The following is a 404,613-nucleotide window of genomic DNA, read 5'->3' as shown; positions in this document are numbered from 1 at the left end:
AATCGCCTCGCCCGCTCCAGATACAAACCTCTCTGAACATGCTGGTTCTTTGTCTGGTGTTGCGGCATTCTCAAATGGCACGCAATCACGACAGAGGTCCGCTGATGCCCGAATATGTTATTCGCGCTTTGACTGAAGACGAAGTTCAAACGGCCGTCGATTGGGCCGGCCAGGAAGGCTGGAACCCGGGGCTACACGACGCGGTCTGCTTTCGCGGTTCCGACCCCGAAGGGTTTAAGGGCGGGTTCCTGGATGGGCAGATGATCGCGTCTGCGTCCGCCGTGAATTATGACGATAACTACTCGTTTTTAGGCTTTTATATCGTGCAACCCGAGTATCGCGGATCGGGATATGGGTTGCAGGTGGCCGAAGCGGTCAAAGCTCATTGTCAGCACCGGAACATGGGCATGGATGGCGTTGTCGAACAGCAGGACAACTACCGCAAGTTCGGGTTCAAGCTGGCCTATGACAATTACCGCTTCTCGGGCACAGTTGGTGAAATTCTAGACCAGTTGGGCCGGTCCCTTCACGATCAGATCACGCCCCTCAGCGCCCTGACGGATGAGCTGAAATCGTACGACCGGGGCTTGTTCCCTGCCCCGCGCGACACATTCCTTCACGCCTGGCTCGGTGCGCCCAGCCACGTCTCTCGCGTGTTCGAAGAAGATGGTCAGATCAAGGGCTATGCAACCCTGCGGCGATGTTTGAGCGGGTACAAGGTCGGCCCCCTATTTGCGAACAATCCTGAGAGCGCAGAGGCCCTTTTGGTGTCGCTGCTGGCGACACTTCCCGCCGATCAGATGGATGCGGAGGTCTTCATCGACATGCCCAATCCCAACGCGCAAGCCATGGCAATGGCGCAACAGTTGGGTTTGACCAAAGTTTTCGAAACTGGCCGCATGTATTCCAGCCACGCACCGGAGATTGATCTGGACCGGATTTACGGCATCACGACATTCGAACTGGGGTAATTTCATCCCACACTCGACATTCCAAAAGCGAAATTACAAAAAGGAAATCTACAGAATGCCCAGCGAAACCCAAAAGCGGTTGCTGCTTGAGATGTTTGAGAATCTGCCGGGCGTGGTTTTCATGCTTTTGTTCCGGGCCACGGATGATATGAGATTGGCCGGGTGGATCGGCACGGTTCTGGCCGCCTTGGTTTGCGTTACCTATGTCAGGAAAACGCTGCGTCCACAGCCCATTTTACTTGGTATCAATCTCTTCATGGTGGCGATCACGCCACTGATCGAATGCCTGATCTTGCTTGGCTATCGCGACACGGCGACGATTTTGACCGGGAATATCGCGACCCTCGTTCTTATGAGTGTATTCTTAACGGGTGTCGTTTTGACCTTGTTCAGAACGAACGGATTCCTGAACTATCAGACCAACGGGACAAAACAGAAAAACACGCACTCTGCCGTTTTGCTGATTGTCTGCGCTTTCGGTGTGGTTTGGTCGCAATTGGCCGGAGAAAACTATCTGGTCTCGCTTGGCATTCCGCTGATGGTATTGTTCGGTGTGCATCAGTTGCTCCGGGCAGGAACAACTGATCAGCAGGCGCGCAATGGCGCGATTTTGGTATGTGCTGCACCGCAAGGTTCGGTGTCCGACGCTTCGGCCTGACTCAGAACGCCTTGAAGGTCATAGTAGTCAGCGAACGCTCGATATTCGGGATCACAAGCAGGTTTTCATTGATGAAATGACCGACATCGTCGGTTTCAGGGATGTAGAGCTTGAGTAGCAGGTCATATTCGCCGCTGGTCGAGTAAAGCTCGGAGTGAATCTCGCGAAGCGCGATCTCTTCAGCGACCTTATAGGTGGTGCCGGGTGTGCAGCGGATCTGAATGAAAACGCAGGTGGACATGTTTTGGACCTGTTGATTGAGTTTCCGGCAGGCTGGCATGGCACGTCACCGGGCGCAATCCCCTGCAACAGATTGTAGTGAAAGCAACGCTTGGTCTGGATAAGCCGACCAATCCCCGTCTATAAGCGCGCCTGTAGCAAAAGGAATTCGCCCATGCGCAGCGCAAAGATCAGCCGTCAAACCGCCGAGACCGAGATTTCGGTCGAGGTCAATCTTGACGGAACCGGTACCTATGACAACCAAACCGGTGTTGGGTTCTTCGATCACATGCTGGACCAACTTGCGCGCCATTCGCTGATCGACATGACGATCCGCGCCAAGGGTGATTACCACATCGACGACCACCACACGGTTGAGGATACCGGCATCGCGCTGGGTCAGGCGCTGACGCAGGCCTTGGGCGACAAGAAAGGCATCCGTCGCTATGGCGAGTGCCACTTGCCCATGGATGACGCACAGGTGCGTTGCGCGCTAGACTTGTCCGCGCGTCCATTCCTGATCTGGAACGTGAACCTGCCGACCCCCAAGATCGGAAACTTCGACACCGAACTGGTGCGCGAGTTCTTTCAGGCGCTCAGCACCCATGGCGGCATCACGTTGCATATTGACCAATTGCACGGCTTCAACAGCCACCACATGGCCGAGGCCGCGTTTAAGGCCGTCGCGCGTGCGTTGCGTTTGGCGGTCGAAACCGATCCGCGCAAGGCGGACGCGATTCCGTCCACGAAGGGCGCGTTGTAGATGCTGACGGCCATTATCGACTACGAAAGTGGCAATCTGCACTCGGCCGAAAAGGCTTTTCAGCGCATGGCGCGCGAGATGGACGCGGGTGAAGTTGTCGTAACCTCGGACGCGGAGGTGGTTGCCCGCGCGGACCGGCTGGTTCTACCCGGTGACGGCGCTTTTCCCGCCTGCGCGAATGAGCTGCGCGGGCACAAAGGCATCTATGATGCGATGGCCGAAGCCGTCGAAAAGAAAGGCCGCCCCTTTCTGGGCATCTGCGTCGGCATGCAATTGATGGCTTCCAAGGGTCACGAATATCGCGAGACCGACGGTCTTGGCTGGGTTGCAGGTGATGTGGTGCGGATCGAGCCGTCAGATAGTGCGCTGAAAGTGCCGCATATGGGCTGGAACGATCTGGTTTTGGAAAGCGACCACCCGGTCTTTGCCGGGGCGCAATCAGGCGATCACGCCTATTTCGTGCACTCCTACCATTTCCGTGTCACCGATCCGGCGCAGCGTCTGGCCTTTGTGGATTATGGGCAGGAGGTCACGGCCGTGATCGGCCGCGACACAATGGTTGGGATGCAGTTTCACCCTGAGAAAAGTCAGGACGTGGGCCTGCGGATGATCGGGAACTTCCTGACCTGGACGCCCTGAGCGGTTACTGAACCCGGGTCCAATCCTGCCCGCGACACACCAGACCGCCCACAGCGCAGCCTTTGACAGTCAGCTTGTTCTGGCTGTCCAGTGTCATTTTCGAGCTGTAGGTCTTGTCCCGGTCTGGGGCCCAGATCTTACCGCCGCTATAGCTGCTGCCGCCATCGGGCACCATATCCCAGATGATCTGCTTGCCGAGGTTTTCATACTCCAGCTGTTCATTTCCGTCTTTGTCAAAGGCGGTGTCGATGGTGCCACAAATCGCGCTGCCGCATTCCGAAATCGAGACGTGAAGATAGCCGCCAGTATCACCTGGTTGGGTTTTCCAAAGTCCGTCAACCGGATCGGCTGCAAAAGCAGCGCTGGCCAATACCGCAAATCCGGCTGCAAATGTGAATGTCTTCATGATTTCCTCCCTTATTTCTGCTCAGTTTGGCCCGGTGAGGCAATTCCGGCAAGATTGACTTGGCGTCGCGTTGCATCCCCTGCCCCGCATGTGCGATATCCCGCGCGAACACTATTGATATAGGGCCGCCTGACATGATCCTCTACCCCGCCATCGACCTCAAAGACGGCCAGGCCGTGCGCCTGCTGCGCGGTGAAATGGATAAGGCTACTGTTTTCAACGACGACCCTGCAGCGCAAGCACGGGCCTTTGTCGATGCAGGGTGCGAATGGCTGCATTTGGTCGACCTGAACGGCGCGTTTGCTGGTGAACCCGTCAACGCAGCCCCGGTCGAGGCCATCCTAAAGGAATGCAACGTGCCCGCGCAGTTGGGTGGTGGCATTCGCGACATGGCCACGATCGAAACATGGATCGACAAAGGTCTGGCGCGCGTGATCCTGGGCACCGTGGCGGTCGAAAACCCCGATCTGGTGCGCGAGGCTGCCAAGGCGTTTCCGGGCAAAGTTGCTGTTGGCATCGATGCCCGCAACGGCATGGTGGCCACCAAGGGGTGGGCCGAAGAGACTAACGTGAAAGTCACCGATCTGGCCCGCAGTTTCGAGGACGCAGGCGTTGCGGCCATCATCTATACCGATATCAACCGCGACGGCGCGATGCAGGGCCCAAACATCCAGGCAACGGCAGATTTGGCCCGCGCGGTGTCAATCCCCGTCATCGCCTCGGGTGGGGTCAGTTCGGTGGATGATCTGATCGCCCTGCGTGATTGTGGCGTGGCATTGGATGGCGCAATTTCAGGCCGGGCGCTTTATGATGGCGCGATTGACCTTTCCGAGGCCATTCGCGCCTTAAGCTGATCACTCGGCCGCAACCGAAGTCAGCTTGGCAAGCGCGCCGCGCATCTTTTCGATGACAGGTGATTTTTCGACTTCGTCGAGCTCATCCATCGTCTCTTTGGGGTCCTCATAGGCCAGCCAGACCTGCCCGGTCTCATCTTCGTATGCCTGCACTTTGAGCGGCAGGAAAAGCCCGGCGCGCGGATCAATCTGCATCGCGGGTGTACCCAGTGCCGGGTTGCCAAAGATCAGAACCTGATTGGCGGGGATTGTCAGGCCAACCTTTTCCGCACCCGCTGCATGATCGACGCGGGCAAAGACGGTCGCGCCCGCATTGCCAACGGCAGCTTCCAGGGCGTCCATCGCCTCTTGCACAGATTTGTTTGTGTTTACCTTGATGATGTCGTCAGCCATGGCGGACATCGCCCCTCCAAAAGTCAAAATTGTTGCCAGTATCAGATTTCGCATATTGGGTTTCCTTCTGTAAATTTCATCCAAATTGTCTCAGCTTTTCGCGAACTTGCAATCACTTCTCCGGCATCGGCGAAGCCTTGCCGCGCACCCGTATCTCGCAGCTTTGCATCCCGCGCGGACCGTCCCGCATTTGAGAACAATAACCCATTTTGACAATTATTTTACCAAGCTTGGCCCAATCTTAGTCTTAATTCGCCTGTAGCAGATCAACAACGAACTCGAGCAGGGATTTCCACCGTGAGTATTACGAGCACAGAATATTCGAACAATTCTTGGTTCAGAATTGCGATCATATTCAGTTTTTGCACCACAGTTTTTGTCAGCGCTTCTCTTTTGTTTTTTGTTCAACCCCTGTTTGCCAAGCTGGTCCTGCCGCAAATCGGTGGCGCTCCTGCGGTTTGGACGACCGCTATGCTGTTCTTTCAGGTGGTTCTGATCGTCGGTTACATTTACGCCCATGTGCTGACGAAATGGATCCCCCTGCGCTGGCAGCTTGTGACTCACCTGGCACTTTGGGCGGCTGCACTGACATACCTGCCCCTCTCAATAAGCGACGGCTGGAGTTATGACGCATCCAGCTCGACCGCGCTGCAAACCCTTAAGTTGTTTGCCCTGGGCGTCGGCCTGCCATTTGCGGTTCTTTCTGCGAATGCGCCGTTGCTACAGGCATGGTATTCGCGATCCGGTGGGCCTTCGGCAGACGACCCCTATTTCCTATATAGCGCAAGTAACGTGGGCTCACTGCTGGCTCTTTTGGCCTTTCCTTTGCTGGCTGACCCCCTTCTGGGTGCCAGTGCGACCAGCAAAATTTGGTCCGTCGGTTTTGTCATTTTCGGTGGGTTGATGGCGACAAGTGGCCTTATTGCGCTGCGCGGATCGAACAGCGACCTTGCACCGATCGCGATTGAATTCGCGAGCAGCACCCCAAAGCTGAAGCAGATTGCAAAATGGATTGTGATCGCTTTTGTACCCTCATCCCTGATGCTTTCCTTTACCACGAAAGCCAGTACGGATCTGGGTTCAATCCCGCTTATCTGGGTTGTGCCTCTGGCAACTTACCTTCTTTCCTTCATTTTCGCCTTTGCGAAATTGAAAAGACTAAGTGCTAAATCTCTACACATTCCAATGATTTTGGCACTGGCGACAGGTGTAGTCTTGTTGTCCAACAAAATCGGCCACCATTCGGGCCCAATCGTCTTTTTGTTGTACGTCCCCGTACTGTTCGTAATCGCCCTGTATGCGCACAGGTTGCTCTACGAAATGAGGCCGCCAGCAGAACAGCTTACAGTGTTCTACATCGCGCTGTCGGTAGGCGGTGCATTCGGTGGATTGTTCAATTCCATCCTTGCTCCCTTGGCATTTGCCCAAGAAGTTGAGGCGCAACTGACATTGTTCTTGGCCAGCGGTTTGCTCTTGATCGGAAAAGGCGCAGTTACGCCCAGAAACCTGGCGATTGGCCTGATTGTCAGCTACCCGATCCTCCTTCTCTACGGCATGATCGATGGAGTTGATCTTATTGGAGACGGGCCGCTGCGCGCGGTTGTCGCAACCGCAATGCTGTTGGCTGCATTGATCCTGTTCCGCAATCAACCTGCACGTATCGTCACCATCATCGCGGCACTGATGCTGCCGGTCCTTTGGCCAGAAAAGGACTCGCTACTTCAGGATCGAAGCTTCTTTGGAACCCATAGGGTATACTCGGAAGCGGGCCTGAGAATTTATCAAAACGGGACCACTCTGCACGGTTTGCAATTGGAAACAAAATTTGGCGAAAAACCAACGCCGAAGTCATACTTCTATCCCAACGGTCCGATCGCTCAGGTCATAACATCCGACTTCGGACGTGACGCCGACAGCATCGGCATTATCGGCCTCGGAGTTGGAGCTTTGTCCTGCTACAAACTTCCATCACAGGAATGGGCCTTCTTTGAAATCGACGCCATGGTTGACCAAGTGGCGCGCGACCCATCCCTGTTCACCTACATCTCGGAATGTGCACCAAATTCGCCAACGCATCTTGGTGACGCTCGTATCGTCCTGGCGCAGACAGACTATACCTTTGATGTACTCGTTCTGGACGCCTACAGCTCTGACGCAATCCCCCTGCATCTGACAACTGAAGAAGCGGTGCGGATGTACATGGATCGACTGGTTGATGACGGGATTTTGGTTTTCCACATCACCAACCGCTACTACGACCTGGTCGACCCGCTGGCGCGCATTGCAGGCAAGCTTGGGCTTCATACCGCCAGTCAGTTTCATCAGATCGAACCGGACAGTAATGAACTTGGCGCGCACGAATCTCATGTGATGATTGCCAGCCAAGACCAGTCCAAGATCGACAGTTTTGTCGAGGGCGGAAAATGGCAGGCAGTGGTTTCTGATGGGGGTGAGCCGTGGACGGACGACAAGGCCAATCTTCTGTCCGCGCTCAAACTACTTAAGGACAAGCAACACACGAACTAACGGGGGCGTACGTTTGCCTGCAATCCGTAGCAGGCTGCCCTTAAACGCAATTGACCCCGCCATTTTCCGTGACGCGCCCTAACGGTACTGGAAAAGGCGGGGTTTTGCCGATACAGGTGCGCCAACAAAGGACGCCGGTATGCTGAAGACCCGTATCATTCCCTGTCTGGATGTCGCCGATGGCCGTGTTGTCAAAGGTGTCAATTTCGTTGGCCTGCGTGACGCGGGCGATCCTGTAGAGTCGGCCAAAGCCTATGACGCAGCAGGCGCAGATGAGATCTGTTTTCTGGACATTCACGCCACCCACGAAAACCGCGGCACCATGTTTGATGTGGTTCGACGCACAGCTGAACAGTGCTTTGTTCCGCTGACCGTCGGTGGAGGCGTCCGTACCAAAGACGACGTGCGCGCCCTGCTGTTAGCTGGCGCCGACAAGGTCAGCTTCAACTCGGCCGCTGTCGCCAATCCGGATGTCATCGCCGAAGCTGCAGACCAGTTCGGTAGCCAGTGTATTGTCTGTGCCATAGACGCCAAAACCGTCAGCCCGGGAAAATGGGAGATTTTCACCCATGGGGGTCGCAAATCGACCGGCATCGACGCGGTTGAGTTCGCCAAAACCGTTGTCGCCAAAGGGGCCGGAGAGATTCTGCTGACCTCAATGGACCGCGACGGCACCAAGGCAGGCTTCAATCTGCCGCTGACCCGCGCGATCTCGGACGCGGTGGACGTGCCGGTGATTGCCTCGGGCGGCGTAGGCAACCTGGACCATCTGGTCGAAGGTGTGACAGAGGGCAGGGCCAGTGCCGTACTGGCGGCTTCGATCTTTCACTTCGGCGAATACACCATCCGCGAGGCCAAGGAACACATGGCAGCGGCTGGCATCCCCATGAGGCTTACATGAACATCCTGCAAGATCTGGCCGCGACGATTGAGGCTCGCAAAGGGGCCGAGCCCGACTCCAGCTGGACCGCAAAACTGCTGTCCAAGGGACCTGAAAAATGTGCCGAGAAGTTTGGGGAAGAGGCCGTTGAGGCCATCATCGAAGCCGTCAAGGGCGATAGGGAAAAGCTGACCGCCGAGGCTGCGGATGTCCTCTATCACCTGCTGGTCATGCTGGCTGCGCGGGACGTGGCGCTGGATGACGTATTGGCCGAGTTGGCCCGACGTCAGGGCACAAGCGGCATCGCGGAAAAGGCATCGCGCCCAAAGACCTAAGCGCGGGTTCCGTCCTGCCGCCCTGCCCTGTATAGTCAGGGATCAGTGTGGGACCGACCGAGGAACGCGGGAATGACCAGGGCTCTGGCCAGTGTAATGGCTTTGCTTTCGCTTGTGATGATTACCGCGTGTTCGGCGCCGCCGCGCACGACCGGCGATGAAGTTCAAAGACTGGCAACGGAAATCCGCAGCCTTGGTCCCGACATCGACCCCGAAGAAGCCGACCGCGCGGCCCGCATCGCTTATTCCTATACCGCGCAGCTGGTTCAGGAATACGAAATCACCGACCCTCCGCTCATCCACAATGCCAAGGTCAACAAGGGTCTACGCCCGCGCGGGCTGTGTTGGCATTGGGCCGAGGATATCGAACGCCGGCTGAAGAAAGAGAACTTCCTGACGCTGGATTTGCACCGCGCGATAGCAAATGCGGACAATCAGTTCAGAATCGACCACAGCACGGCCATCATCAGCCGCAAGGGTGAGACGATGTATGACGGCGTGGTGCTGGACCCATGGCGGTACGGAGGCGTGCTGTTCTGGTCGCCCCTGGTGGAAGACACCAAGTATGAATGGGTGCCCCGCAGCGTTGTTCTGGAGAAGCGCCGGCAAGAACAATACGGGCAATTGCTGCCCTATGTCGGCGGCTAACCTTCACAGCCTGGAAGAAATCACTCCGGTAGCGAATCCACCCATGCGCAGCTCACCAAACAGGCGCTGATATTCGATTTTAGGGCAACGGTTCATCACCACATCCACGCCGCGCGCTTGTGCTTTGGCTGCGGCTTCGGGGTGTTCAACGCCGATCTGCATCCAGATCGTGGGTAGGTCGGGAAAAAAAGACAATGCCTCGTCGACTATTGGCGGAACGGCCTCGGACCGGCGAAAGATGTCAACCATATCTACCGGCTGAGTAATCTCAGACAATGACGCGCGGACGGTCTGGCCAAAAAGTAACTTCCCGGCATGACCTGGGTTCACCGGGATCACCGTGTATCCCTTAAGCGAAAGATACCGCGCGACATAATAGCTGGGCCGCACCGGGTTCATCGAAACGCCCACCACAGCAATCACCTTTGTGCGACGCAGGATGTCTTTCAGGAATGGGTCTGTGTAATTCGCCATGCGGCCACCCTAGACGCCACCCAAAAAAGAAAAAAGCGCTCAGGTCGAACCTGAGCGCCAGTTGTTGGAACGAGGGACAGTGAAATGACCCGCGGCAGTTCCGTTCCGCGGTCACTGTGACATTTAGGCATAAGTTCAGAGAAAAAAAGAGGGGCGTCGCATTTTTGTGATGACAGATCGAAGAAAGCGAGAATTTGCCTAGTCTTGATACAGAACCACAGGCCAGTTTTCCTCGGCCATGTGAATGTATTCTGCACGATCTCCGCGCCAGAGCTGTTCAATCTCAGGCGAGTGGGTCAGGTACAGCCGGCCTTCCACCATGTCCCAAAGCATCGGATCGGTGCTTTTTAAGATACCTTGCGCCATGGCATAGGCGCAGTAGCCCCCGAACTGAGGGGAAAAGGCGCGAGGATTGCTTTCAAACAGATCGCGATTCTCGGCTGAGGCGAAATGCCACTCAGCCCCTTTCCAGATCACAGAATATTCTGGCAAACCCCGTACCGGCGTTTCCTCAAGAAAATAGGAGACAGGGTCGTAGCCGGCCATGACGGCGCCGTCCGCCTCATAGAAAACGGGCATGTCCTGTGCATGAGCGGCAGGAAGAAGGGCAACGGCGGCGAACGCGCCAAGTATGAAACGTCTGATTGGCATCACGTACTCAGGATTACAAATTCAGGGTATCAAAATGCAATCTTTTGTCGCGCGAAACACCCCTATTAACGCGGTTGTGAACGCTCGTGTCGCTTTATCTTGCGTCAGTCAAAGATATCCTCGACCACATCCCATGCTTCATCAATGACGCGCGCAAAAATCCCCTTTTTCTTCTTTCTCTTTTTGGACTGGTATGCGGTGGCCGTCTTGTAGCTATCGCGCTTAGGCTTGTCATTGCTCAGCTTGCGCTTGGGAACCATCTTGAGGTCATGCAAAGGGGCACCGCAGTTAGAACAGCTGAGTTCGTGGCGATGCTTCCCCTTCAGAACCAACGCAGCGCGCGTTCCGCAATAACAGCAAGTGGCGATTTTGGTCGGGCTGGTAATGGCTCTCTCCTGTCTATCGATGCCTTGAAGCATATAAGGCAATTGCGGCAGCATTTGAGACGTTAAGAGAACCAAACCCACCGGATGCGTCGATCTTCACCAGTTGATTGACAGTTTCCTTGGTCTTTTGTCGCAGGCCGGGCCCTTCGGCCCCCAACACCAGCGCGACAGGTTGGTCCAGCGTGCCGCCCAACGCCGTCTCGATGGTTTGTTCGGCCTCACCGTCCAGACCCAACACCAGAAAGCCCATGTTCTGCAGCTCAACAATGGTATCCGCCAGATTGCGCACACGCAGATAAGGCTGACGCTCCAGCGCTCCGCTGGCGGTTTTGGCCAGCGCGCCCGTCTCCGGTGCCGAATGGTGTCGCGTACCGATCACGGCACTGGCCCCAAGCACTTCGGCCGAGCGGAGAATCGCCCCAACATTGTGCGGGTCAGTGACGCGGTCCAACAGAATGATCCTGGGATGCTCACGCCCGATACAGTTTTCAGCCAGCCCGCCCCAATCCAGCGGCTTGACCTCAAGCGCGGCCCCCTGATGAACCGAACCCGGATCAATAGGAGCGGTAAACTTCCGCGGATCGACCATTTCGGCCTCGATCCCTGCAAATTCAATCGCTTCTGCCAGTTTATCCTGGGCATTCCGCGTCACAACAAGACGGAGTTTCTGCCTGTTCGGGTTCATCAAAGCATCCCGAACGGCATGCAAACCGAACAGCCATACGGTTTCAGCCGCCGCAGCCTTGCGCGCCTGTTCCTTTTCAACGACCCACTTGGGTTTCTTCATTTCTTGGGCCTCCGGGCCGGGAATTCGGTTTCCTGCGTCAAAGCCAAATTTTCCTGTTGACGCTTCTTCAAGGCGCTAGTAATCACGCCTCCACGTCAGGTGCAACGCCTGACAGTGGGCGACAGGCCGCAAGGTGTGGCAGGGGACTGTAACTCCCTCGCGGAGACGCACGCCTGGTTCGATTCCAGGGTCGCCCACCACTTTCCAATCATATGCAGATCACTCAATCAAAGCACTTTTGCTCGCAACGGCCTTCGATTGCGTACCTCTGTTGCATTTTCTTGACATAAGCTGGGCGCTATGAACCTGAGGCACGCCGTTGAAACCCAATTTTCGGCAACGCAGCCTAATTGGGCAGGCACGGCCATTCGCTAACCACCTGCCCGCCTCGGACGGCAAGCATGGTGCCGAACTGATTCAGCACAGCCTCGCTTTGACAAGGGCGCAGCAGGGCGATGTCGCCCGGCGATACGTCTGCCATTCGCGGGCCTGTCCACACTTCCTGATTGCTAGAACGTCCGAAGACCGCTGAGTAACCAAACCCTGCTGGGAAAACCGGCTGGGCAAGGAAGTGGCCGCCAAAGATCGCAATATCTGTTTTTTGTCGCGGCAAGAACTCCAGACCCGGCAATGCGTTACCCGGCATAACTTTAAGAACCGGCGTCGCGATGAACGCGGCTGACTCAAACGCCCGCGTCGTGGCGTGGTCAAAATCGCCGGGCTTTACCAGGACCGAGCCGAATGCGACCTCATTCGCGGACCCCTCGGCAAGGTAGGATTGAAAGGTCAGGCTGCCGCCTGTGTTTAGACACAGCTCATCCTCGACATGCGGCAATGCGGCGACGGCTGTGTTGAACGCATCTGCGCTGGCCCGCGCCGCGCGGTTGCGCAGAATGCCGGACAGTTTCGCCAAATGCGCCTCGTACCCCATGACCCCGGCAAGCTGCCCGTATGGGTGCGCCATTATTTGTTGGGCAAGTTCTGCGACATTCTGAGAATTTAGCCCGCCACGGTGCAGGCCGATATCCAGCTCCAAAGACAAACGCAGTGACGTCTGGCGATCTGAAGCCAACGCCAGATATTCCCCAAGCCGAGCTGGGGTGTCGATCAACCATTGAACGCGCCTTGCCGCGTCGTGATTGGTGGTCAGTAGCCTTGCAGCCGTACTGACGGGCAAGGGCTTTCCGATCAGATGGTCCGTATCGGGTTCGGCCGTCAAAAGCGCCAGCAACATCGGTTCGGAAAACGTCATCAGGCCAGAGGTCGAGATGCGCTCGCGAATGAAATCCAACAAAGGAAGACAGGGCAGGGACTTGGCGACCAGCCTGCGGGCCAGCCCAGCGTCAGCAACCCTGTTCGCGACAACACAATTGGCGTCCAACAAGTCCAGGTCCACTACGACGACGGGCTTGTCGACCCCGTGTGATCGCAGAACATTTGACAGAGCTTTCTGGGCTGCTGCGTTCATGGTCGAAACAACCGAGCAAGCGAGGGCGTCAAAAATTTACCCTGTGGATCGAGTTGTTCGCGCAATGCGCAAAACCGGTCGAAATCCGGGTACATCCCGGACAGTTCTTTGTAAGTCATACTGTGCATCTTGCCCCAATGAGGACGGCCCCCTGCTTCGACAAAAAGCGGCTCAATGGCTTGGAAATACCGCTTATGATCCTCGGCTGCGTCGGTGTGGATAGCGACCGAGATGCGCGGCCCACCCTGGAACGGAGACAGACAGGCCGTGTCGCCTGCGGTCTGGCGCACCTCGATCGGAAAGTAGATGTCTTTGTGGTCGCGATGCAGGCGTTTCAGAACCTCTTGCAGAACATCCCCAGCCACATCTGGAGGCAGATGGTATTCCATTTCCTTGAAACGAATATGCCGGTCGCTACACAAAACCCGCCAGCTTTCGCCGACATAATCCTCGTCCGACTGCGCAAGCGTCAGTAGCTTGAGAATCGCACGGCGCAACCCTTCGCTGATCCGCCCTGCGCTGCGTGCAAGTTTCAGTACTTTTACAGCGATCATATCCAAATCGCGCGGTGCTTTGCTTTCGGAGGCATCAGTTATGGCGTGACGAAGCTCGACAGTTTTTCCGGTAAACGGGATGCAGAAGAATTCGAAATTCCGGTTCTCTGCCCATTTCTGGTGCATCGTGGCCAGACTCTCCTCGACCGAGGCAAGCTGAACCTGCCGACGTAAGTCATACTTTGGCACGACCCTGATCTGCGCTTCGGTCAGAACGCCCAGCATCCCCAAACTGACCTGTACCATCTCAAGCGGGATATCATCCGTGGTCAGAACATCACCGCTTGCCCCGACCATTCGGGCAGCGGTGACTTCTGCCGCAAGGCAGGGAAGTTCGCGCCCGGTCCCATGCGTCGCGGTCGACACCGCACCAGCCAGAGATTGCGCGTTGATATCCCCAAGGTTGCGGAACGCCAGCCCCTTGTCCGCCAGTGCCGGTGACAGATCCCGCAACCGCGCATTGGTGTTAACCCACACCCGATCCTGCCGGGCATCGCCAAGCGTTGGCAGGCCCAAATCCGACAAGTCCACGATCCGTTCACCACCGGCCACGATCGGCGTAAATGAATGCCCCGCACCCAAGATCCGCAGGCTTTGGGGCTGCGCAATTTCTTTTTGCAGTTCGGCAATCGACGTCGGGCGCGCTATTGGCGTATCCGTTCGCTGGTTTCCGGCCCAGTTGGTCCACATGCACTGTCTCCTCCGAGAAAGAGGATTGCAGCACAGGCGACACGAAACAAGTTAGGAAAACAGAAGCTTACCCGACGGGATCTTTGTCAGGCCGCGGCCTCACGTTGCGCAGTGACGCGGTCGAACCATGCAATGATGCTTTCAGGATCAGGTGCGATCTGTTCGGCAGCACCACCAGTGAACGCGTCGAATTTTTCTTTGTTCAGACCGTTCACACCAACAAGGACGGGAACATCCAGCGCCAGAGCTTCGGCAATCACGGGGCGGAATCCACGCCCGTCAGCCTCATGCTTGCCGAATTTGTTGATGATCAGCAATTGGGGCGCATCGGCCAGCGAAGACGTCACATATCCTACGGCCTGTTCCAACGCAGCAGGATCCAGACGGCAACCGCGCGACTGTTCACCGAGGGATTGAGAGATGCGAATGGTCTCTCCCTCGGGCAGAACGCGAACATCCATGTCACACTTGCTGCTATCCGCGCATTCGGTGTTGGTTTGCACCACCCCCGCAAGGCTCGCGCCCTTCGCGAGCAGGTGTTCGGCAACCGCGCTTAACAGGCGGTCGGTTGCGCCGCGGTCGGTGGTAGTAACATAGGCCAGATGCATCCAAGGACCCCTTAGTACAGATTTGTAACGTTCCAGATAGCACGCGAGGACCCGCGCGACCACTCTCTTGGGTCACGGTAATGGCGATAATCCGATCACAGGCGCGTGCAGATAAAGCAGCGCCATGAAGATCACAATTGCAAGCAACCAGACCCAAGGGCGCGGCCACGGCTTTGGACTGCGCAGCGAAAGGCGGGCTGTATTGCGGGATAACCGGGTCCATTCCATACCCATATCGCGTTGTTTGCGGCGGTCGATCAAAACCATTCCGAAAGCCGCAAAACCTGCAAAAAGCCCGAACAGGATCACGTGAGACAGGCTACCATTCGCCAGCAGATGCGCCCCCGCCCACAGCATCAAAGCCGCAAGAACAGGGTGGCGCGTGGTCCGCAGGATGCCGGGTTTTTCGGGGTCAAAAACGCGATGCCCCATCCCGCCAAAAGAGAATGGATTTTGGATCGATATGCCCGCAACAGCCAGCCAGCACACGATTGGCATCACCAATAGTGGCGCCCAGCGAAAGATGGCAAGCGGCGGGATGACCTCAACATATGGCGCTTGCGCTGCGGCGACGATCAGCCATGCCAGCACCAGTAAGGAAAGCGCTGAATAAGCAGCGAAATATCCCTTGCGCCCCAGTGTTTCGATCAGCCGACCGCGCACGGCCGGTCTTACCGGAATGGCGTGGCTGAGAAGAAAGGTGATCAATGCTGCGAGGAAGAAGGCCCAACCGGTCATCGTATTCTCCGAACGTGTTACGCGCGGACTACGCCCCGAACGCTGTCCGGTCTTTGTCTAAGATCAAGTGCGGGGCAAAAGGGGCGGACGCGCCGCCCCTGCCCCAATTTACAGTCCCAGCGCTTTGCGCCGTTCTTCGGCAAAGCCCTGCACGATGCGATCCGCAACAAGGGCCAAAATAGCCATCGCCGCACCGGCCGAGATACCCAGACCCACATCCGCCTGCCCCAGCGCGAGATAGATTGACTGCCCCAGACCGGTGGTCCCGATCAGCGCGGCAATCACCAGCATGGCAAAGGCATAGAGGATGGTCTGGTTCAGCCCTAGCAGGATCGTCGGCGCTGCGTATGGCGCGCGGATATCACGCATGATCTGCCACTCGGTCGCGCCGCTTGAAATTGCGGCCTCCATCATCTCTTCCGGAGTGTTGACCAGCCCGTGCCGCGTATAGCGGATCATCGGAACGATTGCGTAGGCACAGATCGCCAGAAAGGCCGAGAACTCGCCAATTTGAAAAACCATCAGCACCGGGATCAGGAAAACGAACAGAGGGATCGTCTGCAACATGTCGCAGATCGGACGCACGATCTTCCAAACCGGCGACCATACCGCGCTTGCCAGTCCGATCAGAGCGCCTGCAACGGCGCAGGAAAACACCGCAGCCCCACTTAGGTATAGCGACAGCAGGGCGCGTTCCCACAGGCCGGATACGAGGATGGTGCACAGCAGCCCCACCGAAAGCGCCGCCAGACGCCAGCCGCCCGCGACATAGCTGAGCGCGGCAGCGCCGGTAAGAACGAATGGCCAAGGCAGGTTTGCGATGCCGGTTTCCAACATTCCAATCAGGATCAGCACAACCAATCCTCCGGTCATGTGACCGCGCCATGCTATCAGTGCGGCGATGACCGCGCCGACGGCGAAAAGGCCGAAGCTCATGCCAGTCGTCCACTGGAACCCCCATGTGAACGGCAGAACGGCCTGATCCAGACCGATCCGCAGTGGCAACAGAACATAGAACAACGAGTTGTTCTTGAGCGCATCCAGCCAAGGACCGTTGGCCTGCGTGAACGCGGTCAGGCCGCTATCGACAGCCTCAGCCATAGGATCAAGCAGGGTCAGCTCGGACGGGTTCGGCAACCACGCCCAGAAAGCGACAGTGAACAGGACCGCAAAGCCCAACACCGCCCAGACAACGCGTTGATCATAGCGCTTACGCTCGGTCGCCAACGTACCGCTCATCCGGTCGATCACCACGGCAAAGACCACAATGACCAGACCAGCCATCAGCGACTCACCAAACTGCGCCTTGCGCATGGTCAGAAGGACTTCCCAGCCAATGTCGTTGAACCCGCCGATAACGGCGGCGATGATGACCATCGAAAGGGCGGCCATCAGGCATTGGTTTACGCCCACCATGATCTGCGTCGCCGCTGCGGGGATTTCGACCTGAAACAACTGTTGAAACCGCGTGCCGCCGGACATGATGGCGGCCTCTTTAATCTCAGGCTCGACCCGTTCCAAACCCAGCATCACGTTGCGCGCCATGGGCGGGGCCGCGTAGATGGCCGACGCGATTAAACCCACAACCGGACCAAAGCCGAACAGCAGCAATAGCGGGGTCAGATAGGCAAAGGTTGGAACCGTCTGCATGACGTCCAGCACCGCCTGAACAAAGGACCTGACGCGCGGCACTTCGTTGGCAAGGATACCGATGGCACCTCCGACGATCAGCGCGACGGGCACAGAAACGGCAACCAGCGCCAGCGTATTCATACTCTCGGCCCAATAGCCGGAGGCGAACACGAAACACAGGCCAAAAAACCCCAATGCCGCCATGGGCAGGCCGCCCAGATACCAGCCCAGTGCCGTTACCAGACCGATGAGGATGGGCCATGGTGTGTTACCTAATACGAAATTGGCCCCGTTCATGGGGTAAGCCATCAGATCGGAGAACAACCGCATTGCCGGTTTGATACTGTTCAGGAACCAATCCAGAAATGCCCCAACCCATTGTGTTGCCGGCAATTCCCAAGCGGTGGGCCACTTGACCAACCAAGGTGCAACGCCTTCCAACGCAAGGCAAATCGCGCCGACAACGACGGTGATCAATGCCGCCTTAGCGCCAACCGTCAATTGGATCGCGCTGTTACTGGGGATGTCTGAAACGGCAGTCATGTCTCATCCACCTGGAGCGCGGCGGCAAGATCAGAAGGATGAACCGTGCCAACAATATCGCCGTTTTCATCGCGCACAGGAACGGGTTCATAAAGCTCCATGCAATGCGCCAACGCAGCGTCCAGGGTCATCGAGGTTGTCAGGCCAGGATCATCCGGGCCACGTTCAGACTCGTCCCGCATGACCGAGGCAACCTTGGCGTGCTGACCCTTGGCCACGTCCTTCGAGAATTCGCGCACGTAGTCATCTACGGGGCGCAATACGATATCCGTCGGCGTTCCGATCTGGACGATCTTACCGTCGCGCATGATGGCGATGCGGTCGGCCAGTTTCAGTGCTTCTTGGATATCGTGAGTAATAAACACGATGGATTTCTTCAGCGTCGCCTGAATGCGCAGGAATTCGTCCTGCAGCTGTCGGCGGATCAGTGGATCAAGGGCCGAGAACGGCTCGTCCAGAAACCAGATGTCCGGGTTCACCGCCAAAGACCGTGCAATGCCCACGCGCTGACGCTGACCACCGGAAAGCTGGCGCGGGTAGCTGTCCTCGCGACCCTCCAGTCCGACCAGAGTGATGACCTCTTGCGCGCGGGCCATTCGTTCCTTTTTGCCGACGCCCGATACGCGCAGTGGATAGGCCACGTTGTCCGCAACCGTCATGTGTGGAAACAGGCCAAAATGCTGGAACACCATGCCCAGTTTTTTGCGTCGCAATTCCGTCAGCGCTTTTTTCGACGCGCCGATGACGTTTTCGCCGTCGACGCGAATTTCGCCGCCAGTGCCCGGCAGCAATTGCGAGATACAGCGGATCAGTGTGGACTTGCCCGATCCCGACAGGCCCATGATGACGAACAGCTCGCCCTCTTTGACTTCGAAATTTGCGTCCTGAACAGCCGGAATGAACCCGTGTTCGCGCAGATCGGCGGCGGCTTTGTCTGCGTCATTCCCTGACCGAGACAGCGCGTCGGTCAGGGCTTTGTCTGCGCCTTGACCAAAAACCTGCCAGAGATTCTGGCAGGTAATGGCTGGCGTATTCGCGTCAGTCACTTATGCGAACTCACTGCGTTGCCGCGTCAACAACCGGACGCCATTTGTCTTCGTTCGCAGCCATCCATTCAGCGACAACTTCTTCGACCTTACCGCCGTCAACGTCGATCGCGCCCATCATCGGCTGCTGGTCCTCGACCGCCAATTGATAGTTGGACAGGATTTCATAGGCCGCGGGCCATTTCTCTTCCATACCGTTCCAGCTGGCCTTGAAGATGCGCGAGGGCGAGAAATCGCAGTCGTTCACGGCGTTCGGGTTTGGGCCCCAGGCCGGGTCGTTAAAGCATGCCTCTTCACCGGCGGGCAGCTCGACGAATTGCACGTCATAAGCCGACATCGCCCAATGCGGCTGCCAGAAGGTGACCAGCAGCGGCGATTTACGCTCGGTCGAGGCGCGCAGTTCGGCGATCAAAGCACCTTCGGAACCGGCAGGCACAGCTTTGAACGGCAGCTCAAGACCGGTCATACGGTCGGCGCCGGGCGTACCCCAATCGGCAGGATAGTCAACCAGACGACCACCGGGCAGAGTTTCAGCGGTCGCGAAAACCTGCGCGCAGTCTTTCAGGGCTTCCCACGCAGGCAGGCCCGGGCACAGATCGGCCACATGTGCGGGATAGGCGATACCTTCCTTGGCATTCAGACCCAGATCACCGATTTCAACCACGGTGCCTTCGTCGATTTTCTTGGCGTATTCGTCCGAAACGTTGGACGACCAGATTTCCAGCGTTGCAGTGATGTCGCCATCCGCGACTGCCTGGAATTGGTTCATCATGCCGGCGGTCACATATTCGACGTTGTAACCCGCGGCTTTCAGCATCTCGCCCGCCACTTGGGTCGTTACGTGCTGACCGGTCCATTCGTTGATCGCCAGTTTGATCGGCTCGTCCACGGCACCCATATCGGCGGCGTTAGCGGAACCGGCTACCATCATAGCCAACAGGCTGACACTAAGTTTTTTCATCGACATTCTCCCTGTCTTTTTTTGTTTTTCGTCCACCTCAGCGCACAGGTGCGCGCCGGAAGGTTGGACAGACGACAATACCATGTCGCAACATGCACAATATTGGCCGCAAAAGGGAAGTGAACACTTTGAACAAAGGCGGAATTTTTCGCCTTGTACTAAGCTGCAAGTCCCCACCCGCTGCGTTGTACTGGTCGCGCGCGTTTTTGCTTAACACAAATATCTGGCGCAGGTCTTTGATTGACGAGTCAATCACAAACCCGAATCCCCTGTTTTGTCGAGTATTTCTTTTCCCGACGTTCGATTTTTCTGCATTTTTTGATCTCAGACGCGCCAAATGTCCAAAATCTCGCTCTCTTTGAGACCTTGCAACGACGCGTTCAACAGGCAACTTTATCGGTGGAGGACATGATTGATGCATCATTTCGATGAAATTTTTGTAATGGCTGCCAATCGCCATGGTGGCCCGGATGCGTTGAATGGAAAATTGAGCAAACCCAAAAGCCTAGCCGAGCTTACTGAGATGTCGGAAGATCGCTGGCTGTCGATTATCACCAAGACTATTTTTCAGGCGGGGTTCAACTGGAAGGTCATCGAAAATAAGTGGGACGGGTTTGAAATCGCATTTGACGGTTTCGATGTCGGACGCTGCGCCTTCATGGATGATGAGAAATTCGACGCCTTGCTGCAGGATACCCGCATTGTGCGCAACGGAACCAAGATCGCGACCGTTCGTGACAATGCCGCCTTTTTGCTGGAGCTTCGTGATGAAGGCGGTGCGGGTCAGGTTCTTGGGGGTTGGCCATCTGACGACTTTGCCGGGTTGCTGGCGATGCTGGGCAAGCGAGGGTCGCGTCTGGGCGGGGCTTCGGCCCAATATGCCATGCGATTTGCAGGGCGTGACAGTTTTATCCTCTCGCAAGATGTGACCGCGCGGCTGATTGCCGAAGGGGTGGTCGATAAGGCCCCAACATCGAAAAAGGCGATGGCTGCGGTGCAAGAGGCCTTTAATACATGGATGGATCAATCAGGCCGGTCGCTAACGGAAATCAGCAGGGTTTTGGCGATGAGCCTGTGAAAACGGGTTGCAGCGCGGGCGCATCGCATTAGGCTTTAATTATGGCCTTTCGTATTTTGATGACGCTATTAATTTTGCTTGCTGCCTGTGGTCGCCCTTTGACGGATCAGGAACGCGCATTTGCAAGTGCCGTTCAAGGCGACACGCTGGATCTGGATCGCGTGCGCCTTGTTGAAGGTGCGCCGGTAACGCCGATCACGTTTTACCGCAAGGACCGGCCGCGCCTGGCCTGTCGGGAACGTATCCTGCCACCAACCGAAGAAGGTGTCGTCACGGCGAAACCCGCCGCTGTTGCGTTGTTCAATAAGGTCTATTTCAACAAGGATTGGTATCTCGAGGATTATATGTCCGACTTCCCTGACCAAATGGACCTGATTGCCGGGATGTTGCTTGCACACGAGCTGACCCACGTCTGGCAATGGCAGAACCGCCGATCCACCGGTTATCACCCCCTACGTGCCGCCGCCGAACATGGCGGAAGCAAGGACCCCTACTTGTTCGACCTGCAGACATCGCCTGATTTCCTGTCCTATGGATTCGAACAACAGGGGGCGATCGTCGAGGAATACGTCTGCTGCCGGGCGTTGGACCCTACTGCGCCGCGGACCCAGCGCTTGCATGACATGTTGGGGGCGCATTTCGACTTGTCTCCGCTGCCCGGCCCGCAACGCGAGCGGGCCGTTGTCATCCCGTGGAGCGGAGCGAAGGTCGAAGGAATTTGCCGCGAAGGCTAAGCCTTATTGCAACGTCTCCAGATAAGCCACCAGATCCACAATCGGTTGACTGGTCAGGATCGGCTGCCCATCGGGTGTTTTCATCGTGGTATCCTGCCCGTCGAAATAGGGACCGTAAACCGGCATCGGGCTGCCATGGCTGACCAAGGGATCACGCCCGTCGATACGCGCCACAACACGGGCTGTAGGGAACACTCCATCCCGGTATGCCAGCTGTGTCAGATCAGTCGGCTGTATCACCAACACACCAGCCATTGGCCCCTGCCCGGTCGCATCGATCCCATGACAAGTTGCGCAATAATGCTGATAGAGTTCGGCACCCGTTTCAACGTTCTGCGCCATGGCCTGAGACGCCAACGCAGCTACACTCACACAAACGGCCCCGAACATTGGTCTGATCATCGCATCCTCCTGTCACGATTGACATTTGCAGGCTTGCCCGCCGGGCGGCTTGGCGCAATGATCCAGATCAACGAAGCGGGAGGATACGGGCAATGACACAATACGCAGCCATTATGCTGGCGGCCGGGATCGGCGTTCCGATTCTGGCGGCTTTGAATGCCGCACTGGGCAAGCTGATCGGGTCCCCGACAACCGCTGGCGTAGTCCTGTTTGCCATCGCGTTCGTGGCGTCAGCCCTTGTCATGCTGCTGTTCCCGGGAATGGAAGCGCTATCCAAGGTGGCTCAAGCCCCAAAACACCTGTTGCTGGCGGGTGTTTTGATTGCGTTTTATGTTTTGTCGATCACGCATGTTGCCCCCCATTTCGGGGTCGGCAACGCAGTGTTCTTTGTTCTGCTGGGGCAGTTGATCAGCACGGCGGCCATCGACCATTTTGGCCTGTTCGGTGCTCAAGTCACGCCGCTGACATGGATACGGGCCGGGGGCATCGCCGTGATGGCGGCCGGTGTCGCCATCACTCAACTGGCTTAAGAACACCCGCCTCCAGCCGCAGCTTTCGGTCCATCCGCGCGGCCAGATCCATGTTATGCGTCGCAATCAACGCTGAAAGCCCTTCATCCCGAACCAGCGACATCAGTGCACCAAATACCTGATCCGAGGTTTCGGGATCCAAGTTTCCAGTCGGCTCATCCGCCAGCAAAACGCGCGGCTTGTTTGCCAAGGCCCGACAAAACGCAACACGTTGCTGCTCGCCCCCCGATAAGGCGGCGGGGCGGTGATCGGCCCGTGCTGCAACGCCAACGCGGTCCAGGAGGGTCATCGACCTGTCCTGTGCAGCCTTCTCGGATACACCGTTAGCCAGTTGCGGCAGAGTGATGTTTTCCAGCGCGGTAAACTCGGGCAACAAATGATGGAACTGGTACACGAACCCAACATCCTGTCGTCTAAGCGCTGTACGGGTTCGATCCCCCCTGCCCGCTACATTCTGGCCCGCGATTTCGACGGTCCCCTCATCCGGTTTGTCCAGTAGTCCGGCAATGTGCAACAGTGTCGATTTGCCTGCCCCGGATGGCGCGACCAAAGCCACAGCCTCACCTGCGCGCAGTTCCAGATCGACACCGCGCAGCACCTGCACCTCACCCGGAGTGCCTTTGAGATAGGTTTTAGTCAGACCGTTCAGCCGCATCGTCAGATCATTCATAGCGCAGCGCCTCAACCGGGTTCAGCCGCGCCGCGCGGCGGGCCGGGAAATAGGTGACGATGAACGAAAGTCCCAACGACAGCCCAATTGCCTTGAGAACATCTGAAAGGTGCAACTCGGCGGGTAAGGAATAGATGCCGCGAATGGACGGATCCCAGACGCCGCCGCCCATGACGTAGTTCACGAATGAGAATATCGGGTCGATATAGATGGCAAACAGGCAGCCGAGGATCACCCCCATAACGGTGCCGAGGATGCCTGTGAACGCACCACAGATGAAAAAGATCCGCAGGATCGACCCTTCGCTCAGGCCAATGGTGCGCAGGATACCGATATCGCGCCCCTTGTTTTTCACCAGCATGATCAAGCCCGACACGATGTTCATTGCTGCGATCAGGACGAGGATCGACAGGATGATGAACATCACGTTGTCCTCAACCTCGAGCGCGCGCAGAAAACCACCCGAAGCGTCCTGCCATGTCCAGATTTGACTGCGCCCGCCTGCAGCCTCAAGAACCGGGATCAGAACCGGGTTCATCGCTTCGGGCCGTTCGACCATCACTTCGATCTCGTCGGCCACACCGTCGCGGTTGAAAAAGCTCTGAGCTTGCGTGAACGGCATATAGACGCGGGTGCGGTCAATGTCATACCGCCCGGCCGAGAACACATAGACCACCTGATAGGCATTCACCCGAGGCGATGTCCCAAAGGCGGTTTTTACCCCATTGGGTGAGGTCAGTTTGACGGTGTCCCCGACCGTCGCCCCAATGCTGCGCGCCACACCTGACCCGATGGCAATCACATCCTCTCCGTCCTGAAACTGGGTCAGATCACCGACGGCCTGTTCGCTTTGCGCTACGCCGGGCAGATCGCGCAAGTCGTCGGGGCGGATACCAAAAACCTCGACTCCGCTGCTGCGGTCGCGATTGGTAATCAGGACCTGACCTTTGACCAACGGGGCCGCGCGTTCCACGCCCGGAACCTGCGCGATCCGGCTGGTCATCTCTTCATATTCTGCGATCGTGCGGTCAACGCGCCCCTGCGCATCAAACTCTCCGGCGGAGTACACAGTCACATGGGCGTTTGCGCCCAGAATGGTGCCCACAAACTCGGACCGAAATCCAGAACGGACGGCCAGAGTGGCAATCAGGGCAAAGACAGCCAGCGTGATCCCGATCAGGGAAATCCACGTCATGACGCTCACGCCACCTTCGGCACGGCGCGCGCGCAGGTAACGCCACGCGATTTTCCACTCAAATGGGGCAAAGGGCGGGGGTGTTCTGGCCATGCCTGCTCCGGTTATTTTGTTGTCGCGACCCTTTCGGCATTTCACCGGATGGTCAAGCCGGTTGTCAGCCGGTCAGCGTTGCCGCGCGGTTTAGCACCTCTTCTGCGCGCGGTCGGGTACAAATACCCCTGTTTTCCAACTCGGAAAACACACGGTCCCGCAGATCGCCGGGCAACAGCGACAAGGCGCGGTTATGCAGACCCAGCGTCAATGCAGCGGGATCATCCAGCATCGCCAACTGCGACGCCATTTCCGCAGGCGAATAGGTCGGCCAGAGCCCGATATTGCATTGCGCGTGGTCCTCGAACCACGGTGCATAGCCATCCGGCGATTTGAGGCAGAACGCATTCAGCAGCATGAACTCGGACGGCCGCCTGCGAGATCCAAACAACGCCTGCACCGAGCCATACCGATCGTTGATCTCGTCCAGCAACGCCAAGGCCAAGGATCGGCGCATCGCGAAAGGGGTCGCAAATGTCGTGGTCTTCAACCCGGTGAGGTCGGTACCTGACGCCCCCAGTGCATCAAGGCTCTCGACCAGCCAATTGCGATGGTAATCGCTTTGGACGTCGATGAAAGCGATGCGTGCCGCCCCGCTGTCAGCAAAGAACTCAGTCGGGGCAAAGCTACGCAGAAAGACGTTCTTGGTGTCCAGGATCACCATGCTCTCTGATGCCGCAACGCGCGCGGCGCCCAGCTTCAGAACTTGCTGACTGCGATATCCGTTGGACCCGCGCCACCCCTGCCTGCGAATGCCGGGAATACGAAACCGGTTTTCGATCAGGATCCGATCCGACAAGGATCGCCGCGCGTACTGACCGGACTGCAACAACAGGTCATCGCCGCCCGGGACCTGAACCTTGGATCGCAGTGGGCCGTATGAAGCCAAAAGGGGTTCGATTTTTGCCCTGAGCGTATCTTCGTCGCAGTCATTCATGATCACGTGAATCGACGAAACCATGTCCGGATCGACAAAACGGGCAAAAGACAGCGCCTGAAGTTCAAGCAGCGGAAAGTCCTTGGAATACACGACGGTCGCGAAACTCAGCACAGCGGGCCCTTTCATCGTTTTGCTCGGTTTATCAGCAATTTCAGCGCGGTCAAATTCACTCTCAAAGCCTCGAAAATGCGAATCAGCAGGGCCACCGGTTAAACTGCCACTCGAATTTAAGGAGATCACTCGTCGCTAAAATATACCACCGGTTGTGACGCTCTTCACAGACAGCCCGGTATTGTTTCAGGTATGAAGTCAATGTGAGCATGGCGAGACAAACTGAACTCAAAATGCAACATTTGAAACGCAACTTTATTTCGCGTTTTGCTTATTTTTGGAAACTTTGTCACCCTATTGTGGGGGAATACATTTTTTAGAGCGGGGGTCGCTCATGAGTATTCGAATTGAAACTGAACAACCGGACGTAATTTCGGTCCGACAAACATCAACAGATTTGGATTGTGAGTCCGCAGTTCTTCTGCGCGCAACCATCCTTCCGGTCTTTGCCAGCGCGGCAAGCTGGGCTGGTCTGACCGACATCCTGAACGACAAAGGGTATCGTTTGGTCTTCCGGGATGGGCGAATGTGCCTTACTGATCAAATCACCGGAGACCGGATTTGCGGTCTACGCTTTCTGGGCCTTGAGTTCAGGGATCTGGTGCGACGGTTGGGCCGTCCAATCGTTGTGGCACGGGGCCATGCGGCAGACGGAGACGTTCTGACTGCCCGACCGACAGCCTGACGCGCCTAAAAGCTGCGCCAGAACTGAACGGATCGGCGCGTCGTCTTCCACAGACTGTGGCGCGCGGCGGCTTTGATGGCATCCGACGTTCCGGGCTTTAACAGTCGCTCAAGGATCAGTGCTGCGGGCATGTGACCGCGTTGGTAATATCGAACGAAATCGGACTGTGTCAGGTCATCGGCCGACCTGTACCCGCCGTAGTAATTCATCCAGACGCGGGCGTAGTCTTCCGCTGTTGCGGCATCGTCGCTCGTAGCGCCCCTGCCCCAGAACATGGATATCGGGTCGTCAATGCGCTCGCCCTGATACCCTTCGGTCAAAAGGCGTAACATCAGATCGTAATCGGCCGCGACGCTAAATTGAGTGTCATGTCCGCCCAGCGCCAAAAACACATCCCGCTTCAGCAACACAGAGTTATGGCAGAACGGCATCCGCTGCAGAATCGCTGTCAGCGACATCCGTTTCTCTCGGCTTTCTGATCCATTCTCGAACCGGCGCAGGGTCGAGCCGAACAGGAAATCCGGCTGTGTCGCTTCAAGCCGATCAGCGACAATGTTCAAAATGTCGTCGGACGCCAGCGAGTCATCAGAGTTCAGGAACAACAGATATTCCCCGCGCGCGGCCTTCGCGCCGTTGTTCATCGCGTCATACAAACCGATATCCGGTTCGCTTATCAGCCGGGTGCGAGCCGCGTCCGCAGTCAGGTTCTGTAGAAACTCGACCGTGCCGTCGGTCGATGCCCCATCCTGAATGATATGCTCAGCCCGGTCGCAATTCTGACGCGCCATGCACTCGATCACCTCGCGAAAACTGTCCTGCCGTCCTTGCGATAGCAGGTCATAGGTCGCGGTGATGACCGAGATCAGCGGCGCGTCAGAGGTATCAGGCGATGCGCTCATAGATCTCGGCGATCTTGGTAACGGCGGCTTCGGGGGACATCTCCTCGCTTTCGCCTGTGCGGCGGCAGGTCAGTTCAACCACTCCGTTTTTCAAACCGCGCGGGCCAACGGTGATGCGCCAGGGCAGACCGATCAGGTCCATGGTGGCAAACTTACCCCCTGCCCGTTCCTTGCGGTCATCATAAAGCGGATCGAGCCCCAGCGCAGTCAGCGCGCCGTAGATCTTGTTGCAGGCGGCGTCGGCCTCGTCATCACCCTGCTTCAAGTTGACGATACCGCAATGGAACGGGGTCACGCCTTCAGGCCAGATGATGCCCTTGTCGTCATGGCTGGCCTCGATGATCGCGCCGATCAGGCGGCTGACGCCGATACCGTGGCTGCCCATGTGAACCGGAACGGGTTTGCCATCGGGGCCTTGTACAGTTGCACCCATCGCCTCCGAATACTTGGTGCCGAAGTAGAAGATCTGACCAACCTCGATCCCACGCGCCACGCGACGACGCTCCTCGGGGACTTGGTTGAACAGCGCCTCGTCATGGGTTTCATCCGTGCGGGCGTATTTCGAGGTGAACTCCTCGAGGATGGCCTGACACTGCTCGCGGCTGTCGTAGTCGATCTGACGATCACCAAAGGTCAGATCGGTGACTGCACTGTCATAGAACACCTCAGATTCACCGGTATCGGCCAGAACGAGGAACTCGTGCGTGTTGTCGCCACCGATGGGGCCGGAATCGGCGCGCATCGGGATGGCTTGCAGGCCCATGCGCTCATAGGTGCGCAGATAGGTGACCAGATGGCGGTTATAGGCGTGCAGCGAGTCCTCTTTGGTCAGGTCGAAATTGTAACCGTCCTTCATATAGAACTCACGTCCACGCATCACGCCAAAGCGGGGCCGGATCTCATCGCGGAATTTCCACTGGATTTGGTACAGCGTCAGCGGCAGGTCTTTGTAGCTGCTCACGTGGCCGCGGAAGATGTCGGTGACCAGTTCTTCGGCGGTCGGCGTGAACAGCATATCCCGATCATGCCGGTCCTTCATGCGCAGCATTTCCTGACCATAATCATCATACCGCCCGGATTCACGCCACAGATCCGCCGATTGCATGATGGGCATCTGGATCGCGATGTGGCCAGCGCGTGCCTGCTCTTCATGGATGATGTTTTCCAGCTTACGCAGCACTTTGAAACCCAGCGGCAACCATGAATAAATTCCGGCAGCAGCTTGCTTGATCATCCCGGCGCGCAACATCAGCCGGTGGCTGACGATCTGGGCCTCGGAGGGGTTTTCCTTGAGAACGGGCAGAAAGTAACGGCTGAGGCGCATTGTATGACCTTCAAAGGTGAGAATTCGACTTCAAAGTTGCTTATGCCAAAGCCCCGCCGGGGGCAATCATGCATTGGTTATTTTGCGACCTCAGGCCAGTCGGTTTTTTGATTGACCCGCCAGTTAGGTTTTTCAATTGTGACTGAAATACAGAATCCAGGGGGCACCCATGCAAACCATTCAGGAACCCGCGCGTCAAATACCGGTTGTTCATCAGACAGACGTTCTTGTGGTCGGGTCAGGACCGGCAGGACTGGCCGCCGCGCTGGCCGCCGCCCGCGCCGGTGTCGAGGTGTCGCTGGTCGACCGCTTCGGCTGCATGGGTGGCAACATCACCGCCGTGGGCGTTGAGGGCTTCGCCTGGTATCGCCATGAACAGACGGTCGAAGCTGGTGGAATCGGCATGGAGTTCGAGACCCGCGCCAAGGACATGGGTGCGGCCGTGCCAGAGAGCCAATCGCTGAGCTATGAGTTGGACAGCGAGGGCTTCAAGTTGGTGGCCGACAAGCTGGTTGAAGAGGCAGGCGTTCATCCGATGCTGCACCGGCAATTCGTCGCTCCGATCATGGAGGGTGACCGGATCACCGGCATCATCACCGAATCCAAAGCGGGGCGCGAGGCGATCCTGGCCAAGGTTGTGATCGACGCCACCGGCGACGCCGATGTTGCCCACCGCGCAGGCGCGCCGACCCACAAAACTGCCCGCGAAGACATGATGGCCGCCTCGGTCATGTTCCATCTGGCCGGTGTCGACAAACGCTCCTTTTTGGAGGGCGTCAAGGCCGACCCCCAGACCTACAAGGATTGGGGCGGCGGCGGTGAGTGGAATATCGAGACGAGCGGCAAAGAAGACGACATGTTTTCGCCCTTCGTGCACAAACCTTTCCAGCAAGCCATCGATCAGGGGCTGATCCCCCAGCATCTGAATACCATAGCAGGCACCTGGGGTGCAATGCATGACACGGGTGAGCTGACCTATATGAACCTCATCCACATGGCCGAGATCGACGGCACGGATCCCGACAGTTTGACACGTGGCGAGATCGAAGGCCGTCGTCAGTCGATGCTTGCCATCGAAGCGCTGCGACGTTTCATGCCGGGCTGCGAGAATGCTCGGCTGCGAAATTTCGGTATGACCATCGGCATCCGCGACACGCGCAAGATCGACGCGGCCTATAACATGACCGAAGATGATGCCCGCCATCAGGGCCGGTTCGAGGATACGATTGGCATCTATCCCGAATTCATCGACGGTTATGGCATCCTGATCCTGCCGACTACGGGACGGTACATGCAGGTCCCTTACCGCTCGATGCTGCCCAAAGGTGTCAAAGGGCTGCTGGTCGCGGGTCGTTCGCACGGGGCGGACAAGGTTGCCCATGCAGCGACGCGCAATATGGCTTGCTGCGCGGTCATGGGTCAGGGGGCGGGAATTGCGGCAGCCCTGTCGCTGAAAAGCAATCAGGATCTGCACGAGATGAACCTCGCCCCTGTTCACACCGAGCTGGATCGGCAAGGCGTAAGGATCCACTGATGATGCAAACGATCCCCACGATTGACATCTCTCCACTGAAAGACACGACCCATCCGGACCATGACGCAATCGTTCAGCGGATCTTGGACGCCTGCACCGACATCGGGTTCTTGTCCATCACAGGCACTGGGGTTTCACCTGACACCGTTAATCAGGTCCGTGCCAAGACGCGCGCGATCTTTGACATCGTTGAACAGAGCAAGTGGGATCAGGCCATCACTCGCGACAACTATCGCGGATACATCCCCATGGGTTTCTTCACGCCCAATGATGGCTCGGGCAAAGCGGACAAATACGAAGGTTACAAGCTTCATTTCGAAGTTTCCGAGGACCACCCGGTTCGCGGTGACTGTGCGCTTTATGGCCCGAACCTCTGGCCAGAGGAGGTACCGGGCGCGCGGGAAGTCATATTGGAGTATTGGTCGCAACTGGACCACGTGGCCGAACTGCTGCTGGGCGCGCTTGAAATCGGTCTGGGTCTGAAGCCCAACGTCCTGAAAGCGGCCTTTGCAACCCCCATGACCAACATGACACTATTGCACTACCCGCCGCAGGCCCCGGATGAGGAAGGCTTTGGCATTCATCCCCACAAGGACACGGATGCCCTGACCATCATTGCCCCCGACCCCGTCGGCGGGCTTGAGGTGCGGACCCGGGATGGCGGATGGATCACCCCGGATTGCCCTTCCGGCGGCTTTATCGTGAATATTGGCGACATGCTTGAGCTTTGGTCCGGCGGCCAGCTTAAATCCACTCCGCATCGGGTGGTCAATAAATCTGGCAAAGAACGCTATTCCTTCCCTTATTTCGCAGTTCCGCGTCATGACGTGGTCGTTGAACCTCTACTGCCACCCCTGCCCGGCTTTGATCGACCGTCTGTTCATTGCGGACATTGGTCCGCCGAAATCTGGCGCACCAACTGGCCCGATGAGAATGCCACCGTCGATACGCCCGAGCTTGGGACGCTCAGCTCATAATCCTTGGAAATCTCCATGGCATGAACCGCTTGCATCACGTGGCCGCTTACGCCAAGAACACCGGTAAGAGCCAAGAACAAGGGGACGAGCATGGCCTTGCCGGTAAAGGATCAACTCAGATACTGGGGCATTGCCGCTGTTATTTTTGTGCTTTTACTATGGGCACTTGGCGACGTTCTACTACCTTTTGTAATTGGCGGCGCGATCGCCTATTTCCTAGATCCTGTCGCAGATCGACTGGAAAACCTGGGCCTGTCGCGCATGGCTGCGACCGGGATTATTACCGTCGTCGGCCTTCTCAGCTTTGCCCTGATGATCCTGATGGTCGCACCGGCGCTGATCACACAGTTGATCGAATTGGTCGAAGTTATGCCCAGCCTGTTCAAACAACTGCGCGGGTTTGTTGAACAACAGTTCCCGTCATTGCTGGACACGGAATCAAGCACTCATCAGTTCCTTGTCTCAATGGGCGAAACCCTAAAATCCAAGACCGGCGATGTGCTGCAGACCGTGGCTGCCTCATTGGGTTCGGCGATCAACGTTGTCGTTCTTCTGGTCATCGTCCCGGTCGTAACCGTTTACATGTTGCTGGACTGGGACCGTATGATTGCCCGCATCGGAGACCTGTTGCCGCGCGACCACGCCCCAACGATCAAACGTCTGGCCGCCGATATCGACAGCGTTCTGGCGTCTTTCGTGCGGGGTATGGGGACCGTCTGCCTGATCCTTGGAACCTATTACGCCGTGGCACTGATGGCCGTCGGCCTGCAGTTCGGGCTGATCGTGGGCTTTATTGCTGGTCTGGTCACGTTCATCCCCTATCTCGGCGCCCTGATCGGCGGCACGCTGGCCATCGGTCTGGCGCTGTTCCAATTCTGGGGGGACTGGGCGCAGATCGGTCTGGTTGCCGGGATATTTGCGCTGGGTCAGGTGGCCGAGGGCAACTTCCTGACGCCGAAACTGGTGGGTAACTCGGTCGGCCTGCATCCTGTATGGCTGCTGTTGGCATTGTCTGTGTTCGGTGCCCTGTTCGGCTTTGTCGGCATGCTGATTGCCGTACCCGTTGCTGCCGCACTGGGCGTGCTGGCGCGGTACGCGACATCGGTCTATCTGGGCAGCCGTCTGTATACCGGCCTCGAAAGCGTGGATCAGGAAGACCTGTAAGATGGCCCTTCAATTAAGCTTTGATCTTCCGGCCAAAACTGCGCTGGGGCGTGAGGATTTTTTTGTCTCTCCCGCGAATGCACTGGCAGTTGCAATGATTTCGGCCACGTCCTGGCCGGGCAACAAACTGGTCCTGAGCGGCCCTGCGGGTGCAGGTAAAACTCATCTGGCCCATGTCTGGGCAGCGGAAACCGGTGGTCGGATCATTCAGGCCGCGGATGTGCGTCACGAAGACGTGCCGGATCTGGCACGCGCGCCTGTCGCGGTCGAAGACGTGCCGATGGTCGCCGAAGACCTCGATCAACAGAAAACACTGTTTCACCTGCACAATCTTGTGTTGGCCGAAGGCAACGCCCTTCTTATGACTGGACGGCTTGCCCCTAATTTCTGGCAACTTCCACTGCCCGATCTCCAAAGCCGGATCGAGGGCGCGCATCACGTGGCACTGGATCCTCCGGATGATGCATTGCTGGGCGCGGTTCTGGCCAAGCTGTTCGTGGACCGGCAATTGAACCCCAGCCCTGAGGTCATCGCCTATCTGGTTAAACATATGGACCGGCGCTTTGAAACTGCCGCCAGTGTGGTGGCGCAACTGGACCAGCTTGCGCTATCGGAAAAGCGCGACATTACCCGTGCCTTGGCGGTGCGTGTTTTGAGCGCAGATTTGGATGATGTCCAATCTGGGAATTGACCCACGCCGGGTCATCTCGCATTCTGCACGCGGAATATCTGGAAGAGACATGGATCAGACTGTCGTTACCGAAATCCCTGACTGGGGTCCGTTCGGAAAGCCCCTCTTTGATGACCCCCAAGCCCGAGCTCTGTCACGCGTGGGCGTGGTTGACGTTGGATCAAACTCAGTCCGGATGGTGATCTTTGACGGTGCTGCGCGCTCACCGGCTTACTTCTACAATGAAAAAGTGATGTGCGAGCTTGGCGCGGGCCTTTCGGACACGGGGCGGCTTAATCCGACGGGTCGCAAACGCGCCCTGGCCGCTTTAGGCCGGTTTGCCCAGCTTTCCGATGACCTTGGCCTGCCCGGCCTGCATGTCGTCGCCACCGCAGCCGTGCGCGAGGCCGAGGATGGCCCCGATTTTTGTGCCGAGGTCAAAGCCGAAACCGGCCTGACCGTATCGGTCATTAACGGCGATGAAGAGGCTCGCCTGTCCGCGCAGGGTGTCCTGCTTGGATGGCCCGGCGCATATGGCCTGATCTGTGACATCGGCGGGTCCTCAATGGAATTAGCCGAGATCGGAGACGGCGGTGTCGGTCGGCGCCTGACTTCGGCCCTGGGGCCACTGAAACTACGGGACATCAAAGGTGGCCGACGCGCGCGCAAGGCACACATCAAAGCCACGATGGAGGATCTGCGCGACCAGATGGGGCCGCAACGCGATCGCCTGTTCCTTGTGGGCGGAAGCTGGCGGGCCTTTGCGCGCCTGGACATGCTGCGCCGGGGTTATCCCCTGAACGTTCTACATGAATATCGCATGACCACCAAGCAGGTGCGCGAGACCATTAAATTCATCGAAAAGGGTGACCCGGAAAAGCTGCGCAGCAAAGCCGGTGTGTCGGGATCACGAATGGCGCTGATCCCCTATGCGATGGATGTGTTGGCACGCTTGATCCGCACGTTCAAACCCAAGGATATCGCCATTTCCAGCTATGGTATCCGCGAAGGTCTGCTTTACGAACAGATGCCGCAAAACCTGCGGGACCGCGATCCGTTGATCGAGGCGAGCCGTTTTTCCGAAGCCAAGGACGCCCGCCTGCCCGGTTTCGGAAAACACCTGCTCGATTTCGTGATGCCGCTGTTCAAATCAGCCCCGCCCGCGCGTATCCGCCTGATAAAGGCGGCCAGTTTGTTGCACGACGTCAGCTGGCGCGCACATCCTGACTATCGCGCCGAGGTCTGTTTCGACTACGTCACACGTGCCAATCTGGGCGGCTTGAAACACTCGGAACGAGTCTATATCGGGCTGGCCCTGCAGCACCGGTATCGCAACAAACGCGAGGGCAACCGGTTCACCGCACTGTACGAACTCCTAGACGAGAAAGACCAGAAACAGGCCGAGATTTTGGGAAAAGCTATGCGGTTTGGTGCCATGCTGTGGATGCAGAATGATGCGCCGATGGCGACTTTGAAATTTTACCCCAAGAAGCAACAGCTGGACTTGTTCCTGCCAACTGCAGCACGCCCCCTGTTCAACGAAGTGGCCGAGGCGCGGCTAAAGTCACTCGGGAACGCTTTGAAATCTGAAACCCGTGTCATCATCCGGGACTAGATATCAAATCTCGGTTTCGCCGTCGGGCGGGCCTTCAGGGATCTCTGGCTGAGCATCTGGGTCTTGTGGCAGCTTCTTTCGGATAATGATATCGCCGTTAGGCAGGATCTCGGGCGTTTCATAGGCGCTCCAATCCTCAATCTCATCAGCCAGCTCGGCCAAGGCGGGGCCCATTTCCGCAATAAATGACTGCATTGCAGGGCCAAACTGTTCAGCGAGTCCCAGCAGTTCATCCAATGCAGGCTCCATCTCCTTGCGCAAGCCTTCAAAGAACAGCTCTGCCCCCTGCTCCATCAGGGATTTGTTCCCCTCTTCCTCGGCAGAGGCCGGAAGGGCAATAACGACGGTCAGCGCGCAGATTGGAATGAAACGTCTCATATCCAAAATATAGGGCAACTGAAACGCGGTTGGAAGATCACAGCTCGATATCCAGAGTGACAGGGAAATGGTCGGACGCGGTTAGCAACGCTTCATGTAAATCCTGCGCATCACGGCAAGCCGGATCGCGAAACGGATGCCATATGCGCCAGTCCGGGCGACGATCCTTTAACCCATCGCTGATCATAATATAGTCCAGCAATGCCTCAAGATACCCGCGATCTTGGGGCCGATAAAAGCGCGCGGTCGACGGGCGTTCGCCAGGCTCTGACCCGAAGGCCGTATCCGCGTGGGGGTCGAACACCCCCGATTGCAGCAGGATTTCAACCGATGAGCGACCAAACAGGTTTTCGAATTCGTCCAGCCCCGGACCATCGTTCAGATCGCCCATTAAGATCACCTCTTCATCAGCCGCCAGATGCGCCTTGATCCGCCGGCCCAGCCAGATCGCCTGAGCCAGCTGTTTTCGGCGATTGGCGATCGAGATGCGGATCGCCGCATCGCGGGTTTCCGCCCCATGAGGCGCCTTTGACTTCAGATGCGCGCCAATAAGACGGAACCGTTCGCCTGCCCTAGTTTCAACCGCCAATTCCATGGGCGGCTTGGAAAACTGCACCTGATCCTCGGTTGCGTCAATATCGAGGTCTATGTGAAACACCTGATCGAAACGCGGAGCCCGTTGCCCTCCGTCTCTTGGATCATGTCGCACCGTCAGAACGCGCGGGTCATACACTAAGGCCAGTTCTTGGTGCGTATCGTTGGCAAAACCCATCACGGCTTCGCTGGTGCGCAGATCGAAAGCCTCGGCAAAGTTTTGCAGAGCGCGGACTGTGTTTTGAGATTTCCCTGTGTTTGGTGCTTCGACAACCAGCGCTGCGTCCGCATCCACCGCCGTCAGAACTGTGGCGATAGCCTCAATCTGCTGCGCTTTGGTGACATCATGGCGACCTGACCAACTGTCATCAGCAATCAGTTCGTCATGGCGGTCAAACAGATTGGCGAACCATTCGATGTTATAGGTCGCCAGGCGCATACCTCAGGCCTGCGCGCCGTTGACTTCGTCCCAGGCGCGGTTGATGTCGATCATCTTCTTTTCGGCCAGACGTACGGCCTCTTCAGGGACCCCACGCGCCAACATCGCATCGGGATGTGTTTCGCGCACAAGCTGCCGCCAAACCTTGCGAATATCAGACAACGGCATGTCCCGTGGCACCCCAAGAACCGTGTAAGGATCATTGGGCGCATCAGGCACAAAACGGGCACGCAAGGCCATGAACTGCGCATCGGTCTGGCCGAAAATATGACTGACCTCTTCCAGAAATTCATTTTCGTTGGGGTGATAGAATCCGTCCGCCATGGCGATGTGGAACAACCCCTCCATCAGGTCGCACAGCGTGGTGCTATCCTCGGAAAACATGCGCGCGATTTTGTGGGCATAGTCCTGATAGCCCGCAACATCCGTGCGGGCCATATTGAACACGCGCGCCGCGCCTTCCTCATCATCGCGGGCGATCTGGAACACGTCGCGGAAGGCCGTGACCTCATCCCGCGTCACCTGCCCGTCAGCCTTGGCCATTTTCGCGCCCAGTGCGATCACGGCGATGGTGAAGGCCACCGACCGTTCGGGTGGCGAGCGCAGCTTTTCAAAGACTGCGGTAAGGCTTTCACCCTGGGCAAGCGCGCTTAGCGCATCGGATATACGGATCCAGATCGACATGAGCGCACCCTAGCGTCCCAAATCGGGACTGTCAGGTGCAACCAAACCGTCTGTGGCAAGAATTTTCTGCATCAGAACAAGGTCCAGACGTTTCCCCCACTTGAACCCAACCTCGGGCATGCGCCCGACTTCGACAAAGCCCACGGCCGCGTGAAAAGAAACTGCCCCCGGATTTGCCAAAGAAATCCCCGCCACCAGTGCATGAGTTCCCTCTGCCCGGGCGGCGGCCTCAAGCGCCCGCATCAAAGCGCGCCCCGTGCCCTGTCCGCGCGCATCAATGGCCAGTTGGATCGTCAGCTCTCGACACTGCGCGTATCCCGGACCGGATCGAAACGGACCATAGGTTGCAAACCCAAGAATCTGGTCGTCTTGTTCTGCCACAAGATAGGCCGGACCACGCGCTTCGATGTCACGTGCAATGCCCTCCACGCTGCGTTCGTCGGTTGTGAATGTTACCAGCGTGTCGCGAATGATTGCGTTGGTGATCGCAGCTATCTCTTTGGCGTCCGCAGCTTTGGCCTGCCTGATTTTCATTCCAACACGCGCTTCCCGTGCGGTGTTTCGAACTCTGCTCGCAATGCGACCGGGCCTGTGTCGAATACAACAGCGCCCATTTCGCCTAGCAGCTTGGCAAGCTCCAGCGCGTCCGGGTGAAAAACCACCAACCGACGCAAACGGCAGCCGCTATCCTGCAGCATATTTGCCGGATGCAAATCTCCGTGCCACTGAATAAGCGCCGGGAACAGATTGTCGAAGGGCAGACGCCCGTTTGGCGGAACCGCCATCTGCCAGCGCAACGCTCCGCGGGCCAGATCAATCGGATGCCCGACGCCATCGGGGAAAACGGAAAGGGAGGCAGAAATGTCCGGCACCCGGCATATCCAGTTGGTAAGCCGGGGCGCGCCCGTGAACCGGTCCAGATCGAACCATCTAGTTGTTTGCGGATTCGGTGCCTGTGGGTCGATCGCAATAGCCTCTAGGTACAGGCCATCCCGCAGCCCCAAAAGACGATTGTAGGTGCCGAATCTTTTATGCTTGCCGCCGTCTTGCAGCGGTACTCCCAATGCCTGTTCGACATGGGCAGACGCTTCTTCGAGCGTTTCGCCCGCAACCGCCAAATGATCCAGTAACACGCAGCGCCTCCTATGAAAAACGACCAGACCCTATCGGATCTGGTCGCATGTTTTCCTTAAAGGCGGTGGATCACAAGATTTTTCGACGAAATTCTTTGAACGCCTCAGCCTTTCGCTTCACCGATCAGGCGCAGAATGTCCTGAGCGGCTTCGGGGATGTTGGTGCCCGGGCCAAAGATCGCTTTGACGCCGTGATCATAGAGGAATTGATAATCCTGCTGCGGGATCACCCCGCCGCAGATAACAAGAATGTCCTCGGCACCGGCTTTTTTCAGCTCTTCTACCAGCTGCGGCGCCAATGTTTTGTGCCCCGCTGCCTGCGACGAAATACCGATGACGTGCACGTCGTTGTCCACGGCGTCCTGCGCGGCCTCTGCCGGGGTTTGGAACAGCGGGCCTACATCCACGTCAAACCCGATGTCCGCAAAGGCGGTTGCGATCACTTTGGCACCGCGGTCATGCCCGTCCTGCCCCATCTTCACCACCAGCAGGCGCGGGCGACGGCCTTCAGCCTCCGCGAATTCTTCGATGGACTTCTGGATCGCGGCAAAGCCTTCGTCGCCTTCGTAGGCTGCGCCATAGACACCGGCCAACGTTTTCACTTCGGCGCGGTGGCGGCCGAATTCTTTTTCCATTGCCATGCTGATCTCTCCTACGGATGCACGGGCGCGGGCGGCCTCGACGGCGGCGGCCAGCAGATTTCCACCTTCACTGGCGGTCTTGGTCAGCGCGTCCAGCGCCGCTTGACAGGCGGCCTCGTCGCGGGTGGCGCGGATACGATCCAACCGCGCGACCTGAGCTTCGCGCACGGCGACATTGTCGACATCCAGAATGTCGATCGGGTCTTCCTGTTCCTTGCGGTACTTGTTGACGCCGACGATGACCTCATCACCCCGATCGATCATGGCCTGACGGCGGGCTGCGCTTTCCTCTATCCGCAGCTTGGGCATACCGCTGGCAACGGCCTTGGTCATGCCGCCCATTTCCTCGACCTCTTCCATCAAGGCCCAGGCTTTTTCGATCAACTCGTTGGTCAGGCTTTCGATGTAATACGAACCAGCCAGCGGATCGACGACATCGGTGACACCTGTTTCCTCTTGCAGCACCAGCTGCGTGTTCCGCGCGATACGAGCCGAAAAATCGGTGGGCAGCGCAATCGCCTCGTCCAGCGCGTTGGTGTGCAGCGACTGGGTGCCGCCCAGAACCGCGCTCATCGCTTCATAGGCGGTACGGATCACGTTGTTATACGGGTCCTGTTCCTGCAGCGACACGCCCGAAGTCTGGCAATGGGTTCGCAGCATTTTGGAGCGTTCGGATTTCGCGCCAAAATCCGTCATCACCCGGTGCCACAACGTACGCGCGGCGCGCAATTTGGCGATTTCCATAAAGAAATTCATGCCGATAGCAAAGAAGAACGACAGACGCCCTGCAAACTTATCCACGTCCATCCCAGCCTGCGTCGCGGCGCGTACATACTCGCGCCCGTCAGCTAGCGTATAGGCCAGCTCTTGCACAAGGTTCGCCCCAGCCTCTTGCATGTGGTAGCCAGAGATCGAGATCGAATTGAATTTCGGCATCTCGTTCGATGTGAATTCAATGATGTCCGAGATGATCTTCATCGAAGGCTCGGGCGGGTAGATGTAGGTGTTGCGCACCATGAACTCTTTCAGAATGTCATTCTGAATGGTGCCGGACAGGACGGATTTGTCATGCCCCTGCTCTTCGCCTGCAACGATGAAACTGGCCAGAATTGGAACCACCGCCCCGTTCATGGTCATCGAGACCGAGACCTTGTCCAACGGAATGCCGTCGAACAGGATCTTCATGTCCTCGACGCTGTCGATGGCCACACCCGCCTTGCCCACGTCACCGACAACGCGCGGATGGTCGCTGTCATAGCCGCGGTGGGTCGCCAGATCGAAGGCCACCGACACACCTTGCTGACCAGCCGCCAGATTGCGGCGGTAGAACGCGTTCGATTCTTCGGCGGTCGAGAAACCTGCATATTGGCGGATCGTCCAAGGTCGCCCAGCATACATCGTCGCTTTCACCCCACGCGTGAACGGCCCAAACCCCGGCAACGACCCCATATGCGGCAGTTCAGAGGTGTCTTCCTGCGTGTAAAGAGGTTTGACGTCGATGCCTTCCAAAGTCTCTTTGGTCAGGTCGTCCAACGGGCGTCCGCGCAGCTCTTTCTCGGCCAGCGCCTGCCAGTCTTTCGTATCGGTCATTGCGTATTCCTTTTCTCAATTCGGGTCGCGAACAGGCATTGCCTGCGCGTTTTAACGTTCGGTGCCGCGCGTCGCGGCAGGTGTAAACGCGATATTTTGAAGCCTGCGTGCATTTCGCCGGTCGCATTCACCGGCGCAGAGGCTATATTCAAACGAACAGGAGGCCCTATGACACGAACGCTTGCCCTTGTTTTCTCGGCACTATTCCCGCTGGTCGCGTTGGCGGCAGACGGGTCTGCGCCCGTCGATGAAGACTTTGTCCGCCCCGCTGGTGATAGCGAGTTGAGCGAATACTTATGGGTCAGTCGGCCCATCGTCGTCTTTGCCGATACCCCAGCCGACCCGCGTTTCCGGCAGCAAATCGACATGCTTCTGGAAGGCGAAGAGGCCATGCGCGACCGGGATGTGGTCGTGCTGACCGATACCGATCCGTCCGCCCGTTCTCCGATCCGGTCACAATTACGCCCGCGCGGTTTCCAGATGGTGTTCGTCGACAAGGACGGCGTGGTCAAACTGCGCAAACCCTCGCCGTGGAGCACACGTGAAATCGGCCGTTCCATCGACAAAACGCCCCTGCGCGAGCGCGAAATCCGCGAACGACGCGAGGGCGGCTGAGCGCTTTCGCCACGCCCAAGGCTCCCGGCGCGAACTGCCGGGAAACCATGGAGATATGGGGAAAACGCGATCATGATCATTCGAACTCGATGATCACGTCGTCCACGGCGAGGTTGTCGCCGGGACCTGCGTTGACTTTGGACACGACACCCTTCTTTTCGGCGCGCAGAATGTTTTCCATCTTCATCGCCTCAACAGTGCACAGCGCCTGACCTTCCTGCACTTCCTGGCCCACTTCGACATCGATCTTCACGATCAGGCCGGGCATCGGGCAGAGCAGCATTTTCGAAGTATCCGGCGGCAGCTTTTCGGGCATCATACGCGCCAGCTCGGCCTGACGTGCCGTGCGGACATGAACCTTAAGGTCTGCACCCCGGTTGCGAATACGGAACCCGCCCGAGATTTTTCCGACCTTCAAAACCAGCGGACTGTCATCGACGTCCAAAACTGCCAGTTGATCGCCAGGCGTCCAGTCCGAGGCCACGCGCAAGGCCGTTCCATCTTCGAAGCGAACCGTCGCACCATCCTTGTCGGCACTCACCCGAACCGCGAATTCGTTGCCCTGAACGGAAACAACCCAACGGTCACCAACCTTACGTTCGTGGTTATCCATCCGGCCCGACACGCGGGCCCTGCGGATTTCCGCGACGCGGTGCATGGCGGCACAAGAGGCCGCGATGCGACGCAAGTCATCCTCGGGCAGAGTGACGCCTTCGAAACCATCCGGGTATTGTTCTTCGATGAACGCGGTGGTCATGTTGCCGCTGATGAAAATCGGATGATCCATGACCGCTGACAAGAATGGCAGGTTGTGGCCAATGCCTTCGACCTCAAAGCTGTCGAGCGCTACGCGCATCGCTTCAATCGCCGCCTCGCGGGTAGACGCCCAGGTGCACAGTTTGGCGATCATCGGGTCATAGTACATGCTGATCTCGCCGCCTTCATAGACGCCGGTATCGTTGCGCACAGCGGCTTCACCTTCGGGCGCTTCACCTTGCCATTTACCGTTCACCAACAGCGGACCTGAGGCAATTTCTTGCGGCGGGCGATAGCGGGTCAGACGGCCAATTGAAGGCAGAAAGCCGCGATACGGATCTTCGGCATACAGGCGGTTTTCGATGGCCCAGCCGGTCAGGGTCACGTCGTCCTGTGTGATCGACAGCTTTTCACCCGCCGCCACTCGGATCATCTGCTCAACCAGATCGACACCAGTGATCAATTCGGTGACAGGGTGTTCCACCTGCAGGCGTGTGTTCATTTCCAGGAAGTAGAAGTTCTTTTCCCCATCGACGATGAATTCAACCGTACCGGCGCTGGCATAGTCCACGGCCTTGGCCAGTGCCACGGCCTGTTCGCCCATCGCCTTACGGGTCGCTTCATCCAAGAACGGCGACGGTGCTTCTTCGACCACTTTCTGGTTCCGACGCTGGATCGAGCATTCACGTTCGCCCAGATAGATGCCGTTGCCGTGACTGTCGCACAGCACCTGAATCTCGATGTGCCGTGGCTGGGTCACGAATTTTTCGATAAAGATCCGGTCGTCTCCGAACGAATTCGCGGCTTCGTTCTTGGACGACTGGAAACCTTCGCGCGCCTCCTCATCGTTCCAGGCGATCCGCATGCCTTTGCCGCCGCCACCTGCACTGGCCTTGATCATAACCGGATAGCCGACTTCGTTGGAAATCTTGACGGCCTCATCTGCGTCTTCGATCAAACCCATGTAACCGGGAACGGTGGAAACACCGGCTTCTTGTGCGATCTTCTTCGAGGTGATCTTGTCACCCATGCTTTCAATTGCCCCAACCGGCGGACCGACAAAGGCCACGCCTTCGGCTTCAAGCGCCTTGGCGAACTTGGCGTTTTCGGACAGGAAACCATAGCCAGGGTGAACGGCCTGCGCCCCGCTTTGGCGGATGGCATCCATGACTTTGTCGATCACGATATAGGACTGGTTCGCAGGCGGCGGGCCGATATGCACCGATTCATCCGCCATCGACACGTGCAGGGCGTTCTTGTCTGCGTCCGAATAAATGGCAACGGTGCCGATACCCATCTTACGGGCGGTCTTGATGACCCGGCAAGCGATCTCGCCCCGGTTGGCGATCAGGATCTTGTTAAACATGGAACGTCCTTTGTCTTGATGTTCTGAGAACGCAAAACGCCGCCGCAGGGAACAATCCCCACGGCGGCGTGATGCGCGATGACGGTCGGGGCGACGCGCGCCCCGGAAAACCGGGTATTACCTACAGTTGTTTTGTGTCTTGCAGTACAGGACATTGCCTGCCGCGCCGACAACCGCGCCGAACAGCGGATCGGCGCTGACAACAGCCGCCCCGACGGCGCCCGCGCCGCCGCCAAGCAGCGCCTGTTCGCCCGTCGTGTCGCCACAGGCGGCAAGGCCTGCGCAGGTCGCCATTGCAAGAACGAGTTTCGAGATTCGCATGATATCTGCCCCTTTTGAATTCTTGATGCGTTCCGGGGCAGATGTCCGAATTCGACCCTGTTATTCAATATCAGGCAGTGCTGAATGGCATTTTGCGCAAATTTGTGCCGCTTTACGCTTGGTTCTTGCGCAAAGAAAAACGCGGGCAGGACTTTGTGAACTTCACAAGCCTGCCCGCGGAAGGAAGGGGTACGGAATAGTAGGTGCTTGCGCGACGCAGGCAAAGTAGAGCCGCACGGCTTAGACAGGTTGCTTGGCACAATCAATTGCGTAAACAAAGTATTGTTTCCGGCCAAGATTCCGGCTGGAAATCGCCCATTAAGCGAATACGCGCGCAGAATCGTGCCGAGTTTGGGGGCTGTTCCGGATGTCGTACGCAACGCTAAAGTAGTCACGTTGCCGTTACATTTCTTCACCAAAAGATTTGTTTCTGCGCCTGCATCATCACGGGCTGCTGAGAATGACGTCAGAAATTCTCTTCTCAAATGCAAATGGTTAACCGTTCTGTTCACCATAGGGTGAAAACGGCCCAGAATTCTTACACATTTCCTTGAAAAACCAGGCGCTTTTCTTCCCGTTCTCGTGATTTCCATCAAGTTCTCTTGCGTGGAACGGTGTCCGTGCACACTCGCACACAAGGAAATATCCACATGATTGCAAAGAGAAAAACGGCGTTTCTGCTTGCCGTGTCTGCGCTTGGCATGTCCGGCACGGCTGCTTTCGCCCAAGACGCCCAGACGCAAACGGAACTTGATGCCCTGCGTGCCCGCGTCGAAGCTCTGGAGGCCGGAAAACCTGGCGCTGGCACTGGTGATCTTCGGATCGGAAACACCACGCTTGATGTTTACGGTTACGTTAAGGCTGATTTCTTCTACGATACCGACTTTGAACTCGGTGACCTTGCCGATGCGACCCGAATTGGCGAGCCAGCAAATGCCACCAGCGGCACCTTTGGGGCCACCGTGCGCCAATCGCGCATCGGGCTTCGGACCAATACGCCGTCTGCCATCGGCGATATTGCGGGCCAGCTGGAACTGGACCTGTTTTCCGGCGGCTCGGATGGGCCGGCTGAACTGCGCCTGCGTCACGCCAATATCCGTATTGGTGACAATTGGTTGATCGGTCAATTCTGGACCAACTTCCAGCCGTTGGACACCTATCCCACGACAGTCGAATTCAACGGCCCCGTTGGCATTCCTTTCGCTCGCGTCCCTCAGGTGCGCTATACGAACACGCTGGGCTCCGACACAACCTTTGCGTTTGCGATCGAAGAAAACGTCGGTGGCTCGGACTCGGATGATCCCGTCCTGACTGGATCTATCGAATACAATAACGACACCTACCTCGCCCGCGCCTCGGCCCTTTACGGTAAGGCGCAGTCCGGGGAGGTCGAAGTGGACCAGACCGGCTTTACGCTCTCGGCTGGCATCCGGCCCTGGCAAGGCGGTCTGTTTCAAGTCAACTATGTCGACGGCGAGGCATTGGGCCCCTACCTGATCGCCGCGGGTGACGCCATCGTCAACGGGCAGGCCAATGATGTGGACGGGTTTACCGTGGAATTCCGCCAGGACCTCAGCCCCAAATGGAACGTCGGCATCGCCTATGGGCAAGAGAATTACGACCTGCCGACCTCGACCGGGACCCTGTCCTTTACCGAGGTTGAAACGATCCACGTGAACGCCTTTTACAAAGCGACCGACAATCTGACCCTTAGTGCCGAATTCTTCTACGGAGAGCGCAACGACGCACCGACCGGACGCACCTTTGACAGCAACCGGATTCAATTGGCGGCGCAGCTGAACTTCTGACCACACACACCAGCCCTGCCCCGACAGGGGCAGGGTTCCGGGCCAGGATGGCCTCACCGCGTTATGTGCGACAGCGGTTTGCACGATCAGCGCACCCCGTCGAAAATTTCGGGGAAGGAAATCCGCCCCGCATTTGGGTCAATCATCAAAAGCGCGTCGTAGCTGGCCGGATCAAACGGATCTTCGGCTGGAATGACTTCGCGATCGAAAAGCCAGCAAAGACGGCCAGCATCCAGGTTGCCCCGCTCAAATGGCTGGTCTCCGAAATGCGCCCACAGGGCTTCCATAAAGGCCGCATCCGCGCGCTTGTCCGCAGGTTTACGGTCCCGGAACCGCTCGCGGCGGGTCAGGGGCGTCACGCCCTTAGGATTGGCCCGACGAATGATGAACTGAAAGTCAGTGCCCGGCAGGCGCCCGGGAAATCCGCGATGTTTCAGCATGGTTCCACCTCAGTTGCACAAGGGGTCATGGGGATCAGATCTCCACATCCGTCACAGGATGATGTCATGGTGCGCACCTCCAAAGCCGCGTAGCTGTTCAGAAATGCCCTGACGGGATGAATAGCGCGATTCATGGTCAAAGCCCCTCCCAGATACACCGGGATTGTTCCAGCCGGTAGGCTTCAAAAAACTGCGTGGCGTCAGGGGATGTACGGCCGAATTCGATGGGTCGGTCAGACAGGGAAATGACCACACGGGCAGCGTCCAGTTCGTATTTGGCCACATAAGTAACCGCAAGCGTCTGACACAGATGTTCCATATCGACCGAGGCGACATCGTACCCGATCCGGCCAATGTCCGAACCGATCTTGGGCGCAATAAAGCGAAACCGCACCCAAAGCTCACCGGGGTTATTGTCCAGCAGAACGTCGCTCAGGTGCACTGGCTGTCCGGACGGGACCGGCAACAGGTTTTCGGTATCAGCCAGAACGGGAACCGCAAAAACCGACAGTACAACAGCTAAGGCGCGATCCCGGACCCGCCACAGGCGAGCTCCTCTCTCCGGGATCGCGCGCGCCTGGCTTTCGGCCCGCGCTGTTCTATGTCTGATTGGGCAACTCATTAGCAGTTGTGGCCTCAAAGTCAATTTTGCACCCAAGTAATCTGCCCTGACCGGTTGTCCGAGACGCTGTCCAAACCGTTTTGGCCGGGCAGATTTCCTGGCACATTCCCTTAAAGGGGGATGTTGTCGTGCTTTTTCCACGGGTTTTTCACGTGCTTGTTCCGCAAGCTGGCAAAGGCCCGCGAAACGCGACGGCGGGTCGATTGCGGCATGATCACCTCATCGATAAAGCCACGCTCGGCCGCGACAAACGGGTTCGCAAACCTGTCCTCGTAGTCCTGCGTGTGCTGTACAATTTTCTCGGCATCGCCCAGATCGGCACGGTGAATGATCTCGGTCGCGCCCTTTGCGCCCATCACCGCGATTTCGGCTGTAGGCCAGGCATAGTTGAAGTCACCGCGCAGGTGCTTGGACGCCATAACATCATAGGCACCACCATAAGCTTTACGGGTGATGACAGTAACTTTTGGCACCGTGGCTTCACCGTAGGCAAACAACAGCTTGGCACCGTGCTTGATCACTCCGCCATATTCCTGCGACGTCCCCGGCAGGAAGCCAGGCACATCCACCAGCGTCAGGATCGGAATTTCGAAGCAATCGCAGAACCGCACAAACCGCGCGGCTTTGCGCGAGCTGTCGATGTCCAGACAACCGGCCAGAACCATCGGCTGATTGGCTACAACGCCCACTGTCTGTCCTTCAAGCCGGATGAACCCGGTGATGATGTTTTTGGCAAAGTCCTCCTGAATTTCGTAGAAATCACCCTCATCCGCCACTTTGGTGATGAGTTCCTTCATGTCGTACGGCGTATTAGGGTTGTCGGGGATCAACGTGTCCAGCGAGGCTTCCAGGCGGTCAGGCTCGTCAAAAAATGGGCGTACTGGAGGTTTTTCGCGGTTGTTGAGCGGCAGGAAATCAACCAAACGGCGCACCTCGGCCAGTGCTTCAACGTCGTTCTCAAACGCTCCGTCAGCAACCGAGGACTTCTTGGTATGGGTCGACGCCCCACCCAGTTCCTCGGCGGTAACGACTTCGTTTGTGACCGTCTTGACCACGTCGGGGCCGGTCACAAACATGTACGAGGTGTCTTTGACCATGAAGATAAAATCGGTCATCGCTGGGCTATAAACCGCGCCGCCAGCACAGGGCCCCATGATCACGCTGATCTGCGGAACCACGCCTGACGCCATGATGTTGCGCTGGAACACCTCGGCATAACCAGCCAGCGACGCCACGCCTTCCTGAATTCGCGCCCCGCCCGAGTCGTTGATGCCTATCACCGGTGCACCGTTCTGAACGGCCATATCCATGATCTTGCAGATCTTCTGAGCATGGGTTTCCGAAAGTGAGCCGCCAAAGACTGTAAAGTCCTGGCTGAACACATAAACCATGCGACCATTGACCGTACCCCAGCCAGTAACGACACCGTCACCCGCTGGCCTTTGCTTTTCCATCCCAAAATCGGTACACCGATGGCTGACAAACATGTCGAATTCTTCAAAGCTGCCTTCATCCAGCAACAGTTCGACCCTTTCGCGCGCCGTCAGTTTGCCGCGCGAGTGTTGCGCGTCGATGCGCTTTTGTCCGCCACCCAGCCGTGCGTTACCGCGACGGTCTTCAAGTTCGGAAAGGATGTCTTTCATAACGATGATCCCCTGTAAAATCTGGCCGGACACTATACGCTGATGCTACGAGACCAAAGTATCTTTCGGCAAATTTGCAAATCTTTTCCAATCGCCTTAGTGAATATTGTAAACTTGCTAATTTTCACTCGCAAAACACATGATGGATGGCATTCCTATCCGTGGTGATTATACACGTGAACTATGCAGTTTAGTTCTTCGTCGGCGCATCGCTCGCCTCCAAAAATTACCACTCTGGTTTTGCTGTCCGGATTGTCCGCGCTCAGCCTCAACCTGTTTCTGCCAAGCCTGCCCAATATGGCCCTACACTTTCAAGCCGACTATAAGGTCATGCAACTGTCGATCGCCCTGTACCTGCTGGTCAATGCGGTGCTTCAGATCCTGATTGGACCAATTGCCGACAAGGCAGGGCGCCGCCCCGTTCTACTTTGGGGGTTGGCTCTTTTTCTAGTGGCTACACTTGGGTGCATCTATGCCCCCAACATTCAGGTCTTTCTTGTCTTCCGGATGTGTCAGGCCATCATAGTGGTCGGGATGGTTCTCAGCCGTGCGGCGGTTCGGGACCTATATGATCAGGACCAGGCCGCATCGATGATCGGTTACGTCACGATGGGCATGGCCATCGTTCCTATGATCGGACCCGCGATCGGAGGCTTGCTAGAGGAGAGCTTTGGCTGGAAAGCCAACTTCTGGCTGCCCTTTGCTCTTGGCGTCATGACACTGATGTTAACCTACTCAGATTTTGGCGAAACCTCAGCCAAGAGCGGCAAAACACTGGTTCAACAATTCCGGGAATACCCCGAACTGTTGGGTTCCCCGCGATTTTGGGGCTATTCGCTATCATCCGCGCTGTCGTCTGGCGCCTTCTTTGCCTATCTGGGCGGCGCTCCCTTTATCGGCACCGAACTATTCGGCCTCAGCGCCGCCGAAGTCGGCATATACTTTGGTGCCCCAGCCGTAGGGTACTTTTTTGGTAACTTCTTTAGCGGTCGCTATTCCGTTCACTTCGGCGTCAATCGAATGGTACTTTGGGGCTGCTGGCTGAACGCAGCAGGCGTTGCAATGTCCGCCATCTTGTTTCTGGCCGGCTTCGGAACAGCGCTCAGTTTTTTTGGATTCATGACCTTTGTCGGCATTGGAAACGGCATGACGATTCCCAACGCAACCTCAGGCGCGCTTTCGGTGCGACCGCATCTGGCCGCGACGGCATCCGGGCTAAGTGGCGCCATCATGTTGGGCGGCGGTGCAGGCCTCAGCGCGCTTGCAGGAGCCTTGCTAACCCATGAAACTGGAGCAATGCCCCTGCTCTGGCTAATGCTGGCAACCTCGGTCCTGGCGGTTTGCGCAATATTGTCCGTTATTCGACGCGAACGGCAACTGGGTCTTTGACATGGCTTGCCTAGGACGGTTTGCAAAGTTAGCTTACCGAATTAGGAAAGTTGCAAAGGCCCAACATGGCGACTCAGAAACTCTATGCAGGTGCAAAGCTGCGTGAAATGCGTACGCGCTTGTCACTGACCCAAAAGGAATTTGCCGCCAAACTGGGTGTTTCCCTGCCCTATCTGAACCAGATGGAGAACAACAACCGTCCGATTTCGACTACGGTCGTTCTGGCGCTGGCGCAAGAATTCGGAATGGATGTCACCGAGTTGAGCACCGGCGACAGTGAACGCCTGGTCTCGGACATGCGCGAGGCATTGGCAGATCCGGTCTTTGACGACGCTGTTCCGCCGCTCGCCGATCTCCGCCTCACGGCTTCAAACGCACCCGCTCTGGCACGGGCCTTCATTGCCCTGCACCGCACCTATCGTCAGACGCATGAACGCCTGGCCTCCCTTGACGAAGCATTAGGGCGCGAAGACGCGCAGATCCAGGCCAGCCCATGGGAGGAAGTGCGTGACTTCTTCCACTATTGCGACAACTATATCGACGCGGTGGACCGCGCGGCTGAACGATTTGCCGGGCGCGCCGAGGATGCCGGTGGCATACGCGCTGCAGCCCTGGACAGCCTCGCGGAGCGCGGCATCCGGGTACAATTCCCGGATATCGATGAAACCCGAAAGTACGACCCAGAAAACAAAACACTGCAGCTTTCGTCCAGAACCGCACCACAAACTCAGGTGTTTCAGTTGTTGTTGCAGGTTGCACTGATCAGCCAGGACAAACTTCTTGAAGCAACGCTAGATTTTGCCAAATTTCACAGCGATGAGGCCCGTGCCATTGCCAAGATCGGGCTGGCAAATTATTTCGCCGGCGCATCGTTGATGCCATATGCCAAATTTCTGGCCACAGCACAGGAATATCGTCACGATCTTGAACTGCTTAGCAATCGGTTTGGCGCATCAATCGAACAGGTGGCGCACAGGCTTTCGACCCTGCAACGCCCCGGTGCAAAGGGCATTCCGTTCTTTTTCGTTCGCGTTGATCAGGCCGGAACTATCACCAAAAGACACTCGGCCACACGCCTGCAATTTGCCCGGTTCGGCGGTGCCTGCCCCCTATGGAACGTCCACCGCGCTTTCGAAACGCCCGGCCACTTCCTGCGGCAACTGGCAGAAACACCCGATGGTGTTCAGTACATATCTCTGGCTCGGGACGTGTCGAAATCAGGCGGCTCATTCGGCGCACCTGTGCGCCGTTATGCGATTGCACTAGGTTGCGAGGTGCGCCACGCCGAGGCGCTGGTTTATGCCGACAATCTGGATTTCAATAACGCCAGCGCGTATGAACCCATTGGAATATCCTGCCGCATCTGCGAACGGCCGAATTGTCACCAGCGATCGGTCCCGCCATTGGAAAGACGCCTGACGATCGACGCCCATACCCGCGGTACCTTGCCCTATGAAGTCACCTGATCTTCACCTGGCCTAAAAATATCCCGGGGGAGGCGCGGCTTGCCGCGACGGGGGCAGAGCCCCCGCCATTTCTCAGGACTTGGACAAGATCGCCCAGATCTCGTCTTTCAGAACCGCACGTCTTTTACGCAAGTCCGTCTCAGCGATATCATCCATCGGTTCGACATTGGTTTCGGCACGATGAACCTCGCGGTTGATCTCATGATACTCGTCCGCCAGCCGTGAAAAATGAGCGTCCGTTTGCTTAAGCTGGCTCATCAACTCAACCTTGTCCGGAAATTCTTCGGCCAGTTCGTGCGGGGTGTGGGACATTCCTGTTCGCTCCTGAATATATGTCGATACGATCCAAGTTTATTCGTCCCGGCCCCGTCAAGCTTTGACGCGGATCAAATCATGCTGTCGCTCACCGTTGGGCAACAGCCCATTGCGGGTGAATCCAAGGGCGGTCATTAGCGGCAGGCAAGGCTTCCTTACCCAACAGATGGTCGGACATTTTCTCACCCACCATAATCGACGGCGCGTTCAGATTGCCGTTGGTGATCTGCGGAAAGATCGAGCTGTCGGCAACGCGCAGCCCGTCCACACCAATCACACGGCCTTCCGGGTCTACCACGGCATTTTTATCATCCGCCCGGCCCATACGGCAGGTTCCACAGGGATGATAAGCGCTTTCAGCATGTTCGGCGATAAAGGCATTAAGCGCGTCGTCAGACTGCACATCTGCACCCGGTTGGATTTCTTTACCGGAATAAGGTTTGAACGCATCTTGCCCGAAAATCTCACGCGTCAGGCGAATGCAGGTGCGAAAATCTGCCCAATCCTCTTCATGGCTCATGTAGTTGAACCGGATGACAGGTGCGTCTTCGACCTTGGCCGACCGCAGCGTCACCGCCCCGCGCGAAGGCGAGCGCATCGGCCCGACATGCGCCTGGAACCCATGGCCTTCGGCCGCGGCCTGGCCGTCATAGCGAACGGCCATCGGCAGGAAGTGGTACTGAATGTCAGGGTATTCCACGCCCGGCTTGGACCGAATGAACGCCGCACTTTCGAACTGGTTCGATGCGCCCAGCCCGGTCTTTGTGAACAGCCACTGCGCCCCAATCAGACCTTTGCTGATCAGGTTCCAATGCTTGTAGAGCGTGATGGGCTGTAGGGATGCCTGCTGGATGTAAAGCTCCAGATGGTCCTGAAGGTTTGCACCCACACCCGGGCGGTCCGCCACAACGTCGATCCCATGCTCGGCCAGATGCGCCGCCGGACCGATGCCTGACAGCATCAACAGCTTGGGAGAGTTGATGGAGGACGCGGCAAGAACCACCTCGCGCCGGGCGCGGATGACCTCAGCCTTGCCACCTCGGATCAATTCGACCCCGATTGCGCGGCCGTTTTCGATGACCACCTTTGAGGCCAGTCCGCGCACGATATCGCAGTTTTCGCGCTTGAGCGCAGGCTTCAGATATGCATTCGCCGCCGACCAACGCCGCCCTTTCCAGACGGTTTGCTCCATCGGGCCAAAGCCTTCCTGCTTTTCACCGTTATAGTCGCCGGTAACTTCGTATCCCGCTTGCTGCCCCGCATCGACAAAGGCCTGAAAAAGAGGGTTCTCACGCGGTCCGCGCGAGACGTGCAGCGGGCCATCGGTTCCGCGCCATGTCGGATCACCGCCATGGCCGCCGTCATGCCAGGTTTCCATGCGTTTGTAATAGGGCAACACATCCGCGTAGGACCAGCCATCGGCGCCCATCTCGGCCCAGGTGTCAAAATCACGCGCGTGGCCGCGCACGTAAACCATGCCGTTGATTGAGGATGAACCACCGATAACCTTGCCGCGTGGGCAGGCCAGTTCGCGGTTATTCAGGTGCGGTTCGGGTTCGGATCTGTAACCCCAATCATACTTCGGCATGTTCATCGGATAGCTCAGTGCCGCTGGCATCTGAATGAACGGGCCTGCATCGGTCCCGCCATGCTCGATCACCAGAACCGAGGCCCCGGCCTCGCTCAGGCGATATGCCATCGCGCAGCCTGCCGATCCTGCGCCGACGATGACGAAATCTGCTTCCATTTTCAGGTCTCCATATCCCGCCGAACCGCGTTTTGAACCGTTCGGCAGGAGTATTTTCAAAAAGGTGAAGAGGTTACTCGCCGCGTGGGAAACGGGCATTTTCCTCAACGTTGTTCAGATCCATATGGTTGCGCATGTAGCGCTCGGATGCCTTCTGCAGTGGCTGGTAGTCCCACGGGTAATACCCACCCTGCCGCAGCGCCTCGTAAACTACCCAGCGGCGCGCCTGGCTGGCGCGTACATCCGCGTCGAATTGATCCAGGTCCCAACGCGCCTCAGATTTCGCGCGCAGGGTTTCCAGCGTGCCTGCGTGTTCGGGCTTTTCCGCAAGATTTTCCAACTCGTGGGGATCGGATTCCAGATCGTACAGCTGATCTGGGTCCAATGCGCAGCGATTGTATTTCCACTTGCCATAGCGCAGCGAAACCAGCGGCGCATACGAGCCTTCGGCCGCATATTCCATCTTCACCGGGGCAGTTCGTTCGGTGCCATTGGCCAGCGGCACAAGGTCTTCGCCATCGGTCCACGGAGCGATCCCGGCCATATCTACACCCGCCAGTGCGCCAAGGGTCGGCGTGACGTCGATTGTCGAAACCGGTGTATCGATACGGCCTGCCGGCATGTCCGGGGCGGCAATCATCAACGGTACGCGCGCCGATCCTTCGTAGAAGTTCATTTTGAACCACAGGCCCCGCTCACCCAGCATGTCACCGTGGTCCGAGACAAACATGATGATCGCCTCTTGCCGGGTTGCTTCCAGCACCTCGAGGATTTCACCGATCTTGTCGTCCAGATATGAAATATTGGAAAAGTACGCGCGGCGCGACTTGCGGATGTCTTCTTCTGTGATGTCGAAGCTGCGCCAATCATTGGCATCAAAGATACGCTTTGAGTGCGGGTCCTGATTGTCATAACCAATGTCCGCAATCTCGGGCTGCAGGTGCTCGCAATCTTCGTACAGATCCCAATACTTGCGGCGCGCCACGTAAGGGTCATGCGGGTGGGTAAAGCTGACGGTCACGCACCACGGGCGGTCATCCTTGCCGCGCGCCAGATCATATATCTTGGCCTTTGCGTTGTAGGCGACCTCGTCGTCATACTCCATCTGGTTGGATATTTCGGCCACGCCTGCGCCCGTCACCGAGCCCATATTGTGGTACCACCAGTCAATACGCTCGCCCGGTTTGCGATAGTCCGGCGTCCAGCCGAAATCAGCCGGATAGATATCAGTGGTCAGGCGATCCTCGAACCCGTGCATCTGGTCGGGGCCGACAAAGTGCATCTTACCGGACAGGCAGGTGTAATAGCCCGCGCGCCGCAGATGGTGCGCATATGTTGGGATGTCGCTGCGGAATTCTGCGGCGTTGTCGTAGACACCCGTGCGCGAGGGCAACTGACCGGACATGAAACTGGCCCGCCCCGGCGCACAAAGCGGCGAAGCCGTATAAGCATTGGCAAACCGGGTCGACCGCTGGGCCAGCTTCTTCAGGTTCGGAGCGTGAAGCCAATCAGCGGGACCGTCTGGAAAGAGGGTCCCGTTCAACTGATCCACCATCAGGATCAGAATGTTCGGTTTTGTCATTTTTCAGCCTCGAGCAGAGTGTTGAGGACACGCATCGCGTGATTGACCGCCAGCTGCGGTTCTTCCGGCGCGCTGAGTGCGGCGCGGATATACAGCCCATCGATCAGGGCGATCATGTTTTCGGCCGCCTCGGCAGGATCGCTCAGCAACGGGCGCAGGGCGTGGGTCAGGTTCGACCGAATACGCGCCTGATAAATTTGCCACAGGCGCAAGGCGTCATCATTGGTTTGGGCCAGCACGTAAAATGTCATCCACGCGGCGATGACATCCGGTGTGAAACACGATGGTGCAAAACAGGCCCGGATAATGGCCTGCGCGCGCTGCTGCGGGACAGCATTCTTCAGCTCCTGCCTAGCCTCGTCGGCAAAGTCCGACAGGATGCGGCGCATGGCAGCCAGAAAGATCTGATCTTTGCCACCGAAATAATGATGCGCCAGCGCGCTGGACATTCCTGCCCGTTTGGCAATCTGGCTGACAGTTACATCAAGGGATTTCTTCGACCCGAGCTCGGCAATTGTTGCCTTGACGATCGCGTCACGGCGGATTGGCTCCATTCCGAGTTTCGGCATCGCTATCCCCTCATTGCGTTTATTGAGAAAACGCTAAGGGGTTTTTATTGACTCGTCAATCAATAACGTTTCACGCAACCGTCAACGGTCAGAGTTTGGGTGCGATACTCGGGGTCGTCAAGCTACTGCGGTTCAAAACCGCTTCGCGCCAGGCAATGAAACCGACCGCTAGCAGAATCACCGTACCACCCGCGACTACCCAGATGTCGACGCTTTCATTGAAAACCAGCGCGCCCAACAGGGTGGCCCAGATCAGCTGCAGGAACGTAACCGGCTGTGTGACCGCGACCGGGGCCGCCTTAAGTGCGATCGTCATGAAATAGTGGCCCGCCGTGGCAAAACTGGCCACCAGAAACAGCACGCCAAGGTCGCGCAAGCTGGGCGTGGTCCAAACCGCAATCGCAAAGGGGATCAGGGCTATGGTCACCCAGATCGACATATGCGCCACGACGACCGACGGCGGCAGATCCCGCACAAGCACTTTGGCTATCAGATAAGACCCGCCCAATGTCAGGGCTGTGCCCAACATGGTGAGGTGACCAGGCGAAATTTCTCGAAAGCCTGGCCTTAGGATGATCAGAACGCCAACCAGCGCCACGCCAATCGCGGCGATCCGACGGATGGCCAGCTTCTCGCCCAGAAACAACGCCGCCCCCAGCGTGACATAGACCGGCGTCATGTAGTTCATCGCCGTAACCTCGGCCAGCGGGATCTGGGTCATCGAGAAGAACCACAGCATCACTGCAAATGCGTGGACGACACCGCGTGTCCCCAGCAATACGATGTGGCTGCGTGTTAGGTGGGTTTTCAACACCAAGCGCAACGCCGGCAACAGAAAGATCAAGCCGAAGGCAAAGCGCAGGAACGCAGCCTGCGTAGGGTCCATCGTTGAGCCCAGCGACTTTACCAACGCGGTCATGACCACAAACGACAAGCCTGCCGAAAACATCCAGAGCATGCCAGCCATGGGGCGGTGTTGGGCGGTTAAAGTTGACATGTTAACGGTTGAACACCGAATGCTTGGCAGAGGCAACCCGTCACATCAATACGAGCTTTGCAGCAATTGCCAGCATGACCACGCCGATTATTAAATCCAGCACCTGCCACGCCCGTGGTCTTGCAAAAATCGGGGACAGCATCCCTGCCCCGTAGCCCAGCGAGAAGAAGAACACAAAGCTGGACGTCATTGCCCCAATCGCAAAGGCCAGCCGATCATCATACTGCGCCGAGATTGACCCGATCAGCACAACCGTATCCAGATAGACATGCGGGTTCAGCCATGTGAACGCAAGAACGGTCAGCAAAACAGATTTCAGGCTGACGCGCTTCCCCTCGCCGATCTCCATCACCGCTCCGCCGCGCCAGGCCGAACCCAGGCTGCGCAAACCGTACCATATCAGGAAGATCGCCCCGCCATATCGCATGACAGTCTCGAACCAGGGCAACGCGTGCGCCAATGTTCCAAAACCCGCAACGCCCGCGGCTATGAGAATGGCATCAGACACCGCGCAAGTCAGGCACAGTGGGAATACGTGCTCGCGCCGCAATCCCTGACGCAGAACAAAGGCGTTTTGCGCGCCTATGGCGAGGATCAGGCTGAAGCCAAGCACAAAACCTGCGATCAAGGATGTGGACATGAAACCTCCGATAGTCTGAGGCGTTGACTACTTGCCTACCAAGCATCTATCAAATTAAAGAAACTGACCTGAATTAAGTCTGTCTAATGTTACTGGATCCAAACCACCTGACTGCGCTGTCTGCCATCCTGCGTCATGGCAGCTTTGACGCGGCCGCCTCGGAACTTGCGGTGACGCCTTCCGCGGTTTCACAGCGGATCAAGGCGCTGGAAGACCTTGTCGGCGCAACCCTGATCAATCGGGGAACGCCCTGCACGGGCACTCCGATGGGTTTGCGCATCGCTCAACACGCCGAGGACATAGGGTTACTTGAGACGCATCTGGCCCGCGAACTGACGCTTGATCAAACCAACGGCCCTGCACGCGTGCGCGTCGCAGTGCCAGCCGACGTTCTGGCGACGTGGTTCATCAATGTCATGTCTCAGGTCGACGGCCTGCTATTCGATCTGGTCGTTGACGATCAGGATCATTCGGCGGAATGGCTGAGGCGCGGAGAGGTCAGCGCCGCCATAACGGTCGGAGGTGATACAGTGCCAGGCAGCGACGCCGTCGCCCTTGGCGCCCTGCGGTACATCCCCACGGCCAGCCCCGATTTCATGCGCAAATGGTTCACGGACGGTGTAAATATCGACACATTGTCCCGCGCCACCTGTTTGACATTCAACCGCAAGGATAGCCTGCAAAAAGCTTGGGTTACCCAGCAGACAGGTCAACGGCTATCACCCCCTTCGCATTTCCTGCCGTCCTCTCAGGGATTTGTAGAAGCGGCCATTGCGGGGATTGGTTGGGGAATGAACCCGGAAAGCCTTGCGCGCCCAGCGCTGGAAGACGGTCGGTTATGCCCTTTGGTACCGGACGCGCGGCTTGACGTAGGGCTGACCTGGCAGGTGGGTCGTGTGCTATCCACGGCGTTGGCCCCCTTGACCGACGCGGTCAAACGCGCCGCCAGTGGTGCCCTGCTTCCGGCTGAAACTGCAGACTAGGACTGAACTGCTTTTTTCTCGCTGGGTACAACCACACGGTAACAGGCAACCGCCGCGAAAACGCTTGTGGCGACGATGAAGACGATTGCCCAGGCGACCTCGTGCAAATGCGCAACGCCTGCCAACGCGGCCGAGAGCAATACGCCAGAGATCCGGCAAATGCTCTTGACCGCTGCGGCACCTTTGACCCTCTGATCTTTTGGGGCGACGTCCAGGAAGTACAGCTTGCGGGCGCTGCTGATCCCTGTCACCGCAACAGTGACAACGAACAAGGCAATGGCGTGCAAGTGAACGTCATGGTCCATGCCCAGAAAGTGCACGGACAAAAGCGCGCCGCCCGTCAGGGCCACCATCAGGTTCCCGGTGACCATCACGGCGCGATGCGATTTCATGTTCACCAATTGCCACAGAGGGGCAGATACAAGATACCCCGACGCCGACGACACGATCATCGCCGTCAGCCCCCTGGCCGAGCCGTGGTGCGCTTCGGCAGCGATCAACGCAAAGAACGGTACGGACAGGGATACGACGACAAGCGGCATGCGCATGATCATATAACGGCGGAACCAGCGCTGATCGAACATTGCGGCGATATCGGTGAAGTTATCGAGGAACTTTCGCTTCTCGGCTCGTTGCGCGCCCTTTTGCTCGGTGGGACCAGCGGTTTCGGACATCATAAGAATCGACAGGCCGGACAAGACAAAGAATGTTACCGAAACCGCGATGACTGCGGAATGGCGCGAAAACGGTGGGTTTTCTTTGGTGATCTCGTGAACCAGCAACGCCAAGCCGATTGCGCCCAATCCACCCACCCCCAGTTGCAGATAGTGCATGATCATCCGCGATTTGGAGCGCACCTGATCGCCCAGCAGATCGGTATACATCAGCGACTGAATTTCTTCGATCAAACCGATCATGAAGAACGCCGCGACAAAGGCCACCCCGATGACCGGTACCACACCGGTTGCAGCCACCAACAAAGCCAAAATCAAGCAGGCACCGATTGCGACCTCAGTCATCGCGATTGCGCGTTTCTTGCGGTCACGCGCCGCGATGGGATGCGCCAGGAAAACATCCGAAATCATGCTGCCAACCATCCGCACCGACACCAGCGCACCGGCTATGAACATCGGAAGCTCAAGCGACACGGCCAGAAATGGCAAGACCACGGATGGGCTGCCAAGGGTCCACGCCACCTGGGATAGAATGCTTTGACCGGCCAGAACCGGAACGTTTCTTTTGGACGTATGCTGTGAATTGTCCATCATTCCGGCGTCTGAGTTCCTTGGCTTGAAAAAGACGTACTGCTTAAGCTTATTCAGCCAATTGTACTGAGTTCCATGCGACCGGCCAAGAACACCCTGTGCTAAATGCAAAAAACCCGGCCAAAGACCGGGTTTTTCGTGCTTTTCTTGCAATGGGGATCAGAGCTGAGCCATGACCTCGTCCGTGGCTTCGAAATTCGTCGTCACGCGCTGAACGTCATCGTCGTCTTCCAGCGCATCGACCAGTTTCATCAGCTTTTGCATATCTTCCAGACCCAGCTCGGTTGTCGTCGTGGGTTTCCAGATCAGCTTGGTGGAATCCGTTTCCCCCAGAGCAGCTTCAAGGGCGCTCGACACTTCGTTCAGGTCGGTATCGGCACACCAGATGATATGCCCTTCTTCCGAGCTTTCGACATCTTCGGCACCGGCTTCGATTGCGGCTTCGAACACGGTGTCCGCGTCACCGACGGAACCCGGATAAACCACTTCGCCCTTGCGTTCGAACATGAAGCCAACCGAACCGGTTTCGCCCAGGTTGCCGCCGTTCTTGGAAAAGGTCGAGCGAACGGTCGAAGCGGTGCGGTTGCGGTTGTCGGTCATGGTCTCGACGATCACCGCCACACCGTTCGGACCATAGCCTTCATACCGGATCTCTTCGTATTCATCGCCTTCGCCCGCCGTCGATTTCTTGATCGCGCGGTCGATGACATCTTTTGGAACCGACTGTGACTTGGCTTCTTTCACGGCCAAACGCAACCGTGGGTTTTTTTCAGGATCCGGGTCGCCCATCTTGGCAGCGACGGTGATCTCTTTCGACAGTTTGGAAAACAGTTTGGACCGCGCGGCGTCCTGACGCCCCTTGCGGTGCTGGATGTTGGCCCATTTGGAATGGCCTGCCATGTTGCGTCCTCGTCATCGTGATTGCGTATTCGGCGCTCATATAGACGTTTGCGGGGCCAAGGATCAAGAGAGCGGCTTGCGACAGTCGCCGCGAAGGGTATGGTGGCCGCATGACGACAGACCAGATTATTCTATTTTCCCTTTTCGCCACTGTGTTTGGAATGCTGCTTTGGGGGAAGTTCCGATACGACCTTGTGGCCTTCACCGCGCTATTGATCGGAGTTACGCTGGGTGTTGTGCCAGTTGAAAATGCCTTTGCCGGGTTCGGACATCCCGCTACGATCATCGTCGCGTTGGTCCTGGTCGTCTCGGCTGGGTTGGTGCGTTCGGGCGCTGTTTTCCTAATCACCCGCACGCTGGTCGATGCCTCGCGCGGGCTTGGCGCGCACATCGCGCTGATGGGCGGGATTGGCGCTGTTCTGTCGGCCTTTATGAACAATGTGGCCGCGCTGGCGCTGCTGATGCCGGTCGATATCCAAACCGCGCGCAAGGCGGGGCGGCCGGTCGGTCTGACCCTGATGCCGCTGAGCTTTGCCACCATTTTGGGCGGCATGGCCACGTTGATTGGAACGCCCCCCAACATCATCATCGCATCAATCCGGGCTGAGACTTTGGGTGAGCCATTCCGAATGTTTGATTTCGCCCCCGTCGGTGGATTGGCAGCGATTGCCGGGCTGGCATTTGTCGCACTGGTCGGCTGGCGGTTGATTCCCAATCGCGGAACACAGGAAGAGGCCTCGGAAACCCTTGCCGAATACATAGCGGAACTGACGGTCCCGCCAGAGTCGCCGCAAATCGGAAAACGTGTCAGCGAACTTTATGAGGCCGCCGAGAAATCCGACGTGGCCATCATCGGCCTTATTCGAGATGGCAAACGGCGCTATGGCCGGTCGGCCCATGCGACCATCAAACCGGGCGACGCGTTGGTGCTAGAGGCCCGCCCCGAGGCGCTGGACGAATTTCGCACTGCGCTGAACCTCGACTTCTCGGATACCCGCCGTCAGGAATTGCTGACCGCCGAAGGGGACGGTCTTGAGGTGATTGAGGTTGTTGTGCCGTTGAATGCACGCGTCACCGGTCGCACCGCGCAGGGCTTGGGATTGGCCTGGCGTCAAAGCACCGTTTTGATGGGGATTTCACGTCAGGGCCGTCGCATTACCGAACAGGTCCGCAAAACTCAGATTGAGGCAGGCGATATTCTGTTGCTGCTGTGCCCGCGTGACCGCAGCGCCGATGTGACTGAATGGCTGGGTTGTTTGCCACTTGCTGAACGCGGTCTGAACGTCACCGCCAACGAAAAAGCGTGGCTTGCCATTGGCTTGTTTGGCGCAGCTGTTCTGGCGGCCAGTGTCGGGCTGATCTACCTGCCCATCGCTTTGGGGCTGGTCGTTGTCGCCTATGTTCTGACCAAGATCATGCCGATTGCCGATATTTACAATCATATCGAGTGGCCCGTTGTCGTTCTGCTAGGCTCGATGATCCCTCTAGGCAGCGCGTTGGAGACGTCCGGTGGTACAGAACTGATTGCGAACGCGTTGATTCAATTAACCGACGGGCTGCCGGCGTGGGCCATTCTGACCGTTTTGATGGTGGTCACCATGACCCTGTCAGACGTGCTGAACAATACGGCCACGGCCATCGTCGCAGCGCCGGTCGGTATCCAGATGGCCCGCACGCTTGAGGTTTCGCCCGACCCGTTCCTGATGACCGTCGCCGTCGCAGCCTCGGCCGCGTTCCTGACACCGATTGGGCACAAGAACAATACGTTGGTCCTGGGTCCCGGAGGGTATCAGTTTGGCGACTACTGGCGCATGGGGTTGCCGCTGGAAATCCTGATCATTGCGGTTTCCGTTCCCGCCATCCTTGTGTTCTGGCCACTGTGACGGATAAAGGCCTTTCATGAAACGCTTTCTGATCCTGCAACTGCGCCCGGAAACCGATGCCTCGGATGCCGAATATGCCTCGATTCTGGACAAAACGGGGCTGGCTCCCGACCAGACCCATCGTATCCGATTGGATTGTGAGGCTTTGCCCGACGATTTGAATGTCACTGACTATGCCGGGGTGATTGTTGGTGGTGGACCGGGATGCGTCAGTGACGATCCCGCAACCAAGTCCGAAGCCGACGCGCGCATTGAAGGCGCCATCATGGGATTGATGCCGCAGATCATCGCACAGGATCATCCCTTCATGGGCTGTTGTTATGGGCTGGGCATTCTGGCCGCCCATCTTGGCGGTGACGTCAGCAAAGAGAAATACGGTGAACCTGTCGGACCTTCGACCTGCCACCTGACTGCAGACGGAGCGCAAGACCCGCTAACGGCAGGGCTGACCGGAACATTCGACGCCTTCGTGGGCCACAAAGAGGCCGTGCAGGCGCTGCCGAACGGGTGCATCCACCTGCTGGCCTCGGACCCCTGCCCGTTTCAGATGATCCGCTGGGGGCAGAATGTTTATGCCACGCAATTCCACCCCGAGGCGGACGCACGCGATTTTGAGCAGCGCATCAACATCTACAAGAACCACGGTTATTTTCCGCCCGAAGACGCCCAGCGCCTGATCGACATTTGTCACGCAGCGGAGGTCACGCAACCGGCCGAAATCCTCCACAGATTTGCCGAACGCTATCGGTGACCCAACGGCGTTATTGCCTGATCCACGACCGCTCGCATAGGGTGACCCGAACGGCTTTGGGAGGAGTTGTTCTTGGATCTTCTAATTAATGTCGGCCTGCCGCTGTCGCTGGCCATTATCATGCTGTCTCTGGGCGTTGGGCTGGAAGTCGCCGATTTCCGCCGTGTCCTCAGCCGGCGCTATCCTTTTGCCATCGGTGCGTTGTGTCAGGTTGTGCTGCTGCCTGTCGCAGCCTTTGTCACCGTTACTCTGTTTGCTTTGCCGCCCGAGATCGCGGTCGGCTTCATGATCCTCAGTTTTTGCCCTGGCGGTGTGACCAGCAACATCCTGTCGAAACTGGCCAAAGGAGATGTCGCCCTTTCGGTCAGTTTGACGGCCGTCATCAGCCTGCTTTCGATGGTCACCGTGCCCTTTCTTGCCGCCTGGTCGGTTAACTACTTTATGGGCGATGCGGCACCCGAGGTGTCCATCTCAGGGCTTGCTATCGCCATGTTCCTGATCACCACGCTACCCGTGGCGATTGGCGTCACACTTCGCAGCTTTGCAACAGATTTTGCAAAGCGGATCGAGCCCGTGCTGTCCAAGCTTGCGACCGTTCTTTTCGTGCTGATCGTTGTGGCTGCTCTGGCTGGAAACTGGCAGTTGTTTGTCGACAACCTCGGTGTCATGGGCGCTGGGTTGATCACGTTGAACGTCGCGCTTCTGTTGATCGGGTTGGGGCTGGCGCGTTCCGCAAAGCTGTCGTGGAACGAAAGCAAGACTGTTTCCATCGAAACCGGCATACAAAACTCGACACTTGGGATTACACTGGCCGCACTGATCACCGGGACGGAAAGCGGGTTCAGCCCGCTGGCCCTGCCGTCGGCTGTATACGGGATCACCATGTATGCCGTAGCCCTGCCGTTCATCCTTTGGTTCCGCCGTCGCTGAAAGGACACGACATGACGAATAACTCTGCTGATGCCATCGTCGTGGGGGCTGGGCTTGCCGGGTTGGCCGCAGCTGCCGAACTGGGCGACCGTGGCAAGAAGGTGATCGTGGTCGATCAGGAGCCCGCGCATTTCCTGGGAGGTCAGGCGTTTTGGAGTCTCGGCGGCCTGTTCATGGTCGACACGCCGGAACAGCGGCGCATGGGCATAAAGGACAGCTATGACCTTGCCTTGCGCGACTGGATGGGCAGCGCGCAGTTCGATCGTGACGAGGACGCATGGCCCCGGAAATGGGCCGAGGCCTATGTCGAATTTGCCGCCGGCGAGATGCGACCTTGGCTGCATGACATGGGCCTGCGCTGGTTTCCGATTGTCGGCTGGGCCGAACGCGGCGGATCATATGCGGATGGTCACGGCAATTCTGTGCCCCGCTTTCATATCACTTGGGGCACTGGCCCAGGTGTTCTAGAACATTTCAAACGCCGAGTGCGTGACCATGTCAGCAACGGGTTGATCGAGTTAAAATTCCGCCATCAAGTCAGCCACATCATCATGCAAAACGGCGCGGCCAAAGGTATCTCGGGCGAAGTTCTGGCAGACGACACCGCACCCCAAGGCGCAAAAACCAACCGTGATGAGGTCGGCGAGTTCGAGTTTTACGCCCCAGCCGTCATCGTCACGTCAGGCGGCATCGGAGGCAACTTTGAAATGGTGCGCAAAAGCTGGCCACGCGACCGTCTGGGCGAGCCGCCAAAGGACATGGTTGCAGGCGTGCCGTTCCATGTCGATGGACGCATGATTGGCATCAGCGAAAAGGCTGGCGGTCATGTGATTAACGGCGATCGGATGTGGCATTACACCGAAGGCGTGCGTAACTGGAATCCGATCTGGCCATCGCACGGTATCCGCATTCTGCCCGGCCCAAGCTCAATGTGGTTCGACGCCGAGGGAAACCGGTTGAAACCGCCATGCCTGCCGGGTTTTGATACGTTGGGGACGTTAAAGGAAATCCTGAAAACCGGTCATGAATACAGCTGGTTCGTTCTGACCCAGAAAGTAATCAAAAAAGAGTTCGCCCTGTCCGGGTCTGAACAGAACCCCGACATGACGGACGGTGGTTGGAAAGAAGTTCTGTTCCAACGCATTCTGACCGGGTCCAAGGCCACTGCTCCGGTCGAAGCATTCAAGGAACACGGCGAAGACTTCATCGTCGCCAATACCTTGACCGAGCTTGTTAACGGCATGAACCATCTGGGCGGAGGGCTGATCGATGAGGCGCATTTGCGCGCCCAGATCGAGGCGCGCGATTCCCAGATCGACAACCCGTTCACCAAGGATGCGCAGTTGGCCGCCATTCTAGCCGCGCGCAATTACCGTGGTGACAAGCTGATCCGGACAGCCAAGCCGCACAAGTTCCTTGATCCGGCCAATGGCCCGCTGATCGCGGTGAAACTGCACGTGCTGACGCGCAAGACGCTGGGCGGGCTTCAGACCAATCTGGACAGTCAGATGGTGGGCGCAGACGGTCAGGTCGTTCCCGGCCTGTTCGCAGCCGGAGAGGTCGCGGGTTTTGGCGGCGGTGGCTATCACGGCTACAACGCGCTCGAAGGTTCATTCCTGGGCGGCTGTATTTTCTCGGGACGCAATGCAGGGCGCTCAAGGGCCGTCGCGTGACGGCCCGTTAAGCCTTATTGTTCCCGGGCAAACTGCACGACGGATTGCCCGGCACTGTCCAGCAACACCAGCGTATCGCCTTTGAAGGCATATGCTGTCACCCCTTGCAGGGCTTTAAAAAACTGCCGCTCAACTTCATCCAGTGGCGGCGGACAGGCCATCAATGTCGCCGCCATGTTGTCCGGAAAATCAATTTTGTTGCCCGCAATCTCGGCTTGGCCGGAAAACCGGTTACATCCACCGCTGCCCGAGAACGCGCCATCCTTGGCGAATGAAAGCGCGGGGCGCCTTTCCGTCTCAAGTGCTGCGCCATTCAGGCCGGTTGCGGCCCAATTGGTGTTCTCCAGCACGGCTGCCCCGGGCGGCTGTACTTTGACCAGCATCAGATCGGTCGTGTTCCTGGCCCCATTGGTCACAACAGGATAGGCAGTATCGGTTGTGAACAACAGCTTGTCGCCCTGAAAGATCGAACCACGCACCACGTAGCGCATCCCCTCTCGAATAAGGGCGTCGTCATAGCTCAGCTCGAATTGTGCTGGTACTCCGGTCAACGCATATCGCTTTGCCGACAGGGTCACCGACGGTGCGTCCGCGCGCGAGACGTCCTGCAATTGCACGTAAAGCGTCGCATCCGGTGGTACGGCGATACGCTCGCGATATGCTGCAGTGCCTTCGATCGTTCCGCCGATGGCCGCGCCGCTCAGCAGGACTGATGTGGCCGCAACCGTAAGCGCAGTATATCCGGTATTGAGCATTGGCGTGCTCCTTTTCGCAAAATCACTTATTCAAAACATTGTATGAGGTTTTGATTTTACAAGGACTTCGCCGGAAAACCAGCGGTTCCGTGCCAAACTCAAAGCGGCCAGATCAGAGGGATCAACAGCGAAGCCAGCAAACCCACGGTCAGATTCAGCGGCACGCCAACTTTCAGAAAATCTGTGAACCTGTACCCACCGGGGCCGTAAACCATCATGTTGGTCTGATATCCGATCGGGGTCGCGAATGAGGCCGAGGCCGCCACCATGACCGCCACCACCAGAGGACGCGGATCAACGCCCACCGCCTGCGCCAAACCGATGGCAATCGGTGTCACCACAACCGCCACTGCGTTATTCGACACCAGCTCTGTCAGCACAGAGGTCAGCAAATAGACCGCCCAGATGATCAGGAATGGTGGCAGGGCACCAAGACCCGGCGCCACGGCTTCGACAATTAAGGAAACTGCACCCGATTTATCCAAGGCTGCGCCTATGGCCAGCATTGAGAAGATGAGGGCCAGCAATCGTCCTTCGACAAAGGAAAACGCCTCATCCGCGTCGATGCAGCGCGTAATCAAAACTACCGCAACAGCCAGGATCGAAAGCAGCAGGATCGGTGCAACGCCCAGCGCGGCCAGCACAACGATCCCGGTCAGCGCCCCGATGGCAATTGGCGCGTGGCTGCGGCGGAATGCGCGGGCTGAAGGTTGGGTCACATCGACCATATCCATATCAGCAGCCAGTTTCCGGATATCTGCTGGTGAGCCTTCCAGCAGCAGCGTGTCACCGACCCGCACGACCAGATCATCCAATTGCCGCCCGATGTTCTGGTTTCTTCGATGCACCGCCAGCACATAGACGCCATAACGGCGGCGTAAACGCATCGCGCCCAGCGTCCGCCCGACCATGCGGCAACCCGGAGTGATCAGCACCTCGACCGTTTTCGTCTCGACCGCCGAGACCTGATCGACACGCTTGAGCTCTCTATTGGTTTGCAGGCTCAGCAGTTCCGTCATCTCGGTCCGAAGAACGACACGGTCGCCAACTTTCAAAGCGACGCCCTTGAGGTTGCGCCGCAACGACTCGTCGCCGCGCACGACGTCGATCAGGCGCACGCCCGGACGCTTGAACAGCTGCACGCCCGTCACTTCACGCCCGATCAGGTTGCTGTCGGGGGGAATGACAGCTTCGGTAAAAAACTTCATCTTCGACCGATCGCTAAGCATTGTCGCCATGCTGTCCCGTTCCGGCAGCAGGCGCGGCGCGACAAAACGTAAGTAGAACATGCCGTAAATGACCAGAGCGATGCCCAGCGGTGTGACCTCGAATATAGTAAACGGGGCCATTCCCTGGGCTCGCGCGACACCATCAACCAACAGGTTGGTCGAAGTCCCGATCAAGGTCAGCGTACCACCCAGAATGGCCGCATAGCTGAGCGGGATCAGCAGTTTCGAGGCCGAAACGTTCAGCGTCCGCGCGATCTGAACGAACACGGGGATCATGACGACCACCACGGGCGTGTTTGAAACCACCGCCGAGGCAAAGACAACAAAGGCCATCAGCGTCGCGATTGCGACTTTGGGACTTACCTGTGCCTGTTTTTGCGCCGTCGATGTGAATGCGTCCAGTGCTCCGGTACGCACCAATGCTCCCATGATGATGAACATCGCGGCAATCGTCCAAGGGGCCGGATTTGACAGAACGGCAAGTGCGCTTTGATAGGGCAGAATGCCCGTCACCAGCATCACGGCCACGCCACCGATTGCGACCACTTCAGTCGGATAGGATTCGCGCAGGAACATGATGAACATGCCTGCAACGACCAACAGCGCCAGTATCGCGCTTCCCATTTCTGTCAGTTGAAGGAATTGCATTCTTGGTTTTCTGTCCGAACCCTGGCCTGGCTTACGCGCCCGTCAGGCAGTTTCACGCATTGCGCGCGACAGAGCAAGCCTGACGTGCCCTTACTGTGGGCCAGCTTGCTGTAGCCGCCCGCCAACGCGCACCATTTGAACAGATTTCGCCTGACCGTCCCGGTCGTCGGTTTCAACGAACACGCCACTTAGCGTGGCCTCGCCATTAGCCGGAGTGAACCGGGCCTTGGGCATGCCAGTGATAAACCGGCGCATCGGTTCCAGTTTGTCCATGCCGATGACCGAGTCATAATCGCCGCACATGCCCGCATCCGTCAGATAGGCCGTGCCACCCGGCAGGATTTGCGCGTCCGCAGTCGGCACATGCGTATGCGTGCCCACAACAAGGCTGGCGCGTTTGTCGCAATAGTGGCCCATGGCCATCTTTTCGGATGTGGCCTCGCAATGCATATCAACGATCACGGCCTGCGCCTGTCCGCCACGCGGGTGCGATTTCAGGATCGGTTCAATCGCCGAAAACGGATCGTCGAAGGGGCGTTTCATGAAGACCTGCCCCAACACCTGAACCACCAGAACCTTGCGCCCACCGGGCGCAGTGTACAACCGGTGCCCCCGGCCCGGCGCTCCTTTGGCAAAGTTTACCGGGCGCACGATCCGGGGTTCGTTTTCAATGAATTGCAACATGTCCTTCTGGTCGAACGCGTGATCGCCCAGTGTCAGGCAATCGGCCCCGGCATCCAGCAGCAGCTTGGCGTGATCCCCGGTCAGTCCCATCCCGTTTGATGCGTTCTCGCCATTGACCACGACAAAATCCAACCGCCATTCGTCGCGCAGACGCGGCAGATGTTGCTGAATGGCCGCGCGTCCGGCGCGGCCCATCACGTCACCCAGAAAAAGTATCCTCATTCGAACTGTCCTAAGTGTGGTATCTCTCAAGCACAAGTGGTTAAGCTGGCAGAATAAACCGCCAAAGCACATTGTGCAGGAGAATTCCGATGCGCCTTGCCCTTTTGACTGCCGCCAGCCTGACCACGCTTTCGGCCTGCGACCAGCCTGCTTCAAACGGCTCATCCACCCAGTTGGCTAATCCTGCGGCGACCTTTTGCGTTGAAAGCGGCAATCGTTACGAGATTCGAGATGGCGAAGGCGGCCAGACCGGCATCTGCATTCTGCCCGGCGGCACCGAAGTGGACGCATGGGAATATTTTCGCGAAAACAGCCCGACCTGAGGCGGTCAGGCCAGGAACGTCAGTACCCGGCTTTCAGTGATGACCATATCCAACGGCTGATCCGTGGGTTCCAGTGGCAGGCCTTCGGCTTCTTGGGCATCAAAGGCAAAGCCGATGGCCAGTGTGGGGCGCTTGGCGCGCAATCCCTCCAGCGTCCGGTCATAAAAGCCGCCACCATATCCCAGTCGTCCGCCTTGCGCGTCAAAAGCAACCAGCGGCACCACAAGAATTTCGGGGTCAAGATAATCGTCAATCTCGGGAACCTTGGCGCCGAACGGGCCATCCTTTAACACGCCCTCGGGCGTCCAGCGCGAAAATCGCAACGCCTGACCGGCGGCCTGAATGACCGGCACACCGACCGTGCCATAAGCCGCGGCCTCGGCCATAGCAGGCACAGGATCAATTTCGGTGCGGATCGGCATGTACCCCGACATCGGGACGCCGCGATGCCCCGCCAGCACTTCGGACAAACGTCCGGCTGCACCCGGAAGACGCGCATCGAATGCAGCCTTCCGGCGCGCAAATGCCGCCTTACGGGCGACGGCCTTGATTTCAGTCAGATCGGTCACAGAAGTACCACGCTGGCAAGCCCAAGAAAGATGAAGAACCCCATGACGTCTGTTGTGGTCGTTACAAAGGTTCCCGATGCCAGCGCCGGGTCAACGCCCAGACGATCCAGCACAACCGGTACTACCGTACCTGCAAAGCCTGCGATCGCCATATTCACGACCAAGGCCGAGCCGATCACGACACCCAGCAAGGGTGAATCGAACCACATCATACCGACAGTCCCCAAAATGGTTGCAAAGCACAGACCATTGAGCACACCCACAAGCAATTCTCGCCGGATAACGCGCGCCACGTTCGATCCGGTCAGGTCGCGCGTTGCAAGCGCCCGCACCGCAACCGTCAGCGACTGCGTCCCGGCATTACCCCCCATCGAGGCAACGATTGGCATCAGGATTGCCAGTGCCACCAACTGATTGATCGCCGCTTCGAACTGCGAGATGACCAGTGACGCGCATATTGCGGTACACAGGTTGACAGCCAGCCACGGCAAGCGCCGCCTACTGGTTGCGGCGACACTGTCGGACAGCGAGCTTTCGTCGCTGACACCGGCAAGGCGTAACATGTCCTCTTCGTATTCTTCGTCCAGAACAACCATGGCGTCATCAATGGTAATCACGCCGACGAGACGCCCATCAGCATCTACCACCGGGGCGGAAATCAGGTGGTACTGGTTAAAGGCGTAGGCCACATCCTCTTCGTCCTGATCGACGGGAATGGTGTGAAATTCCTCTTCGGCGATGTCGTGCAACGGCACCTCGCGCCGGGTTGCCATCAGCTTGCCCAGCGTGACCTGTGCCACCGGTTTGAGCCGCGGATCAACCAAAACAACGTGGTAGAACTGTTCCGGCAAGTCATCATTGGCGCGCATGAAATCGATGGTCTGCCCCACGGTCCAATGCTCGGGCGACATGACCACCTCGCGTTGCATGAGGCGACCGGCCGAGTTTTCCGGATAAGATAGCGCCTGCTCCGCGGCGATCCGCTCGGAATCTTCCAATGCGCCCAGAATGGCTTCTTGCTGCGGCTCTTCAAGGTCTTCCAGCAAGTCGACGACGTCATCGCTTTCCATGTCCCGCACGGCGTCGGCCAGAACATCGGGGCGCAGGACACTGATGACCTCTTCGCGGACGGACTCATCCAGTTCGGATAAGATATCGCCGTCAAACTCTTTGTCGTAAAGGCGGATCAATCGCCCACGGTCATAGGGATTAATCTGTTCAAGAAGGTCAGCAATGTCCGCAGGGTGCAGCGGCTCCATCAGCTCGATCAGCTTGTCGCGATCTTCCACATCAACCGCATACAGGATCGCGGCAACCATCCGGCGATCCAGCGCATAGGCGTCATCGTCGCTTGCGGAATCGATTACGGGTTCATCATAGCCTGTCGTCATGTCTGCCCCCGGTTGGTTCGCGCATTGACCCCTAATTAGAAGAAGCAGCTACCGGAAAACAATGACAATGCGCCGATTTACCGACAAGTTTCGCCCCACTATGCTGTTTCGCAGTCCCATACAGGCGGAGATGAACGGAAATGGCGCAAAAAACGCTGCTGAAAGGGCGTGTCCTGAGCTTCAACGGATCACCATTCGAAGGTGAACCGACAGAGGCTGTGACAATCAGCGAAGCGGTCTTGATCGAAGACGGCCGCATATCTGCAGTCGGCAATGCTGACAATCTGGTCTCTGCGAACCCGGACGCCGAAATTGTGAACCACGGTCAGCACGTGATTATGGCTGGCTTTGTGGATGCGCATGTCCATTACCCACAGACTGCCATGATCGCCAGTTGGGGCAAGCGGCTGATCGACTGGCTGAACACCTATACCTTCCCCGAGGAAATGAAGTTCGGAAATCCCGAATACGCAGCTGAGATCGCCAATCGTTATCTCGACCTGACGGCCTCGCACGGTACCACGACGATGTGCAGTTTTTGCACCATCCACCCCGAAAGCGTCGACGCATTCTTCACAGCGGCCCAGCAACGCAGGCAGCGTGTGGTGGCAGGCAAAACCTGCATGGATCGCAACGCGCCCGAAGGGCTGCGGGATACCCCGCAGACAGCCTATGACCAATCGCAGGCGTTGCTTGAGAAGTGGCACGGTGTCGACCGGATCTCATACGCCATCACACCGCGGTTCTCGCCCACATCCACACCCGAGCAGCTTGAGGCGATGGGCGCGCTGTGGGCCGAACACCCGCATTGCCTGATGCAAACGCACCTGAGCGAGCAGACAGATGAAATCTCTTGGGTCCGCGAGCTGTTTCCCGACGCACGGGACTATCTGGATACCTACGAAAAGTTCGGACTGCTGGGCTCGCATGGCGTTTACGGTCATGTCATCCATCTGGAAGCGCGCGAACGCGATCGGCTGCGCGAGATTGATGCCTCGTTGATCCATTGCCCGACCTCGAACACCTTTATCGGATCCGGCTTGTTCGACATGGACGGGCTGATGCGCGAAGGGCACCGGGTTGGTCTGGCAACAGATACCGGCGGCGGGTCGAGCTTTTCAATGCTGCATACGATGGCCTCAGCCTATGAAATCGGGCAACTGCGCGGCTCGCCCCTGCACGCGGCACAACTGCTGTGGTTGGGCACGGTTGGCTCGGCCCGTACGCTGCGGATGAATGATTGCATCGGCAATGTCGCACCGGGAATGGAGGCTGATCTGGTCGTTCTTGACCTCGCCTCAACCCCCGCAATTGCCCAGCGTGAAGCTTGCGCCGATGATCTGTGGGAAGCCATCTTCCCAACCATCATGATGGGCGACGACCGGGCGATTGCCGAGGTTTGGATCGCCGGTCGCCGCGTGTCTTCCTAGGCCTGCAAAGCACGGGCCAATTGGGTCTGCCGTTCGATCACCCGCGGCAAGTCCAACGTCGTGACATGCCCGTCGCGCACGATCTGGCGGCCTTCGACAAACAGGTGTTTCACCTTCATCGGTCCGGCCAACAGCAAAGCGGCCGGATCCCAGCTGCCTGCACTTTCGATACCACGCGTGTCCCATATGGCGATATCAGCGCGCTTGCCGGGCTCTAGCCGACCACAATCAGGGCGGTTCAGCACGTCTGCCCCGCCGCGCGTCGCGATTTCCAGCGCTTCACGCGACGACATGGCATCCGCACCTCTGGCAACGCGCTGCAACAACATAGCCTGACGCGCTTCGAGGATTAGGTTCCCGGAATCATTGCTGGCCGAACCATCGACACCCAGCCCGACGGGAACACCCTGGTCACGCATGGTCCGCACCGGAGCAATTCCCGATCCCAAGCGGCAATTGGAACACGGGCAATGAGCCATCCCCGTTTGGGTTCGGGCGAACAGATCAATCTCAGCCCCGTCCAGCTTGACGCAATGCGCGTGCCAGACGTCTGATCCGGTCCAACCCAGATCTTCGGCATATTGACCGGGGCGACACCCGAACTGCGCCTGCGAATAGGCAATATCTTCATCATTTTCCGCCAGATGAGTGTGCAGCATCACACCTTTGTCGCGCGCAAGGATTGCTGTGTCGCGCATCAGGTCCCTGCTGACGGAAAACGGGGAGCAAGGCGCCAACCCTACCCGGCACATCGCCCCATCGGATGGATCATGAAACGCGTCAACCACGCGGATCATATCGTCGAGGATATCGGATTCGACCTCGACCAACGCATCTGGCGGCAACCCGCCGTCGCTTTCCCCGATACTCATCGCTCCACGGGTCGGATGGAACCGCAGCCCAATTTCGGCGGCGGCAGCGATCGTATCGTCCAGGCGCGCGCCGTTGGGATATAGGTAAAGGTGGTCAGAGCTGAGCGTACAGCCCGACAGAGCCAATTCCGCCAGACCGATCTGAGCCGACACAAACATCTCTTCGGGGCCGAAACGGGACCAGATCGGATAAAGTGTCTGCAACCACCCAAACAGCAATGCATCCTGCCCGCCCGGCACAGCCCGCGTCAGGGTTTGGTACAGATGGTGATGGGTATTCACCAGCCCGGGCGTTACAACACAACCGGTGGCATCGTGGATCTCACCGTCGGTTTGCAAGTTGTGGCCGATCTGCGCGATCTGCCCCCCCACGATCAGGATGTCCGCGCCCGACAACTCTTGCCGCGCGTCATCCATCGTCAGAATGGTATCTGCATTTTTGATAAGGATTTCGGTCAATTCGCCCTCCTGCAACAGCCCGTCTCATGCAAGAAGTGCAAAGGCTGGCGGAAAACGGGCATAAGAACCAGCCGCGTAGAACCTACCCGACCGGCCAAATCGCGGCAACCGGTTTCAATAGTTGCGCAGGATTTCCAGTGCGACCGCGTGCAATTCGAGGTTGGCGGCCGCCAGAGCCCGCCCGCCATTATGGGCCGGACCGCCCCGCCAGTCGGTCACAACCCCACCCGCAGCCTCGATCACTGCGATAGGGGCCTGAATGTCATAGGCGTTCAGGCTGGATTCGATCACCAGATCAACCTGCCCCGCCGCCACCAGCGCATAGGCATAGCAATCCATGCCATAACGGGTCAGCTTTGCCTGCCGGGCCACCGCTTCGAACCCTGCGCGGTCCTCGGGTGTCCCAACCTCTGGGAAGGTCGTAAAAACAACCGCCTGATCCAAAGCGGATGTCGAGCGTGTTTTCAACGGTGCCGTTCCAGTTGGGCCGGTGACCTGCGCGATATCTGCTGAACCCACAAACCGTTCGCCGATATAGGGCTGGTCGATCACCCCCATGATCGGGCCATCAGATGTGCTGAGCGCAATCAGAACCCCCCAGGTCGGAGTACCACTGATAAACCCGCGGGTACCGTCGATGGGGTCCAGAACCCAGGTCCGTCCGCTGGAGCCTTCTTCGCGACCAAACTCTTCGCCAAAAATGCCATCTTCGGGCCGATGGCGCGCCAGAACCGAGCGCATCGCCGTTTCGGCGTTGCGGTCAGCAATTGTTACGGGGTCAAACCCATCGTCCAGTTTGTTCGTGGTGTCCAGATTGGTTTGCCGAAAATACGGAAGTATGGCCGCACGCGCCGCGTCGGCCATTTCTTCGGCAACTTCCAGATCGCTTAGAGAGGCCTTTTGCATGCGTAACCCGTGAGGCGCGCACGGTTTGGAGTCAACCCGCTAAATTATGCGACGTCGCTGAGAACCCGAGCAAGCTCGAACAGGCGGCGGCGCTGGTTTTCGGGAATCGCGTAATAGGACCGCACTAGGTCCAGCGCTTCCTTGTCCCCCATCAGATCGGCAGGAACCGACTTTTTGCCAGAGGTCTCTTTTTCGGCCTCTTCCAGACCTTCAAAGAAAAAGCTGACGGGAACGTCCAATGCTTCGGCAATGTCCCACAGGCGAGACGCGCTGATCCGGTTGGCCCCAGTTTCATATTTTTGAATTTGTTGAAACTTAATACCAACTTGCTGCGCCAACTGCTGCTGGGTCATGCCAATCAGCCAGCGGCGATGCCGGACGCGCTTGCCCACATGGACATCGACGTGATGGGTCATTGGTATTCTCCTCTTTTACACACAACTACCTGGGGCGCGCGTTGCTTTTTATCGCAACACTAGCGAGTCGCACTTAACCACTCCCTAATTTGGAACATACCCCCAAAACAGCACCATAGCGCAATATTGCCGCATTTGGGTAATTTTTCAAGAAGGTTGAATCTGTTTCGGGTCACAAAGATTTAGGGTTGTGTGTTTTTAATGCTGGGATTGTCCCCACACCCACCACCATGCACCTGAAGCGAGCCGAATTGGCCGGGGAAAAGATTGACAAACGCTAGCTGAAAAGAATCTATGCCCCAAAATTACGGAGCGCGATCATGCAGGCATTCACGATTCAATCCCAGGGAAGCGCGGCCCAATTGGCTGATATTGACCTTCCCGAGCCCGGCACGGGGCAAGTGCGCATCGCGATCAAGGCCTGCGGATTAAATTTTGCCGACCTGCTGATGCAGAAGGGTACGTATCAGGACACGCCCGAGGCTCCGTTCACGCTGGGTATGGAAGTCGCCGGCGTTGTCGACAAGTTAGGTGGCGGCGTTACGCGCTTGAATATCGGGGACCGTGTGGCCGTATATTCCGGTCAGGGCGGACTGGCGGAATATGGCGTTTATGATGCGAGCCGTGCGATTCCCCTGCCCGACGCAATTAGCTTTGAAAATGCCGCGGCCATTCAGATCGCTTACGGCACCAGCCACATCGCCCTTGATCACCGGGCGCATCTACGGCCGGGCGAGACCCTTTTGGTGACCGGTGCCGCAGGTGGGGTTGGACTTACCGCCGTCGAAATCGGCAAGCTGATGGGCGCGACGGTAATTGCCCATGCGCGCGGGCAGGAAAAACTGGATGTGGCCCGCGCGGCTGGTGCGGATCACCTGATCGACGCCTCGGAAGACCTGCGCGCACGCGTCAAGGAACTGGGCGGCGCGGATGTCGTCTATGACGCTGTCGGAGGGGATGTCTTCAAGGCCGCGTTCCGGGCAACCAACCCCGAAGGCCGTCTGTTACCCATCGGGTTTGCGGGCGGCGACGTCCCCCAAATTCCGGCCAACCATCTGCTGGTAAAGAACCTGACCGTGATTGGGTTTTACATCGGCGGCTACCTGAGATTCCGACCTCAGGTCGTCCAGGACAGCTTTGACACGCTGTTCGGCTGGCTCGCCGAAGGGCGGATCAAGCCGCATATCAGCCACGTTCTTCCGCTGGCCGAGGCCGACAAAGGCATGCAGCTGCTGCGCGACCGCGTGGCCACCGGCAAAGTGGTTATTACTCCCTGACGGGCGCTTACCCCACGACAGCCTTGAGCGGTACACTGCCCAGCATACGAAAATTCTGACGTACCAGCACGGCCAGTGCTTCGACGACGGCGCCGCGCCCGGTCTCGCCCCCGTACAGGTTGATCATGTGGGCCGGCAATTCCGGCAATGCCCCTCCTGTATCAATCTGTTCAAGATGTGCGGGTTCGGTCCCGTCCAGCATGGCGTGGACAGCCAGATCCGCGCTGACGGTCGCCTCGATCGTGCGGTCGTTTTCTGTTTCGACCGACAGTTCCCACGGGATGCCTTTCGCGTCGAGGGCCGAGATCATCTGGGGCCGAAACGCGCACCGCCGCCCAACAGCCAGCGGAATCGGGTTCTTACGCCATGCTGACCCGCCCGGCGCCCCAATCCACCGCAAGGGCAGTTCGGCGACAGTCTCAGATCCGTCACCGGTTGATGCTTCGGTCGTCAGGATCAGATCGCATTCGCCGCGTTTGAACATTTCTTTCAGCTGAAGGGAATATGATGAAATCAGTTGCACCCGAACCCGCGGGAAGTCAGCGTTGAAACGCTGCAAGACCCGCGGAATGGCCGGATAGACGATGTCATGTGGAACGCCCAGAACGACCTCACCCTCATAGGCCTGATCCGTGAGCTTTGAGATCACTTCGTCATTCAGCACGATCATGCGCCGGGCATAGGCCAGCAATTGTTCACCAGATGCAGTCAACGCAATTGTGCGCCCACTACGGTCCAACAATTCAAGACCCAGCAGCTCTTCCAACCGCTTCAACTGCATTGACACGGCGGATTGCGTCAGATGCAGAAATCCGGCGGCCCGTGTGACGCCACCCTGGTCAGCAACGGCAACGAAGGAACGAAGCGTGGTGATATCTAGATTTCGCATGTTCACAAATCCTTATGTATCTCTTCATAAATATTCATTTTCAAAATGTGACATGTTACGCCATATAAATCAAGAAAGTTGATGGAAAGACGACAAACCATCAGGAAACAGAGAAAGGACAATAAATATGACTCAAATTGCAATCAAACAGCACTGCAAACCGCAGCGTCGCTCTTTGTTGTCCTCGCTTCTGGACTCGCCGTCTCTTCTGCGCCAGCGCCAAACGCTTGCCAGACTTGATGATCGGGGTCTGGAAGACATCGGCATAACCCGCGAACAGGCCGAAGCCGAGGCGTCACGATCCATTTGGGATGCGCCGGATTTCTGGCAAAAGTGATTCGACACTGCACCTTTTCTCGGTGAATGGCAGCGCGAACCGTCGGGCTGCCATTTTTGTTGCGTGTTTTAGCCAGTTTCGGGCGTTAAACCCTTGAAACACAGCCCGCACTTGCCGATATTTGCGGGGAACGGGGTCAACATCATGGCCCGACAAGAAATATGCAAAGGGAGACCCTTAATGGCACAATTTGACACGATCCGGACGGCGACCGGTGCGCGCGCTGCCCAGATTGACGAGGGCCTGCGCGCCCATATGAACAAAGTCTACGGCACAATGTCTGTGGGCATGCTGATTACATTCATGGCGGCCTGGGCCATTTCCGGCCTTGCAACCACAACCGACCCGTCGGCTGCGGTCGGGCAAATCAACTCGGGCACCTATCTGACGTCGCTGGGTGCCGCGATCTATACCTCGCCCCTGCGCTGGGTGATCATGTTTGCACCGTTGGCGTTCATCTTTGGCTTTAGTGCCGGGATCAACCGCCTGTCCGCGTCGGCAGCACAATTGGTGTTTTATGCTTTCGCAGCGGTGATGGGCCTGTCGATCAGCTGGATTTTCATTGCCTTTACCGGGATGTCGATCATTCAGGTGTTCCTGATCACTTCGATCGCTTTCGCTGGCCTGTCCCTTTATGGCTACGTGACCAAAAAAGACCTGTCCGGAATGGGTACCTTCCTGATGATGGGTCTGATCGGCCTGATCGTAGCTATGGTGGTAAACATCTTCCTGCAGTCGCCCGCGATCATGTACGCGATCTCGGTGATCGGCGTTCTGATCTTTGCTGGTCTGACCGCCTATGACACCCAGAAGATCAAAACCACATACCTGCAGATGGCCCATTCGGGCGATCAGGAATGGTTGGGTAAAGCCGCAATCATGGGCGCGCTCAGCCTGTACCTGGACTTTATCAACATGTTCATGTTCCTGCTGCAGTTGTTCGGCAACCGCGAATAAGACAGCCGGAATTCGATTTCAAAGGCGGGCCAGATAGGCCCGCCTTTTTTGTTTGCACCGCTGAATGGCGTCCTGCCCGCGCCAGCAAACAGGCGGCGCAGACTAGTGACGCTAAAACAAAAAAGGCCTCCACCGAGACGGTGGAGGCCTTTTATATCGTAACCGAATGGTTCGATCAGCTGCAGTTAAGAGCAACCGCAAATCCAGAGCTGCGCGTCGACGATCCCTTGCGGAACACGTCACCCGCAGGCAGGCATCCGGTAAACTGCTCGGCATTTTGGCCAAAGGCTGCGCCGATGTCGTTGTCTATACGGGTGCTGTTGTTTGCGGTTCGAAGCACTCCGAACAAAGTGCCGTTCACGCTGACGGTGCTCAGGAACAGGTTCATGTCCGAACCTGTCAGAACGACGGCATTTGTGTCGCTGCGCCCACCGTTGTCGATCGCGACGCGGGCTACTTTTTCCGTCTCGGTCTGATCCGTCACGACCGGTATGGCAGGCAACACAGCAAGTTCTGCAGGGATGTTCGTCGCGTCGGGAAGAAAGGCGACCGCGCTTGGAACATCTGAAACGGTCCGTGGCTCACCGTCTATGCCCGTGAACCCAACGCCCGAGCGGTTATAGGGGTCTTCACAAGCAGCAAGGGCGAATACGGCGATTGTGGATAACAAGATTTTTTTCATGGCGACCAACATTTTGGAACGATTTGCTGAAGCGTATTGCCAAGGGGTTCCAAAAAGCAACCCGCCGCCCAACCGAATAGCCGTTACGCTGATGCGTCACTGCAACGGCCAATTCCTGATCCCGGGCATTTCACCCAGCCGCATACACAAAGAAAAAGGGTTCCGCATCAGCGAAACCCTTTTCTAGTCTGTCCAAGCTGGACGGCAGATTACTTGATCTTGCCTTCCTTGTACTCGACATGTTTCCGAACAACCGGATCGTATTTACGAACGGTCATTTTCTCGGTCATGGTGCGAGCGTTCTTTTTGGTCACGTAGAAGTGGCCCGTGCCCGCGGTCGAGTTCAGACGGATCTTGATTGTCGTCGGCTTCGCCATGGTTATCTCCTGCGTCCGAAAAGGCAGGGGCCTTTCGGTTGAATTCCTATGAGCGTGCGCTTTTACGCCTTGCACGGCTCGTGTCAAGGGCAATTGGGCACATGATCGGCTGATCAGGGATCAGGCCTAGGTCGAAAGGGTCGGCGCGCCCATATACGTGTGAATCTGGTCGCGTTCGGCATCAGATAAACCCAACGCGGTGGCCAGTTGAACAAGGTAAGAGGCCTCGCGCTGTTTATCCAGACGAATCGCCGCCAAAGATGTGGCATAGACCTGTGCTTTCAATGGCGCACCGGAATCAGCAGCCAGGCCGATCACATCAATCGGGCCATTCAACTGATCCTGGACAAAGGCGCGTTCTTCGTCGCTGATGTCATCACCCAGTTCGCCCAGAATGGTTTCCTTCTCTTGCTCATCTAGCTCTCCGTCCGCCTTGGCTGCCTGGATCATCGCGCGCAGCATCAGCTTGGCTTGCTCCTCCATCGCCGCGCCCCCGGGGGTGCCTTTGAACACCGTATCCATCATGTCGACGGTCTGCTGATTGCCTGTCTTTGCGGCGCCCTGCATGGCATTCATCAACCCACCAAGACCAGCGGCCCCGGCCGGATTGGCCATGCCAAGCTTTCCAATCATCTCTTGCAGCCCACCGGCCCCCCCCGGCATCCCAAACTGTTCTGCCATCTTGCCCAGTTGGTCCATGCCAAAGCCACCCCCGGCGCCTTGCATCATGTCCTGCAGGCCGGCCATTCCGCCCATCTGCTTGTATTTTTCCATGCCTTTTGCGGCGGCAAATCCAACTGCGACCGAAGCCAGTGCCTTCATGAAACTCATAACAATCCTCCCAATATTCAAAATGCGTTTTTGCAATATAGCAGATTTCAGCGACTCAAAAATCCACAGATGAAGCAGATGCCCCAACGCTAGCGCAAAGCTGGCCAATGGTGGCTTCGCTCCACCAAGTGAACGTATAGCAGGCGTATTCCCGCACAACCGCATGTCTAATTTGTCAGAAATTCGAATATGTGATACTTACCGCGCCATCAACAATCCAAAGAAGCCAATTTTCGGCTCGATCTTCGAGGCTCCATGAACAGGCAAGCAACCGTGCAAGCAGGGTTTGCACGATTGATTTTGTTTAGGGGGGATCATGACTGAATGGACTATTAAGGGTGAAGAGCTGGCCAACTGTAACTGCAACTTCGGTTGTCCTTGCCAGTTCAGCGTACTTCCGACACATGGCAATTGCGAGGCCGTCGTCGTATTCGACATCGAAAGCGGTCACTATGGGGACACAGGTCTGGCGGGCGTGAGGGCGGCTGGGGTGTACTATTGGCCTGGCCCGATCCATGAGGGCAAAGGTCAGATGCAACTGATCATAGATGCCAGCGCCAGCGCCGATCAGCGCGCGGCCCTGCAAGCCATCATGACCGGTGAAGATACCGATGAAATGGCAACGTTCTGGTATGTTTACAGCGCGATGGCTCCGACCAAGCATGAAACGCTTTTCGTTCCGATCGAGCTGAACTGGGACCGCAACGAGCGCACTGGGTTTGCAAAGGTGAACGGCGTCTTCGATGTCGAAGTCAGCCCGATTCCGCATATCGTGTCGGGTGCGGCGCACCGGGCGTCAATTCAGCTGCCAAACGGGTTTGAATACCGACACGCCGAAGCTGCCTCGGGCTCGGCCAAGACACATGGCGGCGAAATTAGCCTGACCTTTGACGCGACGCACGCTCATCTGGCCCACCTGAACATTTCGGGCCACGGTGTCCTGGGCGCCTGATCCGGGGGTCATCATGACATCCCATCCCACACCGCCCCGCACCGGGGCGGTCGAGCGGCTTATGCGGCGTGAACGGGTCATCGTGCTGTCCGGTGTGTCGCTGATTGTTCTGGTTGCAGCTTGGTACACCATCGCCGGGATCGGCATGAACATGACGGCCACCGAAATGACCACGATGGCGGGCCCGATCGGAGAGCCTATGCAAATGGGCGATGCGCCCGGTTGGCGCCCGCAATACGTAATCCTGATCTTTCTGATGTGGTGGGTCATGATGATCGCGATGATGACCCCCAGCGCCGCACCTGCGGTCTTACTGTATTCGGCGATAAAGCGTGCGGGACCCGAACGTGACAAGGCCGCGCAGTTCAGCTTTTGCTTTCTCGCGGGCTACCTGATCGCCTGGGCTTTGTTCAGCCTTGCCGCGACGGGGTTGCAATGGGGTCTGGAAAGCATCGGGCTGTCCGATGGTCCAATGATGACAATCCGGTCCAAAACATTTGCTGGCTGCGTCCTGATTGCGGCAGGCGCGTATCAGCTGTCGGACCTCAAGTCCGCCTGTCTGCGGCATTGTCAAAGCCCTGCCCGGTTCATCGCCGATCATCACAGGCCCGGAGCGTATGGCGCGTTCCGAACCGGCGCGTTGCATGGCGCGTACTGCCTTGGCTGTTGTTGGGCCTTGATGGCGTTGCTGTTCGTGGGTGGGATCATGAATCTGTACTGGATTGCCGGAATTGCCGTCTACGTGGCTTTGGAAAAGCTGCTGCCGGGCGCACGCTGGTTGCCCACTTTGACTGGCTTGGCCTTGATTGCCGTGGGTTTCTGGGTCGTCCTGGACGCCGTTGTGAGCATTTTTTAGATCCCGTTTCCAGGCCGCGGAACCGGCCAATTTCAGCGTTCCAACCATTGAAACAAGGAGAAGACATATGCCGATTTTCATTACTTATGCGACCTACTCGCAGGATGGCGTCAAAGGAATGCTGAAGAAGCCGACGGACCGCTCAACGGCCGTGAAGAAGCTGCTGAAACAGGTGGGGGGCAAGCTGCTGGCGTTTTATATGACGACCGGCGAAAATGACGTTGTCGCCATCACCGAGGTGCCGGACGGCACCGATGCGGTTGCTATTGGCATGGCTGTCGCGGCCTCGGGTGCGGCCACAAAGGTTGAAACTGTGCGCGCCTGGACAGCAAAGGACTTTTCCGCCATTGCCAAAAAGGCCGCCAAGCTGACCGGGGCTTATACGCCGCCCGGAAAATGAACAGAATTATGCGCGGAGGGCCTGTAAGCCGGATCTTGTTCCGGGGTTGCCCCCTTCGATGACCATTCCTCTAGGCCGTGCATTGCTGCGCGGCTCAAGCTGCCAACCCGGTCCCTCTTAGCCAGGACGTGCCTAGCGGCGGTTTCGACTGACGCCGACCTGCCCGCGCGGGGACCCTATTTGGCATTGCTCCCGGTGGGGCTTGCCGTGCCGCCACTGTTGCCAGCGGCGCGGTGGGCTCTTACCCCACCGTTTCACCCTTACCCCTGACCGAAATCCGGGGCGGTCTGATTTCTGTGGCGCTTTCCGTCGGGTTTCCCCGCCCGGGCGTTACCCGGCACCGTTGTCTTGTGGAGTCCGGACTTTCCTCTCGGGCCTTGCGACCCCAGCGGCCATCCGGCCCTCCGCGCAAGCGGTGGGTATGCCTTGTGCCAGGCCGCGTCAAGAGTGGAGAGCGTGCGAAGGGGCCAGCCCTTCTTGGCCTGCGGCCAATTCAACCCCGGGATATTTTTGGCCAGATGAAGAGCGGATCAGGCTTGAGTGGTCAAGGGCGCGAAATCGGCCTGTTGCAACGGGCCTGCACCCCAAGGGCGATATCGCAGTCGGACGGCGCTCAGCAGGGTTTCGTCGTCTATGTCAGCGCTGAAACCGGCCGCTTGAGCAAGGGTTCGAAACCGGGCCTGTGAGACATATTGTTGGCAATCTCCGCATCCGCGTGGTGCGGCCAGCGCGTTGCGCTCCAGCCGCAACCAGTCAAATCGCGGGCCGGGATCAAATTTTCGCCCGGGTGCCATGTCGGAATGGCCGATAACGCCGTTTGGCTGGATGGTCCAACGGTGCATGATCTTGTCCAACAATTTCTCCAACCGTTGCATTTGCCGTTCTGAGAATGGATGTTTGCCGGTGTTGTCCAGTTCGATGCCGATCGAACGGGAGTTGATGTCGCTCTGACCGTGCCACTCTCCGGCGCCTGCGTGCCAGGCGCGGTCCTCTTCCAGCAGCAACTGCCAGAGCGTTCCATCATTTCCGATCAGGTAATGCGCAGACACTTCGTGGACGGGGTCGCATAACCTGTCCAGCGCCTCTTGCGCGCTGTTCATTGCCGTATAGTGCAATACGATCAGGGACGGCTTCAGCCCGTCCCTACGCGGCCCAAAGTTGGGCGATGGGTGCCAGATCGGCGCCAATGCGTCAGTTGTTGACGGCACTGCGGAAGGAACTGGGGTCCCAGCCACAAGCGTATCCGTCTCCATCGGGGTCAAGCCCGTTGCGATCACGCTGTGGGCCGCCATTGGCCAGAAACTCGATCTGGGCCTGGTCGGGCGACGGGTACTTGGCGCAGTTCCGCTGGGCTTTGGCCTCGAGGTTAAAGCCTGCGCGACTGTATAGCTGCGTACCGACGGGATTCGAGGTGCTCAGGGCATATTGTACGATATTGGGTTGGCCGTCCGTACCACGCTGCGGTATAGCGGTCGGGGTGACAACTTCGTAAGTTTGGCGGTTCTGTTGGATCAGGGCCGCGTCGTTTTCGATCGTGCGGCGGCCCGATACAGCCGCGAAATCCTGTTCGTCCGAGATCGCAGTGTTGCCGTTGGCGGACAAAGGCACTTGTGTCAAAGTGCTTTGCCCCGACGTGTTGGCCAAGGCAGCTGCCGTTGCCGACGCGATATCAGCGTTGTCCCCGGCCGGTATGCTGCCGGGCGCGCCGAGTTGTTGTTCTGACACATCAGCAGGGCCGACCAAAGGGTTTCCGGTGTAGCCCGGCCCGGCCAGCGCGGCCTCGCGCTGTGCCTGATATTGAGGCGTGTTAAATCCAGTACCCTGGACCGGGGCCACCGTGTTGCAGGCGGCCACAAGTCCGATTGCGGGGATCAGAAGCGTAAAGCGCATTCAGCTGCTCCGTTTTAGCTGGTCTTGCCTGATCCGAGGATTACCACCATTTGCCCGGCTTGGCCACAAATCCGGCGGCACTTTCCAACGCATAAGCTGTGTTCAGCAAATCGCCTTCTTCCCACGGACGGCCGATCAGCTGCAGACCCAGCGGCAAACCCTGTTGGTCCAAACCTGCGGGAACAGAAATACCCGGCAAGCCGGCAAGGTTCACTGTCACGGTAAAGACGTCGTTGAGGTACATCTGCACCGGATCCGCCTCGGTCATTTCGCCCAGACCGAAGGACGCCGACGGGGTAGCAGGCGTCAGAATCGCGTCGATCCCTGCGGCGAAGACATCTTCGAAGTCTTTCTTGATCAGGGTCCGCACCTTGCGAGCGCGGTTATAGTAGGCATCATAGAACCCTGCTGACAGCACATAAGTGCCGATCATGACACGGCGCTGCACTTCGTGGCCAAAGCCTTCAGCGCGGGTCTTTTCGTACATCTCGGTGATGCCATCGCCTTGCGCCAGTTGCGCGCGGCGACCATAGCGGACACCGTCGTAGCGGGCGAGGTTCGAGGACGCTTCGGCCGGTGCAATCACGTAGTATGCGGGCAGCGCATACTTAGTGTGCGGCAGCGAAATATCGACGATCTCGGCGCCTGCTGCTTTCAGCATCTCAGCGCCTTCGGCCCATAGCTTTTCGATCTCGGCAGGCATACCGTCCATGCGGTATTCTTTGGGGATACCGATCTTCTTGCCTTTGATATCGCCGGTCAGCATCGCCTCAAAATTCGGCACGGCCAGTTCGGTGCTGGTCGAATCCTTGGGGTCATGACCACACATGGTCTCGAGCATAATCGCAGCGTCACGCACGTTCTTGGTCATCGGCCCGGCCTGATCCAACGACGAAGCAAACGCCACAATACCCCAGCGCGAGCAACGACCATAGGTCGGCTTGATGCCAGTGATGCCAACAAATGCAGCAGGCTGGCGGATCGAACCACCGGTATCGGTACCGGTGGCAGCCAGACAAAGATCTGCCGCAACGGCCGAGGCCGACCCACCAGACGAGCCACCGGGTGTCAGTTGCGCATCGTCATTGCCGCGGCGCCACGGGCTGACCGCATTGCCGTAAACGGATGTTTCGTTGGACGAGCCCATGGCGAATTCGTCCATGTTCAGCTTGCCCAGCATCACCGCGCCAGAATCTGCCAGTTGCTGAGACACAGTAGATTCGTATTCGGGCTTGAACCCTTCGAGGATTTTAGATGCCGCCTGCGAGGGTACGCCTTTGGTGCAAAACAGATCCTTGATGCCGATCGGCAGGCCGCACATCGACGGTGCGTCGCCTGCTTTGATCCGCTCATCCGCCGCCTTGGCGCGCTCCAGCGCGATCTCTGGCGCTTTGTGGACAAAAGCGTTCAGCGCGTCGGCGTCATCGATCGCCTTCAGGCAGGATTCGGTCAGCTCGACAGAGGTTACGTCGCCCGCGCGCAGTGCGTCGCGCGCTTCGGCCAGGCCCAGTTTGTTCAGATCGCTCATGTCTTACTCCACAACTTTGGGAACAGCGAAGAACCCTTCGCGCGCATCAGGGGCATTGGCCAGAACCTTGCCTTGCTGGTTGCCGTCGGTGACCACATCCTCGCGACGTTTCAGGCGCATTGGCTCGACCGAGACCATCGGTTCGACACCTTCGACATCAACCTCGTTGAGTTGTTCGATGAAGCCAAGGATGGTGTTGAATTCGGATGCCAGCGCAGGCAGCGCGTCATCCTCGACCTTGATCCGGGCCAGTTTGGCCACCTTGGCGGCGTTGCTTTGGTCAATCGACATCGGATATCCTCATATGCGTTAGGGGGCATTTACCTGTCTGGTCGCCGGGTCGCAAGGCCGCCAAGGTGCTGATCCACCCTTGAGCGCATGGCAAAGGTCCATAAATCCTGTCCGATCATTCATTTCTGAATACCCCTATGTAAAAAAATGAACCGATTAGTTCACCGCGCATCTTGAAATACTGAACTGAACTGTTCATTTCATATGGTACGGCACAGCCTTATATGGAGAAAAACGATGAAAACGTTCATGACTGCCTTTGTACTGGCCACTACGGTTCTTGCTGCGCAAGCTCAGGCGGGCGCTTTTGGCCCAAGCATGGACACCCTGACCCGCAGCCTGATTTTCCCCGATCAGGTGTCGGAACCTGTCACTCAGGATCAGAACAAACCGGGCAAGTAATTTAGCCCGCAAAAACCGGGTCGGGTCCAAATGCCCCGGCCCGCCAATTGCCTGCTGCGTTCCGCGCGACGTATCGCTACGGTGGTCCACAAGTAACCCGCCGGCCTGCCCTGCAGATCCGGCAAGCCAACGGAGCGGAAGATGAACGCGCGCAAGCAAGCTGTTCTGGACGCAATTGATGCGGCCAACTCACACGACCCCAACCTCGAAGACGGCCAGCCCGCTGAACTGCTTTATGGTCAGCGCATGAGCGCAGAGTTGGACAGGTTGTTCCCCGACTCCTCTGATCCGTTGCAGGTTGCAGCGCGGGGTCAGCATGTAGAGCGGTGGAAACTGGCGCGCGGTGAATACCCCGAAGGTCGCGCTGGATATCTGGCCTGGCGCAAGGCGCAGGGCGTCCACCACGCCGAGGTCGTGATGGGGCTTATGGAACAGAACGGCTACTCTACCGAGAATATCGAAACTGCCGGTCGGATGCTGCGCAAACAGGGCATCAAGCGTGACGACGAGGTGCAGGCGTTGGAGGATGTGATCTGTTTCGTTTTCCTTAAATGGTATTTCGCACCGTTCGCCGAAAAGCACTCGGCCGAGAAAATCCAAAGCATCGTCGAGAAAACTGCGCGCAAGATGTCGGATAAAGGCCGCGCTCGCGTGCTGTCTGAATTTGACTTGCCCGCAGAGCTGGCCGCAGCGTTTCAGGCCTGAGCCGCGCGGGCCAGGTGCCTACGATACACCTCGATCATCCAGCCCAGCATGAGGGCATTCAGGATGTGCCACATGAAATGGGTGCCAAACGCGATCTGACCGCAAACGGCTTCATCCAGCGCACGAAAGGTGATCGAGACGATCAGGATCATCGCCCCGATTGCCAGACCACGGGCGGTGTCCGGCACCCGGTGGCGTAAAAGAAACGCATAGATCAGGATCAGCAGCGGCACCGGGGCATATGCCGCTGATCCACCCAATCCTGGCACAAGCTGGAACAAGGGCACCGTCGCTGCGGCATAGGGAATGAACAGCGCCGTCACGATCCCGGCCGTAAGCGGCCGCATGTGCCAGACGTCCCGGTTGATCGCGAAAATGTAGACCAGGATGTACAGCAAAATCGGCAGAACATCCGCTATAGCGGCCCAGACCTGCGCGTGGGTATGGAACAGGTAACTGCCGACCCCGATAGCGGCGAGAATGACGACCAGCACCATCGCCAACGGCATCCCCTGCCCGCGCACGCGCAGCCACATGACAAATGCTGCAATCAGAAACGCCGCGTTTGTCACCGCGTTTATCGGTTCGGCCCAATAGGCGGGCGACAAGCGTTCGCAATAGCCATCAATTTCCTGAAACCAGTCCATGAACTTTTACATAGCCGATGCTAAGTTAATGCCAACAGTTTGTTTTGGGAGGATGAATTTATGAACATCATTTGGCTGGGACACGGCAGTTTCCGCATCGAAACCGGCGGACAGGTTCTGTTGGTCGACCCCTGGCTGACGGGTAACCCAGTCTTGTCCGAGGAACAGCATAATGACGCGCTAAAGGGGGCGACTCATATCCTTCTGACGCACACACACTTCGATCACGTCGCCGATGTCGTATCGCTGGCCAAGCACCTGAACGTCCCCGTGGTCGGACAATACGACCTGATGGGGTATTGGAGCGAGTCCGAGGGGCTGGAAACCATCGGCTACAACAAGGGCGGCACCGTGAACCTGAACGGCGTCAAAGTGTCGATGGTGCCGGCCTCTCACAGCTCGACCTTTTCTACACCAGACGGGCTGCGTACCGGCGGCAGCGAGGTTGGGTTCATGCTCGCCTCGGAAGGGCACATGCTGTATGTCTCGGGCGACACCGACATCATGGCCGATATGGATTGGATGGGGGATTACTACAAACCCGATATCGGGATCCTGTCGGCAGGCGGCCATTTCACGATGGACATGAAGGGCGCGGCATATGCGGCCAAGCGGTATTTCAACTTCAAGACCGTGATTCCCTGCCATTACAAGACCTTCCCGATCCTCGAACAATCAGCTCAGGCGCTGGTCGACGGGTTGCCGGGGGTCGATGTCATCGAACCCGAGGTGATGAAGGCCATTACCCTTTAGGGTCAACGCCGTGCGGCGAAAAACTCCTTCAAAAGGTCGGCGGCCTCTTGCCCTCTGATGCCGTCGTAAACCTCTGGCACGTGGTGTGCTTGTGTATGGGTGAAAACCCGCGCGCCATGGGCAACGCCGCCGGATTTCGGATCGGCAGCCCCGTAATAGATGCGCCGGATACGCGCCGCTGCCAGAGCCGCCGCACACATCGCGCAAGGCTCCAACGTCACATAGAGGTCGTGATCGGGCAAACGTTCGGACCCCGCCGCCGCACACGCAGCACGCAACGCCAGTATCTCGGCATGCGCCGTGGGATCGTTCAGCTCTCGTGTTCGGTTGCCCGCAGAGGCCACGATCACGCCATCGGGGCCGGCAACAACAGCGCCCACAGGTACCTCGCCGCGATCCGCCGCAGCGTGCGCTTCAACCAGCGCCTTATCCATGTGCGATCTGAACACCATGCCTCTGACTGCAACAGAAACCTGTCTTTCGCAAGCGGCCGGGATGCGCTATGGGCTGCAGATGACCAAATCCCCTCCTCCCGGCGACCGGATCGCCAAAGTCCTTGCCCGCGCAGGCGTTGCCTCGCGCCGTGAAGCCGAACGCATGATCGAAGCAGGTCGTGTGAGTGTAAACGGCAAGTCCATCGACAGCCCCGCGCTGAACGTCACAGCCAAAGACAAGATCAACGTCGATGGGAAACCGGTTTCCGAGCCGGAACCTTCGCGCCTGTGGCTGTATCATAAACCTTCGGGTCTGGTGACAACGACACGTGACGAAAAAGGGCGCGCGACCATTTTTGACAAACTGCCCGAGGATATGCCCCGGGTCATGAGTGTCGGGCGGTTGGACTTGAACTCGGAAGGGTTGCTGCTGTTGACCAATGATGGCGGCATCAAGCGCAAGCTGGAACTGCCCTCGACCGGATGGCTACGCAAATACCGCGTGCGGGTAAATGGCCGCCCCAAGGACGAGGATTTTGCACCGCTTCGTAAGGGGCTTGTGATCGATGGGGAACGCTTTCTGCCGATGGACGTCACGCTGGACCGCCAGCAGGGCGCGAATGCCTGGCTGACCATCGGTCTGCGTGAAGGCAAAAACCGCGAAATTCGTCGTGCGATAGAAGATATCGGCTTTGCGGTGAACCGGCTGTTGCGTGTGTCCTACGGTCCCTTCCAGCTGGGAAGCCTGAAACCCGGTGAAGTCGAAGAGATCCGCCGACGGGTCATGCGCGATCAATTGGGTCTGGAAGCCGAGCCCGAAGCACCGGCCAAACGACCCGCGCGTCCACAGCGAAATCGCCCCCCAATCGGCAAGAAACCTCGCAAGTGACGCAGGTTAGGCAACCTTCCCCCTAGCGCCAAGGCCTCTCATGGCCTAGATTTCCCCAAGGGACATTTTTGGGGGGCGCCATGTCCGGGACCGGAGTGCAAAAACTGGCCTATGTCGTGTTGTTGATGCTGATGTTCGGCGTCTGCACCGGCGTATTGGGAGGCTTGTAAGCACATGGCCAAACGGTATGGCGGAAAATTCAGCCCGCAAGAGGACTCCTCTTCTCCGAATCAACCTCCGCGCGGACAGTTTGACGTCGCTCGGGTCGAACCGGTCGGGGCCCGCGCTAACCTGTTGTTTCTTCCGGCTGTTCCCTTGGTTTTTCTGTCGCTGAACGATGGGGCCGTCGGATTGACGATCGGCCTGATCGCAGCGGGTCTTTTGACGGCTGCAGCATTTTTGCTGCGCGAAGGGCTGCGGGCCGAATCCGCCTACAACGCTCGCCGCACAGCCCGTCGCCCGGCGTTTCCTAGAAAGATATTCTCCAGCCTGGTGACCGGACTTGGCGTCGGATTGGCCGCTTATCGCACCGAATATCTCGATGCAGCCGCAGCGTCTGAGGCCAGCCTGATCGCCCCGATTCTGTTCGGCTTGATGGCCAGCATCCTGCACTCTGTCTCTTTCGGAATTGATCCGATGACTGACAAAGGCATGGAAGGCATCGACACTTTCCAGCAAGACCGCGTTGCCCGCGTCGTGGAAGGTGCTGAAACACATCTGTCAGAGATGACCGACGCCATCAAACGCGCTGGCGACCGAAGGATCGAAGCCCGGGTTGAACGTTTTCAGGATACCGCCCGCGACCTGTTCCGCACGGTCGAGGAAGACCCTCGCGATCTGGCCGGTGCGCGAAAATACCTGACCGTTTACTTAAAGGGCGCGCGTGACGCGACGGTCAAATTCGCTGACGTGTACGCCCGAACACGCGATGCGCAGGCGCTGGAGGATTATTCGTCCCTCCTAGATGATCTTGAACAGAATTTCGCGGCGCGTACCCGCAAGTTGCTTTTGGACGACCGCAGTGATCTGACGGTTGAAATTGATGTGTTGCGCGAACGGCTGCAACGCGAAGGCGTCCGGTTGGACTGACCGGCCACAATTTGAGAGAGGATTACCCCCATGTCCGATGACATCAAGAACAAGGCGGTCGAAGCTGAAACGCTGGTGCAGGAAGTGACCGCTGTCACTCTGCCCGACCCGACCGCCGAAATCGTTTTGCTTGAGGAGGCCGACGAACCTGTCAGCGCCGAAATCCGCAAGCGGATGAATGAGATCGACATGGATAACACCAATTCCATCGTCGCGTTCGGGTCGTCTGCCCAGGCGGAATTGCAGGAAATCAGCCAGGCCATGCTGGCGGATGTCCGCAACAAAGATGTCGGGCCTGCTGGGGATAGCCTCCGCAATATCGTCACGACGATCCGCGGATTTTCTGTCAGTGAGCTGGATGTCCGGCGCGAACGCAGCTGGTGGGAAAAGCTGTTGGGCAAGGCTGCACCCTTTGCCCAGTTTACCGCCAAGTTTGAAGATGTTCAGGGGCAGATCGACAGGATCACCGACGACTTGCTGGGCCACGAACATACTCTGCTGAAAGACATCAAGTCGCTGGACCTGTTGTATGAAAAGACGCTGGGTTTTTATGACGAGCTTGCGCTGTATATCGCAGCAGGCGAAGAAAAACTGACTGAGCTGGACAGCCAGAGCATCCCCGAAAAAGAAGCCGAAGTTCAGGCCGCGCCCGAAGACCAACAAGTCATGAAAGCGCAAGAGCTGCGTGACCTGCGCGCTGCGCGGGATGATCTGGAACGGCGTGTGCACGACCTGAAGCTGACGCGACAGGTGACGATGCAATCCCTGCCTTCAATCCGTTTGGTGCAGGAAAATGACAAGTCGCTGGTGACTAAGATCAACTCGACCCTCGTCAACACTGTGCCTCTGTGGGAAACGCAACTGGCGCAGGCCGTCACCATCCAGCGTAGCGCCGAGGCGGCCGCGGCCGTGCGCGATGCGAATGACCTGACGAATGAGCTGCTGACCTCGAACGCGGCGAACCTGCGTGAGTCGAACAAGATGATCCGTGAGGAAATGGAACGCGGTGTGTTCGATATCGAGGCGGTCAAGCAAGCCAATGCTGACCTGATCGGTACGATCAACGAAAGCCTTGCAATTGCTGACGAAGGCAAGGCCAAACGCGCCGCAGCCGAACAGGAACTGCAGAAGATGGAGACCGAGCTGCGCGACACCCTTGCCTCTGCCAAGGCGCGCAAAGACGGCGTCGGCGACAACGCTGGAACTGCGGTTTCGAGCTAAAGGCAGGCTGGGCGTGCGGGTGCCGGGATATCTGAAACCCCTGATGGGTGTGTTGGCGCTGTTGGCGCTGGCCAATTGCGATGAGGCGCTGACGTCGTCCGTCGTGCCGCAACCGCGCCCAGTGGCACCGGCACCGGCACCCAATGCTTATGTTCCCCCGTCTGCGGCAAGTCAGGATCTGGCCCGGTTCTATCAGCGGGTCGAACGTGACCTGCTGACCCGCGATATGTTGCGCGTGGATGGAGGCGGCCCCGACACACCCTATGATGCCGATGATCTGGCCCGCAATTTCGAGGCCATAGCCTTTTACAGCGAATACCCCGATCACGCTGTAACCACGCGTATTCGGCGAACGGACGGGCAGCTTAGCCGGTGGGCAGGACCTGTGCGGATTCAGACCGAATTCGCCCCGTCCGTGGCACCCGAAATACGCTCAAAAGATGCCGCCGACGTCGAGGCATTTGCGGAACGGCTGAGCAAATTGACGGATCATCCAATCTCGGTCGTCAATCGCAAGGCCAATTTCCATGTCTTCTTTGCAGGCAAAGATGACAGCGCCTATGTGGTGAAACGCCTGAAACAGCTGATCCCTGGTATCAGCACGCCTTCACTGGATTTGGTTGCAAACCCGCGCGCCAATATTGACTGTCTTGTTTTTGCGTCTCCTACCAATACCTCACCGTATAAATTTGTGCGGGCTGTCACGCTCATCCGGGCTGAACTGCCGGACCTCACCCGGCGCAGCTGCATCCACGAGGAAATTGCGCAGGGGCTTGGATTGTCCAATGACAGCCCGGCGGCACGGCCTTCGATTTTCAACGACAATGACGAGTTTGCGCTGTTGACCAGCCATGACGAGAAACTTCTGACAATGCTCTACGATCCGCGACTTGAGCCCGGTGTGACAGCCGAGGACGCCCGCCCCGTGGTACGGATTATTGCACGCGAATTGATGGGCCAGCAGCTCTGAGCCCAAGAAAAGGAGACCCCAATGGGTATTTTCGATTTTCTGACCGGAGAATTTATCGACGTCATTCACTGGGTCGACGACACCCGTGACACCATGGTCTGGCGGTTCGAGCGTGAAGGACATGCCATCAAGTACGGCGCCAAACTGACGGTGCGCGAAGGACAGGCAGCGGTGTTCGTGCACGAAGGGCAATTGGCAGATGTATTCACGCCCGGCCTTTACATGCTTGAGACCAACAACATGCCGATCCTGACGACGCTGCAGCACTGGGATCACGGGTTTCAATCGCCCTTCAAGTCCGAGATCTATTTCGTCAACACGACGCGGTTCAACGATCTGAAATGGGGCACCAAGAACCCAATCATGTTGCGCGATCCGGAATTCGGCCCGACGCGCATTCGTGCCTTTGGCACCTACACGATCCGGGTCAAGGACCCGGCGAAGTTCCTGATTGAGATCGTCGGGACCGACGGCGAATTCACTATGGACGAGATCAGCTTCCAGATCCGCAACATCATCGTGCAAGAATTCAGCCGTGTGATCGCCGGGTCCGGCATTCCGGTTCTGGACATGGCCGCCAACACTGCCGATCTGGGCAAGCTGATCGCGGCCGAGGTCTCGCCCGTGCTGGAAGGTTATGGCCTGGAAATGCCGGAGTTCTACATCGAAAACATCTCGCTGCCGCCTGCGGTTGAGGCGGCGCTGGACAAGCGGACTTCGATGGGGTTGGCGGGCGATCTGGGCAAGTTCACCCAGTATTCCGCCGCCGAAGCAATGACCGCAGCAGCGACCAACCCCGGTCAGGGCGGCGGAATGGGTGCCGGTCTTGGCATGGGAATGGGAATGGGCATGGCACAGCAGATGTCGAACATGGCAGCGGGTCAACCGGGCGGGCCCTGGGGCGGTTCCGCCCCCGCTGCGCCGCAACCGGCAGCACATGCGGCACCGCCCCCTCCTCCGCCGGTCGAGCATGTCTGGCATACCGCGGTGGATGGGCAAACCAGCGGGCCGTTTTCCAAAGCCAAGATGGGCCGCATGGCAACCGATGGTGAAATCACCCGCGACACCCATGTCTGGACTGCCGGTCAGGACGGCTGGAAAAAGGCCGGAGACGTGCAGGAGCTGGCGCAACTGTTCACGATATTGCCGCCACCACCGCCGGGCGCTTAACCCATGGCGGGCGACGCCGACGAAACCGTGTATACGAAACGAGACCATCGACGCGCGGTTAATCTAAGCGCTGTGCTTGGTTGGGTCGCGGTAATCGGCGTGCCTTTTTTTTGGGAGGCCATGGAGGACGGAATCGACGCCTCACTGCGGTCGCTGTTCATGCTTTTCGCATTGTTTGGGTTGCCGCTGGCCTTTGTCATCGCATGGGTTTTCGTAGCTCCAACTCTGCGCGTGATGATGCGCAGGCAAACATCCTATACACGTGCAATTCGATGGGGTGCTGCTATTGCTTTGAGCTTTGTTGTTCTAAGCATCGCTGTTGGGCGGTTCCGAGGATGGCGCCAATCCCTTGATCCCACATTTCACTCTCAGATTGGGGGTGGCGATTATGTGCGTTCCGTCGACGGAATACTCACCCCCTACGGCTGGCAGGTTTTGGCACAAAACTCCGCCCTGTTTATCCTGATGTGCATTCTTGTGGCTCTTGTGATCCGATTCATTATCGGCCCCGGCAATGCAGACGGCTCACTCGAGGCGACCCCATGACAGACGAACACCGCTTTCCCTGCGAGCAATGCGGCTCGGACTATCGGTTCAATCCGGGCGATGGGACCCTGACCTGCGGTCATTGCGGGCATTCGGAATCCATAGGTGCCGGACCGTGGGGCGGTGCCAGCCTGAAAGAACTGGATTTCAACGCGGCGCTGGCGAACAAGCTGCCGGAAGCAGAGATCGAGGAAACGCGGGTTCTGTCCTGCCCGAACTGCGCAGCTGAGGTCGAGTTTGACCCGAACACTCATGCGGCCGAATGCCCGTTCTGCGCCACTCCGGTAGTCACGGAGACGGGAGTTAACCGGCATATCAAGCCAAAAGGCGTGTTGCCCTTTGCTCTGGATGAACGGTCGGCTCATAAGGCGATGTCGAGCTGGCTTGGCAAGTTGTGGTTCGCGCCCAACGGGTTGAAGGATTATGCCCGCAAAGGTCGCAAGATGCAGGGGATTTACGTCCCCTACTGGACCTTCGACGCGGATACCAAGTCAGCTTATCGCGGCGAGCGGGGCACGGTGTATTACGAGACCCGGACCGTCATGCGTGACGGCAAGCGCGTACAACAGCAGGTGGCAAAGGTGCGGTGGTCCCCAAAATCCGGTCGGGTTGCCCGGTTCTTTGACGATGTTCTTGTGCTGGCGTCCCAGTCATTGCCGAAACGCTATACTGACGCGTTGGAACCCTGGGACTTGCCGGCGCTTGAACCTTACCAGCCCGAGTATCTGGCGGGATTCCGGGCCGAGGCTTATACAGTCGAATTGCAGGACGGATATACAGAAGCGCGCGGGCATATGGCCCGGGTGATCGAACGGGATGTTCGGTTCGATATCGGCGGTGACCGGCAGCGCATTCACGCAATCGACACGAATGTGCAAAATGTAACCTTCAAACATATTCTACTGCCTGTCTGGCTGGCCGCATACAAATACCGGGGCCAGACCTATCGTTTCGTTGTGAACGGCAGAACGGGGCGTGTTCAGGGCGAACGCCCTTGGTCCGCTATCAAGATCACGATCGCTGTTGTGTTGGGCCTGCTGGTTGCAGCGGGTGTCGGATACCTCATAGCAACTGGTCAGCAGTAGCACCTGTCCCCTTTTAACCGCTTGAACATCGCTGATCCTGCGGCCATCCTGCGCCTCGGCTACACAAAGGGGGAGCAGTGTGACGCTATCCGATCTGGATCGATTACTGGCCGAGCGGCATTCTTGCCGGGCGTTCCGACCTGAACCCGTTCCCAAGGACCAGATCGAACAGATTCTGACCTGCGCGTCGCGTGCCCCCAGCTGGTGCAATGCGCAGCCCTGGAACATCGTGATCACCAGTGGAGCCGAGACTGACGCTTTTCGAAAAGCGCTGCAAAACGAAGTCACAACCGGCGCACCGGAACCCGACCTGCCGTTCCCGACGGCGTATGCCGGTATCTATCAGGAACGACGTCGCGATTGTGGCTGGGCATTATACGAAGCCGTGGGCGTGCAGCGCGGGGACCGCGCCGGTTCGGCCAAGCAAATGATGGAAAACTTTGCCCTTTTCGGTGCCCCGCATTGCGCGATCATCTCAAGCCCTGCGGACCTTGGCGCGTACGGGGCAATGGACAGTGGTGGATTTGTCATGGCCTTCACCCTCGCCGCGCAAGCCTTGGGAGTGGCCACGATCCCCCAAGCCGCGGTGGCCAGCTATGGCAAGTTTCTGCACCGGTATTTCGACATTCCAGATGATCGGTTGATCTTGTGCGCAATCTCGTTCGGCTATTCAGACACTGACCACCCTGCGAACGGGTTTCGGACCAGCCGCGCCGGTTTGGACGAGATAGCAAGCTGGGTCGGGTAACCACGCCACCAAACGGAGAACAAATTTGCGCGCACTTCTTCAAAGGGTTTCCCGGGCCAAAGTCTCGGTTGACGGACAAACGGTTGGACAGTCCGGTCCAGGGTTGATGATCCTGGTTTGTGCGATGAAGGGTGACGACGAACAAAAGGTCGAACAACTGGCGGCCAAGGTCTCTAAGCTGCGTATTTTCAAAGATGACACCGGTAAGATGAACCGCTCTGTCGTGGATGTGGGTGGCTCGGCGTTGGTGATCAGCCAGTTCACGCTGGCCGCCGATACCTCGCGCGGGAACCGGCCGGGCTTTTCCGAGGCCGCCCCCCCTGATGTGGGGCAGCGCCTCTATGAAGAGTTTGCGCGGCGGTTGCAGGAACATGGTGTGCCTGTGGAAACCGGGCAGTTCGGAGCCGACATGGCGGTAGAGCTGGTCAATGACGGACCGGTCACAATTTGGATGGAAAGCTGATGGACCAAATGCAAAAGGCAATTCGCATTTGGCAGGCCGGCGTTGACGCTGTTGACGGGAAAAGGGCCACTAAGGCTGTTCTGAATGATATCCAAACACCCGACCAGATTCTGGCTGTCGGCAAGGCAGCCGCAGCGATGGCCAGCGCAGCATTGGACCATTTCGGCCCGCGTCCGACGCTGGTTGTCACCAAGGACGATCACGGGCGCGACCTGCCAGAACATGTGCAGTTGATCGAAGCCTCTCATCCGGTTCCGGACACACGCAGCCTGGACGGTGGGCGCGCCCTGCGCGAAGCGATCGAGACGATGGCACCTGGTTCCCATGTACTGTTGCTGGTTTCGGGCGGGGCATCATCCTTGGCAGAGGATTTGCTGCCGGGGAACTCTTTGGCAGATCTGGCGCAATTGAACACAAGGCTGCTGGCCGAAGGTTTGGATATCACCGCAATGAATGCCGAGCGTCGAAAGCTGTCGCGGATCAAGGGCGGCGGGCTGTTGTCCCATTTCAACGGGGCCAAAGCGACCGTTCTTGCGATTTCCGATGTGCCGGGAGACGACCTGAACGTCATCGGATCGGGAATTGGCGCATTGCCTGACACTTTCAAATTTGACGCCTCGACCAAGATCGTTGCTTCGAACGCCCATGCACGCTCGGCAGCCGCAGAAATGGCACGCCAAAACGGTTTGCAAGTGCTGGCTGACGAAGAATGCCTGCATGACGATTTCATGCAAATCGCATCCAATCTGGGGAAACGCCTGAGGGATATGCCGACCGGCGTCATGGTATTCGGTGGCGAACCAACGGTGGTTTTGCCGGACAAGCCGGGCCGTGGCGGGCGCAATCAGGCGTTGGCTCTGGCGCTTGCCCGTGAAATATCCGGGACCTCGGGTCTGACGCTGGTCGTCGGCGGTACTGATGGCACCGATGGTCCGACCAATGCAGCCGGAGCGGTAGTCGACGGCGCGACCTGGGGCGACGGGGCCGAGCACTCACTGCAGCAGGCGGACAGCGGTAGTTACCTGGACCGCGCAGACGCATTGCTGGTGACAGGCCCAACCGGAACGAACGTGATGGACCTTGTTGTCGCAATCAAACAGTGATTTGACGATTTTAGTACATTGCAAAAAGACAAAGACCGAAAGACTTCCAAAATGACTCGCTCGCCCAATTCGCTATGCGATATCGAAGATCTACCGGATGTCGGCATAGTGATGCCGGATGGATGTCGTCTTTCAGCGCGTGTCTGGCGCCTAGTGGATGCAGACAGCAGCCCCGTTCCGGCCATTTTAGAATTCCTGCCCTATCGCAAACGCGACGGCACAGCGACGCGAGATGCCCTGACCCATCCCTGGTTTGCCAAACGCGGCTATGCCTGCATTCGTGTGGACATGCGCGGCAATGGGGACAGCGAAGGGTTGATGGAAGACGAGTACACCCAGCAAGAGCTGGATGATGCCGTTTCCACAATCCAATGGCTGGCGGATCAGCCGTGGTGTTCAGGCACCGTTGGGATGATGGGAATCAGCTGGGGCGGGTTCAACGCGCTGCAGGTTGCCGCCCTTCAACCCGCGCCGCTGAAGGCAATTATCACCCTGTGTTCAACCGCAGATCGTTACGAAGACGACATCCATTACAAGGGCGGATGCCTGCTGAATGAAAACCTGGGTTGGGGCGCGACTATGTGGTCCTACTCATCCCGCGCACCCGACCCAGCGCTGCGCCCCAACTGGCGTGAATTATGGCTTGAGCGTTTGGAAAACCAAACGTTCCTGCCCTCGACCTGGCTGCGCCACCAGACGCGCGATGCCTATTGGCAGCATGGCTCTGTCTGCGAAGATTTCAGCGCGATCCGCGCTGCGACACTGGCTATAGGTGGCTGGGGCGATGCCTATAAGAATACAGTGCCATTGCTGGTCGAACAGCTTAGCGCTCCGGTCAAGGGGATCATGGGGCCTTGGGTGCACAAATACCCGCATTTCGCAGTACCCGAACCGCGGATCGGTTTTCTGCAAGAGGCGCTGCGTTGGTGGGATCATTGGTTGAAAGGTCTGGATAGCGGCGTTGAAACCGACCCCGACTATCGGGCGTATCTGATGGACGGCGTCCGTCCAAAGCGGTGGTACAACAACAGACCCGGACGCTGGATCAGCGAGCAGACAGGCGCAACCTCACATTTGTCCAACCTGACACTGAGCCTGTCGAACGGTGGCCTCGGGCAAGATGAGCCGCTGGATATGCGGGTCCGGTCACCACAAACCTGCGGCATGGATGGCGGCGAGTATTGCGCAATTTGGCTGGGCCCGGACATGCCGGGAGATCAGCGCGCCGATGATGCGTTGTCCGCCTGTTTCGATGGCCCGCCTTTGTCGGAAGATCTGGATATTGTCGGCGCACCGCGCATTTGCCTGAATGTCAGTGCCGACCGACCGCAGGCACAGATTGCCGTTAGGTTAAATCATGTCCATCCGGATGGGGCCTCAACCCGGATCACCTATGGCGTTCTGAACCTGTCGCACCGAGATTGCCACGCGCAACCAACTCCGTTGACGCCCGGAGCGCCCTACGAAATCTCATTGGACCTGGATCACATCGCCTATCGCGTTCCCAAAGGGCATCGCGTGCGGGTGGCTGTGTCCAGCGCGTATTGGCCGCTGATCTGGCCCTCACCCGAACCCGTCGAACTGCACCTGACAGGTGGTACGATTACGATCCCGAAACGGCCGACCGCGGGTGATGATGAGCATGTGTTTCAGGCGCCCGATTCTGAAACCCCGATTGATGTGACGACCCTGCGGGACAGCAGCAACTCTCGCCGGGTGGAGACTGACTTGAATTCAGGTGAAACCCGATTGATCATAGAAGACGATTTTGGTTGCGTAACGGACAATCTCCACGGGCTTACGCATGGTGGCACTGCATATGAAAGCTGGACAATCCACCCCGACGACCCGCTATCCGCCCACGGGCGGTGCCGCTGGACACAGGAGATCAGTCGGGACGGGATAGACCTGCGCACGGAAACATCCTGCGAAATGTGGTCGGATCGCGAGAACTTTTTTCTCAAGGCACAGATAAGTGCTTTTGAAAACGAAACTTTGGTATTCTCTAAACAAACGGAGGACGCCGTTCCACGAAACCAGATGTGATATTTTGGTGGCCAAAGGTCAGACATTTGTCCTTGCTCGGTAGACCGAAATGCGCCTAACTTGACTCATGCGTCAATAAAAATGCCCGGGAAGGGCTGAAATTCAATCAACTGGGAGACCACTAAATGAACGAACAACTCACTCACATGGCCGGTCAGGTCACTGCGGGCAAACTGACCCGTCGCGAATTCATGGGGAAAGCGGCGGCTCTGGGTGTGTCGGCGGCGATGGCCAGCACCATGTTCGCTGACGCCGCGCGCGCGGCAGGACCGAAGAAGGGCGGCGACCTAAAATTTGGCTTGCAAGGCGGCGAATCCACCAACTCGCTGGATCCGGCGACCTATGCCAGCTCGGTGCCGTTCCAGAACGGCAAACAATTCGGTGACCAGCTTGTGGAAGTTGCGCCCGACGGGTCGATCGAGCCGCGCCTGGCTGAAGCCGTCGAAGGCAGCGCGGACGCCAAAGTTTGGACATTCAAACTGCGTCAGGGTGTCGAGTTCCACAACGGCAAGACCATGACCAGCGAAGACGTGCTGAAAACCATGGAGCGCCACTCGAACGAAGACTCCAAGTCCGGTGCCCTGGGTATCATGAAGGGCATTGAGTCAATGAAGGCCGATGGCGACAATTTCCAGGTCACACTGACCGAGCCAAATGCCGACTTGCCCTATCTGATGGCCGACTATCACCTGATCATTCAGCCTGATGGCGGAATGGAAAACCCAGGTGCGGGCATTGGCACCGGACCATACCAGTTGGAAGTCGACGAGCCGGGCGTACGCCACGTGTTCAAGAAATTTGCCAACCACTGGAACCCCGATTTCGGCAATTTCGACAGCGTCGAAGTAATTGTCATCAACGATGCGACTGCCCGTACGGCTGCTCTGCAGTCCGGTCAGGTTCACGCGATCAACCGCGTAGAACCAAAGGTTGCCGATCTGCTGGGCCGCGCCCCAAACTTGACGGTGCACTCGACCGCCGGCCGTGGACATTATGTGTTCATCATGCATTGCGACACCGCGCCGTTCGACAACAACGAACTGCGGCTGGCGCTGAAACACGCAATCAACCGCCAAGACTTGGTCGACAAGGTTCTGCGCGGCTACGGCACAATTGGCAACGACATGCCGATCAATGCGGCATACCCGCTGTTTGACGGCTCAATCCCGCAACGCGACTACAGCCTTGAAAAGGCGGCAGAGCACTATGCGAAGTCGGGCCATGACGGTTCGCCGATCATCCTGCGTGTTGCAGATGGCGCCTTCCCGGGTGCCGTTGACGCAGCGGCCCTGTTCCAGCAAAGCGCGGCTCAGGCCGGTATCCCGCTGGAAATCAAGCGCGAGCCCAACGATGGCTACTGGTCGGAGGTCTGGAACGTTCAGCCGTTCTGCGCATCCTATTGGGGTGGCCGTCCGGTACAGGATCAGATGTACGCGACAGCGTATCTGTCGACTGCCGACTGGAACGACACCCGCTTCAAGGTGCCAGAGTTCGACGAAATGCTGTTTGCAGCACGGGCCGAACTGGACAACGACAAACGCAAGGACATCTACAGCAAAATGGGCATGATGGTCCGCGACCAGGGCGGTCTGATCTGCCCGATGTTCAACGATTTTGTCGAAGGCGTCACCAATCAGCTCGAAGGTTGGGAAAGCGACCCAACCCAAGAGATGATGAATGGCAACATGTCACGCAAGATGTGGTTCGCCTGATAGGGCCCACGGATAATGCATCCTATCATCAAACTGGTTTCCCAGCGCCTTGCGCTGGGACTCCTGCTTCTCTTCGGTGCATCGGCTCTGATTTTCGGCCTCACCGAAGCCCTGCCTGGGGACGCTGCGCAAGCGGTCCTTGGCCAATCCGCAACCCCCGAGGCGCTGGCAAACCTGCGCGAGGAAATGGGCCTCAACCGTCCCGCTCTAACCCGATATTTCGAATGGTTGGGCGGCATCCTGCAGGGCGATCTGGGTCAGTCTTTGACCAACAAACTCGACATCGCAGAAAGCATCGGAAAGCGCTTAGGGAACACCCTGTTCCTGGCATGTGCTGCAGCCGTCGTTTCCGTGCCGCTAGCTATCTTTCTAGGCCTTCTGGCCGTTCGGTACCGCAACCGCTGGCCTGACAAACTGATTTCTGCAATCACCCTGACAACGGTTTCGATCCCGGAATTCCTGATCGGTTACGTGGTGATCTACTTCGTCTCAGTGAAACTGGGCTGGTTCTCCTCACTCGCAATGATCAACGACACAATGTCCTTCGGGCAAAAGCTCAATGCCATCGCCCTGCCTGCCTTCGTTCTGACACTGGTAGTGCTGGCGCAGATGATGCGAATGACCCGCGCTGCGATCCTGAACCTGATGCAATCGGCCTACATCGAAACGGCTGAACTGAAAGGCCTCTCGAATTTTCAGGTCATTGCGCGCCACGCGTTTCCCAACGCGATTTCCCCCATTGTCAACGTTGTGATGCTGAACCTGGCTTATCTGGTTGTGGGCGTCGTCGTTGTCGAAGTGGTATTCGTATATCCCGGCATGGGGCAATATCTGGTGGACTCGGTAACCAAGCGTGACGTGCCGGTCGTTCTGGCCTGCGGCGTCGTCTTTGCCGCTGTCTATATCGGGCTCAACATGTTTGCCGATATTGTGTCCATCCTTGCCAACCCAAGACTGAGGCATCCGAAATGATGAAGAACATTCCTATTTCGGCCGCCGTCGGTCTGTTTTTCACCGGACTGTACTTTTTCATAGCCATCGCAGCCCCACTGATCGCCCCCTACGGAATGGCCGAAGTGGTCGGTGATGTGTGGGAACCGTCAAGCGCCGAGCATCTGCTGGGCACGGACAATATCGGGCGAGATCTGCTGACGCGTATGATCTATGGTGGTCGCACGACCATCTTTATCGCTGCGATGGCCACGATCCTCAGCTTTATCACAGGCACCTCGCTGGGCCTTTTGGCTGCGGTTCTGGGTGGTTGGGCTGACCAGGCGCTTAGCCGAACGGTTGACCTGATCATGTCGATCCCGACGCTGATCCTGGCACTGGTTATCCTGGCGATTGTTCCGGTGACCGTTCCGATCCTGATCCTTGTGATGGGGCTGTTGGACGCCACACGTCCTTACCGACTGTCTCGATCGGTCGCCGTAGACATCAACGTGATGGACTATGTCGAGGCCGCAAAGCTGCGCGGTGAAGGTCGTGGCTGGATCATCTTCCGGGAAATCCTGCCAAACGCTCTGTCGCCTCTGGTGGCTGAGTTCGGGCTTCGGTTCATCTTCATGGTCCTGTTCATCTCGACCCTGTCGTTCCTAGGTCTGGGCGTCCAGCCGCCACTCGCGGACTGGGGCGGGATCGTGAAGGAAAACAAGGACGGGATCGTCTATGGCATCGGCGCGGCCCTATACCCCGCTGTCGCCATCGCAACGCTCGCCATCTCGGTCAACCTTGTGGCTGACTGGGTTCTGAACCGTACCACATCGCTGAAAGGAGGCCGGGGATGAGTGATACCCTTCTCAAGGTCCGCAACCTCAAGATCGGCGCGACCGTCTATCCGCCCGGCGAAAAACCCCATGACATCGATATCGTGCACGGGGTCAGCTTTGACCTCGAACGCGGCAAGGTGTTGGGGCTGATCGGTGAATCCGGTGCCGGTAAATCGACCATCGGTTTGGCGTCCATGGCTTATGGCCGTGGTGGAGTCGAACTGACCGGTGGAGAAGTCTGGGTCAACGGGCGCGACATTCTGAAGACCTCGCATAGCGATATCCGCAATCTGCGTGGGGGCGAAGTTGCCTATGTCTCGCAATCCGCCGCCGCGTCGTTCAACCCGGCCAAGAAAATCATGGATCAGGTGGTCGAAGCTGCGGTCGAACATAAGAAGTTTTCGCGTAAAGAGGCCGAAGGCCGTGCGCGGGAACTGTTCGCCAAGCTAGGGTTGCCCGATCCGGACAATATCGGTGAACGTTATCCGCACCAGGTCTCGGGCGGTCAGCTACAGCGGTGCATGACGGCGTTGGCGCTGTGCCCTGAACCTGATCTGGTGGTGTTTGATGAACCGACCACAGCACTGGATGTGACCACTCAGATCGATGTTCTGATGGCGATCAAAGAGGCCATTCGTGATACTGGCGTTGCTGCGCTTTACATCACGCATGACCTCGCCGTTGTCGCTCAGGTCAGTGATGACATCATGGTTCTGCGGATGGGCAATACGGTCGAGTATGGCAATACCGACCAGATCATCAACAACCCGCAGGAAGAGTATACCAAGGCGCTGGTCTCGGTCCGCTCGATCGAGCACGAAGAGAAAAAGCCCACACCGGATGCGGTTTTGAGCGTCGAAGGTATCACCGCGCGCTACAAGGGTTTGAATTTCGACGTGCTACACAACGTCAATGTCGATCTTCATCCGGGGCAGACACTGGCGGTTGTCGGCGAATCCGGCTCGGGCAAGTCGACCCTGGCGCGGGTGATCACAGGTTTGCTGCCGCCGCGCGATGGTGAGATCACCTTTGCTGGCCGCAAGCTCAGTGGCGATCTGAAGGGCCGCAGCCGTGAAGACCTGCGCGAGCTGCAGATGATCTACCAGATGGCCGACGTGGCAATGAACCCACGTCAGACTGTTGGTACGATCATCGGACGCCCGCTGGAGTTCTACTTCAACATGCGAGGTGCCGAAAAACGCAAGCGGATCATCGAGCTGTTGGATGAGATCGAACTGGGCGAAAAGTACATGGATCGCTATCCGGCGGAACTGTCAGGTGGTCAGAAACAGCGCGTCTGTATCGCGCGGTCACTGGCAGCCAAGCCCAAGATGATCATCTGTGACGAGGTCACCTCGGCGCTTGATCCACTGGTGGCGGACGGCATCCTGAAACTGCTGTTGGACCTTCAGAAGATCGAGGATGTGGCCTACCTATTCATCACCCACGATCTGGCGACGGTGCGCGCGATCAGCGATAGCATCGCGGTTATGTATCAGGGCCGCGTGGTTCGCTATGGGTCGAAAAGCGAGGTGCTGAGCCCGCCGTTCGACGACTATACCGACCTGCTGCTCAGTTCGGTTCCCGAGATGCATCTGGGTTGGCTGGAAGAGGTTGTCGCCCACCGCAAAATGGAAAGCGCTGGCAACTGACCCCTGCCCTTTCCGTGACAGTTAAGTGAAAAATTGAAATCCCGGCGCCTTGTTCGATGACAGGTGTCGGGATTTTGCTATTGGGGGCGTGAACGGGCAGACCCCTGATCGCGAATCCCCTAGGGTCGCCAGAAATATTTAGTCAAAAGGCCAAAGACATGGACCGCAAACTACTCCTTATCATCCTGGACGGTGTTCCGTGGCGCAATTTCCGACGGTTGTTCGGTAACCTTGAAGGTTGGGTCGACAACGGCGAAGCGCGGGTGTGGAAACTGCGCGCTGTTCTGCCGTCCACATCCGCCAGCTGCTATGCCTCGATCCACACCGGTGTCACACCACAGGAGCATGGCTGTACCGGCAACGGCAATGTCTTTCGCCTAGGCCATAAGGACGTCTTCAGCCAGGTCCGTGAAGCTGGTGGCGTAACCGGGGCGGTCACCCACAGCTATTGGTCGCAGTTCTTCAATCGCCACCCGTTCGATTACGTCCGCGACATCGAATATGATGAGCCTGAGAGCAAAACGATCAACCACGGTCGCTTTCACACCATGACCGGCTATGGCAAAGCCAATCAGATGACGCCGTCCGACGTGGATCTCTATGCCACTCTGACCAACCTTTGCCTGCGTCATGGGCTGGATTACGGCCTGCTGCATGCCTGCACATTGGACAGTATGGGGCACCGTTTCTACCATGATTGCGAAGAGATGGACCACGCCTGTTTCGTCGCAGACGAGATGCTGGCCCCCTTCATCCCGCGTTGGCGGCAACTGGGCTATGAGGTCATCGTGACCGCCGATCACGGTCAAGACGAACGCGGTCATCACGGCGGGCGCAGCCCGCTGCAACAGGAAACGGCACTGTACTACTTTGGCGACGCGGAAGGCCCCGAGGTCGACACGGTGATCGATCAGTTACAGCTTGCGCCCACGATCCTGAACCGCATGGGCGCGCCCATTGCTGAAACGATGAAGGCACAGTCTTTCTTGAAGTAACGGATTAATCGTAGGGCCAGATCTGCTGGCCCAGCGCCTCGATCGCGACTGAGATTCGCTCAAAGCTGTCTGCCGCGCGCTTAACACTGGTACGCGCGCGCAGATATCCATGAACGAGACCCGGCTCGTTGATCCAATGCGCCTGCCCTCCGGCAGCGGAAACCTTATCACAATAAGCGGAACCGTCATCCCGCAGTGGATCGCAATCTGCGGTCACCACCACGGTTGGCGGCAGGCCCGAGAAATCCGTGTCGTGAAGCGGCGCATATGTCGGGTCGTTTTGCGGGACAGTGCCACCGCAACGTACCTTTTCGTAGAAAACGATCTCATCCAGCGTCAATAGCGGCGCGTGGGCGTGTTCGATATACGACCCGGTCGCGCTGTCGCCGCCCAAACCTGGGTAGATCAGAACCTGACCCAGCACGTTGTCCAGCCGCCCTCGCCCATATTGGGCGACCGCTGCCGCCAGATTGCCACCGGCACTGTCACCCGCAAGGACAATAGGATCGCCAAACTCCTGCACGGCCCAGTTCGTAGCGGTCCAGCTGTCCTGAAACTGCGCAGGATGTACGTGTTCGGGGCACAGGCGATAGTCCACGGCCACAACCCGATACCCGGTTTGCGCGCAAATCTCGGCGCATACATCGTCGTGGCTGTCCAATCCGCCAACAACAAAACCGCCACCATGAAAATAGATGACGGTTCGTGTCGGCTGACCTGCATTGTAAACGCGGACAGGCACACCATCGGCCTGCCTGTCCTGTGTTTCGACCCCTTGTGGGCGGGGTTGGCGAAAGTCGCGACACATCGTGTCGTAGACCCGGCGCTGATCCTCGATCGACAGGTCGACCGCATCATCCGGATAGCTTTCAGCCGTTCGTTTTATGAACGCCCAAGTCTCTTCATCAATCAGACGTTCATAATCCATGTTTCCTCCCGGTCAGGCAGCCCACTCCCACGGCCGGGTGAACGATCCCAGCACTTTGCTGACATCGTCCTCTGCGGAACCCTTCGCGTCAAGCTGCGCAACGAGTCCACGTTTCTTATCGTCGATGACCGAAATGACTCGTGCCTCAAGACCAGCCTCTTCCAACGCACCGTTATAGATACGCGTGATCGCCTGTTTGCGAAGTTCGGGCTTAAAGACCTTACCGACCGCAGTTTTGGGCAGCTCGTCCAGAATGGTCATGTGCTTGGGTTGTGCCGCGCGTTCATGGACATGCACATTGCAATACTCCATCAGCTCTTTCTCGGTGACCGAGGCCCCATCGACCAGTTCGACAAAGGCGCAAGGCACCTCGCCCGAGTAGGCGTCAGGCTGCCCGATGGCACCGGCAAACGCGACAGCATCGTGCCCCAGCAGAGCTTCTTCGATCTCGGCCGGGTCAATGTTGTGACCGCCGCGAATGATCAGGTCCTTGGCACGACCTGTGATCCACAGGTAACCGTCCCCGTCAAAGCGTCCCAGATCGCCTGTGCGCAGGTATTTGTCGAAGTGGTACAGATCTACGTTCTTGTCCGCCTCAGTATAGGTATTGCCCGCAAAGACACCAGGGTTCGAAATGCAGATCTCACCAATTTCATCTGCGGCGCATTCCTTTGGTCCGTCCGGACCATCCTGCAGGATTTTCACATCCGTATAGGGGAACGGAATACCGATCGAGCCAATCTTCTTTTCCCCGTCCACCGGGTTACAGGACACCAGACAAGTGGCTTCGGTCAGGCCATAGCCTTCCACGATGGTCACGCCGGTTGCCTCTTCAAAGCGTCGGAACAATTCGACCGGCAGAGGGGCCGAGCCCGAGAACGCGGTCTTCACGCTTGAGATATCCGCATCCACGGGGCGCTGCATCTTGGCGGCAATCGCGGTCGGGACGGTGATGATGAAAGTCACTTTCCAGCGTTCGATCAGTTTCCAGAAATTGTCGAACACGCCGTCGCCGCGATATCCCGCAGGCGTCGGGAAGACCACATGCGCGCCGGATGAGACGGCAGCCATCATGATCACATGCACGGCAAAAACGTGGAACATCGGCAGCGGGCACATGATCACGTCTTCTTCGGAAAACAGCAGCGTACTCCCAAGCCAGCCGTTGTAGATAAGGCCCGAGTATTTGTGCTGCGCCACCTTCGGCATACCGGTCGTGCCGCCGGTGTGGAAATAGCAGGCAACGCGATCTTCCTTGCTGTCTTCGAAAGTCAGCGTCGTTGGTTGCTTGGCTAGTTCTTTATTGAAGTTCTTATAGTCCGCATGCGCCAGTTTTTCCTTGTCGCCCATTTTGGGGCGCAGGAAGGGCACCAGCCAGGATTTTGGCGGCGTCAAATAGCGGTTAAGATCAATCTCAAGAATGGTTTTGACGTTGGGCGCATGGCGCACCGCCTCTTCGACCTTTTGCGCCACATCCGTCTTTGGGAAGGATTTCAGCGTCACGACCACTTTGGCACCGGTTTCACGCAGGATTGCTGCGATCTGCTCGGGCTCAAGCAGTGGGTTAATCGGGTTCACGATCCCTGCGACCGCGCCACCCATCAGGGTGACCAGCGTTTCATTACAGTTGGGTAGCACATAGGCCACCACGTCTTTCTCACCGACGCCCAAAGACCGGAACAGGTTTGCCGCCTGATTGACTTTGCCCAACAGTTGCGACCACGTCAGCGTCTCGGCCTTGTCTGTCGGGCCAGACATGAGCTGAAAGCTTACAGCACTACTGTTCGGAAATTTGCCTGCCGTGCGTGACAGCAACTGGTGGAACGTGACCGGAACATCCCGATCCTCCCACGACATTTCCTGCTCCATTCTCGCCTTGTCTTCCAAACCCACAAAGGCCATGTGACTCCTCCCTGTTCTTCTCCCACGTCTTGCGCGGCTTTTTTCCATGACAAGATGGAAGCAAAACCACGCAGGTGCAAGCGACGGGTAGTGAGGCCACGCCCAAAATTATAGAATTACGCAGCGGCGCAAAATTGATTGCCCTGACGTCAGGCTATTCTGCTGCAACACCGTCGGTGAATTGCAGGCGCGCCAGACGGGCATACAGGCCATCCTGAACGACCAGATCCTCGTGCGTGCCTTGGGCCACGATCTGGCCGGCCTCCATCACCACGATCCGATCCGCTTTTTTGACGGTCGCCAGCCGGTGGGCCACGATCAGTGTGGTGCGCCCGGCGCGCATCTGGTCAACCGCGCCTTGAACCGCGCGCTCGCTTTCGGCATCCAAGGCCGAGGTCGCCTCGTCCAGCAGCAGAACCGGGGCATCACGCAGAATGGCGCGGGCAATCGCGATACGCTGTTTCTGACCGCCCGACAGCATAACGCCGCGCTCTCCGACAAAGCTGTCATAGCCTTCGGGCAGTTTCGAGATGAACTCATGTGCCGCCGCTGCGCGCGCGGCCGCCTCAACCTCGGCATCCGAGGCGTCCAGGCGCCCGAACCGGATATTCTCGCGGGCCGAGGCTGCAAAGATGATCGGATCCTGTGGCACCAATGCCATGTGCTGCCGGAAATCGGACCGGTCGAGGTCGCGCAGGTCAACGCCATCCAGACTGACATGACCAGAGTCCGGATCGTAGAACCGCTGGATCATCTGGATGACCGTGGTTTTACCCGCGCCTGACGGACCCACAAAAGCGACTGTTTCACCCGGTTTGATTGTCAGGCTGAGATGGTCCAACGCCACAACGTCCGGTCGCGCCGGGTAGCGGAAAGTGACATCGTCGAACTGAAGCTCACCGCGCACAGGTGCTGGCAGGGGTTTGGCCTTGTCCGGATCGATCACGGTATCCTGCGCATTCAGCAATTCCACCAGACGCTCGGTCGCGCCAGCGGCACGTTGCAGCTCGCTCCAAATCTCAGAGAGGGCCGCGACAGAGCCGGCCATGATGATAGAATAGATCACGAACTGGATCAGAACACCTTCGGTCATCACGCCGTTGCGAACGTCGTTTGCACCCATCCACAACACGCCGACGATGCCCGAAAATACAAGGAAGATAACGATTACTGTCATCACGGCGCGCGTCTGAATACGCCGAAGAGAAACCGCATAAGAGGTTTCTGTCATATCGCCGAATTGCTTCCGGCTGGCTTTTTCATGCGTAAAGGCCTGAACGGTTTGCACCGCACTCAGTGCCTCGCCTGCGTTACCCGACGAGGCCGCAATCCAGTCCTGATTTTCGCGGCTGAGGACCCGCAGACGACGCCCCAGAACAAGTATCGGCACCACCACCACCGGTATCAGCAAAAGCACCATGCCCGTTAGCTTGGCCGAGGTCAGCAGCATCAGAACCAAACCACCCGCGAACAAAAGCATATTGCGCAAGGCAATGGATACGGACGATCCCAGCACAGACTGAATCAGGGTTGTGTCCGTGGTGATGCGGCTGAGAACCTCTCCGGTCATGACCCGTTCGTAGAACTCGGGGCTCATCCCGATAACGCGGTTAAACACGGCCTTGCGGATATCGGCCACAACGCGCTCGCCCAGCCGGGTGACCAGCGCATACCGGATGCCTGTTCCCACCGCCAATATCGCGGCAATGCCCAGCGCAGCCAGAAAGTACCAATCCAGCAGCTCACCATCTTCAATTCGGAAATTGTCGACTACGCGGCGTACCGCAAGTGGCAGAGTTAGCGTCATGCTGGCTGTCAACACCAGTGCCAGTACCGCACCCGTCATCAGGGCCCGATACGGCTTCATAAATGGCCAAAGAGACGACAGAACGCCTATCTTCCGAGATCCAGCACGCTCTTCCGTGGCACCGGGTGCAGGTTTGCCCTTGGGCGTGGCTGAGGCAGAGTTCGCCATAATTGGCCCTTACGTCTTTTTCGCACTTAAGTGTTCGCTTCTTGGCGGCCACGGCAAGCCGGGTCAAGAACCACAATATATGACCCCACATAAAAGGGCCATTTGACGCAGAATTTTTGGGCTGATTTGGAGCGGGCGGCGGGAATCGAACCCGCTTCATCAGCTTGGAAGGCTGAGGTAATAGCCAGTATACGACGCCCGCTCAGCGCTGGTCGGTTTAAGCGATGCGTCAGATGTCGTCAAGCGCCGTTCGAAGCCAGATTTTAAATTCGTCGACAAAATTTGACAGCCGATAACCTGCATCCTGCAGACAGTCTTTCTGGCAAGTAAGGACAAACTCAAGATTGCGCGGGCAGGCATTCGCAACGGCTGAAATCGGCAGATATCCGGATCACCGAACCGTATTCAAAGACCGTTGGCGGGGCCAACCCGATCAGCTGAGCCGGATAAGAAGTGGCCGCCGCCAGTGCGTCCTGCAACGGCACGCCGACTTGGTTGACCAGCACGCCAACGGCGGTCGTCAGGTCCAAGTCTGCGCCGGCCAGCGTTCCGTCCGCCAGTGTCAACCTGCCGTCAGTTCGCGTGATTTTGCGGCCTTCAAGGGTGAACTCGGTTTGATCCGTACCCGCCACAGCCATCGCATCGCTGACCAGAAAGATTTGACCCGGCGCAGTTTTCGCAGCCCAGGCAGCGCGCATCGCGGCGGGGTGCACATGGACACCGTCGGCAATCAGCCCCGCAGACAGCGTTCCGCTGGCCAGCGCCGCGCCAACGAGGCCGGGTTCACGATTGCCCAGCTGGCTCATCGCGTTGAACAGATGGGTTACGCCACGCGCACCGGCGGCAGCATACCGCTGGCAAGTCGCAAAATCCGCATCGCTGTGCCCGAGCGAAACAAGGATACCAGCGTCGCTCATGGCGCGGACCTGCAGCTCGGAAACGCCCTCAGGGGCGACAGTTACCTTGAGGCAGGGAAGCGCATTTGCGGCTTCTATCAGCGTGTTCAAATCCGCCGCTTCCATCGGCCTTATCAAATTACCGTCGTGCGCCCCTTTGCGCGCGACCGACAAATGCGGCCCTTCCAAATGCAGCCCTGCAACGCCCGGCACTTGTGCTCGCACTGCCTCGATCGTCGCATCTATCGCTGCGCGGGTTTTGGCGGGTTCGTCGGTGATCAGAGTGGGCAGCAGCGAAATCACACCCAATCGGCGATGGGCACCGGCAATTCTGCGGATCGTTTCGACCGACGGATCATCGTTGAACATAACGCCATCGCCGCCATTGACCTGCAGATCCACAAAACCGGGGCTGAGGATATCGCCGTTCAGATCTACAACGTCCTTTTCCTCGGTCACCTCAGCGTCGTGGAAAACTTCACCCACCCGCCCCTCGCGAAAAACAATTGCGTGGTCGTGTAACAACCGGCCGCCGTCGAAAATCGGCCCGTTTCGAAAGATCACCTTGCGTTCTGTCATACCGTCTCGGTCACTTTCTTAAGGTGCCGCGGCGCGTCCGGGTCGATCCCCCGCGCACTGGCGACGGCCTCTACCATACTGTAAAAAGACGTAATCGCCGTAATTGGGTCGGTGATCCAATGATCCGTTCGAACCACTGGCAAAGCCTGCGCGCGCGATACTTTGGCGGTCGTCGCAAAGACCGCTGCCCCTTTTTCGGCCAACGCATCAGCCGCATCGGCGGTCGCCTGTTCAGCAGCATCATTGGCCGCGAAGGAAATAACAGGAAATCCTTCTTCGACAATCGACACCGGGCCATGCAGCACTTCGGCCGCTGAATAGCTTTCGGCGTGAATTTGGCAGGTCTCTTTGATCTTCAATGCAGCTTCGTCAGAGATCGCATAAGAAGGCCCCCGGCCAAGCGTAAACAACGACCGCCCGGTGATTGTTTCAGCTGCAGCCGACCAATCGCAATGTGCCGCCCGCGCCAGATATTCGGGCAAGGATTGGATCGCCCCGGTCAATTCAGCATCCTCTTTGACCTCGGCCAGCAACCAAAGACCGGACACCAGCGAAGTCACAAATGTCTTAGTTGCTGCGACGCTCAACTCTGGCCCCGCGTGCAATGGCAAAACCGCATCCGCCACGTCGGCCAGGCGCGAATCCGAGTTGTTGGTCACCGCAATTGTCAATGCACCAGAGTTTCGTAAAGACCTTGTCAGGCCAACGATATCCGGGCTTTGGCCGGATTGCGAGATGGACAGGCAGACAGAACCTTTTGCCCTGAGATCCACCCCGTATATCGAACTGACGGACGGCCCTACTGAGGCAACCGGTAACCCCAGAAGCAGTTCACTGGCGTATTTTAAATAGCTGCAGGCATGGTCGGATGATCCCCGGGCGACTGAGATCAAAAACCGCGGATCCGTATCCCTTACGCTTTGCGCAGCTGCTCGGATATTGTCGGCCCCCGTGCTCAACAGTCTGTCGACGGCATCAGGGATCTCCAGAATTTCCTGACGCATTTTCGAGTTCTTTTCGGACATTTGATCCCGGTCCTTCCGGTTATAGGCGCAATTCAGCGACAAAGTCATAAGCGTCGCCGCGATAGAGCGACCGCGTCATCTCTGCGACCCGCCCGTTTTTCAAAAATGAGATACGCTCGATGTTCAGCCCCGCCGCACCTTCGGGCACCTCCAGCAGTTCGGCCTCTCGCGCAGCAAGATTGAGGGCTGAGATCTTTTGCACGGCGCGCACCGGGCGGCGCCCCAGACCATCAAGCACTTCGTACAGAGACGTGGTGACTTCGATTGGGTTCGGCAGAATATCCAGCGGCAGCGCAGCACGTTCCAGCGCCAGCGGACGCCCGTCCGCCTCGCGCAGGCGGTAAATGCGGGATATCTGCTCACCCTCTGACAGATTCAGCGCAGTGACCTCTTCCGGGGTTGGCGCAAATACTCCGCGCTCCAACCACTTTGAAGTCGTCTCCATCCCCCGGCTCGACATATCTTCGGTGAACGAGGTCAGGTGTTTCAGCGATTGCTCGACCCTTTGAACACGTTCCCGAATGAAGGACCCTGATCCCTGCCGCTGTTCGATCACACCTTCCTGCACCAGCTCTTGAATCGCCTTGCGCACAGTTACGCGGGATAATTCCGTGATTTCCACCAGTTCCCGTTCGGATGGCAGCGATGAGTTCGGTGCAAGGACGCCCGTGTCGATCCCCTCTTGCAACCTGCGCCGCAACTGTACGTAGCGGGGGCCATTTTCCGGGGCCAGCCAAAGATCAGAGCGCAGGAATTCAGCAATGCTCATGCGGGACCTCCTTCGCCAGAGCCAGCGCCCCGGTTAATGGCTCGCCCGATGGAGGGCGTACTTCAGATTGCATGTCTGCGGGCAGATAGTCCGCATAGTATGGGGAGATACCGCCGGTCAGGCAGATCGCCACTTCTGGATGCCATCCGAGACGTGCCGCCATTTCGGCGATGTAAGTAGCACCGGCCTGCATAATTTTTCTGGCGACGTCGTCTCCGGAAACTGCTGCAGCGGTCACCATCGGGGCCAACGCGCCGAACTCTGTCGGCGTCGCCCGTCCGGCAAACTCAACTATCCCGGCAGCACCGCCCAGTTCGTTCAGCAACTGCTGCGTCAGATCGCTAGAGGCCTGAACGCCATCCACGGAACTCAATGCTTCTGCCAATGCAAAACGACCTACCCATTGGGCAGACGCTTCATCCCCCAATACTGGCCCCCAGCCCCCGGCAAATCGCATCCCCCGATCTTTCTGAGAAGCAATAAACGACCCCGTACCACAATGCGCGATCAGCCCATCCTGAGACCCAAGCGCACCGCGAAGCGCGGCGGGTCGGTCATCTGAAACGCGCACCCGCGTCAGGCCCAGCGCGTTCTGCACGCGACCTGCAATACGGTCATCCGTGACACCAGCCAATCCGACAAAAGCCGGCAACAGGGTCAGGTCCGGAACACCTACAGCAAGCATTTGCGCAATCTGGGTGATCCCCGATTTCATCTGTAGGACGGACGCATCGAAGTCTGTCGAGACATTGGCAGCCCCAGTTTCAACGGAATGGACGATACCAGCGACTTCACATGCAACCCGGCATCGGGTTCCGCCACCATCTATGGCCAGTACAGCATTGCTCAGAGACTCAGTCATGACAATACCATTATAATACCTATTTGAATTTAGGAAGGCCAAAATAGGCCGATTTCTGTATCTTTTCCCCGCCTTGATACGGAATATGTTGATTTCCGCTGGAAAAATAAAATTATGGACAAGTGGTATTGAATAGGTATTGTATTGGGAACCGCAAAGGGGGATTCTTTTGACGCTGCCGCCAACCGAACAACTGCATCCAGACGCCAACAAGCTGGACCCACAAGACCCTGTCGCCTCTGCTCGGGCGCTGGTTGAGGGGCAGATTGCAGCCGCGACCTCGGCGCGTGGCGCATTGGACGCGATCGCGCGGGGCGGCAACGCCATGGCGCAGACCATCCGCGCGGGCGGCGTGCTGCACTATGTGGCCGCAGGCTCATCCGGGTTGATGGCCGCTGCCGACGCGCAAGAGCTGGGCGGCACCTTCTCAATCCCTGCGAACCAACTCCGCATACATATGGCAGGCGGCCTGCCTACCGGTGTCGAAATGCCCGGAGGCGCAGAAGACGAAGCCGACGGACTAGTGGACGCGCTTTCGAAATTACAACCGACGGAAACGATCATCGCAGTGTCCGCAAGTGGATCGACACCATACACCCTGACCGCCAGCAATATCGCACAGTCATTTGGCGCAACCGTTATCGGAATTGCCAATAACGCAGGCAGCCCTTTGCTGGAAAGCGCAGATATCCCAATTCTTTTGGCGACGCCGCCGGAATTGGTCTCGGGTTCGACGCGTATGGGTGCCGGAACAGCTCAGAAAATCGCCCTGAACATGCTGTCGTCTCTCATGGCACTGCAACTTGGCCATGTTCACGGCGGCATGATGGTCAACCTGCGCGCCGACAACGACAAGTTGCGCGCGCGGGCGACGGGGATCGTCGCGCGGATCGCCAATGTTGGCACGGAAAAAGCAAAACTCGCGCTGGACGCCGCAAACGGGGACGTGAAGCCGGCGGTGTTGATCGCGGCGCGCGGCATGTCACCCAAGGATGCCTCGACCGTTCTGGATGCAAGCGACGGAGTTCTGCAATCCGCGCTGGAACAAGATAAATGACTGCTAACCAACTGGGAGAACACGAATGAAACGCAATAGCCTGAAACTGGCCTTACTGGGCACGACCCTGATGGCTTCAAGCGCCTATGCCGAGGACGTCACGCTGATCATCGAAAGCTGGCGCAATGACGACCTGACGCTTTGGCAGGAACAGATCATCCCGGCGTTCGAAGCCAAGCATCCGGGGATCAAACTGCAATTCACCCCGTCAGCTCCGGCGGAATACAACGCTGTGCTGAACTCGAAACTGGATGCGGGTTCGGCCGGTGATCTTATCACGTGCCGCCCGTTCGACGCCTCACTCGCACTTTTTGAGGCGGGGCACCTGAGCGATCTGTCCTCGGTCGAAGCGATGAGCAACTTCTCGGACGTGGCCAAGTCGGCATGGCAGACGGATGACGGCTCGGCCAGCTTCTGTGTTCCCATGGCGTCGGTGATCCACGGCTTTATCTACAACAAGGATGCGTTTGCCGAGCTGGGCATCGAAGTCCCAACGACTGAAGAAGAGTTCTTTGCCGCACTCGACAAGATCAAGGAAGACGGCACCTACATTCCGATGGCGATGGGCACCAATGACCAGTGGGAAGCCGCCACAATGGGCTACAACAACATCGGCCCGAACTACTGGAAAGGTGAAGAAGGTCGTCAGGCCCTTATCGCGGGCGAGCAGAAACTGACGGATGAAGCCTGGACCGCCCCTTACGCCACTCTGGCGCGCTGGGGTCAGTATCTAGGCGACGGATATGAGGCACAGACCTATCCCGACAGCCAGAACATCTTCACTCTAGGCCGGGCCGCTATCTACCCTGCCGGATCGTGGGAAATCGCTGGCTTCAACACACAGGCCGACTTTGAGATGGGCGCATTCAAGCCGCCGGTCCAAAACGCGGGCGACACCTGCTATATCTCTGACCACACAGATATCGGCATCGGCATGAACGCTGCCTCCGAGCACCCCGAGGCCGCTGAGACCTTCCTCGCGTGGGTCGCAAGCCCCGAGTTTGCCGAAATCTTTGGCAACGCCGTGCCGGGCTTCTTCCCGCTGTCCAACACTCCGGTCGAGCTGGCAGATCCGTTGGCCAAGGAGTTCGTCGGATGGCGCGATGAATGTGAATCGACTATCCGTTCGACATATCAGATCCTGTCGCGCGGCACGCCGAACCTAGAGAACGAGACCTGGGGCGCATCTGTTGCCGCCATCAAGGGCGCCAACAGCCCCGAAGAACTGGGCGCAGACCTGCAAAAAGGTCTGTCCACCTGGTACGCTCCGCACCAGTAAACCGTGATCTGACACATACCCGGGCGGTAGTGATCGCCCGGGTATCCCCGACACTCCTTTGAAAGCAATCCCATGAACCGCCCCCGCTTCCGCTGGCATATCCTTGTGTTTCTTGCACCGGCCGTTCTTGTTTACACGGCGGTGATGATCTTCCCGCTGTTCAACACGCTGCGTCTGGCGCTTTACACCGAGATTGACCAAAGCCGCGTTTTCGTTGGATTGCAGAACTTTCAAACCCTGTTCTTTGATCCGATCTGGTCCGAACAGTTCTGGAACGCCTTGGGCAATAACTTCTGGTTCTTCCTGATCCACATGCTGGTTCAGAACCCGATCGGGATCGCCTTGGCCGCCCTGCTCAGCCACCCGCGCCTGAGGTTTGCGGCCCTGTATCGGTCGGCGATCTTCATTCCCACGATCCTGAGCTTTGTGATTGTCGGGTTCGCTTGGAAGCTGATCCTCTCGCCGATCTGGGGTATTGCGCCGTCGATGCTGGACGCCGTCGGGCTCAAGTCGCTGTTCGCCCCGTGGCTGGGAAAAGAGGAATACGCGTTGACCACACTGGCGCTGGTCTCGGTCTGGCAGTTTGTTGGCATCCCGATGATGCTGATCTATGCCGCGCTGCTGACCATCCCCGAAGAAATTCTTGAGGCCGGAGAGATTGACGGGATCACTGGAACCGCGGCCTTCTGGAAGATCAAACTGCCGCTGATCCTGCCGTCGATCGGGATCATCTCGATCTTGACCTTCGTGGGTAATTTCAACGCATTCGATCTGATCTACGCGTCACAAGGCGCGCTGGCGGGACCGGACTTCTCGACCGACATTCTTGGGACCTTCATGTACCGCACATTCTTTGGCTTCCAGTTGCAACTGGGTGACCCGCATATGGGTTCGGCTATCGCCGGGGCGATGTTCGCCATTATCCTTGTGGGTGTCTGTATCTACCTGTTCGGCATCCAGACCCGGATGCGCCGGTATCAATTGTGAGGGCCACGCGATGAACAAAGCACGTCATAACCCCCTCAACATGGTCGCGATGCATGGCGCGCTGATCCTGTACACGCTGATCGCGCTGTTTCCGGTCTTTGTGATCCTGATCAACAGCTTCAAATCCCGCCGCGCAATCTTTCGCGAACCATTGGCGCTGCCCAATGCGGACAGCTTCTCGATGATCGGCTATGAGACGGTGATGAAGCAGGGGGACTTCTTCCTGTATTTTCAGAACTCGATGATTGTCACCGTGGCATCGCTGTCCTTCATCCTGTTGTTCGGCGCGATGGCCGCCTATGCGTTGTCGGAATACCAGTTCAAGGGCAACCTGATCATGGGGCTGTATCTCGCGCTGGGGATCATGATCCCCATCCGCATCGGCACCGTGGCAATCCTTGAGATGATGGTGGCGACCGGGCTGGTAAACTCGCTCTGGGCGCTGATCCTTGTATACACGGCCCAGGGATTGCCATTGGCTGTATTCATCCTGTCCGAATTCATGCGACAAGTCAGCGACGACCTGAAGAATGCCGGGCGCATCGACGGTTTGTCCGAATACACGATATTCTTCCGCCTTGTTCTGCCTCTGGTCCGGCCCGCGATGGCGACCGTGGCCGTGTTCAACATGATCCCGATCTGGAACGACCTTTGGTTCCCGTTGATCCTGGCCCCAGCCGAAGAAACCAAGACCCTGACGCTGGGAAGCCAAGTGTTCATCGGCCAGTTCGTGACCGATTGGAACGCAGTTCTGTCAGCCCTGTCGATGGCGATCCTGCCGGTGCTTGTCCTGTATGTCATCTTCTCGCGCCAACTGATCCGCGGCATTACATCCGGAGCGGTCAAATGACCCGCGTTCTGATTGCAGGCCTTGGTAATATGGGCTTGAGCCATGCGCTGGCGCACCATCACCACCCCGACGCGCAGATCGTTGGTTTGGTGAACCGGTCTGGCCGTGTGGATCATCCAGACCTTGCAGGTTATCCGGCATATTCGGACTTCGCAGCAGCGCTGGCCGAAACCAAACCCGATCTGGTCGTGGTCGCCACCTACTCTGATAGCCACGCGGAATTTGCATGTGCGGCCATGGAGGCTGGCGCGCATGTGTTCGTCGAAAAACCGCTGGCCACCAATGTCGCCGATGCGCGACGTGTGGTGGCAACGGCCGCGCGGCTAAACCGTAAGCTGGTAGTCGGGTATATCCTGCGCCATCACCCCTCGTGGATGCGGCTGATTGATGAGGCGCGCAATCTTGGCGGGCCCTACGTGTTCCGGTTGAACTTGAACCAGCAGTCTACGGGCGCCGAGTGGGAAACGCACAAGGCGTTAATGCAGACCACCTCGCCCATTGTCGATTGCGGCGTGCACTATGTCGACGTGATGTGTCAGATCACTGACGCCCAGCCTGCCCGGGTGCATGGTATGGGCCTGCGCCTGTCGGATGAGATCGCCGAAGACATGTACAATTACGGCCAGTTTCAGGTGGTCTTCGACGACGGTTCGGTCGGCTGGTATGAGGCCGGATGGGGGCCGATGATGTCTGAAACCGCGTTCTTTGTGAAAGATATCGTTTCGCCCAACGGGTCCGTTTCGATTACCGATGGAAGTAAGGGCGCGTCCGCTGACATTGATGGCCATACCAAAGTCGGTGGCCTGCTCATCCATACGCCGCAAGGCGATCACACGATCGAGATGCCCGACGAACCCGGTCATCAAGACCTTTGCGATGCTGAGCAGGCTTATATGCTGCGCGCCATCGCCGAAGATATCGACCTGACCCGTCATATGAATGACGCCGTCCAATCGCTCGCCATTTGTCTGGCTGCGGATCAAAGCATCCGAACCGGCCAGCCCGTTTCCCTTGAGGAGCCCGCATCATGACCGCCCTGACGCTGAACAATGTGAACAAGTCCTTTGGCAACGTGCATGTCCTGAAAGACATCACGCTGGAAGTCGAAGAAGGCGAATTCGTCGTCTTTGTCGGCCCGTCGGGCTGCGGCAAGTCCACCCTGCTGCGGGTGATTGCGGGGCTCGAGGATGCATCCTCCGGTGAGATCAACATTGGCGGGCAGCAGGTCAATCTGGTGCCGCCATCCAAGCGCGGGATCGCGATGGTGTTCCAAAGCTATGCGCTCTATCCCCACCTCAGCGTTCGGGGCAATATGACCCTTGCACTGAAGCAGGAAAAGCAGCCCAAATCGGAAATCGAAGGCCGCGTGGCCAAAGCCAGCCGGATGCTGAACCTTGAACCCTATTTGGATCGTTACCCGTCCGAGCTGTCAGGTGGCCAGCGCCAGCGCGTCGCCATCGGGCGCGCCATTGTGCGTGATCCTAAACTGTTCCTGTTTGATGAGCCGCTGTCCAATCTGGACGCCGCCCTGCGGATGAACACACGGATCGAGATTGCCAATCTTCACCGGGCTCTGGATGCATCGATGATCTACGTCACCCACGATCAGACCGAAGCCATGACGCTGGCGGACAAGATAGTTGTTCTTCGCGATGGTCGGGTCGAACAGATCGGCAGCCCAATGGAGCTGTATAACAACCCCGCCAATCAGTTCGTCGCCGGGTTCCTGGGCTCACCATCCATGAACTTCCTGCCCGAATCTCTGCTGCAAGACAGTGGCCAGAATACGATTGGAATCCGCCCCGAGGACCTGTTCCTGTCGGATGACGGCCCGCTTGCCGCGCGTGTCAGCCATGTGGAAAAACTGGGCGGGGACACCAATGTGATAGCCAAAGTTCAGGACCACGACGTCACAGCCCGTTTGTTTGGCCAACATGCCATCGCAGAAGGTCAAGAATTGCGATTCGGATATGCATCCGAGAGGGCCTATCGCTTTAACGAAGCAGGGCAGCGGCTGGCTTAAACCGGCATACCGCTGGGATCACCCAGCCTGATCGTCGCAGCTACATTTTACCAAGATAACAAGCGCGGCTGGCAGATAGCTTTGGTTTGCTTTCGCCAGCCGATTGGCTTTTTCTTCGGGGCTAAGTGAAGTCACTAATAATGTTGTTAAGAACATGTCACAAAGTCACCCTACATGCCTTTCATCGACTACTCTAAGACAGCCAGGAGCCATTCATGAAAGACGTTGATACCACCACCCTGTCCGCCGACGATTGGGATGAGCTGCATTTCCCCCGCCCCGAGGAAAACGATTTTGATCGCGTCGTCGAAAACGCCATCTCGCGCCGTGGCTTTCTGGCTAGTGTAGTGGCCTTTGGCTCGGGTGCCGCCGCGATGGGTGCAGGCCTGATGGGTTCAACTGCCGCACACGCTGTCACAGCCTCGCGCTTTGCCTTCACGCCGATCGCTGCCCAGACCGACGGCACCGTTCACGTGCCGGAAGGCTATGAGTGGAAGGTTATGACCCGCTGGGGCGACCCGCTGTTTTCCGATGCCGACGGCTACGACATCACCGATGGTGGCCCAGTTGAAAAATCGGACCGCATCTTCGGCGAAAACACCGACGGGATGGAGACATTCTCGTTCCAGGGTCATGAGCTGATCGCGATCAACCACGAATATCCGAACCGCAAGATCAACATGCCCGCCGCGCAGGAAGGTGTTCCGGCCAGCGCCGAGGACGTTTTGAAACTTCAGAACATTCAGGGCGTGACCGTGATGGATATCACCGAAAGCCCAGATGGCTGGTCGGTTGTCAAAGACAGCCCCTTCAACCGCCGTATCCACCACAATACGCCAATGAAGATCGTAGGCCCCGCCGCTGGTCACGACCTGATGAAGACCCAAGCCGACCCGACCGGCACAACGTCGCTGGGCACCATGAACAACTGCGGAGCCGGGAAAACGCCGTGGGGCACCTACCTGACCTGCGAAGAGAACTTTAACGGCTACTTCGGCTCCAGCGACGAAAACGCCAGCTACGACCAGAAGGTTGCAGATGGGTTCAAACGCTATGGCGTCAAGGCCGAAAGCTGGAACGGGTATGAGCTGTTCGATCCACGTTTCGACACGTCAAAAAACCCGAATGAGCCGCACCGTGCGGGCTGGATCGTCGAAATCGACCCGACTAAGCCCGACAGCACGCCGGTCAAGCACACCGGACTGGGTCGTTTCAAGCACGAGAACGCCGAGGTCACTCTGGCCGCAGATGGCCGCGTGGTTGTTTACATGGGCGACGACGAGCGGGGCGAGTACCTGTATAAGTTTGTGTCGAACGGCACCTACCAACCGGGAGGTGAAACCGAGGGCCTGCTGAACGACGGCACGCTGTACGTGGCCAAGTTCAACGAGGACATGAAAGGCGAATGGCTGGCTCTGACGCCGGAAACCACAGGCATGGATGCGGCTGAGATCACGATCTTCACCCGCATGGCCGCCTCAAAAGCTGGCGGCACCACGATGGACCGCCCTGAATGGGTGGCTTCCAGCCCCGTAGCGGTTGAGGCCTATTGCTGCCTGACCAACAACAAGAACCGTGGTGTTAAACCAAACGCGGGGGGTGATGACACTTCGGTCAACGCCCCCAACCCGCGCGAGGCCAACAAATACGGTCAGATCGTGCGCTGGCGCCCCGCAAATGACGACCACGCCGCCGAAGGGTTCGATTGGGATCTGTATGTGATGGCGGGCAATCCGACGGTACATTCGGATGATCGCGCCGGTTCGGCCAATGTGAATGAGGGCAACCTGTTCAATTCGCCCGATGGCATGGTGATAGACTCGACCGGGTTGATCTGGATCCAGACGGACGGCAATGACGACAACGAAGGAGGCTTCGCAGGCAACGGCAACAACCAGATGCTGGTTGGGGATCCGATCACCGGCGAGATCGCGCGTTTCATGACCGGCCCGAACGGCTGTGAGGTCACCGGTCTGGCCTGGTCCGGCGATCTGCGCACCATGTTTGTCGGCATTCAGCACCCCGGCAGCAACTGGCCGGACGGCGGAACGCCAAGATCATCGGTTATCGCCATCAAGCGCACCGATAACGGACTGGTCGGCTAATCCCTTATCAATCACTTCGCCCCCGACCTTCCAGTTCGGGGGCGTTGTGTTTCAGATATCCTCACCCGGCACTGCAAGCGGTCCGCCCGGAGCCATGAGATGGCGTTCCGATAGCCAAGGGTTCAGTTCCAAAGCCTGGGACAACGCCTCACGCGCTTCATCAACGCGTTGAAGCCCTAACAAAGTCAGCGCACGGCCACTGATCGCGGCGACATGGTTGGGCGACAACTCGATTGCCTTGTCCAGATCGGGCAGGGCAGATTGAAAGTCCTGGCGAAGGTAGTGGGCAAAGGCCCGTTGGTTGTACCCTTCGGCGTAGGACGGGCAATACGCAACCAACTTGTCAAAATCTTCAATCGCGCCCAGCAAGTCCCACGCATTTCGACGTGTCATGCCACGATCCAGAACAGCCTGCGCGCTTTCGTCCGGGGCATCGGTCCAGAACTCCCATAACTGACCGGACAGTGCACGAGCGGACTGTTCGGTTTCAGCGCTCTGTATCTGTTCCAGAACCGCCGATACATCTGTGGAATGGTCTGGCGCGACAGGGCAGTCCTGCGCATTGGCCGAAAAAACGGTCGCAGCGTAGAAAATTGAGGCGTAAGCAAAGCGTTTCATGCGCCAATGGTGACGCGTGCAACGTGTTCGTCAACCCATCGCATCCAAGGCCCCAGACATCCCGGTCTCTTTCACAGCCTCCATCGCGACAAAGGTCGAAGTACTGGCGACATGCGGCAATGATGAGATCTTTTCAGCCAGAACCGCGCGGTATTCCGACATAGACCCGGTGCGAATTTTCAGAAGATAGTCAAAATTCGACGCAATCATATGGGCTTGTTCGATCTCGGGCACTTTACGAACGGCGATGTTAAACTCTGATAAGGCTTTCTCGCGCGTGTCGGTCAATCGGACTTCGACAAAGGCTACGTGGTCCAAACCAAGGCGAATGGGGTCCAGCAAAGCACGATATCCGGTAATGATGCCATCGGCCTCAAGTCTCTTCACACGTGCTTGAGTTGGCGATTTCGAAAGCCCGATACGCCGCGCGAGATCGGCGATGGGGATCCGACCGTCCTCGGCCAGAATCGCCAGAATTGATCTGTCAAACCGATCCAGCCCCGGAAAGTCTTTTTGCATCGCAAGAACCTCAAAAAACAGGCTGATCGCCCGACCAGAGACAAAACTAAGGCAATCGTCCCGAAAAATCGACACTATATTACTCAAAAGACCGGAGGATACATGTCACACAGCCTACGCACCCGAATTGATGGCAAAACCTATGCCAATCCGTCGGAAATTCTTTACGCGCTGATCGTGGATGCAGATCTGAGCGGAGCCGACCGCGCCGCGATCTGCGCGGCTGCGGCGCAATTGGTGCGTGACATCAGGTCCAGCACCTCACCGGGTATGATGGAAGTGTTCCTGGCCGAATATGGCCTGTCCACCGACGAAGGCATCGCGTTGATGTGTCTGGCCGAGGCGCTGCTGCGCGTACCAGACGCCGACACGATCGACGCGCTGATTGAAGACAAGATCGCCCCGTCGGATTGGGGCAAGCATCTGGGTCAGTCCTCATCGTCGCTGGTCAATGCGTCCACGTGGGCCCTGATGCTGACAGGCAAGGTGCTGGATGAAGACAAGACCTCTCCGGTCGGTGTTTTGCGCGGTGCGATCAAACGGCTGGGCGAACCCGTGATCCGCACGGCCGTCGGGCGCGCGATGAAGGAGATGGGACGCCAGTTTGTCCTGGGCGAGACCATCAAATCCGCCATGGATCGCGCCAGCGGGATGGAGGCAAAGGGTTACACCTATTCCTACGACATGCTGGGAGAGGCGGCGCGAACCGAGGCCGATGCCGCCGGCTATCACCTGTCCTACTCACGGGCGATTGCAGCAATCGCCGAAGCCTGCATTCACGACGATATCTGGGCCAATCCGGGGATTTCCGTCAAGCTGTCGGCGCTGCATCCACGCTATGAGCTGGCGCAAGAAGCAGAAGTCATGGAAGAACTGGTGCCCCGGATGCAGGCTTTGGCCCTTTTGGCCAAGGCGGCAGGCATGGGTCTGAATGTGGACGCCGAAGAAGCGGATCGTCTGTCCTTGTCTCTGCAGGTGATCGAGGCGGTGTTGGCCGAACCGGCCCTGGATGGCTGGGACGGCCTGGGTATCGTCGTTCAGGCGTATGGCCCGCGTGCCGGGATCGTGCTGGACACACTGTATGACATGGCCGGGCGTTATGACCGAAAGCTGATGGTTCGCTTGGTTAAAGGTGCCTACTGGGATACCGAGGTCAAACGAGCTCAGGTCGAAGGCATCGATGGCTTTCCCGTATTCACCCGCAAGGCGGCCACGGATATTTCTTACATCTCGAATGCGCGCAAACTGCTGGGTATGACCGATCGAATTTACCCGCAATTTGCCACCCACAACGCCCATACGGTCAGCGCAATCCTTCACATGGCCGATGGTCAACCGTTCGAGTTCCAGCGCCTGCACGGGATGGGAGAAACCCTGCACCAGCTTGTCAAAGATCAAAACAACACAAGGTGCCGGATCTATGCGCCGGTCGGGGCGCATCGCGATCTGCTGGCCTATCTGGTGCGGCGTCTGTTGGAGAACGGTGCAAACTCATCATTCGTCAACCAGATTGTAGACGAGAACGTTCCGCCGGAAGAGGTCGCCGCTGATCCGTTCCTGACCATTGTGGATCAAGTACGACCGCTGCCAACCGGGCCGGACCTGTTCCAACCCGAACGCGTCAATTCGAAGGGCTTCGACCTTCATCACACCCCGACATTGGACAAGATCGACGCCGCGCGGGATGCTTTCCGGGCGCACCACTGGTATGCGCAGCCGCTGCTGTCCGGCGATGCAAGCCCGGAACAGGACCAACCGGTCACCAATCCAGCCCAACCGCAGGATCGCCCCGGAGCAATCGCCCCCGCCAGCGCCGAGGATGTCGAGCTTGCCTTGAAATCCGCGACACCGTGGCAGGCATCACCAGCAGAACGGTCGCGTATCTTGAATACTGCTGCCGATCTATATGAGGCTCATTTTGGCGAGCTTTTCGCCTTGCTCGCGCGCGAGGCAGGTAAGTCCCTGCCCGATGCCGTTGCTGAACTGCGTGAGGCGGTCGATTTCCTGCGCTACTACGCTGCGAACATTCCAGATGCGCAACCAGCTGGTATTTTCACCTGCATCAGCCCGTGGAACTTCCCGCTCGCTATCTTCACAGGCCAGATTTCAGCAGCCTTGGCCACAGGCAACGCAGTTCTGGCCAAGCCCGCACCGCAAACGCCACTGATCGCACATCGGGCCGTTCAAATGCTGCACGAGGCCGGCGTTCCCCGCGATGTGCTGCAATTATTGCCCGGCGGCCCGTCCGTTGGTGCGGCGTTGACTTCTGACCCGCGCGTTTCCGGCGTGGCGTTTACCGGATCGACGGCGACTGCTTTGAAAATACGCGCAACCATGGCCGATAGCCTGCGCCCCGGTACGCCCCTTATCGCCGAGACAGGCGGGTTGAACGCGATGATCGTGGACAGCACTGCCCTGCCTGAACAGGCCGTTCAGTCCATCATCGAAAGTGCGTTTCAATCTGCCGGGCAGCGGTGTTCTGCCTTGCGGTGCCTCTATGTCCAGGAAGATATCGCCGACGATTTGCTGACAATGCTAACCGGTGCAATGGATGTCCTGCAAGTTGGTGATCCGTGGCTGATCTCAACCGATTGCGGACCGGTTATTGACGAGACGGCGCGCCGGGGCATCGCAGACCACGTCGCCAATGCCCGCGCGGATGGGCGCGTTTTAAAGGACACGCCTATACCGCCGGAAGGGACATTCATCGCCCCAACACTTATTGAGATACCCGGCATTTCCGCACTGAAGCGTGAGATCTTTGGCCCTGTCCTGCATGTCGTTCGCTTCAAGGCAACTGAGATTGATCAGGTGATCGCCGACATTAACGCAACCGGATACGGGCTGACATTCGGCTTGCACACGCGCATTGACGACCGGGTACAACACATCACCGAGGCGGTGCATGCGGGCAATATCTACGTTAACCGCAACCAGATTGGCGCCATCGTAGGATCTCAGCCATTCGGCGGTGAGGGGCTTTCGGGCACAGGCCCCAAGGCGGGTGGGCCGAACTACATGACCCGGTTCTGCGCCCCGGACCGGCAGCAGTCCGACAAACAGTGGGAACGCCCGATGAGCGAACTTCCCGGTGTTCAAGGTACGCCCGCGTCGGTGCAGACCCAATCCCTGCCCGGCCCGACAGGCGAATCCAACCGGTTGAGCGAATTCGCACGCCCGCCATTGCTGTGCATAGGACCCGGAACCGAGGCCGCGCGCGCGCAAGCCGACGCCGTTCAGGCGCTGGGGGGAACGGCCATTCAGGCGACCGGTTCGTTAGACTTGTATCGGTTGGAAAACGTGACCGGGATATCGGGCGTTCTTTGGTGGGGCGATGACGATACAGCGCGTGAGATGGAACGTCACCTCGCCCGCCGGGACGGTCCGATCCTGCCGCTGATCCCCGGCCTTCCGGACCGCGCACGCGTTCTGGCCGAGCGCCACCTGTGCGTTGATACAACAGCCGCGGGCGGCAATGCCGCATTGCTGGGGGGTGCGGCGTAAGCATGCCTTGACGCTGGGCCGGGAAAAGCCCAGCGTCGCCTCATGTTTCCAATCCGCGACCATAACCCTTCGGGGCGAACACCCTATGTCGTCTATCTGCTGATGGCGGCCAATATCTTGATATTCCTCAGCTATGTGGGCATCATGAACGATGCCCGGCTGATCAATCAGCTGTACTACGACTATGCGATCATCCCGGTGCGGATCACGGACGGTTTTGCGTTTGAGACGCTGGTGACCTCGATGTTCCTGCACGGCGGTTGGATGCATCTGGCCGGAAACATGCTGTTCCTGTGGATTTTCGGCGACAACCTAGAAGATGAAATGGGCCACCTGCCCTTTCTGCTATTCTATATTGCCGCCGGGATCGGAGCGGGTCTGATCCATGTCTTCACAGCGCCGGGCTCGGTCGTGCCGACCATTGGGGCATCCGGTGCGATTGCGGGTGTCATGGGTGGATACCTGCTGCTGTTCCCCAAGGCCCGCGTTGATATCCTGCTGATCCTCATCGTCTATTTCCGCATTTTCACAATACCCGCCTTTGTCATGCTGGGGGTCTGGTTGGCTATGCAATTCTTTGGCAGTCTGGCTAGCAACCCGGACGAAGGCGGGGTGGCCTATTGGGCGCATACAGGCGGCTTTTTCGTGGGGCTGATCTTGTGCATCCCAATCTGGCTGCGGCGCGGCGGCACTGATTTTTGGGGCCGCACCCACGGCCATCCGCCGCATCCGGAACACAAGTACAGGCTAACTCAGTCCCGTATTCCACGTGTACCACGCAGATAGCAGGACATCAGGGTTTCGGTATCTGACCGCCGCTTAGGTGGGTGATTTCCCGCGCTGCGGCCAGAACCAATTCACCCAGCGCATGCGCACGATCCCCTCCGAACCGAGCGGTCGGACCCGATACCGAGATCCCTGCACATGGCTCCCCCCGGTCATTGAAAATCGCCGAGCCGATACAGGACATGCCCTGATATCTTTCTTCTCGGTCATGCGACCAGCCGCGTGTGCGGGTCTTGGCAAGATCCTGTTGTAGTTCGTCGCCAGGTATCTGCGTGTTCGCGGTGAATTCCACCGGATCAATCGCCCCTAGCGTTTTGGCCAACCCCGTTTCGGTCATCGCGGCAAGGATCGCCTTGCCGGTGCCAGAGGCATACATCGGCGTTCGTGCCCCGGGCGGGAAAAAGGCGCGAATGGGGTTCGGAGTTTCGACCTGCCCGACAAAGACCACCTCGGACCCATCCGGCACCGCCAGGTTGGCGGTCTCACCGCTGTCCTGCATAAGACGTCTCAGGATTGGCCGCCCGACTTCAAGCACGCTGTTGCGGCGCAGGAACGAAGCGCCGGTTCGGTACGCCTCGATCCCGATCATCCATTCCTGACGTTCGTCGTCGAATGCAACAAAGCCGTGTTTCTGCAAGGTCACCAGAATGCGATGCGTCGTGGCCGTCGGCACATCGATCTCGCGTGCCAGATCGCTGAGCGCTGCACGTTCCAGACGGGCCACTGTGGTCAGAACGCCCAGCGCCCGATCCAGCGATTGCATAGTCCCGGCCGAGCTTTCCTTGAACAGAGACTTGGGCCTGCCGCGCGGTCTTTTCTGATTGTCCATCACCTTACTCCCTTGCTCAACGCCAGAATATTTCTGAACCGCCTATTTTTGAGGTTCAAAAATGAAAAACGAAAAACCGCATATATACAGCGCTTTAAGTATTTAATCGCGAAAATGAAAATATTTTTCAAGAAAATTGCACACCGAGAGGTTTTCCCGGACACTTACATTCAAAGCGGAGGAATTACAGATGTCCAACCAAAACCCGGTTTTCATACCCGGCCCAACCAACATTCCAGACCGGTTGCGTCTTGCCATGCAGGTCCAAACGCAGGATCACCGCGCGCCGGATTTTGTCGAAACCTTTGCACCTGTCCTTGAGGACACAAAAAAGGTGTTCGGTACCACGACCGGTCAGATCGTGACCTTCCCATCCAGTGGCACCGGCGGGTGGGAAGCAGCCGTTACCAACACACTTAACCCCGGCGACAAGGTTCTGGTTGCGCGCTATGGCGTGTTCAGCCATCGCTGGATCGACCTGTGCGAGCGTCATGGGCTGGACGTTCAGATCGTCGAATGCCCTTGGGGCACCGGCGCACCCGCTGATCAGTTTCAGGCCGCGTTGGCCGATGATACCGCGCATGAAATCCGCGCTGTTCTGGTGACCCACAACGAAACGGCCACCGGGGTGCGTTCGGACATCGCCGCGGTTCGCCAAGCGATGGATGCTGAAAACCATCCCGCGATGCTGTTTGTCGATTGCGTTAGTTCTCTGGCCTCGATGCCGTTCGACTTTGACGCTTGGGGCGTCGATATCGCTGTATCGGGGTCGCAAAAAGGGTTTATGCTGGCGACCGGCATGGCAATTCTGTGCGTCAGCCCAAAGGCACAGGACGCGATGAAGAGCGCCAAGCTGCCGCGTACCTTCTTTGACTTCGATGACATGATGGCGGCCAACGCATCGGGCGGGTTTCCCTATACTCCGCCGCTGCAACTGATCTACGGCATGCGCGAAAGCCTCAAGATGCTGTTCGAAGAAGGGCTTGAGAACGTTTATGCCCGGCATTTCCGACTGGCCGAAGGTGTGCGCCGCGCCGTTGACGCCTGGGGGCTGAAACTGGTCGCGCAATCGCCCGATCTGTATTCTGACACTGTCAGCGCGATCTACGTGCCCGACGGGTATGATAGCAACACACTCACTGACCACGCGTTCAACGCCTATGGCGTGTCCTTTGGTATTGGACTGGGTCAACTGAATGGTAAGGCGTTCCGCATCGGCCATCTGGGCAGTCTGACGGATGTGATGGTTCTGTCCGGCCTTAGCACAATCGAGATGGCGATGGCCGATCTGAACTATCCGATCACTTTGGGTAGCGGGGTCGCGGCGGCGCAGGATTACTATCGCACCGGCCCATCTGACCGCGCCCAGGCCGCAGCCTGAGGAGGATGGCAATGCTGGATCACATCCCCGCAGCCGATCTGACAATCGACGATATGCGCGCTGCGCATGAACGGATTAAACCCTTCATCCGGCGCACCCCGATCATGGTGTCGGACTACTTGAACGATCTGACCGGAGCGCAACTGTTCTTTAAATGCGAGAACTTTCAAGAGGCCGGTGCGTTCAAAGTACGCGGTGCGAGCAATGCGGTTTTCGGCCTGAGTGATGATATGGCGACCAAGGGTGTTTGCACACACTCCAGTGGCAACCACGCCTTGTCCCTGTCTTATGCCGCCGGACGGCGGGGTATTCCCTGTAACGTGGTGATGCCGCGCACTGCGCCGCAAGCCAAGAAGGACGCCGTGCGCCGTTATGGCGGGACGATCACGGAGTGCGAGCCGTCAACCTCATCCCGCGAGGCGACCTTTGCCGAAGTGCAGGCCAGAACAGGCGGAGAGTTCGTGCACCCATATAACGACCCGCGCGTCATTGCGGGTCAGGCCACCTGCTCGACCGAAATGTTGGAACAGACAGACGGAGTGGATGCGGTCATCGCCCCGATCGGAGGCGGAGGCATGGTCTCGGGCACGTGCCTGACGGTTTCGAACCTGGCCTCCGATACTGCGATCTATGCCGCCGAGCCAGAACAGGCGGACGACGCATATCGGTCCTTCAAAGCAGGCCACATCATCGCCGATGATGCGCCAAAAACGATAGCCGACGGACTACTGGTGCCGCTGAAAGAGAACACGTGGCACTTCGTGTCCCGAAACGTGACCGACATTTTCACCGCTTCTGATGCCGAAATCATCGAAGCGATGAAGCTGACGTGGAAATACCTGCGCGTCGTGATGGAGCCGTCATCGGCCGTGCCTCTGGCAACCATACTCAAGAACCCAGACGTATTCCGTGGCAAGCGCGTCGGCGTGATCATCACCGGCGGCAACGTAGATCTGGACAAACTGCCCTGGCTGAAAGGGTAAGGAGGAACGACATGAACAAACCTGTAAACATCAAAGAGCTGGAAGTCGGGTTCGACATCCCCGCCGCCATCGGCATGGATGAAAGCGAAATCCAGACCCCTTGCCTGATCCTGGACCTCGATGCGCTGGAGTGGAACATCAAGAAGATGGGCGATTATGCGAAGGCCCACGGTATGCGCCACCGCGTGCACGGCAAGATGCACAAGTCCGTCGACGTCGCCAAGCTACAAGAACAGCTCGGCGGTGCGGTTGGCGTCTGCTGTCAAAAGGTATCTGAGGCTGAGGTATTCGCGCGGGGCGGCATCAAGGATGTCCTCGTGTCGAACCAGGTCCGCGACCCGGCCAAGATCGACCGGTTGGCGCAGCTGCCAAAATTGGGCGCGCGCACTATTGTGTGCGTAGACGATATCGACAATGTCGCCGACCTGTCGAAAGCCGCTGTCGATCACGGCACAGAACTTGAAGTCTTTGTGGAAATAGACTGCGGCGCAGGCCGGTGCGGCGTGACCTCGACCCAAGCCGTTGTCGATATCGCGAAGGCAGTCAACGCAGCGCCCAACCTGAAATTTACCGGCATTCAGGCCTATCAGGGCGCAATGCAGCACCTCGACACCTATGAGGCGCGCAAAGAGAAGCTCGATACAGCCATCGCCATGGTCAAAGACGCGGTTGACGGTTTGAAGGCCGAAGGCATCGACTGCGAACTGGTTTCGGGTGGTGGCACAGGATCGTACTACTTCGAGAGCAATTCAGGCGTTTACAACGAGCTGCAGTGCGGATCCTACGCTTTCATGGATGCGGATTATGGGCGCATTCTGGACGAGAACGGCAAGCGGATCGATCAGGGTGAATGGGAAAACGCGCTGTTCATTCTGACCAGCGTGATGAGCCATGCCAAGACTGACAAGGCCATCTGCGACGCCGGCCTCAAGGCGCAATCGGTCGATAGCGGCCTGCCCTTCATCTTTGGGCGCGACGATGTGGAATACCTCAAATGTTCGGACGAGCACGGTGTCATTGGCGACCCCGACGGCGTTTTGAAGGTGAACGACAAGCTGCGGCTTGTGCCCGGCCACTGTGATCCCACCTGCAACGTCCACGATTGGTATGTCGGCGTACGCGGCGGCAAGGTTGAGGCTCTGTGGCCCGTGTCGGCCCGCGGAAAGGCTTATTGATGAGGGATGCTATGACCACTCAAGATAGCCTGCTGATAGTAGGCGAAGACCTGTGCGAACAGCTGGTGGGCCGCCAACAGGCCTTTGATGCGGTGCAATCCGTGTTTGGTGCGATGGCCAGCGGTGGAGCACGGAACTTTCCGGTTGTTCGCGAGGCGCTGGGTTATGCCGATGCACTGTATGGGTTCAAATCCGGGTTCGACCGGGATGGTCAGGTACTTGGGGTGAAGTCCGGCGGCTATTGGCCGGGCAATGCCGAACAGGGACTAACCAATCACCAATCCACGGTGTTTCTGTTCGATCCCGACACGGGGCGGCTTTCGGCATTGGTGGGTGGCAACTACCTAACGGCCGTGCGAACAGCGGCTTCATCAGCGGTTTCCATCGCACATCTTGCCCGAAAAGACGCCAAAGTGCTGGGCATGGTTGGCGCCGGACATCAATCGGCCTTCCAGCTACGCGCCGCCACGGAACAGCGGGACTTTGAAAAAGTTGTCGCCTGGAACCCGCATCCCGACATGCTTCCCCGTTTGGCGGCTGTCGCCGAAGAAATCGGACTGGAGTTTGAAGCCGTCAGTCAACAAGAGCTGGGTGCCCAATCGGATGTCATCATCACCATCACCTCGGCGTTCGAGCCGCTATTGATGAAAGACTGGATCAAACCCGGTACGCATCTGGCCTGTATGGGCACAGACACGAAAGGCAAGATGGAGGTCGATCCCGCGCTGGTCGCCTCGGCCACCGTTTTCACCGACGAGGTCGCCCAATCCGCGACGATTGGCGAGGCGCAGCACGCTATAGGAAACGGCACTTTGACCGAAACACAGATCACCCCAATTGGTGCGGTCATCAACGGCGATCATCCCGGGCGGAGCAACGAGGACGAGATCACCCTCTTCGACGGCACTGGCGTGGGGCTACAGGACCTCGCCGTGGCATCCGTCGCCGCGCGGTTGGCGGACGAAGCAGGTCTGGCGCAACGCGCTACCCTCTGAAAACAAAAAAGCGCGCCTCAATCGGGGCGCGCTTACGGAATTGCTATATGGCTGATTAGCCTCGGATCACCTTGGAAAACTGGTCGAAAATCGGCTCGTTCGAACAGATCACTTCACCGTCTTCCAAAACGTTGCCTTCAGGGTTTAGCGCCTGAACAAATCCGCCCGCTTCTTGGACGATGATAATCCCGGCGGCCACATCCCAGGAATTCAGGCGACGCTCCCAAAAGCCTTCGTAACGCCCCGCTGCCACATAAGCCATGTCCAGCGCGGCGGCACCCCAACGGCGCACACCGGCACAAGCAGGCATCAGACGCGCCAGATCCTGCAGGGTCGCAGGCAGGTCCGAACGGCCACCAAAAGGCAGGCCGGTCGAGAAAATCGACTCGATCATCCGATGACGGCCCGACACGCGGATACGCATGTCGTTCATCCAAGCGCCCTCGCCTTTCTCGGCAAAGAACATCTCATCCTTGGCGGCGTCATAGATTACGCCAGCCACGATCTTACCCTTGTGTTCCAACGCAATTGAGATCGCCCAGTGCGGCAGGCCGTGCAAGAAGTTCGTGGTGCCGTCCAGCGGGTCGACGATCCAGCGGCGGGTCGGGTCTTCGCCCTCGATCACGCCACCCTCTTCGGCCAGCCAGCCGTAGGTCGGACGCGCGCCCAGCAGTTCCTCTTTCAGGATCGCCTCGGCAGCAATGTCAGCTTTGGACACAAAGTCGCCTGCGCCTTTCATCGAAACCTGAAGGTTCTCGACTTCACGGAAATCCTTGACCAAAGAACGCCCCGCCTTACGCGCGGCTTTGATCATGATGTTGAGGTTTGCACTGCCAACCATTGTCCAAAGGCTCCTGTCCGGTCAAACCGCGCGTATACTGATGCAAAGCTCCCTTGCCAAGAGGAATGATGCGCATACCAGATCCGCGTTTTTTGCCTATTGCGCTTGCAGCTTGCGCGCTTCGGTTTCGGCCAGCTGAATCAGCTCTTGCACGAAAGGTTTTTTCAGATCCTCGCTGCGCACTGCCGCGTAAAGCCTGCGGGTGATGCCGTCCTTGGTCAGGGGGCGGGTGACGTAGTCGGAATTGTACTTCACTTCGCGCACAACCCAGTCAGGCAGCACCGAAACACCGCGGTTCGACGCGACAAGCAAAAGGATCACTGCAGTCAATTCAACCTGCCGGATCGCGGCCGGTTCGACCCGCGCGGGTATCAGCAACTGGCTGAACACATCTAGCCGGGTGCGCTCCACCGGATAGGTAATCAGTGTCTGACCACGGAAATCCTCGGCCTCGATGAAGTCCTTCTGAGCCAAAGGGTGGGATGATGCAGCGACAAAAACGGCGTCATAATCAAACAGTTCAATGAACTCGATGCCGGGCAGGTCTTCTGGGTCGGACGAAACGACCAGATCCACCTCTTCTTTTTGCAGTGCTGGCAGGGCGTCAAATGCCAAACCCGGGCGGATATCGACATCCACATCACCCCAGGATTTCCGGAAAGATTCAAGCACCGGGAACAGCCATTCGAAACAGGCGTGACATTCGATCGCGATATGCATCCGCCCCGTGCGCCCATCCCGAAGCGACGTGAATTCCTGTTGTGTGGCCTGCACTTGCGGCAATATCTGTTCGGCCAACCGTAGCAGCCGCAGCCCGGCCGCCGACAGTTTCATCGGCTTGGACCGGCGCAGGAACAATTCAACCCCCGCCTGTTCCTCTAACCCTTTGATCTGATGGCTCAGCGCGGATTGGGTGATGTTCAGTTGATCCGCCGCACGGGCAAGCCCACCGCATTCGTGGATCGCCTTGATCGTGCGCAGGTGGCGGAATTCAATGTGCATTACAGTGATACTCATGTTGTTCTTGAATAATATGAGTTTGTCTCACATTGCCCAAACTGGCACAAGGTCCTTGTACCAATCAAATGAGGCCGTGATGACCAAGCCAGAAATTTCATTCGAGTTCTTTCCGCCCAAGACGCTCGAAGCCTCGTTTCGTCTTTGGGACACGGTCCAGACTCTGGCCCCGTTAGAGCCGCGCTTTGTCTCAGTCACTTATGGTGCGGGTGGCACAACGCGGGAACTGACACGCGATGCGGTGGCGACCCTGCACAAATCGTCAGGCTTACCAGTTGCCGCGCATTTGACATGTGTTGATGCCTCGCGCCAGGAAACGCTGGAAATTGCGGATACCTTCGCGCGGGCAGGTGTTCAGGACATCGTGGCACTGCGCGGCGATCCGCCTGCTGGTCAGAACCGGTTCCAACCGCACCCCGACGGTTTTGCCAACTCGGTTGAACTGATCTCGGCCCTGGCTGAGACCGAGATGTTCAACATTCGCGTCGGTGCTTACCCTGACATTCACCCCGAGGCACAAAACGCCCGCACCGATATTGATTGGCTCAAAGCCAAACTGGATGCAGGCGCAGATGAGGCCCTGACCCAGTTCTTTTTTGAGGCCGAGACGTTTTTTCGGTTCCGGGACGCCTGCGAAAAAGCAGGCATCGACAAGCCTATTGTGCCCGGCATTCTGCCGATCGAGAACTGGAAGGGCGCACGCAATTTCGCCAAACGATGCGGCACGCGCATTCCCCAATGGGTCGAGCAGGCGTTTGAAAAGGCCGTGCGCGATGACCGTGAGGATTTGCTGGCCACTGCATTGTGTACCGAGTTGTGCTCGGACCTGATCGACGGGGGCGTGGACAAGCTGCATTTCTACACGTTGAACCGGCCGGAATTGACGCGTGACGTGTGCTTTGCCCTTGGCATCACGCCGAAGGCTGATCTGCAAAACGTAGCCTAACCGGGTCGGCCTAAAAGACAGTATTCCACTGCCAGGAAAGAAACTAAGAACAATTGCCGCGACGCGTTGCAATTGTTCCCGTAAGAACTTCAATTTTGCGTGAAATTTGACAAATTCACCGTCCTGCTCAAACTGAAGCAGTGACGTTTTTGTATTTTGTTATGAGTAAATTGGGTTATGGAAACTGTTGAGAAGATCAAAGCCCGCACAGAAGCACTGTATGCTTTGGGGTTGGATCAAAACGCCAGTTCGGACGACATCAGAAGCGCTTGGCGGGACATTGCGTTCCATGGTCATCCAGACCAGGCCGAGGGCGATAGTTCCGGATTTACCCGCGCTAAAGATGCATATGATTTTTTGCGCAAGGAAGGGCTGGCAGGAAAGGGTGTTGGGTCCGGAAAACCCCGACGTCCGAAACTGCGCCGTCGTATCCTTACACTGGAAACCGCCGACATCAACGCATGCCGCGCCCTGCTGAACACAGCGTTGCCGGACCGATCGGACGAGGTCGAAACGCCGGAGTCTGAGCTGATGTGCAAGTCGGACCATGTGCCCGATGCCGTCGGGTTCTTTGGACGCCATGTGACATTCTTTGTCTCAACGCCGGTCTATGAAGGTGCAAACCGCGTGGCATTGCCGACATCGGTTTTGGCAAGCTCACGCCAGACGGAAACCGAGGTGCTGAATTTCCAGTCCAACGACTCTGGCGGCGGCGAGGTTGTTGTGCCCGATGCCATTATCGCGCGTACGTTCCCCGGGGCCAAAAGCGTTCGAATCAGGTTTGATGCCAATCAGCAGATGCGGGACGAATTCTCGTTTGCGCATTGACAAAAAAGCCCGGCTGAAATGAGCCGGGCTTTGACTTGGTGAGTGGCCACTTATTTTGTAACCGGGCCGTCCGAGGTAAATTTCGGGATCACGCTGGAGGATGCGCCATCGGGTTCGATCCCCGGCCAGTTGCCTTCGGCGAGGTTGATATTGCCGGGCACATCTTCTTCCCAGAAACCGACGACGACATCGGTGATGTTCAGATAAAGCTTGTCATCGACGATGCGCCACAGATTCGGGTTCGCAGGGACTTTGCCGCCCTTCGACACACCATAAGCGCAATGTCCGTCATATTGCGGTGCGTAGAAGGCTGGGTTCTCCTGAAATTTGTCGCGGTTCTCTTCAGACGAGAATGCCCAAGTGGCACCATTGTATTCCGCGGTGATATCTGCACGACCGCGTACAGGTGCGGGCTGAGATTGACCAACCGCAACCTGATCCAGACCGCGGTAGGCGACGACATCGTAGCCGGATACGGCGAACCCGGTGCCGTCAATATACTGGTCACCAGCAAAAGCCGGAGCGGCAAGGGTCAGTGCCGCAGCTACAGTCAGGGCAAAACGTTTCATGGTGGTAAGTCCTTTTGTCCTCGGGGTTGTTGATCTGCCCGAACTTGCGGGTCTTAACATACAATAGGCGATTCAGATCCGTTGCGAAGTCCCCCTCGCGTCGCTGTGACGTTGAATGAGAATTCGTGAGATGTCGGGTAAGGATTGTTACAAAAACGCTGCGCTCTGGGGGGTTGGACTCGGTGCTTTGCAACATTAGCTGTTGTGATGGACGGACAATTCACCTGCACTTTGCAAAGAAAGGCAAGAAATGAGCGAGCAACCGACCTATACGCCCCCAAAGGTCTGGACATGGGACAGCCAGAATGGCGGTCAATTTGCCAACATCAATCGCCCAATCGCTGGCGCCACCCACGACAAGGATCTGCCGATTGGACGGCACCCGCTGCAGCTCTATTCGCTGGCCACGCCGAACGGCGTGAAAGTGACCGTGATGCTGGAGGAACTGCTGGCGCTGGGTCACGAAGGTGCCGAATACAACGCATGGCTGGTCAATATCGGCGACGGCGATCAGTTCAGCTCGGGCTTTGTCGGGGCCAACCCAAACTCGAAAATCCCCGCTCTTTGGGATCGCTCGGGCGACAAGCCGACACGCGTGTTCGAAAGCGCTTCGATCCTGTTTCATCTGGCCGAAAAGTTTGGCGCGTTTTTGCCCGCGTCCGGACCGGAGCGTGCGGAAGTCATGAACTGGGTCTTCTGGCAGATGGGCAGCGCGCCCTATCTGGGCGGTGGATTTGGCCATTTCTACGCCTATGCGCCGGAAAAGTTCGAATACCCAATTGACCGCTTTACGATGGAGACCAAGCGCCAGCTGGACGTTTTGGATCGTGAACTGGCCGACAAGACGTATATCGCGGGCGAGGACTACACCATCGCGGACATGGCGATTTGGCCCTGGTATGGCCAGCTGGTTCTGGGCCGCCTTTACAGCGCCGCGGAATTCCTGGACGTGGAATCCTACAAGAACGTCATGCGGTGGGCCAAGGCCATCGACGCACGCCCTGCCGTTCAGCGGGGCCGCATGGTCAACCGCCCGTTCGGTGAGCCTCATACCCAGCTGCACGAACGCCACGAGGCCAGCGATTTCGAAACCCGCACACAGGACAAACTGGAAGCAGCTGCGGAATAATCACAAAAGCCCCGCAGATCATTCGTTTGGGGGGCTTTTTCCTACTTCAGAATTGGCGGTTTATCCGGGTTGCTACCGGGTATCGTCTGCGTGACAACGCGCGCCTCTGGCTGTGGCAGGTCGAACCGCAAACCGACCCGCGCCAATGAGGCAGCAGCCTGATCGTGTGCACCGAAGAACCCGACATCCATTGCCCCCGCTTCAATCCCGGAAAACGTCAACGCCTCGGACGCGGCCTTGGCCAGTGCCGGCTTAGCCCCTTCGACCGCACCAATGAACCCAAGCAGGTGACCGGAACCGCCGCCATCGGACTTCGTTCCGACCAGATATGCAGCTTCGGCCAGCCCAACTGCGGTAGCCAGTTTCGCGTCCAGCGCGGTCAACAATTCGTCGGGCAGACCCGCAGGTGGCAAGAACTCTGCCAACCGTTGCTGAACCTCCTCTGGCCCATGCTGCAAGGTTTCCGCCAGCCATCCCAGCGCCTCGGACGGGATCAGCATAGAAGACGGCGCAACTTCGAGGTTGAGACCCAGCCCAATCCCCTGCCCCGCCAGCGTGGAGGACAACACCCGGCCCGACAACGCCACATAAGGAACAGGACGTTCGGCAAACCGCGCCAACCGGTCCTCTCGGTCAAAGGCCAGCACAAAGCGCCCATCGGCGACGTCGAACAACTCGGGTGAGATGTTTTCGCCCTTCGCCTCTTCTGTCAGCATCAGAAACAGCTCGCTGTCGGCAAGCCGTTCGAAGAACCGCAATCGCGCTGCATCATCGTTTGGGGCGGCAGTCATTGCGACGTAGGCAATGTCCAGGGCCGTGGTTTCAGTCATTCAGAACCTCTTGCACCCGTGCACGCAGAACCGGCAGAAGGTCGGTCTGAAACCACGGGTTTTTCTTCATCCATGCCGTATTCCGCCACGAGGGATGAGGCAAGGCAAAGACACGCGGCGCGAAGTCCCGCCAGTTGCGAACCGTTTCCGTCACCGAGCTGCGCACATGCAGGTGGTATTTATGAGCGTGCCCACCCACCAAAATAGTCAGGGGTATATCCCCCAGCGTTTGCATGACTTTGTTGTGCCAGGTTTTGCCGCACACAGGGGGCGGCGGCAAATCCGCCTTGCGCGCATCATAGCCTGGAAAACAAAAGGCCATTGGCACGATTGAAACCCGTGACCGGTCGTAGAACACGGCTTCATCCACCCCAAGCCAATCTCGCAAGCGATCTCCGGACGGATCGGTAAACGGCCGGCCCGATTCATGCACCCGTGCGCCAGGGGCCTGACCGGCAATCAAAATCGGCGTCCCGGGCCGAAACCAGACCACTGGGCGCGGCTGATGCGCGGTCTGTGTCGTGGCAAATCTTTCCGCGCAAATACGACAGGCTGAGATTTCTTTCTGTAGCGAATTCATCAGATGGCAAGGCTTCCTGCATCAAATTGGTTGACGGTCACCCTGAAAGATAGTCAACGCAGTCCGTGTGTCCAACTGATGGAAAAGTCACAATACCAACAGCACGCTTGCCGGTGCATTGATCATTGCCACCAAAACTCGACATAATATGGCCCATATAAAACGTAGGATAACAACCCGATTGTCGGCACATCCGGTACTATTAACAAGGTGCAAGCGGCAGGTCCTTAATGCTTGAGTTTGAAAATGTCAGTAAATCCTTCTGGACCGGGACACGCCGCAAGGTGATCCTGGACAGCGTCTCGTTCCGCGTGGAACTAGGCCGCTCGATTGGCATTCTTGCACCTAACGGAACCGGCAAGACCACGTTGATCAATATGATGGCGGGGCTGGAAAAGCCCGATGAAGGCGTGATTCGAAAGTCCTGCCGGGTGTCTTTTCCTATGGGCTTCACCGGAGGTGTCGCGGGCAATTTGTCCGCCCTGGAAAACGCGCGCTACGTCGCCAATATTTACGGGATGGACCCCGATTATGTCGAATCTTATTGCAAGTGGCTGTGTGGATTGGGAGAGTATTTCGACCAACCTCTGGCCACTTACTCCAGCGGTATGAAGGGGCGCTTTACGTTTGCGTTGATGTTGGCCCTGGATTTCGACATGTACCTGATTGACGAAGGGATGCCGGCGTCGACGGATGTCGAATTCAACAGGAAGGCCGGGGACATCCTTCGGGAAAAACTGCGGACGACGACGCTGGTGATCGTGTCACACAACCCCTCCGTGCTAGAAAAATTTGCGCAAGAGGCTGCCGTTTTGATGGATGGACAGCTTTACATGTTCGACACCTTGGAAGAGGCTAAGCAGCTATATGACTACCAAACCCAAGGCTAGCATCTACAACTGGCACCGCAAACGCCGCAACGCGGGAACAGAAGAAGACCGCGCTGACGCCATCTCGCGCATTCGCAAGGCGACGCAGCCACCCGCTGCGGCCAATGACTCGGAGTCCAATACCGAGATTGACGCAATCAAACGTGAGGGGCTGACCGGACGCCAATTGCGGATGGCACGCAGACTGGCGCAAAAGAACGGCCTAGACGCGACTTCGGACTATGATGCAGTGCGTTTGCTGCGCCAAAAGGGCATCGACCCGTTTCATCGTGCCAATTTGTTGGGGATGACGGATGAACCGACGCAGACCGAGGATCAGGCCAAGGACAAGGTCACGATTCATTTGCCGCAAACGGTCAGCGAAGGTGGAAGGACCCTACCCGGGCCCGAGATGACCCCCGCGCAGAGGCGCGAGTTTGAAATTGGCGAGATACAGAAAGATATCGCCCGCCGTCGCCGTCGCAAGCTGCTTGCATTGTTTGCCCGCCTGGCGGTTTTTGTCTTTCTGCCGACCTTTATTGTCGGTTTCTATTTCTACCGTGTGGCAACGCCCATGTATGCCAGTGACTCGGCCTTCTCAATCCTGCAGGCAGACGGGGGCGGCGCAGCTTTCGGTGGGCTTTTGGCGGGCACACAATTCGCCACCGCACAGGATTCTGTCGCCACCCAGGAATTTTTGGAGTCCAAGGACGCGCTGCTGAGGCTTGAGCGCGACATGGGCTATGCAGATATTTTCAAGCAAGACTGGATCGACCCCATTCAACGGCTTTCGCCGGACGCCACGCTGGAAGAGGCCTACAAGCTTTTCCGACGCATGATTACGATCGGATACGACCCGAGCGACGGCATCATCCGGATGGAAGTTGCGGCACCTGATCCCGAAATTTCAGTGGCCATTTCCGATCGTCTACTGTCCTACGCTGAAAAAAAATTGAACGGGCTTTCAGAACTCAAGCGCGAAGACCAGATGCGCGACGCGTTGGATGGTTTTGAAATGGCTCAGAAGGAGCGCAGGAATGCGCAGGAAGATCTGATCGAACTTCAGATTCAAGGCGCGCTGCTGGACCCGCAAAACGTCATCGCCAGCTTGCGTGGCCGCATCGACGCCCTGGAAACGCAGATTCAGGAAAAAGAGCTGCAGTTGGCCGCATTGCTGGACAACCGTCGTCCGAACCAAGCCAAGGTGGATGGTGCCCGCGCAGACATAGCGCGGCTTGAGGCTGTGTTGGAAGAACTCAGCGCGGAAATGCTGGATGTATCTGCAGGCGAAAACTCGCTTGCCCGGCTCAGTTTACGAATTCAGATGGCACAGGCCGATCTTGTTGCAAGGGACATGATGTTGCAGACAGCCATGCAGCAAATGGAAACCACACGGACAGAAGCAAATCGCAAAGTGCGCTATCTGACAGTGTCCGTGAGGCCGGTGCCAAGTCAGGAACCCACCTATCCGCGCAAGTTCGAAAATACGATTTTGGCTTTTCTGTTGTTTGCTGGTATCTACCTGTTGATCTCGCTTACCGCGTCGGTCCTTCGTGAACAGGTATCCTCGTAAGACACATGAAACATGTAAAAATCTCCGATCTCACGGTCGGCAATGATCTGCCTCTGACGATCATTGCTGGCCCCTGCCAGCTTGAAAGCGCGGATCATGCGCAGATGATCGCGGGCAAAATGAAAGAAGCCTGTGATGCCGCCGGTGCGCAGTACGTTTTTAAGGCCTCGTATGACAAGGCGAACCGCACCTCAATATCAGGTGTCCGTGGACCCGGAATTGCCAAAGGACTGGACATTCTGGATGGTGTAAAAAAACAAATTGGGGTGCCTGTCCTGACTGACGTACATACGCCAGAGCAATGCGCAGATGCGGCCAATGTTTGTGATGTTTTGCAGATTCCCGCGTTATTGTGCCGTCAAACCGACTTGGTGTTGGCTGCAGCCCAAACAGGCGCAGCGATCAATGTCAAAAAAGGGCAATTTCTGGCGCCATGGGATATGGCGAATATTGTCGCCAAGATCGAGAGTGTTGGTAACTCGAATATTCTGCTGACAGAACGTGGCACCTCGTTTGGGTACAACACCTTGGTGACAGATATGCGCTCGCTCCCGCAGATGGCGGCGACGGGCTATCCGGTTGTGATGGACGCAACCCACTCCGTTCAGCAGCCTGCAGGGCTTGGAGGTTCGACCGGCGGTCAGCGTGAATTTGCTCCGGTGATGGCGCGCGCAGCTGCCGCCATCGGCGTGGGTGCTGTGTTTATTGAAACACACGAAGACCCGGACAAGTCTCCGTCAGACGGACCCAACATGATCTATCTGGACCAAATGCCTCAATTGATTGACACTTTGATGCGCTTTGATGCATTGGCCAAAGCCAATCCTATACAGATTTGAGTAAGAGCAATAGCATGACCAAACCCATCCCAGAGGTGACCCCGAACACCTGGAGTTTTCTACGCGATCCGATGATCAAGCCGACCGGCTTTCGCGAATATGACGCACGCTGGAAATACCCCGAAGAGATCAATCTGCCCGGCATGACCGCGCTTGGCTTGGGTCTGGGCACACAGATGCGCAAACGTGGGATCGATCCGGTGATCGCGGTGGGAAATGACTATCGTGACTATTCGTTGGCGATCAAAAACGCGCTGATCCTGGGCCTGATGCAGGCCGGCATTCAGGTCAAGGACATTGGCCCCGCGCTTAGCCCGATGGCCTATTTTGCACAGTTCCATCTGGATGTGCCTGCCGTAGCCATGGTCACAGCCAGCCACAACCCGAACGGTTGGACCGGAGTGAAGATGGGCTTTGAACGCCCGCTGACTCACGGCCCCGATGAGATGTCGGAGTTACGTGACATTGTCCTGAACGGCGAAGGCGCCACCCACGACGGTGGGTCCTATGAATTCGTCGAGGGCGTGAAAGAGGCATACATTGACGATCTGGTCGGTGATTTCAAAATGTCCCGTCCCCTGAAAGTCGTATGCGCAACTGGAAACGGAACGGCTTCGGCCTTTGCGCCTGAGATTTTCGAGCGCATTGGCGTCGAAATGGTGCCCAGCCACACCCAATTGGACTATACTTTCCCCCACTATAACCCCAACCCCGAGGCTATGGAGATGTTGCACGACATGTCCGCCTCTGTGAAAGCCAGCGGTGCCGATCTGGCTCTGGGTTTTGACGGCGACGGCGATCGTTGCGGTGTTGTGGATGATGAGGGGGAAGAGATCTTCGCCGATAAGGTCGGCGTGATCATGGCCCGTGATCTGGCCAAATTGTATCCGAACTCGACCTTTGTGGCAGATGTGAAATCCACTGGTCTGTTTGCCAGCGACCCCGAACTGCAGGCCCTTGGTGTCAAAGCGGATTATTGGAAAACCGGCCACAGCCACATGAAGCGTCGGGTCAAAGAGATCAACGCGCTGGCCGGCTTTGAGAAGTCTGGTCACTACTTTCTGGCTGAACCGATCGGGCGCGGCTACGACTGCGGGATGCGGGTTGCCGTCGAAATCTGCAAGCTGATGGATCGCAATCCTGACCAAAGCATGTCGGACCTGCGCAAGGCGCTGCCCAAAACTTGGTCGACGCCGACCATGTCGCCCTATGCTGCCGATACCGAGAAGTATGACATTCTTCAGCGGTTAGTCGACAAGCTGGTCGCCAAGGCAGATGCCGGAGACACCTTTGCCGGTCGCGCGATCAAAGAGGTCGTCACTGTCAATGGCGCTCGTGTCATTCTGGACAATGGCAGTTGGGGTCTGGTTCGCGCATCCTCAAACACTCCGAACCTTGTCGTGGTCTGCGAAAGCAGCCAGAGCGAGGACGAAATGCGCGCAATCTTTGCCGATATCGACGCGGTCATTCGCACGGAACCTGGTGTGGGCGACTACGATCAGACCATCTAAGCGCTACTGCGTTTCGGGGCGCCTTCTGCCCCGAAACCTTTGCGTATTGGCGCTGATTAGTTACCGCCAAACAGCTTCAGCAGCCCCTTGTTAACTTCGTCTTCCAGTTTGTTCTTGATCGCGTCTTCGATCTGATCACTGTCCGTGATCGTCGTATTCAGCTCGTCCCCGACCTTGTCCAAGACTTTCTGCTTGGCCTCATCTTCAAGCTCTTTGGCCTTTCCTTCGGCGACAGCTTCGATGACTTTGGTCAGATCCGGCTTAATCGACGGGTTGCTCCATGGCCCGACGATTTTCACTGGCACTGCAGTGCCGTTGCCCGAATTCGCGCGCAGCGCAACAGGCGTGAAAAGATAGTCGATATCGCGGTTGCCGATTCCGACCCGACCGGAACCGTCGGCCCGAAAGTTATCCAGCGACATCAACAGGTCGTTGTTCCACAACACACCTTGATCCATGGTGAAGCTGGCGGACAGGCTGTTGAAAACGGTTGTGCCGCCCTCGCCCCCGCTGCGGCCCATCAGGCGGTCCAGATCAAACCCCGAGATCACGCCCTTGCCCACGTCCACACGCCCCTTGCCGCTAAGTGAACGCATGATCTGATCCTCGGTCTGCCCAATTCCCAGAAACTCAAACGACCCTGATCCGGTGCCGGACAACCGCTCGATCCCGCCAAGAGCGGACAGAGCTTGCTGTACGTCCATGCCATCCGCGGACAGATTACCGCCGACCGACAAACCGTTCCGGTTGTTGGCAACCACCTGCCCGTTCAGACGTCCTGAAAACAATGTGGCGGGGTTCATCTGCAGAACCGCCCTGGATCGATCAAGGTTAAGCGTCAGTTCGCTTGGTCCCAGCGTCAGCCCCGGTACGGCAATGGAATTGGCCTTGAGGCGGATTTTACCATTCGCCAAGGCCAGCGCAGACGCATCAATCGGGGTAGTCGACCACCCTTGGTCGGGCGATGGTGCCGACCGTCCGTCTGTGCCACCAGTCGCGCCGTTGAATTGAGTGAGATCTAGGTCATCGCCTTCCAGCCGCGCGGTAATCTGCGGCGGGTCCGAGATAACAATATCTGCCTCGCCAGTCAGGCGGTTGTTATCCAGCAATGCCACCAAGTTGCGCAGCGAAATCCGACCATCACTGGTATAGGTCATTTGCCCGGCCACATCGGCCTCGCGGCCCAGTCCCAATGGCACCCCAACACCGGCCTGTCCAAAAGCAGCCAGCATACGTTCCGTGTTCGTCGTTTTGGCCAGCAACCTGCCGTCCATTTCACCAGCCAGATTGACCCGCCCTACAAAACCGAACTCTCCCCCGGGCGCGGTCATGGTCAAATCCAACGGCGTTACCGCGCCGGATGCGTAAGCTGGCAGATCTTGAATCTTGAGGTCGACATCGACCGCACCCCCGGGCACCGCCATCTGAGCCTGTACCTGCAGAGGCGCTGAAACGTCCGGCCAACTAGCCGCCAGATCAACATTAGTAAAATCGAATTTAGTTGCGCCATTCTCGATATAGACCAAGCGCGCGTTCGTCAGCTTCAGATGATCCAGCGTCACCTCGCCCTGCTGCCCTTGCGGTGCCGCGCCACTTGCGGCGCCTGCCGAGGCAGTGCTTGAGGGTGCCGAAAGTTCCCAATTCCCACGCCCATCCGAAAGTTCCAACCGCAGAACCGGATAATCGGCGATCACCCGTTTGATGCGCAGGTCCCCGGAGATCAGCGCGGCAGCATCAACCCCCACGGCCAGACTTTCGGCGCTTAGCATTGGTTCAGGACCGGCCCATTGTGCATTCCCAAAAGTCACCGGACCGGTTTCCAGCCCCAGCACGGGCCAGAAAGACAGGTTCACATCACCCGTAAGTTTCAGGTCGCGCCCGGTTTGGGTGCGGACCTGCTCGGCCAATATGGTGGCCAGCTTGTCGCCGGGCATCAGCAGCAAGGCCCCAATGACCAAGCCAAAAACCGCCACCAACAGGAAAACTATGCGCAACAGCCACTTCATATTCTGCTCTCCGCCTTTTTCATGCGTTAAAAAAGATCATCCAAAGCCTGCGCCGCATTTGCAAGGGGAAGCGTTCCCCACTATATGCCGCGCAATGACAACGAACCCGCCCAACCTCCGCCCCGACCTGGCGCCCGCCGCCCGGATGCCCGAGACGCCACGTTCGAACCAGCCAACAATTGGCATGGTTTCCTTGGGCTGCCCCAAAGCCCTGGTCGACAGTGAGCGCATTCTGACGCGCCTGCGTGCCGAAGGATACGGCATCTCGCCCGACTATTCAGGCGCGGATGCCGTGATCGTGAATACCTGCGGGTTTCTTGACAGTGCCAAGGCCGAGTCGCTGGACGCAATTGGTGAGGCGCTGGTGGAGAATGGCAAAGTCATCGTGACCGGCTGTCTGGGTGCGGAACCGGATTACATCCGAGAACATCACCCGCGCATCATGGCTGTCACTGGCCCGCATCAATACGAACAGGTGCTGGATGCGGTGCATTCGGCCGTGCCGCCTGATCCTGACCCGTTTGTGGACCTGCTGCCCGCCGCAAGCGTGCAGTTGACCCCCCGCCATTACAGTTATCTCAAGATTTCCGAGGGCTGTAACCACAAATGCAAGTTCTGCATCATCCCCGACATGCGCGGCAAGCTGGCGAGCCGCCCAGCCCACGCGGTGCTGCGCGAAGCTGAAAAGCTGGTCGACAATGGCGTGCGTGAATTGCTGGTGATCTCGCAGGATACATCCGCCTATGGGTTGGATCGGAAGTATGACGTGAACCCGTGGAAGGACCGCGAGGTGCGCAGCCACATCACCGATCTGGCGCGTGAGCTGGGGCAGTTAGATGCCTGGGTTCGGCTCCATTACGTCTACCCCTACCCGCATGTGCGCGAGTTGATCCCCCATATGGCCGACGCCGGATGCAACATCCTGCCCTATCTGGATATTCCGTTCCAGCATGCCCATCCGGACGTTCTGAAACGCATGGCGCGCCCGGCAGCGGCAGCCAAAACTCTGGACGAGATCGCCGCATGGCGCGCAACCTGCCCCGACATAACCCTGCGGTCTACTTTTATCGTTGGTTATCCGGGTGAGACTGAGGCCGAGTTCCAGACCCTTCTGGATTGGATGGACGAGGCCCAGCTGGATCGTGTCGGCTGTTTTCAATACGAAAATGTCGATGGCGCGCGATCAAACGACCTGCCGGATCACGTACCGGCCGAGGTAAAGCAAGAGCGTTGGGACAGGTTCATGGAAAAAGCTCAGGCCATCTCCGAGGCTAAGCTGGCCGCCAAGGTGGGCCAGACCATGGACGTGATCGTGGACGAGGTTGATGACGAAGCCGCCACGTGCCGCACCAAGGCAGACGCACCCGAGATCGACGGGAATCTGTTCATCGATGAGGGTTTCGATGACCTGAAGCCTGGTGACATCGTGTCGGTCGAGATCGATGAGGCCGGCGAATACGATTTATGGGGCAAACGCACTTGACCCCAATGTGCCCGTTCACCCTCGATAGGCAGAGCGTGATTTAAGTTTATTGGCTTGAGACGGGATTTTCCCGGAACATAAATGGAAACCTCAACTCGCTAGAAGGAGGGTTTTCATGTCGTACCTTAGTGCAATCTCTTTTAATTGCATGGCCGCGATACTTGCGTCCCAACTTTTTGCCGTCCCGGCGACCGCAGGCAACATCACTGTTGGAACGGGCGGCCAAGTTGTTGTTGGGTCAAAATCGCAGCATGTTCATAACCGCAATAATATCCGCATTCACCGGCACTATTATTCTCCGAAAGTCTACACGCGCAAGGTCTACCAAGCAAAACCGGTTCCTAAGAACGCGCCCTACGTTCAGCAAAAGCTAAAAAACAAATCCTATCGCTACCTTTATGCACCACGGTACGGGTCAAAGCGTCAACACTATCACCGCAAGTCATTTGGACAGGGATATTGACGGCTAACGAGGCGATGATTGCCCATTATCCACGCATTCTGATCCGAGCCCGCGTCGGCATAAAGCGGACATAAAAAAACCGCCCAACAAGGGCGGTCGACTGTGTTGAGTAAGCGGGCGGCCAAAACAGGACCGCCCGCGGAATTCTTATTGAGCGACCGGGTTACAGATGGTCTGTCCCGCTTCGGTTGTGGCCAGGTCGGTTCCAGCCGGGCAGCTCGGTGTGCCGAACTTGTCGTATTCAGGCGTGATGTAAACCGGCGTCGGCTCTTCCTGCTGCGAGCATGCAGCCAGAACCAGGGCAATTGCGCTAACGGCAGCAAATTTAAGTTTCATGTCCGTCAATCCTCTAAAAATTTTCTCATATTGCCCTATTATCTGGGGCCAGTCTCAAAATACGACCTCGTTGATATTATTGCAACAAAATCAATCACAGTTTTGTGAGAGCGGCAAAACCATGCTGCTTGCCTAAAGAAACATAAGCGCTCTACACGCCCCGCACGAAGGCCCTATAGTTGTTTCACGACATTAGCCAAAAGCGGAGCAGCCACATGTCAGATCAGCCGAAACCTGCCCAAAAAGCCCCCTACCCGGTCGACGTGACCGAAGGGAAAACCTACTTCTGGTGTGCTTGTGGCAAGTCAGAACGCCAGCCCTTCTGTGATGGTTCACACAAGGGAACCCAGTATGAGCCGGTGAAGTTTACTGCCGAGACCAGCAAGAAGGTGTTCTTTTGCGGGTGCAAACAAACGGCCAATCCGCCCCTGTGCGACGGTTCGCATTCCAAGCTCTGACTAAGTCTTCAAAGCGTTCAGCGTTTCCCCATTCGCGCAGAACTCAGGGGCCGAATTGGCTTTGACCTGTTGTTTCGACAACCACTTTTCGCATTGATCGCTGCACCCAGAGGCACGACAGCGCGTCACGATTTCTGCATAACCATTGGTGGTCAACCTCCCCTCGGCCATCGCTTCGGCCAACGAAACATCCATACATCTGGCCACCGACCGGGTTAGCCAAAAGTGTTTCTCCACGTCGCCCAGAATATCTCGGGTCATTGGCAGATCTGCCTTTTTTTTGCTCGAATCGCCGTCAAACGCGGCGATGGCGGGGCATTATTTTTTCCTAGCCGTCGTGTTTGCTTTCCGACAGCGAAGTGAGACGGTCAAACAGGGCCGTGTTCCTGCAGTATTCCGGCGTTTTCTGGTCTTGGGCAGATTGTGCTAGAAATTGCGCGCAATGATCTGGGTTCGAACAATCTCTGCAACGCAGGACCGCATCAGAGATCTGGTCAATCGAGACGTCGCCGCCTATGGCCGAATCTTCCAGATCTACCCCGACGTGGGTTGCCATCTGGTCTACCAGTTCCGCATGTCGTTTCAGAGTATTTTTGCCAAGCATTGCGCTGTCTCCCTGTCGCACAGTTCTGACAGGATAGCGCAGCGGCCCGAACAGGCATTTGACTCAGGTCAAGACCCGGCGCCGATATGGTCTAGATAGGCGCGGGTGGCGTCCTGCACCCTGCGAAAGCGGTCACCGCCCAGTTTTTTGCCCCCGTACCAGCGGGTGACAATGATGACGTGGCCCTCCAGTCCAGCCCTTTCGAGCATGCGCAGGATGACCATTCCGGCACCGCTTTCTCCGTCGTCGGCCTTGAGAGCCCCTGTCGGCAAGATCGCCGCCCAGGTATTATGCGTCGCCTTGGCATAGGCTTTGTCGGACTTGAGGTCTTGCAGCACGGCATCCACGTCTTCGCGCGTTTGCACCGCAGACCCAGACACCGCGTATTTTGATCCGCGATCCGTCAGGATTACGCCCAGCCGTATCGTGGAGCTCATTGCGTCAGTCCAAGCTGTCGCGCGGTGTTCCTGACCATCTTAACGCGTTGTGCATTGGGGGGGTGTGTGCCTAGGAACTGATCGCCCGGGTCGGGAATGCGTTCAAAGTATTTTGCGCCGATCAACGGGTTATAGCCTGCGTTAAAAGTAATGATTGTACCCAACTGGTCGGCCTCCAGTTCGAAGTCTTTGATATAGACCTGCGCCCCGACCTCTGCCCCCAATTTCTGTGCCTCTTCAATACCCTCACCGTCCGCGCCACCCAACCGTGCCAGTTCACCGAAGATGGCAGCGCTGTCCTGTGCGTTCTTGGACTGTCTCGGAATGTGCCGCAGGATGTGATGCGCTGCTTCGTGCCCCATCACAAAAGCCAGCTCATCTGCGTTGTCCGCGGACTCGATCAACGCTCGGGTAAAAATGATGACCGGCTGTTTCTTGTTGTCCAGCGTTTGAAAGGCATTGGCCTGAGCATTCGGGTTCAGATCAACCAAAGTCGTAAATTCGCAATTTGTCACGTTTGACCGCCGCAGACATTCCTTGCGCGCCTGTTCCCCAACCTGCCTACTGACCTGCTGGAACATTTCGGCTTCGGCCTTAAACTCCTGGACCTCCTGCGCCCATTCGGCAGCGGTTTGAACACGAAATGAATTGGCGCTGCACGCCGCCAGCAACAAGGAAAGAAACAAACAGATCAGACGGCGCATTCATAATCCTTTGAAACGGTTGGCCCGTTTTCACGACCATAACGCGGAGCTGCGGCGATCACCACAGGCCGATTGGCACGGTACGGGTTGCATTGCATTCGACTGACCTGCACTCTGCTTTCATGTTTTCGATTGAGCATGAATTCGACTCGACAGTCATTACTCTGGTGGACGAAGGCCCAAAGCCTTTGCAAGAGGATGTCGTCATCAACAGCTTCGCCGAATGTGTGACGCTTGAACAATTGGACCCGCGCACGGATCAGATTCAGAGGATCACGTTGTCCCCTGAACAGGTGCGCGATCTGGCAGCGGCTTTGGACTTGCCGGAAGGCGTGTACCAAATCCGGGAAACACCGGATCAGGGTGAATAGACAAATACCTTGTCGCGTGACGTCTTCCCCCGCCTGAGGATCAGAGTGGACGGTGCGACCCCCATGGCCACGGCCAATATGTTGCGCACCGCCTCGTTTGCCTTGCCGTTTTCGGGCGGCGCGGTGACGGCGATGCGAATGTTTCCCTGATCGGTTAAAATCCCATCCTTCGCAGCTTTCGGCGTGACCCGGACTTCGATCCCTTCATCGGGTACGGCGTGCGCGCTCAGATCCGGTACATTTCGCAGCTTTGGTTTGGCCATCTTCCCTCTCTTCTTCTTGAACACCCTTGCACGAACGCTCAGGGAGTGAAATTGATCTCCTGCATCCAGCCACTTGCCCTTGAAACCCGCCAGATGTTCAACCACATACACAACCGCCTATGTAAAGGAAGTTAACATATGTCCTTGAAGAATCCGGCCGCTCTGGAGTTTCTGCAATCGCGCCGGTCGCGACCTGCAAAAACGCTGATTGAACCCGCCCCCACGCGGGAACAGCTATTGCCCCTGCTGACCGCCGCCGCACGCAGCCCGGATCATGGCAAGCTGGAACCCTGGCGTTTTATCGTGCTTGAGAAAGGTGCCATGCCGCGCCTGGCGCAGCTGACCGAAGATTGTGGCGCTGCCCTTGGCAAAACTGCTGAGGATATCGCCAAAGCCCGCAGTCAGTTCGACATGGGCCATCTGGCGGTCGCCGTGATCGAGGTGCAAAAACCGTCCGCGAAAATCCCTGCAATCGAACAAACCTATTCCGCTGGCGCAGTGTGCCTAGCCCTGCTGAACGCCGCCCTTGCCGCGGGTTGGGGCGCGAACTGGCTGTCCGGTTGGCAGACCCACGATCGGGGTTTTTGCCAAAAGGCGTTCGGGCTGCAAGAAAATGAGCGCGTCGCGGGTCTGATCCATATCGCGACCGAGGGCAATGCACCGCCCGAAAGGCCCCGCCCTGACGTGGATGGGTTGACCCAGTGGGTTTCGGAATGACCATTCTCAACGCCTTTTTTACAGCGCTGGGACAGATCGGCGATCCAAAGTTCCGGGCTGTCCTGTTGCGCGGCGTTGGTCTGACGATCGTTTTGCTGATCGCCGCCTGTGCTTTGGCAATCTGGCTGGTCAACCGGCTTTCAGGGAACGAGATCTCTCTGCCCTTTATCGGGGCCGTGCCGTGGCTGAACGACGTGCTGAACTATTCCGGCATCTTTGTCGTCCTGATCCTGCCAATATTTCTGATGGTTCCGGTGGCCTCGGCGATTACGTCGATGTTTCTGGAAGACGTCGCGCAAGCGGTTGAAGACAAGCATTACCCAACATTGCCAGCCGTACCCGGCATTCCGTTCAGCGAAAGCCTGCGCGACGGGCTGAGGTTCATGGGGGTTCTGGTCGTTGCCAACCTGCTGGCGTTGATCCTCTATGCGATCTTTACTCCGCTTGCCCCCTTCATCTTCTGGGGCATGAACGGTTTCTTATTGGGGCGGGAATACTTTACGTTGGCTGCCATGCGCAGGTTGGGTCGTGAAGGCGCACGTAAGCTGCGCGCCAAACACGCAACGACCATCTGGTTGGCAGGCATTTTGATGGCGATCCCGCTATCCGTGCCGCTGGTGAACCTTGTGATCCCAATCCTTGGGGTCGCAACATTTACCCATATCTACCACAGGCTATCAGGGCCTATGGCTTAAAGATCAGCGCTGCGGCTCCAGCTGGTTCAGCCAGTCGAAATCACGCACGGAAATCACGCCGGACAGGATGATGCCTGCGATGATGGCCCAGAGCACCACAGTGATACCGGTGGTGATCCACATCTTTTTCTTCAGGTGATGCTCTTCCGGTGCGCCCGCATGGGTGCCCGGAACGATGTCACCCAGATCGCCCTGCGTCTTGATGCGGATTGGCAGCACCACCAGCAAAGTCATGAACCAGATCACGGCGAACAGAACGGCCGCACCAGTAATCGACATCTCATCCCCTCCGGGGTTAGGTTACACCTGTTCCAGCTCGACCAGGCAGCCGTTAAAATCTTTAGGGTGCAGGAACAGCACCGGTTTACCATGCGCACCGATCTTTGGCTCACCCGAACCCAGCACGCGCGCGCCGGTTTCTTTCAGGTGATCGCGGGCAGCGATGATATCCTCGACTTCATAGCAGACATGGTGGATGCCGCCAGCGGGGTTCTTTTCCAGAAACCCGTTGATCGGGCTGTCATCGCCCATCGGATAAAGCAGTTCAATCTTGGTATTGGGCAGTTCGATGAACACAACTGTGACGCCGTGATCCGGCTCATCCTGTGGCGCGCCGACTTTCGCGCCCAGCGCGTTGCGGTACTGCTCAGAGGCAGCCTCAAGATCGGGTACGGCAATGGCTACGTGGTTCAGTCGACCAATCATGGAACTCTCCTCTATTCTGCGTTGCAGCGGTTATGGGGGGTGATTGAACAAAGAACAAGTGCGCCAAATTGCCGTTAACGCCCTGTTAGCCAGAAGTTCCTAGCGTGAGGCATCTGCTGATTAGGAGTTCCGCCATGGACGATTCGAGCCCCTTCGCCTCTCCCGCGCAGCCGACGGCCACGCGGCCTCTGCTGGGACAAACCATTCTGGTTGTGGAAGACAGCCGCTATGCCTGCGACGCCATCCGGTTGATGTGCCTACACAGCGGCGCGCGCATCAGGCGGGCGGATTGCCTGCAATCGGCACGGCGTCACCTGCAGATTTACCGCCCCTCTGTCATCATCGTGGACATGGGTCTGCCGGACGGGTCCGGCGCGGATCTGATCGCCGACCTGTCTGAGGCTGCGCCCCGTATTGGGGCCATTCTTGGCATGTCCGGGGATGACCACATGAAACGCACCGCAATGCGGGCCGGTGCTGATGGGTTTCTGGCGAAACCCCTAAAATCGCTGGCCTATTTTCAGACATCCGTCCTCGTGCGTTTGCCCGAAGATCGCCGCCCCTACAGCCTGCATGCCGTCCGGGATGAGGTGATTCACGCCGATCCGATGGCCTATCAGGATGACATGGCCCATATCGCCGACATTCTAGCCAGTCCGAATGATCAGCGCACGCTGGATTACGCGGCACAGTTTCTGCGCGGGGTCGCCCGCGATGCCGACGATACAGTTCTGGCAGAAGCGGCGCAGCGGCTTGCCGAGTCCCGGGCAGGCGGGACCCCAATAACGGCCGTGGCCGCTCAGGTCGCCGGGATTGTGCAGACCCGTTTGCAACAGCGTGAGGCGATTTGAGATGACGACCGCTTACTTCATAACTGCAACGATCCTGTGCCTTTGGGTCTACTGGCAAACCCGCGCCACCGCCCGCGATATTCGCTCCAGCCGGAAGTCATTTAGGGACCCATGGGAATAGGTCGCCAACAAACAGGCTACGCAGACCTGCGACCAAGCTATGAATACCGGTCCATAGCCATGACCTTTGCACAAGCGCAAGCCATGACAAAACCCACTGCAGGGTAAGCAGCGGGTTTTGTCATTTTTAGTCCTGAGGGATGATCCGCAGGCCCAGCTCCATCATCTGATCCGAAGTCGGATCGGATGGTGCGTCCATCATCAGGTCCTCGGCACGCTGGTTCATGGGGAACATCATGACCTCGCGGATGTTGGCTTCATCGGCCAGCAGCATCACGATACGGTCGATACCAGCGGCGCAGCCACCGTGCGGCGGGGCACCATAATGGAAGGCGTTGAACAGCGCACCAAAGCGGCTTTTGACTTCATCCTCGCCATAGCCTGCCAGCTCAAAGGCCTTCAGCATGATCTCGGGCTTGTGGTTTCGGATCGCACCCGACACAAGCTCATATCCGTTACAGGCGAGGTCGTACTGATAGCCGCGCACGTCCAGAGGATTGCCTTCCAGAGCCTCCATTCCGCCTTGCGGCATCGAAAACGGGTTGTGTTCAAAGTCGATGGCACCGGATTCTTCGTCCTGCTCGTAGATCGGAAAATCCACGATCCAGGCAAAGGCGAAGCGGTCTTTCTCGGTCAGGTTCAGTTCCTCACCAATCACATCACGCGCTTTACCAGCGACCTTTTCAAAGGCTTTCGGCTTGCCACCCAGGAAGAATGCCGCATCGCCGACACCCAGACCCAATTGCTGACGGATGGCCTCGGTGCGTTCAGGACCGATATTCTTGGCCAGCGGACCGGCGGCCTCCATCCCTTCGCCCTGATCGCGCCAGAAGATGTAGCCCATGCCGGGCAGACCCTCTTTCTGAGCAAAGGCGTTCATGCGGTCGCAGAACTTACGGCTACCACCGGTCGGCGCGGGGATGGCGCGGATTTCGGTGCCTTCCTGCTCCAGTAGCTTCGCGAAAATCGCGAAGCCAGACCCGCGGAAGTGGTCAGAGACCACTTGCATTTTAATAGGGTTGCGCAGGTCCGGCTTGTCGGAACCGTACCACAATGCAGCATCCTTGTAGGAAATCTGCAGCCATTCCTGATCGACCTTACGCCCTCCGCCGAACTCTTCGAACACACCGGTCAGAACCGGCTGGATCGTGTCGAACACGTCCTGCTGTTCGACAAACGACATCTCAAGGTCAAGCTGGTAGAAATCGGTGGGCGAGCGGTCGGCGCGCGGGTCTTCGTCCCGGAAGCAGGGCGCGATCTGAAAATACTTGTCGAAGCCCGACACCATGATCAGCTGTTTGAACTGCTGCGGGGCCTGTGGCAGCGCGTAGAACTTGCCCGGATGCAGGCGCGACGGCACCAGAAAGTCACGTGCACCTTCGGGCGACGAGGCGGTGATGATCGGCGTCTGATATTCGCGGAACCCTTTATCCCACATGCGGCGGCGCATCGACGATACGACGTCCGAGCGCAGCGTCATGTTGTTCTGCATCGCCTCGCGGCGCAGGTCCAGATAGCGATAACGCAGGCGCGTTTCCTCGGGGTATTCCTGATCGCCGAACACCATCAGCGGCAGTTCGTCGGCAGCACCCAGAACCTCAAGCTCCCGAACGTAAACTTCGATCTCGCCGGTCGGCAGTTTCGAGTTCACCAGTTCCGGGTCACGTGCCTTGACGTTGCCGTCGATGCGGATACACCATTCCGAACGTACTTTCTCAAGCTCGGCAAAGGCTGCACTGTCGCCGTCACACAGAACCTGTGTCACGCCGAAATGGTCGCGCAGATCGATGAACAGCACGCCGCCGTGATCTCGTACCCGATGCACCCAACCGGACAGGCGGACGGTTTCGCCGACATTGGCGGCGGTCAGTGCGGCGCAGGTGTGGCTGCGGTAGGCGTGCATGGATTTATCCCTTCGGGCGCAGAATTCGTCGCGCCGGTACACCCTGTCAGGCTTGGAAAGTCAAGGCAGGTCGCGCCGTCAAAACGGCCTTTGCACGTTGCCGGAATAGAAATAGATGCCCAGACCGGCCGCAAAGATGATATTTCCCGCAATCGCGTGCAGCAGGACCGCGTAGAAAAACGACCCGCGTTGGCGGTAGGCCCAGGTGAACAACAGCCCTCCGCCAAAGGTCATGACGGCGACGATCCAGCTCCAGTACATCAGGTGGGCCAGCGAAAACAGGGACGCGTTCAGCAGGTAAGCCGCCTTCCCGTTTGGCAGGATCGCCTGGTAGCGGCGGAAGAACAGCGACCGGAACAAAAGCTCTTGCGGAAGGGCCGAAGCAATCGGGTAAGCCAGCCAGATCACAGCCAGGAATTCGGGCCGGTAGATAAGCATGCGAAATGCAACATCCGGTCGCATCGCCATGACGACCGCCGAGCAAAACGCCGCCATGGCGACAGTGAAAAGAGCGAGCTCGCGCCACGTCCAATTGCGCCAGTTGTACCGAAGTTCGGCCCAGGAAAAGCCAGGTGTGTAGTGGAGCAGGATGATACCGATGGCCGTGAAGGTGAACAGCGACGGAAACATCCAATTCGGAGGGAAGAAGACTGCAATCAGAACTGGTACTGCGACAAAGAACAGACCGAACTCCAGCCGTAACCGCAGGTGAAGCGACCCGTCATGCGCCCAATCACTTTGTTTGCTCACAATACCGCCAACTCCGCCCGGATCAGGCCACGTAAGGAATTCCCTACGAAAACTTTTTCCGCATTTTTCAGATCGGTCAAGAACAAGACGCTTTCGGTAACCTGTTTATTATCAAGCAGTTCTTCACGCAGAATTCCCGGAAGCAAACCGCAGGTCAGCTTTGGCGTCAGACGTCGGCCGTCCGGCATGTGCAGGAACAGGTTGGTGATGGTCCCTTCGCACAGCTCGTCACGTTCGTTCAGGAACAGAAATTCGTCTATTCCGTCCGGCAGCGATGCGCGGGCCGTGTCATAAACAGAGCGTTGTGTCGTCTTGTGCTGCAACCAAACATCCGACGCGGAAAGCCGCATTTTGGTGACCGCGACCCGCCATAATGGTGGGTTATCGGCCAGTACTCCGGTTGTCACATCGTATGTTCCATCAACTGCCAGCGTAAGCCGGCACCGCAGAGGTGATTGCCCTGCGACAGTGTCCAGTGCTTGGATGGCCGCGCCCGCATCGAAAGGAATGTCCATGGCCGCAGCTGACCGAGCCATACGGGATAGATGTCGATTCCGGCGAACAAACCCTTGCCCGGGTCGAAAGGCGAGTGTTTCGATCAGGCGGAAGTCAGGGTCAGCTGGTGGGCAAAGCGAGCTTTCCATAGCGCTTCCTCATATTCCGATGGGGCCGTGCTGTCCCAGATCACTCCACCGCCGACATTGAGGGTGGCCGCGCCATCTTCGACCATCAGCGTCCGGATCGCCACGTTGAATTCGGAACGCCCGTCCGGCGCGGCCCAGCCGATCGCACCGCAATAAACATCGCGAGGCCAGGGTTCGAGATCGGACAGAATCTCCATGGCACGAATTTTGGGGGCACCGGTGATGGAACCGCAGGGAAACAGAGCAGTCAGGATATCGGACAGCTCGGCGCCCATATGTAGCTGCGCCTGCACCAGCGAGATCATCTGATGCACGGTCGCATAGGTCTCGACCTTGAACAGCTCAGGCACCTTGACAGATCCGGGCATCGCGACGCGGCTGATATCGTTGCGCAACAGGTCGACGATCATCAGATTTTCAGCCCGGTTCTTTTCGTCGATCGCCAGGAACGCGCGACGCCGGGCGTCTTCAGCCATATCCTCGCTGCGGGGTTGGGTCCCCTTCATTGGGCGGGTTTCGATTCCGCGGTCCGCGTTTGTGCGAAAGAACAGCTCGGGAGACCGGCTGAGTAGATCGGGCAACCCATCCTGCTGGATCAGCGCGCCGTGACCCACGGGCTGTCCGGCCGTGAGCGCGGCATAAAGCGCGGCGCTGTCGCCCTGTATGGTCATATCAATCGGGAATGTCAGGTTGGCCTGATAGATATCCCCTGCCCCAATGGCGTCATGCACGTGTTGAAACGCCTGCGTGTACCGCGCCTCATCCCAGCGCGGTTCAAAATGGGTCACGCCGCCGGATGCAGCGGGCAGTTCACTCTGAATGGGGCGATCATAAACGCCAAAGCATAGTAAAGGCAGCCGGCGGCCATCTGGCATGCGCTCAGACAGGCGCGGCTCAAGCACGTACCCCAGCTCATAACTGGCATAGCCGGCCAACCATGCGCCTTGCGCGCGCGCCTCGTCCAGCGCCGCCAACGCCTGGGGCACGTCCTCCGCATTGTCCGCGCGGATCATTTCGGCTGGCCTGTCAAAACTGGTTCCTGACCCGGCTGGCCCCTGATCAAAACGAATACGCAATTGCATCCTCATTTGTCGTGCTGCGCGGTATAGAGAATACGCCGCCAAGGGAAAGGGGGGAAAGCGGCAATTTCGCCCCTGTTTCCGATCCCCCTTGCACCTTTTCGCGCGGTCCCTATAACGCAGGACAATTTGGGCGCTTGGGGGCGCCCTGAATCGCGGACAATCGAAGGAACGTGGCCATGCCGAGAAGAACCGACATTCAGTCGATCATGATCATCGGGGCGGGCCCCATTGTTATTGGTCAGGCTTGCGAGTTCGACTATTCCGGCGCTCAGGCCTGCAAGGCACTACGGGAAGAAGGGTACCGGGTTATTCTGGTGAACTCAAACCCTGCCACGATCATGACCGACCCCGGGCTGGCCGACGCGACATATATCGAACCGATCACGCCCGAAGTTGTCGCCAAGATCATTGAAAAAGAACGCCCCGACGCGCTGCTGCCCACCATGGGCGGGCAGACCGGCCTGAACACCTCGCTCGCGCTGGAAGAGATGGGTGTGCTGGACAAGTTCAGCGTCGAGATGATCGGCGCCAAGCGCGACGCCATCGAAATGGCCGAAGACCGCGCCCTGTTCCGCGAGGCGATGGACCGGCTGGGCATTGAAAACCCAAAGGCCGAGATCGTCACTGCCCCCAAGAACGAGAACGGCAAGAAAGACCTGGACGCCGCTGTGGCGCTGGCCCTTGAAACCCTTGAAAATGTGGGCTTACCCGCCATCATCCGCCCCGCCTTTACCCTGGGCGGCACCGGCGGCGGCGTGGCGTATAACCGCGAAGACTATATCCATATTTGTCGCACCGGCATGGATGCCTCGCCAGTGGGCCAGATCCTGATCGACGAAAGCCTTTTGGGTTGGAAAGAATACGAGATGGAAGTGGTGCGCGACACCGCCGACAACGCCATCATCGTCTGCTCCATCGAAAACATCGACCCAATGGGTGTGCACACGGGTGACTCGATCACCGTTGCCCCGGCGCTGACGCTGACCGACAAAGAATACCAGGTCATGCGCAATCACTCGATTGCCGTGCTGCGGGAGATCGGCGTCGAGACCGGCGGATCGAACGTGCAATGGGCGATCAACCCGGTCGACGGACGGATGGTCGTGATCGAGATGAACCCGCGCGTATCGCGGTCTTCGGCGCTGGCGTCAAAGGCAACCGGTTTCCCGATTGCCAAGATCGCGGCCAAGCTGGCCGTCGGTTATACGCTGGACGAGCTGGACAACGACATCACCAAGGTCACCCCGGCCTCGTTCGAGCCGACCATCGACTATGTCGTCACCAAGATCCCGAAATTCGCGTTCGAGAAATTCCCTGGGTCCGAGCCCTACCTGACCACCGCCATGAAATCGGTGGGTGAGGCGATGTCCATCGGCCGCACGATTCACGAATCGATGCAAAAGGCGCTGGCTTCAATGGAATCGGGCCTGACCGGGTTTGATGAGATCGAAATCCCCGGCCTGAACGTTGGCGTCTGGGACGAAGTCGACGACAAGGCCGCCGTTATCAAGGCAATCAGCCAGCAGACCCCTGACCGTCTGCGCACCATCGCGCAAGCCATGCGCCACGGGCTGACCGATGATGAGATCTTCGGTGTAACCAAGTTCGACCCTTGGTTCCTTGCCCGTATCCGCGACATCATCGAAGCCGAACGCCAAGTGCGCAAAGACGGCCTGCCCGTGACCGAGGAAGGCATCCGCAAGCTCAAGATGCTGGGCTTTACTGACGCGCGTTTGGGCAATCTGACAGGTCGTGACGAAGACAACGTCCGCCGGGCGCGCCGCAATCTGGGCGTTACAGCCGTGTTCAAACGCATTGACACCTGCGCCGCCGAGTTCGAGGCGCAGACGCCCTATATGTACTCGACCTACGAAGCCCCCATGATGGGTGACGTTGAATGCGAGGCGCGTCCGTCTGACCGTAAGAAAGTCGTCATCCTCGGCGGTGGCCCGAATCGGATTGGTCAGGGCATCGAGTTCGATTATTGCTGCTGCCACGCCTGTTTTGCGCTGACCGAGGCTGGTTATGAAACCATCATGATCAACTGCAACCCCGAGACCGTGTCGACCGACTATGACACCTCGGATCGTCTGTATTTTGAACCGCTGACTTTTGAACACGTCATGGAAATCCTGACGAAAGAACAGGAAAACGGCACGTTGCATGGTGTGATCGTTCAGTACGGCGGTCAAACCCCTCTGAAACTGGCCAACGCGCTGGAAGCCGAAGGCATTCCGATCCTGGGCACCACTCCGGATGCCATCGACCTGGCCGAAGACCGTGAACGCTTTCAGGCGCTGGTCAATGATCTGGGCCTGAAACAGCCCAGAAACGGCATCGCTTCAACCGACGCGCAGGCGCTGGATATTGCTGAAGAGATCGGTTTCCCGCTGGTGATCCGCCCCTCTTACGTTCTGGGCGGTCGCGCGATGGAAATCGTGCGCGATATGGATCAACTGAGGCGCTACATCAACGAGGCTGTGGTCGTCTCGGGCGACAGCCCAGTGCTGCTGGACAGCTACTTGGCCGGTGCAGTTGAGCTGGACGTGGATGCGCTGTGCGATGGCACCGACGTGCATGTGGCCGGCATCATGCAGCATATCGAAGAGGCGGGCGTCCATTCCGGCGACTCGGCCTGTTCGCTGCCGCCCTACTCTTTGTCGTCAGAGATTATCGATCAGATCAAGGGTCAGACGTTCAAGCTGGCCAAAGCGCTGAACGTTGTCGGCCTGATGAATGTGCAGTTCGCGATCAAGGACGATGAGATTTACCTGATCGAAGTGAACCCGCGCGCCTCGCGGACAGTACCGTTTGTGGCCAAGGCGACCGACAGTGCGATTGCTTCGATTGCAGCGCGCGTCATGGCCGGTGAGAAACTGTCGAACTTTCCCATGCGTCCCGCATATAAGGAAGGTCAGGACACCAAGATTGCCGACCAGATGACGCTGGCCGATCCGGACATGCCGTGGTTCTCGGTGAAAGAGGCTGTTTTGCCTTTTGCCCGCTTCCCGGGCGTCGACACCATTCTGGGCCCGGAAATGCGCTCGACCGGCGAGGTCATGGGCTGGGACCGCGACTTCCCGCGTGCCTTCCTCAAGGCGCAGATGGGCGCAGGCATGGTTCTGCCGTCCTCGGGTCGCGCGTTTATCTCGATCAAGGACGCCGACAAGGGTGCGGCCATGCTTGAAGCCGCTCAGGTTCTGACGGAACAGGGCTTCTCGCTCGTCGCGACCCGTGGCACACAAAGCTGGTTGGCCGAGCAAGGCGTTGCCTGTGAGATCGTCAACAAGGTCTATGAGGGCCGCCCGGACGTGGTCGACATGTTGAAAGACGGCCAGGTTCAGCTGTTGATGAACACCACCGAAGGTGCGCAAGCGGTTGAGGACAGCAAGGCCATCCGATCCATCGCACTGTATGACAAGATCCCGTACTACACGACGGCTGCCGCAAGCCACGCCGCCGCGCTGGCGATCAAGGCGCAGGCCGAGGGTGATGTCGAGGTTAGATCGCTGCAGGGCTGATCGGCCTTAACCTGCTTACATGACCGAACGTTTCGCGCGCCCGTTGACCTTATGTCGCCGGGCGCGCATCTTTTCTATGATAGAGCAGAAGGAAAAAAACAAATGCGCAGGTTTATGGTTTTCGCCGCAATTATGACGCTTGCAGCGTGTGATGTGCCCTTTGTCCCGCTGATCTAAAAACAGCTTTCAGTGCTGTTTTTCTGTAACCCTCCGATATAAAAGACGTGTGATACTGTCCCGAAATCGGGGGAAGCCGTGCGCCTTTACGCCACCTATGGAACAAATGACCTGTCGCGGGCCATTACGTTCTATGACGCGATCTTTTCTGTCCTGGAACTGCCACGCCTTCCGGGATGGACCAATGATCGCGCGGGTTGGGGAACCGAACCAGACGATGGGACCGGGTTCTGGATATGCACGCCCTTTGACGGGAACCCTGCCAAGGTGAGCAACGGGACGATGATCGCATTTCCTACGCAAAGCGCCGCAACGGTCAGACAATTTCACACCGCGGGGTTGGAGCATGGCGGCACAGACGCCGGCGCTCCGAGCACTAGGGACTATTACGCTCCTGATTTCTATGTCACTTATCTGCGTGACCCTGACGGGAACAAACTGTCCTGTTTTCATTACCACTATGACCCGGCAAAGGATCCGGGCGACTGAATCCAGCGCAAGAAATACCGGAGATCTCGCGATCCAAGCGCATGTAAGTTGGCGGCAACAATTTGAAATTGCCAGCAAGGTTAAGGCAACGACATTGACACAAGAACACTATCCGGTTTTTGCCTCCAGCAGCCTGACGGAACTTGGGCTGAGCCGCGAAATGAAACCGGGTCATGTTGGCCCGGACTATACCGAGCACGTGTACGACTATGACACGTTCTGGTACGATGCATTTTGGGACCGAGGCAACCTGGTGGTTTTTTGTCCCAAACTGTTCGGCCTGTACCACTTGATCCGAGAAGGCCAGTTTTACCTGGATGAAGACAAAGTCGGAAAACCCCGCCTGAAGTCCCATGAATTCTATGATGCATTGATCATCCGGGCATCAAAGAAGCCACAAACCCTTAGGTTCGAATGGGGCGGTTCAAGTGTCGAGTCTCCGGTGAATTCGGTCCAGCAAGATTCAGCCCCTCACGCTGGGAAAAACGTGGCTGTAACCTTGTCACGTGACAACGACCTGACCTGGATTGAAGATTTTGCCCGTTACCATTGCCAGGTGCATGGGCTGGAGCAGATGTTGTTCTTTGACAATGCTTCTTCCCGGTATGGTCTGGACGATATTCGTGATGCGCTAAAAAGGGGCGGGATCGCAGATCCTGTTGTGTTATCTGCCCCATTTCGCTTCGGGTTAGCGACGCGCGACAAAAAGGGAAAGCTACGATACAATACCGAGTTTTTGCAGACCACCCTTTTGAATATCGCGCGAATTAGATTTCTTTCCGGTTCCCGCGCCGTATTGCAGTGCGACATTGACGAATTGGTATGGAGCAAGAAAGGCAGGATTTTCGACCTAACTCGTGAGCGGCCAACAGGTTTGATCCGTCTAGGCGTTGAATGGAGATACCCCGATTCTGGCCTCACCGAGGACTTCCGCCATTCAGACCACATACGCAAAACACCCGGCGACAAACTGTGTAGGGCCAAGTACTGTATCGTTCCTTCCGGTCCGCTATGGTTTTCTTCATGGCACATTCACACGATCGGCCTGTTAAGGTCGCGTGGAAGCTTGATCACCCCTAAAGAGCATGGCATTTGGCATTGCAAGGCGATCACGTCGAGCCCATGGCGAAGCTACGACCCAGGAGCCATACCCAATCTCGTGAAAGCACCAAACACCCAATCTGCGTTTGAAGCCGTCGACTGGGCAAATGACCCGGCCAGAGAAGACCCCGGCCAGGTTTGAATTTTGCTGACGCGCATGCTGGTAGACTTTGTCAGGCTTGCGCTGTCTTCATCTCACGCTTTTCATCCCGCGCGAAGAAGATCATGTAGAAGATGGGTGCTGCGACCATCGTCAGGATTGTCGCGAAGGCCAGGCCGCCCATAATCGTCACCGCCATGGACTTGAAGAACGCATCCGTCAGCAATGGCGCCATGCCCAGAATTGTGGTGATCGCGGCCAGCATCACGGGGCGCAGACGTGAGACCGAGGCTTCGATAATCGACTCGCGCAGGCCTTTGCCGGTTTCGCGGACCAGATCGATCTCCTCGACCAAAACAATGCCGTTCTTGATCAGCATCCCCGACAGGCTGAGCAACCCCAGCAGCGCCGTGAATGTGAACGGCAAACCCGTGCCCAGCAGGCCGATAACGACACCGTTCACGGACATCGGTACCAACAGCCAGATGATGATCGGCTGACGGACGGCGTTGAAGATCAGCACCGAAATCAGCACCATGATCAGCAGGCTGACCGGTAACTGACGGCCCAGGCTTTCGTTGGCGTCACCGGCATTTTCGAACTCGCCGCCCCACTCCATGCGATACCCTGCGGGCAACTCCATCTCTTCGATGGTAGCGCGCACTTCCGAATGAACCTGAGCCGCCGTCAGACCCGCCGGAATTTCGGCGCCGACGGTAATGGTCAGCACCCGGTCACGACGATGAACCAGCGTGTTGAGCGATTTGTACTCGAACCCGTCGACCATCTGTTCGATTGGCACAAACTTTTCGGACTGGTCCGAGTACACGACCTGATCGACGATCGAGTAATCTCCGTCCGCAGGGCGGCGGATGATGATCGGGATCAGGCGGTCGCGTTCCCGGAAGACACCTGCCCTGACACCATCGGTCGAAAATTGCAGCGTCCCGGCGATATCTTCACGGGTGACACCGGCAGTCTGCGCACGTTCTGTCGCATAGATGGGCTGAACCGCCAGTTCTTTCTCACGCCAGTCCTGATAGACATGCAAAGCGTTCTCGGACGCACCGCGCATCCGCTGAATCGCCTCGTCCGCAAGCTGCCGCAGAACGGCCGGATCACTGCCCGAGAACCGGGCCTGGATCGGATCACCGCCGCCAGGGCCAAAGATCAGACGCTTGGTGCGAAACTCGCCTTCTGGGAATTGAGCCGAGCCGAAGGCCGCCAGATCAGCCTGCAATGCTGGGATGTCGTCCAAAGTTTCGGTACGGATAATCATGTGGCCATAGCTGGGGTTCGGTTTCTCTGCCGAATAGGTCAACAGGAACCGGGTTGCCCCCTGCCCGACAAATGTGGTGACGGCAACGACATCGTCGCGTTTGTCCAGCCATTCCTCGAATACGGCCATATCCTCGGCCGTTCGCGCGATGGGCGTACCTTGCGGCAGTTTGTAGTGCACGAAGAACAGCGGCGTGTTCGAATCCGGGAAGAACTGCTGTTTGACCAGTCCAAACCCGGCGAAACAGGCAACAGTGACGCTAATCAAACCGGCAACAACCAGCCAGCGGAACCGGAGCGCCCAGCGCAGGATGCTGCCGTAGACACGGAACATGATCCCGCCATAGGCATCCACGGCGCCTGCCTCACCCTGCTTGAAGAAATAGTGGCCCAGCATCGGTGTCACCGTCAAAGCCAGCACCCAGCTCAGCAGCAGCGAGATACCGATTACAGCAAACAGGGAGAACAGGAATTCGCCCGTCGCATCAGGGCTAAGACCGATCCCTGCAAAGGCCATGATCCCGATGACGGTCGCGCCCAACAACGGGATTTGCGTCTTGGAAGCAGCCTCATCCGCGGCATCGCGCGAGTTTTTTCCGCGCAGCATCGCGATCTGCATACCCTCAGCCACAACGATGGCGTTATCCACCAGCATACCCATCGCGATGATCAGCGCACCCAGCGAGATCCTCTCCATCTCGATTGAGAACATCGACATGAACAGCAGCGTTCCCACCACGGTCAGCAACAGGGTTGAGCCGACAACAACCGCCGCGCGCCATCCCATGAACACCGCGAGTACGATAACCACAATGGTCACGGACATGGCGAGATTTACCAGAAAGTCATTCGAGGCCTGCTCGACCACCACGTGCTGTTGGTAGATCGGCAGGATTTCGACGCCAAACGGGATTTGCGAATCCAGCTCGGCGAATTTTGCATCCGCGCGTTTGCCTACCTCGACAATGTTTTCGGTGGACAGACCCGCGATGCCCAAAGTGAAAGCTTCAGTGCCGTTGAACCGGATCATCACCTCGGGGTCGGTCTGGCGACCACGATACACGTCGGACATATCAAACAGGTTGATCACCTGCCCTTGCGAGCCAACTGACAATCCCGCAATCGCTGAGACACTGTCCGACCCCTCGGCAGTCAGGATGGTCGTGCGGTCATTCTCTGAGCGGACCGAGCCCGAAGCGTTCACCGAATCCGCATTGGCAATGGCCTCGTTGAGGGACTGCAGTGGCACATTCTGGTTCACCGAGATGGCCAGATCGGGCTCTACAAAGATCGCCTCTTGCGGCAGGCCCATCACTTCTACGTCTGCGACGCCTTCGACGGTCAGCAATTCGCGCCGCAAGTAGGTCGACAGTTCGTGTTTTTCAGCGTCTGAAAACCCATCCGCTGTTACAGCATAGAACAGCCCGAACACGTCGCCGAACCTGTCATTGACCAGCGGCGCCTGCACTCCGGAGGGCAGACTGCGGGCCGTATCACGCACCTTGGCGCGCAGCTTGGTCCAGATTTCAGGTAATTCGGTTCCGTCATATGTCGATTGGATCTCAACTTCGATCAGTGAAAGACCAGGCTGGTTCACGGATGTGATTGTTTCAACTTCGCCCATTTGCTGGATGGCGGATTCCAGTGGCTCGGATACCTCCAGCGCCACCTGTTCAGCGGTTGCACCGGGATATTGGGTCACGATGACCGCGTTTTTGATGGTGAAAGCCGGATCTTCCAGACGTCCCAACGACAGGAAACCCCAGACGCCACCAAACAGAGCGATCAGGACTATTAGCCACGTATAGATCGGGCGATCAATAGATGCGCGCGCAATGTTCATTGATCCGCCCTTCAGTTTGCAAAGCCGACAAAGCGGCGAACGGCTTGGCCATCTGTCAAAGTGCTGCCACCCGCGACGACGATCTCATCACCATCGCTCAACCCGGTCAGAACACGGACTTCGCCGGTCTGTGTGGGTTCGATGGTAACCGGCACAAGCTGGACGGCACCTTCATCGGCCCCAACTGGTGAAAACACCATGACGCCCAGACCGCCCTCAGCGTCCGAAATGATGGCCGTTGCGGGCACAACGATACCTGTCCGGGCGTCCTGGACCTTCACATTCACGGTCACCGACGAACCCGGCAGAATCTGCAATCCTTCGGGAGGTGTAAGACCAAATTGGATGCGGAAAGTCTGACCCACACTCGAGGTTTCGGCGTCAAATTCCCGTATCTGTAGCGGGAAGACCTCGTCGCTGGTTGGAAACTTCGCCGTAATCGTGATGTCATCTTCCTGACCCGATCGTTGGAACAGGATTTCCGGAACATCCACTTCGATCCGCAATTCGGACATGTCGTGGATACGCACGATGGGCGCCCCTGCGTTTACGGTCGTGAAAGCCTCGACCGTTCGGCGCGAGACCAGCGCGTCAAACGGCGCGGTCAGTGTTGCATGTTCCAGATCGTATTCTGCATCGCGGACGGCAATATCTGCCAGTTGCGCTTCGGTTTCCGCGTCATCCACCGCCACCTGGCTGGCTGTGGTTCCGCGCAAACGGGAAAGACGGGCCACGGTACGATCCGCCTGATCCATTTGCAGCACAGCGCGGTCATAGCGGCGCTGGAATGGTTCCTGATCTAGTTGTGCAATCAGCTCACCCTTGGGTATCACGAACCCTTCGGTCACCGGCATTTCCACGATTTGCCCGGAAACCTGAAAGGCCAGATCGACTGTCTGCCGTGCAGCGACGCGCCCAAAAAATTGGCGCGAGAAACCGGGCGATGTCTCTTGAACCATCATTAGTTTTACGGGTTTGGCGTTACCCTGCGCCAAAACGGAGGTGGCGAACACGGTCAGAGCGACGCTCAGTACAGTGAAGAGTTTCATTTCTTCAATCCCTCAGGAATTCCTGTTTTCATTATGTTTTCCCGGATCTTCCGGGCCAGTCGTGCAAATTCGGCAGTTTCGTCGGCATCCAGCCCAGAGGCTCGGCGGAACAGATCCCCCGCCTCGGACATCAGAACCTGCCGCATCTCAAGCCCCTTGTCGGTCAGAACCAACAACCACGCCCGACGGTCCTCCGGATCGCGCTGGCGGGTCAGGTATCCGGCCTCTTCTAGCGCGTCAGCCGTTGACGTGATGGTGGACGGCACCGTCAGCATGTCTGCAGCCAAAACGCCCATGCGTTTGGGTCGCTCAAGCTTGACCATCATATGGCATTCCTGATGGCTCAGCCCGACCTCTAGTGCGTCAAGGCTTTCTTCCAGTTTCCAGTAGAGCGCATAGACCCCCATCATCGCCTGCACTTCTGGGCTGAGGCAGCGGACCAGCGCACTGTCGTCATGGGGCATCGTTGAATCCGTTTGTGACTTTGGCCTCGCATATACTTCGAAATATGAACTATTCAAGATGCGAAGTGGATTTCAGCGCAAACTTTGACATTCCCTTGGGTCAACGTCTCTTGATCTAACCCTTGTATGACTGCATTTTGGGCGAATCCGAAACATTCAGGTCTTATCATGTACACGCCCGCGATCACCGGCTCAGGTGTTTTCACCCCCGAAAACGTCATCACCAACGCCGAACTTGTCACGGCCTTCAACACCTATGCCGACAAGATGAACGCCCAAAACGCAGACGCAATCGCGGCGGGTGAGATTGAGCCGATGCAGCATTCGTCGGAAGAGTTCATCTTCAAGGCCTCGGGTATCGAGAAACGCTACGTGATGGACAAGGACGGTGTTCTGGACCCTGACGTGATGCATCCCTTGTTGCGTCAGCGTGGCGATGACGAGCCGGGCATCATGACCGAGATGGCCGTGGACGCGTGTAAAAAGGCACTGGAACAGGCCGGGCGCAGCGCCCAGGACGTTGATCTGGTGATCTGCGCAGCGTCTAACCACGAACGCGCCTATCCCGCCGTCGCGATCGAAATCCAGCAAGCGCTTGGAATCAACGGGTTCGGGTTTGATATGAACGTCGCCTGTTCTTCGGCCACTTTCGGGATTCAGGCCGCCGCAGACATGGTTCGCTCTGGCTCGGTCCGTGCCGCATTGGTGGTGAACCCCGAGATTTGTTCAGGACATCTGGAATGGCGCGACCGCGATTGTCATTTCATTTTTGGTGACGTGGCCACTGCCACCCTGATCGAACGGATCGAAGACGCGAAGGGTCCGCATTTCGAAATCCTGTCGACACGCTGCGCGACCGAATTCTCGAACAATATCCGCAATAACAACGGCTTCCTGCGCCGTTCACGCCCTGACGGGGTGGTCGACCGTCGTGACATGCAGTTCATGCAGAACGGACGCAAAGTCTTCAAAGAAGTGCTGCCAATGGTCAGCAAGCACATCTCGGATCACATGGACGCGGAAGGCGTGAACAGCGATGACCTGAAACGCTTGTGGCTGCATCAGGCCAACAAAACGATGAACGATTTTATCGGTAAGAAAGTGCTGGGCCGCGAGCCCGAAGCAAGCGAACAGCCTAACATCCTACAGGATTATGCCAACACGTCCTCGGCCGGGTCCATCATCGCGTTTTCCAAGTATTCGGATGATCTGACGGATGGGGATGTCGGTCTGATCTGTTCCTTCGGTGCAGGGTATTCGGTTGGATCGGTGATTGTAAAACGGCACGGGTGATATGCCGAGATCACTCGGGGCAAACACCAAGCCAAGGTCCGTCGCGGCTCTCACGTGTTACTTCCAACCAACGGTTTGGCCCTGACTTACACCATTGGTACAAGGCTGGGTCTAGTGGCCGAGTGAACGTCGCTACAACCTGATCCGTGTCCAAATTGACCTGCTTTAAACCAACTTCGGGCAATACCGCTTTCAGCGCATCACCTAGTGCGGAAAGCCCGGCCCGTGCCACACTATCCGACGTCGGGAATTGTGCCGAAATTTGAAAACTGGAAAACGCCACTTCTTCATCTTTGGGCATTCCCCTTAAACCAGCGACAATCAGCTTTCGTCCCAGATCCTGAGAGGCAAGCTCACAGCCTCTGCTCGAGTTCCGGGGGCGTGGCCATTTCCAAAGTACGGATCCCAAATAGATTTGGAGTTGCCCCTCTGTTGGCAAAACGTAGCGGCCAGGACTTGTTTTGATGTCAGCAACGCTCTTCGCGCCATCAATCAGCCAGACAGCGTCATCGGTCACGTCCGCGGTCACTTCGGCCAACTCTTTCAGCTTGAACTTTTCATCCAAGACCGGACGCACCAACATCGCATTTGGAAAAGCCTGCGTACAGACCTTCAAAATTACCCGAGACGTTTCGAGCGTGATCCGATCCAAGTAAGCTCGAAAGTAAGTTGTTTCGCCGGACAAGTCAGTGTTTCTGTCTGCATCAGGGCTGGTTTCCGTGGGTAGAACACCCTGAACAGTGACACCAAAATAGTGGCAGAACTGCCTCAGCGAAATCGTCCCGTCTAAGATCGGGCCAACATCTGCCTCAAGAATCGGTTCGGCGCTGGCGGGGTCGGCACCGGGCTTTTCGGCAATTTGAACCCTCAGCCGGCCGCCTCGGTAGCGAACATAAACATCTCGTTCGTCATGGGTTTGGCCATAGAACTGGCTCGGACATGACCCACCGCCGTTCAGCAAGGCAAGGTCAAGATTCAGAGGTTTAGGAAGCTTGGGCGTATGGAAATTAAACATAGCTTGTCGCCTGATCCCCATGCGAGAGGCAATTGACCGTAGCGAAAAGAAAGCAAACCGCCGTCAGCTTACGCTTTCCTCTTCCAGATGCAGCTTCATATCCAGCAGAACTTGTTGCAGCTGGCTGGTTTCCCTCAGAAGGCGCTTGGCTTCGTTCACCGTGATGATGCCGTCCTCGATTGCCGACTGATATTCGGTCATTAGCATCGCAAACCGCTGGCTCAGCGCGATGACGTCGGAATTCACTCCGCCAGTACGGGGGCTGTCGTCATTGCGCCCGTCATAGGACAGGGTGATATTTTTCAGATCGGCCAGCGCCGAGGTGACGTGGGGGAAGTTTGCCACTGCCTCAAGCCGCGCCACCGCATCGACCGGCATGAACCGATCAGTATGTTCGACATTGTCAGAATAATAACGGCCCAACGTGGCTTTGGATTTGCCTGTAATCTCACACGCGGATTCGATTCCCACGTCTTTAACCAGCGCTTCAGTGTGTTTTTTCAGGTAGGCCCCGATATCTGCCATGTTTTTACCTTTACTGCCTGCACGCCCCACTAAATCTGCCATTGCGGGGGAAAGGGAAAAGAAAATTCCCATACTCGATTCATAATTGAAATGTCATATGTTGGCTATCCCTCAGATATGCGGGGGTTTTGTGAGTGAGTGGCGGCATTTAATGCCGGTAATGAGTGATTGCGGGTCGGTATTCTTGTCCCGCTACGGTTAGGCCACATGTTGGCCGACGGCGTCGCTGTTGTTGAGGCGGGGGATTCCATCCCCAATGGGCTTACGCTCGACCTCTGCAACAATGACGGCGACGTCGCTTATTAATGACTTTTGATGGCTTGCCCGAACAGGACAGGCGTTTTAGACCCGATCCATGGCAAAGTTATACTTCAATTATTCGACGATGAACGCGGGAAAATCGACCGTGTTGCTGCAAGCCTCGCACAATTACCGTGAGAGGGGGATGGACACCTATTTGATGACCGCGGCCCTTGATGGCCGGGCCGGTGTTGGCAGGATTGCGTCGCGGATCGGCATATCGGCTGATGCGGACACGTTCGCCGCCGAAACCGACGTTTTTGCGATGATTGAACAGCGCCTGAAAAAAGGGAACATCACCTGCGTTTTTGTCGATGAGGCGCAATTTTTGACCGAAGAGCAAGTCTGGCAATTGGCCCGCGCGGTGGATGACCTGCGGGTGCCTGTCCTTGCCTATGGCTTGCGCGTGGATTTTCAGGGCCGCCTGTTTCCCGGTTCAGCTGCCCTGCTGGCGCTGGCCGACGAGATGCGCGAAGTGCGGACCATTTGCGAATGCGGCCGCAAGGCGACGATGGTCATCCGTCAGGACGAACACGGCAACGCCATCACCGAAGGCGCGCAAGTACAGATCGGCGGCAATGAAACTTATGTTTCGCTCTGCCGCAAACACTGGCGTGAAGCCGTCGGGCGCTAGACTGGATTCGGCAAAGATCGCCCAGCGACGAAAGCTGTAACGTTGTCCAGCGCTATATTCCCCATATCAGTGCGCACCTCTTCGGTCGCTGTGCCAAGATGGGGCAGTATCGTCACATTCTCCATATCGCGCAGGGCCTGCGGAACGGTGGGTTCGAACTCATACACATCAAGGCCCGCGCCTGCGATCTGACCGGATTGCAGGGCAGCAATCAGGGAGGATTCGTCCACAACTTCCCCACGCGCGATGTTGATCAAGATGCCCGAAGGTTTCATCGCCTCCAGCACCGGCGCATTGATCAGGTGGCGCGTTTCCGCACCGCCGGGTACGGCGAGCACAAGGAAATCGACTGCAGCGGCCAGTTCTTTCAGGTCCGGTATGTTTTCTGCGGGAAATTCCACCTCTTTCGGGCTGCGTGACTGATACGCCACATCCATCCCGAAACCGAAATGGCAACGCCATGCAATCGCCTGACCAATACGGCCCATCCCTAAGATTCCAACCCGTTTGCCGCTCACGTGATGGCCCAGCATTTGGGTCGGATGCCAGCCCTGCCAGTTGCCCGAACGGACCAGCCGTTGCCCCTCGCCTGCGCGGCGTGCGGTCGACAACAGCAAGGTCATCGCGATATCAGCAGTGGCATCGGTAACAGCGCCGGGCGTGTTTGAGACCTGAATCCCTGCGGCCTGCGCGGCTGCGACGTCGATATGATTGTACCCTACGCCGAAATTGGCCAGCAGTTTGCAGCGTGGCTGCGACACTTCAGCAAAAATCGTGGCCGAAAACTGATCGCCCAGCGTCGGGACCACCACATCGAACTCAGCCAATGCGCGCGGCATTTCGTCGGGCGACATTGGCAACGTGCTGCTGCGGATTTCAACGTCGAATTCGGCGCGGGCGCGCGCCTCGACAGCGGCGGTCATGGGGCGTGCGATCAAAAGTTTCATCAGTGCATCCGCCCGCCGGTTGGAACCTCGCCATCCGGGCCGATCAGAAGGATCTCACCCTTGTCGTCGGGCAGGCCCAGCACCAGAACCTCGGACATGAACTTGCCGATCTGGCGCGGCGGAAAGTTGACAACGGCCATCACCTGCTTGCCCACAAGCGTCGCCGGATCGTAATGCGCCGTTATCTGGGCCGAGGTTCTGCGCTCGCCAATTTCGTCACCAAAGTCGATCCACATCTTGATCGCAGGCTTGCGGGCCTCTGGGTAAGGCTCGGCGCGGACGACCTTACCGACCCGGATGTCGACCTTCAGAAAATCGTCGAATGAAATCTCACTCACGGGACAGCTCCTTGGAACGCTCAGTTGCGGCCTTGACGGCGCGGTGCAGCAGATCGGGGAAACCTTCTTCCTCATGCATCAGCACTTCAAGCGCTGCTTGCGTCGTACCGTTGGGCGACGTCACGTTGACGCGCAATTGCGAGGGGTCTTCGTCGGCCGCCATGGCCAAAGCCCCTGCCCCGGCCACGGTCGATTTGGCCAGCTTCATCGCCAGATCATGCGGCAAGCCCTGTGCTTGTCCTGCCGCTGCCAGCGTTTCGATCAGGTGGAAAACGTAAGCCGGACCCGAACCGCTAAGCCCGGTCACCGCGTCCATCTGCGCCTCGTTCTCAAGACGAACTGTGTCTCCGATTGCGGATAGTAGGTTTTCCGTTAGGGCTATATCGGCGTCTGAGGCGTTTGTATTGCCGATCAATGCTGTGATCCCCTGCCGGATCGCCGCCGGTGTGTTTGGCATCGCCCGCACGATTGGGGTGCCTTCACCCAACAAAGCTTCAAACGTGGCGATGGATGTGCCCGCTGCGACTGACACGAAAAGGCTGACGCCTCCGCCCAGTGCTTTGATCGCTGGCAGCGCCGCGCCCATCATCTGCGGCTTGACGGCCACCAAAACGACCGCCGGGGCCTCGGGTAATGGAGTGTTGATATTGACGCCCTGCGCCTTCAGCCAATCCGAAGGATACGGGTCGACTACCCAGACGGCTGACGTAGGAAGGCCATGCTCCAACCAACCGGCGAGCATGGCCGAACCCATCTTACCGCACCCCAGAAGAACCAGCCCCTGCTCGGCGACGCGTGACATGTCCATGATTGCCCCTCTCCTTATCCGGTTTGGGGCAAATCTTTACGCGCGGCCGTAGGCCTCTGCAATGGCGACCTGCATGGCATCCTCGGGATCGCGGTTGCCCCAGGTTACCAGTTGGATCGCGGGATAATAACGCTCGGCGCTCAGAACCGCGGCGGTGATCATCGTGTCGATCTGCTCCGGGCTGGCCATCTGGCCACCCGCAAGAACCAAACCGTACCGGTAGACCATCAGCTTTTGATTGGCCCAATACGTAAATGCACCGGCCCAGCACTGATCATTCATCTTGTTGAGCAGCTCATAAAGCACATTCTCGCGCTCGGAAGGCGGTTCCATTTCGAAAGAACACACCATACGGAGCGTTTCATCATAGTTGGACCAGGCCAGAGTGATCGAGTATGTGCGCCACTGCCCTTCGACAGCCATGGCAATCTGATCATCCCCGATTCGGTCGAAATCCCAGTCGTGGTGTTCGGCAAGATGTTCAACAATGTCGATTGGATGAAGGTCTTCTTCGAGAAACTGTTCGGAAAGGGCCATAATGCCACCTCACTAATCTCTAGCCTTTTAGGGGCTGGCAGCGCCCCAGCGCTAGTTGCTTGCTCTACAAGCCGGGCTTCCCCCGTCTGCCTGTACTAGATATGGTGCGCCGCTGGCAGGGTTCTGGCAACCCTATTTGTTGGGGATAACATCAATAAGTTGTGGACAGTCGGCAACGGCGATCAAAATATTGGTGCCACCGCCAGCTTTGTCTTGATTAAATTTGGCAAGACGTCAGAATACACAACACCGCACAATCCCGGCGTGGATTGCGCGGCGGCTTTCTTTTTTTCAAAATCTCGCGTGTGCGGAACTTATTTGTCCAGCTTGGCTTCAAGCGTCGCAAGGCGCGCCTCAAGCGCTGCGTTCTCTTCGCGCGCTTTCTGGGCCATGGCGCGCACAGCATCAAATTCTTCGCGCGTGACGAAATCGCGGTCGGCCAGCCAGCGGTCGATCATCGACTTCATCGCGTTTTCGGCCTCGTCCTTCGCGCCTTGGGCCACGCCCATGGCGTTGGTCATCAGTTGGGAAACGTCATCAAGAATCTTGTTACGGGTTTGCATGGCTTTACTCCGGTATCGCGGTTGGTCTCTATATGGGTAAAGAATGGCCCGGGCTCAAGGTTGACTTGCCCCGCTAACCCCGGGCAATGAGACGCACATGCAGGCTGTTCTGAATTTCCCCGACCTTTCGCCCGAAGTTTTCTCGATCTCGCTGTTCGGGATGGAGTTCGCACTCAGGTGGTACGCGCTGGCCTATATCGCCGGTATTCTGATCGCATGGCGATTGGGTACTGCGGCGCTGAAGCGCCCGGCCCTCTGGCCTGATCAAACACCACCGATGAAGCCGCAGCAACTTGAGGATCTGATCACCTGGATCATCCTTGGGGTGATTCTCGGCGGGCGACTGGGATTCGTTCTGTTTTATCAACCGGCCTATTACTTATCGCATCCACTAGAGATTTTGATGATCTGGCAGGGCGGCATGGCCTTCCATGGTGGTCTGCTGGGGGTTGTCGTTGCGTCCTATCTCTATGCGCGGCGTTACCAGGTGCCGGTATTGTCTTTGGCCGATCTGATCGCACATGCTGTCCCGCCTGGGCTGCTGTTAGGGCGGTTGTCGAACTTCACTAATGCCGAGCTTTGGGGGCGACCCAGCGACGTTCCATGGGCGGTGATCTTTCCTGGTGGTGCCGCACAGGATTGCCCGGGTGTTGTTGCCGGGATGTGTGCCCGACACCCCTCGCAGCTTTATGAAGCTGCACTGGAAGGTTTGTTGCTGGGCGCACTTCTACTGTGGATGGCCTATCGGCGTGGGGCGTTTCACAAGCCCGGTCTGGTGATGGGTGTTTTTCTGGCAGGCTACGGCGCCTCACGCTTTGTCGTTGAGTTCTTTCGTCAGCCAGACGCACAGTTCGTCTCGGCTGGGAATCCACTGGGGTTGGCGTGGCACGTGGGCGGCTATGGCCTGACCATGGGGCAAATGCTGTCGCTGCCAATGATCGCACTTGGCCTGTGGTTTGCGCTGCGTGCGCGACGCACTCAATGAACCTTAAGGATCACCTACTGGCGCAAATTGCGCTGAATGGCCCGATGAGTGTGGCCGATTTCATGACCGAATGCCTGCTGAACCCCAAGTTTGGATACTACACCACCCGTGATCCGCTGGGCGCGCAGGGGGATTTCACCACCGCTCCCGAAATCAGCCAGATGTTCGGAGAGGTGATCGGGCTTGCTCTGGCGCAAAGCTGGATGGATCAAGGCAAGCCGGACAGGTTCATTCTGGCCGAGCTGGGACCGGGACGCGGCACTCTGATGGCGGATATCCTGCGCGCAACCAGCAGCGTATCCCGGTTTCACGAGGTCGCAGAAATTGTTTTGTTCGAAGCCTCCCCTGCCCTGCGGGACAGGCAGGCGCAATCGCTGAGCGGTCACAATCCGCGCTGGATCGATACACTCACCGACCTGCCCCAAGCCCCCCTGTTTTTGGTGGCGAACGAGTTTTTTGATGCCCTGCCAATCCGCCAGTTCATACGTGACGGCGATGGCTGGTGCGAACGTCTGATCGGTGTGCAGGGCGAATCGCTGACGTATGGGCTGGGGCCGAACACAGCTCAGGTCGCGCTAACGGATCGCATGACCGATACCCAAGATGGCGATCTGGTTGAACTTTGCACGGCCGCAATCCCGATCCTGACTGTGATCGCAGGGCGGATCGCCACTTATGGCGGGGCGGGTCTGATCGTGGATTACGGTGACTGGCATTCGCTGGGCGACACGTTTCAAGCTTTGCAATCACATGAAGTTGTTGATCCCCTGCAAGCTCCGGGTCGGGCGGATCTGACCGCGCATGTAGATTTCGAGCCCCTTGCTATTGCCGCACGCGCCGCCGGTTGCGCCCATACAAAGCTGACACCTCAGGGCATGTTTCTGGAACGGCTGGGCATCACGCCCCGCGCACAGGCGCTGGCTGCGCCACTCGGCGGGTCTGAGCTTGAGACGCTCATTGCTGCACATCGCCGGTTGACGCATCCCGAGGAAATGGGAAATCTGTTCAAAGTACTGGGCCTCTATCCTTCTTATGCTGCACCTCCACCGGGACTGGAACCATGACATTGGAAATTCTGACCTCGGACGTCCTATCGCCTGTCCGCCACGGGTTCTTCAGCCGTCGAGGCGGTGCGTCTTCCGGAATATTCGCGGGCTTAAACTGCGGCTATGGCTCGTCTGACCAAACCGAAGCAGTGGCAGTGAACCGTCAGCGCGTCGCCGCCGCTATGGAGGTCAGCCCGGACGCATTGGTCGGCGTGCATCAAGTGCATTCCCCAACTGTTCTGACGGTGGACGCTCCGATAAATGGCGACAAAACCAAAGCGGATGCGGTTGTCACCGCAACCCCGGGACTGGCTCTGACGATTCTGACAGCGGATTGCCAACCGGTCCTGTTTGCCGATTCTGACGCGAACGTGATCGGCGCCGCGCATGCCGGGTGGCGCGGTGCTTTGGACGGTGTATTAGAGGCAACCCTGGACGCGATGGAGGCATTGGGCGCGCAGCGGGAAAACACCGTCGCTGTCATTGGTCCTACTATTTCACAAGGCGCCTATGAGGTCGGCCCAGATTTCCTGGATGAATTCGCTGCGGATTCGCCCGATAATCTCAGGTTCTTTGCAAACGGTAATGGGGATCGGTTGCAGTTTGACCTGCCCGCCTTTGGTTTGCACAAGTTGCGGCAAGCTGGCGTGGGTCAGGCCGAATGGACGCGGCACTGCACCTATTCAGACCCGGACAGATTCTATTCCTACCGCCGCTCAACCCACGCGAAAGAGGCCGATTACGGCCGCCTGATTTCCGCCATTAAATTATAACCCGCGCCCCAATTGTGGCAAAATCGCCGCTTTTTTGCCACATTTGTTGTGTCTGTTTGAGTCGAGACATTTTGATTTTTATTGTCCGCACTCAGATGTTTATCAAGTGATTTTCCAGCAGTGCGAGGCATTCCGAAAGAAGAGGATCTGCCGACCTTCAACTTTGCTGCTTTAACCCCGGATCAGCCTTATCGGTGCCGTATTGACGCATCACAGTGATCCGACAAGGGAAACCGGGTGTTCAACCTGATACGAGCAGGAATAATAACATGAAGGTTAAATCTCGCTTTCTCAGCGCCGTTGTTGCGGCGACGCGAGAGCAGGCACCGGAAATGCCGTGGAAACGGGTTTCCAGTTCTTCGGTCAGGGTCGCGCGCCGCTTGGCACGCCAACGCTGACCAAAGCCCAAGGAACCATGCTGCCGGTTCCAAGGGTCAAGACACACATCGGAGGGGTGCTCCGGGCCGATGTGTGACTAACCGCTGAAATTTCCAGCGGCCATGTTCAGGGGTGTGTGTGCGCAGGTAATTTCCGCCTGCGTTTTAGTGAGTTTGTCTGGGGGGTCAGTGTGTTGACCAAAGAAAAGCGGAAATTTATCGCGTCGCGACGCCGGAATGGCGTGCGCATTATGGTCGCTCTCTCATTAAAGACAAAGAAAACGCCGGTCAGATTGCCCTGTACGGAGGGCTCTACCCGTCTGGACGGTATTTTAGAGGGGACGGAATGAAAATGACAATTCCACATTCCTTGACGCGCGCAGCCAGAAACGCGGTCGAAACTTCGGCCATGCTGCGCGAAATCCCAAGGACAAAAGCAAGACCAAAGGCGCAGTTGCGGCGCTATGAGGTCAGTACCTTGATGCCAAACGGAGATGTTTCGCAAACGCGCCACATCGCCCCGGCATTGCCCATGTTCGAAGACGCCTTTTGTGCCTTTACACGCGGATCCCTGGTGGAAACCGAAAACGGCCCATTGGCGATCGAAGATCTGCTGCCGGGCGATTTGGTTCTGACACAGGATGGCGCGCTGCAGACCGTGTTGTGGAAGGGGTCGGTGACCCTGATTCCCGGGCGCGAGGATTCGCGTGGCCGAACACGCCCGCTAACTCGGATCATGGCCGATACATTTGGCATGCAAAAACCGCTGTCCGGCGTAATCGCGGGACCCGCAGCACGTCTGCTGGGCGCACCTGCGCATCTGCGCCATTTGCACGACGGGGCCGAAATTCTGACCCCTGTCCATGAGTTCCAGGACGGTATGAGCGTGATCGAAACGCTGCCGCCGACACCGATTGAACTGTTTCACATCTGCCTGAAACGCCACTCGGTCATCAAGGTCGACGGCCTGCAATTCGAATCCTATCATCCGGGAGTGAACGCCGTGCGTCAGGTCAGCCGATCGCTTAGGTCGATCTACCTGAACTTGTTCGCGCATATCGAATCGCTGAACGATTTTGGCCCGCTGGTTCTGCCGCGCGCCGGAGACGGTGAGGTAGACGCGCTTACGGCCTGAAAACAATAACTAACTGCAGTGTGGGGGCATTATGCAGCTGATAATTAGTTGGGTTCTATCATTGACGGTCGCAGCATTTCTGCCGCCGTCAAAACCGCATCAAAAGCGAATGATGTTCACGCCGTCCGGTTCATTCGTTCTTCCAGAACGTCGAAGGGAACGCCGGGTTCGTCCTTGGCGCCGCGAATAACCAGCGATGTTTTCACGCTGGCTACATTGGGCGTGGTCAGCAGCTCGCCCGTCAGGAACTGCTGAAAACTACTCAGGTCGGGGGCGACGCATTTCAGGATAAAGTCCACCTCGCCGTTCAACATGTGGCATTCCCGGACCAGCGGCCATTCGCGGCAGCGTTCCTCAAATGCGTTAAGTTCGGATTCGGCCTGGCTTTCCAACCCCACCATGGCAAAGACCTGAACCTCGAACCCCAACTCGCGTGAGTTCACATCGGCATGGTAGCCGCGAATAAGCCCGGATTCTTCCAACGTACGCACGCGCCGCAGGCAAGGCGGCGCTGAAATACCTACGCGTTTTGCCAACTCGACATTGGTCATGCGACCGTCTGCCTGCAATTCTGCCAAAATCTTGCGGTCAATCTCATCCAGCCGTATCGCGACCATGAAATGCTCCTAATTTTTCGGTTGTTATATCAGCACCCGACCAATGCGCAATTATCTTTCGCACCTGCGCAATATTCTATATTTTCAATGTTCTTTTTTTGGGCACCTTGCTGTAAATGCACGGCTGCCTGTCAAAAGGTTGGGGGTTTAAGCCCTGCGCGACGCTCGCTATATCCATCCGTCAGGGGCCACGCGCCCCAATCAGGCAGATCGAGTTGGGGGTACTATGGCCGAAACACGACACACCAGGGTTCTGATCATCGGATCGGGACCGGCCGGTTACACGGCCGGCGTTTATGCAAGCCGCGCGATGCTGGAGCCGATTCTGGTTCAGGGCATCGAGCCGGGCGGCCAGCTGACCACAACGACCGAGGTCGAAAACTGGCCCGGAGACACCGAGGTTCAAGGCCCCGACCTGATGGTGCGCATGCAAGACCATGCGAAGGCGATGGGCTGTGAAATCATCGGCGACATCATCACCGATCTGGACGTCAGCAAACGCCCGTTCACTGCAACGGGCGACAGCGGCACCGTTTATACGGCTGATGCTGTCATTCTGGCCACTGGCGCACGCGCCAAGTGGCTGGGGCTGCCGTCGGAAGAAAAATTTAAGGGCTTTGGCGTTTCGGCTTGCGCCACCTGCGACGGGTTCTTCTATCGCGGGCAGGAAATCGTGGTGATCGGCGGCGGCAACACCGCTGTCGAAGAGGCGCTGTTTCTGACCAATTTTGCCAGCAAGGTTACTCTGATCCACCGCCGCGATGAATTGCGCGCGGAAAAGATTCTGCAAGACCGGCTGCTGAAGCATGAAAAAATCGAACCCCTGTGGTTCCACGAGTTGGAAGAGGTGACCGGCACCGATGCCCCGCTGGGCGTTGAAGGTGTACGCGTCAAAAACGTGAAGACCGGCGAGATCACCGAGATCCCCTGCAAAGGCGTTTTTGTCGCGATCGGACACGCACCTGCCAATGAACTGGTCAAGGACTCACTGGAAAGCCATATGGGCGGCTATGTCGTGACCAAGCCAGGTTCGACCGAGACCTCGGTGCCGGGTGTTTTTGCCGCCGGGGATCTGACGGACCATATCTACCGGCAGGCTGTGACCAGCGCCGGCATGGGATGCATGGCCGCACTGGATGCCGAGCGTTTCCTGGCCGAACAGGATTGATCTGATGCTGGAATTCTCCGGCCCGGTCTGGAGAATTCTGTTTCTGACACAATTGGACGCCCCTTTGGCCCCTGCCCGGGCGCCCGAGGGGCGTTTTCATTATTCGGGGCAGACGGCGCTTTACGCCTCGCTCAGCGCAGAAGGTGCCGGGATTGCCATTCGGCGATATGTCTCGGCTGGCGATCCGCCACGGGCCTTACAACGGGCAACCGTGACAGGCGCAAAACTGGTCGACTTACGTGGACAGAGCGAGGCATCGGTCGTTTGGCAGGACATTCACGCCAAACGGGGCACCTCGCCGACATGGCGGTGCTCGGACCGCGCGCGTGACGCAGGCGCTGACGGGTTGCTATACAGCTCCCGCTCGCGCCCCGAACTTGGCCACATCGTCCTGTTCGATACGTCGCCTTCGCTGATCCGCGCGAATACGCCGCCAACGGATTGGACACCGCCCTATCCGCAACCTGCGCTTGACCGCTAGGCTGCGGCGTATCAGACTCGGCCTCAGGCGAGACCAATGCAGGTGATCTGATTGAAAACTGTTCTGTGGCAAGGCGGGTGGGCAACCCGGCTGAGGATCGGCAGCGGCCTGGTTCTGTTCGCTTTTGCGTTCTTTCACTTCATCAACATCGGCCTTGGTCTGTTTCACACGGACTACCTGCATGGCATGCAGGATGCCCGGCATGTAATCACACGCCACGATGTCGGCAGCATAATTCTCTATGCTGCTCTCTTGATTCACGCGGGGTTAGCCCTGTACTCGATCAGCCAGCGCCGGACTTTGCGCATGCCGTTCAGCACGGGGTTGCAGATGGTTCTGGGGTTGTTGATCCCACTGCAGCTGATCTCGCATATCGTGCAAACGCGCTATGCAAACACGGTCTACGATGTGAACGATGAAATGGGCTATATCATCGTTCTGATGTGGCCCAGCTACGCGGTCTGGATGCAAAGCCTGTTGTTGCTGGTGGTGTGGGTACATGGCTGTATCGGACTGCACATGTGGCTGCGGCTGACCCGCTGGTGGCCCAAGCTGGTGCCATATCTGATTGGTCTGGCTGTGTTTGTTCCGACATTTGCCCTTGCCGGGGTGCTGACGGAGGGGCGCCGGATCTGGGCTGACTTTGCAGACCCGTTTTTGCGCGAACAATATATCGAGCATTACAACTGGCCCTCTCCCGAAGACTTCCAGCAGCTGTTCAGCGTAAAAGACAATGCGCTCATGGCGTTCTGGGTGGCCCTTAGCGCATCCTTGGCGGTATTTGCGATCCGCAAGCTGTGGCGCCGCCGACATTCCGTGCGCGTCAAGTACGCTCAAGGCCCTGAGGTCGTTGCCGAAAAAGGGATGACCCTGCTTGAAATTTCCCAGGCCAACGGCATTCCACACACGGCGCTATGCGGTGGCAAAGGGCGCTGCACCACCTGCCGCGTGATTGTCGAGGAGGGCGGGGATCAACTGCCCAAACCCGGTGAGGTCGAAGCCCGAAGCCTAGCTGCGGTCAGCGCCCCGGCGGGTGCCCGGCTGGCATGCCAAATCCGCCCGATGGCTCCGATCACGGCGTTTCGCATGTTCCGCTCGGATGGCGCCCGACACCGGGCACATGCAAGCCAGGGTCAGGAACGGCAATTGGCGGTCCTGTTTCTGGACATGCGCGGCTTTACCTCACGCACTGCTGGCCAACTGCCCTATGACATCGTTTTCCTGCTGAACCGCTTTTTCGACGCCATCGTTCCCGCGATCACGGCTGAGGGCGGAGTGGTCGACAAATACATGGGCGATGGCCTGTTGGCCGTGTTCGAAACCGCCGACGCGCGAAGCTCTGCGCGTGCCGGGATGAAAGCAGCCATTGATATCAGCCTTGCCTTGCAGCGTTTCAATCAGCAGTTGGAAACAGAGGGCAGTCCTAGGATCCGCATCGGAATGGGTCTGCATCTGGGGGACCTTGTTCTGGGTGAAATCGGTGCCGCAGGCCACGCTGCCCGTACAATCATCGGCGACACCGTGAATGTGGCCAGCCGGTTAGAGGCCGAAACCAAAACCCTGGGCTGCGAACTTCTGGTCTCGGAAGAGTTATTGCTGGCGGCAGGATATGACGGCGATATGCGGCAGGTTCGCCCATTCGACCTGCGTGGCGTGACGCGCCCGATTCCTGCCCTGCCCGTCCCCAAAGCCGCAGATCTGAACGCCAGTGTTGCTGCATAAGAACACTCGCTCTCAATTCTGTGGAATTGTTGCCCGCCTCGGGAACCAGCTTCGCAGTTTGCCACACAAACCGGAATATCCTTCCATTGCGTGGAAAAACCGCGCATATCTTCCTTTGTTTCACCAAGGTATATGGACTTCACCCAAAAGCCGGGGCAAACGCCCCTTAATCACTGGCAAAACAGCACTTCGATAAGAGTATTCCTATGACGATGTTAAGTAACCTGGCCCCAATCCCCGAATTGTTCGTGTCCTACGATTCAGCACAGAAACTGAAGGTGGAAGCCGCAGATCTGACCAGCTGGGACCTGAGCCCGCGCCAGATCTGCGATCTGGAATTGCTGATGAACGGCGGGTTCAACCCCCTCAAGGGGTTCCTGAGCCAGGCGGACTACGACAATGTCGTTGAAAACATGCGGCTGGCCGACGGCACCTTGTGGCCGATGCCCATTACTCTGGACGTGGACGAGGCGTTTGCCGACAAAATCGAATTGGGCCAGGACATCGCTCTGCGTGATCAGGAAGGCGTCATTCTGGGCACCATGACCGTTACGGATCGCTGGACGCCTGACAAAGCGCGTGAGGCCGAGAAAGTCTTTGGTGCAGATGATGACGCCCACCCGGCGGTGAACTACCTGCACAACGTGGCGGGCAAAGTTTATCTGGGCGGTCCTGTGGTCGGCATTCAACAGCCGGTCCACTATGACTTTCGCGCGCGCCGCGACACTCCGAACGAGTTGCGCGCCTATTTCCGCAAAGTCGGCTGGCGGCGCATCGTGGCATTCCAGACCCGCAACCCGCTGCACCGCGCGCACCAGGAACTGACCTTTCGCGCCGCGAAAGAGGCGCAGGCCAACCTGCTGATCCATCCGGTCGTGGGCATGACCAAACCGGGCGACGTGGATCATTTCACCCGCGTTCGCTGCTATGAGGCGGTACTGGACAAATACCCGGCCTCGACCACATCAATGTCACTGCTGAATCTTGCAATGCGCATGGCAGGCCCGCGCGAGGCCGTCTGGCACGGGCTGATCCGTGCAAACCACGGCTGCACGCACTTCATCGTTGGCCGCGACCATGCGGGCCCGGGCAAGAATAGCCAGGGCGAAGATTTCTACGGCCCCTATGACGCGCAGGATCTGTTCCGCAAATACCAAGATGAGATCGGCGTCGAGATGGTTGATTTCAAACACATGGTCTATGTGCAGGAACGCGCGCAATACGAGCCGAACGACGAAATACTCGACAGGGACAACGTCACCATCCTGAACATCTCGGGCACAGAACTGCGCCGCCGTTTGCGTGAAGGTCTTGAGATTCCGGAATGGTTCTCGTTCCCCGAAGTTGTACAGGAACTGCGCAGCCGCTTCCCGCCGCGTTCGCAGCAGGGATTCACGGTGTTCTTTACTGGCTTCTCAGGCTCGGGCAAATCGACGATAGCCAACGCTCTTATGGTCAAGCTGATGGAGATGGGCGACCGCCCTGTTACCTTGCTGGATGGTGACATCGTTCGGAAAAACCTGTCGTCCGAACTGGGTTTCTCGAAGGAACACCGCGACCTGAACATCCGCCGCATTGGCTATGTAGCTAGCGAGATCACCAAGAACGGCGGCATCGCAATCTGCGCCCCGATCGCGCCCTATGCCACGACCCGCCGTGCGGTCCGGGAAGAGATCGAGCAATTCGGCGCTTTCTGCGAGGTTCACGTGGCTACCACCATTGAGGAATGCGAACGCCGTGACCGCAAGGGACTGTATAAACTGGCCCGCGAAGGCAAGATCAAAGAGTTCACCGGCATCTCGGACCCGTATGACGTACCCGCGGACCCCGAACTGAGCGTCGAGACCGAAAATGTCGAGGTCGACAACTGCGCCCATCAGGTTCTGCTGAAACTGGAAAGCATGGGTCTGATTGCAGCATCCTAATTGCTACATCGAACAAGCAAAGCGGCCAGAATTGGCCGCTTTGCTTGTTGATTGACATGCGAACGCTGCCTTGGTGCACATGCAGACCCTAACCAAAAAGCAAAGTGCCCATGACCCGCGACCTGCCTGCAATTGCCAGTTTCTGGTTCGGTTCAGACCTGAGCTGGCTCGAGGCGTTATGCATTCAATCCTATCTGGATAACGGTCACCGGTTTATCCTGTATACCGTGCATGACATCCAAGGCGTGCCTAACGGTGCCGAGATACGGCCCGCTTCTGATATCCTTTGGCCCGCGCCATTTGATTTCAAACCGGAAGACCGGTTGGGGGTCGCAGTGTTTTCTGACATCTTTCGACTGCGGCTTATGCGGAAAACCCCGTTCATCTGGGTCGATCTGGATGCATATTGCGTCAGGCCATTCGACTTTTCTTCGTCTTACGTTTTCGGGTCGTCGCGATCAGGCACCTTTCCCAACGGCGTCCTGCGGCTGCCGGAAGGTTCAGAGACACTGGCGTTATGGATTGACTTCGTGACCTCTGCCAACCCAACCCAGCCCTGGCGTGGCGGGCGGCTATTTCGACACAATCGCAGGCGCATCCGAAACGGAGAGACCTGGGGCATTGAAACACTCCCCTGGGGCAGCTCTGGCCCCAAGGCGCTGGAGTTTTTTCTGCGCCAGACCGGCGAAGACAGCCACGCGATGCAGCCGGATGTGTTCTATCCTTTGGACAAGGAACAGCTATGGAAACTGCACGATCCGCGCATTTCCACGGTCGAGATCGAACGGGATAAGGTGCATTCAGTCCACATCTACGGACATCAGAAAAAATTCATGGCAGGCAAAACCGCCGGGCTGCCAGTCAGCGGATCATATCTGCAGCGGCTTTGCCTTCGACATGGGATCGACGCCTCGGCGAATCCTATCTTGCCGGTGGGGTGGCTGACCCCGCGGCCATCGGACGACTAGGCCGCGTTTATCTGTTCCCGGAGGGTTCGCACCGCACGGCCCTCAAAGTCACCGACCTCTGCCGCCTTGCTTTGCGCAGCTTTTAGATGTGGCAGGCGTTCGGCATAGTCGTCAGCGGACAGGCCGTTGATTGCGCGCTGAATGTCGGCTTCGGACTCACAGAGGATCATACCGGCTGTGTCAATGAAGTCCCCGATATTCGGACACCCCCAATAGATCGGGACCGTTGAACACAGGACCGCATCTGTCAGCTTTTCCGAGAAATAGTTCTTCTCGCGCACATTCTCGATCACAACGGAATAGCGATACGGGGCCAGCCCGTCTGATTTACGATCAAACGGTGTGTATCCCCGCCCCATAATATCCACGTTGGCGCCCGTTTCACGCACCCAGTCAATCACCGAATGGCGCAGTTGGTGACCCTCCAGATCGCGTTTGGCTGAGGCAATGAGCGAACAAGACTTCGTTTTCTCTACGTTGAGGTCTCGCCAATCCGGCACCATCGTCACGCCGTAGGGCAGAAACACCGCATTGGGAAGGTTGCGCAACAGCACATCATGAAATGTCATCACCCGAAAGAACCGCCGCCATGTGTAGCGGAGCATCTTGTCGTGCTTGGCGTGAATGGCCGACGGCTCGCCCATCATCAGGGAAATTCGGGCGCGGGTTCCCCGGCGCAGGCGCAAATGCACGGTAGAATTGGGATACATGATCAGGTGGTCAGTACGCTCAAGATCGCCAACCGTTTTGCCCACCAACCGCTCGGGGCACCCTTCCGGCCAGATCAGATCAGACAATGGAACCGAAGCCAGCTTCGGCCCCAAACGGTGCCCATAAGGAAGGATGGCAATCGCGGGTTCGGTCATGACAGTTGCCCGGGCAAATTAACCTGACCACGCATCAGAACATAGCCACAACCCGCCACCTTGATACCAGTCATTGCATCGGCGGGTCCAACGCGTGTAACGGTCGCTTGGCCGGGGCGGCCCAAGTCGTGGCCCTGTTCTGCCGTAAACGTATCTTTGGGCATCAAGCCATACTTCCACAGATAAGCTGCCATCGCCCCGGTTGCGGATCCCGTGAACGGATCCTCGGGCGGGCTGGGCGGCAGCATCAACAGACGTGAGAATGTGTCGCCCGCCTCAGTCGCACCTTCCAGCGTTACAAGGAAGGGCTCGGCCATGTCCGACCCGGAATACCCGCCTGCTTCGATCACTTTTCGCAAAGGTTGTTCAGCCAGCTTCGCGGCGCGCAAGGCTTCATGATCGCGCAATACGGTGACACAAAAGGGCAACCCTGTGGATACCATCTGAGGTGGGGAGATGATCGCGCTTTCCGGCAGGCTGATGGCGGCGGCAACCAGATCGGCAGGAACCATCGCACCGAATTGCGGGGCAACCTGCGTCATCTCAATTTCATCACCATTGAGTTGGATGGAAACGATCCCTGCCCCGGTGTCCAGTGTCAGTGCATCCCCCTGAAACAACCCACGCGACCGCATCGCCGCGACGGTGGCAATGGTTGGATGCCCCGCAAAAGGGATTTCACGGCTGGCCAGAAAATAGCGCACTTGGAAGTCGGCCACGTCAGACGGTCCGGTAAAGGTACATTCGACCAAGGACGTTTCGCGCACGTAAGCGGTACAGACATCTTCGGGCAGGACGGCCCCACCATGCACCACGGCGCATCCATTGCCGCCAAATGCGCGGTCGCTGAATGCGTCCACCCAGTCAAAATCAAACCAACTCATGTTTGGTGCCTCCGCCCTGCGAACCCGTATTGGTTCGCATATCTCACCCGTGGGGCGGCGGATGTCACGGAAAAATCACACGCTGCGGGGGCCGTTTTAGTGCACGGCCACCGGGGAAAAGTCATGTTCGCGCGCCAGAATAAAAGCCAGCTTGCGATCTGCGACCAGGGCCAGTTGCTGACCATCTGAGTCATGCACAGCGTAGAGCTGATTCAGATCACCGGCCTGTTCGCGCACTTCGCGCGGCAGGTCAGCAACATCGACAGCTTTTACATAGACGATCCGGTCGCCTTCGGTGTTGATTTCAATCGGTGTATTCATTGCTCTTACCCCTTCCGTATATTGATTGTCTGAACCACGGTTTCAGGCACGGCGCGGGTCAGATCCACATGCAGCAGACCGTTTTCCATGATCGCCTCGCCCACCTCGACACCGTCCGCCAGCACAAACATGCGCTGGAACTGACGCGCTGCGATGCCGCGATGCAGAAAGATGCGCCCCTCGCTATCGTCGTGTTGACGGCCCCGGATCACCAGTTGGCGATCCTCGATGGTAATCGACAGGTCCTGTTCCGCAAAACCGGCCACAGCCAGCGTGATGCGATAGGAAAAATCCGAGGTCTGTTCGATGTTATAGGGCGGATATCCTTCGTTTCCGGCCTTTGCAGACCGTTCCAGAAGGCGTTCCAATTGCTCGAACCCCAAAAGATGCGGGTATGAGCCAAGAGTAAGTTTCGACACGTATTTTCGTCCTTTATTGCCAAAGCGACGTGTGGTGCGGTCCCATTCTGGCAACCGCGTAAGATAGAATATGGGAATATGCAGGGATGTCCACAAGGTCTGGCCGGATAAACCCTGACACACTATCTTGTGTGGAATGCACCACAACAACAACCGAGTCGTCCATGAATGCGCCCACTGACATTTCAATGAAAACAGATGAAGTTCTTCGGGTCGAGCTGGAGGTCTTTCGCCGCCAGCACCGCGATCTAGACGAGGCGATCGAGGCGCTGCAAGCCACGGGGACGTCGGATCAGTTAACTATCAAGCGGCTGAAAAAGCAGAAACTGCGCCTCAAGGACATCATTCGCCTGATCGAGGATCGTCTGACCCCGGATATCATCGCCTGATGGCCCTGTACCGCATTGCCAGATAGGCCGATTTGGCTATAGTGCGCGCTCTTTCGACAGGCAGGGGCGACAAGCGGATGAGCGATGTGAAAGTGGGGATCATCATGGGCAGCCAGTCGGACTGGCCCACGATGAAAGAAGCCGCAGATATTCTGGATGAACTGGGCATTGCGTATGAAAAACGCATCGTTTCAGCCCACCGCACCCCAGATCGCCTTTGGGACTATGGCAAAACCGCTGTTCAGCGCGGCTTGGATGTGATCATCGCAGGCGCAGGTGGTGCTGCGCATCTGCCCGGGATGATGGCCTCAAAAACCCGCGTGCCGGTGATCGGTGTGCCTGTGCAGACGCGGGCGCTGTCCGGCGTCGATTCGCTGTATTCCATCGTGCAGATGCCCAAGGGCTTTCCGGTGGCGACGATGGCCATCGGATCGGCCGGTGGGGCCAATGCCGGATTGATGGCGGCCGGTATCCTTGCCCTGCAAGACGCAGCGCTGGCTGATCGTCTGGATGCCTGGCGCACGGCCCTTTCGGCCTCAATCCCCGAGGAACCGCAGGGATGAGCCGTATCGGCTTCATCGGAACCGGACATATTGCAGCCCCCATTGCGCGCTTTCTTGCGGCCAAGGGGCACGAGATCGCCGTGACTGAGCGCAACGCCACAGTCTCGGCCGAACTGAAAGCTGAACTGGATGTCGTGGTCGCGAACCCACAAGCGGTTCTTGACGCATCAGACATCGTTTTTCTTTGCCTACGCCCCCAAATCGCTCCGAACGTTTTGCAACAGCTAAACTTTCGCTCGGATCAGCAGATCGTGTCGGTGATGGCGGCTGTATCGGTGGATCAACTCGCTGTGCTATGCGCCCCCGCAACTGACTTTGTACAAACGATCCCACTAGGTTTTCTTCAACAAGGTGGATGCCCGCTTGCAGCGTTCGGAAACGACGCCTTGCTGGCTGAACTGTTCGAGCCCGAGAACCCGGTCGTTAAGGTATCCAACGAGGCCGCGTTGAATGCACATTTTGCCGTCTGCGCCATGGTCCCGGGCCTTCTGGACGTGTTGGCAACGGGTGCCGAGTGGCTGGCCGAGCAAACGGGCGACGCGGATGCCTCAGAGTTTTATACAACACAGTTGCTGTCCGGATTTCTGCACACAATGCAAACCGGGCAAGCCGGGCGTTTGGTCGAAGAACGGGACGCGCTGGCAACGGATGGAACACTCAGCCTGCAAATGACGCAGGCCTTGCATGCGGGCAACGCACATGATGCGCTGCGCTCGGCCCTGCAGGCGATTGGAAAAAGGTTGGAGACAGACTGATGACGGACATGCTTGCTCCGGGGGCGCGGATTGGAATTTTGGGCGGAGGCCAGTTGGGCCGGATGTTGTCCGTCGCGGCGGCCCGGTTGGGCTTTGTAACCCACATCTTTGAGCCGGGTGCCAACCCACCCGCCGGTCAGGTGGCGGATCGTGTGACCACTGCAGCTTATGATGACGCAGCGGCGCTAAAAGAGTTCGCCGAGTCCGTCGATGTCATCACCTATGAATTCGAAAACATCCCGACCGAAGCGCTGGACCTGCTGGAAGCACATTGCCCTATCCATCCGGGGCGCGAAGCGCTGCGTGTCAGTCAGGATCGACTGACCGAAAAGACTTTCCTTGCCGGGTTGGGTTTGAAAACAGCGCCATTCGCCGACATCACTGATCTGTACAGCCTAAAGGCAGCGATTGACCAGATTGGCACGCCAGCCATCCTGAAAACACGTCGTTTCGGCTATGACGGCAAGGGACAGGCGCGGTTGCGCGGTCCCGAGGATGCCGAGGCCGCACTGGCCGATATGGCAGGCGCGCCCGCAATCCTCGAAGGGTTCGTCAATTTCAGCCACGAAGTATCGGTCATCGCCGCCCGCGGCATCGACAGTCAGGTGGCCTGTTTCGACCCCGGCGAGAACGTGCACCGCGACGGCATCCTGCATACGACCACGGTCCCTGCCCGCCTAGCCCCGGCACAGCGGACGGATGCGGTTCTGTTGGCCGCCAATATCTTGAACGCGCTGGATTACGTCGGTGTCATGGGTGTCGAACTGTTCGTCACGTCAGAAGGTTTGATCGTGAATGAGGTTGCGCCTCGGGTGCACAACTCGGGTCACTGGACACAGAACGGCTGCGCTGTGGATCAGTTCGAACAGCATATCCGCGCCGTGGTTGGTTGGCCCTTGGGTGATGGGCAGCGCCATTCGGACGTGGTCATGGAGAACCTGATCGGCGACGATATGGACCGCGTGCCGGAATTGGCACGGGAACGCGACGTAGCGCTGCATCTCTATGGCAAGGCCGAGGCAAAGGCGGGCCGCAAGATGGCGCATTTCAACCGCATCACGCGGTGACTCAGCCCACGAACCGTGCGGCGATATCGCCTGACATGAAGCTAACCCGCCCGCCCGCCAGCGTGGCGGCGACGCGGTGGGATTGCGCCTCAAGGATCACCATGTCTGCGCGTTGACCCGGGGCGAGAGTGCCCCGGTCCTGCAGCCCTAGCACCCGTGCCGGCCCTGATGACACCAGCGCCCATGCCATTGCCAAATCCAGCAGGCCAGATTTGGCAAGCATCAGCGCAGCGCGCCGCGGGCTGGGATAGTGATAATCCGATGCCAAGGCATCACACAGCCCCATCGTGATCAGATCCAACGCACTGACGTTGCCCTTGTGCGATCCGCCACGCACCACGTTGGGTGATCCGAGAATTACGTGATCCCCAGCAGCCCGTGCAGCCTCGGCTGCCTCTAGCGTTTCTGGGAATTCCGCGACCTGCGCCCCCCGCGCCCGCCAATCTGCGCGGGTTTGGGCGGTTGCGTCGTCATGACTGCCCATACGGACACCCTGCTCGGCCAGCGCCGTACAGAGCGTGTCCAAGGCAGCGGGCACATCATCCCGGCGGGCATGCATGGACAGCAGCATCTCAAAATGTGCGTCCGGATTGCGCCCTGCCTTAAGCGCCTGCCCCGTCAAACGTGGCGGCTTGCGCCCCTCGGCCAACCGGTCATGCGGCAAGTGGTCGTTGAACACGACATAGGGCACCTGCCAATCGGTGATGCGTTCAGGCAGGCTGGGGTATTCCGCCAGCATGTGTGTTTCGAACCGCAACTGAGGCAGCAGATCGGTCACGACGCGATCTTTGACCGACGCGATAGCATCAAACACTTGGCCAGCGAATTCCGGGCCGCGCACGCCGCCTTCCCAACTCAGGAACTGGGCCAGAACCGACGTCGTAATCCCGTTGGCGGCCAGTTCAGCCTCGACCGACAGGATGCCCTCGTCCATCTGCTTCATCGCCCCTCGTCGTGGTGCGATGTGGCGCTCGAACCCATCACCGTGCAGATCGATGATACCGGGCAACACGAGATACCCGGACAGATCGATTGTTCGGCCTGCGCGGTCTGCTTGCACGATCCCCTCGGAAATGGGCAGGTCTGCACGAGTCATCCCTTGGTCCGGCAACAAGACCTCTGCGCCGGATAAAGTCAGAGAAAGTGCAGTCATTGAGAAGGCTCCGACGCGGGTTCCGAGCAATCCTGCCCGATGCAGATTTCGTCGATAATTTCCATCACCCCGTCCAACCATGTAATCTGTGGGTCGAACTGTCCGAACTCGATAAAATGCAGCGCCTGTGCCATCACGCGGGGGTTGTTCATCATGAATGTGTGGGTCACTGGCAGTACGATATGGTCCGCCATCCCGTCGACCTTGGTGGTCTCAACCGAGACCTTGCCGTCATCCGACCCATCGATCATCGACGAAAACAGCGGGTTCAGCGAATTCTCGCCGGCGATGACACCGAGTTCAAAATCTGCAGGCGGTAGTTGCCTTGGGATACCTTCGGGGCCCGTGCCCAGCGCCAGACCAGCCGGACCATTCAGCATCCCGAATACCTCATACGCGCTAAGTTCATCCACCAACTGACTGCCCTGATTGGGCGGCCCGAGCATGACTACGCGGCCCAGATTCTCCGGATGGTTATCCTGCAACCAATAGCGCAACAGGATGCCGCCCATCGAATGCGCAACCACATTGACCTTGTCGTCGCCGCATTCGGCAAATGCATCTGGCAGCGTCTTTGCGGCAAGTTCGGGAATAGGCAGGTCCGTGGACGGATACCCCGGGCGCACGACGGTATAACCATGCGTCTTGAACAGTTGTTCCATGACGGTAAAGGACGCTTCGGTCCGTGCCAGCCCATGCAGCAGCACCACGCATTTTGCCTGCACAATGGCAGGCACAAAGAACAGAAAGAGGGCAAGCAAATAACGCATAGCCGCCAGATAAGGCCTAACGTCCAGCGAATAAACCCCTACCGCGGCGTCCTGCGCAGAACGGCCAGTGCAATTCCGCCCAATACCAGACCCGCCCCCAGGATCAGGCGCAGACTGGCGGCCTCACCCAGCAGGAGGACACCGCCAATAATGGCTAAGATCGGAACGCTGAGTTGCACGACCGCCGCCGTTGTGGGCGTCAATTCCCGCAGAACCTGATACCAAAGCGCATACCCCATCCCCGAAGTGACTGCGCCGGCCAACGCGGCCAGCAAGTATCCGTTAGCGGTCATTTGCCAAGCCCCTCCTGTCGCCAACAAAGCCAGCGTTGTCACGGGCAATGCCACGACAAAATTGGCCGCAGTGCCGGATAAGGCATCCGGTTCGGACTTACCAACCAACGAATAGATCGCCCAGCCGATCCCGGCGGCGATCATCAGGGCAGCCCCGGTCGGGTTGACCTGTATCGATCCGGACGGCCACAGCACGTAGCCCAACCCCAGCAACGCGATTGCGGCGCCTGCGCTCTGCCGACCAGTGGGCAGCGTGCCTTTCACTGATGTCACAGTGAACATCGTCACCTGCACCACCCCAAACAGGATCAGCGCGCCAAGACCCGCGTCCAGCGTCAGATAGGCGACCGAGAATCCGATCATGTACAGGGACAACGACCCCGCCCCGGCAATCCTGCGTTGGTCAAACAGGGGCAAGTGGCCAGCCCTTAGAAGAACCAACCCGGCCAGCACCACTGCACCAGCTAAGACCCGCACCACGGCAAAGGCAGCAGGATCGCTGGCGCCACTATCAATCGCCATCCGATTGAGAATTGAGTTGGACGCAAAGGCGCACATCGTCAGGCACGTGAGTAGGAACAGTTTCATATCAACCGCATAGCCGGTTTCGGCGCGTTTTGCACACTCACATTCCTGCGGGATGGTCCGCAAAACGAAACGGGGCCGCCCGAAGGCGACCCCGTCCCTAGATACTAAGGCTTCCCTCTCGGCAGCTTGGCCTTACAGCCAAGCGCCCTTCGGGGCCGTCAGAATTCGCCGAGGCGAATTCGACGTCTTACATCATGCCGCCCATGCCGCCCATGTCGGGCATGCCGCCACCAGCAGGCGCACCTTCTTTGGCGGGCTTGTCAGCAACCATTGCTTCGGTGGTGACCAGCAGGCCAGCAACCGATGCTGCATCTTCCAGCGCGGTGCGGACAACTTTGGCCGGATCGATCACGCCAAACGAGAACATGTCGCCATATTCTTCGGTCTGAGCGTTGAAGCCGAATGCAGCGTCTTCGTTTTCACGAACCTTGCCAGCAACAACCGCACCGTCAACACCCGCGTTCTCGGCGATCTGGCGCAGAGGCGCTTCGATGGCTTTGCGAACGATGTTGATGCCTGCGCTCTGGTCAGCGTTTGCGCCTTCCAGATTTTCCAGTGCTTTACCGGCCTGAACCAGAGCAACACCGCCACCGACAACAACGCCTTCTTGAACAGCTGCGCGCGTTGCGTTCAGAGCATCGTCAACACGGTCTTTGCGCTCTTTCACTTCAACTTCGGTCATGCCGCCGACGCGGATAACAGCAACACCGCCTGCCAGTTTGGCAACGCGCTCTTGCAGCTTCTCACGGTCGTAATCCGACGAGGTTTCTTCGATCTGAGTGCGGATCTGAGCAACACGTGCTTCGATCTCGGCTTTCTCGCCAGCACCGTCGACGATGGTGGTTTCGTCTTTGGTGATTTCGATTTTCTTGGCGGTGCCCAGCATGTCCATGGTGACGGACTCGAGCTTCATGCCCAGATCTTCGCTGATGACCTGACCGCCGGTCAGGATTGCGATGTCCTGCAGCATGGCCTTACGGCGATCGCCGAAGCCCGGCGCTTTGACAGCAGCAATTTTCAGGCCGCCGCGCAGTTTGTTGACAACCAGAGTTGCCAGCGCTTCGCCTTCAACGTCTTCAGCAATGATCAGCAGCGGCTTTTGCGACTGGATCACTTGCTCGAGCAGAGGAACCATCGGCTGCAGCGAGGACAGTTTCTTTTCGTGCAGCAGGATCATGCAGTCTTCGAGATCTGCGATCATCTTGTCGGCATTGGTCACGAAGTAAGGCGACAGGTAGCCACGGTCGAACTGCATGCCCTCGACAACATCGGTCTGGGTTTCCAGGCCTTTGTTCTCTTCAACGGTGATGACGCCTTCGTTGCCAACCTTCTGCATCGCGTCTGCGATCTGTTGGCCGATTTCAGTTTCGCCATTGGACGAAATGGTGCCAACCTGAGCAACTTCTGCCGAGTCTTTGACTTCACGCGATGCTTCTTTAATGCCCGCGACAACCTTGGCAGTTGCCAGGTCGATGCCGCGCTTCAGATCCATCGGGTTCAGGCCCGCTGCAACCTGCTTCAGACCTTCGCGAACGATTGCCTGTGCCAGAACAGTTGCAGTGGTGGTGCCGTCGCCGGCTTCGTCATTGGTGCGGCTGGCGACTTCTTTCACCATCTGCGCGCCCATGTTTTCGAACTTGTCTTCCAGTTCGATTTCCTTGGCAACCGATACACCGTCTTTGGTGATGCGCGGTGCGCCGAAAGATTTGTCCAGAACCACGTTGCGGCCTTTGGGGCCCAGGGTCACTTTGACAGCATCGGCCAGGATGTTCACACCTGACAGCATGCGGTTGCGGGCATCGGTGTCGAACTTGACGTCCTTAGCAGCCATGTTGTTTCTCCTTGAGAAAAATGTTGGAAATGAAGATCAGAGACGCGCGGGCGCTTACTCGATGATCCCCATGATGTCGCTTTCTTTCATCATCAGCAGCTCTTCGCCGTTGACCTGAACCTCGGTGCCCGACCACTTGCCGAACAGGATCTTGTCGCCAGCTTTTACAGCCATTGCGATCAGTTCGCCGCTGTCCTTGCGTGCGCCTTCACCGGTCGAAACGACTTCGCCTTCGCTGGGCTTTTCTTTTGCGCTTTCGGGAATGATCAACCCGCCTGCGGTTTTCTCATCGCTTTCGGTACGACGAACCAGCACGCGGTCATGAAGCGGTTTCAATGCCATCTTTGCAGCTCCTTGGGCTCAAAGTTTATCTATCCTCCCCCCGCCTTTCAGCGAGGCGTTAGCACTCGATAGTAGAGAGTGATAACGACGCATAGCTAGGGGGTCGAAATGACCGAGTCAACAAGTTGCCAAAATATTTTTCGCACGTAGAACCACAAACCGTCCGGTTTACACGGCACCCTAGCTAACTAAGGTGATGGCGACCACATTTGACGAAGGCAGATTCGATGCGTGGGCTCCGGAAAATCGCGACTATCTTGTTGTTTTTAATTACTATCGCTGTTGGTTTAGCCACATCAGCACAGGCGCAAACCCTTACCGAAACGGTCCAGAGGTGGGAGCGCCGTCTTGATGCCCGGATCGGGCTGCTCCTTTATGATCCCAGCAACGAATGGGAGGTTTCATACCGCGCCGATGAGCTGTTTCCGATGTCCAGCACGTTCAAACCGCTCTTGTGCGGCGCCGTGCTGGCAGAGGTGGATGCAGGTACGGAAAGCCTGTCAGATCACGTCACGTACCAGTCAACGGACCTGGTAGATTACTCTCCAGTCACCAGCAAACATGTTGAGACCGGTATGACTGTCGGAGCGCTATGCGAAGCAACGATGACGATCAGCGACAATGCTGCGGCCAATCTGCTGTTGCGCCATCTGGATGGGCCTGCCGGACTGACCGAGTTTCTTCGAACAAACGGCGACGACATCACCCGCCTGGATCGATGGGAGACGGCCCTGAATGAAGCCACTCCTGGCGATCCGCGCGATACCACAACGCCTCGGGCAATACTGGCGACGCTGGACCGGTTGTTATTTGGCCGGGCGCTCTCACCTGCATCCTCCACTCAGCTCAGGCAATGGATGATAGACGATCAAGTGGCCGACGGGCTTATCCGCGCGCAAGTGCCTGACGGGTGGACGATCGGGGACAAGACCGGTGCCGGAGGCCACGGCAGCCGTGCGATCGTTGCCTTTCTGCAGACACCCGGGCCACGCACCTATCTGGCCGCCATCTATCTGACCGAAAGCGATGCGCCACTTCCTGAACGCAACGCCGTCCTTTCAGATATTGGCCGCGCCATGATTGCCGAAATCGCCGCACGGCCTGACTAGTTCGCATCTTCCCAGCTATAGGCCCAGTGCTTCAACCCTTCGGCCCCCGTAGCCGACAGCGCATAGACCCCTTTCTGGACCTTGTCGAACCACCCGTAGTGATTGTCCCGCATCAGGCGCGTGGCTTCGGCGACGCCGGTGGATTGGGCAACTTCGGCCCCTTTTGTCGCTCCGCATTCGGCCAGATGGGCTGCACATTTCAGCGCGTCCTGACGATAGGCCGTCACGATCCCGTGCCGGGTGGCCCCGCCTGCGTTGGGATCACCTTCAAGCCGGTCAAATTCACGCAAAAGACGAGCCGCTTTTGCCTTGTTTTTACGTGGCGCATACGGGCCCGGGTCACATTGCACCTCGACCGCACCGTCAGCACGTACAGTGATCAGACCAAGACCAAGCCTGCGGCACAGCGCCAAATTGTCCTTTAACGCACGCCGCGCGGTTCGCCCCTTGGGTTTGCACACACCGATATAGACCTGGTCAGTCACCCTTAACCGCGTGATTGCCTGATGAAACAGCGCCAATGAGAACCGCAGCTTCAGCTCAACAATCACCGGCTCATCGCCATCTCGAACAGCGACGATATCGGCAGCGCCGACTTCGCCTTTGACGGTATAGCCCTGACGCTCGAACAGCGCCTTGATCGGCGGGTATAGATCCTGCTCGCGGTCCATTCCGCCATGCTATGCAAATTTGCCGCGAACGCCAGCCATCACCTGCATCTGGCTTGAATACATTGCTGCGCAAAGGCAATGTCGCGGTCACACTGAAGATTCCGAGATGATCCTTATGCGCTTGTTTGCACCGCTGCTTTTACTATTCCTGCCCGCCGCCGTACAGGCCGCATGCGAAGGGAATGATCTGAGGCCGGGACTGAGCCCTGCGGTAAAATCCGAACTGCAACAGGCAGTGGCCGATATCCCGTTTCCCGAAGGTAATCACTGGATCGCGTCCAAGGGCGACACGATCCTGCACCTTGTTGGTACGTTGCATGCCAATGACCCACGCATGGACGCAGTGGTCGAACGGTTAACGCCGGCCCTCAGCGATGCGGACGCGTTTTATTTCGAGGTAACGCAGGAAGAAATGGACGCATTCGAACAAGACCTGGCCAAGGACATGAGCCCGGTGATGATCTCCTCGGGACCCAGCCTGATTGACCTGATGTCCGAGGAGGACTGGTCTGCCCTGTCTGACGGGCTATCCGAACGCGGTATCCCCGGTTGGATGGCAGCCAAAATGCGTCCCTGGTTTCTAAGCATGATGCTGGGCATCCCCCCGTGCATGATGCAGGACCCCAGTGCGAGCCACGGGATGGACGCCCGTCTGGATCAACTGGCTGACGAGTTGGGCATCCCCAAACGCTCGCTTGAGAAGGTTGCCGATCTTATGAGTATGTTCGACAGCCACCCCATCGAAAAGCAGGTCCAGTCCCTTGTGCGGATGGCCGGTGCCATGGGCGGCAGCGAGGATCAACTGGTCACGATGGCTAATGCATATCTGGAAGAGAAACATGTTGAAATCATCCAGCTCGCCCGCCTGCAGGGTTTGGAAGACTCGGGCCTGCCGCCCGAGGTGTTCGACGAGGAATGGGACGAATTCGAACAAAAACTTCTGGTAGAGCGCAACAGCAACTGGGTGCAGAAAATTCTGAACATTCAGAACCAAACTGTCGTGATCGCGGTCGGTGCCGGACATCTTGGGGGCGACTACGGGCTGCTGAACCAATTGCAACAGGCCGGGTACACCCTGACCCGCGCCCCGTTCTGACCCACCTCGATTTCAGACCAACCGTCGCAGCGTAAACACTGTCGGGTGACAACCCCGGCGGACCGCCCTATAAGGCGCGCAAAATGATCATCCTCAGGACGCTGACATGACAACGCTCGTATTTGGACATAAATCCCCCGACACCGACTCCACAGGCTCACCTATCCTGTGGTCATGGTACCTGAACGAAATCAAAGGCGAACAGGCTGAACCCGTTCTGCTGGGCGAACCCAACACCGAAGCGGCATTCCTACTGCAGCGCTGGGACCTGCCCAAGCCACGCATCATCGAGGACGTGGCCGAGGGCGCGCCGGTTGTCATCGTGGACACCAACAACCCGGCCGAGCTGCCAGCCAGCGTAAACAGCGCCGACATTCGCGCAATCATCGACCACCACAAGCTGGTTGGTGGACTGGAAACCAAAGGCCCGATCGACATCACCGTGCGCCCGCTGGCCTGCACGGCGACCATCATGATGGACCTGATCGGTGACGACGCCGCCAAGATGCCTGACGCCATCAAGGCCGCGGCGCTGACCTGCATCCTTTCGGATACGCTGGAATTCCGCTCTCCCACCACCACCGCACATGACCGCGCAGTGGCCGAGAAACTGGCCGCTGATCTGGGACTGGACGTCCCGACCTATGCCGCCGAAATGTTCGCGGCCAAATCGGATGTATCGTCTTTCTCAGACGCCGAACTGATCCGCATGGACAGCAAGGAATATGAGGTCGACGGCACCAAGTTCCGCGTTTCAGTTCTGGAAACCACTGCACCGGGCGTCGTTCTGGACCGCAAGGCCAGCCTGGCGGGTTCGATGGCTGACGTAGCCAAGGAAGACGGCGTTGATCAGGTTCTGCTGTTCGTGGTCGATATCCTGAACGAAGAGGCCACTCTGCTGGTGCCCAACGATCTGGTCAAAGGTGTCGCAGAAAAGAGCTTTGGCGCAAGCGTGGACGGCGATGCCGTGGTCCTGCCCGGCATCATGAGCCGCAAAAAGCAGATCATCCCGAACCTCAAGGTTTGACGCTGACAAACATCCCAACCGAAAGGCGCCCCACCCGGGCGCCTTTTTTCTTTGCTACTAATGTTTTGCGCGAATGGCATCCGTTGGTAGTCTGACATCAATAGCCAGACAGCGAATTGGGTCAGACAACGTTCATGAGTTCCCGCAAGTTCAGCACCACACGCGACATCCTGAGATTTGAGGGCAAGGACAAACCTGCCTATTGGCGGCGGTTTGCCATGCTTCTGACCTTATCCGTGGTGATTGCCACGATGGGCATGCTGCGAGATTCCGGTGCGGTGGTCATTGCCGCAATGCTTGTTGCGCCATTGATGACCCCAATCCTTGGGGTTGCGGCGGCGATGGTGATGGGATGGCTGGGTCGCGCGTTCAAACTGGCTTTGATTGTCTGCGGCGCCGCAGTGATCAGCGTCTTACTGGCGTGGCTTCTTGTCTATGTCGCAGACGTCCCGCGCGGCATTCTGATCCCCGATCAGGTTATGGCCAGAACGGATCCGGGCACCGAGGATCTGATCGTTGCACTGGCCGCCGGGGTGGCCGCTGCTTATGTACAGATCAACCGGTCTGAGGTCAGCTTGCTTCCCGGTGCAGCCATCGGCGTGTCATTGGTGCCGCCCCTGTCTGCTTCGGGTGTGTTGCTGTATTTCGACGAGCCCGCCGAGGCCTATGAGGCTGGCCTGCTGTTTGCCACCAACCTTGGCGCGATCATCCTGTCGGCCTGCGCGGTCTATATCGTATACGCGGCACGCGCGGTGGTTTTCAGCAAGGGTCGGCGCAAGCTGAACTTCACCGCAAGCGTGGTGGTGACACTGGCATTCCTGGCCTTCGTTGTCCTTCAACTGGGAAAGTCGACCTATAACCGTTACCTCGAAACCCGGACCGAAGCGCAGTTGGCGCAAACGATCCGGGACTGGGCCGATCCGGTGTCGGTCGAGATCATCCGCGTGGACGTGAATGCCAAACGCAAACACGCCGATATTTGGCTGATCGTGGACCTTCCGATTGAAGCCGCTTACAAAGTATCCTCGATCGCCGGTTTGCTGCCCGAGACCCTGCGTGACACGCCTTTGGTCGACGTACTTCAGAAAGAACTGGGGCCGGGTTATCTGGTCGTAGTGCGTTTCCAGAACAGGATCGGCGCACAGATCATATTGGGCACCGAAAACGTCCAACAAGCGCCCGATGTCGAAGAAATCGTCGAATGACACGATCAGACACACCGTGTTCGACCCGCAATTGGTATTGCGGGATGGCCAAGAGGTGAAAGCTTTGCCATAGCTGTCACAACTCAGAATTTCAGATCCCGAGGCTCCCATGACCCAGATCATCCACACGCTTTCCGAGATTTCAGGCCGCTACAAGGCACTGTTCGTTGACCTGTGGGGATGCGTTCACAACGGCATTACTGCCTATCCCGAGGCGGTCGCAGCCTTGCAAAACTACCGGGCGCAAGGCGGGATCGTTGTGCTGGTCACCAACTCACCCAAACCGCGTGCTGGCGTGGCTGAGCAGCTTGGGCAGTTCAATGTCCCCGCAGATGCCTATGACACCATCGCCACCAGCGGGGACTCGGCGCGGTCCGCCATGTTCCGCGGTGCAGTCGGGGAGAAAGTCTACTTCATGGGGGAATGGGAACGCGACGCAGGTTTCTTTGAGCCGCTGAAACTGCTGCACCACCCGATCCACATCGAACGTGTCCCGCTGGATGAGGCCGAAGGCATCGTCTGCTGCGGGCCGTTCGACCCAATGGCGGATCCGGCGGTCAATCGCGCCGATTTCCTCTATGCAAAGCAGAAAGGCATGAAGCTGCTCTGCGCCAACCCCGACATCGTTGTTGACCGGGGCGAGATACGCGAATGGTGCGCCGGGGCGTTGGCAAAACTGTATACCGAGATGGGAGGCGAGAGCCTGTATTTCGGAAAGCCCCACCCGCCGATCTATGATCTAGCGCGGCGCAGGCTGCAGGAACTGGGTCACGACGTCCCGGATGGCGACATTCTGGTGATCGGCGACGGCCCGCATACGGACATTCTGGGCGGCATGGGCGAAGGGATTGATTCTCTGTTCATCTCGGGTGGCTTGGCCGCAGCGGAAACAAAAACTGAGCATCATCCGCACCATGACTCCTTAAGTGATTATATTGCAAAGGAAAACATCAATCCGACCTACACAATCGGTCGATTGAGATAGTCAGAAAAGACTTGATTTTCTGCAGCTGCGAAGTAATAAAGTTGCCAAACCGGGGCGACTTGAGATGTTTTGTTTCCCATTGAACTCGAGTGAGGGCGACATGTTGGATAATCTTCCACGCGGCACGATCTGTATTGAAGACATCGAGATGGGCATGAGCCGCCACCTCCGCAAAGTGGTGACGGACGAAGATATCGAGATGTTCGCGCAGGTTTCAACGGACCGAAACCCCGTTCACCTGGACGACGACTATGCCCGCGACACGATCTTCGAAGGTCGTATCGCCCACGGCATGTTGACGGCGGGCCTGATCTCGGCCGTGATCGGCGAGCAGCTGCCGGGCCACGGCACGGTCTATATGGGTCAGTCTCTCAAATTCCTGGCTCCGGTGCGCCCCGGCGATATGGTCTATGCCGAGGTCAAGGTGATCGACATCGACTTTGCCAAGCGTCGCGTGAAGCTGGATTGTCACTGTGCAGTCGATGGCAAAAAGGTGCTGGTGGGTGAAGCCATGGTTTTGGCCCCTTCGCGCAAGTTCGACTAAGGCAACAGGGCCCCAACACAGACGAAGGGCGCCGGATACGGCGCCTTTTTTTTTGCGCAACCTTCGACCAGCAATCTTATTGGCGCAGATTGATATCCCTGCCTGCACTGCCAGGCATTTGTACCAATCAGGTGCTTGAACCCGGTCTCCAGTCCCGCTAGGCAAGCTGCATGCAGATCATCCGTGATTTCCAGTTTGTCGAGCCAGAAGACCGCGGTGCCAGTGTGGCAATCGGGAACTTTGATGGCGTGCATGTGGGCCATCAGTCGGTGATTGAGTTGGCCTGCAATGTGGCCCCCGGCGCACCATTGGGTGTGCTGACGTTCGAGCCACATCCGCGCGAGTATTTTGCGCCCGACGCCCCACCCTTTCGTCTGATGCGTGGGAACGCGCGTGCGCATAGGCTGGAAAAGCTGGGCGTGCAAAAACTATACGAGTTGCCGTTCAACGCGGCGCTTGCGGGGCTGACTCCGGAAGAATTTGCCCGAAACGTGATTTGTGACGGCCTTGGCCTGTCACACGTGGTGGTCGGCGCGGATTTCTGTTTCGGCAAAGGGCGCAGTGGCACCGCCGAAGACATGGCCCGGTTCGGGCAAGAGATGGGGTTTGGCGTTACCATTGCACCGCTGATGGAACGGTCTGACGATGTGGTATCCTCGACCGGGATCCGCACCGCGCTGACCGATGGCCGCCCCCGCGACGCCGCGGCAATGCTGGGCCATTGGCACCGCGTCGAGGGCGAAGTGATCGGCGGTGAACAACGCGGGCGCGAGCTTGGGTTCCCTACCGCGAATATGTCCATCGAAGGGTTGCACCCACCAAAGTTTGGCGTCTATGCGGTGCTGGTCGATGTGCTCGACGGACCTCATCAGGGCAGCTATCACGGCGCATCCTCTGTCGGCGTACGGCCTATGTTCAACGGAGAGGTTCCGAATATCGAGACCTTCCTGTTCGATTTCTCAGGCGATCTGTACGGTTCGACCCTGTCCGTCGGCCTGGTTGAATACCTGCGCCCCGAGATGAAGTTTGACGGGCTGGATGCCCTGATCGCGCAGATGGATGCCGATTGTGACAAGGCGCGCATCCTGCTGGCCGCGCTATGACCACCGATCCGATCGACCGCAAAGGCCTTGGCCCACGGTTCTGGGAACGCAAACCGCTAACCAAGATGAACCAGCGCGAATGGGAAGCCTTGTGCGACGGCTGCGGCAAATGCTGCCTTAACAAGCTTGAGGATGAGGACACCGGCGAGGTTGCCCTGACCTGCGTCGCCTGCCGTCTGCTGGACGATGAGACCTGCCGCTGCACGCAATACGACATCCGCCATCAATTCGTCCCGGAATGTATCGTGATGACGCCCAACAACATCGACGATCACGCCTATTGGCTGCCCCAGACCTGCGCCTATCGGCTGCTGTGGGAAGGGAAACCACTTTATGACTGGCATCCCCTGATATCAGGTACACCGGACAGCGTGCACGCCGCCGGCATGTCAGTTCAGGGGCGCACAGTGTCCGAATTCGAAACCCCCTTGGAAGAGTGGGAAGACTATATCATTGAGGAACCCAGCTGATGTATTTCGCCTCTGACAATTCCGGTCCGGTTCACCCACAGGTCATGGCCGCATTGAACGAAGCCAATCAGGGCTATCAAATGGCCTATGGCGCGGACACCCTGATGAACGAAGTGCGCGATCGTATTCGCGGAATCTTCGAAGCGCCGGGCGCGGCGGTCTACCTGGTGGCTACCGGGACAGCCGCGAATTCGCTGGCTCTGGCGACGCTCTCAAACCCATGGGAAACCGTGTTCTGTTCCCCCGTCGCGCATATCCACGAGGATGAATGCAACGCGCCCGAGTTCTATAGCGGCGCAAAGCTGACATTGGTGCCGGGCGGCGACAAGATGGAGCCCGCAGCGCTGCGGCGCTCGATTTTGGCCGAAGAAACACGTGGCGTGCACGGCCCCCAGCGTGGGCCCGTGTCGATAACTCAGGTGACAGAGCGTGGCTCGGTTTATTCACTGGCCGAATTGCAGGCGCTGTGCAGTATCGCCAATGAATACGACCTGCCAGTTCATCTGGATGGTGCCCGGTTTACCAACGCGTTGGTCGCACTCAATTGCTCGCCCGCTGAGATGACGTGGAAAGCGGGCGTCGATGCGGTCAGCTTTGGCGGCACCAAGAACGGGTTGATGGGTGTCGAAGCGGTAGTTTTCTTTGACGAATCCAAGGCCTGGGAATTCGAACTGCGGCGCAAGCGTGGTGCGCATCTGTTCTCCAAGCATCGTTACTTGTCCGCCCAGATGGCCGCATATCTGAAGGATGATCTGTGGCTGCAGATGGCGCGACAAGCCAACGCTAACTGCGCACATCTGGCCGATGGTCTACGCGCCAAAGGCGCAACCTTCCTGCATGAGCCGCAAGCCAACATGATCTTTGCGCAGTTTTCGCGCGCACGGCACAAGCAGTTGCACCAAGCGGGCGCAGTTTATCACCTATGGGGCGCAGAGCTGGATGGTACGGATGACGACGAGATCCTGGCCTGTCGACTGGTCTGCGACTGGTCGATCAACTCAAATGATATCGACCGGTTCATCGGCTTGTTGTGAGTTCAGGGATTTGGGGCGTCATCCTGTCCACAACATGGTTCAGGATAGACCACCCCAGAACTTTCGAATGGTGGCAGCCGTCTGATCCGGGTGAGTGATTGGGACCATGTGGTCAGCACCCGAAACAACGCCCGTTCTGGCATTGGGAAGCCGCCGGGCAAGACCTTCTCCGATCGCGGGCATGACGGGGTGCGTCTCAGACCCGCTCAGGATCAGAACCGGCATGGATGCGCGGTCCAGAACACCTGGCTTCAACATCCCCTTCTGATCAAGGAACAAAGCGTCATCAACGGCGGGCACAACGTGAATACCGCGGATCATTCCCGCGCGGGTTCGCTCTGGCAATTCGGGCCATCGTGGGCCATCCTGCGCGCCCCACATCCGGTTGAACAAACGGGCGGCTTGCTCCAAATTTCCGGCCGCGAGCGCATCAGAGACAGGTTTCGCCTCTTCATCATGTTGCCGCACCAATTCGGGCGTGTCCTGAATCGCAACCGCAAAGAACACAGGCTCGATCAGGACAGCACTGCGGACCAGGTCCGGAAACTCGACAGCCAGCCGAAGGGCAAGCATCCCGCCAAAGGAATGCCCGATCACGTCCATCGGTTCGGTCAGGTGCGCGGCCGACAGTTGGGTCACTAGGTCAAAGAAATCCCCGTGCCCGTCCCAATCTGCACTGCGGCCATGGGACGGCATGTCGGGGGCCGTAAATGACGCTTCGCCCCCTAGTTCCGCCGACAGCCCCGACCACGCCCCGGAATGCGCGATTGTGCAGTGCAGGGCGAGCACCTCGCGCGCGCCCTGCCCCAACGTTCTGACAAAGATGTTGTCTGCCAGGGGGGTGTCCCTCACCCCTTCAGTTCCGACAAATGGCGGTCCAGATCATCCAGCCGGTCCTGCCCCCAGAACCGCTGATCGTCTTCGGTGATGTAAAACGGCGCGCCAAATACGCCGCGATCCACGGCCTCTTCCAGATTGGCGGCATAAGTTTCCGCGCCCACCAGAAGGCCGCTATCCGCCAGCCCCGGATCAAAACCGGCCTCCGTCAGGCAATCGCGGATCACATCATCCTGCGCGATGTCTTTCTCCTCGGCCCAACAGGCCCGCACGAAGGAATGCGCAAGTTTTCCGACATCGCCTGACGCATCCTTGATCGCCGCGATGATCGCATAGGACGATGGCGCCGCATTGGTTGGCCAATGCGCGGGTTGCAGATTGAACTCCATCCCAAGTTGCTTGGACTGTCGCTGTAGTTCCTGCGCCCGATATTCGATCCGCGAAATATGGCGGTCCTTGGGTGGAGTGCCCCCCGTGCGCCCAAACAGGGCGACAATATCCAGCGGTTTGTAATTGATCGTCGCGCCATGTTTCGCCGCGACCTCTTCCAACCGCATACCCGCCAGGTAGGTATAGGGCGAGAGTGTCGCAAAATAGTAGTCAATCTGGGTCATCTGCACTTTCTCCGCTGCGTTATCTTTGCTGGACGTTAGACCCGTGCTAAGCGGTGTCAACATCACGAATCTGTCACATTGCCATTGCTGCCCGGGGACCTCAGCCGATGCCGACACTCAACGAACCCAAGCTTATCGCTGGGAACGCCAACCTTCCTCTTGCCGAATCCATCTCGCGACGCATGAGCCTGTATCGCGGCGTCGATCAAAATCTGGTCGATGCGCGGGTCGAGCGCTTCAATGACGGCGAGATTTTCGTCGAAGTGTTCGAAAACGTGCGCGGCGAGGACATGTTCATTGTCCAACCGACATCGAACCCGGCGAATGACAACCTGATGGAGCTGCTGATTATCGCTGACGCGCTGCGTCGGTCTTCCGCACAGCGTATCACCGCCGTGATCCCCTACTTTGGCTATGCCCGTCAGGACCGCCGCACCAAGGCACGGACGCCGATCAGCGCCAAGCTGGTGGCCAACATGCTGACCGGTGCCGGGATCGAGCGGATCCTGACCATGGACCTGCACGCAGCACAGATTCAGGGGTTCTTCGACATGCCTGTCGACAACCTTTATGCATCGCCGATTTTTGCGCTGGATGTGAAACACCAGTTCCAAGACAATCTGGACGAGCTTATGGTCGTATCGCCTGACGTTGGCGGCGTGGCCCGCGCGCGCGAGCTTGCCAAGCGTATCAACGCCCCCCTGTCGATCGTGGACAAACGCCGCGAAAAGGCGGGCGAAGTGGCCGAGATGACAGTGATTGGTGACGTCAAAGACAAGATATGCCTTATCGTTGACGACATGTGCGACACTGCCGGTACGTTGTGCAAGGCGGCTCAGGTCCTGTTGGATAACGGCGCGAAAGAAGTACACTCCTACATCACCCACGGTGTCATGAGCGGCCCGGCGGTCGAACGTGTGACCAATTCGGTGATGAAATCTCTGGTGCTGACCGACACGATCCAGCCTACCAAAGAGATCACCAACGCCAAGAACATCCGCATCGTGCCAACCGCGCCTATTTTCACGCAGGCGATCCTGAACATTTGGAACGGAACAAGCGTGTCTTCGTTGTTCGAGGACAAGACTCTGACGCCGATCTACGAGTCGATGTATCACATGGACTGACCAAGTTGGGTGGCGTAACAGCCGCCCTTTTTTGTCAACACAGCAAGACAGGACGTACCCGTGACAGCCTCAAAACGCATTGTTCTTTCCAGCGACCACGCGGCCATCGAGCTGCGTCAGGCGGTCGCCGACCACATCGCAGCGCAAGGCTGGGAGGTCGTCGATATCGGTCCCAAGACTCCCGAAAGCACGCACTACCCTATCCACGGAAAAGCCGCAGCTCAGGCTGTTGCTGCTGGTGATTGCCAACTTGGGATCGTCCTGTGTGGTACAGGTCAGGGCATCATGATGGCGGCCAACAAGGTTCCGGGCATTCGCTGTGGCGTGTGTTCTGACGCTTTCTCGGCCCGCATGATCCGCGCGCACAACAACGCCAACATGCTGTCGATTGGCGCGCGTGTCGTGGGCGAAGGTCAGGCCCTTGATATCGTGGATGCATTCCTCGGCACCGAGTTTGAAGGTGGCCGCCACGCAACTCGTGTGGACATGATCGAGGCACAAGGCGACTAAACTGCCTTACCTATCCAGAGATCACACATTGGGCCCACTGACAGGGGGCCTGTTGCGTTAAGAGATATTCCAATCGTCGTCATGGGCCACCTCTCCGATGGCGGTCCATGTGACCCTTATCCGAGCGATCCGTGTATCCGACCATGTGCGGAAAACGGCGCTAAAGCCCTCTGGCGTGATGTCTTCGGCCGTGACTTCGGCGCGCAGAGCGGAAGATGTGTCCACATCCCATAAAGAGACACCGATCTGAACCACTGGATTGGATCGGAACGGTTGCTTGAACGTAACGCTCGATCGCCGCTGGCGGGGTCCTTCGCCCGTCCACATTTCGCCACCATCGGCGAATTCGGAAAAAATAACTGCCTCGCCTTGGTCAATACCAATTGGATGGGTTCGAAACGTCTTCATTGATTTGTCTTTATCTATGTAATTCCGGACCTTAACCCGTCGCATTGATAAAATCACGATAAAAAAACGGCCCCGTGTTTACGGGGCCGCTTCTAACTGTCGGAATGCGATGAGCCTTACAGGCTCATATGCGTTCCAAGGGCTTCCATGTCGGCCAGCAGTTTGGCAGCGTCATCGACAATTGTCTGATCATCGCCTGCCTTGGCCGCGTCGTGCGAAGCACGCGCCTCGGCGACCAGATCGTCCAGATGCGACCGTGTCACTTCGGCGACCGGAATGGCCTTTTCGGCCAGAACCGACAGGCCATCGCCATTGATCTGAGCAAACCCGCCGGTGACCAGATATTCACTGGACCCTTCGGGTGCCTCGACCTTCAGGATGCCCGGGCGCAGCGTGGTGATGGTGGGGGCATGATCAGGCATTGCCGTCATGTCCCCATCCGCGCCGGGAAGCTGGACCGCGGTCGCGCTGAGCGAAGCAAGGCTTCGCTCGGGGCTGACGAGGTCGAATTGCATCGTGTTTGCCATCAGGTGTGCTCCTTAGGCGGCTTCTGCGGCCATCTTTTCCGCTTTGGCGATCACGTCTTCGATGCCGCCAACCATCAGGAAGGCTGCCTCGGGCAGGTGATCGTATTCGCCGGCCACAACGGCCTTGAACGACGCGATGGTGACATCCAGAGGAACCTGAACACCCGGCGAGCCGGTGAAGACCTGGGCCACGTCGAACGGCTGCGACATGAAGCGTTCGATCTTACGGGCACGAGCCACGGTCAGTTTGTCCTCTTCCGACAGTTCGTCCATGCCGAGGATGGCGATGATGTCCTGCAGCGATTTATAGCGCTGAAGGATCTGCTGAACCTCGGTCGCAACCGCATAGTGCTCTTCACCAACGATGGCCGGGTCGAGCAAACGCGAGGTCGAGTCGAGCGGGTCAACAGCCGGGTAGATACCCTTTTCCGAAATCGCACGGTTCAGAACCGTGGTCGCGTCCAAGTGAGCGAACGATGTGGCGGGCGCAGGGTCGGTCAAGTCATCCGCAGGCACGTACACGGCCTGAACCGAAGTGATCGAGCCCGACTTGGTCGAAGTAATACGCTCCTGCATCGCGCCCATATCGGTCGCCAGCGTTGGCTGATAACCCACAGCCGAAGGAATACGACCCAACAGAGCGGACACTTCGGAACCAGCCTGCGTAAAGCGGAAGATGTTGTCGACAAAGAACAGAACGTCGGTACCGGTCGCATCGCGGAACTGTTCCGCAAGGGTCAGACCCGACAGAGCGATCCGCATACGCGCACCCGGAGGCTCGTTCATCTGGCCGTAGACCAGCGCAATTTTCGAATCTTCCAGTTTTTCAGGAACGATAACACCGGATTCGATCATCTCGTGATAAAGGTCGTTACCTTCACGGGTCCGCTCGCCAACACCCGCGAACACGGACACACCCGAGTGCACTTTGGCGATGTTGTTGATCAGTTCCATAATCAGAACGGTTTTACCCACACCGGCGCCGCCGAACAGGCCGATCTTACCGCCTTTGGCGTAAGGCGCCAGCAGGTCAACGACCTTAATGCCGGTGACCAGAACTTCGGATTCAGTCGCCTGATCCGAAAAATCCGGTGCTTCTTGGTGGATAGCGCGGGTTTCAGTAGTTTCCACCGGACCCTTTTCGTCGATGGGCTCACCCACAACGTTCAGGATACGGCCCAGTGTCGCGTTACCGACTGGTACTGCGATCGGTGCGCCAGTGTCGGTTACGGCTTCGCCACGAACCAGACCTTCGGTCGCATCCATCGCAATGGTACGGACAGTGTTTTCGCCCAGATGCTGTGCAACCTCCAGAACCAGCTTCTTGCCGTTGTTGGTGGTTTCCAGCGCGTTCAGAATTTCAGGCAGCTGATCTTCGAAGTGCACGTCGACGACGGCCCCGATGATCTGTGTGACTTTGCCTTTTGCATTCGCCATGTTTCGTCTCCGGTTTGTCTCTACAGCGCTTCGGCGCCGGAAATAATTTCAATCAGCTCGTTGGTGATCACGGCCTGACGCGAGCGGTTGTATTGGATCGTCAACTTGTCGATCATCTCACCCGCGTTGCGTGTCGCGTTGTCCATAGCGGACATCCGTGCACCCTGTTCCGAGGCTCCGTTTTCGAGCAGAGCCGAGAAGATCGCGGTCGCGACCCCCTTGGGCAGCAGATTGGCCAGAATGGCCTCTTCGCTGGGCTCGTAATCGAAGACGGCGTCGCTGTCGTCACGCTCTGTGTCTTCAAACGAAGCAGGGATGACCTGCTGCGCCGTCGGGATCTGGGTCACAACATTCACGAACTTCGAGTAGAAGATCGTTGCAACGTCGAACTCACCCCCGTCGAAGCGGGACATGACGTCCTTCGCGATGTCTTGTGCGTTGGTATAACCCAGACGCTTGACCTCGCTCAGGTCGACATGTCCAACGAACAGATCGCCAAGATCACGCTTGAGCGCGTCGCGACCTTTCTTGCCGACGGTCAGAACCTTAACCGTCTTGCCTTTCAGGCGCAGCTCTTCCGCTTTGACACGGGCCAGCTTGGCAATGCTCGAGTTGAAGCCGCCGCAGAGACCGCGTTCGGCCGTCAGTACAACCAGCAGATGGACATCATCACTGCCCGTACCACGGAGCAGCTTGGGGGCGCTGTCGCTGCCCCCGACCGATGCCGCCAGCCCCGCCATCACGGCATTGAACCGTTCAGCATAGGGACGCGAGGCTTCGGCAGATTCCTGGGCGCGGCGCAATTTTGCAGCCGCGACCATCTGCATGGCCTTGGTGATCTTGCGGGTCGATTTGACCGACTCGATCCTGTTTTTTAGATCCTTAAGATTTGGCATGTGCCCGCCTCTCCCTTAAGCGAAGGTTGCGGCGTATTCGTCCAGCGCAGCCTTGATCTTGTCGGAAGCGTCGCCCTTGATCTTGGGATCTTCGTCGGTGATCCACTGAAGCAGGTCGGCGTGCTTGCCGCGCAGGTGCGCCAGCAGGCCAGCTTCGTAACGGCCAACATCAGAAACGTCGATCTTGTCGAGATAACCGTTGGTGCCGGCGAAGATGACGCAGACGATTTCCGCGTTTGTCAGCGGCGAGTACTGCGGCTGTTTCATCAGCTCGGTCAGACGCGCACCACGGTTCAGCAGCTGCTGGGTCGCGGCGTCAAGGTCGGAACCAAACTGCGCAAACGCAGCCATTTCGCGGTACTGAGCCAGTTCCAGCTTAACCGGACCGGCAACCGACTTCATCGAGTTGGTCTGAGCCGAAGAGCCCACACGCGAAACCGACAGACCGGTGTTCACAGCAGGACGGATGCCTTGATAGAACAGTTCGGTTTCCAGGAAGATCTGGCCGTCGGTGATCGAAATCACGTTGGTTGGAATAAACGCCGAAACGTCGCCACCCTGAGTTTCGATAACCGGCAGAGCGGTCAGCGAACCAGCACCGAAGTCTTCGTTCAGCTTTGCCGAACGCTCCAACAGGCGGGAGTGGAGATAGAAAACGTCGCCAGGATAAGCTTCACGTCCGGGCGGACGACGCAGCAGCAGCGACATCTGACGATAAGACACAGCCTGTTTCGACAGGTCATCATAGATGATCAGTGCGTGGCGGCCGTTGTCGCGGAAGAATTCGGCCATTGCGGTTGCAGCATAGGGCGCCAGGAACTGCATCGGCGCCGGGTCGGACGCGGTTGCGGCCACAACGATTGAGTAGTCAATCGCACCGGACTCTTCCAGTTTCTTCACCAGCTGCGCAACGGTCGAACGCTTTTGACCGATGGCAACGTAAACGCAGTACAGCTTTTTCGACTCGTCGTCGCCAGCGGCTTCGTTATAGACTTTCTGGTTCAGGATCGCGTCCAGAGCCACGGCAGTTTTACCGGTCTGACGGTCACCAATGATCAGCTCACGCTGGCCACGACCAATCGGGATCATCGCGTCAACCGATTTCAGGCCGGTTGCCATCGGCTCGTGAACCGACTTACGCGGGATGATGCCCGGTGCTTTGACGTCAGCAACGCCACGCTCGGTGGATTCGATGGGGCCTTTGCCGTCCAGCGGGTTGCCCAGACCGTCAACAACACGACCCAGCAGACCGTTACCAATCGGAACGTCCACGATCGAGTTGGTGCGCTTGACGATGTCACCTTCTTTGATGTCACGGTCGGAACCGAAGATAACAACACCAACGTTGTCGCTTTCCAGGTTCAGCGCCATGCCCATGATGCCGCCGGGGAATTCGACCATCTCACCCGCTTGCACATTGTCCAGACCGTATACGCGGGCAATCCCGTCACCGACGCTCAGCACGCGACCGATTTCGGCCACTTCGGCTTCCTGACCAAAATTCTTGATCTGGTCCTTCAGGATTGCAGAAATCTCTGCAGCTTGGATTCCCATTTATCCGACCTCTTTCATTGCATTCTGTAGGGAGTTGAGCTTCGAACGGATCGAGCTATCGATCATCTTCGAGCCCACTTTAACGACAAGACCGCCAATGAGGCTTTCATCAACGGTCGCATTTATTGTCACGGTCTTGCCCACACGCTCGGACAGCGTCTTGGACAGTTTTTCCAGTTGTGTCTTGGTCAGCGCCTTGGCCGACGCGACATCGGCAGTCACTTCGCCACGCTCGTCTGCCAGCATGTCGCGCAGAACCTGCACCAACTCCGGAACGACGAACAGCCGGCGCTTCTGCGCCATCAGAGCCAGCGTGTTACGCATGATGGCGTGCAGACCCATTTTGTCAGCGATTGCGATAATGGCGCCTTCTTGTTCGGCACGCGAAACCAGAGGCGATGCGATCAGGTCGCGCAGTTCGGCGCTTTCGCCCAATGCTGCTGCCAGATCGTTGATTCCGGTTTCCAGACCTGCGAGGTCATTATTCTCTTTGGCGATCTCAAAGATCGCGGTGGCATAGCGCTTGGCGATGCCTGTGGAAATCGAAGCTGGTTCGGACACGTCCACCCTTCCGATATTTTGGGCCCCGAATTCGCGTTGCGGCAGCTACCCCGGGGGCGTGAAGAAACCCCGGCCAGACGGTCGGGGATCAAAATCACCGGGGATGTAGCAGAGCCGAACCCAGCTAGCAATATATTATCACGGCAACAGGTTTATCCACAAAATGTTCAATTTCAATAACTTAAGAAGGGTGCGACCCTTTTATCCGGCTTACGCGAGCGAAAAATGTTACGAAAGTGTCGGTTTTTGCGATTCCTGTGTCCTTTTTCCCTCAATTTTTGCGAATTGAAGAGGGAAAACGACCGGGCTGCTCAGGCTGGTTTCAGAAGGCCATCAAGCGCCTTTATCGGACGTCGTTCGGCATCCTTTGCGACACTGCCACTGGGCGGTCGGATGTGTTTTGTCACCTCAACCATCAGCACTCCGCCCGCCATGACTGTTGGCAGCCTTTGGCCAGTCTTTTCGATCAGGCTCGCCGACTTTAGCCAGAAACGGCGGAATGACGGCGGCAGATACAGGGCCGAGCAATGGCTTTCCGGGATGAAGTGATGCGCCTTGAGCTGACTTTCCAGCTGCGAAGCTGTGTACGGCCGACCAAAGCCAAACGGGGTCTTGTCCGTCCGCGACCACAAACCCGCTCGGTTTGGCACAACAAAGAATGCGCGCCCCCCTGGCCCCAGCACCCGCCAGCACTCACTCAGCAATTGGCTGGGTCGCTGCGAGGTCTCAAGCCCGTGCATCACAATCAGCTTGTCGACATGGCCTGTTTCGATGGGCCACAAGGTTTCTTCGGTCAGAACCGAAACATTGGGCATTCCGGCCGGCCAAGGCATGACGCCTTGCGGCCCCGGCATCAGGCCGATGACGCGGCGGGCGTCCGCAAGATAAGGGCGCAGCAATGGGACCGCGAAGCCAAATCCGGCAACCGTTTGCCCCTTGGCCTCGGGCCATTGCTCGATCAGTCGCCCACGGATCGCCGCTTGCGCGGCACGCCCCAGAGTGCTGCGATAGTAGAAGTTCCTCAAATCCTGCACATCAAGATGCATTGCAGACACCCGGTCAATCGGCTTAGCTGGGCGCAGTCTAGCAACGAAAGGGCAAAAGGCCATGCCTCTTGAGGTCGTTACCATCCCATGTCTCAGCGACAATTACGCATTTCTGGCGCATGACGCCACAAGCGGCAATACCGCACTGGTCGACGCGCCCGAAGCCGGACCCATTCTGGCCGAGTTGGACAAGCGCGGCTGGACATTATCCCATGTTCTTCTAACCCATCATCATTGGGACCATGTGGATGGCCTGTCGGCCATTTTGGAAAAACACCCGGCCAAAGTTGTTGGCGCGGCTGCCGATGCGCACCGCCTGCCCCCGCTGGATCAGCAGGTCAGTGACGGCGATACGTTTGAATTCGGAAACGAGCAGATTCGGGTGCTGGATGTGTCCGGCCATACTGTTGGCCATGTCGCCTTCTACATGTCGGACAGCGCAGTGGTTTTCACAGCAGACAGCCTCATGGCTTTGGGGTGCGGGCGCTTGTTCGAAGGCACGGCACCGCAGATGTGGGCCTCTCTCAGCAAGTTGGCCGCGCTTCCCGATGAGACAATCGTATGCTCGGGTCACGAATACACGCAATCAAATGCAAAATTTGCGGTAACCGTCGATCCAACCAATACCGCACTGCAGAATCGTGTTGATGATATCAACCGCGCGCGCGCTGCCGGGCAACCTACGGTTCCTTCGACGATGGCGCTGGAAAAGGCCACAAACCCGTTTTTGCGAGCCGCTGACCCGGCGATTCAGGCGCATTTGGGTATGCAAAATTCGGACCCCGCAGAAGTTTTTTCTGAAATTCGGACTAGAAAAGACAGCTTCTAGTACCCAAATTGCCTTCCTCACGGCCACGGTCACGTGAAATGTGACTGTCAAGAGCAAGAAAACCCTTGAAGCCGGGCCACGATCAACCAAACTCTAATAGTATGAGGACATGGTTGGGATGGGGTTCCGGCCGAAGCCTGCCCCTTTCGACCCAAGACAGAGGAGCACCCGCGTGCCTTCATTCTCGAGCACATTAGAACAAGCCATCCACGCGGCCTTGGCGGCTGCGAATGAACGGCGTCACGAATTTGCAACGCTAGAGCATCTGCTTCTGGCGTTACTGGAAGAACCTGACGCCATCCGCGTCATGAAGGCCTGCAGCGTCGATCTGGAAGAACTGCGCAGCACTCTGGTCGAATTCATTGACGAAGATCTATCCAATCTGGTCACGGATATCGACGGTTCTGAGGCCGTTCCAACGGCCGCTTTCCAGCGCGTCATACAACGCGCGGCGATCCACGTCCAAAGCTCGGGCCGGACCGAAGTGACCGGTGCAAACGTTCTGGTCGCCATCTTCGCCGAACGTGAAAGCAATGCGGCCTATTTCCTGCAAGAGCAGGACATGACGCGCTATGACGCGGTTAACTTCATCGCGCATGGCGTGGCCAAAGACCCTGCCTACGGCGAAAACCGCTCGGTATCCGGCGCGGATCAGGTCGAGGAAGAGGCTCAACCTGGCGTCACCGAAGGCGAGCAAAAGGAAAGCGCGCTTGGGAAATACTGCATTGACCTGAACGCTAAATCGCGCGCAGGCGATGTCGACCCGTTGATCGGCCGTGCTGATGAGGTTGAGCGTTGTATTCAGGTCCTGTGCCGCCGCCGCAAGAACAACCCGCTGCTGGTGGGTGATCCCGGCGTGGGCAAGACCGCCATCGCCGAAGGTCTGGCGCGCAAGATTGTTGGCGGCGAAGCGCCAGATGTGCTGTCTGAGACCACCATTTATTCTCTCGACATGGGTGCTCTGCTGGCTGGTACCCGATATCGCGGCGACTTCGAAGAACGCCTGAAGGCGGTTGTGACCGAGTTGGAGGACCACCCCGACGCGGTGCTGTTCATTGATGAAATTCACACCGTGATCGGTGCCGGTGCCACCTCGGGTGGTGCGATGGATGCGTCGAACCTGCTGAAGCCCGCCCTGCAGGGCGGCAAGCTGCGCACCATGGGCTCGACCACGTACAAGGAATTCCGCCAGCATTTCGAAAAAGATCGCGCGCTTGCGCGACGGTTCCAGAAGATCGACGTAAGTGAGCCATCGGTCGAGGACAGCGTGAAAATTCTGCGCGGTCTGAAACCCTATTTCGAAGAACATCACGAGATCAAGTATACCGCCGATGCGATCAAGACCGCGGTAGAACTGTCGGCCCGCTACATCAACGACCGTAAACTGCCCGATAAGGCCATCGACGTAATTGACGAGGCTGGCGCGGCGCAGCATCTGGTGGCCGAGAGCAAACGGCGCAAGACCATCGGGGTCAAGGAAATCGAAGCGGTCGTCGCCAAGATCGCCCGCATCCCGCCCAAGAACGTCACCAAAGACGATGCCGAGGTACTGAAAGACCTCGAGGCTTCGTTGAAACGTGTCGTATTTGGTCAGGATCTGGCAATCGAGGCGCTGTCCAGTGCAATCAAGCTGGCGCGTGCCGGTCTGCGTGAGCCTGAAAAGCCCATCGGCAACTACCTGTTCGCTGGCCCGACCGGTGTAGGTAAAACCGAAGTTGCGAAACAGCTGGCGGATACGCTGGGTGTTGAACTGCTGCGGTTCGACATGTCGGAATACATGGAGAAGCACGCGGTTTCCCGTCTGATCGGTGCGCCTCCGGGTTATGTAGGCTTCGATCAGGGTGGCCTGCTGACCGACGGTGTCGACCAGCACCCGCATTGCGTGTTGCTGCTGGACGAGATCGAAAAGGCCCATCCGGACGTGTTCAACATCCTGTTGCAGGTGATGGACCACGGTGAGTTGACCGATCACAACGGACGTACGGTGAATTTCCGTAACGTGGTGCTGATCATGACGTCCAACGCAGGCGCGCAGGAACAGGCCAAGGCCGCCATCGGCTTTGCCCGTGATCGTCGCGAAGGCGAAGACACCGCCGCAATCGAGCGGATGTTCACGCCGGAATTCCGCAACCGTCTGGACGCTGTGATCTCATTCGCGCCGCTGCCAAAAGAGGTCATCCTGCAGGTTGTGGAGAAATTCGTTCTGCAGCTTGAAGCGCAGTTGCTGGATCGCAATGTGACCATCGACTTGACCCCCAAAGCCGCCGAATGGCTGGCGGACAAAGGGTATGACGACAAGATGGGTGCACGTCCTCTGGGCCGTGTCATTCAGGAACACATCAAGAAACCACTGGCCGAGGAGTTGCTGTTTGGCAAGCTGGCCAAAGGTGGTGTGGTCCGCGTGTCTGTCAAGAAAGGCGATTTGAACTTGGATATCCTTGGCCCCGATCAGCCAAGAATTCCGGGCGACAAACCTCCGCTTTTGACCGCGGATTAAGACGCCGCATTCGCCTAACAAGTCTAATCGCCCGGTTGTTCAGCAGCCGGGCGATTTCGTTTCGGCCACAAACTTTTTCGACGGAACAGCCAAACCTGCGCGTTTCATTATCACTGATGAATTGCAAAGGGGATTTTGATGACCAAAACCGTCGCCGTTTGGAGCGTAGCATTCGCCCTTTCCGCCGTTGCCGCCATAGCAACCGCTCAGCATAGATTTCGGTATCACGACGAGACAGAAACGCAGCCACTGCGCCTGCAGGCCGCAACGGTTGATCCGGGGCACAACCAGTCTGAAATCTCTGAGACCCGCAAAAGTATACGCGTCTCAGCCAACGGGATCCCCGATCACCTCGTCGGGCGCTTTCCGAACCAAGGCAACCCGCACAGCATTTCCGAGCAAGGCGTCAACTTGAAAGTTCCGACGAACCCGAAATCCAATGGGTCCACCACCCCGCTTGAAATGGGATGGAACTTTGGTGTGTCTCTGAACGGCGTCGTGTTCGACCCGCTGGCCGCAGAATTCTGGCAGGGCAATCCCCGCTCGGGTTGGTCCTACAATGCACTTGGGGGCGCGGTCACACTGGGGTTCGACGAAAACTACGCCCATGTGCAACCCAACGGAAAATACCATTATCACGGCATCCCCACGGGTTTTATTGAGCTGCTGAACTATAAACCCAACCGACATCCACCGCTGATCGGATATGCCGCTGACGGCTTTCCGATCTATGCGATGACCGGCGTTGTGGATGGGAAAGTGGCGCAAATGAAGTCGTCGTACAGATTGAAAAGCGGCAACCGCCCTGGAGGAAACGCGCCCGACGGAAAACATGATGGCACGTTCAATGAGGACTACGCCTACGTAGCAAGCGCCGGAAATCTGGATGAATGTAACGGAGCCTTTACGATTTCGCCTGAATATCCATCTGGAACGTACGCTTATTTCCTGACTGAAAGTTACCCGGTCATCCCGCGCTGCTTTGCGGGCACGCCTGATAGCAGCTTTCGGTTCGGTCGTCGCTGACCCGGATTCTTAACGAGTGTCTCGGTTACCTTTCGGTGAGTTTCAGCTCGATCCGGCGGTTTTGCGCCCGGGCCTCCGGGGTGTCTGCCGGGTTTACGGGCTGGAACTCACCAAAACCGTTTGCGGCCAATCGGCTCGGCGGGATACCCAGCGCATCGACCATGTAGCGCACCACGGACAAGGCACGGCCCTGACTAAGTTCCCAATTGTCGCGATAGCGCCCGGAACCGGCCAGCGGCACGTTATCAGTGTGACCATCGACGCGGATCACCCAGTTCAGGCCTTCGGGAATTTCAGCCGCCACGCTGCGCAGGATATTGGCCACTTTGGCGATGTCCTGCTGCCCGGCCGGTGACAAGACGGCCGAACCCGTGTCAAACAGGACCTCGGACGAGAACACAAAACGGTCGCCTTCGATCCGAACGCCCTCCTCATCCCCAAGCACGTCGCGCAGTCTTCCAAAGAACTCTGACCGATAGCGCTGCAGGTCTTCGGCCTGCGCCGCCAGTTCCTGATTTTGTCCAGACAGAGCTTCGGCCTCGGCTTCAAGCCGGACACGCTCAGCCTCTTCCAGCAAACGTCGGCGGCGTTCCTCCGAAGCCGCGCGGGCCAAAGCTGCGTTCAGGTCCTGACCGAGGGTCTGAATTCGAATGTCCGAAGCTGCGTTTCGTTCTTCATAGTCGTCCAACAACGCCTGCAACCCGCCAAGTTGTTGGCGCAGCGCCGCCATCTGTTGATTCAACAACGCCGTCTCTCGCTGCGCTTTTGCGGAAATCGTTTTCTCAGCTGAGATCGCTTCACGGGCCACAGCCAATAGGTTTGCACGCTCTTCAGCCAGTGAGCGTTGCGATTGTGCCTCGGCCTGCACCTCGGTCTGCGCAGCCAAAGCGGCTTGTAGTTGCGCCTGCAACTCGTCCGCATCCAGCGCACCAAACTGACGCTCAAGCTCGGCCCTGGCGGCTTGTGCTGCGGCAAGCAGGGTCAGTGTATCCTCAGCTTCTTTGCGCTGCGCTTCCAATGCCAGCGTCATCGCCGTCAACTCGGCATCCGCGTTCTGCAGACGATTGCGCAGGTTCTCGGCAGCGGCAGCCTCGGCCAGCTTGGCGGCCTCTTCCGCGCTGAGTTGGTTTTCCAGTTCACTGATCCGGGTGGATTGCGCAGCATCACTTTGTTCGAGATCCGCAACCAACGCCTCCAGCGCCTCGCGTTGAGCGGCTGCCAGCCGGGCGGCTTCGGCCTGTTCGTCGATCTCGGACCGGCTTTGCGCCAGCGCGAGGTTCAGCGCATCTTGGTCCTCCAGCAACTTGGCGCGCTGGGATTCCAGTGTTGCAATCGCGCCGCGTGCCCGCTCCTGATCCGTCAGAAGTGCGGCGACCTGCGCCTCAAAATCCGTGATACGCGCCTGCGACAAAGCCAAGTCCACTTCGGCCCGCGCCAGCGTATCTTCAGTTTGCGACAGGGTCGTGTTCAGCGCGCCAAGGCGTGCCTCTAGACGATTATTCTCACGCTCCTCCAATCCCAATGCCCCGGCCAGCGCTGCGACTTCATCTGACAGGGCGGTCAGTTCGTCCTCTTGCCCGGAAATGGTTTCGCGCAACACGAACTGCACCACCATAAAGATGGTCAGAACGAAGGTCAGCACCATCAGCAGCCCGGTGATCGCGTCAACAAAACCCGGCCAAACCGAGCCCTGAAAACGTTGACCTGTGCGGCGGGACAGAGCCATGGATTACTGTCCTTCCGGAGTGGAGCGCACGGCGCCTCGGGGCAATGTCAGGGCTTTGACCAGCAATTCGATATCCTTGCGCAGTTCGCTCATGCTTTCCTGACGGCCGGCCGAGATTTCTTCGAGGATGCGCAATAGCTGTACGTCCATCGACCGCAGACGCATCCGGCTTTCGGCATCAATACCTTCACCTGTCATCTGATCGCGCATGTGATCCAGAAGGGCGTCCTGCCCAAGGGCCACGCGCTCCAATGCGGCTGTCACCCCTTCGGATTCAGACTGTCGCACATTCATCTCACCAATCGCATCAACCAATTGGCCCAGTTTGACCGATACGGCGGCACGATCAGCCTCTTGCCCCGAAAACAGATCTTGCAGCGCATCCATCTGTTCGGACATCGCGTCCAGAACGGGTGTCAGGACCGCAATCTCGGCCCCACCTTCCTCGGCGGCGGCAAAACCAACACGGGTGATTGAGGACAACCATTCCTCAAGCTCGCGGTAGAACCTGTTCTGGCCGTGACCCGTGAACAGTTCCAGCAAACCGACGATCAGCGATCCCGCAAGGCCCAAAAGAGACGAACCAAATGCCACGCCCATACCTTGTAACTGGGCCTCAAGCCCCACCATCAGGCGGTTGAACACGGCCAGCCCTTCTTCGCCCTCTTGCGGGTTCAGGCTGCGGATCGTGTCAACGATGGCCGGAACCGTAGTCGCCAGGCCAAAGAACGTGCCCAAAAGGCCCAGATATATCAGGACATTGGTAATATAGCGCGTGATCTCACGCTCTTCCTCAACGCGTTCCGCGACCGAATCCAGGATCGACCGGGTCGAACTGGAACTGATCTGTGACCGTGCACCACGTTCGCGCAACAATGACGCCAAAGGCGCCAGCAATTGCGGTGTGCGCGCGTCTTCACGGACAACGCCCCCAACAAATGCCTCAATCCACCGAACCGAGCCAATCAGCTGTGTTACCTGAAAGAAACAGGCGAATACGCCGATTATGAAAACCAGAATGATAAAGCCGTTCAGGTACGGGTTAGCCTGAAACACCGGCAGTACATAAGGCAGCGCCATGAAGACGCCCAATCCCGCCAGGCCAATTGCGACCAACATCATCACAATCTGACGGATGGGATGCGAGAAATGGGGTCTCGCGCCCTGATGTGCCTGCGCCATGCGCGTGTTTCCCGATTTTTGCCTGCTCTGGCTTGAATCTAGCCAAAATCCGCCGGTGACGCCAAGGGTTTATGCTGTGATGCTGCGCACCCGTTGCGCTAACCACTCAAGATCGGGATCGCGCAGGTCAATCTCGGCCAGATGTTCCGCAGTATTATACAGGTATTCCGTATTCGGTCCGCGCCCGCCGACCGCATGTGCAATGATCTGCGCCTGCTCCTCTAACGGCATACCACCACAGTATTGGACGTGGTCTGCGTCGATCACATAGGTCACGGCGGTGATGACCTCGCCAGTGTTCAGATGCACATCAAGGTTTTTCTCGACATAGGCGGATGAGATCAGCTCGCGCTCGCGCAGTTCTTGAAGGGTCCGTTCTTCATGGCCAGCTTCGACCGCAAGCGCCAAGCCCGTGCAATTGGCGTCGGCCTGTTCGTCCAGCGCCAGCACCAGACCCGGATGTTCCTCGGTCCCGCGGTGGTGGATCGAGCTCATGCAAAAGGACCGCGCATACCCATGCAACGTGGCGTGTTCGCTTCGGGCCACCGGAAAACCCGGATTCCACAGCAGCGATCCATATCCGAAAACCCACATCGTCATAGCTCTGGTCCTTGCCCGTTTCGGCCTATAAACATCAAATTCAACGCGGGAAAAAGGGCCAACTGCCATGCGCGGTCTAATACGAGTAGTCATTTTCTTAACGGTTATCTGGAGCGCCTATTGGTTCGTCGCCGGATTCGGATTGCGCAATGCAATCACCGCCTGGTTCGACAAACAGCAGGAACAAGGTTGGCAGGCCGACTTTTCCGATGTTTCAACAGCTGGGTATCCGTTGCGCCACATTACGCGCCTGAACAGCCCGGCGCTGGCTGATCCAGTCAACGGCACCGCATGGAGCGCCGATTGGATCGAATTCCAAAGCCCTGCAATCTGGCCGGGACGTCAGGTGCTGCGCTTTGCTGACACCCCCCAGCGCCTGTCCTATTTTGATCAGACGGCAACCATCAAAGCCAGCGACCTGCAGGCCGAGCTGCAGCTACAGCCCGGTGTCGCGCTGGTACTGGAAAAAATGGCGTTGACTGCTGGTTCATGGCTGATCACCGACGATGCCGAAGCCCTGGCCGGAGGTGATACGCTGACGCTGGTCATGGAACAGACTTCTATTCCGGTGACCTATGCCATCGGCGCCCGTATTGACGGGTTCACCCCGGGTGACGGCCTGCGAGAATTGATGCGGTCGGCCACCACATTGCCGCAGGCGTTTGAGACGCTCGAGCTGGACATGACCGCCACGTTCAACAAGCCGTGGGATCGCACGGCATTGGAACAGGGCAGACCGCAACCGGTAATGATTGACCTGAACCTCGCCGAGATGAAATGGGGCGCTTTGCGTCTGTTTGCGGCAGGCGAGCTTGATATCGACCACCAGGGCATCCCAACGGGCGAAATTGCGGTCAAAGCTGAAAACTGGCGCGACATGATTGCCATGGCCAACGCCGCAGGTGCCCTGCCCGATCAGGCGGTTGATCCGGTGACACGCGCGCTGAACTTCATGGCCGGGCTGGGCGGCAATCCAAATGCACTAGACCTGCAGCTTAACTTCCGGGACGGTTTCGTGGCGCTTGGACCTTTGCCGCTGGGGCCTGCGCCCCGCTTGATCTTGCGTTAACGACAGTATGGCCCGCGACGATGGCGGGCTGTATCCAGATGGAAATGATCCCGGTGATACCGGTCTGCGTTTGGCCCCAATACGGTGCCAAACGGCCCGCATGCATCGCGCCAGATTTTGACCAGTTGTTTTTGTGACGGGTTCTTGCGCCAACCATTCAGGACCGTCACAACCTCTCCATCGGCCATCTTGAAGGCCGAGATATCAATCGCTCGGCCTTTTCCATGCTCGGAAATGCGGGCGCCCTTGCGGTTGTTACGCGTCCGGCACGCGTAGTGTGCGGCAACCTGCAATTGAACCACCGGCCCGCGTCGCTTGAACGTCGGCTTGACCGTTTTCTCAACCCACTTGTTCAGCGCAATTGCCGTTCCACAATCCATCGTGGAGGGACGGCTAAGCGTCACGCCTGAGACCGAGGTGATCTGAACAGCGTCCTTGATCCCACAAGCCTTGATCCTGCCCGGTACCTTCCCGACTGACTTGCCCTGAATATCGATGTCGCCGCACACCGATCCTTTACGCAGTTTGCGCTTTTTGAACAGCGCCTCCTGCTCCAGGGCTTTGGGCCGCAGATAAGGCATCAGCGACGTGTCCGGTCCAAGCAGAGGCAGCTCTGCAGGCCGTGCTGCTGCTGCCAAAACCTGTGGCGAATCCGGCCGCAATTCTGGGCGTATGGTTGCCGGAGGCAGCTGAGGCACTGCGCTGCTAAGGACCGCAAGTGTAGCCTGAGGTCGCGATATCGGTATTAACGAACGTTCCAGCGAACCAGCCTGAGTTGACATTGCGCAAAGCGCTGCAAATCCGGTCAGAATGGTTCTCCAGCCCTGCGTCATGGGTTCGTTTTTCCCCGTCCGAAATCAGGCGCATCCGTATCCTGGCCAGCATCAATGATGCCGCGGCGGATGGCGCGCGTACGGGTGAAATAGTCGAAAAGCTGCTCGCCGTCACCTGTTCTGATCGCGCGCTGCAGTGCGAACAATTCTTCGGTGAACCGGCCAAGGATCTCCAGCGTCGCATCCTTATTGGTCAGAAACACGTCGCGCCACATGGTTGGGTCCGAGGCCGCGATGCGGGTGAAGTCTCGGAATCCAGCGGCGGAATACTTGATGACCTCGGTATCGGTGACCCGGCGCAGATCATCCGCAACGCCCACCATCGTATAGGCGATCAGGTGCGGCGCGTGCGATGTGACAGCCAGAACCAGATCATGGTGATCCGCGTCCATCTCATCGACGTTTGACCCCAAACCTTCCCACAGTGCCCGCAAACGGGCAATGGCATCCGGGTCCGAGCCTTCAACCGGGACCAAAAGACACCAGCGGTTGTCAAAGAGTTCTGCAAAACCCGATTCCGGACCAGAATGCTCAGTCCCAGCCAGCGGGTGCGCGGGGATGAAATGCACACCTTCCGGGATTTCCGGCCCAACGGCCTGAATAACGTGACGCTTGACCGAGCCGACATCTGTCACCGTCGCCCCGGGTTTCAAGACAGGTGCAATATCTTTTGCAACAGCGCCCATCGCGCCGACAGGAACACAGAGAACGACCAGATCCGCGCCCTCGACCGCTTCTTGCGCGGTATCGCATACACGGTCGCACAGGCCAATGCGCCGGGCCGTGTCACGTGTCGCCTCGGACCGGGCATAGCCGGTCACTTCGCCAGCAAGCCCGGCGCGTTTGATCGCCCAGAACATGGACGAGGCGATCAGGCCCAGCCCGATCAATGCCACACGGTCGTAAACTTGGGTCATGCGGTGCCCCCTTTGAACGCGGTGATGGCCGCAACAACACGGCGGCAGGCTTCTTCGTCGCCCACGGTGATCCGCAGGGCATTTGGCAAGTTGTAGCCCGCCACACGGCGCACGATCAAACCTTGAGTCTTGAGATAGTCGTCGCACGCCTCCGCCTCGGCACGATCGGCAAAGCGGGCCAGGATAAAGTTGGTGCAGGACGCATCCGACGGAACCCCGATCTTGGCCAGTTCTTCCGACAGCCACACCCGCAGGCGCGCATTTTCAGTCTGACAGAAGGACAGGAATTCCATGTCATTCACCGCGGCCTCTGCGGCAACCAAAGCGGTCAAAGACAGATTGAACGGCTGACGCACCCGGTTCAGCACGCCTATGATCGACTGCGCGGCATAGCCCCAGCCGACACGCATCCCACCCAGACCGTACACCTTGGAAAAGGTGCGCGTCATAATCACGTTGTCAAACCGGTCTACCAGCGATGCACCGCCGTCGAACCCGTCGACAAACTCGGCATAGGCCCCGTCGATCACTATCAGGCAGGTCTTGGGCAATGCCTCGGCCAGACGCAGCAGTTCAGCCTCGGGGATCATGGTCGAGGTTGGGTTGCCCGGGTTGGTCACAAACACGATGCGGGTTTGGTCGTTCACGGCGGCCAGAATGCTGTCTACGTCCACATGGCGATTGCACTCGGCCACCATCACCGGCGTCGCACCGGCCATGCGGGCGATGATCGGGTACATTGAAAACCCGTGCTCGGTATAGATGACCTCATCGCCCGGCCCGGCATAGGCCTGGGCAATGAATTGCAGCACTTCGTCACTGCCAACGCCGCAGATTAACCGCGCCGGGTCCAACCCGTGCCGTTCGCCAATCGCTGCGCGCAAGCTGGCGTGGTCGGTGCTGGGATAACGATGCAGCGTCACCGCACTATCGCGCACGGCCTCGATCGCCTTGGGGCTGGGACCAAACGGGTTTTCGTTGGAGCTGAGCTTGATCACATGCTCCACCCCCGCCACATGCGACTGGCCGCCCTGATAGAGCGCGATGTCCATAATGCCGGGCTGCGGGGTGATCTTGTTCATAAGAGGCTCCGTTGTTGGAGCCTCTCATACCCGTCTCAACGCGTTGAGAAAAGCGGCAATTCCGTCACGCCGCTTTGAAGCGGGCGGTCGCCGGGTCGGCGTTGTAATAAGGGGCGAATTCCTCTGTCCTACGGGACAGATCATTAACGCTGTCGATGATGAATTGAACCGTCTCTTCTCTCATCAGATACGAGAAGTTCAGCCGCACCCAACCGGGTTTCTTCATCTCTTCCCCCGCAGACAGGGCCGCATGCAATTCGGCGGACATTTCGCGGTCGATATCCAACAGACGATGCGCATAAGGGCCGGCACAGGCGCACCCGCCGCGTGCCTGAATGCCGTAAATGTCGCTGAGCATCCGTGTAAACAGCTGCTGGTGCACCGGCTGGCCGGAGTTGTCCCGCACAAGGAAAGAGTAGATCGGCAGGCGATGTGGGTTGTCCGTGCCCAGCAGGGTCAGGTTTGGATTGTCCCCCCACCCTTTCATTGCCATTTCATTGTACCGGGCCTCGCGCTTGGCGATCTCATCTGTACCGACAACGTCCTTGACGATGAAAGCCAATGCGGCGCGGATATCCCCAATCACATTGGGCGTGCCCGCCTCTTCCCGCGTGGCCAGATCATCGCTGTAGTCGTGCCGCCAAGGCGATACAAAGCTGACCGTGCCACCACCGGGCCAACTGGGACAGGTGCGGCGAACGGCGTTCTGGTCGACGATCAGCACGCCTGACGCGCCCGGTCCGCCCGGGAATTTATGAGGCGAGACGACGATGGCGTCCTTGCGCGCATCCTCTGGCCCCATGCCCATCGGTAGGTAGGGTCCGCCACCGGCATAGTCCCAGATCGACACGGCCCCATGTGCCTTAAGCAGCCGGGTGATCGGATCCGGGTCAGTGATGATGCCCGTCACGTTAGACGCCGCCGAGAAGGAACCGATGATCAGATCGGAGCCAGCATTATCCACCAATGCCTGCTCCAACGCACTCAGATCGACGCCGCCTTCGGGCGCTTCGGGAATTTCGATGACCTGCGCCTTGCTTTCCCGCCAAGGCAGGATGTTCGAATGATGCTCATACGGCCCGATCAAAACAACCGGCCGGTCAGCCCCTTCAACTCCCATCAAGCTGACCAGCCGGTTAAGACCCGCAGTGGCGCCGGACCCGGTAAAGATCACCGCGTCCTCTTCCCTTGCTCCAACAATGCGGGCAATTTCTGCGCGCGCTTCGCGGCGCAGACGGGTCATGTAAGACCCGCAATAGGAGGCTTCGGTGTGGCTGTTGGCATAAAAAGGCAGCACCTCATGGGCGACAAAATCCTCTACCTGCTGTAGCGCACGACCCGAAGCGACGTAGTCCGCATAAACCAGCGGCACGTCCCCATTCAGACCGGGGATCAGAACATTCTCTCCGATCAGCCCATCGCGCAGGCTTGAATTGCGAGTGGTGGATTGGAGGTCTGCGCGAAATTTGGACAAGGTCATGATTAGTTCTCCGTATTGCACTATCAAATATGATTGAATGAGCATGCAGAAACTTCACCTTTCTTTTGGTAGATTTATAAAATTTCGTGTCATATGCTTCGATATGGCGGAAAAACTAGATCAAATTGACAAGCGCATCCTTCGCGAACTTCAAACAGACGCAACACTGTCGCAGCGTGAGTTGGCAGACCGAGTCGGATTGTCGCAAAATGCCTGTTGGCGGCGGCTGAAGGCGTTGAACGAAAATGGCGTCATTATCGGTTCGACCGCGCGGATCGCTCGCGAGAAATTGGGACTGAGCCTTGTGGTCTTTGTTATGCTGCGCACCCGGCACCATTCGGCGGAATGGCTACAGGCCTTTCGAAGCCATGTCCTAACCATCCCCGAGGTGGTGGATTTTCACCGCATTGGTGGCGACTATGACTATCAGTTGAAAGTCGTCACGCAGGATATGACGTCGTATGACAAGGTGTATCAACGGCTGATCGACAAGGTCGAGCTGGACAGTGTGACCTCGTATTTTGCGATGGAGGCCATCGCCGAAAGCAGGCCGCTGCCAATTTGACTCAGCGCCTTCGGCGGGCTTGATCAGTGATCTGGCTGCAAGGCTGCTCGTAGGTTGAGACGCATTCAGTTCAAAATAGAGCTTGCGCAAGCCGAGCGTGAACTTCTGCATTCCCACCCAATACAGGCGTTCCGTTGGGGGACTTCGGTGGATATTTTTTGAAAACCCGAGATGCAACTTGCTGGATCAGCCTTCAAACCCAATACGCGTCGTCACATGACCAAACAAAAAAGGGCCGCGCAAACTGCGCGGCCCTGGAATTCTGGGTTTCGGCGAAGATTAGTTCTTCGCGTAGAATTCGACGACCAGGTTCGGTTCCATGACGACCGGGTAAGGCACATCGCCCAGGCCCGGCGCGCGAACGAAGGTCGCGGTCATTTTCGAGTGGTCGGCGTCGATGTAGTCAGGCACGTCACGCTCGGCCAGACCAGCGGCTTCCAGAACAACAGCCAGTTGCTTGGACTTGTCGCGTACTTCGATCACGTCGCCTTCTTTGACACGGTAGCTGGGGATGTTGACCCGCTGGCCGTTCACTTTGACGTGGCCGTGGTTCACGAACTGACGTGCAGCAAAGACGGTTGCAACGAACTTGGCGCGGTAGACAACAGCGTCCAGACGACGCTCCAGCAGACCGATCAGGTTTTCACCGGTGTCGCCGTTCACACGTACGGCTTCGGCGTAGATGCGGCGGAACTGCTTCTCGGTCAGGTCGCCATAGTAGCCTTTCAGCTTCTGCTTGGCTCGCAGCTGCAGACCGAAGTCCGACAGTTTGCCCTTGCGGCGCTGGCCGTGCTGGCCGGGGCCATATTCGCGACGGTTGACCGGGGATTTCGGACGACCCCAGATGTTTTCACCCATCCGGCGGTCAATTTTGTACTTGGCAGACGTGCGTTTTGTCACGGCTGATCTCCTTCTTTAGGTCGAGGCCCATACAGGCCACTATGAAGGGCGTTGTCCTCTTGAGGTTTCCCCCATGACAGGAATCCCCTTACGGGGCCCACCAACACCAATGAAGCCGCGCTTATATCCGCAGAACTGGCGGAGTCAACACGGCTGTGGATTTTTTGCTATTTGCGAATGCCGTCGGCCTGCTTGGCGTTTTAGTCTGCTATGCTTCGGACGCCCGCAACTGCGTTTTCCCAACTCTTATCCATCGGCGACCGCGTCGGGAAAGCGACAACGGTTTGGTCCGCGAGGCTGGAATTGCTTTCGCTTTCAAACTCGGTATACGCACTGACCCAGAATTCCTGATCGCGCGCGGGATACCCGTTTTCAAAAACCAGCGTTGGGTTTGCCTCTCCGGCAACCGAAAACAAGAGCGCCGTATACTTTCGCGCGCCATTGGTCAGAACGATACGACCCAGCGCTCCGTCCGCCAGATTCGGCGACGGCGCCATGCTGTTTTGCAATTTTGAGGAATACGCTTCGGCCTGGCCTGACAACACAAGGCCCTGCTCGGCCGGACTGGCCAATGAAAGAGCCTGCCCACGCCACGACCATGCGGCTCCGATTTTCAAAAAAGACTGAGGCGCCGCCTCAAGTCCGTTTAACTCTGTCTGCGTCCACGAAATGGATATGCGACCGCTGTCCCCGGCTGTCATTGTATCCGCCTGTACCTTTCAACAAATCACTGCTTACTGCACCTTCTTATCAGGACAGAATCTGGCGGAAAAGAGACCGAAGTGCAGCAATCACGTAAATGTTTCCGGTGTGTCAAGTCAAACTGATACTAAAAGTGAAATAAATTCAACCTTAGATTGTTTTTAAAAAAAGACGATGGACCAACCTCAAGAAAACGCAAAGCGATTCTCTACTCAAATATTTGTTTTAAAATTGCAAATTATACCTAGGGTATTCGCTCTTCATGCACCACCAATTCCCAGCGGTATTTCGGAAACCATGATATTCTGGTTCATCCAATCCTATCTGGGCATCCGATTTGAGCCGTCTGATCGTTGCATTACAGCAACAAAATTGGGCAGTGGTACCAATCTGGGCCAACCCTCGCTTCAACTCATCAATGGATGCCATTCGACCGCTTCAGCTTGTCCAAGTAAGCTCGTTTCGCGGCCGCTACCTCTTCATCGCTCAAATTCGATCGGTTCAGGTCCAGAAAATAGTCCGTGCCTCCGGCTGGCTGGACGTTCCGATTTTCACTTGTGATGAGCATATCGGATCTCACATTCAGAATGGAAAGTGCCTTGATGAGCGGGAAATCGTGATCGCCCAGCCCAGAAACGTTGGCAGATTCGACCTCGGCACGCGGTGAAACCGCTTCTTTCACCCGGCTCACCACCGCCTCAAGATCTGCACCCTGCTGCAACGCCCTCCCGTATTGTGACAGATCCTCGCGGATTCTGTGGCTGCGAAGGTTTTGCCAATACGTACTTCTGATCCAATCGGCCGCGTTTCTGGTCGTAAACAGAAAGATAATGCGATCCCCGGCATCAGTCAGGCGCGAAACCTCATCCAACAGAGTTTTGGAAAGAACGTGCGTTTGCTCATATGTCCAAACCCCTTTGCGACCGGGGATCAAACCAGCGAATTCTTCATTGCTGATCAGCAGGGGTTTGCCACTTCGGTCTGCAAACGGCTTAAGCGCCTCGCGAACGATTGCTCCGAAATTGCGAAGGGTGCGATCCTTGGGGGCGACCGCATACCGCCGCGCGACCAGGCTGGCTTCTTGCAAGTCATCAGGCAATAGAACATTCACGCGATCTTTCAGGTATTCCCGATTTTTCGAGAGCATCTTTTGCAGCGTCGTTGTGCCCGTTTTATGGAAACCCTGATGAATTGCGACCTTCAATACACTATGTCCCGTTCGTCCTTGGCCTGCGTGCTGTTGGGCTTTCAAATAAAAATGCCAAACCTGCTCAACGCAGGCTTGGCACTTCTTTGGTCAGACCAATTTGAAACCGACGCTGGATTTCACGACTGAAGCACCAACCCATTAGAACCCAGGTAACACGGAGGTCTCTCCGAAAATAAGGGGAAATTCTCTCCGCATTTTGAAACCGGCGGTCAAATCACCCACACGGCAAGGTCATTCCCGCCCACCGAAAAAGATCACTTGCCACAAAAAAGACCGCTCAATAGAGCGGTCTAGGTCGAAAATCTTTAGGATTTGTCGTTAGAGGTCGGAGATCCTGTAAAACTCGGCACCGGCAACCTCTGGATCCCACACTGGTCTGAGACCTTTGGCGATCAATTTTTTGCGTAGGCGTTCGGGCTCACGATTCCAATAGCCGTCAATGGCGGAGAGTTTTCGAAAGCAGCTCTCAAACTTGCGCAGGCTTTCGTAGTCTACCAGTTCGCGCATGACCCCCATGTGAAGAACCTGTCCGCTGGTTTCCAACACGGATTGGCCATCTGTTTCCTTTGCCTACAAGAGAAATCGCACGGTTTTAGGGAGGACACGTAACTCAAGTGACGCCTCCGAAATTGTTAATCCCGGTTGGCCCGACTTCGCGCCAAGCTTATTCGCGACTTCATCGCGGTTCACCAATACCGACCGAAACTTGAGGTCAGCCGATAGAAGTTCGACTTTCTTAAGGTGGCCATCTAACAACAACGACAGAACCTCCATTGAAGGGACTGTTAGGGCAGCCCCAGTTGTTCATAGACCTGAATGCCCTCGGACAGCGGCAAGCCCTGACCACCAAACTCCTCGGGGGCGTAGAGCCCCGTCAGGCCAGCGGCCCCGGCCTTGTCAGACGCATCACGGGGCCACTTCTTTTCGGCGTTCCAGGCGTCCACATTGGGCAGGATGACCTGCTCGGCGTGGTCGCGTGCGGCTTGGAGTATGGTGGCGAGTTTGTCTGACATTGGTCGGTCCTTTTGTGAGCGGCTCTTTTCACATAACGCCACACTTCGGCACCTGCTGAGCAGGCAGCGGGTCAAGCTTCTAGAGGAGAACCAGGTGAGAACGCCATGTATTAGGCAAAATCTAGCAGGAGAAACTTCTTCGCTCTATCTCGCGTGGTGACAGGGTATTGTCCAAAAGTGACAAAAAGCGCGTCTCAGATATTCGTCCTGCGATACGAACTGGGGGTGCTGCCGGTCCAGCGTTGAAAGGCCCGGTGAAAATTGGCAGCCGAGGAAAAGCCAACATCATGTGCAATTGTCTCAACGCTTTTGCGCCCAGCCTGCAGGTCGCGGATCGCGATGTCGCGGCGCAGGGCATCCTTGATCGCCTGAAATGACGTGCCATCCGCTTGCAACCTGCGGATCAGGGTGCGCGGGGTCATGTGCATGGCGGATGCTGTCTGGGTCAGGGTGGCCGCGTCCCATCCCGTTTGGCCCAGATATGTGCGCACCCGTAGCGATTGGGTATGCTCGCGCGAAGAGGTGAAGATCCAGTCCCGGGGCGCGTTTTGCAAAAACCGGTCAAGATCAGATGTGCTACGCGCTTGCACAGGGCCCAGAGCGTTCGGGGAGAAGGAGATCGCAGTGGCGGGTTGGCCAAACTGAAAGGGTGCGGGAAAGATAATCGCGTAATCCTGATCAAAGTTCGGGCGATCAAACGCGAAATCAACGGCCTTAACCGGAACCTCATGCCTTGCCAGCCAAGACAAAAGCCCATGGGCAAGTTTGAGGATCAGCATATGTCCAAACCGCTGAAGCGGCACTTCGCCCAGTGGTTTCAGGGTAAGCACCAACGCGTTATCGGCGTCCTCCAGATCAAACTGATAATCATCCAGCAACATGTTCCAGAACGTCGAAAATCGGTAGAGTGCCGATGAAAGAGATGTGGCCTCTCTGACAGTCGTCAAAAGATGTTGCAGGGCCCTTGGCCGGACGGGCCTGCTCCAAAGCCCCATCATCTCATCACCGGTCTCAACTGCGGCAAGTTGATAGAGACATACGATCTGATCCAGTGTGACGCGACCATTCGGCGAGCGCGTATCCGCATTCAGACCGGGCCGGTTTAGCAGCGACGCCATCTGCGCCTCTGGGCACAGGTCACGCAGCGCCGCCAGCCAGTCATCGACAAACTGGCTGGAAACCGTGGAAAGGATCGTTGGCGCGACATTGGTCATAACGCCTCAGGAGGTATCACCAATTCCGGGTGACAGGAAACATGGCTTAGGCGACTTCAAACAACGCTGCCGCCCCCATGCCTCCGCCAACACACATGGAGGTCACCACGTATTTTACGCCACGACGCCTCCCCTCAAGCAGAACGTGCCCGACTTGTCTCGCGCCCGTCATGCCGTAGGGGTACCGATCAGCACCGATATGCGAAACCTTGCCGAGCAGTGGCACGCGCCAGGCAAGGTCGATCGCGCGGTGCGTTTCATGATTGCATCCGGCAGGCCGGAATTCAGCGACCTTGTTTGGCCGCTTGTCACACACGCGGACGATCAGGTGCACCTGCCGGCGCTCCGGGCGGCGAAGCATTTTCGCCCTTCCGTGCTTGGGAACGACACACCGACGCGAATTGCATCGCTGCCATCGGAAATCCGCAAGCATGTACTGCATGAAATCGCAGCGAACAGCGGAAATGATGGCCTCGACCTTGCGACCGCAATCGCAAGGAGTGACAGCGATCCGGAGGTAAAAGCGACGGTTGTCGATGCGCTATCATTTCGACGGGCGGATCGCCACGTCGCTGACTTAATAAAGGAAGCGGGCGAAGCGACTTACGACATCCTCGCCCAAAAGGGCTACCTCGACCACATTGCCGTTGACGCCGTCCAGCAGGAACTCCAGAGAGCGCGCGAACGGCGCAGTACTGGCGGAATATCGCACATTGAGCGCCTGCTTTCACTCGTCTACTCGCCAGGCGGAGATGAATGCTACGCCGACGTTACCGAGATTGTTGCTGAAATGGAATTCGACCGTAAGCGCGATGGCGATAGGTATCTATTGTACGAAGTAAGAAATCGCTATCCACAGGCTCTCGCTGTCGGGTTGCTGCGCCGCGTGCGTGAACGCCGCGAGCTCATCTACGGCGCGGATAATATTCTTGCCGCCGCCGGGTTCGTCCTTGAGGACGACGAACTGCTTGGAATTGCCCTTGAAGAAACAAATCGCCACGACGACCACGCTGAAGCTGCCTCCTCAGTGCTTGGACCAATTGCTGTTGGTCGGCTAATCGACGCGTACCTTACTGCTAGGAAGGTCGTGCGCGACGCTAACGGAAAATACAATCAGGCTGCGGGAGATCGCTATCACGGTCTGCGCGCCCGTATCGGTCACACACCGGGCGCAAGTTTGGTGGCCGCCGTTCAGGTGCGGGCAGTAAACGCTAACAATGAGGATATCGTCCAACTGGCCGAGCTGTTTTCCCGTGGGACCTATGGTGACGAAGACCGGGCGCGACCCTTCAATGAGGAAGGGTTGACCGCAATCGGCGTGTTGGCGCGCGAATGGGCCGAGCGCATGCTTGCCGCTGGGGATGAGAAGCGTTTGCGAATAGCCACCATTGCAACGATGATGAGCCACGCGCCGTCCGTCGAACATCTTACAATCTTGAAGAGAATGCTTGACGACAATTTACGTCGCTATCGAGCTTTCCGCGAAAAAGCTACCGCGAGCGGCTGGAGGGATAGAGACGCGGTGCACGAAGCGCAGCATCCACACTTGCACGAATACCAACGGGCGTTCATGGCGATCAATGCACAAGAGACAGCTATGCTGATGCATGAGTACTTGACGGATGAGCATTTTGGCGAGTTGGCGGCTCGTGTGCTGGCTGCCCAGTGGTTTGAGGCGAACGAACCCAAGGACGACAAAAAATTCCGCATCGGCGTAGATTTCTCGCGCGTGGAAGCACGCCGGGAGGCCCTCGTCGCCGACCCCAATGCGACATCGGTCGAAGCAGAGGCGATCTTCGGCGCAATCGAGACCTTGATTGTCGATAGTTCGTCGGATGCGCATGCCAAGCTGGCAGTTTCGCTAGGCATTGTCGGAGCACGCCTCCCCCATGGCCAGCGTGACGCGACGATCCAGAAGCTCATTTCTCTCGCGCCGAGGCAAGCGCGCGCAGCCTTGTTATTGTCGCTGGTCCTCTCTGGCGAGGGCATCAACATCAAGCTCGTAGCCGACGGCATAGCTGAAACATTTGAGGCGGCCAAGACGGAGACTTGGATTCTGACTGAAAGCGACGCGTATCAGCTACGCGACTGGTTGCGCCTTTTGCCATTCGCCACACCTGTCACCGGTCTGCCCGCCATCGTGCGCCGCATGCCGGACGCGCAGCGCGAACCACGAATGCTCGAAGAGATGGTTGGCGGACTCTCCGCTTCCTGTTCGGACGACGCAGAAGGCGTGACTTTCACGCTCGCAGAAGAAGACCCGCGTCTCTATCAGAACCATCAGTGGCGAGCGACCGCGATGAGGTTCAACACCGTATCCGCCGCGCGCCGCCTTGTTGACTTGACCGTCAGCGGAGCTCTCGACGGCAAGTTATACGACGGATGGCATTGGCAACGCGAATTGGGTGGCCTAATCTCGGAGTTCTCAGAGGTTCGCGCCTATGTCCACGACCTCCTGAAGGATGGACCGACAACGAAGCAGCTTGCCTCGTTAGCTAGCGCAATTGCCGAAGACCCTGGCGTGGACGGTTTGGTGATGCTGATCGGTTTCACTACGGAAACCGGGCAATCATACGTGGGTCGGCAGGCGATCGAAAGCGTTGTCTCTGAGCGCGTTCCCTCCGAAGATTGGCAAGGTGCCTACGATATCGTTCCGATTGTAGCGACCGAGCTGCGTCGAAAGCTCCTGGCGATGACGGGCAGAGGCGGCGAGGATTCTCTTGCCGCCCGCTGTCTCAACCTCATAGACCAGCTCCGAGACGAGTACGGCGCTCCAGAATCGGAGCCACGCCATCCAGATCTTGCATCGGGGCGCCGTTGGCCAATCTTGAAGCCCAATCCCGATGCAGGGGACGGGAACTGATTTGGCAGGCGAGCATCCATGTTCGCCAGTTCCAACCTGAAATCAATCGGCCCCGGATTACATCCGAGGCCGTTTCTTCATCTGATTTACAAAAAATGACCTATTGAAACGTTTAGGTCATCTCGCGTGACACGCCACACGACGTCAGCCACTGCAGCCTCAGCCACATTTTGAATGACCGCAGCTGCGGCAGGTCATGCAGCCCTCGATCATCACCATGTCGTACTGGCCGCAGGATGGGCAGGCTTTGCCGCGTGGCGCGTCCATGTTGACGACCTGCGCCTGGGGGTCGGATTTGAGCGCCATGCCCTCGCCCTCAAGAAAGCCAATATTGATCATGTGCTGTTCGATCACGCCACCAATTGCGGCCAGGATCGACGGGATATACTTGCCCTGAACCCATGCGCCACCACGCGGGTCAAACACGGCCTTCAGTTCTTCAACAACAAAAGACACATCCCCACCCCGGCGGAACACGGCCGAGATCATTCGGGTTAGCGCTAGCGTCCAGGCGTAATGCTCCATGTTCTTCGAGTTGATGAACACTTCGAACGGACGACGACGGCCACCAATGACAATATCATTGATCGTCAGATAGATCGCGTGCTCGCTATCGGGCCATTTCAGTTTATAGGTCGACCCTTCCAGAGATTGTGGGCGATCCAGCGGCTCCGACATGTAGATCACGTCGCCACCATCAATTTCATGCGGCGCGCTTGCACTTTCACCCGGCGCTTTGTCTTCGCTTTCTGACACGGTCAGGACGGACCCCGTCACATCGTTCGGACGATAGGTCGTGCACCCTTTGCACCCCTGATCCCAGGCCTGCATGTAGACATCTTTGAAAGCGTCAAAGCTGATGTCCTCGGGGCAGTTGATCGTTTTTGAGATCGAGCTGTCGATCCATTTCTGCGCCGCCGCTTGCATCTTGACGTGATCGGAGGGGGACAGCGTCTGCGCGTTGACGAAATAGTCTGGCAGTTCCTTGTCGCCAAACTTGTCGCGCCACATCTGCACGGCGTAGTCCACGACCTCTTCTTCAGTGCGCGAGCCATCCTTTTGCAGGACCTTCCGCGTATAGGCATAGGCAAAGACCGGCTCGATCCCTGACGACACATTCCCCGCATAGAGAGAAATCGTACCGGTCGGTGCAATCGAAGTCAGCAAAGCGTTGCGGATACCGTGTTCGCGGATCGCATCGCGCACATCATCATCCATCTGCTGCATCGTGCCGCTTTCCAGGTATTTCTCGGCATCAAACAAGGGGAACGCCCCTTTTTCCTTCGCCAAGTCGACCGACGCCAGATACGCGGCGCGCGCAATTGCTTTCAACCAGCGTTCGGTCTGACGCGCGCCCTCGTCCGAGCCATAGCGCAGACCCAGCATCAGCAGAGCATCCGCCAACCCGGTCACACCCAGCCCGATACGGCGCTTGGCCTGCGCCTCGGCGGCCTGTTCGGGCAGCGGGAACTTCGACGCGTCCACAACATTGTCCATCATGCGAACGGCTGTCGCGACCAGCTCTTGCAGGGCAGCCTCGTTCAGATGGGCCGCATCCTCGAACGGTTCGACCACAAGGCGGGCCAGATTGATCGACCCCAGCAGGCACGCGCCATAAGGCGGCAACGGCTGCTCGCCACATGGGTTCGTCGCCGCAATGGTTTCGGCGTAGCTGAGGTTGTTGGCCTTGTTGATCCGGTCGATGAAAATCACGCCCGGTTCGGCATAGTCATAGGTCGCCTGCATGATCTTGTTCCACAGATCACGCGCTTGAATGGTGTGATAAACCTTGTCGTCGAACACCAGCTCCCACGGGCCATCGGCTTTGACAGCTTCCATAAAGGGATCGGTGACAAGCACAGACATGTTGAACATGCGCAGGCGTGCGGGATCAGATTTGGCTGTGATGAACTGTTCGATATCCGGGTGATCACAGCGCATGGTCGCCATCATCGCGCCACGGCGTGAACCTGCGGACATGATGGTGCGGCACATCGCGTCCCAAACGTCCATGAACGACAGTGGCCCCGACGCGTCCGCTGCTACACCATGCACATCCGCGCCACGTGGGCGGATGGTCGAGAAATCATAGCCGATCCCCCCACCCTGCTGCATGGTCAGCGCGGCCTCTTTCAGCATGTCAAAGATACCGCCCATACTGTCCGGCACCGTGCCCATAACAAAGCAGTTAAACAGCGTCACACGTCGCGCAGTGCCTGCACCTGCGGTGATACGGCCAGCGGGCAGATATTTGAAATCTTCCAGCGCTTCGAAGAACTTCTGCTCCCAATGCGCGGGGTCTTTTTCAACCTGCGCAAGATCGCGAGCGATACGCCGCCAGCTGTCCTCGACCGTCTGGTCAATGGGCGTGCCATCAGCCTGTTTGAAACGATATTTCATGTCCCAGATCTGCTCGGCGATGGGGGCGGCAAAGCGGCTCATTGGTGATTCCCTATTCTGAAAGAGGTATCCAGACTATCACCCACTATACCTTGATGACAATCGCACATGGGCTACAATGGATAGATAGTCGATGGACGACTCTGTGGGAAAGCTGTGGATAAATTCGTAAACCTCATAAAACTTTCGGTTGGATCGGAAAGCGTCGACACGCTGATGGAGTGGCAAGACAGCCGCAAGCCGCTTTATGAAGACGGCTTGCCGCGCCACGTCACCCGCATGTGGCCCAAGCGCGAGGCCGAGATTCTGAACGGCGGATCAATCTATTGGGTGATCAAGGGTGTTGTACAGTGCCGCCAGAAGATCCTACGGATGGACGAAGTGCGCGGCGAGGACGGTATCCGCCGCTGCGCCATCGTGCTGGACCCTGAGGTGCACCGCACACAGAACGCTCTGAAACGCCCGTTCCAAGGGTGGCGATACCTTAAACCCGAAGATACCCCTGCCGATCTTCCCAAAGGACGGGCCGAGGATGATTCTCTGCCCGACGATCTGAATCGCGCGTTGGCGGACATCGGCGTGCTGTAATCAGTTCAGCCGGTCAAGCAGTTCGGAAAGAACCTCTTTTTCACCCACACCATAGCTGGCAACCCTACTACGCCACAGCGTGGCTTGTGATTGCAGGATCAGGCCGTCCGACAGGATTTTTAGGTGGTTTGCGCGCAATGTCTCACCTGTCGAGGTGATATCGGCAATCGCCTCGGCGGTTTCGTTCATCACGGTGCCTTCGGTTGCGCCCTGGCTATCGACCAGAGTGTAATCAGCAACCCCCGCGTCCGTCAGAAACTCGCGCACCAATCGGTGGTATTTGGTCGCAATCCGCAACCGGTGCCCGTGGGTTTTGCGAAACGCTGCAGCGGCAGCATCGAGATCGTCCAAGGTTTCGACATCGACCCAACAGGCAGGTGTGGCAATGATCAGATCGGCTTTGCCGAAACCAAGCGGCGATATCTCTTCAATCTGTTGCTCCCAGCGTGGTAGTTTCTCATGCACCAGATCGGTTCCGGTAACCCCCAGATGAATGCGCCCCGCTGCCAGTTCGCGGGGGATTTCACCCGCCGACAACAGGATCAGAGAGACGCCGTCGATCCCTTCGACCTTACCAGCGTATTCCCGGTCTGATCCGCTGCGCGACAATGTGATGCCTCGCTTTTCGAACCACGAGAAGGTTTTCTCCATCAATCGGCCTTTTGAGGGCACGCCCAGTTTCAAGCTCATTGCGCGGCCTCCTCGATTTCCAGCATCAGGTCCGGGCGCAACACGCCGCCAACAGCTGGAATTTCGGCCCCATTGCCCAATTGACGTGTCAGCGCATCGTAACGCCCGCCGGTGGCAATCGGTGGCAAATCGGGTCGTCCTTCGGCATAAAACCCAAAGACAAACCCGTCGTAGTACTCCATCGACGTACGCCCATAGGCCGCCTCGAAATCCAGCCGGCTCACATCAACACCACGCGCCTGCAGCGCGGCAATTCTCGCCTCAAGCCTGTCCAGCGCCGGGGTGATCTGAGGCAGGTCGACGGCCACATCCCGCAACTGCTCCAAAGCGAAGGGCATGGTTTCCCGAACGGTCAGCAGAGATTCCAGGCCTGCAAGCTCGTTGTCGGAAATCGGCGGCGTCTCACGATCTTCGCGCAACGCGTCGATGCGCGCCTCGATCTCGGCAGCGCGGCGTTTTCCGATCATAGGAACCTCAAACCCCATCGGGTCTGCGGCCTCCAAAAGCATTGTGCGGTGCTCCGGCTCGGGCTTTCGCCCGGCGAACCGGTCCAGTAGCACGCGGAACCGACGTGGACGCCACAAATGGCGCATCAAAGCGGCCTTGCGCCGATCCGTGGTGCGCAGCCCCTGAACAGCCGCCGTCAGGATGCCGATGTCACCGGTCGCCGCGCGCAGGGGCAGCCCCCGCAATTGCAAGGCAAACAGCGAAAACACCTCGGCATCCGCCCCTGCAGGATCATTGCGCTCAAAAACCTCATATCCGACCTGAATGTATTCGTTGGACCGATCCGGGTCATGCTCTTGCCGACGAAACACTTCACCTGAATAGGTATAGCGCGCGGGTTCAGCCCCGTCGGTCATGTGCATCTGCACGACGGGCAAGGTGAAATCCGGGCGCAGCATCTGCTCACCTCGCAACGCATCCGAAGTCACGTAAGCACGCGCGCGGATGTCTTCGCCATAGAGGTCCAGCAATGTTTCAGCCGGTTGCAGCAGGGGCGTATCCACAACCTGCGCCCCGGCAGCTTCGAACCGGACACGCATCATCGCGGCGCGGGCCTGTATCTGGGAACGGTTGGGCATCGGTCAGTCCTGACTGTCCAGAATTTCGCGCACTTTGGCGACCAGATCACCCCGTGACACTTCGAACTGGCTGGGGCGTTCTTTCCATTCCTCGAGCGTGGCGCTTTCGGCAATCTTCGCGCCCAGGATCAGGTCCTTGATCTGAACGATCCCGTTGGCCTTTTCGTCACCGCCCTCGATCACTGCAATCGGAGAGTTCCGTTTGTCCGCATATTTCAGCTGATTACCGAAGTTCTTGGGGTTGCCCAAATAGACCTCGGCCCGAATACCGGCATTGCGCAGTTCCGCCACCATCGCCTGATAGTCGGCCATCCGGTCGCGATCCATAACGGTCACGACTACAGGACCCGTGGCCTGTGCGGCGATCCTGCCTTTTTCACGTAGGGCAGCCAGCAGACGGTCGACGCCGATGGAGACGCCGGTCGCCGGAACTTCCTGCCCGGTGAAGCGTTTGACCAGATCGTCATAGCGACCACCACCCGAAACCGATCCGAATTGCCGCTTGCGGCCTTTCTCATCGAAAATCTCAAAAGTCAGCTCAGCCTCATATACCGGCCCGGTATAGTAACCCAGACCGCGCACGACCGAAGGGTCAATCTCGATCCGGTCCGCGCCGTACCCGCCCGCATCCAGCAGCGCACCGATCTGTTCCAACTCCGCAATCCCGTCCGCACCGATCTTGCTGTCGCCAACAGCAGCACGCAGGTTGGCCAGCGTTCCGGCGGTTTCGGCGGCCTTGGAGGTTAGAAACGCGATCACCGGCTCAGCCTGATCCTCGCTCAGACCAACCCCATCAATGAACGCGCCTGAGGCGTCCAGACGGCCTTTGGTCAACAGCTCTCGCACGCCCTGCTCGCCAACTTTGTCGAACTTGTCGATGGTGCGCAGAACGTTGTCGCGGGCAGTGGCGTCTTCGCCGAGGCCCATCGCCTCAAGCACACCATTCAGAACCTTGCGGTTATTGACCCGTACCAGATAGTCGCCGCGCGGAATGCCGACGGTCTCAAGCGTGTCCGACAGCATCGCGCAAATCTCGGCGTCAGCGGCCATCGAGGCCGTGCCCACCGTATCCGCATCGCATTGATAGAACTGACGATAGCGCCCCGGCCCCGGCTTTTCGTTCCGCCAGACTGGTCCCATCGCATAACGACGATAAGGCGTCGGCAGATCGTTGCGGTGCTGCGCGTAAACCCGGGCCAAAGGCGCGGTCAGGTCATAGCGCAGGGCCATCCAGTCGCCCTTGTCATTCTCGTCAACTTCCTGCCACGCGAACACACCCTCGTTCGGGCGATCTACGTCAGGAAGGAACTTGCCCAGCGCCTCGACGGTTTCAACCGCGCTGCTTTCCAGGGCGTCAAACCCGTAACGATGATAGACGTCCGCAATAGCCCGCAGCATCTCGGTGCGCTGCGTGACTTCCTGGCCGAAATAGTCGCGGAACCCTTTTGGCGTTACGGCCTTGGGGCGGGGCTGTTTCTTGGGCTTGGCCATGTGGGACGTCCTTGGGAGTTTCCTTGTTCCGCGCGCGGTCTATCCCATGGCCTGCATCGGGGCAAGGCGCGCTTTCGCTGGCCATGCGCTGTCCGGGTCGCTATGACCAGCCTAAGACACAGGAGTCCCCTATGCAGCATCTGGAAGAGCAGATCGCCCATCTTGCCCGTACGGTCGAAGACCTCAACTCGGTCGTCACCCGCCAACAGGACGAGATTGATCGTTTGACACGCCGTGTCGAATTGCTGATGCGCCGCGAAGGCGAACGGGCGCAGGAAGGCTCGGGCGGGATCGTTTTGGGCGATGAACGCCCGCCGCACTATTGATGACTTAGAGTCCCAGCGACGTTTTCACCGCGTTGTCGACCACGCCACCCAAAAGGGCATCCTTATCCGCGGCACATCCTTCCGACAGCGCGGCTATGAACGCTTCACGCAGCTGGGCTTTTTCCTCATCCGTGGTTGCATGATCTTCGATATTAATCTGGCGATTGTGGAGAGATAGGGCCGTCATCTTTCCAACAACAGTCACAACAAAGGCTTCGTCGCTATCCGCTTCTTCTGCAATCGAGGCGCAGGTATAGTGCATGACGGGCAATGCATCCTGTACCATCTGCTCAGCCGCCTCATCGGCCGCAGCCACACACGGAGCCGCCAGGATTGCGGCACAAACTGACATTTTGAATTTGAAAAAACGCATCACCATCACTTCCAGTTATGTCCAATAATGGCTCCGGCCACGCCACCGATCGCTGCGCCTTTTCCGTCACCGACAATCGCACCAACACCTGCGCCGATCAGCGCACCCTCAAGGGTCTTCTTTTTCTTCTTGTCGTCCGCCGACGCGACTGAGGCTGCAACCAAGGCCAGCGAAGCCGTCCCTCCAAACAAAACTCTTCTGAAATTGAGACCTGCAATTGTCATATCAACACCCTCCTGCGGCATGACCCAAAGACATCTCTGTCAGGTTAGCCTAGCGGGGTGCTAACTGTCTGGCAACAAAGAGAGGTCAGATCTCTTCGACGGACAAAATACCTTCCAGCGATTTTATCGCGCCTTTGATCTGCGGGTTGATCGGAAACTCAACGCCCAGATCCATTTCGACATCACCCGGCAGACTTGGGTCGAGCAACAACAATTGGATCGGCCCGCGCGCCGCGCCTTTGGTGGCAGTTGCGGCATCCTCAAGAACTTTTGCTACGGTTGGCACCGCTTGAGCTTCGTCAACAAAGATACGCAATCCTGTTGCACCGGCTTCTGCCACCACGGAATCCGCCGGGCCGACCGAGCGACCCAGTAGTTTGAGCTGATCCGCCTCCATCGTCGCTTCGGCGGTCAGCACTACCTGTGCTCCGGTTTCCAGATACTCGCGGGATTTTTCGAGCGTTTCTGAAAACAGAGTGACCTCGTACGCGCCCGTCGGATCCGACAATTGCGCAAAGGCGAACCGGTTTCCACGCGCGGATTTACGCTCTTGCCGTCCGGCAACAACACCAGCCATTTTGGCGATAAAGGGGCCAGAGCGTGCTTTTTCTGTCACCTCATCCAGCGTCAGCACCTGCTTTCGCTTCAGCGCGGGCATATAGTCGTCCAACGGATGGCCCGACAGGTAAAAACCGATGGCTTTGAATTCTTCGCTCAGACGTTCCGCCGGTAACCAATCTGGCGAAGGTGACAGGCGCGGTTCAGGCAGGTCGTCCCCCGCCTCACCAAATAGCGAGACCTGGTTCGAGTTCTTCTGGTCATGGATGGCGGCCGAATACTGCACTAGCGGATCAAGGCTTTCGAAAACGCGACGGCGGTTCTTGTCGAGCTGATCGAAGGCCCCTGCCCGCGCCATCATCTCTAGCGGGCGCTTGCCGACCCTCTTCAGATCAACCTTGCGGGCAAAGTCGAACAGGTTCACGAACGGCTTGCCTTCGCGACCAGCAACCACAAGGTTCATCGCTTCGACACCCACATTCTTGAGCGCGCCCAGCGCATAGATAAGGTGCCCGTCCACCACGTCGAATGTCGACAGCGACCGGTTCACGCAAGGCGGTACATAAGGCAGTTTCAGCCCTTTGCGGACCTCTTCGAAGTATACGGCCAGCTTGTCGGTCAGGTGGATATCGCAGTTCATGACACCGGCCATGAACTCAACCGGGTGGTTCGCCTTCAGCCAGCCTGTTTGATAGCTGACAACCGCATAGGCGGCCGCGTGGGATTTGTTGAAGCCGTAGTTGGCGAATTTATCCAGCAGGTTCCAAACCTCGGTCGCCTTGGCCTCATCCACATCGTTCTCAGCAGCACCCTTGAGGAACTTGGGCCGCTCTGCGTCCATCGCCTCCTGGATTTTCTTACCCATCGCACGACGCAGCAGATCCGCACCGCCAAGGCTGTAGCCCGCCATTTCCTGGGCGATCTGCATCACCTGTTCCTGGTAGACGATGATGCCCTGAGTCTCGTCCAGAATATGATCGATAGACGGGTGCAGTGTGTCCCGCTCGCTCAGCTTGTTCTTGACCTCGCAGAACTTGGGGATGTTCTCCATGGGACCAGGACGGTAGAGCGCGACGAGGGCAATGATATCTTCGATACAGTCAGGCTTCATCCGCTTGAGCGCATCCATCATGCCCGAAGATTCCACCTGGAACACCGCCACGGTCCTGGCCGCCGAATAAAGTTTGTACGTCGCCTCATCATCCAGCGGGATGGCGTTGATCTGGTTCTCGGCCCCGTCTGCGGGTTCATAAAGCTCGGTTCCGTCGGCGGCGACGTGCAATGGACGGTTGGATTTGAAGATCAGATCCATCGCGTTCTGGATCACAGTCAGCGTCTTCAGACCGAGAAAGTCGAACTTCACCAGCCCGGCCTGTTCCACCCATTTCATGTTGAACTGAGTGGCAGGCATGTCGGATCGCGGGTCCTGATACAACGGCACCAGCGCGTCCAGCGGGCGGTCTCCGATGACCACTCCCGCCGCGTGGGTCGACGCGTTTCGCAGCAACCCCTCGACCTGCTGGCCATAAGTCAGCAGGCGATCGACAACCTCTTCGTTGCGCGCCTCTTCGCGCAGACGGGGTTCATCTTTCAGCGCCTTCTCGATGGAGACGGGTTTGACGCCTTCCACCGGTATCATCTTGGACAGGCGATCCACCTGCCCGTATGGCATCTGCAGAACGCGCCCGATATCCCGCACGGCAGCTTTCGACAGCAACGCACCAAAGGTGATGATCTGCCCCACCTTGTCGCGGCCGTATTTCTGCTGCACGTAACGGATCACCTCTTCGCGGCGGTCCATGCAAAAGTCGATATCGAAGTCCGGCATCGAAACCCGCTCCGGGTTCAGGAACCGTTCGAACAGCAGCGAATAACGCAGCGGATCAAGGTCAGTAATCGTTAGCGCATAGGCCACCAGAGATCCCGCGCCCGAGCCACGCCCTGGCCCCACCGGGATGTCCTGATCCTTGGACCACTGAATAAAATCGGCAACAATCAGGAAGTAGCCGGGGAACCCCATGCCTTCGATGATGTCGAGCTCAAAATCCAGACGCTCTTGATATTCCTCTGGCGTTACTGCGTGCGGGATCACTGCCAGACGTTTTTGCAAACCATCATTCGCAATACGGCGCAGCTCGGCAACCTCGTCATCAGCGAATTTCGGCAGGATCGGATCACGACGATAGGCCATGAACGCGCAGCGCTTGGCAATCTCAATGGTATTCTCAATGGCCTCGGGCAAGTCGGCGAACAAGGTCGCCATCTCCTGCTGCGACTTGAAATAGTGTTGCGCGGTCAGGCGGCGGCGGCCTTCTTGCTGATCGACATAGGCCCCTTCCGAGATACAAATCAGCGCATCGTGCGCTTCGTACATATCTGTGGTCGGGAAATAAACGTCATTGGTGGCGACCAGTGGAAGGTTCTTGGCATAGGCCATTTCCACATGGCCACGCTCGGTCAGACGTTCTGCCTCTGGCTGACCGCCCTCACCCGGATGACGCTGGAGTTCGATGTAGAGGCGGTCGGGGAACATCGCTGACAACCGGTCCACCAAGGCCTCAGCCGCAGGGCGTTGACCCTGCTGCAACAACATCCCAACAGGTCCATCCGGTCCACCGGACAGGCAGATCAACCCGTCAGATCGGTCCGCAAGCTCTTCCAAAGTCACCTGCGGCAACTGCCCGCCCTTGTCCACATAAAGGCACGAGCTGAGCTTCATCAGGTTCTCATACCCGACCTCGGACTGGGCAAGCAAAACCACCGGCGCAGGTGTTTTGGACTTTTCGCCCGGTTGCTCTTGCACATAGGTCAGATCAACCTGACAACCCATGATCGGCTGCACCCCGGCCCCGCTGGCGGTGACCGAAAATTCCAAAGCCGAGAACATGCTGTTAGTATCCGTCACAGCGACGGCGGGCATATCCATCTTCTCACACAGACCGGGCAGCTTTTTCAGCCGCACGGCGCCTTCCAGCAGGGAATATTCGGTGTGAACACGGAGGTGAATGAATCGAGGAATACTGCTCATGACCGCCACGCTATCCCAGCCGCGCGCCCGGCAAAAGCAGGAACCTTGGCTTTGGATTGCCAAAAAGATGGGCTTTGATTATTCGGCTTTTCCAGAAGGTGCTTCGGAGCCCGACAGTAGCCAAAGACAAAAAACGCTTTAGTTTCAATCAGGTGATCCCTAAACGAAGATAACAATCACGCAGCGTCAGAGCTCAATGGTGAATCACATAGGTAGTTTTTCTTGCCAGACAACCTGCGCTGTTTCTAACATCAGATGGCAAGCTATCCGCCCGCTACTCTTTCTACGTCGCATCGAAGGGGGGCACGCAAGGGCGCAACCGGGTAAGGCGACGGGTTTCTCGAATGAATATCACGTTTCTTCTGAACGGAGAGACAGTGGAACTGGCGGATGTCAATCCGACAGCGACCCTGCTGGATTGGCTGCGTGAGGATCGCGGCCTGACCGGCACCAAAGAAGGCTGCAACGAAGGCGATTGCGGGGCATGCACTGTCATGGTGACGGATGAAGGTGGCCACAAGGCGCTGAATTCCTGCATCCTGTTCCTGCCGCAACTGCATGGCAAAGCGGTGCGCACGGTCGAAGGCGCCAGTGGTCCCAACGGCGAGGCGCACCCAGCCCAGCAGGCGATGGTTGATCTGCACGGCTCGCAATGTGGCTTCTGCACCCCCGGTTTCGTCATGTCGATGGTGGCAAGTCATGCAAATGGCGCAACGGATCATGACACGCAGCTTGCTGGCAACCTGTGCCGCTGCACCGGCTACGCGCCCATCATTCGCGCCGCCAAGGCTGCCGAAGAAGTTCCCGTGCCGGTTTGGGTGAAAGACAAGCCAGTCGCGACGCGGGTAACATCGCAGATGTTGCCGGAGTCTTCGGATGAATTGGCCAAAATCTATGCGGAACACCCGGACGCCACTTTGGTCGCCGGCGCGACGGACGTTGGGCTTTGGGTGACCAAGCAACTGCGTGATCTCGACCCAGTGATTTTTCTGAACCGCTGCGATGATCTGAAAGAATTCACGATTACGGATGACGAGGTTCGATTCGGCGCAATGGTCGATATGAACCGGATGGGCGAAGCACTGGCGGACCTGCACCCGTCTTACGCCGAATTGATCCGACGCTACGCCAGCGTTCAGGTGCGGCACGCGGCGACGGTCGGCGGCAATATCGCAAACGGCTCGCCCATCGGAGACAACCCGCCCGCACTGATCGCCTTGGGCGCGACGCTACATCTGCGCAAGGGCGGCGAACGTCGCTCGGTCGCATTGGAGGACTTCTTTATCGACTACGGGAAACAAGACCGGACACCCGGCGAGTTTGTCGAATCCGTAAGTTTTCCGCGTCAGGCGGATCGTTTGAAGGCCTACAAACTCAGCAAACGGTTCGATCAGGATATCTCGGCAGTGTGTGGGTGCTTTAACATCACTGTTTCGGACGGAATAGTTGCTGATGCGCGTATTGCCTTTGGTGGTATGGCCGGCACTCCAAAACGGGCTTCAAATGTCGAAGCCGCGCTGGTTGGCAAGCCATGGACGCATGAGACTGTCCGGTCCGCCATTCCGGCCTTCGACAGTGATTTCACCCCGATGACGGACATGCGCGCATCGGCCAACTATCGGCTGCAGACCGCCAAAGCACTGCTCGAACGGTATTTCCTTGAGGATCAGGGCGAAATGACAAATGTATTGGAGGTGTCCGCATGAGCGTGACCAAACCCCTCCCCCATGACGCGGCGCCACTGCATGTCGCGGGAACCGCACGGTATGTGGATGACATTCCGACGCCCAAAGGGTCATTGCATCTGGCCTTTGGCATTAGCCCGATTGCCAAGGGTAAGATCACCACGATGGACCTGTCGGCGGTGAAGGCAGCCGAAGGTGTCGTCATGGTGATGACAGCCGACGATCTGCCATTTGCCAATGACGTCTCACCGTCGATCCATGATGAACCTCTGCTGTCTGATGGCACGGTGCACTATATCGGGCAGCCCGTTTTCCTCGTCATTGCGACCAGCCACCTTGCCGCGCGGAAAGCGGCGCGTTTGGGCCAGATCGATTATGCCGAAGAGACCCCGATCCTGACGGTTGAAGAGGCGCTTGCCGCGGACAGCCGGTTCGAGGACGGTCCGCGCATCTACGCCAAGGGCGATGCGGATGCGGCCATTGCGGGTTCGGCGCATGTGATCGAAGGTGGATTTGAACTTGGCGGTCAGGAGCATTTCTATCTGGAAGGTCAGGCCGCACTGGCCGTGCCCAATGAGGGCGCGGATATGTTGGTGCATTCTTCGACCCAACACCCGACCGAGATTCAGCACAAAGTAGCGGACGCTCTGGGTGTTCCGATGCACGCAGTTCGCGTTGAAACGCGCCGTATGGGCGGCGGCTTTGGCGGCAAGGAAAGTCAGGGCAACGCTTTGGCTGTTTCTTGCGCTATCGCGGCACGTGCAACCGGCAAAGCCTGCAAGATGCGTTATGACCGCGACGATGACATGATCATCACCGGCAAGCGCCACGCGTTCCGGATTGCATATAAGGCCGGGTTTGATGAGAGCGGCCACATCCAAGGCGTTTCCTTCCTGCATCATGCGATTTGTGGTTGGGCACAGGACCTGTCCCTGCCGGTCGCGGACCGTGCGATGCTGCATTCGGACAATGCCTATTTGCTGCCGAATGCCCGGATCGAAAGCCATCGGCTGAAGACCAACACTCAATCCGCCACCGCCTATCGCGGGTTCGGCGGACCACAGGGTATGGTCGGGATCGAACGCGTGATGGATCACGCCGCGTATGAGCTGGGAATGGATCCGGTCGAATTGCGTCGCCGGAACTACTATGAGCCGGCGCATGTTGTTGCGGATCCCATGATCGCTGAAAAGCCGCTGGGCCATCCCGACCCGCACGAAGACCTGACCAGCCGTGGCGCGGTGGAAATGGGCGACGCGCCAGTGCGTCCGTTGCCCGCAGGCGGCAATACCACACCTTACGGGATGGAGATCAGTGACTTCGAACTGCACGGCATGACTGCCAAGTTGCTGCAATCCAGCGACTACACCGCACGCAAGGCTGCCATTGAGAAGTGGAACGCCGAGAACAGCGTGATCAAGAAGGGGATTGGCTTTTCTCCGGTTAAGTTCGGCATTTCGTTTACGTTGACCCACCTGAACCAGGCGGGCGCGTTGGTGCATGTGTATCAGGACGGCTCGGTCCACCTGAACCACGGCGGCACCGAGATGGGTCAGGGTCTGTTCCAAAAAGTCGCGCAGGTCGCTGCATCTCGCTTTGGTATTCCGCTGGAAATGGTGAAAATCACCGCAACCGATACGGCCAAAGTGCCAAACACATCTGCCACGGCGGCGTCCTCGGGCAGTGACTTGAACGGTATGGCAGTCAAGGCAGCCTGCGACACGATCCGCGACCGGATGGCCGACTATCTGGCCGAACGCCATCAGGCCGATCCATCGACGGTGACATTCTCGGACGGTCATGTTTCGGTTGGCGGCGAGCGCTATACGTTCGCCGAAGCCGCCGCTTTGACCTATCAGGGTCGCATCAGTCTTTCGGCAACCGGGTTCTACAAGACACCCAAAATCGAATGGGACCGGATCAAAGGCCGGGGGCGCCCGTTTTTCTACTTTGCCTATGGCGCGTCGATCACCGAGGTCGCCATCGACACGCTGACTGGCGAGAACCGCATTTTGCGGACGGATATCCTGCATGATGCAGGCGCGTCGCTGAATCCGGCACTGGACATCGGACAGGTCGAAGGCGCTTACGTACAGGGTGCCGGTTGGCTGACGACCGAGGAACTGGTTTGGGATGGCAAAGGGAACCTGCGCACGCATGCGCCGTCGACCTACAAGATCCCTGCCTGTTCCGACCGACCTGACATTTTCAACGTCGCGCTCTGGAGCGGTGAAAACCGCGAGGACACGATCTATCGCTCGAAAGCGGTCGGGGAACCGCCCTTCATGCTGGGTATTTCCGCGTGGCTTGCCCTGTCGAATGCGGTGGCAGCCTGCGGTGGCAGCTATCCGGCGCTGGATGCACCTGCCACGGCTGAAGAAGTCTGGAAAGGTGTCCAGCGGGTAAAGGGAGAGACCTGATGGGATTTGATCGAGAGGCTTTGAGGGAGGCGGTCAATACCCACGGCAAGGTGACCCGGGTGGTTATCGCCGGGATCAAGGGGTCATCCCCGCGCGAAGTTGGCGCTGCAATGCTTGTTTGGGAGAACGGGCAGTCGGGCACCATCGGCGGTGGCACGTTGGAGTATCAGGCAGCTGAAGCAGCCCGATCCCAAGCAGCGCCCATGCGCCAAACGCACCATGCGCTCGGCCCGGATATGGGTCAGTGTTGTGGCGGTGCAGTAACTCTGCTGAGTGAAATCTATGACCTTGCGGCCGTCGACCGGCTGGATGATGCAGTCATTGCGCGCTCGGCTTCGGGTGGTGAGATGCCGCTTTCGGTCAAGCGGCTGTTGTCGCAGGCTCGCGGTCAGGGTGTCGCGCCCGAACCGCAGCTGATTGACGGCTGGATGGTCGAGCCCGTTCACGAACCGGCGCGCAATCTGTGGATATGGGGTGCCGGTCACGTTGGCCGGGCTCTGGTCGATGTCCTGTCACCGTTGCCCGATCTGTCAATCACCTGGGTCGATACCGGTCCTGAACGATTTCCCGAAGCGGTGCCCGGCGGCGTAACCGCCGTTCCGGCAGCGAAACCGGCTGAACTGGTACGCCATGCGCCGCGCGATGCTGAGCATCTTGTGCTGACTTATTCACACAATCTGGACCTGGAACTGTGCAACAGGTTGCTTTTGCACGATTTCCGCTTTGCGGGCCTGATTGGCTCGGCTACGAAATGGGCGCGATTCCGGTCCCGGCTGGCCGCTTTGGGACATGCGCCCGAGCGGATTGGCCGGATCACCTGCCCAATCGGAGATCCAGCCCTGGGCAAACACCCGCAGATGATCGCAGTTGGTGTCGCGGCGCAGCTCCTGCGCCCTGCCCGGCAAAACGAAATAAAGAAGGACCTGAGCGCGTGACCACTCCACTTCTAAGCTTACAAGGGCTGACCAAAGCCTATCCCGGCGTCGTGGCCAATGATCAGGTGTCCTTTGACATCGGTGAGGGTGAGGTTCACGCCTTACTGGGCGAAAATGGTGCCGGCAAATCAACGCTGGTGAAAATGATCTATGGGCTGGTGAAGCCTGACAGCGGTACCATGCTTTTGCGTGGGCAGAGGTTTGCACCCCCCGAACCGCGTGCGGCACGGGCCGACGGGATCGCGATGGTGTTCCAGCATTTCTCGCTGTTTGACGCTCTGAACGTCGCCGAAAACATCGCCTTGGGGATGGAGAATCCACCAGCCATGGGCGATCTGGCTGCGCGTATTCGCGAAGTTTCGGAAACTTACGGCCTGCCGCTGGACCCCTATCGCACTGTCGGTGATCTGTCCGCGGGTGAGCGTCAGCGGGTCGAAATCATCCGCTGCCTGTTACAGGATCCAAAGCTGCTGATCATGGACGAGCCGACATCTGTTCTGACCCCTCAGGAAGTCGACATCTTGTTCGAAACGCTGAACAAATTGCGGTCCGAGGGCACCTCGATCCTGTATATCTCGCACAAGCTGGAAGAAATTCGCACGCTTTGCGACCACGCCACGATCCTGCGATTGGGGAAGAATGTCGGCGAATGCGCTCCCGCTGAGACCTCGGCACGGGATATGGCCGAGATGATGGTGGGTTCGACCCTGCAAACACCCGAACGTTCGGGGCGTGAGTTCGGTGAGGTCGCCCTGGATGTCAGCGGGTTGTCTGTTCCATCGCCATCGGAATTCGGAACCGCGCTGAAGAATGTTCACATGACCGTCCGCAAGGGCGAGGTTCTGGGAATCGGCGGCGTCGCAGGCAACGGACAGGACGAATTGCTAGGCGTGTTGTCGGGCGAGATCACCACAGCGCCCGACGCGATCAAGTTCAACGGCCAGCCGATCGGCAAACTGGGGCCGACCGCGCGCCGCAAACTGGGCGTTCTGACCGCTCCGGAAGAGCGATTGGGACATGCGGCCGCCCCAGACATGAGCCTGACTGAAAACGCCTTGCTAACAGGATCGGTCCGAGAAGGGCTTGAGAATAACGGCTTCCTGAAATGGGCAGAAACCAAGAGTTTTGCCGAAAAGATCATCAGTGCTTTTGACGTCCGCACACCAGGGCCTGAAAACGCCGCGCGATCTCTGTCAGGGGGCAACCTGCAGAAGTTCGTCATTGGGCGCGAGGTCCTGCAAAACCCCGACATATTGGTTGTGAACCAGCCGACTTGGGGTGTGGATGCGGCGGCTGCGGCCTCGATCCGTCAGGCCATTCTGGATTTGGCCGCAAAAGGCACCGCAGTCATCTGCATATCGCAGGATCTGGATGAGTTGATGGAAATCTCGGACAGCTTTGCGGCGCTCAACGAAGGGCGGCTCAGCGCTCCGCGTACGACCACAGGTCTGACGGTCGACGAAATCGGCCTGATGATGGGCGGCGCGCATGGCATGGAGGTGGCCCATGTTTAATCCGTCGGACCGCCTTCGGCGAGAGAATTTACAAAAAGATGAAGAAACTGGGGGAATGAGCAGATGATTGTGTTGGAGAAACGGCCGCAGCCGTCCAAAGCGTGGTCTTACGCGACCCCTTTGGTGGCCGTGCTGGCAACCATGGTTTTCGGCGGCATCCTGTTCGCCATTCTGGGCAAGAACCCGATCCAAGCCATTGGCACCATTTTCTGGGAGCCGCTGTTTGGCGAGTTCGCTTTCTACTACCGCCCGCAGTTGTTGGTCAAAGGCGCGCCGCTGGTTCTGATCGCCATTGGCCTGTCCTTAGGTTTCCGGGCCGGTATCTGGAATATCGGGGCCGAAGGGCAATACATCATGGGCGCCATTTTTGGGGCCGCAGCTGGTCTGGCCTTTTATCCGCTGGATGCGTTTTACGTTTTCCCGATCATGGTGATCGCCGGTGCATTTGGCGGTTGGCTTTGGGCGGCAATCCCGGCCTTCCTGAAGGTGCGTTTTGGCACCAACGAAATCCTTGTGTCACTGATGCTGGTCTACGTGGCCGAGCAGATGCTGGCTTCGGTTTCGCTTGGTCTGCTCAAGAACCCCGAAGGGTTCGGCTTTCCCGGATCACGCAACCTGCAATCCTATGAAAGCGCGCATAACGCCGAGCTGATCGTCGGATCGGGCATGCATTGGGGTGTTGTTTCTGCGCTGATCGCTGTGATCTTTGCCTATGTCCTGCTGAACCGTCACATGCTGGGTTTCCACATTCGACTAACAGGTGAAGCGCCGCGAGCGGCGAAGTTCGCGGGTGTAAACCCGGCGCGCCTAATCCTGTTCTGTCTGGGCATGTCCGGTGCGCTGGCCGGGTTGGCGGGGATGTTCGAGGTCTCAGGCCCATCAGGTCAGGTCAGCATCGACTTTAACGTGGGCTACGGCTTTACCGCGATCATCGTGGCCTTTCTGGGTCGTCTGCATCCGGTGGGTATCCTGCTGGCCGGTGGCCTGATGGCGCTGACCTATATCGGTGGCGAAATCGCGCAATCCCAGTTGGGCCTGCCTGCTGCTGCCATTCAGGTCTTTCAGGGCATGCTCCTGTTCTTCCTGCTGGCTTTCGATCTTTTGACCAACTACCGCATCCGTGCGGCCCGTAAAGAGGTGGCGTGACCCATGGACCTTGGTGAAATCAATCCCGTACTTTTGGTCGCCTCGCTTATGGTGGCCGCAACCCCCCTGCTGTTGGCCGCAATCGGAGAACTGGTCGTCGAGAAAGCTGGTGTTCTGAACCTTGGCGTCGAGGGCATGATGATTGTGGGCGCGATCAGCGGCTTTGCGATCTCTGTCGAAACGGGTTCGCCCTGGCTGGGGTTCATCGCTGCGGCCATTGGTGGCGCAGTACTGTCCCTGCTGTTTGTCCTGCTGACGCAGTTTGCGCTGGCGAACCAGGTGGCCAGTGGTCTTGCGCTTACTCTGTTCGGCCTCGGCTTCAGCGCGCTGATGGGTCAAAGCTATGTCGGTGTCAAACCGCCCAGCATGGGAGATATCCATATCCCGTTGCTCAGCGATATTCCGGTGATCGGCCCCATCCTGTTCCAGCATGATCCGATCCTGTATCTGGGCATCGCGCTGGTTGCAGCCGTCTGGGCCACGCTGAAATACACCCGCGTCGGTCTGATCCTGCGCGCAGTGGGTGAAAACCACGACGCCGCACACGCCCTGGGCTACAAGGTCATCAAGATCCGCATCCTGGCGATCCTGTTTGGTGGCGCCTGCGCGGGCCTTGGTGGAGCCTATATCAGCCTGATCCGCGTTCCGCAGTGGACCGAGGGCATGACCGCCGGTGTTGGCTGGATCGCTCTTGCGCTTGTCGTCTTTGCCAGCTGGAAACCATGGCGTGCATTGCTGGGTGCCTATTTGTTTGGCGGAATCACGGTGTTGCAGCTAAATCTGCAGGCCGCGGGCGTTGCCATTCCCGTCGAGTATCTGGCAATGTCACCCTACATCATCACGATCCTTGTGCTTGTGATCCTTTCGGCCGACAAGAGCAGCGCACCTGCCTCACTGGGCCGGATCTTCCACGCCTCGCACTAGACGGGGCCAATTAAACCAACTTGGGGAGTAACCACATGAAATTCACTTCACTTCTTGCCAGTGCCGCGATGGTGCTGGGTCTTGCGACCGGCGCAGTCGCGCAGGACAAAACAAAAGTAGGCTTTGTCTATGTCGGCCCGGTGGGCGACGGCGGCTGGACCTATGAACACGACAAAGGCCGTCTGGCGGTTGAGAAAGAATTCGGCGACAAGGTCGAGACCGTGTTTGTTGAATCCGTTCCCGAAGGCCCGGATGCCGAGCGTGTGATGACCCAGATGGCGTTGGAAGGCGCTGACCTGATCTTTACCACCTCGTTCGGGTACATGGACCCGACCATCAACGTGGCCAAGAAATTCCCGAACGTGAAATTCGAACACGCGACCGGCTATAAGACCGCCCCGAACGTGTCCGTGTATTCGGCCCGCTTCTACGAAGGCCGCGCCGTTCAGGGCCACATCGCGGGTAAAATGACCGAGTCGAACATCATCGGTTACATCGGGTCCTACCCGATCCCCGAAGTGATCCGCGGCATCAACTCGGCCTACATCCACGCCAAGAAGGTAAACCCGGATGTCGAGTTCAAGATCATCTGGGCCTACACTTGGTTCGACCCGGCGAAAGAGGCAGATGCCGCAACCGTTCTGATCGAACAAGGTGCAGACGTCATCCTGCAGCACACCGACTCGACCGCGCCGCAGGCGGCCGCGCAAGAGGCGGGCAACGTGATCACCTTCGGTCAGGCCTCGGACATGAGCGAATATGCCCCCAAGCCGCGCGTATCCTCGATCATCGACAACTGGGCGCCCTACTACATCGCGCGCACCCAAGCGGTCATGGATGGGTCGTGGGAAACCGTGAACACCTGGGACGGTATCAAGGAAGGCATGGTTGAGATCGGCGAAATTTCGGACGCCGTTCCGGCCGACATCAAAGAAGAAGCACTGGCGATGAAGGCCGCCATGGCCGCGGGTGAATACCACCCCTTCACCGGCCCGCTTAAAAAGCAGGACGGTAGCGACTGGCTGGCTGAAGGCGAAACTGCAGATGACGGCACGCTGGCCGGTATGAACTTCTACGTCGAAGGTCTGGAAGGCGAAATTCCTCAGTAAGAACTGATCCGGAAATCAACAACAAGGCCCGCATATTTTTGCGGGCCTTTTTTGTATTTTCTTTGAGCCCAGAACGGTCATTGCCGTGCCAATTGTGCGCTGCGGAGGTAGTTCGTAGCTCGCGGCCCAAAGCAGATATCTATTAATTGCAGAGGGCGGAAAGCAGACCTTCGCCGCGTAGTCGAATTTCAAAAACCACGACGGTCAAAGTGGCCACTCGCTTGTATCGCTTCTTTGGCAGCTGGGCATGTTCGAGAGACGACTGCTGCCAGGATCAGGCGTTTAGGATGTAGTGGTTTTTGCGATAACGAAGCGTTTTGCTCGTGGGCTTCGTTTTTCGATCTGGCGAAGGGTGTGTAAGGGAAACCAAGCCCTTCTGATCAGGGGCTGCATGCCATTTGGGATAGAGAGTGCAGCGGGAAAACTAGAAACTGAAAATGTCTTCAAGTTGTTTCCATATTTGCTCTGCGTGATCTGGCTGAGGTTCTGCCAAGCGGACTACCCTGATTGCCAGAAGCTGTGTGGGCAGTACATCGTCAATGCACACAAGCGTGCCCTCTGAAAGGTGGGTCGCCACTAGAGAGTGGGGCAACCACGCGATGCCGATTTCATTCAAGGCGTATTGTAGTATGGCCAACGTAAGTGCGGTTTCAGCTCTGGGCACTGCGGTTTTACCTTCAGGTAATCGCGGCGCAATCATCCTGGAATAGACCTGCCCGAGAAAGACTTCGGGCGGGTAGCTGATTGTAGGAATTACGGCTTTCGTCACTTGGGTACGCACAGTAGGCGCACAGACTGGAATCAAAGTATCCATCCCGAGTGTTTTGGTTTCAAACGCGTTAACGGGTTCTTGAATACTGTCATCAGGCACCGCGTACATGATGGCAAAATCAACTTCTTTTGAAATCAGATGCATAAGGCACTCGTCTTGATTTCCTGAACGCACGCGAACCGAGATTTCGCCAGCTTCAGTTAAAACACGAACAATTTCGGGTGAAATTGTCGTGGTGAGCGCGTGTTGGCAAACAAAAGACAACGATTTGCCAGTCTGATCACTCGCTGTCTTCAAGGTGTGTCGAAGCCTATGCAGCCGGGTGCTGAGTTCACGTAATTCAAATTCCAGATCCCGCACACCTGGCATCAAAGAAACTGGCTTGCGGCGACGATCAAACAGCGTTGCGCCTATGTTGTCTTCGATAAGCCGCACCCGCCGAGTAAAGGCGGATTGCGTCAGCAATCGCTTTTCAGCGGCGCGGGCGAGAGAGCCGCTATCTAGCACGGCCAATATATCATCGATCCACTCAAGACGCATGGCGGATCGATAGTGCAGTTCGTATCAATATGCAATTCCTGCAATTTATGTACCGAAATTCGAATTAGGAAAGCGCTTCCGCGCGCAGTAAGTTGACAAAAGCAAATATTAGGAACCACGACATGCACCTTGCCCGTTTTCCCCGCCTGCATCTTGCCCATCTTCCAACACCGCTTGAACCCATGACTCGATTGTCAAAGGAGCTGGGGGTCGAAATATGGATCAAACGCGATGATTGCACCGGCATGTCGACCGGTGGCAACAAGACCCGCAAGCTTGAATTTCTAATGGCAGAAGCCGAAGCGCAGGGCGCCGACATGGTGATGACCCAAGGGGCCACGCAAACCAACCACGGTCGGCAGACGGCTGCATTTGCCGCCAAGCTGGGGCTTGATTGTCACATCCTTTTGGAGGATCGCACCGGTTACCAAAATGCAAACTACAATACGAACGGCAACGTCCTGCTAGATCATTTGCATGGTGCAACCACCGAGAAGTATCCCGGCGGCCACGACATGCCGGGTGAGATGGAAAAAGCAGCCGAAAAGAAGCGCGCGGAAGGGCACAATGTCTATGTCATTCCTGGCGGCGGATCGAACCCGACCGGCGCACTTGGCTATGTTAACGCGGCCTTTGAACTGTTGGCACAAGCAAACGACAGTGGTTTGCAAATTGACAGATTGGTGCATGCAACCGGCTCTTCAGGAACGCAAGCCGGGTTGGTGACGGGCATGTGTGCCATGAATGCGCAGGTGCCCGTGCTGGGCATCGGCACGAGGGCGCCTCAGCCCAAGCAAGAACAGATGGTTTTTGACCTCGCCTGCAAAACCGCTGAAAAACTAGGCTGCGCAGGTGTGGTCAAGCGCGAAGACGTGAAGGCCAATACTGACTATGTCGGCGAAGGCTATGGCCTGCCAACGACAGGCGGCATAGAGGCGATCCAGATGTTTGCAGAGCTCGAAGGCATCCTTCTCGATCCATGCTATTCAGCCAAGGGCGCAGCCGGTCTGATTGATCTTGCCCGCAAGGGTGAGTTCAACGGCCAACGGATTGTGTTCCTGCACACCGGGGGTGCCGCAGCCCTTGGGGGGTATGATTTTGCCTTTGATCATCAAAACCGCTGGGTGACTGTCTGAGCCATGACACTGCGCCCGGTTGGAATTCTTGGCGGTATGGGCCCCGAAGCGACCATCCTCCTCCAGCGCAAGCTGGTGGCGGCAATACCCGCAACTGATGACCAAGATCACATACCTTTGTTGATCGACATGAACCCGCAGGTGCCGTCGCGGGTTAGTCATCTGCTCGAGGGCGTCGGCGAGGATCCGGGGCCGACGCTTGCCGCTATGGCGCGTCGGCTTGAGGATGCTGGAGCCTTAGCGCTGGCGATCCCGTGCAACACCGCCCATCACTATGCCAAGGCGATTACGGATTCAGTGGACATCCCCTTGCTGAACTTGATCGAACTGGCAGCCGAATATGCGGCTCGGACGCTTGGGTCAGGGGGATGTATCGGAATGCTTGCCTCGCCAGCCGTACAACGTACTTATCTATTCGAGACAAAGCTGCAAACGCGCGGGCTTTCGGTTGTTTGGCCGGCGGACGATGAAAAAATGCTTGCAGCGATCCAAAAAATTAAGACTGACGGCCCGTGCAATGAAGGGCGCGAAACACTAAGAGTTGCCTCGAAAGAACTTGTTGCCGCCGGAGCAGACCTGCAGCTTGTAGCTTGCTCAGAATTCTCGCTCATCGCTGATAGTGTTGCGGCCGAAGTCAATGCCATCGATACGATTGACCTGCTTGTTCAGGCGATTGTCGAATTTTCCCACGCAGTGCAAGTTTAGACGATTGAGTAAGTGCGCCACAGCGTTCGGAGGCAATCTGTAAGTCAAAAGATACCTTTGTTCATAATTGGTCCCAAAGCTGTTGCGCTGTCTGATCAAAGGTCGCGGGATTGGCAAATGCGGAAATCGTCAAAGTGGCACACCACGCGTCATCGCCGATTGGCACCAGCAATCTTGCGTCCAGCTCCGGCGAAATTGCGGTTTCGGGCATCCAGGCAAATCCGCTTCCGGTAATCAGGCGTCTCTTGATTGTCTCAACCAGACTATCAACATAAATCGTCTCGGCGTTCAGGGGTTTGCGGTCTATGGTATTTTCTACAACCATGCCTAAAAATGAAGAACGGTCATATGCCAGATAGGGGATGGGTGGGCCATCCTGCTCTGCGAGGCTCCAACCCATGGCACGCGCTGAATCAGCTGTAGCCACTGGCACCAGACGATCCTTTAACAGGTCTTTTCGCTCAAATGCGGTTTCATCAATCATCGGTGAAACCGAGTGGTGATTGTAACACAAGAGAATGTCCACTGCGCCCTCGACCAACAGGTCACAGCAGGTGCTTAGGGAATCGGACAGTACACGAGTGCGCAGATCGGGAATTTGCGTCTGCAACTCTTCGATGCGACTTGCCAAAAAATTAACCGCGATCGTGTGGAGGACCGAAAACCGGATGAAACGGCTATCCCCCCGGTCGGCATCCCGCAGCGATTGACGCGACTCTGATAGTTGTGAGATCGCCGCCAGAGCGACCGGCAGGAATTGTTGACCTGCTTCTGTCAATTGAACAGGATAGGTGGCGCGATTGACCAGAGGCAGCCCGACCCAGCTCTCCAACGCTTTGATTCTACGACTGAATGCGGATTGTGTGATGTTACGTTCATCGGACGCTCGGGTGAAGTTCAGTGTCCGGGCGAGGCATTCAAAATCGCGCAGCCAGTTCAAATCCAATGTGTGTACCTGCATTTCCAAGGAAACCTTGGTCGAGCATACTCAAAACTATGCATTGCAGGAATAGTTTGATGAAATGTTCGAATTGGCCCTCAGAAAACCTCATGCTCTAGACTTTAAGCTAGGGCCTGGCGGTTTGTCCCCTTTTCACCCTTCCGCCCGAAGTCACAGCCCGAGGCGACTTGGAACGACACCGCCGAGCGATGGGAAAGAAACAGACTAAAAAATACGACGCCAAAATACGGCGCAAATCAACAGAGGAGAATATTATGAGAAGGAAGCTGAAGGCATTGGGCATGGCAGCGGCGGTGGGTATCTATGCGATACCCGCTTTCGCTGCTGAAGAGGTAAAAATCGGTGTGCCGTCCTGGACCGGGGCGCAGGCAATTGCTCATCTTCTGGGTGCAGTTGTCGAAACGCGCATCGGAGGGACGGTTGAATATGTGCCCGGAAACAATGCCACTATCTTTCAGGCCATGGATCAGGGCAAAGGCGACATAGACGTGCATCCTGATGTGTGGCTTCCCAATCAGGAAAGCTTTACCAAGAAATATGTAGACGAAGCGGGCACAGTAACCCTGTCGTCGAACCCCTATGAAGGCAATCAGGGCTTTTGCGTTAGCAAAGACTTTGGTGAGGCCAACAGTATCACCGACATAGCTGATCTGGGCCGCCCTGACGTCGCCGCCCTGATGGATAGCGACGGCAACGGTAAGGGTGAGATGTGGATTGGAGCCCCGGGCTGGGCGTCGGCCAATGTGAACGAAGTTAAAACGCGGGACTATGGGCTACTGGACTTCATTGAGCCCGTGCGTGCTGAAGAAAGCGTGAAAACCGCGCGGATCAAGGACAGCATCACCAAAGGTGAAGGTTATGCCTTCTATTGTTACAAGCCACATGCGGTCTGGTACATGTTCGACGTTCAAATGCTGAGCGAACCGACGTTCGACCCGGCAAAATATGTGATGGTTCAGCCATCGGACGATCCGGATTGGTACAATAAATCCAGTGTTGCCACCAAAGACGCCCTGAAGAACGTCCAGATTGCATGGTCCAACACCTTGCCAGAACGTTCTCCTGCAATTGCAGATTTCTTCGCGAACTTCGCGCTGACAGCGGATGATGTCAGTGGCTTCGCCTATGAGATCAGCGGCAAAGGCCGTGATCCGGCAGACGTTGCCCGCGAATGGGTCGAAGCGAACCCGGATCGCGTGGACGCTTGGTTGGGCCTCTGATCCCACTTCCAGAAACAGGGTGGCGGCATCTGTTGGCGTCACCCAATTGCAGATCTCTGGAGGGCATATGAGCGACGACACCGTTATCGAAATTTCGAATGTTTGGAAGATTTTCGGAGGTAGGCCCGAAGTGGCGTTGCAAGCGATCCGGGATCGCGGGCTGACCAAGACCCAGGTGCTGGCGGAATACAATTGTGTAGTCGGTGTTGCTGATGTCAGCCTATCGGTCAATCGGGGCGAGATTTTCTGCATTATGGGCCTGTCGGGCAGTGGCAAATCCACTCTGGTTCGTCATTTTAACAGGCTGCTTGAACCCACTGACGGCAAGATCGAGATTGAAGGCACCGATGTGATGGCGCTAGGGCCAAAAGAGCTTCAGCAGTTTCGCAACAACAAGATCGGTATGGTATTTCAGAACTTCGCGCTCATGCCGCACCGATCGGTGCTGGACAACGTCGCGATGCCGTTGGAAATCCGCCAGGTCAGCAAGAATGAGCGGATGCGTCAGGCCGCGGCCATTCTGGATATAGTCGAACTTGGTGCCTGGGGGGCGAAATTCGCACACGAGCTGTCAGGCGGCATGCAGCAACGCGTTGGTCTGGCCCGCGCCTTGGCCGCCAACCCCGACGTGCTTTTGATGGATGAACCGTTTTCGGCCCTTGATCCGCTGATCCGGCGACAATTGCAGGATGAATTCATCCGGTTGAGCAAGATTCTGAAAAAGACCACGATCTTCATTACACACGACCTGGATGAGGCGGTTCGCATCGGCAATCGGATCGCCATCATGCGGGATGGCAAGGTGGTGCAGATCGGAACCGCTGAGGACATCGTTATGCATCCAGCGGACGATTACGTCGCCGATTTTGTTGCTGGCATTTCACGGCTCAAGGTGGTTCGCGCCCATGCGGTGATGCGTCCCATTCCTGAATATGTCTCGGCCCATGGACCGCTATCGGCGGATGCCCCGCGCGTGAATGAAGGGGAAAATCTGAGCACGCTGATAAATCTGGCGATCGACAACAGCAGCGCAATCCTTGTGGAGGACGGCGGCGTGGATGTTGGCGTCATAACCCGTGCCGATCTGTTGCGCACCGTGATCGAAGGGACCGAAGTGTCATGAGCCTTTCTGATGTGAACCCGCTGGAAGATACCGAAAGCGAAGCGGCTCTTGCCTATGCCGAAGAGCGGCGTGAAAACATACGCACATTTGTGCGCACCAGCCCTGATTATTACATCCGTAACTTCGACAAGATTGGTGCATCGTCCCGCTTCACACCAACTTTCAACCTGATGGCCGGGCTGTTTGGCCCAGTGTGGTTCGGCGCGCGTGGCTTGTGGTCATGGGCGTTGCCATTTCTGATCCTCGAAACAATAGCCTATGTGCAGGTTGCGCGAGGAATGTTCGGCGACCTAGCAGCCGAGGCAATGGAGCGCATCTCATCGATAGAAGGGACGCTTGAACTACGCCGTCAGCAACTGGCTGCAGCTATCGAAAACAATTCGGACAAGATCGATGTCTATCAGCGAACGGTGGACTCGCTTGAGGAAAACATAGGGGGTATCCGGGCCGAGGCCGAGGCGATGGCCGCTGAAGGTCCTTACATCGTTCTGACCGGTCTGGTCATCCTGATCATCGTCAAATTCATACAGTCACAGGTGGCGAACTGGGCGCTTGAGGCGCGTTTCTCGGAATGGTTATCAGACCGTTCGATCCGCTCGGCCATGCCGGTGTCGCAGATCGTGTTCAGCGCAATCTTCATGGCGTTGATCGTCGCTGCGGCAATGTTGCATTACAGCTTCCCAGGGCGCTTTTCACTGCTTAGCCATTTTCCGACAGATCCAAACATCCGCCTGACCAGTATCACTTGGGTAGAAGATTTCATCGCCTGGTGCGTACGCAACAGCGAGGCGTTTTTTGATGGGCTGACATTCGGCATCCGCACTCTGTTGGATGCGCTAGAGGTCATACTGGTTCAGACGCCATGGATCGTGATTGCGAGCTTGATTATTCTGCTGACCTGGCTGACAGCGGGCATCAGCACGGCCATCTATTCGGGCGCATTTCTGGCCTATATGGGCCTGCTGGGTTTCTGGGAAGGTGCCATGACCACGCTGGCCTTGTTGGGGACAGCGGCGTGCCTTTCGATTGTTATCGGAATTCCGCTCGGCATGTTTGCTGCCCGTCGCCCACGGTTCTATGCGTTTATCCAGCCGATCATGGATTTCATGCAAACCATGCCAGCCTTCGTGTTCATGGTGCCTGTGATTGCGTTCTTCGGCGTTGGAAAGCCAGCGGCGGTTGTGGTCACGATGATATTTGGTGGCACGCCGGTGGTACGATTGACCGTTCTTGGTCTGCGCGGTGTGCCAGAAAGCGTGCGCGAAGCAGCTATTAGTTTCGGTGCCAATAAGTGGTACTTGCTCACTAAGGTAGATCTTCCATTAGCAAGCCCATCGATCCGCGCGGGGATCAACCAGACGATTATGTTGTCGCTGGCGATGGTCGTCGTGGCCTCGCTGATTGGCGCCAAGGGGCTGGGTGAGGACGTGCTGGAAGCGTTGCAATATGCCAATGTGGGCCAAGGTATCCTCGCCGGGTTTGCGATCCTTTTCTGCGCCATGATCCTTGATCGCATCGTACAGGGTGGGCGCAAATGACACCTGTCGTATTCGTCCATGGATTTTTGGGCGGCAGTCGACAATGGTTAGGGCAAGTCGAAGCCCTGGCCGGTTTCAACGTCGTGGCTCTGGACTTACCGGGATTTGGAGAGAATGCGCATCTCAATGCCCCCGACAGCATCGCGGGCTTTGCCGAGTGGGCGCTGAGAGAATTAAGCGTGCGGGGAATTGAGCGGTTTATCCTGATCGGCCATTCAATGGGTGGGATGATCGTTCAGGAAATGGTTGCCCGTGCGCCCGAACGTATCGACCGGTTGGTGCTTTACGGCACTGGAACAATAGGCATTCTACCCGGCCGGTTTGAGACAATCGGCACTTCAAAGCGCCGGGCCAATGCAGAAGGACCAAGAGCCACGGCCAGACGCATTGCGGCAACCTGGTTTCTTGATCGGGGAAAAGCTGCGGCCTATGAGGACTGTGCTATGATTGCAGAACAATGCAGCCTGCAAACTATGCTAACTGGGCTCGACGCGATGGAAGGTTGGAGCGGCGCCAAACATTTGGCGGATATCATGACCCGTACGTTGGTGATTTGGGGTGACCGGGATCGGACCTATCCATGGAGCCAAACCGAACAATTGTGGCAATCAATTCCCGACGCCAACCTCGCCGTGATACCTGGATGTGCTCACGCGACGCATTTAGAGAAGCCGGGACTCTTTAATTCGATTCTGCGCGATTTTTGTGCCGCCTGACAGCTTGTCTGCAGCCAGAATGTTGGAACGGCCGCTGTCGTGACCAATACCGGTCTTTCCCGGTTAAGGTATATTTTGCTGAGAGTGAGTATACACGGGCAGCAAACGCCGGTTTGCAACGCTGTATTCCAGTAATCCGCTCGGGTGTAGAATGTCTCTTATGGGCCGCAGCCTATTAAGTACCACGGATTGTAGTAGCCTTCTGCTACAGTAGAATCGGGTTTGAATTCGACAATGGAAAAAGTGCTGGGATTTGGAGGGTTTTTCTTTAGGGCAGAAGATCCTGCGGCTTTAGCGGTATGGTATCGCGATAACTTGGGGATTGATCTTGTGCCCAATGACTATGAAACGCCGTGTTGGACGCAGGAAGCAGGTGAGACCGTATTCGCCCCGTTCGAAAAGGTGACAGAATATTTCGGGAATCAAGAAAAGGCATTCATGCTGAATTTTCGTGTTCGCGACATCGAGAAAATGATCGCACAGCTCGAGTCCAGGGGTGTTGAAGTCCGCCGAGATCCGGATTCTCCTTATCCGAATGGCAAGTTCGCGTGGCTCAACGATCCAGAAGGAAATCCAATAGAGCTTTGGGAACCTGCCTAACCTGTGGTTGGAAGCTTGTTTGAATCGCCTCGACGTTTGAAATTTCGATTTTGCGGACTGGCCTTCATTGCCGTCACTCAGACAACAACTTGCTTGGTAATGTGATGAGCACGCGCTCGTACATTCTTAGGTGGATGGACTGACCTCAGGGCCACTATGGTCCGACGTCGGTTGTGCTTTCGTCCAACTCTTTCGGGTATTCCCTCAGAACAACCAAACTTTCAAAACCGGTCATCGGTGGATCAAACAGGTGTTGCTCGGTGAAAGCGGCATAATCTTCCATGGAGGCGCAGTTGACGATGAGCGCCAGATCGGCGTCGCCTGTGACATAAAACAGTCGTTCGACCTCTGTCAGGCGACGAAGCTTTTGCTTCAAGATATCGATGCGCTGGGGATTGTCGCGCGCAATGTGCAATAGAACGATTACGCGCGTAGACGCACCTTGGAACCGGGCGGAAACGACCGCCACCTCGCGCTCAATCGCACCAATTTTTCGCAGCCGCTGGACGCGCCGCAAACAGGCCGCAGCCGACAACCCGACTTTCTCGGGTAGCTCACGACCGGTTTGGCGGCTGTCTGTTTGCAGTTGCTCCAGCAACCGACGATCAAATGAGTCGAGATCTTCCATCGTTCCCTTTCGGGATCAACATAATCTCATAGAATGCGAAATCTTCGCACAATTACTGAAAGAATGCGAAACACGCGCAAATTGACCGCACTCTTTGCGAATAACTTGAAGGCGGGCAATTTACATTCTTGGGCATCGCCAACTGCGGAGTTCGCAATGCTCAACTCGATGCAAAACCCCCAAAGAAGCCGAATGTGGTGCCTGATGAATTGGGTAGCTATGAGCCGCCGACGGTACAAAGACGCCCGACATCTACGAGCGTTGCCTGATTATTTATTGTCTGATGTCGGACTGTCGCGCCCGGACATCGACCCGGCTCTTCGCGGGCATCTGGGATTGTCCCCCCCGCGTCTGGAACCGCACCAGGCTACCTATCCGCGAGTCTCAATCACGCATATTTAGAATACGGAGACACACAATGTTCAGATTGACTTCAACGACTGCGTTGCTTGCATTCTGTGTAAGCACGACTGCCGCATCGGAGAAACCTGTTCGGATTGGGTTGCTGTTTGGTTTCACCGGGCCAATCGAATCCATGGCACCGGAAATCGCTGCATCCGCTGAACTGGCGTTGGAAAAAGCCAACAAGACAGGGCTGTTTCTGGACGGACGTCAAATTGAAACCATACGTGCAGACAGCACCTGTGTGGATGCATCTCGCGCGGTTGCCGCAGCCGAGCGGCTGGTAACTGCAGACCAAATTGACGCTCTGATCGGCGCTGATTGTTCAGGGGTCGCGGCTGCTGTAGCCAGTGGTGTCACCGTTCCGAATGGCATCCTATCGATCTCACCCACAGCCACGTCACCTAACCTCACAACGCTCAGAGATAATGGGTTATTTTTCCGCACGGCACCATCTGACACGCGTCAGGGGGAAGTACTTGCCGATGTTCTGATTGCCAACGGGATTCGATCGATCGCTGTAACCTATACTGCGAACGACTATGGCAAGGGTCTGGCGGTTTCGTTTTCCAAGTCCTTTTCCAAGAAAGGCGGCGAAGTACTGGTGGAGGTTCCTCATGTTGATGGAACCGGAGACTATTCGGCCGAAGTTGCAACACTTGCTGCGAGCGGAACCGAAGTTCTGCTTTTGGTGGGTTATGCGGATCAGGGCGGACAGGCAATCGTGCGCTCAGCACTTGATTTGGGTGCATTTAACCAATTCGTCTTTCCTGATGGAATGGTGGCGGCCTCACTGATAGACACCTTCGGCGATGCTTTGGTCGGCTCAATCGGAACTCTGCCCGGAGCTGAAGGCGAAGATGCCGTTGCATTTGATGCCAAGCTTTTGGAAAACGGGATTCCCGGGCAAGCACCGTACCGCGCCGAGGCCTACGATGCGGCTGCCCTCTTGGCCTTTGCCTTTCAGGCGGCGCATCATTCCGAAGATACCTCTCTTTCAAGTGCTTTGATGCGCGTGGCAAATGCACCAGGTGTAGAAATCGGTCATAGCGAAATCGCGACGGGTTTGAAGATTTTGTCAGAAGGCGGCGAAATTAACTACGTCGGCGCGAGTTCCGTTGAGTTTACGCCAGATGGTGACGCAACCGGTACTTATCGAGAAGTTGTCTTTGCAGCAGATGGAATCAAAACCGTTGCGATACACTAGTTCAGGTGACTTGCGGGTTGGTTTGGTTGTGCCCACAATACGCCCGGCGACCGAGGCAGATTTGCCAGCACTCGACAAACTCGCAACTTCCGCCACACACGATCTCTTGGGACCGTTTCTAAGTGCTGAGCAGCGAGCAAGTTGCTTAGTTTTTACGCCCTTCGACCCTTGGCTGATAACCGACGGTTCATATTTTGTGGCTGAGCTGGACGGCGTTGTCCGAGCATCTGGTGGATGGAGCAGACGCATGGCTATGGTTCATCAGCCGACTGACCAAACCACCTGCCCCGATCCATCGGGACCCGCGCGAATTCGCGCCATGTACACTGACCCTGATTACGCGCGGCTGGGCTTGGGCCGTACATTACTGGCTGTTTGCGAAGTTTCTGCCCGGCTCTCGGGTCATTTTGAACTCGAACTGCTCGCAACGCCGATTGGCAGGCTTCTCTATCTTTCCAGTGGGTTTGAAACGCTTGAAAGCGTTGAAATTCAATCCGAAGACAATGTGTTCTTTGAAGTCTTTAGAATGCAAAAAAGCTTTTCCGCGGCAATGGCCACATGATCCAGCGACATAGCGGCATGCACGACGATCATTCAGCAACTTGGCGACACCCATCAAACGGCTGTTACTCTGATAGAAGCTCAGTCGATTGTCCGGGAACGACTTTGAGATAGGCCGCAATTGCCAAACGGTCGTCATCTGTGAGTTGAGATGTATTCTCGATTACCTCAACCATCTCGCCACCAGCGCTGTCATAATCCGGTGTGAAACCAGATTTCAAATACTCTGCAATGTCAGCCTCGGACCAATCAAGCTGGTCAGATGTCAGGCCTGGTATACGCCCTTTTCCATTGGGATTTGGCGCACCTGTCAGCCAAATATCCCGTTTCAAACCACCCAAACCGTTTCGTGGCGTATGGCATTCAGCGCAGTGTCCAAGCGCTTCCACCAAGTATCGGCCTCGAATTTGTTGATCGGTCAAATCGCCTTCTACCACCCAACCTGGCGCCATGAACAACAGCTTCCACCCACCCAACCCCCGCCTAACGCTAAAGGGGAAAACAACTTCATGCGCTTTGCTTTCGGTCGCAACCGCAGGAAGCGTGCCGAGGAATGCATGGAGCGATACAATATCCTCTGCGGTCATGTTGGCGTAGGTCGTATATGGAAACGCCGGGTAATAGTGTTGCCCTTTGGGTCCGGTCCCATGGATCAGGGCATTGGCCAGTTCCAACGTGGACCACGAACCAATACCGGCTGCCGGATCACTGGATATATTTGGGGCAATGAAGGTGCCGAAATTCGTCTCGAACCGACGACCGCCGGCGAGTGTGAGCTTTTCCTCCCCAACGGCATCCGGCGCAGAGTGGCAAGAGGCACATCCAGCTGCATAGAAAACGATTTCGCCTCTCGTTAGATCAGAAGAGACCCCATGCAAAATAGCCTGGTCGACGCTTTTTGGCCGGGTCAGAAACAACCCAGCCAATCCAACCAAAAGTGCAGAGACAGCAGCGAAGAGGAAAAGCCGCTGCACAACTATCTACCAGTCAGTCTTTCGGTGCTCTGTAAGCTTTGTGACATGCCGAGCAAGCTCCACCCAGATTACCCATTGCCCCCTTCAGGGCTTCAACATCTTGTCCTGCCGCAGCCTGCATCGCAACAGCGGCGTCAGCCATGGCCTGCCCCTTAGCAGCTACGTCCGGGAAGTTTTCCCAGATTGCGGGCAGAGCACGTGTGGAAGGGTCAGATACGTTATCTGATCCAGCCAGCCACATTGCAGATTGATCAATCTGCGTTAGAACGACCAGGTTATTCGCGGCCCGTGTTGCCGCCTCTGCATCGTATTCCGTCTCTCCTTTGGCCATGCCGCCAAGCGTACCAAGATTGAATGCATAGAGCTGCATGATCGAGGTCCGAGCTTTCACAGCCGGGTTTTCGCTTTCATGGGCGATGGCTGCGCCAATAGCGACAACTGACAATAGACCTGCCGCGAAGATTGAGAACTTCTTCATCATGATGTGCCTCCCTGTTCACTAAGCCGAATGTTAGCTTGAACGAAATTTATTGTAATTGTTTGTTATTCGTCGTCACTTGTTAATATATGAACAACGAGAATTGGGATAACATTCGCTACGCGCTTGCCGTAAGCAAACACGGTTCATTGAATGCAGCTGCCGCGGCATTGGGTGTCACGCATGCCACGGTCCTTCGTAGAGTTGCTGCATTTGAAGAGCAAAATGGCTGCATGGTTTTTCAGAAGGGCCCATCAGGATATTCCGTTCTCCCTGAAGCCGGTGCTATCTTATCGGCTATGGAAAGTGTCGAAGACGCGGTACTTTCGGTGGAGCGGGCCATTGTCGGTGCAAATCGATCCCCTGTGGGCCACGTACGCATGACATCCACAGATAGTCTTTGTCAGATTGTTCTCCCAACAATACTAAACGAGATCTCACATCTTTACCCGGGCTTGAAACTGACTTTGTTGAGCGGAAACAGCCACCATGATCTATCCCGGCTGACTGCGGACATTGCTGTGCGCCCATCGGTAAAGCTGGGTGAAGGGTTAATTGGGCAACAGGCAGGAATGCTGTCATTCGGAGTCTTTGACGATGGTTCCCCCAATCGCAAGTGGATGAGGCTTGATGGGGCGTTAAGCCGTTCACTCCCTGCTAAATGGCTGGCAGAAAATGTGAGTGCCGACGAAATGACCAACGGTGCAGATAGCTTTTTGGTGCTACAGCAGATGGCCGCTTCGGGAGTCGGCAAAACGATCTTGCCTTCATTTTTTGGCGACGCGGATCCTCGACTTCACAGGTCGCATGACGTGATCCCCGAACTCGAGGTTCCGCTCTGGGTCGCGACGTTGGACGAGATAGCAAACACGCCAAGGTTTGCAGTTGTACAACGAGCGTTGGTTGAACGCTTGGCCAATGTTCTGGCTGGATGATGCTTTTTTTAGTCGTGATCACCGAACAGCCAACATACCTTTGGTGAGCTGACGAGCAGCACCCATACACCTAGAAGAAGTATTTAATGCCAAAGTTTGGGCCATGTTGGTCGACGTCATATGCGAATTCACCGGAACTTAGCGTGTCGCTGTAGTCGACACTGAAATAGCGGTATCCAAATGTGAGTGCCGTTTTCTCCGAGGGTTGGTAATCGAATCCGATATTCACACCGATCTGAAGGTCATTCCCACCGGCGCCGAAACCGCCAAACTCCAAAGAAGCAATCCCGGTCCATTGCTCATTCAGACGCCACATACCGCGCGCGCCGATTACGGACTCGATCCAATTCTGATCACCACCCAAAACGGGCGGATTTCCCGGACCCGGTGTGGTTACGTCGATTTCCTGACAAATGGAGTTGTATCTAGCGCCACCCTGGAGATCGATCGTATAGCGCAGACCATCGGCACCGTACACAGATTCTACAATGCGGTAAGCTCCTAGAATACCAAACCATTTTTGGTGCACATCGACATTAAGATCGGAACCCAAAGGGCCAGGCAGCGAGGTATCTTGTTCGATGCCAACGTAGTTCGCGTCGACGATTATTCCAAAATCCCCATTCCATGCCTCATACCGTCCGGCCGCTGCGAAATCGAGCACGTCCAGCACGTCACCGAGATCCAGATCCAGGTCAGCGGATTGTCCAGCCACCGTCGATGTCCCTGTGGTTCTTAAGGGTGTGAACAGATAGAACACGGCACCATGACGCCAGCCAGTTTCGTCCTGATCCGGTGCAGGCAGAGATTGAGCATAGGCAAGTGTCGGCAGCGTTAGAAGGCCGGTCGCAATCGTCATTGCACCGAGTGGTGAGAGGTGAGACATAGCTTTGTCCTTGGGGTTCTTGGAACTTAGTAGTTGAATCTGAGACCGATTCCAGCGCCTTGGTCATAAGGGCGATCAGTACCGATCCCGATCAGCACATCTGCATACAGGGCAATTCCGGGGCTGAGATTTTTGCCAATCTGAAGCTCAGCGGTCGCGGGCCAGGCGTCGTTTTCCCAATCATAGGGCGCTTTGATATCTGCCTTGGCCCAATACCTATCGCCAAACAGTTGAAGCGCAATCAAGCGCATAGCGGTTTGGCTGACATCGGTCGGGCCATTATACGATGCGAAATGCTGGACCAAAGGGATCAGCGTCAGCCCGGTGTTTGTGTTGGCAAAGGCAAAGCCACCAAACGGAGCGATCTGATCCGACCCGGTGCCAATGCCTTCATCGGGGTCGCCAAAATCAAGGATTCATTCCAACCCAAGCGCGGATTTGACGGTCCAGGTGTCATTCAGGGGTTTCTGCGACGGGAAGTAGATCATTTTGAAGCTGGTTTTTTCAAACCCGCTGAACCGTGCACCAGTCAAATTTGTCGAATTGTAGTGGAGCTCATATTTCAGCTTCAGATCGGGGCGCAACATATATGCGCCATCTATGAAAGCATCCTGACGGTCTGCTCCACCTTCCAGATCAAAATACTGATAGCGAATGTCCGTGTTGTTGACCGCAGCCAGTGGGTTTGACGCATTTTCCTCCGCTCCGGCAGCGATACCCGCCATCAGCAACGAGGGCGTCAGTAATGATTGGATAGTGAAATGGCGGGCCATCGTGTACCTGAAAAGAATTCGTGCGATTGGTGGGACGGTGGCTTTGCTACCACCGTCCCAAATTTGTTATTGCCAGCTTGAAAAGACTTCTCTGGTCAGCTCGCTTTCAGGGCGAAGGTTCTCGATTCCTTCATAGGGAACACCCTTTCCAAGTGGCAGATGCGGGTGTTTGGCAATGGTTTTCTGATGGCGCTTGACCATGTCCTGAAAAGACGCCCCAGACCATAGGGAGTACCCGACAAGGGGATGTTCTTCACGCGGGTCGCGGTAGACATTAAAAACAGGTGCCGCCGCGCCCGGCTGGCCGGGGGCAGGCAGGTGCATTTTAAACTCCTGCTTGACCACCGAGCGCAAGACCGGTCCTTCGTACACATAGACGTAGTCGCGGCGCGAGTTTCCTTCGCCTTCAAGCAGCAGTGCGGTCTGGTCGATCCCGTCAATTACACGGTCGCGCGGAATGCGGTCGGTCGCACCTGCGATCCGGGCAAAAGTAGTGAACAGGTCTGAGACATGCACAATATCGCCAGCTGCGCTTCCCGGCTCGATTGCGCCAGGCCACCGGATGAAGGCATCGGTACGCACGCCACCTTCCAGGTGCTGCGTTTTGCCGCCGCGATAAATCAGCTGGTTCAGGCCAGATGTCCCCTCGTAGTGATACATCAAGCCATTGTCAGCCATGATCATGACGATGGTATTATCTGCCTTGCCGGTTTCATCCAGCTTGGCCAGCACCTCGCCGATCCAACCGTCCAGGATCTGCAACTTGTCGGCATGGAAGCCGCCATTGCGGGAAACGGCCTCATCAGGATAGGCAAAGTTCAGCGGGTAGAGCGGCCAGTACTGCATGAAAAACGGGTCGTCCTGCGAAGCCAGATTCTCCAGCTGCTCCAATGCCTGACGCTGATAGCGCAGGTTCATTTCCTCGTATTTTGCCTGCGTCCATTCCTCGCCCGGTGCCATATCGACTTCGCGGGCAAGACCACCGGCTTCACCTTCAACGCCAGTTACCAGACCGTAAGGTTTGAACCTCTGGTCCAATTGAAACTGGTTGGACTGACCCGACGCATGGTAGCCAAGCATGTTGTTGGCGACCATTGCGTCACGTGTCATCAGACTCAGTTGAACCTGCTGGTGCAATGGAAAGGCCGCCCAGTCAAACCCCTGATTGTGCGGGTAGGATTGTTCAATATCGCCTTGATGCCATTTCCCGACATGCGCTGTGTTGTACCCTTCTTCCTTCAGGATTTCGGCAATCGTGACTTCTTCAGCCGCAAGACCTTCACCGACCAGTGCAACCTTGACCTCTTCCACACCCGCGCGCGCCGGATGACGACCGGTTAACATCGCTGTTCGTGTTGGTGTGCAGGATGGCTCGGTATACATCCTCATCAAGGACATACCTTCAGTGGCAAAATCGTTGATGTTGGGCGTGTCGAAACCGGTGACATAGTTCATCGTTCGGTTGCCCATCTGACCAAAGCTGACATCGTCAATCAGAATGTAAAGAATATTTGGTGGCTTGCCGCCATTGGCGCCACGGATATCGGAAAGCTTCGCTTCAATTTCGGTATCCTGAGCGTCCCATTGTTCGCCAAATTGCGCGCGGAGAAACTGGAACTCTCCATCATGAATGATAGGCGCATCCTGAGCAAAGCCCGCACCAGCCATCAGCACCATAACCGAGGTCTGTTTCAATATCGATCTCATTGGTATCCCTTCCCCATTTTCGAATTACAGCTTTCCTGCGCGTCGCAGCGACTGGGCGATTTCATCCCGAAGACCATCCAAGGTTTCGCGGATGTCGCATTCAAACTGGTACGACTGGCTTCCCGGCTCGGTACTCATCGAGAGATACTCATCGCTAAGAAGCTGGTAGTCCCGGCAGATCTCATCGAACACAGTGTCCACGCGCCGTAGGTCCGCAATTGCGGCCTGGTGGTCGGGAAACAGCGTATCAAGTTCGAGGCCTTTCAATTTCGATGTCTCGTTCGATGGATCAGCAGATATAATGGAGTGTTGGACGAATTCACTTTTAACAATAGGTATATAGGGGCATAATACGGTGTACTCATGGATGTAACTCGCTGAAAATATGGAAGTATTCAGAGACAAGTCACCTCCTCTGAATGAGGGTGCTGCGCCTGACACTAAGGATGTGCGGGCCGCACTTCAGCGGCTTGTCAGATCCTCGACTTTCGCGGGATCACAGCGATTGCAGGACTTTCTTGTCTATGTGGTCGAAGAATCGCTCAACGGTCGGGCCGATGAAATTCGCGCCAAGACCATCGCCATGGATGTCTATGGTGGGACAGTGGCCGAGATGGCGCGCCGCGAAAACGTGGTGCGGGTGGACGCTGGTCGCCTGCGTCGCAAGCTGGCCGAATATTATGTCGAAGATGGCCGTGACGAGGGCACCGTGTTCGATTTGCCGAAGGGCGGGTATGCACCGCAAATATCGATCAGGCCGCTCGAGAGGTCTCAGACCAAGTTACGTGAACGCCAAAATAAATCGCGTACTTGGCCTCGCCTTTTCATCGGGATTGCGGGGATTTTCGTACTTGTCTGCTTTGCGACCGTATTCGCCTTGGTGTCGACGAAGGAAAAGGTTCCGGCCAGTTTGCCAATCGACAGCCTGAGCCGCGATGAGCGCGGTGCCATTTTCGATGCTTCGCCGATGCGACTTCAAGCTGTAAATCTGGCCAATTCAGGTCGCGATCTGATCTTTCCGGCGCTGGAGCTCGCGAGACTGAACGCGGCCCTGACCATATTCAAAGCAGCAATCGAAAGCGACGACAGCTATTTTGGAGGTCATGCAGGGGCCGCCCAGGTTGCATCAACTATTTCCTTGTTAACTTCAGATACCGATCTGTCCCGTGACATGTTGAGTTATGCTGACACGCAGGCCAGCAGAGCGATTGAACTGGCACCTGAATCGGGGTGGAGCCAGTCCGCAAAGGCCTGGGTTGAGTTTACCAAAGGAAACTGGCCAGAAGCTGTGGAGTTTTCTTACAGAGCACAACGGTTGGCACCAATCGACGTACATGTGTTAGAATTCGTCTCGTTGATCCTGCTCTATTCGGGTTCGTTCGAACAAGTTGTAGAAATCAGTGAAGAGGCGCTGTCGAAAGTCGTTCTGGACCGGGGTTATGTGTTTCAAAACGCCATGGGGTCTGCAAAATTCCATCTGAAGGATTTCGAAGGCGCAGTTTCAGCCTTTGAACAGGTGACTGAAAAAGGCGGACCTGTCGGCCCTGTTTCTGTTGCTTACCTGATGGCGGCACATCAGATGTTGGGGAACGAAAGCAAAGCAAAATCCCTTTCGGAAAAACTCTCGCGTGAGTGGCCCGACAGTCGCGTGGATCTATTGTTTCAAAGTTTGTTCGAAAATCCAAAATACGGTGAAGAACTTGGCGCCGCTATGAAACGAGCCGGTTGGAAGCCAAACGGGTAAAGATGAGATTTTTCTTCGGCTTTCGGGGCCGTTCTAGATCGGGCAGGCATCTACGGATGGGGTCAGGTTAAATTGATTTTCGCGAACTGGGCATTCCTGTTCCTAACATGTTGCACAAGGCAAGAACGGCAGGATGGGGCCGCGAACAACGGCAGGATTCCTTAAAATAGAGAGCTATCGCTGCACCACCGATTGGCAGCAACGAGCCCAGTGCTGCCAATTCTAAACCCGCAGATCTGTCACCTCATATCAATGATATCGAGTCTTAGTTTACGTTTTGATAGCGTTTCACTCATTCACCCAACCTTGTGGTAAGTTCTTTATCAGACGATTGTGAAAATCCTTACGAACGGCGAGCATCTCAGGGCTTATTGTCCAAATCTCACCGAAAACATGGGTACCAACGTCCACGGTTCGACTTCCATTTTTGATCCGCGTTATGGTTGACCAAAGCGGCCCATTTTCCAAATCACTGAGAAATTCGAAACGAAAAAATAGAGAGTTTCCAACGGTGCCAGTTTCAGTGGAAAGTAGTCTAACGTGGTCAGTTGGAACTTTGTATCCTGAAGACAATTCCCCGGCAAACCTTCTTGCAATTTCAATATGGTTGCCCGAGCTTGCTCCCCAAGTTCGCCCGGCAAAGACACCCGCATCTGCAAATGCATGTCCTCTTAGGTCAACGTCTAGTGGTGCAAGTTTTTCTACTTCCGAGAATTTCGTTGCTTGCTCAATGCAAACATAAAGGTGTGGCATGTCTCCGCATTCAATTTCACCCTTATCAACGACGCCCCAGCGACCATCGAATAGAAGAGAGATACTCACTCCCTCTTTTTCGAAAGACCCTACCACTGATTGCGCCGAAGATGATGAAGCGCAAACCATCATTACGAACACAAACACTAACCTGTGCATTACGGCTTCCCTCAATCTCGCAACCTGTTTCAAACTGCATTAGGTTTGCACAAATCTTTCCGCCAGAATTGTGTCAACCGTTGACCGCTTCGGCCGTAAATCGTGAATTCGCTGACGCCGCGATTTTGTACCAGATGCGAATGTCCAAAAAGCGGGTTACGGCCTCTGCGCTTCGGTTGGCTGCCGGATGTCAGCGTGGGGTCGGGTCTGCAATATTTTGCGTTTACTCGACAGGTGCTATGTTGCGGTCCTGTCGCGGCGATTTGCCGAATTTTCGAGAGTATTCTCGGGAAAACTGCGCCGAACTTTCATACCCAACCCGCAACGCAATCTCTGACACTTTCGCCTTTGTAGTCCGAAGCGCATCCCGCGCCCGAAGCAAACGTAAGTCCTTCTGGTATTGCAATGGTGACGTCCCGGTTATTGCTTTGAACTGTTCGAAGAAAGCGGAGCTACTCATACCGATACGCTGTGCCAGATCGCCGACTACAATTGTCTCCGACAAGTTGCTTTGAATTTCACGGGTCGCCTCGTGAATACGACTGGCTGCGCTCTCGTGCCAAAGAAGCCTTAGAAGGACATCAGCGTGACGTCCGATCAATAGTCGGGCATGGATCTCACGGGCCGTGATCGGGGCCAACAAATGACGCGTGTTCTTTTCTTTGCACTGCACAAAGTATCGCAACAGTGTATCTTCCAAGCCTTCATCCATGTCGCGTCGGAAAATGGAAAACGGATCTGACGCAGCTTTATCAAAGGTTGGCATCACGGCGGGTGCCAAAGACCGCAGCAGATCAAGGTCTAGCGGAAAGACCAGCGCGATATAAGGCCGATCAGGCGATGCTTCCGTAATCCGAGAAACAACCGGCAAGGCATGGCTCACGATCAGAGACTGACCGGCGCGCACATTGAGTAGTTTAGCACTGGTTCCAACTTCCTTCGCGCCTTGCAGGGTCAGGCAAAAAAGCGGGCGATAGACTGTTGCATCCAGATTAGTTGTCACTTCATGCCGCAACAAGTGTGTGTTGGCGTGCTCATCGTAAATTGCGCCCCGTTTCACACCAGCAGCGTCCAGGATTGAGGCCACATGTGACAATAACGTCTGACTGGTCATGTTCGTTGCCTGTGCCATGTGGCGACGGATACCACAGTCGGATATTCAGTTATATCTAAAAACCAAAAATTCTGGAGGATCGTGAAAGAAGTATGGATAATTCAGAAAGATTAACGCGCTCCTTTAAAGTATTGTGTTTCGATCAGGTCGAAAAGGGCTATGACATGAATACAATTCTGATCACCGGTGCCTCGTCTGGCATCGGGGCGGCAACCGCCAGACAATTTCAGGCAAACGGTTGGAATGTGGTCGCCACAATGCGCGATCCTTCTGGCAGCGCCGAACTAGGCAAGCTCGACAATGTTCACCTGTCGCGGCTCGACGTAACAGATGCGGGGTCAATTGCTTCATCTGTTGCAGAAAGCATTGACCGTTTTGGTAAGATCGATGTCCTTCTCAACAACGCGGGCTACGGTGCCTACGGCCCGCTTGAGGCGTTCCCGATGGATCGCATCCGGCGGCAGTTCGACACCAATGTAATCGGCCTTTTGGAAGTCACAAAAGCCGTTTTGCCTCATATGCGCGCAATCCACGCAGGCACTATTATCAATATCTCATCCATCGGGGGGCAGATCGCGTTCCCGCTTGGCACACTTTATCATGGCACAAAGTTCGCCGTCGAAGGCTTGTCCGAAGCGCTTCACTACGAGCTTGAGCCGCTCGGCATCTGTGTTCGTATTGTCGAACCGGGCATGATCAATACAAACTTCGGAGGCAGTTCGTTTGATTTTGCTATGGACGACAGCCTTAAGGACTATACGCCGACGGCCGAAGCCATGGATCGCTTGTTTGGTAAACTGGCGTCAAAACCGTCCGCACCCGAAGCCGCGGCCGACGTGATTTGGAAAGCAGCCAATGAAACGGGAAATCGCCTGCGTTTCCGAGCTGGCCCGGATGCTGAAACGCTTCTCGATAGACGAAAGGCCCAGGACGATGCGATGTTCATAGACGGCATTAAGGACTTGATGGCACCGTAACCGCGCCAAGCACAACAGGAGGCTCAGATGATGTATAGAAGAGCGATTGAACAAGGTGGTTTGGCCGTTGTTACCGGTGCCGCAAGCGGTGTCGGAAAGGCAGCAGCACAGAAGTTTATGGAAGATGGGTTGGGCGTTGTGCTCGTTGATCTACCCGGCGAGGCGCTGGAAACCGCTGCTGCGGACCTGAATGCGATATCACGTGCATCTGTCAGCGTGACGGCGATACCAATTGATGTTGGCGACGCCACCGCCGTGCGCGATTTGGCAGATCAGGTATTTGCGCTTGGTGAGGTTGCGGTCCTGATGAACAATGCCGGAATCGCAATTCCCACCGGCAGTTGGGAGAATTCGGAAAACTGGCGCAAACTGCTGGAGGTGAACCTTTTTGGCGTCATGAACGGCACCCATGCCTTCCTGCCGCGGATGATAGCGGCAAACCACCCTGCTGTCGTCATCAACACCGGTTCAAAGCAGGGGATCACCACACCACCCGGTAACCCGGCATACAATGTCAGCAAAGCTGCGGTTAAGGTGATGACAGAGATGCTGACCCATGACTTGCGTGAAGCAGATGCATCCATCTCTGCGCATCTCTTCGTGCCGGGATTCACCTATACCGGTATGATACAACGGTTCATGCCCGAGAAGCCTGATAGCGCCTGGACCAGCGAACAGGCGGTCGAATATCTTGTGCAGCGCATGTCTGCCGGAGATTTTTATATCCTTTGTCCGGATAACGATGTCTCTGCGGAGCGCGACATCAAACGCATAGAATGGGCCTTGGGAGACATCACAAACAATCGCCCGGCCCTGTCCCGCTGGCATCCTGAATTTTCGGATGCATTTGCCCAGCACGAAGCCTCTGGCTAAATGTCCCAAACGGCGGTCTAACCAGAATATCAAGTGATCGCTTGTGTCACTGTGTTGGAGTTCAGATTCCATGAAGGGCACAGTCTCTGCAGACTTTTGGATTGCCGGGCATCCGATTTTGCGATTGCAGCGAAAGCCCGGCCTGAAGGACCGCACCGCCGAGTCGAAGTTGGTCGTTGGATGGCGGGTTTGGACCGTCCATTGAACTTTGCAAAGTACGGATTCTGCGCATTGCTGCAAACGCCGCAAACGGCGGTTCTGAGGCCTTCTTTCCCGGCACCTCGTAAGCCTGCGTTCGCGAGCAATCAAGCCTACGGGCGTTTCGATCCCCTATTGCCCGAGCGTCAACTCGAAAGGCGATCGACCCGCCGAAGCGGCAACGAATTCATGGTGTCAAAATCAATGCCCGGTCAGCACCAGCGTATTCACCGGCATCAGGATCAGACGCAGGCGCAGACCCGCAGCATGAACAACACCAATTGTGTCGATCACATGCAAGGCGGCGGCGTGCCAAAAGCCCAGATCCTCATGTTCCAGCCGTTCGTGGTTGTCGGTATAGACATTCGCCAGGCAATTGCTGCCCGGAGGGATGTCGTCCGCCATGCCTTTGTACAAAGGCTCCAGATACACAAGGATTGAACCCGGACTATTGTTGGTCTGAACATCGCGCAGCTCATCCGAAGGGCGTATCTGACCGGACGGGATGACATCCTGCACCTCAACCACAACCATCGGGATGACGGTGAAGGGCTTGGTCATGCAGCCCAGCTCTCCGATCATGCCAGGTTTGATGACCTGAGCGGCCATCTGGTTGAATGCGGCCTGAAACCGATTATGGCCCGAATTTGATGGAACCAGAATACCCGCCGGCCGCAGCAAGGGGCTGACATAGTCGCCCACCTGCAGACCGAATTGTTCAACCCGGCCAGTTATGCCTGCGCTTACGACTGTTTTGTCCAGCTCGGTCAACGTGGCGTCCAACTGGGCGTTGGCGCTGGCCAATTGGGCCGGGATCAGTTCTTCGATCTGTTGCACCACGGCGGCACGTCGGGATTGCGATGCGGTCAGTTGCGCCTCACGCTCGGCAACAAGGTTTTCCAACCGGTCGATCTCGGCCAATCGCACGGCGCTGGAGCCTTCGTCCCGCAGGGTGGTGTTACGCTCCAGATCCTCAAGCGATTGATCCAATGCAGCACGCGCGCCTGCGATCCCTGCGTCGGCCTCGGCCAGATCAGTCTCCGCCACTTTCAGTGATGCCTGAACCTGTGCGATCTGCGCATGCGCGGCCTCAACCTGTGCGGTTTGAGTGAAATCTTCGATCCGGAAAATCGGCTGACCGGCAGTGACCTGCTGGTTATTAGTGACATAGACCTCGGACACACGACCGCCGAGCTGTGGCAGGATCGTAACCGTGCGGAAATAGGACGCCGCTGTTTTACTTGCGGGGTGGAAATAGAACAGCGTGGTGATCACCGTCAGCGCAAGAATGGCACAGGTGGTCAGGCCCCAGCGCAGTTCATACCACATGGTGAACAATGTGATTTCATGGCCTATGCGTTTGCCCTGTACGTAACGACGGAACAGGTAATCCGGCAACACGGTGACCAGCGCGCACATCAGTGTCTCAAGCATCTCTTACTGCTCCTGCTGCGCGGTAGGTTGCGATGGGGTCGCGGGGGCAGGAACGTCGTTGCCTTGATTCCCCAAGGATCGGATCGCGTCGGCAATGGCGCGCAAGGGGGCGGCGACATCCGGGAACTGGAACCCGGCTACAAGAATGGCCGCCACCCAGAACAGACCATTGTGGGTAAACAGAGCCAACAGCGCCAATATCCCCACAAGCTGAAACTGCGGGTGGTTGGATTCATGCGCGATTTTTTCCGGGATGGAGTGCAGTGTAAAGTAGCCAACCCCGATCAGAACGATCACCAAAACGGTAAAAACAAACATGAAGGTCAGCAAAAAGTCGCTGCCGTCTGCCTGCGTGACGTATGAGGGGATATGCCCCGTGGCCATTGAATGTATCTCTGCCGGTGTCACGTTTTTCTCCGATTCCGATGTTGACCGCACTAAAAACAGGCCAGTCTCTCTGGTTCAAGTTTACATTGCGGAAATTACGCCTCTTTTCCAATAGTGTTACGCATGCGAAGCTTTGCGCATGAACAAAAGCAGATCTCAAATCCACCCGGTTTGGGGTGATCCCAGAGCGGAGTTTCTGACATGATCGATTTCCTGGTCATCGGTGGCGGCATCGCCGGATTAAGCGCGGGCGCGCGTCTGTCCGAACATGGACATGTCGTCGTGCTCGAAGGCGAAGACGCGCTGGGATATCACACCTCTGGCCGGTCGGCGGCGTTGTTCGAAAAGGGCTATGGACCACCTTCCGTGAAGACCCTGAATGCAGCGAGCGAAGCTTATCTGAGATCGAACGGCTATCTGTCGCCACGCGGGTTGATGCTGATCGCCGGGCATGATCAACGGGGTGAGTTTCTTCAGGATCAGGCTGACCTTCGTCTGTCAGAAATCGCGGTCGAGGAGGCCATTTCGCGGGTTCCGATACTGAACCCTCAGACTGTTGGATTTGCCGCCGCCAGCAGCGTTGCTTTTGACATTGATACCGACCGGATGATGCAAGATTTCGCACGTGTGATCCGGGCCAACGGTGGCTTGGTTCTGACCCGCCAAAAGGTCAAAAGCATCACCAAAGCTGGGCACTGGTTCGTTGAGGCGGCAGAAACTTTCGAGGCCAGAGCCCTTGTAAATGCCGCAGGCGCGTGGGTGGATGAGATCGCCACGATGGCTGGTGTTACACCGATCGGCATAGAATCGCGCCGACGATCAGTGGCCCGTATTCCCGCCCCCGCCGGTCATGACGTGACGGGTTGGCCTTTGATGTTGGGCGCTGGCGAAGGCTGGTATGCAAAACCGGATGCCGGAAAGCTGATTGTCTCACCTTGCGAGGCAGACCCGGCCTTCCCCCATGATGCCTATGCAGACGACATGGTCTTGGCCGAGGGGCTGGCGCGGTACGAAGAGATGGTGACGGAACCGGTCACACGGGTCGAGGCAAACTGGGCCGGGCTTCGTAGCTTTGCGCCGGATGGTACGCTGGTTCTGGGCCCCGACCCTGCTGAGCCTACGTTTATTTGGTCGGCCGCCCAAGGCGGTTATGGCTTTCAAACGGCACCGGCGGCCTCCCAGCTGGTGGCAGATTTGACGACTGGTGCTCGTTCAGAATTGGAGGCGGCCGGCGTTTCCGCCCTAAGGCCAGAAAGGTTACGTGGATGACGAAACGCAAACTCCCCGCGAATGCCAGCGTCGCGACGGTATCCGATGGGCAAAAATTGGTCGCTCCGGCGGCCAGCAGGAATGCCGACGCGCTGTGTGATCTGCTGGCCCGGTTCGCCCCTGTGTCCGGTCGCGCGCTGGAACTAGCCAGTGGTACAGGGCAGCACGTCGTGGCTTTTGCAAATCGACTGCCCAATCTGAATTGGCAACCCAGCGAGATTGACACTGAACGGCGCGCATCAATCAACGCTTACGCAGAGGACGTCCAAAACATTGCCCCGGCGATCAAACTGAATGCTATCCAATCTGGTTGGCATTCCCATCACGACACTCAGGACCTGATCGTCCTGATCAACCTGCTGCATCTGATAAGCTGGCCCGAGGTTGAAGTTCTGGTGGCGGAATCTGCTTTGGCACTGAACCCCGGCGGCCGCCTTGTCCTTTACGGTCCCTTCATGCGTGCGGGTGAGTTGACCAGTACTGGAGATCAGAACTTTTACACAGCGCTGAACCAGCAAGACCCTGAGATCGGATACAAAGATGATGCTGATATCCTGGATCTTTTGCACCGAGGTCAACTGAGCTTGGTTGAAGGCGTTGAGATGCCAGCAAACAACCTTGCGTTCATTGCGGAAAAACCTGTGACCTGATCGAGATCAAGGCCCGTCAGAGACTCAAATCATATTCAGAAGCGAATATGTTTAAAGGACCCTGACAGATGAACTGGCAAAACAAACTCTCGGATACGCGGAACAACCTGCGCAACCTTAACTCTGCAATCCCAAGTACGGCCCGTGCCTTTGGCGCACTGGGTAAATCCGTCAAGGAAGGCGGCGCGCTGGATTACAAGACGAAGGAGTTCATCGCATTGGGGATGTCCATCGCTGCCCGCTGCGAGCCTTGCATAACGCTTCATACCGAAGCTCTGATCAAAGCCGGAGCAAGCCGCGAAGAAGTGTCAGACGTTCTCGCCATGGCCATTCAGATGGGCGGAGGTCCGTCGCTGATGTATGCCGCCAGGGCGTTGGAATGCTTTGACGAGCTATCAGTATGAAGAAAGGCCCCGGAGATCTCCGGGGCCTTTGCTTGATCAGCCGTCCTTGCGGATGGTTTCGTTTTTCGGATCATAGGGGCTGTCGCATGTTACGACTGCATCCCACAATTTGTCCTGAAGCTTGACCTTCAGCTTGGTGCCTTCGACCGCCAGATCGGGTTTCACATAGCCCATGCCGATGGATTTCTCGAAGGCGACCGAATAACCACCCGAAGTCAGACGACCGACGCGTTCACCTTCCGGCGTATACAGCACTTCACGGCCCCACGGATCGGCATCCTCCGGCCCGTCGATCAGCAGTGTACAGCATTTCACGCGCACGCCAGTCTCTTCCAGCTTGGCCTTGCCATAAAAGTCCTTGGACAGGTCAACAAAGCGCGGCAGGTCGGCTTCCAGCGGGGTCGCGTCGCGGCCCAGTTCCGTACCAAAGGCGCGATAGGATTTCTCCTGACGCAGCCAGTTCTGGGCGCGGGCACCGACCAGCTTCATATCATGCTTCTCACCGGCTTTTTCCAGCAGGTCGAACAGGTAGTTCTGCATTTCGATCGGGTGGTGAAGTTCCCAGCCCAGCTCACCGGTATAGGCCACGCGGATCGCGTTGACCGGGCACATGCCCAGTTCGATCTGACGGGCCGATAGCCATGGGAAGCGCTTGTTGGACAGTGCGGTTTCCGGATCGGCGTCTTTGATGACCTCCCTCAGAACGTCCCGCGACTTGGGTCCGGCGATGGCGAAGACGCCCCACTGGGTGGTCACATCCTGGATCTCGATGTAGCCGAACTCCTCCATCTTGTCCTCGGCCGCCTTACGCAGGAAGTCGGCGTCATACTCGGTCCATGCCCCGGCAGAGACGATGTAGTAGTTGTTCTCGCCGTTGCGGACGATGGTGTATTCAGTGCGGGTGGTGCCGTGCGATGTCAGCGCGTAGGTCAGGTTGATACGACCGATCTTGGGCAGCTTGTTGCAGGTGAACCAATCCAGGAACCGGGTCGCACCGGGGCCTTTGACGACATGCTTGGTGAAGGCCGATGCATCGACCAGGCCAACGCCTTCGCGGATTGCTTTGGCTTCGTCAACGGCATGTTGCCACCAGCCACCGCGGCGGAACGAGCGGGCGTCATGGTCGAAGTTTTCGGGTGCATCCAGCGGACCGAAATAGTTCGGTCGTTCCCAGCCGTTGACCCAGCCGAACTGTGCGCCGCGCGCTTTCTGACGGTCATAGGCCGGAACGGTCCGCAATGGACGGCAGGCTGCACGCTCTTCATCCGGATGGTGCAGGATGTAGACGTGCTCATAGCACTCTTCGTTCTTACGCGCCGCAAACTCGGTGGTCATCCAGTTACTGCTGTAGCGCTTGGGGTCCAGCGAAGCCATGTCGATCTCAGCTTCGCCGTCGACCATCATCTGCGCCAGAAAGTAGCCGGTGCCACCTGCGGCGGTGATACCGAACGAGAACCCCTCGGCTAGCCACATGTTGCGCAGACCCGGGGCCGGACCAACCAACGGGTTGCCATCAGGCGTGTAGCAGATCGGGCCATTGAAATCGTCCTTCAGGCCGGATTCGGCACAGGACGGCACGCGCTCGGCCATTGCCATGTACTGATCTGCAATGCGGTCGAGATCGAGCGGGAATAGGTCAGCACGGAAGCTGTCCGGCACACCATGTTCGAACTGCGCAGGTGCACCATGTTCATAGATCCCCAAAATCCAGCCACCGCGTTCCTCACGGGCATAAGATTCATTGTCGGCATCGCGGACAACAGGATGTTCGGGGTTGCCCGCTTCACGCCATTTGACCAGTTCAGGGTCTTTGTCCATGACGATGAAAGTGTGCTCGACCGGGATCGCTGGCATCTTGATGCCCAACATCTTGGCGGTGCGCTGCGCGTGGTTGCCCGATGCGGTTACGACGTGCTCGGCAGTGATGACGACCTGCTCATCCGACGGAACGAGGTTGCCGCCTTTTTCGACCATTTTGGTGCAGGTGACTTCCCAATGGGTACCATTCCAGTGGAAGGCATCGGCCTGCATCTTACGGACAATATCCACACCGCGCTGACGAGCGCCCTTGGCCATCGCCTGGGTTACGTCAGCAGGGTTAATATAACCGTCTTCGGTGTGATAGATCGCGCCCTTCAGATCCGAAGTCTCGATCAGTGGCCAGCGTTCCTTGATCTGGTTCGGCGTCAGCCATTCATAGGCGACATCACAAGTCTCAGCCGTCGACGCGTAGAGCATGTATTCATCCATACGCTCTTGCGTCTGTGCCATGCGCAGGTTGCCAACAACGGCAAAACCTGCGTTCAGGCCGGTCTCTTCCTCAAGCTGTTTGTAGAAGTCGACCGAGTACTTGTGGATGTGTGTCGTCGCGTAGGACATGTTGAACAGCGGCAGCAGGCCTGCCGCGTGCCATGTCGAGCCCGATGTCAGCTCGTCCCGTTCGACCAGCATCACATCGTCCCAGCCCGCCTTGGCCAGGTGATATGCAATCGAGGTGCCGACGGCACCACCGCCAACGACCAGTGCTTTGACTTGGGTTTTCATTACCGGGCGTCTCCCCTTGAATTCAGTTGACACCATATGGCGCATTTGAATGCCCCGGCGCGACATTCATCCGACCAGTGATATAAAGAAAACGACCCGTGCATGGCGCAGAGTGTCGATTTTTCATGTGAAAGGTTTCAGTTGCCCCCGACAGAGCACCGTTTGCTACTGCCCAACGTTGCACAGGATGACTTACCCAAACCGCCCTTCCTGACCTTGACCTCACCCGATGGGACAACCTGAGGTTCGCGTTCATCCGCGTTGGCGTTGGCGTGGGACACTTTGCTAATCAATCCCTTAATGAAGCCGCCGATACCGCCTGTGCTGGCCACCTCGGTTTCCGCCTCGCTCAACGCGGACGCAAGCAGCAGGTTCTGGGTGCGAATGTACGATAGCTGCGACAGCTCCTGATTTTCGAAGACTTCGCCGTTGGTGATGTCCATGACGCCTTCGGAATTAAAGCCCGAACTGCTTACCGTGTTCGCCACCAAAGCCGCCGCATCCAGATTTTCCAGTTTTTCCTGACCCAGTTTGAGTTGAGCCAGCTGCATCGTTTCGTATAGTTCGTGCATTTCATCTGCTATTTCGGGCTGCCGGATGAGGGGAACTTCGATTTCGTTGCCGACAACCAGGGCCGGATGCGGCAGCAACGCGTTTAGGCCTGCGTAATCTACCAAGCCAAGAAACTCTCGGATCGTCGCATCGCTGGCATCTGCATGAAGGCGGATAACCACTTCTTGATCAAAGCCGATACGGCCTGTGAACGCACGATGGGCGGTCTTTTTGGTATCATCCAGCAGATTTCCGGTTGTTTCGATGAAAGCGACACCGTCGATCACCGCATAGCCTTGCTCGGCTTTCTTCCCGTCCAGAAACGCATCCTGCGCGCTCAGCGCCAATCCGGCCAAAGTGTTTCGCGCCGCTTGTGGTTTGAGCGTGATATCAAGCCAGATCAGTTCGCCTTCTTTTGCGTAAACGGTGCCCGTCTCATCCAGCTTTCTAAGCGCACCGTCTTTGCCGGCAGCGTTGAGCTGTAGCAATTCGGCTGGCCCGCTGATCGAACTGACAAGGGGCACTGGCCCAAATTCTGAAAGAACTCTGGAGACTGCCTTGGTGTCGGGCTCGCTCAGGGCATATTGCGTCCAACCCTCTGGGGGGCTCGGAATAAAGGCTTTTGCACCGGCATCCCATAGCTTTTGACGTTCTCGCGCCGCTTGTTTCACTTCCCGCTCTTTTTGACTTTGATCGAACCGAGCCGAGATGGTTTCAACATATCCGCTAAGCGAAAGCGTACCGTCAGATTTTTTGTCCTGCTGAAAATAATCTAAGCCCGCAACGACCAGACTTACTATCAACGCAAACCCAATGAACCTTAGCGCGCCCATTATGACCTCAAAATCAATTACAGCTCATTTTCGCAATTGATAGCCGCAGAATTGGGCACCCTTGTGGCTTTGAGGCGGAATTCCCAAGGATGCGCCGATTTTATTCGTTCGGCAAAATCTTTCCGGGGTTCATGATGTTATCGGGGTCCAGCGCCTTTTTGATGGCAGTCATATACGTGACGGCTGGCCCAAGCTCTTTGACCAGGTAGGGCTGTTTGCCCTGTCCGATCCCATGTTCGCCCGTGCACGTGCCTTCCATCGAAATAGCCAGATCATTCAGCCAACCGACGAATTCGTCAGCTTTGCTGACTTCGTCCACGTTTTCCATGTCGATCAGCAGCAAGGAATGAAAATTGCCATCCCCGACATGCCCAACCACAGGGGCCATAAGCCTCAGCTCACGCGCTTTGTCCTGAGTCGCGGTGACGCACTCTGCCAAACGCGAGATCGGGACGCAGACATCGGTGGAAATTCCCCGCGCGCCCGGACGCAGTTGCAAGGAAGCCCAGTACATATCATGCCGAGCCTGCCAGAGTTTATTGCGTTCCTCAGTCGTTGAGGTCGCCGCGAAATCGGTGCCACCGAACTCTTCCGCGATCTGGTTGAAGGTTTCGGACTGCTCGACCGCACCGTTTTCCGATCCGTGGAACTCGAGCAGGAGCAATGGCGTTTCCGGCAAGCTCAGCCCGGAATAGGCGTTAGCAGCCTTGACCGACATCTCATCCAGCAGCTCAATCCGCGCCACCGGAACACCGTACTGGATCGTCATCATGACGGCCTGACAGGCCGCATCCACCGACGGAAATGAACAACGGGCCGAGGTGATCGCCTCGGGGATGCCCTGCAGGCGCAAGGTAAGCTCGGTAATGATGCCCAGTGTCCCTTCGGCCCCGATCAGCAGTCGGGTCAGGTCATAACCGGCCGAGGATTTCTTGGCCCGGTGTCCGGTTCGGATGATCTGCCCATCTGGCATGACCGCCTCAAGGCTGAGGACATTGTCCTTCATCGTGCCATAGCGCACCGCATTTGTCCCGGACGCCCGCGTCGCCGCCATTCCGCCCAACGAAGCATTCGCACCGGGGTCAATTGGAAAGAACAAGCCCTGATCGCGCAAATGGGTATTCAGGTCTTCGCGCGTCACACCCGGCTGTACGACGCAATCCAGATCACCCGGGTTCACAGCCAGCACCTTGTTCATCTGGGTCAGGTCAACCGAGATACCACCAGCAGGAGCGTTCACGTGACCCTCCAACGATGTACCCGTACCAAATGCAATCACCGGTACCTTGTGCGTGGCGCAGGTTTTGACGATCTCGGAGACCTCTTCCGTAGAATGGGGGAAAACCACGGCATCCGGGGATTGGTTTTCGATCCACGTAGTCGTGTGACCATGTTGTTCGCGGATTGCCTGACCGGTTTGCAACCGGTCACCAAACTTTTGTTTCAGGATGCCGACAGCTGCCTCGATCCCCACTTCGTTTCGCGGCAAAGCAACTGCCTGCACCATGGTCTTCCCCTTTGAAACGCCGGGCTATTCGCCCAGCGCAATTCCTTCACGACGTGGATCGGCACCGCCGACCAGTACATCCCCGATCTCAATCGCATGCAGGCCCGATGTCAGGTCGCGCGGGTTCACTTCAAAGCCCAACTCAATCAATGCGTCCGAGAAACCTTCGGCCGCGGTTCCTTCTTCCACGTCGTAAGTGCCGAAACGGTTGACGAGGTGCGGTAGCGACAAGGCCTGCTGCACATCCATGTCCCAATCCGCCCAGGCGATGATCGACTTGGCAACATAGCCGATGATACGGCTGCCGCCCGGCGATCCGATGGCCAGAACAGGCGCGCCATCCTGCATAACAATTGTCGGGCTCATCGACGAGCGTGGGCGTTTGCCCGGCTCCAGCCGGTTGGCAATCGGCACACTGTCACTGTGAGTTCTAAACGAGAAATCCGTCAGTTCGTTGTTTAGCAGAAACCCATTTGTCATCAGTCGTGAGCCGAATCCATTCTCAATCGTCGTCGTCATCGACAGGACGTTTCCGTACTGATCAACAATCGAGATATGCGAGGTCGAGGGTAATTCGATCGAGACATCGTCGGCCCAATTCGACGCATGATCGAACTCAGGATTTCCCGGCGCGACCTCTGTCAGGGCGGCTTCGCCGCTTAGCTGTGCACCGCGATCCGACAGATAGGCAGGATCCACCAACCCCTGCGTTGGCATGGGAACAAAATCATGATCGGCCATGTAGCGACCGCGGTCGGCAAAAGCCAGACGAGAGGCATCACCGATCAAGCGCCATGTATCGGTGTCTTCGGGGCCCATTGCAGCCAGATCATAGCCGTCCAGCATGCCCAAAATCTGACCGACGGTCAGCGCGCCTGACGATGGCGGGCCCATGCCGCAGACCTCATAGGCGCGATAAGTTGCGCACACTGGTTCACGCTCGATCACCTGATACAGCGCCAGATCAATTCCCGACAGAACGCCCGGGTTGCCTTCGGCGTTGCGCACGGTGCTGACGATGCCAGCGGCAATCTCACCGCCGTAGAAACCGGCCGAGCCTTCCTCGGCCAAAACATGCAGAGTTTCGGCATAGGCCGGGTTGGTCAAGCGTTGCCCCTGCTCAAGCGGCTTACCGTCGGGCAAGAAATATTCCGCGGTTGCAGGAAAGCGCGACAGGCGTTCGGCATCCTTTTCGACCAGGCCAGCAAGGCGCGGAGATACCAGGAAGCCGTCGTTCGCCAACGCGATGCCATCGGCAAACAGGCTTGGCCAGGGACTGCGGCCCCAGCGCCGGTGCGCCTCTTCCAGCAAGGCCGGTGTCCCGGGTGTGCCCACCGACAATCCGCCGACAACCGCATCAAAGAACTTCAGCGGTTCGCCGTTTTCGTCATGGAACAGCCTGTGGTTCGCCTCAAGTGGGGCCGTTTCACGCCCGTCCAGTGTGGTCAGCTTGCCCGATGCAGCGTCATACCAAACCAAAAATGCACCGCCACCAAGGCCCGACGATTGCGGTTCGACCAGCCCCAGCACAACCTGAACGGCGACCATTGCATCAGCCGCCGACCCGCCAGCGCGCAAAACCTTTGCGCCTGCTTCAACCGCCAATGGATTCGCAGCAGTGACCATCCAGTTTTCAGATGTGACCGGCTGCCCTGCCATCTTGGCCTCAAGCGCAGCGATCACCTCTTCGGTCAGGCCTTGCACCTGCCCCTCGGACGCGCCTTCGGGCGCAACGGCATCTGCCGTCTCCTGAGCGGTCAATGGTCCTACCAGCACCACCGCCGACAGCAACACTCCCGAAATCAGACTTCGTTTCATCGTATCCTCCTGAAAATATGCGTGTGTAAATTGGCACCGCCCGCATCAAAACGCGGGAAACACCTGATCAAAGCATTGCGGGGACCACCTGATCCGGCGGGCGGTGACCGTCTTCGAAAGTCTTGATATTTATAATAACTTTCTCGCCCATTTCGATCCGGCCCTCTAACGTGGCCGACCCCATGTGGGGCAGCAGAACAACGTTTGGTAACTGTCGCAATCTTGGGTTCACATCCGTCCCATGCTCATAGACATCCAGGCCCGCGCCGGCGATTTCGCCTGAGCGTATCCGGCGTGTCAGAGCGTTTTCGTCGATCACCTCACCCCTTGAGGTATTCACGATAACGGCTGTCGGCTTCATCAATTTCAGCCGTCGTGCATTCATCAAATGGAAGGTAGACGGTGTCGACGGGCAATGGACCGAAATCACATCCATTCGCGCCACCATCTGATCGAGGCTTTCCCAGTAGGTCGCTTCCATCTCTTGTTCGATCTCGGGGCGAAGCCTGCGACGGTTGTGGTAATGTACTTGCATTCCAAATGCGCTGGCACGGCGGGCCACGGCCTGGCCGATACGCCCCATGCCAAGAACGCCCAAACGCCGCCCGCCGATACGTCCGCCCAACAAGGCATTCGGCGCCCACCCGGTCCAATCGCCTTTTTGCATGACAGACAGACCCTCGGGAATTCGGCGGGTCACAGCGAGAATCAGCGCCATGGTCATATCAGCGGTATCGTCGGTCAGAACCCCCGGGGTGTTCGACACCAGAATGCCCCTCTGACGCGCGGTCGAGACATCGATATTGTCGACCCCTGCCCCGTAATTCGCGATCAAGCGCAGGTTTTCACCCGCTTGCCCCAAAAGGCCACCGTCGATCGTATCGGTCAAAGTTGGCACCAGAACATCGGCGGTTTTCACGGCCTTCACCAGTTCTTCACGGGTCATCGGGCTGTCATCGTCGCGCAACTGCACATCGAACAATTCGCTTAACCGGGTTTCAACCGCCTCGGGCAACCGTCGCGTAACGACAACACTCAGACGTTCTCTTGACACCTCTGCACTCCCACTGCTTTGCAAACCTTCGCGCGCCATGTCATCGTGGCGCAGGATAAGGCGGGGCACAAGAACCCCATAGGCATTGAGTCGACCTTTTTTCGAAGCAAGATCAACAGGCACAAGAGCAGACAGTAAGTGAGTGGTTTTCTACCCGTAAAACGCCTTGTTTCGGCGGCATTCGCTGTTTTCCTAACCGTGGTTGGCACCCTGCCCGCCAGCGCGCAGGACAAGCGTGGCCAAGTCACCAATCTGCCCCTTCCACGGTTTGTCTCGATGAAAGCCGCCGAGGGCAATGTGCGCCGAGGCCCATCACTGACTCATCGAATCGATTGGGTTTTCAAACGGCGCGGCATGCCACTGCAGATAACGGCAGAATACGGAAACTGGCGCAGGGTTCAGGATCGCGACGGCGCCGGGGGATGGGTGCACTATGCCCTGTTGTCCGGTGTTCGAACGGTGTTAGTCGATGCCGAACTACTGCCCGTTTACACCAGTCCGGACCCAAAGGCCCCGGTCAGCGCCCAATTTGAAACCGGCGTCGTGGCGCGCCTTGGCAGCTGTTCGTTGGATTGGTGTCAGATTTCTGCGGGCGGGTATCGCGGCTGGGCACAGAAAACGAACCTTTGGGGCGTCGACCCAGCCGAAATCCGAGAATAACCTAGTCGGATAGGGGTGTGCGCGCGATGAAATCGCAGGTCAGCTTGACCAGTTCCGGACCAACGTCTTCTTGCAAGAAATGCCCCGCATTCGGCAAGATAACATGAGGCTGCCCTGCGGCCCCCGGGCACAGTTTCTGGAACACCGCATCAATCCCCGCCATGACCAGATCATCGGCCCCGAAAGCAGTGAGGACAGGTGTCTGAAGCCCTCGGATCACCTCCCAAGCCCGCCGGTTCGGACCCGAGGAAGGATCATCAGGCGTCGCTGGCACTAGCATAGGAAACTGCCGCGCCCCGGCCTTGTAACTTTCATCTGGAAAAGGCGCATCATAGGCCGCGATAACGTCTTCGGACAGGGACGATACAGTTCCGCCTTTCAGAATTCCACCGGCCGGAAATACCGGAACCTCCTGGCTGAACCTGCGCCAGTTCTCAAACGCTGCGCCCATTGGCTGATCGCCAGTTGGCAGCGCCGTGTTGGCAATCACTATGCGCGCGAACCTCTCCGGCATCTCTGCCCATAACCGCAGCCCGATTAGCCCGCCCCAGTCCTGGCAAACCAGAGTGATGTTGCGCAGGTTTACCTTGCGCAGCCACTCACCCATCCAAGCCACGTGCCGCTCATAAGTGTAGTCGCTTCGTTCGGTTGGCTTGTCGGATCGCCCGAACCCAATCAGGTCTGGCGCAACCGCGCGATGTCCCTGCGCGACGAATCCCGCAATCATGTGACGGTAAAGGTAGGACCAGCTTGGCTCGCCATGCATCATCAGTATCGGATCGGCCTCGGCTGGCCCTTCATCCACATAATGCATCCGCAACTGGTCGCCTTCGGTGTCATCCACCTGCGCGTAATTCGGTGCAAACGGATAATCTGAGAGCCCCACAAACCGGGTATCTGGCGTACGCAGAAACTTCATTCTCTTCCCTTTCAGAGTTTCCGGCCTGAACGCTCTGCCGAAAATGTGCTTATCCAACCCTTAGCGAAACATTAGATTTCAAACATCGCACCGCAAGTTCAGGCTCAATGGGCGACCCATTCCGCATAAACTCCGCGGCCCTGGCAAACGACCAGATCACAGCAGGATTGAACACCTTTCCCAGGAAAACAAGCCACCCTCAGATCTTCAATTGGCACCTTCAGATTTTTTTCAATCCGCACTCATTTTTTTGTCTGAAAGGTCTTGAACCCACCGATCAACAATCGTAGACAGCGCCTCACCGTTGGGGTGTAGCCAAGTGGTAAGGCAACTGTTTTTGGTACAGTGTACCGTAGGTTCGAATCCTACCACCCCAGCCAACACCACATAAACCATTGATATAATTCAGGATTATTGATTTCTTGTCGCTATTTTCGGCCGACTTAGAGGTGTCAATTTATCCCAGACTGACATATCTCCGATAATCTGCCCGTTTCCCTGAAAAGTCTGGAATCGCCATTTCCGCGCTTGCGATCTCGTTCGCATGCAAGTCGTCGATGTGATGGCTTCTGGTCAGATCAAAGAGCGTGCGTCTGTCCTACAGAGCAAGACGCAGAAACCTGTCCGGTTCGAAATTTCAGAAGGCACACGTGCATCCGTTGCGAAATGGATGAAAGACCCGTTGATGGTCGGCTCCGAATATCTTTGGCCGGGCCGCTTTCATGAGCGCCTCCACATCTCAACACGTCAATATGCCCGGATTGTTCGGGACTGGGTAACGTCGATTGGCCTCGAAGCAACTGCCTATGGCACCCATTCAATGCGACGAACCAAGGTGACACAGATATACAAGAAGACCGGCAACCTGCGCGCAGTTCAGCTCCTGCTCGGGCACACCAAGATGGACAGTACCGTTCGTTATCTCGGCGTCGAGCTTGAAGACGCCCTTGCAATCGCCGAAGCCATTGAAATTTGACAAGTTGGGCCGTCTTCACCGACGGCCCAAAGCTGCCGTCCGCCCACAATGTTGTTCGCTGCGGTGCGGCCCGTCAGACCGGACTTTCGCCGAAATGCCGAAATGCTGGCTCAGTCGAACGCACAGTTCGCGGACTTTGTTGCCGTTCGCTGAACGTCTGCGTCTCGTTAACGCTGAATCTCAGACGATCCACCCAAATACATACCCCGCCCCGAGCGACCCCAGAACTGCAAGCAACAGATAGAGCATGAACGGTTGCAATTTGAGCACCGGTGCGATGGCCATAGCACCCCAGATGCTGACCGCGCCGCCCGAAACAAGGAACGCCATCGCTGCGCCGTCGGACATGCCGTTGTCGATCAACCCTCGTGTCAGCGGGAGCGCAGCGTAACCGTCGATATAGGCCGGGGCACCGACGAAGACAGCGGCGGGTATGGCCCACCATTTGTCTTCGCCAAGATATGCTGCCAGTGCGCCCGGTGTAAGGGCCGCGTTCAGGGCATACTCCGCGGCAAATGCCGGGATCAGGCAAATCAGGATAAGCCGCGTGGTTGCCCAGACCTGTTTGCTGAAAGAATGACGTCGCGCCTCAGACCGCCAGACCCAAGGATCAAAGGGTTGATCTTCGCCGCATCGTGCAGCACTTAGCTGGCGCGCAAGACCATTATCTCTAAGCGCGTTCATCGCCCACGGTGTCTTGGCGAATAGCCCTGTGACCACGCCCCCAAATATGCCTAGTCCGAAAGCTGCAAGTGTTTTGCCGATCGCAAAGCTCAAACCCAGTGTCGCGGCGGTTGTCGCGAGCATCGCCGGATCAGTTATTGGGGAGGACAGCCAGAATGCCATGATCGGAGCGAGTGGCACGCCCGCTGCCAGCAATCCGGCCATTAAGGGCAGCACTGTCACACCGCAGACCGGCGTGATGGCTCCGATAAGCGATGCCGCCAAAACCGCTCTCAGCGTCCTGCCCTCGAAGGCGCCAGCGATGTGGGCATCCGCGCCGCTTGCGATGATCCAAGCTGCTAGTACGATGCCCGGAATGACGATGGGGGCCACGACAATCAGGCTCCATAGGGCAAACTTTGCTGCGTTTGCGGCGTGTTCCGGCCAGGCAAGACAGACGCCTGCCGACAGAAGCAGAAACAGGCCCCACACTAAGGGTTTCCGGTTGGATGGTCGGTTGACAACTGTCTGATCTGACATGGGATACTCCTCTGACCTTGAAAAATAGTGCAGCACAAGGCATCTGTGAAACGCATAGTTTCAATTTCCGATATTGGAAAAACAAATGGTAAACTTGGATAGCGATCTTTTGCGAACCTTCGTCGCCGTGGCTGATGCCGGAAGCGTCACGGACGGTGCGGCCCGCATCCACCGGTCGCAGTCTGCAACGAGTCTTCAAATCAAGCGCCTCGAAGCGATCCTGGGTCAGCCGGTCTTTGACAGGCATGGTCGCGGGGTGGTCCTTAGCGACACGGGACGAAAGCTCTTTCCAGTCGCGCAGGAGGTGACGGCACGTCTCGACGCGGCACTACGGGAGATTTCACAGAACACGGTAAGCGGCAAACTGCGTTTGGGCATACCCGACGATCACGGGCGCGCCAGACTTGCGGCGATCATTGCGACCTTTGCCCGTCAACATCCGAAAGTCGAACTGGATGTCACCTGCGCCTTGAGCACGAGTTTTCCGGAAGCCCTCGATAAGGGGTCGCTGGACCTTGCGGTCTATGAGGTCGAAAACCCGTCCAGTCACGAGGAGGTTGTTTATGAAGACCCGACATGTTGGGTGTCGTCGGCGCACCGGCACTTTCCGGCCAATGAAAGCCTTCCAGTGGCCTTGTTCGATCATGCGTGCTGGTGGCGCGACGCGGCGGTCATTTCATTGCAAGCCCGTGGCAAGCCATATCGCGTTGTCTACTCCAGCCAAAGCGTCTCTGGTGTGATTGCAGCAGTAGAAGCCGGGATCGCAGTGGGTCTGCTCGGTCGCTCCTCGCTGCACGGCGGTCTATCGGTGGTGAACGATGCATTGGACCTCGGAAACACGCCCGCCTCCAAGCTGGTGATGGCATCCAGCAAGCCGAAAGTACAAGGGCCTCAGGACGCTATGAAGGCCGCGATCCGAGCCGCATTTTTGGCCAACCCATAAAAAAGCCGACCTTCGCTGCGCTCTGTCGAATGGGCAGGTCGGGCTCGTTGCCGTCATCGGAACAACCGAAGCATCTCATTGGAGGGCCTAGATCACGACGATGAGGACGGCCCATTGCGGACATTGGCCATGCCCGAACTCCGCTGCGGTGCGGCCTGTCAGACCGGACTTTCGCTGCAAGAGCACAGATGGCTGCATAAGGTCTGACAGGACCGCAGTTGCTTCTCATCCAACAGGTGGCTGAGGCGCGTAGAAATCAGATTGTAATGGCGTATCATTCTAGACTTAATGTTTGGAGTGCATCTTCTAGTCGCTGACGACGATCTTCGGATGCAAAAGGGGCCGAGGCTACGAACTCTTCAACCTGAAAACCTGGCTGTTGACCGCGCAACGCGGCCAGCACTGATTTTGCGCGTTCATGCATGTCTGACGTCAGCGCTTATGGGTCCAAATAGGGCGATTTGATAAGAGAGGGTTTCTGGCTCATCGTAACCACCGAGGAGTGGACGATGAGAAAGACGAACCAGAGCCCCGGCGAGAAGATCGTCAAGGACATAAAGCGGGCGACCCGCAAGCAGTATTCCTCTGAAGAGAAGATCAGGATCAACAAAGGGCTGGCTGACAATAGACAGAACTTCGGCAGAGCGGGCCAAACCGTCGTCAACGCCGCTGAGCGCCGCCCTTGGTACAGAGATTTTCTTCGCCAGATCACCGATCCGGTCAGCACGCGCCTGGGTCTGTGTTTTTCTTGGCTTGCGGTAACGATGCAGCGGAATTGGCCCACCTGACGGAAGATAGGGGCCGAACCGCTTGTCATTCCATTCAACGAATAGCTCATGATCAAACAGGCCCCACCAGAGGGTGACGGTTTCACCAGCAAGATCGGGATCGACCTCGTAGAATGTGCCATCAATTCGGATACGAGCGTCACCGGCGACCTTGCGTGTTTCCGGTTCCCGCGCAAAGGCACAAAACCGTTCCCAGGAACACATCTGGCGAATACCGGTTGCAGGCAGGTTACGGACCCAATCCTCAATCCGGCTGTGCGGTTCGCGCCGATGAGGTTTGGCATTGTATTGACCAATAAACCGCCAGAGCCAGACGTTTGCTTCAGCTTCAGTCTCCGGTTTATGGAAGTGGTATAGCGTCTCGTGGGCTTCCTTGATTGTGCGGAACGGACGCTCGACCTTGCCCTTTGAGCGCGCCGTCTGGCGGCGTCCATCGGAACCGGCAGGGTCATGGGTCATGACGCGCACGCCCAGCCGTTCCATCACCGTATGGAACACGCCGCTTTTGGCAATAGGCCCGTTGTCCAGATAAATGGCCTCGGGGATGCCTTGCAGGGCGGGGCCGTTCCCGTCCTTCGGAGCCATGGCATTGAAGAGAAACCTCAGCCCACTTTCAACATCCTCACCGTAGACACAGCGATATTCCTGATAAGACGTCCCGGATCGATCATCGACCACACTGAACAGCATCGGTACTGGCAGCCCTTTACGGTTTGGGTCGATCCAGGACGGTTGCTCGATTCCCTTGAGATCAGATGGGCTGATATCGAATTGCCAAAGCGCGTTCGATGTCCGTGCCTCAAACCGCACTGCCGCCGGTGCCCGCGTCATGCGGGCATGGTCATATCCCCAAAGGCGAAGATAGCGATTGACTGTTACCGGATGCAGCGTCCCCTCCGGTGCTTTGATCAAACCGTCCGGTGTCTCGACACCGAAGTTTTCCAGCAACTCAATCGCCCGAGCGGTCGACAGCTTGCGCCCCTTCTTGTTGGAAGTGCGGATCTTCAGCGCCGCGATAATTTCACAATACCGCTCCATGTCTGCACGCGGGGTTTTGCGAGGTTCGCCCCGATCAACCCTGCGCAATCCTTTGGGGCGCAATTGACCGGCCAAAGCCCGGTAAACAGTTGCGCGTGATACGCCATACATATTGGCGGCACCTTCAATGATAATCCGCCTCCCCGGATCGCGCGGTGCAAGATCATCCAGCCTTCGGCGCAAGTCGAGCAAAGCCTCCGCTGGTATACCGCCGCCTTTGCTCATGAGGCGTCCGCATCCAACAATTTCTGACCTGGCGCTTTCACGCTGCCATCGCCATTGACGTACTCGTAAAGCGTGGTTGTTGTAATTCCGAGCCGTTTGGCCAAGTCGGACGCGTGAGTTTCCCGGTCAGCCATCGCCGTCATCGCCATGCGCAACATGGTGACATCCATCTTGCGCGGCCGCCCACCTTTGCGGCCTCTGGCACGCGCGGCAGCAAGACCGGCTCGGGTGCGCTCGGCGATCAACTCACGTTCGAACTCAGCCAAACTGGCAAAGATGCCAAAGACCAGCCGCCCGTTGGCCGTCGTCGTATCAATCTCAGCACCGGCCCCGGCCAGCACGCGGAGGCCGACACCCCGGTCGCGCAATTCATCGACCGTTGCGACCAGGTGCTTGAGATCGCGGCCCAACCTGTCGAGCTTCCAAACGACAAACGTGTTTCCTGGCTGAAGCGCCTTAAGACAAGCATCGAGGCCAGGTCTGTGATCCTTTCGTCCGGACGCCTTGTCTTCATAAATGCGATCTGCCGCGACACCAGCATCAATCAGAGCATCGCGCTGCAAATCCAGGAGCTGGCTCCCGTCTGCTTTCGACACCCTTGCATAGCCAATGAGCATTCGGCTCGGACTCCGCCAGATTAGATAGGCCATACCCTGCAAGCTAATGAAGTTTTCCGCAACGGTTTTTCTGGTGGATATTTGACGGGAGCATCGCTAACGTCGCCCCCACAAGGAAAACGCTCGTTTTCCGGGTTCTATTGAGGTCACTTTTGAACATGACATATTCCGTTGAAACACTAACTGCTGAGCATGCGGCGGATTGGCTCAAACTCAGATTGGAGGGGGCGGAACTCTATCCTTTAGGATTTCTGATCACAGTAGAAGAAGCCTCTGAAATGACTGTGGACAGGGCTGCAGAAATTCTGAGTTTCGGAGGAATGCGTGGTCTCTTTTTCCAAAGTCAGCTTGTTGGGTTTGCCGGATATCGACCAGAACGGTTGGCGCGCACCCGCCATCGCGCAGAGGTTGGCCCCTTCTACATAAGAACAGAACATCACGGTAAGGGCGCGGCTGGAGATCTTATGATGGCTATTGTCGACGAAGCAAAAAGCGCAGGGGTAGAGCAGCTCGAACTATTCGTTGATACTGAAAATGCACGGGCGATAGGGTTCTATGAAAAATTTGGATTCGAACGAATAGCCACCCACCCGGATGGCGTAAGGATCGACGGAAATTCGCGCAGCGACCATTTCTACAACAAGAAACTACGGCCGTGAGCAGCCGTGACAGTCTCAAAAGGGCTTTCTCAGTCTCAGCAATGCGATCCCGTCGCAAATAATCTGATCTCAGTCTCAGAAATTGTGATCCCAAGACGCACTACAGTCTCAAATAATCCGATCCGAAATCAGCGATGATCTCAATCCCAGGGCCGGATAATCTCAATCCGCTACACCTAGCTGTTGTCTATTGCAACGGGAACATCCCGGGCTGGGACTGCGTCAAAATTCTGGATGTCGAAATGTTCCCGGTTGCAGCGCCGGATATTGCCAGGCAAGCGGAGCAATCAAAGGTCTTCTCTAGACAGCCACAGCTTGAAGACTCTCCCCCGCTACTCGAGTTCGACAACCTCGCACCTGATTGGATCAACTGGCAGACTTGGTCAAAGAAGGTGGAACTTACGGATTTCGAAAAACGGTCTAAAGTCCACTGCAACAGTTATGTGCAATCCGTAGGCAAAGCATTGAACGGCGCCGGGATCGCACTGGTGAATGGTTCAATGTTGGAAGAGGAACTCTCCAGTGGCGCACTCGTCAGGATCGGAGAACCGAGCCTTAGACCAGGAAGTGCATATTACCTTTGCAAAAAGCAAGGGGGCGGGCTCTCTCTCAACGCGTTGGCTTTGTTCCAGTTTCTGACAACTTAGAACCCGTGTGAGATTTCCAATTGTCTTTGGAACAGTAAACTTAATCGATCCCGGTCCGAAGTCTGACGACCCACTTAAAGCAGGCATGTTGACTGAAAATTCAGCTTTCGTTCTCAGATATCGAACGTTACGGCCCAACCCTGTCTTTCGCAAAACACGCAGCGTTCTCATTGGAGCAATGACCAAGTCGCAGGACAAAGCTTTCATTCAAATTGCGGACTGTTTGATTACGTCGCATTACTGCTCAGTCGATCCCGGGTAGCTGACTACGCTCCGGTACCTGTCGTCCTCATGGAGTTGCCAATAGAGCGCCATCATAAGTTTCGAGAGCAGGCCAACTTCTCCCGATCCAACGGGTTGCCCATCTATTGTGGAAACGGGCATGACACCTCCGGCCGTTGATGTCACAAAGACCTCATCCGTCGACTTCAAATCTTCAACCGTGATATCCTGAGCGTGGCACTGGATGCCCATTTCGGCGCAGAGGTCAAAGATGGTTTGACGTGTAACTCCCAACAAGACGCTCAGATTGGGAGTTGAAACCTTGCCGTCCTTAACTGCAATTATATTGAACCCGGGCCCTTCAGATACATTGCCGTTGGTATCAAGCAGCACGGCTGTGTCCGCCCCCCGTTCGTAGGCGGCATAAAGCGCCTTCACCATATCCAGCCAATGGTAGTTCTTGACCGTCGGGTCGACAGAGGATGGTGGGATACGCAGCACATCCGTCAAGGCCAAGTGCAAGCCACGTTCCATCTGTTCTTTGTTGGCGACAGAGCCGAATGGAATGGCAAACGCAATAAAGCGGTTTTCTGCATCTCTCGGATCCCGACTGAAGTCCGGGGATGTCCCCCTTGTGCAGATGAATTCCACATAAGCGTTTTCGAGCCCGGACAAGGCGACGCAATTATGCAGGAATTCAGCCACTTGGGCCTTACCATACGGAATAGACATATGCAGTTCTGCCATACCACGAAAAAAGCGCTCCAGATGGTCTCCTAATCTGAAGAATGCGCCTTTCCACACATGGACAACATCATAGGTCGCATCTGAATGCAGGAACCCATAGTCCAGAACCGATAGCTTCGCCTCCTGGATCGGTAAATACTGCCCGTCCATATAGGCAACACCGGGCGGGTAGTTGCGATGATCAACGTGGCGCGCGGTTAACATGGGCAATTTGTGCATGATCGAACTTTCGACGAGAGGATTCGGCTTGTCCGCTTGAAAGTATCCGCCTTTTCTGAGCATTTTGCCTGATAACTGATGTATTCCGCGCAATGTGACGCAAAATCGAAAAGGTGAGTGAGCAATATGCCAACTTTGCTGGATGACACCGACAAGAAGCTTCTGGATATGCTTCAGCGGAATAATCGCCTGACGGCAGACGAATTAGGGGATCATGTTGGAACGTCACGCTCGTCGGTTCAACGGCGCATGAAACGGTTCAGGGATGAAGGGATCATCGAAGCGGACATTTCTGTCCTGTCCGCAAAAGCCATCGGGCGCCCCATGACCTTTATCGTTGAAGTCGAACTGGAACGCGAACGCACCGATCTGCTGGATGAATTTCGCCGCTCCATGCTTGCGTTGGATGATGTTCAACAATGCTATTACGTAACAGGGCACACCGACTTCATTCTGATTGTCACATCCGCGGATATGGCGGCATATGAAGAATTCAGCCGACAGGTGTTTACTGACAATCCCAACATCCGAAGGTTTCACTCAAACGTCGTCGTGAATCGCGTAAAAGCTGGATTGCAGGTGCCGCTTTAGTATTTCAGTTGGGCAAATTCTATTGCCCAACGGATGTCTGTCTCGGGCTCGCGGCGGCTATCGGTAGCGGCACGTTATGGTGTGATATGGCAGATAGTCAACATCGGGTTGTCGTTGTGGGAGGGTATGGCGGATCGGAGGAGGATCAGTCATGGAAACACCAAACTTACCCGCCATTCGTGCGCTTCGGCCTGCTTGGAACAAGGGTCGAATTGTCGGCCAGAAGCGCCCGCTGAAGCCAAAACATGTCTGGGCGATCAGAGTTCGCCTGGAGCTGGCCGAAAACCATCGGGACCTCGCTCTCTTCAACATGGCAATCGACAGCAAGCTTCGCGGCTGTGATCTCGTCCGGATGCAGGTGGTGGATGTCATGGCGTCCGGCCAGATCAAAGAACGCGCCTCAGTTCTGCAGAGCAAAACACAAAAACCTGTTCGCTTCGAGATTTCTGAGGGCACTCGGGCGTCGGTCGCGAAATGGATGGAGGATCCGCTGATGGTCGGATCTGAGTTTCTTTGGCCAGGTCGATTTCACGAACGCCTACATATCTCAACACGGCAGTATGCCCGGATCGTTAGGGATTGGGTCACTTCAATCGGGTTGGAAGCAACCGCCTATGGCACCCATTCCATGCGACGGACCAAGGTAACCCAAATATACAAGAAGACCGGCAACCTGCGCGCCGTTCAGCTCCTGCTTGGGCATACCAAGATGGACAGCACGGTCCGATATCTTGGCGTTGAACTTGAGGACGCACTCGCTATTGCTGAAGCGATCGAAATCTGACGACTTGGGCCGTCTTCATGGGCGGCCCATTGCGGTCGTCGAGAAAGCGTCACTGAGCTGCAGTGCAGCACTGCCAAACCGGACCTTTGCAGCGACTGCAAGAGATCGGAAATGCGGTACTAACGCTTAGAGCAAATTTTCATACTGCCTCAAAGAAATCCAATTCAATTTAGCCAAACAGCAATCAAACATGCACCTCGGACCTCGATTCATCTATCCGCTCGATGTCAATCTCAGCCAGAGAAGAAATGACATAATCTGCGGCAGTTAATTCACTTTCGTGTTCTTCGTGAAGAAGACCAATACAATAGAAACCACCATTCTTCGCCGCTTCGACCCCGGACGTAGAATCCTCAATCACAACACATTCGTCCACCGTCAGACCAAGTCCGCTGGCTGCGGCGAGAAAAATATCCGGGTTGGGTTTCCCATTTTCGACATCGTCGCCTCCGATTACAACCGGGAAGGCATCCAACAGCCCGGCTTTTTCAAGAACGGATCGAACGTTGGCGCTGCTGGAAGCAGCTGCCAGCCCGTAACCCTCGGACTGGCATTGCCTGACAAGTTGAACCGCTGCATCGAAAACCCGGAACTTTCCTCGCTCGATCATTTCAACATAGTAGTCATTTTTTTTGTCGGCGGCGGTTCTGACTTCATTTTCCGAATGCCGTGTCATGACCGCACGAGCTCCGTCGTAGCGGGGGCGACCGTCGACAAGGCGTCGATATTCAGGCTTGCCAAACTCATACCCGTGTTCTTCAAACATGCGTTTCCAGGCCGCAAAATGCGCCGGCACGGTGTCGACCAAAACACCATCGAGGTCGAAGATTAGTCCTTTGGTTGGCATGCTGAATCTCCTGGTTCGAGCGAGTGTCAGAAACACGTAGCATGTCAGGATTTTTCTTCAATTGACTGGCATGTGAATGTTTATCTGGCATAGTTATTCATACCGCCAGGATCGACTTACTGGACAATGTTGGGCCAAATGATTGACGTAAAGAAACTACCCTTCGAAGAACGTTCCCAGTGCGCTGCTTATATGCGTGCAACGCACAACATGTCACAGGTGGAGATCGGCGTCGTTCTTGGTGGCCTGTCTCAACCGCATGTGTCGCGATTGCTGAAACATGCTGAGCGGCAAAACTACCTCGTCATCGAACAGCGCTTCGTCAAAGAGCAATTCTCGGATGAATGGATCCGCCAGATGGACGAATTACTGGCTCCTTCTGGGCTGAATTCGGACCTGAAAGAATATTGCGTCAGGAACGGTCTCAGGTCACCCCGGCTTGGCGTCTTCGAAAGTGGACCGGGGAACACCGAAGCGGCTCTGGCGCAGCGCCGTACCAGATTTGGACGAACCGCCTCTGGACGATTAACAGAACTGATCGAAAAATCAGACGTCATCGGCGTTGCTTGGGGACGGACAATCAAGTCTTTGGCGGAGGGGATCGCCGCCTCAAGGCAGCCCATAGATAAATCGCGCAAGACAGAATTCGCGGCGGTTTGCGCCGAATTGGTGTCGTTGGCGCAGCACGGATACTCTGCCAGCCGGCTTGCCGGAACGTTTGATGAGCTGTTTAACGAAAAGCAGGAGGAAAGCCCCCAGCTGACCGGCTTCCCGGCATATATTCCCCGCCACTATGACGAGACCATGCGCCGCTCCATTTGGCAGTACATCTCTGACACGCCGGGATTTCACCGCGTGTTTTCAGGACCTGACGCTTTGATTGACAAAATGGACATGCTGATCTCCAGCGTAGGGTCTTCAAGCACCCCGGTTCTGGGTAGTTTCGAAGAATTGGTTCAGGCAGGCGGTTTGAGGGCTGATGACCTCAGGCAACTGGTTGTGGGTGACCTTGGTGGCATTTTGATTCCCAGAACGGGTATATCCCAAATCAAAATGGACCTGATTGACGAATTGAACGGGCTTTGGACCGGGATCAAAACAGAGCACGTAAAGGCAATAGCAGATCGGGCTTTTGACGATCCCAATCAAAGCGGCGTTGTCGTCGTAGCAATTCAAAAAGAACGTGGTGATACGGTGTTTGAACTAATCTCCAGAGGTCTTGTAAACGAATTGCTCATTGATCATGCCGCCGCGGAACAGTTGCACAATCGAGTTGCTGAAGCACTTACGGACTGACCGCATCACCTCGGCTTGGTCGGCTACTACCGCCTGACTCAAAACGGCAATCGTTACGCTGGTTGCGGCGCGAAGACAACGTCCTCTCCGGCGACCAAAGTAACAGAGCGTCCCATTACTTCGATCTCTTCTCGACTGCCGGATGGGGCAATGAACCGAAAGCGACATTCGTCATGAGAAATCGTAACCTCGACGTCATTCCCCTGCCACTTCAGGTTAAACCGGATGGCAGTCCATGCTTCGGGCAGCCAGGGTTTGAACGTCATTTTCCCATGCTTGACCCGGAACCCGCCAAATCCACACACAAGCGACTGCCAGGTGCCGCCGGCCGATGCGATATGCATCCCGTCCTGCGTGTTGCCTTGATTGTTGATCAGATCGACAAAGGCCGAGCGATCAAAATAGCGATGGGCAGAAGATATGTCGCCGACTTCGATCCCCATGATTGAATGAATGGCCGGGCTGAGAGACGATTTGTGCATCGTACGTTTTTCGTAAAACGCGTAATTCGCCGCTTTGACTTCGTCTGAAAACTCGTCAGGTAAGAGATAGTTCAACATGATCACGTCTGGTTGCTTGAGCAGCATTGAACCGTTCAGTGAGAAGTGGTCATGCCCTTCGGGATAGACGGGCATACGGTTTTTGTCCCATTCGGTGATGGGAATATCCTTGAGCTGGAAATAACCCTCAAACTGTTCGATCAGATTGCGGGACGGATCAAATGGAACATAGATCTTTTCGGCCGTTTCCAACCACTGATCCACTTCTTTTTCAGTCAAATCCAACCGAACCCGCAATTCGTCATGAACCTCAGACGAACTTTCACTGAGTACTCTGAAAACACGTGCCGATTGCTCAAGATGCCACTTCGCCATTCGGTTGGTGAACGTGTTGTTGTCGACATGTTCATGAAACTCGTCCGGCCCGATTACGTTGGTCAGCTCATACCGATCCTTGTTTTCGTTCCATTCCAGCCGACTGATCCAGAACCGGCTGGTCTGATACAAAACTTCTGCCCCGAAATCACGAAGGAATTCGTGATCACCCGTCGCCGCAACGTAGCTGAGGATCCCATAAGCGACACAAGCGGTGACGTGGATCTCTTCTTCTCCGGTCCAAATCCGGTTCGCACCGTCCGCCGTCCATTTTGGCGTTGTCTCCACCCCGGTATCAGCGGATTCCCAAGCGTATTGGGCGCCTTCAAATCCGTTCATTCGGGCATTTTCAATCGCGCCCTTCAAAGTGTTGTAACGGTATTTCAGAAGCGCTTTGGCCGTCTCCGGCTGTGTGAAGATGTAAAACGGTAGCAGGAAAATTTCGGTGTCCCAGAAGACGTGACCTTTATACCCTTCGCCAGACATGGACTTGGCGCCGATGTTCGCGCGTGGGTCGTTTTCGTTGGCGGCAATCAGCAGATGATAGATATTGAAACGCATTGCTCGCGTCGCTTCAGGATCACCCGTCACCACGCAATCACAAGCGTCCCATTTCGCTCGCCAAGCTGCTGCGCTTTCGCTCAGACAGGTTGAGAACCCCTTGGCTTGTGCTGTCTCCAGCGACGCTTCGCATTTTGCCGCCACCTCTGCACCGTTCAGGTCTCGTGACGTGTAAATTGACACCAGCTTTTCGAAGGTCAGACATTGCCCGTTGAGCGCATCAACTGAAACGGCTTGCGAAACCTGCTCATAATCACGGTTTGCGCCTTTGAACTCGCTGAAGGGAGGACTATCCAAGGTAGTCGCCATGCCAATCGTAACGCCGGTGTCCAGAGTCTGAGCTTCGATATAGGACGCATCGCTGCTTGCACGTGACTGAGTGACCTTCAGGTGTCGGCTTTTGGCCCACTTCTCCCATTTGACCTCGGGATGGAAGACAGGGTTTCCCTGATATGCTGGCAGGCGGTCCAGGTTGTATCGATGAGCATCAAGCGCGCTTTCGACGGTGATCTCGGACGAATGGTTCACTGGCGTGACGATCAGGCGAATGCCGCTGATGTGCTGATCGGCAAAACTGGCAAACCGGATGCTGTTGATGCGAGTGCGACGGCCCGTACTGTCTTCAAAAACGGTATCGCGATGCAAAAAACCGGTCTGTAGATCCAATACGCGCTTATGTTCGACAATTTTGCACGTTTGGACATCCAGAGCCTCACCTTCCACGCGAACCCGAAGTGGCAACCAGGTAGGAACATTGACCTGATCGATCACAGTCGAGTCATGGTGATCGTATACACCTGCCAGATAGGTGCCAGACAGCTCTCCTTTATGGCCCTCTTCCAGCGATCCGCGTGTGCCCTGATAACCGTTGCCGACCGTGAAAATGGTCTCCTTGAAGTTCGCATCGTCTAAACTGAATTGCGTTTCTTCGATCAGCCAATCGCTACTGCTCAGCATTGTCTGCATGTCAGGCTCCATTCGGTGATGTTTCGGAAAGTTCAGTCGCCGTAGGTTTCGGCAATCTGACGTTCGGTTTCTTCCAACGATCCGTAGACGTCCAACTCGCTGCTCGAGCAGCGCTGCGCCCCCGCACAGTTGCCGAACTGGCAGGCTTTGACGAAATCGCGGGTCTTGAGGTAGCCAAAGGCCAAGCCACCAGCAAAGCTATCGCCACAGCCGGTGGTGTCGACTACATCCTCGACAAGCACGCGTTTGACCAAGTGCTCACGCATCCGGCCGGTCTCGTCTTTGTGGTAGACGGCGCACCCATGCTGATCCAGCGTGACGTAGAGCGCTTTGACACCAAGATCCAGGCAGTGCCGCGCAAACTTGGGCAGCTGGTCCATCGTTAGTTCGCTTATGTCTTGCAGTTCATCTGAACCGTATTCACCCTTGAACCAACTGCATTGAGCTTCTTCCAGGTTCATCTTCAGCAGATCGATATGTGGAAGCCACCGATCTCGGTCGATCCAGAATTTGTGATACCGTTCGCCATGCGCCGAGCAGCCGCTGGTGGGGCCATGCGCATCAAACACAACCAGACCATCGCTGTTAGTCTTGATGTAACGGATTGTCTCCAGCGGCACTTCAAAGTCGGTTATCGGAACGAAAACGAAGGCATCGCAATCCATCAGGTCTTCAATATCTTCTGGCAAGATTGGATTCATGAAACCCGTTTGCTTCTCGTTGCGCCGGTTCTGGTCGACATAGACCAGATCAATCACTGCGCCCTGATCCGCATCTCCAGTAATATGGCTAACATCAAGATGGCGAAATTCGGACAGTAAGCCCCGGATATTTTCGACGTCTGTTTCTCGTACGTGACTGACCACATTTATTTTTGATCCCTGACCAGCCAGTGAGGACATGCAGACCGCCGTGTAAACCGCGCAGCCAAACTTTTCGAATTTCTCACCTTGGTAGCTGGTGATCTTGTCCCTTGGGATCGGGCCAAGTACTGCGACATTGATCTTGTCCGACATTTCGGTCCCTTACATGTTTGCTCTGCTTTTCCGACTGACGCCAACGTCACTATAACAGCTTCAGTTCTGATAGATTTGCTCGCTGGTATAGAACCCACCTTCGATTACGGTGGCATCGATCGTGTCTTTCGTTACTGCAAGGACAGGGGTAATTACCGTCGGGATTTCCGCGAAGCCGTTGTCTATCAGTGTATGTTCACCAATCAGGTCAGTGATTTCCGCGTCCGGTGATTGCGCGATATTGACGGCGATATCGGCCGCCCGATAAGCCAACGGTTTTATCTGTTTCCAGATCTCCAGCGCTTGTACGTCGGTGGCGACCAGCCTGACATTTCTCAAGTCAGCATCTGATCCGGCGACAAAAACCTGATCCGTTGATGCCAGGTCCTCGTCTGACAATGCCGCCAGAACACCGAATGCAAGCCCGCTGTTATTGGCGATAAAGGCATCGATATCGTTGTCATATTCGACCAGTAGATTTTCGGTAGTGTCTCGCGCCATGTCTGATGACCAGTCAACGTGGCTGCGATCAGCGACAAGTTCTATCCCCGGATAATCCGCAATGACCTTAAGCACGCCGCTACTCAGTGCTTCAGCATTGGCGTCGCCGGGTTGACCTCGGATCAGGGCGATGCGACCTGCCACCCCACCATTTGTATCATTCAACCAGGCAACCATGGCCTCGGCCTGCAACTGCCCCACAGCCCAGCTGTCCTGCATAACCATGACATCAAGTGGACCGCCCTGAAGCATCGAGTCATATCCGACAACCTTGACGCCCTTATCATGGGCCAAATTAACAAGGGCTCCGGCAGTCGCGGTGTTGACGGGTTGCAGAACCAAGACGTCCACTCCGAGATCCAGCATTTCCTCGACTTGCTGCAACTGGCGCAATGGATCATTGCCGCTGCTGTCGAATATCACGTTTGCCCCTTGGGATTCCGCACGTGCAGTGAACAAAGATTTGTCAGACTGATATCTATCTTCCTGCATGGTCTTGAGCAGGAATCCGATTGTAACGTCGTCTTGCGCTGCCACAATCATAGGCAAAGATGCCGATAGAAGGCCGGCCAAGCCCAACACTCTGAGGCCATTTGTGCGTAAGGTTGCTATAATGGACGGTACCATCGCTCACCTCCCAATTGTCATACAGGATTTCGGGGATTTTGGCGGTGCCCCCGGTACGCTAACCGGGGGCTGGTCCACCTCATTTCTTTTTCTGCATCACATCGAACCACACGGCGAGGATGATGATCAGGCCTTTGATGATCAGCTGATAGAACGTCACCACTCCCAGCAGGCTCATGCCGTTGTTCAGAACGCCGATCAGCAAGGCACCGATGATGGTACCGCTCACCCTGCCCGAGCCACCCGCCAGACTTGTGCCACCAATGACAACTGCGGCAATCGCGTCCAATTCGAACATGGTACCCAGGTTGGGGGATGCACCATTCAAACGCGAGGCAAGGATAATCCCGGCCAGTGCCGACAGTACCGAGATGACTGTGTAAACGATCATCTTGGTGCGAACGACATTGATACCGGACAAGCGTGCCGCATCTTCGTTTCCACCAAGAGCGTAGAGGCGGCGGCCAAAGCGGGTGCTATTGAGCGTGTAGATCCCGGCAAACGCTATGACTGCAAAGATCGCAACAGGAACTGGGATACCCTTGTAGCTGGTGAACACGTGGAAAGCCAAAGCAAAACCACCGATCATAACGGCACCATTGACCAGCAATTCCTGCATGTTGACTTCGACGCCGTGCGCCCGGCTTTGCTGCACATCCCGGAAGATCGAATAGACGGCAAGCGCAGCGCACACGATCAAAACGATGCTGGACATCATCGGCGGGATATAAGCCCCACCAATTAGCGGAAACACGTCACTTGTTACCGGTACAGAACTGCCGTTGGTCAAGGTCAGTGCCAAACCACGTGCGATGGTCAGCATGCCAAGGGTTATGATGAAGGGTGGTATGTTGAACTTGGCTATCCAGAACCCGTTCCACGCGCCGATACCAACGCCAACGACCAAAAGGGTAGCCGGAACCGCGAGTACTGTTGGTACTCCGTATTGCATCATCAGTGTACACACCACAGCCGATAAGCCGACGACAGAGCCCACAGAAAGGTCTATACCGGCAATGAGGATGACCATGGTCATACCGACGGCAATGATCCCGATGATGGTCACCTGACGGGACAGGTTGCTGAGGTTGCGCGCGGTAAAGAACGCATCGTCAGCAAAGCTAAGCCCGATGACCAGCACGATCAGCGCAATCAGCGTCGCGTTGTCCTTGATGAAGTTTATCAGGTGGTTTTCCTTGGCGCCGTTGACGCCAACACCTGCAACGTTGCTGTCAGCACTCATTTTGTTTCCTCCCTTACGCGCTGCCGGTGGCATACGCCATGATTGCTTCTTTCTTTGCGTCGTCCCGTTCAAAGTTCGACACAATCTCGCCTTCGCACATCACCAGAATCCGATCGCACATGCCCAAAACCTCAGGCAGCTCAGATGAAATCATGATGACGGTCACGCCTTGCTGAACCAACTCGTTCAGCAGTTTGTAAATCTCAACCTTGGCGCCGATATCGATCCCGCGCGTGGGTTCATCCAGAATGAACACATCTGGCTTGGAATTCAGCCATTTACCCAGAATGACCTTTTGCTGGTTACCCCCGCTGAGCGTGCCGATAACCGTGTCAATTGACGGCGTTTTCACACCAAGCTGATCGACGTATTCCTTAACGACTTTGCGCTCTTGCTGGGTGTTGATGATGCCCAGAACTTTCGAGCTGATCGTCTCAAGCGACGAAATCGTCGTGTTGAACGAAATAGACTTGTCCAGAAACAGACCCAGTGCCTTGCGATCTTCGGTCAGCAAGGCAATGCCGGCTTCAATCGCGTCTTTCGGCGATTTGATCTCCAGCTTCTGCCCGTTCAGCTTAACCTCGCCTGTTGTCTGGTCCGGGTAGGCGCCAAACACGCCACCAACCAATTCGGTTCGACCCGCACCCATCAGCCCCGAGATACCCAGAATTTCACCCTTGCGGGCAACAAAGCTGGCATTCTTAACCAAATAACTCCCCGGCATATCGGGGTTCGTGACAGACAGATCGTTAACTTCCAGGGTTACTTCACCTGGGGTAAAATCGACCTTCGGGAACATGTCTTTGATATCGCGGCCAACCATTCGGGCGATGATTTGATCAAGAGTGATATCTGCGATCGGAGTAACTTCACCGATGGTTTGACCATCACGCAGAACCGCAATCCGGTCGGCAATCTGCTCAATCTCTTCCATTTTGTGCGAGATGTAGCACATGCAAACGCCATCGGCCTTCAGCTTGCGGATAATGCGGAAAAGATCTTTGACTTCTTTATCCGTCAGTGCCGAGGTCGGTTCATCCAGTACAAGGATTTCTGCCTTCAGTGACAAAGCCTTGGCGATCTCGACCATCTGCTGCTTGCCCACGGTGATGTTCTGCACCAGATCGGTTGGGCGAATGTCATTGATGCCCAGTTCGGTCAGCAGCTTCTGTGTTTCGGCAAAGGTCTGGTTCCAATTGATCCGGCCCTTGGCATCGGTGAACTGCCGATCAAGAAATATGTTTTCCGCAACGGATAAGCCGGGGATCAGATTGAGTTCCTGATAGATGATGCCAATTCCGGCGGCCTCGGCTTCCTTAGTGTTGGCAAAGCGAACCCTCTCGCCCCGCAAATAGATATCGCCTTCGTAGGTTGGATAGGGCCAAACCCCACTGAGCACTTTCATCAACGTGGATTTGCCTGCTCCGTTTTCCCCCATTAACGCCAGAAGTTCGCCAGAGCGGGCTTCGAAGTTGACATTGTTCAGGGCGCGAACACCGGGAAAATCCTTGATGATACCCTGCATTTTCAGGACGACTTCAGACATGCTTTTTCCCATCACATTCAGAAAGGTGTTTCAGACAATCCCCACCCTGCGCGGCAATTTTGACCGAGGTATCTAAGGAAGGAGGGCACCATGAAACCGCGCGCGGGGAGTACACGCATTGGGAGCTAAATGGCGAAACGCCCTCCTTCAGGAAACAGACCCGGGGATCAGTTCCCGTAGACTTCTTCCTTGGAATAGAAGCCGCCAGCGATGATGGTGTCATCAATGTTGCCCTGTGTCACAAGCGTGATCGGGGTCACGATCGTCGGCACATCCGCAAAGCCATTGTTGATGACCTTGTCGACTTCAACCAAATCAGCCGGTGCCGTGTCCGGGTTCTTTGCCAATGCCACGGCCACTTCTGCCGCAGTTTCGGCCAGCGGATCGATCTGCTTCCAGATTTCAACCGCCTGCTTGCCTTGCGCAACGTATTGGATATTGGCCAGATCGGCGTCAGAACCTGCGACAAACACCTTATCTGATGACGCCAAACCCTGTGCTTCCAGCGCCGCGATAACACCTCGGGCCATGCCACTGTTGTTGGCGATAAAGGCATCAATGCCGTTGCTGTTTGAGGTCAGCGTGTTTTCAGCAGTTGCCATGGCCTTTTCCGACGACCACCCTTCGTGTGCCTGGTTGGTCACCAGTTCCAATCCTGGATTGGCCTCAACGATTTCCAGAACGCCGCTGCTCATGGCAATAGCGTTGGAGTCGCCAGGCTGGCCTTGAATTAGAGCGATCTTTCCGGAAACCTCTCCATTCTTGTCGGTGAGCCATTCAACCATGGCTTCGCCCTGCAAGCGACCGACAGCCCAGCTGTCCTGCATAACCATCGCATCCAACGGCCCGTCCACCAGCATTGAGTCATACCCAACAACGCGGACGCCCTCGCTGTTGGCCATGCTGACCATGCTTCCGGCAGTACCAGTATTCACAGGCTGCAACACAATAACCTCTGCACCCTTGGCAAGCATGTTTTCGAATTTCGCCAGCTGGGTCAGTTCATCATTGTTTGCTGAATCAAAGATGACTTCAGCACCCAACTCCTCTGCTTTCGCAGTAAATGCAGCGCGGTCACGCTTGTAGCGTTCTTCCTGCATGGTTTTCAGCAGGAACCCAATTTTTACATCGCCCGCATTTGCGGTTCCCGCGGTCAATGCGACGGCGGCAACAGAAAGCAGGGCAGCTCTACGGGTAATGGTCTGCAATAGGGACATAATTCCTCCAGTGTATGTTCCTTGGCTGTCGGACCACTTAGGTCGACAACACGAACTGCTTCGCAAATTGTGCTGGATGCCGGTTAACCGGTGGGATCAAGCGTCAACCTCAAAGCGATAACGCTAACATAGCACCGTAAAATGAGCTCAGAATTTGTATATCTAGAAAGAATACTTATTCAGTGAACCATTGAATTCTCTGTGCCTGAAGATACTATGTATATTAAACAACACCTTAATGACTTCCGACTTTTTGATAAAAGCCATTGAAAACTCTTGAAAAAGTTACGCCGAACTGAGTATTGATCGCAAAATGGTTTTCAAAACCTCGAAATCGGCAATCGTACATCCTGCTGAGAATGTCGGGGGAAAACGTCTCGCGTTTTCCGTATTAGAGCGCTCAAGCAGCTAACATAGATCCAAGCGAAAGCTTCGTTCGCACCAAAAGTCAATTCATGGCAAGCGCTGTTGAATGGCCGCTAACCGAGACTGTGAATGCATTTTTGCGGGAGCAGCGAAAGTCCGGAATCCGCCCTTCGCGACGGATGCTGCGCTTTGCATCAAGGACAGCAACAGGCTCGTTCCAGTCATTCGCTGCACTTCACTCGAATGTCGGCTTTAGGAATTTTGGGCAGCTCAGCCACCATGCCGCAAAGATCTGGCCCGTTATTGCTTCCCTGTTCGTACCAATTATTTCGCTGATACCGGTACAAATTTTCCTTGTTAAAATGTTTAGGGAAATCCCACTCAAACTGCTGTTTTCTTTGCCGAAATCAAGTCGACAGGCTGGAATATCGGCAAAATCAGCAATTTTTCCCTGTATTTTCCCTGTTAACAGGGAATTTTGGTGCAGACTGGCTAGCTCAAAACTGCCTGCACAGCCACAATTTCCTTTTACCGTGTGATGTAAATCGCAGCTCGTCCAGCTAGAAATCCTTCTCTTGTCAGGTGGGAACACGATTTCGTTCGTCGCAGGCCGTTTTGTGCGGCCAGTCACGGCGGAAAACCCTGACCTCAGGTGACAGATGGTTGGACAGCCGAGCACGGATCAAAAAACGATACCGTGTTTTCAGACGGCAAAGCTCCGCCGTATTAGGCCAGCTACGTACAACCAGTTAAATAACATCGCCAGGTTGAGCTACCTTGAGTTGTGCTGAGGCGAGTCGCATATGGACCGCCGTTCATTCACCAATTCAAAAAGCGAGGCTCACATGGTTACTACATTGGCTGCGGGTGATATTGCGTTTACTGGGTTCAATTCGGACAATCCCGACGAGTTCACATTTGTTGCTTTGACTGACATTGAGGCGGGAACCGAGGTCAAATTCACCGACAACGGTTGGTTCGCGGCCGGTGGGTTCCGCAGCAACGAGGGGGTATTCGTCTGGACGGCGCCGGCAAACATCGCTGCGGGTACAGTGATAAACCCTGCATTTACCGGTCCAAATTTCTCGGCCAGCGGCGATCAGATTCACGCCTACCAAGGTGATGACGCTGCACCTTCTTTTGTCGCATCAGTTCATTTCAATGGAAACGGGTATGAGGCTGACGCAATATCGTCGAATACCTCTGCACTGCCCGCGGGTCTGACCGTAGGTACCAGCGCAATTGCCATCCCTGAAACCGACAATGGCGTTTATAGCGGCCCGCTTACTGGTACCAAAGCTGAATTGCAGGCCGCCATTAACGATCCCGCCAACTGGACGACCAATAACTCCAGGATTGAAGATATCGAGCCTACGGGTTTTACGGTCACGGATGCCGCGCCCTCGCCATCGGTCGTCATAAATGATCTGGACCTGGCGGCCGATGAAGGGGGTATGGCGGATTCATATGAAGTCACGTTGTCTGTCGCGCCCGAGCAACCCGTCACGATCACCATAGCCGCAGGAGCTGATCTTGACGTTGCACCAACCGAATTGGTGTTTGACGCGACCAATTTTGACCAGCCTCAACAAGTCGCAGTCACCGCCGTTGACGACGACCTGCCCGAAGCAGCCGAGGTTGTGGACATTCAGCACACGGTAACCTCGGGCGATCCTGCTTTCGACGGTATTCTGGCCCCTGTTGTCGAGGTGTCCATCTCGGCCAGCGACATCGAAATCGTATCGATCTATGAAATCCAGGGCTCAGGCCATGTGTCGGAGTTTGTTTTGGCAGATGGGCAAACGGTTGCCGAATTCTTCGAGGACTTGCCTGCCGGCCCATCAAACGTTCTGGGCGATATGGTTTCAACCAGTGGCATCGTCACTGCGGTAGATTCCAACGGATTCTATCTTCAGGATCCGGAAGGCGACGGAAACGATGCGACCTCGGACGCGATTTTCGTGTTCACCGGATCAAGCCCTATAGTGTCAGTAGGTGACGCCATTTCCGTGGGCGGAACCGTTGCCGAATTCTTTCCCGGCGGCACAGGCAGTGGCAACCTGCCGACCACCCAACTGACCAATGTCTTTAACCTTGAGGTGCAGTCATCGGGCAATGCGCTGCCCGAAGCGGTTCTGATTGGCAATGATCCGGGTGAGCGGGCGGTGCCCAACCAAAGCATCGACGATGATGCGTTTGCCTCATTCGATCCAACCCAGGATGGCATCGACTTCTTCGAAAGCCTGGAAGGGATGCGCGTGACTGCAACGGATTTGCAAGCCGTCAGCGGAACCAGCCGGTTCGGTGAAATCTTTGCGGTTGCCGATCAGGGCAGTGGCGCAACCGGACTTTCAGAGCGCGGAACGCTCAATATCTCACCAGACGACTTCAATCCTGAGAAAATCCAGATCGACGAAGACAGTGGGATTTTCGATTTCGACTTTCCCACGGTGAATGTCGGCGATCACCTTGGCGACGTCACGGGTGTGGTGGGCTATAGTTTCGGAAATTACGAAATCCTGCCGACCGAGGATTTTACAGCGAATATCCAGTCAGCCGGGTTGGAACAGGAAACGACCACACTCGCCAGTTCAAGCAACGAGCTGACGATTGCCACATACAATGTTCTTAACCTCGACCCCAATGATGGCGACGACGACCAGGACGTTGCCGACGGTCGGTTTACAGCCATTGCCGAGCAGATCACCAATAACCTCAACAGCCCGGACATCATTGGTCTGCAAGAGGTGCAGGACAATTCGGGATCGGACAATGACGGAACCGTCTCGGCGTCGGAAACCCTGGCGGAACTGGCCGCGGCTATCCTGGCGGCGGGTGGCCCGGCTTATGAGGTGATCGACAACACCTTTATCGGGGACGGAACATCCGGGGGTCAGCCAGGCGGCAATATCCGCACCGCCTTTCTCTACAATCCTGATCGTGTCTCGTTAGTGGAAGGATCCGCGCAGACCATCGGTGGGCAAGGTGAAGGCGAGGCCTTTGAGGGCGCGCGTTTGCCGCTGGTCGCTGATTTTGTTTTCAACGGTGAAACCGTCACGGTGGTCAATAACCACTTTTCATCCAAAGGTGGGTCCGCGCCTATTCTGGGGACCGAACAGGACTTTGCCGCTCGCCAAGAAGACGTTGATGTAAACGGCAGTCTGGATGAGCGCCAGGCCCAGAGCCAAGCCGTTCAGGATTTCGTCAATGGACTGGGTGATGGCGCCAATGCGGTTGTGTTGGGTGACTTCAACGAGTTTGAATTTGTCTCACCCGTAGCTGACCTTGAGGCCAATACCGACCTCGTCAACCTGACAAACGATATCCCGGAAGACGAACGTTATAGCTTTGAGTTTCAGGGCAACAGCCAATCGTTGGACCATATTCTGGTGTCCGAGGATCTGCATTCCGGGGCACTGGTTGACATCGTTCACGTCAACTCAGAGTTCGCAGCAACCAGCGGGCGCGCCTCGGATCACGATCCCATGGTGGCAAGCCTGTTCATTCCAGAAACCCAGAGTTTGGCCGTTGAGTTCGAAGCGGGCCGCTGGTTCAAAACCAAGGCCTTTGAAAGCATCGATGGCGAAGTTGTGGATGTCGACAGGCTTGGCCCGGTGCGCAACAGCCTCACATTTTCGGACGTAGGTATCAAAGTGGATGCGGTTGATCCGACCAATTTTGAACTGGTTGCGATCAAACATGGCGCGATTGGCGTGTTCTCATTCGGCGACTCGTTGTTTAGCCGCGATGCTGCATCGGTTGACGGTGACGAAAGCCTCAGAATTGCGCTGGAAGACGCGGACCAGGAAGCAGTGGAGTTCATCTTCAGCTTTGGCGACAGTCACGGCAGCGGTGAAGTCGAGGTTGCCTTCTACGATGACGGTGTTCTTGTCGACACCATGGTGGCGAATGCCGACGACGGTGATTTCTCGGGCTCACTCGGGCGCACAACCTTTGATGCGGTAGAGCTGTCAGCGATCGACGACACCATGTTTACAGTCGACGAATTTTCGTTCGAGGTGATCGACCAAAACCTGATTGCGTAAGACAATGCCACACGAGGTCAACCCGGGACCACCGTGTGGCATACCACTGACGCATCTAAGCGCATCGCGAAAACCAAAGAACTCGAACAGAGAATTTTAGCCTAAGTGATTTAGTGAATGTGGTGGGTTGCGAAAAAACCTGGCAGCTGAACCATGCAGGTTTGATCCCATCTGACGACCTGTAAGATCTCCATCCGCAGCTTTGTTATGGCTACCGGCCATTCATGCCTGGCACAGCATTGATCACCTTGGGGTTAAAGCGGCACCTTGCCGTGATGATCAATGTTCCCGTGGCGGCGAAGCGAACCGACGCCAGCTTGATGTCTTTTCTCAAAACCTTGACGTGCAATCGCAATAAACCCGAGCCGCAGAATGCCAAATTGAATGCACACACAGCGTATCAAACACGCTCAACTGAAAGGAACCAAGAAATGAATAAAGTAATAATTGCATCCGCTACCGTGTTCGCGCTGATCGTAAGTGCCGGAATGTCCTCGGCGCACCCGTTGGGTGGCCTCAACCAACAAACCGTAAATCTGCCTGGCCCCGGCTACCAAGTGACACCAGAGCTATCGAATTCCGATCCTTGTGACTCATGCAGTGATGCCTACTCATAAAGGCGCTGACACATAAAAAAGCGGATGCCTGAGGCTACGTTTCACCAGATCAGCATCCGCTTTCTTGCCCGAAGTCACTGTGCCAACGGAATTACATGCCCTGAGATCAACCTAATTGGTTCGGACACTACCCGGAGATTGGCCCGTCCAGGTCTTGTAGGCATTGGTAAACGCAGCTTGATCAGAATAACCCAGTGCAAAAGCAATCTCTGAAAGGCTTAGCTTGGGGTCATCAAGATACTGTTCTGCCAACCTTGCGCGAATGTCTTTTAGCAGCTGTTTATAGGTTGTGCCTTCTTTGGCAAGTTTGCGTCCAAGTGTACTGATACTCATCCCCAGCGTCTTCGCGATTTCATCTTGTGTAGGAGCGTTAAAAGACAGTCGGGACGTAATCTCGCTTTGCACCAAAGAACTTGTTTCGCCGATTGCAGGCGGCAAATCCTTCATCAAAGTTTGCACATGTTTTTCAAGATGCAGAAGCAATGCGGGGTCTGTATCTTTGATCGGAATATCCATCACTGTCTTGTCAAACAAGATACCCGGAACCCTCTGACTCTGCTTAATATTGACCGCTAAAGCACCGGAGATTTCGGATTGCCTTTCTTCGGTCAATTCATGCGGAAAACGTATCTCAAGGACTGGCAAGGGCGCTTCAGCTGCAATCTGAATACTGGTCAAGAAAGCGGATATTCGAAACTCATTATGAGCTCCATCAGAACGCATTAGTTCAGCGATGGAATCTATCTCCAAGAACATCCCACGCTCTTCTTCATAAAATGACAGTTTGGCGAAGCCCCGCGCCAGGCGCGCGTAGGTCACAGCTTTCTCAATTGCGTCGCGAGCGGTCGGAGAGTTCAAAACGACATAGCTGAGAAGTGTCGTTTTTCTGGGGTTGAATGTTTTTCCCGCTGAGATCGCAAACAAGGGATCACCGGTCTCTTCAATGGCAAGCTCTAGGAGGCGAAGCTCATTCCGGACATCAACAAAATCCAGTGGTGTTTCGTGGAGATCAACGGGTAGGTTGGCCGATCTCAGAAGCGCAACAATATCCGAGCCACGGTTTTCCAGAAGCTTGGCAATGTGATGCACGCCAAAACCTGGAACATTCCAAGTTTCGCTATCAGAATTCACTTTGTTCTCATTCATTTTGCCATACCGCCCGAGACTGAAACGCCCCGTTTAACTAAAGCGCTTTGCGTTTTGGGCGATAATAGACAAGCTGCAAAAGCTATGCCAAGCAATCGTTTGGTTGCCGCTAGAAGGGCAGGCAAACGAAAATCTACTGCCGCATAATCTTGCGGCCTTGCGCCACCGGGTCACCTTCGCTCCATTGGCACCCGCCGACGTGACAATCTTAAGATTAGACGCGCCATGCAAGATGGCCGATTTGACTGACACACCTTTTGACGATGTGCAGAGATAGACACCAACTGTGCATCTTTGAGCCTAACGGTGCGAGTTTTCCGCACACACATGTTTGCGGAAAGGAGTAAGCTCATGCTTGATACATACGACATTCGCACTGCCGAGATGCCGGGCGAGATGCAGATCTTGCTCGAACAATATCCACGCGACAGCTGGGAAACACACCCCGGCTTCACCGAGAAAACCCGTCACTGGCTGGGTGCCCATCTGATGTTTCGGCGCCTTGCCCGGCTGGTTCGCTCCGATGCAGAAAGCTATCTTGGAAAGGACCTGTCCCCTGAAGAGTATGCCGCGCGCCTGTCCCACTACGGAAACGCGCTTGTTGGAAACTTGCATGGCCATCACGGTTGGGAAGATCATAGCTACTTCCCCGAGCTTTCTGCCGCGGATTCCCGCTTTGACGCCGGGCTAAATGTTTTGGAAAAGGACCATGCCGATCTCGATCTGGTCCTTGACCAATACACAAGGACGGCCAATCGTGTGATCAAGCTCATTCAATTGGATGAGGTTCAGGCCCGATCCGAGGTCGGATCTCTGCGCGACACATCAGAGGCCATCGAGGCCTTTCTGAAACGCCACCTTGGCGATGAGGAAGACCTTGCGGTTCCAATCATCCTGCACCACCGCCTAAGAGGATAAGGCCACGCATGACCGACCATTCCAAACAGGAAGATCAGGCCGATGCCTTAGAACGTCGCGCACGAGGAGAGTTCGTGCGCGGCGTCAGTGGTTTCCGACATGCTATCGGCGATCCAGAGTTCCCGGCTGAACCGGGGCGCTATCACCTGTTTGTTGCGCTGAATTGCCCGTGGTGTCATCGGTTGACGCTGGCGCGCAATGTGTTGGGTTTGCAGGACAGCATTTCGATGGATGTGGCCTTCCCCAATCGCACTGGCGAAGACGACCCCGAGGGCCCGAACAACTGGCAGTTTGCCCCCGAACTTGTTGCTGCGGCAACCGGGGCAACGCTGCCGGAATGCACTCTGGAAACAGCAACGGGTCAAGGTTTCAGGCTGGTTCGCGACATTTACCGAGCGGAAGGATCAGATGAGCGTTCAGTTCCGATCCTGTATGACAAAAAGACCAGCCGCGTCGTTAACAACGAAAGCGCAGAGATCATCCGTATGCTGAATGACAATGCGGCGCTGCTGGGCGGTTCAAGCAATGAAACCGACCGGCCAAACCTGTACCCGGATGATCCTGCGATCCGGGCTGAAATTGACGAATTGAACCAGCAAATCTACGTCACCATCAACAACGGGGCTTACAAAGCCGGCTTCTCGTCTGACCAAAGCATCTACGCTGCCAGTTTCAACGCTTATTTCAAGACCTTGGCACAGCTGGAAGACCGCTTGGCCAGCGATGGCAGACCCTTTCTTACCGGGGACCGTTTTTCGGAGGCCGATCTGCGGCTTTTCCCAACACTCTACCGCCATGACCCGGTTTACTACCTGCGCATGAAGCTGAATGGTGCCAAAATCCTTGATTACCCGCACCTCTGGCGCTGGCTTTGTCGCGTCCATGGCCTGCCCGGGGTGGCGACTAGCAGTTCATTGGATCACTGCCGGCAAGGGTATTTCGGTCGAAGCTGGAATGGTGTCATTCCCGCAGGCCCATTCGTGCCGATGACGTACCCAAAAGCTTATGGGCATCCTGAACTAGCGGTTCAGCACGGGACTTCGTCGGTCACTCCCAAGACAAATGTTTAAAGCGCCGAAGCAGCGAAATTGGTATAAACTGGCACAGATTTTGCCAACCAAAAGAGGGATAACGCCATGGGAATTCGGCAGACTGAGGGACGCAAACGGCTTTACGACAGTGTTCTCGACACCGTAGGTGACACGCCCTGCATACGCATCAACAAGATCGCGCCGTCACATGTCACGGTCTATGTGAAATTCGAGGCTTTCAATCCTGCAGCTTCGGTCAAGGATCGTTTGGCGCTGAACATAATCGAGGCGGCGGAACGTGACGGGCGGCTGAAACCCGGCCAGACCGTGGTCGAGGCCACATCCGGAAACACTGGGATCGGCCTGGCGATGGTGTGTGCAGCCAAAGGGTATCCCCTGGTGTTGACCATGGCCGACAGCTTTTCGGTCGAGCGTCGCAAGCTGATGCGCTTTCTGGGGGCAAAGGTCGTGCTGACGCCGCGGGCGCAAAAGGGCTTTGGCATGTATGTCAAAGCCAAGGAACTGGCCGAACAGAATGGATGGTTTCTGGCCAGCCAGTTCGAGACGTCAGCAAATGCCGACATTCACGAGAACACCACTGCCCGAGAAATCATGGCAGATTTCGAAGGTGAGCGGCTGGACTACTGGGTCACCGGCTATGGCACCGGCGGAACGGTTTCCGGTGTCGCGCGCGTTCTTCGGAAAGAACGCCCCGGCACGAAAATCATCCTGACAGAGCCCGCCAACGCAGCGATTGTGTCATCGGGTTACACAAACACCCGCAACGAGGGTCACCAGCCCACCGAAAGCCATCCGAATTTTGAGCCACATCCGATTCAAGGCTGGACCCCAGACTTTATCCCATGGGTTCTGCAAGAGGCGATCGACAAGGATTACTATGATGAATTGATCCCTGTCCCCGGTGCCGAGGGGATTGAATGGTCCAGACGGCTGGCGTCGGAAGAAGGAATTTTTACGGGAATATCTGGTGGCTCGACGCTTGCTGCAGCTATGAAAGTGGCCGAGCAAGCGCCACAGGGATCCATTTTGCTAGTGATGTTGCCAGACACGGGCGAGCGCTATCTCTCCACACCACTTTTCGACGGGATCGAAGAAGATATGACCGAAGACGAGCGCGTGATTTCGATGTCGACACCTTCCGCACAGATGGCCGCTGAATAGGCAAAGCACACTTCATCTGGACGCTTCTATAACTATAGCTTTCGGGACGATCTGCGCCCCGAAAGCCCTTTTCGCAGTTCGCTCACAACCTTCGGAACAAGCAGGTCAGCCTGTAGTTGAAGCCGCGCAAAAAGTCGTCACCCGAACAAATTCTCATCGTTAAATCAATTGTATATGTCGGGACGTTTCGCCGATTTTCGGGTTTGAAGCTTGACTCGGCGACCCTCCCTTCGTGCATGATGGAAGAACAAGCATCGTATTTTAGCTGCTTTTTCGAACGGTCTGAATTCTCAGGAGGCGGACGATGGAAGCAATTGTTAACGGCATTAACTCTATTCTTTGGAACTACGTCCTGATCTACGGGTTGCTCGGCGTCGGCGTATTTTTTACCATTCGTCTGGGCGCGCTGCAGTTTCTACATTTCGGCGAGATGATCCGAGTTCTGACCTCGTCCAAATCCACTGACAAACGCGGAATTACACCATTTCAGGCACTGACCGTTAGTCTGGCGTCACGCGTTGGCACTGGGAACCTGGCCGGTGTCGCTGTGGCTTTGACTCTGGGTGGCCCCGGCGCCATCTTCTGGATGTGGATCGTGGCCCTGGTCGGGATGGCAACGGCTTATTCCGAAAGCACTCTGGCGCAACTTTACAAGGTCACATCTTCGAACGGGCGGTACCGTGGCGGTCCTGCTTTCTACATGGCCAATGCGCTGAACGCGCCCTGGGCCGGTGTGATCTTTTCGATCTGCCTGATCGTCAGTTTCGGCCTTGTTTTTGTCGCCGTCCAATCCAACTCAATCGCCGAGGCGTTCGAAGGCGCGTTCGGGTTGAACAAATTGATTGCTGGTCTTGCGCTGGCGGCTGCCGCTGCTGTGGTCATTTTTGGCGGCATCCGAACCATTGCGCGGTTTGCCGAAATCGTCGTGCCGCTCATGGCCGGACTTTACCTGTTGCTGGCCTGTGTCGTCGTCGTCATGAACCTGCCACAGGTGCCTGCAATGCTGTGGTCTATCGTTGCAGGGGCCTTTGGCCTTCAGGAAGCCGCAGGCGGCGTCACGGGTGGCGTGATGGCAGCAGCGCTCAATGGTATCAAGCGCGGGTTGTTTTCAAACGAAGCTGGCATGGGTTCGGCCCCCAATATCGCGGCCGTTGCCACACCGGCTCCGCATCATCCTTCGAGCCAAGGATTGGTTCAGGCGTTTGGCTGTTTCGTGGATACGATACTGGTCGCCACCGCGACCGCATTGCTGATCCTGCTGTCTGGTGCCATTGAACCAGACGGGGCCACCGGAATGCGACTAACTCAGGATGCAGCAGCGGTCCATCTGGGTGAAATCGGGCGCCATTTTATCGCAATCGCAATCGTGTTTTTTGGCTTTACGTCGATATTGGGAAACTACTCATACGCAGAAAATGCCATGACGTTTCTGAAACTGGAAGGCAAAGTGCCCATCTACATCTTGCGCCTGGGCTGTCTTGCCATGGTCGTCTGGGGTGCGGTGCAAGCGGTCAGCACAGTGTTCAATTTTGCAGACGCAGCCATGGGCGTAATGGCAACCATCAACCTGGTCGCCATCGTGCTGCTGTCGGGCACGGTATACAAACTGACCGTGGACTATTTCACGCAGCGCAGACAGAATCTTGAGCCCCGTTTTGTTGCAAGCAAATTCCCTGAATTTGACAAAGGCGTGGACCACTCTGTCTGGACGGAGGAGGCACATGCCGAGACCCAGCGTGATTGAAACCGGTGAGTTGCAGGTCATTCTGGATGACATCGCCGATCGCGTTGCCGGCATGTCCGAACGCGGAAAGGTCGCCCGATATATTCCCGAACTTGCCGGGGTTGACCTGAACCAGTTCGGCATCGCCGTCGCGCCCATTGACGGCGCGCCTGTATCGGCCGGAAACGCGGACACGTTGTTTTCCATTCAAAGCATTTCCAAGGTTTTTTCGCTGACAGAAGCCCTGCAACATGTGGGCGCGACCCTTTGGCAACGTGTGGGGCGTGAGCCTTCGGGCGATCCGTTTAACTCAATCGTCCAGCTCGAACATGAACGTGGAATTCCCAGAAACCCGTTCATAAACCCCGGAGCCATCGTCGTGGCCGACGTTCTGCTAGAAGACCGAAGCTCGGATGAGGCGGTCAACGATGTACTGAACCTTTGCCGGACGCTCGCAGAGGATCAGTCCATTCAAGTGGACAAGGCCGTTGCAGACTCCGAGATGCGGACAGGGTCCAGAAACAGGGCACTTGCGCATTTCATGAAAGCCGAGGGAAACCTAAAAGCGCCGGTCGAAGATGTTCTGTCGCTATATTTCCGCCAATGCAGCATCGCCATGTCATGTCGTCAATTGGCGGTTGCGGGCCGATATCTGGCCGCCGCGGGGCAGAACCCGGCAGATGGTTCAACCGTTCTGTCCGCGCAGCGAGCGCGCAGAGTGACTGCGCTGATGATGATGTGCGGATCTTATGACGCCTCGGGCGAGTTTGCATTCCGCGTCGGGCTTCCCGCCAAAAGCGGTGTCGGAGGCGGCATCCTGTGTATTGTTCCAGGCATCGCAGCTGTTACAGCCTGGAGCCCGGGACTGGACGCAAAAGGCAACTCGCATCTGGCCAGCATTGCATATCAGGAGCTGGTCCGCGCAACCGGATGGTCGGTGTTTGGGCCGAATATTTGACGAACCGAAACACGCAGTTCGCATTACCCGCCTCGCTCGTACATTTCGGGTGGTTTTCGCAACCTTCCGGGGTTCTACCGTCAGACGCAAAGACACGTGGCATACGGCCAGCATATGACGGACTTTCCGAAGAAATCGAAACGCAGCCTCCACCCGGCTTTTGCAACGTAGCGTTTCAACAGCAAATATAATAATGTTTCAATATGACAAACAGCCTGCGCTGTAGAGTCGGCATTCTGAAGGGGAGATTAGAATGAAATTGCAGTGTGTTTTTGTGTTGTCGATGGGCTTTGCCGCCTTATCAGCTGAAGCGCAGGAAAACCCAATTCAACACGATGCGGAATTCTATATCCTTCAAGCACAGCTTGGATCGCAATGGGCCCAGGATGACGCGGCCGTTGACCAAGCACTGGCTGCGTTTCGGGAAAGTAACGGTGGAAACCCTCCAAATATCGTCAGTGTACTGATCGATGACTTGGGCTTTGGGGATATGGGCATCCCAGAGCTGAATGCAGTACGCGGGTATGAAACACCGAACATTAATGACTTCTCGGATCAGGCCATGCGGATGGTTCGGATGTACACCGAACCTTCGTGCACACCAACGCGCGTGGCACAAATGACCGGACGCCTGCCTGTCCGTATGGGTATGGGGAACACACAAGTTGATATTGCCGGAGAAGGCCTGCCGGGTGGCGAAATTACACTCGCTGAAGTGCTTAAGCAGGCCGGCTACTCCACGAGTCATGTTGGCAAATGGCATATGGGTGACATTTCAGAAAGCTGGGCAATGAATCAGGGGTTTGACTATGCCCAGCATGCGATTCATCAGCAAGGTCAGTTAACCATATTCCACGATGACGCGATTAAGGAGCAGGTTTCCGTAGCCATCAACGATTATGACGACAAGTATACTGTCGACAAGTGGTTCCGACCCGACGCCTCGGCCATGATGACCGTGATTGAAGGCGAGGCCGGGGGGCCCATCCGCGAAATTAGGATGAAACCCGGCGAACGCTGGAACGCGGCCAAGTATGACGAGATGAACCAAGCCTTCCAAGACAAGACCATGGAAGAACTAGAGCGCTTGGCTGGTGGCGAGGATCAGTTCTTCCTGCAATACTGGCCGATGATCCCACTGGACAACACACGGACCGGCCGGACCGGACCAAAAAGCGCAAATGGCGGCCTTTATGTCGACAAAATGCAGCTACTTGACCAATGGCTTGGAGATCTCTTTGCCAAGATTGACGAGCTTGGATTGGCTGAGAACACCATCGTTATTGTAATGGGCGACAACGGCCATTTTACCAAATATTCACCGCAATCTGGGTTCACACCGATGATCTTCCGTGGCGGCAAGGCTGACACCACTGAAGGTGGCGTGCGAGTTGACGCCTTTATTCGATGGCCCGGCATGATCGAAGCGGACGGGCTGCTCAACAGTATCATCCACGTCTCGGACCTTTATACCACTTTGTCGCGGTTTGCCGGTGCTGATGAGTTCATACCGCGCGACCGCCTGATTGACGGAGTGGATCAATCCGCTGCGCTACTTTTCGACGATGAATCCAAATCGCGTCGCGATCACGTGATCATCTATTCGGACAAAAAACCCGAAGCGATCGTCAAGGATCAGCTCAAACTCATCTTGCCGCCTCCGGGCAAGAACCCGATCGCGGCCAAGTTCTTTGACCTCTACCGAGATACTCGTGAAGAATTTTCAGTCTCGACCGAGGTTGGCGCATGGGGCGGCCAGGAGTTTGTGCGCATCTTGGGTCGTCACATGGCACGAAAGGAAAAATTCCCGGATGTGCCTCCAGCTTATGGCGCGCCCTATGAGGGGATCGAAAACACCCGCCCCGAAACCCAGCTAGCCGTAGATGCGTTTCTCATAAAACGCGCGGCACCACAGCAATAATCCCTGACCGCCCGCAGTTTTCCCGCAGGCGGCCTATTGGAACCCGAAAATAGGATAACCATATGGCAGGAAACATCATTTTCGCTCTGGGTTTGGTCGTTTCACTGGGTGTCGGGTTCGTCTATTTCCGCGATCTTGGCGACATTTCGCAAATGGTGCTTAAGGTTAAACGCAAAAACATGATCCGGTTTATCCGGCACGAGTACCGCCTGATTGCTATAGGTTTGGGCGGATTTGCCGTCGCTACGCTTGCGCATTTCATTCTGGGTGGCGGCCCGTTCTGGTTGTGGCTGATCGCGGCGCTGCTGGTTCTTGTTCTGTATGGCTTTCCCTATGTGTGGGTCCATCTGGGGCTGAGGAACCAACTCAACACTGCGGCCTTCTTTCCTATTGCCGAGGCGCAAGAATTCATCGGCCCGACCGCGCCGGTCATCGTTATTGAAAACAATGGTCACGCCCGCGCGCATCCCGATGCGCAGATCATGCGGCCCCATTTGGCCGGCAATGCTGACGGGCTGGGTGGCGAAGATATCGTCATGACCTTTTGCGCGATGGCCAACCTTGGGCAAGGCTATGCCCCACGCATCGAAGGCAACCGGCTGGATCTTGAAGTGTTGGCCCAACATGGCAACAATCTGATCCTGCGAGACAACGAAACCGGGGAGCCCATCCAACAGATCTATGGGTTTCGCGAGGCAGATCGTGATACTGGCGCGGATGGGCCCGCCTGCCCTGTGCGCCCTGACGCAAAGATGCAGCCCTGGCCCACGTATCGGATGACGTTCCGCGGATTTCAAAAAGCGTTTCCCGATGGCGAGGTGTATCTGAACACGCCCTCGCCCAACCCATTCTTGCGGCTGCTGGACATGGCGACCGAGATAACCTTTGGTTGGGGGATCGCGCGCCAGCATCAGGAAGATGCGCCCGTCATGGACAACATGGACAGTTCGGACAACCGGCTACCGAATAAGTCCTATGTCTGGGGGATCACGATCGGCAACGACGCTGCCTGCTGGACCGATGATTTCGTGGTCGAGAATGACTGGATCGTAAACGCAAATGTCGGTGGGCGAGACGTGGTTGTCAGCCTGGACCCAAAATACGAAAGCCTTGGCGTTTGGTACAATGACAAAGGCCAGCCCATCACCCGCTGCGATTTCTGGGGGATGTCAGATCAAGGAAAACTGCAACGCGTCGAGACCCTGCGAGCGGGTGTTTTCTGGCATGTCTGGTCCGAGTTCTTTCCGGAAACCGATATCAACCGTGTCGGTGCGCGCGTACAACAGTCTGGCGAAGCCGCTGAATGAGTGAGCAATCAGATCAGATTGCCAAATTGGAACAAACGGAGGATCAAAATGGTCTTTAAGAGGGCAATAACAACCGCTGCGTGGGCCGTGGCGACCTGGATTCCAATGACAACTGCCGCTGTGGCGCAGCAGTCCGATTGGTCCTATGAGGCAACAATTTACCTGTTCATGCCTGAAACGGAGGTTACGCAGGAAACAGCCCGCGGCACCGTTGATGGAACGCTGAGTTTCTCTGACGCGCTAAAAAATCTCGATCTGGCCTTCATGGGCGTCTTTGGTGCATCGAACGGGCGCTGGTCACTATTGGCCGACTACAACTATGTGGACGTCTCTTTCAGCAACGACACGCCCGGTCCGGCAAGCTCTGGTCTTGAAACCTCTCTCACAACACAATTTTTCAGCGGCTATGTTGGGTACCGGGCTTATACTACAGATACTTCCTATGTGGACTTGGTCGGCGGTTTCCGCTGGTTTCGGACGCAGACCGATTTCACCGTCCTTCCCGGAGCAGCCCCGGGCCGGTCCGTCAGTGTTGATGAAAGCTGGACCGACCCGGTCATTGGCGTCCGAGCCCGCGTCGCGTTCAACGACAGGTGGTCCGGCACTGGCTTTTTTGACTATGGCGGCTTCAGCAGCGACAGCGAAACATGGCAGGTCTTGCTGACTGCCGACTATGAAATCAACGACAGGTGGGTGATCCGTGGCGGTTATCGCTATATCTCTTTCGATCACGAGATTGACGGCAACGATTTCACGTTTGACCAGTCCGGCCCGTTGATCGGCGCGACCTATCGGTTCTGAGGGGCTTTTTGAGCCCTTCAAACCTTGCACGATCCGAATTCACTTAAACGATGGGGTGATCATGGCCTCGTAATTGTCGGCCAGCATGGCGGCGTCTTCGCGGTTGAATTTGACCGATGAGAGCTTTTGCAGATCAATTTGCGAAGGCCCGTCAAACAGCTTTGCAACATCGACGTTCACGTGCAGGTCAACATTGCCATCAGAACCGATATCCGGTGGCAACTGGATATCGACCTCGCGCGCGTTTTCCGAAAACCCAACGTGGTAGACCAACGGCGAGACTTCTTCACCAATGCGCAGCGTTCCTTCCATCACGACGAATTTATAACCGACCTCCCAATTCCATGCCATTTGACTGTTGGGATCAAGATCCCCGCGCGCTTGGATCGAGCCATTGGCGTCCGGGTCGACCCCGATTAAAAACCGGACGTGATCAATGTTGCGCAGTGGAATGTCGTTCAGCCTGATCGAATGGGTTGTTTCCGGATTGTCGAACCGGAGCAGATGATAGCTGTCAGGCTCAGCAAACAGTGCCTCACCTTGCGAGAGGGTCAGGTTGCTGAGGTAGAGCCGAAAGTCACGAACCCTGAACGTGCCGGGCCCGCCGGGGTTTTCGTACAAGAACTCATCAAATACCAATGGATCGTCACCCATCTTCGCGTGAAAGGTCAAAGTGATCGACGTGGTGCGCTGAGGACTAGGAGCAAAGAACAACGCTCCGCCAATGACCAACAGTATCGCAAGCCCTGTCATCCAAATACGCATCAGCTGTCTCCTTCGAACGGGTTGGAAAACTGTGTGTTTGTCAGAAAATCCTCATCCGTCAGCGTGTGTAGGAACGCGATGATCGACTGCACCTCGTCGGGCGTCATACGCAGGCCCACAGTACCCTGCCCGGCCTCCGGAGCGTTGTCGGCCTCAAGGATCAAAGGGCTGAGTGTATCGCTGACGACAATCCCGTCATTGTAGTGATCCATGACCTCTTCTAACGTCTCGAACCGGCCATCATGCATGTAAGGCGCTGTTACTGCGATGTTGCGCAGTGTCGGCACTTTGAAGAAGCCCTTGTGCGCCGGATTGCCGGTCACGGCCATCAGGCCATCCGGCAGGTCGCCATCGGAGTCCAGCCCATTGTTTGAAAACCCATCCAATGCGTCTCGAAACCCGGATGTCAAAAACTGGCTGTGGCAGTCGATGCAGTTCCCACCACGCAACGAGACCTTGGTGTCCGGATGTGCCATGAACAGTTTGCGCCCGTGTTCTTCCTGCTCGCTCAATCGCGCTTTGCCACGCAGAAACCTGTCGTATTTTGAATCCGACGAAATCAGCATTCGCATGAAGGTCGACAACGCCCGGGTCACGTTTTCGGCGCTGATCTCTCCGTATGCCTTGCGGAACATCCGTCGATAGTCGCGGGATGCCTGCAATTCCGTGACAAGCTCTCCTAGGTCCTGATCCATCTCGTCCGGGTGTTGAATCGGCATCAAAGCCTGCGCTTCCAACGACGTTGCGCGACCGTCCCAGAAGAACCGCTCTTGGCCCCAAAGAAGGTTGGTCAAACTCATGGAACTGAACTCCAGCTCTCCGCCCGGCAATGCGGGTGACTTTGCCAGACCATCGGTGAAGGCAAGGGCCTGCACATGGCATGTCGCGCAGGACACCTGATTGTTGCCGGACAGGATCGGGTCGTAGAACAGGTGCCGCCCAAGGGCAAAGGCCTCTTCCGTCAGCGGGTTGTCCGGGGGCACTGCAAAGCGCCCGAAAACAAATGGTGCCGAAAAACCAGCGATCGGCGTTGCCGTCGGCCCACGCACGCGATCCCAGATGACCCACGTCGTCGCCGCGATCACCCCGGCGACGGCTGCTGTCAAAAACACCCGAAGCATAACGCCCCCAGAGCATTAGTGGTGGTGCACAAAACCCGAACCGAACAGCCCTTCAACGTTGTCCACGCCTTTGTTGTAGCGCTCCTTGAAATTGACCTCGGCGATACGTTCGCCGGTCTCAAGATCATGGATCGTTATCGTGTGTGCGCTCAGGTCGGCAATAAAATCCACATCCGTTGGGTCGTCATCAGCCGCGTTGCCCAGATTGAGCAAGTTATTCTGAACGGCGATCAGGTTCCGGCCCGAAGCGGACGTGAAAAAGATCATGTGATGTGCCCCCGGATCTGCAACGATGTCCGGCCCGCTGGACACAAGCTCTGGCAGAGCTGCCAATTCATAGCGCTTCACGACACCCGGCAATCCATGAGAGATGAACAGTTCATCTTCAGTCCCATAGAATTCCAGCGGAACGGCGGTTTCATTGGCCACGCCGCTATAAATGACTTCGGCTTCACCAAAGGTTTTGGAACCGGTGTCATAGGGGATTTTCCAGGTCTCGAACCCGAACATCGTGTTGGCCAGAATGGCCGGTTCAATGTCAGCATGCATGTCAGGCCGTGCGAACAGCACCTCGACTGGTGAAGACGGAAAGTCCAATGGCTTTTCATTCTCGACCACAATGTTCTGGATCGGTTCAAGCGTGTTGAGGTCTATTATCGTCAGCACATTACCCACCCCAGTCGCCATATCGGGATGTATCGTCGAGGTGACCACCATGCGGTCGTCAAACGCAGATATCCCGTGTGGATACATGATGTACGGCTCACCCTCGCCGACTTGGCTTTTGCGTGCTTCGATAATTTTGACTACCTCGTTGGTCTGAGTGTCGAAAACACCCACTGAGCCACCGTCATCACCCCCAGTGCCACCCATGAAGGTCACGAACATATACTCCTGCCCGTTCGACGTGGCCCACATGATGTCCTCGCCAACGATCTGCCCTTGGGTATCCAGACAGGTAAAGCCCTCAATCACCGGCGTTCCGCTGGAATCGCGGGACAGTCCAATTTCAGCCAGGCTGCAGGATGGGTCCAACCCAGTCGAATACAGGCGCCCGTTCGGGCTGTAGTAGAGGTGATGCAACGGATGCTGAATATCCGGCTGCTCAACTTCACTGAGAAGCTCTCCGAACTGGTCAGATTCCGGGTCCAGTTCGACAATCGCGATGCTGTGTTTTGTATCCAACGTTGGCAAACCGCGCAGCAGAACCATGCCCTGACTTTCCTCGCGGGTCTGAGACTGCGCCGGTGTTAAGCCAACCATCAACAGCCCCGCACCAATAAGCACGCTTTGCGCAAACACTTTGACTTTCATAGTTTCCCCCCTTGCGATGAAACTTCTAAAAATGTGTTTGAAATTCACCTTACGTAGCGTCATATCACATTCGAGAAACTGCATCAAACTTGGGTACGGCCGAAAAAACGCCGCCCCGAACGGGACGGCGTAAGCTGAAGACCTACAGGTTGACTTCTTTAGGACGCTTGGACGGCCTTCATAAAGCGGTCGCGGATCACAACCGGGTCCATCGTGATTACCGGCATCTTGGCATTTCCGCTTTCGCACTTGCTGACGATGATTGTCATTTTTCCGCTGTCGAGCGCTGCCTGCAATGCGGCCCCGGTGTCCTCGGCCTGGCACTCGACAACATTCTCGCAACCACAGGCCTGCGCCACGGCTGCCAGCGATGTCTTCTTGCCCGCGTAAGTCGGCTGATCCCCGGTCGACCCATAAGATCCGTTGTCGACAATCAGCAAGATGTAGTTGTCAGCCACGTTGTTGGCGATGGTCGGCAAGGTGCCGAGGTTGGTCAGGATGGATCCGTCGCCGTCGATTACGATGACCGGCTTTGGCTGCGACAAGGCCAGACCCAGGCCGATGCTTGAGGCCAGCCCCATGGTGCCCAACATGTAAAAGTTGGTCGGCTGGTCGTCGATGGCGTGCAACTCCTGGCTGGGAATGCCAATGTTACAGACAACCAGTTGATCCCGCAGGATCGGCGCGATTTCTTTCAGGATTTCAGAACGGATCATTGGTCGCCATAGCCTCCCCAGAAATTGGCGTCGGTCAGAATGGCGACCGGCTTGTTGCACATGAAGGTGTATTTCAGGATCGCATCCAGCTCCTCGACATCTGCCTGATGATGGAAGTGGTAGGTTGGGATGTTCATCTGGGCCAGAAGCGCCTTGGTATGCACCGCCATCTCGACCTGGCAGGCGACGGGTTCGCGCAACTCTCCGCGATATGAGATCAACATGGGCAATGGCATACGGTAGTATTGGATCAACGTTGCCAACGTGTTGACTGTTACGCCGATGGCCGTGTTCTGCATGATGATCGCGGGGCGTTTACCGCCCATCCAGGCACCGGCGCAAAGGCCCATGCCTTCATCCTCTTTGTTCGACGGGATGTGATAGATGTCTTCACGCGCGTCGATTTCGTCGATAACGCCTGCCAATTGCTTGCACGGAACCGTGGTGACGAATGAGATGTCGTTGGCCACCAGATCGTCGGTGATCTTTTTGTCTATGTTCATGTCCGATATGTTCGTCCTGTATGGGGCGCAATTAGCGCGATTGACGGGTTACAGCCCGCGGTGCACATGCACAGCGCAAGGCGCATGACGGACGACACGCGAGGCGGTCGATCCCAGAAAATAGTCGCTGACGCCCGGTTCGTGCGAACCGATGACGATGCAGTCAAATTTGTTTTGTGTCGCAAAGTCGATCACCGTGCGGGCCGTGTGACCTTTGACAATCTCGGCCTGTACGCCCTCAAGCCCCGAAACTTTTTCCCGCAACAAGGTGCGTGCCGCGCGAAAGCCTTCGGCGACGACATCCTTGTCGAGATAGGCACTGACAGAGCCCTGAGGCATCTCGTAGACATGCAGGGCCACGATCTCGGCCCCTTCAACCGACAGGGCCTTGGCGATTTCCAAAGTGTGCGGCGAAATCCCATGATCCAACGCCATTGGGACGAGAATTTTTTTATACATGAATACCTCCGTTTCTGCCTGGACTAGACCCAGGGTGCGAGGATGATCTTAGGTGCGGCCACGGCACCTTTCCGCAAATCGCGAAAGGCGTCGGCAGCGTCAGACAAGGCCCGTTCCTCTATCCAGTTCAACGAGCCCAGACGGCCGTCAAATATCGCCTGCGCGGTTTTTCTGAAATCCTCGGCAGTATAAGTATAGGTGCCGATAAACGTGATCTCCTGCAAGGTCATACGACGTATATCCAAACCGCCAGCATCCTCACCCAACCCAACATGCACGATAACGCCGCCCGGCTGAACGTGATGGGAAGCGGCAGCACGGGTTGTAGAATACCCCACTGCGTCAACAACCAGTGAGAACGTATCATCCGTGGCTTCGACCACATTGAAAGAGCCCAAGCTCTGTAAATAGACGCGCCGCATATCGTTCGGTTCGATGATGACAATATCGTCAACGCCGGCCGCCGCCAGTGCCAAAGCTGCAGCCACACCAATCGCGCCGCCGCCAATCACCAACGCTTCACGCGCCATTCCATGATGCAGCGCCTCAAGGCCCAAACGAACCGCGTGCCAGCTAACCGCCAATGGCTCAGCCAGGGCGGCCTGCTGAAATGATACGTGGTCCGGCACCTTAACCAGATTTGCATCTGGCATGGCCACATATTGGGCAAAAGCCCCTTCACGCGGTGGCATCGAGATGATCTGCCGGCTGGGGCACAGGTTTTCCCGACCTGCCTCACACGCTGGGCAAACACCGCAGTTGACCAAGGGATTGATCGTTACGCGGGTACCGTCGCGTGGGCCTCCTACAATCGTCCCTGCGGCCTCGTGGCCCAGAATAAGTGGTGCAGGTCGGCGCGCGTCGTGACCCAAATAGGCGTGCATGTCCGAGCCGCAAATCCCTACGGCCTCGACCCGGATCAGTTGCTCACCTATGTCGGGCGCGGCATCTGGCACGTCCTCATAAGTCAAATACTCAACACCCTGATAAACAAGCGCTTTCATTTCGATGTAAACCCTCCGTCGACCATCAAAACTTGTCCTGTGACGTAGTCGGACGCCCGTGAGCACAAAAACAGGATCGGCCCATCGATATCCTCCATCTGCCCGTTTCGGTTCATGCAGGTTTGCGCCGCGTTACGGGTTGCCCGGTCGGGGTCATCGAACACAGCCTGCGTCAGCTCGGTCGGGAAAAAACCCGGCCCGATGGCGTTTGCAGTGATGCCGTCGGCGGACCAAGCCTCGGCCATGGCTCGCGTCAGTTGTCCTACCCCAGCCTTGCTGGCTCCGTATGCAATACCGCCCGGAAAAGCGCGCGTCGTCTGAAGCGAGGCGAAATTCACGATCCGCCCCCATCCGCGAGCTTTCATTGCAGGAACCAATGCCTGGCTTAGGAAGAACGGGGCGCTCAGATTCAGTTCAAGCGTCTTGTCCCAACCTTCGGCGGTCACGTCATCGGCCACTTCGCGCGTGTTGATGCCCGCCGCATGCACAATGATGTCCGGCGCGCCAAAACTGGCTGAGACCTCCTCGGCGAGCGAAGCCACCCGCGACCGATCGGCCACGTCGGCAACAACTGTGGCCACGCTGCTGCCCCCTTCAGCTTGCAACTCTGCCAATGCTTCCGGTCGACGGGCGACGCCAACGACGCACGCACCCGCTGAGGCCAACACAAGCGCTGTACGACGCCCAAGGCCCGCGCTTGCGCCGGTCACGCAAGCGACACGCCCTGTCAGATCGAACAACGCGCGTGGATCATTCATCGGCGGTCAGGTTGAACTGTTCGTCAGGGAAATATTTGGCAAGACGCACGTCGGCAGCCCGCGCATGCCCTTCCATGCCTTCCAGCCGGGAAATACGAGCGGTCGCCTCGGCAATGGATTTCGAACCTTCGCGTGTAGCGCGCTGCCATGTGACGATCTTCATGTACTTGTGAACGCTCAAGCCGCCGGTATAGCTGGCCGCGCCGGATGTCGGCAGCACGTGGTTCGTACCGGTCGCCTTGTCACCGTAGGACACTGTGGTTTCTTCACCCAGAAACAGCGATCCATAGCAGGTCAGCCGACCCAGCCACCAATCCAGGTCCTCGGCCTGAACGGTCAGGTGTTCGGGCGCATAATCGTCCGAACAGGCCGCCATTTCTTCACGATCTGAACAGACGATGACCTCGGCATAGTCGCGCCATGCAGCAAAGGCGTTTTCCCGGTTGAGTTCAGGCAGATCCTCGATCAGCTCTGGCACCAACTCCATGACTTTTTGAGCAAGCGCGCGGTCATCGGTCACCAGCCAAACCGGAGAGTTGTAGCCGTGTTCCGCCTGGCTCACCAAATCGGTGGCCACCACATGCGCATCTGCCAAACCGTCCGCAAGGATCAGGCTGTCCGTCGGACCGGCGATCATGTCGATGCCAACTTTGCCATAAAGAATGCGCTTGGCCTCGGCTACAAACTGGTTGCCCGGGCCCACAAGAATATTGGCGCTCGGCAGGCCGAACAAACCATAGGTCATGGCGGCCACGCCCTGAACGCCGCCCATGGCCAGAATGCTGTCCGCACCGCAGATATGCGCCGCATAGACAATCGCAGGCGCCACGCCTTCGCCCGGACGTGGCGGCGAACAGGCTGTGATGTGGCGACACCCGGCAACCTTGGCCGTAGTGACCGTCATGATCGCACTGGCAATATGGCTATAGCGCCCGCCGGGTACGTAACAGCCCGCAGCATCAACCGGGATGGCCTTTTGGCCAGCGACAAAGCCCGGGACAATTTCCATCTCAACGTCAGACACCGTGGCTTTCTGCGTCTCGGCGAACCGACGAACGTTGTCGTGGGCAAAGCGAATATCCGCCTTGAGCCTTTCAGAAACCAGCGCGCAGGAGGCCTCAATCTCGTCGGCGGTCATCAACACGTTGCCGTCAAACTTGTCGAACTTAACCGCATATTCCAGCGCTTTGGCGTCCCCGCCAGCCTCAATGTCGGCAAGGATTGTCTTCACTGTATCATGCACTTCCGAGGCATGAGATTGAGCCGTGAGGGTCGCCTTTTTCAGATAGTCACGAGGCATATTCAGTAGGTCCTATTGGTAGATTTCAGGAAGCAGTGTGGTCGAAACCGCCGGAACGTAAGCAATCAGAAGAACCACGATCAGCATCGTTAGTACGAATGGAATAGCGCGGGCCGCAATCTTCAAAATGGATTCACCCGTAATGCCAGATACGACGAACAGGTTCAGGCCAAGCGGCGGTGTGATGAAACCGACGCCCAGCGCGGTAATCATCATAATGCAGAACTGGATTTCGTTCATCCCGATGTTATCGGCCAACGGTTTAAGGATCGGGGCGAGTATCACGATGTTGGGGGTCGTTTCCATAACGCAGCCGGCGGCAATCAGGATACCGATCATCAGCAGGATCAGCAGGTACGGATCGTCGGTCAGCGAAGTGATCGAGGCGACGAACCCCTGCGGCACGCCCATGATCGCCAGCGCCTCAGCCAGGGGGGCCGAAAAGGCAATGATCGGCAGGATCACGCCGTTCACTTTGGCTGAACTGACCAGCATCGACGGAAAGTCGGCCAGTGTCAGGGTGCGCATTATGAACCCCATGATAATGGTGACAACCACGGCGGTGGCACCCGCCTCGGTCGGGGTCAGGCGGCCCGAGAAGATGCCATAGAAGATAATTCCGGGCACGATAAACGCGTACCAGCCGGACTTCAGCGCTTTACCCAAATTGGCCAGCCACTCGCCCATGGTCATCAAGCCGCCACCCTCATAGGCGTAAAGACGGTTCATGATGATGTTGGTGACCAGGATCGACACCAGAATAGCCAGACCGGGAATCAGGGCGGCCAGGAACAGGGTCGACGCAGAAATCCCCAGCACCAGACCGATGATGATGTAGGCAATTGACGGTGGGATCAGGATGCCGGTACAGGCCCCGGCCGCGACCAAGGCGCAGGCGTAGGGGCGCGGATACCCGCTTTCGACCAACCGGTTGATGGTCATGCGACCGACAGCGGCCGCACCTGCTGCATCCGAACCCGAAATGGCGGCGAACATGCCGCAAACCAGAACGGTGGCCGAGCCGAACCCGCCCTTGGCGAAGCAAGTCAACGCCTCAGCCACATCCAGGAATTTACGCGACAATCCGGTGCGGACCAGCACGTCACCCGTCAGGATAAACAGCGGCACGGCAGTCAGGGCAAAGGCGTCGATTCCGGTGAACAGGCTCTCGCCCACCAGGCTCAGCGGTAGATCGCCCGACATGACCAACATCACGATGGCAGCAGAACCAATCGCTGCCCACACCGGAACAGCCATAGCGATCAGAACAACGAACAGAATGACGGGCAGGTAGAAATCCCAACCCAGTTCTACGGTTTGATTGAGAGTGTTCCAGAGCATCTCAGATCCCCTCAGTCAAACAGCTTGTCACCTTCGAAGACGGGCGTGCCGTCGCGAAGGGATTTGATATCACGCATAAACGATTGGATCAGGCGCCAGATCATCAGCGCAAAGCCGGTCGGCACCGCCATCAGGAACCAGACTTTGGACACCCGGAGGCCATCAGTCACTGACCCGAACTTGGCCGAGACGTGAACCGCCTCGTATGACCAGTAAAGCGCGATCACAGCGACGGCGAACATCACAAGATCGCCAAAGATGTACAGCAGGGCTTTGGGACGCGGCCCGAGGTAATGCATTACGACATCAATCCGGATATGCGCCCGCTCTTTGACCGCCGCCGCAGCACCGATCCAGGCCAGATAGATGAAGGAATACCGGACGATTTCTTCCCCCCAGATCGAGGAATAAGCGAAGATCTCACGCCGCAGAACCTCGATGGCCATGGTGATGACAAGCATCACGTAGAACACCAGCAGCAGCCAACGCTCGGCGTTGCAATCAATATTTCGGAGTAAGGTCATCGTGTTCCCTCGGCGACAGAACAGTCAGGCGCGGCCTTCTGTTTTGGACCCTTTCAGGCCTGACTGCTGTTGAGTGATTGCGGACGCCAAAAAGACGCCCGCCGAATTAGGTCATGCGTCGTGGACGTAGTATTTGCCCTGCGTCCCGGCCGCCTCGACCAGTTTCTCAAAGGCGTCCATCGACCCGGCCAACTCTGTCTTGAACGGATCCCAATCGGCGTTTTGATAGCCGCCAACGCTTTCCCACTCGGCCAGTTGATCCGCGTTGAGCGAGTGGAACTCCACACCGGCCTTGTTCAGCTCGGCCATGGCAAAGGCACGGGCCGAAGGAACTTTGGAAAGGTTCTGATGGCTGGTCATTTCCGAACCCCACATGATGCCTTCCTGAACGTCCGGCGGCATCGAATTGAACCATTCGAGGTTACACGAATAGACCTGACTGTCCGGAACGGCCTGCGTAAAGGTCACGTGGCTGAGAATGTCCTTGAAGCCAAACACATACAGCGCTCCGACCGACGGATCGAGCGCATCCGCAACACCCTGCTTGATCGCCGACGGGGTCTCACCCCAAGCAACAGGCGTCGGGTTTGCACCGACCATGCGGTAGTACTGCTGCAGCATCTTCGAGCCGGGTACGCGGAACTTCACACCGCTCATGTCACCCGGCGTGATAATTGCATTACCGCCCTGACGCACGGCAACGACGCGAGGGTCGATCACCACATAGAACAGGGCCTTGAAGCCAGCGGCCTCGACTTTGGGGTGAACTTCGCTCTGCCACGTGTCCGAATGCACAAGGTTGGTGAACCGCTGGTTCGAACCGCACAGATACGGCATGTTGATAAGGTCTACGGTCGACGCGAACGGGGCGAAGTTGGACAGCGAATGCTGCGCCGCCTGAATGGTTCCGCCCTGCACTTTCTGCACCAAGGCACCACCGGCACCCAGCTGGCCGCCGGGCGCAAGTTTGACGTACACCTTGCCGTTCGTCGCGTTCTGGATGTTTTCTTTCAGATCAAGCTGCATGATCGGATAGCTGCGTGACGCGCCCAGTACATATGCGGTGGCGACCGTCATGACGTGGTCCGCTGCCTTTTCACGCTCACTTTCTTCTTTGGCTGTCTGCGCCACTGCCTCGGACGACCAAAGGACGCCGCCTGCACCTGCGACCAGCGCTGCAGTGAATGACCCACTGGCGCTCAGCTTTAGGAAATTACGGCGTTCGACGGACGCCAGTTCATTTCTGTCGTTTTTCATTTAGTGCCCTCCCAAGCAAAAAATTCAGCCACCCTTTTTTGCGTCACGGACAGCTTCCCTTTTTAGAATTGCGACAACGAACAGGATCGACGCCGCGAACAGAACCAACATCTCTCCAACGTCACCAAGAAAGGCGCTGTTTGCAAAAGCCCCCAGCGCCACGTTCGCAAAATAGATGGCAAACACGAGTGCGGACGCAGCAAGAAACATCTCTTGGACTCCCTTTTCAGATTCGGCTCAACGCCATTTGTAAGCGCTTACATTCAAAATGCAAGCGCTTACATATCCACTTCCCTCTGGCGGCAGTTGAGTTTAGAGTTATTGGCAAAAGCAAATTGTGAGTTTGGAAATGGAGAAACCTCGGTCGGCGCCGACACTGGATGATGTGGCAAAAATGGCCGACGTTTCGACGGCTACAGTGTCGCGTTGCCTCAACAGCCCGGACCGAGTGGTCGAAGCGACCCGCAAACGCGTCCTTTCCGCAGTTGATGCGCTGGGGTACACGCCAAACTTTGCGGCGCGCGTCATGGCCGCCAAACGGTCGTTCACCATTGGGGCGATCATACCGACCATGGAAAACGCGATCTTCGCGCGTGGGCTTCAATCCTTTCAGGAAGAGCTGCACCAGCGCGGTTATACGCTGCTGGTCTCAAGTTCAGCTTACAAACCTGAAATCGAAGAAGAGCAAATCCGGACCCTGATTGCACGAGGAGCCGACGGGCTGCTGCTGATCGGACATGACCGCGATCCCAAAATCTACGACTTTCTGAGCCAGCGGAAAATTCCCGCATTGGTCGCATGGTCCTATTTGCCAGACTCCAAGTTGCCTTCCATCGGATTTGACAATCGCGCGGCCATGTTCGACCTCGCCAGCCATGTTATTGAATTGGGGCATACACAAATTGGCGTCATCTCGGGTCTCGTCGACGGGAATGATCGCGCACGGCTCAGGGTTCAGGGCATCCGGGATGCGGTATCTGGTAGCGGGCTTGAAGCCAGCAATCTGACTCTTGTCGAAACATCCTATGAGATCGAAAACGGTGCCAAAGCCTTCCGCGACCTGATGAACGCTGACCCGCCGCCGACTGCAATCTTGTGTGGGAACGATGTGTTGGCCGCCGGTGCCTTGCGACAGGCCCAAGAGATGGGGTTGGATGTGCCCGGCGATGTATCGATCACGGGCTTCGACGATATCGAACTGGCCCGGATCGTTTCCCCGGCCCTGACGACTGTGCATGTGCCACATCGTGAAATGGGGCGCAAAGCGGCCCTGCAGCTGGTTGAGATGGTCGAAAACCAAACCACCGGGACTGGCGAACAACTGGCGACGAGAATTGTAAATCGACCGTCGCTTGGCAAGCCCGCGTCGGGCTAAGCCGCTTCGCCCTCCATCGTGCGGAAGTCGTCTTTCAACCAAGGATGCTTGGCGCACATTGGGCGCGTAAAATGTTGCCGGATCAGTTTCACCATAACTTTCTGGATCAATTCCGAGGTCGTCACGGGATACACTTCGGTCGTGAACAGCGACACGGTTCGCACGAAATTTCTGCCGGGAAACGGCATGGCTTTGACACTGTTATGGAACCGCTGGGTCCGATGAAAACAGGCGGCCGTTGTGATCGCCCAACCGCTACCCTGGGCCACCAAACCGATGATCGACTGGTTGCATTCCAGTTCGAACCTGTTCGGCAAGCTGAACTTGCTACGCGCCAGCTGGATCTCGATTTGCTTCCCGATCACATAGTCCCGAGAATATCGCAACAGGGGTAGATCCGCGTCCGGGTGAAACAACTCTTCGGGCGACCCTTCAAAACTGTTGGGAAGCACGACCAAAAACGGGTCGCGCATCAACGGATATTCGATCAATCCTTCGGTTCGTCCCGGTGGTCGGGTGGCAACGCCCACATCCAGTTTGTGTTCCTGTAGCTTGGAGAGGATTTCGTGGCTGGGGCGCGTATAATGACGAAAATTGCAGCGCGGCAATGCCTGCGCCAGAAACCGGACCATATCCGGCGCGATCTGGTTGTCGAAATCGTCAATAAGCGCCAATCGCAAGTCGGTCGCGTGTTGCCAGTTGCCCGTTCGGATTTCGGCCTCGCCCCGCTTTAGAACAGTCAAACCGTCGCGGACGTACCGCGCAAAGACCTCGCCCGCGGGTGTCAGGCCCATGGGTCTGCGCCCATGATCGACCAACTCGATACCAAGCGTGTTCTCCAAGCTGCGCAGGTGGTTCGAGACCGTGCTGATCGACAGACCCGTTTCGGACGCGACCTGTTGGATCGATCCGGATTTGGCTATCAATTGGAAGATTTCCAACCATCTCAGGCTCAGCGATTTGGACATGGGTGCCAATCATTGTTTCGATTTGCTCAAAACTAGCCAAGCAAAGATTTGACCTTACGGCAATGCTGAAATTGACGTCGGCTTCGGGTTTACGCCTTCATCCGATCAAAGCTCGGGTCATATGGACATGGTGGAATTACCGTTGCGCGCACACGCTGACCGCAACTGTCCAGGTCCAATTCTCTGCCAATATCCGCAAAAGCGGGATCGACGAATGCATGTGCCAGGTTCAACCCGGTGCGGTGTCCCCAGTCGCCCGACGTGACGGTTCCAACCACCTGATCCCCCTGCATCAAGGACGCTCCGGGATGTGCAGGACCCAGGGTTGAGGAGACCTGAAGTGCGGCAAGCTTTTTGCGAGGACCTTCCGATTGCCGTTTCATCAGCGCGTCGCGCCCGACAAAATCACCCTTATTCAATCGGACGTACCTGTCCAATCCGGTTTCAAACGGATCGAACTCGGTGATCAGGTCTGCTTTCCAATGAAGGAAGCTCTTCTCCATCCGCATCGACTCGACGGCCCGCGCACCGAACAATTTCAACCCGTGCGCCTCGCCTGCCTGCCGCAATGCCAGATAGGCTGCGTAAAGCGATGCGTTGGGCACGTGGATTTCATAGGCCAGTTCACCAGAAAAGCTGAGGTTCATGACCGTAGCCGGAGCGATGCCAACAAAGCACTCGCGCACATTGAGCCATGGGAAAGCCTCAGCCGGCCAGTCCCCTCGGGCGCAGGCCGACAAGACGTCTCGCGCCTTCGGGCCAGCGAGGACCAATATGGTCTGGTCATTTGTAAGGCTGCGCAGATGAACGTCTTCATCGCGTCGCATGTGCTGACGCAGCCAATCCATGTCATGAAATTCGCTTGCGGCGGCAGAGCCATACCAGACGCGCGCCTCCCCCCTGTCGCTGGCCGGTAGATTGGCGATCGTAGCCTCGGCTTTGATCATACCATGATGGTTCAGCAGGTATCCTAGCCCAACACGCCCCTCGCGCCGGGTCACAAGCCCGCAGAACATCCGGTCCAGAAAAGCATGCCGGTCGTTTCCAGTGATTTCGATCCGATTGAACCCGTTCACCTCGGCCAGTCCAACACCCGATTGCACATTCCGAACCTCGGCGGCGACCACGTCAAATGTTTCGTCAAAACCGAAACTATGCGTCGGCGTGAACTCCGGCGAGGGTTTAATATAATCCACCCTCTCCCACCCGTTGACCACGGTGAACTCGGCCCCTTCCGCCGCCAGCACCGGTGTCAGAGGTGTGGTCTTGGCGGGACGCCCTGCTGGGCGATGTTCATGCGGAAAGTGGAACCGGAATTCGTTCTGATAGTCCTCGATGGCCTTGAGCGCGGTCAATTCGACGTTTGCATGACCCGTGAACCGCCGGGGATCGAGGCACCACGTATCGTAACAAGCCTCACCATGCACGATCTGCTGGGCCAGCAACCACCCATGCCCGCCACCTTCACCCAGCCCTGCGCGCAGACCGATGATACAAAAGGCGTTGCGTTTGCCAGGGATTGGCCCCACCAGCGGAGCCCCGTCGATCGTATAAGTAATCGGCCCATTGACCACGGTGTGAATACCAACCTCCATCAGCGCGGGCATCCGCGCGAATGCACCCTCCAATACGTCCGTCACGCGATCCAGATCGTCGGGACAGAGGGCATTCACAAAGTTCGGATCAATTCCATCCATGCCCCAGGTCTTGCAGTCCTGTTCGTAAAACCCGAGCAACAGGCCGTTTTTTTCCTGCCGGCAATAATAATCGCTGATCGGACAACGCAGCAGCGGCATCCGGTGACCCGCGTCGCGTATCGCTTGTATCTCTTCGGTCAGGAAGTACTGGTGCTCCATCGACGAAACAGGATGATGAACGCCCATCATGGCGCCGACTTCGTTGACGCGATATCCGCAGGCGTTGACCACGATGTCGCAATCGATGTCACCATGCTCGGTCTGCACAGTCCAGGTGTCGTCGGCGTGCTGCACCAGACCCTTCACTGGTGTATTCCGATAAACCTCTGCCCCTGCCTTGCGCGCCCGGCGCGCCAATGCCTGACACAACTGAGCGGGGTCAATATCGCCGTCCAGCGGGTCCCACAACCCGCCGATCAGGTTGTCGGTTGAAATCAGAGGGTGGCGGCGGGCGCATTCGTCCGCGTCAATCACCTCGAAGTGCACATCCATACCCCGCGCCATGGATGCAAAGTGGCGATAACCCTGCATTTGGCCTTCGGTGTTGGCGAGGCGTATCCCCCCATCCCCGTGGTGGTAGTTGATCGGATAATCCGGATCGTCGGCTAACTCCTTATACAATTGGATCGAGTGCGTTTTCAGGCCCACCATCGTCTGGTTCATGCCAAAGTTCGTCACCTGCGCGGCCGAATGCCATGTCGTCCCCGAGGTCAATTCGTTCCGTTCGACCAGCACGACATCGGTCCACCCCTCCTGCGTCAGATGATAGAGGGTCGAACATCCGGCGATGCCGCCGCCGATCACAACGACTTTGGTACGCGACTTCATTGGCTTTGCTCCGTAAGATTTCGTCTAAGTCTTGCGGAAGAAAAGGCTGGGGCGACAACTGCGCAAATGCGGGTGCAAGAAAATCGAAACTGCGATTTCGGATTCTGAAAACGGCAATTCGCCTTTGATGCCGGGATGTTCCGCCCCTTACGGTGCAGGAAAGTAAAAAAAGGAATTGGCCCGGATGTCATCAGAGGGTTCTAAACGCAGCGGCCGAAAAGCGCGGCATGCCCAACGCGCCGCCAAACCGGTCGTAGACCCCTGCCCACCCGGCCAGAAAGGCGGAGCTTATAAACCTCTGCGCCAGCCCGAGATCGAACAGATATACGACACGGCACTGCGGCTGCTCGAGCGTTTGGGCATGGGAAACGTGCCAGACAGATTAGCGGCAGACCTCAAAGCCGCAGGTGCGCAGGCGGGTCAACAAAACCGGTTGCTGTTCCCGCGTGAAATGGTTCAGCGCGCAATCGATACAGCCCCCAAAAGTTTCGTGTTCCATGGCCGGGACGAAAACCGCTCGATCGAGGTTGGCGGCGACCGCGTGTATTTCGGCACTGGCGGTGCGGCCGTTCAAACGCTGGACATCGACAGCGGTCTTTATCGCCCCTCTACGCTGGAGGACCTGCACGACTTCACCCGATTGCAGGACACGCTGGCCAATGTCAGCTGGTTCACCCGATGCTGCGTGGCCACAGATGTACCTGATGTATTCGATCTGGACGTTAACACAGCCTACGCGCTGGTCCGCAATACGACCAAACCGGTGGCAACATCATTTACCCTGGCCGAACATATCGGCCCCATTGTCGAGATGCTGGATATCGTCGCCGGAGGGCCGGGTGAATTCTCCAAACGCCCCTTTCTGAAAGCTCATATCAGCCCGGTGATTTCGCCACTGCGGTATGGGGAGGATGCGGTTGATGTCGTCTATGAATGCGTCGCCCACAATATTCCTATGTCGTGCATCACAGCCGCGCAGGCCGGCGCCACGGCCCCGGCGACTTTGGCTGGGTTTTTGGCGCAATCGCTGGCCGAGACATTGGCCAGTCTTGTCATGGTCTACGCGATCAGACCCGGATTTCCGATGGTGTTTTCCAATTGGCCTTTCATCGTAGACCTCAGGACCGGGTCTTTTGCCGGCGGCAGCGGAGAGACGGCCGTTTTGAACGCCGCCTCGGCGCAGCTCACGAACTGGCTGGACCTGCCCTCGGGCGTAGCCGCATCCATGACCGACGCAAAGGCCATCGATGCACAATACGGCGTTGAAAAAGGCATGACCTCGCTTGCCGCGGCACTGGCTGGGGGGAATCTGATCTATGAAAGCTCGGGCATGACCGCGTCGCTGCTGGGGGCAAGCTTCGAGGGGTTTGTGCTGGACAACGAAATGCACTCACACACCTATCGTGCGCTGCGCGGGATTGAGGTGAGCGAGGAAAACCTGGGTTTTGACGCCATCTGCCATTCGGTCTTGGGTGACGGGCATTTTCTGGGCAGCCAACTGACCTATGCGGCGATGGAGCGGGATTACTTTTACCCCGAACTCGCCGATCGCCAGGAGCCCCGCACGTGGCAAAACGATGGTGCCAAAGACGCATGGTCATCTGCCCGGCATCACGCCAAAGAAGTTCTGGCCAGTCACCACCCACAATACCTGAGCGCCAAACAGGATGCTGAAATTCGCAAACGATTCCGCATACTGGACTGAAGTCTACGGAGCATTCCCAGCACCGCATTGACCCGCTAGGGTCAGCCGGGAAATTACCAAAGGATACCGGTCATGACCGATTCATTTTTTCAGCCGATATCGGCGATGGAACTCGCCCGGTTTGCCGGCATCCCTTCGTTCATGCGCCTTCCCAGTTTGGGCCTAGAACACGATCGCATATCCGAAGTTGAATTGGGTCTGGTCGGCATCCCGTGGGATGGCGGAACCACCAATCGTCCCGGTGCGCGGCATGGCCCGCGACAATTGCGGGACTATTCCACGATGATCCGCGCTATGAACCCGGTCACAGGCGTCGCGCCGTTCTCAATGGTCAATTGCGCCGATCTTGGCGACGTTGCGCCCAATCCGGTTGATATCGAAGATACTCTGAACCGCGTTACGGATTTCTTCTCGACCCTACAGGCAAAAGGCATTGTTCCGCTTACCGCTGGCGGGGACCACCTGACCACCCTGCCCGTTTTGCGTGCGCTTGCCGCCGCAGGCCCCGTTGGCCTGATCCAGTTCGACAGCCACACGGACCTGTTCGATAGCTATTTTGGCGGCCATAAGTTTACCCACGGCACTCCGTTTCGCCGCGCGGTAGAAGAAGGACTGGTCGATCCCAAACGCTTTGTTCAGGTTGGCATCCGGGGCACTGCGTACAACACCGAAGACATCGAGTGGGGCGAGGCACAGGGTATCCGCATAATCCGTATCGAAGAACTGTTCGATCGGGGCATTAAAGACGTGATGGCCGAAGTGCGCGGTATCGTTGGGCAAGCACCAACTTATTGCACCTATGACATTGATTTTGTTGACCCAACCTACGCCCCTGGCACCGGAACGCCCGAGATCGGAGGACCGAATAGTTTTCAGGCGCAGCAGGTCATCCGCCAGATGTCTGGTGTGAACCTGATTGGCGCTGATCTGGTCGAAGTATCGCCCCCATTCGATCCGAACGGAGGCACTGCGTGGCTGGGCATTTCGCTGATGTTCGAACTGCTCTGCGTTTTGGCTCAGGCCGTGGACGCACGGCGCTAACTGGCGTTTTCGGCGATCATCGAAATCATTTCGAACATCACCGCAGCTGCCGTTAGCGCGGTGATGTTGTTCGGGCTGTCCTTGGTTGGCATCATGCAGACGACATCCCCGCCAACGATGTTCAACCCGCGCGCGGCACGCAGAATGCCGACAGCCTCGTCAATATCGAAACCCTTCTCGCCCGGTTCCAGATTGGACACGGCAGGCGCGACAGTGGGATCAAGGCAATCCAGATCGAACGTGATATAGACCGGGCGGTCGCCCAGAATTTCTTTGGTCTGAGCCACGACGTCTTCCAGCCCGCGTTGACGGAATTCGCGCATAGTGACGATATTGTAGCCATAGTCGTAAGAGGGCTGAAGCCAGTCTAGGCTTCGCGGATGGCCCCTAAGTCCGATTTGCATGGATCGCGTGGGGTCGACCTGCCCCTGATCCGCCAGATACGCGCCCCAATGGGCCGCTGATTTCTTGGCCCCCAGGAAATGATCGACCTTGGTGAACACGTCCGTATGCGCGTCCAGATGCAGAAAGCTGACAGGCTCTCCACCCGCCAGCTTGCCGCGACCCAGCGCTTGCACGATCCCGCCAGTGATGGAGTGGTCGCCGCCAATCGACACCGGGCGCGCACCGGCTGCATCGATGTCTTTGTAAAAAGCCGTAATCCGTTCGATGCAGTCTTCGTTATCGTTTGCCCGCGGAAATGGAACGTCGCCTACATCTGCAATCTTCGCACAATTCCACGGATCAATTTCAAACACCGAATGTACCCGCCGCTGTACGGCCGAGACATGCCGCAAAGCACGCGGGCCCAGATGCTGATCCCGCTCGGTTGTGCCGTTGCCTGCCGAATGCGGCACTCCGACCAAAGCGATGTCCTGCCCTTCGGGACCTTGATTGGGGCACCGAAATAGGGTCGGTATCCCCCACCAATATAGATTGTCCATCATAGACTGTTCGTAACGGTCGGTCATCTGCGTCTCCGGTGAAAGAAAAACGCCCCCGGTGTGAACCGGGGGCGTTTGCGTTCAGAGTTTTTCGTCTTCTCGGCGGAAGGCGCCTTGCACGATACGGTCCATGACCATGGCCAGGAACAGGATGGCAAACCCACCCAGCAGACCCGGACCTTTGGCAGCGTATTGCAGCGCCTCAAGGATTTCCTTGCCCAGACCTCCGCCGCCGATCAGCGAGATGATCACCACCATCGACAAGCACATCAGGATGGTCTGGTTCACGCCGGTCATGATCGATGGCAGAGCAAGCGGGATCTCAACATCCTTGAGCAACTGCCATTTCGATGCGCCAAAGGCCACCGCAGCCTCCTTGATGCTTTCCGGAACCCCGCGCATCCCCAGCGCGGTCAGACGAATGACCGGCGGCATGCCAAAGATGATCGTCGCCAGAATGCCCGGCGGGTTACCGGTGCCAAAGAAGGCGATGATTGGGATCAAGTAGACAAACGCCGGCAATGTCTGCATCAGGTCCAACACCGGCTCGGCCGCCCGGTAGGCGCGCTTGGATTTGCCGAACCAGATGCCCAGCGGAATGCCAAAAACCACGCATAACAGCACGGCCGCGCCCACCAAGGCCACGGTTTCCATCGCCACATCCCAATACCCCAGAAGCGCGATATAGGCCAACGAAGACGCGGTGAAGATTGCCACCCGTGGCCCTGCCGCGCGCCACGCGGTCACACAGATCACCAACATCACAACCGGCCACGGGGAACCGATCAATGCCACCGTCAACGCATCCAGAACAGATCGCACACCCGCCACGATACCGTCGAATACATCCCCGCCGGCTGCGGCGGCTGCATCTATTTGCGCCTCCATCCAGCTTGCCAGATTTGAGAACAACGTTCCGTTGCCTTCGCCCAATATCATCGCGGAGACTTCCTGCTCGGGGAATGCATCCAACAATGGGAGTGAGGCGTTGACGGTGAATTTGTAAACGATCAGCGGACCAATTGCGGCCACCAAAACAGCACCCAGAACAGTGTTGCGGGTCGAGCGGCCGCTTTCGGTGCTGGCAGGATCTGTCCGCCAATTCGAGTACTGCTTTTCGTACACGCGGTCCGCATAAAAACCTTGCGCAAGTTTGAATACCAACAACATCAACAGGCCTGTAACCATGATGCCAAACGCCTCAGACTGGGCCGACGCCGCTTTCTCAAAACTGGCATCTGCGGCCTTCTGGATATTCGCTGCCAGTTTGTTGAACCGGTCAATGTCCGCCTTTTCGGTGGCCGCAGTCGCACGTTCCAATAGCTCGTTCGCGCGGGTCTGCTGACGTTCAGCCCGTTCAGCCAGATCAGCGCCGGGGTTGCCCCAGGCACCGCGGCCGATCTGAACCCAGGCGATGATTTCCAGGATCAGGAAAGTCCAGAACATCCCCCAAATCGCACGTGAGGCTGACCAGAATGGCCCCAGAACAGCCGCCCAGATGTTGAAGGTGTTTGGAATGCCACTGGTCGCATCATGGATTTTGTGAAACGCGTTGACGTAGTAGTCGCCGTTTGGCCCGGTAAATTCGTGGATCGAGCGGTCCAGCGCCTCACGGTCGACTTCGATATCCGAGGCGGCCGTGACTTTTACTTCCGTGGTTGCATCAGTCATTTTTGCCCCCCTGAATTCCGCGCAGCAAACGCGGTTTAGTGACCACGCCTACATCAGCGCCAGCATCGGTAATGATGACCGGCAGGTCCGTATTGACGGCAAGGTCGATCAACTGGTCCAAATCCGCCCCTTCATCCGCGCGTGGTGCGCCCTCAGTCGAGCCGGAATAGCTGTCGATCGGCTCCATGATTGAATGCGCCTTGACCAATTTCAGCTTGGAAATGCCCTGCACGAACTCACGCACATAGTCGTCGGCCGGGTTCATGACGATATCTTCGGGCGTGCCAATCTGAACGATGACGCCGTCTTTCATGATGGCGATCCGGTGCCCGATACGGATGGCCTCGTCCAGGTCGTGCGTGATGAACAGCGTCGTCTTTTGCAGCTGCGCTACAAGCGCCTTGAACTGATCCTGCAATTGCAACCGGATCAACGGATCCAGCGCCGAGAACGGCTCATCCATCAACAGAATCTCGGGGTCCGAGGCCAGCGCGCGGGCAATCCCAACACGTTGCTGCATGCCGCCCGACAATTCTTTGGGCAGGCGGTCTTCGTAGCCTGTCAGGTCTACCAAGCCTAATGCGTGATCCGAAACCGCCCAGCGTTTCGATTTCGAGACTTTGCGGATTTCCAGCGGGTAGGCGACGTTATCGCGAACCGATCGGTGTGGCATCAGTGCCATGTGCTGAAACACCATCCCAATTTGCATGGCCCGAATGCGACGCAGCTCGGCCTCGGAAATCTTGGAGACATCCTGCCCCAGAATTTCGATCTTTCCGGCGGTCGGTTCGATCAGGCGATTGACGTGTCGTACCAGAGTAGATTTGCCAGAGCCTGACAGGCCCATGATGCAGAAAATCTCGCCCCTTGGCACTTCGAAGGACGCGCCCTGCACGCCAACAACACAATTGAATCTTTCCAGAACTTCAGGCTTTCCGATGCCTTCATTCCGGACGGCTTCCATGGCTTCTTCGGCTTTTGCGCCAAAGATTTTCCAGACATCCGTCAGTTTAACGACTGTTTCGGTCATTTTTGTCCCTTTGGTGCAAAACAGGCCGCCGGGGCTGTCCCGACGGCCTGCCAGAGTTTCAATTCCGGTGGGCGTCAATCAATTTGACATCCAGCCCAGAACGGCATCTTCGTTCGCACCGACCCATTCCTCGGCATAGGCCAAAGGTTCTTGGCCTTCGATCACCAACGCAAAGGTCATCGCCGAAACCGTATCCGTATCCAGTTTCATGTTGGATAGCATGGTCGCCACTTCCGGATATTCTTCCTCAAGCGACTTTGCGAAGTGCAAATGCAGGAAGGCAAGATCCCAGGCAACGCCGGCCTCGGATTTTTCCAGCCAGTCGGGATCATCTGTGGGCTGCAGCACTTTCCACTTGGCGGCGTCGTACGCCGGTTCTTCCAAAATCTGCATGTCATGCAGGGCAAACACATAGTGCGGCGTGTAGCAGAACCCAACCCAAGGTTCGCCTGCCTTGATTGCATTGTCGAGATTCGCGTAAGCCACCGTCTCGTCAATTTCTGTCAGTTCAAAAACCTGGTCATAACCATAGGATTTGGCCCGAATTTTTTCGACATTGGTCGACGCCCATCCTGGCGCACCAATCCAAAGCTCACCCTGCCCATCACCGTTGCTGTCAAACAGCGCGGCATTGTCGGGGTTTGTCAGGTCTTCAATGGACGTAATGCCATGTGCTTCGGCGGTTGCCTTGTCGACGCACATACCCTGAAAGGCTTCGACGCCATTTGCGTTGAACGTAACCGTGCCCTTATCCTTTACGTAGGTATCATGCAGGTTTTGCTGGTTGGGCATCCAAACTTCGGGGTGTACGTGCATGGCACCGGAGTCCATCGCCTCGAACACAATCGGGTTGGTGCCATTCTGAAGTTCAACCTCAAGGCCGAGGTTCTGTTCGATCGCGACCTTCAAAATATGTGCCGTCGCATTTACCGAAGGCCAGTTCGGCACGCCGATCACGATATCAGCAGCAAGGGCGGGTCCAGCGATCACAGCGGATGCGCCTCCCAGTAACGTGGCTAATTTTTTCATTTGTGTCTCCATGTTGGGCGTCTGTGGCGCTGTTTTTCTGGACCCGAGGGCCGTGGTGCACCTTGCAAACAAAGTCGGAAAGCCGAAGCTTTCCCATTTTGGGTCAGCCGCATTATGTGCCGACCCGGCAAAAAAACTGAAACATGCTGACGCGCCACCCATCAAGTGTTACGTCCTACAAACATCTGAATTCGATATTATCATAGAAATGTTTCGACTTTGTCGAAAATCAGTCAGACACTCCTGCTTCGTTATCAAGCAGTACCCAGTTCAAGAATGTAAGCGACCGCTTCTTCGGTCAGATGTTTGAAGCGCGCATGTTCATTTACATAGAGATAAACTTGGCGCTGATCGGGCAAATCCACGATCTCGCGAAACGCCGTCGCTTCGGGCATGAAATTGGCAACTGATTGCGGCAAAACGGTCACCCAATCCCCTGCCCTGACCATTGTGATAAGGGAGTGGGTGTTGTGAACAGTAACGTCCGCCTGCGCTTCTGACGCTCGGAACTTTGGTGACTGAATCAGATCACACAACGCGTTTCGAATAAACGGGAGCGCCAGAACTTCGTCAATTGTTGGCGAAGCTGGCTGTCGTATCAATCGGTGACCTGAGGCGCAAACCAGCCCAAACCTGTCTTCGAACAGCGGAATCGACCGAACCCCGTTCAACGCATGCTGACCAGATGCGATACCAATATCCGCTTTGCCTTCGACCAGCGCGTCCAAAACCTGCTGAGTATCCGTGTCACGCAGTTCGACTTTTACGCCTGGAAAGCGCTGTGTGATGTAAGCCAGAACCTTAGGGAAAAACATTGCTGCAACCGATGGAACGGATGCGATGCGCAGCAACCCGTGCTCTGCTTGCGCCGCGGCCATGATATCCAAGACGGCCTGATCGAACTGGCGGACTTGTTTCAATGCCACTTCGAAGACTTGTATGCCCAACGGGGACAGCTGGTTTTTGCGCTCTCCCTCAAAAAGCTTTTTGCCAAGATGATCCTCAAACTGCTTGAGGGTCATCGAGACCGCCGACTGAGTTCGGCCCAACCGGTCGGCCGCCTCGATCAGGTTGCCTGTTTGGGCAACCGTGCAAAAACACCGCAAGGTCTCGATCTTGATCGCCAAGCTTCACCTTTTTTGAAGTTTGCTCAATTTATTTGAGTTTGACTGATATCTACCCAAAAAGCCATTCTGCGCCAGACCAATTTTCATGACTCTGGGGCGCATCGTGACAAAACTGAACCTGATTGCTGGCGAATGGCTGGCGGGCGAGACCGAAATTGAAAACCGCAACCCTTCGGATCTGAGCGATCTGGTTGGCATGTTCGCACAGGCCAGCGCGGATCAGCTTGAGGCCACTTTGGATCAGGCGCGTGTTGCACAGACAGAATGGGAAGCCTACGGTCCCGAGCGCAAGCAAGCGGTTCTGATGAACATCGGCAACGAGCTGATGTTGCGCGCCGAAGAACTGGGCACCCTGCTGGCCCGCGAAGAAGGCAAGCCGCTGGCCGAAGGCAAGGGCGAGGTTTACCGCGCCGGTCAGTTCTTTACCTATTACGCAGCCGAATGCCTGCGCCAGATCGGTGAGAACGCCGACAGCGTCCGCCCCGGTGTTGAAATTGACGTACGCCGCGAGGCCGTGGGCGTGGTTGCCATCATCAGCCCGTGGAACTTCCCGACCGCAACCGCGTCGTGGAAGATTGCTCCGGCGCTGTGCTATGGCAACGCAGTTGTCTGGAAACCCGCCAACATCACGCCGGCTTCTGCCGTAGCCCTGACCGAGATCATCGAACGGCAGGACATTCCAAAAGGGCTGTTCAGCCTTGTGATGGGTTCGGGCCGCTTGATCGGTCAGCGTTTGGTGGAAAGCCCCAAGGTCAACGCGATTTCCTTCACCGGTTCCGTTCCGGTTGGCAAAGGCATCGCCGCCGCTGCGATCCAGAACCTGACCAAAGTTCAGATGGAGATGGGATCGAAAAACGCGCTGGCCGTTATGGACGACGCCGATCTGGATCTGGCGGTGACGCTGGCACTGGGCGGAGCCTTTGGCGGAACAGGTCAGAAATGTACCGCGTCCTCGCGTCTGGTCGTTCATGCAGGTGTGCATGATGCTTTCGTCGAAAAGCTTGTGGCTGGTGCTCAGGCGATGAAGGTTGGCCACGCCCTGGAAGAAGGCGTTCAGATGGGGCCGGTCGTCAGCGAACAGCAGCTGGGCGAAAACCTCGCCTATGTCGATCTGGGCAAATCTGAGGGCGCAGAACTGGCCTGTGGCGGTCAGCGGCTTGAGATGCCGCATGACGGGTTCTACATGTCCCCCGGTGTTTTCCTGAACACCAACAACGATATGCGGATCAACCGCGAAGAAATGTTCGCCCCGCTAACCAGCGTCATCAAGGTCGGCAGCTATGACGAAGCGCTGAGCGTGGTGAACAACACCAATTTCGGCCTGACATCAGGCATCGTTACGCAAAGCCTTGCCCGTGCGACCCACTTCCGCCGCAATGCGCGCACCGGTGTCGTAACGGTGAACCTGCCGACCGCGGGCACCGACTATCACGTGCCCTTTGGCGGGCGCGGCGACAGTTCTTACGGACCACGCGAGCAAGGCAAAGCAGCGGCTGAATTCTACACCACCGTTAAAACCGCCTACATCAGCGCGGGAACGCCGGTCTGATGCGCATCGACGGGCTGCAATACGCCAACTGGTCGGAGAAGATTTTTCGGCAGCTACGTGAAGGGGGCGTGGACGCAATCCACGTCACCATATCGTACCACGAGAACTTCCGCGAAACGGTTCTGAACTTTGAAAAGTGGAACCGCTGGTTCGAGCAATACCCCGACCTGATCATGAAGGGCCGCTGGGCCAGCGATATCGACATCGCCCGGGAAACCGGGCGGACGGCTGTGTTCTTTGGCTTCCAGAACCCCTCGCCCATCGAAGATGATATCGGGCTGGTGGAAATTCTGCACGATCTGGGCGCGCGGTTCATGCAGCTGACCTATAACAACCAGTCGCTGCTGGCGACCGGTTGCTATGAGGCCGAAGATACCGGCATCACGCGCATGGGCAAACAGGTCATCAAAGAGATGAACCGCGTAGGCCTTGTCGTCGACATGAGCCATTCGGCGGATCGCTCGACCATTGAGGCCGCCGAGCTGTCCGAACGTCCCATCGCCATCACCCACGCCAATCCGCACGAGTGGTCCCCGGCCCTGCGCAACAAGCGCGACACGGTGATCCGCGCGGTGACGGAAAACGGTGGGATGTTGGGCTTTTCGGTCTACCCTCATCATTTGAAAGACAAATCCGACTGCACTCTGGAGAGTTTTTGCGAGATGATCGCCCGTACGGCCGACAAATACGGTGCACAACATCTGGGGATTGGAACTGACCTGTGTCAGGATCAACCCGACAGCATCGTCGAATGGATGCGCGTTGGTCGCTGGACCAAGGAAATCGACTATGGCGAAGGTTCAGCCAGCAATCCCGGCTTCCCGCCGATGCCAAGCTGGTTCGAGGACAATCGCGACTTCGGCAATATCGAAACCGGGCTTCGCGGCGTTGGCATGAACGCCGACGAAATCTCGGGTATCATGGGCGGGAACTGGTACCGCTTTTTCGATAAGAACTTCGGACCGCAACCCGCATGAACAAAACCGGCACTGATATCCCGCGACGCGATCCCGAGCAGGTCATGCGCCTGTCACGACTGGGATCATTACATCAGTGCAGGCTCAGCTTCATGCGGCAACTGACCCGGCGCTTGGTGCGTGAGAACTGGACCTTTACCCGCCCCATATTTGCAATCGACGATAACGGTGTCGGCTACGCGGTTTATACTGCCCAGGGTCCGGAGCGTGTGTATTCGCTGGTTGCGTTTGCCCATGATCTGTCGCCCGAGCAACGATCGGACCGGGTTATTGCCGAAGCGTGGGATGCTACCTTCGCTCTGTTTGATGGCATCCCGACCGAGCAAGACATTCAGCGCTTGTCTCAAAACGTTCCTTTGCAAGAGGCAGGGCGCGTAAGCGAAAGCGAGCTGTCACTGTCCCGCGCCAACCGGTCCGTACGCTTGTGGAAACACGTGGTCGACAGGTTGGCTGTCGGACAACAGCCCGACTTGGAGCAAATCCATAAAGTCGGTTACCTGATGCGGACGACGGCCGTTTATGGATCGGGCAAGTTCGGCGCCGCGGATCGCGAGAAGATAGCGAACCGACCAGAACTGAACGCACCGTTTCAGGCGGAAATGCTGTCGGTCTACCTGACACGAACCTTTGTCCGCGATCTGGTGCAACATATGGCTCGCACCAAAGGCGGCGTGCAAACTGCGGATCTGGATCCCGAGATCGCGCAATGGCTGGGTATAGGCAACTCAACCGGGTTGGGCATGGCTCCGTTCATCGTGAACCACCCGGTGCTGTTCAACAACTGGATCATGGCGCGCGAAGAAGCTTTGGCGCGGGTAAGGTCCCTGCAATCCGCGTCCGAGGATGAAGCCCGGCACTTTCTGGAGATCTTTGATCGCAGCAAGCTGTCGATGTCGTGGTGGCGATCAGAGCATCCGGTCCAGATTGAAAAGCTTGCGTCGCTGAATGCCGATCTTGCGGCAATTACCAGTTATCTGGACCAGAAAGACCTGACGCAGGACGACCCGTGGGACAGACTGATCCGATGGTCCGAAACCGCACTTGGCGAAGAAGGGCAGGAACTGCTCGCCTCACTTGTTCTGGAACCTTATGGCGATCTGGTGGACGGCCTGACCGGCTGTATGGCTGACGGGAATGCACAGGTACAGGTTATCAACGGGGGCATGACCGTCGATCAGCTCCGTACCGCAATCCACGACCGCTTTGGCTGGGCACTGCATATGGATTGGTCGGCAGAGGCAAACTGCGCGCGCGCCTGGTATGTGTCTGAAGAAAAACTGGAACCTCGGCTGGGTGAACGGTTCGAGGAACCGATTGCCGAATACGAACAGCCCCTTGCCCCGGCCAGAGACGCCGCGCTGGCCTATGCGGACCTGGAGAATTGGCAGGACGACAGATCGATAGCCGAGTTCCTTCTGCGCCATCCCGAACACCGTCACACGATCCGGCGCGCGCAGATCGGCCTTGTCGCGCCATATGGCGAGCTTCGCGACAACACAATCAGCGCCGGCGTCATGCCCATCGATATGCTCCGGGCCAAGCTGTCCTTTTTCGGTGCTACGCATTTTGACCCACGCTCGGACCGCTGGGTACGTATCTGCATGTATGCTGGCGCTCCCTACCCCGAAGACTTGAATGCCAAGACGGCAGACTTATGGGTTTATCCGGAGCTTTCCCAATGAACGTCTCGCTGAATGAGGTCGAAGCCACCGCAAAACGCGCGACCCGAGGAGCTGGATACAGCTGGGGACTGGCTGAGGAAGCCGCGAAAGCAACACGCTGGCTGTGCGCGCACGGGCAAAACGGTACCGGTGCATTGGCTCAGCTGCTGCAACTTGATTTGGCGAGCGCGCCACAGACACACGCCCCGTCCGATCTGAACGGCGAATGGCAGAGCGAAAACCAACTGTGCCCATTGGTGACCGGTGCACTTCTGTCAGATTTTGCACAACGCCTGAATTCGTCCCCGATTGAGATAAGAAACATAGCCGTACCCGCACTGCTGCTTCCATTCGCGGCCAATGCCGCTCGCTTGCTAAAGACCTGCGTGTGCGTCGAATATGACCACGCACTGGCAGAAACCGACGGTTATGACTTGTCCCTGGGCACCCCATTCCCGGACCGGGCACATCAGGTATCTGTGCACCTTGGCGGCCAACTTACCGCCCCCACCCCGCATCAAACACGGGCAGAACCCGATCCGACCGATTGGGCCGTACTAAACCGGTTCGCCCACCGAACATACGCACCCGCCACCGAGGAATCCCGCCTGCGCGGGGCCGGAGCGGGCTTATCCGACAACGATTGAAGAGGCCCCTATGATTGAAACCCGTACCCTGACCCTTGAGCAGATCGAAGATCTCGCCTTCCGTGCGCTTGTCGCCGCAGGAACCTCTGAAGCCAACGCGCGGCCCTTGGCCGTTGCGACGGCTGCAACCGAGGCGGATGGGGTCGCCAGCCATGGCCTGGCTTACATCCCGATCTATTGCGAGCACGTGCAATGTGGGAAAGTGGACGGAACGGCCCAACCGGAACTGTCGCGCCCGCGCCCCGGCGCAGTGAACGTAGACGCAGCAACCGGCTTTGCCCATTCCGCAATTGATATGGGTTTCGAGGCCCTTATCCCTGCCGCGCATGAGCAGGGGATCGCGGCGCTGTCGATCCGCAACAGCTATAACTGCGGTGTCCTTGGCTACCATACATACCGTTTGGCACAGGCCGGATTGGTGGGACTGGGGTTCACCAACGCTCCGGCCTCGATTGCGCCTTCAGGCGGCGCAAAACCCGTCGTTGGCACCAACCCATTCTCGATCGCCGTGCCGGGCGCGGACGGTCAGCCCGCCCTGCTGATCGACCAAAGCGCCAGCACAATTGCCAAGAGCGAGGTCATGAAGCACGCCCGCGAAGGCAAAGCGATCCCGGTTGGCTGGGCTCTGGACGCAGATGGCAACCCGACCACGGACCCGAATGTCGGCCTTAAGGGGTCGATGGCACCGTCAGGCGGTTACAAAGGCGTCGGTGTTGCCCTGCTGACCGAGATCCTGGCGGCAGCTTTGACCGGAGCGACCCTTGGCATTAATGCCTCGCCCTTTTCCGGTACCGCTGGCGGGCCGCCGAAAACCGGGCAGTTCTTCATTGCGATAGACCCGACCGCCACCTCTGGCGATGCGTTTGCTTCGGGGATCAGTGAGTTGGTTAGCGCAATCCGCGCACAGAGCGGAGCGCATCTGCCCGGCGATGGGCGCGGTGGCAAGCGCAGGCAGGCACAGACCGATGGTGTTGCCGTCAATGCGGCCACACTGGATAAGATTGAGGCAATCATAGTCTAGCTATTCTGCCTAGGCCTGTCAGGTCGCCAGCGAACGGGTCGTTTGTCTGGCGACACATTCCAAATCACAGCGGATGCTGAAATGCCTGGGGTCATCCGACGTGATGAAATCGGTGAATTTCTCACCGGCCAGCGCTCCGATGGTTTCTGCGGGAATGCGGATAGTCGTCAGGCCCGGCTCGACATCCGCTGAGCCTTTGAAATCTCCGATACCAATTATCGACAGATCCTCTGGAACGCGCAAACCAAGCTTTTGGGCAGCAAACAACGCGCCCTGGGCGATGACGTCATTGCCACACAGCAGTGCCGTCGGACGTGTCGACGTCGTCAAAAGGGCCAAGGCCGCCTGCTTGGCCTGAGAAACACTGTAAGGCGCTTGGGTTTCATGCTCGTCAGGTACGGAAACCCCCTGTTCTCCCAACGCGTCATGCACGGCGGAAAGGCGGTGCTGCGCGCGGTCGTTCCCCTGAGTTTCGGGAAAGATCAGCCCGATGTCTCGGTGCCCCAGATCTAGCAGGTGTTCGGCCGCCAATCGTCCGGCCAGATGGTTGTCCGCACCCACGCAAGGCAGGGGTGATTCCTCTGAGTAATTCCAGATTGCTAGTGCGGGTATCTTTTGCTGCGTGATTAAGCGGTTGGTGGCATCGGAATGTTCCAACCCGACCAGCGCTACACCGTCCACGCGATGTTCAAGAAACTTGCGAACCATCGCGTATTCCCGATCCAGGTCATACCCATGCGACGCCAGCAACAGACTGAAGCCCGCTTTGTCGATCGAATCCGAAAAAGCCTGAATGACCTCGGAAAAAATGGCGTGGTTGATTGTGGGCACCACGAGGCCAATTGTCCCCGACCGTTTTCCATGCATCGTTTGGGCCGCGCGGTTGCGGATGTATCCTAAGCGCTGCACCGCTTTGTTAATCTTTTTGCGAGTCGCCGGGTTGACCAGATCGGGGTGATTGAAGGTACGTGAAACCGTAGACGGTGACACCTTTGCGGCCTTTGCAACGGCCACAATATCTGCCTTACCCTTTTGAAAATTAGCCATAATTTTACCCCACTCGGTCAAATTTATGAAAACATTTGCAATACTATTTTCATGCCCTAACCTAATTTGTCAACAAAGGTAAAAACGCGAACGGACGGGTTGGGAGGCCCTGGATGGAATTCATTTACTACTTCGGAGATGTGTTCACGCCGATGTCGTTCATGCTGCTTTTGGGCGGCACGATCGGAGGGCTGATCCTGGGCGCGACACCCGGCCTATCGCCAACAATGGCGGTGGCCTTGTTAATCCCGTTCACCTTTCAACTTGAGGCCGCGCAGGGTCTAATCCTGCTCGGGGCGGCCTATACTTCGACTGTGGCTGGCGGAGCGGTCAGTGCCATCTTGCTGAAGATCCCTGGCGCTCCGGCGAATATCGCCACCACTCTGGATGGCCACACCATGGCTAAAAAAGGCGAAGGTGCCCGCGCCTTGCAGCTGTCCTTTCTGGCATCGGCCGTGGGCGGCATCTTTGGCGTTCTGCTGCTGATCTTCCTGACGCCCGTTTTGGCGCAATGGGCGCTTGCCTTTGGACCATCGCACCTGTTTTGGCTGGCCATTCTAGGCGTGACGGTCATTGGCACGCTGGACTCGGCCTCAGTGGTCAAAGGTTTGCTGTCGGGCTGTATCGGGTTGTGGCTGGCCACGATCGGGTTCGACGACATCATGGGTGCGCAGCGCTTTATCTTTCATCCCGCGTTGGGGGGCGGCATCAACATCATCGCCGCGTTGATTGGTTTGTTTGCGATACCTCAGGTGTTGACCATGTTCGCCAAGGGCCGCCACAACACAGGTGCCGAAGTGATCGAAGTGCAGCGCCATTCAATCATGGCGGCCTTTAAAGAACTGTTCAGCCGCACCCGCGCGCTGAGCATCGGGACGCTGACAGGCTCGATCATCGGCCTGATCCCAGGTGTCGGTGGACAAATCGCGGGCCTCGTCGCCTATGACCAGGCCAAGAAGTTTTCGCCCGAGAAGGACAAGTTCGGTACAGGCCACTCCGAGGGTGTAATCGCAGCGGAATCCGCAAACAACGCAATGGTTGGTCCCTCGCTCGTCCCGCTACTGACGCTGTCCATCCCCGGCAGCCCGACCGCCGCCGTGCTGTTGGGCGGGTTGCTGATCCACGGGATTTTCCCGGGCTCGGACCTATTTGACAATCACCCCGATGTCGCCTGGACGTTCATCAACTCGATGCTGATTGGGCAGGTTCTGATGTGCATCTTCGGCCTCTATGTTGCAGGGCTTGCGGCCCGTGTTGCACAGGTCCCGCAATCGGTCATGGCCGCCATCGTTCTGGCCTTGTCGGTCTTCGGTGCATACTCGGTTCAGGGTTCCATGGGTGATGTCTATGTAATGGCGTGCCTCGGAATCGGGATGTTCTTTTTGGAACGCTTCGGTTTCTCGGCTGCGCCGCTGGTACTGGGTCTGATCCTCGGGCCAATCGCCGAGGCTAACTTCATCCAGGGCGGAATGATCGCTGACGCGACCGTCGGCAAGGCTTCGTACTTCATGACCGGTGGATTGAACCTGTTCCTGATCGCCGTCGTACTGGCCTCGATCGCCTATTCGGTTTGGATGGAACTGCGCAGCCGCCGCTACACCACCAAAGAGGAGGCACAGGCATGAACCGCTCACAGCACGTATTCGGGTCAGGTCTGGTCTTTGCAGTTGGCCTGTGGGTCGCATGGGTCAGTTACACGCAACAACCCGCCGAGGCATTCCTGTTCCCACGCCTTATAGCAACGGTCTTTGTGGTTCTGGCCGGATGGACATTTGGCAAAGCGGTCATGGGTCTGTCCAAGGTCGGGAACGGCGTAACGCGGACGATGTTCGTAAACATGCTGCCGGGTCTGACCATCACGCTGATCTACGTATTTTGGGCGGCGAAGACACTGGGGTTCTATACCGCGACAACCATCGCCTTTTTTATCCTGCTTTCGATCTATGACCCCGCGCCCCACAACGAGGTCAAAACCTGGATCAAACGTGGGATTATCACAGCGGTCTTTGTGGCGGTGATGTACGGGCTCTTTGCCATGCTTTTGAACGTCTACACACCAAGAGAAATTCTGTTCTGAACACGCAAATGCGCGGATGAACCAACTTAGGGAGGAAACGCAAAATGAAACGATTGATTGCAGGGGCAGCAATGGCTCTGACGGGCCTGACGGGCACGGCAATGGCCGAGGAGTATCCAGAACGGCCGATCATGATGATGGTCAGTTACGGAGCCGGAGGCGCGACCGATTTTCAAGCCCGGATCGTCACCATGACATCTGGAAACGAGGATGCGCTGGGAATGCCCATCGCCATCATCAACAAGCCTGGTGCCGGTGGGCGCGTTGGCTGGAACTGGTTCGCAACTCAGGCCGATCCGGACGGCTATACGCTGGGTGCGTACAACGTTCCTCATTTCATCGCCCAGTCGATCAAGGGTGGCGTCGATTATTCGACCGACAGCTTTGAACCCATCGCGAACTGGGGCGCAGACCCGGCCGTGTTCGTGGTTGGTGCTGACAGTGAGTTCAACTCGATGGATGATGTTGTCGCCTATGCCAAGGAAAACCCGGGCAAGCTGACCGTATCCGGCGCGGGTCTCTTCGTGGGCCACCACATCGCGGCGTTGCAGATCGATAAGGCAGCCGGGACCAAGATGGCCTACATCCCGACCAAAGGTGGCGGAGCGGCAGCGATGAAAGCCGTCATCGCAGGCGAAGTCATGGGCGGTATCAACAACCTGTCCGACGCCTTCCGTGCGCAAGAAGCTGGAAATGTGAAGATCCTCGGCGTTGCTGATCTTGAGCGCAATACGTTCCTGCCGGATGTTCCTACAATGATGGAACAGGGGCTGGACGTGGACAACTCCTCGGTCAACTTCCGGGGGGTGATGGTGCCCAAGGGAACACCTCCTGAGGTGATTGAGAGACTGGCAGCAACCGTACCCGAGATGTTCGCCAATTCCCGCGTTTCCAAGAAGATGGAAGCGGGCGGTTCGCCCATGCACATCATGACACGTGACGAAGTGATCGAGATGTGGGCGCAGCGCCAGCAGACGCTGAACGAATTGCTGGCTGGTCTTTAACCGACCCAAATCGGGGCGGGTAGAACCCGTCCCGGACAACCAATTGAGGACCAAAATGAACGCTCCAAACGACATAGCCCCCGAAATCGCCGAAGTGGACCGGATCGTGGCACATGCGCGCAAGGCTCAGGCTGCCTATGAGGCTACAGGCAGTCAGGCGCTCTATGACAAGGCGGCGCTGGCGGCAGGCTGGGCGATCATGGAACCCGCGCGCAATCAGGCGCTGGCAGAACTGGCGGTTGAAACCACCGGCCTGGGCAATGTCCCCGATAAAATCACCAAAAACCACCGCAAAACTCTGGGTCTTCTGCGCGACATTGCAGAGGCAAAGACATTTGGGGTCATCAGCGACGATCCTGAAACAGGCATCACAGAAATCGCCCGTGCGATCGGCGTCGTAGGCGCGGTCGTTCCCTCAACCAATCCGGCCGCAACACCGGCCAACAACATCATTAATGCTCTCAAGGGTGGCAATGCTATCGTCGTCGCCCCCTCGCCCAAGGGCGTGGCATCCTGTGAGATGCTGCTAAGCTTCATACACGCCGAGTTTGACAAACTGGGGCTGGATCGGGATCTGGTTCAGATGATCCCCGCACCGGGATCAAAGGCCAAAACCCAACGGCTGATGGAGACCTCGGATCGGGTGATCTGCACCGGCAGTCAGAACAACGTCCACCGGGCCCAGTCCTGCGGCACACCCGCCGTCGCGGTCGGCGCGGGCAATGTCATCGTGATTGTCGATGAAACCGCCGATCTGTCGGCGGCGGCTGCCAAGATCACGGCGTCAAAGTGTTTTGACAATGCAACCTCCTGCTCGTCCGAGAACGCAATTGTGGTGGTGGATGCAGTCTATGACGACTTTATCGCAGCGATGGCCGCCGAAGGCGGCGCGCTGGTCCCCGCTTCCGATGCCGCAGGTATCATTGCGCGTCTCTGGCCAGACGGGCACCTCAACCGATCAGCGATCGCTCAGGACGCCGACAAGATGCTTGAGGCCTTGGGGATGGCAGACAAAGCGCCCGAAGGCACGAAGTTTCTGGCGGTAGAGACAGATGGGATCGGTCCTGACCATCCCCTGTCCGGAGAGAAGCTGAGCCGCGTTCTGGCGCTTTACCGGGCCTCGGACTATGCGGGCGCCAAAGCCCTCGCAGCGCGCGTCCTGGCCCATCAGGGGGCCGGACATTCGGTTGGCATTCACACCAGCGACGACGCGCGCGCTGTTGACCTGGGCCGAGAGCTCCCCACCTGCCGGGTTATCGTGAACCAGGCACATACTTTTGCAACGGGCGGCAGCTTTAACAACGGAATGCCCTTTTCCCTGTCCATGGGATGCGGCAGCTGGGGCGGAAACTCCATTGATACCAACCTGCATTGGCGGCATTTTGTCCAGACCACCAAAATTGTGCGCGAAATTGCTCCGCGCGAACCCGCGCTCGAGGACGTATTCGGCGCATATTGGAGGGAGGCCGGCCAATGATGGAACCGCCAAAGGGAACGGTCCGCGATTGGCTGGACCTAAGAGCCGATCAGGGCGGAACCGGGTTTGTTTTTCCCGATGGCGCACAGGATCTGAGCTGGGTTGAACTGCGCGGCTCGGCCAGAAACGTTGCAAGCATGTTGACCAACCTTGGGGCGCAACAAGGCGAAAGCGTCGCCCTTATCTATCCCAATTGCCGCGAAGCGCTTATCACCTTGTTCGGCGTACTCTATGGCGGATTCCGGGCAACAATGATCAATCTCGTCGCGGGCGACAGTGCCGTGGCCTACGCCCTTGAACACAGCGGCGCACGCTTTGCCTTCGTGCACCCGGATCAAGCCGAGCTGTTCGGCCGAACAGCCGACCCTGCCGTGACCAAGCCTTTGCAGATCGCCGATGCTGGTGACGCAGATACCGAGCTTTACGACCTGACGCCCGAAGATCATGCCCTTCTCATGTACACCTCAGGCACAACCGGCAGACCAAAGGGCGTCGTTCATACCCATTCCAGCCTTTTGGCCGGCGGCTGGACTACCGCTGTCGCACATGAACTGACCGACACTGATCGCGGTTTCTGCGTCTTGCCGATCTATCACATCAACGGTCTTTGCGTGACTGTAATGGGAACGCTCGTTTCGGGCGGGTCACTGGCTATGTGCGAGCGGTTTTCGGCCAGCCGGTTCTGGGAGAACCTTGGAAAAACCAGTGCTACGTGGTTTTCGGTTGTCCCGACCATCATCTCTCATCTGCTGCAATCCGACACCAATCCGGACAGCCAAACCCGTCAGCGGTTGCGGTTCGGGCGCTCTGCCTCATCCGCGCTGGCACCGGACGTACAACGGGCTTTCGAAGAACGGTTCGATGTTTCCATCGTCGAAACCATGGGCCTTACCGAAACCGCCGCGCAGATCCTGTCGAACCCACTTCCGCCGGGTGTGCGAAAAATCGGCTCGCCAGGCGTTGCATATGGAAACGACGCCGCGATCCGGGATGCAAACCAACAGCCCGTCCCGCCCGGAACCGAGGGCGAGCTGGTCATACGCGGGCCAAATGTGATGCTTGAATACCTTAAGGATCCAGATGCGACCGCAGGCACCTTTACTGCCGATGGATGGCTTCGCACCGGCGATCTGGCGCGTATGGATGAGGATGGATACGTCTATGTCACCGGCCGCTTGAAAGAGCTGATCATCAAGGGTGGTGAAAACATCGCCCCGCGTGAGATCGACGAGGCGCTATATTCCCACCCCGACGTTGTCGAAGCCGCAGCCTTTGCACGCCCCTGCCGCAGCTATGGCGAAACCGTCGAGGCCGCTGTCAAAATCCGGGAAGGGTCTGAGCTGACGCCGCTTACCCTATTAGAGATTTGTAAAACCAAGCTGGGTCGGTTCAAATCTCCTGACGAGGTTCACATTCTGCATGATCTGCCAAAGGGGCCATCGGGTAAGATTCAGCGCAACCGGATACTGGAAATCGTGGACGACAAAGGCTGAGCGCCAGCGGCGCATTCACTGCTGGTGCGCTACCGAGGCCGACCTGGTACGTTGAATAGCGCTATGTCTTGCGCCGTTTCGGCAATGCGTCTCCACCTTTTCCCGGTTTCGCGGCTGCCGCGCGGGCGCGGTTCTTCTTGCTGCTGGGTTTGCCCTTGGGCGGCGCCGAGCTTTTGGTGGGTTTACCGCTAGGCTTTACGCTCGCGTCTTTACTTTTGCCGGCAGGTGCTTTGTGGGATTTCTTCTTTGCGCTTGTTGCCGTGAATTTGACATCCGCCTCGCCCGTTGCGCCTGCCCCTGACAAGTCCTTTCGCTGTACCGAGCCAGAATCTTTGAATCGGGCTGGTTTGGAACGCTGTTCCACAGGATTTTTGGGCTTGCGATCTTCGGGCTTGGGTTTGCGGTTACGGGGCGTTGGAGCATCGTTCCAATCAACGGGGGTGGTGTCCCCTTTGCGCGGACGCGGTTTACCCTTGGGTGGGCGGTTGGATCTTGGACGCTCAAACGCTGGCACGTCAGGCGCGCCATCCAAGCGTACAACGTTTTTCGAACCTTCGATTTTCATACCAGGTCCAACTGCCGCCAGAAAGCCCACAACACTGGCTTCGCGGATCTCGACGTAAGACACATCATCGGCAATCCGGATCGCGCCGATATCGTCTTTGGTCAGATCGCCGGCCTTACAGATCATCGGCAGCAAATGGCGCGGCGATGCGTTTTGGTTGTGGCCTTCCGACAATGAAAACCAGACGCTCGGACCAAAGGCAGCGCGGGGTTTGGGGCGGTCCGCCGTCACCGGGGCCAACTCTTCCGGTGCTGAGTGGCGCAATTTATACTGACGGAGATACGCTGCTGCTATTTGCTCAGGGGTAAATTTTTCAACTAGGTGCTTAACCGCGTCCTGTTCGCTTTCGGTAACTTCAACTTGCCAGTCGTCCGAGGCGAGCATCCGCGTCTGATCCCGTTCGTTCACCTCATCCGACGACGGGGCGACGCCCCAATCCGCCGTGAGTTTTGCGAACTTCAGAATACGCTCGGCCTTTTTCCGCGACGACGGCTCGACCACCAGGGCGCTAACGCCCTTTCGCCCGGCCCGGCCCGTGCGTCCCGAACGATGCAAAAGCGTCTCGTGACTGTTGGGCAACTCGGCATGGATCACCAGATCGAGGTTGGGCAAATCAATCCCGCGCGCCGCGACATCTGTCGCCACACATACCCTCGCACGCCCATCACGCATCGACTGCAACGCGTTAGAGCGTTCACTCTGCGTCAGCTCACCAGACAGTGCCACCACAGAAAATCCGCGGTTGGAAAGCCGCGTGGTCAGTCGTGACACCATCGCACGGGTGTTACAGAAAACGATAGCATTGGGAGCTTCGTAATACCGCAATGCATTGATGATCGCGTTATCCCCGTCCCGCGGCGCCACCATCATCGCACGATATTCGATATCGGCATGTTGGGTTTTCTCGCTGACAGTGCTCACCCGCTCGGCATCGCGCTGATAACGCGTTGCCAGACTGGCAATGGCGCGCGGCACAGTTGCTGAGAACAACAACGTTTGTCGCTCTGCCGGGGTTTCATCCAGGATGAACTCAAGATCCTCGCGAAATCCAAGGTCCAGCATTTCATCGGCTTCATCCAGAACAACGGCCCGGATCGCGGTCAGATCAATGGAACCACGCATGATATGATCGCGCAGTCGACCCGGCGTTGCGACAACAATATGCGCCCCTCGCGCCAAAGCCCGGCGTTCATCACGCATATCCATGCCACCGACGCACGAGGCCAGAAACGCGCCGGCATCAGAGTATAGCCAGCTCAATTCACGCTTGACCTGCATGGCCAGTTCCCGCGTAGGTGCAACCACCAAAGCCAACGGCGCGCCGGACGCCCCGAACGTCTCATCTTCGCCCAGCAACTGTGGTGCAATCGCCAACCCAAACCCGATGGTTTTTCCCGATCCGGTTTGCGCCGACACCAACATATCGCGCCCTTCCAGGTCGGGCTGTGTCGCGGCCTGCTGGACTTGTGTCAAAGTATCGTAACCCTTGCGGGCAAGCGCATCTGCGATGGTCTGTTTCACGGTGGTGTTCTTTGTATCAGCCGGGGGATACGTGCCTTGCGGTATTGCAATCAGCGCATCTTCCAAGGTTAAAGAGTGCCTCTTAACGGGTGTCGCTGGCAATGTATAGCCGTGTCTTTTGTGGTGGCCGAAGTAAAAAACCGCCGTTCACGAAGGTGTATTTTGATGAACTGGTCTGCGGTTTCAGTCTGCTGTCAAAAGCTGGTGTGAAACCAAAACCTTACCAGAGAAAGTGGTGCCCGGGGGCGGAATCGAACCACCGACACGAGGATTTTCAATCCACTGCTCTACCCCTGAGCTACCCGGGCACGGGTACGGCGTTTGCCGTTGGGTGGAGGCCTTCTATGACTTGCTACAGGCAGTGTCCAGAGGCTTTTTCACATTTTTTCAATGTGGACGTTGTTGCTCTGCTTCGGGGTCGGAAACTTCGGTTTCAACGTCCTCTTCCCGCTGCGATGGAACCGCGTAGGACCCGTTCAGCCACTTGGCCAGATCAATATCAGCACAACGTCTCGAACAGAATGGCCGAAACTCGGTTACAGACTTTTCTGCGCAGATCGGGCAGCTCATTTCAACACTTCCGACAATGGGATACGGCCGCGTTTGCGCTGCAGTTCGTAGTGGCCAAGAGGGGTCCAGCCTGCCAGCGTGGTTTCGATCGAATCCGCCTTCAACGCAGCGCGCAGAGAAGCCTCGAACCCACGGCGATCCTTTTTAGGCATTGGTGCCAGATCCAGAGTGATTTGCCCCCCTAGACCGCGAACGCGCAATGCACGGGCAAGCCCTTTGGCACAGGCGAAATTGGCCTTGATTCCGGCCGCCATCGACGTATCGGACCCGGTGTTGACATCCACAGCGACCAAGGCCCGGGTGGGCTGAATATATAGGTGGCCCCCTCCGGGCAGTGGCTCAGAAATACCACGCGCCACGTCCAATGCGTCCAATACGCCATGCGTTTCGAAACTGCCCGGCTGTGTCACAACCTCAGCCGGGTCGGTCCAGTCGCGCCAGGCAAGAACATGGGGTCTGTCACCTTCCAGCAGCAGGTCGGGCTCGGTTCCCGGATCGTTCAAAACCTGATCCGCATGGGCCAGCATCGCGCCGATATCTTCGGCGATTTCAGCCGCGCCTTCGCCCTCACAACAGGATCTCAGGATCAGGCCATGGCTGCTGCCCTCCATGCTTTCATGAGCAATCTCAAGTAGGCGGTCACGCTCATCTTCGTCGTGGATGGAACGTGAGATATTCAAACCGGGCGCATCAGGCGTGACGATCGCATAGCGGCTTTTGAACAGAACCCGATCGGTCACTGGCAGCGCCTTACCGGGTTCGGCATAGCCCGTCACCTGAACCAACATCAGGGCACCGGGTGCGAGCCCTTTGACCTGCCGTAAAAAGGCCGGACCATCAGGCGTGGTCAGGAACATGCCACCCTGCCCTTTGACCGGTCGGTCGGCACGGGCACGGTAAATCGTACCCGGCGCGGGCGCGTCAGCTGCAACCAGGAAATCGTCCAGCTGACCATCGACCATAAAGGCGGCAGCTTCGCGGTTTTCGATGTGATCCAGAACGATGGTTCGACCCTTCATGATGCCTCACGATACAGGGGATAGCCGATGCCTTGCAAAAGCGCGGCGGTCTCGGACAGGGGGAGCCCCACGATGCCGGTAAACGAACCGGAAATCCATGGGATGAAAGCCCCGGCGGGGCCTTGAATGGCGTAGGCGCCTGCTTTGCCCTGCCAGTCTCCGGTCGCCAGGTAAGCGTTGATTTCAACGTCTGACAGACGTTTGACCTTGACCTGAGACACCACATCACGTTGCAGAACGCGGTCTCCGCGCCGTACAGCGACCGAGGTGATTACGCGGTGCCGCCGACCGGACAAAGCATGCAGGAATTCAGCCGCCTGGCCCGCGTCTTCCGGTTTTCCCAGAATACGGCGGCCCAGTGCGACCGTGGTATCCGCGCAAAGAGTTACATCGTCGCCATCGGCCTGTACCGCCTGCACTTTTGCCCGCGTAATGCGATTGCAATAGGGCACCGGCAGCTCACCTTTCAGCGGCGTTTCATCAATGTCGGGTGCACGGATGGCATCGGGCTGCACGCCAAGTTGGGCCAACAGGTCCAACCGCCTTGGGCTGCCCGATCCTAAGATAAACGCCATTGCGGCAGGCGTTACTTGAAGCGGTAGTTGATCCGACCCTTGGTCAGATCATAGGGGGTCATCTCGACCTGAACTTTGTCGCCGGCCAGAACACGGATGCGGTTCTTGCGCATCTTGCCTGCCGTATGTGCGATGATCTCATGGCCGTTTTCCAGCTCGACCCGAAACGTCGCATTAGGCAGGAGTTCCTTCACGACACCGGGAAATTCGAGCGTATCTTCCTTGGCCATGTTGTCTCCATATTTAAGTTGCACCCGCAGAATCTGCAGGGATGTGCGCTTAAATGAGCCTATTTTGGCCCTATTTCAAGGGCGGAATCACCTATAGGGCGGATATTGTGACCGAATCGACTCGGGGTAATTGCTCATCCCAATGAGTTCGGTTGAGGACATGGCCATCGGAACGCACACCGGCGATGGCCGACATGTCGACCTCAGCATAAGTCCAGCCGGGTTTGTTCAGGGTGCCTTCGGCCAGCACTCCAGTCGCGGGAAAGCCCTTGTCCGGTGGACCAAATACACCGCCAGTGCCGGTGTTCATATCAACGGCTTCGGACCATTCATTAGTGCTCACCAGGGACGACATCACCGTAACGCATTGATTTTCCAATGCTCTGGACATCGCGCCGATACGTACCCGCCAATAGCCTGACAACGCCTCGGTGCAGGAGGGGACAAGGATAAGGTCTGCCTCGCTAAGAGCACGACCCAATAGTGGGAACTCACTATCGTAACAGATCAGCACCCCAATTTTGCCCAGCGCAGTATCGAACAGTTTCAGCGGGCCGCCAGGGGCAATATCCCACGACTCGCGTTCGAACCGGGTCATGATCTGTTTGTCCTGGTGGTCCTGTTTGCCATCTGGGGCATAGAATGAAGCCCGGTTCACAGGTCGACCAGGGCCATCCACAACCGGGGCCGATGCGCCCAGAATGTACGACTTATATTCCTGCGCGAGGCGCTGGTGCAGGTTTCTTACATCCTCCATCCGATCCGAGACTGCGTGGATCGAACGCTCCAGATCACCTGCCACCTCAGCTCCGTCAAGGGTCGACAGTTCCATCGCGCCGTATTCAGGAAAAACCAGTAGTTCCGCCCCCTGCCTCGCGGCGCCTGAGACCCAGCGGTCCAGCTTGTCCTCATACTGCCCCCAGCTGTCGAGCCAATCGAGGTTATAGGCGGCGGTAGCGACTTTCATGGGCTTTCCTTGCGGTCCAATCTCTGGCGATATTTAAATGTGCGATTGTGGGCTGTATAGCCCCATCCTGACACCTTGGGTTTTGAACGACCTCTTCCGCTACGACCCCGAACCGTCGAATGCATGAACGACTGCCAAAGCTTGCTCTAGTCGGAAATGGGCGGCCAACGAAACCGTCATTGTTGGCCGATGAACCGGCGCTCAATCCATTTTTAAGTGCTGGGATGTCAGCATTCAACGAACTGTCAGTCTGCAAGTGACAGATTCAGTTGATGTCTTGGCAGAGATGAAAGAGCGTGAGGGTAGGTTCCGAGGGGCCATCAAGAATGCATCCAATAATCCAGTTCAGCTTAGGGAAAATGAAAATGACGAATGCTACATACAAGAAAATCGATGTCGTCGGCACGTCAACGGAATCCATTGATGCGGCTATCCGGTCGGGTATCTCAAAGGCGGCTGAGACAGTTAAAAACCTTGATTGGTTCGAAGTTTCGGATATCCGAGGTCACATAACGGAAGGTGAAGTTGGTCACTTCCAGGTCGCTATGAAAATCGGGTTCAGGCTCGACTAAGGCAAGGCGCAAGCCCAGCAAAAGACAGATTTGTCCGCAGAGCAGACGAAAACCATCTACAAATCCCGCATCCAAAACTGCAGTGGCTTTACTGTCTCGCCCTCTTCGCCAATATCCTTCCACGAAAACTGCGCGATCACACCAGGCATCCGTTCATATCCCCGCGCGCACCAGAAGTCATCCAAAGGGTGGTAGTTGTTTGGCCGCATCGGGTGCTCGGCGGGGTGCCTCACACTGCAAAAGGCGCATTTTCTGTAACCCAGCTTGCGTGCATGTGCCTCGCGAAGGTCAAAGAAAGTGTGGCCAACGCCCTGTCCCCGATAATCCGACAAAAGGACGGATTCGGCACAATAGAAGATTTTGGCCAGGTCCAGACCCGAGCCTTCAAAGGCGGCGGCGAAATCTTCAGCGTGGTCGGTCAAAGGGGCACCGGTCGAAGCGCCTATCAGGCGGTCACCATCGAACGCTCCAACAACGACCGCTTTGTCGCTGTCACGGTAAGATTGCAGGTACTTCCGCTCGTAATCGATGTCGCCGTCATACAGATACGGCCACGCCCGAAACACCTGGATCCGCAAACGCGCCACATCGTCCAAGGCATCCGTCAGCGCCGCCCCGGTCAGGGGACGGACAGCTGTGACCTCAGCCATTCGAGACCTGCTTGGTCCAGTCAGCGAGGTTGTAGAATGTGGTGACGCGGGTAATTTTACCGTCTTTCAGGTCAAAGAACGACCCGGCGGGCAAGCGATAGGTCTGACCGCGGGCTTCGGGCAAACCCTCATCCGTCTGCAGATAGGTGCCGTTCACAGTGAACTCTGCCGCAGCGCGGGTACCGCCTGCGGCCTCAAACACCACGATATCCGTTAGGTGTTCCTTGTAGCAGCGGTTCATATGGGCGCAAAAGGCTGCAAATTTTTCCTTACCGGTGCGGATCTGGCCTTCGTTCACGTGATGCGCTACGTCATCTGACAGGCAAGCCAGCATGCCGTCGACGTCACCGGCGTTGAAGGCGTCGAAATAGGTTTTGACGGTCTGGTTCATGGTCACTCCGTAGGTTCGCCCCAGCGGCCTTTGAGATGCTGAATGATCTGGTCGCGGGTCTGTCGGTAGTGAATTAACTTGTTTGCGCGGCTTTCGCCCAGTCCGGTAGGGTCCATTATTGGCCAATAATCGACATCCAGGTGAAAAATGCGCGTCAATTCCAGCGCCTGGCGCTGACTGGCCGGAGACAACGCAACGATCAGGTCGAACGAGCTGAGGTCGTCACCCCATTCCTGCATTTCATCAAACGAGCGTGACCGATGGCGGGACAGTTCAACGCCGACCTCCTGACAGACCGCGATGCAGAACCCGTCAATCTCAAGGTCATTTCGTACACCGGCGGACTGTACGTAAGTGCCGGTGCCGTAGAACTTTTTCATGAGCCCTTCGGCCATAGGAGACCGAACCGCGTTATGGTCGCAACAAAACAGGACCGACTGCGGTAAAGGCTTCACGCGTCAGCCCCCGAAATGCAGCACGCAGATCAGCGTGAACAGGCGACGTGCCGTATCGGTATCTATGTCGGCCTTACCTTCAAGTCGCTCCTGCAAGACGCGGCTGCCTTCGTTGTGGATGCCGCGACGGGCCATATCGATGGTTTCGATCTGGCTGGGCGGCAGAGTTTTCACCGCGTTGAAATAGCTTTCGCAGATCTGAAAATAATCTTTGACCACCTGCCGGAACGGCCCCAGCGACAGGTGAAATTCTGCTGCCTTCTCCTCGGCCTCGGTGGCGATGTCGAAGACCAGCCGTTTGTCGCGGATCGACAGCTGCACACGGTATGGTCCATCAGGCGCGACTCGGTCATCGCGCACCGGCAGCGCAAAGCTGTTTTCTTCCAGCAGATCATAGATAGCAACCTTACGCTCCTGCTCGATCTCGGGGGTCGGTGGAGGCAGGTTTTGGTCGTCTAGTTCGATGTGCGAGATACGAGTCATAAGGCTTGGTCCGTTCAGGTCGGCACAGACTTATAGCAACAAAATTGAATGGGCAACGCACACGGACCAATTCCTGACAAACTCGCTACAAAGGGTGATCCGAAGGGTCAATTCCGTGCTTCAACAACAATGTGTCGACAAGTGAGCCTTTGGCGATTTCACGATCCATAAAAATCTTCCGAAACCAAGATCCAAAGAAATGCACGGACATCTTATTCTGCCAGTCCAGAAACTCGAGCGCCGACATATCCGGATCATTCCAGTACTTTCTGTACCTGAGAGGGATCGCATAAAGCTCTGCGCGGGCAGAACACATATCATGTTCCGGCGTATCATAGATGTAGTGAAAGAACAAAGGTGGCCCAAAGGTCGAAAGCGGTAAACTCCAGACAGTTGATCTGCCGAATATGTCGATGTAGCTCTTTCGCCGATCCTCTGCCCACCAGGGCGGAACAAGGTCACTGTCGAAAGCGAAATCACACATTTTTTTCAAGGCCGGACTGTCGCTTGGCAAGGCAACAACACCATTCATCATACGTCGGCGTTTCAAATTCGCCTTTGGAAACAAGTAACCTTGGTTGGTCTCGAATGGTCTGTTTGCGTAAGCATCGGCATCCACCCAGATGTAGTCAGTATCCTGCATAAGCTTCAGACGGAACAGATCCGCATGAACGGCAACGGATCGGGCGACCGGGTCGCGGTAAATCTCGGACGTTTCAAAAATTTCGCGTGCGTCGCGCGCCTCGATGTAATCCGGAATATCCTCGAGGTCGCCATAGTGGTAGACGATCGGCTTCTGATCCACATCCGCGAAGGACTTCAGGCACAAATGCTCCAGAAAACTAAACCGTTTGCCGATCCAGAGTGTTGCCACGCGTTCCAAGTCTGGCTCCTTTGTGCCGGGTCGTCTTGCGGCTAGGGCGCCGTTGAACACCCATTTGTTTCAAGACCTATCCCTGAAAACCAATACAGGTTCACAGCAAGTGTGACCCCATAGCCATAAACCTTCAGCCATTCAGGCGCTTCAGCCGCGCCGTGACAGACAGCCCATGCGCCTCAAGGCTTTCGGAATGCGCCAGTTGCTCAGCTGCTGGTCCGATCGCACGCAGGGCTTCTGGTGTCATTTGGCTGAGTGTCGTGCGCTTGAGGAAATCCATCACACTGAGACCAGAGGAGAAACGGGCCGAACGGGCCGTCGGCAGCACGTGGTTGGGGCCGCCAACATAGTCTCCAATGGCCTCGGGCGTGTACTGGCCCAGGAAGATCGCGCCAGCGTGGACGGTCTTGGCGCTCAGCGCCACCGGGTCAGCCACGCACAGCTCAAGGTGTTCGGGCGCGATGCGGTTCGACAATGCTGCTGCCTCGTCCAAATCACGCACGGTGATGATCGCGCCGAAATCACGCCAGCTGGCCCCCGCGATTGCGCGGCGTTGCAGGGTTTCAAGGCGTTTGGCGACGGCTTTGGCGACAGCCTGCCCAAACCCGGCGTCATCTGTAATCAGAATCGACTGCGCGCTTTCGTCATGTTCTGCTTGGCTAAGCAGATCCAACGCGATCCAGTCGGGATCATTATCCTTGTCGGCAATCACCAGAATCTCGGACGGGCCGGCAATCATGTCGATGCCAACCTTCCCGAACACGCGGCGCTTGGCGGCGGCGACAAAGGCGTTGCCCGGTCCGGTGATCTTGTCGACGGGCGCGATACTGTCCGTGCCATAGGCCAGTGCGGCAATCGCCTGTGCACCGCCAACACGATAGACCGTGTCCACACCGGAAAGCCGCGCCGCCAGCAGGACCAGCGGGTTCACCTGCCCGTCCGGCGTTGGCACTGCGATGGCAAGACGCTCGACCCCGGCAACCTTGGCCGGGATTGCGTTCATCAGCACTGATGACGGATAAGATGCCAGCCCACCCGGCACATAGAGACCGGCAGCCGACACAGCAGACCAGCGCCACCCCAGCGTTGCGCCTGTTTCATCGGTCCACGCGTGATCCTCAGGCATCTGCCTTTCGTGATAGGCCCGGATACGGGCAGCAGCCAATTCCAGCGCGGCCCGATCTTCGGCCGAGACCTGATCCACAGCCTCGGTGATCTGTTCGGCGCTGAAGGCCAATGTTTCGGATGTCAGCTCCAACCGGTCAAACTTGGCGGTCAGCTCGATCACCGCCGCATCGCCACGGTTCCGCACGTCATCGATAATCCCGGCGACGACGGCATCCACATCCGGGCTGTCCTCGCGCTTGGCGGACAATAGTGTTTTGAATGTGGTCTCGAATTCAGGCGATGTCGCGTCGAGGAAAACAGGCATGTTCTGGCACTCCGGTGCGTTTGATCGGGACATACCGCCCAGATGGACCAGCCTCAACCCTCAGTCCTGTAGATGCAACGATTTGCACATACTCAGACAGGACAAGTCATTGCGCTGACTGCACCCTCCGGTGGCTTCCCAGCCGTGCCGTGCATAGAAACCCTGTGCCGTTCGGGTGGCCTCAAGCCGTCCTTCGGCACAGCCAAGGGCAATGAGTTCCTGCTCAAGCGTCTTCAACAAAACCCCGCCAATACCGCAGCCGGTTTGATCGGGATCGATATACAATAGCGTGATTTCTCCGGCTTCGGTCAGCCCACCGACTGCCGCAGGCTGCCCGTTGTTCTCGGCAAGCCAGATCTGTGCGCCGTTCCTGATCCAACCCCTGATCGTCGCCGGATCCTTGTTTGCGACCCATTGTGCGATCACCTCAGGATCATCCTGATGGTCCGCCGTGCAAAGGTCGGTAATTGACCGGACCAGAACACGGCTCAGATCGAACACGTCGAAAACGGTCGCACGGCGCAGCACCAGACCCTGTGGGGGTCCGGTGAAAGCCTGCGCTATGCCGCGCTTATTCCGGATGGTGCGGTGCCTGGCCGGATGGGGCCTGATACGGTCGGGTCACGTCCTTGAGGGTGACATCCAGCGCCTCGACCGACAAGCGGATCGAACCGTCGCCCGCCAGTGTCAGCATGATCTGCCCCGCGCCGTCTTCGCCCGCTTCGAAATCAATCGACAGCAGGGACATCACCATTTCCTTGTCGCCGCGTTCGACCCCCTGGCTCGCCACAGATAGCACTGAATCGAAAACCAGAACTGACTGCACCCGTTCAAACGGGCGGTCGCGGCGGGCGGCAGCATCCTTGTCTTCCCACCGGAACCGGTTCAGCAATAGGCCAAAGCGACGCTCAGAGGGCCGCCATGTCATCTCGGTGATTGGGAAAATCGCATCCTGCGCCAGGGTCGAAATCACCTGAAGGTCATCGGCGTCCTCGGCCCCCAGATTCAGTGGGGCTTCGCGTCCGTCTTCGAAACTTGCATCTGTCATTGGCCTTTGATCCGTTCAATCTTTGCGCCTACGCCTTCCAGCTTACGCACCACATGTTCATATCCGCGGTCCAGATGATAGACCCGACTGACTGTCGTTTCCCCTTCAGCCGCCATTCCGGCCAGAATCAACGAGACTGAGGCCCGCAAATCCGTCGCCATTACCGGCGCGCCCTTCAGGCGTTCAACCCCGGTCACGGTCGCCGTACCGCCATGCACTTCGATATTCGCGCCCATGCGCACCAATTCCGGCGCATGCATAAAGCGGTTCTCAAAGATACGTTCTTCCAGAACCGAGGTACCTTCGGCCGTGCACATCAGCGCCATCATTTGCGCCTGCAAATCTGTCGGGAAACCGGGGAACGGTTCGGTCACCACATCCACAGCCTTAACACGACCGTTCTTACGGGCAACCTTCAGGCCATTTGGGGTTTCTTCGACATGCACTCCCGCCGCATCCAGCTTGGCCGCAAAAGATTCGACCAAAGCCATCCGACCACCCAACAACTCAACCTCACCACCGCACATCGCAGGGGCCAACATATAGGTGCCCAGTTCAATCCGGTCAGTTACCACCTGATGCGTCGCACCGTGCAGGCGATCAACGCCCTGAATCTCGATGGTCGAGGTCCCCTCGCCCGAAATCTGCGCGCCCATCTTGCGTAGGCACTCAACCAGGTCAACAATCTCCGGCTCACGTGCGGCGTTCTTAAGAACGGTCGTGCCTTTGGCCAGCGTGGCGGCCATAACGATGTTCTCGGTCGCGCCCACCGAGGCAAAGCGCATCTCATGCACTGCACCTTTCAGCCCACCGGGGGCTTTGGCGTGCAAGTAACCGTCTTTAAGCTCGATCTCGGCGCCCAGCGCCTCAAGACCTTCGATATGCAGGTCCATCGGCCGCGCACCGATGGCACAGCCCCCCGGCAACGACACAACAGCCTGTCCAAAACGCGCCAGCAAAGGACCCAGCACCAGATTGGATGCCCGCATCTTGCGCACGATCTCATAATCCGCTGTCTGACTGGTCAGGTCATGGCTGGACATCGCTAGCACCTGCCCGTCCTGCAGCGAAGACACTTCTGCCCCGAGCGATTGCAAAAGCGCAGTCATTGTCTTGATGTCACTCAGCCGCGGCGCATTGGTCAGCGTCAGCGGTTCGTCGCTGAGCAACGTTGCGGGCATCAGCGTCAGGCATGCGTTCTTGGCCCCCGCAATCGGTATCTGACCGTTCAGCGGCCCGTTGCCCGTTACCAAAATCGAATCCATCTGCTCTTATCCCTCGTCCTTGCCGGTCTTGTCCTCGGATGCCGCTCGCGCCTTGGCTTGCGCCTTGCGCCGCGCCATATTCGCCTTAAGCGCGGCCTTAAGCCGTTCTTCGCGCGCGTCCCCGGATTTACCGTCTTTTTTAGGTGAATTTTTGTCTGCCATTGTCTTTCTCTACAGGAGACGAAAAAAACCGTCCAGACACCCTTGCGCCGCGTTTCGTTTGAGTCTAATCACCCGCCCACAGCGCTGCTGTAGCTCAGAGGTAGAGCACTCCCTTGGTAAGGGAGAGGTCGAGAGTTCAATTCTCTCCAGCAGCACCATGATTTTCTCATATCATTCAAAAACTTACACCAAACCAACGGCTTGCGCTTGCAGACTCCTACACAGGAGTCCTACACAGTGACCCTAACCATGCCTACACCAGTCAAAGACAAAAAGAGCGGAATCTACTACGTCAGGGTGCGCGTTCCGGCGGACCTTAAGGGATTCGTCGGTCGCGCTGAGGTGTCAAAGTCACTCCGAACCAGAGACCCGGCAGACGCCAAGGAGCGATTTGCGGCGGAGTACGCCAAAATTCAGAAGCGGTGGGCGTCCCTTCGGGCAAAGCCTGAATCCCTCCCATTAAAAAAGATCGTCGCACTTTCGGCGCGCGTGTATTTCCGCCTTATGGAAGTATTGGAAAATGAACCGGGAGAGCCTGAGATTTGGCACCGCGTTTTGGAACTGAGCCAACAGGCGGAGGCTGCTGAGGGCGGGTTAGAAAAATGGTATGGAGATGCCACTGACGAGATATTGGCAGAAGAAGGAATTGCTGTAGACGAACCGACGCGCACTCGTTTGCTACGCGAAGTCCATAGGTCTTGGACGCAGGCAGCTAGTCAGCAATTGAAGCGGGCCGAAGGCGACTTCACCCCGGACCCTCAGGCTATGCGTTTCCCTGAGTGGGAACCCACGGCCACGCCGAAAGCGGCAACCGAAGGCCCCACCCTCACCAGCCTTTTTGAACGGTGGAAGAAAGACCACTTGAGCAACGGAAAGGCAGCCGCAACGGTCGATGACTTCGCTCAGAAGAAGGACGCTCTGGTCGCATATTTGGGTCATGAGGATGTCACTCGGATAAAACCTAAGGACATTGCTGACTGGTGCGACTACTTGCGTGACGAGAAAGGTCTGAAACCGCCTGAAGTTTTCTAGAACCCGCGCGATGTCGGCGTCGTCCGCTTACCGGACGCATGCACGCACAGAGATCAAGTAGCTTGGGAAAGGCAGGTAAGGGCTCAAACCGGTCATCTGACGGTTTCGGTTGGATATCGTGCCGGTTCAGACGGCATCAAGGTCGGCTGAGCGGACCTTCCAGCCGTTCGCCGCAACCGCGAAATCTCAAGGTTCGCGAGCGCAGCATTTGGCACTAAGGGCGGAGAGCCGACTTTCGCTGCAGGAGCAAACAGCGTCACGGATCCCTAAGGAGCAGACATTCAGGCATCCAATATGGTGAGTTTTATTGACCGCATTAACGAACTTCTCGCAACGTATGCTCTGGGTGTGATCAAATCCGCCCGAATCCGGCATGCCGGACAGTACAACCCCAAGGCAAAAGCCATCGTCAGCTCAGCTAATCAAGCAGAGGTCGAGGTCTGTCGCGGTCGCCAGTCAGTTATTCGCTGCGCGTGATCTGATTGTCACCTTCAGCCCCGGCCGGAGAAACAGGTCGGGATTTGGGAACTCTCCCCAGACCTCTAGGGTCTGTGTTACTTCGTCGAACTTGTATCCACCGGATACCAACCGACCCTCATGCGGGTATAGTTCGCCGTCAGGAAGAACGAGCGACAGCACAAGCGCTTCGCTGATCGCCTCATCCGATTTCAGAAGCTTTTGCCTGTTGGCATAGACAGCATAGGGGACCTTCCCGATAACCTGTATTGGGTCGAGTTGAGTGATAATGGCCATCGTAATACCATCGCCTCCAGAAAGCGTGACATCCTGCCAGCCGTTCTCCTTTACCATTGGTGCGCTGATAACTCCGGTGATCGGTGCCTTTTGCGTCATCTGCATGACGCCGAGCCCCGCCAATCCTACAGTGGCCTTGGCCTGCTCCACGTTCCCTGCGGCAATGCCACGGGCTGCCTCCGCAATCTCGACGGCAGATTCCGAAATCACATCTTTGGATTTCAGTGTTTTGGTCCGCTTCAACTCAGCTTCGGCTTGCAGCAACTTTGCTTCTGCGACTGACAGTTGCCCCTGCGCAAGCTGCAGACGATAGTCAGCTGGTGCCGTGTGGAACTCAAAAAGAACATCACCCTTCGTGACGATCTGCCCAGGCTCGAAGGTGATAGACTTCAGCCAAGCGCTGACAATTGGCGTGACCTCCGCTTCACGTGCGGGAACAACAATACCACCGAACTCAGCAGTGCCCAATGCGTTCTCATTCGCAAATGCTGCTGTGCAGCAAAATGCGGCAACGACTCCAAAATAGGTTAGAACTTTCAACATTCGTTATCCCCTTCCATTGTCCGTCGTCAGGGCTTTTGGCACCGGTGGCGGCTTAAACTAAGAGAGCGTTTGGCTCATCTGGTTGTTTGCATTATGCGGCGCGCTGGCGGTGATGCAAGCGGCGCGTTTCGAGTGTCTTTCGTTTGATCCTTTCCGTCGTTGTAGAATGGTTTTATCACCGCCGAAGTAGACGTCTGCCGGTGTAACGTTGTTCAGGATCTCGTGGAAATGTTGATGATTGTAATGTTCGACGAAAGCTTCGATTTCCCTTTCGAGATCGCCCGGTAGGAAGTAACTTTCCAGCAGAATGCGGTTCTTCAGGGTCTGGTGCCATCGCTCGATCTTGCCTTGGGTTTGCGGGTGGTACTCCTACAACTTTGATTGCCTCGCCAACATCGCGTGCACGTTTAGTTTGAAGCAATTCCAAGAAGAAACGTCATCGCGGCCTTCAGTTCAACTGTTGCACTTAAAACTTGCATCCAATCTGGGGCGGCTTAATGTTTGAAAATCATAAGGAGCGCAAATGTATTTTCCCGCAAAAGTATCACTTTCATCGATTGCCATTGCCTTTGTTTGTTCGCAAGCGATCTCTCAAGACGGGACGCAAATCCTGATAACAAACGTCAATGTGTTTGACGGAGTGAATGAGGAGCTGATTGAAAATGCGAATGTTGTTGTCACGGATAATCTGATTGCGAAAGTGTCCTCCGAGCCCCTCTCAGCCACCAACCGTGTTGTCATTGACGGAGGTGGGCGCACGTTGATGCCCGGCCTGATCGACGCGCATTGGCACACGCTTTACTGCTGCAATCCCCAAAGTGTTATTGCGACCGGCGATATTCTTGAAGTTGCGGTACGGGGGGCCATCGGGTCCGAAGGTACATTGATGCGTGGCTTTACATCCGTGCGCGATGTCGGTGGCAATTCATTTGCGATCAAACGGATGATAGACGCCGGCGAGATCAAAGGCCCTCGTATCCTGCCGTCGGGCCCGCCTGTAACTCAGACTGGCGGGCATTTTGACTATCGCCCTTACCAAGCGGTGCCGAGTAATTCCGGGGACTCGCAATGGTACTGGTACAGTGTCGGTCTGATGGCACAGGCTGATGGTGTGCCCGAAGTGACCAAACGGGCCCGTGAGATCATGCGCATGGGTGCGACCCAGCTTAAGATTTCTACCGGCGGCGGGGTTTCATCAACTTATGATCCGCTAGATGTGCGTCAATACACCAAAGCCGAGATCGAAGCCTTTGTGGAGGTTGCCGACACATACAACACTTATGTCGCCTCTCATGTTTTCACGGATGAGGCGGTCGAAATTGCCGTCGCAGCTGGTGTTAAGTCCATCGAGCACGGCTTCCTTATGAGCCGTGAAACGATGGAGCTCATGCGCGACAATGACGTGTGGTTGTCGGTGCAACCTTTGCTAGACGACGAAGATGGTTTTTCCTTTGACGATCCCATCAGCCAGCAGAAATGGATCGACGTCACGAACGGCACGGACTTCACCTACACCACGGCCAAAGAAGTCGGGGTCAAGGTGGCCTTTGGCACCGATATTCTGTTCGACCCCAAGCTGGCCGAACGTCAGGGCGCATTCCTTGCCAAGTTGCAACGCTGGTATACGCCTTATGAGGTGCTGAAAATGGCGACCTCGACCAACGCAGAACTGCTTGAGTTATCCGGCCCGCGCCACCCCTATCAACAAGGCGGCCTAGGCGTGATCGCAGAAGGCGCTTATGCCGACCTGATCCTTGTTGACGGCAACCCGCTGGAAAACATCGACCTGATCGCGGACCCGCATAAGAATTTCGATCTGATCATGAAAGATGGCAAAATTTATAAGAACACGTTGGACTGAGTTGTACCCAACAACTGTCGTCAAAACCGACTCTCTCGCCAGAAAAGTAGTTGCTTTGAAATATTTTATTGCCACTATCGCTCTTCTATTCGCAACAGCGCCTGCGTTCGCACAGGACCAGACTCTTTTCATCAATGTCGATGTTTTCGATGGCGTCAACGAAGCGCTAATTGAAAATGCGAGTGTTTTGATCGAGGGCAACTTGATCAAGACGATTTCAACCGAACCGATTGAGGCAAGCGGCGCGACGATACTTGATGGCGAAGGTGGCACTCTGATGCCTGGTATCATCGACAGCCACGCTCACCTCGCCATAGGCAATATCGGTGTACCGGATATTCTGAACGAGTTTCCGGGTTACCTCACTATTCGTTCCACTGTGGCGGCGAAACAGCTTCTAGATCAAGGCATCACAACCATCCGTGATATGGGAGGGGAAACTTTCACAGTGAAACGCGCGATTGAGGAAGGCTTGATTCCAGGTCCCCGTGTTTTCCCCTCTGGCGCATTCATCACCCAGACCGGCGGCCATTTCGATTTTCGTCCGCGCGGAACCGCAAATCCATCTCTCACAGATGACGTACCTTTCTGGTCAAACTTCCACGTGTGGATGGTGGATGGCCCGGACCGTGTGGCAGCGGCAGCACGCGAAAACCTTCGCCTTGGCGCGACGCAGCTCAAGCTTGCAATTGGCGGCGGTGTATCCTCAGCATTTGATCCGATAGACACCACCCAGTATTCCTATGACGAGATCAAAGCAGCAGTCGACGCCGCTGAGAACTGGGGTACGTACGTTACCGTTCACGGCTATACGCCTCGCGCAATCAACATTGCTATCGATGCAGGTGTGAAGGTGATTGAACATGGCCAGCTCCTGGACCGTCCCACTATTGAACGAATGGCAGCAGAAGGTATCTGGCTTAGTTTCCAACCGTTTACTCTGTGTTCTGAGCCGAACCTTGACGCGGCGCAAAACGCAAAACAGGCTATCGTTTGCAAGGGCACTGGGCAAATATATGAATGGATGAAGGAAATTCCCGAGCTGAAGGTTGCACACGGCACGGATACATTTCTTAATCCGGAGACTGGTTTAGCAGGAGCAACCAAACAGCTGGAGCGGTTGGAGAAATGGTTTTCGCCCTACGAAATCCTCAAGATGGCCACTAGCAACGTCGGTGAACTTCTAAAACTCAGTGGACCGAGAAACCCCTATCAGGACGGTGATCTTGGCGTTTTAGCTGAAGGTGCCTATGCGGACATTTTGCTGGTCGGTGGTAACCCACTCGATGACCTTGGTTTGGTTACTGATCCCCAAAACCTTCAGGTGATCATGAAGGATGGCGTGATCTACAAGAACGAGTTGGAATAGCCGACAGGCGGCGAGTGAGCGGACTAAAAAATGATTAATCTATCCCTTCTTGTCAAGCTTCAGGCGGTTTTCGCGGTCGCGTCGCTCACCTACCTCGCGACCAGCGCGATCTGCGAGCAAATGATCGGCGAACCGCTGAGTGCGGCAGCCATAGGGCCATCCATCCTTATGTTCTTGGCCTATTGTGCCGCCCTCTTTTTACCGCGCACCGGGAGGATCGGATGGTATCGCATAGCGATGGTGCCCGCTCTCGTTCTGTTCGGCTTTGGTGGCGTCATCGGAAATATTACCCGCTACATAGATGGCGGCCTTGCCGAATACGCCTCTTTGGCAGCATGGGGGATTGCCGTCGCCATCAACTTCTTTGGCACAGTCCTCAATGTTATCGCCGCTCTAAAGCTTTTCAAAGAATAGGTCTGGAATTTTCGATGCCCATTTCCACTTGTCCAATTGTAAGGCTCTTGTTTGCGCCGCCGTTTCAAAAGACATTGGGTCGAGGAATTTCATACTCGACTGGGTTAACCGATCAACCTCAAACACGATATCTGACATTTTTAAAGGAGACCCAAATATGAAACGCCAAGGCATGATACTTGCTTTGCTTGCAAGCTCAATTCTCGCAGGATCGGCTGTCCTTGCGCAGGACAGTTCCGCTTCAGCAACACTGATCACCGGTGCTCGGATTTTCGACGGCGTCGGGCCTGATCTAATCGACGGGCAGGATATCCTGATTGAAGACGGCATGATTTCGGAAGTTGGTGCAGGACTGGTCGCCCCGGAAGGGGCCCAAGTCATTGACGCTGCAGGACGCACCATGACGCCCGGTTTCATTGACGTTCACTATCACCTCAGCCTGTGCAATGTGCCTATCATGGATATGGCTGGATCTGCTGCGCCAGATCTCGATTATATCGGGATAAAGGCAGCCCAAGCCGCTGAAGAGGCGCTGATGCGCGGCTTCACCAGCCTTCGCGATGTGGGCGGTGCTTCGTGGGGCGCAAAGCTGGCTGCTGATCGTGGCGAAATCGCAGGCCCCCGTGTCTGGCCAAGCCTGCGCGCGATTTCACAGTTCGGAGGTCACGGCGATGCAAACCCACGTTACATGGAACCACGCGAATTCGGCGGGCCGGAAAACAACCTCGAACGGCTTGGCTATAGCCGCATTGTGAACGGGCGCGATGAAGTGCTTGTCGCCACACGTGAAAACCTGAAACGCGGTGCAAGTCAGATCAAGATGCATTTAGCTGGTGGTGTCGGCACTGAATTCGACCCAATTGACGGTCGCCAGTTTATCAAAGAGGAAATTGAAGCTGCCGTCGAAGTTGCTGAGGGGTTTGGCACCTATGTCGCCGCCCATGTGTACACCCCAGACGGTATCAAACAGGCGGTCGAAGCCGGTGTGCGTTCTATCGAGCATGGCAATCTCATTACCGATGAAATAGCCCAATTGATGTCCGATAACGATGTCTGGCTCAGCCCGCAGGTCGTAGTCTACCTGACCTTCTCACCTGATCTCGGGCCAGTGCGGCTGGCCAAGGGTAAGAAGGTCGAAGCCGGTTTGGACCAGATGTTCGAATTGGCCAAAAAATACGATCTGAAGATAGCTTTTGGCACCGACGTTGTGGTCAACCCCGAAGCCTGTGCTGATCAAAACCGCGAGTTCGTTGAGCGGACGAAATGGTTCACTCCCGCTGAGGTTCTTGCACAGGCAACCTCGCTCTCTGGCGAACTACTACAGCTATCCGGCGACCGCAGCCCCTACCCAGGCGTTGTTGGCAAGATTGAAGAAGGGGCGCACGCAGATGTGCTTTTGATCGATGGCAACCCGCTGGAAGACATTTCAATCCTGCGCAATCACGAAGAGGCGATTGACCTCATCATGAAAGGTGGCGAAGTTTACAAGAGCGAACTGGAGTAACGGGTACAGTTGGAAACAGTAGCTTTCCTTGAGGCATTCCTCTGAGCGCCTCAAGGTTTGGCTTGTGTCTGGAAACGTCAGTTTAACTGATTGATGCGAATGACCGCAACTAGATCATCGGCCCAGTCGAGTTTGCCTGAGATTGCACCAACGTCCGCTTTTTCTCCTGCTTTCCGGCATGGAATTCTCATGCAAAGCGAGGACGGAGATGTTGCGGACGCTTTAGAACGAAAGGTGGCTTAAACGAGCACTTAGGGCGGCACCAAAGCGTGACAGGTCCATTTTGCTAAATGCTGGGATGAGAACGAATGCCCGTTATTCTGTTTCTGATGCGATATTCGTTAAAAATATTTGCAAAGCTCTGTTGTTGGCAGAAAAGGAAAGCGGTTCCTGGTTGGTGTTGTTTTCGCCTATGTTACTGGTCTAGGTTGTTTATGTCGAATATGTGGGATTTTTCTTCCGCTTAAATGCGAGAGATACACTGTTAGGAGCAATGCAAATGGCGCTGGCAAACCCACATTTACTTGTATGTGCTCTTGCTTTTATGACTGCGGGCATGTCTGCGGCAGCGGAGCGCTCGGCAATCAACTGGGAAGAACTTGCACCGCCGCAGCCAGCCATAGAAGACCCTTTTGTTGAATTAGCACCCGAACAACTGGATGCGCTCAGAATGATAGCTCGGTTTGAGGCAGCCAAAGACAAATCCACAAGTTACATAACGGCGGAGCAAGCCGAAAACCTTCGCAACAAGCTGTTGGACGAAGGCCTTGATGTAGAATGGCTTTTCAAACAACGTGAGATTGTCATTGAGGAGCGTCGGGCCCAAGCCGCCGCTGTAAATCCAAACGTCATCGGTAAGGAGGTTCGCATACCGGGCTACGTTATACCGCTGGAATTTGAAGGACAAAAAGTGACATCCTTCCTACTCGTACCTTATGCTGGCGCTTGCATTCACACACCGCCGCCTCCGGCAAACCAAATGGTACATGTTACCTACCCTGATGGAATTGAGGTTTCAGGTTTGTTCACACCTGTGTGGATAGAGGGGAAGATGAACGCCGAATTTTCGGTTCAAGACGTGGGATTGTCAGACGGCGGGTCCCGTGTTGAGGTCGGCTACGAGATGTCGGCTAATGACGTTTATTTGTACTGACCTGTAACCAGTCAGGTTTGCAACGCTGTCTCGGTTGTTTTGCGACGTTAGAGTTTGGACTGGAGCCTGATAGAGAACGTTGGCGCTGTCGCAACCAAGTGGCGCTACGTCCGCGACTCGGTCCTAGCCCCATCGAACTACCCTGCGGGCAGACCCAATGTCCGCTTTTCTCGCTGCGTCGCTGCTAATGAATTGGTCAACTAGGTTGCTGCATCTGCAAACATCGGCACCGTAGCATGTCTGCTTTGGGCTCAAAGAAGACATTCGGATATTTCGTTCAGACAATTGACGGGCACAAAGGGGTCAAGGTCGGCAAAGTGCTGCTAGCAGACGAATGCACCCGCAGCAGCCCAGTTGCACGGCAAAGGCGGCAATGGGCTCAACGTGCCAGCTCCAGCACGTCGCAGGGAATGTCAGCAGCGAGCCCAGATTGTCCGATGCTCCACCAGACACGAACAACTGCAATAGCAAGGGTTGCTGCCATTCAAACCGCTAACTTGGTAAAACGGAACAGTGTAGAAAGCAATTTGTTCAGTTTGGCTAGTTCTTTGAAAGCTAACGTCCCGGCAATTTTAGTTGCAAGAACGTGCCCATGTAGCGAAACGCTCCACTTCACAAGAACGCGGCTGCTCGCTAAGGCACACAGCCCAAAACGTTCTGCCTGGCAATTCCGTTTCAGACAGGCGCACTAGGTGCCCGGCTGCGACTGCGGAGGCGGCCAAAACGCTGGAAGCTAGTACCACGCCCTGACCTGCAAGTGCCGCGTCGATGGCATTAATTTCTTCGGAGAAATGCTGTGTGACCTCTGGCACCTCGTCTGTGAGCCCGGCTGCCTGTGACCAGCGTTGCCAATTGGGAGGCACTTCTCCGCCGCAATTCCAGCGGTACTGAATCAATGGCAGACGAAGAACGTCGGCATTTTCTTTGACCTGATGCCGACGCAGCACCTCCGGCGCGCAGAGCGGAATCAAACTGTCGTTAAATAGTGGCAACCATTGATTTTCCGTGCCCGCATGTACTGCATATCGAACAGCGAAATCGACATCGCTTCCGGACAGGTCCACCGGCCGGTTGTCAGCTTCGATTTTAAGGTTCAACCCTGTTTGACTTTGCAATGCGGGCAGGCGTTTCATGAGCCAGAAGCTCGCGAATGCCACAGTTACGGAAACCGTCAAGGGGCGGTCTTGATCCAACTGAGAAAGGCCTGAGATGGCTTGGGCCATACGGTCGAAACTCTCGCACAGCACTGGGTATAATGACTCGCCTTCCGCCGAAAGGCGGATTGGTCGAGGATAGCGGTGAAAGAGCTTTACTTCCAAAATCTCTTCAAGTTGGCGGATCTGGTGGCTGATCGCGGTCGGCGTTAGGTGAAGCTCTTCTGCGGCACGGGCAAAATGAAGATGCCGGGCGGCGGCTTCAAAGGCACGCAGCGCGTGGAGTGGTGGCAAGCGCCGCATCGCTTCCATCCTTTCCGTTCGGATTGCACCTAGATGAATCTCATTCATCCATAACCTGAAAAATCCGCCTTCGCCAGAGAATAAGCCGCTTGGTAGGCAAAGCGTGTAGTGAAAAAACTTAGGAGACTGCCAATGCCTACTCTGTTGCGAATTGACGCAAGCGCCCAGCTTGAAGAACGCTCTCTTACACGAAACCTGACCGGGATATTCACCGATACATTTCTGGCAAACGCACCGGAATCGCACGTGATCACCCGGGATGTAGGGCTAAACCCCATTCCCGCTATTGACCAAGAATTCATTCAAGCCGCTTTTACCCCACTCGAAGAGCGTGAGGCGTGGATGAACGAGCGCCTAGCGCTGTCCGACGAACTGATCGAGGAAGTGGAAGCCGCGGAAATCCTAGTCATGGGAGCGCCGATGTACAATTACGGGATACCTACCGCTTTGAAAGGCTGGATTGACCAAGTGGCACGGATCGGCAAGACCTTTTCCTTTGATCTTGCACGCGGGGATACGCCGATCGAGCCTATCCTATCTGGAAAGCGACTGGTGGTGCTGTCAGCGCGCGGCGAATTTGGTTTTGGTCAGGGCGGTGTAAGGGCTCACCTCAACGCGCTTGACCTTGGTCTGGCGGCCTGTGCGCATTACTTCGGCGTTGCGCCCGGGCATGTCGAAACCATCGCCATCGAATACCAAGAGTTCAAAGACGACCGTCACCGGGCTTCAGTTATAACTGCAGAGGCCCGCACCCGTGATTTGGCTACCGAATTGGCCATAACTGTAGCGCAGGCGGTTTGAAGTTAGTTTAAGAATGGACGGGACTTGGTGGCGCGGACTGAACTCCGAGCCACCAAGCCGTTGGCAAGTAGCTTAACGCCATGAAGGGGCTGTATCGAGCTTCAAAGGTTAGATTATATGGAACTTGTAGTGATAACTCCATCAACATGGAGGTCAGTTATGGGCTTTTCTGATGTCGTTCGGTTGCGCCAAAGAGACGTCCGCTTCGTCCGCAGAGCGGACGCATGCACACGCAGAGATCAAGTGGCTTGGGAAAGGCAGGTAGGGGCTCAAACCGGTCATCTGACGGTTTCGGTTGGATATCGTGCCGGTTCAGACGGCATCAAGGTCGGCTGAGCGGACGAAGCTGCCGTTTGCAATTCCGCCTAGCCAACCTTGCCGCGACAAGGGGATACTCACTCTTGAAAAGGTTTAACCCAAATTCGCTGCCCTTTGGGGGCATCGTGATTCACGCGCACGATTTTAGTTGGCTTCTTGTTTTGAAGGTCGATCCTTAGAAAGCTAAACTCACGAGTTGGAACATTACCGGGCTTACGAATCCACTGAGACATAAGTGTTCCTATCCCACCATAGGGAGCTATCAGATCCACGATCCAAAACCGATCTCCCGCGCTCCACTCGTCAATAAGCAGGCCATCACCATTTACGAACCGCCGTTCCGCCTCCTCCGTGAGAAGCGCCCAAGTGAACAATCCTCGAGGAACGCCGCCGATGCGAAAAATAGTAAACTGCTTTGCGTCAATTGCTGGTTCGAATGCCTCGCGAAACTTTACGATCGGAAGGCCTTTGTAGAGTTTGCTGCGCATAGCGAGAAACAGAAACTCGCCCATGATCCTCTGCTTCTCAGGGCTTGGAAATTCCGAAGGCGGCTTCCGAATATCAACTACATCCATCAAACACGCCTTTTCAAAGCGACAAGGCTCTTGGTCTCATTCACTGAAAGAGCTGGCATTGTGGTGGTCCAACTGCCTTCTATTTCGCCTAGTTCCGGAAAAAGCTCATAGAGCTCTTCTTGCGCCGCATAATCCAAAGCGTTGTGCCCTGTGTCGCCAGGGAAGAAGCTTTCGCTCCACGCCCCGTTCGACAACACAACCTCATGCTGGTCAAACATAATGTGGTAATAGGTGACGCTTTGGTCATCGCTGATATCGATTGCACCCCCATCAACTAAACCCTTTGCCGGCGCTAAGGCTTGGTCGAGGCCAAAGAGAAGCTGGGTATCCGGACTAGACAAATACATCCTGTGCTGTGGAGAAACCGTCAAATCCTTACTGGGCTGTTCCTCGCCTAGAGCACCAGCGCGAAAACGTACGGGCCGCAAATGCTGGTTTTCTTTCAGGTCCTGATGACTGAGCACCCTCGAGCCGATCCACCGGATTGGCTTGGCGCCATGCTCCTTTGTCATGACCATATCGCCAACCACAAGCGACTCTACCGAACGTGGTCCGGATGGCGTCTCAATCAACGTTTTTGATGCAAAGCATATGAAGTTGATGACAACTGAATCCTCGTCACCCTCTCCTGCAACGACGAATGTAACAGAGTCTCCAAAAGTCGGCTCCGATGCATCGAAAGTGAAGGTGTATACGCCCGTGTCCGGATCTACCGATAGCCCCCCGCCAAAATCTGCGGTATTTCCGGGGGAGACGATCTCGAATGATTCGCCGGTAGCTCCAAAGGTAGAATCGAAATCCACGACAACGGTAACGATCCCGTCATAGTCGTTGAAATTTAGGTCATCAAGCGTCCAAATATCGAGACCAGCGGTACCGCTGCCGCTGAAACCGATATCAGCACCGTCGACTGTGGCCGAAACCATACTGATGTTACTCATACGAAACCTACCAGCTAACCTCTGAGCACAAAGTCTGTTGTGCAAATCTTTCGATAGCTCGAAGGTATCCAATTTTTGAGTTATGTGAAGTACTTAATTATGCAATGGTTTGCATCTTTGAAGAAGTGTTGCGGCAACCGATTTGGTTGGGTGTCGATAACTCTTTCAGACGAGATAAAAGAGTCAGAATCCTAACAGTTTAATGCTCTACACGGAAACAGGTTTACTTAACTATTTGGAAAAGTGAAATCGAGATCATTGTATACAGACTTTTCAGAATGCCGGACGACAGCACCGGGCTCGCAGCCGACACCTGGCCATTTCACTCAGACCACAGACGCGCACTTGGACGGCCAAGGTCGGCAATGTGCTGTAAGCAGCCTAATGCACCCGCAGCTACCAGATCACTCGGCAACGGCGGCTCAGGGCTCATACTTCCAGTCGAGGCACATCGCAGAGAATGACGGCAGAGAGCCCCGAAGCGGGCAATCGGTTCCTATACGGAGAAGAGCGGCTATGATGGGCTAAGTAATAGGTTCAATCATCACTGTGAATTTTAACCGAAACTTTATTGACAGGTTCCGAATTCGGAACTAAACCGGTCTTGTTCCGAATTCGGAACTAAAATCATTCACTGGCAGACGGCTAAGGGCCGCGCCACTCAGGAGAGAAAACGATGGATGGACAGCATCGCCATGACGCTGCTTATGCGACAATGTGTTCGTACCTTGGACTATCGGCGAGAGACGTAGCGGAAATCGGAGGGTTCTCTGATCGGTTCGCACGGGACATTCTTTCGGGCCGTAAGTCCTTCCCGCAAGACACCAAGGTCGGATTGTTCCAGTTGTTAAAGGACTACAAGACCATCATTGACGCGATGAAAGCAGACGTGCGTGCCGGTGAAAGAGTTTTCTACATATACCGCACTAATGAACAGCTTCGGGCTTCGCCAGTGGGCGACGTTTGGCCTTCGGTCGGCAAGGCCAAAGGTGGATTTGTAGGTCCTTACAGAAGCGCAGCCTTCGAAGTTTATCAATGGGCTACAGACGTTGTTAACGGACCTGCAACTCCGATAAATCTGGTATTTGCTGAGACCCCTCAAACAAGCTGATCAAGCAATCCCGAAAACAATGCCAGACCTGCGCAGGCCACGTCTGCGTCGCGCTCTCGGCTGTCCAATTCAAAGGTGAAAAAATGTCAAACCTATTCGTCAACACTTTCAATGAGACCCGAACCTGCACTTTCAAAGGGGACATTTATGATATTCGCGACAACGGCGCGATACTCCGTCGGAAACGACCCAGCGGAAGACAGCGCAAACTCGACGACTTCTGGACCTTCGGCACAAAGGACACCAACTCAGGATACGCAAATTTTGGGAGCCACAAAGTACATCGGATCGTCGCAATGGCTTTCCATGGGGAACCTCCAACCGGCCAACATATTGTCGATCATATCGACACCAATCGCATGAACAATCGCCCGGAAAACTTGCGCTGGATCACGAGGCTTGAGAACATCTTGTTGAACCCGATTACTCTGAAGAGGGTAATTGAGGCATATGGGTCAGTCGAAAACTTCTTTTCTAATCCTGAGATGCCCAAGCATAAGCCGCTTCCGAGCCAATATGATTGGATGCGAGCAGTCTCTGCATCAGAAGCTACGGAGAGCAGGCGCAAACTAGAAAACTGGGCAGCAAGCTCGAAATCGCCCTCGGGCTCTGGACTGGGAGAGTGGCTGTTTGATCACCGCACTCAACAGGAACAGCCCAAATTGCCCGAGATTATTCCTTCACTAACTGAGGGAGCCTCGCAAATGAACTGGCGGACACCGTCGGAGTTTCCGTGCTGCCCTAAGCCCGGGAAAGATCGAACATTGATGGAATACTATCGGGCGCTTTCATTCGGAGCGGTATTTGCAGCCAACGAACATGGAAAATCCCATTTCGTCGATGGATGTTCAGACCGCCATAGCGACTGCCTGATAGTGGTCTGCCGCGTCGAGAATAATCCGATCAATGACTGGGGTATCACATCGATATATCTGCATGAAGGTGAATTCATCCATGAAAACAAGAACACTTTCTTCACTTTGGTCGAAGCTATGGAGATTTATGCAGCAGGAACCGGGGAGGGTTTTTATCCAGAGAAATACGAGCCGGACTTGGGCCGTCACCCAGCGCTCGTCTCAGCTTCTGAGCAACGTCATCGCTAAGCTGGCATTCAAACAGGGCCAGCGGACGGCAGTTGTGCCCCGCGTTCTGTGAGTTCGCTAATCAAGCCGTGAAGGTCAGCAATGGATCCAAAGTCGAAGAATGCAATTGCAGCGGTCAAATAGAGCGGGAAAGGCAGGTAAGGGCTCATGTCGGCTATCGAATAGCTTTACGAAGAATAACCTCTAACAATCGCCACAATCACACTGTCGCCTTTTTAATCACAACTAAGACTACTATTCCCCCACAGGACTCCTACACAGAGATTGCTTCGAAGATATTTTTATGTAATTAAATCAGCGCACTGAAGCACCCCCACCTGAGTTCAATTCTCTCCAGCAGCACCATCCAATCTCCATTGAATAATGCGCCCGCTGCTTGATTGAGAGCGTGGCAGTCCTGTACCCACTTACATGTGCATTGGATGCATCAAGCCCCGGTGGTGTAGTTCGAATTGCGCGTGACGTATTGAGTTTACTTTGGACCATTCAGCTCAACGCCTTGTTCGCGGAGTATGAATGCAACCTTCCTCAAACGGGGGAGGTACTTGACGTTTGTAAGCCCCACTTGCCGGGATAAACTTGAATTTGTCGATCCACTCTCACATTGAGAAACCGACAGTGCGTTGAATTATTATTTGTCGAAATTACCCAGCCCGTGCTGGGATCCCCGGTCGCGTCAAATGCGCCGTTCCGACGCCGACAATGCGCCCGCAAGCGAGCTCTTGATCTCTGATGGGATGTCCCGACCTTGCTGATTCAGCTTTGCTGCGATCCAGCCCGCGGAATGTCCACGGCATCCGATCTTGTTCATGCGCGCCGCGGCCGGTGTTGTCACTTCACCCTGAGCCAGGGCCATGGATGCCTCAACCTCAGTGTCCGGCAGGACCATTCTAACGGCGCTGAACACGTCCATCGAGACCTGTAAAGTCTGACGTTCTAGCCGATGAGCGGCGTTGGTCAGTAGTCGCGTGCAATAAGCCGACAAGAAATACCAACGGAACACCTGGAAAACCTGCCCCTTGGACGCCGCCATATTTGGCGCGCGGTCCGCAACAGCGGTCAGTTCGGAAAAGGCAGCTTCGGCCAATTTGGCCGCATCGCAAATCTGACGCTCGCGACTGGCACGAGAAACCGCGCAGTTGGCGAAGCGGGAGTCAGATTTACCGATTTCCAAGTGCATTGATATCCTCCACCGTCAATTTGTGATGAAGATATAAAATCTGACGGCATCGCCGGCATGGGAATTGCGGTCAGAATTTCCCGATTTGTCGTCTTTTTTGGCCAACTTCAGAGTCTGTCTATACATTTCACCCTATAAGTTGGCCTGTTTTGAGCCATTTGGTCAACTGGTGAACACTGCAAACGTTAATGTTTTAAACAAAAAGCACACATATCTGACACGATCTTGTAATAGTTATGCCCACTTCGATATGTATGAATACTCAATCCTGCTGACCAGTTTACCAGTAAAGTTTTAACGAGGGGGTACGAAGCAGGATCAGGGGGTGAGCGCCTGTCCAACCTGGCTCGCCTTTGGGCAGAGACGCTCCCCCCGTCCTTATCACTTAGTCTATCTTGTTCTTTTGGGCATGTGGCGTCACACCAAAACTCGACCGGTAGACGCGCGAAAAATGTCCCGGATTTTCGAACCCGCAGGCCATTGCCACTTCGGTCACGGATGCTTCGGTCTGCAATAGCAGCTTCTGGGCGCGCTCCAGCCGAAGCTCCATAAAGTACTTCTTGGGCGAAGTGTTCAGGTACTTGCCGAACAACCGTTCCAACTGGCGCGTTGAAATTCCCAGATCCCCGGCAATATCAGATGGGGAAACCGGTGCCTCGATGCAATCCTGCATGATATGAATTGCCTTGGCGAGATGGGCGTTACGCATCCCGTTGCGCGATTGAAGGGACACGCGCTGTTTGGCCGTAGCATTGCGCACGGCGTTGTAGACCATCTGGTCAGCAACCGCGATGGACAGCTCTTCGCCGTGGTCCCTTTCAATCAGGTGCAACATCAGGTCGGCGGTCGCCGTGCCACCCGAGGCAGTGATGTATTTTTCATCGGCGACAAAGACACTGCGCACCAGGTTCACTTCGGGAAAGGCTTCCATAAAGGCATCATGGTATTCCCAGTGAATGGCGGCCTGCATCCCGTCCAGAAATCCTGCCTCGGCCAGCAACCACGCGCCGGAACACAGGGCGCCGATGGCTGTTCCGCGCGCCCGTTCGCGCCGCAGGGTTGCAAGCAAAGGGCGCGAGACATGGTTGCGCATATGAATACCGGACAGCACGAACAGCTGGTCGGTTTTTGGCAACGCGTCCAAACCGCCATGAACCAAAGTCACCGACCCGTTGGAACAGACGGCCTGTTTGCTGTGTTCGGACACAAAAGACCACTCATACAGATCTTGACCGCTGACGAGGTTGGCAATGCGCAGCGGCTCGACCGCGCAGGAAAAGGCGAGGTGCGAGAATTCCTCGATCAGGATGAACGTGATGTGACGGGCTTGGTGCATTGACGTCCGATTCAGTTTGATGTGGTCGACGGCTATGCTGCACGAATCTTTTCCGTATACAACTTGTATTTTATTGGAATACAGAGAATGAACGAAATAGCCGGCACGATTCGCGCAGCAACTGTTGGAGGAACGGATGAAAGACGACGCCAAATCCCGTAAGGCCGAGTTGATGGAGCACCTGAAGGTGTCGATCCTGACGCTGCGCCTGCAACCAGGCACAGATCTGGACGAGGCGCATCTTTCCGACGCTTTCGGCCTGTCCCGGACACCGTTGCGCGAAGTGTTCCGGCAACTGGCGGGCGAAGGCTATCTGGACTTGCGCACCAACCGCAGTGCCCGGGTGTCCGAGATGTCTTATACCACCCTGCGTGACTTCTTTCTGGCTGCACCCATGGTCTATGGCGCAGTTTTGCGACTTGCCGCGCAGAACGCCACGCGGACGCAGATCAACGACCTGAAAGACGCGCAACAGGCGTTCAAGGCCGCGTTGCAGTCCGGATCCGCCGAAGATCGGGCGCTGGCCAATAACCGCTTTCATGATGTTACCGGAGAGATGTCAGGCAATGTCTACTTGCGGCCCTCGTTCAACCGGCTGCTGATCGACCATGCCCGGATCGGGATGACCTTCTATAGACCCCAATCTGTGCACAAGACCGAGAACCTGTCCGAAGCAAGTCGCCAGCATGACGCCATCATCGCCGCCATCGAGGCGGGCGATGAGGCGGCTGCTGCGCAGCTGGCCGAGGATCACTGGAACCTGTCACGCGACCAAATCGAACTGTTCGTGATGCCTGCCGCGTTGGATGTCCCGATGGGCATCCCGCCCCTTTCGAAACCTGCATGAGGACGGAATGAACCCGATTTTCAGATTTGAGGGGATCTATACCCCGGTGGTCACGCCCTATCACCAAGATGGCCGCGTGAACTGGGATGCCCTGTCCCACGTGATCGAACACCTGATTGAGAATGGTGTGCACGGGCTGATCTCGGGCGGGTCAACGGGTGAGAACTATGCCCAGACCGTCGAAGAACGGCTGGAACTGGCGTCGTTCACGCATAAGCAGTTGAAAGGCCGGGTGCCTCTGGTTGTCGGAACCGGCGCGATGCTGACGCCGGATTCCATCGCGCTGGCCTCGGGCGCGCGTGAGATTGGCGCAGACGCGATTCTGCTGGCCAGCCCACCCTATTCGGTGCCGACCGATCGGGAAAACGCCCTAAACGCGCTGGCCATCGACAAGGCCGCTGACTTGCCGGTGATGTTGTACAACTACCCGCACCGCACCGGTACGATGATGGGGGAAGAATTCCTTGACCGCGTGGGGCGCAGCCGAAACTTCTGCGGCATCAAGGAAAGCTCGGGGGATATCAACCGGGTGCACTTGTTGGCGCGGGATTACCCGCATATCCAGCTTGGCTGCGGCATGGATGATCAGGCGCTGGAATTCTTCGCCTGGGGCGCACCGTTCTGGGTCTGCGGTGGGTCGAACTTCCTGCCGGCCGAACATGTAGCACTATATCAAGCCTGCGTTGTCGAAGGGAACTTCGCCAAGGGCCGCCGCATCATGTCCGCCATGATGCCGTTGATGCGCGTGCTGGAACAGGGTGGAAAATTCATCCAGACGATCAAGCATGGCGTCACGATGAACGGGATCAACGCAGGCGCGATGCGGCCCCCGCTTAAGGGGCTGAACAAGGATGACAAACGCGCATTGGAACAGGTGACGCGCGTGCTGAAGAAAACAATCGCAGATATCGTGGCGGAGGGCTAAGGCATGGAATTGCTGACACAGGACGAATACAAATCCATCGCTGCGGGCCTGACCTTGCCCACCGGGGCCTTCATCGACGGCGCTTTCCGCCCGGCAGTCTCTGGCAAGACCTTTGAGACGGTGAACCCCGCTACAGGCGAGAAACTGGCCGATATTGCCGCTTGCGACGCGGCGGATGTGGATTTTGCCGTCGAAAAAGCGCGCGAGGCGTTTGACGATGGACGCTGGTCCAGGATGCACCCCTCGGATCGCAAGGACATACTGATCCGACTGGCCAAGTTGATGACCCGCAATGCCCGTGAATTGGCAGTGATGGAGAGTATCGACAGCGGCAAGACCATCTATGACTGCGAAACCGTGGATATCCCCGAAACGATCCACTGCCTGAAATGGCATGCCGAGGCGATCGACAAAATCTATGATCAGGTCTCGCCCGCCAGCGACGACCACATCGCCATGGTGGTGCGCGAACCCATCGGAGTTGTGGGGTTGGTGCTGCCGTGGAACTTCCCGCTGCTGATGCTGGCGTGGAAGATCGGGCCTGCCTTGGCGGCGGGCTGCTCGGTTGTGGTGAAACCAGCAACCGAAACCACGCTGACCGCCCTGCGCCTCGCGGAACTGGCGATGGAGGCGGGCCTGCCGCGCGGCGTTCTGAACATCGTTCCGGGTGACGGTGCTGACGTGGGCGAGCCCATCGGTCGACATATGGAGATCGACATGGTCTCTTTCACCGGCTCGACCGTCACTGGCAAACGGTTCCTGTCCTATTCGGCGGAAAGCAACGCCAAAGAGGTTGTGTTGGAGATGGGCGGCAAGAACCCGGCCATCGTGATGGATGACGCCGAGAACCTTGACCGCGTGGCGGCCCATGTCGTGAATGGCGCGTTCTGGAATATGGGTGAGAACTGTTCCGCCTCGTCCCGTCTGATCGTGCACAAGGACGTAAAGGCTGAGTTGCTGGAGCGGATCGCCCATCACGCGAAGCAGTGGAATATCGGTGATCCGCTGGACCCGGAAACCCGAATGGGTGCGTTGGTCAGCGAAGGCCACTACAACAAGGTTTGCAGTTACCTTGATCAAGCCGAAAACGTGGTGATTGGTGGCAATGCCAACAAAGGTTTTGTCGAAGCGACCGTGGTCGAAGTGCCCGGCAATCACAGCACTCTGGCGCGCGAAGAGATTTTTGGCCCCGTTCTGTCGGTGATCGAAGTGTCTGGCTTTGACGAGGCCATCAAGATTGCCAATGACACTGACTATGGCCTGTGTGCTTCGATCTTTACGGCTAACGCCAAGCGAGCCATCCGCGGCGCGCGGGCGATCCGCGCCGGAACCGTGACGGTGAACAGCTTTGGCGAGGGCGATATCACCACCCCCTTCGGCGGCTACAAACAATCCGGTTTTGGTGGCCGCGATAATTCGG

397 protein-coding genes, 5 tRNA genes, 1 other RNA gene and 4 pseudogenes (1 of these 407 cut by a window edge) are annotated in these 404,613 nt (G+C 57.0%); 191 read left to right on the top strand and 216 right to left on the bottom strand.

The window, feature by feature from the left end; translation table 11 throughout:
* Together DS906_RS10015 and DS906_RS10010 are read left to right on the top strand one after the other, a co-directional pair.
* On the top strand, positions 1-971 hold a 971-nt coding region (locus DS906_RS10015), incomplete at its 5' end, for a GNAT family N-acetyltransferase (RefSeq protein ID WP_369934521.1).
* 55 nt (positions 972-1,026) lie between these two features.
* Entirely contained in the window at positions 1,027-1,629 is a 603-nt protein-coding gene (locus tag DS906_RS10010) for a hypothetical protein (protein WP_113790005.1), read from the top strand.
* 1 nt (position 1,630) lies between these two features.
* On the opposite strand, the gene DS906_RS10005 is transcribed toward DS906_RS10010, so the two are convergent.
* Positions 1,631-1,870, bottom strand: a complete 240-nt coding sequence (locus tag DS906_RS10005) for an Lrp/AsnC family transcriptional regulator (protein ID WP_058274459.1) — start codon at positions 1,868-1,870, stop codon at positions 1,631-1,633.
* 153 nt (positions 1,871-2,023) lie between these two features.
* On the opposite strand from DS906_RS10005, the gene hisB reads away from it, so the two are divergent.
* Together hisB and hisH are read left to right on the top strand one after the other, a co-directional pair.
* Entirely contained in the window at positions 2,024-2,611 is a 588-nt protein-coding gene (gene hisB / locus DS906_RS10000) for an imidazoleglycerol-phosphate dehydratase HisB (protein WP_113790004.1), read from the top strand.
* Positions 2,612-3,250, top strand: a complete 639-nt coding sequence (gene hisH / locus DS906_RS09995) for an imidazole glycerol phosphate synthase subunit HisH (protein ID WP_113790003.1) — start codon at positions 2,612-2,614, stop codon at positions 3,248-3,250.
* Positions 3,251-3,254: 4 nt separating this feature from the next.
* Here the strand turns inward: hisH and DS906_RS09990 are convergent, their stop codons facing one another.
* The gene (locus DS906_RS09990) at positions 3,255-3,656 is read right to left on the bottom strand and encodes a DUF2147 domain-containing protein (RefSeq protein WP_113790002.1); all 402 of its coding nucleotides are present in this window, start codon (positions 3,654-3,656) and stop codon (positions 3,255-3,257) included.
* 134 nt (positions 3,657-3,790) lie between these two features.
* Here DS906_RS09990 and hisA point away from each other — a divergent pair, with 134 nt between their 5' ends.
* Positions 3,791-4,510 carry a 1-(5-phosphoribosyl)-5-[(5-phosphoribosylamino)methylideneamino]imidazole-4-carboxamide isomerase gene (gene hisA, locus DS906_RS09985; RefSeq protein WP_113790001.1) on the top strand — a complete coding sequence of 240 codons (720 nt, stop codon included), beginning with the start codon at positions 3,791-3,793 and terminating at the stop codon, positions 4,508-4,510.
* Here the strand turns inward: hisA and DS906_RS09980 are convergent, their stop codons facing one another.
* Entirely contained in the window at positions 4,511-4,957 is a 447-nt protein-coding gene (locus DS906_RS09980; protein WP_058274315.1) for a DUF302 domain-containing protein, read from the bottom strand.
* Positions 4,958-5,296: 339 nt separating this feature from the next.
* On the opposite strand from DS906_RS09980, the gene DS906_RS09975 reads away from it, so the two are divergent.
* The 4 genes from DS906_RS09975 (at position 5,297) to DS906_RS09960 (ending at position 9,292) form a co-directional block, all read left to right on the top strand.
* Positions 5,297-7,429, top strand: coding sequence for a fused MFS/spermidine synthase (locus DS906_RS09975; protein ID WP_233494748.1), 2,133 nt, complete (start codon positions 5,297-5,299; stop codon positions 7,427-7,429).
* A 139-nt stretch (positions 7,430-7,568) separates the two neighbouring features.
* Positions 7,569-8,330 carry an imidazole glycerol phosphate synthase subunit HisF gene (hisF, locus tag DS906_RS09970; protein WP_113790000.1) on the top strand — a complete coding sequence of 254 codons (762 nt, stop codon included), beginning with the start codon at positions 7,569-7,571 and terminating at the stop codon, positions 8,328-8,330.
* Positions 8,327-8,644 (top strand): phosphoribosyl-ATP diphosphatase, encoded by a 318-nt coding sequence (locus tag DS906_RS09965; protein WP_113789999.1) that lies wholly within the window; start codon positions 8,327-8,329, stop codon positions 8,642-8,644. The genes hisF and DS906_RS09965 overlap by 4 nt, the downstream gene beginning before the upstream one ends.
* Positions 8,645-8,716: 72 nt before the next feature.
* Positions 8,717-9,292, top strand: a complete 576-nt coding sequence (locus DS906_RS09960; RefSeq protein ID WP_113789998.1) for a hypothetical protein — start codon at positions 8,717-8,719, stop codon at positions 9,290-9,292.
* 3 nt (positions 9,293-9,295) lie between these two features.
* Here DS906_RS09960 and DS906_RS09955 read toward each other — a convergent pair whose 3' ends face one another.
* The 4 genes from DS906_RS09955 to rlmB form a co-directional block, all read right to left on the bottom strand.
* A complete protein-coding gene (locus DS906_RS09955) occupies positions 9,296-9,766 on the bottom strand; it encodes a CoA-binding protein (RefSeq protein WP_113789997.1) in 471 nt (156 codons plus the stop codon).
* Positions 9,767-9,964: 198 nt separating this feature from the next.
* Entirely contained in the window at positions 9,965-10,417 is a 453-nt protein-coding gene (locus DS906_RS09950; RefSeq protein ID WP_199528524.1) for a YHS domain-containing (seleno)protein, read from the bottom strand.
* Between the two features lie 104 nt (positions 10,418-10,521).
* A complete protein-coding gene (locus tag DS906_RS09945) occupies positions 10,522-10,836 on the bottom strand; it encodes a hypothetical protein (protein ID WP_199528536.1) in 315 nt (104 codons plus the stop codon).
* Positions 10,817-11,590 (bottom strand): 23S rRNA (guanosine(2251)-2'-O)-methyltransferase RlmB, encoded by a 774-nt coding sequence (gene rlmB / locus DS906_RS09940; protein WP_113789996.1) that lies wholly within the window; start codon positions 11,588-11,590, stop codon positions 10,817-10,819. Before rlmB ends, DS906_RS09945 begins: the two co-directional genes overlap by 20 nt.
* 116 nt (positions 11,591-11,706) lie before the next feature.
* Between rlmB and DS906_RS22195 the strand changes: the two genes are divergently transcribed.
* A tRNA-Tyr gene (locus DS906_RS22195) sits at positions 11,707-11,790 on the top strand.
* Positions 11,791-11,936: 146 nt separating this feature from the next.
* On the opposite strand, the gene DS906_RS09935 is transcribed toward DS906_RS22195, so the two are convergent.
* The 7 genes from DS906_RS09935 to DS906_RS09905 form a co-directional block, all read right to left on the bottom strand.
* Positions 11,937-13,058 carry an alanine racemase gene (locus DS906_RS09935; protein WP_113789995.1) on the bottom strand — a complete coding sequence of 374 codons (1,122 nt, stop codon included), beginning with the start codon at positions 13,056-13,058 and terminating at the stop codon, positions 11,937-11,939.
* Positions 13,055-14,302: a D-arabinono-1,4-lactone oxidase gene (locus DS906_RS09930; RefSeq protein ID WP_113789994.1), complete on the bottom strand. Its 1,248-nt coding sequence runs from the start codon at positions 14,300-14,302 to the stop codon at positions 13,055-13,057. Before DS906_RS09930 ends, DS906_RS09935 begins: the two co-directional genes overlap by 4 nt.
* Before the next feature lie 86 nt (positions 14,303-14,388).
* Positions 14,389-14,910 carry a DUF2478 domain-containing protein gene (locus DS906_RS09925; RefSeq protein WP_108859421.1) on the bottom strand — a complete coding sequence of 174 codons (522 nt, stop codon included), beginning with the start codon at positions 14,908-14,910 and terminating at the stop codon, positions 14,389-14,391.
* A gap of 72 nt (positions 14,911-14,982) precedes the next feature.
* Entirely contained in the window at positions 14,983-15,648 is a 666-nt protein-coding gene (locus tag DS906_RS09920) for an NnrU family protein (RefSeq protein WP_113789993.1), read from the bottom strand.
* A 108-nt stretch (positions 15,649-15,756) separates the two neighbouring features.
* Entirely contained in the window at positions 15,757-17,823 is a 2,067-nt protein-coding gene (locus tag DS906_RS09915) for a proline/glycine betaine ABC transporter permease (RefSeq protein WP_113789992.1), read from the bottom strand.
* Positions 17,820-18,869, bottom strand: coding sequence for a glycine betaine/L-proline ABC transporter ATP-binding protein (locus DS906_RS09910; RefSeq protein ID WP_113789991.1), 1,050 nt, complete (start codon positions 18,867-18,869; stop codon positions 17,820-17,822). Before DS906_RS09910 ends, DS906_RS09915 begins: the two co-directional genes overlap by 4 nt.
* 10 nt (positions 18,870-18,879) lie before the next feature.
* Positions 18,880-19,830 carry an ABC transporter substrate-binding protein gene (locus DS906_RS09905; protein ID WP_113789990.1) on the bottom strand — a complete coding sequence of 317 codons (951 nt, stop codon included), beginning with the start codon at positions 19,828-19,830 and terminating at the stop codon, positions 18,880-18,882.
* Positions 19,831-20,245: 415 nt separating this feature from the next.
* Here DS906_RS09905 and DS906_RS09900 point away from each other — a divergent pair, with 415 nt between their 5' ends.
* Both DS906_RS09900 and DS906_RS09895 read left to right on the top strand, forming a co-directional pair.
* The gene (locus tag DS906_RS09900; protein ID WP_113789989.1) at positions 20,246-20,908 is read left to right on the top strand and encodes a DNA-3-methyladenine glycosylase I; all 663 of its coding nucleotides are present in this window, start codon (positions 20,246-20,248) and stop codon (positions 20,906-20,908) included.
* 59 nt (positions 20,909-20,967) lie between these two features.
* Positions 20,968-21,642, top strand: a complete 675-nt coding sequence (locus DS906_RS09895; protein WP_369934509.1) for a hypothetical protein — start codon at positions 20,968-20,970, stop codon at positions 21,640-21,642.
* A 3-nt stretch (positions 21,643-21,645) separates the two neighbouring features.
* Here DS906_RS09895 and DS906_RS09890 read toward each other — a convergent pair whose 3' ends face one another.
* Entirely contained in the window at positions 21,646-22,044 is a 399-nt protein-coding gene (locus DS906_RS09890) for a cytochrome c (protein WP_113789987.1), read from the bottom strand.
* A gap of 92 nt (positions 22,045-22,136) precedes the next feature.
* Between DS906_RS09890 and DS906_RS09885 the strand changes: the two genes are divergently transcribed.
* A complete protein-coding gene (locus DS906_RS09885; protein WP_058275676.1) occupies positions 22,137-22,574 on the top strand; it encodes a DMT family transporter in 438 nt (145 codons plus the stop codon).
* Here DS906_RS09885 and DS906_RS09880 read toward each other — a convergent pair.
* The 3 genes from DS906_RS09880 to DS906_RS09870 form a co-directional block, all read right to left on the bottom strand.
* Positions 22,558-23,244 (bottom strand): ABC transporter ATP-binding protein, encoded by a 687-nt coding sequence (locus tag DS906_RS09880; protein ID WP_113789986.1) that lies wholly within the window; start codon positions 23,242-23,244, stop codon positions 22,558-22,560. The genes DS906_RS09885 and DS906_RS09880 overlap by 17 nt on opposite strands.
* Positions 23,237-24,532, bottom strand: a complete 1,296-nt coding sequence (locus tag DS906_RS09875; RefSeq protein ID WP_113789985.1) for a lipoprotein-releasing ABC transporter permease subunit — start codon at positions 24,530-24,532, stop codon at positions 23,237-23,239. The genes DS906_RS09880 and DS906_RS09875 overlap by 8 nt, the downstream gene beginning before the upstream one ends.
* 64 nt (positions 24,533-24,596) lie before the next feature.
* Complete coding sequence (locus DS906_RS09870; RefSeq protein WP_113789984.1) at positions 24,597-25,598, bottom strand: hypothetical protein; 1,002 nt, start codon at positions 25,596-25,598, stop codon at positions 24,597-24,599.
* Positions 25,599-25,917: 319 nt separating this feature from the next.
* Between DS906_RS09870 and DS906_RS09865 the strand changes: the two genes are divergently transcribed.
* Positions 25,918-26,268, top strand: coding sequence for a hypothetical protein (locus tag DS906_RS09865; RefSeq protein ID WP_113789983.1), 351 nt, complete (start codon positions 25,918-25,920; stop codon positions 26,266-26,268).
* Positions 26,269-26,273: 5 nt separating this feature from the next.
* Here the strand turns inward: DS906_RS09865 and DS906_RS09860 are convergent, their stop codons facing one another.
* Both DS906_RS09860 and proS read right to left on the bottom strand, forming a co-directional pair.
* Positions 26,274-27,167 (bottom strand): glycosyltransferase family 2 protein, encoded by an 894-nt coding sequence (locus tag DS906_RS09860; RefSeq protein WP_113789982.1) that lies wholly within the window; start codon positions 27,165-27,167, stop codon positions 26,274-26,276.
* A complete protein-coding gene (gene proS, locus DS906_RS09855) occupies positions 27,151-28,491 on the bottom strand; it encodes a proline--tRNA ligase (protein ID WP_113789981.1) in 1,341 nt (446 codons plus the stop codon). Before proS ends, DS906_RS09860 begins: the two co-directional genes overlap by 17 nt.
* A gap of 169 nt (positions 28,492-28,660) precedes the next feature.
* On the opposite strand from proS, the gene DS906_RS09850 reads away from it, so the two are divergent.
* The 5 genes from DS906_RS09850 to DS906_RS09830 all read left to right on the top strand — a co-directional run bounded on the left by DS906_RS09850 (position 28,661) and on the right by DS906_RS09830 (position 34,451).
* The gene (locus tag DS906_RS09850; RefSeq protein ID WP_113789980.1) at positions 28,661-30,025 is read left to right on the top strand and encodes an FAD-dependent oxidoreductase; all 1,365 of its coding nucleotides are present in this window, start codon (positions 28,661-28,663) and stop codon (positions 30,023-30,025) included.
* Positions 30,025-31,002: an isopenicillin N synthase family oxygenase gene (locus DS906_RS09845; protein ID WP_233494747.1), complete on the top strand. Its 978-nt coding sequence runs from the start codon at positions 30,025-30,027 to the stop codon at positions 31,000-31,002. Before DS906_RS09850 ends, DS906_RS09845 begins: the two co-directional genes overlap by 1 nt.
* A gap of 90 nt (positions 31,003-31,092) precedes the next feature.
* Positions 31,093-32,166, top strand: coding sequence for an AI-2E family transporter (locus DS906_RS09840; protein WP_113789979.1), 1,074 nt, complete (start codon positions 31,093-31,095; stop codon positions 32,164-32,166).
* A 1-nt stretch (position 32,167) separates the two neighbouring features.
* The gene (locus DS906_RS09835; protein WP_113789978.1) at positions 32,168-32,857 is read left to right on the top strand and encodes a DnaA/Hda family protein; all 690 of its coding nucleotides are present in this window, start codon (positions 32,168-32,170) and stop codon (positions 32,855-32,857) included.
* Positions 32,858-32,906: 49 nt separating this feature from the next.
* Complete coding sequence (locus DS906_RS09830; RefSeq protein WP_113789977.1) at positions 32,907-34,451, top strand: Ppx/GppA family phosphatase; 1,545 nt, start codon at positions 32,907-32,909, stop codon at positions 34,449-34,451.
* 3 nt (positions 34,452-34,454) lie between these two features.
* Here the strand turns inward: DS906_RS09830 and DS906_RS09825 are convergent, their stop codons facing one another.
* The 6 genes from DS906_RS09825 to scpA all read right to left on the bottom strand — a co-directional run bounded on the left by DS906_RS09825 (position 34,455) and on the right by scpA (position 39,910).
* Positions 34,455-34,829, bottom strand: coding sequence for a hypothetical protein (locus tag DS906_RS09825; RefSeq protein WP_113789976.1), 375 nt, complete (start codon positions 34,827-34,829; stop codon positions 34,455-34,457).
* Positions 34,830-34,866: 37 nt separating this feature from the next.
* The gene (locus tag DS906_RS09820; protein ID WP_199528522.1) at positions 34,867-35,862 is read right to left on the bottom strand and encodes an endonuclease/exonuclease/phosphatase family protein; all 996 of its coding nucleotides are present in this window, start codon (positions 35,860-35,862) and stop codon (positions 34,867-34,869) included.
* A 3-nt stretch (positions 35,863-35,865) separates the two neighbouring features.
* Positions 35,866-36,546, bottom strand: coding sequence for a molecular chaperone DjiA (locus DS906_RS09810; protein ID WP_113789973.1), 681 nt, complete (start codon positions 36,544-36,546; stop codon positions 35,866-35,868).
* A gap of 9 nt (positions 36,547-36,555) precedes the next feature.
* Positions 36,556-37,080: a GNAT family N-acetyltransferase gene (locus DS906_RS09805; RefSeq protein ID WP_113789972.1), complete on the bottom strand. Its 525-nt coding sequence runs from the start codon at positions 37,078-37,080 to the stop codon at positions 36,556-36,558.
* Complete coding sequence (locus DS906_RS09800) at positions 37,077-37,679, bottom strand: VOC family protein (RefSeq protein ID WP_113789971.1); 603 nt, start codon at positions 37,677-37,679, stop codon at positions 37,077-37,079. Before DS906_RS09800 ends, DS906_RS09805 begins: the two co-directional genes overlap by 4 nt.
* A gap of 104 nt (positions 37,680-37,783) precedes the next feature.
* Positions 37,784-39,910: a methylmalonyl-CoA mutase gene (scpA, locus tag DS906_RS09795; RefSeq protein WP_113789970.1), complete on the bottom strand. Its 2,127-nt coding sequence runs from the start codon at positions 39,908-39,910 to the stop codon at positions 37,784-37,786.
* A 168-nt stretch (positions 39,911-40,078) separates the two neighbouring features.
* Here scpA and DS906_RS09790 point away from each other — a divergent pair, with 168 nt between their 5' ends.
* Positions 40,079-40,525, top strand: a complete 447-nt coding sequence (locus tag DS906_RS09790; protein ID WP_113789969.1) for a DUF4174 domain-containing protein — start codon at positions 40,079-40,081, stop codon at positions 40,523-40,525.
* A 76-nt stretch (positions 40,526-40,601) separates the two neighbouring features.
* Here the strand turns inward: DS906_RS09790 and DS906_RS09785 are convergent, their stop codons facing one another.
* Complete coding sequence (locus tag DS906_RS09785) at positions 40,602-42,647, bottom strand: acetyl/propionyl/methylcrotonyl-CoA carboxylase subunit alpha (protein ID WP_113789968.1); 2,046 nt, start codon at positions 42,645-42,647, stop codon at positions 40,602-40,604.
* A 117-nt stretch (positions 42,648-42,764) separates the two neighbouring features.
* Positions 42,765-42,968 (bottom strand): hypothetical protein, encoded by a 204-nt coding sequence (locus DS906_RS09780; RefSeq protein WP_058275656.1) that lies wholly within the window; start codon positions 42,966-42,968, stop codon positions 42,765-42,767.
* Positions 42,969-43,009: 41 nt separating this feature from the next.
* Between DS906_RS09780 and DS906_RS22185 the strand changes: the two genes are divergently transcribed.
* Positions 43,010-43,168 (top strand): hypothetical protein, encoded by a 159-nt coding sequence (locus DS906_RS22185; protein WP_158541309.1) that lies wholly within the window; start codon positions 43,010-43,012, stop codon positions 43,166-43,168.
* Between the two features lie 450 nt (positions 43,169-43,618).
* Positions 43,619-44,776, top strand: coding sequence for a DcaP family trimeric outer membrane transporter (locus DS906_RS09775; RefSeq protein WP_113789967.1), 1,158 nt, complete (start codon positions 43,619-43,621; stop codon positions 44,774-44,776).
* Positions 44,777-44,862: 86 nt separating this feature from the next.
* Here DS906_RS09775 and DS906_RS09770 read toward each other — a convergent pair whose 3' ends face one another.
* From DS906_RS09770 to DS906_RS09760, 3 genes are all read right to left on the bottom strand, one after another.
* The gene (locus tag DS906_RS09770; RefSeq protein WP_113789966.1) at positions 44,863-45,216 is read right to left on the bottom strand and encodes a hypothetical protein; all 354 of its coding nucleotides are present in this window, start codon (positions 45,214-45,216) and stop codon (positions 44,863-44,865) included.
* A gap of 136 nt (positions 45,217-45,352) precedes the next feature.
* Positions 45,353-45,838 carry a DUF6497 family protein gene (locus DS906_RS09765; RefSeq protein WP_233494746.1) on the bottom strand — a complete coding sequence of 162 codons (486 nt, stop codon included), beginning with the start codon at positions 45,836-45,838 and terminating at the stop codon, positions 45,353-45,355.
* Between the two features lie 110 nt (positions 45,839-45,948).
* A complete protein-coding gene (locus DS906_RS09760) occupies positions 45,949-47,481 on the bottom strand; it encodes an acyl-CoA carboxylase subunit beta (protein ID WP_113789965.1) in 1,533 nt (510 codons plus the stop codon).
* A 183-nt stretch (positions 47,482-47,664) separates the two neighbouring features.
* On the opposite strand from DS906_RS09760, the gene DS906_RS09755 reads away from it, so the two are divergent.
* Together DS906_RS09755 and DS906_RS09750 are read left to right on the top strand one after the other, a co-directional pair.
* Positions 47,665-48,870 (top strand): multidrug effflux MFS transporter, encoded by a 1,206-nt coding sequence (locus DS906_RS09755; protein ID WP_113789964.1) that lies wholly within the window; start codon positions 47,665-47,667, stop codon positions 48,868-48,870.
* 65 nt (positions 48,871-48,935) lie between these two features.
* Positions 48,936-50,336 carry a short-chain fatty acyl-CoA regulator family protein gene (locus DS906_RS09750; RefSeq protein ID WP_113789963.1) on the top strand — a complete coding sequence of 467 codons (1,401 nt, stop codon included), beginning with the start codon at positions 48,936-48,938 and terminating at the stop codon, positions 50,334-50,336.
* Positions 50,337-50,408: 72 nt separating this feature from the next.
* Here DS906_RS09750 and DS906_RS09745 read toward each other — a convergent pair whose 3' ends face one another.
* From DS906_RS09745 to DS906_RS09720, 6 genes are all read right to left on the bottom strand, one after another.
* Positions 50,409-50,648, bottom strand: coding sequence for a YdcH family protein (locus DS906_RS09745; protein WP_109313161.1), 240 nt, complete (start codon positions 50,646-50,648; stop codon positions 50,409-50,411).
* A gap of 91 nt (positions 50,649-50,739) precedes the next feature.
* Complete coding sequence (betA, locus tag DS906_RS09740; RefSeq protein ID WP_113790047.1) at positions 50,740-52,398, bottom strand: choline dehydrogenase; 1,659 nt, start codon at positions 52,396-52,398, stop codon at positions 50,740-50,742.
* A 73-nt stretch (positions 52,399-52,471) separates the two neighbouring features.
* On the bottom strand, positions 52,472-53,980 hold the full coding sequence (gene betC / locus DS906_RS09735) for a choline-sulfatase (RefSeq protein WP_113789962.1): 1,509 nt from the start codon (positions 53,978-53,980) through the stop codon (positions 52,472-52,474).
* Positions 53,977-54,549, bottom strand: coding sequence for a transcriptional regulator BetI (gene betI, locus DS906_RS09730; protein WP_113789961.1), 573 nt, complete (start codon positions 54,547-54,549; stop codon positions 53,977-53,979). Before betI ends, betC begins: the two co-directional genes overlap by 4 nt.
* Positions 54,550-54,637: 88 nt before the next feature.
* On the bottom strand, positions 54,638-55,546 hold the full coding sequence (locus tag DS906_RS09725; protein ID WP_113789960.1) for a DMT family transporter: 909 nt from the start codon (positions 55,544-55,546) through the stop codon (positions 54,638-54,640).
* A gap of 40 nt (positions 55,547-55,586) precedes the next feature.
* The gene (locus DS906_RS09720; RefSeq protein WP_113789959.1) at positions 55,587-56,186 is read right to left on the bottom strand and encodes a LysE/ArgO family amino acid transporter; all 600 of its coding nucleotides are present in this window, start codon (positions 56,184-56,186) and stop codon (positions 55,587-55,589) included.
* A gap of 86 nt (positions 56,187-56,272) precedes the next feature.
* On the opposite strand from DS906_RS09720, the gene DS906_RS09715 reads away from it, so the two are divergent.
* On the top strand, positions 56,273-57,169 hold the full coding sequence (locus tag DS906_RS09715) for a LysR family transcriptional regulator ArgP (protein ID WP_113789958.1): 897 nt from the start codon (positions 56,273-56,275) through the stop codon (positions 57,167-57,169).
* Here the strand turns inward: DS906_RS09715 and DS906_RS09710 are convergent.
* Both DS906_RS09710 and DS906_RS09705 read right to left on the bottom strand, forming a co-directional pair.
* Positions 57,166-58,434, bottom strand: a complete 1,269-nt coding sequence (locus DS906_RS09710; protein ID WP_233494745.1) for an MFS transporter — start codon at positions 58,432-58,434, stop codon at positions 57,166-57,168. The genes DS906_RS09715 and DS906_RS09710 overlap by 4 nt on opposite strands.
* A 159-nt stretch (positions 58,435-58,593) precedes the next feature.
* Positions 58,594-59,334: a YebC/PmpR family DNA-binding transcriptional regulator gene (locus DS906_RS09705; protein ID WP_058275643.1), complete on the bottom strand. Its 741-nt coding sequence runs from the start codon at positions 59,332-59,334 to the stop codon at positions 58,594-58,596.
* Positions 59,335-59,444: 110 nt separating this feature from the next.
* Between DS906_RS09705 and DS906_RS09700 the strand changes: the two genes are divergently transcribed.
* The 4 genes from DS906_RS09700 to DS906_RS09685 all read left to right on the top strand — a co-directional run bounded on the left by DS906_RS09700 (position 59,445) and on the right by DS906_RS09685 (position 64,571).
* Positions 59,445-61,217, top strand: a complete 1,773-nt coding sequence (locus tag DS906_RS09700; RefSeq protein ID WP_113789956.1) for an SLC13 family permease — start codon at positions 59,445-59,447, stop codon at positions 61,215-61,217.
* A gap of 16 nt (positions 61,218-61,233) precedes the next feature.
* Positions 61,234-61,968: a glutamine amidotransferase gene (locus DS906_RS09695; protein ID WP_113789955.1), complete on the top strand. Its 735-nt coding sequence runs from the start codon at positions 61,234-61,236 to the stop codon at positions 61,966-61,968.
* Between the two features lie 72 nt (positions 61,969-62,040).
* A complete protein-coding gene (locus DS906_RS09690) occupies positions 62,041-62,898 on the top strand; it encodes a bile acid:sodium symporter family protein (protein ID WP_113789954.1) in 858 nt (285 codons plus the stop codon).
* Between the two features lie 11 nt (positions 62,899-62,909).
* Positions 62,910-64,571, top strand: coding sequence for an FAD-binding dehydrogenase (locus DS906_RS09685; protein ID WP_113789953.1), 1,662 nt, complete (start codon positions 62,910-62,912; stop codon positions 64,569-64,571).
* 14 nt (positions 64,572-64,585) lie between these two features.
* Here DS906_RS09685 and DS906_RS09680 read toward each other — a convergent pair whose 3' ends face one another.
* The 3 genes from DS906_RS09680 to DS906_RS09670 form a co-directional block, all read right to left on the bottom strand.
* Entirely contained in the window at positions 64,586-65,326 is a 741-nt protein-coding gene (locus DS906_RS09680; RefSeq protein ID WP_113789952.1) for a YbaY family lipoprotein, read from the bottom strand.
* Positions 65,327-65,424: 98 nt separating this feature from the next.
* Positions 65,425-67,203, bottom strand: coding sequence for an SLC13 family permease (locus tag DS906_RS09675; protein ID WP_113789951.1), 1,779 nt, complete (start codon positions 67,201-67,203; stop codon positions 65,425-65,427).
* Positions 67,204-67,293: 90 nt separating this feature from the next.
* Positions 67,294-68,109, bottom strand: coding sequence for a TIGR00282 family metallophosphoesterase (locus DS906_RS09670; RefSeq protein ID WP_113789950.1), 816 nt, complete (start codon positions 68,107-68,109; stop codon positions 67,294-67,296).
* A gap of 89 nt (positions 68,110-68,198) precedes the next feature.
* Between DS906_RS09670 and DS906_RS09665 the strand changes: the two genes are divergently transcribed.
* Positions 68,199-68,432 (top strand): DUF333 domain-containing protein, encoded by a 234-nt coding sequence (locus DS906_RS09665; RefSeq protein ID WP_113789949.1) that lies wholly within the window; start codon positions 68,199-68,201, stop codon positions 68,430-68,432.
* Between the two features lie 5 nt (positions 68,433-68,437).
* On the opposite strand, the gene DS906_RS09660 is transcribed toward DS906_RS09665, so the two are convergent.
* A complete protein-coding gene (locus tag DS906_RS09660; protein ID WP_113789948.1) occupies positions 68,438-69,001 on the bottom strand; it encodes a 5-formyltetrahydrofolate cyclo-ligase in 564 nt (187 codons plus the stop codon).
* Positions 68,998-70,392, bottom strand: a complete 1,395-nt coding sequence (gene mgtE / locus DS906_RS09655) for a magnesium transporter (RefSeq protein WP_113789947.1) — start codon at positions 70,390-70,392, stop codon at positions 68,998-69,000. Before mgtE ends, DS906_RS09660 begins: the two co-directional genes overlap by 4 nt.
* A gap of 140 nt (positions 70,393-70,532) precedes the next feature.
* Between mgtE and guaD the strand changes: the two genes are divergently transcribed.
* The gene (gene guaD, locus DS906_RS09650) at positions 70,533-71,822 is read left to right on the top strand and encodes a guanine deaminase (protein WP_113789946.1); all 1,290 of its coding nucleotides are present in this window, start codon (positions 70,533-70,535) and stop codon (positions 71,820-71,822) included.
* Here guaD and DS906_RS09645 read toward each other — a convergent pair.
* From DS906_RS09645 to DS906_RS09635, 3 genes are all read right to left on the bottom strand, one after another.
* Positions 71,819-73,153 (bottom strand): 8-oxoguanine deaminase, encoded by a 1,335-nt coding sequence (locus tag DS906_RS09645; RefSeq protein ID WP_113790046.1) that lies wholly within the window; start codon positions 73,151-73,153, stop codon positions 71,819-71,821. The two genes, guaD and DS906_RS09645, sit on opposite strands and share 4 nt — an antisense overlap.
* 114 nt (positions 73,154-73,267) lie before the next feature.
* Complete coding sequence (gene hisN, locus DS906_RS09640; protein WP_113789945.1) at positions 73,268-74,059, bottom strand: histidinol-phosphatase; 792 nt, start codon at positions 74,057-74,059, stop codon at positions 73,268-73,270.
* A 44-nt stretch (positions 74,060-74,103) separates the two neighbouring features.
* Positions 74,104-74,475 (bottom strand): helix-turn-helix domain-containing protein, encoded by a 372-nt coding sequence (locus DS906_RS09635; RefSeq protein WP_058275630.1) that lies wholly within the window; start codon positions 74,473-74,475, stop codon positions 74,104-74,106.
* A gap of 320 nt (positions 74,476-74,795) precedes the next feature.
* Here DS906_RS09635 and DS906_RS09630 point away from each other — a divergent pair, with 320 nt between their 5' ends.
* Positions 74,796-75,752: an NADPH:quinone oxidoreductase family protein gene (locus DS906_RS09630; protein WP_113789944.1), complete on the top strand. Its 957-nt coding sequence runs from the start codon at positions 74,796-74,798 to the stop codon at positions 75,750-75,752.
* A 7-nt stretch (positions 75,753-75,759) separates the two neighbouring features.
* Here DS906_RS09630 and DS906_RS09625 read toward each other — a convergent pair whose 3' ends face one another.
* Entirely contained in the window at positions 75,760-76,641 is an 882-nt protein-coding gene (locus DS906_RS09625; protein ID WP_113789943.1) for a LysR family transcriptional regulator, read from the bottom strand.
* 127 nt (positions 76,642-76,768) lie between these two features.
* On the opposite strand from DS906_RS09625, the gene DS906_RS09620 reads away from it, so the two are divergent.
* Together DS906_RS09620 and DS906_RS09615 are read left to right on the top strand one after the other, a co-directional pair.
* Complete coding sequence (locus DS906_RS09620; protein WP_113789942.1) at positions 76,769-76,978, top strand: DUF1127 domain-containing protein; 210 nt, start codon at positions 76,769-76,771, stop codon at positions 76,976-76,978.
* A gap of 180 nt (positions 76,979-77,158) precedes the next feature.
* Positions 77,159-77,935, top strand: a complete 777-nt coding sequence (locus DS906_RS09615) for a Bax inhibitor-1/YccA family protein (protein ID WP_113789941.1) — start codon at positions 77,159-77,161, stop codon at positions 77,933-77,935.
* Positions 77,936-78,110: 175 nt separating this feature from the next.
* On the opposite strand, the gene DS906_RS09610 is transcribed toward DS906_RS09615, so the two are convergent.
* The 3 genes from DS906_RS09610 to DS906_RS09600 form a co-directional block, all read right to left on the bottom strand.
* Positions 78,111-78,617, bottom strand: coding sequence for a hypothetical protein (locus DS906_RS09610; protein ID WP_158541308.1), 507 nt, complete (start codon positions 78,615-78,617; stop codon positions 78,111-78,113).
* A 209-nt stretch (positions 78,618-78,826) separates the two neighbouring features.
* Positions 78,827-78,994 (bottom strand): 50S ribosomal protein L33, encoded by a 168-nt coding sequence (rpmG, locus tag DS906_RS09605; protein WP_007799108.1) that lies wholly within the window; start codon positions 78,992-78,994, stop codon positions 78,827-78,829.
* Positions 78,995-79,120: 126 nt separating this feature from the next.
* Positions 79,121-79,825 (bottom strand): DUF533 domain-containing protein, encoded by a 705-nt coding sequence (locus DS906_RS09600; protein ID WP_113789939.1) that lies wholly within the window; start codon positions 79,823-79,825, stop codon positions 79,121-79,123.
* 316 nt (positions 79,826-80,141) lie between these two features.
* On the opposite strand from DS906_RS09600, the gene DS906_RS09595 reads away from it, so the two are divergent.
* The 3 genes from DS906_RS09595 (at position 80,142) to DS906_RS09585 (ending at position 82,033) form a co-directional block, all read left to right on the top strand.
* On the top strand, positions 80,142-80,777 hold the full coding sequence (locus DS906_RS09595; protein WP_113789938.1) for a DUF1326 domain-containing protein: 636 nt from the start codon (positions 80,142-80,144) through the stop codon (positions 80,775-80,777).
* A gap of 13 nt (positions 80,778-80,790) precedes the next feature.
* Positions 80,791-81,633 (top strand): DUF2182 domain-containing protein, encoded by an 843-nt coding sequence (locus tag DS906_RS09590; RefSeq protein WP_113790045.1) that lies wholly within the window; start codon positions 80,791-80,793, stop codon positions 81,631-81,633.
* A gap of 67 nt (positions 81,634-81,700) precedes the next feature.
* Positions 81,701-82,033 (top strand): GYD domain-containing protein, encoded by a 333-nt coding sequence (locus tag DS906_RS09585; RefSeq protein ID WP_113789937.1) that lies wholly within the window; start codon positions 81,701-81,703, stop codon positions 82,031-82,033.
* Positions 82,034-82,041: 8 nt separating this feature from the next.
* Here DS906_RS09585 and rnpB read toward each other — a convergent pair.
* The 5 genes from rnpB to gatC all read right to left on the bottom strand — a co-directional run bounded on the left by rnpB (position 82,042) and on the right by gatC (position 85,742).
* An RNA gene (gene rnpB / locus DS906_RS09580) (RNase P RNA component class A) lies at positions 82,042-82,441 on the bottom strand.
* Between the two features lie 122 nt (positions 82,442-82,563).
* Positions 82,564-83,241: an N-acetylmuramoyl-L-alanine amidase gene (locus tag DS906_RS09575; protein ID WP_233494744.1), complete on the bottom strand. Its 678-nt coding sequence runs from the start codon at positions 83,239-83,241 to the stop codon at positions 82,564-82,566.
* Complete coding sequence (locus DS906_RS09570) at positions 83,225-83,923, bottom strand: hypothetical protein (protein WP_113789935.1); 699 nt, start codon at positions 83,921-83,923, stop codon at positions 83,225-83,227. The genes DS906_RS09575 and DS906_RS09570 overlap by 17 nt, the downstream gene beginning before the upstream one ends.
* 40 nt (positions 83,924-83,963) lie before the next feature.
* The gene (gene gatA / locus DS906_RS09565; protein ID WP_113789934.1) at positions 83,964-85,451 is read right to left on the bottom strand and encodes an Asp-tRNA(Asn)/Glu-tRNA(Gln) amidotransferase subunit GatA; all 1,488 of its coding nucleotides are present in this window, start codon (positions 85,449-85,451) and stop codon (positions 83,964-83,966) included.
* 3 nt (positions 85,452-85,454) lie between these two features.
* Positions 85,455-85,742 carry an Asp-tRNA(Asn)/Glu-tRNA(Gln) amidotransferase subunit GatC gene (gene gatC / locus DS906_RS09560; protein ID WP_113789933.1) on the bottom strand — a complete coding sequence of 96 codons (288 nt, stop codon included), beginning with the start codon at positions 85,740-85,742 and terminating at the stop codon, positions 85,455-85,457.
* Between the two features lie 237 nt (positions 85,743-85,979).
* Between gatC and DS906_RS22285 the strand changes: the two genes are divergently transcribed.
* Together DS906_RS22285 and DS906_RS09555 are read left to right on the top strand one after the other, a co-directional pair.
* Positions 85,980-86,144 carry a hypothetical protein gene (locus DS906_RS22285; protein ID WP_186437502.1) on the top strand — a complete coding sequence of 55 codons (165 nt, stop codon included), beginning with the start codon at positions 85,980-85,982 and terminating at the stop codon, positions 86,142-86,144.
* Positions 86,145-86,285: 141 nt separating this feature from the next.
* Positions 86,286-86,849 (top strand): DUF4202 domain-containing protein, encoded by a 564-nt coding sequence (locus DS906_RS09555; protein ID WP_113789932.1) that lies wholly within the window; start codon positions 86,286-86,288, stop codon positions 86,847-86,849.
* Here DS906_RS09555 and DS906_RS09550 read toward each other — a convergent pair.
* Positions 86,840-87,496: a ceramidase domain-containing protein gene (locus DS906_RS09550; protein ID WP_113789931.1), complete on the bottom strand. Its 657-nt coding sequence runs from the start codon at positions 87,494-87,496 to the stop codon at positions 86,840-86,842. The two genes, DS906_RS09555 and DS906_RS09550, sit on opposite strands and share 10 nt — an antisense overlap.
* A 60-nt stretch (positions 87,497-87,556) precedes the next feature.
* Here DS906_RS09550 and DS906_RS09545 point away from each other — a divergent pair, with 60 nt between their 5' ends.
* Complete coding sequence (locus tag DS906_RS09545; RefSeq protein WP_113789930.1) at positions 87,557-88,249, top strand: metal-dependent hydrolase; 693 nt, start codon at positions 87,557-87,559, stop codon at positions 88,247-88,249.
* Positions 88,250-88,251: 2 nt separating this feature from the next.
* Here the strand turns inward: DS906_RS09545 and DS906_RS09540 are convergent, their stop codons facing one another.
* Positions 88,252-88,701, bottom strand: a complete 450-nt coding sequence (locus tag DS906_RS09540; RefSeq protein WP_113789929.1) for a nucleoside deaminase — start codon at positions 88,699-88,701, stop codon at positions 88,252-88,254.
* Between DS906_RS09540 and DS906_RS09535 the strand changes: the two genes are divergently transcribed.
* From DS906_RS09535 to DS906_RS09460, 16 genes are all read left to right on the top strand, one after another.
* Positions 88,682-89,572 (top strand): pseudouridine synthase, encoded by an 891-nt coding sequence (locus DS906_RS09535; protein WP_233494743.1) that lies wholly within the window; start codon positions 88,682-88,684, stop codon positions 89,570-89,572. The genes DS906_RS09540 and DS906_RS09535 overlap by 20 nt on opposite strands.
* A gap of 174 nt (positions 89,573-89,746) precedes the next feature.
* The gene (locus tag DS906_RS09530) at positions 89,747-90,661 is read left to right on the top strand and encodes a 5-bromo-4-chloroindolyl phosphate hydrolysis family protein (protein ID WP_113789927.1); all 915 of its coding nucleotides are present in this window, start codon (positions 89,747-89,749) and stop codon (positions 90,659-90,661) included.
* A 30-nt stretch (positions 90,662-90,691) separates the two neighbouring features.
* Positions 90,692-91,882 carry a toxic anion resistance protein gene (locus DS906_RS09525; RefSeq protein WP_113789926.1) on the top strand — a complete coding sequence of 397 codons (1,191 nt, stop codon included), beginning with the start codon at positions 90,692-90,694 and terminating at the stop codon, positions 91,880-91,882.
* Between the two features lie 43 nt (positions 91,883-91,925).
* Positions 91,926-92,852, top strand: coding sequence for a DUF2927 domain-containing protein (locus DS906_RS09520; protein WP_113789925.1), 927 nt, complete (start codon positions 91,926-91,928; stop codon positions 92,850-92,852).
* Between the two features lie 21 nt (positions 92,853-92,873).
* Positions 92,874-94,022 (top strand): SPFH domain-containing protein, encoded by a 1,149-nt coding sequence (locus DS906_RS09515; RefSeq protein WP_113789924.1) that lies wholly within the window; start codon positions 92,874-92,876, stop codon positions 94,020-94,022.
* A 3-nt stretch (positions 94,023-94,025) separates the two neighbouring features.
* Positions 94,026-94,568 carry a hypothetical protein gene (locus DS906_RS09510; RefSeq protein WP_233494742.1) on the top strand — a complete coding sequence of 181 codons (543 nt, stop codon included), beginning with the start codon at positions 94,026-94,028 and terminating at the stop codon, positions 94,566-94,568.
* Positions 94,565-95,653, top strand: a complete 1,089-nt coding sequence (locus DS906_RS09505; protein WP_113789923.1) for a TFIIB-type zinc finger domain-containing protein — start codon at positions 94,565-94,567, stop codon at positions 95,651-95,653. The genes DS906_RS09510 and DS906_RS09505 overlap by 4 nt, the downstream gene beginning before the upstream one ends.
* A gap of 79 nt (positions 95,654-95,732) precedes the next feature.
* A complete protein-coding gene (locus DS906_RS09500; protein WP_113789922.1) occupies positions 95,733-96,401 on the top strand; it encodes a nitroreductase in 669 nt (222 codons plus the stop codon).
* Positions 96,402-96,426: 25 nt separating this feature from the next.
* Positions 96,427-96,864, top strand: coding sequence for a D-aminoacyl-tRNA deacylase (dtd, locus tag DS906_RS09495; RefSeq protein WP_113789921.1), 438 nt, complete (start codon positions 96,427-96,429; stop codon positions 96,862-96,864).
* Positions 96,864-97,967, top strand: coding sequence for a glycerate kinase (locus DS906_RS09490; RefSeq protein WP_369934471.1), 1,104 nt, complete (start codon positions 96,864-96,866; stop codon positions 97,965-97,967). Before dtd ends, DS906_RS09490 begins: the two co-directional genes overlap by 1 nt.
* A gap of 51 nt (positions 97,968-98,018) precedes the next feature.
* Positions 98,019-100,013: a CocE/NonD family hydrolase gene (locus DS906_RS09485; RefSeq protein ID WP_113789920.1), complete on the top strand. Its 1,995-nt coding sequence runs from the start codon at positions 98,019-98,021 to the stop codon at positions 100,011-100,013.
* 125 nt (positions 100,014-100,138) lie between these two features.
* Complete coding sequence (locus tag DS906_RS09480) at positions 100,139-101,725, top strand: ABC transporter substrate-binding protein (protein WP_058275605.1); 1,587 nt, start codon at positions 100,139-100,141, stop codon at positions 101,723-101,725.
* A gap of 15 nt (positions 101,726-101,740) precedes the next feature.
* A complete protein-coding gene (locus tag DS906_RS09475; RefSeq protein WP_113789919.1) occupies positions 101,741-102,697 on the top strand; it encodes an ABC transporter permease in 957 nt (318 codons plus the stop codon).
* Positions 102,697-103,512, top strand: coding sequence for an ABC transporter permease (locus DS906_RS09470; RefSeq protein ID WP_113790042.1), 816 nt, complete (start codon positions 102,697-102,699; stop codon positions 103,510-103,512). The genes DS906_RS09475 and DS906_RS09470 overlap by 1 nt, the downstream gene beginning before the upstream one ends.
* Positions 103,509-105,146 carry an ABC transporter ATP-binding protein gene (locus DS906_RS09465; protein WP_113789918.1) on the top strand — a complete coding sequence of 546 codons (1,638 nt, stop codon included), beginning with the start codon at positions 103,509-103,511 and terminating at the stop codon, positions 105,144-105,146. Before DS906_RS09470 ends, DS906_RS09465 begins: the two co-directional genes overlap by 4 nt.
* A 158-nt stretch (positions 105,147-105,304) precedes the next feature.
* Positions 105,305-106,141, top strand: a complete 837-nt coding sequence (locus tag DS906_RS09460; RefSeq protein ID WP_113789917.1) for an alkaline phosphatase family protein — start codon at positions 105,305-105,307, stop codon at positions 106,139-106,141.
* 4 nt (positions 106,142-106,145) lie between these two features.
* Here the strand turns inward: DS906_RS09460 and DS906_RS09455 are convergent, their stop codons facing one another.
* The 8 genes from DS906_RS09455 to DS906_RS09420 form a co-directional block, all read right to left on the bottom strand.
* Positions 106,146-107,069 carry an alpha/beta hydrolase gene (locus DS906_RS09455; RefSeq protein ID WP_113789916.1) on the bottom strand — a complete coding sequence of 308 codons (924 nt, stop codon included), beginning with the start codon at positions 107,067-107,069 and terminating at the stop codon, positions 106,146-106,148.
* 12 nt (positions 107,070-107,081) lie between these two features.
* Positions 107,082-108,971: an acyl-CoA synthetase gene (locus DS906_RS09450; protein ID WP_113789915.1), complete on the bottom strand. Its 1,890-nt coding sequence runs from the start codon at positions 108,969-108,971 to the stop codon at positions 107,082-107,084.
* 154 nt (positions 108,972-109,125) lie between these two features.
* A complete protein-coding gene (locus DS906_RS09445; RefSeq protein WP_113789914.1) occupies positions 109,126-110,946 on the bottom strand; it encodes an ABC transporter transmembrane domain-containing protein in 1,821 nt (606 codons plus the stop codon).
* Positions 110,947-111,073: 127 nt separating this feature from the next.
* Positions 111,074-111,148 (bottom strand) — tRNA-Gly (locus tag DS906_RS09440).
* A 136-nt stretch (positions 111,149-111,284) separates the two neighbouring features.
* On the bottom strand, positions 111,285-112,421 hold the full coding sequence (gene nagA, locus DS906_RS09435; RefSeq protein WP_113789913.1) for an N-acetylglucosamine-6-phosphate deacetylase: 1,137 nt from the start codon (positions 112,419-112,421) through the stop codon (positions 111,285-111,287).
* Entirely contained in the window at positions 112,418-113,446 is a 1,029-nt protein-coding gene (locus tag DS906_RS09430; RefSeq protein ID WP_113790041.1) for an SIS domain-containing protein, read from the bottom strand. The genes nagA and DS906_RS09430 overlap by 4 nt, the downstream gene beginning before the upstream one ends.
* Before the next feature lie 19 nt (positions 113,447-113,465).
* Positions 113,466-114,215, bottom strand: coding sequence for a GntR family transcriptional regulator (locus tag DS906_RS09425; protein WP_113789912.1), 750 nt, complete (start codon positions 114,213-114,215; stop codon positions 113,466-113,468).
* Positions 114,202-115,077, bottom strand: a complete 876-nt coding sequence (locus DS906_RS09420) for a BadF/BadG/BcrA/BcrD ATPase family protein (RefSeq protein ID WP_113789911.1) — start codon at positions 115,075-115,077, stop codon at positions 114,202-114,204. Before DS906_RS09420 ends, DS906_RS09425 begins: the two co-directional genes overlap by 14 nt.
* Positions 115,078-115,246: 169 nt before the next feature.
* On the opposite strand from DS906_RS09420, the gene DS906_RS09415 reads away from it, so the two are divergent.
* The 7 genes from DS906_RS09415 (at position 115,247) to DS906_RS09385 (ending at position 123,378) form a co-directional block, all read left to right on the top strand.
* A complete protein-coding gene (locus tag DS906_RS09415) occupies positions 115,247-116,134 on the top strand; it encodes an N-acetylmuramic acid 6-phosphate etherase (RefSeq protein WP_113790040.1) in 888 nt (295 codons plus the stop codon).
* Between the two features lie 25 nt (positions 116,135-116,159).
* Positions 116,160-117,413 (top strand): ABC transporter substrate-binding protein, encoded by a 1,254-nt coding sequence (locus DS906_RS09410; RefSeq protein ID WP_113789910.1) that lies wholly within the window; start codon positions 116,160-116,162, stop codon positions 117,411-117,413.
* Positions 117,414-117,485: 72 nt separating this feature from the next.
* Entirely contained in the window at positions 117,486-118,400 is a 915-nt protein-coding gene (locus DS906_RS09405) for a carbohydrate ABC transporter permease (RefSeq protein WP_113789909.1), read from the top strand.
* 10 nt (positions 118,401-118,410) lie between these two features.
* Positions 118,411-119,250 (top strand): carbohydrate ABC transporter permease, encoded by an 840-nt coding sequence (locus DS906_RS09400; RefSeq protein ID WP_058275926.1) that lies wholly within the window; start codon positions 118,411-118,413, stop codon positions 119,248-119,250.
* Positions 119,247-120,281, top strand: a complete 1,035-nt coding sequence (locus DS906_RS09395; RefSeq protein WP_113789908.1) for a Gfo/Idh/MocA family protein — start codon at positions 119,247-119,249, stop codon at positions 120,279-120,281. The genes DS906_RS09400 and DS906_RS09395 overlap by 4 nt, the downstream gene beginning before the upstream one ends.
* Positions 120,278-121,273, top strand: coding sequence for an ABC transporter ATP-binding protein (locus DS906_RS09390; protein ID WP_113789907.1), 996 nt, complete (start codon positions 120,278-120,280; stop codon positions 121,271-121,273). The genes DS906_RS09395 and DS906_RS09390 overlap by 4 nt, the downstream gene beginning before the upstream one ends.
* Positions 121,274-121,488: 215 nt before the next feature.
* The gene (locus tag DS906_RS09385) at positions 121,489-123,378 is read left to right on the top strand and encodes a PhoX family phosphatase (RefSeq protein ID WP_113789906.1); all 1,890 of its coding nucleotides are present in this window, start codon (positions 121,489-121,491) and stop codon (positions 123,376-123,378) included.
* A 51-nt stretch (positions 123,379-123,429) separates the two neighbouring features.
* Here the strand turns inward: DS906_RS09385 and DS906_RS09380 are convergent, their stop codons facing one another.
* Together DS906_RS09380 and DS906_RS09375 are read right to left on the bottom strand one after the other, a co-directional pair.
* Positions 123,430-123,996: a tetratricopeptide repeat protein gene (locus DS906_RS09380; protein ID WP_113789905.1), complete on the bottom strand. Its 567-nt coding sequence runs from the start codon at positions 123,994-123,996 to the stop codon at positions 123,430-123,432.
* Positions 123,997-124,026: 30 nt separating this feature from the next.
* The gene (locus DS906_RS09375) at positions 124,027-124,515 is read right to left on the bottom strand and encodes an Lrp/AsnC family transcriptional regulator (RefSeq protein ID WP_113790039.1); all 489 of its coding nucleotides are present in this window, start codon (positions 124,513-124,515) and stop codon (positions 124,027-124,029) included.
* Positions 124,516-124,617: 102 nt separating this feature from the next.
* Here DS906_RS09375 and putA point away from each other — a divergent pair, with 102 nt between their 5' ends.
* Positions 124,618-128,019: a bifunctional proline dehydrogenase/L-glutamate gamma-semialdehyde dehydrogenase PutA gene (gene putA / locus DS906_RS09370; RefSeq protein ID WP_113789904.1), complete on the top strand. Its 3,402-nt coding sequence runs from the start codon at positions 124,618-124,620 to the stop codon at positions 128,017-128,019.
* Between the two features lie 42 nt (positions 128,020-128,061).
* Positions 128,062-128,805, top strand: coding sequence for a rhomboid family intramembrane serine protease (locus tag DS906_RS09365; RefSeq protein ID WP_113789903.1), 744 nt, complete (start codon positions 128,062-128,064; stop codon positions 128,803-128,805).
* Between the two features lie 7 nt (positions 128,806-128,812).
* Here the strand turns inward: DS906_RS09365 and DS906_RS09360 are convergent, their stop codons facing one another.
* Positions 128,813-129,634 (bottom strand): IclR family transcriptional regulator, encoded by an 822-nt coding sequence (locus DS906_RS09360; RefSeq protein WP_113789902.1) that lies wholly within the window; start codon positions 129,632-129,634, stop codon positions 128,813-128,815.
* A gap of 190 nt (positions 129,635-129,824) precedes the next feature.
* Here DS906_RS09360 and bhcA point away from each other — a divergent pair, with 190 nt between their 5' ends.
* From bhcA to bhcD, 4 genes are read left to right on the top strand one after another with little or no spacing between them, the layout of a single operon-like run.
* Complete coding sequence (bhcA, locus tag DS906_RS09355; protein ID WP_113789901.1) at positions 129,825-131,015, top strand: L-aspartate--glyoxylate aminotransferase BhcA; 1,191 nt, start codon at positions 129,825-129,827, stop codon at positions 131,013-131,015.
* 11 nt (positions 131,016-131,026) lie between these two features.
* Positions 131,027-131,998 carry a beta-hydroxyaspartate dehydratase BhcB gene (gene bhcB / locus DS906_RS09350; protein WP_113790038.1) on the top strand — a complete coding sequence of 324 codons (972 nt, stop codon included), beginning with the start codon at positions 131,027-131,029 and terminating at the stop codon, positions 131,996-131,998.
* A gap of 11 nt (positions 131,999-132,009) precedes the next feature.
* Positions 132,010-133,173: a 3-hydroxy-D-aspartate aldolase BhcC gene (gene bhcC, locus DS906_RS09345; protein ID WP_113789900.1), complete on the top strand. Its 1,164-nt coding sequence runs from the start codon at positions 132,010-132,012 to the stop codon at positions 133,171-133,173.
* Between the two features lie 11 nt (positions 133,174-133,184).
* Positions 133,185-134,168 carry an iminosuccinate reductase BhcD gene (gene bhcD / locus DS906_RS09340; RefSeq protein ID WP_113790037.1) on the top strand — a complete coding sequence of 328 codons (984 nt, stop codon included), beginning with the start codon at positions 133,185-133,187 and terminating at the stop codon, positions 134,166-134,168.
* A gap of 55 nt (positions 134,169-134,223) precedes the next feature.
* Here bhcD and DS906_RS09335 read toward each other — a convergent pair whose 3' ends face one another.
* Together DS906_RS09335 and DS906_RS09330 are read right to left on the bottom strand one after the other, a co-directional pair.
* Entirely contained in the window at positions 134,224-135,009 is a 786-nt protein-coding gene (locus DS906_RS09335; protein ID WP_058275936.1) for an inositol monophosphatase family protein, read from the bottom strand.
* 96 nt (positions 135,010-135,105) lie between these two features.
* Positions 135,106-136,011, bottom strand: coding sequence for a LysR family transcriptional regulator (locus tag DS906_RS09330; protein ID WP_113789899.1), 906 nt, complete (start codon positions 136,009-136,011; stop codon positions 135,106-135,108).
* A 94-nt stretch (positions 136,012-136,105) separates the two neighbouring features.
* Here DS906_RS09330 and metF point away from each other — a divergent pair, with 94 nt between their 5' ends.
* Both metF and DS906_RS09320 read left to right on the top strand, forming a co-directional pair.
* Positions 136,106-136,972 carry a methylenetetrahydrofolate reductase [NAD(P)H] gene (metF, locus tag DS906_RS09325; RefSeq protein ID WP_113789898.1) on the top strand — a complete coding sequence of 289 codons (867 nt, stop codon included), beginning with the start codon at positions 136,106-136,108 and terminating at the stop codon, positions 136,970-136,972.
* Positions 136,973-137,149: 177 nt separating this feature from the next.
* Complete coding sequence (locus DS906_RS09320; RefSeq protein WP_113789897.1) at positions 137,150-137,800, top strand: J domain-containing protein; 651 nt, start codon at positions 137,150-137,152, stop codon at positions 137,798-137,800.
* A gap of 50 nt (positions 137,801-137,850) precedes the next feature.
* Here the strand turns inward: DS906_RS09320 and DS906_RS09315 are convergent, their stop codons facing one another.
* Positions 137,851-138,369 carry a YHS domain-containing (seleno)protein gene (locus DS906_RS09315; protein ID WP_113789896.1) on the bottom strand — a complete coding sequence of 173 codons (519 nt, stop codon included), beginning with the start codon at positions 138,367-138,369 and terminating at the stop codon, positions 137,851-137,853.
* Positions 138,370-138,619: 250 nt separating this feature from the next.
* On the opposite strand from DS906_RS09315, the gene yghU reads away from it, so the two are divergent.
* On the top strand, positions 138,620-139,498 hold the full coding sequence (gene yghU, locus DS906_RS09310; protein ID WP_113789895.1) for a glutathione-dependent disulfide-bond oxidoreductase: 879 nt from the start codon (positions 138,620-138,622) through the stop codon (positions 139,496-139,498).
* Between the two features lie 41 nt (positions 139,499-139,539).
* Here the strand turns inward: yghU and DS906_RS09305 are convergent, their stop codons facing one another.
* Positions 139,540-140,328, bottom strand: a complete 789-nt coding sequence (locus DS906_RS09305; protein ID WP_113789894.1) for an SseB family protein — start codon at positions 140,326-140,328, stop codon at positions 139,540-139,542.
* Entirely contained in the window at positions 140,321-140,908 is a 588-nt protein-coding gene (locus DS906_RS09300; RefSeq protein WP_113789893.1) for a uracil-DNA glycosylase family protein, read from the bottom strand. The genes DS906_RS09305 and DS906_RS09300 overlap by 8 nt, the downstream gene beginning before the upstream one ends.
* A 230-nt stretch (positions 140,909-141,138) precedes the next feature.
* Here DS906_RS09300 and DS906_RS09295 point away from each other — a divergent pair, with 230 nt between their 5' ends.
* The 4 genes from DS906_RS09295 to DS906_RS09280 are packed head-to-tail and all read left to right on the top strand — an operon-like array spanning position 141,139 to position 145,700.
* On the top strand, positions 141,139-141,798 hold the full coding sequence (locus DS906_RS09295; RefSeq protein WP_113789892.1) for an ABC transporter ATP-binding protein: 660 nt from the start codon (positions 141,139-141,141) through the stop codon (positions 141,796-141,798).
* Positions 141,776-143,350 carry a capsule biosynthesis protein gene (locus DS906_RS09290; protein WP_113789891.1) on the top strand — a complete coding sequence of 525 codons (1,575 nt, stop codon included), beginning with the start codon at positions 141,776-141,778 and terminating at the stop codon, positions 143,348-143,350. Before DS906_RS09295 ends, DS906_RS09290 begins: the two co-directional genes overlap by 23 nt.
* Positions 143,351-143,355: 5 nt before the next feature.
* Positions 143,356-144,189: a 3-deoxy-8-phosphooctulonate synthase gene (gene kdsA, locus DS906_RS09285; RefSeq protein WP_113789890.1), complete on the top strand. Its 834-nt coding sequence runs from the start codon at positions 143,356-143,358 to the stop codon at positions 144,187-144,189.
* A gap of 14 nt (positions 144,190-144,203) precedes the next feature.
* Entirely contained in the window at positions 144,204-145,700 is a 1,497-nt protein-coding gene (locus DS906_RS09280) for a phosphomannomutase/phosphoglucomutase (protein WP_113789889.1), read from the top strand.
* A gap of 56 nt (positions 145,701-145,756) precedes the next feature.
* On the opposite strand, the gene DS906_RS09275 is transcribed toward DS906_RS09280, so the two are convergent.
* Positions 145,757-147,706 carry an AsmA family protein gene (locus DS906_RS09275; protein WP_113789888.1) on the bottom strand — a complete coding sequence of 650 codons (1,950 nt, stop codon included), beginning with the start codon at positions 147,704-147,706 and terminating at the stop codon, positions 145,757-145,759.
* Positions 147,707-147,800: 94 nt separating this feature from the next.
* Here DS906_RS09275 and rimO point away from each other — a divergent pair, with 94 nt between their 5' ends.
* Complete coding sequence (gene rimO / locus DS906_RS09270) at positions 147,801-149,189, top strand: 30S ribosomal protein S12 methylthiotransferase RimO (RefSeq protein ID WP_113789887.1); 1,389 nt, start codon at positions 147,801-147,803, stop codon at positions 149,187-149,189.
* A gap of 610 nt (positions 149,190-149,799) precedes the next feature.
* Here rimO and DS906_RS09260 read toward each other — a convergent pair.
* Positions 149,800-149,988 (bottom strand): hypothetical protein, encoded by a 189-nt coding sequence (locus DS906_RS09260; protein ID WP_113789885.1) that lies wholly within the window; start codon positions 149,986-149,988, stop codon positions 149,800-149,802.
* 215 nt (positions 149,989-150,203) lie between these two features.
* Here DS906_RS09260 and DS906_RS09255 point away from each other — a divergent pair, with 215 nt between their 5' ends.
* Positions 150,204-150,446, top strand: coding sequence for a CDGSH iron-sulfur domain-containing protein (locus tag DS906_RS09255; RefSeq protein ID WP_113789884.1), 243 nt, complete (start codon positions 150,204-150,206; stop codon positions 150,444-150,446).
* On the opposite strand, the gene DS906_RS09250 is transcribed toward DS906_RS09255, so the two are convergent.
* The 4 genes from DS906_RS09250 to DS906_RS09235 all read right to left on the bottom strand — a co-directional run bounded on the left by DS906_RS09250 (position 150,447) and on the right by DS906_RS09235 (position 152,191).
* Positions 150,447-150,707: a DUF6455 family protein gene (locus DS906_RS09250; RefSeq protein ID WP_113789883.1), complete on the bottom strand. Its 261-nt coding sequence runs from the start codon at positions 150,705-150,707 to the stop codon at positions 150,447-150,449. It lies immediately after the preceding gene.
* A 67-nt stretch (positions 150,708-150,774) separates the two neighbouring features.
* Positions 150,775-151,050 (bottom strand): DUF6455 family protein, encoded by a 276-nt coding sequence (locus DS906_RS09245; protein WP_113789882.1) that lies wholly within the window; start codon positions 151,048-151,050, stop codon positions 150,775-150,777.
* Between the two features lie 68 nt (positions 151,051-151,118).
* Positions 151,119-151,487 (bottom strand): YigZ family protein, encoded by a 369-nt coding sequence (locus DS906_RS09240; RefSeq protein WP_113789881.1) that lies wholly within the window; start codon positions 151,485-151,487, stop codon positions 151,119-151,121.
* The gene (locus DS906_RS09235) at positions 151,484-152,191 is read right to left on the bottom strand and encodes a M48 family metallopeptidase (RefSeq protein ID WP_113789880.1); all 708 of its coding nucleotides are present in this window, start codon (positions 152,189-152,191) and stop codon (positions 151,484-151,486) included. Before DS906_RS09235 ends, DS906_RS09240 begins: the two co-directional genes overlap by 4 nt.
* A gap of 122 nt (positions 152,192-152,313) precedes the next feature.
* Here DS906_RS09235 and DS906_RS09230 point away from each other — a divergent pair, with 122 nt between their 5' ends.
* Positions 152,314-152,562, top strand: coding sequence for a hypothetical protein (locus DS906_RS09230; protein WP_108859312.1), 249 nt, complete (start codon positions 152,314-152,316; stop codon positions 152,560-152,562).
* On the opposite strand, the gene DS906_RS09225 is transcribed toward DS906_RS09230, so the two are convergent.
* Entirely contained in the window at positions 152,550-152,930 is a 381-nt protein-coding gene (locus DS906_RS09225) for a DUF167 domain-containing protein (protein ID WP_369934448.1), read from the bottom strand. The genes DS906_RS09230 and DS906_RS09225 overlap by 13 nt on opposite strands.
* Before the next feature lie 33 nt (positions 152,931-152,963).
* Here DS906_RS09225 and DS906_RS09220 point away from each other — a divergent pair, with 33 nt between their 5' ends.
* Complete coding sequence (locus tag DS906_RS09220; protein ID WP_113789879.1) at positions 152,964-153,542, top strand: nitroreductase family protein; 579 nt, start codon at positions 152,964-152,966, stop codon at positions 153,540-153,542.
* Positions 153,539-154,237, top strand: coding sequence for an EI24 domain-containing protein (locus DS906_RS09215; protein WP_113789878.1), 699 nt, complete (start codon positions 153,539-153,541; stop codon positions 154,235-154,237). Before DS906_RS09220 ends, DS906_RS09215 begins: the two co-directional genes overlap by 4 nt.
* Before the next feature lie 3 nt (positions 154,238-154,240).
* On the opposite strand, the gene DS906_RS09210 is transcribed toward DS906_RS09215, so the two are convergent.
* Both DS906_RS09210 and mce read right to left on the bottom strand, forming a co-directional pair.
* On the bottom strand, positions 154,241-154,516 hold the full coding sequence (locus tag DS906_RS09210; RefSeq protein ID WP_113789877.1) for a DUF1467 family protein: 276 nt from the start codon (positions 154,514-154,516) through the stop codon (positions 154,241-154,243).
* Positions 154,517-154,537: 21 nt separating this feature from the next.
* Positions 154,538-154,942: a methylmalonyl-CoA epimerase gene (gene mce / locus DS906_RS09205; protein ID WP_058275955.1), complete on the bottom strand. Its 405-nt coding sequence runs from the start codon at positions 154,940-154,942 to the stop codon at positions 154,538-154,540.
* A gap of 134 nt (positions 154,943-155,076) precedes the next feature.
* On the opposite strand from mce, the gene DS906_RS09200 reads away from it, so the two are divergent.
* Complete coding sequence (locus tag DS906_RS09200) at positions 155,077-155,793, top strand: response regulator (RefSeq protein WP_113789876.1); 717 nt, start codon at positions 155,077-155,079, stop codon at positions 155,791-155,793.
* 247 nt (positions 155,794-156,040) lie between these two features.
* Here the strand turns inward: DS906_RS09200 and aspS are convergent, their stop codons facing one another.
* The 4 genes from aspS to DS906_RS09180 form a co-directional block, all read right to left on the bottom strand.
* Positions 156,041-157,816: an aspartate--tRNA ligase gene (gene aspS / locus DS906_RS09195; protein WP_113789875.1), complete on the bottom strand. Its 1,776-nt coding sequence runs from the start codon at positions 157,814-157,816 to the stop codon at positions 156,041-156,043.
* 78 nt (positions 157,817-157,894) lie between these two features.
* A complete protein-coding gene (locus tag DS906_RS09190) occupies positions 157,895-158,566 on the bottom strand; it encodes a CPBP family intramembrane glutamic endopeptidase (RefSeq protein ID WP_233494741.1) in 672 nt (223 codons plus the stop codon).
* Positions 158,563-159,210, bottom strand: a complete 648-nt coding sequence (locus DS906_RS09185; protein ID WP_113789874.1) for an aminotransferase class IV family protein — start codon at positions 159,208-159,210, stop codon at positions 158,563-158,565. The genes DS906_RS09190 and DS906_RS09185 overlap by 4 nt, the downstream gene beginning before the upstream one ends.
* Positions 159,165-160,292, bottom strand: a complete 1,128-nt coding sequence (locus DS906_RS09180; protein ID WP_113789873.1) for an aminodeoxychorismate synthase component I — start codon at positions 160,290-160,292, stop codon at positions 159,165-159,167. The genes DS906_RS09185 and DS906_RS09180 overlap by 46 nt, the downstream gene beginning before the upstream one ends.
* Before the next feature lie 176 nt (positions 160,293-160,468).
* Between DS906_RS09180 and carB the strand changes: the two genes are divergently transcribed.
* The 3 genes from carB (at position 160,469) to DS906_RS09165 (ending at position 165,722) form a co-directional block, all read left to right on the top strand.
* Positions 160,469-163,813, top strand: coding sequence for a carbamoyl-phosphate synthase large subunit (carB, locus tag DS906_RS09175; protein ID WP_113789872.1), 3,345 nt, complete (start codon positions 160,469-160,471; stop codon positions 163,811-163,813).
* Between the two features lie 255 nt (positions 163,814-164,068).
* Positions 164,069-164,479, top strand: coding sequence for a VOC family protein (locus DS906_RS09170; RefSeq protein ID WP_113789871.1), 411 nt, complete (start codon positions 164,069-164,071; stop codon positions 164,477-164,479).
* The gene (locus tag DS906_RS09165) at positions 164,451-165,722 is read left to right on the top strand and encodes a hypothetical protein (protein ID WP_113789870.1); all 1,272 of its coding nucleotides are present in this window, start codon (positions 164,451-164,453) and stop codon (positions 165,720-165,722) included. The genes DS906_RS09170 and DS906_RS09165 overlap by 29 nt, the downstream gene beginning before the upstream one ends.
* A 31-nt stretch (positions 165,723-165,753) precedes the next feature.
* On the opposite strand, the gene DS906_RS09160 is transcribed toward DS906_RS09165, so the two are convergent.
* Genes DS906_RS09160 through DS906_RS09150 form a run of 3 tightly spaced genes read right to left on the bottom strand, consistent with a single transcriptional unit; the run spans position 165,754 to position 170,314 of the window.
* Positions 165,754-168,801 (bottom strand): efflux RND transporter permease subunit, encoded by a 3,048-nt coding sequence (locus tag DS906_RS09160; protein ID WP_113789869.1) that lies wholly within the window; start codon positions 168,799-168,801, stop codon positions 165,754-165,756.
* An 11-nt stretch (positions 168,802-168,812) separates the two neighbouring features.
* The gene (locus DS906_RS09155; protein WP_113789868.1) at positions 168,813-169,850 is read right to left on the bottom strand and encodes an efflux RND transporter periplasmic adaptor subunit; all 1,038 of its coding nucleotides are present in this window, start codon (positions 169,848-169,850) and stop codon (positions 168,813-168,815) included.
* On the bottom strand, positions 169,847-170,314 hold the full coding sequence (locus DS906_RS09150) for a MarR family winged helix-turn-helix transcriptional regulator (protein ID WP_233494740.1): 468 nt from the start codon (positions 170,312-170,314) through the stop codon (positions 169,847-169,849). Before DS906_RS09150 ends, DS906_RS09155 begins: the two co-directional genes overlap by 4 nt.
* 168 nt (positions 170,315-170,482) lie before the next feature.
* Between DS906_RS09150 and DS906_RS09145 the strand changes: the two genes are divergently transcribed.
* Positions 170,483-171,607: a beta-ketoacyl-ACP synthase III gene (locus tag DS906_RS09145; RefSeq protein WP_113789867.1), complete on the top strand. Its 1,125-nt coding sequence runs from the start codon at positions 170,483-170,485 to the stop codon at positions 171,605-171,607.
* 10 nt (positions 171,608-171,617) lie between these two features.
* Here DS906_RS09145 and DS906_RS09140 read toward each other — a convergent pair whose 3' ends face one another.
* Both DS906_RS09140 and DS906_RS09135 read right to left on the bottom strand, forming a co-directional pair.
* The gene (locus tag DS906_RS09140) at positions 171,618-172,622 is read right to left on the bottom strand and encodes a hypothetical protein (protein ID WP_113789866.1); all 1,005 of its coding nucleotides are present in this window, start codon (positions 172,620-172,622) and stop codon (positions 171,618-171,620) included.
* Positions 172,623-172,685: 63 nt separating this feature from the next.
* Positions 172,686-173,147: a hypothetical protein gene (locus tag DS906_RS09135; protein WP_058275729.1), complete on the bottom strand. Its 462-nt coding sequence runs from the start codon at positions 173,145-173,147 to the stop codon at positions 172,686-172,688.
* A gap of 355 nt (positions 173,148-173,502) precedes the next feature.
* Between DS906_RS09135 and DS906_RS09130 the strand changes: the two genes are divergently transcribed.
* Positions 173,503-174,081 carry a thymidine kinase gene (locus DS906_RS09130; RefSeq protein WP_113789865.1) on the top strand — a complete coding sequence of 193 codons (579 nt, stop codon included), beginning with the start codon at positions 173,503-173,505 and terminating at the stop codon, positions 174,079-174,081.
* Here DS906_RS09130 and DS906_RS09125 read toward each other — a convergent pair.
* The 5 genes from DS906_RS09125 to DS906_RS09105 all read right to left on the bottom strand — a co-directional run bounded on the left by DS906_RS09125 (position 174,078) and on the right by DS906_RS09105 (position 177,274).
* Entirely contained in the window at positions 174,078-175,028 is a 951-nt protein-coding gene (locus tag DS906_RS09125) for a D-glycerate dehydrogenase (protein ID WP_113789864.1), read from the bottom strand. The genes DS906_RS09130 and DS906_RS09125 overlap by 4 nt on opposite strands.
* Positions 175,028-175,366 (bottom strand): tRNA-binding protein, encoded by a 339-nt coding sequence (locus DS906_RS09120; RefSeq protein ID WP_113789863.1) that lies wholly within the window; start codon positions 175,364-175,366, stop codon positions 175,028-175,030. The genes DS906_RS09125 and DS906_RS09120 overlap by 1 nt, the downstream gene beginning before the upstream one ends.
* Positions 175,359-176,174, bottom strand: a complete 816-nt coding sequence (gene proC / locus DS906_RS09115; RefSeq protein WP_113789862.1) for a pyrroline-5-carboxylate reductase — start codon at positions 176,172-176,174, stop codon at positions 175,359-175,361. The genes DS906_RS09120 and proC overlap by 8 nt, the downstream gene beginning before the upstream one ends.
* Positions 176,175-176,210: 36 nt before the next feature.
* Positions 176,211-176,711 (bottom strand): YbjN domain-containing protein, encoded by a 501-nt coding sequence (locus DS906_RS09110; protein ID WP_058275545.1) that lies wholly within the window; start codon positions 176,709-176,711, stop codon positions 176,211-176,213.
* A 314-nt stretch (positions 176,712-177,025) separates the two neighbouring features.
* Positions 177,026-177,274, bottom strand: a complete 249-nt coding sequence (locus DS906_RS09105; protein ID WP_113789861.1) for an accessory factor UbiK family protein — start codon at positions 177,272-177,274, stop codon at positions 177,026-177,028.
* 97 nt (positions 177,275-177,371) lie between these two features.
* On the opposite strand from DS906_RS09105, the gene lgt reads away from it, so the two are divergent.
* The 5 genes from lgt (at position 177,372) to DS906_RS09085 (ending at position 181,590) form a co-directional block, all read left to right on the top strand.
* Positions 177,372-178,259, top strand: coding sequence for a prolipoprotein diacylglyceryl transferase (gene lgt, locus DS906_RS09100; protein WP_113789860.1), 888 nt, complete (start codon positions 177,372-177,374; stop codon positions 178,257-178,259).
* On the top strand, positions 178,256-179,323 hold the full coding sequence (locus DS906_RS09095) for a class I SAM-dependent methyltransferase (RefSeq protein ID WP_113789859.1): 1,068 nt from the start codon (positions 178,256-178,258) through the stop codon (positions 179,321-179,323). Before lgt ends, DS906_RS09095 begins: the two co-directional genes overlap by 4 nt.
* On the top strand, positions 179,320-180,078 hold the full coding sequence (gene pgeF / locus DS906_RS09090; RefSeq protein WP_113789858.1) for a peptidoglycan editing factor PgeF: 759 nt from the start codon (positions 179,320-179,322) through the stop codon (positions 180,076-180,078). The genes DS906_RS09095 and pgeF overlap by 4 nt, the downstream gene beginning before the upstream one ends.
* Positions 180,079-180,347: 269 nt before the next feature.
* Positions 180,348-180,476, top strand: coding sequence for a hypothetical protein (locus DS906_RS22625; RefSeq protein WP_255415383.1), 129 nt, complete (start codon positions 180,348-180,350; stop codon positions 180,474-180,476).
* Positions 180,477-180,807: 331 nt separating this feature from the next.
* Positions 180,808-181,590: a Hint domain-containing protein gene (locus tag DS906_RS09085; protein ID WP_113790034.1), complete on the top strand. Its 783-nt coding sequence runs from the start codon at positions 180,808-180,810 to the stop codon at positions 181,588-181,590.
* 116 nt (positions 181,591-181,706) lie between these two features.
* Here the strand turns inward: DS906_RS09085 and DS906_RS09080 are convergent, their stop codons facing one another.
* Positions 181,707-182,207 (bottom strand): Lrp/AsnC family transcriptional regulator, encoded by a 501-nt coding sequence (locus DS906_RS09080; protein WP_058275538.1) that lies wholly within the window; start codon positions 182,205-182,207, stop codon positions 181,707-181,709.
* Positions 182,208-182,433: 226 nt separating this feature from the next.
* Between DS906_RS09080 and trxB the strand changes: the two genes are divergently transcribed.
* From trxB to DS906_RS09055, 5 genes are all read left to right on the top strand, one after another.
* On the top strand, positions 182,434-183,375 hold the full coding sequence (gene trxB / locus DS906_RS09075; protein ID WP_113789857.1) for a thioredoxin-disulfide reductase: 942 nt from the start codon (positions 182,434-182,436) through the stop codon (positions 183,373-183,375).
* Between the two features lie 4 nt (positions 183,376-183,379).
* Positions 183,380-183,856 carry an RES family NAD+ phosphorylase gene (locus DS906_RS09070; RefSeq protein WP_113789856.1) on the top strand — a complete coding sequence of 159 codons (477 nt, stop codon included), beginning with the start codon at positions 183,380-183,382 and terminating at the stop codon, positions 183,854-183,856.
* 51 nt (positions 183,857-183,907) lie between these two features.
* Entirely contained in the window at positions 183,908-185,578 is a 1,671-nt protein-coding gene (locus DS906_RS09065; protein WP_113789855.1) for an adenylate/guanylate cyclase domain-containing protein, read from the top strand.
* Positions 185,579-185,784: 206 nt separating this feature from the next.
* Positions 185,785-187,503 carry a bifunctional sulfate adenylyltransferase/adenylylsulfate kinase gene (locus DS906_RS09060; protein ID WP_113789854.1) on the top strand — a complete coding sequence of 573 codons (1,719 nt, stop codon included), beginning with the start codon at positions 185,785-185,787 and terminating at the stop codon, positions 187,501-187,503.
* A gap of 110 nt (positions 187,504-187,613) precedes the next feature.
* Complete coding sequence (locus DS906_RS09055) at positions 187,614-188,471, top strand: hypothetical protein (RefSeq protein ID WP_113789853.1); 858 nt, start codon at positions 187,614-187,616, stop codon at positions 188,469-188,471.
* Here the strand turns inward: DS906_RS09055 and DS906_RS09050 are convergent.
* The 4 genes from DS906_RS09050 to DS906_RS09035 form a co-directional block, all read right to left on the bottom strand.
* Positions 188,468-189,337, bottom strand: a complete 870-nt coding sequence (locus DS906_RS09050; protein WP_113789852.1) for a glycosyltransferase family 10 — start codon at positions 189,335-189,337, stop codon at positions 188,468-188,470. The two genes, DS906_RS09055 and DS906_RS09050, sit on opposite strands and share 4 nt — an antisense overlap.
* Positions 189,334-190,221: a PhzF family phenazine biosynthesis protein gene (locus tag DS906_RS09045; RefSeq protein WP_113789851.1), complete on the bottom strand. Its 888-nt coding sequence runs from the start codon at positions 190,219-190,221 to the stop codon at positions 189,334-189,336. Before DS906_RS09045 ends, DS906_RS09050 begins: the two co-directional genes overlap by 4 nt.
* Before the next feature lie 96 nt (positions 190,222-190,317).
* Positions 190,318-190,542: a DUF1150 family protein gene (locus DS906_RS09040; RefSeq protein WP_113789850.1), complete on the bottom strand. Its 225-nt coding sequence runs from the start codon at positions 190,540-190,542 to the stop codon at positions 190,318-190,320.
* A 5-nt stretch (positions 190,543-190,547) separates the two neighbouring features.
* Complete coding sequence (locus DS906_RS09035; RefSeq protein ID WP_113789849.1) at positions 190,548-190,961, bottom strand: Hsp20 family protein; 414 nt, start codon at positions 190,959-190,961, stop codon at positions 190,548-190,550.
* A 164-nt stretch (positions 190,962-191,125) separates the two neighbouring features.
* On the opposite strand from DS906_RS09035, the gene DS906_RS09030 reads away from it, so the two are divergent.
* The 4 genes from DS906_RS09030 (at position 191,126) to DS906_RS09015 (ending at position 193,735) form a co-directional block, all read left to right on the top strand.
* Positions 191,126-191,350, top strand: a complete 225-nt coding sequence (locus DS906_RS09030) for a YdcH family protein (RefSeq protein ID WP_058275529.1) — start codon at positions 191,126-191,128, stop codon at positions 191,348-191,350.
* Positions 191,351-191,427: 77 nt separating this feature from the next.
* Positions 191,428-191,913, top strand: a complete 486-nt coding sequence (purE, locus tag DS906_RS09025; protein ID WP_113789848.1) for a 5-(carboxyamino)imidazole ribonucleotide mutase — start codon at positions 191,428-191,430, stop codon at positions 191,911-191,913.
* The gene (locus DS906_RS09020) at positions 191,910-192,668 is read left to right on the top strand and encodes an NAD(P)-binding domain-containing protein (protein WP_113789847.1); all 759 of its coding nucleotides are present in this window, start codon (positions 191,910-191,912) and stop codon (positions 192,666-192,668) included. The genes purE and DS906_RS09020 overlap by 4 nt, the downstream gene beginning before the upstream one ends.
* Positions 192,668-193,735, top strand: coding sequence for a 5-(carboxyamino)imidazole ribonucleotide synthase (locus tag DS906_RS09015; protein ID WP_113789846.1), 1,068 nt, complete (start codon positions 192,668-192,670; stop codon positions 193,733-193,735). The genes DS906_RS09020 and DS906_RS09015 overlap by 1 nt, the downstream gene beginning before the upstream one ends.
* Before the next feature lies 1 nt (position 193,736).
* On the opposite strand, the gene DS906_RS09010 is transcribed toward DS906_RS09015, so the two are convergent.
* The 5 genes from DS906_RS09010 to DS906_RS08990 all read right to left on the bottom strand — a co-directional run bounded on the left by DS906_RS09010 (position 193,737) and on the right by DS906_RS08990 (position 198,712).
* Positions 193,737-194,888: an alpha-D-ribose 1-methylphosphonate 5-triphosphate diphosphatase gene (locus tag DS906_RS09010; RefSeq protein WP_113789845.1), complete on the bottom strand. Its 1,152-nt coding sequence runs from the start codon at positions 194,886-194,888 to the stop codon at positions 193,737-193,739.
* On the bottom strand, positions 194,885-195,658 hold the full coding sequence (locus DS906_RS09005) for an alpha/beta fold hydrolase (RefSeq protein WP_113789844.1): 774 nt from the start codon (positions 195,656-195,658) through the stop codon (positions 194,885-194,887). Before DS906_RS09005 ends, DS906_RS09010 begins: the two co-directional genes overlap by 4 nt.
* A 38-nt stretch (positions 195,659-195,696) precedes the next feature.
* Positions 195,697-196,539: a DMT family transporter gene (locus DS906_RS09000; RefSeq protein ID WP_113790033.1), complete on the bottom strand. Its 843-nt coding sequence runs from the start codon at positions 196,537-196,539 to the stop codon at positions 195,697-195,699.
* A 187-nt stretch (positions 196,540-196,726) separates the two neighbouring features.
* Entirely contained in the window at positions 196,727-198,370 is a 1,644-nt protein-coding gene (gene groL / locus DS906_RS08995; protein ID WP_113789843.1) for a chaperonin GroEL, read from the bottom strand.
* Positions 198,371-198,424: 54 nt separating this feature from the next.
* A complete protein-coding gene (locus DS906_RS08990) occupies positions 198,425-198,712 on the bottom strand; it encodes a co-chaperone GroES (RefSeq protein ID WP_058275523.1) in 288 nt (95 codons plus the stop codon).
* A gap of 227 nt (positions 198,713-198,939) precedes the next feature.
* On the opposite strand from DS906_RS08990, the gene bla reads away from it, so the two are divergent.
* Entirely contained in the window at positions 198,940-199,821 is an 882-nt protein-coding gene (gene bla / locus DS906_RS08985; RefSeq protein ID WP_113789842.1) for a class A beta-lactamase, read from the top strand.
* Here bla and DS906_RS08980 read toward each other — a convergent pair.
* Positions 199,818-200,492: a DUF2161 domain-containing phosphodiesterase gene (locus DS906_RS08980; protein ID WP_113789841.1), complete on the bottom strand. Its 675-nt coding sequence runs from the start codon at positions 200,490-200,492 to the stop codon at positions 199,818-199,820. The genes bla and DS906_RS08980 overlap by 4 nt on opposite strands.
* Before the next feature lie 106 nt (positions 200,493-200,598).
* Between DS906_RS08980 and DS906_RS08975 the strand changes: the two genes are divergently transcribed.
* The 8 genes from DS906_RS08975 (at position 200,599) to DS906_RS08940 (ending at position 207,956) form a co-directional block, all read left to right on the top strand.
* Entirely contained in the window at positions 200,599-201,588 is a 990-nt protein-coding gene (locus DS906_RS08975; protein ID WP_233494738.1) for a TraB/GumN family protein, read from the top strand.
* Positions 201,589-201,694: 106 nt separating this feature from the next.
* The gene (locus tag DS906_RS08970; RefSeq protein ID WP_113789840.1) at positions 201,695-202,615 is read left to right on the top strand and encodes a manganese-dependent inorganic pyrophosphatase; all 921 of its coding nucleotides are present in this window, start codon (positions 201,695-201,697) and stop codon (positions 202,613-202,615) included.
* A gap of 134 nt (positions 202,616-202,749) precedes the next feature.
* Positions 202,750-203,820 (top strand): DUF389 domain-containing protein, encoded by a 1,071-nt coding sequence (locus DS906_RS08965; RefSeq protein WP_113789839.1) that lies wholly within the window; start codon positions 202,750-202,752, stop codon positions 203,818-203,820.
* Positions 203,821-203,929: 109 nt separating this feature from the next.
* Complete coding sequence (locus DS906_RS08960) at positions 203,930-204,805, top strand: HAD family hydrolase (RefSeq protein ID WP_113789838.1); 876 nt, start codon at positions 203,930-203,932, stop codon at positions 204,803-204,805.
* Between the two features lie 100 nt (positions 204,806-204,905).
* The gene (locus tag DS906_RS08955) at positions 204,906-205,349 is read left to right on the top strand and encodes a MaoC family dehydratase (protein ID WP_074736482.1); all 444 of its coding nucleotides are present in this window, start codon (positions 204,906-204,908) and stop codon (positions 205,347-205,349) included.
* A 170-nt stretch (positions 205,350-205,519) separates the two neighbouring features.
* Positions 205,520-206,452 carry a bifunctional riboflavin kinase/FAD synthetase gene (locus DS906_RS08950; RefSeq protein ID WP_113789837.1) on the top strand — a complete coding sequence of 311 codons (933 nt, stop codon included), beginning with the start codon at positions 205,520-205,522 and terminating at the stop codon, positions 206,450-206,452.
* Positions 206,449-206,922: a YcgN family cysteine cluster protein gene (locus DS906_RS08945; RefSeq protein ID WP_113789836.1), complete on the top strand. Its 474-nt coding sequence runs from the start codon at positions 206,449-206,451 to the stop codon at positions 206,920-206,922. The genes DS906_RS08950 and DS906_RS08945 overlap by 4 nt, the downstream gene beginning before the upstream one ends.
* Complete coding sequence (locus tag DS906_RS08940; protein ID WP_113789835.1) at positions 206,922-207,956, top strand: low specificity L-threonine aldolase; 1,035 nt, start codon at positions 206,922-206,924, stop codon at positions 207,954-207,956. Before DS906_RS08945 ends, DS906_RS08940 begins: the two co-directional genes overlap by 1 nt.
* Before the next feature lie 39 nt (positions 207,957-207,995).
* On the opposite strand, the gene DS906_RS08935 is transcribed toward DS906_RS08940, so the two are convergent.
* Positions 207,996-208,808: an alpha/beta fold hydrolase gene (locus tag DS906_RS08935; RefSeq protein ID WP_113789834.1), complete on the bottom strand. Its 813-nt coding sequence runs from the start codon at positions 208,806-208,808 to the stop codon at positions 207,996-207,998.
* On the bottom strand, positions 208,805-209,407 hold the full coding sequence (locus DS906_RS08930) for a 2-hydroxychromene-2-carboxylate isomerase (protein WP_113789833.1): 603 nt from the start codon (positions 209,405-209,407) through the stop codon (positions 208,805-208,807). The genes DS906_RS08935 and DS906_RS08930 overlap by 4 nt, the downstream gene beginning before the upstream one ends.
* 107 nt (positions 209,408-209,514) lie before the next feature.
* Here DS906_RS08930 and DS906_RS08925 point away from each other — a divergent pair, with 107 nt between their 5' ends.
* Both DS906_RS08925 and rpiB read left to right on the top strand, forming a co-directional pair.
* Positions 209,515-210,534 (top strand): ribose-phosphate pyrophosphokinase, encoded by a 1,020-nt coding sequence (locus DS906_RS08925; protein WP_058275513.1) that lies wholly within the window; start codon positions 209,515-209,517, stop codon positions 210,532-210,534.
* A gap of 60 nt (positions 210,535-210,594) precedes the next feature.
* Positions 210,595-211,044 carry a ribose 5-phosphate isomerase B gene (gene rpiB / locus DS906_RS08920; RefSeq protein ID WP_113789832.1) on the top strand — a complete coding sequence of 150 codons (450 nt, stop codon included), beginning with the start codon at positions 210,595-210,597 and terminating at the stop codon, positions 211,042-211,044.
* A gap of 57 nt (positions 211,045-211,101) precedes the next feature.
* On the opposite strand, the gene DS906_RS08915 is transcribed toward rpiB, so the two are convergent.
* The 7 genes from DS906_RS08915 to DS906_RS08885 all read right to left on the bottom strand — a co-directional run bounded on the left by DS906_RS08915 (position 211,102) and on the right by DS906_RS08885 (position 217,473).
* A complete protein-coding gene (locus tag DS906_RS08915; RefSeq protein WP_113789831.1) occupies positions 211,102-211,452 on the bottom strand; it encodes an H-type lectin domain-containing protein in 351 nt (116 codons plus the stop codon).
* A 116-nt stretch (positions 211,453-211,568) separates the two neighbouring features.
* A complete protein-coding gene (locus tag DS906_RS08910) occupies positions 211,569-211,979 on the bottom strand; it encodes a F0F1 ATP synthase subunit epsilon (RefSeq protein WP_113789830.1) in 411 nt (136 codons plus the stop codon).
* Between the two features lie 12 nt (positions 211,980-211,991).
* A complete protein-coding gene (gene atpD / locus DS906_RS08905) occupies positions 211,992-213,416 on the bottom strand; it encodes a F0F1 ATP synthase subunit beta (RefSeq protein WP_113789829.1) in 1,425 nt (474 codons plus the stop codon).
* 20 nt (positions 213,417-213,436) lie between these two features.
* Positions 213,437-214,312, bottom strand: a complete 876-nt coding sequence (locus tag DS906_RS08900) for a F0F1 ATP synthase subunit gamma (RefSeq protein WP_113789828.1) — start codon at positions 214,310-214,312, stop codon at positions 213,437-213,439.
* A gap of 15 nt (positions 214,313-214,327) precedes the next feature.
* Positions 214,328-215,866 carry a F0F1 ATP synthase subunit alpha gene (gene atpA, locus DS906_RS08895; RefSeq protein WP_113789827.1) on the bottom strand — a complete coding sequence of 513 codons (1,539 nt, stop codon included), beginning with the start codon at positions 215,864-215,866 and terminating at the stop codon, positions 214,328-214,330.
* Complete coding sequence (locus DS906_RS08890; RefSeq protein WP_108859262.1) at positions 215,867-216,427, bottom strand: F0F1 ATP synthase subunit delta; 561 nt, start codon at positions 216,425-216,427, stop codon at positions 215,867-215,869.
* Between the two features lie 311 nt (positions 216,428-216,738).
* A complete protein-coding gene (locus DS906_RS08885; protein ID WP_058275506.1) occupies positions 216,739-217,473 on the bottom strand; it encodes a class I SAM-dependent methyltransferase in 735 nt (244 codons plus the stop codon).
* A 61-nt stretch (positions 217,474-217,534) separates the two neighbouring features.
* Here DS906_RS08885 and gloB point away from each other — a divergent pair, with 61 nt between their 5' ends.
* The 3 genes from gloB to DS906_RS08870 all read left to right on the top strand — a co-directional run bounded on the left by gloB (position 217,535) and on the right by DS906_RS08870 (position 221,825).
* Positions 217,535-218,302 (top strand): hydroxyacylglutathione hydrolase, encoded by a 768-nt coding sequence (gene gloB, locus DS906_RS08880; RefSeq protein ID WP_113789826.1) that lies wholly within the window; start codon positions 217,535-217,537, stop codon positions 218,300-218,302.
* A 172-nt stretch (positions 218,303-218,474) separates the two neighbouring features.
* Complete coding sequence (clpA, locus tag DS906_RS08875) at positions 218,475-220,799, top strand: ATP-dependent Clp protease ATP-binding subunit ClpA (protein ID WP_113789825.1); 2,325 nt, start codon at positions 218,475-218,477, stop codon at positions 220,797-220,799.
* A 138-nt stretch (positions 220,800-220,937) separates the two neighbouring features.
* On the top strand, positions 220,938-221,825 hold the full coding sequence (locus DS906_RS08870; RefSeq protein WP_113789824.1) for a YHYH protein: 888 nt from the start codon (positions 220,938-220,940) through the stop codon (positions 221,823-221,825).
* A 25-nt stretch (positions 221,826-221,850) separates the two neighbouring features.
* Here DS906_RS08870 and DS906_RS08865 read toward each other — a convergent pair whose 3' ends face one another.
* The 3 genes from DS906_RS08865 to DS906_RS08855 all read right to left on the bottom strand — a co-directional run bounded on the left by DS906_RS08865 (position 221,851) and on the right by DS906_RS08855 (position 225,333).
* Entirely contained in the window at positions 221,851-223,551 is a 1,701-nt protein-coding gene (locus tag DS906_RS08865; protein WP_113789823.1) for a peptidoglycan -binding protein, read from the bottom strand.
* 3 nt (positions 223,552-223,554) lie between these two features.
* Positions 223,555-224,733, bottom strand: a complete 1,179-nt coding sequence (locus DS906_RS08860) for a biopolymer transporter ExbB (protein WP_113789822.1) — start codon at positions 224,731-224,733, stop codon at positions 223,555-223,557.
* Positions 224,734-224,802: 69 nt separating this feature from the next.
* Entirely contained in the window at positions 224,803-225,333 is a 531-nt protein-coding gene (locus DS906_RS08855) for a gamma-glutamylcyclotransferase (protein WP_113789821.1), read from the bottom strand.
* A gap of 67 nt (positions 225,334-225,400) precedes the next feature.
* On the opposite strand from DS906_RS08855, the gene DS906_RS08850 reads away from it, so the two are divergent.
* Entirely contained in the window at positions 225,401-226,402 is a 1,002-nt protein-coding gene (locus tag DS906_RS08850) for a DUF2125 domain-containing protein (RefSeq protein ID WP_113789820.1), read from the top strand.
* Here the strand turns inward: DS906_RS08850 and DS906_RS08845 are convergent.
* From DS906_RS08845 to DS906_RS08830, 4 genes are all read right to left on the bottom strand, one after another.
* The gene (locus DS906_RS08845) at positions 226,399-227,184 is read right to left on the bottom strand and encodes an extensin family protein (RefSeq protein ID WP_233494737.1); all 786 of its coding nucleotides are present in this window, start codon (positions 227,182-227,184) and stop codon (positions 226,399-226,401) included. The two genes, DS906_RS08850 and DS906_RS08845, sit on opposite strands and share 4 nt — an antisense overlap.
* Positions 227,185-227,231: 47 nt before the next feature.
* The gene (locus tag DS906_RS08840; protein WP_113789818.1) at positions 227,232-228,152 is read right to left on the bottom strand and encodes a prephenate/arogenate dehydrogenase family protein; all 921 of its coding nucleotides are present in this window, start codon (positions 228,150-228,152) and stop codon (positions 227,232-227,234) included.
* The gene (hisC, locus tag DS906_RS08835) at positions 228,149-229,234 is read right to left on the bottom strand and encodes a histidinol-phosphate transaminase (RefSeq protein ID WP_113789817.1); all 1,086 of its coding nucleotides are present in this window, start codon (positions 229,232-229,234) and stop codon (positions 228,149-228,151) included. Before hisC ends, DS906_RS08840 begins: the two co-directional genes overlap by 4 nt.
* Positions 229,235-229,298: 64 nt before the next feature.
* Entirely contained in the window at positions 229,299-230,714 is a 1,416-nt protein-coding gene (locus DS906_RS08830) for an aminotransferase class V-fold PLP-dependent enzyme (RefSeq protein WP_113789816.1), read from the bottom strand.
* Positions 230,715-230,817: 103 nt separating this feature from the next.
* Between DS906_RS08830 and DS906_RS08825 the strand changes: the two genes are divergently transcribed.
* Positions 230,818-231,279: an Lrp/AsnC family transcriptional regulator gene (locus DS906_RS08825; protein WP_113790031.1), complete on the top strand. Its 462-nt coding sequence runs from the start codon at positions 230,818-230,820 to the stop codon at positions 231,277-231,279.
* Positions 231,280-231,558: 279 nt separating this feature from the next.
* Here the strand turns inward: DS906_RS08825 and rpsD are convergent, their stop codons facing one another.
* From rpsD to DS906_RS08785, 7 genes and pseudogenes are all read right to left on the bottom strand, one after another.
* Positions 231,559-232,179 carry a 30S ribosomal protein S4 gene (rpsD, locus tag DS906_RS08820; protein ID WP_113789815.1) on the bottom strand — a complete coding sequence of 207 codons (621 nt, stop codon included), beginning with the start codon at positions 232,177-232,179 and terminating at the stop codon, positions 231,559-231,561.
* Between the two features lie 200 nt (positions 232,180-232,379).
* Entirely contained in the window at positions 232,380-232,880 is a 501-nt protein-coding gene (locus DS906_RS08815; RefSeq protein ID WP_113789814.1) for a hypothetical protein, read from the bottom strand.
* 416 nt (positions 232,881-233,296) lie between these two features.
* Positions 233,297-234,028, bottom strand: coding sequence for a hypothetical protein (locus DS906_RS08810; RefSeq protein ID WP_113789813.1), 732 nt, complete (start codon positions 234,026-234,028; stop codon positions 233,297-233,299).
* 381 nt (positions 234,029-234,409) lie between these two features.
* Entirely contained in the window at positions 234,410-234,598 is a 189-nt protein-coding gene (locus tag DS906_RS08805; protein ID WP_147235225.1) for a hypothetical protein, read from the bottom strand.
* Positions 234,599-234,876: 278 nt separating this feature from the next.
* The gene (locus tag DS906_RS08795) at positions 234,877-235,104 is read right to left on the bottom strand and encodes an acyl-CoA dehydrogenase family protein (RefSeq protein ID WP_233494736.1); all 228 of its coding nucleotides are present in this window, start codon (positions 235,102-235,104) and stop codon (positions 234,877-234,879) included.
* A 194-nt stretch (positions 235,105-235,298) separates the two neighbouring features.
* Positions 235,299-236,318: an AraC family transcriptional regulator gene (locus DS906_RS08790; RefSeq protein WP_113789810.1), complete on the bottom strand. Its 1,020-nt coding sequence runs from the start codon at positions 236,316-236,318 to the stop codon at positions 235,299-235,301.
* A gap of 46 nt (positions 236,319-236,364) precedes the next feature.
* Positions 236,365-236,502, bottom strand: a pseudogene (locus tag DS906_RS08785) (acetyl-CoA C-acyltransferase); the annotation flags it as partial.
* 189 nt (positions 236,503-236,691) lie between these two features.
* On the opposite strand from DS906_RS08785, the gene DS906_RS08780 reads away from it, so the two are divergent.
* Positions 236,692-239,181, top strand: coding sequence for a hypothetical protein (locus tag DS906_RS08780; RefSeq protein ID WP_233494735.1), 2,490 nt, complete (start codon positions 236,692-236,694; stop codon positions 239,179-239,181).
* Positions 239,182-239,340: 159 nt separating this feature from the next.
* On the opposite strand, the gene DS906_RS08775 is transcribed toward DS906_RS08780, so the two are convergent.
* The gene (locus DS906_RS08775; RefSeq protein WP_113789809.1) at positions 239,341-241,623 is read right to left on the bottom strand and encodes an adenosylcobalamin-dependent ribonucleoside-diphosphate reductase; all 2,283 of its coding nucleotides are present in this window, start codon (positions 241,621-241,623) and stop codon (positions 239,341-239,343) included.
* Positions 241,624-241,737: 114 nt separating this feature from the next.
* On the opposite strand from DS906_RS08775, the gene DS906_RS08770 reads away from it, so the two are divergent.
* On the top strand, positions 241,738-242,169 hold the full coding sequence (locus tag DS906_RS08770) for a DUF1489 family protein (RefSeq protein WP_113789808.1): 432 nt from the start codon (positions 241,738-241,740) through the stop codon (positions 242,167-242,169).
* On the opposite strand, the gene hisG is transcribed toward DS906_RS08770, so the two are convergent.
* Genes hisG through hisS form a run of 3 tightly spaced genes read right to left on the bottom strand, consistent with a single transcriptional unit; the run spans position 242,170 to position 245,435 of the window.
* A complete protein-coding gene (hisG, locus tag DS906_RS08765; protein ID WP_113789807.1) occupies positions 242,170-242,859 on the bottom strand; it encodes an ATP phosphoribosyltransferase in 690 nt (229 codons plus the stop codon).
* Positions 242,856-243,944, bottom strand: coding sequence for an ATP phosphoribosyltransferase regulatory subunit (locus tag DS906_RS08760; RefSeq protein WP_113789806.1), 1,089 nt, complete (start codon positions 243,942-243,944; stop codon positions 242,856-242,858). The genes hisG and DS906_RS08760 overlap by 4 nt, the downstream gene beginning before the upstream one ends.
* 3 nt (positions 243,945-243,947) lie before the next feature.
* Positions 243,948-245,435, bottom strand: a complete 1,488-nt coding sequence (gene hisS / locus DS906_RS08755) for a histidine--tRNA ligase (protein WP_113789805.1) — start codon at positions 245,433-245,435, stop codon at positions 243,948-243,950.
* A 131-nt stretch (positions 245,436-245,566) separates the two neighbouring features.
* Here hisS and DS906_RS08750 point away from each other — a divergent pair, with 131 nt between their 5' ends.
* A complete protein-coding gene (locus DS906_RS08750; protein ID WP_113789804.1) occupies positions 245,567-245,761 on the top strand; it encodes a SlyX family protein in 195 nt (64 codons plus the stop codon).
* Between the two features lie 4 nt (positions 245,762-245,765).
* On the opposite strand, the gene DS906_RS08745 is transcribed toward DS906_RS08750, so the two are convergent.
* The 3 genes from DS906_RS08745 to dnaE all read right to left on the bottom strand — a co-directional run bounded on the left by DS906_RS08745 (position 245,766) and on the right by dnaE (position 249,944).
* On the bottom strand, positions 245,766-246,134 hold the full coding sequence (locus DS906_RS08745) for a YmgD family protein (protein ID WP_113790030.1): 369 nt from the start codon (positions 246,132-246,134) through the stop codon (positions 245,766-245,768).
* 5 nt (positions 246,135-246,139) lie between these two features.
* Positions 246,140-246,358: a YMGG-like glycine zipper-containing protein gene (locus DS906_RS08740; protein WP_113790029.1), complete on the bottom strand. Its 219-nt coding sequence runs from the start codon at positions 246,356-246,358 to the stop codon at positions 246,140-246,142.
* An 85-nt stretch (positions 246,359-246,443) separates the two neighbouring features.
* Positions 246,444-249,944 carry a DNA polymerase III subunit alpha gene (gene dnaE, locus DS906_RS08735; protein WP_113789803.1) on the bottom strand — a complete coding sequence of 1,167 codons (3,501 nt, stop codon included), beginning with the start codon at positions 249,942-249,944 and terminating at the stop codon, positions 246,444-246,446.
* Between dnaE and DS906_RS22170 the strand changes: the two genes are divergently transcribed.
* From DS906_RS22170 to DS906_RS08700, 8 genes are all read left to right on the top strand, one after another.
* Positions 249,943-250,086 carry a hypothetical protein gene (locus DS906_RS22170; RefSeq protein ID WP_158541305.1) on the top strand — a complete coding sequence of 48 codons (144 nt, stop codon included), beginning with the start codon at positions 249,943-249,945 and terminating at the stop codon, positions 250,084-250,086. The genes dnaE and DS906_RS22170 overlap by 2 nt on opposite strands.
* Before the next feature lie 202 nt (positions 250,087-250,288).
* The gene (gene xdhA, locus DS906_RS08730) at positions 250,289-251,650 is read left to right on the top strand and encodes a xanthine dehydrogenase small subunit (RefSeq protein ID WP_113789802.1); all 1,362 of its coding nucleotides are present in this window, start codon (positions 250,289-250,291) and stop codon (positions 251,648-251,650) included.
* The gene (xdhB, locus tag DS906_RS08725; protein ID WP_113789801.1) at positions 251,647-254,049 is read left to right on the top strand and encodes a xanthine dehydrogenase molybdopterin binding subunit; all 2,403 of its coding nucleotides are present in this window, start codon (positions 251,647-251,649) and stop codon (positions 254,047-254,049) included. The genes xdhA and xdhB overlap by 4 nt, the downstream gene beginning before the upstream one ends.
* Positions 254,049-254,984, top strand: a complete 936-nt coding sequence (gene xdhC, locus DS906_RS08720; RefSeq protein WP_113789800.1) for a xanthine dehydrogenase accessory protein XdhC — start codon at positions 254,049-254,051, stop codon at positions 254,982-254,984. The genes xdhB and xdhC overlap by 1 nt, the downstream gene beginning before the upstream one ends.
* On the top strand, positions 254,981-256,498 hold the full coding sequence (locus DS906_RS08715; RefSeq protein ID WP_113789799.1) for an ABC transporter ATP-binding protein: 1,518 nt from the start codon (positions 254,981-254,983) through the stop codon (positions 256,496-256,498). The genes xdhC and DS906_RS08715 overlap by 4 nt, the downstream gene beginning before the upstream one ends.
* A gap of 63 nt (positions 256,499-256,561) precedes the next feature.
* On the top strand, positions 256,562-257,644 hold the full coding sequence (locus DS906_RS08710; RefSeq protein ID WP_113789798.1) for an ABC transporter permease: 1,083 nt from the start codon (positions 256,562-256,564) through the stop codon (positions 257,642-257,644).
* Positions 257,645-257,647: 3 nt separating this feature from the next.
* Positions 257,648-258,568: an ABC transporter permease gene (locus tag DS906_RS08705; protein WP_113789797.1), complete on the top strand. Its 921-nt coding sequence runs from the start codon at positions 257,648-257,650 to the stop codon at positions 258,566-258,568.
* Between the two features lie 35 nt (positions 258,569-258,603).
* The gene (locus DS906_RS08700; protein WP_113789796.1) at positions 258,604-259,677 is read left to right on the top strand and encodes a BMP family ABC transporter substrate-binding protein; all 1,074 of its coding nucleotides are present in this window, start codon (positions 258,604-258,606) and stop codon (positions 259,675-259,677) included.
* Positions 259,678-260,101: 424 nt separating this feature from the next.
* Here the strand turns inward: DS906_RS08700 and DS906_RS08695 are convergent, their stop codons facing one another.
* Positions 260,102-260,989: a LysR family transcriptional regulator gene (locus tag DS906_RS08695; protein WP_113789795.1), complete on the bottom strand. Its 888-nt coding sequence runs from the start codon at positions 260,987-260,989 to the stop codon at positions 260,102-260,104.
* 122 nt (positions 260,990-261,111) lie between these two features.
* Here DS906_RS08695 and DS906_RS08690 point away from each other — a divergent pair, with 122 nt between their 5' ends.
* Positions 261,112-262,125, top strand: coding sequence for a D-cysteine desulfhydrase (locus DS906_RS08690; protein ID WP_113789794.1), 1,014 nt, complete (start codon positions 261,112-261,114; stop codon positions 262,123-262,125).
* Positions 262,126-262,128: 3 nt separating this feature from the next.
* Positions 262,129-262,830: an aspartate/glutamate racemase family protein gene (locus DS906_RS08685; RefSeq protein ID WP_113789793.1), complete on the top strand. Its 702-nt coding sequence runs from the start codon at positions 262,129-262,131 to the stop codon at positions 262,828-262,830.
* A 61-nt stretch (positions 262,831-262,891) separates the two neighbouring features.
* Here the strand turns inward: DS906_RS08685 and DS906_RS08680 are convergent, their stop codons facing one another.
* Positions 262,892-263,791 carry a LysR family transcriptional regulator gene (locus DS906_RS08680; RefSeq protein ID WP_233494734.1) on the bottom strand — a complete coding sequence of 300 codons (900 nt, stop codon included), beginning with the start codon at positions 263,789-263,791 and terminating at the stop codon, positions 262,892-262,894.
* A gap of 254 nt (positions 263,792-264,045) precedes the next feature.
* Between DS906_RS08680 and DS906_RS08675 the strand changes: the two genes are divergently transcribed.
* The 5 genes from DS906_RS08675 (at position 264,046) to DS906_RS08655 (ending at position 268,988) form a co-directional block, all read left to right on the top strand.
* Positions 264,046-265,011: a glycine betaine ABC transporter substrate-binding protein gene (locus DS906_RS08675; protein WP_113789792.1), complete on the top strand. Its 966-nt coding sequence runs from the start codon at positions 264,046-264,048 to the stop codon at positions 265,009-265,011.
* A 67-nt stretch (positions 265,012-265,078) separates the two neighbouring features.
* Positions 265,079-266,134: a glycine betaine/L-proline ABC transporter ATP-binding protein gene (locus DS906_RS08670; RefSeq protein WP_113789791.1), complete on the top strand. Its 1,056-nt coding sequence runs from the start codon at positions 265,079-265,081 to the stop codon at positions 266,132-266,134.
* Complete coding sequence (locus tag DS906_RS08665) at positions 266,131-267,672, top strand: proline/glycine betaine ABC transporter permease (RefSeq protein WP_113789790.1); 1,542 nt, start codon at positions 266,131-266,133, stop codon at positions 267,670-267,672. Before DS906_RS08670 ends, DS906_RS08665 begins: the two co-directional genes overlap by 4 nt.
* Positions 267,669-268,388: an alpha/beta fold hydrolase gene (locus DS906_RS08660; protein WP_113789789.1), complete on the top strand. Its 720-nt coding sequence runs from the start codon at positions 267,669-267,671 to the stop codon at positions 268,386-268,388. Before DS906_RS08665 ends, DS906_RS08660 begins: the two co-directional genes overlap by 4 nt.
* Positions 268,389-268,622: 234 nt before the next feature.
* Positions 268,623-268,988, top strand: coding sequence for a VOC family protein (locus DS906_RS08655; protein ID WP_113789788.1), 366 nt, complete (start codon positions 268,623-268,625; stop codon positions 268,986-268,988).
* Between the two features lie 154 nt (positions 268,989-269,142).
* On the opposite strand, the gene DS906_RS08650 is transcribed toward DS906_RS08655, so the two are convergent.
* Positions 269,143-269,616: an Lrp/AsnC family transcriptional regulator gene (locus DS906_RS08650; protein WP_113789787.1), complete on the bottom strand. Its 474-nt coding sequence runs from the start codon at positions 269,614-269,616 to the stop codon at positions 269,143-269,145.
* Between the two features lie 33 nt (positions 269,617-269,649).
* Here DS906_RS08650 and DS906_RS22725 point away from each other — a divergent pair, with 33 nt between their 5' ends.
* Genes DS906_RS22725 through DS906_RS08635 form a run of 3 tightly spaced genes read left to right on the top strand, consistent with a single transcriptional unit; the run spans position 269,650 to position 271,787 of the window.
* Positions 269,650-270,018 carry a DUF1127 domain-containing protein gene (locus DS906_RS22725; protein WP_113789786.1) on the top strand — a complete coding sequence of 123 codons (369 nt, stop codon included), beginning with the start codon at positions 269,650-269,652 and terminating at the stop codon, positions 270,016-270,018.
* A gap of 16 nt (positions 270,019-270,034) precedes the next feature.
* Positions 270,035-271,225, top strand: a complete 1,191-nt coding sequence (locus DS906_RS08640) for an ABC transporter substrate-binding protein (RefSeq protein ID WP_113789785.1) — start codon at positions 270,035-270,037, stop codon at positions 271,223-271,225.
* Positions 271,197-271,787 (top strand): GNAT family N-acetyltransferase, encoded by a 591-nt coding sequence (locus DS906_RS08635; RefSeq protein ID WP_369934525.1) that lies wholly within the window; start codon positions 271,197-271,199, stop codon positions 271,785-271,787. Before DS906_RS08640 ends, DS906_RS08635 begins: the two co-directional genes overlap by 29 nt.
* 64 nt (positions 271,788-271,851) lie before the next feature.
* Here DS906_RS08635 and DS906_RS08630 read toward each other — a convergent pair whose 3' ends face one another.
* Both DS906_RS08630 and DS906_RS08625 read right to left on the bottom strand, forming a co-directional pair.
* On the bottom strand, positions 271,852-272,760 hold the full coding sequence (locus DS906_RS08630) for a cytochrome c (RefSeq protein ID WP_113789783.1): 909 nt from the start codon (positions 272,758-272,760) through the stop codon (positions 271,852-271,854).
* Between the two features lie 13 nt (positions 272,761-272,773).
* Positions 272,774-273,241, bottom strand: coding sequence for a cytochrome c (locus DS906_RS08625; protein WP_113789782.1), 468 nt, complete (start codon positions 273,239-273,241; stop codon positions 272,774-272,776).
* A gap of 86 nt (positions 273,242-273,327) precedes the next feature.
* Here DS906_RS08625 and DS906_RS08620 point away from each other — a divergent pair, with 86 nt between their 5' ends.
* A complete protein-coding gene (locus DS906_RS08620; RefSeq protein WP_113789781.1) occupies positions 273,328-274,173 on the top strand; it encodes a LysR family transcriptional regulator in 846 nt (281 codons plus the stop codon).
* 70 nt (positions 274,174-274,243) lie between these two features.
* Here DS906_RS08620 and DS906_RS08615 read toward each other — a convergent pair whose 3' ends face one another.
* The 5 genes from DS906_RS08615 to DS906_RS08595 all read right to left on the bottom strand — a co-directional run bounded on the left by DS906_RS08615 (position 274,244) and on the right by DS906_RS08595 (position 277,806).
* The gene (locus tag DS906_RS08615) at positions 274,244-275,059 is read right to left on the bottom strand and encodes a hypothetical protein (RefSeq protein ID WP_147235223.1); all 816 of its coding nucleotides are present in this window, start codon (positions 275,057-275,059) and stop codon (positions 274,244-274,246) included.
* Between the two features lie 26 nt (positions 275,060-275,085).
* Positions 275,086-275,364 (bottom strand): hypothetical protein, encoded by a 279-nt coding sequence (locus tag DS906_RS08610; RefSeq protein WP_147235221.1) that lies wholly within the window; start codon positions 275,362-275,364, stop codon positions 275,086-275,088.
* A gap of 111 nt (positions 275,365-275,475) precedes the next feature.
* Positions 275,476-275,784 (bottom strand): hypothetical protein, encoded by a 309-nt coding sequence (locus DS906_RS08605; protein ID WP_147235219.1) that lies wholly within the window; start codon positions 275,782-275,784, stop codon positions 275,476-275,478.
* 114 nt (positions 275,785-275,898) lie between these two features.
* A complete protein-coding gene (locus DS906_RS08600) occupies positions 275,899-277,539 on the bottom strand; it encodes a sulfatase-like hydrolase/transferase (RefSeq protein ID WP_113789777.1) in 1,641 nt (546 codons plus the stop codon).
* 24 nt (positions 277,540-277,563) lie between these two features.
* Positions 277,564-277,806 carry a hypothetical protein gene (locus tag DS906_RS08595; RefSeq protein ID WP_113789776.1) on the bottom strand — a complete coding sequence of 81 codons (243 nt, stop codon included), beginning with the start codon at positions 277,804-277,806 and terminating at the stop codon, positions 277,564-277,566.
* A 238-nt stretch (positions 277,807-278,044) separates the two neighbouring features.
* Here DS906_RS08595 and DS906_RS08590 point away from each other — a divergent pair, with 238 nt between their 5' ends.
* Positions 278,045-279,283: an adenylate cyclase gene (locus tag DS906_RS08590; protein ID WP_147235217.1), complete on the top strand. Its 1,239-nt coding sequence runs from the start codon at positions 278,045-278,047 to the stop codon at positions 279,281-279,283.
* Positions 279,284-279,571: 288 nt separating this feature from the next.
* On the opposite strand, the gene DS906_RS22050 is transcribed toward DS906_RS08590, so the two are convergent.
* Positions 279,572-280,183, bottom strand: a complete 612-nt coding sequence (locus tag DS906_RS22050) for a hypothetical protein (protein ID WP_147235215.1) — start codon at positions 280,181-280,183, stop codon at positions 279,572-279,574.
* A 235-nt stretch (positions 280,184-280,418) separates the two neighbouring features.
* The gene (locus DS906_RS08580) at positions 280,419-281,327 is read right to left on the bottom strand and encodes an AraC family transcriptional regulator (protein ID WP_233494733.1); all 909 of its coding nucleotides are present in this window, start codon (positions 281,325-281,327) and stop codon (positions 280,419-280,421) included.
* Positions 281,328-281,473: 146 nt separating this feature from the next.
* Between DS906_RS08580 and DS906_RS08575 the strand changes: the two genes are divergently transcribed.
* Positions 281,474-282,286, top strand: coding sequence for an SDR family oxidoreductase (locus DS906_RS08575; RefSeq protein ID WP_113790026.1), 813 nt, complete (start codon positions 281,474-281,476; stop codon positions 282,284-282,286).
* A 27-nt stretch (positions 282,287-282,313) separates the two neighbouring features.
* On the top strand, positions 282,314-283,159 hold the full coding sequence (locus tag DS906_RS08570) for an SDR family oxidoreductase (protein ID WP_233494732.1): 846 nt from the start codon (positions 282,314-282,316) through the stop codon (positions 283,157-283,159).
* A gap of 399 nt (positions 283,160-283,558) precedes the next feature.
* Here the strand turns inward: DS906_RS08570 and DS906_RS08565 are convergent, their stop codons facing one another.
* Positions 283,559-284,791: an HlyD family secretion protein gene (locus tag DS906_RS08565; RefSeq protein ID WP_113789773.1), complete on the bottom strand. Its 1,233-nt coding sequence runs from the start codon at positions 284,789-284,791 to the stop codon at positions 283,559-283,561.
* A gap of 3 nt (positions 284,792-284,794) precedes the next feature.
* Positions 284,795-285,199, bottom strand: coding sequence for a hypothetical protein (locus DS906_RS08560; RefSeq protein ID WP_369934389.1), 405 nt, complete (start codon positions 285,197-285,199; stop codon positions 284,795-284,797).
* A gap of 180 nt (positions 285,200-285,379) precedes the next feature.
* On the opposite strand from DS906_RS08560, the gene DS906_RS08555 reads away from it, so the two are divergent.
* From DS906_RS08555 to DS906_RS08545, 3 genes are all read left to right on the top strand, one after another.
* On the top strand, positions 285,380-286,447 hold the full coding sequence (locus DS906_RS08555; RefSeq protein WP_113789772.1) for an FAD-binding oxidoreductase: 1,068 nt from the start codon (positions 285,380-285,382) through the stop codon (positions 286,445-286,447).
* Complete coding sequence (locus DS906_RS08550) at positions 286,444-287,097, top strand: DUF938 domain-containing protein (RefSeq protein ID WP_113789771.1); 654 nt, start codon at positions 286,444-286,446, stop codon at positions 287,095-287,097. Before DS906_RS08555 ends, DS906_RS08550 begins: the two co-directional genes overlap by 4 nt.
* Positions 287,098-287,165: 68 nt before the next feature.
* A complete protein-coding gene (locus DS906_RS08545; protein ID WP_113789770.1) occupies positions 287,166-287,501 on the top strand; it encodes a carboxymuconolactone decarboxylase family protein in 336 nt (111 codons plus the stop codon).
* Positions 287,502-287,537: 36 nt separating this feature from the next.
* Here DS906_RS08545 and DS906_RS08540 read toward each other — a convergent pair whose 3' ends face one another.
* The 5 genes from DS906_RS08540 to DS906_RS08520 form a co-directional block, all read right to left on the bottom strand.
* Positions 287,538-290,045: an FAD-dependent oxidoreductase gene (locus tag DS906_RS08540; protein ID WP_113789769.1), complete on the bottom strand. Its 2,508-nt coding sequence runs from the start codon at positions 290,043-290,045 to the stop codon at positions 287,538-287,540.
* A 137-nt stretch (positions 290,046-290,182) separates the two neighbouring features.
* Positions 290,183-291,430: a hypothetical protein gene (locus DS906_RS08535; protein WP_113789768.1), complete on the bottom strand. Its 1,248-nt coding sequence runs from the start codon at positions 291,428-291,430 to the stop codon at positions 290,183-290,185.
* A gap of 100 nt (positions 291,431-291,530) precedes the next feature.
* A complete protein-coding gene (locus tag DS906_RS08530) occupies positions 291,531-292,937 on the bottom strand; it encodes an FAD-binding oxidoreductase (RefSeq protein ID WP_113789767.1) in 1,407 nt (468 codons plus the stop codon).
* 24 nt (positions 292,938-292,961) lie between these two features.
* Positions 292,962-294,755 carry a gamma-glutamyltransferase gene (gene ggt / locus DS906_RS08525; RefSeq protein WP_113789766.1) on the bottom strand — a complete coding sequence of 598 codons (1,794 nt, stop codon included), beginning with the start codon at positions 294,753-294,755 and terminating at the stop codon, positions 292,962-292,964.
* 67 nt (positions 294,756-294,822) lie between these two features.
* Positions 294,823-295,809, bottom strand: coding sequence for a D-glycerate dehydrogenase (locus DS906_RS08520; RefSeq protein WP_113790024.1), 987 nt, complete (start codon positions 295,807-295,809; stop codon positions 294,823-294,825).
* A 198-nt stretch (positions 295,810-296,007) separates the two neighbouring features.
* Here DS906_RS08520 and DS906_RS08515 point away from each other — a divergent pair, with 198 nt between their 5' ends.
* Positions 296,008-296,469 (top strand): SH3 domain-containing protein, encoded by a 462-nt coding sequence (locus DS906_RS08515; RefSeq protein WP_233494750.1) that lies wholly within the window; start codon positions 296,008-296,010, stop codon positions 296,467-296,469.
* Between the two features lies 1 nt (position 296,470).
* Here the strand turns inward: DS906_RS08515 and DS906_RS08510 are convergent, their stop codons facing one another.
* A complete protein-coding gene (locus tag DS906_RS08510; protein ID WP_113789765.1) occupies positions 296,471-297,388 on the bottom strand; it encodes a haloalkane dehalogenase in 918 nt (305 codons plus the stop codon).
* A gap of 305 nt (positions 297,389-297,693) precedes the next feature.
* On the opposite strand from DS906_RS08510, the gene DS906_RS08500 reads away from it, so the two are divergent.
* Together DS906_RS08500 and DS906_RS08495 are read left to right on the top strand one after the other, a co-directional pair.
* Positions 297,694-297,768: transfer RNA gene (locus DS906_RS08500), tRNA-Gln, on the top strand.
* A 143-nt stretch (positions 297,769-297,911) separates the two neighbouring features.
* Positions 297,912-298,364, top strand: a pseudogene (locus DS906_RS08495) (tyrosine-type recombinase/integrase); the annotation flags it as partial.
* A gap of 180 nt (positions 298,365-298,544) precedes the next feature.
* Here DS906_RS08495 and DS906_RS08490 read toward each other — a convergent pair.
* Entirely contained in the window at positions 298,545-299,567 is a 1,023-nt protein-coding gene (locus DS906_RS08490; protein ID WP_113789763.1) for a permease, read from the bottom strand.
* Positions 299,568-299,652: 85 nt separating this feature from the next.
* Here DS906_RS08490 and DS906_RS08485 point away from each other — a divergent pair, with 85 nt between their 5' ends.
* A complete protein-coding gene (locus DS906_RS08485) occupies positions 299,653-300,510 on the top strand; it encodes a LysR substrate-binding domain-containing protein (RefSeq protein WP_113789762.1) in 858 nt (285 codons plus the stop codon).
* 557 nt (positions 300,511-301,067) lie between these two features.
* On the opposite strand, the pseudogene DS906_RS08480 reads toward DS906_RS08485, so the two are convergent.
* Positions 301,068-302,543 (bottom strand): annotated as a pseudogene (locus DS906_RS08480) (IS481 family transposase); the annotation flags it as partial.
* Positions 302,544-302,557: 14 nt separating this feature from the next.
* Complete coding sequence (locus DS906_RS08475; protein ID WP_113789761.1) at positions 302,558-303,178, bottom strand: recombinase family protein; 621 nt, start codon at positions 303,176-303,178, stop codon at positions 302,558-302,560.
* 158 nt (positions 303,179-303,336) lie between these two features.
* Here DS906_RS08475 and DS906_RS08470 point away from each other — a divergent pair, with 158 nt between their 5' ends.
* Together DS906_RS08470 and DS906_RS08465 are read left to right on the top strand one after the other, a co-directional pair.
* Positions 303,337-303,837 (top strand): GNAT family N-acetyltransferase, encoded by a 501-nt coding sequence (locus DS906_RS08470; protein ID WP_113790023.1) that lies wholly within the window; start codon positions 303,337-303,339, stop codon positions 303,835-303,837.
* A 134-nt stretch (positions 303,838-303,971) separates the two neighbouring features.
* Positions 303,972-304,484 (top strand): LysR substrate-binding domain-containing protein, encoded by a 513-nt coding sequence (locus DS906_RS08465; protein WP_113789760.1) that lies wholly within the window; start codon positions 303,972-303,974, stop codon positions 304,482-304,484.
* Between the two features lie 237 nt (positions 304,485-304,721).
* On the opposite strand, the gene DS906_RS08460 is transcribed toward DS906_RS08465, so the two are convergent.
* Positions 304,722-305,672 carry an aminotransferase class IV gene (locus DS906_RS08460; protein WP_233494731.1) on the bottom strand — a complete coding sequence of 317 codons (951 nt, stop codon included), beginning with the start codon at positions 305,670-305,672 and terminating at the stop codon, positions 304,722-304,724.
* Positions 305,673-305,798: 126 nt separating this feature from the next.
* Here DS906_RS08460 and DS906_RS08455 point away from each other — a divergent pair, with 126 nt between their 5' ends.
* On the top strand, positions 305,799-306,263 hold the full coding sequence (locus DS906_RS08455) for an Lrp/AsnC family transcriptional regulator (RefSeq protein ID WP_113789759.1): 465 nt from the start codon (positions 305,799-305,801) through the stop codon (positions 306,261-306,263).
* Between the two features lie 151 nt (positions 306,264-306,414).
* Positions 306,415-307,047, top strand: coding sequence for a tyrosine-type recombinase/integrase (locus tag DS906_RS08450; RefSeq protein ID WP_113789758.1), 633 nt, complete (start codon positions 306,415-306,417; stop codon positions 307,045-307,047).
* 184 nt (positions 307,048-307,231) lie between these two features.
* Here DS906_RS08450 and DS906_RS08445 read toward each other — a convergent pair whose 3' ends face one another.
* Complete coding sequence (locus tag DS906_RS08445) at positions 307,232-307,894, bottom strand: HAD family phosphatase (RefSeq protein ID WP_113789757.1); 663 nt, start codon at positions 307,892-307,894, stop codon at positions 307,232-307,234.
* A 210-nt stretch (positions 307,895-308,104) separates the two neighbouring features.
* Here DS906_RS08445 and DS906_RS08440 point away from each other — a divergent pair, with 210 nt between their 5' ends.
* Positions 308,105-309,190 (top strand): sugar-binding domain-containing protein, encoded by a 1,086-nt coding sequence (locus DS906_RS08440; protein WP_233494730.1) that lies wholly within the window; start codon positions 308,105-308,107, stop codon positions 309,188-309,190.
* Positions 309,191-309,243: 53 nt separating this feature from the next.
* Here DS906_RS08440 and DS906_RS08435 read toward each other — a convergent pair whose 3' ends face one another.
* The 7 genes from DS906_RS08435 to DS906_RS22045 form a co-directional block, all read right to left on the bottom strand.
* Entirely contained in the window at positions 309,244-311,592 is a 2,349-nt protein-coding gene (locus DS906_RS08435) for a glycoside hydrolase family 65 protein (RefSeq protein ID WP_158541301.1), read from the bottom strand.
* Between the two features lie 32 nt (positions 311,593-311,624).
* Positions 311,625-312,608, bottom strand: coding sequence for a carbohydrate kinase family protein (locus DS906_RS08430; protein WP_113789754.1), 984 nt, complete (start codon positions 312,606-312,608; stop codon positions 311,625-311,627).
* Positions 312,609-312,668: 60 nt separating this feature from the next.
* Entirely contained in the window at positions 312,669-313,646 is a 978-nt protein-coding gene (locus DS906_RS08425; RefSeq protein WP_199528516.1) for a substrate-binding domain-containing protein, read from the bottom strand.
* A 169-nt stretch (positions 313,647-313,815) separates the two neighbouring features.
* Positions 313,816-314,979 (bottom strand): sugar ABC transporter permease, encoded by a 1,164-nt coding sequence (locus DS906_RS08420; RefSeq protein ID WP_199528514.1) that lies wholly within the window; start codon positions 314,977-314,979, stop codon positions 313,816-313,818.
* A 13-nt stretch (positions 314,980-314,992) separates the two neighbouring features.
* The gene (locus DS906_RS08415; protein WP_113789752.1) at positions 314,993-316,525 is read right to left on the bottom strand and encodes a sugar ABC transporter ATP-binding protein; all 1,533 of its coding nucleotides are present in this window, start codon (positions 316,523-316,525) and stop codon (positions 314,993-314,995) included.
* Between the two features lie 167 nt (positions 316,526-316,692).
* Positions 316,693-317,742, bottom strand: a complete 1,050-nt coding sequence (locus tag DS906_RS08410; protein ID WP_199528512.1) for a substrate-binding domain-containing protein — start codon at positions 317,740-317,742, stop codon at positions 316,693-316,695.
* Between the two features lie 601 nt (positions 317,743-318,343).
* Positions 318,344-318,739, bottom strand: coding sequence for a hypothetical protein (locus DS906_RS22045; protein WP_147235213.1), 396 nt, complete (start codon positions 318,737-318,739; stop codon positions 318,344-318,346).
* Between the two features lie 214 nt (positions 318,740-318,953).
* On the opposite strand from DS906_RS22045, the gene DS906_RS08405 reads away from it, so the two are divergent.
* Together DS906_RS08405 and DS906_RS22480 are read left to right on the top strand one after the other, a co-directional pair.
* On the top strand, positions 318,954-322,154 hold the full coding sequence (locus DS906_RS08405) for an endonuclease/exonuclease/phosphatase family protein (protein ID WP_233494729.1): 3,201 nt from the start codon (positions 318,954-318,956) through the stop codon (positions 322,152-322,154).
* A 224-nt stretch (positions 322,155-322,378) separates the two neighbouring features.
* A complete protein-coding gene (locus DS906_RS22480; protein WP_113789750.1) occupies positions 322,379-322,771 on the top strand; it encodes a hypothetical protein in 393 nt (130 codons plus the stop codon).
* Positions 322,772-322,882: 111 nt separating this feature from the next.
* Here the strand turns inward: DS906_RS22480 and DS906_RS08395 are convergent, their stop codons facing one another.
* Positions 322,883-323,917 (bottom strand): AraC family transcriptional regulator, encoded by a 1,035-nt coding sequence (locus DS906_RS08395; RefSeq protein ID WP_113789749.1) that lies wholly within the window; start codon positions 323,915-323,917, stop codon positions 322,883-322,885.
* A 351-nt stretch (positions 323,918-324,268) separates the two neighbouring features.
* On the opposite strand from DS906_RS08395, the gene DS906_RS08390 reads away from it, so the two are divergent.
* The 8 genes from DS906_RS08390 to DS906_RS08355 all read left to right on the top strand — a co-directional run bounded on the left by DS906_RS08390 (position 324,269) and on the right by DS906_RS08355 (position 333,758).
* Positions 324,269-324,835, top strand: coding sequence for a hemerythrin domain-containing protein (locus tag DS906_RS08390; protein ID WP_113789748.1), 567 nt, complete (start codon positions 324,269-324,271; stop codon positions 324,833-324,835).
* An 8-nt stretch (positions 324,836-324,843) separates the two neighbouring features.
* Positions 324,844-325,905 (top strand): glutathione S-transferase C-terminal domain-containing protein, encoded by a 1,062-nt coding sequence (locus DS906_RS08385; RefSeq protein ID WP_113789747.1) that lies wholly within the window; start codon positions 324,844-324,846, stop codon positions 325,903-325,905.
* Positions 325,906-325,971: 66 nt separating this feature from the next.
* Positions 325,972-327,048, top strand: coding sequence for a cysteine synthase A (gene cysK / locus DS906_RS08380; RefSeq protein ID WP_113789746.1), 1,077 nt, complete (start codon positions 325,972-325,974; stop codon positions 327,046-327,048).
* A gap of 304 nt (positions 327,049-327,352) precedes the next feature.
* Positions 327,353-328,792: a sodium:alanine symporter family protein gene (locus DS906_RS08375; protein WP_113789745.1), complete on the top strand. Its 1,440-nt coding sequence runs from the start codon at positions 327,353-327,355 to the stop codon at positions 328,790-328,792.
* Positions 328,770-329,729: a glutaminase gene (locus DS906_RS08370; RefSeq protein ID WP_113789744.1), complete on the top strand. Its 960-nt coding sequence runs from the start codon at positions 328,770-328,772 to the stop codon at positions 329,727-329,729. The genes DS906_RS08375 and DS906_RS08370 overlap by 23 nt, the downstream gene beginning before the upstream one ends.
* 253 nt (positions 329,730-329,982) lie before the next feature.
* Positions 329,983-331,650 (top strand): sulfatase-like hydrolase/transferase, encoded by a 1,668-nt coding sequence (locus tag DS906_RS08365; RefSeq protein WP_113789743.1) that lies wholly within the window; start codon positions 329,983-329,985, stop codon positions 331,648-331,650.
* A gap of 62 nt (positions 331,651-331,712) precedes the next feature.
* Positions 331,713-332,957 carry a DUF3179 domain-containing (seleno)protein gene (locus DS906_RS08360; protein ID WP_113789742.1) on the top strand — a complete coding sequence of 415 codons (1,245 nt, stop codon included), beginning with the start codon at positions 331,713-331,715 and terminating at the stop codon, positions 332,955-332,957.
* A gap of 105 nt (positions 332,958-333,062) precedes the next feature.
* Entirely contained in the window at positions 333,063-333,758 is a 696-nt protein-coding gene (locus tag DS906_RS08355) for an outer membrane protein (protein WP_113790019.1), read from the top strand.
* A gap of 39 nt (positions 333,759-333,797) precedes the next feature.
* On the opposite strand, the gene DS906_RS08350 is transcribed toward DS906_RS08355, so the two are convergent.
* The 13 genes from DS906_RS08350 to DS906_RS08290 form a co-directional block, all read right to left on the bottom strand.
* On the bottom strand, positions 333,798-334,523 hold the full coding sequence (locus tag DS906_RS08350; protein ID WP_113789741.1) for an MbnP family protein: 726 nt from the start codon (positions 334,521-334,523) through the stop codon (positions 333,798-333,800).
* The gene (locus DS906_RS08345) at positions 334,523-335,644 is read right to left on the bottom strand and encodes a cytochrome-c peroxidase (RefSeq protein ID WP_113789740.1); all 1,122 of its coding nucleotides are present in this window, start codon (positions 335,642-335,644) and stop codon (positions 334,523-334,525) included. Before DS906_RS08345 ends, DS906_RS08350 begins: the two co-directional genes overlap by 1 nt.
* A gap of 15 nt (positions 335,645-335,659) precedes the next feature.
* Positions 335,660-336,958: a hypothetical protein gene (locus tag DS906_RS08340; RefSeq protein ID WP_113789739.1), complete on the bottom strand. Its 1,299-nt coding sequence runs from the start codon at positions 336,956-336,958 to the stop codon at positions 335,660-335,662.
* A gap of 158 nt (positions 336,959-337,116) precedes the next feature.
* Positions 337,117-337,674 carry a sulfopyruvate decarboxylase subunit beta gene (comE, locus tag DS906_RS08335; RefSeq protein ID WP_113789738.1) on the bottom strand — a complete coding sequence of 186 codons (558 nt, stop codon included), beginning with the start codon at positions 337,672-337,674 and terminating at the stop codon, positions 337,117-337,119.
* Positions 337,671-338,177, bottom strand: coding sequence for a sulfopyruvate decarboxylase subunit alpha (comD, locus tag DS906_RS08330; protein WP_113789737.1), 507 nt, complete (start codon positions 338,175-338,177; stop codon positions 337,671-337,673). The genes comE and comD overlap by 4 nt, the downstream gene beginning before the upstream one ends.
* A gap of 48 nt (positions 338,178-338,225) precedes the next feature.
* Entirely contained in the window at positions 338,226-338,636 is a 411-nt protein-coding gene (locus DS906_RS08325; protein ID WP_113789736.1) for a universal stress protein, read from the bottom strand.
* Between the two features lie 23 nt (positions 338,637-338,659).
* Positions 338,660-339,640, bottom strand: a complete 981-nt coding sequence (locus DS906_RS08320) for a zinc-binding dehydrogenase (RefSeq protein WP_113789735.1) — start codon at positions 339,638-339,640, stop codon at positions 338,660-338,662.
* Entirely contained in the window at positions 339,637-340,398 is a 762-nt protein-coding gene (locus DS906_RS08315) for an SDR family NAD(P)-dependent oxidoreductase (RefSeq protein WP_113789734.1), read from the bottom strand. The genes DS906_RS08320 and DS906_RS08315 overlap by 4 nt, the downstream gene beginning before the upstream one ends.
* Positions 340,391-341,698 carry a histidinol dehydrogenase gene (gene hisD / locus DS906_RS08310; RefSeq protein ID WP_113789733.1) on the bottom strand — a complete coding sequence of 436 codons (1,308 nt, stop codon included), beginning with the start codon at positions 341,696-341,698 and terminating at the stop codon, positions 340,391-340,393. Before hisD (DS906_RS08310) ends, DS906_RS08315 begins: the two co-directional genes overlap by 8 nt.
* A gap of 12 nt (positions 341,699-341,710) precedes the next feature.
* Positions 341,711-343,039 (bottom strand): TRAP transporter large permease, encoded by a 1,329-nt coding sequence (locus tag DS906_RS08305; protein ID WP_113789732.1) that lies wholly within the window; start codon positions 343,037-343,039, stop codon positions 341,711-341,713.
* 11 nt (positions 343,040-343,050) lie between these two features.
* Positions 343,051-343,563, bottom strand: a complete 513-nt coding sequence (locus DS906_RS08300; RefSeq protein ID WP_113789731.1) for a TRAP transporter small permease — start codon at positions 343,561-343,563, stop codon at positions 343,051-343,053.
* Positions 343,564-343,674: 111 nt separating this feature from the next.
* Positions 343,675-344,820 (bottom strand): TRAP transporter substrate-binding protein, encoded by a 1,146-nt coding sequence (locus tag DS906_RS08295; protein WP_113789730.1) that lies wholly within the window; start codon positions 344,818-344,820, stop codon positions 343,675-343,677.
* A gap of 24 nt (positions 344,821-344,844) precedes the next feature.
* The gene (locus DS906_RS08290) at positions 344,845-345,030 is read right to left on the bottom strand and encodes a hypothetical protein (protein WP_113789729.1); all 186 of its coding nucleotides are present in this window, start codon (positions 345,028-345,030) and stop codon (positions 344,845-344,847) included.
* Positions 345,031-345,169: 139 nt separating this feature from the next.
* On the opposite strand from DS906_RS08290, the gene DS906_RS08285 reads away from it, so the two are divergent.
* Positions 345,170-346,195, top strand: a complete 1,026-nt coding sequence (locus DS906_RS08285; RefSeq protein WP_113789728.1) for a LacI family DNA-binding transcriptional regulator — start codon at positions 345,170-345,172, stop codon at positions 346,193-346,195.
* On the opposite strand, the gene DS906_RS08280 is transcribed toward DS906_RS08285, so the two are convergent.
* On the bottom strand, positions 346,192-347,163 hold the full coding sequence (locus tag DS906_RS08280) for a LysR family transcriptional regulator (RefSeq protein ID WP_113789727.1): 972 nt from the start codon (positions 347,161-347,163) through the stop codon (positions 346,192-346,194). The genes DS906_RS08285 and DS906_RS08280 overlap by 4 nt on opposite strands.
* Before the next feature lie 89 nt (positions 347,164-347,252).
* Positions 347,253-349,688 carry an FAD-dependent oxidoreductase gene (locus DS906_RS08275; protein ID WP_113789726.1) on the bottom strand — a complete coding sequence of 812 codons (2,436 nt, stop codon included), beginning with the start codon at positions 349,686-349,688 and terminating at the stop codon, positions 347,253-347,255.
* 184 nt (positions 349,689-349,872) lie between these two features.
* Between DS906_RS08275 and DS906_RS08270 the strand changes: the two genes are divergently transcribed.
* Together DS906_RS08270 and DS906_RS08265 are read left to right on the top strand one after the other, a co-directional pair.
* On the top strand, positions 349,873-351,393 hold the full coding sequence (locus tag DS906_RS08270; protein ID WP_113789725.1) for a trimethylamine methyltransferase family protein: 1,521 nt from the start codon (positions 349,873-349,875) through the stop codon (positions 351,391-351,393).
* Positions 351,394-351,465: 72 nt separating this feature from the next.
* A complete protein-coding gene (locus DS906_RS08265) occupies positions 351,466-352,434 on the top strand; it encodes an agmatinase (RefSeq protein WP_113789724.1) in 969 nt (322 codons plus the stop codon).
* Here the strand turns inward: DS906_RS08265 and DS906_RS08260 are convergent.
* From DS906_RS08260 to DS906_RS08240, 5 genes are all read right to left on the bottom strand, one after another.
* Entirely contained in the window at positions 352,431-353,405 is a 975-nt protein-coding gene (locus DS906_RS08260; RefSeq protein WP_113789723.1) for an arginase family protein, read from the bottom strand. The two genes, DS906_RS08265 and DS906_RS08260, sit on opposite strands and share 4 nt — an antisense overlap.
* Before the next feature lie 54 nt (positions 353,406-353,459).
* Positions 353,460-355,049, bottom strand: a complete 1,590-nt coding sequence (locus DS906_RS08255) for a proline/glycine betaine ABC transporter permease (protein WP_058275411.1) — start codon at positions 355,047-355,049, stop codon at positions 353,460-353,462.
* Entirely contained in the window at positions 355,042-356,079 is a 1,038-nt protein-coding gene (locus tag DS906_RS08250) for a glycine betaine/L-proline ABC transporter ATP-binding protein (protein WP_113790018.1), read from the bottom strand. The genes DS906_RS08255 and DS906_RS08250 overlap by 8 nt, the downstream gene beginning before the upstream one ends.
* Positions 356,080-356,157: 78 nt before the next feature.
* Entirely contained in the window at positions 356,158-357,108 is a 951-nt protein-coding gene (locus DS906_RS08245) for a glycine betaine ABC transporter substrate-binding protein (protein WP_113789722.1), read from the bottom strand.
* 254 nt (positions 357,109-357,362) lie between these two features.
* A complete protein-coding gene (locus DS906_RS08240) occupies positions 357,363-358,235 on the bottom strand; it encodes a LysR family transcriptional regulator (protein WP_113789721.1) in 873 nt (290 codons plus the stop codon).
* 85 nt (positions 358,236-358,320) lie between these two features.
* On the opposite strand from DS906_RS08240, the gene DS906_RS08235 reads away from it, so the two are divergent.
* Genes DS906_RS08235 through DS906_RS08215 form a run of 5 tightly spaced genes read left to right on the top strand, consistent with a single transcriptional unit; the run spans position 358,321 to position 364,090 of the window.
* The gene (locus tag DS906_RS08235) at positions 358,321-359,784 is read left to right on the top strand and encodes an aldehyde dehydrogenase family protein (protein WP_369934359.1); all 1,464 of its coding nucleotides are present in this window, start codon (positions 358,321-358,323) and stop codon (positions 359,782-359,784) included.
* Positions 359,784-360,761 (top strand): membrane dipeptidase, encoded by a 978-nt coding sequence (locus tag DS906_RS08230; RefSeq protein ID WP_113789720.1) that lies wholly within the window; start codon positions 359,784-359,786, stop codon positions 360,759-360,761. Before DS906_RS08235 ends, DS906_RS08230 begins: the two co-directional genes overlap by 1 nt.
* On the top strand, positions 360,758-362,443 hold the full coding sequence (locus DS906_RS08225; protein ID WP_113789719.1) for a hypothetical protein: 1,686 nt from the start codon (positions 360,758-360,760) through the stop codon (positions 362,441-362,443). The genes DS906_RS08230 and DS906_RS08225 overlap by 4 nt, the downstream gene beginning before the upstream one ends.
* Complete coding sequence (locus DS906_RS08220; protein ID WP_113789718.1) at positions 362,440-363,069, top strand: DUF3726 domain-containing protein; 630 nt, start codon at positions 362,440-362,442, stop codon at positions 363,067-363,069. The genes DS906_RS08225 and DS906_RS08220 overlap by 4 nt, the downstream gene beginning before the upstream one ends.
* A 10-nt stretch (positions 363,070-363,079) precedes the next feature.
* A complete protein-coding gene (locus tag DS906_RS08215; protein ID WP_113789717.1) occupies positions 363,080-364,090 on the top strand; it encodes an Ldh family oxidoreductase in 1,011 nt (336 codons plus the stop codon).
* A gap of 18 nt (positions 364,091-364,108) precedes the next feature.
* Here DS906_RS08215 and DS906_RS08210 read toward each other — a convergent pair whose 3' ends face one another.
* The gene (locus DS906_RS08210) at positions 364,109-365,137 is read right to left on the bottom strand and encodes a LacI family DNA-binding transcriptional regulator (protein ID WP_113789716.1); all 1,029 of its coding nucleotides are present in this window, start codon (positions 365,135-365,137) and stop codon (positions 364,109-364,111) included.
* A 113-nt stretch (positions 365,138-365,250) separates the two neighbouring features.
* Between DS906_RS08210 and DS906_RS08205 the strand changes: the two genes are divergently transcribed.
* From DS906_RS08205 to DS906_RS08185, 5 genes are read left to right on the top strand one after another with little or no spacing between them, the layout of a single operon-like run.
* Entirely contained in the window at positions 365,251-366,762 is a 1,512-nt protein-coding gene (locus DS906_RS08205; protein ID WP_113789715.1) for a tripartite tricarboxylate transporter permease, read from the top strand.
* Positions 366,759-367,214, top strand: a complete 456-nt coding sequence (locus tag DS906_RS08200) for a tripartite tricarboxylate transporter TctB family protein (RefSeq protein WP_113789714.1) — start codon at positions 366,759-366,761, stop codon at positions 367,212-367,214. The genes DS906_RS08205 and DS906_RS08200 overlap by 4 nt, the downstream gene beginning before the upstream one ends.
* Before the next feature lie 44 nt (positions 367,215-367,258).
* Positions 367,259-368,218 carry a tripartite tricarboxylate transporter substrate binding protein gene (locus DS906_RS08195; protein WP_113789713.1) on the top strand — a complete coding sequence of 320 codons (960 nt, stop codon included), beginning with the start codon at positions 367,259-367,261 and terminating at the stop codon, positions 368,216-368,218.
* A 55-nt stretch (positions 368,219-368,273) separates the two neighbouring features.
* Complete coding sequence (locus DS906_RS08190; protein ID WP_113789712.1) at positions 368,274-369,695, top strand: aldehyde dehydrogenase family protein; 1,422 nt, start codon at positions 368,274-368,276, stop codon at positions 369,693-369,695.
* Positions 369,692-371,188 carry an AMP-binding protein gene (locus DS906_RS08185; RefSeq protein ID WP_113789711.1) on the top strand — a complete coding sequence of 499 codons (1,497 nt, stop codon included), beginning with the start codon at positions 369,692-369,694 and terminating at the stop codon, positions 371,186-371,188. The genes DS906_RS08190 and DS906_RS08185 overlap by 4 nt, the downstream gene beginning before the upstream one ends.
* Positions 371,189-371,249: 61 nt before the next feature.
* Here DS906_RS08185 and DS906_RS08180 read toward each other — a convergent pair whose 3' ends face one another.
* The 7 genes from DS906_RS08180 to DS906_RS08150 all read right to left on the bottom strand — a co-directional run bounded on the left by DS906_RS08180 (position 371,250) and on the right by DS906_RS08150 (position 376,635).
* On the bottom strand, positions 371,250-373,274 hold the full coding sequence (locus DS906_RS08180) for a DEAD/DEAH box helicase (protein WP_113790016.1): 2,025 nt from the start codon (positions 373,272-373,274) through the stop codon (positions 371,250-371,252).
* Positions 373,275-373,507: 233 nt separating this feature from the next.
* Positions 373,508-373,582, bottom strand: a tRNA-Phe gene (locus tag DS906_RS08175).
* Between the two features lie 79 nt (positions 373,583-373,661).
* On the bottom strand, positions 373,662-373,844 hold the full coding sequence (locus DS906_RS08170; protein WP_113789710.1) for a DNA gyrase inhibitor YacG: 183 nt from the start codon (positions 373,842-373,844) through the stop codon (positions 373,662-373,664).
* Positions 373,841-374,863: a ribonuclease E/G gene (locus DS906_RS08165; RefSeq protein ID WP_113789709.1), complete on the bottom strand. Its 1,023-nt coding sequence runs from the start codon at positions 374,861-374,863 to the stop codon at positions 373,841-373,843. The genes DS906_RS08170 and DS906_RS08165 overlap by 4 nt, the downstream gene beginning before the upstream one ends.
* Complete coding sequence (locus DS906_RS08160) at positions 374,860-375,438, bottom strand: nucleoside triphosphate pyrophosphatase (RefSeq protein WP_113789708.1); 579 nt, start codon at positions 375,436-375,438, stop codon at positions 374,860-374,862. Before DS906_RS08160 ends, DS906_RS08165 begins: the two co-directional genes overlap by 4 nt.
* An 11-nt stretch (positions 375,439-375,449) precedes the next feature.
* On the bottom strand, positions 375,450-375,668 hold the full coding sequence (infA, locus tag DS906_RS08155; RefSeq protein WP_005978431.1) for a translation initiation factor IF-1: 219 nt from the start codon (positions 375,666-375,668) through the stop codon (positions 375,450-375,452).
* Between the two features lie 91 nt (positions 375,669-375,759).
* Complete coding sequence (locus DS906_RS08150; RefSeq protein ID WP_113789707.1) at positions 375,760-376,635, bottom strand: carbon-nitrogen hydrolase family protein; 876 nt, start codon at positions 376,633-376,635, stop codon at positions 375,760-375,762.
* Positions 376,636-377,000: 365 nt separating this feature from the next.
* On the opposite strand from DS906_RS08150, the gene DS906_RS08145 reads away from it, so the two are divergent.
* Positions 377,001-377,207: a dodecin gene (locus DS906_RS08145; protein ID WP_113790015.1), complete on the top strand. Its 207-nt coding sequence runs from the start codon at positions 377,001-377,003 to the stop codon at positions 377,205-377,207.
* Between the two features lie 56 nt (positions 377,208-377,263).
* Here DS906_RS08145 and DS906_RS08140 read toward each other — a convergent pair whose 3' ends face one another.
* From DS906_RS08140 to DS906_RS22280, 10 genes are all read right to left on the bottom strand, one after another.
* Positions 377,264-377,857 carry a GNAT family N-acetyltransferase gene (locus tag DS906_RS08140; protein WP_113789706.1) on the bottom strand — a complete coding sequence of 198 codons (594 nt, stop codon included), beginning with the start codon at positions 377,855-377,857 and terminating at the stop codon, positions 377,264-377,266.
* On the bottom strand, positions 377,850-378,248 hold the full coding sequence (locus tag DS906_RS08135; protein WP_113789705.1) for a ketosteroid isomerase-related protein: 399 nt from the start codon (positions 378,246-378,248) through the stop codon (positions 377,850-377,852). Before DS906_RS08135 ends, DS906_RS08140 begins: the two co-directional genes overlap by 8 nt.
* A 2-nt stretch (positions 378,249-378,250) precedes the next feature.
* Complete coding sequence (locus DS906_RS08130; RefSeq protein ID WP_113789704.1) at positions 378,251-378,703, bottom strand: low molecular weight phosphatase family protein; 453 nt, start codon at positions 378,701-378,703, stop codon at positions 378,251-378,253.
* Between the two features lie 3 nt (positions 378,704-378,706).
* Positions 378,707-379,186, bottom strand: coding sequence for a UPF0262 family protein (locus DS906_RS08125; RefSeq protein WP_113789703.1), 480 nt, complete (start codon positions 379,184-379,186; stop codon positions 378,707-378,709).
* An 85-nt stretch (positions 379,187-379,271) separates the two neighbouring features.
* Complete coding sequence (locus tag DS906_RS08120; RefSeq protein ID WP_147235210.1) at positions 379,272-380,069, bottom strand: hypothetical protein; 798 nt, start codon at positions 380,067-380,069, stop codon at positions 379,272-379,274.
* 124 nt (positions 380,070-380,193) lie between these two features.
* A complete protein-coding gene (hisD, locus tag DS906_RS08115; protein WP_113789701.1) occupies positions 380,194-381,495 on the bottom strand; it encodes a histidinol dehydrogenase in 1,302 nt (433 codons plus the stop codon).
* A gap of 60 nt (positions 381,496-381,555) precedes the next feature.
* A complete protein-coding gene (locus tag DS906_RS08110; protein WP_158541300.1) occupies positions 381,556-382,023 on the bottom strand; it encodes a GNAT family N-acetyltransferase in 468 nt (155 codons plus the stop codon).
* A gap of 43 nt (positions 382,024-382,066) precedes the next feature.
* Complete coding sequence (locus DS906_RS08105; RefSeq protein WP_113789699.1) at positions 382,067-382,543, bottom strand: DUF2948 family protein; 477 nt, start codon at positions 382,541-382,543, stop codon at positions 382,067-382,069.
* Complete coding sequence (gene murA / locus DS906_RS08100; protein ID WP_113789698.1) at positions 382,540-383,808, bottom strand: UDP-N-acetylglucosamine 1-carboxyvinyltransferase; 1,269 nt, start codon at positions 383,806-383,808, stop codon at positions 382,540-382,542. The genes DS906_RS08105 and murA overlap by 4 nt, the downstream gene beginning before the upstream one ends.
* Before the next feature lie 6 nt (positions 383,809-383,814).
* Positions 383,815-383,970 (bottom strand): hypothetical protein, encoded by a 156-nt coding sequence (locus tag DS906_RS22280; protein ID WP_199520031.1) that lies wholly within the window; start codon positions 383,968-383,970, stop codon positions 383,815-383,817.
* Positions 383,971-384,053: 83 nt separating this feature from the next.
* Here DS906_RS22280 and DS906_RS08095 point away from each other — a divergent pair.
* Together DS906_RS08095 and DS906_RS08090 are read left to right on the top strand one after the other, a co-directional pair.
* Positions 384,054-384,128 (top strand) — tRNA-Thr (locus tag DS906_RS08095).
* A 79-nt stretch (positions 384,129-384,207) separates the two neighbouring features.
* A complete protein-coding gene (locus DS906_RS08090; protein WP_147235208.1) occupies positions 384,208-385,002 on the top strand; it encodes a DUF6538 domain-containing protein in 795 nt (264 codons plus the stop codon).
* 456 nt (positions 385,003-385,458) lie between these two features.
* Here DS906_RS08090 and DS906_RS08085 read toward each other — a convergent pair whose 3' ends face one another.
* Together DS906_RS08085 and DS906_RS08080 are read right to left on the bottom strand one after the other, a co-directional pair.
* Complete coding sequence (locus tag DS906_RS08085; protein ID WP_113789696.1) at positions 385,459-386,298, bottom strand: efflux RND transporter periplasmic adaptor subunit; 840 nt, start codon at positions 386,296-386,298, stop codon at positions 385,459-385,461.
* 91 nt (positions 386,299-386,389) lie between these two features.
* Positions 386,390-386,661, bottom strand: a pseudogene (locus DS906_RS08080) (integrase core domain-containing protein); the annotation flags it as partial.
* A gap of 160 nt (positions 386,662-386,821) precedes the next feature.
* Between DS906_RS08080 and DS906_RS08075 the strand changes: the two are divergent.
* The 5 genes from DS906_RS08075 (at position 386,822) to DS906_RS08055 (ending at position 392,599) form a co-directional block, all read left to right on the top strand.
* Positions 386,822-388,159, top strand: a complete 1,338-nt coding sequence (locus tag DS906_RS08075; RefSeq protein WP_113789695.1) for an amidohydrolase family protein — start codon at positions 386,822-386,824, stop codon at positions 388,157-388,159.
* Positions 388,128-389,528: an amidohydrolase family protein gene (locus DS906_RS08070; protein ID WP_113789694.1), complete on the top strand. Its 1,401-nt coding sequence runs from the start codon at positions 388,128-388,130 to the stop codon at positions 389,526-389,528. The genes DS906_RS08075 and DS906_RS08070 overlap by 32 nt, the downstream gene beginning before the upstream one ends.
* 30 nt (positions 389,529-389,558) lie before the next feature.
* A complete protein-coding gene (locus DS906_RS08065; protein ID WP_113789693.1) occupies positions 389,559-389,942 on the top strand; it encodes a hypothetical protein in 384 nt (127 codons plus the stop codon).
* A gap of 157 nt (positions 389,943-390,099) precedes the next feature.
* Positions 390,100-391,446 carry an amidohydrolase family protein gene (locus DS906_RS08060; protein WP_113789692.1) on the top strand — a complete coding sequence of 449 codons (1,347 nt, stop codon included), beginning with the start codon at positions 390,100-390,102 and terminating at the stop codon, positions 391,444-391,446.
* 499 nt (positions 391,447-391,945) lie between these two features.
* A complete protein-coding gene (locus DS906_RS08055) occupies positions 391,946-392,599 on the top strand; it encodes a DUF3299 domain-containing protein (protein ID WP_113789691.1) in 654 nt (217 codons plus the stop codon).
* A 572-nt stretch (positions 392,600-393,171) separates the two neighbouring features.
* Here DS906_RS08055 and DS906_RS08050 read toward each other — a convergent pair.
* A complete protein-coding gene (locus DS906_RS08050) occupies positions 393,172-394,104 on the bottom strand; it encodes a LysR substrate-binding domain-containing protein (protein WP_233494728.1) in 933 nt (310 codons plus the stop codon).
* Positions 394,105-394,188: 84 nt separating this feature from the next.
* On the opposite strand from DS906_RS08050, the gene DS906_RS08045 reads away from it, so the two are divergent.
* Positions 394,189-394,857: an FMN-dependent NADH-azoreductase gene (locus DS906_RS08045; protein ID WP_113789690.1), complete on the top strand. Its 669-nt coding sequence runs from the start codon at positions 394,189-394,191 to the stop codon at positions 394,855-394,857.
* A gap of 395 nt (positions 394,858-395,252) precedes the next feature.
* On the opposite strand, the gene DS906_RS08040 is transcribed toward DS906_RS08045, so the two are convergent.
* Positions 395,253-395,750: a toxin-activating lysine-acyltransferase gene (locus DS906_RS08040; protein ID WP_113789689.1), complete on the bottom strand. Its 498-nt coding sequence runs from the start codon at positions 395,748-395,750 to the stop codon at positions 395,253-395,255.
* The gene (locus DS906_RS08035; protein WP_113789688.1) at positions 395,750-396,691 is read right to left on the bottom strand and encodes a Hint domain-containing protein; all 942 of its coding nucleotides are present in this window, start codon (positions 396,689-396,691) and stop codon (positions 395,750-395,752) included. Before DS906_RS08035 ends, DS906_RS08040 begins: the two co-directional genes overlap by 1 nt.
* Before the next feature lie 676 nt (positions 396,692-397,367).
* Between DS906_RS08035 and DS906_RS08030 the strand changes: the two genes are divergently transcribed.
* Positions 397,368-397,802, top strand: a complete 435-nt coding sequence (locus DS906_RS08030; protein ID WP_113789687.1) for a hypothetical protein — start codon at positions 397,368-397,370, stop codon at positions 397,800-397,802.
* Between the two features lie 83 nt (positions 397,803-397,885).
* The gene (locus DS906_RS08025; protein WP_113789686.1) at positions 397,886-398,905 is read left to right on the top strand and encodes an HNH endonuclease signature motif containing protein; all 1,020 of its coding nucleotides are present in this window, start codon (positions 397,886-397,888) and stop codon (positions 398,903-398,905) included.
* A 676-nt stretch (positions 398,906-399,581) separates the two neighbouring features.
* Here the strand turns inward: DS906_RS08025 and DS906_RS08020 are convergent.
* Positions 399,582-400,085 (bottom strand): hypothetical protein, encoded by a 504-nt coding sequence (locus DS906_RS08020; protein WP_113789685.1) that lies wholly within the window; start codon positions 400,083-400,085, stop codon positions 399,582-399,584.
* A gap of 385 nt (positions 400,086-400,470) precedes the next feature.
* On the bottom strand, positions 400,471-401,421 hold the full coding sequence (locus DS906_RS08015; RefSeq protein WP_113789684.1) for a GlxA family transcriptional regulator: 951 nt from the start codon (positions 401,419-401,421) through the stop codon (positions 400,471-400,473).
* Positions 401,422-401,557: 136 nt separating this feature from the next.
* Here DS906_RS08015 and DS906_RS08010 point away from each other — a divergent pair, with 136 nt between their 5' ends.
* The 3 genes in view from DS906_RS08010 to DS906_RS08000 are tightly spaced (at most 7 nt apart) and all read left to right on the top strand, a layout consistent with a single transcriptional unit that may run on beyond the window.
* On the top strand, positions 401,558-402,268 hold the full coding sequence (locus DS906_RS08010) for a GntR family transcriptional regulator (RefSeq protein WP_113789683.1): 711 nt from the start codon (positions 401,558-401,560) through the stop codon (positions 402,266-402,268).
* Between the two features lie 7 nt (positions 402,269-402,275).
* Complete coding sequence (locus DS906_RS08005; RefSeq protein WP_113789682.1) at positions 402,276-403,193, top strand: dihydrodipicolinate synthase family protein; 918 nt, start codon at positions 402,276-402,278, stop codon at positions 403,191-403,193.
* A 3-nt stretch (positions 403,194-403,196) separates the two neighbouring features.
* Positions 403,197-404,613: the 5' portion of an aldehyde dehydrogenase gene (locus tag DS906_RS08000; protein WP_113789681.1), read on the top strand. The gene runs 80 nt beyond the window's last position; only the first 1,417 of its 1,497 coding nucleotides appear in the window; its start codon is at positions 403,197-403,199; its stop codon lies beyond the right edge, outside the window.

The sequence above is a fragment of the Ruegeria sp. A3M17 genome, assembly GCF_003318255.1.
GTDB lineage: Bacteria > Pseudomonadota > Alphaproteobacteria > Rhodobacterales > Rhodobacteraceae > Ruegeria.
Note: the sequence above shows the minus strand (reverse complement) of the source record. Positions and strands in the feature narration are given on the sequence as shown.

Bases quoted from the DNA above. Each gene is read 5' to 3' on its own strand.
- DS906_RS10010 (WP_113790005.1), top strand. From the start codon at position 1,027: ATGCCCAGCGAAACCCAAAAGCGGTTGCTGCTTGAGATGTTTGAGAAT.
- DS906_RS10005 (WP_058274459.1), bottom strand. From the start codon at position 1,870: ATGTCCACCTGCGTTTTCATTCAGATCCGCTGCACACCCGGCACCACC.
- hisB (WP_113790004.1), top strand. From the start codon at position 2,024: ATGCGCAGCGCAAAGATCAGCCGTCAAACCGCCGAGACCGAGATTTCG.
- hisH (WP_113790003.1), top strand. From the start codon at position 2,612: ATGCTGACGGCCATTATCGACTACGAAAGTGGCAATCTGCACTCGGCC.
- DS906_RS09990 (WP_113790002.1), bottom strand. From the start codon at position 3,656: ATGAAGACATTCACATTTGCAGCCGGATTTGCGGTATTGGCCAGCGCT.
- hisA (WP_113790001.1), top strand. From the start codon at position 3,791: ATGATCCTCTACCCCGCCATCGACCTCAAAGACGGCCAGGCCGTGCGC.
- DS906_RS09980 (WP_058274315.1), bottom strand. From the start codon at position 4,957: ATGCGAAATCTGATACTGGCAACAATTTTGACTTTTGGAGGGGCGATG.
- hisF (WP_113790000.1), top strand. From the start codon at position 7,569: ATGCTGAAGACCCGTATCATTCCCTGTCTGGATGTCGCCGATGGCCGT.
- DS906_RS09965 (WP_113789999.1), top strand. From the start codon at position 8,327: ATGAACATCCTGCAAGATCTGGCCGCGACGATTGAGGCTCGCAAAGGG.
- DS906_RS09960 (WP_113789998.1), top strand. From the start codon at position 8,717: ATGACCAGGGCTCTGGCCAGTGTAATGGCTTTGCTTTCGCTTGTGATG.
- DS906_RS09955 (WP_113789997.1), bottom strand. From the start codon at position 9,766: ATGGCGAATTACACAGACCCATTCCTGAAAGACATCCTGCGTCGCACA.
- DS906_RS09950 (WP_199528524.1), bottom strand. From the start codon at position 10,417: ATGCCAATCAGACGTTTCATACTTGGCGCGTTCGCCGCCGTTGCCCTT.
- DS906_RS09945 (WP_199528536.1), bottom strand. From the start codon at position 10,836: ATGCTTCAAGGCATCGATAGACAGGAGAGAGCCATTACCAGCCCGACC.
- rlmB (WP_113789996.1), bottom strand. From the start codon at position 11,590: ATGAAGAAACCCAAGTGGGTCGTTGAAAAGGAACAGGCGCGCAAGGCT.
- DS906_RS09935 (WP_113789995.1), bottom strand. From the start codon at position 13,058: ATGAACGCAGCAGCCCAGAAAGCTCTGTCAAATGTTCTGCGATCACAC.
- DS906_RS09930 (WP_113789994.1), bottom strand. From the start codon at position 14,302: ATGTGGACCAACTGGGCCGGAAACCAGCGAACGGATACGCCAATAGCG.
- DS906_RS09925 (WP_108859421.1), bottom strand. From the start codon at position 14,910: ATGCATCTGGCCTATGTTACTACCACCGACCGCGGCGCAACCGACCGC.
- DS906_RS09920 (WP_113789993.1), bottom strand. From the start codon at position 15,648: ATGACCGGTTGGGCCTTCTTCCTCGCAGCATTGATCACCTTTCTTCTC.
- DS906_RS09915 (WP_113789992.1), bottom strand. From the start codon at position 17,823: ATGACTGCCGTTTCAGACATCCCCAGTAACAGCGCGATCCAATTGACG.
- DS906_RS09905 (WP_113789990.1), bottom strand. From the start codon at position 19,830: ATGAAAAAACTTAGTGTCAGCCTGTTGGCTATGATGGTAGCCGGTTCC.
- DS906_RS09900 (WP_113789989.1), top strand. From the start codon at position 20,246: ATGCATCATTTCGATGAAATTTTTGTAATGGCTGCCAATCGCCATGGT.
- DS906_RS09895 (WP_369934509.1), top strand. From the start codon at position 20,968: ATGACGCTATTAATTTTGCTTGCTGCCTGTGGTCGCCCTTTGACGGAT.
- DS906_RS09890 (WP_113789987.1), bottom strand. From the start codon at position 22,044: ATGATCAGACCAATGTTCGGGGCCGTTTGTGTGAGTGTAGCTGCGTTG.
- DS906_RS09885 (WP_058275676.1), top strand. From the start codon at position 22,137: ATGACACAATACGCAGCCATTATGCTGGCGGCCGGGATCGGCGTTCCG.
- DS906_RS09880 (WP_113789986.1), bottom strand. From the start codon at position 23,244: ATGAATGATCTGACGATGCGGCTGAACGGTCTGACTAAAACCTATCTC.
- DS906_RS09875 (WP_113789985.1), bottom strand. From the start codon at position 24,532: ATGGCCAGAACACCCCCGCCCTTTGCCCCATTTGAGTGGAAAATCGCG.
- DS906_RS09870 (WP_113789984.1), bottom strand. From the start codon at position 25,598: ATGAAAGGGCCCGCTGTGCTGAGTTTCGCGACCGTCGTGTATTCCAAG.
- DS906_RS09865 (WP_113789983.1), top strand. From the start codon at position 25,918: ATGAGTATTCGAATTGAAACTGAACAACCGGACGTAATTTCGGTCCGA.
- DS906_RS09860 (WP_113789982.1), bottom strand. From the start codon at position 27,167: ATGAGCGCATCGCCTGATACCTCTGACGCGCCGCTGATCTCGGTCATC.
- proS (WP_113789981.1), bottom strand. From the start codon at position 28,491: ATGCGCCTCAGCCGTTACTTTCTGCCCGTTCTCAAGGAAAACCCCTCC.
- DS906_RS09850 (WP_113789980.1), top strand. From the start codon at position 28,661: ATGCAAACCATTCAGGAACCCGCGCGTCAAATACCGGTTGTTCATCAG.
- DS906_RS09845 (WP_233494747.1), top strand. From the start codon at position 30,025: ATGATGCAAACGATCCCCACGATTGACATCTCTCCACTGAAAGACACG.
- DS906_RS09840 (WP_113789979.1), top strand. From the start codon at position 31,093: ATGGCCTTGCCGGTAAAGGATCAACTCAGATACTGGGGCATTGCCGCT.
- DS906_RS09835 (WP_113789978.1), top strand. From the start codon at position 32,168: ATGGCCCTTCAATTAAGCTTTGATCTTCCGGCCAAAACTGCGCTGGGG.
- DS906_RS09830 (WP_113789977.1), top strand. From the start codon at position 32,907: ATGGATCAGACTGTCGTTACCGAAATCCCTGACTGGGGTCCGTTCGGA.
- DS906_RS09825 (WP_113789976.1), bottom strand. From the start codon at position 34,829: ATGAGACGTTTCATTCCAATCTGCGCGCTGACCGTCGTTATTGCCCTT.
- DS906_RS09820 (WP_199528522.1), bottom strand. From the start codon at position 35,862: ATGCGCCTGGCGACCTATAACATCGAATGGTTCGCCAATCTGTTTGAC.
- DS906_RS09810 (WP_113789973.1), bottom strand. From the start codon at position 36,546: ATGTCGATCTGGATCCGTATATCCGATGCGCTAAGCGCGCTTGCCCAG.
- DS906_RS09805 (WP_113789972.1), bottom strand. From the start codon at position 37,080: ATGAAAATCAGGCAGGCCAAAGCTGCGGACGCCAAAGAGATAGCTGCG.
- scpA (WP_113789970.1), bottom strand. From the start codon at position 39,910: ATGACCGATACGAAAGACTGGCAGGCGCTGGCCGAGAAAGAGCTGCGC.
- DS906_RS09790 (WP_113789969.1), top strand. From the start codon at position 40,079: ATGACACGAACGCTTGCCCTTGTTTTCTCGGCACTATTCCCGCTGGTC.
- DS906_RS09785 (WP_113789968.1), bottom strand. From the start codon at position 42,647: ATGTTTAACAAGATCCTGATCGCCAACCGGGGCGAGATCGCTTGCCGG.
- DS906_RS09780 (WP_058275656.1), bottom strand. From the start codon at position 42,968: ATGCGAATCTCGAAACTCGTTCTTGCAATGGCGACCTGCGCAGGCCTT.
- DS906_RS22185 (WP_158541309.1), top strand. From the start codon at position 43,010: ATGTCCGAATTCGACCCTGTTATTCAATATCAGGCAGTGCTGAATGGC.
- DS906_RS09775 (WP_113789967.1), top strand. From the start codon at position 43,619: ATGATTGCAAAGAGAAAAACGGCGTTTCTGCTTGCCGTGTCTGCGCTT.
- DS906_RS09770 (WP_113789966.1), bottom strand. From the start codon at position 45,216: ATGCTGAAACATCGCGGATTTCCCGGGCGCCTGCCGGGCACTGACTTT.
- DS906_RS09765 (WP_233494746.1), bottom strand. From the start codon at position 45,838: ATGAGTTGCCCAATCAGACATAGAACAGCGCGGGCCGAAAGCCAGGCG.
- DS906_RS09760 (WP_113789965.1), bottom strand. From the start codon at position 47,481: ATGAAAGACATCCTTTCCGAACTTGAAGACCGTCGCGGTAACGCACGG.
- DS906_RS09755 (WP_113789964.1), top strand. From the start codon at position 47,665: ATGCAGTTTAGTTCTTCGTCGGCGCATCGCTCGCCTCCAAAAATTACC.
- DS906_RS09750 (WP_113789963.1), top strand. From the start codon at position 48,936: ATGGCGACTCAGAAACTCTATGCAGGTGCAAAGCTGCGTGAAATGCGT.
- DS906_RS09745 (WP_109313161.1), bottom strand. From the start codon at position 50,648: ATGTCCCACACCCCGCACGAACTGGCCGAAGAATTTCCGGACAAGGTT.
- betA (WP_113790047.1), bottom strand. From the start codon at position 52,398: ATGGAAGCAGATTTCGTCATCGTCGGCGCAGGATCGGCAGGCTGCGCG.
- betC (WP_113789962.1), bottom strand. From the start codon at position 53,980: ATGACAAAACCGAACATTCTGATCCTGATGGTGGATCAGTTGAACGGG.
- betI (WP_113789961.1), bottom strand. From the start codon at position 54,549: ATGCCGAAACTCGGAATGGAGCCAATCCGCCGTGACGCGATCGTCAAG.
- DS906_RS09725 (WP_113789960.1), bottom strand. From the start codon at position 55,546: ATGTCAACTTTAACCGCCCAACACCGCCCCATGGCTGGCATGCTCTGG.
- DS906_RS09720 (WP_113789959.1), bottom strand. From the start codon at position 56,186: ATGTCCACATCCTTGATCGCAGGTTTTGTGCTTGGCTTCAGCCTGATC.
- DS906_RS09715 (WP_113789958.1), top strand. From the start codon at position 56,273: ATGTTACTGGATCCAAACCACCTGACTGCGCTGTCTGCCATCCTGCGT.
- DS906_RS09710 (WP_233494745.1), bottom strand. From the start codon at position 58,434: ATGGACAATTCACAGCATACGTCCAAAAGAAACGTTCCGGTTCTGGCC.
- DS906_RS09705 (WP_058275643.1), bottom strand. From the start codon at position 59,334: ATGGCAGGCCATTCCAAATGGGCCAACATCCAGCACCGCAAGGGGCGT.
- DS906_RS09700 (WP_113789956.1), top strand. From the start codon at position 59,445: ATGACGACAGACCAGATTATTCTATTTTCCCTTTTCGCCACTGTGTTT.
- DS906_RS09695 (WP_113789955.1), top strand. From the start codon at position 61,234: ATGAAACGCTTTCTGATCCTGCAACTGCGCCCGGAAACCGATGCCTCG.
- DS906_RS09685 (WP_113789953.1), top strand. From the start codon at position 62,910: ATGACGAATAACTCTGCTGATGCCATCGTCGTGGGGGCTGGGCTTGCC.
- DS906_RS09680 (WP_113789952.1), bottom strand. From the start codon at position 65,326: ATGCTCAATACCGGATATACTGCGCTTACGGTTGCGGCCACATCAGTC.
- DS906_RS09675 (WP_113789951.1), bottom strand. From the start codon at position 67,203: ATGCAATTCCTTCAACTGACAGAAATGGGAAGCGCGATACTGGCGCTG.
- DS906_RS09670 (WP_113789950.1), bottom strand. From the start codon at position 68,109: ATGAGGATACTTTTTCTGGGTGACGTGATGGGCCGCGCCGGACGCGCG.
- DS906_RS09665 (WP_113789949.1), top strand. From the start codon at position 68,199: ATGCGCCTTGCCCTTTTGACTGCCGCCAGCCTGACCACGCTTTCGGCC.
- mgtE (WP_113789947.1), bottom strand. From the start codon at position 70,392: ATGACGACAGGCTATGATGAACCCGTAATCGATTCCGCAAGCGACGAT.
- guaD (WP_113789946.1), top strand. From the start codon at position 70,533: ATGGCGCAAAAAACGCTGCTGAAAGGGCGTGTCCTGAGCTTCAACGGA.
- hisN (WP_113789945.1), bottom strand. From the start codon at position 74,059: ATGCAAAAGGCCTCTCTAAGCGATCTGGAAGTTGCCGAAGAAATGGCC.
- DS906_RS09635 (WP_058275630.1), bottom strand. From the start codon at position 74,475: ATGACCCATCACGTCGATGTCCATGTGGGCAAGCGCGTCCGGCATCGC.
- DS906_RS09630 (WP_113789944.1), top strand. From the start codon at position 74,796: ATGCAGGCATTCACGATTCAATCCCAGGGAAGCGCGGCCCAATTGGCT.
- DS906_RS09625 (WP_113789943.1), bottom strand. From the start codon at position 76,641: ATGCGAAATCTAGATATCACCACGCTTCGTTCCTTCGTTGCCGTTGCT.
- DS906_RS09620 (WP_113789942.1), top strand. From the start codon at position 76,769: ATGACTCAAATTGCAATCAAACAGCACTGCAAACCGCAGCGTCGCTCT.
- DS906_RS09615 (WP_113789941.1), top strand. From the start codon at position 77,159: ATGGCACAATTTGACACGATCCGGACGGCGACCGGTGCGCGCGCTGCC.
- DS906_RS09610 (WP_158541308.1), bottom strand. From the start codon at position 78,617: ATGAAAAAAATCTTGTTATCCACAATCGCCGTATTCGCCCTTGCTGCT.
- rpmG (WP_007799108.1), bottom strand. From the start codon at position 78,994: ATGGCGAAGCCGACGACAATCAAGATCCGTCTGAACTCGACCGCGGGC.
- DS906_RS09600 (WP_113789939.1), bottom strand. From the start codon at position 79,825: ATGAGTTTCATGAAGGCACTGGCTTCGGTCGCAGTTGGATTTGCCGCC.
- DS906_RS09595 (WP_113789938.1), top strand. From the start codon at position 80,142: ATGACTGAATGGACTATTAAGGGTGAAGAGCTGGCCAACTGTAACTGC.
- DS906_RS09590 (WP_113790045.1), top strand. From the start codon at position 80,791: ATGACATCCCATCCCACACCGCCCCGCACCGGGGCGGTCGAGCGGCTT.
- DS906_RS09585 (WP_113789937.1), top strand. From the start codon at position 81,701: ATGCCGATTTTCATTACTTATGCGACCTACTCGCAGGATGGCGTCAAA.
- DS906_RS09570 (WP_113789935.1), bottom strand. From the start codon at position 83,923: ATGCGCTTTACGCTTCTGATCCCCGCAATCGGACTTGTGGCCGCCTGC.
- gatA (WP_113789934.1), bottom strand. From the start codon at position 85,451: ATGAGCGATCTGAACAAACTGGGCCTGGCCGAAGCGCGCGACGCACTG.
- gatC (WP_113789933.1), bottom strand. From the start codon at position 85,742: ATGTCGATTGACCAAAGCAACGCCGCCAAGGTGGCCAAACTGGCCCGG.
- DS906_RS22285 (WP_186437502.1), top strand. From the start codon at position 85,980: ATGAAAACGTTCATGACTGCCTTTGTACTGGCCACTACGGTTCTTGCT.
- DS906_RS09555 (WP_113789932.1), top strand. From the start codon at position 86,286: ATGAACGCGCGCAAGCAAGCTGTTCTGGACGCAATTGATGCGGCCAAC.
- DS906_RS09550 (WP_113789931.1), bottom strand. From the start codon at position 87,496: ATGGACTGGTTTCAGGAAATTGATGGCTATTGCGAACGCTTGTCGCCC.
- DS906_RS09545 (WP_113789930.1), top strand. From the start codon at position 87,557: ATGAACATCATTTGGCTGGGACACGGCAGTTTCCGCATCGAAACCGGC.
- DS906_RS09535 (WP_233494743.1), top strand. From the start codon at position 88,682: ATGTGCGATCTGAACACCATGCCTCTGACTGCAACAGAAACCTGTCTT.
- DS906_RS09540 (WP_113789929.1), bottom strand. From the start codon at position 88,701: ATGGTGTTCAGATCGCACATGGATAAGGCGCTGGTTGAAGCGCACGCT.
- DS906_RS09530 (WP_113789927.1), top strand. From the start codon at position 89,747: ATGGCCAAACGGTATGGCGGAAAATTCAGCCCGCAAGAGGACTCCTCT.
- DS906_RS09525 (WP_113789926.1), top strand. From the start codon at position 90,692: ATGTCCGATGACATCAAGAACAAGGCGGTCGAAGCTGAAACGCTGGTG.
- DS906_RS09520 (WP_113789925.1), top strand. From the start codon at position 91,926: ATGGGTGTGTTGGCGCTGTTGGCGCTGGCCAATTGCGATGAGGCGCTG.
- DS906_RS09515 (WP_113789924.1), top strand. From the start codon at position 92,874: ATGGGTATTTTCGATTTTCTGACCGGAGAATTTATCGACGTCATTCAC.
- DS906_RS09510 (WP_233494742.1), top strand. From the start codon at position 94,026: ATGGCGGGCGACGCCGACGAAACCGTGTATACGAAACGAGACCATCGA.
- DS906_RS09505 (WP_113789923.1), top strand. From the start codon at position 94,565: ATGACAGACGAACACCGCTTTCCCTGCGAGCAATGCGGCTCGGACTAT.
- DS906_RS09490 (WP_369934471.1), top strand. From the start codon at position 96,864: ATGGACCAAATGCAAAAGGCAATTCGCATTTGGCAGGCCGGCGTTGAC.
- DS906_RS09485 (WP_113789920.1), top strand. From the start codon at position 98,019: ATGACTCGCTCGCCCAATTCGCTATGCGATATCGAAGATCTACCGGAT.
- DS906_RS09480 (WP_058275605.1), top strand. From the start codon at position 100,139: ATGAACGAACAACTCACTCACATGGCCGGTCAGGTCACTGCGGGCAAA.
- DS906_RS09475 (WP_113789919.1), top strand. From the start codon at position 101,741: ATGCATCCTATCATCAAACTGGTTTCCCAGCGCCTTGCGCTGGGACTC.
- DS906_RS09470 (WP_113790042.1), top strand. From the start codon at position 102,697: ATGAAGAACATTCCTATTTCGGCCGCCGTCGGTCTGTTTTTCACCGGA.
- DS906_RS09465 (WP_113789918.1), top strand. From the start codon at position 103,509: ATGAGTGATACCCTTCTCAAGGTCCGCAACCTCAAGATCGGCGCGACC.
- DS906_RS09460 (WP_113789917.1), top strand. From the start codon at position 105,305: ATGGACCGCAAACTACTCCTTATCATCCTGGACGGTGTTCCGTGGCGC.
- DS906_RS09455 (WP_113789916.1), bottom strand. From the start codon at position 107,069: ATGGATTATGAACGTCTGATTGATGAAGAGACTTGGGCGTTCATAAAA.
- DS906_RS09450 (WP_113789915.1), bottom strand. From the start codon at position 108,971: ATGGCCTTTGTGGGTTTGGAAGACAAGGCGAGAATGGAGCAGGAAATG.
- DS906_RS09445 (WP_113789914.1), bottom strand. From the start codon at position 110,946: ATGGCGAACTCTGCCTCAGCCACGCCCAAGGGCAAACCTGCACCCGGT.
- nagA (WP_113789913.1), bottom strand. From the start codon at position 112,421: ATGACAGAACGCAAGGTGATCTTTCGAAACGGGCCGATTTTCGACGGC.
- DS906_RS09430 (WP_113790041.1), bottom strand. From the start codon at position 113,446: ATGTCCGAAAAGAACTCGAAAATGCGTCAGGAAATTCTGGAGATCCCT.
- DS906_RS09425 (WP_113789912.1), bottom strand. From the start codon at position 114,215: ATGAGCATTGCTGAATTCCTGCGCTCTGATCTTTGGCTGGCCCCGGAA.
- DS906_RS09420 (WP_113789911.1), bottom strand. From the start codon at position 115,077: ATGACTGAGTCTCTGAGCAATGCTGTACTGGCCATAGATGGTGGCGGA.
- DS906_RS09410 (WP_113789910.1), top strand. From the start codon at position 116,160: ATGAAACGCAATAGCCTGAAACTGGCCTTACTGGGCACGACCCTGATG.
- DS906_RS09405 (WP_113789909.1), top strand. From the start codon at position 117,486: ATGAACCGCCCCCGCTTCCGCTGGCATATCCTTGTGTTTCTTGCACCG.
- DS906_RS09400 (WP_058275926.1), top strand. From the start codon at position 118,411: ATGAACAAAGCACGTCATAACCCCCTCAACATGGTCGCGATGCATGGC.
- DS906_RS09395 (WP_113789908.1), top strand. From the start codon at position 119,247: ATGACCCGCGTTCTGATTGCAGGCCTTGGTAATATGGGCTTGAGCCAT.
- DS906_RS09390 (WP_113789907.1), top strand. From the start codon at position 120,278: ATGACCGCCCTGACGCTGAACAATGTGAACAAGTCCTTTGGCAACGTG.
- DS906_RS09385 (WP_113789906.1), top strand. From the start codon at position 121,489: ATGAAAGACGTTGATACCACCACCCTGTCCGCCGACGATTGGGATGAG.
- DS906_RS09380 (WP_113789905.1), bottom strand. From the start codon at position 123,996: ATGAAACGCTTTGCTTACGCCTCAATTTTCTACGCTGCGACCGTTTTT.
- DS906_RS09375 (WP_113790039.1), bottom strand. From the start codon at position 124,515: ATGCAAAAAGACTTTCCGGGGCTGGATCGGTTTGACAGATCAATTCTG.
- putA (WP_113789904.1), top strand. From the start codon at position 124,618: ATGTCACACAGCCTACGCACCCGAATTGATGGCAAAACCTATGCCAAT.
- DS906_RS09365 (WP_113789903.1), top strand. From the start codon at position 128,062: ATGTTTCCAATCCGCGACCATAACCCTTCGGGGCGAACACCCTATGTC.
- DS906_RS09360 (WP_113789902.1), bottom strand. From the start codon at position 129,634: ATGGACAATCAGAAAAGACCGCGCGGCAGGCCCAAGTCTCTGTTCAAG.
- bhcA (WP_113789901.1), top strand. From the start codon at position 129,825: ATGTCCAACCAAAACCCGGTTTTCATACCCGGCCCAACCAACATTCCA.
- bhcB (WP_113790038.1), top strand. From the start codon at position 131,027: ATGCTGGATCACATCCCCGCAGCCGATCTGACAATCGACGATATGCGC.
- bhcC (WP_113789900.1), top strand. From the start codon at position 132,010: ATGAACAAACCTGTAAACATCAAAGAGCTGGAAGTCGGGTTCGACATC.
- bhcD (WP_113790037.1), top strand. From the start codon at position 133,185: ATGACCACTCAAGATAGCCTGCTGATAGTAGGCGAAGACCTGTGCGAA.
- DS906_RS09335 (WP_058275936.1), bottom strand. From the start codon at position 135,009: ATGGTTGGCAGTGCAAACCTCAACATCATGATCAAAGCCGCGCGTAAG.
- DS906_RS09330 (WP_113789899.1), bottom strand. From the start codon at position 136,011: ATGCACATTGAATTCCGCCACCTGCGCACGATCAAGGCGATCCACGAA.
- metF (WP_113789898.1), top strand. From the start codon at position 136,106: ATGACCAAGCCAGAAATTTCATTCGAGTTCTTTCCGCCCAAGACGCTC.
- DS906_RS09320 (WP_113789897.1), top strand. From the start codon at position 137,150: ATGGAAACTGTTGAGAAGATCAAAGCCCGCACAGAAGCACTGTATGCT.
- DS906_RS09315 (WP_113789896.1), bottom strand. From the start codon at position 138,369: ATGAAACGTTTTGCCCTGACTGTAGCTGCGGCACTGACCCTTGCCGCT.
- yghU (WP_113789895.1), top strand. From the start codon at position 138,620: ATGAGCGAGCAACCGACCTATACGCCCCCAAAGGTCTGGACATGGGAC.
- DS906_RS09305 (WP_113789894.1), bottom strand. From the start codon at position 140,328: ATGACTGAAACCACGGCCCTGGACATTGCCTACGTCGCAATGACTGCC.
- DS906_RS09300 (WP_113789893.1), bottom strand. From the start codon at position 140,908: ATGAATTCGCTACAGAAAGAAATCTCAGCCTGTCGTATTTGCGCGGAA.
- DS906_RS09295 (WP_113789892.1), top strand. From the start codon at position 141,139: ATGCTTGAGTTTGAAAATGTCAGTAAATCCTTCTGGACCGGGACACGC.
- DS906_RS09290 (WP_113789891.1), top strand. From the start codon at position 141,776: ATGACTACCAAACCCAAGGCTAGCATCTACAACTGGCACCGCAAACGC.
- kdsA (WP_113789890.1), top strand. From the start codon at position 143,356: ATGAAACATGTAAAAATCTCCGATCTCACGGTCGGCAATGATCTGCCT.
- DS906_RS09280 (WP_113789889.1), top strand. From the start codon at position 144,204: ATGACCAAACCCATCCCAGAGGTGACCCCGAACACCTGGAGTTTTCTA.
- DS906_RS09275 (WP_113789888.1), bottom strand. From the start codon at position 147,706: ATGAAGTGGCTGTTGCGCATAGTTTTCCTGTTGGTGGCGGTTTTTGGC.
- rimO (WP_113789887.1), top strand. From the start codon at position 147,801: ATGACAACGAACCCGCCCAACCTCCGCCCCGACCTGGCGCCCGCCGCC.
- DS906_RS09260 (WP_113789885.1), bottom strand. From the start codon at position 149,988: ATGAAACTTAAATTTGCTGCCGTTAGCGCAATTGCCCTGGTTCTGGCT.
- DS906_RS09255 (WP_113789884.1), top strand. From the start codon at position 150,204: ATGTCAGATCAGCCGAAACCTGCCCAAAAAGCCCCCTACCCGGTCGAC.
- DS906_RS09250 (WP_113789883.1), bottom strand. From the start codon at position 150,707: ATGACCCGAGATATTCTGGGCGACGTGGAGAAACACTTTTGGCTAACC.
- DS906_RS09245 (WP_113789882.1), bottom strand. From the start codon at position 151,050: ATGCTTGGCAAAAATACTCTGAAACGACATGCGGAACTGGTAGACCAG.
- DS906_RS09240 (WP_113789881.1), bottom strand. From the start codon at position 151,487: ATGAGCTCCACGATACGGCTGGGCGTAATCCTGACGGATCGCGGATCA.
- DS906_RS09235 (WP_113789880.1), bottom strand. From the start codon at position 152,191: ATGCGCCGTCTGATCTGTTTGTTTCTTTCCTTGTTGCTGGCGGCGTGC.
- DS906_RS09230 (WP_108859312.1), top strand. From the start codon at position 152,314: ATGTTTTCGATTGAGCATGAATTCGACTCGACAGTCATTACTCTGGTG.
- DS906_RS09220 (WP_113789879.1), top strand. From the start codon at position 152,964: ATGTCCTTGAAGAATCCGGCCGCTCTGGAGTTTCTGCAATCGCGCCGG.
- DS906_RS09215 (WP_113789878.1), top strand. From the start codon at position 153,539: ATGACCATTCTCAACGCCTTTTTTACAGCGCTGGGACAGATCGGCGAT.
- DS906_RS09210 (WP_113789877.1), bottom strand. From the start codon at position 154,516: ATGTCGATTACTGGTGCGGCCGTTCTGTTCGCCGTGATCTGGTTCATG.
- mce (WP_058275955.1), bottom strand. From the start codon at position 154,942: ATGATTGGTCGACTGAACCACGTAGCCATTGCCGTACCCGATCTTGAG.
- DS906_RS09200 (WP_113789876.1), top strand. From the start codon at position 155,077: ATGGACGATTCGAGCCCCTTCGCCTCTCCCGCGCAGCCGACGGCCACG.
- aspS (WP_113789875.1), bottom strand. From the start codon at position 157,816: ATGCACGCCTACCGCAGCCACACCTGCGCCGCACTGACCGCCGCCAAT.
- DS906_RS09185 (WP_113789874.1), bottom strand. From the start codon at position 159,210: ATGGAAAGCTCGCTTTGCCCACCAGCTGACCCTGACTTCCGCCTGATC.
- DS906_RS09180 (WP_113789873.1), bottom strand. From the start codon at position 160,292: ATGCAATTGCGTATTCGTTTTGATCAGGGGCCAGCCGGGTCAGGAACC.
- carB (WP_113789872.1), top strand. From the start codon at position 160,469: ATGCCGAGAAGAACCGACATTCAGTCGATCATGATCATCGGGGCGGGC.
- DS906_RS09165 (WP_113789870.1), top strand. From the start codon at position 164,451: ATGACCCGGCAAAGGATCCGGGCGACTGAATCCAGCGCAAGAAATACC.
- DS906_RS09160 (WP_113789869.1), bottom strand. From the start codon at position 168,801: ATGAACATTGCGCGCGCATCTATTGATCGCCCGATCTATACGTGGCTA.
- DS906_RS09155 (WP_113789868.1), bottom strand. From the start codon at position 169,850: ATGAAACTCTTCACTGTACTGAGCGTCGCTCTGACCGTGTTCGCCACC.
- DS906_RS09150 (WP_233494740.1), bottom strand. From the start codon at position 170,314: ATGCCCCATGACGACAGTGCGCTGGTCCGCTGCCTCAGCCCAGAAGTG.
- DS906_RS09145 (WP_113789867.1), top strand. From the start codon at position 170,483: ATGTACACGCCCGCGATCACCGGCTCAGGTGTTTTCACCCCCGAAAAC.
- DS906_RS09140 (WP_113789866.1), bottom strand. From the start codon at position 172,622: ATGTTTAATTTCCATACGCCCAAGCTTCCTAAACCTCTGAATCTTGAC.
- DS906_RS09135 (WP_058275729.1), bottom strand. From the start codon at position 173,147: ATGGCAGATATCGGGGCCTACCTGAAAAAACACACTGAAGCGCTGGTT.
- DS906_RS09130 (WP_113789865.1), top strand. From the start codon at position 173,503: ATGGCAAAGTTATACTTCAATTATTCGACGATGAACGCGGGAAAATCG.
- DS906_RS09125 (WP_113789864.1), bottom strand. From the start codon at position 175,028: ATGAAACTTTTGATCGCACGCCCCATGACCGCCGCTGTCGAGGCGCGC.
- proC (WP_113789862.1), bottom strand. From the start codon at position 176,174: ATGGACATGTCACGCGTCGCCGAGCAGGGGCTGGTTCTTCTGGGGTGC.
- DS906_RS09110 (WP_058275545.1), bottom strand. From the start codon at position 176,711: ATGGCCCTTTCCGAACAGTTTCTCGAAGAAGACCTTCATCCAATCGAC.
- DS906_RS09105 (WP_113789861.1), bottom strand. From the start codon at position 177,274: ATGCAAACCCGTAACAAGATTCTTGATGACGTTTCCCAACTGATGACC.
- lgt (WP_113789860.1), top strand. From the start codon at position 177,372: ATGCAGGCTGTTCTGAATTTCCCCGACCTTTCGCCCGAAGTTTTCTCG.
- DS906_RS09095 (WP_113789859.1), top strand. From the start codon at position 178,256: ATGAACCTTAAGGATCACCTACTGGCGCAAATTGCGCTGAATGGCCCG.
- pgeF (WP_113789858.1), top strand. From the start codon at position 179,320: ATGACATTGGAAATTCTGACCTCGGACGTCCTATCGCCTGTCCGCCAC.
- DS906_RS22625 (WP_255415383.1), top strand. From the start codon at position 180,348: ATGAAGGTTAAATCTCGCTTTCTCAGCGCCGTTGTTGCGGCGACGCGA.
- DS906_RS09085 (WP_113790034.1), top strand. From the start codon at position 180,808: ATGACAATTCCACATTCCTTGACGCGCGCAGCCAGAAACGCGGTCGAA.
- DS906_RS09080 (WP_058275538.1), bottom strand. From the start codon at position 182,207: ATGGTCGCGATACGGCTGGATGAGATTGACCGCAAGATTTTGGCAGAA.
- trxB (WP_113789857.1), top strand. From the start codon at position 182,434: ATGGCCGAAACACGACACACCAGGGTTCTGATCATCGGATCGGGACCG.
- DS906_RS09070 (WP_113789856.1), top strand. From the start codon at position 183,380: ATGCTGGAATTCTCCGGCCCGGTCTGGAGAATTCTGTTTCTGACACAA.
- DS906_RS09060 (WP_113789854.1), top strand. From the start codon at position 185,785: ATGACGATGTTAAGTAACCTGGCCCCAATCCCCGAATTGTTCGTGTCC.
- DS906_RS09055 (WP_113789853.1), top strand. From the start codon at position 187,614: ATGACCCGCGACCTGCCTGCAATTGCCAGTTTCTGGTTCGGTTCAGAC.
- DS906_RS09050 (WP_113789852.1), bottom strand. From the start codon at position 189,337: ATGACCGAACCCGCGATTGCCATCCTTCCTTATGGGCACCGTTTGGGG.
- DS906_RS09045 (WP_113789851.1), bottom strand. From the start codon at position 190,221: ATGAGTTGGTTTGATTTTGACTGGGTGGACGCATTCAGCGACCGCGCA.
- DS906_RS09040 (WP_113789850.1), bottom strand. From the start codon at position 190,542: ATGAATACACCGATTGAAATCAACACCGAAGGCGACCGGATCGTCTAT.
- DS906_RS09030 (WP_058275529.1), top strand. From the start codon at position 191,126: ATGAATGCGCCCACTGACATTTCAATGAAAACAGATGAAGTTCTTCGG.
- purE (WP_113789848.1), top strand. From the start codon at position 191,428: ATGAGCGATGTGAAAGTGGGGATCATCATGGGCAGCCAGTCGGACTGG.
- DS906_RS09020 (WP_113789847.1), top strand. From the start codon at position 191,910: ATGAGCCGTATCGGCTTCATCGGAACCGGACATATTGCAGCCCCCATT.
- DS906_RS09015 (WP_113789846.1), top strand. From the start codon at position 192,668: ATGACGGACATGCTTGCTCCGGGGGCGCGGATTGGAATTTTGGGCGGA.
- DS906_RS09010 (WP_113789845.1), bottom strand. From the start codon at position 194,888: ATGACTGCACTTTCTCTGACTTTATCCGGCGCAGAGGTCTTGTTGCCG.
- DS906_RS09005 (WP_113789844.1), bottom strand. From the start codon at position 195,658: ATGCGTTATTTGCTTGCCCTCTTTCTGTTCTTTGTGCCTGCCATTGTG.
- DS906_RS09000 (WP_113790033.1), bottom strand. From the start codon at position 196,539: ATGAAACTGTTCCTACTCACGTGCCTGACGATGTGCGCCTTTGCGTCC.
- groL (WP_113789843.1), bottom strand. From the start codon at position 198,370: ATGGCTGCTAAGGACGTCAAGTTCGACACCGATGCCCGCAACCGCATG.
- DS906_RS08990 (WP_058275523.1), bottom strand. From the start codon at position 198,712: ATGGCATTGAAACCGCTTCATGACCGCGTGCTGGTTCGTCGTACCGAA.
- bla (WP_113789842.1), top strand. From the start codon at position 198,940: ATGCGTGGGCTCCGGAAAATCGCGACTATCTTGTTGTTTTTAATTACT.
- DS906_RS08980 (WP_113789841.1), bottom strand. From the start codon at position 200,492: ATGGACCGCGAGCAGGATCTATACCCGCCGATCAAGGCGCTGTTCGAG.
- DS906_RS08975 (WP_233494738.1), top strand. From the start codon at position 200,599: ATGATCCTTATGCGCTTGTTTGCACCGCTGCTTTTACTATTCCTGCCC.
- DS906_RS08970 (WP_113789840.1), top strand. From the start codon at position 201,695: ATGACAACGCTCGTATTTGGACATAAATCCCCCGACACCGACTCCACA.
- DS906_RS08965 (WP_113789839.1), top strand. From the start codon at position 202,750: ATGAGTTCCCGCAAGTTCAGCACCACACGCGACATCCTGAGATTTGAG.
- DS906_RS08960 (WP_113789838.1), top strand. From the start codon at position 203,930: ATGACCCAGATCATCCACACGCTTTCCGAGATTTCAGGCCGCTACAAG.
- DS906_RS08955 (WP_074736482.1), top strand. From the start codon at position 204,906: ATGTTGGATAATCTTCCACGCGGCACGATCTGTATTGAAGACATCGAG.
- DS906_RS08950 (WP_113789837.1), top strand. From the start codon at position 205,520: ATGCAGATCATCCGTGATTTCCAGTTTGTCGAGCCAGAAGACCGCGGT.
- DS906_RS08945 (WP_113789836.1), top strand. From the start codon at position 206,449: ATGACCACCGATCCGATCGACCGCAAAGGCCTTGGCCCACGGTTCTGG.
- DS906_RS08940 (WP_113789835.1), top strand. From the start codon at position 206,922: ATGTATTTCGCCTCTGACAATTCCGGTCCGGTTCACCCACAGGTCATG.
- DS906_RS08930 (WP_113789833.1), bottom strand. From the start codon at position 209,407: ATGACCCAGATTGACTACTATTTTGCGACACTCTCGCCCTATACCTAC.
- DS906_RS08925 (WP_058275513.1), top strand. From the start codon at position 209,515: ATGCCGACACTCAACGAACCCAAGCTTATCGCTGGGAACGCCAACCTT.
- DS906_RS08915 (WP_113789831.1), bottom strand. From the start codon at position 211,452: ATGAAGACGTTTCGAACCCATCCAATTGGTATTGACCAAGGCGAGGCA.
- DS906_RS08910 (WP_113789830.1), bottom strand. From the start codon at position 211,979: ATGGCAAACACGATGCAATTCGACCTCGTCAGCCCCGAGCGAAGCCTT.
- atpD (WP_113789829.1), bottom strand. From the start codon at position 213,416: ATGGCGAATGCAAAAGGCAAAGTCACACAGATCATCGGGGCCGTCGTC.
- DS906_RS08900 (WP_113789828.1), bottom strand. From the start codon at position 214,312: ATGCCAAATCTTAAGGATCTAAAAAACAGGATCGAGTCGGTCAAATCG.
- atpA (WP_113789827.1), bottom strand. From the start codon at position 215,866: ATGGGAATCCAAGCTGCAGAGATTTCTGCAATCCTGAAGGACCAGATC.
- DS906_RS08885 (WP_058275506.1), bottom strand. From the start codon at position 217,473: ATGCATCTTGATGTGCAGGATTTGAGGAACTTCTACTATCGCAGCACT.
- gloB (WP_113789826.1), top strand. From the start codon at position 217,535: ATGCCTCTTGAGGTCGTTACCATCCCATGTCTCAGCGACAATTACGCA.
- DS906_RS08870 (WP_113789824.1), top strand. From the start codon at position 220,938: ATGACCAAAACCGTCGCCGTTTGGAGCGTAGCATTCGCCCTTTCCGCC.
- DS906_RS08865 (WP_113789823.1), bottom strand. From the start codon at position 223,551: ATGGCTCTGTCCCGCCGCACAGGTCAACGTTTTCAGGGCTCGGTTTGG.
- DS906_RS08860 (WP_113789822.1), bottom strand. From the start codon at position 224,733: ATGGCGCAGGCACATCAGGGCGCGAGACCCCATTTCTCGCATCCCATC.
- DS906_RS08855 (WP_113789821.1), bottom strand. From the start codon at position 225,333: ATGACGATGTGGGTTTTCGGATATGGATCGCTGCTGTGGAATCCGGGT.
- DS906_RS08850 (WP_113789820.1), top strand. From the start codon at position 225,401: ATGCGCGGTCTAATACGAGTAGTCATTTTCTTAACGGTTATCTGGAGC.
- DS906_RS08845 (WP_233494737.1), bottom strand. From the start codon at position 227,184: ATGTCAACTCAGGCTGGTTCGCTGGAACGTTCGTTAATACCGATATCG.
- DS906_RS08840 (WP_113789818.1), bottom strand. From the start codon at position 228,152: ATGACCCAAGTTTACGACCGTGTGGCATTGATCGGGCTGGGCCTGATC.
- hisC (WP_113789817.1), bottom strand. From the start codon at position 229,234: ATGAACAAGATCACCCCGCAGCCCGGCATTATGGACATCGCGCTCTAT.
- DS906_RS08830 (WP_113789816.1), bottom strand. From the start codon at position 230,714: ATGACCTTGTCCAAATTTCGCGCAGACCTCCAATCCACCACTCGCAAT.
- DS906_RS08825 (WP_113790031.1), top strand. From the start codon at position 230,818: ATGGCGGAAAAACTAGATCAAATTGACAAGCGCATCCTTCGCGAACTT.
- DS906_RS08815 (WP_113789814.1), bottom strand. From the start codon at position 232,880: ATGACAGCCGGGGACAGCGGTCGCATATCCATTTCGTGGACGCAGACA.
- DS906_RS08810 (WP_113789813.1), bottom strand. From the start codon at position 234,028: ATGCTCTCGAAAAATCGGGAATACCTGAAAGATCGCGTGAATGTTCTA.
- DS906_RS08805 (WP_147235225.1), bottom strand. From the start codon at position 234,598: ATGCGCGAACTGGTAGACTACGAAAGCCTGCGCAAGTTTGAGAGCTGC.
- DS906_RS08795 (WP_233494736.1), bottom strand. From the start codon at position 235,104: ATGTCAGACAAACTCGCCACCATACTCCAAGCCGCACGCGACCACGCC.
- DS906_RS08790 (WP_113789810.1), bottom strand. From the start codon at position 236,318: ATGACCAATGTCGCGCCAACGATCCTTTCCACGGTTTCCAGCCAGTTT.
- DS906_RS08775 (WP_113789809.1), bottom strand. From the start codon at position 241,623: ATGAGCCGCTTTGCCGCCCCCATCGCCGAGCAGATCTGGGACATGAAA.
- hisG (WP_113789807.1), bottom strand. From the start codon at position 242,859: ATGAGCTTGAAACTGGGCGTGCCCTCAAAAGGCCGATTGATGGAGAAA.
- DS906_RS08760 (WP_113789806.1), bottom strand. From the start codon at position 243,944: ATGCCCAACCGTTCCCAGATACAGGCCCGCGCCGCGATGATGCGTGTC.
- hisS (WP_113789805.1), bottom strand. From the start codon at position 245,435: ATGGCCAAGCCCAAGAAACAGCCCCGCCCCAAGGCCGTAACGCCAAAA.
- DS906_RS08750 (WP_113789804.1), top strand. From the start codon at position 245,567: ATGCAGCATCTGGAAGAGCAGATCGCCCATCTTGCCCGTACGGTCGAA.
- DS906_RS08745 (WP_113790030.1), bottom strand. From the start codon at position 246,134: ATGCGTTTTTTCAAATTCAAAATGTCAGTTTGTGCCGCAATCCTGGCG.
- DS906_RS08740 (WP_113790029.1), bottom strand. From the start codon at position 246,358: ATGACAATTGCAGGTCTCAATTTCAGAAGAGTTTTGTTTGGAGGGACG.
- DS906_RS22170 (WP_158541305.1), top strand. From the start codon at position 249,943: ATGACCGCCACGCTATCCCAGCCGCGCGCCCGGCAAAAGCAGGAACCT.
- dnaE (WP_113789803.1), bottom strand. From the start codon at position 249,944: ATGAGCAGTATTCCTCGATTCATTCACCTCCGTGTTCACACCGAATAT.
- xdhA (WP_113789802.1), top strand. From the start codon at position 250,289: ATGAATATCACGTTTCTTCTGAACGGAGAGACAGTGGAACTGGCGGAT.
- xdhB (WP_113789801.1), top strand. From the start codon at position 251,647: ATGAGCGTGACCAAACCCCTCCCCCATGACGCGGCGCCACTGCATGTC.
- xdhC (WP_113789800.1), top strand. From the start codon at position 254,049: ATGGGATTTGATCGAGAGGCTTTGAGGGAGGCGGTCAATACCCACGGC.
- DS906_RS08710 (WP_113789798.1), top strand. From the start codon at position 256,562: ATGATTGTGTTGGAGAAACGGCCGCAGCCGTCCAAAGCGTGGTCTTAC.
- DS906_RS08705 (WP_113789797.1), top strand. From the start codon at position 257,648: ATGGACCTTGGTGAAATCAATCCCGTACTTTTGGTCGCCTCGCTTATG.
- DS906_RS08700 (WP_113789796.1), top strand. From the start codon at position 258,604: ATGAAATTCACTTCACTTCTTGCCAGTGCCGCGATGGTGCTGGGTCTT.
- DS906_RS08695 (WP_113789795.1), bottom strand. From the start codon at position 260,989: ATGCGTCTTGAGTGGATCGATGATATATTGGCCGTGCTAGATAGCGGC.
- DS906_RS08690 (WP_113789794.1), top strand. From the start codon at position 261,112: ATGCACCTTGCCCGTTTTCCCCGCCTGCATCTTGCCCATCTTCCAACA.
- DS906_RS08685 (WP_113789793.1), top strand. From the start codon at position 262,129: ATGACACTGCGCCCGGTTGGAATTCTTGGCGGTATGGGCCCCGAAGCG.
- DS906_RS08680 (WP_233494734.1), bottom strand. From the start codon at position 263,791: ATGCAGGTACACACATTGGATTTGAACTGGCTGCGCGATTTTGAATGC.
- DS906_RS08675 (WP_113789792.1), top strand. From the start codon at position 264,046: ATGAGAAGGAAGCTGAAGGCATTGGGCATGGCAGCGGCGGTGGGTATC.
- DS906_RS08670 (WP_113789791.1), top strand. From the start codon at position 265,079: ATGAGCGACGACACCGTTATCGAAATTTCGAATGTTTGGAAGATTTTC.
- DS906_RS08665 (WP_113789790.1), top strand. From the start codon at position 266,131: ATGAGCCTTTCTGATGTGAACCCGCTGGAAGATACCGAAAGCGAAGCG.
- DS906_RS08660 (WP_113789789.1), top strand. From the start codon at position 267,669: ATGACACCTGTCGTATTCGTCCATGGATTTTTGGGCGGCAGTCGACAA.
- DS906_RS08655 (WP_113789788.1), top strand. From the start codon at position 268,623: ATGGAAAAAGTGCTGGGATTTGGAGGGTTTTTCTTTAGGGCAGAAGAT.
- DS906_RS08650 (WP_113789787.1), bottom strand. From the start codon at position 269,616: ATGGAAGATCTCGACTCATTTGATCGTCGGTTGCTGGAGCAACTGCAA.
- DS906_RS22725 (WP_113789786.1), top strand. From the start codon at position 269,650: ATGCGAAATCTTCGCACAATTACTGAAAGAATGCGAAACACGCGCAAA.
- DS906_RS08640 (WP_113789785.1), top strand. From the start codon at position 270,035: ATGTTCAGATTGACTTCAACGACTGCGTTGCTTGCATTCTGTGTAAGC.
- DS906_RS08635 (WP_369934525.1), top strand. From the start codon at position 271,197: ATGGAATCAAAACCGTTGCGATACACTAGTTCAGGTGACTTGCGGGTT.
- DS906_RS08625 (WP_113789782.1), bottom strand. From the start codon at position 273,241: ATGATGAAGAAGTTCTCAATCTTCGCGGCAGGTCTATTGTCAGTTGTC.
- DS906_RS08620 (WP_113789781.1), top strand. From the start codon at position 273,328: ATGAACAACGAGAATTGGGATAACATTCGCTACGCGCTTGCCGTAAGC.
- DS906_RS08615 (WP_147235223.1), bottom strand. From the start codon at position 275,059: ATGTCTCACCTCTCACCACTCGGTGCAATGACGATTGCGACCGGCCTT.
- DS906_RS08605 (WP_147235219.1), bottom strand. From the start codon at position 275,784: ATGGCGGGTATCGCTGCCGGAGCGGAGGAAAATGCGTCAAACCCACTG.
- DS906_RS08600 (WP_113789777.1), bottom strand. From the start codon at position 277,539: ATGAGATCGATATTGAAACAGACCTCGGTTATGGTGCTGATGGCTGGT.
- DS906_RS08580 (WP_233494733.1), bottom strand. From the start codon at position 281,327: ATGGCACAGGCAACGAACATGACCAGTCAGACGTTATTGTCACATGTG.
- DS906_RS08575 (WP_113790026.1), top strand. From the start codon at position 281,474: ATGAATACAATTCTGATCACCGGTGCCTCGTCTGGCATCGGGGCGGCA.
- DS906_RS08570 (WP_233494732.1), top strand. From the start codon at position 282,314: ATGATGTATAGAAGAGCGATTGAACAAGGTGGTTTGGCCGTTGTTACC.
- DS906_RS08565 (WP_113789773.1), bottom strand. From the start codon at position 284,791: ATGCTTGAGACACTGATGTGCGCGCTGGTCACCGTGTTGCCGGATTAC.
- DS906_RS08555 (WP_113789772.1), top strand. From the start codon at position 285,380: ATGATCGATTTCCTGGTCATCGGTGGCGGCATCGCCGGATTAAGCGCG.
- DS906_RS08550 (WP_113789771.1), top strand. From the start codon at position 286,444: ATGACGAAACGCAAACTCCCCGCGAATGCCAGCGTCGCGACGGTATCC.
- DS906_RS08545 (WP_113789770.1), top strand. From the start codon at position 287,166: ATGAACTGGCAAAACAAACTCTCGGATACGCGGAACAACCTGCGCAAC.
- DS906_RS08540 (WP_113789769.1), bottom strand. From the start codon at position 290,045: ATGAAAACCCAAGTCAAAGCACTGGTCGTTGGCGGTGGTGCCGTCGGC.
- DS906_RS08535 (WP_113789768.1), bottom strand. From the start codon at position 291,430: ATGGGCGCGCTAAGGTTCATTGGGTTTGCGTTGATAGTAAGTCTGGTC.
- DS906_RS08530 (WP_113789767.1), bottom strand. From the start codon at position 292,937: ATGGTGCAGGCAGTTGCTTTGCCGCGAAACGAAGTGGGGATCGAGGCA.
- ggt (WP_113789766.1), bottom strand. From the start codon at position 294,755: ATGAAACGAAGTCTGATTTCGGGAGTGTTGCTGTCGGCGGTGGTGCTG.
- DS906_RS08510 (WP_113789765.1), bottom strand. From the start codon at position 297,388: ATGAAGTTTCTGCGTACGCCAGATACCCGGTTTGTGGGGCTCTCAGAT.
- DS906_RS08490 (WP_113789763.1), bottom strand. From the start codon at position 299,567: ATGTCAGATCAGACAGTTGTCAACCGACCATCCAACCGGAAACCCTTA.
- DS906_RS08485 (WP_113789762.1), top strand. From the start codon at position 299,653: ATGGTAAACTTGGATAGCGATCTTTTGCGAACCTTCGTCGCCGTGGCT.
- DS906_RS08475 (WP_113789761.1), bottom strand. From the start codon at position 303,178: ATGCTCATTGGCTATGCAAGGGTGTCGAAAGCAGACGGGAGCCAGCTC.
- DS906_RS08470 (WP_113790023.1), top strand. From the start codon at position 303,337: ATGACATATTCCGTTGAAACACTAACTGCTGAGCATGCGGCGGATTGG.
- DS906_RS08465 (WP_113789760.1), top strand. From the start codon at position 303,972: ATGATCTCAATCCCAGGGCCGGATAATCTCAATCCGCTACACCTAGCT.
- DS906_RS08460 (WP_233494731.1), bottom strand. From the start codon at position 305,672: ATGCACAAATTGCCCATGTTAACCGCGCGCCACGTTGATCATCGCAAC.
- DS906_RS08455 (WP_113789759.1), top strand. From the start codon at position 305,799: ATGCCAACTTTGCTGGATGACACCGACAAGAAGCTTCTGGATATGCTT.
- DS906_RS08450 (WP_113789758.1), top strand. From the start codon at position 306,415: ATGGAAACACCAAACTTACCCGCCATTCGTGCGCTTCGGCCTGCTTGG.
- DS906_RS08445 (WP_113789757.1), bottom strand. From the start codon at position 307,894: ATGCCAACCAAAGGACTAATCTTCGACCTCGATGGTGTTTTGGTCGAC.
- DS906_RS08440 (WP_233494730.1), top strand. From the start codon at position 308,105: ATGTCACAGGTGGAGATCGGCGTCGTTCTTGGTGGCCTGTCTCAACCG.
- DS906_RS08435 (WP_158541301.1), bottom strand. From the start codon at position 311,592: ATGCAGACAATGCTGAGCAGTAGCGATTGGCTGATCGAAGAAACGCAA.
- DS906_RS08430 (WP_113789754.1), bottom strand. From the start codon at position 312,608: ATGTCGGACAAGATCAATGTCGCAGTACTTGGCCCGATCCCAAGGGAC.
- DS906_RS08420 (WP_199528514.1), bottom strand. From the start codon at position 314,979: ATGAGTGCTGACAGCAACGTTGCAGGTGTTGGCGTCAACGGCGCCAAG.
- DS906_RS08415 (WP_113789752.1), bottom strand. From the start codon at position 316,525: ATGTCTGAAGTCGTCCTGAAAATGCAGGGTATCATCAAGGATTTTCCC.
- DS906_RS08410 (WP_199528512.1), bottom strand. From the start codon at position 317,742: ATGTCCCTATTGCAGACCATTACCCGTAGAGCTGCCCTGCTTTCTGTT.
- DS906_RS08405 (WP_233494729.1), top strand. From the start codon at position 318,954: ATGGTTACTACATTGGCTGCGGGTGATATTGCGTTTACTGGGTTCAAT.
- DS906_RS22480 (WP_113789750.1), top strand. From the start codon at position 322,379: ATGCCTGGCACAGCATTGATCACCTTGGGGTTAAAGCGGCACCTTGCC.
- DS906_RS08395 (WP_113789749.1), bottom strand. From the start codon at position 323,917: ATGAATGAGAACAAAGTGAATTCTGATAGCGAAACTTGGAATGTTCCA.
- DS906_RS08390 (WP_113789748.1), top strand. From the start codon at position 324,269: ATGCTTGATACATACGACATTCGCACTGCCGAGATGCCGGGCGAGATG.
- DS906_RS08385 (WP_113789747.1), top strand. From the start codon at position 324,844: ATGACCGACCATTCCAAACAGGAAGATCAGGCCGATGCCTTAGAACGT.
- cysK (WP_113789746.1), top strand. From the start codon at position 325,972: ATGGGAATTCGGCAGACTGAGGGACGCAAACGGCTTTACGACAGTGTT.
- DS906_RS08375 (WP_113789745.1), top strand. From the start codon at position 327,353: ATGGAAGCAATTGTTAACGGCATTAACTCTATTCTTTGGAACTACGTC.
- DS906_RS08370 (WP_113789744.1), top strand. From the start codon at position 328,770: ATGCCGAGACCCAGCGTGATTGAAACCGGTGAGTTGCAGGTCATTCTG.
- DS906_RS08365 (WP_113789743.1), top strand. From the start codon at position 329,983: ATGAAATTGCAGTGTGTTTTTGTGTTGTCGATGGGCTTTGCCGCCTTA.
- DS906_RS08360 (WP_113789742.1), top strand. From the start codon at position 331,713: ATGGCAGGAAACATCATTTTCGCTCTGGGTTTGGTCGTTTCACTGGGT.
- DS906_RS08355 (WP_113790019.1), top strand. From the start codon at position 333,063: ATGACAACTGCCGCTGTGGCGCAGCAGTCCGATTGGTCCTATGAGGCA.
- DS906_RS08350 (WP_113789741.1), bottom strand. From the start codon at position 334,523: ATGCGTATTTGGATGACAGGGCTTGCGATACTGTTGGTCATTGGCGGA.
- DS906_RS08345 (WP_113789740.1), bottom strand. From the start codon at position 335,644: ATGCTTCGGGTGTTTTTGACAGCAGCCGTCGCCGGGGTGATCGCGGCG.
- DS906_RS08340 (WP_113789739.1), bottom strand. From the start codon at position 336,958: ATGAAAGTCAAAGTGTTTGCGCAAAGCGTGCTTATTGGTGCGGGGCTG.
- comE (WP_113789738.1), bottom strand. From the start codon at position 337,674: ATGATCCGTTCTGAAATCCTGAAAGAAATCGCGCCGATCCTGCGGGAT.
- comD (WP_113789737.1), bottom strand. From the start codon at position 338,177: ATGAACATAGACAAAAAGATCACCGACGATCTGGTGGCCAACGACATC.
- DS906_RS08325 (WP_113789736.1), bottom strand. From the start codon at position 338,636: ATGTATAAAAAAATTCTCGTCCCAATGGCGTTGGATCATGGGATTTCG.
- DS906_RS08320 (WP_113789735.1), bottom strand. From the start codon at position 339,640: ATGAAAGCGCTTGTTTATCAGGGTGTTGAGTATTTGACTTATGAGGAC.
- DS906_RS08315 (WP_113789734.1), bottom strand. From the start codon at position 340,398: ATGAATGATCCACGCGCGTTGTTCGATCTGACAGGGCGTGTCGCTTGC.
- hisD (WP_113789733.1), bottom strand. From the start codon at position 341,698: ATGCCTCGTGACTATCTGAAAAAGGCGACCCTCACGGCTCAATCTCAT.
- DS906_RS08305 (WP_113789732.1), bottom strand. From the start codon at position 343,039: ATGCTCTGGAACACTCTCAATCAAACCGTAGAACTGGGTTGGGATTTC.
- DS906_RS08300 (WP_113789731.1), bottom strand. From the start codon at position 343,563: ATGACCTTACTCCGAAATATTGATTGCAACGCCGAGCGTTGGCTGCTG.
- DS906_RS08295 (WP_113789730.1), bottom strand. From the start codon at position 344,820: ATGAAAAACGACAGAAATGAACTGGCGTCCGTCGAACGCCGTAATTTC.
- DS906_RS08290 (WP_113789729.1), bottom strand. From the start codon at position 345,030: ATGTTTCTTGCTGCGTCCGCACTCGTGTTTGCCATCTATTTTGCGAAC.
- DS906_RS08285 (WP_113789728.1), top strand. From the start codon at position 345,170: ATGGAGAAACCTCGGTCGGCGCCGACACTGGATGATGTGGCAAAAATG.
- DS906_RS08280 (WP_113789727.1), bottom strand. From the start codon at position 347,163: ATGTCCAAATCGCTGAGCCTGAGATGGTTGGAAATCTTCCAATTGATA.
- DS906_RS08275 (WP_113789726.1), bottom strand. From the start codon at position 349,688: ATGAAGTCGCGTACCAAAGTCGTTGTGATCGGCGGCGGCATCGCCGGA.
- DS906_RS08270 (WP_113789725.1), top strand. From the start codon at position 349,873: ATGTCATCAGAGGGTTCTAAACGCAGCGGCCGAAAAGCGCGGCATGCC.
- DS906_RS08265 (WP_113789724.1), top strand. From the start codon at position 351,466: ATGACCGATTCATTTTTTCAGCCGATATCGGCGATGGAACTCGCCCGG.
- DS906_RS08260 (WP_113789723.1), bottom strand. From the start codon at position 353,405: ATGACCGACCGTTACGAACAGTCTATGATGGACAATCTATATTGGTGG.
- DS906_RS08255 (WP_058275411.1), bottom strand. From the start codon at position 355,049: ATGACTGATGCAACCACGGAAGTAAAAGTCACGGCCGCCTCGGATATC.
- DS906_RS08250 (WP_113790018.1), bottom strand. From the start codon at position 356,079: ATGACCGAAACAGTCGTTAAACTGACGGATGTCTGGAAAATCTTTGGC.
- DS906_RS08245 (WP_113789722.1), bottom strand. From the start codon at position 357,108: ATGAAAAAATTAGCCACGTTACTGGGAGGCGCATCCGCTGTGATCGCT.
- DS906_RS08235 (WP_369934359.1), top strand. From the start codon at position 358,321: ATGACTCTGGGGCGCATCGTGACAAAACTGAACCTGATTGCTGGCGAA.
- DS906_RS08230 (WP_113789720.1), top strand. From the start codon at position 359,784: ATGCGCATCGACGGGCTGCAATACGCCAACTGGTCGGAGAAGATTTTT.
- DS906_RS08225 (WP_113789719.1), top strand. From the start codon at position 360,758: ATGAACAAAACCGGCACTGATATCCCGCGACGCGATCCCGAGCAGGTC.
- DS906_RS08220 (WP_113789718.1), top strand. From the start codon at position 362,440: ATGAACGTCTCGCTGAATGAGGTCGAAGCCACCGCAAAACGCGCGACC.
- DS906_RS08215 (WP_113789717.1), top strand. From the start codon at position 363,080: ATGATTGAAACCCGTACCCTGACCCTTGAGCAGATCGAAGATCTCGCC.
- DS906_RS08210 (WP_113789716.1), bottom strand. From the start codon at position 365,137: ATGGCTAATTTTCAAAAGGGTAAGGCAGATATTGTGGCCGTTGCAAAG.
- DS906_RS08205 (WP_113789715.1), top strand. From the start codon at position 365,251: ATGGAATTCATTTACTACTTCGGAGATGTGTTCACGCCGATGTCGTTC.
- DS906_RS08200 (WP_113789714.1), top strand. From the start codon at position 366,759: ATGAACCGCTCACAGCACGTATTCGGGTCAGGTCTGGTCTTTGCAGTT.
- DS906_RS08195 (WP_113789713.1), top strand. From the start codon at position 367,259: ATGAAACGATTGATTGCAGGGGCAGCAATGGCTCTGACGGGCCTGACG.
- DS906_RS08190 (WP_113789712.1), top strand. From the start codon at position 368,274: ATGAACGCTCCAAACGACATAGCCCCCGAAATCGCCGAAGTGGACCGG.
- DS906_RS08185 (WP_113789711.1), top strand. From the start codon at position 369,692: ATGATGGAACCGCCAAAGGGAACGGTCCGCGATTGGCTGGACCTAAGA.
- DS906_RS08170 (WP_113789710.1), bottom strand. From the start codon at position 373,844: ATGAGCTGCCCGATCTGCGCAGAAAAGTCTGTAACCGAGTTTCGGCCA.
- DS906_RS08165 (WP_113789709.1), bottom strand. From the start codon at position 374,863: ATGAAGGGTCGAACCATCGTTCTGGATCACATCGAAAACCGCGAAGCT.
- DS906_RS08160 (WP_113789708.1), bottom strand. From the start codon at position 375,438: ATGGCGTTTATCTTAGGATCGGGCAGCCCAAGGCGGTTGGACCTGTTG.
- infA (WP_005978431.1), bottom strand. From the start codon at position 375,668: ATGGCCAAGGAAGATACGCTCGAATTTCCCGGTGTCGTGAAGGAACTC.
- DS906_RS08150 (WP_113789707.1), bottom strand. From the start codon at position 376,635: ATGAAAGTCGCTACCGCCGCCTATAACCTCGATTGGCTCGACAGCTGG.
- DS906_RS08145 (WP_113790015.1), top strand. From the start codon at position 377,001: ATGACGAATGCTACATACAAGAAAATCGATGTCGTCGGCACGTCAACG.
- DS906_RS08140 (WP_113789706.1), bottom strand. From the start codon at position 377,857: ATGGCTGAGGTCACAGCTGTCCGTCCCCTGACCGGGGCGGCGCTGACG.
- DS906_RS08135 (WP_113789705.1), bottom strand. From the start codon at position 378,248: ATGAACCAGACCGTCAAAACCTATTTCGACGCCTTCAACGCCGGTGAC.
- DS906_RS08125 (WP_113789703.1), bottom strand. From the start codon at position 379,186: ATGACTCGTATCTCGCACATCGAACTAGACGACCAAAACCTGCCTCCA.
- hisD (WP_113789701.1), bottom strand. From the start codon at position 381,495: ATGCCTGTTTTCCTCGACGCGACATCGCCTGAATTCGAGACCACATTC.
- DS906_RS08105 (WP_113789699.1), bottom strand. From the start codon at position 382,543: ATGACAGATGCAAGTTTCGAAGACGGACGCGAAGCCCCACTGAATCTG.
- murA (WP_113789698.1), bottom strand. From the start codon at position 383,808: ATGGATTCGATTTTGGTAACGGGCAACGGGCCGCTGAACGGTCAGATA.
- DS906_RS22280 (WP_199520031.1), bottom strand. From the start codon at position 383,970: ATGGCAGACAAAAATTCACCTAAAAAAGACGGTAAATCCGGGGACGCG.
- DS906_RS08085 (WP_113789696.1), bottom strand. From the start codon at position 386,298: ATGTTGAAAGTTCTAACCTATTTTGGAGTCGTTGCCGCATTTTGCTGC.
- DS906_RS08075 (WP_113789695.1), top strand. From the start codon at position 386,822: ATGTATTTTCCCGCAAAAGTATCACTTTCATCGATTGCCATTGCCTTT.
- DS906_RS08070 (WP_113789694.1), top strand. From the start codon at position 388,128: ATGGCAAAATTTATAAGAACACGTTGGACTGAGTTGTACCCAACAACT.
- DS906_RS08065 (WP_113789693.1), top strand. From the start codon at position 389,559: ATGATTAATCTATCCCTTCTTGTCAAGCTTCAGGCGGTTTTCGCGGTC.
- DS906_RS08060 (WP_113789692.1), top strand. From the start codon at position 390,100: ATGAAACGCCAAGGCATGATACTTGCTTTGCTTGCAAGCTCAATTCTC.
- DS906_RS08055 (WP_113789691.1), top strand. From the start codon at position 391,946: ATGGCGCTGGCAAACCCACATTTACTTGTATGTGCTCTTGCTTTTATG.
- DS906_RS08050 (WP_233494728.1), bottom strand. From the start codon at position 394,104: ATGAATGAGATTCATCTAGGTGCAATCCGAACGGAAAGGATGGAAGCG.
- DS906_RS08045 (WP_113789690.1), top strand. From the start codon at position 394,189: ATGCCTACTCTGTTGCGAATTGACGCAAGCGCCCAGCTTGAAGAACGC.
- DS906_RS08040 (WP_113789689.1), bottom strand. From the start codon at position 395,750: ATGGATGTAGTTGATATTCGGAAGCCGCCTTCGGAATTTCCAAGCCCT.
- DS906_RS08035 (WP_113789688.1), bottom strand. From the start codon at position 396,691: ATGAGTAACATCAGTATGGTTTCGGCCACAGTCGACGGTGCTGATATC.
- DS906_RS08030 (WP_113789687.1), top strand. From the start codon at position 397,368: ATGGATGGACAGCATCGCCATGACGCTGCTTATGCGACAATGTGTTCG.
- DS906_RS08025 (WP_113789686.1), top strand. From the start codon at position 397,886: ATGTCAAACCTATTCGTCAACACTTTCAATGAGACCCGAACCTGCACT.
- DS906_RS08020 (WP_113789685.1), bottom strand. From the start codon at position 400,085: ATGCACTTGGAAATCGGTAAATCTGACTCCCGCTTCGCCAACTGCGCG.
- DS906_RS08015 (WP_113789684.1), bottom strand. From the start codon at position 401,421: ATGCACCAAGCCCGTCACATCACGTTCATCCTGATCGAGGAATTCTCG.
- DS906_RS08010 (WP_113789683.1), top strand. From the start codon at position 401,558: ATGAAAGACGACGCCAAATCCCGTAAGGCCGAGTTGATGGAGCACCTG.
- DS906_RS08005 (WP_113789682.1), top strand. From the start codon at position 402,276: ATGAACCCGATTTTCAGATTTGAGGGGATCTATACCCCGGTGGTCACG.